We start from the raw sequence: 441,746 nt of genomic DNA on the forward strand, positions 1-441,746 counted from the left end.
AACCCAGTCCTGTACGACAGTTTGCGTGAACGGGTCATGCAAATCTGCTCGATGACCTGTTGTGCCTGGGCGGCGGCGATGCGGTTGCGCTTGCACGCGGTGCGGGGCACGTTGGCGAACTCCAGTTGCCAGAGTGCCGGGACGACCGCCCGGTCTTCTTCGAGTCGCGTGGCGATGGCATCGGTGTAGGGCGTCGCCTGGTCTTCCAGGAACCATCCGGCGACCACGGAGTTATCCAGCACGAAGGGCATCAGTCGCGGCCCTCTTCGATGGCCTCCCGAAGATCCATGCCCAGGCTCACGCCCCGGCGGAGTTCGCGCAGCCGCGCGAAGGTGCCGGCGACCCGCTGGCGCCGCGCCTGCGCCGACTCTTCGACATCGACGGCCGCAACGATGCGGGCGACCGCCCGACCACGCCGGGTGATGGTCACCTGTTCGCCGTGCTCGACTGCGGCGAGCAGCTCGGAAAACTTGGTCTTTGCTTCATACACGGGAACGGTCCTCATGGCGACGCATCCTGATCGAGTTGGTTAGCCCGATTATAGGTGCGATCCTACAAGCGCGTCCGGGCAGGGGAGGGCAGGCCTGTTCCAAGGCTTCTCTGATCAGGCGATGTACGAGTTGCCGGCGGAGCAGGGAAAACTGGCTGATTCCGCTCAATTTTTGCCCGTAGACCTGGGTGCTATAATGCGCACCTCTCCATCGAAGTGTGCTGAACAGCCTGATCCCGAATGCAGCTTTACGCCCTTGGCCTGAATCATCACACAGCGCCGCTCGCGATTCGCGAGCGCGTTGCGTTTCAGCCGGACAGGCTGGGTCAGGCGCTGCACGATCTGGCCCATGCGGATTCGGTGCGGGAGGCGGCCATCCTGTCGACCTGCAACCGTACCGAGCTGTATTTCGCCGCCGAACAGCCCCAGCATGCGGCGGACTGGCTGGCGCGCTTTCACCAGGTGGCGCTCAACGACGTTTCACCCTATCTGTACGCCTATCCGCAGCGTGATGCGATCCGCCACATGTTCCGCGTCGCCAGTGGCCTCGACTCGATGGTCATCGGCGAGCCCCAGATCCTCGGCCAGGTCAAGGATGCCGCGCGCCGCGCCGAAGAGGCGGGCACGCTGGGCACGCTGCTGCACAAGCTGTTCCAGAACACCTTCGCCGTAGCCAAGGAAGTACGTTCGACCACTGCGATCGGCGCCAACACGGTGTCGATGGCGGCGGCGGCGGTGCATCTGACCGAGCGGATCTTCGAGAGCGTGAGCGATCAACATGTGCTGTTCATCGGCGCAGGCGAGATGATCGAGCTGTGCGCAGCGCATTTCGCCGGTGCGCAGCCGAAATCCATGACGGTGGCCAACCGTACGGAAGAGCGTGCGCTGGCGCTGGCTTCCCGTTTTGGCGCGCAGACCATGCGCATCGACCAGATCGGCGACATGCTGTCGCGCTTCGACGTGGTCGTGTCCTGTACTGCGGCGCCTTTGCCCATCGTCGGCCTGGGTATGGTCGAGCGGGCAGTGAAGGCGCGCCGCCACCGCCCGATGGTGATGGTCGACCTTGCCGTGCCGCGCGACATCGAGCCGGAGATCGTGGGACTCGACGACATCTTCCTGTATACCGTCGATGATCTCGCGCAAGTGGTCGATGCCGGCATGGAGTCGCGCCAGCAGGCGGTGGTCGAGGCCGAACAGATCATCAACATGCGCGTGGATGGCTTTCTGCACTGGATGTCGGCGCGCGAGACCGTGCCGGCCATCCGGGCGCTGCGGGAGCATGCCGAAAGCCTGCGCCAGGCCGAACTGGAGCGTGCGGTGCGCCTGCTGGCCAAGGGCGACGATCCACAGAAGGTGCTCGAGGCGCTGTCGCATGGTCTGACCAACAAGCTGATGCACGGCCCGACCCGCTATCTGAACCAGGCGGAAGTCGCCCACAAGGCCGAGGCCGGCCGGTTCGTGCGTCAGCTTTTCAATCTTCCCCACCAGGGCTAGCGCAGCGCGTCTGCGCCCGGGCCCGCATGTACGGGCCGACAGCCGTCATCCAGCCATGAAACAGAGCATCCGCGACAAACTCGAACACCTTGCAGCACGTCTGCAGGAACTGGACCGTGCCCTGGCGGCCGAGGATGGTGCGCGCGACATGAATGCCTTTCGCGACCTGTCGCGGGAGCGCGCCGAGATCGAGCCGGTGGTCGTGCTGTATGCGTCCTACGTACAGGCCGAAGCGGATCGGGACACCGCGCGCGAGCTGCTGGCCGATCCTGAAATGCGCGAGTTGGGGGAGCTGGAACTGGAAGCGGGCGAAGCACGCATCGCGACGCTCGAAGACGAACTGCAGCGCGCCTTGCTGCCGCGTGATCCCGACGACGAACGCAATCTCTTCCTCGAGATCCGTGCCGGTACCGGCGGCGACGAGGCGGCGCTGTTCGCCGGCGACCTGCTGCGCATGTATTCGCGCTACGCCGAGCGCCAGCGCTGGAAAGTCGAGATCGTGTCGGCGAGCGAGTCCGACCTGGGCGGCTACAAGGAAGTGATCGCCCGCATCGCCGGCAACGGCGCGTTCTCGAAACTGAAGTTCGAGTCGGGCGGCCATCGCGTGCAGCGTGTGCCGGCGACCGAAACCCAGGGGCGCATCCATACTTCGGCGTGCACCGTCGCCGTGCTGCCCGAGGCGGACGAGGTCGCGGCGGTCGAGATCAACCCGGCCGATCTGCGCATCGACACGTTCCGGGCTTCCGGGGCGGGCGGCCAGCACATCAACAAGACCGACTCCGCCGTCCGCATCACGCACATCCCGACCGGCATCGTCGTCGAATGCCAGGACGACCGCTCCCAGCATCGCAACAAGGCCCAGGCCATGTCGGTGCTGGCGGCGCGGCTCCACGATGCCAAGGTGCGCGCCCAGCAGAGCGCGGAGGCGGCGCAGCGCAAGAGCCTGATCGGCAGCGGCGACCGCTCGGAGCGCATCCGCACCTACAACTTTCCGCAGGGCAGGGTGACGGACCACCGCATCAACCTCACGCTGTACAGGCTGGAAGCGGTCATGCAGGGGGAGCTCGACGAACTGGTCGATGCCCTCACACTCGAACACCAGGCCGAATTGCTGGCCGCGCTGGCTGAAGAGTGATGGCAGAAGGCGTGCAGGGGGCCGCTCCCGACCGTGCCGATATCGCCGGTGCGCTGGCATGGGCGAGGACGCATATCGATCTGATGGATGCGCGCGTCCTGCTGCGCCACGTGCTGCAGTGCCCGGCGGCGCGGCTGGTGGCCTGGCCGGAGCAGGCGCTGGATGGAGAGGACTGGGCGGCGTATCGCGCGCTGGTCGAGCGCCGCGCGGCCGGCGAGCCGGTCGCCTATCTCGTCGGTGCGCGCGAATTCTTCGGCCGCGAGTTCATGGTCACGCCTGCGGTGCTGATTCCCCGTCCGGATACCGAACTGCTGGTCGAGTTGGCGCTTGCGCATTTTTCCGACCGGAAGGCCGTTCGCGTGCTGGACATGGGCACCGGCAGCGGAGCGCTGGCGATCACGCTGGCGCTGGAGCTCGACGAAGCGGATGTCAGCGCGATCGACCGTTCGCGCGAAGCCCTGTGGGTGGCGATGGCCAATGCCGCCCGCCTTGGCGCCAGCGTGTCCTTCGTCCAGAGCGACTGGTTCGCGTCCCTCGGCGACGAGCGCTTCGACCTCATCGTCGCCAATCCGCCCTACATCGCTGCGGGCGATCCGCATCTGGACCAGGGCGACGTGCGCTTCGAGCCGCCGGGCGCGTTGGCAGCGGGTCCGGCCGGGCTCGACGATCTGCAGGAAATCGTCATGCAGGCACCTGCCCGCCTGGCAGACGGCGGCCGCCTGTTCCTCGAACATGGCTATGATCAGGCCGCCGCCGTGCGCAGCCTGCTGGCGGATGCCGGCTTTGCGGAAATCGCCTCATGGAAGGACATCGCCGGCATCGAGCGGGTCTCGGGTGGCCGCTGGCTGGGGCGTGGCTGAGTCCACGAAGTGCTGCGGCACGCCCATTATGGGTGCATTGACGCTGAACACCGCCCATCCTAAAATTACCCGACTATTAAACTCAACTTTTGATGGCCCAAATCATGAGCATTCAAGACGTCATTCGCGACCAGGTCACCAACAACGACGTGGTTCTCTACATGAAGGGTTCGCCGCAGTTCCCGCAATGCGGTTTCTCGTCCGCCGCCGTTCAGATCCTGAAGGCCTGTGGCGTGAAGGAAGTGCTGGCGGTCAATGTGCTGGCCGATGACGGGATCCGCCAGGGCATCAAGGAGTTCTCCAACTGGCCGACCATTCCGCAGCTCTACATCAAGGGCGAGTTCGTCGGTGGCAGCGACATCATGCGCGAGATGTACCAGAACGGTGAGTTGCAGCAGATGCTGAAAGATGCAGGCGTGGTGCAGGACGCCTGACGAAGGCATTCTCGGGATATGCATGCGTGCATGTCCCGACGGTTTCTGGCGGCTGTCGGTGCTTTTTACACTGGTGGCCGGGCCAGGCCGCAGGATGGGCGGCGCAGGCCGGCAGGTTATTGAAAGAACGACGCTTTGTGGGTATGGGTCATTTCTGGTTTGATTCTTGCTTTTATTGCTCAATGTGACGAAATTCCGGTACTTGGGAACTCCGCCTGATTAAGCTGTGTCCCTCGTCCGACATTGGGCAAAGAGGTTTTCATGTCAGCTGATGACAAATCCCGCAATGAAGGGCGCAGGCGCCTGATCAAGTCGGCTGCCGCTGCGCCGGTCGTTTTTACCCTGCCGAGTGGCGCTGCACTTGCCGCGGCCAGTTCGAGCTGCGAAGCGAACAGCCTTGAACTGTTCAACACGGAGCGTCCGCTCGCGGTGACAGCGAGCAGCGACAAGTGGGTGCGCGCCCGACTCCAAGCGTGGAAATTCAAGGCCGTGAAAGTAGGCAGCAACGGGTCCGAGAACGTAGACGGTTTCAAGTACAACGAGGTCTACTACAAGGTATCGGATGGTCGTGCGGAAGAAGTGGCCTTGAAGCCGGGGAGTAAGCCGGCTGTTTACCCTAGGCAGTATTACTACGTCCTGATCAACTATCCCGGCCGCACGTTGATACTCGATGCCTCGGCAACAGACGTGACGCCGATGGCGGGTGCGTCGTGCTGGAATTCCCTGATGCCGGGTGACAACCTCTCCGGCGACAACACCATCATCATCCCCTGATCTGCGACACGGTGCTTCGCCCCCGTTCAATCGTCCGCCCTCTGGGCGAAGCAGCGGTCGTGTTCGATCCCCTGACGTGGCAGACGCATCTGCTGCCCGCCGAACTGGCGGCGGTGGCGTCGGTTGCGGAAGAACTCGCGGTCGATGGGCCGGTCACTGCGGCACGGCTTCGGCAGGCGCTTGCTGCCGAAGCGGATGAGCCGGAAGCGGCGTTCGACGATGTAGTCGCAGCCTTGGCCGATGTCGGCCTGGTGGAGACATGACGGCCGGTGATCCGTTGTTCACCACAGTGGGTGAGTGGTCGCAGGAGGAGCTTGCCCGTAGCCTGTACGGCGATGGTCTTTTCATCGACTACGGTGCCTGTACGGTCCGGGTGCGCAGCCGGGCGCCAGGCTTCACCGCTGCCTTTCGGCAGGTGTACCGGCATTTCGCGCCGGTACGAAACGCCGATTTCACCGATTTCCACGTGGAAATCGACCCCGGGAAGGGCGTGCGGCGCTGGCTGAAGCCGCAGTCCCGCTTTCTGATCGATCGAATCCAGCCTTTCGAACCCTTTGCTGCCAGCCACGCCCTGCCGCATTACGAATGGGGCCTGAACTGGAGCTTCGGCCAGCGCTTCAATCAATATGTACTGCTGCATGCCGGCGTGCTCGCACACGCGGATCGCGCACTGCTGCTTCCTGCCACGCCTGGTTCGGGCAAGAGCACGCTGACCGCGGCGATGATGCTCGCCGGCTTTCGCCTGCTGTCGGACGAGTTCGGCGTATTGCGGCCCCAGGCTGGCGATCTGCTGCCGATGCTCAAACCGGTGGCGCTCAAGAATGCGTCGATCGGCGTGATCCGCGATTTTTCGGCGCAAGCCGAACTGGGCCCGACATTTACCGCCACGCGCAAGGGCGATGTCGCCCATCTGGCGCCGGACGCGGCGAGCGTTGCGCTGGTTCGCCGTCCGGCGCGCCCGGCGCTGATCGTCTTTCCGGCCTGGCGTCCGGGCGTACCGCTGCAACTCGAGCCGCAAGCGCCCGAGCAGGCTTTCATCCGCCTTGCCTTCAACAGCTTCAACTACGGCGTGCTCGGGCGGATTTCGTTCGAGGCGGTGGCCGATCTCGCTGCAGCCTGCCCAGCCTATCAACTGGTCTATAGCCGGCTCGACGAGGCCGTGGCCTGCCTGCGGCAATTGCTCGACGACCAGGGCGGGCCGGCATGAGCGCCAGCCTGCAGAACGCCGTATCCCGCCTGCTCGGTGTGCTGCGCGAGCCGGCGAGCGTTCATGGCCTGGGTCTGGGCGATTGGGAGGAACTGATCCGTCTCGCGCGCGCGGCGCGCCTGCATGCGACGCTGGGCCGCCGCCTGATGGCCGATCCGACGCTGTGGGCGGCGGTGCCGGAGCAGCCGCGCGGCCACTTGCAGGCGGCGATTAACTTTGCCGCCCATCGCCGTCATCTGCTCGAACTCGAACTGCGTACGCTTGCCGATGTGCTGCCGCCCGGCATCGATGTCGTGCTGCTGAAGGGCGCGGCCTACCAGATGCAGGGCCTGCCGAATGCCGACGGGCGGATCGCCGCCGACATCGACCTGCTGGTGCGGCGTGCCGATCTCGATGCGGTGGAAGCGGCACTCGCGGCACAGGGCTGGGCGTCGACGGTCAGCGATGAATACGATCAGCGCTACTACCGCGAGTGGAGCCACGAACTGCCGCCAATGCGCGCAGATGGTCATGCGCTCGAACTCGACCTGCACCATGCGATCGCACCGGTGACCAGCCGGTGCACTCCGGATGTGGAGAGGCTGTTTGCTGCCCTGCTGCCTTTGCCGGGTTCGCGTTTCAGCGTCCTGAGCCCGGCGGATCAGCTCGTGCATGCAGTCGTGCATTTGTTCCAGGATACCGAGCTCGATGGGCGCCTGCGCGATCTCGTCGATATCGATGGCTTGCTGCGCATGCTGCCTGCCGACGATGGCTCGATGCGTTCCCTGGCCGCGCGCATGAGGCACCACGGCGCCGATCGCCTGTTCTGGTACGCACTGCATTACTGCGAGCGCTGGCTGGGCACGCCGGTGCCGGCCGTGCTCTGGCCCTCGCCGCCGCCACGGCCGATACGACGGGTGATGGACTGGATGCTGGTGCGCACCTTGCTGCCGCATCTGCCGGAAGCCCGGAGTGCCCCGGACCGGAGATTTGCGGGTGAACTGGCCCGCCTGCGCTATCACCGCATGCGCATGCCCACCCCCCTGCTGCTGCGCCACGCGGCAATCAAGATCTGGCGAAATGCGCGAGGGCTTCCACGGCGCGGGTGAGCGCGTATTTTCTCAGTCTCGCCGCAGCGCAAGTGCCTGATTCAAGCGTGTAGCCAGGCGCAGGGCTTCGCCCAGATAGCCTCGTCCGAACAGGTTCAGATGGTTCAGCATGTGGTACAGGCTGTAGAGCTGCTTGCGGGTTTCATAGCCTTCGTCGAGCGCCCAGCCGGTACGGTAGCGCGCATAGAAGCTGCCCGGAAAGCCGCCGAACAGTTCGCTCATGGCGAGGTCGGATTCGCGGTCGCCGTAATGCACCGCGGGGTCGTAGATCGTTGGCGTGCCATCGGCGAGCACCGCGGCGTTGCCGTGCCAGAGGTCGCCGTGCAGCAGGCTTTCGCGTGGGCGGTAGTCGAGGAACAGCGCCGGCACGCGGTCGAACAGGCGCTCGCCCTGTTTCTGGAGTTCGCCGCCGAATCCTCTGCTGCGGGCAAGGGCGAATTGCGGGCGCAGGCGATGTTCGGTGAAGAACAGCGCCCAGTTGTCGGCAAAAGTGTTGCATTGCGGCGTACTGCCGATGAAGTTGTCGCGCCGCCAGCCGAAATGCGGCCCGGTGGTCTGGTGCAGTGCGACCAGGGCATCGGCGAAGCGGCTGCCGTGTTCGGCGGACTGCAGTGGATGCAGCTCGAGATGTTCCAGTACCAGGAAAGCGTGCGCGCCGCCGTCGCCGCCACTGGCGATCGGCGTCGGCGTGCGGAAGCTGCCGGCGGCGGCGAGTGCGAGCAGGCCGTCGATTTCGGCTTCGAACATCGGCAGCCGGTCGGCGCTGCCGAGTTTGACGAAGAAGCGTTCGCTGCCATCCGCGATGATCGCGGTGGTGTCGATGCCCGCGCCTGCCGTCTGACTGTCGCGGATATGGAAGCGGTTGCCGATGCGCTGGCGGATCGCGGCTTCGACCGCGGGCAGGGCTGGATGTGTCACAGGTTGGCGATCCGGGCGCTGGCCAGCGACAGGCGGGTGGCCAGGACTTCGAGAAAGGCTTTGTAGAAGTGCATGCGGCAGATGTCGCTGGCGCGGCGCAATGCGCGGGCGCGCAGCGTGACGAGGCTGGTCGTCGTGCTTGCCGTGACCGAGGCCGAGCGTACGCCCGCGGCGGCCGAGAAGACGGCGATTTCGCCGAAGCATTCACCCGCCGTCAGTACGTTGAGCAGGCGGCCGCGCTTCTTGACCTGTGCTTCGCCGTCGATGATGAAGCAGATCGAGTCGCCGCCTTCGTCTTCCTTCATGATCACCGTGCCGGGCTGCACCTGGCTGAATTGCGACAGCCGGAGCACTTCCCACAGCTCGGCGTCCGAGAACTCACGGAAAAAACGCATCGCGCGCAAGGCCTCGAAGCGTTCGGTCTCGGGTATCGAGCCGCGTGCGACTTCCACGCTGCGGTTGCGGAACGCGAGCGCCAGATCGTGCGAGAACTCGGCCCAGCTCTGGTAGCGGTGATCGACATCGCGCTCGGTGGCGCGGCGGACGATGGCGTCGAGCGCCTCAGGGACCTCGGGGCGCAGTTCGGACGGGCGCGGCACGACGTCGTGGGCGATGCGGTACAGCAGGCTGTAGTTGTTGCTGGTTTCGAAGGGCAGGTGGCCGGTCAGCAGCTCGAACATCACCACGCCGAGCGAATAGATGTCGGTACGATGGTCGAGCGGCACTTCCCGTACCTGCTGGGGCGACATGTAGGCCGGCGAGCCGACGCCCGATATCTGCGTGGTCTCGCGTGCCGTGGCCAGTGCCGAGCCGAAATCGGAGATGCGGATGTCGCTGCCTTCCGGCGTCATCAGCAGGATGTTGGCCGGCTTGATGTCGCGGTGGGTGATGCCCTGGTGGAAGGCGTAGTCCAGCGCGCGGGTGGCCTTGAAGACGATTTCGATGATGCGTTCGAAGCTGGCCAGCGAGCCGGGGCGAGCCAGCCGCTCCAGCGTGCCGCCGGGCACGTAGTCCATGACGACATAGGCGTTGTCGTCGTCCACCGCGGCGTCGTGGATCTGGACGATGTGCGGGTGGTGCAGGCGGCCGGAGAAGGCGGATTCGTTGAGGAAGAGCTGGCGGTAGAGTCGCCCGCGGTTGCGATCGTTGAGCACGTCGCGGCGCAGCTGCTTGATCGCCACTTCCCGCTGATTGAAGGGGTCCCAGGCCAGGAAGACGACGCTGGTGGCCCCTTCGCCGAGTTGGCAGCGAATCTCGTACTTGCCTATCCGCTCCGCCACCACGGGGCTGCTCAGCTTCGCAGCTTGCGCGCGCGCGCGATCGCTGCCCGCACCTGTTCCGGCGCGGTGCCGCCGACGTGCTTGCGCGAGGCGAGCGAACCTTCGACGGTCAGCACGCCGAACACGTCCTCGGCCAGGCGCTCGGCCGCGCCCGGCACGTGCGCCATGGCGATGCGCAGTTCGTCGAGCGAGAACTGCGGCAGGTCGCAGCCCTTGACGTCGGCGGCGCGCACCGCCAGCGCCACGGCTTCGTGGGCGTCGCGGAAGGGCAGACCCTTCTTGACCAGGTAGTCGGCGAGGTCGGTGGCGGTGGCGTAGCCCTGCGACAGCGCGCCGCGCATGGCCTCGGCCTTGACCCGGATGCCGGTGATCATGTCGGCGTAGATGCGCAGCGTGTCGATGACCGTGTCGGCGGTATCGAACAGAGGCTCCTTGTCTTCCTGGTTGTCCTTGTTGTAGGCCAGCGGCTGGCCCTTCATCAGCGTCAGCAGCGCGATCAGGCTGCCATTGACGCGGCCGGTCTTGCCGCGCACCAGCTCGGGCACATCCGGGTTCTTCTTCTGCGGCATGATCGAGCTGCCGGTGCAGAAGCGGTCGGCGAGGTCGATGAAGCCGACGCGCGGGCTCATCCACAGGATCAGCTCTTCGGACAGGCGCGACAGGTGGGTCATCAGCAGCGCGGCGGCGGCGCAGAATTCGATCGCGAAGTCGCGGTCGCTGACCGCGTCGAGCGAATTGAAGCAGACTTCGTCGAAACCGAGTTCGGCGGCGACGGATTCGCGGTCGATCGGATAGCTGGTGCCGGCCAGCGCAGCGGCGCCGAGCGGCAGGCGGTTGACGCGCTTGCGGCAATCGGCGAAGCGCTCGGCGTCGCGCCGGCTCATCTCGTAGTAGGCCATCAGGTGGTGGCCGAAAGTGACCGGCTGAGCGACCTGCAGATGGGTGAAGCCGGGCATCGGCGTGTCGGCATTGGCTTCGGCGACGTCGAGCAGCTTGTCCTGGAATTCGGCGATCAGCGCCAGGATCTGGTCGATCGCGTCGCGCAGCCACAGGCGGATGTCGGTGGCGACCTGGTCGTTGCGGCTGCGGCCGGTGTGCAGGCGCTTGCCGGCGTCGCCGACCAGTGCGGTCAGGCGCTTCTCGATGTTGAGGTGAACGTCTTCGTCGTCGAGGTTCCAGGCGAATTCGCCGCGCTCGATCTCGTCCTGGATCTGCGCCATGCCGCGTTCGATGTCGGCGAGGTCGGCGGCGGCGATGATACCCTGCCTGGCCAGCATCCTGGCGTGGGCGAGCGAGCCGCGGATGTCCTGGCGGGCCATGCGCTGGTCGAACATGACCGAGGCGGTGTAGCGCTTGACGAGGTCGGAAACGGGTTCGGTGAAACGGCCGGACCAGGCCTTGGCGGGTTCGCCATTGCCGGCAGCCGGCATCGTGTTGTCTGTCATAATGCGTGTCGGAAGATGTCGGCCCGCGCATCGGGCGGGTTCTGCATGGGGGAGTCGTCTTGCTTGGGAGCGATCGCTGGCGCGGCGCCGATAAACGATGGAAAGTATAAATCAAAAGCCCGTGCCGCTCGGCGCCCCGGCGCTGCCGGATTTCCGCAATCTCGGCGTCATCCTGCGCGTGCTGGTGCTGGTGAACCTGTTCGCGCTGGCGACCTTGCTGGTGCGCGTCGACGAGGGGGAGCGGCTGCTTGCCGAGATCGTGCTGATGGCCGGCCGCCTCGAACTGCCACTGCTGCTGGTCGTGCTGCTGCTGTATCTCGCTTCGCCCGGGCTCAGGAAGACGTCCCCCCGCATCGCGCTGGGCGGCCTGCTGGCGCTGGTGGTGTTCGCGGTGGCGCTCAGCTATCCGCTGACCGAAGGCGGCAGCCTGTTTCGCCGTCTTGCCTGGGCGATGGCGGCGGCCATGATCTGCCTGACTTACTTCGACTATCGCAGCCGGCGCTATTCCCCGGCGCTGGCCGAGGCGCGGCTGCAGGCGCTGAGTGCGCGCATTCGCCCCCATTTCCTGTTCAACAGCCTGAACGGCGTGCTGGGCGTGATCCGTTCCGACCCCCGGCGGGCCGAGCGTGCGCTCGAGGAACTGGCCGACCTGTTCCGTGTGCTGATGCGGGAGAATCGCGAACTCGTTCCGCTGGGCGATGAAGTGGCGCTGTGCGAACGCTATGTCGACCTCGAGCGCCTGCGTCTCGACGAGCGCCTGGCGGTGCGCTGGGAGCTGCCGGCGCCAGGGACGCCCGCGCACGCCGAGCTGATGCGTGCCCGCGTGCCTGCGTTGCTGCTGCAGCCGCTGCTGGAGAATGCCGTCTACCACGGCATCGAGCCGTCCAGCGAGCCGGGGGAGGTCGTCGTGCGCATCGAGCGCCGCGGAGGCGAACTGAGGCTGGAAGTCGATAATCCGGTGTGCGATGCCGAGCGCCATCGCGCCGGCAATCGCATGGCGCTGGACAACATCCGCGAGCGCCTGATGCTGTTCTTCGATCTGGAAGCGGGGCTGGACAGCGAATGCGGCGAGGGCCGCTATCGCGTCCGCATCCGCCTGCCCTACAGGAGCTCGAAAGCATGAATCTTGCTGCCGGCCAGCCGGCCGCACTGCGGGTACTGATCGTCGATGACGAAGCGCCTGCCCGTTCCCGCCTGCGCGACCTGCTCGGCGACATCGCCCGGACCTGCCCGAACGCCGTCGCCGGCATGGCCGCCAATGGCGTCGAGGCCTTGCGCCTGCTCGAGACCGAAGAGGCCGACGTGGTGCTGGCCGACATCCGCATGCCGGCGATGGACGGCGTCGAGCTTGCCCGCCATCTGGCCCGGCGCATGCCGCCGCTGCCGGTGATCTTCGTCACCGCCTACGACCAGTATGCGGTCGAGGCTTTCGAACTGGCGGCGGTGGATTACCTGCTCAAGCCGGTGCGCGCCGAGCGGCTGGTGGCTGCGCTGGGCAAGCTGCGCAGCCACCAGCCGCCAACCGATCCGGTTTTGGCGAGCCTGGCGCCGAACGAGCGCCGCCATTTCAGCGTCAGCGAGCGCGGCCGCATCCTGCTGCTGCCGGTGGCCGACGTGCTCTACCTGAAGGCCGAGCTGAAATACGTCACCGCGCGCACCGCCGAGCGCGACTACCTGCTCGACGAATCCCTGGTGCAGCTCGAACAGGAATTTCCCCAGCGCCTGCTGCGGGTGCACCGCAATTGCCTGGTGGCGCGCGAGGCGGTGCTGGGCGTCGAGCGTGCCGGCGAAGCCGATGGCGAAGGGCGCTGGGAAGTGCTGCTGAGAGGGCTGGATGGCCCGGAAGGGCGCCTGCCGGTCAGCCGCCGGCAATGGCCGGTGGTGAAGCAGGCGCTCGGACGCTGATCAGCCGCTGTTGCGCAGGCCCGCGGCGATGCCGTTGATCGAGATGTGGATGCCGTTGCGGATGCGCGGATCTTCCCCCTGTTCGCGATGGCGGCGCAGCAGCTCGACCTGCACGTGATTGAGCGGATCGAGATAGGGGAAGCGGTTGCGGATCGAGCGCTTCAGCAGCGGGTTGCCGTCGAGCAGTTCGCGCTGGCCGGTGATCTGCAGCAGCGCGTCGACGGTGGCCTGGTGCTCGGCGCGGATGCGGCCGAAGATTTCCTCCCGCAGCACGACGTCCTTGACCAGGCCGGCGTAGCGGCTGGCGATCGCCAGGTCGCTCTTGGCCAGCACCATGTCCATGTTCGACAACAGCGTGGCGAAGAAGGACCACTCGCGGTACATGCGCTGCAGCAGTGCCAGGCCGTCGTTCGGATGCTTTTCCAGGAAAGCGCGCACCGCGCTGCCGAAACCGTACCAGCCCGGCAGCATCACCCGGCACTGCGACCAGCTGAACACCCATGGAATCGCGCGCAGATCGTCGATCGCGGTGCTCTTCTTGCGCGAGGCCGGGCGCGAGCCGATGTTCAGCGCGGCGATCTCGCTGATCACGGTGGATTCCCAGAAATAGCGCTCGAAGCCTTCGGTGTCGTAGACCAGGCCGCGATAGGCGGTGAAGGCGGTGTCGGACAGCGCCTGCATGGCGTCGAGGAAGGCGGCCGGAGTCGGTTCGGCGTCGGCCGGGCGCAGGCTGGTTTCGAGCGTCGCGGCGACCAGCACCTCGAGGTTGCGGCGGCCGACTTCGGGATTGCCATATTTGGCGCCGATGACTTCGCCCTGTTCGGTGAGGCGGATCTGGCCCTGCACCGCGCCGTCGGGCTGGGCCAGGATGGCCTGGTAGCTCGGCCCGCCGCCGCGGCCGACCGAGCCGCCGCGGCCGTGGAACAGGCGCAGGCGCACGCCGTGGCGGGCGAACACGGCGACGAGTTCGCCTTCGGCCTTGTACAGCGCCCAGCCCGAAGTCAGGAAGCCGCCGTCCTTGTTGCTGTCCGAATAACCCAGCATCACTTCCTGGGTCTGACCGCGCGCGGCCAGCAGTTCGCGGTAGATCGGCAGCGAGAACAGCCGGCCCATGACGCCGGCGGCGTTCTCGAGATCGCCGATGGTCTCGAACAGCGGCACGATGTTGACGTCGAGCGCCTTTTCCAGCGGCCGCAGCAGGCCGGCTTCCTTCAGCAGCACTGCCAGCTCGAGCAGGTCGGAGACGTCGTCGGTCTTGGAGATGATGCAGTTGCGGATCGCTGCCGTGCCGTAGCGCAGATGGGCGCGGCGGGCATTGCGGAAGATCGCCAGCTCGCTTTCGGTTTCTTCCGAATAGCGCAGATGGGGCGAGGCCAGCGGGCGGGCGGTGGCCAGCTCCTCGAGCAGCAGCGCACAGCGCCCGGCTTCGTCGCGGGCGCGATAGTCGGTGCCGGGGCTGGCAGTCTCCAGCAGTTCGGCGACGACGCGTTCGTGCACGTCGGAATTCTGGCGCAGGTCGATCGGCGCCAGGTGGAAGCCGAACACCTTCACCGCGCGGCGCAGCTGGCGCAGGCGGCCGCGGGTGAGCGCGGCGGAGCCGTTGGCGAGCAGCGAGCGGTGCAGGATGTCGAGATCGTCCGCCAGTTCCGCCGCATCGGCATACGGCGCGGCTTCGGCGACGGCGTGGCGGGTGGGTTCGTGGCCCAGCAGTGCGCGATAGGTGGCGGCCAGCCGGGCATAGATGCCGGACACGGCCAGGCGATAGGGTTCGTCGCTGCGGTGCGGCGAGTTGTCCGGCGAGCCTTCGGCCAGTGCCAGCAGCGCGTCCGAGGCGCCGGCGAAACCGTGGCTCATCGACAGTTGCGAACCCAGGCGGTGCAGTTGGTCGAGGTAGTGGTCGAGCACCACCGTGGCCTGCATCGACAAGGCCTTGTCGAGCACCTCGGCGGTGACGAAGGGGTTGCCGTCGCGGTCGCCGCCGATCCAGCTGCCGACCTGCAGGAAGGCGGCGAGTTCGACGCCGCCGAGGGCGGCGTCCGCCGCGGCCAGGCGGTCTTCGAGGCTGGCGTAGAGCCGCGGCAGTTCGTCCAGGAAAGTGGTGTCGAAATAGGACAGGCCGTTGTTGACCTCGTCGATCACCGACAGCTTGGCGGTGCGCAGCATGCGCGTCTGCCACAGCGTGAGCACGGCGCGGCGCAGGGCCTCGAGGCTGGCTTCGGTTTCCTCGGGGGTCAATTGCATGCGGTCGCGCTTGTCGAGCAGGCGCGCGATCACCGTCTCGCAGTTCAGGATGCTCTTGCGCTGGACTTCGGTGGGGTGGGCGGTCAGCACCGGCGACACCAGCGCGGTGTCGAAGAATTCGGCCAGCCCGGCGGCGTCGGTGGCACCGCTGTCCAGCACGCTGGCGACGGCGTGGGCGAGGCTGCCTTCGCGCGGCGCGGAGCCGGCGATCAGGTGGGCGCGCGAGCGGCGGATGTGGTGCTGGTCCTCGGCGATGTTCGCCAGGTGCGAGAAGTAGCTGAAGGCGCGCACGACCTGGATGGTCTGGTCGCGCGACAGGGCGTCGAGGATGTCCTCGAGTTCGCGGCGCGCGGCGGCATCGTCGTCGCGGTGGAAGCGGACCGAATTCTGCCGGATGCGCTCGATCAGCTCGAATGCGGCGGCGCCTTGCTGGTCGCGCACGGTGTCGCCGAGCAGGCGGCCGAGCAGGCGGATGTCTTCGCGCAGCGGTGCGTCTTTGTCCTGGTTCATGTCGTTTCTGCTTGTTAGGAGTGGGCGGGGAGGTGGAACGTGCGACAAGCGGGGAGGGATCCGCCGCCGCACGGTGCTGCGAGAAAAAGAACGAGTGGGTGCCGTCAGTCTGGCGCACCCATGCGACGACGCGCGGCAGCGAGTGCGTCATCGACGTACAGGCCGTAGAAATCTTCCACGCCGATGCCGACGATGTCCTCGCCCAGCGCGCGACCGTCCGCGTCGAAGAACCTGACGGTCGGCGCGAAGCGCACGCCCTGCGCCGCCGCCACCTCGCGGTGGGTCGAGCGCCTGCCGGAGAAATCCACCAGTGCCGCGCCGGAGTCGATGTCGATCTGGCGGAACAGGACGTGCTCGTTCGCAGCCGACATCGGCACCAGGTAGCGGCGCGCGGTGTCGCAGTAGCTGCAGTCGGCCTGGCTGAAGAGCACCACCATCGGCACCTGCCTGCTGCGCATCGCGGCCTTGTCCTGCGCCAGGTCGCTTGCCGCCGGCAGCGCGCCGGGCGCCGCAGGGAGTGCAAGTGGCACGCATGCTAGAATCGCGGCCAATCCACGCACCATTGGTGCGAACCCTGATGCTGCGGTGCGGCGAAAATCGAGTTTCCCCGGCATCGTCGAATCCTGTTCTTGAGTGATCCCAACCGTGAGCCAAGCGAACCCCGAGCGCATCGTCATCGCCACCCGTGAAAGCCGCCTCGCCCTGTGGCAGGCCGAACATATCAAGGCCCGTCTCGAAGGATTGTATCCCGGCTGTCGCGTCGAGCTGCTGGGCATGACCACCCGCGGCGACCAGATCCTCGACCGGCCGCTGGCCAAGGTGGGCGGCAAGGGCCTGTTCGTCAAGGAGCTCGAAACCGCCCTGCTCGACGGTCGCGCCGACATCGCCGTGCATTCGATGAAGGACGTGCCGATGGAAATGGGCGGGGAATTCGTGCTGCCCTGCATCACCGAGCGCGAAGTCCCGCTGGATGCCTTCGTCTCCAAGCGCTACGAAAGCCTGGCCGACATGCCGCCGGGCGCGATCGTCGGCACCTCGTCGCTGCGGCGCGAATCGCAGATCCACGCCCAGTATCCCTTCCTCGGCGTGACCAGCCTGCGCGGCAACCTCGACACCCGCCTGCGCAAGCTCGACGAGGGCCAGTACGACGCCATCATCCTCGCCGCGGCGGGCCTGACCCGGTTGGGGCTGGGCGAACGCATCCGTTCGGTGATGCCGGCCGAAGTCTCGCTGCCCGCCGCCGGCCAGGGCGCACTCGGCATCGAGTGCCTGGCTTCGCGCGCGGACGTGATCGGCTGGCTGCAGCCGCTGGCCGATGCCGACACCTCCGCCTGCGTGCTGGCCGAGCGTGCCGTGGCCCGCGCGCTGGCCGGCAGCTGCGAAGTGCCGCTCGGTGCCTATGCGCTGATGCGCGAGGGCAGGGTCTGGCTGCGCGGTTTCGTCGCCCGCCCCGATGGCAGCGAAATCGTGCGTGCCGAGCGCGAAGGCCTGCCGGCCGAGGCCGAAGCACTGGGCCGGGCGCTGGCCGAGGATCTCCGGGCCCAGGGCGCCGAAGCGATCCTCGCCGACATCGGCTGAATACGCGGCTGAATGCGCGGCCGAACGAGTGGCTCAACGACAGATGCGGCAGCCGTCATGACACAGGATTCGCAGACCAAGGACTGTGCCCTGCCGCTGGCCGGACGCCTGCTGGCCGTCACCCGGCCGCTGGAGCAGGCCGACGGGCTGTGCCGCCGCATCGAGGCCGCCGGCGGCAAGGCGATCCGCTTCCCGGTGCTGGGGATCGGGCCGGCGCCGGATCTGGCGCAGCTCGAAGCGATCGTGCCGCGGCTGGACGAATTCGATCTCGCCTTCTTCGTTAGCCCGAACGCCATTCATCATGCGCTCGAATTCATCCTCGCGCGCCGTGCCTGGCCTGCGACGCTGCGGGTGTCGACCGTCGGCAAGGGCAGCGAGAAAGTGCTGCGCCAGCGCGGCTTCGCCGCCCCGATCGTGCCCGAGCACGGCTTCGACAGCGAGTCCGTGCTGGCCTTGGCGGAATTCGCCGCCGACGCCGTACGCGGCCGCAAGGTCGTGATCTTCCGCGGTGACGGCGGACGCGATCTGATCCGGAACACTTTGTACGAACGCGGCGCGCAGGCCGAGTACGTGACCTGCTACCGGCGCTACTGCCCGGCGCCGGATCCTGCGCTGTTGCTGAAGCCTGCCGCCCGGGGCGAGCTTGCCGGGCTGCTGCTGACCAGCAGCGAGGGGGTACGCAATCTGGCGGCCATCCTTGGTGACGGGGGGATGCGTGCGCTGGCGGGGATCCCGGTGTTCGCATCGCATGCGCGCATCGCGTCACAGGCGCGCGGGGCCGGTTTCGGCACGGTGATCGAGACTGCGGCCGGTGATGAAGGCCTATTGCAGGCGTTGGCAGGATACTTTGGTTAAACTCTCCGGCATGAATACTGAACTTCCTGCCCTGACCCAGCCGCCCGGGGCGGCCAAATCCTCCAGCAAGGACGGTGCCATGCCCGAACAATCGACCGAACAAACATCGCCGCCGCCGGCTGGATCGGCGGCCCCCCGCCAGACCGTCGCCTGGTGGGCGCTGCTGCTGGCGCTTGCCGCCTGTGGCGCCGCGGGCTGGTCGGCTTGGCAGGCGCGCGATGTCCATGGGCAGTCGGCGCAGTTGCGCGAGACGCTCGCCAGCCGCCTGGCCGAAAGCGAAGGCCTGGCCGGCGAGGCGCGGGGCATCGTGCGCCAGCAGCAGGAAACCCTCGCCGCGCTGCAGGGCAAGCTGGGTGCGCTCGAATCCAAGGTCGAGGCCACCGAAGGCCAGGCCGCCGCGCTGGAAGCCCTGTACCAGGAGTTTTCCCGCTCGCGCGAGGATCGTGTCGTTGCCGAAGTCGAGCAGGCCGTCGCCCTGGCGGCGCAGCAATTGCAGCTCGCCGGCAATGTCGAGGCGGCGCTGATCGCCCTGAACCAGGCCGATGCCCGCCTCGCGCTTTACGATCGCGGCCAGTATGCGCCGCTGCGCCGCGCCCTGGCACGCGACATCGAAGCGCTGAAGCTGCAGCCGGTGGTCGATGTGCCCGGACTCGGCCTGCGTCTGGAGCGCCTGCTCGAACGCGCGGACGTGATGCCGCTGGCCTTCGAGGGCCAGTTGCCGGCGCCGCAGCTTCCGCCCGAGGACCACACGGCCGTCCCGCCCGGCGGCGACTGGATGGCCAGGGGGCTCGGCTACGCGCGGGAGCTTGCCGCCGACGTCTGGCGTGAGATCCGCGGCCTGGTCCGCATGGAGCGGCTCGACCAGGACGATCCCGTGCTGCTGGCGCCGGCGCAGAACACTTTCCTGCGCGAGAACCTGAAGATCCGGCTGCTTACCGCGCGTCTCGGGCTGCTGGCGCGGGATGCGCGCACCTATGCCGCCGATCTCGCCCAGGCGCGCGCATGGGTCGAGCGTTTCTTCGATCTGCGGGACGAGCGCGTGCAAATGGTGCTGGAAGAACTGAAGGCGCTGGAGTCGGTTTCCATCCGTACCGAGCTGCCCACGCTGACCGAGAGCTTCGCCGCCCTGCGCGTGATGCAGGCGCGCGGCGAGCGTCCGGCGGCCCAGGAACCGGCGGCCGCCGTGCAAGCGCCCTCGCAGCCGACGCCTGCCGAGGAGACTCCTTCTGGGCAGGCCCCCGCCGAGCCGCCGGCCGCCAACCCCGTAGCCGAGGACGCGCCGGACGCGTCTCAGGCGCAGTGAGGGGACGGCGATGCGGACCCTGATCTGGATGATCGGCATCTTCGCCGTCGCGGTGGGCGTGGCGATGGTGGCCGGCCTCAACGACGGCTACGTTCTGCTGGTGGCACCGCCGTGGCGCGTGCAGTTGTCCCTGAACCTGCTGGTGGTCATCGTCGTCGTCGGCTTTGCGCTCGGCTATGCGCTCGTCCGTGTCGTCAGCCGGACCCTGCAATTGCCGACCAGGGTGGCGCAGTGGCGCGAGCGGCGCCGGCGCGAACGTGCCGGACGCGCGCTGACGGATTCCGTCAATGCGCTGTTCGAAGGCCGCTTCTCGCAGTCGCTCAAGTCCGCATCGCGCGCCTACGAGACGGGCGAGGGGGCGTCGATGGCAGCGCTGGTCGCGGCGCGCGCCGCACATGCGATGCAGGACGAGCCGCGCTACCGCGAATGGCTCGGCAATGCGGCGAAGAAGGAAGCGAACGGCGATGTCGCGCGCCTGATGACCGAAGCGGAACTGGCCGTCGACGCCGGCCGCTTCGACGAGGCCGCGGCGCGGCTGGCGACGCTGCGCGAAGGCGGCCATCGCCATATCGCCATGCTGCGGCTGGAGGCGCGCGTGGCGTCGGCGCTGCGACGCTGGGAAGAACTGATCGGCACCGTCCGCCAGTTGCGCAAACACAAGGCATTGACCGATGAGCAGGCCGTGCCGCTGCTGCGCCGGGGGCATGTCGAGCGCATGCGCGAACTCGCCGGCGACAGCGAGGCGCTGGTCGATTACTGGAAGAACATTCCAGCCGGTGAGCTGCAGGATCGCGGCCTGATCGAACGCGTGCTGCCGCTGCTGGCGAAAGCCGGGCGCGGCGAACTCGCACGCCGCCAGGTGGAGCATCTGCTCGACGAGCGCTGGGACTCCGATCTGGCGCGGCAATATGCGTACTGCGCCGAGAGCGAAGGCGAAAGCAGCGTGCGCGCCTGTCTGCAGAAAGCCGAAAGCTGGCTGCAGCAACAGCCGCGTGACGCGGGGCTGCTGTTCGCGCTCGGCCAGCTTTGCGTCCGTGCCCAGTTGTGGGGCAAGGCGCAGAGCTATCTCGAATCGTCGGTGAAGTACGGTCCGAGCGTCGACGCCTATCTCGCCCTGGCACACCTGCTGGAAAACCTCGAACGCAATGCCGAGGCCCAGCCCTACTATCGCGCAGCGGCCGAAATCGTTGCCGCCGGCGGACAGAAGAACGCCGTGGCGCTGCTGCCCGCCTGAGGGGGCTGCGCCACGCCGCGCTGCCGGAGCGGCCTGCCTGCACCGGCGGCGCGGCCGGTGGCTTTCAGGTGGAAGCCGGAGGGCAGGCACCCATCTCGACCAGGCCGCTGAAGCCGCCCCAGAACATCCGCATACCGTCGAAAGGCATGTCTTCCGGCTTGGTGCAGGTGATGCGGGGATCCTTCATCACCAGCGCGTTGATGCGGTCGCGCTCGGCGCGCGAAGCGTAGACGATCCACGAGAACACGGCCACTTCGTCGTCCTTGAGCTGTACGGCCTGCGGAAACGAAGTGATCTTGCCGGGCTGCACGTCGTCGCCCACGCATTCCCAATACTGCAGTGCGCCGTGTTCCATCCAGACCTCGCCGGCCTGCTGCGCAAGTGCGCGATAGGCATCCAGCTTGGCGCGGGGTACGGGCAGCACGAATCCATCGACGTAGTGCATGAGTCTCTCCTTTTGGGGTTGGGAAGGCGGCTTCAGCCATGGGGCGGAGAGGCCATGTGCCCATCCGCCGCAAGTGCTTCGGCCGTCGTCAGGCCTGCATGGCGACGTTGACCATCCAGGGGGTTCCGAAGCGGTCCCTGGCCATGCCGAAGCCGGGTGACCAGAAAGTCTCGGCGAAGGGCATCATGCACTGTCCCCCTTGCGCCAGGGCATCGAAAAGGCGCCGGCCCTCCGCCACGTCGGCGGCCTGGATCGATATCCACAGGCCCTGGGCCGGCTGGTAGCCGCCGCAGCTGCCATCGGCGCCGGGCATGGCATCGGAGCCCATCAGCGACTGCTGCCCGATCTGCAGGTGCACATGCATGATCCCGTTTCTGGCCGGTTCGGGAACCGGCGGCATGCCTTCCATGGCGGGCATTTCGCCGAAGGTGGATTGGTGGACGATGCGGCCGCCGAACAGGTCGGCGTAGAAGGCGAAAGCTTCGGCGCAGTTGCCGTCGAAATTGAGATAAGGCGTGAACTCCATTGCTGTCTCCCGGGGCGAGGCTGGGGCATGGGCTGCCCAAGCGCGTGGTGAGCCGCCGCAAAGAGTGTGTGTGGACGGCGTGCACATAGGTTAGAATTCGATGTGAACGTTGTCTACATGAATCGTGCTTCGCGCTTGTAAATAAATATTCCCTGCTGCCGAGAATTGCCCATGTCCATCGCTGCCCGCTCGACCTATCACCATGGCGACCTGAGGACGGCACTGGTCGAGGCCGGCATGGCGCTGGTGCGCGAGGGCGGGCCGCAGGCGCTGGTGTTGCGCGAGGCGACGCGTCGTGCAGGCGTGACGCCCAATGCGGCCTATCGCCATTTCGCCAACCACCAGGCCTTGTTCGAGGCGGTGCGCGCAGCGGTGCTGGGCGTGCTGGCGGCGGCGATGGAAGCCGAACTGCGGCAGGCGGAGGGACTGAGGGACCCCGCCGAGCGGGCACGTGGCATGCTGGCGGCCGTGGGGCGCGGCTACCTGGGCTTCGCGCAGGCCGAGACGGGGTGGTTCCGCACGGCGTTCGCGTTCGGCGTGCACGACGTCGAAGTGCCTGCCGACCCGGCGCGCACTGCTGCCAAGGGGCTCAATCCCTTCGAATTGCTGGGCCATGCGCTGGATGCGATGGTGCATGCCGGCGTGCTGCCTGCCGAGCGGCGGCCCGGTGCGGAGTATCTGGCCTGGTCGGCAGTGCATGGCATGGCGCTGCTGATCATCGATGGGCCGCTGCGGAACGCATCAGCCGAGCAGCAGCAGGTGCTGGGCGCCCGTCTGCTGCGCATGGTCGAACTGGGTTTGTGAATCCTGCAGCTACGGCGCGGAGAAGGCGGTGCGGAGGCCCGGGCGGTCCGGAATCACGCCGCGGCGCCGGGCAGCAATGCCTCGACCAGCTCGGCCGGGCGGCACAGCCGCACACCGCGCGGCGTGATGACGATGGGCCGGTTGATCAGTACGGGCGTGGCCACCATGGCGGCGGCCAGCTGGGCATCGGTGAGCGAAGGATCGTCCAGACCTTGTTCGAGGTATTCTGGCTGCTTGGTGCGCAGCAGCGCACGCAGCGGTTCGCCGGTGGCCTGCGCCAGCGCCTGCAGTTCGCCGGGGGAAGGCGGCGTCTTCAGGTACTCGACGATGTTCGGTTCGGCACCGCTGGCCCGGATCATCTCCAGCACGGTGCGTGAAGTGCCGCAGCGCGGGTTGTGGAAGATCGTGATGTCGCTCATGCCGTTTCCAATGAATCGAAGTCTGCGCGGGGCTGTTCAGGCCCTGGTTTTTACGCCCACTCGCGCGGTTTGAGGAATTCGTCGTACAGCCGCGCCTCGGCCGAACCGGGCTCTGGCTGCCAGTCGTAGCGCCATTTGACGATCGGTGGCATCGACATCAGGATGGATTCGGTACGTCCGCCCGACTGCAGCCCGAACAGCGTGCCGCGGTCGAAGACGAGGTTGAATTCCACATAGCGCCCCCGGCGATAAGCCTGGAAGTCGCGCTCGCGCTCGCCGTAGGGCGTGTTCCGGCGGCGCTCGGCGATCGGCAGGTAGGCCCCGAGGAAGGCGCCGCCGACCGAGCGGGTGAGGCCGAAGGCGGTGTCGAAGTCGGTCTTGCCGTCGGCACCGAGGTCGTCGAAGAACAGCCCGCCGACGCCGCGCGGCTCGTTGCGGTGCTTGAGGAAGAAGTAGCGGTCGCACCAGTCCTTCAGGCGGGCGTATTCCGCCTCGCCGCCGAAGGGCAGCACTGCCGCCTTGCAGGCGGCATGGAAGTGGCGCACGTCCTCTTCCACCGGATAGTAGGGCGTCAGGTCCATGCCGCCGCCGAACCACCATACCGGCGCCTTGCCTTCGGCCAGGGCGACGAAGCAGCGCACGTTCATGTGCACCGTCGGGCAGTGGGGATTGCGCGGATGCAGCACCAGCGACACGCCCATCGCCTCGAAGCGCCGGCCGGCCAGTTCGGGGCGGTGCGCGGTGGCCGATGCCGGCATGCCGTCGCCCATCACGTGGGAGAAATTGACCCCGCCGCGCTCGAAGAAGTCGCCTTCCTCGATGACGCGGGTCAGGCCGCCACCGCCGCCGGGCCGTTCCCAGCCGTCCGCCGCGAAAGGCTTGCCGTCGAAGGCTTCCAGGCGGCTGACGATATCTTGCTGGAGATCGGTGAACCAGGGTTTGACGGTGGCAGGATTCATCGTGGGTCAGCTCTTGTCGTCGATCGGAGCCTCGGCGGCACCGGCCTTGGTGGCGGCGACGGCGGCTGCGCAGGCGGCGGTATCGGCGAACATCGGGCTGGTGCCGACGATCTGGCCGTTGCTCGCTTTCAGGTTGAAGTAGGGACGGCCGTCGGAAGCCGTCTTGATGTCGTAGCGTTCGTCTTCGCCGGCGTTCCTGCGCACCGACTCGATGCCGTTGGTGCAGCTGGCCTTGGCGTTGTAGCCTTCGCTGCGAACCAGGGTCTTGCCGTCCGCGTTGAGCAGCTTGAAGTGGAACTCGCCCTTGTCATTCCTGGTGATCTCGAACCTGACGGACATCTGCGCCTCCATGGCATCGGGTTGTGGTGGTGAGCGCCGGACCGGCGCGCGCCTAGCATAGCCCGGAAGCACGCTCTTGTCCGTGGCCGATGGTACGGGCGTGCGGGATGATCGGCCTCCCGCCGTGCCGGCGAGAGGTCGATCAGGTCTTGCGGGCGAGGGCGCGGTGGCCGATGTCGCGGCGGTACTGGCGGCCGTCGAAGGCGATGCCGTCGGCCACCTGGTATGCGTTTTTCTGCGCGGTGCGCACGTTGTCGCCCAGCGCGGTCACGCACAGCACGCGTCCGCCGGCAGTGACGACCGTGCCATCGCGCTCGGCGGTACCGGCATGGAAAACGTGCGTGTTCTCGGCGTCGTTCGCGGGCAGGCCGCTGATCGGGTCGCCCTTGCGCGGACTGGCGGGGTAGCCGGCCGCAGCCAGCACGACGCCGAGGGCGAAGCGCCGGTCCCATTCGGCTTCGGCCTGGTCGAGCTTGCCGGCGATGGCGGCTTCGACCAGGTCGGACAGATCGGTCTTCAGGCGCATCATGATCGGCTGCGTCTCGGGGTCGCCCATGCGGCAGTTGAACTCCACCACGCGCGGATGACCTTCACCGTCGATCATCAGGCCAGCGTACAGGAAACCGGTGTAGGGCAGGCCGTCGGCGGCCATGCCGGCCAGCGTCGGATCGATGATCTCGCGCATCACCCGCGCGTGGACTTCGGGGGTGACGACGGGAGCGGGAGAATAGGCGCCCATGCCGCCGGTGTTCGGGCCTTCGTCGCCGTCCTTCAGGCGCTTGTGGTCCTGGCTGGTCGCCAGCGCCAGGGCATGCCTGCCGTCGGCCATGACGATGAAGCTGGCTTCCTCGCCGGCCATGAATTCCTCGATGACCACGCGGGCGCCGGCTTCGCCGTAATCCACGCCCAGCTGGTTGTCCAGCAGCATCATGTCGATCGCGGCGTGCGCTTCGTCCGCTGTCATCGCCACCACCACGCCCTTGCCGGCGGCGAGGCCGTCGGCCTTGATCACGATCGGCGCGCCTTCGGCGTCGATGTAGGCATGGGCCGCGGCGGCGTCGGAGAAGGTCTGGTACTTCGCCGTCGGGATGCCGTGGCGGACCAGGAACTGCTTGGCGAAATCCTTCGAGCTTTCGAGCTGGGCGGCAGCCCTGGTCGGGCCGAAGATCGCCAGCCCGGCGGCGCGGAAGGCGTCGACGACGCCGGCCGCCAGCGGCGCTTCGGGGCCGACCACGGTGAACGCGACCTGTTCGCGGCGCGCCAGCTCGACCAGTTCGGCCACGGCGGTGGCGCCGACATCGACGTTCTGCACCTTGGGCTCGCGCGAGGTGCCGGGGTTGCCCGGCGCCACCAGCACGCGGGTGACCTTGGGCGACTGGGCGAGCTTCCAGGCCAGCGCGTGTTCGCGGCCGCCGGAACCGATGACGAGGACTTTCATGGATTGCTCCGAGTTTCTGCTGGGTTGGTGCGTACCGGCCTGCCGCCGAAGCGATGACGGCGCAGCCCGGTCTTGCCGCGCTACGGCACTGTCTGCGGCTTCGCGTCTTGTTCTCGCTTCGAATGCAAACCGGCTATGTATCAGTGACGGAAGTGGCGGAAACCGGTGAACACCATCGCGATGTTCTGCTCGTCGGCCGCGGCGATCACTTCGGCATCGCGCATCGAGCCGCCCGGCTGGATCACCGCGGTGGCGCCGGCCTGGGCGAGCACGTCGAGGCCGTCGCGGAAGGGGAAGAAGGCATCCGAAGCGACCACGCAGCCCGAAATGACCAGGCCGGCGTTCTCGGCCTTGATTTTGGCGATGCGGGCGGAATCGACGCGGCTCATCTGGCCGGCGCCGACGCCGATGGTCATGCCATCCTTGCAATAGACGATGGCGTTGGACTTGACGTACTTGGCCACGCGCCAGGCGAACAACATGTCGCGCAGTTCGGTTTCGGTCGGTGCGCGCCTGGTGACGATCTTCAGGTCGGCGAGCTGGATGCGGGCCTCGTCGGCGCTCTGCACCAGCAGGCCGCCGCCGACGCGCTTGTAGTCGAAGGCGCCGGCGGGCTGGCCGAGCGGGCAGCTCAGCACGCGCACGTTCTGCTTGGCGCGCAGCAGTTCCAGCGCCTCGGCGGTATAGGACGGGGCGATCAGCACTTCGAGGAACTGTGCCGACACCGCTTCGGCGGCGGCGCGGTCGACTTCGCCGTTGAAGGCGATGATGCCGCCGAAGGCCGAAGTGGGGTCGGTGGAGAAGGCCTTCTTGTAGGCTTCCAGAGGGTTCGCGCCCAGTGCCACGCCACAGGGGTTGGCGTGCTTGACGATGACGCAGGCCGAGGCCGCGCCGTCGCGATCGAAGGCCTTGACGCATTCCCAGGCGGCATCGGCGTCGGCGATGTTGTTGTACGACAGCTCCTTGCCCTGCAGCTGGGTGTAGCCGGCGATGCCGCCTTCGGCCGCGCCCGGCTGGCGGTAGAAGGCCGCGCTCTGGTGCGGGTTCTCGCCGTAGCGCAGGTCCTGCACCTTGTCGAAGGCCAGTTGCAGGCGCTCGGGATAGGTCTGCAGCGAGACGTCGCCGGCCTCGTTGGTGACCAGCGCGGTGAGGTAGTTGGAGATCGCCGAATCGTAGCGCGCGGTGTGGGTGAAGGCCTTCACCGCCAGCGCGAAGCGGGTCTTGTGGCTGAGCTTGCCGCCGTTCGACTTCAACTCGGCGACGATGCCCTCGTAGTCCTCGGGATCGGTGACGATGCCGACGCCGCCTTCCTCGTTGCCGTGGTTCTTGGCCGCGGCGCGGACCATGGTCGGGCCGCCGATGTCGATGTTCTCGATCGCGTCTTCCAGCGTGCAGTCGGGCTTGGCGACGGTCTGCTGGAAGGGGTAGAGGTTCACCACCACCAGGTCGATGCGGCCGATGTCGTGCGCGGCGATGGTGTCCATGTGCTCGGCCAGGTCGCGGCGGGCGAGGATGCCGCCGTGCACTTTCGGGTGCAGGGTCTTGACGCGGCCGTCGAGCATTTCCGGGAAGCCGGTGTGCTCGGATACGTCGGTGACGTCGAGGCCGGCTTCGCGCAGCAGGCTGGCGGTGCCGCCGGTCGACAGCAGCTTGATGCCGAGGCCGGCGAGTTCGCGCGCAAAGTCGAGCACGCCGTGTTTGTCGGAGACACTGATCAGGGCTTGGGTGACGTTCATCGTGGGATCGGAAGCGAAGAGGGGAAACGTGGGAAGGGGGGCGGCTGAGCGGGGGAGGCGGGCGGCCGTCGTGATGCATGGCGGCCGTGCTTCTCACAGCAGTTCGTAGTCGGTCAGCTTGCGGCGCAGCGTGTTGCGGTTGATGCCGAGCATCTCGGCGGCGACGGTCTGGTTGCCGCCGGCCTGTTGCAGCACGAACTGCAGCATCGGGCGCTCGACGTTGCGGATCACCATGTCGTGGATGGCGGCCGGTTTCTCGCCGTCGAGGTCGCGGAAGTATTGATCCAGCGTGCGGACGACGGCGTCCGCGATCTCGTTGCTGCGGCTGGTCATGCTGCGAGTTCCTGCGGAAGTTCGGCCTCGTAGCTCAGGCGGGCGTCGGTTTCGGCGAGCTGGCCGAAGAACGCGTCGACCGCGGCGAGCTGCGCGGGAATGTCGGGAATCTGGTTCATCGCGCGGCGGAAGGCGGCGGAGCCGACCAGGCCCTTGGTGTACCAGGATATGTGCTTGCGGGCGATCTTGACGCCGCGGTCCTCGCCGTAGAAACCGTACAGGTCGGCCAGGTGTTCGCGGCAAACGCGGTGGATTTCGCTGACGAGCGGCGGCGGCAACAGTTCGCCGGTGTTCAGATAGTGCTCGATCTCGCGGAAGATCCACGGCCGGCCTTGCGCGGCGCGGCCGATCATGACACCGTCGGCGCCGGTGTAGTCGAGCACGAACTTCGCCTTCTCGGGTGTGGTGATGTCGCCGTTGGCGATCACCGGAATCTTCACCAATGTCTTGACCTGGGCGATGGTGTCGTATTCGGCTTCGCCCATGTACTGGTCGGCGCGCGTGCGGCCGTGGATGGCGATGGCGCGGATGCCGGACTCCTCGGCGATACGGGCGATGACCGGCGCATTCTTGTTCTGCCGGTTCCAGCCGGTGCGGAACTTCAGCGTCACCGGTGTGTGCGGCACGGCCGCGACCACGGCTTCGAGGATGCGTGCGACCAGCGGCTCGTCCTGCATCAGCGCCGAGCCTGCCATCACGTTGCACACCTTCTTGGCCGGGCAGCCCATGTTGATGTCGATGATCTGCGCGCCGCGGTCGGCGTTGTGGCGTGCGGCTTCTGCCATCATCGCCGGGTCGGCGCCGGCGATCTGCACCGAGATCGGATCGACTTCGCCGTCGTGGTTGGCGCGGCGCTGGGTCTTCTCGCTGCCATAGAGCAGGGAGTTGGAGGTGACCATCTCGGACACGGCGACGCCTGCGCCGAGCTTCTTGCACAACTGGCGGAAAGGGCGATCCGTCACTCCGGCCATCGGAGCGACGAAAAGATTGTTACGCAGAGTGAAGCCGGCGAACTGCATGCTGGGGTCGAGCGGGGGAAAACGGCGCATTTTACCCTATCGCTCAAGGCTCTGGCGCGTTGGTGTCGTTCGTAATATGCGCGCATGGGCGCGAGGTCCGGCAGAGGGAGGGGGCGTCAGGTGCTGCACGGAAGGGGGTCGGCCGATCCGCGTGCTTCGTGCACGACCCAGTTGTGCACGGTGGCGATGCGCGGATCGGCCAGCGCGCCGCTCGAGTAGACCAGGCAGTAGCGCTTGCCGGTGGGCACGGATTGGTGGAAGGGCGCCACCAGGCGGCCGCTGTCGAGTTCGTCGGTGATCAGCGTGCGCCGCGCGATCGCCACGCCCATGCCGGCAATCGCGCACTGCAGGGTGATGTGGTTGCGGTTGAACATGTAGCCGCGGCGCACCTCGACCTGCGGCGCGCCGGTCGCCTTCAGGTAATGTTCCCATTCCGCATAGGGCGAGCTGCCGCGCCAGGCCGTCATGTCGTGCAGCAGCGGGTAGTGGCGCAGATCCTCGGGCGAGGCGAGCGGCGGGCGGCCCTGCAGCAGCAGCGGCGAACACACCGGAAAGATTTCCTCCTCCAGCAACACCGTGCTCTGGAAGCCGGGGTAGGTGCCGTCGTTGAGGTCGATGGCGAGATCGAAGTCGCCGTCGCGAAGCGAATGCGTGCTGTCCTCGGCCTCGGCCTGCAGCTCGATCTGTGGAAAGCGCTGCAGCAGCCCGGGCAGGCGGGGCACCAGCCAGGTGGTGAGGAAGGACGGCAGCGCGCGCAGGCGGACCACGCCGCTCAAGGCGCCGCTGCGCAGACGGCCGATGGCGAGATCCACCGCCGAATAGGCCGGGGCGACGGCGGCAAGCAGGCGGTTGCCGGCGTCGGTCAGCTCGATGCGGCGGGGCAGGCGGCGGAACAGCCGCTGCCCCAGCCAGTCCTCCAGCAGCTTGATCTGCTGGCTGACGGCGCCAGTCGTGATGTGCAGTTCTTCACCCGCGCGGGTGAAGGAAAGATGGCGCGCGGTGGCGAGGAACACCCGTAGCCGGGTGTGGAGTTGGGCGGGGGCGGCGGGTGTCACGGTTTAGATTTTCTAAATTTTGAATCAAAAACAATCGATTGAATCGTTTGTTCAGGGCATAGAAAATGCACTCATGTAGAGATAAGTATTTTATTGCTTAGATTGGTTAAAGCGCTACCAAAAAACCAAGCCCTGGCAAACCACCCCAACCCGGAGCCATCCATGTCCATCAGCGTCCTCGATTTGTTCAAGATCGGCATCGGGCCGTCCAGCTCGCACACCGTCGGGCCGATGCGCGCCGCCCATGATTTCGCCGCTGCGCTGGCAGGGCAAGGGCTGCTCGGCAGCGTGCAGCGCATCGAAGTGAAGCTCTACGGTTCCTTGTCGGCGACCGGCATCGGCCATGGCACCGACCGCGCGGCCATCGCCGGGCTGATGGGCGCCCGGCCGGACGAGGTCGATCCCGATTTCGTCATCGAGGCGGTCGATCTCGTTCGCCTCGATGAGGCGCTCCCGCTCGCCGGTACGCACAGCGTACCGTTCGTGTGGAATCGCGACATGCGCCTGCTGCCGGTCAGCCTGCCCTACCATCCGAATGCGATGCGCCTCATCGCCCATGGCGAGGCGGGCGTGGTGTACGAGAACACCTATTATTCGATCGGCGGCGGCTTCGTCGTCGATGAGGCGCAGGTGCAATCCGGACTGTCGGCCGAGGCCGAACTCGCGCTGCCCCATCCTTTCGACTCCGGGGCGGCGCTGCTGGCACAGTGCCGCCGGCACGGCCTGAGCATCAGCGAACTGATGCTCGCCAACGAGACTGCGTGGCGCAGCGAGGCGGGGACGCGTGCCGCGCTGCAGCGTATCTGGGCAGTGATGCGCGGCTGCGTCGCGCGCGGCATCATCCAGGAAGGCGTGCTGCCGGGCGGCCTGAACGTGCGTCGCCGCGCGCCGGCCCTGCACCGCAAGCTCAGCGAGCGTGCTGCTGGCCGCAACCTGATCAGCGATACCATGGCGGCACTCGACTGGGTGAACCTGTATGCGCTGGCGGTCAATGAGGAGAACGCCGGCGGCGGGCGTGTCGTCACCGCGCCGACCAACGGCGCCGCCGGCATCATTCCGGCCGTGCTGCACTACTACATGGAATTCATGCCCGGCAGCAGCGACCGGGACGTCGATCGTTTCCTACTTGCGGCCGCCGCGGTCGGCGTGCTGTGCAAGAAGAATGCCTCCATCTCCGGTGCCGAAGTCGGCTGTCAGGGCGAAGTCGGCTCGGCCTGTGCGATGGCGGCGGCGGGCTTGACCGAAGTGCTCGGCGGCACGCCGGAGCAGGTCGAGAATGCAGCGGAGATCGGCCTGGAGCACAACCTCGGCCTGACCTGCGATCCGGTCGGCGGCCTCGTGCAGGTGCCCTGCATCGAGCGCAACGCAATGGCCTCGATCAAGGCGATCAACGCCGCCCAGCTCGCCTTGCGTGGCGACGGTGCGCATACGATCTCGCTCGATCAGGCGATCCGCACGATGCGGGATACCGGCCGCGACATGCTGGACAAGTACAAGGAAACCTCGCGCGGGGGGCTTGCCGTCAGCTTCCCCGAGTGCTGATGCTGGCTGGAATGCGCAACGAACCGCTTCCCCCTGCGCGCAGCGCGTTCCTGCTGCGACGATTTCCCATGCCTACCCGGGCACCCTCCGACCCCATCCGTCATCAACGAGGAGACATCCGATGACTACTGCAGAACTCACCCTGTTCCAGCGCCTGAGGCGCCTGAGCCTGATTTCCCAGATCGCGATCGGCCTGGTGCTGGGCATCGTCCTGGCCCTGGTCGCGCCCGAGGCGACCAAAGCGGTCGCATTGCTGGGCGACCTGTTCATCGCCGGCCTCAAGTCCGTTGCGCCGGTGCTGGTTTTCGTACTGGTGATGGCCGCCATCGCCAGCCATGAACATGGCCAGCCCACGCATATCCGCCCCATCCTGGTGCTTTATCTGATCGGCACGCTGGCCGCGGCGCTGGTGGCCGTGATCGCCAGCTTCGCCTTTCCCACCACCCTGGTGCTCAATGCGCCTCCGGTCACCGGTGCCCCGCCGGGCGGCATCATCGCCGTGATCAAGAACCTGCTGCTGAGCGCCATCACCAACCCGGTCAAGGCGCTGATGGAGGCCAACTTCATCGGCATCCTGGCGTGGGCGATCGCGCTCGGTGTGGTGCTGCGCCATGCCAGCCCGGCCACACGAACGATGCTGAACGATCTGTCCGACGCCGTCTCCAGCATCGTGCACGTCGTCATCCGCTTTGCGCCGCTCGGCATTTTCGGCCTGGTGGCGGCCACGCTGGGCGATTCCGGCCTCGATGCGCTGCTCGGCTACGGCCGTCTGCTGATGGTCATCGTCGGCTGCATGCTGTTCGTCGCACTGGTCGTGAATCCGCTGATCGTGTTCTGGAAGCTCCGCCGCAACCCCTATCCGCTGGTATTTACCTGCCTGCGCGAAAGCGCGGTGACGGCCTTCTTCACCCGCAGCTCGGCGGCCAACATCCCGATCAACATGGAACTGTGCAAGCGCCTCGGCCTGCACGAAGACACCTATTCCATCGCCATCCCGCTCGGCGCCACGATCAACATGGCCGGCGCGGCGATCACGATCTCGGTGATGACGCTCGCCGCCACGCACACGCTGGGCATTCCGGTGGACATGCCGACCGCGCTGCTGTTGTGCATCGTGTCTTCGTTCGCCGCGGCCGGCGTGTCGGGAGTGGCCGGCGGCTCGCTGCTGCTGATTCCGATGGCAACGGCGCTGTTCGGTATCTCGACCGACGTGGCGATGCAGGTGGTGGCGATCGGTTTCGTCATCAGCGTGGTGCAGGATTCGGCCGAAACCGCCCTGAATTCCTCCACCGACGTGCTGCTCACCGCTGCCGGCTGCGCTGCCGCAAGCGGCGAACCGCTCAACCTGGAACGCGCCTGACCCATGCGGGCCATGCAGCATTTCGCCAGCGACAACTACGCCGGCATCTGCCCGGAGGCCGCAGCGGCCTTCGCGGCGGCCAACGCCGGCCATGCCCCCGCCTACGGCGAGGACGACTGGACGCGCAGGGTGTCGGATCGCCTGCGTGCGCTGTTCGACACCGACTGCGACGTCTATTTCGTCTTCAACGGCACTGCGGCCAACTCGCTCGCGCTCGCCGCGCTGTGCCAGAGCTACCACAGCGTGGTGTGCCACGAACTGGCCCACGTCGAGACCGACGAATGCGGCGGGCCGGAGTTCTTCTCCAACGGCTCCAAGCTGCTGCCGGCACGCGGCGGCAACGGCAAGCTGACGCCCGCCGCGGTGCTGGAATTGATCTCGCGCCGCAGCGACGTCCATTATCCGAAGCCGCGCGTGGTGACGCTGACGCAGAGCACCGAGGTCGGCACCGTATACCAGCCGTACGAGGTGGCGGCGATTTCCGCCTGCGCGCGCGAACATGGCTTGCGGGTGCACATGGACGGCGCGCGCTTCGCCAACGCAGTGGCCGCGCTCGGCGTGGCGCCAGCGGACATCACCTGGCGTGCCGGCGTGGACGTGCTGTGCTTCGGGGGCACCAAGATGGGCTTGCCGGTGGGCGAGGCGGTGGTGTTCTTCGACCGCACCCTGTCCGAGGATTTCGCCTACCGCTGCAAGCAGGCCGGCCAGCTCGCGTCGAAGATGCGCTTCCTGTCCGCGCCCTGGCTCGGCATCCTGGAAGGCGAGGTCTGGCTGAAGCATGCCCGCCACGCCAATGCGATGGCACAGCGCCTGGCCGCCGGCGTGCAGCAGGTGCCGGGGGCGAAGCTGCTGTTCCCGGTCGAGGCCAACGGCGTGTTCTGCGAACTGCCGGAACACGTGCTCACCGGCCTGCGCGAACGCGGCTGGCGCTTCTATACCTTCATCGGCGCCGGCGGTGCGCGCTTCATGTGCGGCTGGGACACGCTGCCGGACAGCGTCGACGCGCTGCTCGCGGACCTGCGCGCGCTATCGGCCTGATGGCGCGCGCGGCGGTCGTGCCGGCCCGGGTTCGGGGCTGATCCGGGGTCGGAATCAGGGCCAGGCGCGGGCGCCGAACATCATGCGGCGGGCGACGAAGTTGCGCAGCGGCGGGAACACGTCGAGCGCCAGCAGTGCCGCGCCGCGCGCATGGCGCAGCGGGGCGAAGTCGTTGCTGAACACGCGCACCAGGGTGTCGGTGAAGCGGATCGTACCGAGGCGGTCGAGTCCGCGGCTGCGCGCATAGGCGGCCAGCACCGCGGGGGCGCCGAGGTCGCACGGCGAGGTGGACGCAGAGGGCGAGGTGGACGAAGCCGTTGAAGCGGCACGCGCGCTTTCGTCGCAGTGGCGCAGCAGCGTGTCGGCCAGCGCCCAGACGTCGCGCAGTGCGAGGTTGAAACCCTGTCCTGCGACCGGATGCAGGGTCTGGGCGGCATTGCCCAGCCACACCGTGCGCGTGCCGACCGCCGATTCTCGGTAGCGCAGCAGCAGCGGATAGCGCAGGCGCCTGCCGACGCCGCTCAACTGCACGCGGCTGCCGACATGGGCCTGCAGGTGGGCGAGATAGGCCTCGTCGTCCAGCGCCAGCAGGGCATCGGCGCTGTCGGGGCGGACGACGTGGACGAGCGCGTAGCCCTCGCCCTTGGGCAGCAGCGCCAGCGGGCCTTCGCGGGTGAAGCGCTCGAAGGCCGTGCCGCGATGGCCGCCGGCGACGGCGACCTGGGCGATCAGCGCATGCTGGCGGTAGTCGTGCTCGACCACGTTCGGGTCGCCGGCGCGCAGCCCGCCTTCGGCGCAGGCGGCCAGGCGGGCGCGCAAGGTGGCCGGCGGCCGGCCGGGCGCGGCCAGACTGGCGATCACGTCGTCGCTGCCGGGGGCCAGATTGGCGACTTCGGTTTCGTCCAGCACCGGAATGCCGGCGGCGTCGACGGCGGCGCGCAGCGCGGCGGCCAGCGCGCCCGCCGATGCCACGTAGCCCAGCGCGGGCAGATCATGTTCCGCTGCATCGATCAGCGTGCGGCCGAGCCCGCCTTGCTGCGAGATGTGGATGTGCTCGATCGGCGTGGCCGACAGCGCATCCCACACGCCCAGGGTCTGCAGCGTCAGGCGGCTGCCATGCGCCAGCGCGAGGTCGCGCGGGTCGTCGCAGACCGCTGCGCGCGGCCGGGCGTCGGCTAGCACGATGTCGAGGCCGGCATCCTTCAGCGCCAGCGCGAGCGCCAGGCCGACGGGGCCGGCGCCGACGATCAGCAGGTCGTGGGTGTGCTGGGCGGCGACGTCAGCCATCGCGGGCCTCCCGCATCAGGGCTTCGATGTCGGCGACGGTCTTGGGGGCGTCTGCGGTGATCAGTTCGCAGCCGTCGGCGGTCACTACCGCGTCGTCCTCGATGCGGATGCCGATGTTCCACAAATGCTCGGGCACGTCGTCCGCCGGGCGGATGTAGCAGCCCGGCTCGATCGTCAGCACCATGCCTTCGGCCAGCGGGCGCCATTCGCCGCCGAGCTTGTATTCGCCCGCGTCATGCACGTCCATGCCCAGCCAGTGGCCGGTGCGGTGCATGTAGAAGCGGCTGTAGGCATTGCTTTCGATCACGCCGTCGAGGCTGCCCTGGAGCAGGCCGAGGTCGATCATGCCCTGGGCGAGCACTTTCACCGCGGCTTCGTGCGGCGCGTTCCAGTGCGCGCCGGGGCGGGTCGCCTCGCGCGCGGCATGCTGCGCGGCCAGCACGGTTTCGTACACCTCGCGCTGTGCGGTGCTGAAGCGGCCGTTGACCGGGAAAGTGCGGGTGATGTCCGAAGCGTAGCCGTCGAGCTCGCAGCCGGCGTCGATCAGCAGCAGATCGCCGTCGCGCAGCAGGTGGTCGTTGTCGATGTAGTGCAGTACGCAGGCATTGGCGCCGCCGGCGACGATCGACGTGTAGGCGGGCGCTTGGCTGCCCGCGCTGCGGAAGGCGTGCAGCAGTTCGGCCTCGATCTCGTATTCGAAGCGGCCCGGGCGGGTGGCGCGCATCGCGCGGCAGTGGGCGGCGGCGGAAATCTGCGCGGCGTGGCGCATGGTGGCGAGTTCGGCGGCGTCCTTGACCAGGCGCATCTCGTCGAGCTCGGCGCGCAGGTCGCGGATCGAATGCGGCGGCACGATGCCGCTGCGCGCCTTGCCGCGCACGCTGTTCAGCGCGTCCAGCACGGTGGCGTCCCAGGCGCTGTCGTAGCCCAGGCTGGCCCAGACAAGGGGCTGGTCGGCCAGGTAGTCGGGCAGGCGCTTTTCCAGGTCGCCGATGGTCCAGGCTTCGTCGAAACCGAAGACTTCGCATGCTGCGTCCGGGCCGTAGCGGTAGCCGTCCCAGATCTCGCGCTCCTCATTCTTCTCGCGGCAGAAGAGTATCTGCTGCGGCTGCTCCCCCGCCACCAGCACGACGACGGCCTCGGGCTCGCGGAAGGCGGTGAGGTAGTAGAAATAGCTGTCGTGGCGGTAGAGGTAGTGGGCGTCGCGGTTGCGGATGCGCTCGGGCGCGGTCGGCAGGACAGCGACGCCGCCGCCCGCCGCCTGCATGCGCGCGAGCAGGCGTTCGCGGCGCGCGCGGAAGGGCGCGAGGTCGGGCACCTGGGCGAAATCGGGACGGGGCGAGGCGGGTGGGGTCGGTGCGTTCATTGTGTGATTATCGCACTGTCGCAAGTCCGGCGAGCGAGTCCGGGAGCTTTGCGAACGAGAGTCGATGATGCTTCCGGTCGTCGAACCACTGCTCGCGGCGCGGGGCGAGATGCGCGTCCAAGCGCGCAAGTCGGATGATGCGCTGGAATGCGCATCACGCGCCGATCCGGTCTGCAGGCTCTTCCACACGATCTCAGGTGTAAGGGGCACTGGCCACGCTCGCGTTCAAGGCGAGCATGGATGATTTCAGGCGCCTCGAACGCTCCAGGCTGGCACCCGCTCATTCTGACCTGACGCCGAGGGGCTGTCAGTCCGTCTCGATTCCCGACCGGCCAACTGCTTACAACGGGATGCAAGCGAATATGACGACCAAAATGGGTAGGGATTGGAGCGATGCTCCAGATACCCGTTCATGCTGAAATGGCGATTCACTCGGCGACCATGAAATCGAATGGTTCCGCAGGGACGAACTGGTCCGACGCTTCCCCGACAAGCACGCGGCTCATGTCCACCCCGAGATCCAGTTTGCGGATCTGCGCGCTTTCGGAGAAGTCGAGCTTTTTCATATCCACCCAGAAAATATTGGGCGATGTCGCCGACTCCCCATAGAAAAGCATGGCCTTCTGATCCGCCACCACGCGCCAGCGGGTTGTGGACAGGTTCGGCGCATCGGGAAGGCTCACGCCATAGGGGGCCGAAGCGTTGCGGATCACGCTGAATACCGCAGCGGCGGCAATGCGGGGGTCGTCGCTCTGGGTCACCGCGTTGACGTAGAAGCCGGCGCGCACGAAGCGATCCTCGGAGCGGCCGCTGCCAGGAAGGAAGTTGAGGGCGTCGACCGCGCTCCAGTATCTCTGGTTGGCAAGCTGGATGTCATAGGGTGGGTCGTTCGTCACCACCTGATACGAGCGGTCATGATGGATGTTGAGCTTGCCATCGATCCACTCGAGAACGGCGCTGTCGCCGGTCGCATCGGATAGGGTCAGGTGCAGCGGCGCGAGGCTGCCGGGGCGGCCGGGCACTTCGCCGCTCACGACCTGTACGGGGTGGTTGCGCGTGTATTCGACCGCTTCCGAGACCGTTGCAAACTGGTCGAGATAGAACTGCGCCCAGATTGCCAGCGACATGCGAGGCGTGGTCTTGTCGTCTTCGGGGAAGCCTGTGGCGTTGAGCCATAGCAGGCTGGCGTTGAGGCCGGCTTCGTTCAGGCCGTCGACCGTCGAGATGTCATAGCCGGAGACGGCCAGGCTGCCATACTTCGATGTCCATTCCAGCGAGCGCGGACCGGCGGCCCCGTTGCGCTTCACGCCGCGGGGAAAGACCCAGAAATTGCTGACCATCGGGTCCTTGAAATCCATGTTGCGGCCTGTGAGAGTCCGCCCGGCAGGCCCGTGATAGACGATCCGCGTGCAGGCCTGGGCCTCGGCTGCGAGCAGCGCTGCAACAGCGGTCAACGCGGCGAGTATGCGTGTGAAGCGGGACATATCGAACATCATCCATAAGAAGACTACGAAACCTTCGTCGGTCAGAACCGATAGGTCATGCCGAAAACCGGGCCGCTGAGGCGTGTGTCATAGATGTGATCCTTGTGATCGTAATCGACGTCGAGCACCTTGTAGCCCACGGAGGCGGAAAGGCGATCGCCGAGGACGTAATTGACCGTCGCCAGCGCCGACCATGTGAGATCGGAACCTGCGCCGAAGCCGCCAATGTCGGCTTGCGCCTGCACCGACAGCCTGTCGGTGACGGGAAGGAATGTGCGCATGCCGACCACGGGGTCCACCCAGCCAAAGTCTTCGCCATGGCTGGCTTTCTGGATTCCGATAGCGGGGTGGTTCGCCGTGACCGTCACATCGTTCGAGATATGCCAGAAGCGCATGCCCGCCAGGGCGTCGAGCGTGAACTGCGGTGTGTCGAGCACGCGGTAGCCGCCCTGCAGGGTCGCCGTGAACTGTTTCGTGTCGACCTTCGCGCCGACGCTCGCGCCTGGCGGTATCGTGGTGCCGAAGCCCGGTATCTGCAACGCCGGTAGCGGACCGTTGCCATGGCCGTCCGTCGTGTTGACATACATGATGTCGCCCGAGAAGACGAAGCGGCCATGACGCCCCCAGACATTGATGAACCCTCCGAAGTTGAGGTCGTCCATCACATCGGAAAATGATTTCCTGGCACTGATCTTCGGAGCACGGCGGCCCGGCGAGATGGGGGACGCGCTCCGTCCAGTCGAGGCATTGCCGCGCGAGACCGTGCCGGGTTGGCTTGATGGAGCGGACATCCATGCCGATGCTGTCGAACCATTCGGTTCCGGCAGCGGTCACGACGAACTGCTTGTCGTCCGATGGCCGGATGTAGTCGCGATCCTGCAAGGCGCGTGTCACCTCCACGCCGACCTGTCCGGCCAGATGGTCGTAGCAGCGACGGCAGAAACGCAGATGCTGATGCTGTGGGCTGGCCATGCTTTATTCAGGCTGGCCTGGCCCGCAGGCTGCGATCGAGCGCCGCGAGCTGGGCGGGGGTGCCGACGTTTTCCCAGTGGCCGTCGTGGCGTTCGCCGGTGGCGTGGCCGGCGGTGATGGCGCCGCGGTAGTAGGGGGTCATCGCCACTTTTTCGCCGCGGGCGATGGCGCTGAACAGGCGGGTGTCGTAGAGGCCGATGTTGCCGAAGGTGAGGCGTTCGCCGCCGTCCAGCGACAGCCGGCCGTCGTCGCCGAGGGCGAAGTCGCCGGCCGGGTGGAAGGCCGGGTTGGGCACCATGACGAGGTGCATGCACGGTTCGGCGCTGCCGGCCATCGCGGCGGCGCGCGGCAGCAGGCGGCGGTAGTCGTAGTCGGTGTGGATGTCGCCGGAGACGGCGAGAAAGATGTCGCCGGCTTCGTTTGCAGGGTCGGCGACGAGCAGCGGCAGCGCCTGGGCGATGCCGCCGGCGGTTTCCAGCGCGGTCGTTTCCGCCGAGTAGCGCAGGCGCACGCCGTAGCGGCTGCCGTCGCCCAGTGCGGCTTCGATCCGGTCGCCGAGCCAGGCATGGTTGATGACGATGTCGCCGATGCCAGCGCGCGCGAGTGCTTCGATCTGCCACACGATCAGCGGTTTGCCGCCGGCTTCGAGCAAGGGCTTGGGGCAGTGGTCGGTCAGCGGCCGCATGCGTTCGCCGCGGCCGGCGGCGAAGATCATCGCTTTCACTTCAGAAGGTGTAGCCGACCTGCGTTTCCTCGGGTTCGAGGCGGTCGAGCAGCTTCAGCAGCGGGCCGAGCTCGCGCCAGCGCTTGCAGGCGCGGCGCAGATGGTCCATCACCAGCGGCATGTCGGCCAGGTAGCCGTCCTTGCCGTCGCGGTGGCAGAGGCGGGCGAAGATGCCCAGCACCTTCAGGTGGCGCTGCACGCCCATCCATTCGAAGTCGCGGTGGAAATCGGCGAACTCCTCGCGCACCGGCAGGCCGAGCTTCCTTGCCGTTTCCCAGTAGCGGATCAGCAGGTCGAGGATGAATTCTTCGTCCCAGCGGATGTAGGCGTCCTTGAACAGCGACACCAGGTCGTAGCTGATCGGGCCGTAGACCGCGTCCTGAAAGTCGATGATGCCGGGGTTGGCGCCGAGGCCGTCGCCGGCTTCGAGCAGCATCAGGTTGCGCGAGTGGTAGTCGCGGTGCACGAAGACCTTGGGCTCGGCCAGGTTGACCGCCAGGATGCGCTCGAAGGCGGTGTTCAGCAGCGCCGTTTCGGCCTCGCTCAGCGCGACGCCCTTGTGGCGGGTGACGTACCACTCGGGAAACAGCATCATCTCGCGCAGCAACAGGGCGCGGTCGTACTCCGGCAGCACACCGGGGCGGCTGGCGTGCTGGATGGCGGCGAGCGAGCCGAGCGCGTCGGCGTACAGATGGGCGGCGCGATGCGGGTCGGCGCCGCTGCCTGCCTTCAGCGCAGCCAGGTAAGTCGTCGAGCCGAGGTCGGACAACAGCAGGAAGCCGTGCTCGAGATCCTGCGCCAGCACCTCGGGCACGTGCGCACCTGCGGCGCGGAACAGTTCGGCCACCTGCAGCCAGGGGCGGATGTCCTCCTTGCCGGGCGGGGCGTCCATGACGATGCGGGAAGGGCTGCCGTCGGCGAAGGTGGCGCGGAAGTAGCGGCGGAAGCTGGCGTCGGCCGAGGCCGGTGCGAGATCGAAGGACCGGCCGGGCAGGGTGGCGGCGAGCCAGGCGCGCAGTTGTTCGAGGCGTTGCAAGAGGAAGTTCTCCACGGGTGTTCGTGTACAATTCGCAAGTTTATCAACACGGTCGTGCGACAGGGGATCGCCCTGCGAACGATGGAAAGCGTTTGCCTTCATGCCCCTGAATACGCGCATGCGTCTGATCCCCTTCCTGCTGTGCTGGCTGTCCGGCACGGCGCTCGCGGCCGGCCTGCCGCCGCTGGTGGTGTCGCCCGACCTGGTGCGAACCCCGGAACCCGCTGCCGGTGCCGCCACCGGTGCGGCGCCGAAGAAGCCGGTCGATGCCCCTGCCGCCGCAGCTTCCCGGCCCGTTGCGCCGCCGGCCGTCCAGCCTGGTTCCGCCGCACAGGCGGGCGGAGGGCGTGTTTCCTCCACGCTGCAGCCGGCCCCTGCCGGCACCGCAGAGCCCTCACCGGCGGCGCAGCGCCGGGCCGCGGCCGAAGAGGCAAGCGAAGGGGCCGCGGCGCTGCCGGCGGGCAGCACTTCGGTGAAGGCGCTGAGGATTCTCGGTGCGCGCAGCATCGAGCTGGTCGCCGATGGCGATGCCGAGCTGCAGCGCGACGACATGATCCTGACCGCCGACCGCGTCACCTATCGCGAGCCGATCGACGAGGCCGTGGCCGAAGGCAACGTCGAGTTGCGCCAGGGCGATGACACCATCGCCGGCCCGAAGGCGACGATGGTGATCGGCGACAGCACCGGCAGCTTCGAGTCGCCGGTCTACCAGATTTCGCGCCAGCGCCAGCCCAGCTTCACCGGCGAGGCGCCGCGCACCGTGTCGGGCAGCGGCGAGGCCGACCTGCTGCGGCTCGAAGGCGAGAACCAGTACCACCTGCAGAACGCGACCTGGTCGACCTGCGAGGCCCGAGATCCCGACTGGTACATCCGTGCGCGCGAGCTCGACCTGGACTACGACCGCGAGGTCGGCACCGCGCGCGACGCGTCGATCGTGTTCAAGGACGTGCCCATCTTCTGGATGCCGTGGGCGGAGTTTCCGCTCACCGCCCGCCGCCAGTCCGGCCTGCTGCCGCCGACGTTCGGTTCGTCGAACAAGACCGGCGTGGATCTCGCGCTGCCGTATTACTGGAACATCGCGCCCAACTACGATGCCACGATCACGCCGCGCTTCATGAGCCGGCGCGGCGTCCAGTTCGGCGGCGAACTCCGCTATCTGGGCGAAAGCTACCGGGGCGAGTCGCGCGTCGAATGGATGCCGAAGGACCGGCTGACGGGCGAGGATCGCACCCTGGCGTCCATCCAGCACCAGCAGCGGATCACGTCGAGCCTGTACGGCTCGCTCGATTTCAACTCGGTGTCGGACGATCGCTACTTCGAGGATCTGTCGTCCCGTATCGGCGTCGCCTCGCGGATCAACCTGCTGCGGCAGGGGCAACTCACCTACCGGGGCTCGAACTGGTGGAGCGCGTTCGTTCGCGCGCAGAGCTACCAGACCCTGAACCCGGACGAGGAATCGAGGAACGTCTCGCCCTATCGCCGTCTGCCGCAGGTCCTGGTGGAGGGCCGGCGTCCCGATCTGCCGGGCGGGCTGACCGGGGCCCTCACCACCGAATTCGTCAGGTTCGAGCACCCCGATGCCGACAAGAACAAGGACGAAGGCACGCGTTTCGTCGCCTATCCGCAGCTTTCGCTGCCCCTGGCCGGCGCGGCATGGTTCGTGACGCCGAAGGCGGGCCTGCACTACACCAGCTACGACCTCGACCGTTCGCCGCTGCCGCAGAACGCCACCAAGCCGAATTCGATCACGCGTTCGGTGCCGATCTTCTCGGTGGACTCCGGGCTGTTCTTCGAACGCGAGACGACGATCTTCGGCGGCAGCTATCTGCAGACGCTGGAGCCGCGCCTGTACTACCTGAGGGTGCCGTCGCGGGACCAGCAGGACATCCCGAATTTCGACAGCAGCCGTTTCGACGTCGGCTTCGCGCAGATGTTCTCCGAGAACCGCTACTCGGGCAGCGACCGGATCGGCGACGCCAACGACCTCACCGCCGCGCTGACGACGCGCTTCATCGATGCCGAGACCGGCGTCGAGCGCCTGCGCGCGATGGTCGGCCAGCGCTATTACTTCTCCGACCAGGACGTCTACCTGTTCAATCGGGACGAATTGCGCGACGCCGGCCGCGGCACCGAAATCCTGCTCGGCCTGGGGGGGCGCCTGTCCCGCGAGTTCTCGCTGAACTCCTACCTGCAGTACAACACCGAGACCAGCCGCACCGAACGGGCGAACTTCAACCTGCGCTACCAGCCCGACTACGCCAAGGTGCTGAACTTCAGCTATCGCTACGCGCCCGAACTGCGCATCGCCGAAAACCTGGTCGGCCTCGAGGACATCGACGTGTCGGGCCAGTGGCCGCTGGGCGGCGGCTGGTACGGCGTCGGCCGCGTCACCCATTCGCTGCTCGACAACCGCATCACCGAAGCGATCGGCGGCCTCGAATACAACGGCGGCTGCTGGGTGTTGCGCGTCGCGGTGCACCGCTTCGCGCTCGAGCGCGACGACGTTTCGAAAGCCATCTACGTGCAGCTCGAACTGAACGACCTGGCCGGCATCGGCTCCAATCCGCTCAACCTGCTGACGCGCAGCGTGCCCGGCTATGGCAAGATCAACGATTCTTCGGCCGACCGCGTGTTCGGCATGGATTGAAACCCCGCGAGCAACCCATCAGATAATGATCATGAATCGTCCCCTGTCCCGTTCCCGTTCGCTGCTCGCCGTCGGCATCGCCAGCCTGGTCCTGAGTTTTCCGCTGCACGCCGCGCCGCAGGCGGTGGCGGTCGATCGCATCGTCGCCGTCGTCAATGACGAAGTGATCACGGCGCTGCAGCTGCGCGCGCGCGTCGATCAGGTCGTGCGCCAGCTCCAGCGCCAGGGCGTCGAACTGCCGCCCCGGGAGGTGCTGGAGCAGCAGCTGCTGGAGCGCCTGATCATCGAGCGCGCGCAGCTGCAGCTGGCGCGCGAGACTTCGCTGCGGGTGGATGACGCCATGCTGGAGCGCGCGATCGAGCGCATCGCCGCGAACAACCAGCTGAGCATCGACCAGCTGCGCGAGACGCTGGAGCAGGACGGCGTGTCGTGGTCGCGTTTCCGCGACGAGATCCGCACCGAGATTCTGCTGACCCGGCTGCGCGAGCGTGAAGTGGAAAGCAGGGTCGTCGTCACCGACGCCGAAATCGACAACTTCCTCGCCAGCAATCCGGATGCTTTTTCGGGCGAGGAGTTCGAGGTCGCGCACATCCTGCTGCGGGCGCCCGAACAGGCTTCGCCGGAGCAGATCGAGGCGCTGCGCGGGCGTGCCGAAAGCGTGATGGCCCGTCTGCGCTCGGGCGAGGATTTCGCCCGCGTCGCGGCCGAAGTGTCGGACGCCCCCGATGGCCTGTCGGGCGGCAGCCTGGGCTGGCGTCCGCTCGACCGCCTGCCGGCGCTGTTCGCCGACGTGGTGCGTGATATGCGCCCTGGCGAGACCTCGCCCATCCTGCGCAGCGCCTCGGGCCTGCACATCGTGCGCCTGGTCGATCGCCGCGGCGGCGGCGACACCGCCGTGGCCCAGATGGAACAGACACGCGCCCGCCACATCCTGATCAAGACTTCGGAAGTGCTGTCCGACGCCGATGCCGAGGCGCGCCTGATGGGCATCCGCGAACGCGTCGTCAATGGCGCCGATTTCGCCGAGCTGGCCAGGGCCAACTCGGCGGACCTGTCCGCGGCCAAGGGCGGCGATCTCGGCTGGCTCAACCCGGGCGACACCGTGCCCGAATTCGAACGCGCGATGGACGCGCTGCAGCCGGGCGAAGTCAGCATGCCGGTGGAGTCGCCGTTCGGCTGGCATCTGATCCAGGTCGTCGAGCGCCGCGTGCAGGACGTCACCGACGAACGCAAGCGCAATGCCGCCCGCGCCGCGCTGCGCGAACGCAAGGCCGACGAGGCCTACGAGGACTGGCTGCGCCAGTTGCGCGACAGCACCTACGTCGATCTGCGCCTGGACCGCGAGTGAGCGCTGCCGGGGCTTCCAGGCCGTTCGTCGCCATCACCAGCGGCGAGCCGGCCGGCATCGGACCGGAACTGTGTGCCCGCCTGGCCGAGCGCCAATGGCCGCTCCGGCCGGTCGTGCTCGGCGACCTCGACCTGCTGCGCGAGCGTGCGGGCGCCTTCGGCAGTGCGGCTGCGTTCCGGCCCTGGCAGCCCGGCATGCAGTCGGATGTGCCGGAAGGGACCATCGACGTGCTGCATGTGCCGCTCGCCCGGACGGCCGTTCCCGGTGTGCTCGATGCGGCCAATGGCGCCTACGTGCTCGGCCTGCTCGACCGCGCGATCGCTGGCTGCGTCAGCGGCGAGTTCGCCGCGATGGTCACCGCGCCGGTGCATAAGGGCGTCATCTGCGAGAGCCTGGGTGCGGCCGACGCGCTGCCTTTCAGCGGCCATACCGAATACCTGGCCGAGCACACCAAGACGCCGCGGGTGGTGATGATGCTGGTCGGCGGCGGTCTGCGCGTCGCGCTCGTCACCACCCATCTGCCGCTGGCCCGGGTGCCGGCGGCGATCACCCCACAGGCGCTGGAGGAAACGCTGCGCATCCTGCACGCCGACCTGGTGCGCCACTTCGGCCTTGCCGCGCCGCGCATCCTCGTCGCCGGCCTCAACCCGCATGCAGGCGAGGGCGGGCACATGGGACGCGAGGAAATCGACGTCATCGAGCCGGTGCTGGCGCGGCTGCGCGCCGAAGGCATGCAACTCGTCGGCCCGTTGCCGGCGGATACGCTGTTCGTGCCGCACACGCTGGCGCAGGGCGACGCGGTGCTGGCGATGTACCACGACCAGGGGCTGCCGGTGCTCAAGCATGCGAGCTTCGGCGGCGGCGTCAATGTCACGCTCGGCCTGCCGATCATCCGCACCTCGGTCGACCACGGCACCGCGCTCGACCTTGCCGGCAGCGGCCGGGCCGACCCCGGCAGCCTGTTCGCCGCGCTGGAGCTGGCGGCGACGATGGTCGCGGCCCGCGCAGCCCATGCTGCAGCCTGAGCACCGCCGGCGCACGACGAGGACCCCGATGCAAGACCGCGAAACCGACGGCCACCGCGCACGCAAGCGCTTCGGCCAGAACTTCCTGTCCGACCCCAACATCATCCGCCGCATCATCGACGCCATCCGTCCCCAGGCGGGCGAGGCGATGGTCGAGATCGGTCCCGGCCTGGGGGCGATGACCGCGCCGCTGATCGAGCGTCTCGGCCACCTGCACGTGGTCGAGATCGACCGCGACCTGATCGCGCGCCTGCACGAGCGCTACACGCCTGCCCAGCTCACGGTGCATGAAGGCGACGCGCTGAAGTTCGATTTCAGCAGCCTGTGCGCCGATGGCGGCCAGCCGCTGCGCGTCGTCGGCAACCTGCCCTACAACATTTCCACGCCGATCCTGTTCCACCTCGCCGGCTTCGCCGACCAGGTCAAGGACATGACTTTCATGCTGCAGAAGGAAGTGGTGATGCGCATGGTCGCCGAGCCGGGCACCGAGGAATACGGCCGCCTGTCGGTGATGCTGCAGTACCGTTTCCGCATGGGCAGAATGTTCGACGTGCCGCCCGGCGCCTTCCGCCCGGCGCCCAAGGTCATGTCCAGCATCGTGCGCATGGCGCCCCTGCCCAGGGAACAGCTCGGCGCGCAGGACGAGGCACTGCTCGGGCAGATCGTCACCGCCGCCTTCGGCCAGCGCCGCAAGACGCTGAAGAACACGCTGCGCGAGTTCATGAACGATGCCGATTTCGACGCGCTGGGCATCGATGCCGGTCTGCGCGGCGAGAAGCTGTCGGTCGCGCAGTTCGTCGCGATCGCCAATCATTGCAGCGCGCGAGGGTGAGGGAAGGCTTGTCCTGTTTTTTCAGGACAGGTGGTCTCGCAGGTGGAGCCAGTCGATCCCGGCAAAAAGCAAACGGCAGGATTCCAATGGTGAAGTCCCGCCGTTTTTCCTTGCTGCGGCGACCGGAGGTTTCCGGGTCGCCAAGCCGCGCTGCCTCAGCTCACTTCTTGCTCAGCGGGCAGGTACTGAAGCCGAGCAGCGGATAGAGCGGGCACCAGCCCATGGCACCGGTGGCCAGCGGCACGATGCCGATCCAGGCCCAGACCGGTCCGCCCATCAGGGCCCAGGCGATCAGCGCGATGCCGGCCACGATACGCAGGATCCTGTCGATACCGCCTACGTTCTTCTTCATGATGTTCTCCTTGCAAGGATGGGATAGTGCTTCGATTGGAGCATGCCATTCCATTCGCGGTCTGTAACCATGGTTACAGAGCGGGCTGGTCAAGGAGAAAGAGCCCGTCGGGGCCTCGGCTGCCTCAGGCCTTGGTCGAGCCTTCTGCCGCCAGTTTGCGCAGGCCTGCCGGATCGAGGATTTCCACCTGTTCGCGAGACAGGCGCACCAGGCCCTGATCGGCGAAACTCTTCAGCAGGCGGCTGACGATCTCGCGTACGCTGCCGAGTTCGTCGGCCAGTTGCTGATGGGTGACGTGCAGCGTGCGGCCCTTGCCCAGCAGCAAGGCAGCCAGGCGCTGGTCGAGCTTGCGGAAAGCCACTTCCTCGATCAGCTGCATCAGGTCGGCGATGCGTTCGGCAAAAAGATGGAAGATGAAGTCGCGGAACGGGCGCTCGTTCATCATGTCGTCGAACACCGTCTTCGGCAGCAGCATCAGCAGGGTGTCGGTTTCGGTGACGCCGCGGGCGTTGTAGTCCTCGTGGCCGAGCAGGCAGGACGAGGAAATGATGCAGGTTTCGCCCGGTGCGACGCGGTACAGCGGCAGTTCGCGCCCGTTCGGCGCGCACTTGCTGACGCGCACCGAGCCTTCGACGATGAAGGGAAAGCCTTCGCAGGCCTGGCGGTCGTCGAACAGCATGGCGCCGGCTGGAACGCGCATCCAGCGGGCGCTCCGCAGGACGCGCAGGCGCGCATCCGCGGACAGCTTGTCCAGGATGGGATAGCAGGCCGAGAGGCGATCGGTTTCGGTGGCGTCCATGGTCTCAAGCAAGTTCGAGCACGACCGGGGCGTGGTCGGAAGGCCGTTCGAGGCGGCGGGGTGCCTTGTCCACCGTGCAGCTGCGGCAGGCTTCGCGCAGCGCGGGTGAAACCAGCAGGTGGTCGATGCGCAGGCCGAAATTGCGCCGGAAAGCCATCATGCGGTAGTCCCACCACGAGAAAGCACGTTCGGGCTGCTCGAACAGGCGGAAGGCGTCGATCAGCCCCAGGTCGAGCAGGGCGCGGAAGGCCTCGCGTTCCGGCACGGAAACGTGGATCTCGTCCTTCCAGTCCGGGTGGGCGTCGCGGTCCTCGGGGGCGATGTTGAAGTCGCCCGCCAGCAGCAGGCGTTCGTGCGTCTTCAGTTCCTCGCGCAGCCAATCGGTCAGCGCAGCGAGCCATTTCAGTTTGTATTCGAACTTGTCCGAGCCCACCGCCTGGCCGTTGGGGAAATAGCCGCACACCACCCGCACGCCGTCGATGGTGGCGGCGATGATGCGTTTCTGCTCGTCCTCGAAGCCGGGGATGTTGCGTACCACCGTTGCTTCGTCGATCGGCCGCGGGCTGAGGATGGCGACGCCGTTGTAGGTCTTCTGGCCGATGAACACGGCGTGGTAGCCGGCGGCCTCGAGTTCGGCGACAGGGAAAGCCTTGTCTTCGAGTTTCAGTTCCTGCAGGCACAGCGCGTCGGGCGTGTTGGCGGCCAGCCAGTCGAGGACCTGCGGCAGGCGGACCTTGAGGGAGTTGACGTTCCAGGTGGCAATTTTCATCTGATCGGGATTTCGTTTCTATAGGAGTCCGCTGGCGGCTCCGTGCCAGCGTGACGGTATGGCCGCAAGTTGCGGAGAGCAGTCCGGCAGCCTTGCGGCAGCGGACCATTCAGCCACGACTTGCCGCATAACACAACCCGCACGGCAGATGCGGCGCCGCGGGCGATGAGGCGATGGCTGGAAAGAGTCTTTACCGTTTGCCACTTGAACAAAAATCATTCTCATTTATAGTATCGGCTTATCTTCTTTGTCACTCGCCATGACGAAGCGTCCCGATCATCGCACTCCCCGTGTGCGCAAGACTTGTGAGGCCGACCGTGGAATACGCCAGCCATGACTTCGATCAACTCGCCCAGGAACATCGTGCGCTGATACACGACTATGGCCGTGCGCAACGGCGCTGCACCGAACAGCTGCACGCGCAGGCGCGCGAGCTGGAGCGCCTGCGGATGAAGGTGATGCATCTGCAGGCCGAAGTCATCATGCGGGAAACCGCGCTGGCCTGGGAGCGGGAAGATCGTGCCACGCTGGAGGCAGCGATTCCCGGCCTGTCCAAGCGCGTCACGCTGGCGCGCCATGTGGAGACGCTGGTCGCGCGCATCCAGATGCTGATGCGCGAGCGCCTGCAGCGGGAAAGGCCGCGGGGCAGAGTGCCTGGCCAGTGGGGTGGCGGAGAAGGTGACGGCGCGCCGACCGTCGCAGTCGTCGGGGAGTCGCCTGCGTCCGGTGCGGTGCTGCAAGCAGCCGATCCCGAGGCGCTGGAAGCGAGCCTGCGTGCTGCCGACCTGGTGATCTGCCAGACCGGCTGCCTGAGCCACGGCGATTACTGGCGGGTGCAGGACTACTGCAAGCGGACCAACAAGACCTGCGTGTTCGTCGAGCAGGCCGGCGTGCCGGACAGCGCTGGTGCGCAGAAGATCGGTGCCGGGGAGTTGCGCGTGCTGAGTCTGGCGGGCGACGTACCGGGCAGGCGGACATGAGCGGCCGATCCTGTCGTCCCCAGTCCTGTAGCCGTTTCTCTTCAGTTTCCCCAATTCTTCCGGTAGATCGACATGCCCCATACCTTGCCTGCATTGCCCTACGCCTACGACGCCCTGGAGCCGCACATCGACGCGCAGACGATGGAGATCCATCACACCAGGCATCATCAGACCTATGTGAACAACCTCAACGCGGCACTGGAGGGCACCGAACATGCCGGACTTCCGGTCGACGAACTGATCGCGCAGCTCGAGTCGCTGCCTGAAGCCCTGCGTGCGCCGGTGCGCAACAACGGCGGCGGGCATGCGAACCACAGCCTGTTCTGGACGATCATGTCGCCCACCGGCGGCGGCAAGCCGGACGGCGATCTGGCGCGTGCCATCGATGCCGATCTCGGCGGCTTCGATGCCTTCAAGGAGGCTTTCACGAAAGCTGCGGTGAGCCGCTTCGGCAGCGGTTGGGCCTGGCTGACGGTGGACAAGTCCGGCAGGCTGGCCGTCGAGAGCAGCGCCAATCAGGACAATCCGGCGATGAAGGGGATCGGCTCGGGCAACACCGCGATCCTCGGGCTGGATGTCTGGGAGCACGCCTACTATCTTAAGTACCAGAACCGGCGCCCCGAATACATCGCCGCGTTCTACGAGGTCATCGATTGGGCCGAGGTCGCCCGTCGCCATGCCGTGGCGCGGGGATAAGCGGGACGATCATCACATGGACGAGACGCCGACACTGGATTCACCACCGCCCTGGTGGCGCGGCCGGCGGCCGAGGCAATGGCTCGGCCTGGTCATTTGCCTGGCGGGCGCGCTCGTCCTGCTCGTGCAGAGCTGGCGCTTCGTCCAGGGCAATCAGATGGTGCTGAACGCGCTGATCGGCGGCTCGGTGGCGGCGCTGGCGACCGCGCTCGGTACGCTGCCGGTGCTGTTCTCGCAACGCCTGTCCGAACGTGTGCAGGACAGCCTGTTCGGTTTCGGTGCCGGCGTCATGCTGGCGGCCAGCGCGTTTTCGCTCGTCATTCCCGGTCTGCAGGCGGCGCAGGATGCCGGCAGCTTCGGCGGCGGGCCGTGGGCGGCGGGTGCGGTCGTCGGCATTGCGGTCCTGCTGGGTGGCGTCGTTCTGCTGGCCATGGATCGCCTGCTGCCGCACGAGCACTTCATCAAGGGCCGCGAAGGCGCGGTGGCGCAGAAGCTGCGTCGCACCTGGCTGTTCGTGTTTGCGATCGCGCTGCACAACCTGCCCGAAGGGGTGGCGATCGGGGTCGGTTACGCCGGCAACGAAGGCATGCGGGCCAACGCGCTGGCGATGGGCATCGCGATCCAGGACGTGCCGGAAGGGCTGGTGGTGGCCGTCGCGCTGCTGGCGGCGGGCTATCGGCGCGCGGTCGCGGTCGGGCTGGGGATCGCGTCCGGCCTGGTCGAGCCGGTCGGCGCCGTACTGGGCGCCGCGGTGGTCGGCTACTCGGCAGCGCTGCTGCCGTGGGGGCTGGGTTTCGCTGCCGGCGCGATGCTGTTCGTGATCAGCCACGAGATCATCCCCGAATCGCACCGCAAGGGGCACGAGGCTTATGCCACGGCGGGGCTGATGATCGGTTTCGTGCTGATGATGGTGCTGGACACCGCGCTGGGCTGATGTTGCCGAATGCCGCTGCCCGGTCATGGGCGGCGGCATTCGGCCATCAGGCTTTCATTCAGGCGTCCACCATGCCGCTGTGGCGCAGCAGGGCGTCGACCTTCGGCTCGCGGCCGCGGAAAGCCTTGAAGGATTCCAGCGCCGGGCGGCTGCCGCCCACGGCCAGGATCTCGCGCCAGAAGCGCGCGCCGGTCTCGGGATCGAGCAGGCTGCCCCTGCCGGCGCCGGCCTCCTCGAAGGCTTCGAAGGCATCGGCCGACAGCACTTCCGCCCACTTGTAGCTGTAGTAGCCCGCTGCGTAGCCACCGGCGAAAATGTGCGAGAAGCTGTGCGGGAAACGATGCCAGGCGGGCGGGATCATCACCGCGACTTCCTTGCGCACTTCGTCGAGCAGCGCCATCACGCGTTCGATCGGCACGGGGCCGGCGGCGGCATCCAGCTCGCCGTGCAGGCGCAGGTCGAACATCGAGAACTCGAGCTGGCGCACGGTCTGCATGCCGCTCTGGAAGTTCTTCGCCGCGATCATCTTGTCGTACAGCGCGCGCGGCAGCGGCTCGCCGGTATCGACATGGGCGGTCATGCCTTGCAGCACGTCCCATTCCCAGCAGAAGTTCTCCATGAACTGGCTGGGCAGTTCGACCGCATCCCACTCCACGCCGTTGATGCCGGACACCGCCAGTTCGTCCACCTGGGTCAGCAGGTGGTGCAGGCCATGGCCGCACTCGTGGAACAGCGTCAGCACGTCGTCGTGGGTGAAGGTGGCGGGCTTGCCACCGACCGGGCCGGGGAAGTTGCACACCAGATAGGCGACCGGCGTGTCGCTGCCCCAGGTGTCGCGGTGGCGGCTGCGGGCCGAATCCATCCAGGCGCCGCCGCGCTTGGTCGGGCGTGCATGCAGGTCGAGATAGAAGTGGCCGACCAGCTCCCCTTCCTTCTCGATGCGGAAGAAGCGCACGTCCGGATCCCATGCCGGCGCTTCGTCGGGCAGGATGTCGACGCGGTACAGGGCGCGGATCACGCCGAACAGGCCGTCCAGCACCTTGGGTTCGGGGAAGTACTGCTTCACTTCCTGGTCGGAGTAGGCGTAGCGCTGCTGGCGCAGCTTTTCCGAGGCGTAGGCGACATCCCAAGGCTGCAGCTCGGCAAGGCCGAGTTCCTGGGAGGCGAAGGCACGCAACTCTTCCAGGTCGCGCTCGGCGAAAGGCTTGGCCTTGGCCGCGAGGTCGCGCAGGAAGCCGAGCACCTGCTCGGGCGTGTCGGCCATCTTCGGCACCAGCGACACTTCGGCGAAGTTGCGGTAGCCGAGCATGCGCGCTTCCTCGTCGCGCAGCGCGAGGATGCGGCCGATCAGCGGGCCGTTGTCGAGTTCGGCATCGCCCAGCTCGGAGGCGCGGGTGGCGTAGGCGCGGTACATGCGCGCGCGCAGCTCGCGGTCGTCGGCGTACTGCAGCACCGGCAGGTAGGAGGGCATCTGCAGGTTGAACTTCCAGCCCGGCCTGCCTTCGGCTTCGGCGGCGGCGCGGGCGGCTTCGCGCGCGTCGTCGGGGATGCCGGCAAGCTGGGCTTCGTCGCCGATCCATTCCGCATGGGCGTTGGTGGCGTCGAGCAGGTTTTCGGAGAACTTTGCCGCGAGCTGCGACATTTCCTCCTGGATCGCCTGGAAGCGCGGCTTCTGCTCGTCAGGCAGTTCGGCGCCGGACAGGCGGAAGTCGCGCAGCGCGTGTTCGAGGATGCGCTGGCGCACCGGCGACAGGGTGGCGAATTCGGGGCTGTCGCGCAGCGCCTTGTACTTCTCGAACAGCGCCAGGTTCTGGCCGACTTCGGCATAGAAGCGCGAGATGTCCGGCAGCATGGCGTTGTAGGCTTCGCGCCATTCCGGCACGTCGAACACGCTGTGCAGGTGGCCGACCACGCCCCAGGCGCGGCCCAGGCGTTCGCCGGCCTCGTCCATCGGGCCGACGAAGCCGTCCCAGGTCGGCGTCGCCGGATCGGCGGTGAGGCGTCCGATCAGGCGTCGGTTTTCATCGATCAGGTGCTCGATGGCGGGTTCGACGTGCTCCGGCTTGATGTCGGCAAAGCGTGGCATGCCGGAAAAGTCGAGCAGGGGATTGGCAACGGCATCGTTCATTGGGCTGAATCTCGGTGGCGGTTGTGAATTGCGGGCCAGGGCGGGCTATTGTGCCGGAAAAAATGCCACGGGCGCCGCAGCCGGCGCCCGTGCATCCCCATGCCGGTACGGCAGTCAGTCGATCATGTCGCGGTAGGCATGCCAGGTTGCATGGCCGAGCAAGGGCAGCAGGACGATCATGCCGACCATCATCGTGGCGAAGCCGGCCGCGACCAGCGCGACGATCAGCGCCGCCCACAGCGCCATGGCGCCAAGGTTGACGGCCACTGCGCGCAGGCTGGCCATGGCTGCGGTGATCGCGTCGGTGTCGCGGTCCATCATCATCGGGATCGCGATTGCCGACAGCGCGAACACCACCGCGGCCAGTATGCCGCCCGTCGCCATGTAGGCCAGGACGAAGGAAAGGTGTTCACCGGACAGGAAGATGTCGCGGAAGAAATGCGTCACTTCCGGCAGTTCCCTGCCGTAGAACAGCGCGAACAGGATGGCCGACATGCGTTCCCAGCCGATCAGGGTGATGGCGAGGAAGGCGCCGAAATAGGCCATGCCGTCGCTGTGGCGCCACAGGCCGCGCAGTGAGTCGGTCAGCGAGGCGGGTTCGCCGCGTTCGTGGCGACGGGATATTTCGTACAGCCCCGCCGCTGCGATCGGGCCGATCAGCAGAAAGCCCGAGATCGCCGCGGTAAATAGATAAGGCGTGGTCGCGGCGTAGGACAGGATGGCGTAGCCGATCGCGGCGAGGACGAGGCCATAGCTGAGGCTGGCCCCCAGGTTCGCACGCATGTCGCTCCAGCCCATGCGCAACCATTGGAAGGGGCGTGATGTATCGACTTCCCGTATGCGGGGCAGGTGGAAATGCTGTTCCAGCGAGTTGAACGGCTTGTCCATGGCAACCTCCGGTGATCTGACGTGGGTCGAACACACCGCACCGCCATGCCGGACGGCACATGGCGGTGTCGGGTTGCCTCTGAGACCAGGAAAAGAACCGCGAGTTCGGGAATGCGAGTCGTTCGCGTCGCGGCGCCGATGCCGGGCTGGCGTCGGCGCCGGCAGGCTTCAGTCGAGCTTGTAGCCCGTCAGCCGCTGGTAGGCGTCGCGGTATTTTTCCGCCGTATGCTCGATGACGTCGGGCGGCAGCCTGGGGCCGGGGGCGGTCTTGTCCCAGTCGAGCGTTTCCAGGTAGTCGCGCACGTACTGCTTGTCGAAGGAGGGCGGGCTGATGCCTTCACGGTAGCTGTCGGCAGGCCAGAAGCGCGAGGAGTCCGGCGTCAGCGCCTCGTCGATCAGGTGCAGGGTGCCGGCGCCGTCGATGCCGAACTCGAACTTGGTGTCGGCGATGATGATGCCGCGGCCGGCGGCATAGCTGGCCGCTTCCGAGTACAGCGCGATCGCGGCCTTGCGGGCCTCTTCGGCGAGCTGGGCGCCGGTCTTGCCGGTGCCGGCGAGCACGTCCTTCAGCATCGTGTCGCAGCGTTCCTGGGCCTGCTCGAAGGAGATGTTCTCGTCGTGCTCACCGGCCTCGGCCTTGGACGAGGGCGTGAAGATCGGCGCCGGCAGCTTCGCCGCCTGCTGCAAGCCGGGGGGCAGGGCGATGCCGCAGATGGTGCCGGTGGCCTGATAGTCCTTCCAGCCCGAGCCGATCACGTAGCCGCGCACCACGGCTTCGATCGGCAGCGGCTTCAGGCGCTTGACCACCAGCGCACGGTCGCGCACCTGGTCGCGCTCGTCGGCGGCGACCACGGTTTCGGGGTCGATGCCGGTGAGCTGGTTGGGCAGGATGTGGCCGAGCCGCTCGAACCAGAAGTTGGCCAGCGCCACCAGTACGCGGCCCTTGTCCGGAATCGGATCGGGCAGGACCACGTCGAAGGCCGACAGGCGGTCGCTGGTGACGATCAGCAGCTTGTCGTCGTCGATGGCATAGATGTCGCGTACCTTGCCGCGGCCGAGCAGCGGCAGGCTGGTGATGGAAGTTTCGAACAGGGGAGTTGCCACGGTGGGGCCTCGCTTGCTGGCAAAGCGGGAATTATAGGGGAGTGCCGTGCGCTGCGCGCCGTCGTGGGCGATGCGGCGGGATGTGATCGGCGTCACCCGGCAAATCCGGTCCCGAGGCCGGGCAGCCTTCCGCTCCACCGCCGGCCAATGCCGTGCCCGAGCCCGGGTCGCCCGCGCTGTCCTTCGCAGCGCTCGGCTTGCTGGCGCTGGCCCGTCGCGGCCGGGTGTGCAAGGGCCGAGGCTTGCCGCGGGCCGGCGGCACGCTACACTTCGGTGGAATACGCCGTGCCTGCGAGCCCTTCATGAGCCATCCCGTCTTCTGGCGCGATCCCGCGCTGCCCCATGTCGAACTGAGAAAAGTGGATGACGGCCGGACCGTCTGCTATGCGCCCCATGCGCATGCGGAATGGTCTCTTGGGGCGATCGTCGGCGGCGAGAGCAGCTTCGTCTGCGGGCGGCGCAGCTACCACGTCGAAGCCGGCACGCTGGTGCTGATCAATCCGGAGTCGGTGCATGCCTGCAACCCGGTCGAAGGCCGGCCATGGGCGTATCTGATGCTGTATGTCGATGCGAACTGGCTTGCCGGTCTGCGCTGCCGGCTCGGTTTCGCCCGCACCCGGGTATGGGAAGACTTGTCGCCGGATGTGTCGCGCGAGCCCGCTGTCTTCGATGCCTTCACCGGGCTTGCGGCCTGCCTGCTCGATCCTGCGCTGTCCGCGAGTGCCAAGAACGCCCGCCTGGTCGCTTTCCTGGCGGGCCTGATGCCTCGCCTTTCGGCTCGTGGCGCGGCGAGGAAGCCGCCTGCGCAGCTGCGCGCGGTGGCGGACTATCTGGATGCGCATTGCGCCGAGGAGGTATCGATCGATGCCTTGTGCAGGCAGGCCGGGCTCAGCCCCGGCCATCTGATCCGCTGCTTCAAGCAGCATTTCCGGCTCACGCCGCACGCTTATGCGATCAATCGCCGCGTGCAGCTCGGCCAGCGCGCATTGCGGCGCGGGCAGCCGATCGCCGATGCCGCGCTCGAAAGCGGCTTCGCCGACCAGCCCCACTTCCAGCGCGTGTTCAAGCGGCTGCTGGCGGCCATGCCGAGGCAGTATCGCCGGATTTCAGTCGACCAGCAGGAAGATGCAACTGCCCGCGAGCAGGACGGCGAGCACGCGGTTCAGCGTGCGTAGCACGGACGGACGGGCGACCTGCCGCCGCAGGAAGGCGCCGGCATAGACCCAGCAAGCGAGCGAAACCCAGCAGATCGGGGCGTAGAGTGCGGCGAACAAGGCCAGTTCGCCCGGCGCCGCGCCGCTGGTGTAGGCGCCGATGCCGGAAGCGGCAGCCAGCCAGGCTTTCGGATTGAGCCACTGCATGAGCGCCCCGGTGGTGAAGCCCGGCGGCGCTTCAGTGCCGCGGTCGGCCAGCCTGCCATCGTCCTTCACGAGCTGCCAGCTCAGGTAGAGCAGGAAAGCGACGCCGCCCCAGCGCAGCAGCAAGGTCAGCAGCGGCAGTTGTGCCATCGCCGCGGCAAGCCCCAGGCCGACGGCGGCGAAGAGCGCGATGAAGCCCGCCGTCGCGCCGCTGACGAAGCCCAGGCTCGCCCGTATCCCGTAGCGTGTGCCGCTGCCGAGGCAGACCATGTTGACCGGGCCCGGGGATATCGACGCCGCGAGCGCGAACGCGGACATGGGAAGGATGACTGCTGCAAGGCTCATTCATGGGCCTCCGTTTGCTCGAAGGCTGTGAATGTCGCAGCGTCTGCCGTCCGCGGTATTGAACGGAATTGATGTCGGCGGCGGTTGTGTGGCACAGGCCAAATGCTGCAGCAGGAAAGTCCACCCTTTGCTGCGGGGGACGCCGGGGGCAGGTCCGATGGGACGGTCCAGGGAGCGATTCTGCCGGAAGCCCGGACGCCTTCCGGGTCCGGCCCGAAACCACGCCGTGAATTTCGCTTCCTCCAGTGAGGCACCGCCGCCCCGGTTTCTGCGTTTACGGGCTCTTCGCCGTACGCCGCCCTGCGCGGGGGAGGAAGTGCTCGACGTGGGCGGTAGGGGGTATTGGGCCGGAATTATCAGCGGGTAGAATCCCGGGATTCATTCACGCAGCCATGCTGCCGGACGATGCGTCTCCGGGCAGCCGCAAGGCGTTGCCCTGAGCCCCGAATACCAGCCGGTGAATCATGAGATCCTTCCTGACAAGACTTCTCGAATGTGCGACGGACAGGGCGCCAGCCGTCGGTTCGCGGGAAAGGACGCCAGTGATCTACAAGTTCAAGCGCGACGTGCTCTTGATCGTGGCGAAGCTGAACAATGGGGTCAGGCATCCTGATTGCGCCACGATCAAGCGACAGACCATGTTCGTGCAGTCCCAGCTCTTCCACAGCATCTATCACGACCCCGTGGTGCCCGAGGACACGAAGAAGCTGCTGATGGAATACCACCTCAAGAGCGTGCGGGCAACGATCGGCGATCTGCGCGGATCGCGCTCTCGCGACGAGGCGCAAGGGGCTGCGCCGCACGAAGTGCGTGATGCTGCTCGGGGGGAGCAGCCCGCCGCGGGCGAGGGCGAGCTGCGGCGTCCGGCGGAGCGCCGGCGCAGCCGGCAGTCCTGAGCGGCACCGGACCCTCGGTGCTCAGCCGTGGCCCTCGCCGTTGCCCAGCAGCTTGCGCATCCGCTTCAGTCCCATGAACACGAAGCCGGCGATCAGCGGGATCGACACCGCGGTGATCAACTCCGGCGTGGCAGGGAGGATGAAGTCCTTGGCGCCCTTGGCGACGTAGTTCACCAGTTGTGAGGCGTAGTAGGTGATCGCCACCACCGACAGGCCTTCCACCGTCTCCTGCAGGTGGAGCTGGATCTTGGCGCGGCGGTTCATCTGCGCCAGCAGTTCCTGGTTCTGGCGTTCCAGTTCGATATCCACGCGGGTGCGCAGCAGTTGCGAGTTGCGCGCGATCCGTGCCGACAGGTCGTCCTGCCGGCGGGCGATCGAGGTACAGGTGTCGATCGCCGGCACCAGGCGGCGGTCCATGAACTCGCTGATCGGCGAGAAGCCCGGCAGGCGCTCCTCGCGCAAGTCTTCGATGCGCTGGCGCACCAGCCGGTAGTAGGCGGCGGCGGCGCCGAAGCGGAAGGTGGTGAGCGCCACCGAACGTTCGACTTCGGCGGCGAGCCGCGACAGGCGGGCGAGGATCGCGCGGTCGTCCCCGGCACTGCGTGCCCGGTCCATGCCGACCATCAGATCCGCCAGTTCGTCCTCCGCGCGCGACACCAGGCGGCCGACCTCCTTTGCCACCGGAAAGGCGAGCAGGGCCATCACGCGGTAGGTCTCGATTTCGACCAGGCGCTGGGCGATGCGGCCAGCCTGGCGCGGCGTGAGATGCTCGTTCAGCACCAGGAAGTGCGAGAAACCGTCGTGCAGGTGAAAATCGGTCAGCACCCAGCCGGCGCCGCCGGCCACTCTCGAGGCGACCAGGGGATGGCCGTAGGGCGACTGCTGCTGCAGCACGGTTTCCAGGGGCAGGTCGGCGGCCCGGCGCATCTCGATGTGCGTGGCCGCGATCAACTGGCCGGGGATCGCGTCGAGCCAGGCGGTGGGCACGTTCAGCAGCGCGTAGTCGCCGTTGCCGGTGGTGGCCGGATCGATGCGGCGGAAGAAACAGTAGCTGGAAAACTCATTGTGCCGTTCCCATTTCAGGCGGAAACCACCCGTGCCGTGTGCGCCGACGCTCAGTTCGATGTGGCCGGAACCGGGGTCGGGCATGGGCAGGGCGAGTTGTTCGGCCAGTGCCCGCAGGTGGCCGGCTTCGCGTTCGGCGCTGCCTTCGTGGTGAGTGAAGGCGAGATAGGTGACGAAGGCCGGCGTATCCAGCGCGACCGGCGGCCGGGCGTGGATCTCGCCGCTGAGACTCCAGCGCAGGGGGTGTTGTTCGAACTGGGGCATGGCGTCCTGGAGCTTGGTTTTGCCCGGTTGCGGGGCTTGGGGGCACAATCTTGCCGATCGGCGCCGGACATGACAAGCACGCCCGTGTGCAAGCCCGGCCGGCATGCAGCGGCGCGATCGTTCGCCTATGCTTGAACTTTGGTGCCGCCCTGGCTTTCGAATAGGCACGGACATGCAAGGGCACCGGCGGAGGTCATGGCATGCGGGAACCCAGGGTTTCATCGTTCGGATGGCTGATGTGGGGATTGCTGGCTGCGCTCGTGATCGCTCTCGGCGGTGCCGTGGCCAGCGCCCAGGACAAGCGGGTGGTCGTGCTGCGTGTGGATGGCGTGATCGGTCCGGCCACTGCCGACTATCTGCACCGTGGGCTGGCACGCGCGGCCGAGCAGGGGGCGGAGCTGGCGGTGATCGAGATGGACACCCCCGGCGGGCTCGATACTTCGATGCGCCTGATCATCAAGGACATTCTGGCCTCGCCGGTGCCGGTGGCGACCTTCGTCGCGCCCGAAGGCGCCCGGGCCGCAAGCGCAGGCACCTACATCCTCTATGCCAGCCATGTGGCGGCGATGGCGCCGGCGACCAACCTCGGTGCGGCCACGCCGGTGGCGATCGGCATCGGCGGTGCGCAGCCGAGGCCGCCGGACACCGAAGCGGGTGCCGAATCGGACTCTGGAGCGGATGCCGCCAAGCCGGCCGGCAAGAACGATGAAGCCGGTGCTGCGCCGGCGCGGAAGCCATTGGCCGGCGGCGATGCGATGAGCGCGAAGTCGGTGGCCGATGCCGCCGCCTACATCCGCAGCCTGGCGCAGCTGCGCGGGCGCGATGCCGACTTCGCCGAGCGGGCGGTACGCGAGGCGGCCAGCCTGTCGGCGGACGAGGCCTTGCAGCAGGGCGTGATCGATCTGGTCGCCGCGGATCTGCCCGATCTGCTGGCCCGCCTCGATGGCCGGGAAGTCAGGCTCGGCAGCGGCACCGTCACGCTGGCGACGGGCAACGCGGTGATCGAGCGCCACGAGGCGGATCTGCGCAATCGCGTGCTGGCCGTGCTCGCCCATCCGCAGGTGGCGCTGATCCTGATGATGATCGGCATCTACGGCCTGTTCTTCGAGGCTACTTCGCCCGGCTTCGGTGTGCCCGGCGTGGCTGGTGCGATCTCGCTGCTGATCGCGCTCTATGCTTTCCAGCTGCTGCCGGTGAACTGGGCCGGCGTGGCGCTGATCGCGGTCGGCGCCGGCTTGATGCTGGCCGAAGCCTTCCTGCCGAGTTTCGGCGCCTTCGGCATCGGCGGCGTGATCGCCTTCGTCGTCGGCGGCCTGTTCCTGATGGATGCCGAGGCGCCCGGCTTCGGCGTGCCGCTGGCGCTGATCGTCGGCCTGGCGCTGGCCAGCGCGGCGATCCTGCTGGCGATAGGCGGTTTCGCCGCGCGCAGCTTCAAGCGGCCGGTGGTCAGCGGGCGCGAGGAAATGGCCGGCGCCGTCGGTACGGTAATCGGTCCGGCCGGCAGAGGCGACTGCTGGGTGACGGTGCATGGGGAGAGCTGGCGGGCGCGCAGCGAGGCGCCGCTGGCGGCTGGCACCAGGGTGCGCGTCGTCCGCCTCGACGGCCTGACCCTGGAAGTCGCCCCCGAACCCGTTTCCATCGATGCGAGGAGTAATGCGCCATGATCGACCTTCAACTGGGGTTCGCTCCCCTCATCATCCTGCTGCTGTTCGTGCTCGCCTCTTCGATCAAGATCCTGCGCGAGTACGAGCGCGGCGTGATCTTCCTGCTCGGGCGCTTCTGGAAAGTGAAGGGCCCCGGCCTGGTGATCGTGATCCCCGGCCTGCAGCAGATGGTCAAGGTGGATCTGCGCGTGGTGACCATGGACGTGCCGGCGCAGGACGTGATCTCGCGCGACAACGTCTCGGTCAAGGTCAATGCCATCGTGTTCTTCCGCGTGGTCGATCCGCAGAAGGCGATCATCCAGGTCGAGAACTACCTCGTCGCCACCAGCCAGCTCGCGCAGACGACGCTGCGCGCGGTGCTCGGCAAGCACGAGTTGGACGAGATGCTGGCCGAACGCGAGCGCCTGAATCTCGACGTCCAGCAGATCCTCGACGCCCAGACCGACTCCTGGGGAATCAAGGTGACCAACGTCGAGATCAAGCACATCGACCTCAACGAGAGCATGGTCCGCGCCATCGCTCGCCAGGCCGAGGCCGAACGCGAGCGGCGGGCCAAGGTGATCCATGCCGAAGGCGAAAAGCAGGCGGCGCAGACGCTGAGCGAAGCGGCCGAGATGTTGTCGCGCGAGCCGGCGGCGATGCAACTGCGCTATCTGCAGACGCTGACGCAGGTGGCCGGCGAGCACAATTCGACGGTGGTGTTTCCGGTGCCGGTGGAACTGCTCAGCGCACTGGCCGGCGGCCGCAAGGCGGCGGGCGGGGAATAGATTTGGACCGGATCGCCCAGGTGTATCGAATGCCCGGTTGCGCCTGGCCGCGTCGGGGCGTTCAAACGAAGAACGCGCCCTGAGGCGCGTTCTCGCGGTACTGCGGTGGGGGAGGCTCAGCGCACGATCTGGGCCAGTTCGCCGGCCTTGTAGCGCGCGGCCATCTTTTCCAGCGGGACGGCCTTGATCCTGCTGGCCATGCCGGCGCTGCCGAAGGCTTCGAAACGGGCCTTGCACACCAGCTTGGCGGCTTCGCGCGCGGGCTTGTTGAATTCGCGCGGGTCGAACTTGGATGGGTGCTCGACCAGGAACTTGCGCACCGCGCCGGTCATCGCCAGGCGGATGTCGGTATCGATGTTGATCTTGCGCACGCCGTACTTGATGCCTTCGACGATTTCCTCGACCGGCACGCCATAGGTTTCCTTCATGTCGCCGCCGTACTGGCGGATGATTTCGAGCAGCTCCTGCGGCACCGAAGACGAGCCGTGCATCACCAGATGGGTGTTGGGGATGCGGGCGTGGATGGCCTTGACGCGCTCGATGGAAAGGATGTCGCCGGTGGGCTTGCGGCTGAACTTGTAGGCGCCGTGGCTGGTGCCGATGGCGATGGCGAGCGCGTCGCAGTCGGTCTGCTTGACGAAGTCGGCGGCCTGGTCGGGGTCGGTCAGCATCTGCGAATGGTCGAGCGTGCCTTCGGCGCCGATGCCGTCTTCCTCGCCGGCCTGGCCGGTCTCGAGCGAGCCGAGGCAGCCGAGCTCGCCTTCGACGCTGACGCCGATGGCGTGCGAGAACTTGACCACTTCACGGGTGACGGCGACGTTGTAGTCGTAGGAGGAGGGGGTCTTGCCGTCTTCCAGCAGCGAGCCGTCCATCATCACGCTGGAGAAGCCGGAGCGGATCGCGCCCATGCACACTGCCGGGCTCTGGCCGTGGTCCTGGTGCATGACGACCGGGAGGTGCGGATAGGTTTCGACGGCGGCGTCGATCAGGTGGCGCAGGAAGGCTTCGCCGGCATATTTGCGGGCGCCGGCCGAGGCCTGCATGATCACCGGGCTGTCGCATTCGGACGCCGCTTCCATGATGGCCTGGACCTGTTCGAGATTGTTGACGTTGAACGCGGGCAGGCCGTAGCTGTGTTCGGCGGCATGGTCGAGCAGCTGGCGCATGGAAACGAGGGGCATGTAGGTTCTCCTGGTGGCGGGCGATGGTCGAAACTAACCCTGCATTCTAATACACGAGCCGATGATGCGTTGCGTGCGGGCGATGGCTTCGGCATGCCATGGTGTTACAAATCCTGTGGCGCCGAGGCTCCCGCGGCGGGATGGTCGCCGACGCGCACGATCTTGAGCGTGTTGGTGCCGCCCGCGGCGCCGATGGGCTCGCCGATCGTCAGCACGATCAGGTCGCCGTAGTCGACCACGCCCTGTTCGAGCAGGATCTGCTCGGCCTCCCACAGCAGCACGTCGCGGTCCTGGTGGGTCTGGCTCATCAGCAGCGGATAGACCTCGCGGTACAGTGTCATCTGGTTGCGGGCGCCGACTTCGGGGGTGAGCGCGTAGATCGGCACGCCGCAGTTCAGCCGGCTCATCCACAGTGCGGTCGAGCCGGTCTGCGTCAGCGAGGCGATGGCCTTGACCTTCAGGTGGTAGGCGGTCCACATCGCCGCCATCGCGATCGACTGGTCGATGCGGGTGAACACGCGATCCAGCACTTCGCGGTCGAGCGTGACCTCGCCCGACTTCTCCGCCTCCAGGCAGACCCGGCTCATCGCCTCGACGACTTCGACCGGGAAGCGGCCCGAGGCGGTCTCGGCCGACAGCATCACCGCATCGGTGCCGTCGAGTACCGCATTGGCGACGTCCGACACCTCGGCGCGGGTCGGCACCGGGCTGGTGATCATCGATTCCATCATCTGCGTCGCGGTGATCGTGAGTTTGTTGCGGTCGCGTGCCGCGCGCAGCATCCGCTTCTGCAGTGCCGGCACGGCGGCATCGCCGACTTCGACCGCGAGGTCGCCGCGCGCGACCATGATGCCGTCGGAGGCGTCGAGGATCCCGTCGAGGTTGGCCACGGCTTCGCTGCGCTCGATCTTGGCAATCAGCAGCGCGTCGCCGCCGCCCGCGGCGCGCATCAGCTGGCGCGCCATGTACATGTCGGCCGCGCTCTTGGGGAAGGACACGGCGACGAAATCGACGCCGATCTGCGCCGCGGTGCGGATGTCGTCCATGTCCTTGGCCGTCAGTGCCGGCGCGGTCAGGCCGCCGCCCTGGCGGTTGATGCCCTTGTTGTTCGACAGTTCGCCGCCCACCCTGACGATGGTGTGGATCTCGTGGCCGGCCACACGCTGCACGCCGAGCTTGAGCCGGCCGTCGTCGAGCAGCAGCACGTCGCCCGCTTTGACATCCTTGGGCAGGTCCTTGTAGTCCAGTCCCACGCGCTGCGCATTGCCGAGCTCGCAACGGGCATCGAGGATGAAGGCCGCATCGCGTTCCAGCGTGATGCGGCCTTCGGCGAACCGGCCGATGCGGATCTTGGGGCCCTGCAAATCGGCCAGGATGCCGACCGGGCGGCCGACGAGCGCCGCAGCCTGGCGGACGGCTTCGGCGCGGGCGATGTGGGCCTCGGCGGTGCCGTGGGAAAAGTTCATGCGCACGACGTCGACGCCGGCGCCGACCATGCGCTGCAATACTTCGAGATCGGACGAGGCAGGGCCGAGGGTGGCAACGATCTTGGTGTGGCGTGGCATGGGGGCTCCCGGAGGCGTGTTCCTGCGAACTGCGGCATTGCCGTGCATTCTAAACCGGAGTCGGGCGACGGCTGCTGCTGCGGGGCTTCCGTCCTGTGCGATGGCATCGCCGCCGGAATGGAAAATCCAGTTTTCGGTGACTAGACTGGAAGTCGGCGCACAAGCCTGGGGAAGGATCATGGAATTTGCAGTCGTGCTCGCCCTGATCGCCGGCGTGCTGGCCGGCTGGCTGCTGCTGCAGCGGCGGGCGCCACCGGCGCCAGCGCGTAAGGAGATGCCGAAACATCCATATCATTGCGTGGTGCTCGAAGTCCGCGGGGACGGCTGCGAGGCGGTGCGCAAGCTGACGGGGCAGTGCTTCCTGGCCGCGCATGCTCCGCACCTGCCGCTGGCGGACTGTGAAAGCAGCCGTTGCGAGTGCATCTATCAGCACCATGAGGACCGCCGCCACCACAATCGCCGGGACCCTTACATCCTTGCTCGGCGCATGCAGTTCGTCGATGCCCGGCAGGACCGGAGAAGCACGCCCGGCCGGCGCAAGACCGACCTGATGCTGCACCCGATACCCTGAATCCGTTCTGGCCCGGTAACGAGAAAGGGGCGCCGCGCGGCGCCCCTTTTCGTGTGCGCCCAGCATGGGCGCCCTCCTGCGGGTGCAAGTCCCGCCGTAAGTTGATCACAGCGAACGAAGTGAAGCGCAACTGCGTGAGGGTGACCGAGCGTGGGGAGGAAGCGTGGAGCATAAGCTGCGAGCCGATGGACAAGAATCGGATAGAAGGCGCTGCGGAGCAGGGCGAGCGAGCACGTAATCGCGAAGCTCTCGTGATCAAGGCGAAGTGGCGTAGATCCGGCGGTTGTGCAGCGAAGGAGTGCGTTCTTACCTGGGGAGGTCTCGCCTTGTGCCTGAAAGGGCGACGGCGCTTAACCGGAGCGAGAAGTCAGCAGAGGCCGTAGTAGCCGCTGGTTTGGGGCGAAGGGCCGAACGAGTAGGAGGGCCGAAGGCCGTGTTGCTCGGACGTGAAGTGCATCAGAAGCTCGGGGAGCCGGGGCGCAATGCGGGAGGGCTCGGTGAAGCCGCGTCCGAAGCAGTGCGTGATGAAGCACGGACGGCGCGGCATGGAACTGGAAGCCCGGGGCGAGATGACCTGCTTGCGCAGGTGCTCGCGAGCGCGAACATGGAGGCGGCGTGGAAACGCGTCAAATCCAATCGCGGCAGTGCTGGGGTGGATGGGTTGTCGATCACCGAGACGGCGGAGCAACTGAGAGCGCACTGGCCCCGGATTCGGGAATCCTTGCTGGATGGCAGCTACCGGCCCCTGCCGGTGCGCCGTGTCCAGATCCCGAAGCCCGATGGTGGGGTGCGCGAATTGGGGATTCCGACGGTGACGGATCGGCTGATCCAGCAAGCCCTGCTGCAAGTCTTGCAGCCCAGGATTGATCCAACGTTCTCTGAACACAGCTACGGCTTCCGGCCGGGACGCCGTGCCCACGACGCGGTGCTCGATGCACAGCGCTACGTGCAGGACGGTTACCGGGTGGTGGTCGATGTGGATCTGGAGAAATTCTTCGATCGAGTCAATCACGACATCCTGATGGAACGGTTGTCGAGGCGAATCGAGGACAAGGCCGTGCTGCGGCTGATCCGTCGTTACCTCGTGGCCGGGATCATGGATGGCGGCGTGGCCATGGCGCGCTACGAGGGGACGCCGCAAGGCGGCCCACTGTCGCCGCTGCTGGCCAATGTGCTGCTTGACGAGGTGGATCGGGAACTGGAGCGACGGGGCCACCGTTTCGTTCGCTATGCCGACGACTGCAATGTATATGTACGCAGTGGTCGCGCAGGCGAACGGGTGCTGGCGGGCCTGACCAAGCTCTACGAACGACTTCACCTGAAGGTCAATGACGCCAAGACGGCCGTTGCGCCGGCCTCGGGCCGCAAGTTTCTGGGCTACGCCTTCTGGTACGGCCCGGGCGGACAGGTCAAGTGCAGGGTGGCCGACAAGGCGCTCAAGACCTTCAAGCAACGCATCCGGCAATTCACGCGTCGCTCGGGTGGGCGCAACCTGACCGAGATTGCCGAACGGCTGCGGGCCTACATGCCGGGCTGGAAGACGTACTTCCAGCTTGCGCAGACACCCAAGGTGTTCCGCAAACTCGACAAGTGGATAAGACACCGGCTGCGTGCGGTGCAGCTCAAGCACTGGCGTCGGGGTACGACGATGTACCGGGAGTTGAAAGCGATGGGCGCCTCGGAAGAGGATGCCCGCAAGGTGGCGGCGAACAGTCGGTGCTGGTGGCGTAACAGCCGCATGCGATTGAACCGCGCGATGCCTGTCGCTTACTTCGACCGACTCGGCGTCCCTCGGCTCTCATAACCTCAACGACTCGAACCGCCCGGTGCGGACCCGCATGCCGGGTGGTGTGGGAGGGGTCGGCCGGGTAAGCTGGCCGCCCCTATCCCGATCGTGCGGGAACGCAGATGCCTTTCAGTCGGCGTAGCGTGCTTCCAGCGCGGCGATCGCCGGCAGGGTCTTGCCTTCGAGGAATTCGAGGAAGGCGCCGCCGCCGGTCGAGATGTAACCCACGTCGTCGGCGATGTTGAACTTGGCGATGGCCGCCAGGGTATCGCCGCCGCCGGCGATCGAGAAGGCTTCGGAGTGGGCGATGGCCGAAGCCATCATCTTGGTGCCGCCGGCGAACTGGGCGTATTCGAAGACGCCGACCGGGCCGTTCCAGACGATGGTGCCGGCGTGGGCGATGATGTCGGCGAGCTTGGCCGAGGACTTCGGGCCGAAGTCGAGGATGCGGTCGTGCGGGCCGACCTCATCCACCGGGATGCGGTTCGCACGCGCCAGCGCGGAAACCTCGTCGGCCACCACCACATCCACCGGCAGCGGCACTTCGGCGCCGCGTTCCTTCATGATGTCCATGACCTGCTGGGCCTCGCGCACCATCTCCGGCTCGGCCAGCGATTCGCCGATGCGCTTGCCGGCGGCGAGCAGGAAGGTGTTGGCGATGCCGCCGCCGACGATGAGCTGGTCGACCTTGGCCGCCAGGGTCTTCAGGATGGTCAGCTTGGTGGACACCTTGGCGCCGCCGACGATCGCGACCAGCGGTCGCTTCGGTTCGTGAAGGGCCTTGCTGAGCGCGTCGATCTCGGCGCCCATCAGCATGCCGGCGCAGGCCACCGGGGCGAAGCGGGCGATGCCGTGGGTGGTGGCTTCGGCGCGGTGGGCGGTGCCGAAGGCGTCGTTGACGTAGATGTCGCACAGCGCGGCCATCTTCTTCGCCAGCTCTTCGTTGTCCTTCTTCTCGCCCTTGTTGCAGCGGCAGTTCTCCAGCAGCACGACTTCGCCCGGCTTGACCGTGAAGTCGCCGTCGACCCAGTCGGCAATCAGCTTGACCGGCTTGTTCAGCAACTGGCCCAGGCGCACGGCGACCGGCGCCAGGGTGTCGTCGGGGCCGACCGTGCCTTCGGTCGGGCGGCCGAGGTGGGAGGTGACCATCACCGCCGCGCCCTTGTCCAGGCAGTACTGGATCGACGGGATGGAGGCGCGGATGCGGGTGTCCTCGGTGATGTTGCCGGCTTCGTCCTGCGGCACGTTGAGGTCGGCGCGGATGAAGACCTTCTTGCCGCGCACGTCGAGTTCGTTGAGCTTCTTCACTTTCATGATGGTTTCCTGGGTGTCGTTGCAATCGTCAGCCCCACCGGCTCGCCAGTGATTGCCCGGAAAGCAGCACGGCACGACACCAGGCCCGATGGCATGGCGTGCGCGGCAAGCCACGGCCGATGCGCGAGTGGCGGATTGAAGGGCGAACCGAGCACGGAAGGGCAGGTCAGGGCAGAACGGCGGGATTTTACCGCAGAGTTGATCGGGTAATTCCCACGCAGGGCGTTCGGCGGTTTTGCGCCGGCTTCAGCCCTGGCCGAACACATCCTCCAGCGTTTGCGCATCGAGGATGTTGTCGGCCCAGTGTTCGAGTTCGGCCGGGGTGGCGTTTTGCAGGCGCTCTCGGGTCGCGGCGTCGAGCGGGCCGAAGCGGCGGGTGAGCAGGCGGGTCAGCACGGTAAGTTCGCCTTGCTGCAGACCGCGTTCCATACCTTGCAGGATGCCCTGTTGAATCCCCTTCTGCATGCCTTCGCTGCGCATGCGTTCGCTCCAGGTCATCATGGTCTGGTCCTCCTGCGGGTAGTGCTGGGCAAAAAGCAGTCGCTCATTATCGTCGAGCCTGCTGTAGATGTCGATGAAGTCCATGTATTTGAGGCGTTTTTCCGGATCCGGTTCGAGGTTCAGCAGGCCGCGGAAGGCCCAGGCGCAGACATCGATGATGCGCTCGCGCGGGTAGGCCATGTTGGGCAGGTTCAGGCGGGCGACGATGTTGTCGCTGTCCTGGTACTGCTCGGCGGGCAGTTCGTCGAGAATGCAGAACAGGTAGCTGAAGGACAGAAAGGCGAAGCGCTCGCTGCCCAGCTCCAGGCACTGGCGGATGGTGCTGCTGCCGTGCAGGAAGATGACGACCGGCACGACGCGGTCGGTCCTGCACAGCTCGGCCAGATCGAGGCAGTAGTGGCCGAGCCGGTGGATGGAGAAACGGGCTGGATCGCTCTGTTCCTCGACGATGAACAGCAGCGCCTCGCGCCGGCCATCGGGCCACTCGACGAGCAGCGGCACGTCGAGTTCGCGGAAGCGGTCGCCGAGGCGACTTTTCAGTTGCTCCTGGCGGACCGGCGTGATGCGCACCGATGCATCGATGTCCAGCGCTTCGCTGGCGGCGAAGAAGGCCAGTGCCTGGCGCGGGTAGTCGAGGATGAGGTTCTTGAAGTTCTGGTCGTGGCTGGCCGGCGGCATCGCGCAATCCCGTTTGCATGGCAGGTGGGATTATATGTCAATGTCGTCTGCGCCAGAGGGAAAACCATGCTTGTGTTCCGTGCCCCCGCCCGGCGGATACAGCAGCGTCCAGGCTTCAACCTCCAGCGCCGCGGCCAGGCGCTCGATGTTCTGCAGTGAAACGTTCCAGCGCGAACGCTCCACCGCAGAAACATAGGTGCGGTCCAGCTCGCTCTCCAGCGCCAGCCGTTCCTGCGGCCAGCCTTTTTCCACCCGATGCAGGCACACCCAGTAGGCCAGCACGTCGCGCAGTGAGGCGCCTTGGGACGGAGGCTGAGGTGTGCGGAATTTGGCAGACATGTCCGCATGGTGTGATTACGATGTGCATGCATCTACGGAGTTTGCTTCTCATGTTTTTGGGGTGTGCTGAATGCATGAGAGTTTGAAGAGTCTGTCTAGCCATGAAAAAGCCCGCCGGGCCGAAGCCGGGCGGGCTTTTTTGCGCTTGCCCTTGCGGGCCGCGGCTTACTTTGCGGCGACGAAGGCGCGGGCGGCGTCGAGCATGCGGCAGGAATAGCCCCACTCGTTGTCGTACCAGGCCAGCACCTTGACCAGCACCGAGCCGTCCTCGCCCTTGATGACGCGGGTCTGGGTGGCGTCGAAGGTGGAGGAGACGGTGGTGTGGTTGAAGTCGGAAGACACCAGCGGCTCGGTGTTGACCGCCAGGATGCCCTTCAGCGGGCCGTTGGCCGCGGCTCTCATCAGCTCGTTGATCTCTTCCTTGGTGGTGGCGCGCTCGGCGGTGAAGGTCAGATCGACCAGCGAGACGTTGATCGTCGGCACGCGCAGGGCGAAGCCGTCGACCTTGCCGGCCAGTTGCGGCAGCACCAGGCCGACGGCCTTGGCGGCGCCGGTCTTGGTCGGGATGATGTTGGCGGCGGCGGCGCGGGCGCGGCGCAGGTCCTTGTGGCGGACGTCGACGGTGACCTGGTCGTTGGTATAGGCGTGGATGGTGGTCATCAGGCCCTGCTTGATGCCCACGCTGTCGGCCAGGATCTTGGCCACCGGGGCCAGGCAGTTGGTGGTGCACGAGGCGTTGGAGACGACGGTCATGCCGGCCTTCAGCGCGTCTTCATTGACGCCCATGACGATGGTGGTGTCCACGTCGTCGCCGCCCGGCGCCGAGATCAGCACGCGGCGGGCACCCTGGTCGAGCAGGGCCTGGGCCTTGGCCTTGGTGGTGTAGGCGCCGGTGCATTCCAGCAGCACGTCCACGCCGTGGCTGCCCCAGTTGACGCCCTTCGGGTCCTTGGTGGAGTAGAAGGGGATCTTCTTGCCGTCGATGATGATGACGTTCTCGCCTTCGGTCTCGACCGAGGTGGCGAAGCGGCCGTGGGTGGTGTCGTACTTCAACAGGTGGGCATTGGTGGCCAGATCGCCGGAAGCGTTGATGGCGACCACTTCGAATTCGTTCTGCAGTCCCTGCTCGTAGATGGCGCGCAGCGTGCAGCGACCGATACGACCGAAACCGTTGATGGCGACCTTGATGCTCATCGATGCTTCTCCCTCTTCATGGATATACGAAACCGATCGCTCGCATCAGGCGAGCGCTTTCCTGACCGCGGCCACGACGGCCTCGGTGGTGATGCCGAAATACTTGAACAGCTCGCCGGCGGGGGCGGATTCGCCGAAACGGTCGATGCCGACGACTTCGCCTTCCAGGCCCACGTACTTGCGCCAGCCGTCGCTGACGCCGGCCTCGACCGCCACGCGCGGCAGGCCCTTGGGCAGCACGTCGGCCTTGTACGCCTCGTCCTGGCGGTCGAAGACGTTGGTGCTCGGCATCGACACCACGCGGACGGCGATGCCTTCTTCGGCCAGTTGCCGCTGGGCAGCCAGCGCCAGCGCGACTTCGGAGCCGGTGGCGAGGATGACGGCACGGGCCGCGCCATCCGCTTCGGCCAGGACGTAGCCGCCGCGGCGGATGTCGGCCACCTGCCCGGCGCTGCGGGGCTGGAAAGGCAGGTTCTGGCGCGAGAAGCACAGGCTGCTGGGGCCGGTGCTGCGTTCGATGGCGCTTGCCCAGGCGACGGCCGATTCGGTGGTGTCGCAGGGGCGCCAGACGTCCATGTTGGGGATCAGCCGCAGCGTGGCGATCTGCTCGACCGGCTGGTGGGTGGGGCCGTCCTCGCCGAGGCCGATCGAATCGTGGGTGAACACGAAGATCTGGCGGATCTTCATCAGCGCCGCCATGCGCAGGGCGTTGCGCGCATATTCGCTGAACATCAGGAAGGTGGCGGTGTAGGGGATCAGGCCGCCGTGCAGGCTGACGCCGTTGGCGATCGCGGCCATGCCGAATTCGCGCACGCCGTAATACACGTAGTTGCCGCCGCCGTCGCGGCTCACGCCCTTGGCGCCCGACCATAGCGTGAGGTTGGAGCCCGCCAGGTCGGCCGAGCCGCCGAGCAGTTCGGGCAGCTTGGGCGCGTAGGCTTCGATGCTGTTCTGGCTGGCCTTGCGGGTGGCGATGGTTTCGGCCTTGTCGGTCACCTTGGCGAGCACGGCGGCGACGTGGGCGTCCCAGTCGGAGGGCAGTTCGCCGGCCATGCGGCGCTCGAATTCGGCGGCGAGCTCGGGGTGGGCGGCGCGGTAGGCGGCGAAGCGGGCGTTCCACTGCGCTTCGGCTTCGGCGCCCTTGGCGCGGGCGTCCCAGGCGGCGTAGACCTCGGCCGGGATCTCGAACGGCGGGTGGGTCCAGCCGATGTGGGCGCGCGCGGCCTCGATTTCGGCGGCACCGAGCGGGGCGCCGTGCACGTCGTGGCTGCCCTGCTTGTTGGGTGCGCCGGCGCCGATCACGGTCTTGCAGCAGATCAGCGTGGGCTGCGTGGTGTTGCCCTTGGCCTGCTGGATCGCGGCTTCGATGGCGGCCGGGTCGTGGCCCTGCACGTCGCGGATCACCTGCCAGCCGTAGGCTTCGAAGCGCTTGGGAGTGTCGTCGGTGAACCAGCCATCGACGTGGCCGTCGATCGAGATGTTGTTGTCGTCGTAGAAGGCGATCAGCTTGCCCAGGCCCCAGGTGCCGGCCAGCGAGCAGGCTTCGTGCGAGATGCCTTCCATCAGGCAGCCGTCGCCGAGGAAGGCCCAGGTATGGTGATCGACCACTTCATGGCCGGGGCGGTTGAAGTCGGCAGCGAGCAGCTTTTCGGCCAGCGCCATGCCGACCGCGTTGGTGATGCCCTGGCCGAGCGGGCCGGTGGTGGTCTCGATGCCGGGGGCGTAGCCGTATTCGGGGTGGCCGGGGGTCTTGCTGTGCAGTTGGCGGAAACGCTTGAGCTCGTCGATCGGCAGGTCGTAGCCGGTGAGGTGCAGCAGCGCGTAGATCAGCATCGAGCCGTGGCCGTTGGACAGCACGAAGCGGTCGCGGTCGGCCCACTTGGGATTGGCCGGGTTGTGCTTCAGGTGGTGGCGCCACAGCACTTCGGCGATCTCGGCCATGCCCATCGGCGCGCCGGGATGGCCGGAGTTGGCCTGTTGCACGGCGTCCATCGCCAGGGCGCGGATCGCGCCGGTAACGGGGTTGAAGACCGGGAGCTTGACGTTGCGGGTCGACTGCATGCTGTGTTCTCGGGCCGGAGGCCGCTATCGGAAAAACCGCAATTATCCCTTAAAAGCCCTTGCCGATGCCAATGCCGCAATGGCGTATGAGCCTGTCCGGCGCTCCGTTGCGGGTATTGCCGCAGCGCTCATACCGACTGCCGGCGCCGCTCCATCAGCTTCCAGATCAGCGGTGTCAGGATCAGCTGCATCGCCAGGTCGAGCTTGCCGCCGGGAACGACGATGGTGTTGGCGCGGCTCATGAAGGCGTTGGGGATCATGTTCAGCAGATAGGGGAAATCCACCCCGCGCGGGTCCTTGAAGCGGATCACCACCATCGATTCATCCTGCGTCGGCACGTCGCGGGCGATGAAGGGGTTCGAGGTGTCGACGATCGGCACGCGCTGGAAGTTGATGTGGGTGCGGGCGAACTGCGGCACGATGTAATGCACGTAGTCGTGCATGCGGCGCAGAATGGTGTCCTGCACCGCGTCGGCCGAATAGCCGCGGATCCGGGTGTCGCGGTGCAGCTTCTGGATCCATTCGAGGTTGATCGTCGGTACCACGCCGATCAGCAGATCGACATGGCGCGAGACGTCGACATCGTCGGTGACGACGGCGCCGTGCAGGCCTTCGTAGAACAGGCAGTCGGTGCCGACCGGCAGGTCTTCCCATTCGGTGAAGGTGCCCATCGGCAGGTTCCAGCGCATGGATTGCGCCTCGTTGTGGATGTAGTGCCGGCGGCGGCCGGTGGCGGCTTCGCCGTAGGCGCGGAACAGGCTTTCCAGGTCGGAGAACATGTTGGCTTCGGGGCCGAAATGGCTGATGCCGCGCTCTCCGGCGCGCTCGGCTTCCTCGATCCGCGCCTTCATCTCCGCCCGCGTGTAGCGATGGAAGCTGTCGCCTTCGACGATCGCGGCATTGACGTGTTCACGGTCGAAGATGGCTTCGAAAGTGTGCTTCACCGTCGTGGTGCCTGCGCCGGAGGAACCGGTGACGGCGATGATCGGGTGCTTCATGGACATGGTGGTCTCCGTGCTGCACGGAAAAATGCGTGGCGTGCAGTATATTGCGGCGCAGCAACGCAGGATAGATCGTGGAGCGGGCCGTTCTGCGAGGTGCTGGACGGCCGTCTCGTGCGCTCAGGATCGTGTCTTCACCCAGGCCGACCATTCGCTGAACAACCCCGGATTGACGGCGGCGATGACGCCGCGCTTCAGCGCCGGGCCGGACATCAGCGAGCCGCCGTCCAGCGCTTCGGCCACGCCGCCCGCTTCGGCCAGGATCAGCCGGCCGGCGGCGTAGTCCCACAGCATCTGGCCGCCATGCAGGTAGACGTCCAGCCGGCCGGCGGCGACGAAACACCATTCCAGCGCGCTGGAGCCGAAGTTGCGCTGCGAGTAATAGGGCGGGCGCACCGCCAGTTCGTCGCCCAGGTGGTGGCTGATGCGCTTGAAGTCGACGCCGGCCACCGCATCGCGCAGGCTGGACGCACCTTCGCGCAGCGGCAGTTCGGTGCCGTTGAGAAAGGCGCCGGCGCCGCGCGCGGCATAGAAGGATTCGTCGGTGATCGGGTTATAGACCACGCCCAGCACCGGTTCGTGCTCGATCAGGTAGGCGATCGACACGGCGAACAGCGGAATGCCGTTGGCGAAGTTGGTCGTGCCGTCGATCGGGTCGATGCACCACAGGCCGCGCCCGCCTTCGTTCCACAGGTGGGCCTGTTCGGTGGCGGTCATTTCCTCGCCGAGCACCTCGCCGGCGAGGAACTTCGGCAAGGCTTCGCTGAAGCAGCGCTGCGAGGCCAGGTCGGCTTCGGTGAACAGCGAGCCGTCCGGCTTGCGGTTGCGCGCCGACTTCAGGTAGCGGGGCAGGATTTCGTCGCGCGCGATGTCGCGTACCAGCGATTCGAGGGCTCTGGCACGGGCGAGGCGTTGGGCTGCGGTGGGCATGCGGGCTCCTGGCCGGTCGGCTGCTTGATGCGAGGCCTATAATCTTACGATGATTTCACGTTTCCATTTCCCGGGCCGCCTGCCCGATGGCGGCGAAGTCGCGCTGCCCGACGATCTCGCCCATCACGCGCTGCGCGTGCTGCGCCTGCGCGACGGCGAGCCGCTGGTGCTGTTCGACGGCGAAGGCGGCGAAGTCGAGGCCCGCCTGGCGGTGCGCGGCAAGGCCGGTTTTGCCGTGCTCGGCGAGCGGCGCCCGTTCGATCGCGAATCTCCCTTGCGTGCGGTGCTGGTGCAGGCGCTGGCGGCAGGCGACAAGATGGACTGGGTGGTGCAGAAGGCGGTGGAACTGGGGGTGGCGGCGATCCAGCCGGTGCAGGCCGAGCGTTCGGTGCTGCGCCTGGCGGGCGAGCGCGCGGACAAGCGGCGCGCACACTGGCAGCAGGTGGCGGTGTCCGCCTGCGAGCAGAGCGGGCGCAACCGCATTCCGGAAGTGGCGCCGATCCAGCCGCTGCTGCAATGGCTCGCTGCCGCGCGCGGGCAGGCTGCCTGGGTGCTGGCGCCGGGCGGCGGCGACGGCTTGCCGGCAGGCGAGCGGCCGGAGGGCGTCGTGCATGTGCTGGTCGGCCCCGAAGGCGGCTGGACCGAGGGCGAGCTTGCCGCCTGCGATGCGGCAGGCGTGCGGCGGATGACGCTGGGGCCGCGGGTGCTGCGGACCGAAACCGCGGGACTGGCGGCGCTGGCGGTACTGCAGGCGCGCTGGGGAGATTTCTGACTGAACCATGCGGTGCTGCAAGGACGGGAGGATGGGATGTTCGAATCCGCGGAGCTCGGCCACAGGACCGACAAGGAAGAGTACGACGCCGCCGTGCCGCCGCTGCGCACGGCCTTGCTCGATGCACAGTACGAAATCCTCGAGCTGAAGCAGTTCGCCGTCGCCGTGCTGATCAACGGCATCGACGGTGCGGGCAAGGGCGAGACCATGAATCTGCTCGACGAGTGGATGGATTCGCGCCACATCGAAGGCTGGGCCTTCGACCAGCCGACCACCGAGGAAAGCGAGCGTCCGTTCATGTGGCGCTTCTGGCGCGCGCTGCCGCCGCGCGGCAAGATCGGCGTGATGTTCAACAACTGGTATTCGCAGCCGATCCGCGACCGGGTCGAGCGCATCGGCAGCAAGGCCCGCTTCGAGCAGCGCCTCGGCGAGATCCGCCGCTTCGAGGACATGCTGGTGCAGGAAGGCGTGCTGCTGGTCAAGTTCTGGTTCCACCTGTCGAAGAGCGGGCAGAAGAAGCGCCTGCGCGAACTGGAAAAGGATCCGCGCACGCGCTGGCGCGTCACCGAGCGCGACTGGCATTTCTACGAGCAGTACGCGCGCTACCGCGACGTCGCCGCACATGCGCTGCGCCAGACCAGTACCGGCAACGCACCGTGGATGATCGTCGATGGCAGCGATCCGTACTTCCGCGCGCTCTTCGTCGGCCGGACGCTGCTCGCGGCGCTGCAGAAGCGCCTCGAAGCCGCCCGTCGCAAGCACGCGCCGCGCCAATTGGCGCCGCCGCTGCCGCCGATCGCCCGGCGCAACCTGCTCGACAGCCTGGCGCTGCGCCATGAAATGGGCAAGAAGGAATACGAGGAGGCGCTCGAAAGCCTGCAGGGGCGGCTGGCGTTGCTGACGCGCGAGGCGGCGTTCCGCGGCAAGCATTCGCTGGCGCTCGTGTTCGAGGGCGTGGACGCTGCCGGCAAGGGCGGCGCCATCCGCCGTGTCACCGCGGCGCTGGACATCCGCCAGTACAGCGTGGTGCCGGTTTCGGCGCCGACCGAGGAGGAGCGCGCGCAGCCCTATCTGTGGCGCTTCTGGCGCCACCTGCCGGCGCGCGGCAAGACCGTCGTGTTCGATCGTTCGTGGTATGGCCGGGTGCTGGTCGAGCGGGTCGAGGGCTTCTGCTCGGAGGCCGACTGGATGCGGGCCTACGCCGAGATCAACGACTTCGAGGACCAACTCGCCGACGCCGGCATCATCGTGATCAAGTTCTGGCTGGCGATCGGCAAGGAAGAACAGCTGGCGCGTTTCGAAGCGCGCGAGGCCGAGCCGCACAAGCGCTTCAAGATCACCGCGGAAGACTGGCGCAATCGCGAGAAGTGGGACGACTATGTCCGTGCCGTGTGCGACATGGTCGATCGCACCAGTACCGAGCGCGCGCCCTGGACATTGGTCGAGGCAGAGAACAAATATTTTGCACGGATCAAGGTATTGCGCACGATTTGTGAACGCATCGAAGCGGCGTTGACCTGATTTGTGCGCGGCGATGTCGCCGCGCGCACGCATCCGCTAGAATCCCGCCATCCGAAATTCCGTCGGCCCGGGTGGCATCGGCTACCGCTGGTCCGGCTCCTGCCGCGGTGACTGCGTGAACGCTGAATCGACCTCTGCCGTACCGGCGCCCGACGACCCCACTTCCCAGTTCGTCGCCTGGGTGCGTGGCGCCGCGCCTTACATTCACGCCTTTCGCGGCAAGACTTTCGTCGTCGGCTTCGGTGGCGAAGTGGCGGCGGGCGACCGCGCGCAGCGCCTGGCCTACGACTGCAACCTGCTCGCCGCGCTCGGCATCCGCCTGGTGCTGGTGCATGGGGCGCGGCCGCAGATCGATGTCGAGCTGGCGCGCCGTGGGCTGGCGCCGCGTTTCCACCATGGCCTGCGGGTGACCGATGCCGAGGCGCTGGAGTGCGTGAAGGCGGCAATGGCAGTGACCCGCTTCGAAGTCGAGGCGCTGCTGTCGCAGGGTTTGCCGAATACGCCGATGGCGGGCAGCTACATGCGCGTGACCGGCGGCAACTTCATCACCGCGCGTCCGGTCGGCGTCGTCGATGGCGTCGATTACCAATACACCGGCGCGGTGCGCAAGATCGTCGCCGAGGAGATCAACGCCGACCTCGACCAGCACAACGTGGTCCTGATCACGCCGCTCGGCGTTTCGCCCGCGGGGGAAATCTTCAATCTGGCGATGGAAGAGGTCGCCGAGGCCGTGGCGGTGGCGGTGAAGGCGGAAAAGCTGATCTACCTGTGCGATGCGCCGGGACTGCTGGATGCCGACGGCGGCTTGATCGAATCGGTGACGGCGGACGAGGCGCAAGCCAGGCTCGCGAGTGGGGATGGCCTGACCGAAGATCTGGGACTCTTCCTGCCGTGTGCGATCCGCGCGGTACGCCGCGGCGTGGCGCGCTGCCACCTGATCGATCACGACAAGGACGGCGGGCTGCTGCTCGAGTTCTTCACCCACGCCGGCGTCGGCACCGTGGTGTCGCGCGACCCCTTGTTCCGCCTGCGCGAGGCGACGGTCGACGACGTCGCCGCGCTCGTCTCGCTGATCACGCCGATGGAGGCCGACGGCACGCTGGTGCGCCGCGGCCGCGAGCTGCTCGAACAGGAAATCGAACGCTTCACCGTGGTCGAGCACGATGGCGTGCTGGTCGGCTGTGCTGCGCTGTACCCGTTCTCGGAGGACAACGCCGCCGAACTCGCCTGTCTCGCGGTGACGCCGGAATACCGTCGCGCCGGCCTGGGCGACCAGTTGCTGAAGCGCATCGAGCGCCGTGCCCGCGTGCAGCGGCTGGAGCGGCTGTTCGTGCTGACGACGCGCACCGCGCACTGGTTCCGTGAACGGGGTTTCAGCGAGATCGGCCCCGAAGCCCTGCCGCGCAAGAAGCGTGAGTTGTACAACCTGCAGCGGCGCTCGAAGGTATTCGTGAAGCTCTTATGATCCTCTGGCCCAGACGTGCGATGCGGCGGCAGGCCGATGTCGAACTGGCGCTCCTGCGACAGGTGGCAGAGGGTGTCCACGGTATCGAAGCGGTGTTCGATCGCAATCTGCGTCTGTTGTGGATCAGCCCCTCGATCGAGCGCGTCACCGGGCTGGAGCCGCGGGAGTGCATGGAGGCCGAGGACGCCCTCGACTTGCTGGTGCACGAATCGGACCGTGCCTATTGCCGCCGCATGATCACGCAGATGGTGGTGGACGGCGTGGCGCAGGATTTCGAACTGCGGCTCAGGCGGCGGGATGGCGAGGCGGCCTGGGTCGCCTCCCACTGGCGGGCGGTGCCGGATGCCGCGCCGGGGCTGGCCGCCCTGCGCCTGTCGGCCGAGGACATCCAGTCGCGCAAGGAAACCGAATACAAGCTGCTCGAGACGGTCACCGAGCTTCGCCGCGCCCAGGCGCTGCGCGAGCACTACCTGCTGAGAAGCAACGACGAGCGCCAGCGCCTCGCCGCGCTGCTCAACCTGATCCGGCTGGGCATCCTGTTCATGGACCAGGAACGGCGGGTGCTGTACTACAACCGGGCGATGCTCGAAATCTGGGGCTATCCGGAGGATACGCACCTGATCGGCATGCGCGAGAGCACACTGCAGAGCAAGGCGGCAACCCTGCTGGAAGATGCCCAGGCCTATTTCGCCCACGTCGCCGAAGTGCTGGACGCCAAGCAGCCGATGAGCGACGAGTACGAATTCCGTTTCGCCGATGGCCGCGTGATCACGGACCGCTCCGCGGTGGTGGCCGGGGCGGGCAAGGATCAGCGCATCGGCCGGGTCTGGATCTACGAGGACGTGACCGAGGCCCGGCGCATTTCGGCACAGCTGATCTCGATGGCGGAGCGTGACCCGCTGACCAACATCTTCAACCGGCGCCGCTTCCACGAGGAACTGGAGCGCATGCTGGCCGATGCGGCACGGCGCGGCACTTCGGTCGGCTTGCTCGGCATCGACCTCGACGGCTTCAAGCCGATCAACGACGCCTTCGGCCATCAGGCGGGCGACGAGGTGCTGGTGAAGCTCGTCGAGCGGGTCGGCGGCGTGGTGCGCCGTAATGAAATGTTCTTCCGGGTCGGCGGCGACGAGTTCTCCATCCTGGTCCCCGACACGAAGGCAGCGGCGCTGGCCGAACTGGCCAATCGCCTGTGCGAGTCGATCGGCAATCTGGTGTTCGAGTTCGATGGACGCAGGACGGGCGTCACGGCAAGCATCGGCATCGCCCTGTTTCCCGAGCATGGCTGTGACGAGGAAAGCCTGATGGCGGCCGCCGACGAGGCGATGTACCGCTCGAAGGCGGAAGGACGCAATCGTTGGAGCCTGTCGGCGAGAGGCGGGGGTGAATCCGCTAGAATGCCGGCTTCGAGCTCCGATGAACCCGTTAGCAGAGAGGATTGAACATGGCTCGCATGGTGAATTGCGTGAAACTCGGCCGTGAGGCGGAAGGGCTGGATTTCCCGCCGGTGCCGGGCGCGCTGGGCAAGCGCATCTTCGACAACGTGTCGAAGGAAGCGTGGCAGCAATGGGTCAAGTACCAGACCATGCTGATCAACGAGAACCGCCTGAACCTGATGGACGCCCGCGCGCGCAAATATCTGGCCGAACAGATGGAGAAGCATTTCTTCGAGGGCGGCGCGGACCAGGTGAGCGGCTATGTGCCGCCCGCGCAGTGACGCAGCTTTCCTGTAGGTTTCTTTAGCCGCGAAAGCCGCCCCTTGGGCGGCAGCAAGGCCGTATTCGCGGCTCGGCGCCCCCCGGCCAAAGCCGCTCCCAGCGGTACGGTGGCCGATGGGTCGGGTCGCGTAGCCGGCGCGTAGCGAAACTCATCGAGTGCAGTGAAGCGGCACATACGAAAAAGGATGGCCTGGCCATCCTTTTTCATGTGGAGCGGCCCTCCGGATGCTCAGTTGCCGCTGCGCTGGGCCTCTTCCGACTTGCTGTAGCGCACATCCTCGCCCTGGGCCAGGAAGACCACGTACTCGGCGATGTTCATCGCATGGTCGCCGATGCGCTCGATCGCCTTGGCGTTGAACAGCAGCTCGAGGCTGCTGGTGATCGTGCGCGGATCTTCCATCATGTAGGTGATCAACTGGCGCATGATCGCCTTGAAGCTGGCATCGACCTCGGCGTCCTCGCGCTCGATGCGCGGCGCGGCGGAGGCGTCGGCACGGGCAAAGGCGTCGAGCGCCGAATGCAGCATCGCCAGCGCGGCCCGGGCCGACGGCGACAGGTCGATGCGGGGGGCGAAGCTCAGTTCGGCCGAGTGCAGGCGCTTGGCCGACTTGGCGATCTTCTTGGCTTCGTCACCGATGCGCTCGAGATCGGCCACCGATCTGATCACCGTCATCACCAGGCGCATGTCCGCCGCGGTCGGTTGGCGCAGGGCGACGATGTGGTTGCAGGCGTCATCGAGCTGCTTCTGCATCAGGTTGATGCGCTGGTCGCCTTCGATGACCTGGTTGAGCAGGGAGAGGTTGCCGGTGCGCAGGCCTTCGAGCGCGTCAGCGGCCTGCGCTTCGACCAGTCCGCCCATGCGCAGCACGCCGCTGCGGATTTCTTCCAGTTCGGTGCTGAACTGCTTGTAGGTGTGTTCCGTCATCTTCGCCGTGATCCTGTCGATGGAAGCACGCAGGCTAGCACCCGCAGATTACGGTTTTGTTGCATGTCACACGGCGGCCGACGATCGGTTCCGGGCGCTCAGGCGCGCTGCAGGCGTTCCACGCCGGCGGCTCCGGCCAGCAGCAGCAGATCGGCGCCGCGGGCGGCGAACAGGCCGTTGGTGACCACGCCGACGATCTGGTTGATGCCTTGTTCGGTGCCGGTGGGATCGTCGATCGCCAGGCCGTGCACGTCGAGGATCAGGTTGCCGTTGTCGGTGACGAAGCCTTCGCGCAGGCGCGGCTCTCCGCCCAGGCGGGCGAGTTCGCGGGCGACGTGGCTGCGCGCCATCGGGATCACTTCGACCGGCAGCGGGAAGCGGCCCAGCGTCTGCACGCGCTTGCTGGCGTCGCAGATGCAGATGAAGCGCCGGGCGACTGCGGCGACGATCTTCTCGCGCGTCAGCGCGCCGCCGCCGCCCTTGATCATGGCGAAGCTGCCGTCGATCTCGTCGGCGCCGTCGACATAGACCGGAATGCTGTCGATGTCGTTGAGATCGAACACCGGAATGCCGTGCGCGGCGAGCCGCTTCGAGCTGGATTCGGAACTGGAGACCGCGCCGCGGATGCGCTCGCGCATGCCGGCGAGGCCGTCGATGAAGTGGTTCACCGTGGAGCCGGTGCCGACGCCGACGATGCTGCCGTCCTCGATATAGTCGAGGGCGGCGAGCGCGGCGGCTTTCTTGAGTTCGTCCTGGGTCATGATCGTTTCCCGGTCATCAGACCAGGCCGTGGAAAGGTTGGATGAAAACGGTGTCGCCGGCCTGCACCGAAGTGCAGTCTTCCGGCAGCACGATGAAGCAGTCGGCTTCGGACATCGAGTGCAGCATGCCCGAGCCCTGTGCGCCGGCCAGCGTGACGCCGAGCGCTGCGCCGTCCCGCAGCAGGCGCCCGCGCAGATATTCGACGCGGCCTGCCGGCTTGCGCAGGGCGAAGTCGGCGCGGGCGGCGAAGCGTGCGGCCGGAGGCAGCGGCGTCACGCCCATCAGGCTCAGCAGGGCATCCTGGACGAACTGGTAGAAGCTCACCATCGTCGCCACCGGGTTGCCGGGCAGGCCGAACAGCACGGCATCGCCGATGCGGCCGAAGGCCATCGGCCGCCCGGGCTTGATCGCCAGCTTCCAGAACGAAACCTCGCCCATGCGTGCCATCAGCTCGCGAATGAAGTCGGCGTCGCCGACCGAGACGCCGCCGCTGGTGATGACGACATCGGCTGTGCCGGCCGCTTCGGCGAAAGCGGCTTCGAGCGCGGTGGGCCGGTCGGGCACGATGCCCAGGTCGAGCAGCTCGCAGCCCAGCCGCGCCAGCGCGCCGGCCAGGGTGTGGCGGTTGCTGTCGTGGATCGCGCCGGGTTTCAGCGGCTGGCCGATCGGGGTCAGCTCGTCGCCGGTCGAGAAGAAAGCGACGCGCAGGCGGCGGCGCACCGCGACCTCGCCGATGCCGAGCGAGGCGATCAGCCCGAGTTCGGCAGGGCCGCAGCGTCTGCCGGCGGGCAGGGCGACGCTGCCGGCAGCGAGATCCTCCCCGGCGCGCCGCAGGTTGCGGCCTTTCTGCTGGCCGGCGGGGATGAAGATCCTGTCGTCCTCGCGGCGAACGATTTCCTGCATGACGACCGTGTCGGCGCCGTCCGGGATGACCGCGCCGGTCATGATCCGCACCGCCTCGCCCGGGCGGAGGCGTCCGGCGAAAGGATGGCCGGCCAGGGCACTGCCGACTACCTTCAGCCTGGTTTCGCTGCCGGCGCCGCTGTCCAGGTCTTCGGCGCGCACCGCATAGCCGTCCATCGCCGAGTTGTCGTGCATCGGCACGTCGAGCGGGGCGATCACGTCCTGCGCCAGCACGCGCCCGAGGGCGGCATGCAGCTCGACGCGTTCGCCGCCTGTGACCGGAGACAGGCTGTCGAGGATCAGCCGGCGCGCGTCGGCGGCCTTCAATACGTCCTGCGCCGTGCTGCTGGGGGGTGGATGAGTCATCTGCTGCGAGCCAGGGGAAACTGGAAGTTGCCGGGGCAGACCGGCACGGCTGCCATTTTCACACAAGGGGAGGGCACATGAAAAACGGCCTCCACGCTCCCCCGTTGCGTGAGGTCGCTGCCTCCCAAGGGGGCGTTTTTCATCTTGGGACGGCCCGGTGATGAAAAAAGGGGTGGATCGCTCCACCCCTCGTCCCTGTCGGCATCGACAGCCGGCAGTGCTCAGCGCAGGCCGGCGGCGAAGTCCGCAACGGCCTTCATTTCGGCGTCGGTCATCTTCAGCGCGATCATGCGCATCATGCGGTTCGGGTCGTTCTCGCGGCCACCGTCGCGGAAGGCCTTGAGCTGGGCTTCGGTGTATTCGGCGAACTGGCCGGCGATGCGCGGATATTGCGCCGGCAGGCCGGCACCGGCAGGACCGTGACAGGCGGCACAGGCAGGAACGCCCTTGGACGCGATGCCGCCGCGCCAGATGCTCTGGCCGAGTTCGATGGTGTCGAGGCTCTTCGCCGGCTCGGGTTGCAGTTCGAAGGAGGCGAAATACTGGGCCAGCGCGCGCATGTCGGCTTCTTCGAGGCTGTCCACCATTGCCGTCATGACCGCGTTTTCGCGTGCCGGGGGCTCGCCGTTCCAGCCCTTGAACTCGCGCAGCTGCTTGTAGAGGTAGTCCTCATGCTGCCCCGCGATCTTCGGGTTGGCTGACAGCTGGCTGTTGCCATCCGTGCCGTGACAGGCGACGCAGAGGGTTTCGACAGTCTGTTTCGCCTTGGCGAGGTCCGGAGCCTGTTCCTGGGCCTGCAGGCCACCGGTGACGAGCAGCAGGGACGAGAGCAGCAGGGAACGCTTGGTCATGATGTCCTCGGAAAGCCGTGAGTGATTGTTTCAAACGCGGTATTCTATAACAGGAAACCCGCCTTGCGCGACGCGATGTGGGCTTTGTGGCGCATCCGCCCGGTCTTTTGTCCTCTTTTTTCATGCCCATCTTCCGCAACGCACAATTCGAGATATCGATCGCCAAGCCGTCCGGCCTGCCGCCGCCTTCCGGGGCGGAAATCGCCTTTGCGGGGCGCTCCAATGCGGGCAAGTCGAGCGCGATCAACACGCTGGCCGGGCATGTCCGGCTGGCTTTCGTGTCGAAGACGCCGGGGCGAACCCAGTTGATCAACTTCTTCCGCCTCAACAGCGGCGCCTTGCTGGTCGACCTGCCGGGCTACGGTTATGCCGCGGTTCCCGAGAAGGTCCGGCGCGAGTGGCAGGGCCTGATCGAGCACTATCTGCGCAAGCGGGAAAGCCTGATCGGCCTGGTGCTGATCATGGATTCGCGTCATCCCTTGACGCCGCTCGACCGCCAGATGATCGACTGGTTCGCGCCGTCGGGGCGGCCGATGCACGTGTTGCTGACCAAGAGCGACAAGCTGTCGCGCGGCGCGGCCAGCGCGGTGCTGCAGGACGTGCGGCGCCAGCTCGCGCCGCTGGGACCGCAGGTGACGGTCCAGCTCTTCTCCAGCCTGAAGAAAACGGGGGTCGAGGATGCCGAACGCGTCATCGGCGGCTGGCTCGGTCTGGCCGGGGCGGATGCCGGGCTGGCGGCCCCGTCCGGGGACCGGGCGGAGGAGGGGCAAATAAAAACCCCCGACCAGGGGAGTAGCCGGGGGTGAAAAATGCCCCGCTGGCGCGAGGCACCCGCTCAGGGAGGTGAAGCGGGAGACGAAGCAGCACGCGAGCGTGCCACCGTCTGCTTGCTAAGATAAGACACTTTGCCCGGAAGTTCCGCTGCCAATGCGTTACTTCATGTGTTTCCGGCGTGTGCGGACACGCCGGCCAGGGCCGTTTCGAAACCGACAAGCGAGATCCACAGATGCGACCGACCGGAGCTTTCCCTTCCACCCGCATGCGCCGCATGCGCCGTGACGATTTTTCCCGCCGCCTGATGCGCGAGAATGTGTTGACGGCCAACGACCTGATCTATCCGGTGTTCGTGCATGACAAGCCCGGCCGCGAGGCGGTGGCGGCGATGCCCGGCGTGGAGCGGCTGTCGATCGACGAATTGCTGAAGGTGGCCGAGCAGGCGCTGGAGCTCGGCGTGCCGGCGGTCGATCTGTTCGGTGTCCCCGACCCGGCGGCAAAGACCGCGGACGGCGCCGCCGCGTGGGACGAGGACGGCATCGTCCAGCGCGCGATCCGTGCGCTGAAGGCGCGCTTTCCCGAGCTGGGCGTCATCACCGACATCGCCCTCGATCCCTACACCACCCACGGCCAGGACGGCTTGCCCGACGACAGCGGCTACATCCTCAACGACGAAACCGTCGATGCGCTGGTCAGGCAGTCGCTGTCGCATGCCGCGGCGGGCGCCGACGTGGTGTCGCCCAGCGACATGATGGACGGTCGCATCGGTACCATCCGCGCCGCGCTCGAGGATGCCGGCTTCATCCACACCCGCATCCTCGCCTACAGCGCCAAGTACGCCAGCAGCTTCTACGGCCCCTTCCGCAGCGCGGTCGGCTCGGCGGGCAACCTGGGCAAGGGCAACAAGTATTCCTACCAGATGGACCCGGCGAACAGCGACGAAGCCTTGCGCGAAGTGGCGCTCGACATCGCCGAAGGGGCGGACATGTTCATGGTCAAGCCCGGCCTGCCCTATCTCGACATCGTGCGCCGCGTGAAGCACGAACTCCAGGTGCCGACCTACGCCTACCAGGTCAGCGGCGAGTACGCGATGCTGAAGGCGGCCGCGGCCAACGGCTGGCTCGACGACCGGGCCTGCGCGCTGGAAGCCTTGCTGTCGTTCAAGCGTGCCGGTGCCGATGGCATCCTGACCTATTACGCGCTGGAAGCTGCACGCTGGCTGAAGGCCGGCGCGTGATCGTGCCGGGGGCTCCGGCGTTGCCCGCCGTGGGGCTGCGGACGATGCGGAGCAGCGATCTCGATGCCGTGCTCCGCATCCAGCGCGAGGCCTATGGCGATGCCTACCAGGAGTCCGCCGACGTACTCGGACGCAAGCTGAGCTTCGCGCCCGAGGCCTGCTGGCTGGCCGAGCGCGGCGGTGAGGCGCTCGGCTATGTCTTCGCCCATCCGTGGCAGGCCGGCGTACCGCAGCTGCATGCGCTGATCGACCACCCGCCGGGGCAGGCGGACCACGGTTTCCTGCACGATCTCGCGGTGTCGCCGCGCGCTCGCGGCATGGGCGTGGGCCAAGCCTTGTTCGGCAAGGTCCGAGTCTGGTCGGAACAGGCCGGGCACCGCGCCTTGACCCTGGTGGCACTGGCCGATGCGGTGGCCTACTGGCGAGGGCTCGGCTTCGTGCCGCAGGCCCTGGGCCTGCCCGACGGCTACGGTGCCGGTGCGGTGTTCATGCGGCGCAGCCTTGCCGTGCGGGATTAGCCCGCCAGCCGTCCACCGAGCAGCCGGCCGAACTGGCGGCGAAGGTCCAGGATGGAAGCCAGCTTCATATCCACATAGGCCGGCGTGCGCAGATTGCGGCCCACCAGCACGGTGCGCATTCCCAGCCGCTTCGCCGTGCGCAGATTGACGGCCGAATCTTCCAGCATCACGCAGCGGGCCGGGTCCAGGCGCCGCGAGGACAGCAGCTTGCGGTAGCCGCGGATGCCGGGCTTGGGGTGGTAGTCCAGATCCTCGATGGCGATCACGTCCTCGAACAGCTCGTGGATGCCCATCAGCCCCAGTACGGCCACGGCGTAGTGGCGCGGCGCGTTCGAGAACACGAAGCGACGGCCCGGCAGCTTGCGCAGCATGCCGCGCAGCGCACGATCGAACACCATCATCTCGTGCAGGCGGTCGAAGCGATGCGTCTCGACCAGGAAGTGCGCCGGGTCGGTGCCGTGGTGGCGAATCATGCCGAGCAGGGTGGCGCCGTAGCGGCGCCAGTAGTTCATCCGCAGGGCGTTGGCGTCCTCGGGGGACAGCGACAGGTGCTGTTCGAGATAAGCCGTCATGCTGCGGTTGATGTGCGGAAAGATGTGCGGGCTGGCGTTGTGCAGCGTGTTGTCGAGGTCGAACAGCCAGACGGTGCGGTTGGGCATGGCGGTGTCGGTTCAGCGCGGCGTGGGCCGGGGCTGGAAGCGGACGATGCTGCGGCCGTCCTCGGTGGTCTTCGGCGCGGCTTTCCAGGCATGGCCCTGGATGATCTCGAAGGTGGCGGGCAGCCGTCCGTCCCGGCGCAGGGTTTCGTAGGCGGCGCGCGCCTGCGCCCAGCCGCTGCGGCCGGACAGGCCGCGTGGGCGGCCGACGGCGGCATTGGCCGCCCCGGTGGCGCGCAGGTCGGACAGCAGGCCATCGAGTTCGGAATAGGTCAGCGTCAGCATCTCCATGTCCATCACCGGATCGGCGAAGCCGGCCTTGACGAGGGCGTCGCCCAGATCGTGCATGTCGATGAAGCGGTGCACGCGTTCGCCCGCCGTGCGCGGCAGGGCGTCGCGCAGTTCGCGCAGCGAATCGGGGCCGAGGGTGGAAAACATCAGCAGGCCGCCGACTTCCAGCGTGCGGTGGATTTCCTGCAAGGCCGGCAAGGGATCGTCCAGTGCCGGCAGCATCAGGTTGGACCACACCAGGCCGAGGCTGCCGCGGGCGAAGGGCAGGCGGCGGGCGTCGGCGGCGACGTGGGGCAGGGGCGCAGGCTTGCCGCCGAGCAGGCGGCGCAGCAAGCCGGGAGCGGGGGCGCCGTCGCGCAGGCGCTGGCCGGCGCGGGCCAGCATCGGCATGGCGAAATCGGCCGCCAGCACGCAGGCCTGGGGGAAGCGTTGCGCCAGGCGGGGCAGGTCGGCGCCGGTGCCGCAGCCGAGGTCGAGCACGCGCTTCGGCTCGATGCGGATGTAGTCGAGGCGCTCGTCCATCCGGCGTGCGATCTCGCGCGCCAGGACGTCGGCGCCGTCGGCCGTCGCCGCGGCGCGGGCGAAGCGGCGGCGCAGCAGGCCGTGGTCGAGCGCGAAATCCGCGTCGTTGCCGCCCGTTTCGCTCATCGCGCGCTCCGTGGGCGAGCAAGGCCCGTGGCCTTGCCGTCGCGGGCGGTGGCCGTGCCGCGTCGGTGCGCTGCACGGTCGGCTTTGATCGAAGTCATTGTCATTTCCGGCGCCGGGGGCTGTAATAGCGAACCCCGAATGTTCTGCCATTGATCAAAATCTTGTCAAACCGAACCCGAGACCTGCGTCGCCTGCTGGCCCGCGTGCTGGACGTGCTGATGCCGCAGGACTGTCTCGTCTGCGGCGAGGCGGCGCGGGCGTGCGGCGTGTGCGCCGCCTGCCTGGCCGAAATGCCGCGGCGGCCGCCCAGCGCGTGCCCGGTCTGCGCCCTGCCGGGGCTGGATGGCGGGCCCTGCGGGCAATGCCTGCGCCAGCCGCCGGCCTACGATGCGACGCTGGCCTTGTTCGACTACGTGTTCCCGGTCGATGTGCTGGTGCTCGCGCTCAAGTATCGGCACCAGTTGAGCGTGGCCACTTTCCTTGCGACCGAGCTGCGCGTGCTCGGCGAGCAGATCGCGGCCGATGTCGATTTCATCCTGCCGATGCCCTTGCATGCGCGCAGGCTGGCCGAACGCGGCTTCAACCAGGCGGTGGAGCTTGCGCGTCCGCTGGCTCGCGAGCAGGCCTTGCCGATGGAACTGGCCTGCGTGCGCAAGCTGCGCGACACGCCGCCGCAGGCTTCGCTGAGCCGCGACGAGCGCCTGTTGAGTCCGGCCGGTGCCTTCCGCTGCGACCGTGCACTGGATGGCCTGCACGTGCTGGTGGTCGATGACGTGATGACCACGGGGGCGACGCTGGACGAACTGGCGCGCTGCCTGAAGGCGCAGGGCGCGGCGCGGGTCACGAATCTGGTCGTCGCCCGCACGCCGGCGCCGGCCTGAGCTACAGTGCCGGCTTCGCGCCTGCCACTTCCGTCCCGATGTTCGAGATCGTCCTCTACCAGCCCGAGATTCCGCCCAACACCGGCAACGTCATTCGCCTCGCCGCCAATACCGGCAGCCGCCTCCACCTGATCGAGCCGCTGGGCTTCGACCTGTCCGACAAGCAACTGGCACGCGCGGGGCTGGACTATCACGACCTGACCTGCGTCACCGTGCATCCGGATTGGGCGCAGTGCCACGCGGCGCTGGCAGGGCGGCGCTTCTTCGCGCTGTCGACCCGGGGCACACGGCGGCACGACGCTGTGGCTTACCGCGACGGCGACGTGTTCGTGTTCGGACCGGAGAGCCGCGGCCTGCCGGCGGAGTTGCTGGCAGCTTTCGAGCCCGAGGCGCGCATCCGCATTCCGATGCGGCCGACCAACCGCAGCGTCAATCTGTCGAATGCGGTGGCGGTGGTGGTCTATGAGGCCTGGCGCCAGCAAGGATTTGCCGGCGCAGCCCAGGCGGAGCCGCCTCAGGCGGGGGCGCTTTGAGCGGGGGCTGCCCCAGCAGGCAGGGCGCTCTATTCGTGGCGCGGGTCGCGCGCCAGCAGTTTCTCGACGGCGCCGCGCGCATCGAGGCCGTGATGCAGCAAGGCATCGACGGCTTCGCAGATCGGCATCTCGACGCCATGGCGCCGGGCCAGGCCGACGACTTCGCGTGCGGTGGAGACGCCTTCGGCAACGTGGCCGAGGTCGCGCAGGATGTCGGCCAGCGTGCTGCCCTTGGCGAGCTCCAGGCCGACGCGGCGGTTGCGCGAGAGGTTGCCGGTGCAGGTCAGGATCAGGTCGCCCATGCCGGTCAGGCCCATCAGCGTTTCGCTGCTGCCGCCCAGGGCGGTGGCGAGGCGGGAGATTTCGGCCAGGCCGCGGGTGATCAGCGCGGCACGGGCATTGAGGCCGAAGCCCATGCCGTCCGAGACGCCGGCGGCGATGGCCATGACGTTCTTGACCGCACCACCGATCTCGCAGCCGACGACGTCGGTATTGGCGTAGATGCGCAGGCGCGGCTGGTGCAGGGCCGCCACCCAGTGGTGGGCGAAGGCCGCATCGGCGGCGGCGAGGGTGATCGCGGTCGGCAGGCCGCGCGCGACTTCGGCGGCGAAGCTGGGGCCGGTCAGCACGCCGCTGGCGGCCGCGTCGCCGAGCTCTTCGGCGACGATTTCGTGCGGCAGCCGCCCGCTTCCGGCTTCGAGCCCCTTGCAGGCCCACAGCAAGGGCGTGCCGGGCTGCAGGCGGTGGAGCGCGCGCGCGGCGTCCCGCAGGCCGGCCAGCGGCGTGACCACCAGGTGGAGGTCGGCGCCTCGTGCCGCATGCGAGAAATCGGTTTCGAAGTGCAGTGCGTTGCTGAGGCGGATGTCGGGCAGATAGCGGCGGTTCTCGTGCGTCAGGGCGAGCGCCCGCAGGTGTTCCGCATCCCGCCCCCACAGGCATACCTCATGGGCGGCGCTGAAGGCCTGGGCCAGCGCAGTACCCCATGCGCCCGCGCCGAAGACGGTGATGCGGCGGCGGCCGCTGTGTTGCTTGTCGGGCGTGGCGGTCACAGCCCCCAGACCTCGTTGATGCGGATGTAGCCTTCGTCGCCGTCCCGATGGCGCACCTTGGCCCAGCCGAGCGAAGGCGCTTCGACCAGGTGGAGCACGACGTTGCGGACCGCCTCGAAGCTGGGTGCCGCGTCGTCGCGGGCTTCACGCCGGATGACGGCGCGTTCCGCGGTGACGAGCACGGTGCGGCGGTTGGAAAGCACACGGCTTTCCAGCCAGTTCAGGGAGCCGCCGGGCTCGCGTACCTTGACCCACTTGTCGAGCCTGACGACGACTTCGACCGGGGTCCCCGAGCGCAGGATGAAAAGGCGCTTGCCCTGCTCCGAAGGGGTGTCGTACAGGATTGCCTGCTCGGTCAGCGAGCGGAACTCGATCGCCTGCGCCAGCACCGGCCCCGCCACCACGCCGGCGAGCAAGGCGAGCATCGTGATCAGGCGGGGCAGCATGGAGCGGCGCAGGTGTGTCATGGCGGCAGGCCTCGTCACTGGATCGGCGTTTCGCCCTGCTGCACGGCGGCCTGCTGGCGCTGCGACTGGTACAGCGCCTCGAAGTTGACCGGCGACAGCAGCACGGGCTGGAAGCCGGCGCGGGTGACGGCGTCCGACACGGCTTCGCGGGCATAGGGGAAGAGGATGTTGGGGCAGCCGATCATCATCACCGGCTCGAGGTCGGCTTCGGGTACGTTGCGGATCTGGAAGATGCCGGCCTGGGCCACTTCGACCAGGAACAGTGTGCGGTCTTCGCCGATGGTGGCGGAGACGGTGACGGTCAGCGTGATCTCGTAGACGCCGTCGTCGATGTTCTTGCCTTCGGTACGGAGCTGGACATTGACTTGCGGCGCCTCGCGTTCGAGGTAGATCTGCGGTGCACCCGGCACTTCGACGGACAGGTCCTTGACGTACAGTTTTTCGATCGAGAAGACGGGTTGGGTGTTTTCAGACATGGGATGGGTATCCGGTGAGTGAGGATTGGATTGCAGGAAAAAGGACCACGGGAAGGAAGGCTCAGGCGGGTTCGCCGCGCAGCATCGGTTCGAGCTTGCCGGCGCGGTCGAGCGCCATCAGGTCATCACAGCCGCCGACATGGTAGCCGCCAATGAAGATCTGCGGAACCGTGCGGCGCCCGGTTTCCTCGATCATGCGCCCGCGCTGGGCGGGGTCGAGATCGGTGCGGATCTTGTCGATTTCCGTCACGCCCCTGCTGCGCAGCAACTGTTCGGCGTGGATGCAGTAGGGGCAGGTCGCCGTGGCATACATGCGGATCGCGGCGGGCATGCTCATTTCCTCTTGCGGCTGACCGGCTGGCCGGCCTTCTGCCATTCCATCATGCCGCCGCGCAGGTTATAGACCTTCTCGAAGCCGGCCTTGCGCAGCTGCGTGGCGGCCGAGGTCGAGCGTGTGCCGGTGGCGCAACACAGGATCAGCGGATGGTGCTTCCACTTGTCCAGTTCGCCGCCGCGGCGCTCGAGGTCGCCGGCGGGAATGTGGCGGGCGTTGGGAATGTGGCCCTGGGCGTATTCGCCCTGGTCGCGCACGTCGATGACGACGGCGTCTTCACGGTTGATCAGCATCGTGGCTTCGACGGGGGAAAGCTGGCCGTTGCCGCCCCGGCCGCGTGCCAGGTCGACGAGCAGCCAGCTGCCGCTTGCGGCGGCCAGCGCCGCCCAATACCAGTTCTGTTGCAGGAATTCCACGAAAAACGGTGCTCCGGTAGGGGGAAGGGAAATCAGCCTTGCTCGTCATCGACGCCGCAGAACACTTCGCGCATCAGCGCGATGAGCTGCAGCGTGCGCGGATCGCCGACACGGTAATAGACGCGGTTGGCATCCTTGCGCGTCTGCAGCACGTCCTTGTCGCGCAGGATGGCGAGATGCTGCGAGATGTTGCTCTGCGAAGTGCCTACCGCATCGACGATGTCCTGCACGCAGACCTCGTCGTCGCCGAGCACGCACAGAATCTTCAGGCGCAGCGGATGGGCGATTGCCTTGAGCGCGCGCGCGGCGGTTTCTATGTGCTCGTTCTTGTCGATGAGCGTGAAGATGTCGTCTTTGTTCACGATAGGGCCGACGGGGCAAAGCGCTAGTATAAAATAGGCGCCTCCGTCTTGCGCGCTCGGGAAGATGCCGGGTCGCCGCAGGGCGCGGATCCGATCTTCGTTCGTGCCCGCTGGCCTCGTTCGGCTTTCTTCCTGCAACCTCGCTCATTCCCTTGAATCGGAATTCTCGCTTCATGCGTATCGCTGGCCGTGGCTATCTGGCTGCTTTCGTCCTTGGCTGCATGCTGGCGTCGGCAGTGGCGCCGAATGCCGTCCGCGCGCAGGCCACGGGCGACATCGCCGACAAGCGCTCGGACCTCGACGACCTCAAGAAGCGCATCCGCGACCTGCAGCAGGAAATGTCGCGTACCGAGGCGAACCGTTCCGATGCGGCAAAGGCGCTGACCGAGTCGGAGCGCGAAGTGTCGCGCGCGCAGCGCCGGGTATTGCAACTGCAGCGCGAGCGCGCCGAGGCCGATGCGCGGCTGGCCGAACTGGAGCGGGAGCAGCAGCAGGCGGGCGCGCGCATCGATGCCCGCCGCGGAGAACTGGCCGAGTGGCTGCGCCGGCACTACATGCATGGTGCGGCGGATGGCGTGGCGCCCTTGCTGTCGGCGCGCGATCCGAACCAGATCGCGCGCGACGCCTATTATCTCGAACAGCTCGGCCGTGCCCGCCTGGGCCTGATCGAGCGTATGCGCGCCGATCTGCGCGAGACCGAGCTGCGCGCGCAGGAAATCGGCCGCCGGCGGGACCGCGTGGCCGAGCTCGAAGCCCGGCAGCACGAGCAGCGCAAGCAGCTCGAAGCCAGCCTGCTCCAGCGCAAGGCCGCGCTGGCCGAAATCTCGAAGCAGCTGCAGAGCCAGAAGCGCGAAGTGGCGACCTTGCGCGAGGACGAGCAGCGCCTGGCGAAGGTGATCGACACCCTGGTCAAGCGTGCCCGCGAAGCGGCCGCGCGCGAGGCAGCGAGGAGGCTGGCGGAACAGCGTGCGGCCGAGGCGCGTGCCGCCGCCGCGGCAGCCCAGGCGAAGGCGGCCGGGAATGCCGCGCCGTCGTCCGCTGCGGCCCGTCCGCCGGCACGGCGCGCCGAGCCGGTCATCGGTGAAGCACGCAGCAGCGCAGGGGCGACGCCGACCGGCGTGCGCTTCGCCCAGCTTCGCGGCCAGTTGCGTTTTCCGGTGCGTGGCGAACTCGTCGGCCGCTTCGGCGCTCCAAGGGCGGAAGGCGGCACGACGTGGAAAGGCGTGTTCATCCGGGCGGGTACCGGAGCGGACGTCAAGGCGGTCGCAACGGGCGAAGTCGTGTATTCGGACTGGTTGCGCGGCTACGGCAATCTGATCATCATCGACCATGGTGGCGACTACCTCACCGTGTATGGCAACAACGACACCTTGCTGAAGGAAGTGGGCGATGCGGTGTCCGGCGGCGACGCGATCGCCAGCGTGGGCACCAGCGGAGGGGGCGGAGAATCGGGTTTATACTTCGAACTCCGCCATCAGGGCCGCCCGCTCGACCCGATGCAGTGGGTGCGACTCAACTAGATCAAATGGTGCGAAGGGCAGGAGCCGCTTCCCCGATGGAGTTCTCATGCGCAGCAAGCTGAAACAGCTCGGCCTCGTCATGACCGGCGTGTTCGCCGGCGTGGCGCTCAGTCTCAATTTTTCCGCCAATGCCGACCGCACGACCCAGATGCCGCTGCCGGTCGAGGAATTGCGCGCCTATGCCGACGTGTTCAATGCGATCAAGCAGGGCTACGTCGAGCCGGTCGAGGACAAGAAGCTGATCGTCGATTCGATCAGCGGCATGCTGTCGGGACTCGATCCGCATTCGGCCTACCTGGACAGCGAAGCCTTCAAGGAGCTCCAGGTCGGCACGCAGGGCGAGTTCGGCGGGCTCGGCATCGAGGTCGGCATGGAAGACGGCTTCGTCAAGGTGATTTCGCCGATCGAGGACACGCCGGCCTTCCGCGCCGGTGTCCAGGCCGGCGACCTGATCGTCAAGCTCGACGACACGCCGGTGAAGGGCATGAGCCTGAACGATGCGGTCAAGCGCATGCGCGGCAAGCCCAACACCACCATCGAGCTGACGATCATGCGCAAGGGCGAATCGCGGCCGATCGTGCTCAAGCTGACGCGCGAAGTCATCAAGGTGCAGAGCGTCAAGTCCAAGCTCGTCGAGCCGGGCTACGGCTATCTGCGCGTCGCGCAGTTCCAGGAGAACACCGCGGCATCGGTGGTCCAGCACCTGAACAAGCTGAATGCCGAAGGGCCGTTGCGCGGGTTGGTGCTCGACCTGCGCAACGATCCGGGCGGCCTGCTGCATGGCGCGGTGGGCGTGTCCGCGGCCTTCCTGCCGCTGGGGGCGATGGTGGTGTCCACCGATGGCCGCACCGAGGACGCCAAGCGCGAATACCGCGCGATGCCGGAGGACTACCTGCGCGGCACGCGTGACGATTTTCTCGACCGCCTGCCCGCGGGGGCCAAGGACGTGCCGATGGTCGTGCTGGTCAATGCCGGTTCGGCTTCGGCGTCCGAGATCGTCGCCGGCGCGCTGCAGGACCACAAGCGTGCCGTCGTGATGGGAACGCAGACTTTCGGCAAGGGTTCGGTGCAGACCATTCTGCCGCTCAACAACAGCACCGCGATCAAGCTGACCACGGCACGCTACTACACGCCGAACGGCCGCTCGATCCAGGCCAAGGGCATCGAACCCGACATCGTCGTCGAGGAAAGCGCCAACGGCTCGAACCGCCGGGTCCGCGAAGCCGATCTGCAGGGCCACCTGGGCAACGACAAGGATCCCGAAGCCGAGATCAGGGCGCGGGAGGCCGGGAAGGGAGACGGCGGCGCCGACGAGGCCGAGCCGGTGCGCTTCGAGCTTGCCGGCAAGGACGACCATCAGCTGCAGCAGGCGATCAACCTGCTCAAGGGCCTGCAGATCGTCCAGGGCAAGAAGCCCGAAGCCGGGCGCCCAGAGCCGAAGCCCTGAGCCGGACCCGGACGACTCCGAGCCGGACGCCCATGATCTGGGCGGCCTTGCGCCGGGAGGTCGGAATGCGCCGGATGCCTGCCCCGGATGGCAGGTATCCGGCCTTTTCGCGAGCCGTGCCAATCCACGCATTTTTCTTCATATGAACGACGATCAGTTGCTGCGCTACAGCCGCCACATCCTGCTGCCCGAAATCGGCGTGGAGGGGCAGGAGGCGCTGCTCGGCGCGAAAGTCCTCATCGTCGGTGCCGGCGGCCTCGGCTCGCCGGCAGCGATGTATCTCGCCGCGGCCGGTGTCGGCTCCCTGGTGATTGCCGACGACGACGACGTCGACCTCACCAACCTGCAGCGCCAGATCCTGCATTCGGCCGAGACGGTCGGCCGGCCCAAGGTCGAATCGGCGCGAATCAGCCTGCAGCGCCTCAACCCGCTCGCCAGGGTCGTGCCGCTGCAGGTGCGGCTCGATGGCGATGCGCTGGACGAGCAGGTGGCGGCGGCCGACGTCGTGCTGGACTGCTGCGACAATTTCGCCACCCGCCATGCGGTCAACCGCGCCTGCGTGAAACTGCGCAAGCCGCTGGTATCGGGTGCCGCCATCCGCTTCGACGGGCAGGTGTCGGTGTTCGACCTGCGGCGGCCCGAGGCGGCCTGCTATCACTGCCTGTTCCCGGAAGGCGAGGACATCGAAGAAGTACGTTGCGCGGTGATGGGGGTGTTCGCGCCGATCGTCGGCCTGATCGGTACGACACAGGCCGCCGAAGCGCTCAAGCTGATCGTTGGCTGCGGCACGCCGCTGGTCGGGCGCCTGCTGCTGCTCGACGGCCTGGCGATGGAGTGGCGCAGCATCGGCTTCGGCCGTGATCCCGGCTGTGCCGTCTGCGGCGGCGCGGGTTGAGCGGGCGTAGGATGGGTTGAAGGCGCGCAGCGCCGATACCCATCGGGGAGCGGTGCCCGGGAACGATGGGTATCGCGCTTCGCGCTCAACCCATCCTACGCGGGCTATCGCTTCGCCGGCAGATCGGCCGCGAAGCGCGCGAGGATGCGGATGTCGCGGCCGACCTGGCGCAGGTCGCGGATGTCGAGCCGGGCAGCGTCTTCCAGCCGCGTCAGCGCGGCGAGATTGAACAGGCCGTGGGCGGCGTCGCCGGCCAGCATCGGCGCCAGATACAGCAACAGCTCATCCACGCAGCCTTCACGCAGCAGCGAGCCATTGAGCTTGAAGCCGGCCTCGGCGTGGACTTCGTTGAGGCCGAGCATGCCGAGTTCGCTCATCAACTGCGGCAGGTCGACCTTGCCGGCGGCGTTCGGCAGTACGATCAGCCGGTGCCCGGTGGCCGACAGGCTGGCGATGCGTGCGTCGTCCTCGCTGGCGGTGGCGATCAGGATCGGTTCGCCCTGCAGGATGCGGGCGCTGGGCGAGACGTCCAGCCGGGCATCGATCAGGATACGCAGCGGCTGGCGTTCGCAGGCGACGTCGCGCACGCTGAGCTGCGGGTCGTCTTCCTTCACGGTGCCGATGCCGGTCAGCACCGCGCAGGCGCGCGCGCGCCAGGCGTGGCCGTCGCGACGGGCCTCGGGGCCGGTGATCCACTGGCTGACGCCGTTTTCCAATGCCGTCTTGCCGTCCAGCGTGGCGGCCGCCTTGAGCCGCAGCCACGGGCGGCCGCGGGTCATGCGCGAGACGAAGCCGAGGTTCAGCTCGCGTGCTTCGGTTTCCAGCAGGCCGTGTTCGGTGGCGATGCCGGCAGCGCGCAGGCACGCCAGCCCGCGTCCGGCGACGAGCGGGTTGGGATCGTCCATGGCGACGACGACGCGGGCGACGCCGGCCTCGACCAGGGCATCGGCGCAGGGCGGCGTGCGGCCATGGTGCGAGCAGGGTTCGAGCGTGACGTAGACGGTGGCGCCGCGCGCGGCTTCGCCCGCCTGCCGCAGCGCGTGGATTTCGGCATGGGGCTCGCCGGCGCGGCGATGCCAGCCTTCGCCGACGATGACGCCGTCGCGCATCAGTACGCAACCGACGCGCGGATTGGGGGACGTGGTGTTCAGGCCGAGCGCGGCGAGCTGGAGGGCGCGCGCCATGGCGGCATGATCAGCCGCCGAAAAGGTCATGGCCGGATTCCTGTTCGGGCTTGGCAGGCTTGCTGCGGCGGGAGCGGGGCTGCACTTCGCGGATCAGCTCGGAGAACTCATCCACGTCGGCGAAGTTGCGATAGACCGAAGCGAAGCGGATGTAGGCGACCTTGTCGAGCTTCTTCAGCTCCTTCATCACCAGTTCGCCGATCTTCTCGCTCGGCACTTCCTGCTCGCCCAGCGACAGCAGGCGGGCTTCGATGCGGTCCACTGCGGCGTCGACGGCATCGATGGTGACGGGGCGCTTGCGCAGCGCCAGCTTCATGCTGCCGGCCAGCTTGTCGTGGTCGAACTCGGTGCGGCTGCCGTTGCGCTTGACGATGTGCGGCATCTTGAGATCGATGCGCTCGTAAGTGGTGAAGCGCTTGTCGCATTTCGGACAGCGGCGGCGGCGCCTGACGACGTCGCCATCCTCGTTCTCGCGCGTGTCGGTGACCTGGGTGTTGGGGTCAGCGCAGAAAGGGCATTTCATGGCCGGAAGGCGCTGCGGGGCGGGCGTGGTCGGCTCGCCCCGCGTTCGGGCTTACTTGCCGTACACCGGGAACCTGGCGCACAGCGCGGCGACCTTGTCGCGCGTGCGGCCGATCACCGTCTGGTCGTGCGGGGCATCCAGCACGTCGGCGATCAGGTGGGCGACCTGTTCGGCCTCGATCTCGGTGAAGCCGCGGGTCGTCATCGCCGGCGAGCCGATGCGGATGCCGGAGGTGACGAAGGGCTTCTCGGGGTCGTTCGGGATCGAGTTCTTGTTGACCGTGATGTGGGCGCTGCCCAGCACTGCCTCGGCTTCCTTGCCGGTGATCTTCTTGTTGCGCAGATCGACCAGGAAGACGTGGCTTTCGGTACGCCCGGAGACGATGCGCAGGCCGCGTTCCTCGCCCAGCACGCGGGCCATCACGCGGGCGTTGGCGATCACCTGCTCCTGATAGTTGCGGAAGGCCGGTGTGGCGGCTTCCTTGAAGGCGACCGCCTTGGCGGCAATGACGTGTTCCAGCGGGCCACCCTGCAGGCCGGGGAAGATCGCCGAGTTCAGCGCCTTCTCGTGCTCGGCCTTCATCAGGATGATGCCGCCGCGCGGGCCGCGCAGGGTCTTGTGCGTGGTCGAGGTGACGACGTCGGCGTGCGGCACCGGGTTGGGATAGAAGCCGGCGGCGATCAGGCCGGCGTAGTGGGCCATGTCCACCCAGAAGATGGCACCGACTTCCTTGGCGATCCTGGCGAAGCGCTCGAAGTCGATGCGCAGCGAATAGGCCGAGGCGCCGGCGATGATGATGCGCGGCTTGGTCTCGCGCGCCAGCGCTTCCATCTTGCCGTAGTCGATCTCTTCCTTGTCGTTCAGGCCGTAGGCGACGACGTTGAACCATTTGCCCGACATGTTCAGCGACATGCCGTGGGTGAGGTGGCCGCCTTCGGCCAGGCTCATGCCCATGATCGTGTCGCCAGGCTTGGCGAAAGCCATCAGCACCGCCTGGTTGGCCTGCGAGCCGGAGTTCGGCTGCACGTTGGCGGCTTCGGCGCCGAACAGCGCTTTCAGGCGGTCGATGGCCAACTGCTCAACCACGTCGACATGCTCGCAGCCGCCGTAGTAGCGCTTGCCGGGGTAACCCTCGGCGTACTTGTTGGTGAGCTGGGAGCCCTGGGCTTCCATCACCGCCCGGGAAACGTAGTTTTCCGAAGCGATCAGTTCGATGTGGTCTTCCTGACGCTTGTTTTCGGCCTGGATGGCGGCCCACAGCTCGGGATCGACTTTGGCGAGAGTGTCTTGCGAAGAGAACATGGACGGAACCGGTAAAAGGAGTGGCGTTAAAAGCGGATGTTACCACGCGCCTGTTGGCACGCGTCCCGCTGCAGCGCACGGGCTGCCGGCCGGGGCATGCGGATATGCCTGCCCCGGCCGGCGGCCTTCACCACCCGCTGCTGCCGCTGTCTTCGTCGCTGCCCCAGCTGCCGCCGCTGCCGTCGTTGACGTTGATCTCGATGGTGTCGAGATCCACCGCGACCGCCTTGTCGAACACGCTCGTGACCAGGCCGGGGAACAGGATCAGCGCCACGACCATGATGAGCTGCATCAGCACGAAGGGGATCGCGCCGCGGTAGATGTCCATGGTCTTCACGCCGGCGATCCGCTTGCTGGTGATGCGGTCGACGAAGTCCTTGGCCGGCGCCACGCTGCGCAGGTAGAACAGTGCGAAGCCGAACGGCGGCGTCAGGAAGGAGGTTTGCAGGTTCATCGCCACCAGTACGCCGAACCAGACGAGGTCGATCCCCATCTTGTCCGCCACCGGCGCCAGCAGCGGAATCAGGATGAAGGCGATCTCGAAGAAGTCGATGAAGAAGCCGAGGACGAAGATCACCGTGTTGACGAAGAGCAGGAAGCCGATCTCGCCGCCGGGCAGCCTGTCGAACAGGTGCTCGACCCAGATCTGGCCGTCGACTGCGGTGAAGGTGAAGCTGAAGATCGTCGAGCCGATCAGGATGAAGAGCACGAAGCAGGACAGGCGCGAGGTCGACTCCAGCGCGTGCTTCAGCAACGGCATGTCGAGCTTGCCGCGCATCAGCGCCATCACGATGCCGCCGACGGCACCCATCGCGCCGCCTTCGGTCGGTGTCGCGACGCCCAGGAAGATCGTGCCGAGCACGAGGAAGATCAGGGCCAGCGGCGGAATCAGCACGAAGGTCACGCGTTCGGTGATGCGCGACAGCAGACCCAGTCCGAGCAACCGGTTGATCTGGGCGGCGATGAAGGCGAGCGCCGAGCCTGCGGTCAGGGCGACGACGATGGTCTCGTCCAGTGCCGGGTCGATTTCCTCGCCCTTGAACGCGCTGAGGATCTCGCCGTAGTACATGCCGAAGGCCACCGCGACGATGGTGACGAGCAGGCCGAAGATGGCGAGCGAGCGCATGCCGCTCGAACCGTCGGCTTCACGGTAGCTGCGCGCTTCCGGCGGCAGGGCCGGTACGAGCTTGGGCTTGAAGATCGCCAGCGCGATGATGAAAAGCGCGTAGAGGCCGATCAGCGTGAAGGCCGGGATGAAGGCGCCCTTGTACAGGTCGCCGACCGAGCGGCCGAGCTGGTCGGCGATGACGATCAGCACCAGCGAGGGCGGCACGATCTGTGCCAGCGTGCCCGAGGCGACGATCGCACCGCTGGCGACAGCCGGGCTGTAGCCGTAGCGCAGCATGATGGGCAGCGAGATCAGGCCCATCGAGATCACCGAGGCCGCCACCACGCCGGTGGTCGCCGCCAGCAGCGCGCCGACGAAGATCACGGCAAGCGCGAGGCCGCCGCGGATCGGGCCGAACAGCTGGCCGATGGTGTCGAGCAGGTCCTCGGCCATGCCGCTGCGTTCGAGGATCAGGCCCATCAGCGTGAAGAAGGGGATGGCCAGCAGCGTGTCGTTCTGGATGATGCCGAACACGCGCAGCGGCAGCGCCTGGAACAAACTCGGCGGCAACAGGCCCGCTTCCATGCCGAGGAAGCCGAACAGCAGGCCGCAGGCGGCAAGCGAGAAGGCGACCGGAAAGCCGGTGAGCAGGAACAGCATCAGCGAGCCGAACATCAGCTCGGGTGCGTGGGCGGAGAAGAATTCGATCATTTTTGTGCCTCTTCGCCGTGGATGTCATCCTGTCCGTCGTGGGCGCCCTGCAGCAGCGGGTTGGGCCCCTTGCCCTGCAGGAAGGCAAGGCGTTTGATCAGTTCCGAGATCGCCTGCAGGCCGAGCAGCAGGAAGCCGGCCGGCACCAGCGCATAGACCGGCCAGCGGATCAGGCCGCCGGCGTTGGACGACACTTCGCCCGAGACATAGGCCGCCATCACGACCGGCCAGGCGAAATCGATCATGAACCAGCACATCGGCAGCAGGAAGACGAGGATGCCGACGATGTCGATGTACATGCGCGTGCGCATCGACAGCCTGCTCGCCAGCACGTCGATGCGCACGTGGGCGTTCTGCAGGAAGGTGTAGCCCGCGCCGAGCAGGAACACGGCGCCGAACAGGTACCACTGGATTTCGAGAAAGGCATTCGAGCCGATGTTGAAGGCCTTGCGGGCGATTGCATTGGCGGCGCTGATGATCGTCGCGGCGAGGATCAGCCATATCACGAATTTGCCGAATAGCCGGTTCACCGCATCGATGACGCCGGACAGGCGAAGGAGGATTTCCATGGCGTGTGTGGAACCTGTGGAGCACGAAAAAGCCCCGCAGGGCGGAGGGTGCGCCCGGCGGGAAGCTGAGGATGCCGCGTGATCCCCGGTTTGCCGGAGACGCGGCGAGCGTCTCCGGCAGCGCAGGAATTACAGTTTCTGTGCGGCCATGTACTGCGAGTAGTTGCTCTCCGCGACGGCCTCCCACTGGACCTGGTCGGCGAGGAAGCGGCTGTAGTCGGGGTAGATCTTCTGCCAGTTGGGGTTCTTTTCGAGATCGGCGTAGACTTCGCGCGAGGCCTTGAACGCGGCGTCCATGAAATCCTTCGGGAAGCGCGACAGCTTGGCGCCTTCGGCGACCAACTGCTTCAGTGCACCGGGGTTGCGGGCGTCGTAGCGGGCCTGGCAGTTCAGGTGGGCGGCACGCGAGGCCTGTTCGATGATGGCCTTGTACTCGGCCGACAGGCCGTTCCACTGCTTGTCGTTGATGTAGAGCGAGAACTGCGTGCTGCCTTCCCACCATGCCGGGTAATAGTAGTTCTTGGCGACCTTGTGCAGGCCCAGGCGCAGGTCGTCGTAGGGGCCAATCCATTCGGCCGCGTCGATGGTGCCTTTCTCCAGCGCCTGGTAGATTTCGCCGGCCGGAATGTTCTGCGGCACCACGCCGAGCTTGGCCAGCACGCGGCCGCCGAAGCCGCCGACGCGGAACTTCAGGCCGTCGAAATCCTTGACCGACTTGATCTCCTTGCGGTACCAGCCGCCCATCTGCGCCCCCGAGTTGCCCATCGGGAAGTTGACGATGTTGAACTGGGCGTAGAACTCGCGCAGCAGCTTGGTGCCGTTGCCCTCGAACATCCACGCGGTCATGGCGCGCGAACTCATGCCGAACGGGATGCAGCAGTCGAGCGCGAAGGTCTCGTCCTTGCCGAAGAAGTAGTACGGCGCGGTATGTGCGCAGTCGATCGTGCCTTGTTGGACCGCATCGACGACGCCGAAGGCGGGAACGAGTTCGCCACCCGGGTGGACCGAGATCACGAACTTGCCGCCGGTGGCGTCCGAGACGTACTTGGCGAAGGCTTCGCTGGCGCCATAGACGGTTTCGAGCGATTTGGGGAAGCTCGATGCCAGCCGCCAGCGGATCTGCTGCTGGGCATGGACGATGGCCGGTGCCGTACCGGCGGCCAGAATGCCGGCCATGCCGGCGCCTTGCAGGAATTTGCGGCGTTCCATGTGCGTCTCCTCTGTTGAATATCGAAAATTTGTATCTGATTATAGGTGCAATTATTCAACGTCCGGAAACCACGGAAAACCCTAATATTTCACGGAATCGCTGATTTTGCTGCGCTCGTCATATGTTCGGCAGTTCGTCCAGCGCACCGCCGCCAAGGTGGCCTTCGTCGGCCCAGGCAAGGAGGCGCCAGCGTTCGCCGGTGCGCTCGATCCAGTTCAGTGCGGCATTGGGGATGGGAAAGTTGCGTGCTGCCTCCAGCGGCGCGCTGCTCGCAAGCCGGTGGGCGATGTCCAGCACGCCGCCGTGGGTGACCACCAGCACGGCCTGGCCGGCGTGGCGCCCGGTGATGTCTTCAAGCGCTGCATGGACGCGCGAGGCGAAGCCGATCAGGCTTTCACCGTGTCCCGGAAAGCCGAAATCGGGCTCCCGCGCCTTGAAGCGCCGATAGAGCTCGGGGTGCCGATGCTCGGCTTCGTCATAGGTCAGGCCCTGGAACAGGCCGTAGTGGCGTTCGCGCAGGCGTTCGTCGTGGACCACCTCCAAGGTCTGCTGACGGGCGATGGCTGCAGCGGTCTGGCGCGCGCGTGTCAGGTCGCTGCAGTACAGGGCGGCGAAGCCGTGGCCGAGCACCTGCAGCCGCCTCGCCGTGGCCGCGGCCTGGGCCAGCCCGGTCTCGTTGAGCGGGATGTCGAGATGCCCCTGCAGGCGGCGTTCGGTGTTCCAGGCCGTTTCGCCGTGGCGGACGAGGCAGAGACGGCATGTTTCAGGCAGTATCGATGAGTTTTCCATATAAGACGTTTTGATGAAAGGTGTACGCGCGAGAAATGGAGGCTGTGAAATAATGCCGGGCTTTCAATGGGTTTGCTTGCGCGCGCATGTGTGCAGACGCGGCGATCGTTCAGGTTGCTGCGCGTTTCTGGAGTTTTCCCCGTGTCCTTATTGCTGCGAATTGCCCGCTTGATCGACTGGATCAACGAGCGGGTCGGGCGTAGCGTGATGTGGCTGGTGCTGATCGCGGTCGTGATCAGCGCAGGCAACGCGCTTGCCCGCAAACTGTTCAACATGAGCTCGAACGCGCTGCTGGAAATCCAGTGGTACCTGTTCGCCGCGATCTTCATGCTGGCGGCAGGTTACACCTTCCTGCGCAACGAGCACGTGCGTATCGACATCCTCACCAGCCGGTTGTCGCCGCGCGGACAGAACATCGTCGATGTGATCGGCATCCTGTTGTTCATGCTGCCGATGGCGGTACTGATCCTGTGGCTGTCGCTGCCGATCGTGATGACGTCGATCCAGTCTGGCGAGGTGTCGCAGAACTATGGCGGCCTGATCCGCTGGCCGGTCAAGCTGTTGCTGCCGCTGGGTCTGAGTCTGCTGGTGCTGCAGGCCTTCTCGGAACTGATCAAGCGCATCGCCTTCCTGACCGGGCACGGGCCGAATCCGCTGCTCAGGAAATCCGCCGGCGCCGGAACCGAGGAACTGGTTGCCGCGATCAAGGCCAACAGCGGCAAGGCTGAGCAGGAGCGTGAGCAATGACCGGGTTCATCATCGCCAACATGGCGCCGCTGATGTTCGCGTCCATGATCCTGTTCCTGCTGTTCGGTTTCCCGGTGGCATTCGCGCTGGCGGCCAACGGCATCCTGTTCGGGCTGATCGGCATCGAGCTCGGCCTGCTGCATGGCGCGCTGTTCCAGGCCCTGCCCGAGCGGGTGTTCGGCATCATGGCCAATGACACCTTGCTGGCCGTGCCCTTCTTCACCTTCATGGGCCTGATCCTCGAGCGCAGCGGCATGGCCGAGGATCTGCTCGACACCATCGGCCAGCTGTTCGGCCCGATCCGCGGCGGCCTCGCCTTCGCGGTGATTTTCGTCGGCGCGCTGCTGGCGGCGACCACCGGCGTGGTGGCGGCCTCGGTGATCTCGATGGGCCTGATCTCGCTGCCCATCATGCTGCGTTACGGCTACGACCATCGTCTGGCGAGCGGCGTCATTGCGGCCTCGGGCACGCTGGCGCAGATCATTCCGCCCTCGCTGGTGCTGATCGTCATGGCCGACCAACTCGGCCGTTCGGTCGGTGACATGTACCAGGGTGCGCTGGTGCCGGGGTTGATGCTCACCGGCATGTATGCGGCCTACGTCGCCGTCGTGGCGATCGTTCGCCCCTCTCATGCACCAGCGATGCCGGTCGAGGCGCGCACCTTGCGTGAGGATGATGGGTCGAGCGGCTTGCGTTCGCTCGCCGTTCTGGCGGCCTTGTCGGCGGGCTGTGCGTGGTTGTTTGCCGGCTGGTTCTATGGCGAAGGCGCGCCGCGCGACGAAGTGGTCGTGGTGTCGGCGATGGTGGCCATCGGCATCGCCTTCGTCGTCGCGATGATCAACCGCCTGTTCGGCCTCGGTCTGCTGTCGCGCATGGCCGAGCGTGTGACCTTCGTGCTGATCCCGCCGCTGGGCTTGGTCTTCCTGGTGCTCGGCACGATCTTCATCGGTGTCGCCACGCCGACCGAAGGCGGCGCGATGGGTGCGGTCGGTGCGCTGCTGATGGCGGTGTCGCGCAAGCGCCTGTCGATGACGCTGCTGAAGCAGGCGATGGACTCGACGACCAAGCTGTCGTGCTTCGTGATCTTCATTCTGATCGGTTCGAGCGTGTTCGGCCTGACCTTCCGCGGTGTCGATGGAGATCTGTGGGTCGAGCACCTGATGACTTCGCTGCCCGGCGGCGAGATCGGCTTCCTGGTCGCGGTCAACGTGCTGGTGTTCCTGCTCGCCTTCTTCCTCGACTATTTCGAACTGGCCTTCATCATCGTGCCGCTGCTGGCGCCGGTGGCCGACAAGCTGGGCATCGACCTGATCTGGTTCGGCGTGCTGCTCGCGGTCAACATGCAGACTTCCTTCCTGCACCCGCCTTTCGGCTTCGCGCTGTTCTTCCTGCGCTCGGTAGCATCGGAGAAGGTGAAGTCGTCCTCGATCTACTGGGGCGCCGTGCCTTTCGTGATCATTCAGCTCTGCATGGTCGGCCTGATCATCGCTTTCCCGGGTTTGGTGTCCTATGGCGACGGGAGTCCGAAAGCGGGAGAGCAGCAGGAACTGAAGCTCGACGAGCTGCTGGGTGGCAGCGCGTCGCCGGCGGCGGACGATGCCGCCTCCGACCTGCTGCGTCAATTGCAGGGCAATTGAGCCCGGGGAAGAGCAGCAGTACCGGTGAAATGGCCCGCGCATCGAGCGCGGGCCATTTTTTTCGCCTCATCCGGTCCGGCTCGAGGCCGGACGTCGGCAGATTCGCTCAGCGGATCGTCTGCATGAAGCGGTCGTAGCTGCCTTCCGCGACGCCGAACCAGGCGTTCTGCGCCCTCCGGTATTTCTCGAACTCGGCATAGATCTTGGCCCAGGCCGGATTCTTCGCCGCTTCCTCGGCATACAGTTCCTGCGACACTTCGTAACCGCGCTTCATGATCTCGTTCGAGAAGGTCTGCAGCTTCACGCCCTGCGACAGCAGACGGGCCAGCGCCTGCGGGTTCTTGTGGTCGTAGCTTGCCGTCATCAGGATGTGGGCCTCGCGCGAAGCGGTGCGGAACGCGGCCTGGTATTCCTTCGGCAGCTTGTCCCACTCGGTCTTGTTCACATAGAAGTGGACCACCGGGCCCGGCTCCCACCAGCCCGGCGCGTAGTAGTTGGGCGCGACCTTGTGGAAGCCCAGCTTCTCGTCGTCATAGGGTGCGACCCATTCGGCGGCGTCGATCGTACCTTTTTCCAGCGCGGGGTAGACATCGGGGCCGGCGAGCTGCTGCGGGATGGCCCCCATGCGGGCGAGGATTTCGCCGGCGATGCCGGCGATGCGGATCTTCAGGCCCTTGATGTCTTCGAGCGAGTTGATCTGCTTGCGGTACCAGCCGCCCATCTGCACGCCGGTGTTGCCGCCGAGGAAGGAATAGATGTTGTAGTTGCTGTAGAACTCGTCCAGTAGTTCCTGGCCGCCGCCGGCGATGATCCAGGCGTCCATCTGGCGTGCGTTCAGGCCGAAGGGCACGGCGGTGCCGAAGGCGAAGGTCTTGTCCTTGCCGACGTAGTAGTACGAGCAGGTGTGGCACATCTCGACCGTGCCCTGCTGCACGGCGTCGAGCGCCTGCAGGCCGGGGACGATTTCGCCGGCCGGGAAGATGCGGATGTCGAACTTGCCGTCGGTGATTTCGCGCAGGCGGTTGGCGAGCATTTCGGCGCTGCCGAACAAGGTGTCGACGCTCTTCGGAAAGCTCGAGGTCATGCGCCACTGGATCGACGGTAGGCCGGTCTGAACGGCCGGTGCGGCGGGGGCTGCTTGTTGTTCGGACTTGCCGCAGGCCGCGAGGCCGAGGGCGGCGCCAGCCGCAGCGCCGGCGCCGGCCTTTTTCAGAAATGAACGACGTTCCACTTGAACTCCTTCAGGGCAGGGGTTGAAGAATCTGTGTATACGGCGGGCCTGCGTCAGCGGCCCGCCACCTTCATGCGCTCGATCAGGACCGAGCCGCAGTGCTTGGCCCCGCGCGGCAGCGCGTCGTTGCCGATGGCGACGATGTTGCGGAACATGTCGCGCAGGTTGCCCGCGATGGTGACTTCTTCCACCGCGTGCTTGATCCTGCCTTTCTCCACCCAGAAGCCCGCCGCGCCGCGCGAGTAGTCGCCGGTGACGTAGTTCACGCCATGGCCGAGCAGTTCGGTGACCAGCAGGCCGCGATCCATCTGCCGGATCAGGCCGGCCAGATCCTGCTCGCCTGGCCTGACGACCAGGTTGTGCGAGCCGCCGGCGTTGCCGGTGGTCTGCATGCCGAGCTTGCGAGCGGAATAGGTGGACAGGAAATAGCCGTTCAGCACGCCGTCGGTGACGACTTCGCGGTCGCGGGTGGCGACGCCGTCGCTGTCGAAGGGGCTGGAGCCGAAGGCTTTCTTCAGGTGCGGCCGTTCCGAGATGCCGACCACGGGCGAGAATACCTGCTGGCCCAGGCTGTCGAGCAGGAAGCTCGCCTTGCGGTAGAGCGCACCGCCGCTGACCGCCTGCACGAAGCTGCCGATCAGGCCGACCGCCAGCGGCGCCTCGAACAGCACCGGCACTTCGCAGGTACGCACCTGCTTGCCGCCCAGGCGCGCCAGCGCGCGTTCGCCGGCGATGCGGCCGATGTCCTCCGCGCTCATCAGCTCGGCCGGATCGCGCCGCGAGTCGTACCAGTATTCGCGCTGCATGCCGTCGCCCTCGCCGGCGATCACCGAGCACGACAGGCCGTGGCGGGTGCTGGCGTAGCCGCCGATGAAGCCGTGGCTGTTGGCCGAGACGAAATGCGATTGCTGGATCGAGGTGCTGGCGCCTTCGGAGTTGCTGATCTTCGGGCTGACTGCGAACGCCGCCGCCTCGCAGCGGCGGGCCAGCGCGATCGCTTCGTCGACGCCGATCGCCCAGGGATGGAACAGATCCAGCTCGGGCATGTCCTTCTCGCGCGCCATCAATGCGGCGTCGGCCAGGCCGGCGCAGGGGTCGGGCGCGGTGAAGCGGGCGATCGACAGCGCGGCATCGACGGTGGCCTTCAGCGCCTTCTTCGAAAAGTCCGAAGTGCTCGCATAACCGCGCTGCTGGCCGATATACACGGTGACGCCGACACCCTTGTCGCGGTTGTACTCGATCGTCTCGACTTCCGCCTTGCGCACGCCCACCGACTGGCCGAAGCCTTCCGAGACATCGGTTTCGCAGGCGCTGGCGCCGTGCTTCTTCGCGTACTTGAGGATGTCGGTGGCGATTTCGCGCAGATGCGCATGGGAGAAGGAGAAGCCTTGGTCGGACATGGGCGGGCTGCTGTCGGGCAAAGGCTATAATCTTAACCCGTCCAAGCCCCGAGCCACCCGCAATGCGTTCAGATTCGCGCCCCTCCCACGATGAAGACGATTTCGTCGAGCCGCCCAGCAAGAGCAGCCTCAAGCGCGAAATGCACGCCTTGCAGGCACTCGGCGAACAGCTCGTCGCGCTGTCGCCCGAACGCCTCAGGAAGGTGCCGCTGCCCGATACGCTGTACGAAGCGGTCCGCGCCGCCCAGGGTTTCAAGATGGAAGCCCGCCGCCGCCAGATGCAGTACATCGGCAAGCTGATGCGCAAGATCGACCCGGCGCCGATCCAGGCACAGCTCGACATCTTCAACGGCAACTCGGCTGCCGAAGTGGCGAAGATGCACCGCCTCGAACGCCTGCGCGAGCGCCTGCTGGAAGACGAGCAGACCATCGGCGCCATCGCCGAAACCTGGCCCGACGCCGACCTGCAATACCTGCGCACGCTGCGCCGCAACGCGCTGAAGGAGCGCGAGGCCGGCAAGCCGCCCAAGGCCTTCCGCGAAATCTTCCGCGTGCTGCGCGAACTGCAGGAGGCGCAGGACGCGGCCGCCGAAGCCGGCCGCGCCGAAGCTGCGCATGACGATGCAAGCGAGGACGGCCGGGACGACGGTGGCGATGCGCGCGCCTGATGCGCAAAGCGTGCTCCGCACCCGGCTTCCCCGTATAGCGAGACGATTCCCATGAGCGAACCCATCCGTATCGGCCTGGTGTCGATCAGCGACCGCGCTTCCGACGGCACTTATGAAGACCAGGGCATTCCCGCGCTGCAGGACTGGCTGGGCAGGGCGCTGACCTCACCCTGGAGCGCCGAGACGCGGCTGATCCCCGATGAGCGGCCGCTGATCGAACGCACACTGACCGATCTCGCCGACCACGCCGGCTGCAGCCTGGTGCTGACCACCGGCGGCACCGGTCCCTCGCCGCGCGACGTCACGCCCGAAGCCACGCTGGCCGTCGGCGACAAGGAAATGCCCGGCTTCGGCGAGGAAATGCGCCGCATCAGCCTCAACTTCGTGCCCACCGCCATCCTGTCACGCCAGGTCGCGGTGATCCGCGGCCGCTGCCTGATCATCAACCTGCCGGGCCAGCCCAAGTCGATCCGCGAAACCCTCGAAGGCGTGCGCGATACCGACGGCGCGGTGCGCCACGTCGGCATCTTCGCCGCCGTGCCTTATTGCATCGACCTCATCGGCGGCCCTTACGTCGAAACCGACGAGTCGGTAATCAAGGTATTCCGGCCGAAGAACGCCATCCGGCCGAAAGTGGTCTGAAGCGGGTTCCGGGGGAAACGATCGGTGCGAATCGAGGCGGGCAGAGTGAGCCGGACGGGATGAGCGAACAAGGATTGCTGCTGCACTGGACCGAGGGCGAGCGGCCGCACAGCGCACACTGGCGCTCGGAAAACGGCCAACCGCCGCCGAAGCGGGTGGTGGTGGCCGACGACAGCCTGAGCGCCGACACCGCCTGGCGCCTGGCCTGCGAAGGCACGGCGCTGCTGTGGCGGGGCGACTATCACAACGCCCGCCAGTTGTTGCAGGCCATGGCCCGCCGCGCCGACCGGCCGCGCAAGGGCGCGGCGCCGAAGGGCGGCAAGGGCAAGGCCGTCGAACGGCGCTCGGCGGCGGAAGCCTTCCACCTGCACCGCATGGCGCAGGCGCAGCGCGCGCGGACGCTGGGCATGCTGCTGATTCCGGTCGAGGCTGGTGGATGCATCGCGCTGCGCCGCGCCCCCGACGTTTGCGACGCGCTGGCCGAAGCTTTCGGCGACGAGCACGCCGCCTTGCTGGAAGCCCCTTTCGTGCTGTCGCTGCGCGAACTGCTCGGCCTGATCGGCGCGCACGAATGGCGGCGCAAGGGCGTCATGGTGCCGGCGCTGGGCGAGCGCATCCATCCCTGGTACGGCGTGTTCTCGCCGATCCGCGGCGAGTACCTCGACCTCGTCGCCCGCGTGCCCTTGCCGGCGAAGACGCTCGCCTTCGACATCGGCACCGGCACCGGCGTCATCGCCGCGCTGCTGGCGCGCCGCGGCGTACAGCGCGTGGTGGCGACCGACCTGTCGCCGCGCGCGCACGGCTGCGCGCGCGGCAATCTCGCCCGGCTGGGCTTGTCCGCGCAGGTCGAGGTGGCCGAAGCCGACCTCTTCCCCGCCGGCCGTGCGCCGCTGGTGGTGTGCAACCCGCCCTGGGTGCCGGCCAAGCCCACTTCCGCCGTCGAGCACGCCGTCTACGACCCCGGCAGCCGCATGCTGCGCGGTTTCCTGCAAGGCCTTGCGGCGCATCTGGAGCCGGGTGGCGAGGGCTGGCTGATCCTGTCCGACCTCGCCGAACACCTCGGCCTGCGCAGCCGTGCCGAATTGCTCGGCTGGATCGGCGATGCCGGCCTGCAGGTGCTCGGCCGCGAAGACATCCGCCCGCAGCACGCCAAGGCCATGGATGCGGACGATCCGCTGCACGCGGCGCGGGCGGCGGAGGTGACTTCGTTGTGGAGACTCGGCCCAAAGCGGCACGGCTAAAAAAGGCAGGCCAGTTGCCTGGCCTGCCTTCGGTACTGAGAGTGAGCGATTCGGGCTAGAACGCTGGCTCGCAGTTCAAACCCGACGCCGACGCCCTGCAAGTGCGCCCGCGGCAAGGCCGAGACCCAGCAGCGCGAGCACTCCGGGCTCGGGAACCTGCTGGATGAAACGCTCGGTGGAGATCGTGAAGCCGAACGCCAGTTGGTTCGATTCGCCTTCGATCGTGGTAAAGCCAAGGCAGCCGTTTCCTGCTCCCGCTGCGGCACATGCGGCATTCGAGAGCGTCTGCAGGACGCCGCCGGCGATCGGGAAAATGTTGATGAAGTACTCGTTATCGTCGTACGTCAGCGTTTGGTTGAGGAACCCTCCCTGCTGCACGAATATGTCGTTGCAGGGGTTTCCGGGAGGGCTGGCTGCGGCACAGGTCCCCGCGGTGTTTGGCGTCTCGGTGAACAGGATCTGGTAGGCGAGGGGGGGCAGTGCGCCCGGGCCCCCGAGGGCTGCATCCGCAGGAGCTGCTGCGGCGAGGTTGAGTGTCGCGGTCAGAACTGCACTGGTCAGGCTGGTGCCCGTGATGGGACGGTTGTTGTGCGTGAGTGTGACGCCAGCTGCGGTGCTGCCGGGCTGCGGGCTGTCGCCGCTGATCTGGGTGATCACCGTTCCGTCAGCTGCGGGATCGGTGATCACCAGCGACGATGGGCCGGAGCTGCCCGAGCCCCACGAGAGGGTTTTCTGGTCGCCGGAGATGTTAACACCGGAGGGCTGATAATCGGACCAGACAGCGGTCAGGGTATAGGTCCAGTCAGTAACCACTGGTGCTGCCTGCACTGTCGCAGCGCTTGCCAGACCTACCAGTAATGCCGTGACCGCCTTCAGGGATGGGCGTGATTTCATAGCGGGTCTCCTCGTGGATGGTAAGACGCGGTGTGTGCGTCTCGTGTGAAAAATCATCCGGTAATGGAGAAAAAGCAATACTCGGGCCATGAATTCAAAAAAACGAAAAATTCTTCAAATTCATATAGGTAAGAAATGGCCCCGGCGCGGCGAAGTTTGCTGCGTAAAGAAACTGTAAAAAAAATCGACGCACTTCATCGGCTCCCCCTGGAACTTCATCTCGGGACAATGTTGCTTCCATGGGCATGCGCCGCCGAGCCAGAGCCGGTTGCTGGTTTTGTCGTTGAGCTTGCGATGGAGACTGGTGTACCGGGGGGGGGATTCGGCGTCTGGTGGCCGCCTGCCCGTCCGTCTACTACTTCTGCACGATCCGGATCACCGGCCTTTCCAGGTGCTTCGCCGGTGGCGGCACCGACAGCTGGCGCCGGCGTTCCTGTTCGCGCCACCAGGCGCGCAGGCCGAGCAGGGCGGCGAGGATCAGCACGTAGATGAAGGGCTTGAGCAGATCGGCCTTCACCAGCCACCAGAAATGCACCACGGCGAGGATGGCGATGGCGTAGGTCGAGCGGTGCAGCGACTGCCAGCGCCGGCCGCCCAGGCGGCGGATGGCGGCATTGCTGGAGGTGGCGGCGAGCGGGATCAGCAGCACGAAGGCGGCGAAGCCGACGGTGATGAAGGGGCGGTCGAGGATGTCGCGGGCGATCGCCTGCCAGTCGAAGAACTGGTCCAGCCAGACATAGGTGGTGAAGTGCGCGGCGGCGTAGGCGAAGGCGAACAGCCCGAGCATGCGCCGCAGCCGAATCAGCCAGTGCAGCCCGGTGTAGCGCCGCAGCGGGCTGACCGCGAGCGTGATCAGCAGCAGGCGCAGCGTCCATTCGCCGCTTGCACGGGTGATGGTTTCGATGGGGTTGGCGCCGAGAGTGTCGTTCTGCCAGCCCAGTGCGAGTTGCGCGGCAGGAACCAGACAGGCCAGGAAGACGGTGGCCTTGACCAGGGCGATCTGCGTGCCCGAGGGCGCGCGCAGGAAATTCGGCATGTCGGGGGGCTTCTCTCAGTAATACGTGCGCAGGTCCATGCCCTGGTACAGGCTGGCCACCTGTTCGGCATAGCCGTTGAACATCAGCGTCGGCCGCTTGCGGATCTCGCCGATGCGGCGCTCCGTGGCCTGGCTCCAGCGCGGGTGCGAGACTTCCGGATTGACGTTGGCGTAGAAGCCGTATTCGTGCGGCGCCGCACGGCGCCACGACGTCGCCGGCTGCCGTTCGGTGAGGCGGATGGTGGTGATCGACTTGATGCTCTTGAAGCCGTATTTCCACGGCACCACCAGGCGGATCGGCGCGCCGTTCTGGTTCGGCAGCACTTCGCCGTACAGGCCCACGGCCAGGATGGTCAGCGGATGCAGGGCTTCGTCCAGGCGCAGGCCCTCGGCGTAGGGCCATTGCAGGACCGGACGGCGCAGCATGATTTCCGGGTCGTAATGGCTCAGGAACTCGACGTACTTCGCGCTGCCCAGCGGCTCGACCGCCTTCAGCAGCGCGGCCAGCGGAAACCCCACCCAGGGGATGACCATCGACCAGCCCTCGACGCAGCGCAGGCGGTAGATGCGCTCTTCCAGCGGCGCCAGCTTCAGCAACTCGTCGATGTCGAAGCGGCGCGGCTTGCCGGCCAGGCCTTCGACCGCGACGGTCCACGGCCGGGTGAGCATGCGTCCGGCGTTCTGCGCCGGGTCGCCCTTGTCGGTGCCGAACTCATAGAAGTTGTTGTAGCTCGTCACCGCCTTGCGCTCGGTCATGGCTTCGGTGGTGCTCAGCGGCGAGGCGATCGTGGCCAGGCGCTCCGATGCCGCCCTTGCCGTCCCGCCCAGCCCCTGCCACAAGGCTGCGCCGGCGGCGATTCCGAGCCCGCTGCGCAGCAGGAAGCGGCGCCGCTCCTCGAACAGCGGGCGCGGTGTGATTTCGGCAGGGCGGACGTCGGCGGGGCCCGATGTGGATCGGATCAGCATGTGGGATATCCAGGCGGAGGCGGTTCCGGATAGACCGTCGAAACGGCCGATGGGTTCAGCAGGGGCGTGGAAGAGGTGGCCGTTGCCGCATTCACGGCACCGTGCCCGCCGGGCTGCAGCGGAGTGCGCGCCCAGACGATGCGGTTGCGGCCGGCGTGCTTGGCCTCGTACAGGGCGCGATCGGCGGCGAGGAACAGCTCCTTGCTCACCTCGGGCGTCGTCGGCACATGGCTTGCGCCTCCCAGGCTGAGCGTGAGCTGCAGCGGCCTGCCGTCGGTGGTCTGGAACGGCATCGAGGCGATGCGCTGGCGCAGGGCTTCGGCGAACTCGGCGGCGCCATCCTCATCGACACCCGGCAGCAGCAGCACGAATTCCTCTCCACCGTAGCGGCAGACGAAGTCTCCGGGGCGCTGTATCGCCCGTTTCAGCGCCTGTGCCACGCTGCGCAGCGCTTCGTCGCCTTCCGCATGGCCGTAGGTGTCGTTGATGCGTTTGAAGTGATCGACGTCCGCCACGATCATCGACAGCGGAAGCGCATGGCGCAGGCAGCGCCGCCATTCGTGCTCCAGGGTTTCGACGAAGCGCCGCCGGTTGGGGATGCCGGTGAGATTGTCGAGCATGGCGAGCTGTTCGAGCAGGCGGCGCTGTTCCACCAGGCGCAGGTGATTGCGGACCCGGACGCGGACGATCGGCGGGTGGAAGGGTTTGGTGATGTAGTCGACGGCGCCCAGTTCGAGGCCGACCTTCTGGTCATCGAAGGAGTCCAGCGCGGTGATGAAGATCACCGGCGTGTCGCGCGTGCGGTCGTCGTCCTTGAGCTGGCGGATCACCGCATGGCCGCTCATGTCCGGCATCACGACATCGAGCAGGATCAGGTCGGGCAGCAGTTCGCGCGCCAGCGTCAGCGCCTGTTCCCCGTTCTTGGCCAGGAGCAGGCGGCATTCGTGCTGCAGCAGTTCGGTGAGCAACTGGCGATTGTGCTTTTCGTCGTCGACGACGAGTATGATGGAGTCGGCGTTCATGTCGGTGCCTGGATCATGTCCTCGCGCAGGGCGGCCAGCAGTGGCAGGGCGGTTTCGTATTCGACATCTTCGATCAGCGCGCGTATCGCTTCCGCGTGAGTCTGCCAGATCGAGCCTTGCAGCAGGCTGTCCAGCCTGCGTATTTCGCCTTCGGCGCGAGCGTCACGACAGGCCAGCAGCGCCAGCGTTCCGTCGATCAGCGGCAACGCCTCTTCCACTTGCCGCCCGGCCTCCACCGCCGATGGCGCTCCTGCTTCGGGCGCTCGGGTGCAGGGCAGGGCCGCCAGTGCCGAACATACGGCATGCAGGCTTGCGTCCAGCGCCTGCAGATCGGTCTCGCCGGGTGCCCGGCCAGCGCGCAGCCAGTGTTCCAGTTCGCGCGCCTGCGCTGCCAGTCCGGCTGCACCGATGGTCGCCGCGCCGGATTTCAGCGAGTGTACCCAGCGGTAAGCGGTTTCGGTATCCCCATGTGCCAATGCCTGGTGCAGCCTGGCGCTTCCCGTGGCGAAAGCCGCTGCGAATTCATCGAGGATGCGGCGATACAGGGCCGGGCGGCCAAGGTGGTTGGCCAGGCCGCGGACCATGTCGATGCCGGGCAGCTCGGCGGGCCAGTCTGCCGTGCCCGGTGCCTCGGCCTGGCCTGCCGGCCGGCTGTCCGCCGCTGCCGCAGCCGGGATCGATGCGGAGTGGGCCGGAGAAGCGCCGGCTTCGCGTGCCGGCAGCCAGCGCAGCAGCGCGGCGTACAGCATGCCGACGTCGATCGGCTTGGTGAGATGATCGTTCATGCCGGCCTCGAGGCTGCGCTGGCGGTCGCCTTCCAGGGCATGGGCGGTCATCGCGATGATCGGGATGTCCGGGCAGCCCGAGCCGGCGCGGATGCGCCGCGCCGCCGCCAGGCCGTCCAGTACCGGCATCTGCACGTCCATCAGCACCAGGTCGCAGTGCTGCTCCGCGAGCCTGGCCAGCGCCTCCTCGCCATTGGCGGCCTCGGCGACCTGCAGGCCGGCATCCTGCAGAAAGGCGCACGCGATTTCACGGTTGAGCGCCATGTCATCGACGACCAGCACCCGGGCACCGCGCAAGGATGCCAGTCCGGCCGGCAGGGCGGCCGGGTCCGGAAGCCGGGCAACGGAATCGGCATGGGGTGTTTCGGCGCGCGCCTCGTCCAGTGCGGCCCGCAAGGTTCGCGGCAGGGCAGGCTTGACCAGCGTGGCGTCGATGCCGGGAACCTGCAATTGCCCGTCCATGCCGGCGTAGCCGGTGTTGCCGGTCTGCAGCACGACTTTCGGGAAGGGCACGCCCGCGGCGGCGAAAACATTGCCGAACCGGCTGCGCAGCTGCCTTGCCAGCGCCAGGCCGTCGCTGCCGCCGATGCGCCGGTCCAGCAGGATCAGGTCGAAAGCGTCGCTGGCGTCGAGCCCTTCCTGCAGCAGCGCGATCGCCTGGCCGGCGTCCGCGCAGGCACGCGCGCGCAGCCCCTGCTGGGTGCACAGCGTCGACAGCACGTGGCGGACGGACGGAGTTTCGGCGACCACCAGCGCATGGCGGAAGCCTGTCTCGGCCGGGGTTGCCTCATCGGCCGGGGCAACGGGCAGCTCGAGCTCGACGTGGAAATGCGCGCCTTCGCCGGAAACGGACTCGACGTCGATGCGTCCGCCCATCATGCGCACCAGTTGTGCGCAGATCGACAGCCCCAGCCCGGTGCCGCCGAAACGGCGGGTGATGGAGTCGTCGCCCTGGGAGAAAGGCTGGAACAGCACGGCCTGCTGGGCGGCCGTGAGGCCGATGCCGGTGTCGTGCACGCTCAGGCGCAAGGCCGCCTTGCCGGCCGGGGCCGCACCGCTGCGCAGGCCGACGTGCAGCATGACTTCACCCCGTTCGGTGAACTTCACCGCGTTGGCCAGCAGGTTGATCAGGATCTGGCGCAGGCGCAGCGGGTCGCCGACCAGCCGCGCCGGCAGGTCTTCGTCGGGCAGCAACAGCAACTCGACGTTCTTTTCTTCCGCCCTGAGCGCCACCACGCTGAGCGCCTGCTCGCACAGGTCCAGCAGGTCGAAGGGAATCGACTCCAGCGGCAGCTTGCCGGCCTCGATACGGGAGTAGTCGAGCACGTCATTGATCACGCCCAGCAAGGCTTCGGACGAAGCCAGCATCTTGTCGAGCTGGTCGCGCTGCCGGCGCGTCAGCGTCGAGCGGCGCAGCAGCCCGCCCAGGCCGATGATGGCGTTCATCGGGGTGCGGATCTCGTGGCTCATCCGCGCCAGGAAGTCCGATTTCGCCTGGTTGGCGCGGTGCGTTTCGGCCATCGCCGACGCCAGTGCGTGGGTGCGCTGCTCGACCAGTTGTTCGAGATTGTCCTGGTAGGCAGCCAGTTCGGCGTCGCGCGCCTGCACGGTGTCGATCAGTTCGTTCAGGCCGCGCCCCAGCGCGGCGATTTCGGTCCCCCCGCCGGGTTGCGCGCGTGCCCTGAGATCCGGGTTGTCGGTCAGCCGCTTCAGCAGATCGCGCAGCGCATGGACGGGCGCCAGCAGCCGGCGCATCACGCGCGACATCGACGCCAGCGTCACGGCCAGTACCAGCAGCAGGACCGTGGCCGCCTCCAGCGCCGAGCGCCGGAAGACCTTGTCGAGATGATCCAGCGAGGCGACCAGCTCGAGCCGGGCCGCCTGCCGCTGGCCTTCCAGCACCGGGGCCCAGACGGTCAGTCTGCCGTCGCCGAAGCGGTGGCCCGCCGCCTCGCCGGGCGCATCGCGTGCGTCGGCGGAAGGGCTGCCGTTGCGCGCATAGGCCGCCAGCAGGCCGTTGTCGGGCAGTATCAGCCGGGCTTCGAGGATCAGCGGGTTGGCCGCCAGTGCCTGCAGCAGGGCGTCGGCCTCGCGGTAGTCGGCAAAGACCACGGCCGCACGGCTGTTGCTGGCGATCAGGGCGGCCTGGGCGGAAAGCGAGGCCACCCATTCCGTCTGCAGCAGGCGCTGCTGCTGGAACGACATCAGGGTGAACACCAGCAGGGTCGCCACGCTCAGGGCGACGGTGCCGAGCAGCTTGAGGCGCCCGCCCAGGGTGGCCGGCAGCCAGGCTGCCAGACGCTCGGTGCGATGTCGCGGCTGCGGGCGCATCGGCTAGTCTTCCGGAGGGCGGGCGAGGCGCAGCAACTGGGCGCTGAAGCTGACGCCCCGTTCGCGTGCCACGCGCTGATTGATCACGATGTCGATGCCCGTGCCCTCGCTCCGGACGAGCAGTTCGACGATGCCACCGGACTGGGCGAAGCCCTTGATGTCGGACACCGTCACCTGTGGGCGCCGGTGCAATTGTGACAGGATGGCCCCCAGGCGATGCCGTTCGGAGCTGCCGATGAACACCATGTCGCAGTCGACGGCCTGGGCGGCATCGTCCAGGTAGCGCACGCTGAACGTGCGTTCATCGGTGACGGAGCGCTGCAACTTGGCCAGCGCATCCTCCAGGCCGCTTCGCCCCAGATGGCAGATCGACGGCGAGGGGGCGTTTTCGAGCGGCGGTTCATAGACGAACAGCGGCAGCTTGAACAACAGGACGGCTTTCAGGGCCTGTTCCGAGGCGGCATGGGGGGCCGGCGGCTGTGCCGCGGCCAGGCCGCAGCACAGCCCGGCAAGCAGGCCTGCGAGGACGCGCGCGCATCGCCGCCACATTTAGAAGCGATACTCCAGCGTCGCCATCCAGCTGCGCGGCTGCTGCGGCATCGTCAGCAGGGTGCTGTCGGCGGCACCGTGGGCGACGTGGTAGCGCCGGTCGAACAGGTTGTCGATGTCCAGCCACAGCGTGGCACGCCCGTCCAGCAGGCGATGCCAGCCCACGTGCAGGCTGGCGGCCCACCAGGCATCGGCTGTCAGGTGACGGCCCGGCCGCGCGGGATTCCTGCGTCCGGTGGTGGTCTTGCCGACCCAGGTCAGGCGCGGCGTGATCGTCAGCGTGTCGCCGTAGCGCCAGGTGCTGCCGAGCTTGAGCTTGTGCTTCGCGACATAGGGTAGATCCCAGTTCCGGTCGTCGTCGCCTGCCTGGAGGGTGCCGTCGATGTAGCTCAGGCTGCCCCAGACCTCGCCGTGCCAGGCGCCGGCGGTACGGAATTGCCACTGGCCGCTGATGTCGAGGCCGGTATGGTGGCCCTTTCCGGCATTGCCCTTGATCGTGGTTTCGCTCAGCACCGCGCCGGGGATGTACTGCGTCGGCACCTTTTCGTTGAGCGTGGCGATCAGGTTGTTGATGTGGCTGTGGTACAGGTGGGTGACCAGGTTCAGCGACGGCGTTGGACGCCAGTCCCAGGTCAGGCCGAGCGTGCGTGTGCGTTCGGCTTCGAGCTTTTCGTTCGGTGCGCGGAAACCCCTGCCGATATAGCGTCCCTCGGCATCCTTGGCACCGCTGAAGGCGCCGTATGCCGACAGCGATTCGTCGTAGGAAGGCGCGCGGAATGCTTCGCCGTAGGACAGCTTGAGGACGTGCCGGTCCGCTGGCTGCCACACCGCGCCCAGGCGCGGGTTGAGGCTGCTGCCGTAGCCCGAGTGGCGATCGTGGCGCACGCCGATCATGGTGGTGAACTGCGGTGTCCACTGCGCCTGCCATTGGAGGTAGCCGAATTCGTTGTGGTGGCTTGCCGAGGGGATCAGGATCGGCAGATCGGTGTTGGCGTAGTTCAGGCCCTGGTCGTGCGTCCCCAGCGATCTCCGGTAGGGGCGCGGCAGGTTGGGCGTCAGCATGCCCTCGTAATCCTGGTAGCCGATGCCGATCTGCAGGTCGTGCGCGGCGTCGATGCGCCAGTGCAGCGTGGGCTGGATGCCCGTACGAGTGGCCTTGGCATAGTTGTAGCCGCGGGTGCCGAAGCCGGTGTATTTGTTCAGGTAGTTGGAGTGGGGGTCGGCTTCCTGGCGCGCATGGTCGATCAGCAGGCGGCCCTCGATGTCCTCCGTCAACTGGAAGCGTGCCCGTGCGTACAGGGTCTCGGAGACCGTTTCCCAGCGCGCACGGCGGTCGTACAGGGCCATGTCGGTACGGTCGCCCGTGCTGGTCGGCTGGCCGAAGCCGTTGCGGTAGTAGCCCAGCGTCAGATGTTCGGTGAGGTCGGCGCGGGCGAACAGGCTGTGGCTTTCGATGCCATCGACGTGGCGGCGGCGGGCCTGCGCCGGCACGACGATCGTGCCGTCGTAATCCTGCGCATCCGCCGCCGGAAAATCGTCCGGGTAATAATGATCGAGCGGCGCACGGTCGCTGCGTTGCTTGTGCCCGCCCAGGGTGAAGCGCACGTCCTCGGCCGGCTTGAGCTTGAGCAGGAACTGCGCTTCGCGGCTGTCGAAGCGCCCCGCACCCACCGAAGCCCAATTGTCGCCGGCCTGCCCGCCCTGGTCGGTGATGATGTTGATGACGCCGGCCACCGCGTCGGCACCGTACAGCGCCGCCGCCGGCCCGTAGACCACTTCGACCTGGCGTGCCATGTACAGCGAGAAGTTGCGGGCCACGGCGATCTTGCCGCCGGCTGGGTCGTCGACGCGGACGCCGTCGAGCATGATCAGCAGCTGGTTGTTGCTGTTGAAGCCCTGCAGGCTGAAGTTGTTGAAGATCGACGAACGGCTGCCCGCCATGAAATCGACGCCGGGCAGATCGCTCAGCAACTCGCCCAGGTCGCGATAGCGGCGGGCCCTGATCTGCTCGCGGGTGATCACGATGACGTGGGCGGGCGTGTCGTCGCGCCGCTCGACGCGGTGCGAGGCGGTGACGATCGGCGTCTGGATGAGTTCTTCCAGCGACAGCGGCAGCAGGCGCAGCACGTCCTCGCTCGCGCCTGCCTGCACCGGCATGCAGCATGACGCCACGAATCCCGCCACACAGAGGGCTCGGCATTTCGGCCGGTGTCCGAGCACAGTCAGCGCCATTTCTCACCCATGAGTTCCACCTACCCGATCGAACCGGCGATGATCCCACAACAGGTCACGTATGTGACATGTCGATGTGCCGGATCGGCAACAAACTACGGCGACTCATGGAAAAGATCACGCATTTGGGATAGGCAGGGCAAACCGGGCGCTGTATCTGCTCCGCCTGTTGCGGGAAATGCGAGCTAGAATCACAAGCTGTTTCCAGCCAGAGATGCCGAGTTTTGCCATGCCCGCTTCCACCAAGATCCACATCGACGACGTCCGCATCCAGGAAATCAAGGAGCTCGTGCCGCCGGCGCACGTGCTGCGCGAGTTCCCGGCCACGCCCAGGGCGGCGACCGTCGCTTACGAGGCGCGCCAGTCCATCCATCGCATCCTGTTCGGTGCCGACGACCGTCTGCTGGTGGTGATCGGCCCGTGTTCGATCCACGATCCCGCGGCGGCGATGGAATACGCCAGCCGGCTCAAGGCCGAGGCCGACCGCCTGAAGGACGATCTGCTGATCGTCATGCGTGTCTATTTCGAGAAGCCGCGCACCACCGTGGGCTGGAAGGGCCTGATCAACGACCCCGGCCTCGACAACAGCTACCGCATCAACGACGGCGTGCGCCTGGCGCGCAAGCTGCTGTGGGAAATCAACGAACTCGGCCTGCCGGCCGGCACCGAGTTCCTCGACATGATCACGCCGCAGTACATTGCCGATCTCATCTCCTGGGGCGCGATCGGCGCACGCACCACCGAAAGCCAGGTGCATCGCGAGCTGGCCTCCGGCCTGTCGTGTCCGGTCGGCTTCAAGAACGGCACCGACGGCAACGTGCGCATCGCGGTCGATGCGATCAAGGCCGCGCAGTCGCCCCACCACTTCCTGTCGGTGACCAAGGCCGGCCATTCGGCCATCGTCACCACCCGCGGCAACGAGGACTGTCACGTCATCCTGCGCGGCGGCAAGGCACCCAACTACGATGCCGCCAGTGTCGATGTTGCATGCAAGGAACTCGCCGCCAGCGGCGTGCAGGGCAAGGTCATGATCGACTTCTCGCACGCCAACAGCCGCAAGCAGCATCGTCTGCAGATCGACGTCGCCGACGACGTCGCCCGCCAGCTCGCCACCGGCGAGGACCGCATCATCGGCGTGATGGTCGAATCCCATCTCACCGAAGGGCGCCAGGACCTGGTGCCGGGCAAGGAGCTGGAATACGGCAAGAGCATCACCGACGCCTGCATCGGCTGGGAGGACAGCGTGAAGGTGCTCGACACGCTTGCCGAAGGCGTGCGCCAGCGCCGCGTGGAGCGCGCCACCCGGTACGAGTAAGGCGCTGAGCCGCATCAGCGACTGGATACACCAATCAACGGAGGCCGTGCCATGCAACTGACCGATTCCGCGCTGCTGCGCACCCAAGCCTATATCGACGGCGCCTGGCGCGATGCGACCGACGGCAGCCGCTTCGACGTGAACAATCCGGCCGACGGCCGCGTGCTGGCGAGCGTGCCGGACATGGGGCGCACCGAGACCCGGCAGGCGATCGAGGCCGCAGCCGCCGCCCTGCCGGCCTGGCGGGCGCGCACCGCCAAGGAACGCGCCGCCGTGCTGCGCAAGTGGTTCGAACTGATGCTCGCGCACCAGGAAGACCTGGCGCTGCTGATGAGCTCGGAGCAGGGCAAGCCGCTGCCCGAAGCGCGCGGCGAAGTGGCCTATGGCGCCTCTTTCCTCGAATGGTTCGCCGAGGAAGGCAAGCGCATCTACGGCGACGTGATTCCCGCGCACGGCGCGGACAAGCGCATCGTCGTGGTCAAGCAGCCGATCGGCGTGGTGGCGGCGGTGACGCCGTGGAATTTCCCCATCGCGATGATCACGCGCAAGGCCGGCCCGGCGCTGGCCGCCGGCTGCACGATGGTGATCAAGCCGGCCGAGGACACGCCGCTGTGCGCGCTGGCGCTGGCCGAGCTCGGTGAGCGCGCCGGCCTGCCCAGGGGCGTGCTCAACATCGTCACCACCGCGAGGGCGGCCGAAGTCGGCGGCGAACTCACCGCCAATCCGCTGGTGCGCAAGATCTCCTTCACCGGCTCGACCGAAGTCGGCAAGCTGCTGATGCGCCAGTCCGCCGACACAGTCAAGAAAGTGTCGCTCGAACTTGGCGGCAATGCACCCTTCATCGTCTTCGACGATGCCGACCTGGATGCCGCTGTCGCCGGCGCGATGGCCTCGAAGTACCGCAACGCCGGCCAGACCTGCGTCTGCGCCAACCGCCTGATCGTGCAGGACGGCATCCATGACGCCTTCGCCGCCAAACTGGCCGAAGCGGTGGCGAAGCTGAAGGTCGGCCCGGCACTGTCGGGCGATGTCCAGCAAGGCCCGCTGATCAACGAGGACGCGGTCGCCAAGGTCGAAACCCTGCTCGCCGATGCGCTCGACAAGGGCGCGCGGCTGGTCTGCGGCGGCAGGCGCCATGCGCTCGGCGGCACCTTCTTCGAACCCACCATCGTCGCCGACGTGACGCCGGCGATGCGGGTGGCGCGCGAGGAAATCTTCGGCCCGGTGGCGCCGCTGTTCCGCTTCCATGCCGAAGAAGAGGCGATCCGCATGGCCAACGACACCGAGTTCGGCCTCGCGGCGTACTTCTACGCCCGCGACATCGGCCGCGTGTGGCGTGTCGCCGAGGCGCTGGAATACGGCATCGTCGGCATCAACGAAGGCATCATCTCGACCGAGGTCGCACCCTTCGGCGGCATCAAGGAGTCGGGCATCGGCCGCGAAGGCTCGCGCTACGGCATCGAGGACTTCGTCGAGATCAAGTACCTGTGCATGGGCGGCATCCGTTGAAGTTCCCGCGCCGCCGGTGATGGTGTTGATTTCGGTGCGCTGTCCGACGTCCGGCCAGCACGCCTGAGCAGGTACTGCTGCGCCCACCTCACTCCGCCGTATCCCTCAGCGCCCCCAGAATCACCTTCTGCTCGATCCTGTCCAGCACCGCCTCCAGTTCCGCGCCTTCCAGCGCGGGGCCGGGGTGGGCGTCGAGCCAGGCCACCATGTGGCTGGCAGTGGCATGGCCGCGTGCGGCGGCGCGGCGCAGCCACATGATGCCGGCCTCGCGGTCGGGCGCCACGCCCCAGCCGGAAATCAGGCAGCGGCCCTGCCACTGCATGGCCTCGGGGTGAAAGTGCCGCGAGGCCTTCTGGAACCAGCCGAAGGCCTCCGCCTCCATGCCGTGCGACAGCAGCAGCAAACCGAGGTCGCACTGCGCTTCTATATCGCCCTCATCGGCCGCGCGCACGCACTCGAGGTCGTCGTCCTCCAGCTTGAAACGTGCCCATGGAGCGACCTCGGAGAGCTTTACACGGGTTATTTCGAGGCTACCCCCCCTCTCCCCCCCCCCCCCCCCTTGAATGCCATGAGGTTACCGGCGGCAATGCGGCGCCATAAGGTGCGCTTGGTCAGGCCCGTCAGCGACGCGGCGGTATTGAGGCTGATGAAGGACATGTGAATGCTCCGGGCGGATGTCGAATCAGGAGGTGGGCAAGGCCGTGCGGCGTGCGGCACGTCACTCCCGCGTATCTGCCCGCGAGTGTAATGGCAGACGGCTCCGGGGGAAAACAGCCGTCGCGCCTGTCACACCTGCCCGGGACATGATCGGGTGCGTCACGCCCCCATGTCCCGGGTCGGCGGGAAAGAGGCTGGATGTCGCGTGATCCATTTAACGGAAAAACGCCTTTTCGATGCTTTTGCGCGCTGGCACGGCGGTTGCGATAGGAAAGCCGGAAGGCGGCAGACGCATTCGCCGCCGGACGGTTCCGCAGTTTCCAACCATGAAGGGGAAAATCATGAAAAAGGCTCAACAGGGTTTCACGCTGATCGAACTGATGATCGTCGTGGCTATCGTCGGCATTCTGGCAGCTGTGGCGTTGCCGGCGTATCAGGACTATACGAAGCGCGCGAGAGTAACGGAAGGCATCTCGCTGGCGACTTCTGCAAAGACGGCTATTGCTGAAAATGCGGCGAGTGCGGTTGAATATGACGCTGGCTGGACCGCTCCCACCGCGACTGACAATGTACTGGACGTTGCGATCGATAATACTACCGGGGAAATTACGATTGAATACGCCGCACCAGTTGCTGCTACTGGTAGCAATGAATTGATCCTCTCTCCCTTTACCGGCGCACCTGGCTCAGAAGCAGCACTGCCTGACTCTACAACAGCTTACACTCCGCCTACTGATGGCATCCAATGGCAATGCTTGGCTGCCGGCGCTACTGCAAAAGTTACTGGAGCAACAGTAGGCACTCTTGAAGCCAAACTGGCGCCTTCCAACTGCCGTTAAGCTGAAAGTAGGATGCAGGCTGCTACATGAAGGCGGTCTGCATCCCACAGAAAAACCCGGAAACATGTACCTCGGGCGTTTCGGTGCTTTTTTTCATTCATCGCCACTCAATAATGAAAGATGAAAGCGCAGATTGCCCAATCTGCAGTTCATTGCCTCCACCCGATAAATCATGCGCTGTTCATCCGCGATGCGCCGTGACCAGACGCGGGGTGCTGGCCGGGGGACGCAGCAGGTAGGCCGTTTCTTCGAGCGCCTTGTAGTCTTCCAGCGATAGCATGACGATGGAGTGCCTGCCGTTGCGGCTGATCATGAGCGGTTCGTGGTCTCCGCAGGCGCGGATTATGGTGCTGGTCAGATTGGCACGGGGGGTGGTGTAGGTGATGGTGCCCATGGGGATTCCTGTTTTTCATGTACGTGTTCGCTATCCACTTGTCCAACTGATGCCCATCGTCCATCAACGCGCCCGCGCTGCCATCCGCGCGGCGCTTTTCCATTTTCTCGGCTCGCTGCTGGCTGCCGCGATGGCGGCGGCGCTGGTGCTGTGGGTGTGGTTTCCGCATCCGTATGATCTGCTCTCGGGCGGGCGCCAGCTATTCCTGATCGTGGTGGGCGTGGATGTAGTGTGTGGCCCCTTGCTGACGCTGGTGCTGTTCAACCCCCAGAAGTCGCGCCGGGAGCTGATCGCCGATATGTCGCTGGTGGTACTGATGCAGCTTGCGGCGCTGGCCTATGGCCTGCATACGACGCATGAGGCGCGGCCCTTGTTTCTGGTTCATGAAGTGGATCGCTTCCGCGTCATCACCCTGGGTGACTATGGCGGTGCGGACGTGGGCGAGGCCATCGCCCTGCTCGATGCGCCGCTGCGCCCGCACTGGCTGAAGGGGCCGGCGACGGTGGGCATCCGCGACCCGCGTGATGCCCAGGAGCGCCAGACTGTAATGCTGGAGTCAGTATTAGGCGGGCGCGATTATTCCCAGCGCCCCGAATTCTATGTGCCTTACGACGCCGCCTACCAAGCCAAGGCGCTGGCGCGCGCCAAACCCCTGCGGGCCTTCATCGCCCGCTATCCCGCCACGGCGGGCGACGCTGCCGGTTTGCTGAATGGGTACGGAGTGACCGCGGATGATGTGCTGTTCCTGCCCGTGCTGCACAGGCAGGACTGGGTGGCGGTGCTGGACAGGTCCGCGGGCATTCTGGGCTTTTTGCCGGGGGATGGATTCGAGGTGCGTGAAAGGAAACTCCGGATCGATGCGTCCGGATGATGCTACACGGTGGATGTGCGCCTGGATGCGCTTTTCGGCCCGCTTGTCGTGATGCTCTCACGGCTGGTGCGTGCTACTTTGCTGTGCGCGGTAGCGAGCCATCATTGGGTGGAGAGGCGCTTCTACCGGCGCAGGGCGGGGTGAGTCTCCGATCAGGCTTGGGCGTCGCCGCTGTGGCGGGGCCTCATGGATGGCCCGTCGCCCGTCCCGCTTGCAGGTCCACGTCCTCGTACAAGGCTTCGATGGGCAGGCGCAGGTCCACGCTGTCGAAGGCCACGGTCTGCCCGGCTTCGGCGGGGTAGAGTGCCCAGTGGCCGTCTTCGTGGCGGCGAAACAGGTCGACGCTGAGGCGCTCGGGGTCGATCAGCACGTATTCGCGCAGCGTGGGCAGCTTGCGGTACGAAGCGAACTTGCCGCCCCGGTCGTAGGCACTGGTCGATGGGGAGAGGACTTCCACCACCAGGCTGGGGGCGCTCATGTACTGGTCCTGCGCGCGGTCGGATTCGGCGCAGGTCACGAATACGTCGGGGTAGTAGAAGGCCTTGTCCGCCTGCACGTGCAGCTTCATGCCGGCAATGAACACACTGCAGGGGCCGCCGCGCAGGTGGTTGCGCAGGGCCATGAAGATGTTTCCGGCCACGGTTGCATGCGCCCTGGAAGCGCCCGCCATCGCGAACACCTCGCCGTCGAGGTATTCGTGCCTTTCGGTCTGGCGGGCTTCCCGGTCGAGGTAGGCGGCGGCGTCGAAGCGGGGCGAGGGGGCGGCAAGTGGCATGGGGAGACTCCCGGGGCGAGGATGGCAGCGCAAGCGCGCCGTGTGCTGTGCCATGTATTCCGATACGGTACACCATACGGAGTTCATCGCCTTGGGCTTACGCGGCTGTTCCTTCCAATGTCCTGATCAGCGTGTAAACGGCGCGATGGACCGGCAGCTCGAGGCCGGCTTCGTCCGCCAGTTTCAGCAATACGCCGGTGATGGCGTCGATCTCGGTGCGCCGTCCGGCCAGCACGTCCTGCAGCATGCTGGCGCGGTTTCCGGCCGTTGCCGTCGCCACCGCATGGACGCGGGCATGGGCGGCGGCTTCGTCCAGTGCCAGCCCCTGCGCATGCAGCACCGGCCAGGCCTCGTGCACCAGGGTGTCGAGCAGCAGGCGATGGGGCGGCTGCAGCAGCGCGCCGTTGGGCACGCGGAACAGCGCCGCGAGCGGGTTGATTGCGACATTGACCAGCAGCTTGGCCAGCCGGGCGGCGGCAATGTCCGGCGCCACGCGGGCGACGAAGCCCGCGGCCACCAGCAATTCGGCAACCGGCTCGAAGCCGGGCGGCAACAGCGTCTCGCCGGCGCCGGCCGGGTGCACGCCATGCGCATCGCGCCAGGCGCCTTCGGTGGTCACGCCCTGGCCGGCCAGCAGCGCCGGGCCGGCGGCGGGCAGCAGGTCTTCCACCAGCCCGTTCTGCAGCGACAGCACGCCCCTGGGCCGCATCGCCAGCGCCGTGGCCGCCGCGGTGGCGGTGTCGCCGGTCTTGACCAGCACGATCACCCAGTCCGCCGCGGGCGCTTCGTTCGGCCCGAACACGTCCAGCCGCCGCAGGCGGGCGCCGACGGGGACGCCCTGGCGCAGGGCTTCGGCGCGCTGGCTGTCGCGTGCGATCACCGCCACCGGAACGGAGTCGGCAAGGCGCGCCGCGAACGCGAGGCCGAGCGCGCCGGCGCCGATGATGGCAAGCGGATAAGGATGGGGCGAGGGAGGGGCAGAGGTATCCATGATGGCGAGTGTCCGCCATCGGCATGGCTTGCGGCAAGAGGCCGGGTTAGGCGCTCAGCCGTAGCGGCGCGCGGCTTCCACTGCCAGGCCGGCGCCGATGCTGCCGTAGAGATCGCCTTCCACGGCGCGTGCCGACGGCAGTTCGGCGGCGATGCGGGTACGCAATTGCGGTACGCCGCTGGCGCCGCCGGTGAAATACACCGTATCCACTTGTTCGCGGCGGATGCCTGCATCGTCGAGCAGTTGCGCCACGCAGCCGCCGACGCGTTCCACCAGCGCCGTCGTTGCGGCGGTGAAGTCCGCCGACGTGATCGCGTGCCACAACCCGTCTTCGAGCCGGCCGAGATCCAGGGCCGCCGTGGCTGCGGTCGATAGATCGATCTTGGCCTGTTCCACCTGCAGCGCCAGCCAGTGGCCTTCGCGCCGGCTCAGCAAGCGCGCCAGGCGGTCGAGTCCGGTGCGCTCGGCGGCATCGCGGTAGATGTTCTGGAAATCGTTCCAGGCCTGGCGGCTGTAGGCCGCGTTGATGGTGTGCCAGGTCGACAGCTGGAAATACAGGCTGGCCGGGACGTGGGCGCCGTTCTTCATGAGGCCGCGGTGGCCGAGCAGGGGCATCACGCAATCCAGGCTCAGGGCGCGGTCGAAGTCGGTGCCGCCGACGTGGATGCCGGCATTGCCCAGCAGGTCGCCGCCGCGCTCGTCGTGGCGGGCGCGTTCGGGCGACAGCCGGACCAGCGAGAAGTCCGCCGTGCCGCCGCCGATGTCGGCGACCAGCACCAGTTCCTCGCCCGACAGCGATCGCTCGTAGTGCAGCGCCGCGCCGATCGGCTCGAACTGGAAGCTGACTTCGGCGAAGCCCACCTGGCGCGCGATCGCTTCCAGCGTGTCCTGCGCCTTGCGGTCCGCGGCTTCGTCGTCATCGACGAAATGCACCGGACGGCCGAACACCGCATGGTCGAAGCCGCGGCCGGCCTGCGCTTCGGCGCGTTGCTTGAGTTCGCCGATGAAAGCGGCCAGCAGGTCGCGAAAGCGCAGCGCGCGGCCCTGTACCTCGGTCTGGCCGTCGAACAGGCTGGAGCCGAGCAGGCTCTTCAGCGCGCGCATCAGGCGGCCCTCGTAGCCTTCGAGGTACTGTGCCAGCGCGTCGCGGCCGAAATGGGTACTGTCCTCGTCGGCATTGAAGAACACCGCCGACGGCAGCGTCGGCCTGCCATCTTCGAGCGCCAGCAGCGGAGCCGCATCGGGCCGCAGCCAGCCGGCAGTGGAGTTGGAGGTGCCGAAGTCGATGCCGCAGGCGCGGGCGGGAGCATGCATGGAGGCGGGCGGCGCAGGGCCGTGCTGCGGAAGCGGCCGCGCATGTTAGCCGACGGAAGGGCGATGTTCCACCGTACCTGTGTCCGCATGGCCGGCAATGTCCGTCTGCCCGCTCCGTTCTCGGCTCCGCGGCGAGCCGGGCGGAAATGTATGGGGCTGTTTCGCAGAAGGCTTGCGCATGTACCGGGGATGGGCGATGTTTTACCATTCGTATCCGTTCTGCCCGACGAGCCCTGCAGCCGTCCATGCCCCCAGCCGCCTTTCGCCTTTCCCTTGCCGGTGTTTCCGTTCTGCTGGTCGCGGCCTGCGCCTCGCCGCCGCCGGTGTATGACATGGAAACCTTCCAGCACGAATCTCCGTTCGCCACCTGGAGCACGCGCGAGCCCGCCGAGGCATGCGAACTCGGCAAGCGCGCCTTGCTGAGCCAGGGCTATCGGATCGAGGGCACGGACATGGTGCGGATCAGGGGCGAGAAGCTGTTCCAGCCCCAGCCGGACGAAGGCGTCACGCTCAACATCACGCTGGTGTGCCTGCCCAGCAACGTCGGTGCGGTGATCTACGCCAATGCGCTGCAGACGCGCTATGCGCTGAAATCGAGTTCGACCAGCACCGGCCTCAGCGTGACCGGCCTCGGTTCCATCTCGCTGCCCTGGACGGCGGCCAAGGAGTCGCTGGTCAAGATCGGCGAGGAAACGGTCACCAGCCCGACCTTCTACCGCCGCCTGTTTTCGCTGATCCAGACGCTCGACGGCACGCGGATCGATGGCATCGAACTCGACAGTGCCGATACGGGCTCCTGAGCCCAAAAGGCATCCTCGTCGATTGTGACCTATAATCCGGTCCTGGCTTTTCCCTGGCGCTGCCCCTCCATGATTTTCCTCCGCCCCGACGAGTTTTCGCCCGCGCCGCATGCCGCGGGCCGTCGTGTGGGCCGCGGGCGGGTTGTTCCCTCATTCCAGCGCGGCCTCGTGCTGGCGCAATCCTTCAAGACGACGGGGTCTCCCGCCGTGCTTTCCCCGGCCGTGCGGGGCCGGAACCGGGACTGATCCCAGGCCACCCCGCACGGCACCTTGCCCAGGGCGCTTCAGCGTGCGCCCTGATCAACGTGCAGCCAGTGCGGGACGCCGGATGGCCGGATTCTTCCACCTTGCGCTTTCAGGCAGGGCGTTTCCACTCCCAGGCTGCAGTCACGATGCCACGCGATGCGTGGCGAGGCACTTGCACATGGGGTGATGAGATGGTTCTCACAAGAAGCTTCGTTCGGGCCAAGCGCCCGTGCACCGATGGATTCCGCTGGTTCGTGCGCCAGTTCGGCGAAGGCGGCAACTACCAGGAACTGCTCGACCGGATGGTGGCGGCCGGGCGGGTGGGCGATGCCTGCTGGCTGCTCGAACAGTTCGGCCCGACCGGCGAGCTGCGCGTCGTCGATGCGGTCGAAGCCGATGCCATCGTGTTCGCCGGCACGCTGGAAGTGCGGGGCAATGTCGATGTCGAAGGCAGGCTTCACGTCGGCGGTGATCTGCGGGCCGGGGGCGGTGTGCGCGTCGGCGGCGAACTGGTCGTCGGTGGCGACTTGCGGGTGGAAGGCGGCGTGCGGGCGGCAAGCCATGCCGATGTCGGTGGCGACATGCGCGTGGGCTGGGGCGTGGATGCGCTGGGCGATCTGCGCTGCGCAGGAGAGCTCCGCGTGGCTTGGGACCTGCGCTGCGAAGGGCGCATGCGGGTGGAGGGCAATGCCGGCATCGGCACCGATCTGTGCTGCGAAGGCGAACTGCGTTGCCGCAAGGGCCTGCAGGCCGGAGGCGACATCAGCGTGGCGGCGAATCTGCGCGTGGATCAGGGTATCGTCGCAGGTGCTTCGATCGAGGCCGGCATGCACCTGGAAGCCGGCTGGGGCATCAAGGCGGGGGGCCTGATCCGTGCCGAGGCGGCCATCCGGGCCGGCGAGAGCCTGCAGGCAGGCGAGGGGATCCGGGCCGGCGACGGCTATGGCGTGTATGCCGGGCTGGACGTGCAGGTGGAGTCCTGGGAAAGCAGCGCCCGCGTCAGCGCGCCGGTGAAGCCCGACAGCCTGATGAGCGGCTGGTGGGCCGGGCCTGCAGTGTGCTGAGGGCGGGGCGGCTCAGGCGCCGGTGGCCGTGCGGTCGGTGCCCGTCTTTTCCTTGTCCGCCACGTGTTCCTTGCGCAGGTCGCGATAGACTGCGGCGCGCATGATCATCATCGCCACCACCGGTGCGGTCATCAGCACGAACACGCTGATCAGCAGTTCGTGGATCACCAGCCGGGACTGCGTCGCGGTGAAGTAGATCATCGATGCGATCAGGATGCAGCCCGCGCCGAGCGTGACGGTGATGGCCGGGCCGTGGATGCGCTGGTAGAAATTGGCCAGCCGCAGCAGGCCCAGGGCGCCGACCAGCGAGATCAGCCCGCCCAGCACGAGCAGGAAGGCCACCGGCAGTGCCGCCCAGGTCGGCAGGGTTTCGGCGATGTTCATTCGATCACCTCGCCGCGCATCAGGAACTTCGCCAGTGCGACCGTCGATACGAAGCCGAGCAGCGCGATCATCAGCGCTGCCTCGAAATAGATCTGGCTGCCGTGGCGGATGCCCAGCATCAGGGCCAGCAGCATCGCGCACATCCACAGCGTGTCCAGGGCCAGCACGCGATCCTGCGCGGAGGGGCCGATCAGCAGGCGCAGGGTGCACAGGATCATTGCCAGCACCACGCAGACGAGTGCGAAGACGATGGCTGCCGACAGCAGGCTCGTGGTTGTCACGTCGTTTTCTCCCGTTCGGAATGCCTGGGTTGCTCGAACACCTCGATGATCGGTTGTTCGTAGTGCGATTTGATGGTGTCGATCCACCATTGCTCGTCGTGCAGGTCGAACACGTGGAGCAGCAGTTCGTGGGTGTCGGGCACGATTTCCACCCATACCGTGCCGGGCGTCGAATTGATCAGGCAGGACAGCAGGGCGAGGCCGTAGGGGTCGCGCAGGTCGAGGGGAATGTGGATGAACTGCGAATTGACCCCTTCGGTGCGGCGGAACAGGATGATCCGGCTGACGTTGAAGCACGAGCGCACGATCTCGATCAGCGACAGCCACAGCAGGCGGAACAGCACGAACGGCCGCGAGATGCGCGGGTAGCCCTGGGGCTGCAGCGGGCGGGCGAGCACCGGCGCGACGATGCCGAGCACGGCACCGAGCAGCAGGTGGGCGGGCTCGATGGTCTGGTTGAGCAGCAGCCACATCAGCAGCAGGCACAGCGACAGCAGCGGAGAGGGGAGCCAGCGTTTCATCGTTCCGCCTCCTGCTGGGGCATGCGCGTCACTGCGGGCTCGTGCAGCACGCGTTCGCCATAGGTGGTGGTCTGCGTCAGCCCGGCGACGGTGCGGTCCAGGTAGTCGAAGACCGGCCCGGCCTGCACCGTGAGCAGCACGCAGAAGGTGACCAGCGCGGTGATCGGCGCCGCTTCGGTGAATTGCAGCCGCGGCGGCGCGATGTCGCCCGAGGCCCAGAAGATGCGCACGCCCAGCCGCATCAGGGCGATGATGGCGGCCAGGCCGCCGACGATGACCAGCGCGATGAAGCCCCAGGTCAGCCCCGGAATGCGGCCGTCGGTGGGCAGGACGTCGAGCAGCGCGTGGAACAGGCTGAACTTGGCGACGAAGCCCGACAGCGGCGGCATGCCGCTGATGACCAGCGCGCAGGCGGCGAAGCTCAGGCCCAGGAAGGCCAGCGTGCCGGGGATGCCCTGGCCGACCGGGTCTTCGGGTTTGTCCTCGATGGCGAAGGCTTCCATCGTGATCGCGATCAGTGCTGCGCCGGGCGGGCGGATGCGGTCGGTGAGTTCGACCAGCAGCATGAACGCCGCCATCGCCAGCGTCGAGCCGAGCAGGTAGTACAGGCCGGAGGCCAGCACCGGGCCGCCGGCCAGGCCGATCACCGCGAGCAGGGTGCCGGACGAGATGATGGCGCCATAGCCGGCCATGCGCCCGCCGTCCTGGCTGGCCAGCATGCCAACCGCGCCGAAGAACAGGGTCGCCATGCCGCCGATCGTCAGCGCGGTGAAGCCGAAGCCGGCCAGCGCCCCGGCGCCGTCGCCGAACACCGTCATCCATACCCGCAGCACGGCATAGACGCCGACCTTGGTCATCAGCACCAGCATCGCCGCGACGGGCGCCGAGGCCGAGGCGTAGGTGCCGGGCAGCCAGAAACCCAGCGGCCACATCGCGCCCTTGGTCAGGAAGGCCAGGCCGAGGGTGGTGACGCCGATCGCCAGCAGCCAGGTGTCTTCGGTGCCGAGCAGGGCGACGCGCATGCCCAGGTCGGTGAGGTTGAGCGTGCCGCTGGCGGCGTAGATCAGCGCCACGCCGATCAGGAACAGGAAGGAGGCGACCAGGTTGATGGCGATGTACTGCATGCCGGCCCGGATGCGCTGCAGGTTGTAGCCGTGCAGCACCAGGCCGTAGGAGGCCGCCAGCATGACCTCGAAGAAGACGAACAGGTTGAACAGGTCGTTGGTCAGGAAGGCGCCGTTCAGGCCCATCAGCAGGAACTGGAACAGGGTGTGGAACTGGATGCCCACCCGGTCCCAGCGTTTGGCCGAGAACACCAGCACCGCCAGCGCGATGGTGGCGGTGAGCAGCAGCATCAGCGCGGTGAGCCGGTCGACGAGCAGGGCGATGCCGAACGGCGCGGGCCAGTTGGCGGCGAGATAGACGCCGATGCCGTCGGGCCAGTAGCCGCCGTCGGCCATCACCAGCAGCGCTGCGGCCAGCAGCCACAGCAGCACCGTGCTGGTGACGCTGAGGGCGAACTTGAGCGTGTAGCGGCTCTGCTTGACCGGGATCAGCAGCGCGCCGGCCAGCAGCGGCAGCAGGATCGGCAGGACGATGAAGTGCTGCAGGAAGGGCAGGGCGTTCATTCGCGCGGCTCCTTGCCGTCCACGTGGTCGCTGCCGGTCAGGCCGCGGGCGCCGATCATGATGACGAGATAGAGCGCGGTGGTCGCGAAACCGATCACGATGGCGGTCAGCACCAGGGCTTGCGGCAGCGGGTCGGCGAACTGGGCGGGGTCGATGTCGGGGCTGAGGGTGATCGGCGGACGGTCGACCGACAGCCGGCCCATGGCGAAGATGAAGATATTGACGGCGTAGGACATCAACAGCAGACCGGTGATGAGCTGGAAGGTGCGGGGCCGCAGGATCAGCCAGATACCCGAGCCGAACATGACGCCGACGGCGAGCGCGATGACGATTTCCATTACAGCGCTCCTTCGCTGGCGGCGGGCATGGCCGCATCCGCGGCCTGTTCGCTCGCCTTCTTGTGCGCACGCAGCGACTGGTGCGCCAGCGCGACCAGCATCAGCATCGTCGTGCCGACCACCACCGCGAACACGCCCAGGTCGAACACGAAGGCGCTGGGCACGTGCAGTTCGCCGAGCACCGGAAGATGGAGGTGCGCGGTGTGCGAGGTCAGGAAGGGATGGCCGAAGGCCCAGGAACCCAGGCCGGTGACGCCGGCCAGCAGCAGGCCGAAGCCCAGCCAGCGGTGGGGCCTGAGGGTGATGTGGGCTTCGACCCAGGTCGCGCCGGCGAGCATGTACTGGACGAGGATGGCGACGGCGAAGATCAGGCCGGCGACGAAACCGCCGCCGGGCAGGTTGTGCCCGCGCATGAAGAAGTAGGCCGCGATCACGCCCATGAAGGGCAGCAGCGTGCGCAGATAGACGCCCGGCACGAACAGGTAGCCGCTGTCGGCCTGCTCGGATGGCGTCTGCCGGCTGGCCGGGTCGAAGGCGTGCAGTTGCTGCTGCGGCACTTCGGCACTGTCGGGCGCCGGGCGGAAGCGGCGCAGCAGGGCGTAGACGATGAGCGCGACGATCGCCAGTACGGTGATCTCGCCCATCGTATCGAAGGCGCGGAAATCGACCAGCAGCACGTTCACCACGTTGCTGCCGCCGCCACCGGAGAGCGCGTTGAGCAGGAAGAAGTCGGCGATGGTGTCCGAGGCCGGGTGCACCAGCACGGCGTAGGTCAGTACCGTCATCACCAGGCCGCCGGCCACGGCGAGCATCATGTGCAGCGCACGCCTCGTCCAGTCGCGGCGGGACGCGGCAGCCTGCATCTCCGCCGATTCGATGCGGGGTGGCAGCCAGCGCAGGCCGAGCAGCAGCAGCACGGTGGTGACGGTTTCGACCATCAACTGGGTCAGCGCGAGATCGGGTGCCGACAGCCACAGGAAGGTGGCGGCGGTGATGATGCCGGTGCCGCCGACCAGCACCAGGGCGGTCAGGCGATGGTACTTCGCCATCCATGCGGCCGAAACCGCGCAGGCGCCGCCGATCAGCCAGATGCCGGCGAACAGCGGGTCGAAGCCTTCCAGCGGCAGTATCGTCCAGTCGGGCGGCAGTCCGGCGAGCAGCAGCGGGACGATCAGCAGCATCAGCATCAGCATCAGCAACTGCTTCTGCAGCTTGGAGGTGCCCAGGCGGCGGACCAGCCATTCCGCTGCGCGGGTCAGGGACTGCATCGCGGTTTCATAGGCCTGGGCGCCGTTGAAGTGGCTGAGCAGCGGCGCGCGCGTGCGCTCGCGCAGGTTGAAGCGCCAGCGCAGCACCGCGTACAGCGTGATGCCGCCGAACAGGGCGATGATGCTCATCACCAGGGGCAGGTTCCAGCCGTGCCAGGTCGCCAGGTTGTAGTCGGGGGTGTGTTCGCGCAGGCTCGCCGCCACCGCCAGGTCGAGGACGGGGCCGATGCTGATGGCCGGCGCGATGCCCACCACCAGGCAGGTGAACGCCAGCAACTCGACCGGAAAGCGCATCCAGCGCGGCGGCTCGTGCGGGTCGCGCGGCAGCTCGCCGGCCGGCTTGCCGAAGAAGATGGAGATGAAGCGCAGCGAATAGGCGACGCTGAACATGCCCATCGCCACCGCGGCGACCGACATCCACCAGTTGCGGTCGCCGCCGACATGCAGCGTTTCGGCGAAGAACATCTCCTTGGACAGGAAGCCGTTCAGCAGCGGCACGCCGGCCATCGCCGCGCTGGCGACGATGGCCAGCGTGGCGGTGACCGGCAGCTTGTGGCGCAGCCCGCCCAGCAGGCGCAGGTCGCGCGTGCCGGTTTCGTGGTCGATGATGCCGGCGGCCATGAACAGCGAGGCCTTGAAGGTGGCGTGGTTCAGGATGTGGAAGATCGCCGCGACCATCGCCAGCGGCGTACCGATGCCGATCAGTACGGTGATCAGGCCGAGGTGGCTGATCGTCGAATAGGCCAGCAGGCCCTTGAGGTCGTGCTGGAAGATGGCGATGAAGGCGCCGATCAACAGCGTACACACGCCCGCGCCGCCGATGATCCAGGTCCATTCCGGCGTGCCCGCCAGGGCCGGCCACAGGCGCACCAGCAGGAACACGCCGGCTTTCACCATCGTCGCCGAATGCAGGTAGGACGACACCGGCGTCGGAGCCGCCATGGCGTGCGGCAGCCAGAAGTGGAAGGGGAACTGCGCGCTCTTGGTCAGCGCGCCCAGCGCGATGAGCAGCAAGGCGGTCAGGTACAGATCGTCGCTGCGGATGAGTTCGCCGGCCGCCAGCACGATGTCGAGGTCGTAGCTGCCGACGATGTGGCCCAGCACGAGCACGCCGGCGAGCAGGCACAGGCCGCCGGTGGCGGTGACGGTGAAGGCCATCCGCGCGCCGCGCCGGGCGTCGGCGCGGTGGTGCCAGTAGCCGATCAGCAGGAAGGAGGTCAGGCTCGTCAGTTCCCAGAACACCACGAGCTGGACCAGGTTGCCCGACAGCACCACGCCCAGCATCGAGCCCATGAAGGCGAGCAGGAAGGAGAAGAAGCGGGGCACCGGGTCGTTCGGTGACATGTAGTAGCGCGCGTACAGCACCACCAGCAGGCCGATGACGAGTACCAGCAAGGTGAACACCCAGGCCAGGCCATCCATGCGCAGCAGGAAGTACAGGCCTTGCGCGGGCAGCCAGTCGAAGCCCTCGCGCAGCACCGTGCCTTCCGACATCTCCGGATAGAGCGAGATCGCGACGATGAGCCCGTAGACCGCCACACCGGCCGCCAGCCAGAACTCCCGGTTGCGGGCGTCCTGTGGCATCGATGCTGCGATCAGGCTGGCGATGAAGGGGACGAAGACGAGGGAGGCAAGCAGCATCGGGCCGTGGCTGTCGGGGAGGGGGACGGCCACGAAGATACCACAGCAAATACCGCGCCAAGATGTGTCCGATCGACGAAATTTCCTTCTTTTTGCTGCTGTTGGCTGGCTTTGCGGCGAGGCCGGAATGTCGATAAGGAGCTTCCCTAATGGAGCATGGGGCATGCATGCCGGATTGCTCCATATGCTCATATTTATGGAGCAGTTGTTCCGTACTGACATGCTCCGCCCATGACGCCGCTCCCGATGTGCAGCCGGTTTTTACCGTAACTGCTTGAAGGGAAATGGGCTTGCCATGCTGGCACGATGCCTGCTGGAGGTGCGTGGTGGCGGTCGACGCCCATGAACACCAGAACGAGGAGACAGCGAGATGATCTACGCAATGCCCGGCCAGTCCGGGGCCCCGGTGCAGCACAAGGCGCGCTACGACAACTTCATCGGCGGCCGTTGGGTTTCGCCGGTCAAGGGCCAGTACTTCGACGTGGTGACGCCGATCAGCGGCCAGATCTATACGCAGGCGGCACGCTCCACCGCCGAGGACATCGAGCTGGCGCTGGACGCGGCGCACGCGGCGTTTCCGGCCTGGAGCAAGACGCCGGCGGCCGAGCGGGCCAACATTCTGCTCCGGATCGCCGAGCGCATCGAACAGAACCTGGAACGGCTGGCCTACGCCGAGACGGTCGACAACGGCAAGGCGATCCGCGAGACGCTCAACGCCGACATTCCGCTCACCGTCGATCACTTCCGCTACTTCGCCGGCTGCCTGCGCGCGCAGGAAGGCAGCATCAGCGAGATCGACGAGAACACCGTCGCCTACCACCTGCACGAACCGCTGGGCGTGGTCGGGCAGATCATCCCGTGGAACTTCCCGATCCTGATGGCGGCCTGGAAGCTCGCGCCGGCGCTGGGCGCGGGCAACTGCGTGGTGTTGAAGCCCGCCGAATCGACGCCGGTCTCGATCATGGTGCTGGTCGAACTGATCGCCGACCTGCTGCCGCCGGGCGTGCTCAACATCGTCAACGGCTTCGGCCGCGAAGCCGGCATGCCGCTGGCCACCAGCAAGCGCATCGCCAAGATCGCCTTCACCGGCTCGACCTCGACCGGGCGGGTGATCGCCCAGGCCGCGGCCAACAACCTGATCCCGGCCACGCTGGAGCTGGGCGGCAAGTCGCCCAACATCTTCTTCGCCGACGTCATGGACCGCGACGACGCCTTCCTCGACAAGGCCATCGAAGGCATGGTGCTGTTCGCCTTCAACCAGGGCGAAGTGTGCACCTGCCCGAGCCGGGCGCTGATCCAGGAAAGCATCTACGAGCGCTTCATCGAGCGCGTGCTCGAGCGCGTGGCGGCGATCAAGCACGGCCACCCGCTCGACACCGAGTCGATGATGGGCGCGCAGGCCTCGCGCGAGCAAATGAGCAAGATCCAGTCCTACCTGGCGCTGGGCAAGGAAGAAGGGGCCGAAGTGCTGATCGGCGGCGACAAGGCGAATCTGGGCGGCGAACTGAGCGAGGGCTACTACATCCAGCCCACGCTGTTCAAGGGCCACAACAAGATGCGCATCTTCCAGGAAGAGATCTTCGGCCCGGTGCTGGCGGTGACCACCTTCAAGGACGAAGCCGAGGCGCTGGCGATCGCCAACGACACGCTGTACGGGCTGGGTGCGGGGGTGTGGAGCCGCAACGGCAACGTGGCCTACCGCATGGGCCGGGCGATCCAGGCCGGGCGGGTGTGGACCAACTGCTACCACGCCTATCCGGCGCATGCGGCCTTCGGCGGCTACAAGGAGTCGGGCATCGGGCGCGAGACCCACAAGATGATGCTCGACCACTACCAGCAGACCAAGAACCTGCTCGTCAGCTACAGCGAGAACAAGCTCGGGTTCTTCTGAGACGGCTCTCCTCCCGCGCCTGCTTGCGGGCGCTTGGTCGGGGGCAGGCGACTGCCCCCGACACTTGTACTGCGGAGCAGACAATCATGGTCAAGCGCGTCATCGCCACACCTGCGGCGCTCGAACTGATCGACCAGCTCAAGGCCGAGCATGGATCCGATCTGATCTTCCACCAGTCCGGCGGCTGCTGCGACAACAGCGCCGCCAACTGCTACCTGCCCACCGATCTGACGATCGGCCCGTACGACGTCCATCTCGGCGAGATCGGCGGCGTTCCGTTCTACATCAGTGCGTCGCAATACGAATACTGGAAGCACACGCAATTGATCATCGACGTGGTGGAAGGAACGGGTGGCACCTTCTCGCTGGAAGGCGGCACCGGCAAGGCCTTCCTGACCCGCTCGCGGCTGTTCGACGACGACGAGATGGCCGAGGTGGAAGCCGAGGATCGCGCCTGCGGCCGCTAGCTGCGGCAGCCCTTCCCGCCGAGGGATGCAGTGTTCCCATGGTGTTCCTTTTCGCCCGGCGAATTTTTTCTGCTTTGTTTTCTGCTTTGCTGCAGCAGCTTTTGCTTTAATAGTCCCGGTGAGCCGGCATGGTCCGGTGCTGGAGACGAACGACGATGGGGCGGATCTTTACGCGCGCGCCGCTGGCGGACTTGCCCGTGCCTGCGTCGAAGCGGCCTTGCGACCCCGGGCGGACCGCCGGCGAGAGGCTGCATCGTCTTGCGCTGGAGCCTGCCGCCGACGGGCGTGTGACGCTCGCCCGCCTGGCTACTGGCGATGCCGGTCTGCAGCGGGTGCTCGATCGTGCCGGCAGGGTGGTGGGGCGCAACATCCCGTTGCTGATCCAGGGCGAATCCGGTGTCGGCAAGGAATTGCTGGCACAGGCCTGCCACAACAGCGGGCCGCGGGCCGATGGCCCTTTCGTCGCCCTCAACTGCGCAGCGATTCCCGAAAGCCTGATCGAAGCCGAACTCTTCGGCTATGTCGGCGGCGCCTTCACCGGCGCACGGCGCGAAGGCGCGGTGGGGCGCATCCAGCAGGCCGACGGCGGCACGCTGTTCCTGGACGAGATCGGCGACATGTCGCTGTCCATGCAGGCGAGGCTGCTGCGCGTGCTGCAGGAGCGCCGCGTGGTGCCGGTCGGTGCCCGGGAGGCGCTGCCGGTCGACATCGCGCTGGTGTCGGCGACGCACCGGACGCTGAACGAATCGGTGAAGAACGGCCTGTTCCGCGAGGACCTCTACTACCGCATCAACGGCCTGACCGTCCACCTGCCGCCCTTGCGTGCGCGCACCGACATGCGTGTCATCGTCGGCCTGTTGATCGAGGCGGAGTGCGCCGGCCGGCCGTGCGATGGTGTGAGCGTGTCGGAAGAAGTGATGCACTTCTTCGAGGCATATGCCTGGCCGGGCAACATCCGCCAATTGCAGAACGTGCTGCGGGTGGCGTTGGCGCTGCTCGATGACGATGAACGGGTGATCCTGCCGCGGCATCTGCCGGAGGAAATCTTCGATGCCGAAGCTGTGCCGGTTTTCGTCACATCTCGGGCAGGAGCAGAGTCCAGGAGGATGCTGTCCGTAGCAGCCCGACCGCGTGGCCGTCCCCCGCTGGGTCTGGACGAGAGCCTGATCCAGCGGGCGCTGGCCGAACACGGCGGCAACGTGTCAGCTGCTGCACGGGCCTTGGGCATCGCCCGCAACACCTTGTACCGCAAGCTGGGCCGCAACTTTTGAATGGAGAATGGATGCATGTCCGCTGACCACCGCCGGATGCCGATGTCGGCGCTCGTGCTTTTCGTCCTGGCGGCGCTGTGTCTGGTGCCGGCAGTGACGTGTTTCGCCGGTGCCGGTGACCGGCTTCATCCGGCACTGGCAGAGCCGATGGCGGGACTGGCGTTTCTGGTGTCGGCCATCGCGCTTGCCGGGTCGGGTGCCTTTCCGCTGGTGATCTCGCGCCTGGCGGCAAAGGACGGCGCAAAGCAAGCCGTCCGGTAAACAGTCGTCAGGCCTGCCAGTGCCCCGACTTGCCGCCGAGCTTTTCCAGCAGGCGAATGCCTTCCATGCGCATGCCCCGGTCCACCGCCTTGCACATGTCGTAGATCGTCAGCAGGCCGACGTTGACCGCGGTCAGTGCTTCCATCTCGACGCCGGTGCGGCCGACCGTTTCGGCGGTGACGGTGCAACGCACCGCGTGTTCGCTCCCTTCCTGCGCGCCTTCCTCCAGCGCGAACTCGACCGCCACCCGCGTCAGCGGCAGCGGATGGCACAGCGGAATCAGTTCGCTGGTGCGCTTCGAGGCCTGGATGGCGGCGATGCGGGCGATGCCGAGCACGTCGCCCTTCCTGGCCGTGCCGGCGCGGATCATGCCGAAGGTATCCGGCAGCATCAGGATGCGGCCGGTGGCGACGGCGACGCGGCGGGTTTCGGCCTTGGCGCCGACGTCGACCATGTGGGCCTGGCCGTCGGTGTCGAAATGGGTCAAGGCGGGGGTGTCGGAGTTCGCTGCGTCGGTGCTCATCGTGCTTCGGCGGTCATGAAGAGAGGGCGCGTGCGCCGCGGCCGGGGCCGGCTACAGCCGGATACAGGCATGCGGGAACGCTTTGATGCGGCCGGGTATCATAGCACCCGATGATGCGACGACCTCTTGCCCTGCTGCTCAGCCTCGCGCTGGCTTTCCCTGTCCACGCCTACGATCTGCCCGATCTGGGAGACGTTGCCGCGACCGAGCTTTCGCCGGCCGCCGAGCGGCGCATCGGTGAGCAGATCATCAGCCAGATCCGCTGGCGCGATGCCAGCTACCTGGACGATCCGGAAGTCGAGGAGTACGTCAACCGCATCGGCCACAAGCTGGCGGCGGTGAGCAACAATCCCGGGCTGGATTTCGATTTCTTCGTCGTCAGCGACTCGACGCTCAACGCCTTCGCGCTGCCCGGCGGCTACATCGGCGTGCATACCGGCCTGCTGCTGGCAGCGCAGACCGAATCCGAGTTCGCCTCGGTGCTCGGCCACGAAATCGCCCACGTCACCCAGCGCCACATCGCGCAGATCGTCGGCAAGCAGAGCCAGTCGGCGATGCTGATGATGGCCTCGCTGCTGGTGGCGGTGCTGGCGGCGCGCAGCAATTCGGACGTCAGCCAGGCGGCGATCGCTGCCGGCCAGGCCGGCGCGATCCAGTCGCAGCTCGGCTACACCCGCAGCTTCGAGCGCGAGGCGGATCGCGTCGGGCTCGAGACGCTGGAGAGTGCCGGCTTCGACGTGCGCGGCATGCCCGGCTTCTTCGAGCGCCTGCAGCGCGCCACCCGCATGTACGAGAACAATGCGCCGGCCTATCTGCGCACCCACCCGCTGACGACCGAGCGCATCGCCGACATGGAGAACCGTGTCAACTCGATGCGCTACCGCCAGGTGGTCGATTCGCCGGACTTCAACTTCTCCCGCGCCAAGTTGCGTGCCAACGCCGGCCTGGCCACCGATGCGGTCAGGGACATGGAAAGCCAGCTGGCGCAGACGCCGGCCGACCCCGCCGCCGGCTATGGCCTGGCGCGCGCCCTGTTCCGCGCCGGCCGGCTGGACGAGGCAGCGCAACGGCTCGAGGCCGTGCGCGCCAAGGCGCCGCCGTCGCCGTGGATCGAAACGCTGCGCGCCGAGATCGCACTGGCGCGCAAGGACGGCGCGACCGCGATCAAGGTGCTGGAGGCGGCGATGCGCAGCTTCCCGTCCAACCACGCCCTGGTCTATGCGCTGGCCAATGCGCGCATCCTCGGCGGCCAGCCGCAGGCGGCGGTCGATGGCGTCCGCCGCGCACTGGACAACCGCCAGTCCGACCCGCGCCTGTGGCAACTGCTGTCGCGGGCCTATGCGGACCTGGGCAAAGTCACCGCCCAGCACCGCGCCCAGGCCGAAGTCTATCGGCTGCGCGGCAGCCTGCCGGCAGCGATCGAGCAACTGGAGATCGCAAGCAGGGCGGGCGACGGCGATTTCTACGAGCTCTCCGCGGTGGATGCGCGTCTGCGCGAACTGAAGCAGCGCCTGATCGAGGAAAGGCGCGACCGCAAGGATTGAGTTCCCGCCGTGACGGATTCGATGGGCGGGCATCGCCTGCCCTGCTGCGCATTCTTTCGGGCCGGGCGGGCATCCACTAGAATGGCGAGCCATTCAAAAAACTGATATCGACGCAAGCGAGGACACAGGATGGATTTCGACAAGGAAGTGGATGCGCGCGGCCTGAACTGTCCGCTGCCGATCCTGCGCGCAAAGAAGGCGCTGGCCGAGATGCAATCGGGCCAGGTACTGCGCGTGGTGGCGACCGACCCGGGCTCGGCCAAGGATTTTCAGGCCTTCGCCAAGCAGACCGGCAACCCCTTGCTGCAGCAGGGTGAAACGGCGGACAAGGCTTTCGAGTTCTTCCTGAAGCGCAAGTAAAGCTTCCACTTCAGGCTGCTGAATGCGGAACGGGCTGGCCGGTGATGCGGCCGGCCCGTTCCGTTTCCATGCCCAGAACATGCCCCGTGCGGCCGAAAACGAAATCGCGCTTGGCTTGCTGCAGCCGCTCGGACGGTGTCCATGATGAAAGGGCCGTCCGCCGAGCAAGGCAGGTTCGACAGGCTCATCGCCCTGCGCAGTCACGCGAATCCGTGTGCCGTCGCTCGGCAAGCCCGGGTCGCCCACATGCAGATGCTGGCCTCGACCTGACTTGTGCTATGTAAAGCGAGGGGTCGGCCTGCGCATCGACTTCAGTTGCAGGCCCTGGCGCCTGCTCAAGGGCTGTTTGGTATGCAGGATGCCGCACCCGGCGTATGGATGAAGTGCGTGTCGCCCGGCCCCAGGGCGGTCGCGGAAACCCATGCCAGCTCCAGCACGCCGATGTTGACGATGCGCTGCTTTCAACATGGATTTCCATCTTTTCATCGGCTCTGAAAGCTGCTTGCGGTCGATGTAACACTATGATACATAAACCACGAGCCGCAGTTTCCGAGTGCCTTGCCCGGCCTGCTGTCTTGTCTTCCACTGCTGTATCTGTGCCAGCGGAGAGTCCCCATGACAAACAATCTACGTGCTTGCCCTGCGATTCAGATACGGCTGGCTGGACGAACCCGATTCAGTGATACGACGATCATCCGTCGCTGGTTCCGGAGACTTGCTTTCGGAATAGGCGTGCTGGGTCTTGCGGCCTGCGGCAAAAGCGGCCCTGACCTGAAATCGCAGTTCGCCGCAGACATCCCCAATGCCTGGCAGGTCGAGAGTTTCAAGATCGAAGCCGAAGACGATGTCGGCACCAAGGTCGAGCCGCAGCGCCGCTACCGCTTCCGTGCGGAGGTTTCTCCAAAGGCTGATCTGTACGAGAGCCTGGGCACGCTTGACGAGCATGTGATCCTCAAGCGCATCGCCAGGAAAGGTGATGATGCTCTTGTTATCGGCGTAGCCAGCTCAGTTCTCCGTGGGGAGGAATGGATGAGCATGTTCTCGCACGAACAGGCTCCCAATTTCTTTGCCGGGAAACCTGCTGATGCTCATGGAGCGAAACATGTCATTGTCGGCAGTTCGGACTACAAGCGTCTGGTGGCCGCTGCCGAGGCATCGCTTGAAAAACGTGCAGAACAGATTGGCGCCGATGAATCCCGGTGGCAGACGATGATTGGGGAGTGGAACGCGCTGAACCAGAAGATCCAGGAAGAGAACCGGCAAGTGATGGCAGCGCTGAATGACGAGCAGCAGCGCATTCATCAGGAACAGACAGTGTTGCGCAACAAGGCTAACCAGGAAAACCAGGCTGCCGGACAGGAACTGCAGGCTGCTCTCAGGGAAAAAGGCGCTGAGCCCAAGAAGGAGCTGGATGCACGTATTGCGGAACTGGACAAGGATTACCGGCTGAAGGTTGCTGAACTGCAGGCGCAGGGAAAGGAGCTGCAGCAGGCTGCAGCGGTCCAGCGCAAGCAGTTGCGCGACGCATACAATACGGACATTTCCGCGGCGCGCAAACGCCAGAGTGCGGCGGATTTCACCCGTTACAAAGCCAGTGCCGATGAAACGCTACGTACCGAGTTGGCGGGGCTGGAGGCTTCATTCCGCGAACGCCAGGCACAGTTGAGGGAACAGGAAGCGGCGTTGTCCAGCCAGCGCAGGGAGCTGATGGCGCAGGCCAATACGGTTTACCAGGAGAAAATCAGCGCCATTCGCCAGGAACTGGACGCCACACATAGGAGCAGCCGTGATGGCATAAGCGGGCAGTTGAATGAGGCGATTGAAGCACTGAACGCCGAACTGCAGAAAAAGCGCCAGGAGCAACAGAGTGTGTTCAGGGCCAATAACGAGCAGTTGGCTGCCAAGCGTCGTGAGATCGACAATCTCGGGGCGCAGATACAGCAAAGCCGGCGCGAAGGTGCGCAGCAGCAGCGGTTTCTCGCCGAGCTGAAAGCCATGGAAAACTGAGCACAGGGTTCAGATGGAACGAAGGCGCGCTACAGGCGTCCGGGTGCCGGCGTAAATGCTCGCATTGGCTTGATCGGGCGAAAAATCATGCCTCTGCATGGCGCTGTCGCCTCCTGGGAGCAAAGCAGAAACGGCAGCGAAATCAATCTCGCTGCCGTTTCCGTCAAGCCCTGAAGCCGATACGGCTCAGCCGCCCAGCTTCGCCAACTGCGGTTTCAGCTTGTCTACCGTGGCCTTGAAGCCGGCCAGGCGGTCGCGTTCCTGCTGTACGACGGCGGCAGGGGCGCGGTCGACGAAGCTGGCGTTGCCGAGTTTGCCTTCGGCCTTGGCGATCTCGCCTTCGAGCCGGGCGATTTCCTTGCCCAGGCGTTCGCGCTCGGCGGCGACGTCGATTTCCACCTTCAGCATCAGGCGGGTTTCGCCGGCGACCGCGACCGGTGCGAGCTCGTCGGCACCGATCTCGTCGACGATCTGCACCTCGGCAAGCTTGGCGAGGCCGGCGAGGTAGGGCGCGTACTGCGCCAGCACGACCTTGTCGCCGGCGGCGACCAGCGGCAGGCGCTGGGCGGGCGAGATGTTCATCTCGCCGCGCAGGTTGCGGCAGGCGTGGATCAGCGCTTTCAGTTCGGCGACTTTCGCTTCCGCCGCTTCGTCGATGCGAGCGGCGTCGGCCTGCGGGTAGCGGGCCAGCATCAGGCTGTCGGTGTCCTTGCGTGCGGCCAGCGGCGCCACGGTCTGCCACAGCTCCTCGGTGATGAAGGGGATCAGCGGGTGGGCCAGGCGCAGCACGGTTTCGAGCACGCGCAGCAGGGTGCGGCGGGTGGCGCGTTGCTGGGCCGGGGTGCCGGTCTGGATCTGCACCTTGGCCAGTTCCAGGTACCAGTCGCAGTACTCGTCCCAGACGAATTCATACACCGCGCGGGCGACGAGGTCGAAACGGTAGGCTCCGAACTGGGTGGCGACTTCGGCTTCGGTGCGCTGCAGGCGGGAGACGATCCAGCGGTCGGCGAAGGAGAAGTCGAGCACCTCGGGCGTGCAGGCGAGGCCTTCGCCCAGGCCGCAGTCCTGGCCTTCGGTGTTCATCAGCACGAAGCGGGTGGCGTTCCACAGCTTGTTGCAGAAGTTGCGATAGCCCTCGCAGCGCGACAGGTCGAACTTGATGTCGCGGCCCGGGCTGGCGAGGCTGGCGAAGGTGAAGCGCAGCGCGTCGGTGCCGAAGGCGGGGATGCCGGTGGGGAATTCCTTGCGCGTCTTCTTCTCGATGCTCTGCGCCTGCTTCGGGTTCATCAGGCCGAAAGTGCGCTTGGCGACCAGTTCGTCGATGCCGATGCCGTCTATGAGGTCGATCGGATCGAGCACGTTGCCTTTGGACTTGCTCATCTTCTGGCCTTCCGCGTCGCGGATCAGGCCGTGCACGTAGACGTGCTTGAACGGGATCTTGCCGGTGATGTGCCTGGTCATCATGACCATGCGGGCGACCCAGAAGAAGATGATGTCGAAGCCGGTGACGAGCACCGTGGACGGCAGGTAGAGGTCGAGCGCGTCGTTGCTCCTGGCCGGCCATTCGGGCGTCCAGTCCAGCGTCGAGAATGGCCACAGCGCGGACGAATACCAGGTGTCGAGCACGTCCTCGTCGCGGCGCAGCGCGCCGGTGTAGCCGTCCTTGTCGGCCAGCGCGCGTGCTTCGGCTTCGTCGTGGGCGACCCAGCATTGGCCGTCGGTGCCGTACCAGGCCGGAATCTGGTGGCCCCACCACAGCTGGCGCGAGATGCACCAATCCTGGATGTTGTTCAGCCACTGGTTGTAGGTGTTGACCCAGTTCTCGGGGTAGAACCTGATCTCGCCCGAGGACACGCATTCCAGCGCCTTCTGGGTGATGCTCCTGCCGTCCGCGCCCGCCTTGCTCATGGCGACGAACCACTGGTCGGTCAGCATCGGCTCGATGACGACGCCGGTGCGGTCGCCGCGCGGCACCATCAGCTTGTGCGCCTTGGCTTCGACCAGCAGGCCGGCAGCCTCGAGTTCGGCGACGACCTTCTCGCGTGCCGGCACGCGGTCCAGCCCGGCGACCGAGGCCGGCATGGCGATGTGGCCCTTGGCCTGGCCGGCGGTGTCGAACACTTCGGCTTCGGCCGGCACCGCGCCGGCCAGCGTCAGCACGACGATCATGTCGAGGCCGTGGCGCTGGCCCACGGCGTAGTCGTTGAAGTCGTGCGCGGGCGTGACCTTGACGCAGCCGGTGCCGAATTCGCGGTCGACGTAGTCGTCGGCGATGATCGGGATGCGGCGGCCGGTGAGCGGCAGTTCGACGGTCTTGCCGACCAGCGCGGCGTAGCGCTCGTCTTCCGGATGCACCATCACCGCGACGTCGCCGAGCAGGGTTTCCGGGCGGGTGGTGGCGACGGTGAGGCCGCGCAGTCCGCCGGCCGGGCCGTCGGTGAAGGGGTAGAGGATGTGGTAGAGCTTGCCGTCCTCTTCTTCCTGCACGACTTCGAGGTCGGACACGGCGGTGCCGAGCTTGGGGTCCCAGTTGACCAGGCGCTTGCCGCGGTAGATCAGGCCTTCGTTGTAGAGGCGGACGAAGGTTTCGGTGACGGTTTTCGACAGGCCGGCGTCCATCGTGAAGCGTTCGCGCTTCCAGTCCGGGCTGGTGCCGAGGCGGCGCATCTGGCCGGTGATGCTGCCGCCGGAGTATTCCTTCCACTCCCAGACCTTCTCGAGGAACTTCTCGCGGCCAAGGTCGTGGCGGCTGATGCCCTGGGCGTCGAGCTGGCGTTCGACGACGATCTGGGTGGCGATGCCGGCGTGGTCGGTGCCGGGCTGCCACAGCGTGTTGTCGCCGCGCATGCGGTGGTAGCGCGTCAGCGCGTCCATGATCGTCTGGTTGAAGCCGTGCCCCATGTGCAGCGTGCCGGTGACGTTGGGCGGCGGCAGCAGGATGCAGAAGGCGTTGGGGTTCGACTTGTCGAGGCCGGCGTCGAAGTAGCCGCGGGATTCCCATTCGGGGTACCAGCGACGTTCGATGTCGGCGGGCTCGAAGCTTTTGGCCAGTTCCATGTTGTTTTACGCGCGTGAAGGCAAAGCGCGGATTATAGCGGATGCGCCCGCCGCGCCCGGCGGGCGCGTGGGGTGGCGGGTAGTGGGGGTAGGATGGGTAGAGCCGCAGGCGAAACCCATCATCACCAGCCGGGCCCTCATGCCGCCACCGATGGGTTTCGCTTGCGCTCTACCCATCCTACGGGGACTACCCATCCTGTGGGGAGGGTTTCGCTCGCTGGAGGGCGGCGGTTCAGCTTCGCAGCGGCGGCGGGAGATCCGGACTGCGTTCCATCTGGCGGCTGATGTGGGCCGACAGCTCGGGCTGCAGCGTGGCGCGCAGGTGGGCCTGGAGTTCGACCTGCAGGCGCTCGCTGAGGTTGTCGAGTTCGCGCTGCAGAATCTGCGGAAATTCCTGATCCATCCAGTCGTTGATGCTGCGTGCGATCAGGGTATCGAGCTCGATCAGGCGTTCGGCGATCTGGTAGGCGACGCGATCTTCGGTCGTGACTGCCGATTCGGCCGCTGAGAAGGCGGGGGCAGGCGGGGGGGGCGCATGCGCCGGGGACGGGGGGGCTTCGACTGGCGCTGCCTTTTCTGCGGGCGGCGAGTCGAAGATCAGGGGATCGGGATCCCGTTCGCTCCAGCCCAGCGGCAGCTCGGATGGATCGACGACCTCGGTGAGGATGGGAAGATCGGTGGAATCGGCGTCTGCGGGGCTGGGCGGGGTAGGGGCGCCGGCTTCATTCGCTGGCCTGGCCGCGCGATGGCGGCCCAGCAAGGCGTCCGCCTGGTCCAGCAGGTCGTCGGCGCGTTCGAGTTCTTCGTCGGGGGGCAGCGGCAGCCAGTCCTTCATAGCGCCACCCTGCGTTCGGCGTCGAAGGCCTTCGGCTCCAGTCCCTGTTCGCGGTACTGCGCCCAGCGGGTGCGGGCGGGCTGGCGTTCGGCTTCGGTCTTGCCGACGATTTCGATCACGATCCTGAAGTCCTGGTAATCCGGCGGCAGATCCGGCGCGAGGTTGAACAGCGTGTCGGCATGCGGCCAGGGGGCGGCGGGAACGGCTTCGCCGATGACGACCGGCGTTTCCGCGGCCAGTTCGGAGTCGCGCAGCACGTGCGGGACGAAGGCGAGGGTGTCGCGCAGCCACAGCATGCGGTCGAGTTCCCGCGCGCTGTTGCCGTCGGGCATGCGCACCGCCACCTTGCGCCCGCTGCCGTAGGCGCGCCCGATCAGCTCGCAGGCGAGCGCGAGCCGGTCGGGCGTGTTGTGGTAGAAGCGGACGCTCGGCGCCATTCCGCTGCCGTTCAGTCGCCGCGTGTGCGGCCGACGAGGAACTCGGACAGCAGCGGCACCGGCCGGCCGGTCGCGCCCTTGGCGTCGCCCGACAGCCAGGCGGTGCCGGCGATGTCGAGGTGGGCCCACTTGTAGGCCTTGGTGAAGCGCGCCAGGAAGCAGGCCGCGGTGATGGTGCCGGCGTAGCGCCCGCCGATGTTGCCCATGTCGGCAAAGTTGCTCTTGAGCAGTTCCTGGTACTCGTCCCACAGCGGCAACTGCCAGGCGCGGTCGCCGGAGTCGGTGCCGCGCTTGAGCAGTTCGGCGGCGAGTTCGTCGTCGTTGGCGAGCAGGCCGCTGGGGATCTTGCCCAGGGCGACGACGCAGGCGCCGGTCAGCGTGGCGATGTCGATCACGCATTCGGGCTTGAAGCGCTCGGCGTAGGTCAGCGCGTCGCACAGCACCAGGCGGCCTTCGGCGTCGGTGTTGAGCACTTCGATGGTCTGGCCCGACAGCGAGGTGACGACGTCGCCCGGTTTGGTGGCGCCGCCGCCGGGCATGTTCTCGGTGGCGGCGATCAGGCCGACGACGTTGATCGGCAGGCCCATCCGGGCGATGGCCTTGAAGGTGCCGAGCACGCTGGCGGCGCCGCACATGTCGTACTTCATCTCGTCCATCTCGGCGGCCGGCTTCAGCGAGATGCCGCCGGTGTCGAAGGTGATGCCCTTGCCGACCAGCACGATCGGCCTGGCCCTGGATTTGCCGCCCTTGTAGTTCATGACGATGAACTTGGGCGGCTGGTGCGAGCCGCGCGCCACCGACAGGAAGGAGCCCATGCCGAGCTTTTCCATGTCGGCGCGTTCGAGCACTTCGACGTCGAACTTGTACTGCTTGCCCAGCGCCTGGGCGGTGTCGGCGAGATGGGTGGGGGTGCAGACGTTGCCCGGCAGGTTGCCGAGGTCTTTCGCCAGCGCCATGCCGGTGGCGATGGCGTGGCCGTAGCGCACCGCGGTGTCGAGCTCGGCGCTCGGTTCGGTTGCGGTCAGCAGCGTCAGCTTGCGCGCGCCGCGTTCCTTCTTGTCTTTCTTGTCCTTGCCGGACTTGAGCGCATCGAAGCGGTAGGCGCCGTCGGCCAGGATGCGGGCGGCCTGCTGCATCTTCCAGCTCAGCGGGCGTTCGCCGACGGCGAGGTCGGCCAGCGTGACGACGGCGTCCTTGGCCGGCGTCGCGGCCAGCGCCTTGGCGGCGGCGGTCAGCGCGTCGCGGTAGGCCTTGTCGCCGAATTCGTCCTGCTTGCCCAGGCTGACCAGCAGCACGCGCTCGGCGTGGGTGCCGGGCAGTTCGGCCAGCAGCAGCGTGGCGCCGGCCTTGTCGTCCAGGTCGCCGCGCTTCAGGTAGTGGGCGATGCGGCCTTCGGCGGCGGCATCGACGGCAGCGGTGGCGGTGGGCAGAACCCCGTCGGCAAAGGCGCCGAGCACCAGCAGGCCGGCCTTGGACTTCGCCGGCGAGCCGGTCTTTATGGTAAATTCCATCAGCTTTTTTCCTTGGAATGACGCGTCTTGCGAACTGCCGCCGATTATGGCGCCTTCGCCCGGAACCCGTCAAAAAGCCTTCCGGCCGGGCCCTTCCCGCCGGCGGCTGCAACCTTCATCACAACCCTCTCTTGCCCATCGGTCCTATCGCGCGATGATCTTCCGCCGCGCCCTTCAGCGGGAATTCACCCACGCCGCCGCCGCGGTTTTCGTTGCACTGTTCGCGATCCTGATCTCGACCGTGCTGATCCGCCTGCTCGGCCAGGCCGCCGGCGGCCGCGTGCCGGCCGAAGCGGTGCTGGCGCTGATCGGCTACGGTGCGCTGGCGCAGTTGCCGACGGTGCTGACGCTGACCTTGTTCATCGCCATCCTGGTGTCGCTGTCGCGCAGCTACCGCGACTCGGAAATGGTGGTGTGGTTCGCGGCCGGCGTGCCGTTGACGTCCTGGATACGGCCGGTGCTGACGTTCGCGCTGCCGCTGGTGGTCGTGATCGGCGCCGGTTCGCTGTACCTGACGCCGTGGGCGCAGCAGCAGAGCAGCGAATATCGCGACCGTCTCGACAGCCGCGACGATACCCAGCGTGTCGCGCCCGGCGTGTTCCGCGAGTCCTCCGGCGCCCAGCGCGTGTTCTTCGTCGAGATCGGCGCCGGCGAGGATGGCCGGGTGCGCAACGTCTTCGTCAGCGAGGAGACGCGCGATGGCGGCCTGGTCGTGATCGCGTCGGCCGAAGGCTACATGCGCAGCGACGAGGAAGGGCGCCGTTTCGTGGTGCTGGAGAAAGGGCGGCGCTACGACGGCCGGCCGGGTACGCCGGAATACCGCGTGATGGAGTTCGAACGCTACGAAGTTCTGGTGGAGCAGAAGCCGGCCGTCAGCCAGCCGTCGCGCACCCGCGCGCTGCCCACCGCGCTGCTGCTGGCGCAGGGCGACAAGCGCAGCATGGGCGAACTGCTGGGCCGCATCGGTGCGCCGCTGTCCGCGTTGCTGCTGGCCTTGCTCGCCATTCCGCTGTCCTTCGTCAATCCGCGCGCGGGGCGGGCCAACGGCTTGCTGATCGCGCTGCTGACCTATCTCGTCTATAGCAACGCCATCTCGGTGTTCCAGGGCTGGGTGGCGCAGGGGCGGATGAGCTTCGGCGTCGGGCTGTTCCTGCCGCACCTGATCGTGCTGGCCATGCTGGCGCTGCTGTTCTACAAGCGGCTGGCGGTGTCGCCGTTCTGGCGGGCGAGGTCGTCATGAGCATCCTGTTCCGCTATCTCGCGCGGGAGATCTACTCGGCCACGGCGCTGGTGCTGGTGGCTTTCCTGGGCCTGTTCGCCTTCTTCGACTTCATCAACGAACTGGAAGACGTCGGCAAGGGCGACTACCAGATCGCCGATGCGGCCGTGTATGTGGCGATGATCCTGCCCGGTCGCGTTTATGAACTGTTCCCGGTCGCGGTGCTGATCGGCACCTTGTATGCCCTGGCGACGCTGGCGCGCCATTCCGAAATCACCGTGATGCGCGCCTCCGGGATGTCGAACGGCGCGCTGGCGCGCATGCTGGCGCTGATCGGCAGCGTGCTGGTGGCGCTGACTTTCCTCATCGGCGAATACGTGGGCCCGCCGGCCGAAGCGGCCGCCCAGGAATGGAAGCTGACGGCGACCCAGTCCACCGTGTCGCAGCAGTTGCGCTCCGGCCTGTGGGTCAAGGACGGCCGGCTGGTGATCAACGTCCGCACGATGCTGCCCGACCGCACGATGCAGAACGCGCGGGTGTATGAATTCGACGACGACTACGGCCTGCTGTCGATCAGCGAAGCCAGGCGCGGCGTGCACGACGGCAAGGAGCATTGGCGCCTGCTGGAAGTGTCCCGCACCCGCTTCCTCGATGACCGTACCGAAGTCGAACAGGTGCCGGAAATCACCTGGCGCTCGGATCTCTCGCCCGAAGTGCTGGGCGTGCTGATGGTGGGGCCGGAGCACATGCCGGTGGGCAGGCTGTGGACCTACATCCAGCATCTTCGCGACAACCAGCAGAGTTCCGACCGCTTCGAGATCGCGCTGTGGAAGAAGCTGATCTATCCCTTCGCCGTGCTGGTGATGATGGCGCTGGCGCTGCCTTTCGGCTTCATCCACGACCGCATGGGCGGCGCCAGCGCGCGCATCTTCATGGGGGTGATGCTGGGCGTGGGCTTCCATCTGCTGAACGGCTTGTTCTCCAACCTCGGCATGATCAACGCCTGGCCGCCGATCATGGCGGCGCTGACGCCCAGCCTGATCTTCCTGGCAGCTGCGGCAGGCATCCTGCGCTACGTCGAGCGGCGCTGAAGCGCCGGCCTCCTTTGGAGAGGCGGCTGCAGCGCGGAGCCGGCTGAGGCCGGAAACGAAAAACGGACCCGAAGGTCCGTTTTCCGTGCGTCACCGCGAGAGCGATCAGCCTTGCTGCTTTTGCTCTTGCTGTTGTTGCAGGGCAGCCTTCTTGGCAGCGGCGGCCTTGTAGTCCAGCTTTTCCTTGATGCGTGCGGACTTGCCCGAACGCTGGCGCAGGTAGTACAGCTTGGCGCGGCGGACGTCGCCGCGGCGCTTCACTTCGATACCGGCCACCAGCGGCGAGTAGGTCTGGAACGTGCGCTCCACGCCTTCGCCCGAGGAAATCTTGCGGACGATGAAAGCGGAGTTCAGGCCGCGATTGCGCTTCGCGATCACCACGCCTTCGTATGCCTGCAGACGTTCGCGGTTGCCTTCCTTGACCTTGACCTGGACGATCACGGTGTCGCCGGGGGCGAATTCCGGGATGGCCTTGCCTTGGGTCAGGCGGGCGATTTCTTCCTGTTCGAGCTGCTGAATCAGGTTCATTGCGGATACTCCATCGATGTTGTCGGCCTCTGTCTTTGCATCGGCCTGGCAGCAGAGCAGGTCGCCACCTGGTGCGTGCCGTTTATGTACGGGCTTTCAGACGATGCTGCCGTCTTCCGCCCCGGCTTGCTCCTGCCTGAATTCCTCAAGCAGTTTCAATTCGGTCTTGCTCAGTTGCCGCCCGGCCAGCAGATCCGGCCGCCGCAGTGCGGTGCGGCCCAGGGACTGCTTCAGCCGCCAGCGGCGGATTGCTGCATGGTTGCCCGACAGCAGCACCTCGGGCACTTTGTCTTCTCCCAGCACTTCCGGCCGCGTGTAATGCGGGCAGTCGAGCAGGCCATCGACGAAGGAATCCTCCTGCGCCGAATCGGCGGTGTTCAATGCGCCGGGCAGTTGCCGCACGATCGCGTCGAGCAGCACCATCGCCGGCAGTTCGCCGCCGGACAACACGAAGTCGCCGAGCGACACTTCCATGTCGACCGCGCGTTCGATGACGCGCTGGTCGATGCCTTCGTAGCGGCCGCACAGCAGGATCAAGCCCGGCTGCGCCGCCAGTTCCATCACCGCCGCCTGGTCCAGCCGGCGGCCTTGCGGCGACAGGTAGAGCACCGGGCCAGCAGCCCCGATCTCCGTCTGCTGGGCCACGCGCGCCGCTGCGATCGATTGCAGCAGCGGTTCGGCCAGCATCACCATGCCCGGCCCGCCGCCGTAGGGGCGGTCGTCCACCGTGCGGTGCGGATCGTGGGTGAAGTCGCGCGGGTTGTGGAAACCCAGCGCGTACAGCCCGCGATCCTTCGCCCGGCGGGTGATGCCGCTGCCCGTCAGGGCGACGAACATCTCGGGGAAGAGGGTGATGAGGTCGTAGCGGCGCAGGCCGCCCGCGATCGTCACCTCTGCCTCTTCCTGACTGCTCCCGGCTCCGGCGTGATCGCTCACGCCTACCAGTCCTCGCCCCAGGCGACGCGGATGCGCCGTGCGGCGAGATCGACATCCAGCACGTAGGCCGCGACGAAGGGAATCAGCCGCTCGCCGCCGTCCTGTGCCTCGTCCTTCACCTGCAGCACGTCATGGACGCCGGTGGACAGCAGGCCATCGACCACGCCCAGCCGCGTGCCGGCTTCGTTGAAGACTTCGAGGCCGACGAGGTCGCCCCAGTAGTATTCGTCTTCGGCCGGTTTCGGCAGCGCTTCGCGCGGTGCGCCGATGTACCAGCCGTCGATCGCCTCCGCCGCGTTGCGGTCCGGCACTTCGCCGAAGGCGGCGACCAGTCCCTTGCCGTGCGCCCGGCACGCTTTCAGCGTATAGGGCTTCCAGCGCTCGGCGGGAGCGCCGTCCTCGGCGCAGAGCCACCATTGCGGCATCTTGCGCCATTCGACCGGGTCATCGCCGAAGGGATGGATCTTGACCCAGCCCTGAACGCCGAAAGGGGCGACAATGCGCCCCAGTACGATCATGTGCCTGTCCGCCTCTTCAGGCCGTGGCCGGGATCGTCGCTGCTCAGGCAGCGGCCTTGGCGGCCTGCTTGGCCAGGCGGGCAACGGTCGGCGACAGCTGGGCGCCGTTCTGCTGCCAGTAGGCCAGGCGCTCGGCGTTGATCACCAGGCTCTGCGCGGCGCCGGAGGCAACCGGGTTGTAGTAGCCGACGCGCTCGATGAAACGGCCATCACGGCGATTGCGGGAATCGGCGGCGACGATGTTGAAGAACGGGCGCTTTTTGGCGCCACCACGGGCAAGGCGAATGACGACCATCTGATTTTCCTGATCGGTGGATGCGAAAAACGGCGAATTCTAGTGCAAAACGCTGCCGGGATCAAGCTGCGCGTGTTTTGTCGAACAAGAGGAAGCATGGCGGGCGAGCACTTGCGGAATGATGCCTGTTCCGGCACGTTCCGAGTTGCTCGAAGAGAAAAGTCGTGCATTCTCAAATATGACTAAAATGCAATAAATGAACATCTGCAACGTTTTCTGTCCATGATCCAGGCTCCACTTTCTGCTGTTGACGACGAAGCGGGCGATTTCCTGCGCTGGCTGGAATCCGAACCCGCCGACGAGGTCGTCGACGACCTGGAAGGCTTGCGTACCCGCCTCGGGGAACTGCCGTGCGGCAGCGGGCTGGCGGATGAGGTACTGCGCTGCTGCCTGGAGGGGGGCGCGGCGCGGGGGTTGGACATCAGCAGCCGCATTCGTGCGCAGTTGCAGGAGGCCAGCCTGCCTTTGCCGCCCGTCCTGCATCGAGCGTCGATCGACATTTCCGCCACCCTGGCGGAAATGGCACGGAGGCTGGAAAGCCTGCAGTCCGCGGCTGCGCCGGATTTGCGTGCCTGGAAAGACGGCCGGCGCCTGGGGCTGGTGCTGTGCTGCGAAGCTTTCGTCGTGGCGGCGATGTCCGCTGCCAATGCGCCGCCTGGCTTGTGGGCGCTCGCCAACCGCGTGGCGGCCGAGCTCGAAGGCGATGCGTCCTATTTCACCATGGCGGCGATCGCCGCCGCGTCTCCCGAGAGCCTGACGGCCCGCCAGTTGGCCTGGATCGCCGATTTCCTCGGCAGCGGCCTGCCCGAGCTGCAGTTGCAGGCCGAGGGCGAGTCGCTCGTCGGTGCCTGGTGGATCGTACTGGGGACGGATACGGCGCCGGTATCGGTGGCGCGTGGGCTGGCGCCCGCGGGAGGCGACGTGCGCCACTTCAGCCTCGTACCGCTTGCGCGCGTGCTCGGCGAGCATGTCGAGCACCTGGAAACGGTGATCGCTGCCGCGGAGAACACCGGCGACACGCTCGAAGTGGAGCTGCTGGATGCAGGGGATGAGGAACTGCCGCCGGGCCTGACGCCGGTCGAACTGCTCGCGTTGCTGCGCACCCTGCGCGAACGCTGGGTGAGCTCCCCGCTGCGGATACAGCCCCGGCGGCCCCAGCACTATGCGATCCAGGTTTGTCTGGGTCTGCGCGGGCTGTGGGAGCTCGGGCGAGGGCGCAGCGAGGGCGGACGGGTGCTGGAATGGCAGGTGCTCAACGAAAGCCCGGGCGGCTACGCGATCATGAGCATCACGGAAACCGGGGCGGGTACCGGCCGGCCGGCGGAAATCGTTGCCGGTATCGTGCTCGGAGTCAGACGCCAGGCGGATGAGGCCTGGGCGGTGTGCGTGGTGCGCTGGGTGCGCAGCGAAGCGTCCGGCCGGATCGAACTGGGGCTGCAGATGCTGGCGCCGTCCTATCACGCGGTGCAGGTGGCTTTCCGCGGGGCCACGCTGCGGGGGGTGGTGCCTGCGCTGGCGCTGCCGGCCATGGAGCCGATGCGCCGTCATCCGGCTTTCCTCGCACCCGCCGGAACCTATGCTTCGCGCCGTTTCGTCTTCGTGCGCGAAGGCGCGCGCGTGTATGTGGCGCAGGGGCGCGCCCTGGGACTGGACATGCAGACTGCCAGTGTCGAACTGTTCCGCTACGAGATCGATCCCTACCCGATCTGATGGCAGGCCGGGCCGCGTGGATCGGGCCGCGCTGGCACGGATCGGCGTGATGCAGGTTGGCGTGCCTCGACTTGGGCGGCAAGGCCTGCGTGGCGCGGCCGGTGCGCCCCCAATGGTATGATCCGCGCCTCCCGATTCTCGCGCGCAGCCATGCAGGAAATACTCGTCCTTTACTACAGCCATCGCGGTTCGGTCCGCGCGCTGGCCGAGCAGATCGCCATCGGCATCCATCAGGTGCCCGGCGCCGTGGCACGGGTACGGACCGTGCCACGGGTGTCGACCGTGTGCGAGGCAGTGGAAGACGAGATACCCGCCGACGGCCCGGCCTACGTCGAGCCGCGCGACCTGGTCGAATGCGCCGGCCTGGCGCTGGGCAGCCCGACCCGCTTCGGCAACATGGCGGCGCCGATGAAGTATTTCCTCGACGGGCTGGCGGGAGAATGGGCCAATGGCGCGCTGATCGGCAAGCCCGCCTGCGTGTTCTCGTCATCCGCCAGCCAGCATGGCGGGCAGGAGAGCACGCTGCTGACGATGATGGTGCCGCTGCTGCACCACGGCATGATGCTGCTCGGCATTCCCTATTCCGAAACACGGCTCAACACCACGCGCAGCGGCGGCTCGCCCTATGGTGCGACCCACGTCGCCGGCATGGACGGCCTGCCGGTGCTGACGGCCGACGAGATCGAACTGGCGCGCGCCCAGGGGCGCCGCCTGGCCGAAGTGACGCTGCGGCTGGCGGGTGAGCGATGAGTCCGCGCCTGCTCAACCTCGTTGCCAGCATCAGCCTGCTGGCGCTGATCGCGCTGTGCGTGCTGTGGGAAGGCTGGCTCGCGCCGCTGCGCCCCGGCGGCTCGTGGATGATGCTGAAGGCGGTGCCGCTGCTGCCGGCGGTGTTCGGCATCCTGCGCGGCAAGCGCTACACCCATCAATGGGTGTCGATGCTGTCGCTGCTGTACTTCACCGAAGGCGTGCTGCGCGCCAGTGATCCGGGTTTGACCGGGGTGCTGGCGGGCGTGGAGATCGCGCTGTCGGTGCTGCTGTTCCTCGGCACGATGTACTATGCGCGCAACACCGCGCCGTCGCGGCAGGTGCCCAGGGAATAGTGGGCTGATGGGTTTCGCTGTGCCCTGGCTGCACGGCCCGCCCCATCCTGCGCGACGATCACGGGCAGGATGGGGCGGGCCGAAGGCGAAACCCATCATTCACGCTCAAACCTGCGGATTCAGCCGCGGGGCAGTGCTCTGCAGTTTGTTCAGCGCGTTCAGATAGGCCTTGGCCGAGGCGACGATGATGTCGGTGTCTGCGCCCTGGCCGTCCATCACGCGGCCTTCCTTGGCCAGGCGCACGGTGACTTCGCCCTGGGCATCGGTGCCGGTGGTGATGGCATTGACCGAATACAGCAGCAGCTGGCTGCCGCTGTTGGCAACGCCCTCGATGGCCTTGAAGGCGGCATCGACCGGTCCCGAGCCTTCGGACTGGGTGCGGTGCTCGGTGTTGCCGATGACCAGCGTCAGCTCGGCCAGCGGCGTTTCGCCCGTCTCGGAATGGAAGCGGCTCGACACCAGGCGGTAATGCTCGGTCTCGGGCGTGATCGCTTCGTCGCGCATCAGCGCGTGCAGGTCTTCGTCGAAGATCTCGTGCTTCTTGTCGGCCAGTTCCTTGAAGCGCGAGAAGGCGTGGTTCAGGTGCTCCTCGCCGGCGATCTCGATGCCCAGTTCCTGCAGCCGCGCGCGGAAGGCGTTGCGGCCGGAATGCTTGCCCAGCACCAGCTTGTTGGCGCCCCAGCCGACGTCCTCGGCGCGCATGATCTCGTAGGTTTCGCGGTGCTTCAGCACGCCGTCCTGGTGGATGCCGGACTCGTGGGCGAAGGCGTTGGCGCCGACGATGGCCTTGTTGGGCTGCACCGGGTAGCCGGTGACCTGCGATACCAGCTTGGATGCCGGCACGATCTGGGTGGTGTCGATGCGGGTCTCGACCGGGAACACGTCGCCGCGGGTGCGCACCGCCATGACGATTTCTTCCAGCGAGGCGTTGCCGGCGCGCTCGCCCAGGCCATTGATGGTGCATTCGACCTGGCGCGCGCCGGCGTGCACGGCGGCGAGCGAGTTCGCCACCGCCATGCCGAGGTCGTTGTGACAGTGCACCGACCAGATCACCTTGTCGGAGTTGGGCACGCGCTCGATCAGCGTGCGGATGGTGCCGGCGTACTGCTCCGGCACGTTGTAGCCGACGGTGTCGGGCACGTTGATGGTCTTCGCGCCGGCCTGGATCACGGCCTCGAAGATGCGTACCAGGAAGTCGATGTCGGAGCGGCCGGCGTCCTCGGCCGAGAACTCGACGTCGTCGGTGAATTGACGCGCCAGCGCGACCGACTTCACAGCCTGCTCGATGACCTGGTCGGGCGTCATGCGCAGCTTCTTCTCCATGTGGATCGGGCTGGTGGCGATGAAGGTATGGATGCGGCCGCGGGCGGCCGGCGCGATGGCCTCGGCGGAGCGGCGGATGTCGTTTTCGTTGGCGCGCGCCAGCGAACAGACGGTGGATTCCTTGACCGCTTCGGCGATCGAGCGCACCGATTCGAAGTCGCCGTTGGAGGCGGCGGCGAAGCCCGCCTCGATGACATCGACCCGCATGCGTTCGAGCAGGCGGGCGATGCGCAGCTTTTCCTCGCGCGTCATCGATGCGCCCGGGCTTTGCTCGCCGTCGCGCAGGGTGGTGTCGAAAATGATCAGTTGGTCTTTCATGTTCAGCTCCTCGGGGAGGCGTCGTCATCGGCCGCGGCGGGAGGTTCCGTGCCGTCGGCCTGGGGGGCAGGTGCGGCCGGGGCCATTGCGCTGGCCCGCTTGTCCTTGCGCCGCTTCCAGCGCAGCACCCACATCACGTAGCCGGAAGCGGCATAGGCCAGGAACAGGCCGAACAGGATGCCCGGCGGATAGCTGGAAATCAGCGCGAAGACCAGTACGAAGGCGATCAGCACGATGAAGGGCACGCTCTTGCGCAGATTGATGCTCTTGCCGCTCCAGAACAGCACGTTGCTGACCATCGACACGCCGGCGAAGATCGTCAGCACGCAGGCGTAGCCGCTCAGCTCGTCGCCGGTGAAGCCGTTGTCGATGCCGACCCACACCAGGCCTGCGGTCAGCGCCGCGGCGGCGGGACTGGGCAGGCCCTGGAAGTAGCGCTTGTCGACGACGCTGATGTTGGTGTTGAAGCGTGCCAGCCGCAGCGCGGCGCCGGCGCAGTAGATGAAGGCCGCGATCCAGCCGAGCTTGCCGAGGTCGCGCAGCGCCCACTCGTACATCACCAGGGCCGGCGCCGCGCCGAAGGACACCATGTCGGCCAGCGAATCGTATTCGGCGCCGAACTCGCTCTGGGTGTGCGTCAGGCGCGCGATACGCCCATCCAGGCCGTCGAGCACCATGGCGACGAAGATTGCCACTGCCGCGATCTCGAAGCGCTGGTCCATCGCCTGCACGATCGCGTAGAAACCGGCGAACAAGGCGGCGGTGGTGAACAGGTTCGGCAGGATGTAGATGCCGCGGCGGCGCTTGTCGGGCGTGATCAGGGGCATGCGGTCGGGATCGTCCATGTGGACACTAATGGTTCTGCAGGAATTCGATTCTAGCAGTCCGCCGCCCGCGCTGCGCCGAATCGCTGCTGGGCGCTGCCGATCAGCTCCTGGCGAGGGCGTCGCGCAACTGCGCAGCGTAGCCCTGCAGCACGTCGGCCGGCGGATCCTTGCGCGGCCATGACAGCGCGATGCCGTCGTCACTGTGGCGCGGCACCACGTGCATGTGGAAATGGAACACCGTCTGATCGCCTTCGCGGCCGTTGGCCTGCAGCAGGGTCAGGCCGGGCGGGTCGAAGGTGTCGCGTACCGCGTGGGCGACACGCTTCACCGTCCGTGCCACCGCGGCGGCTTCGTCCGGCGTGATGTCGAACAGCGTGGCGGCATGGCGCCTGGTGGCCACCAGGACGTGGCCGGGATTGACCTGGCCGATGTCCATGAAGGCGATGGTGAGTTCGTCCTCGAAGACGCGGGCCGAAGGAATCTCGCCTGCGACCAGGCGGCAGAAGATGCACTGGCCGGGCGGCGAGGTGTCGATGAACATGGGCATGAAGAAAACCTCCTTGGGCGTGAAAACCGGCCGCGTGCGAAAAGCTGCAGCCGGTTGCAGGGAGGCAGTTTAGCCGTGCCGCCGGCGGCGGGGAAACCGGCGCCGGCCGAGGGGGGCTTCAGTCGGCCTCAGTCGACAATGGCCGCTTCGTCCGGTACCACCACCGCGAACAGGTCGCCCAATGCCGCCAGTGCGGCCGCCTGCAGGCTTTCGGCGCTGACCACCGAGCCGTCCGGTGCGGCCAGCGGCCGGGTCGCGGTGGCGGCGGCCGGCACCGTCACGGCGTAGCCGAGGTTGAAGGCGCCGCGGGCGGTGGAGTTGATGCACATGTGGGTCATGAAGCCCGTCACCACCAGGTTCTTGACGCCGGCGGCCTTCAGGCGCTCGTCCAGGTCGGTACCGATGAAGGAGTTCGGATAATTCTTGACCACCACCGCCTCGCCGTCTGCGGGCGCGACCTTGTCGGCGATGGCGCCGATTTCGGCACGCACGTCGTAGGGGGTGCCGGGGCCGGCGTCGTGCTGGATGTGCAGCACCGGAATCTTCAGTGCCCGCGCGCGGGCCAGCAGCGTCGCGCACTGATCGAGCGCCGGCTCGACGCCGGTCAGTTGCATGATGCCTTCGCGATAGGTGTTCTGGGCATCGACGATGATCAGCGCCGATTCGGACAGGGGGGCAGGGGTGTCGGGCTGGCCGGTCAACTGGCGCAGGGTGGTGGATGCGGTGCTCATGTGTCGTCTCCTGATGATGTCGGCGTCGCCTGGCGCTGCAGATGCGACGGTGATGGGAGGCTATACTTTGCCGCTGCCTGCGTGAATAGGCATTTCTGCCGGAAATCCATGCAGATTTGCAGGGCGAGAGGGCTTCCGAACAAGGGCGTGCCGAGTCGCCTGATGCGAGCCGATGCGGATCAGGAGGCCGGAAAAGGGGTTGCCGTGGCGATGAACTGGGATGATCTGCGTTTTGCCGTGATGCTGGGCCGGGAGGGCACGCTGGCAGCGGCGGCGCGCCGGCTCGGTGTCGACCAGACCACCGTCGCCCGCCGCCTGAAAGCGCTGGAAACCGCGCTGGGCGCAAGCCTGTTCGAGCGTGGCGACGGCCACTGGCAGCCCACGGCGGTCGGCCTGCGCGTGCTGGAACGGGCCGGCCGCATCGAGGAGGACATGGCCGGCGTGGTGCGCGTCGCCGAGGCTGGCGCGGGCAAGGTGGGCGGCGTGGTGCGCATCACCGCGGTGGCTGCCATCGTCGGCGAATGGCTGGTGCCGCGACTGCGGGATCTGTGCGCCCGCCATCCCGAGCTGTGCGTCGACGTCATCGCCAGCAACGACAACCTCAACGTCGCCCGGCGCGAGGCCGACATCGCGATCCGCCTCGCACGGCCGGCCAGCGGCGACTTCCTGATCCGCAAGCTGGCGGACGTCGGCTTCGCCGTCTATGGCGCTGCACGGGGCGATTTGCCGGTACGGACCGGAGACTGGGTGGCCTACAACGAGGATCTCGCCCACACGCCGGAAATGCGCTATCTGCAATCCATGCTCGGCAGCGGCCGCATCCGCCTGCGCTCGAACAGTCTGAGGGGGCTGGCGCGCGCGGTGGCCGATGGCGTGGGCCACGGCGTGCTGCCGTGCTTCCTCGCCGATGCCGTGCCCGGCCTGGTTCGTCTGACCGGCGCCCGGCCGGTGCTGAGCCGGGAGCTGTGGATGCTGATCCACCCGGATGCGCGCTCGCAGGCGCGGGTCGCGGCGACGGCGGACTGGCTGGTGGAACGTTTCCAGGCCGAGGCGGCGGGTTTTGCGGGGATCCTTGCGTAAATGGTGCGTCTCTGCGGCGGAGGAAAATTCGACCGCAAGATTCGGAGTGCCCGTAGTCGGATGGCAGCCTAAGCTGGCACCATGATCAAGTGTCGCAGGACAAAGCCATGAACGCGAATCTCCAGACTCCATCGCCTTATGCAAGCGAAGCCTCGCGCTGGCAGGCGGTGCAGGCGCGTGACCCGGAGGCCGACGGCCATTTCGTCTACGCCGTGCGCACCACGGGCGTGTATTGCCGGCCGAGCTCCGCGGCCCGGCTGCCGCGGCGCGAGAACGTCGAGTTCTTCGATTCGGCCGAAGCCGCCGAGGCTGCCGGCTACCGCCCCAGCCGCCGCGCGCATGGCGACAGGACGACCGCTGCGGCCGAACGGGCTGCGCTGGTGGCGCAGGCCTGCCGCCGGATCGAGGAAAGCGAACCGCCGCCCGGACTCGATGCGCTGGCCGCCGAGGCCGGCATGAGCCCCTGGCATTTCCACCGCATTTTCAAGGCCGAGACGGGGGTGACGCCCAAAGCCTATGCTTCCGCCCGGCGGGCCGCCCGGTTGCGCGAGGAACTGGGCGAGCCGGCGGCCTCGGTGACGGATGCGATCTATGGCGCCGGCTTCAGTACCAGCAGCCGCTTCTACGAGACTTCGAACCAGCGCCTCGGCATGCGCGCGCGGGACTACCAGGCCGGCGGCACCGGAACCGAGATCCGCTTCGCCGTCGGCCAATGCACGCTGGGTGCCATCCTGGTCGCACAGAGCCGGCGCGGTATCTGCGCCATCCTGCTGGGCGACGATCCCGATGCCCTGGTGCGCGACCTGCAGGACCGCTTTCCCATGGCCGAACTGGTTGGTGGCGATGCCGATTTCGAACGCCTGGTGGCGCAGGTCGTCGGCTTCGTCGAGATGCCTGTCATCGGCCTGAACCTGCCGCTGGACGTGCGCGGCACGGCTTTCCAGGAACGCGTGTGGCAGGCCTTGCGCGCGATTCCGGCCGGCGCCACGGCCACCTATGCCGAGATCGCCGAGCGCATCGGCGCGCCGCGTGCAGCAAGGGCCGTCGGTGCGGCCTGCGGCGCCAACCCCATCGCCGTCGCCATTCCCTGCCATCGTGTCGTGCGCCGCGACGGCGATCTGTCGGGTTATCGCTGGGGCGTGGAGCGCAAGCGGGAATTGCTGCGGCGGGAGGCCGAGCCCGCGGCGGTAGTGGAAGCAGGCTGAAAAGAAAAAGGCCGGAGCCGCATGATGCGGTTCCGGCCTCTGTACGCCGCAAGGGCGCGCGAAGATCAGTTCTTCGACTTGTCGACCAGGGCCTTGGCCTTGATCCAGGGCATCATGTCGCGCAGCTGGGCGCCGACCTTCTCGATCGGGTGCTCGGCGTTCAGGCGGCGGCGAGCGGTCATGCTCGGGTAGTTGCTGCGGCCTTCCTGGATGAACATCTTGGCGTATTCACCGGTCTGGATGCGCTTCAGGGCGTTGCGCATGGCGGCGCGCGACTGCTCGTTGATGACTTCCGGGCCGGTCACGTACTCGCCGTACTCGGCGTTGTTCGAGATCGAGTAGTTCATCGTGGCGATGCCGCCTTCGTACATCAGGTCGACGATCAGCTTCAGCTCGTGCAGGCACTCGAAGTAGGCCATTTCGGGCGCATAGCCGGCTTCGGTCAGGGTTTCGAAGCCCATCTTGACCAGCTCGACGGCACCGCCGCACAGCACGGCCTGTTCGCCGAACAGGTCGGTTTCGGTCTCTTCCTTGAAGTCGGTCTCGATCACGCCGCCCTTGGTGCCGCCGTTGGCCGCAGCGTAGGACAGGGCGATGTCGCGGGCCTTGCCGGACTTGTCCTGGTACACCGCGATCAGCGAGGGCACGCCGCCGCCGCGCAGGTATTCGGAGCGGACGGTGTGGCCGGGGCCCTTCGGCGCGACCATGATCACGTCGAGGTCTTCACGCGGCACGACCTGGTTGTAGTGCACGTTGAAGCCGTGGGCGAAGGCCAGCGCGGCGCCTTGCTTGATGTTCGGCTCGACGTCGTTCTTGTAGACCTCGGGGATGTTCTCGTCCGGCAGCAGGATCATGACGACGTCGGCGTCGGCGACGGCTTCCGCCACTTCCTTGACCTGCAGGCCGGCACCTTCGGCCTTGGACCACGAGGCGCCGCCCTTGCGCAGGCCGACGGTGACCTTGACGCCCGAGTCGGACAGGTTCTGGGCGTGGGCGTGGCCCTGCGAGCCGTAGCCGACGATGGTGACCTTCTTGCCCTTGATGAGGGAGAGGTCGGCGTCCTTGTCGTAATAAACCTTCATGTTCGTCCTTTCGTTTGCGGTGTGGGGTGGGTCAGAGCTTGAGCACGCGGTCGCCGCGGCCGATGCCGCACACGCCCGAGCGCACGGTTTCGAGGATCAGGGCGGGCTCGATGGCGCCGAGGAAGGCGTCGAGCTTGCCCTGGTTGCCGGTCAGCTCGACGACGTAGGAGGCGTCGGTGACGTCGATGATGCGGGCGCGGAAGATGTCGACGGTGCGCTTGATCTCCTCGCGATCCTTGCCGGTGGCGCGGATCTTGACCAGCATCAGCTCGCGTTCGATGTGCGCCGCCTCGGAGATGTCGACCACCTTGACCACCTCGACCAGCTTGTTCAGCTGCTTGGTGATCTGCTCGATGATGTCGTCCGAGCCGGTGGTGACGATGGTCATGCGCGACATCGAGGCGTCTTCGGTCGGTGCCACGGTCAGCGACTCGATGTTGTAGCCGCGCGCCGAGAACAGGCCCGAGACGCGCGACAGCGCGCCGGATTCGTTTTCGATCAGAAGGGAAATGACGTGACGCATGGTGTGTTCGGTCCTGGATTAGAGGTCTTCGGCGGACAGGATCATCTCGGTGAGGCCCTTGCCGCCCTGCACCATCGGGTAGACGTTCTCGGTCGGGTCGACCTGGAAGTCGAGGAACACGAGCTCGTTCTTGTGCGTGGTGAAGGCCTCGCGCAGCGCACCTTCGACATCCGAGGGCTTGTCGACGCGGATGCCGACGTGGCCGTAGGATTCGGCCAGCTTGGCGAAGTCGGGCAGCGAATCCATGTAGGACTCGGAGTAGCGGCCGCCGTGGAACAGTTGCTGCCACTGGCGCACCATGCCCAGGTAGCGGTTGTTCAGGTTGCAGATCTTGATCGGCAGGCGGAACTGCTTGCAGGTCGACAGCTCCTGGATGTTCATCTGGATCGAGGCTTCGCCGGTGATGCAGGCGACCTGCATGTCCGGGTGGGCGAGCTGCGCACCCATCGCGTAGGGCATGCCGACGCCCATCGTGCCCAGGCCGCCGGAGTTGAGCCAGCGGCGCGGCTTGGTGAAGGGGTAGTACTGCGCGGCCCACATCTGGTGCTGGCCGACGTCGGAGGTGACGATGGCTTCGCCGCCGGTCACTTCCCACAGCCTCTGCACGACGAACTGCGGCTTGATGATCTCGTCCGAGTTCTTGTAGACCATGCAGTTGCGGCCGCGCCATTCGTCGACCTGCTTCCACCAGGCGGCGAGCGCCTCGGGGTTGGGGCGGGCCTCGCCGCTTTCGAGCTGGCGGATCATCTCCTCCAGCACTTCCTTGACGTCGCCGACGATGGGCACGTCGACCTTGACGCGCTTCGAGATCGACGACGGGTCGATGTCGATGTGGATGATCTTGCGCGGCTCTTCGGCGAAGTGCGAGGGCAGGCCGATGACGCGGTCGTCGAAGCGGGCGCCGACGGCCAGCAGCACGTCGGAGTAGTGCATCGCCATGTTGGCTTCGTAGGTGCCGTGCATGCCCGGCATGCCGAGATACTGGCGGTCGCCGGCGGGGTAGCCGCCCAGGCCCATCAGGGTGTTGGTGACGGGGTAGCCGAGCAGGCGGGTGAGCTTGGTGAGCTGTTCGGCCGCGTTCGACAGCACCACGCCGCCGCCGGTGTAGATCATCGGCCGCTTGGCGCCGAGCAGCAGCTGCACGGCCTTCTTGATCTGGCCCGAGTGGCCCTTGACCACCGGGTTGTACGAGCGCATCGAGATTTCCTTCGGATACTCGTACTCGCACTGGTGCATCGACACGTCCTTGGGAATGTCGACCAGCACCGGGCCGGGGCGGCCGGTCTTCGCCAGGTAGAAGGCTTTCTTGATCGTCGACGCGATCTCGCGCACGTCCTTGACCAGGAAGTTGTGCTTGACGCAGGGCCGGGTGATGCCGACGGTGTCGACTTCCTGGAAGGCGTCCTGGCCGATGGCGGCGGTGGGCACCTGGCCGGAGATGATCACCAGCGGAATGGAGTCACAGAAGGCGGTGGCGATACCGGTGACGGCATTGGTCGCGCCCGGACCGGAAGTCACCAGCGCGACGCCGACCTGCTCGGTGCTGCGCGCATAGCCGTCGGCGGCGTGCACCGCGGCCTGCTCGTGGCGCACCAGCACGTGGCGCACGGATTCCTGCTGGAACAGCGCGTCGTAGATATACAGTACTGCACCGCCGGGATAGCCGAAGACGTACTCGACCTTTTCTTCCTGAAGGCACCTGATTACAATTTCGGCTCCGGTAAGCACCATCGCAAACTCACTCGACAAATCGTTTGAAGAAACGCGCAACGTTACCGGCCATGGCGGGTTTGGTCAAGGCGGACAAGGGCTTGTTCCGGCGCCCGTACCGCTTCGCACATCGATCGACCCTCCGGACTTCTTTCTCCATGAAGCGCAATCCCGAACGTCCTGCCGCCGCCGCCAAGGCCTCGACCGCGTCTGCCGGTGCCGTCGAGCGCCCGCGCGTCGAACTGGCGGGTCTGCGCAGGCGGCTGGCGAGCATGCTGTACGAATCGATGCTGCTGCTCGGCGTGCTGGCGCTGACCTTTCTCGTCCCTTACCTGATGCTGGGGGTCGGCTTGCAGATCGCGCCGCCGGGCTGGTTCGCCTGGCTGCACATCTTCGCCGTGCTGGGCGCCTATTTCGTCTGGTACTGGCGCCGCCACGGCCAGACCCTGGCGATGCAGACCTGGCGCCTGAAGCTGGTCGATGCCGCCGATGGCCGCAGCCTGCCGCTGGGCCGCTGTTGGCTGCGCTATGCGCTGTGCTGGCCGTCGGTGCTGCTGTTCGGCGTCGGCCTGCTGTGGGCGCTGATCGACCGCGACCGCCAGTTTCTGCACGACCGCCTGGCGGGCTCGTGCATCGTGCTGCTGCCGCCCGCCGCCAAAGGCTGAGCGGGCCGAAGACGGCATCCAGCATCGCGCCGGCGGAACTTTTGCCACGCTGGCGGAGTAGCATGGCGCATGCGATCCACTTCGTGGCGCTGGATGTCCGCTGGACAAGCGGGTATTCTCGCCCTGGCAAACCATGTCATCTGCACTTCCTTCCGCAGCACCCGTTCCACTCGTGTCCGACTCCCACGCCTGCGCCGCGGACGACTGCCTGGCTGAGCTCGGCGTCGACCGCGATGAAGGGCTGGATGCCGCCGAGGCGGCGGCGCGGCTGGCGCGGTACGGCGCCAACACGCTGCCCGAGCCGCCCCGCAACGGCCCGCTGAAGCGTTTCCTGCTGCAATTCCACAACGTACTCATCTATGTATTGCTGGTGGCCGGCGTCGTCACGCTGCTGCTCGGCCACCACGTCGATTCGGGCGTCATCTTCGGCGTCGTCCTGATCAATGCCTTCATCGGCTTCCTGCAGGAAGGCAAGGCCGAGCGCGCGCTCGACGCCATCCGCGACATGCTCTCGCCCCATGCCCAGATCCTGCGCGATGGCCGGCGGCAGGAGGTGGATGCCGGCGAACTGGTGCCGGGCGACATCGTCTTCCTCGCCTCGGGCGACAAGGTGCCCGCCGACCTGCGCCTGATCGACGCGCGCAGCCTGCGCATCGACGAAGCGGTGCTCACCGGCGAAGCGCAGCCGGTGGAGAAATCGCCCGACGCGGTCGCCGCCGATGCCAGCCTTGGCGACCGCTGCTCGATGGCCTATTCCGGCACGCTCGTCACCTATGGCCAGGGCTGCGGCGTGGTGGTCGCCACCGGTGCCGGCAGCGAGATCGGCCGCATCAGCGCGATGCTCGACGAAGTCGAATCGCTGACCACGCCGCTGCTGCGGCAGATGGCGGGTTTCAGCGCGATGCTGACCTGGGTGATCCTCGCCGTGGCGCTCGGCGCCTTCGCCTTCGGCACGCTGCTGCGCGGCTATGCACCGGGCGAGATGTTCCTGGCCGCGGTGAGCCTGGCGGTGGCGGCGATCCCTGAAGGGCTGCCGGCGATCATGACGATCACGCTCGCCATCGGTGTGCAGCGCATGGCGCGGCGGCGCGCCATCATCCGCCGCCTGCCGGCGGTCGAGGCGCTCGGCTCGGTCACCGTGATCTGCTCCGACAAGACCGGTACGCTGACCCGCAACGAAATGACCGTGCAGCGCGTGATCACCGCCGACGGCAATCTGGACGTCAGCGGTGCCGGCTATGCACCGCAGGGCGGCTTCGAACGTGACGGACGCGAACTGCCGCCTGACGACGCACCCCTGCTGCGCCGGATCGGCCGCGCCGCGTTGCTGTGCAACGACGCCGAACTGAGCCTGGACGGTGATACCTGGCACATGGTCGGCGACCCCACCGAAGGCGCGCTGGCGACGCTGGCGCTCAAGGCCGGCATCGACCCTCGACTGCAGCGCGAAGAACTGCCACGCGACGATCTCATCCCCTTCGAATCCGAGCACCGCTTCATGGCCACGCTGCATCACGACCAGCGCGGCGAAGCCCGGATCATGCTGAAGGGCGCGCCGGAGCGCGTGCTGTCGCTGTGCGCCACCTGCACCGGCCTCGACGGCCAGCCGCTGCCGCTGGACGCCGACGCCTGGCAGCAGCGGATGGACGAGGCCGCCGCCCGCGGCATGCGCCTGCTGGCCGTGGCCGAACGGCAGGCGCCGGGCCGGCTGGACGGCTTGTGCTTAGACGACGTGGAGCAGGGCGGCTTCGTGCTGCTGGCCGTGCTCGGCATCACCGATCCGCCGCGCGACGAAGCCGTGTGTGCGGTACAGGCCTGCCTGGGCGCGGGCATTCGGGTCAAGATGATCACCGGCGACCACGCCGCCACCGCGCGCGCCATCGGCCAGCAACTCGGCCTGGCGCAGGAAGTGCGCGCCGTCACCGGCGCCGAGATCGAGCGCATGGACGACGCCACGCTGCAGCGCGTCGTGCTGGAAACCGAAATCTTTGCCCGCGCCAGCCCCGAACACAAACTGCGCCTGGTCAAGGCGCTGCAGGCCGGCGGCGAAGTGGTGGCGATGACCGGTGACGGCGTCAACGACGCGCCCGCGCTCAAGCGCGCCGACGTCGGCGTCGCGATGGGCCGGAAAGGCACCGAAGCCGCCAAGGAAGCGGCGGAAATGGTGCTGGCCGACGACAACTTCGCCTCGGTCGCGGCCGCCGTCGAAGAAGGGCGCACCGTCTACGACAACCTGAAGAAAGCCGTCGCCTACATCCTGCCCACCAACATCGGCCAGGCCGGTATCGTGTTCTTCGCCGTGCTGTTCGGGCTGACCATGCCGATCACCCCGGCGCAGATCCTGTGGGTCAACATGATCACCGCAGTCACGCTGGCGCTGGCGCTTGCCTTTGAAAAGGCCGAGCCCGACATCATGCAGCGCCGCCCGCGCGACCCGCGCGAACCCCTGCTGACGCGCTTCCTGCTGTGGCGCATCGTCTTCGTCGGCCTGCTGCTGGTGGCGGGCGGCATGGGCCTGTTCCTGTGGGAACTGGAACAGGGTGCCAGCCTGGCCGCCGCGCGCACCGCGGCGGTCAACGCGGTGCTGGCCGGCGAAGTGTTCTATCTCTTCAACATGCGCAGCCTGACCGGTCCGGTACTGAATCGTGCGGGCCTCCTCGGCAATCGCTACGTGCTGTGGGCAATCGGCCTGCTGCTGGCCTGCCAGATCCCATTCACCTACCTGCCGGTGATGCAGGCGCTGTTCGGTACCGAAGGGCTGGCGCCGGATGCATGGCTGCGGATTCTCGGCTTCGGTGTGGCGGTGCTGCTGCTGGTGGAAGCGGAGAAAGCGGTCGTGCGGGCGCGCGGGGCTGCGTAGTTTCCGCCTGTCGAGAATGCCGTAGCTGTCTTGCTGTGGCTGCCCGAGCGCGGGTTGCGCCGGTCCGCATTCGCCTGAGCGGTTCTGCAGGCGACCTCGTCCTCGTCGTGGTCATGCCGAAAGGCTTATGTGCTGGGCATTGTTGATGCGGGTATACCTATATCCGATTCATCTTGCCATTCGATTTTCAATATCTATTGTGAAGCTGAATGTGTTTCCGAGTTTGGCTCGGTGTTTCAGGATGGCATCGCCTTGCGGAGTGGCTTCATCCAGGTTTGTAAGTGCAAGCACTGGTATGCAGCCTCGTGGGGGGCTGTGTAATGATGATTTCCTGGAAAAAACATCAAACCATCAAGGTTTCTCCAGGGGGGATTCAGTGCAGCCATTTACTTTTTTCATAAGCTACCGGCGCCAGGATACCGCTCCAATCGCCCTCTTGCTGAAGAGCGAGATCGAGAAGCGGTTGCAGTTCGTTCGTGTGTCGGTCGATGTCGATGAGATGAAGCCGGGCGACAGATTTCCTGACCGCCTTCGCGCTTTGATCGACGGAGCTCATGCGACGATCGTCCTGATTGGGAAGAACTGGATGCCGAGGCAAGAGGCATCTCAGGAAATTCCGGCCACTCCGGACTGGATCGTCGAAGAATTGCTCTATTCGCGAACGGCAGAGATCAAGTTGCCCGAGCCGGACCGTTTTGGCCTTGCGGGTCGTGCGATCATTCCGCTTTTTGCCGATTGTGCAAGAGATTTTCGGCAGTTTTGCCTACGGCCGGAGCTTGCCTTTCTGGCCGAAATGCATTCCGAACACATCGATTATGCCGGCTGGCCCTCCGCAATAGGCCCGCTCCTGGATAGGCTTGCGGTCAGGCTTTCGCTGAAGAAGCGGCCGGATGCCGATGAGTACCCGAAACCTGATCTTGCGAAAGCGCGCACTCAGCCGCTGCCTGATGCCGAACTCGGCCAGATTCTTCGCTACGACGATTTCGACGGGTGGTACATCGACAATTTTGGCAATGCAGAGGTCAGGTATTTGGTCAAGACGTTCAAGTTTCCTCACTTCAACCAGGCCGCCGAATTCATGGCGCTGGTTTCCGAGCACTGCAAGGTCCTGGATCATCATCCCGAATGGCGCAACGTTTTCAATCACGTCATGGTATCCCTCACGACTTGGGATGCTCAACGGCGCGTGACGATCTACGATTTGAATCTGGCGCTCTATATGAACATGGCCGCAAAGACCATAGTAAAGAAGCGTCCCCTGTGATCGGCGTATCTTGAGTCTCACCAATCCCCGTGACCGCAAAATCCAGGGTTCCAATTATCTGCTCCCTGCCGACCAAGACCATCCCTGGATTCGCCAGCGAAACCGAAGAGCGGGATTTCTGGGAAACACACGATTCGACGCAATACCTCGACTGGTCTCAAGCGCAGCGTGCGGTGCTGCCAAATCTCAAGCCGAGCACCCGCACCATTTCGCTACGTCTGCCTCAGCATCTGCTGGACAACATCAAGGCTGCCGCCAATGCGCGCGACGTGCCTTATCAGTCGCTCATCAAGATATGGCTGCAAGAGAAGCTGCATCACTGACTCGGTAGCTTCCACGCTGTCCTCCGGCCTCCGCACAGCGTAAACTTCCGCCTTTCCGCGCCTCTCGCGCGGAAGCTGGAGAAACCATGAAAACAGAACACGCCCCAACGATCCGGCGCGCCGACTATCGGCCGCTGTCCTGGACGGTCGAGACCGTCGAGCTGCACTTTTCCCTCGATCCCGAAGCCACCGTCGTTACCAACCGCATGTTGTGCGTGCGCAACCCGGATGCGGACGAGGGGCCGATCCGGCTATGGGGCGAGGACCTCGAACGCCTGTCGCTGACCGTCGATGGCCAGGCGCCGCAGGCGCTGCGCGAGAGCGGCGCGCTGATCGAGATCGATGCCGACGGCGATCGCGCAATGGTCGAGGTGCGCACCCGCATCGACCCCAAGGCCAATACCACGCTGTCGGGGCTCTACCTGTCCAACGGCGGCTTCTTCACCCAGTGCGAGGCGGAAGGCTTTCGCCGCATCACCTGCTTCCCCGACCGCCCGGACGTGATGGCGCGCTTCACCGTCACGCTGGAGGCCGAGCGCGCGAGCTGTCCGGTGCTGCTGTCCAACGGCAACCTGATCGAGCAGGGCGAGCTGCCGGATGGCCGCCACTACGCGCGCTGGGAAGACCCGTTCCCGAAGCCGTCCTACCTGTTCGCGCTGGTCGCCGCCGACCTGGTGGCACTGGAGCGCACGGTGCGGACGATGTCCGGCCGCGAGGTGCTGCTGCAGGTGTGGGTGGAGGCGGGCAATCTCGACCGCTGCGGGCATGCGATGGATTCGCTGGTGCATTCGATGCGCTGGGACGAGGAGACCTTCGGCCTGGAGCTGGATCTCGACCGCTTCATGATCGTCGCCGTGGCCGACTTCAACATGGGGGCGATGGAGAACAAGGGCCTCAACATCTTCAACACCAAGTTCGTGCTGGCCAAGCCCGATACCGCCACCGACGTCGATTACGAGAACGTCGAGAGCGTGGTGGCGCACGAATACTTCCACAACTGGACCGGCAACCGCGTCACCTGCCGCGACTGGTTCCAGCTCACGCTGAAGGAAGGGCTGACGGTGTTCCGCGACCAGCAGTTCTCCGCCGACATGCTGGCGCGTGCGGCCGGACCGGAGGGCGCGGCCTCGGCGCGCGCGGTCAAGCGCATCGACGACGTGCGCGTGCTGCGCGCCGCGCAGTTCCCCGAGGATGCGGGGCCGATGGCGCATCCGATCCGCCCGGACAGCTACCAGGAAATCAACAACTTCTACACCGCCACGGTGTACGAGAAGGGCGCCGAAGTCATCCGCATGCTGCACACCCTGTTGGGGCAGGAGGGTTTCCGCAACGGCATGGATTTGTACTTCAGCTACCACGACGGCCAGGCGGTGACTTGCGACGACTTCGTCGAGGTGATGTCCGAGGCCAACAACGGTTTCGACCTCGACCAGTTCATGCGCTGGTACAGTCAGGCCGGCACGCCGCGCGTGAAGGCGAGCGGCGAGTGGAGTGCCGCCGACGGCAGCTACACGCTGACGCTGGCGCAATCCACCCCCGCCACGCCGGGTCAACCGGACAAGCTGCCGCTGGTGATTCCGGTGGCGGTCGCCCTTATCGGCCCGGACGGGCGCGACTGCCCGCTGCGGCTCGAAGGCGAGGCGCAGGCCGGCGCGGCCACGCGCGTGCTGCAATTGACCGAGGCCGAGCAGCGCTTCCGCTTCGTCGGCCTCGCCGCCGCGCCGGTGCCTTCGCTGCTGCGTGGCTTTTCGGCGCCGGTGGTGCTCGAACTGGATGAGGACGACGCGCGCCTGGCTTTCCGCATGGCGCACGACGCCGACCCCTGCAACCGCTGGGACGCGGCGCAGCGCTACGCCGAGCGCGTCGTGCTGGCGATGGCGGCCGATGCCGCCGCGCCGGTGCCCGATGCCTTCGTCGCCGCCTTCCGCGCACTGCTCGGCGACGGTGCGCTCGACCCCGCCTTCCGCGCCCAGGCGCTGGCGTTGCCGGGCGAAGCCTATCTGCTCGAACGCATGGCGCCCGCCGATCCGCTGGCGCTGCGGGCCGCCCTGGTGCGCCTGACGCGCACGCTGGGCGAGCGCCTGGCCGCCGACTGGCTGGCCCTGCTCGACGCCATGCAAGTGCCGGGTGAATACCGCTACCACCCCGCCGACGCGGGCCGCCGCGCGCTCGCGAACCTCGCGCTGCGCTACCTGGCCGCCGCCGGCCATGCCGAAGGGCTGGCCAGGGCACAGGCGCGCTTCGAGGCCGCCACCAACATGACCGAGCGCTTCGGTGCCCTGGCCGCGCTGGTGCAGAGCACCGATCCCGCGCGCGAGGCCGCGCTGGAGGCCTTCCACGCCCGCTATCGCGACGATGCGCTGGTGCTCGACAAGTGGTTCGCGCTGCAGGCCGGCGCTTGGCGCTGGGATGATGCGGCTGCACCGACGCTGGATCGCGTGCGCGCGCTGCTGTCCGACCCGGCCTTCAGCCTGTCGAACCCCAACAAGGTCTATGCGCTGCTGGGCACCTATTTCCGCGCCAATCCCGGCGAATTTCACGCCGCCGACGGCAGCGGCCACGCCTTCTGGGCCGAGCAGGTGATTGCATTGAACGCGAAGAATCCGCAGGTCGCGGCGCGCATGGCGCGCGCGCTGGAAAGCTGGCGTCGCTTCACGCCGGCGCTGCAGGCCAGCATCCGCGTCCAGCTCGAACGGGTTCTGGCCAGTGAGGGCCTGTCGCCGGACGTGGCGGAAGTGGTCGGCAAGGCGCTGGGCGGCGACTGAAGCGTCCTGCGCTGGCCGGAAAAGAGAAACGCCGGGTTTGCCCCGGCGTTTCTCATGTGCTTCGGCGGGCGCCGGCTCACTCGGCGGCGAGGTCGCCGGCGATGTAGCTTTCGAGCTGGCGGATCGTCGCCTGCTGCTGCTGGACGACCGACTTGACCATGTCGCCGATGGTGACGACGCCCATGATCTTGCCCTGATAGACCACCGGCAGGTGGCGGAAGCGGTTTTCGGTCATCGTGTGCATGACTTCGTCGACCGTATTGGTGGGTGTGACGGTGCAGGGGTTGGGCGTCATCAGGTCGCCGACACGGATGTCGCGCGATACCAGGCCCTTCAGCACGACTTTTCGTGCGTAGTCACGTTCGGTGAAGATGCCCACCAGGCGCTCGCCTTCGGTGACCAGTACACAGCCGATGTCGAACTGCGCCATCAACGACAGGGCGTCGAACACCGAGTCGGCCGGACTCACCGAATGGAAAGCGCTGCCCTTCTGCTCAAGAATCTGCTTTACGGTCGTCGCCATCGTTTCCCTCCCTCCTTAAGTTGTGCATTGTCTGTCACGCGCCACAAGGCCGCTGACTGCGGCTGGTTTATGAGTATAGGGTGGTTCGGGCCGCAGTGAAGCGCAAGCGGGGGCGAACCCTGATGCGCACCGGCTTCAGATCTCCAGATTGTCGATCAGCCGGGTGCGGCCCAGCCTGGCTGCCGCCAGCACGACGAGCGGGTCGTCCATGTGGACCGGCGGCTGCAGGTCGGCGCGGCGGCGCACCGCCACGTAGTCGGGCTGCCAGCCGGCGGCGGCCAGTTCGTCCATGGCGTCGGTCTCGAGCTTGAGCAGGTCGTGGTTGCCGGCGCGCACGGCGTCGCGGATGCGGCACAGCAGGCGGTACAGCAGCGTCGCGCGGGCACGCTCGTCGTCGCTCAGGTAGCCGTTGCGCGAGGACAGCGCCAGGCCGTCGTCGGCGCGCACGGTGTCGCCCGGCAGCACTTCGACCGGCAGCGCCAGTTCGCGCACCATGTTGCTCAGCACCATCAACTGCTGGTAATCCTTCTTGCCGAACAGGGCGATGTCGGGCTGCACGATGTTGAGCAGCTTGAGCACCACGGTGGCGACGCCGCGGAAATGCCCGGGGCGGAATTCGCCTTCGAGGATCGAGACCTGGGCCGGTGCCGGCTCGACGTGATAGCGCTGAGGCTGCGGGTACATCTCGGCCTCGTCCGGCGCGAACACGTGCTTGACGCCGACCGCGGCGAGCTTCTCGCAGTCGGCGGCGAGGGTGCGGGGGTAGCGGTTGAAATCTTCCCCGGCGCCGAACTGCAGGCGATTGACGAAGATGCTGGCGATCACACAGTCGGCCTTTTCGGCAGCCTGGCGCATCAGCGCGATGTGGCCCTCGTGCAGGTTGCCCATGGTGGGGACGAGGGCGATCTTGCCGGCAGTGGCGCGGGCGGCGCGCAGTTCGGCGATGGTGTGATGGATCTGCATGCTGAAACCTGGAGTGGGTGGCAACTGCTGGTTGGCAACGGCGCGCCGGGCGTTCAGTAGCAGTGTTCGGCAGCCGGGAAGCTGCCGTCGCGCACTGCGGCCACATAGCGCGCGACCGCATCCTCGATGCTGGCTGCGCCTTCCATGAAGTTGCGCACGAAGCGGGCGGTCTTGCCCGGGAAGATGCCGAGCATGTCGTGCAGCACCAGCACCTGGCCGTCGCAGGAAGGTCCGGCGCCGATGCCGATGGTGGCCATCGTGCGCAGGCTGGCGGTGATGTCGGCGGCGAGCGTGGCCGGCACCATTTCGATGACGACCAGCGAGGCGCCGGCCTGTTCCAGCGCCAGCGCATCGGCCTTCATGCGGGCGGCGCCTTCGTCGCCACGGCCCTGCACGCGGTAGCCGCCGAGCTGGTGCACCGATTGCGGCGTCAGGCCGATGTGGGCGCACACCGGCACGCCGCGCTCGACCAGGAAGCGCACGGTTTCGGCCATGTATTCGCCGCCTTCGATCTTGACCATCTGCGCGCCTGCGGCCATCAGGCGCGCGGCGTTGCGCATCGCCTGTGCCGGGCTTTCGTGACAGGTGCCGAAAGGCATGTCGGTGACCACCAGCGGCCGCGCGCCGGCGCGCGCCACGCATTCGGTGTGATAGGCCATCTGTTCGAGGGTGACCGGCAGCGTGGATTTCTGGCCCTGCAGCACGTTGCCGAGCGAGTCGCCGATCAGCACGACGTCGACGCCGGCACGGCCGAGCAGCGCGGCGAAACTGGCGTCGTAGCCGGTGAGCATGACGATCTTGCGGCCTTCGGCACGCATCTTGCCAAGTTCGAACAGGGTGACGGGCTTCTGGTCCTGAAGATAGCTCATTCATCGCTCCTGATGGGAGGGCGGAGTTTTCACCAAACTGGTGCGTTGCACAAGTTGATTGCCCCGAATATGAATAGGGGTTTACCCGGCGTAACCGAAGAATTCGCGGTAACCGCGCATGTCGCGCAGGCGGGTGAGCAGCAGCTCGAAGTCGTCGTCGTGGTCGACCGGATTCAGTTTACCGGCATCGACGATGAACAGCGGCGCCGCGTCGTACTGGTAGAAATAGCGCGTGTAGCGGTCGGCGATCTGCTGCAGGTAGGCTTCGGTGATGCGCCGTTCGGCTTCGAGTCCGCGCTTGTGGACGCGCTCCATCAGCGTGTCGGCGCTGGCCTGCAGGTAGATCACGAGATCGGGCCGGGGCGTCACCGCGGGCTTGACGCTGTCGTGGATGCGCTGGTGCAGCGCCAGTTCCTCGGGGCTGAGGTTCTGTTCGGCGAACAGCCTGTCCTTGTCCAGGATGAAGTCCGATACCACGCGCCGTTCTTCCGAGATGGGGCCGAGCGCGGCGAGCTGATCGATACGCTGGAACAGGAAGGACAACTGCGTCGCCAGCGCCCAGCGCTCGGGCTGCTGGTAGAAGCGCGACAGGAAAGGATTGAGCTCGGCCCGCTCGAACAGGGTGTCGGCCCGCAGCCGCTCGGCCAGGCGCTTTGCCAGCGAGGTCTTGCCGGCACCGATCGGGCCTTCGACGACGATGTAGTGTGCTTTGTCGAGCATGCGTTTGCCGGCTTGGCCTTGTATCAGTGGTGGAATCAGCTGCGGAAGATGAAATAAACCGCGCCAAGCATACACAAGGCAGCCCAGAGATAGTCAAGCTTGAGCGGCTGCTTCATGTACAGCACGACGAAGGGAACGAACACCAGCAGGGTGATCACTTCCTGCATGATCTTGAGCTGGGCGAGATTCAGCGCAGTGGCGCCGATGCGGTTGGCCGGCACCTGCAGCAGGTATTCGAACAGGGCGATGCTCCAGCTCACCAGCGCCGCCAGGTACCAGGCCTTGCCCTGCATGTTCTTCAGGTGGCCGTACCAGGCGAAGGTCATGAACACGTTGGAGGCGGCGAGCAGCAGCGCGGTCTGCAGCCAGACGGGGTTGGCGGTGAAGGCCGTGGCGGCGGGTTGGAGCCAGGTGGGCATGGTGGGCTCGCGGGTGGAGAGGAGGGCGATGGAAAAGGCATGGGCTGGAGACCGCCCTGGCATCAGGTGCGCGCGATGGACTGGCTGGCGACGCCCGGCAGCAGTGCGGCTGCAGGGCCGTGGCCGGGGATGCGGACATCGGGGGCGATCTCGGCCAGCGGCACCAGCGTGAAGGCGCGCAGGTGCATGCGCGGGTGCGGCACCTGCAGGCCGGGTTCGTCGATGACCGCGTCGCCGTGCAGCAGCAGGTCCAGATCCATGGTGCGCGGCGCCATGTGGCCATCGCGCCGGCGGCCGCCCTCGTGCTCGATTGCCAGCAGGGCGTCGAGCAGCGGGCGTGCGGCGAGCGTGGTGGCCAGTTCGATCACCGCGTTGATGTAGTCGGGCTGGCCTTCGACGCCGACCGGCGCGCTGCGGTACAGCGACGAATGCGCCGCCACCCGGGTGCCGGGCAGTTCGGCCAGGCGCTGCAGTGCCAGTGCGAAGGCCGCGGCAGGGTCGCCGAGGTTGGCGCCGAAGGCGACGAAGGCGCGCACGGGGAGCGTCATGGGGCAGGGAGTTTGCGTGTCGGGTCTGTGCGTTTGAGCCAGTGCGTGCGAATCCGCTCAGGCGGCGTCGGCGCCGGCGGCCTGCGATTCTCCCGCCGGCTTGCGGCGCTTGCGGCGGCGCTTCTTGGCCGCGGGGGCGGCGTCGGCCGGTGCCTGGCGGATCAGCGCTTCGCGGGCGTCGTGGCCGGCGTGGGCGAAGCGGTCCCACCAGTCGACGATCTCCATCGGGACTTCGCCCGCCTGCGCGCGCAGGCGCAGGAAGTCCCAGCCGGCGCGGTAGCGCGGCTGCTCGATGAGGCGGTAGGGCGTCTTGCCGGCGCGCTTGTCGAAGCGCGGCTGCAGCGCCCAGATGTCCTTGATGTCGCCGGCGATGCGGCGGGTGATGGCGAGCTTGCCGGCCTGGGCGTCGAGCACCTCGTCCATGGCCTCGAACAGCGCGGGCTGCGAATGCTCGCCGGCGGCTTTCTTCTTTTCCCACGCCGCCAGCACCTCGTGCCACAGCAGGGTGGCGAACAGGAAGCCGGGCGACACCGACTTGTCCTGGCGCACGCGTTCGTCGGTGTTCTCCAGCGACAGCCAGACGAAGCGTTCGCCCATCGGCTGTTCGAGGATGACGTCGAGCAGCGGCAGCAGGCCGTGGTGCAGGCCTTCCTCGCGCAACTGCTTCAGGCATTTGACCGCGTGGCCCGAGAACAGCAGCTTCAGCATCTCGTCGAACAGGCGTGCGGCGGGGACGTTTTCCAGCAGCACCGCCATGTCGCGGATCGGGTGGCGCGCGGCCGGGTCGATCGTCAGCCCGAGCTTGGCGCCCAGGCGCACCGCGCGCAGCATCCGCACCGGGTCTTCGCGGTAGCGGGTGCGCGGATCGCCGATCATGCGCAGCGTCTTCTGCTGGATGTCGGCGACGCCGTGGTGGTAGTCGACGATGGTCTCGCTGGCCGGGTCGTAGTACAGCGCGTTGACGGTGAAGTCGCGCCGGGTGGCGTCTTCTTCCTGGTTGCCGTAGACGTTGTCGCGCAGCACGCGGCCGTGCTCGTCGGTTTCGGCCGATTCGGCATCCTGGCTGGCGCGGAAGGTGGAGACCTCGATGGTTTCCGGGCCGCTCATCACATGCACGATCTTGAAGCGGCGGCCGATGATGCGCGAACGGCGGAAGGCTGCACGCACTTCCTCGGGCGTGGCGCTGGTGGCGACGTCGTAGTCCTTGGGCGGCTGGCCGATCAGCAGGTCGCGCACCGCGCCGCCGACGACGAAGGCCTTGTAGCCCTTTTCCTGCAGCACGGCGCAGACCTTGCGTGCTGCGGGGGAGAGTTGTTCGCGCCGAATGCCGTGGCGTTCGATCGGGATCAGCGCGGGTTTGTGGCGGGCGGATTGCGCCGGGCGCTTGAAAACCTTGCGCAGCAGCTTGCGGATCATCGGGAAAGGCGTCGTTCTTGCATGAGCCGGCAATGATAACCGATCGCCCGCGGCGAGCGCGGTTCGTCCATCAGCGCAGCGAAAGCACCGGCCAGCCGTGCTGTTCGGCGTGAGCGTGCAAGGTGTCGTCGGGGTCGACCGCGACCGGGTCGGACACGTGCTTCAGCAGCGGCAGGTCGTTGTGCGAGTCGCTGTAGAACCAGCTGCGCTCGAAGCCGCCGATGTGCAGGCCGAGCGATTCCAGCCAGGCATCGACGCGGACGATCTTGCCGGCCTGGAAAGCCGGCGTGCCGCGTGCCTTGCCGGTGAAGGCGCCGTTTTCCTGCGCCGGGATGGTGGCGACCAGGTGGGGGATGCCGAATTCGCGCACGATCGGGCCGGTGACGAAGGCATTGGTGGCGGTGACGACGGCGACCAGCGCATCTTCGTCCAGGTGTTGCCGGACCAGCGCGCGTGCCTTGGCGGTGATCATCGGTTTCACCGATTGCTCCATGAACTCCCGGTGCCAGGCGTCGAGTTCGGCGCGCGGATGGCGGGCCAGCGGGGCGAGCTGGAAGTCGAGGAAGGCATCGATGTCGAGCGTGCCGGCCTTGTAGTGCTCGTAGAACTCGATGTTCTTCGCTTCCTGCACTTCGCGGTCGAGCACGCCCTTCTCGATCAGGAACTGTGCCCAGGCGAAGTCGGAGTCGCCGGCGAGCAGGGTGTTGTCGAGGTCGAAGAGGGCGAGGTTCAAGTGGATGCTCCGGGGTATTGGATAGAGTGAAAGGTGGCGATGGGTTTCGTCGCCTCTGCAGGATGGGTGGCGCCGCAGGCGAAACCCATCGGCCGTGTCCGAATGGTGCTGCCCATCAAATCTCCAGTCCTTGCTGCATCATCTCGCGCAGCAGGGGCAGGGTGATCGGGCGCTTGCGTTCGAGCGAGGCGGCGTCGAGCGCGTCGAGCACGGCGAGCAGGCTGGGCAGTTCGCGGCGGCCGTGGCGCAGCAGGAAGTCGACCACCTCGTCGGCCAGCCGCAGGCCGCGGCGCTCGGCCAGGGTGGCGAGGATGGTGGCGCGCGAGGCGTCGTCGAGCGGCTGCACTTCGTAGATCAGGCTCTGGCCGATGCGGGTGCGCAGATCTTCGCGCAGGCTCAGTCCGAGCGCTGCGGCCGGGCCGGCCAGCAGCAGCGACTGGCCGTTGCCACGGCTGCGGTTGAAGGCGTTGAACAGCGCGATCTGGGCGTCGGGCGCTAGGCGGTCGATGTCGTCCACCGCGACCAGCGCATCGGCGGTTTCGGGCAAGGCATCGTCCACGTCCTCGGCGGCGAGGATGTGGGTCGGGCGGCCGGCTTCCCGCGCCAGCGCCACGCTGGCGCGCAGCAGATGGCTGCGGCCGCTGCCCGGCGCGCCCCAGACATAGACGTGGCGTGCCGGCAGTTGCCGCGCGGTCGCTACCGAGGCCAGCAGGGACACCGCCGCCACCAGTTCGGCATTGGCGCCGGCGACGAAGTTTTCCAGCGTCGGCGGGGCGTCGGCGCGGATGTCGAGGACGAGTTGCCTCATCGGCGAATGTTCATTTACGGTCTGGCTCATGCGCGCTCGCAGGCGGTGTCCGCGTTCCGAGATAGACCGGGCTGGCGAACCAGGCATTGCGTACTTCGCGCAGGCCGACCAGCAGCGCCGCGCTGACCGGCAGCGCCACCAGCACGCCGACGAAGCCGAACAACTGGCCGAAAGCCATCAGCGCGAAGATCACCGCCAGCGGATGCAGGCCGATGCGCTCGCCGACCAGGTAGGGCGTCAGCACGAAGCTCTCGATCACCTGGCCCAGCCCATACACGATGCCGACGCCGATCAGCAGCGGCCAGCCTTCGGCCTGCAGCAGTGCGGCGAGGATGGCGAGGATCAGGCCGCCGCCGTAGCCGACGTAGGGAATGAACACCAGCAGGCCGGTCAGCACGCCCACCGGCAGCCAGAAGTTCAGCCCGGCGAGCCACAGCCCGATGCTGTAGAACACCGCCAGCAGCATCATCACCGACAGCTGGCCGCGCAGGAATTCCGACATCACCGAATCGATGTCGTTGATGATCGCCATCGTCCGCTCCAGCCACGGCCGCGGCACGATGCGCTGCAGTTCGGCCAGCAGGCGCGGCCATTCCTGCAGCAGATAGAACATCACCAGCGGGATCAGAAACAAATTGGCGATGAAGGCGATCACCGCCATGCCGCCGGTCTTCAGGTGGCCGAGCACGATCGGCACCAGGTCCTGTGCGTTGCTCCAGTTGTCGGCGATCAACTGGCGCAGCTGGGCGGCGTCGAGCTGCAGGTCGATGCCCAGCCGCGCCTGCAGCAGCGGCGATACCTGGGCGTTGAACATCTCGACCAGGTCGGGCAGGCGGCTCATCAGTTGAACCCCCTCGCGATACACCATCGGCACCAGGATCAGCGCCAGCGCCACCATCACCAGGCCCAGCGCGACGATCACCAGCAGCACCGCCAGTGCGCGCGGCACGCGGCGCGCCACCATCCAGTTGACCGCGGGGTCGCAGATGTAGGCGAACACCGCGCCGATCACGAAGGGCGTGAGGATGGGACCCAGCAGCCAGAACAGACCGGCCAGCGCAATGCCGATGGCGGTCCAGACGAGGGTTTGCAGGCGGTAGGCGCGGGGAGGGTTCATTTCGAGTAAAATCGCGGGCTTGGCGCGGGCGCATGCCACCCGCGAAACACGTAAATGTAGCCACTTGGCGTTGCAGCCTCAAGCACGGGCCGCGGCCAGGGGCGCCGGCCGGGCTCGGCCCCGGCATTTCCGCCAGTCCAGAGGAACGATCTTGAGCGCACCCACCTCCTCCAACCAAGCCTCCCTCTCCTACCGCGATGCCGGCGTGGACATCGAAGCGGGCGACGCCCTGGTCGACCGCATCAAGCCGCTGGCCAGGCGCACCATGCGCCCCGAGGTGATGGGCGGCATCGGCGGCTTCGGCGCGCTGTTCGAGCTGTCGAAGAAGTACAGGGAGCCGGTGCTGGTGTCCGGCACCGACGGCGTCGGCACCAAGCTCAAGCTCGCCTTCCAGTTGGACAAGCACGACACCGTCGGCCAGGATCTGGTGGCGATGAGCGTCAACGACATCCTGGTGCAGGGCGCCGAGCCGCTGTTCTTCCTCGACTACTTCGCCTGCGGCAAGCTCGACGTCGACACCGCCGCCGACGTCGTCAAGGGCATCGCCCAGGGCTGCGAACTGGCCGGCTGCGCGCTGATCGGCGGCGAAACCGCCGAGATGCCCGGCATGTACCCGGCGGGCGAGTACGACCTCGCCGGCTTCGCCGTCGGCGCGGTGGAAAAGGCCGACATCATCGACGGCAGCCGCATCGTGCCGGGTGACGTGGTGCTGGGCCTGGCCTCCAGCGGCGCCCACTCCAACGGCTACTCGCTGATCCGCAAGATCATCGAGGTCGCCAAACCCGACCTCGACGCCGATTTCCACGGCCGCAAGCTGCGCGACGTGGTCATGGAGCCCACCCGCATCTACGTCAAGCCGCTGCTGGCGCTGATGCAGGGCAAGCCCGGCGTGGTCAAGGGCATGGCCCACATCACCGGCGGCGGCATCACCGAGAACGTGCCGCGCATCCTGGGCGACGAACTCACCGCCCGCATCGACGCCGCCAGCTGGACGCTGCCGCCGCTGTTCCAGTGGCTGCAGAAGGAAGGCAACGTCGACATGCAGGAGATGTACCGCGTGTTCAACTGCGGCATCGGCATGGCGGTGGTGGTGTCGGCGGCCGACGCCGGCGCGGCCGAGGCTGCGCTGAAGGCGGCGGGTGAAACGGTCTACCGCATCGGCCGCATCGATGCGCGCAAGGACGGCGAGGCGCAGACCATCGTCGGCTGACGCCGGCGGGGCTCTGCGGCCGCGGTTACTGAGCGATGCCGCACTGAGGCCCGGCTGCAGCCGGGTTTCGTCTTTCTGGGGGCAGAGCGGCGTGTTTCTCGGAGCGATGTGAATGCGTGCGGTCTGGGTCAGCGGTGTACTCACCGCGGCATCGTGGTTGGTGATGGTCTGGCACCTCGCCGAGCTCAAGCCGAGTGTGATCGCGCTTCAACTCGCGTGGGAGCCGAGGGTATTCGGCGAGATCATCCACCTCTGGCCGCCCGAGGGGCTTGCACTGTACCGCCGCTGGCTCCCGTTCGACGGCCTGGTCCTGCTTGGCTATGGTGCGTTCGGGTGCTTGCTTGCGGTGCGTACCCGGATTTTTTCCCAGTTGCCGCGGATCGTGCGCGCCGCTGTGCCTTTCGTGCTGCCATTGGCGGCCGCTTTCGACGCAGTGGAAAACGGCCTGCACTGGTGGCTCACCGAAATGCCACGCTTCGGCGTGCCTTCGATCTACCTGTTCAGCACGGTTTGCTCAGTGCTGAAGTGGCTGCTGCTGATCCTGTTCTGCGCACTGGTGTTATGGGCGCTGGCCGTCAAGGATGAACAGGGGCGGGGCCGCGGTTGATCCTGTCGGCCATCGTGACTCGCAAGCTGGAAACGCCCGCACCCTGCCCGCGCCGTGGTGGCGATTGCGGCATTGCCGAAGCAGGGGGCGCTGATGACGATGAGTGCGATCGCGGTGTTGAAGGGCTGAAAGCGAGGGGGAAATGGCTTGAATCCTGCGGACTGGCAGCCGGAAACGAGACTGGTTATTCTTCATTTCCAACCCAACAGAGCCCGAGGAAAAAATGGAGAATGCCCGGAGTGGCAGCATTGTCGTCATCGGCGGCGGCGCAGGCGGGCTGGAGCTGGTTTGCAAGCTTGGCAGAAAGCTCGGCCGCGACAAGGTGGTTCTCGTGGAGCGGAACCTTACCCATATATGGAAGCCCACGCTTCACGAAGTTGCCGCCGGCACACTGGACATGAACCAGGAAGGCCTGTCGTATCCGATGCTCGCGTACCAGAACAACTTCACTTTCGTATATGGGGCCTTCTCCGGCATCGATCTTGCGGCGAGTGAAATCGTCGTGTCGGCATCGGGGGGCGAAGATGGCGGGCTGGTGTATCCCGAGCGCAGGATCAAGTTCTCCAGGCTCTGCATTTCCGTTGGCAGTACGTCGAATTACTACAACACGCCCGGAGCGGACGAGAACACCATCTCGCTGAACAGCCCCCGGGATGCGGATCGCTTCAGGGCCGAAATGATGGCGCAGATGATTCGTGCGGAAAATGAAAAGGCCAAAGGCAATTCGGGCGCCATCGACGTGGTGATCATCGGCGGTGGTGCCACCGGCGTCGAGCTTGCGGCCGAGCTGCGTGAAGCGGGTGGAATCTATGCGAACTACGGCTTCACCCATCTGGAGCCCAATACCGACGTGAGGATCACCTTGCTCGAAGGCTCCGGCCGCATTCTGGCGCCGCTGAGCGAGCGGGTTTCCAATGGGGCGGCCCGTCTCCTGGCCAAGAGAAACATTCAAGTGGTGACGAATTGTCGCGTCAGCCGGATAGAGAAGGACCATCTGCTCGACGCGAGCGGGAAAAGGTACGATTTCGACATGTGCGTCTGGGCCGCGGGGATCAAGGCACCGGACTTTCTTGCTTCACTGGGATTTCCGACGAACAGGATCGGGCAGCTCGAAGTGACGGACAGCTTGAACGTCAAGGGCCATGAGCATATCCATGCCCTCGGCGATTGTGCATCGTGCATGCAGGCCGATGGCAAGCCCGTTCCGCCAAGGGCGCAGGCCGCGCATCAGCAGGCGGATTACGTCTTCAAGGCAATCATGAGCGCCGTCGAGGGGCGCGAGCCCGTGAAGCAGCCCTATTGCTACAAGGATCATGGCTCCCTGGTTTCCTTGGGTACGCAGACCAGCGTGGGCAGCCTGATGGGCTCATTGACCGGCGGGACGCTGTTCGTCGATGGCATCTTCGCAAGGTGGCTCTACATCAGCCTGCACCTGATGCACCACAAGGCCATTCTCGGTTTTGGCCGCACGGCGGTGCTGGCCATTGCCAGAGTGCTCGTCAAGAGAAGTACGGCATTGGTCAAGCTGCACTGATCTGCTTGCTTCTCGCCATCCTGCAGCCGCGTGACGGAATGCACATTCCGTCCGCGGCCATGGCTGCGATCATGGGCAATCCGTTCCAGGTCAATGATTCCCACTCCAGGTACCGGCCGCGTATGAAAACTCCTTCGTTTCGCCATCTCGTCCCGTCGCTCGCAATCCTTGCGGCACTCTCCCTGAGCCCCCTGCCGGCCGTGGCGCAGGAGGTGAAGCCGATTGCACTGGCCGTCAGCGAAGGCACCTCGGGCGGTATCGATGCAGCGGCAGGCCGCAAGAAATACGCGCCGATGGCGGAGCGCCTGTCGGCTGCGCTCGGCAGCAAGGTCGAAGTCGTTTTCGTGCGCGAATTCGCCGAGCTGGAAAAAGGCATGAAGGACGGCCGTTTCGATTTCGTCGTTGCCCGTCCGTCCGACTATCCGGCGCGCGGCCTGCGCGACTACGGCTACCAGTACGTCGCCAATGCCGAGCCCGAGGGCCATTGCATGCTGGCCGTGCCAACCGGTTCGCCGATCCGGACGCTCGCGCAACTGCGCGGCAAGACCTTCGTGCTGCCGGAGGAAGTCGCCTACATGACGCGCTTCTGCCGTGCCGAGTTGCGCGACAAGGGCATCGACCTGGCGAGGGAGAAGGTTTTCTACGTGCGAGAACAGGGCGCGATCCCGTTCGGTCTGGAAAACGGCATCGTCGATGTCGGCGGCATGGCGTCCTACTCCGGGGCGATCCGCCAATGGCGGGAAAAGGGGCACCGCGTGTTGCACGAATCTGTCGGTCAACCCTACATGCCCGTCGTCGCCGGCCCCCGGGTATCGGCCGAGGCGCTGGACCTGGCGCGTTTGACGCTGCTCGGGTTGTCTGCGGACGAACAGGGCAGGGCTTTCCTGCGCCAGCTCGGGATCGACGGCTTCACTGCAGACGGTGAAGAGCGCCTGCGTGCCTTGCTGGAATGGCTGGGGGTTTGAGTCGGGCTTTTCTTTTTCATGAACTGGTCTTTCGTACAACGCGCGCGGATATTCCGCCTTGCCGAGGCGGGTGGGCTGACGCCGGCACAGCTTGCGCGGGCGGCGGCTTGCGGACCCTTGCAGCCTGCGCCCGACGAGTGGCGGCGGATGCTCGACCGTTTGCTGGCTTTCGGCGGCGCCTTGCTGTTGGGCGCCGGCGTGGTGTTCTTCTTCGCCTGGAACTGGGATGCACTGCATCGCTTCGCCAAGTTCGGCCTGGCGGCTGCGGCCTTGCTTGCTTGCGGAGTCACGGCCTTGTGGGCGACGCCGCGCGGGATCGCATTCCGCGCGGCGCTGTTCGGCGCCTGCATTGCCACCGGCGCGCTGCTGGCGTTGATCGGCCAGACTTACCAGACCGGCGCGGACGTGTGGGAGCTGTTCGCGGCCTGGGCGGCGCTGATGCTGCCTTTCGTGCTGCTGTCGCGTTCGGCGGCCAGCTGGACGCTGTGGCTGGCGGTGGCGAACATGGCCTTGCTGCGCGCCCTCTCGCAGGCTGGGGCGATGGGCCTCTGGGGCTACCTCGACGGTTTGTTCGGCCTGTATTCGCTGTTGCTGGTGGCGGGATTGAACTTGGTGGTGTTGCTGGCCTTCGAGTGCCTGGGGCGCTGGCTGCTGGTCGATGCGCAGCGCTGGATGGCGCGGCTGGCGGCGCTGGGGGTGGTGGCACCCTTGTGCGTGGCGGCGGTGTCGGGCTGGTTCGAGGCCGATTTCCGGCCGGGGCTGATGGTGTTCGTGCTGGCGGTGCTTGCGGGCAGCGCAGTGTATGGACCGTGGCGGCGGGATGTTGCGATCCTCGCCTTGCTGGTCTATGCGGCGATCGCGGTGCTGACCGCAGGGCTGCTGCGCGTGCTCGATAGCTTCGATTTTCTGGCCTTGAACGTCCTGGGGCTGTTCGTGATCCTCGCTTCCAGTGCCGCAGGCTGGGGGCTGATGCGGCTTCATCGTGAGAGCGGTGAAGCGGGCGGTCGCAGGAGCGGATCATGAGTGCGTGCGAACCGCCGGGCAGCGGCAGCCTCGCCGATCTGCTGCGCGAGCGCGGCATCGTCGATGAAGCGGAACGGCAGGCGCTGCTGGCGCGGCGGCCCGGGCCATGGTGGCTGATGCTGCTGCAGGCGCTGGCGGCGTGGTTCGCCTCGCTGCTGATCGTGTCGGCGCTGGTGCTGCCTGCGGCCGGCCTTGGTACGGCAGGGGGCGGCGTGGTGGGCGTCGTGTTGTGCATTGCTGCGATCGCGTCGTTCCGGCGCGGCGGCCTGTTCACCGACCAGATGGGCTTGGCCCTGTCGCTGACGGGCCAGGGTTTGCTGATGTGGACGGCGGCCGAATGGTTCGAGCCCGATGCCTGGCGCCAGATGGCGGGCGTGGGCGTGCTGGTGAGCGGCGCGATGTCGTTGCCGCGGGCAAGCCGGCTGCACCGGGTGGTGTGTGGATTGCTGCTGAGTGTGGCGCTTGGCGTGCTGATCGGTTCCGGGTTCGCTGGCGAGGCCTTCGGTATTGTCCTGATGGCGGTGGCGGTGCTGGCCTGCATCACCCGCGAGCGCTGGGCGGCGCAGCCATGGGGCGGCGTGGCCGGGGCGCTGATGCTGGCTTTTGGCCTGGCTGCGCTGGTGCTGCCGCCGATGCTGATGCGGGCCCGGACAGCGTTCCTGTTCGAGGGGGTGGATCACCGCAGCCCGATGATCTGGCTTGCCGCTGGTGCTGCGCTGGTCTTGATCGTCCTGCTTGCGCATCTGTTACGGACGGCTCCTCCTGCGTCACGCCTGGCGGCGTGCGGCGTCGCGCTGCTGTGGGCGCTGGTGTTCCACGCCGCGCCGGGCCTGATCGTGGCCGTCGGCGTATTCATTGCCGCCTTCCAGGCCAGCCAGCGTACGCTGGCGGGTTTTGCGCTGCTGGCGGCGGTGCTGTACGTGGGCGAGTTCTACTATCTGCTCGACGTGAGCCTGTTGCACAAGTCCGGCCTGCTGGTGCTGGGCGGCGCGGTCTTGCTGGCCTTGCGCGCCTGGGTGCTGCGCATCGGCGCGGGAGTGCGGACGTGAGCCGCCGGAGCTGGTTGCGCATTGCCGTCGTTGCTTCGATGGCGCTGGTGCTGGGCGTGTCGCTGAAGGCGATCCTCGATCGCGAACGCACGCTGGCGCAGGGCCGCGTCGTGCTGCTGGAGCTGGCGCCGGTCGATCCGCGCTCGCTGATGCAGGGCGACTACATGGCGCTGCGCTTCGCCATCGATCGCGGCCTGGCGGGCCAGCGGGACGGGAAGGAGGCGCGCGACGCTCCGCCTGCGACCTACGCCTTGCTGGCGCTGGATGCCGACGGTCGCGCCCGGCTGGCGGGCGTTGCGGATGCGCTGCCGGCTGGCGACACGGTGGCGATGCGCATCCACTGGCGCGACGGCGGCCCCACGGTCGGGCCGAACGCCTTCTTCTTCCAGGAAGGCACGGCCGAAACCTACGAAGCGGCGCGCTGGGGAGAGTTCCGTGTGGCGCCGGACGGCAGCGCGCTGCTGACGCATCTGCGCGACGAAGCGCTGACGCGGCTGGGCGAACAGCGGCGCTGAGCCTGCCCAAGCCGAATGCCGTCCGCGCTGGCCGGTGTGGCGGAGGTCACGGGCGGATGAACTCGGGTGGAGTCCGCGCTGTCTGCTTTGAGCAGCGCGGCATCTGCCTGTGGGACAATCGCGGCGCTCTGTTTCATCCTCAGTCTCGTTTTCCGCCGGATTGCCATGTCGTCTCGCCGCCCCGTCATCGTCGCCCTGTGCGCCATCGGCCTTGCCGGCCTGGCGGCTTACGCATGGTATGCCAACCAGCCTCGCAGCACGCCGGCGGACACTCAGGCGGCGGTGGAGGCGCCGGTGGTGGTCGAGGTGGCGAGAGTGGAAAGACGCGCGATGGCCGACGACGTCACCGCCGTCGGCTCGCTGGTGTCCAATGAATCGGTGGTGCTGCGGCCGGAAGTGGCGGGGCGCATTTCGCGCATCGCCTTCCGCGACGGCGAGGCGGTCAGGCGCGGCGACGTGCTGGTCGAATTGGATGCGGCGGTGCAGCGTGCCGAACTGCAACAGGCGCAGGCCAACCTGACGCTGGCCGAAGCCAATTTCCGCCGTAGCGAAGACCTGTTCGCACGCAAGTTCGTCAGCCAGAGCAGCCGCGACAATGCCCGCGCCGAACTCGAAGTGGCGCGTGCCGGTGTCGCGCTGGCGCGGGCGCGGCTGGCGCGCATGCAGCTCCGCGCGCCTTTCGACGGCGTGGTCGGCATCCGCAGCGTCAGTCCGGGCGATTACGTCAAGGACGGCGACGCGCTGATCAACCTGGAAGACATCGCCCGGCTGAAGGTGGATTTCCGCCTGCCCGAGCTTTATCTCGACCGTGTGAAGCCCGGCCAGACGCTGGAGCTGCTCAGCGACGTACTGCCCGGCGCCAGCTTCGCCGCACGGGTGGATGCGATCGACCCGCTGGTCGATGCCCAGGGCCGCGCGGTGCGCCTGCGTGCCAGCCTGGCCAACCCCGAAGGCCGCTTGCGTCCCGGTGTGTTCGTGCGTGTGCGGCTGATCCTGGCCGAACGGCCCGAGGTGCTGGTGGTGCCGGAAACGGCACTGGTACCGGCGCCGGGCAACGTGCAGTTCGTCTACCGGGTGCTGGACGGCAAGGCACAGCGGGTGGATGTGCGCACCGGCATGCGGCGCGAGACGATGGTGGAGATCGTCGACGGGCTGGATGCGGGGGCGGAGGTGGTCACCGCCGGCCAGCTCAAGCTGCGCGACGGTGCGCCGGTGAGCGTGCTGCAGGCTGCCGTGGCCGGCGCGGCCTGAGCGACGGGAGCCGCAGCGATGGTCATTTCCGATATCTGCATCAAGCGCCCGGTGTTCGCCACCGTGCTGTCGCTGCTGGTGCTGCTTGTGGGGCTGATGTCGTACTCGCGGCTGACGGTGCGCGAGTATCCGAACATCGACGAGCCGGTGGTGACGGTCGATACCACCTATCGCGGCGCGAGCGCGGCGATCGTCGAATCCCAGGTGACGAAGCCGCTGGAAGATTCGCTGGCCGGCATCGAGGGCGTGGATGTGCTGTCGTCGATCAGCCGCCAGGAGCGCAGCCAGATCACCGTGCGCTTTCGCATCGAACGCAATGCCGACAGCGCCGCTGCCGACGTGCGCGACCGCGTGTCGCGCGTGCGCCGCCGCCTGCCCGACGACGTCGACGAGCCGGTGATCGCCAAGGTCGAGGCCGACGCCAATCCGATCATCTGGGTGGCGTTTTCGTCCGACCGCCATTCTCCGCTGGAAATGAGCGACTTCGCCAACCGCGTCGTCAAACCCCGCCTGCAGACCCTGCCGGGCGCGGCGGATGCGCGCATGTTCGGCGAGCGGCGCTATTCGATGCGGATCTGGCTGGACCGCGAGCGCCTGGCGGCTTTCGGCCTGACCGTACAGGAGGTGGAGAACGCCATCCGCGGCCAGAACGTGGAACTGCCCGCCGGGCGCATCGAAAGCAGCCAGCGCGAGTTCACCGTGGTGGCACGCACCGACTTGGCGCAGATCGACGAGTTCGAGGCGGTGGTGGTGCGCCAGCCGGCCAATGCGGCCGACTACCCGGTACGCATCCGCGACATCGGCCGCGTCGAAGTGGCGCCGGAGAACGAACGTTCGTCGGTGCGCTTCATGGGCCGGCCGTCGATCTCGCTCGGGCTGATCAAGCAGGCCACCGCCAACCCGCTCGATCTCAAGCGCGGGCTGGAAGAGATGCTGCCGCGGCTGGAGCACGAGCTGCCCGAAGGCATGTCGATGACGATCGCCAACGACACCACGGTGTTCATCGAGCGTTCGATCGACGCGGTGTTCTCGACGATCTGGGAAGCCGTGCTGCTGGTGGCGGCGGTGTGCCTGTTCTTCCTGCGCAACTGGCGTGCGATGCTGGTGCCCCTGGTGACGATTCCGGTGTCGCTGGTGGGCGTGTTCACGCTGATGTTCGCGCTGGGCTTTTCGATCAACACGCTGACGCTGCTCGCGCTGGTGCTGGCGATCGGCCTGGTGGTGGACGACGCCATCGTGGTGCTGGAGAACATCTACCGCCACATCGAAGAAGGCATGGAGCCGGTGGCTGCCGCCTTCAAGGGCGCGAAGGAGATCGGCTTCGCGGTGGTGGCGATGACGATCACGCTGGCGGCGGTGTATGCGCCGGTGGCTTTCATGACCGGGCGCACCGGCAAGCTGTTCACCGAGTTCGCGCTGACGCTGGCCGGTGCGGTGATCGTGTCCGGCTTCGTCGCGCTGACGCTGTCGCCGATGATGTGCTCCAGGCTGCTGCGCCACGAGCGCAGCCACGGCCCGATCTACAACGCCGTCGAAGGCTTCCTGAACTGGCTCACCGAGGGCTATCGCAGCCTGCTGGCGGCGTCGCTGAAAGTGCGCTGGCTGGTGATGCTGGCGTTCGCGCTGGTGGCGGGGACCTCGGTGCTGCTGCTGGGGCAACTGAAGAACGAACTGGCACCGCTGGAAGACCGCGGCCGGGTGGTCGGCATGTTCAACGGCCCGGAAGGTTCGACCATCGACTACATGTCGCGCTATGCGCTGGAGATCGAGCGCATCTATGCCAGTCTGCCGGAAGTCGACCGCTATCTGGTCATCACCGGCAACCCCACGGTGTCGCAGGGCATTTCCTTCGTCGGCTTCACCGACTGGAGCGAGCGCGAACGCGGCGCGGCGCAGATCGCCGAAGAGCTGGGGCCCAGGCTGAAGGCGATTCCGGGCGTGAATGCCTTCCCGGTGATGCCGGCTTCCTTCGGCCAGAGCCCGCGTTCGCGGCCGCTCAGCTTCGTGGTGTCGACGTCAGAATCCTATGACGAACTCGCCCGCCATGCCGAGGCGATCCTGGACGAGATGCGCGGCAACCCGGGCCTCATCTCGCCCGACACCGACCTCAAGCTGACGCTGCCGGAGTTGTCGGTCGAGGTCGACCGCGATCGTGCCGCTGACCTGGGCGTCCCGGTCGACGTCATCGGCCGCACGCTGGAAACCATGCTCGGCGGCCGCCAGGTGACGCGCTACAAGAAGGATGCGGAACAGTATGACGTGATCGTGCAGGTCGGCGCCGCCAGCCGCGCCGATCCCCACGACATCAGCGACATCTTCGTGCGCGCCCGCAATGGCGACATGGTGCCGCTGGCCAACGTGGTGAAAGTCAGCGAGGCGGTGGCGCCGCGCGAACTGAACCACTTCGGCCAGCGCCGCTCGGTGACGATCTCGGCCAGCCTCGCGCCCGACTACGCACTGGGCGAGGCCTTGCAATGGATGGAGCAGACCGCCGCGCGCCTGCTGCCGCCGGGTTATGCCACCGACTACGACGGCCAGTCGCGCGAGTTCAAGACCAGCTCGGCCAGCCTGGTGCTGGTGTTCATGCTGGCGCTGGCCTTCATCTACCTGGTGCTGGCGGCGCAGTTCGAGAGCTTCCGCGACCCCTTCATCATCATGCTGACCGTGCCGCTGTCGATGACCGGCGCGCTCGGCGCGCTGTGGCTGACCGGCGGCACGCTCAACGTCTATAGCCAGATCGGGCTGGTGACGCTGGTGGGCCTGATCACCAAGCACGGCATCCTGATCGTGGAGTTCGCCAACCAGCTGCGCGGGCAGGGCCGCGAGCTGATGGAGGCGGTGATCGACGCCGCGGTGCTGCGCCTGCGGCCGATCCTGATGACCACCGGCGCGATGGTGCTGGGCTCGGTGCCGCTCGCGCTGGCGACCGGTGCCGGCGCCGAGAGCCGCCAGCAGATCGGCTGGGTCATCGTCGGCGGCCTGTTGCTCGGTACCTTCTTCACGCTGTTCGTGGTGCCGACGGTGTATTCACTGCTGGCGCGCAAGCAGCGCGGGGCGGTGGAGCATGGTACGGAGGCGGCCGAGGTACGGGCTTGATCTTTGTTGTTGTTCACAGTCCGGGATGTCGAGCGATCAGAAACTTGACGGACACCACCGCCAAAAGAAAACTCCCTGGCGCGGCTGCGCACAGGGAGTGCATCGGTTGTACTACTTGCCCGTCAGGCCGTGGATTCGGCCTTCTGCAGGATCGCGTACATCTGGTCCTTCAGCAGCAGCTTCTGCTTCTTCAGGACTTCCACCTCTTCGTGCGTTGCGTGCTCGATGTGCGATTCGATGTTCTTGATCTGCTGATCGAGCGTGTTGTGCTTGTCGAACAGGTTCAGGAAGTGGCGGTCGGTGGTCTTGAGTTGGGTGATCAGGTCGCGGTATTCAGGAAACATAGGCTCACTCCGGTGATAGAGGGGAAAGTAAACCGGATCCGTTGACCTCAACTCTACTCCTCGCTAGACGGCCAGCCAAGCACTGCGGCCGGGCGGGCCTCCCGGTTCGGGCACTCAGCCAAACAGATAGGGGAACAGCCGCTGCTTTTCCTCGTCGCTCAGCGCTTCCATGCGCGCGATGTTGCGTGCCGGGATGCCGTCGACGTCGGGATGGTGTTCGATCGCCTTCTCCAGGCTTTCCTCGCGGATGATGTGCAGCAGCGGCCAGGGCGAGCGGTTGGTCAGGTTGCTGGTGTCATCGGGCTCGGTGTCGGCGAACTGGTACTGCGGGTGGAAGCTCGCCACCTGCAGTTCGCCTTCCCAGCCGAACTGCTCCACCCACAGGTCGACCGCGTCGAGGAAGTCGTTGTAGTCGCCGAAATCCTCGAGCATGTCCGGAATCGCCAGAAGGGTGGTTTCCAGCTCTTCCACCGGGGTATCGGACAGGCGCTCGAGTTCGGCCTGCAGGTCGTTGAGCAGGCTTTCTTCGTCGGTGGCGTGGCTGATGGCGATGCGCACGCGTTTCTCGCGCCGCGGCCGGGCGGCGAAGGGACAGAGGTCGAGGCCGATGACGACTTCGTCGAGCCACTGGTTGATGTCGTCGATGATCTGCTGGTCCATGAGGGTTTTCCGTGTGTGAAAGAGGCGTTCAGGCGGCGATCAGTTGCAGCGCGGTGTAGAGGACGGCGTCGGCGAGATCCGGGCGCAGGCAGTCGAGTTCGACCAGGCCGGGCCAGGTCTCGCGGAACTGGCGCTGCCAGGTGAGCTGGCGCTTGGCGAGCTGGCGGGTGGCGGCGATGCCCTTGAAGCGCAGCTCGTCGTAGCCGATGTCGCCGTCGAGGTATTCCCAGGCCTGGCGGTAGCCGACGCAGCGCATCGAGGGCATCTCCGGGTTCAGCCGGTAGGTCCTGCGCAACCGGCGGACTTCGTCGACGAAGCCGCTGTGCAGCATGGTGTCGAAGCGTTCGGCGATGCGCGCGTGCAGCACGCCGCGGTCCGAGGGCGCGAGCGCCATCGCCAGCAGGCGGCAGGGCAGGGCCTCGTCTTCCTTGCGGGCATAGCTTTCGGCCAGCGGCCGGCCGGTGAGGCGGACGATTTCGAGTGCGCGCTGGATGCGCTGGGCATCGCTGGGCTCCAGCCGCGCGGCGGCGGCAGGGTCGAGGCGGGCGAGTTCGGCGTGCAGCGCCGGCCAGCCATGCGCGGCGGCGGTTTCGTCGATGGCGCGGCGCAGTCCGGCATTCGCCGCCGGCAGGTCGGACAGCCCGTCGCGCAGCGCCTTGAAGTACAGCATGGTGCCGCCGGCCAGCAGCGGGATGCGGCCGCGCGCGTTGATCTCGCGCATCAGGCGGATGGCGTCGGCGCGGAAGCGTGCAGCCGAATAGCTTTCTTCCGGCGACACGATGTCGATCAGGTGGTGGGGACAGGCCGCACGCTCCTCGGCGCTGGGCTTGGCCGTGCCGATGTCCATGTCGCGGTACACCAGCGCGGAGTCGACGCTGATGATCTCGACCGGCAGGCGGCGGGCGATGGCGAGCGCACAGGCGGTCTTGCCGCTGGCGGTGGGGCCGAGCAGCAGCAGGGCGGGCGGGAGCGTGGGGGGCGGCGTGTCGGTCACGGCATGAGAAGGGCGAGGAAGGAATCAAGCACCCGGACGAGGCAACTGATCGAGGCAGTTGGCCGGCATCCGGCTGGGGCGGATTATCCGCTGCTTGGCAGGCCTTGGGCAAAGCGATGGCAAGGGAGTCTGCGCCCTCGGTCATTGATGATGCTGTTCGTATTATGATTGTGGTATTTACATGGACCCTTTATCCCATGCCGCGCGAAGATCCGTTCCGCTGCAGGCGGCGTTTGCTGCGTGCGCTCTGCCTGCTGCCGGCCTGCCTGTTGCCGGGGCGATCGCCTGCCGCCGTGCCGGCGCTGATGCTGGCCGGCCGCTGGCATGACGGACTCGATCCGTCGGCCTATTGGGTGAGCGAGAAGCTGGATGGCGTCAGGGCTTATTGGGATGGACAACAACTGTACTTTCGCAGCGGGCGGCCGATTGCTGCGCCGGCGTGGTTCGTCGCCGGCCTGCCGGCGGTGCCGCTCGACGGCGAGCTGTGGCTCGGCCGGGGGCGCTTCGAGCAGCTGTCGGGGCTGGTACGTCGCGAGGCGGCGGCCGAACAGGGTTGGCGCCGGGTGCGTTACATGGTGTTCGATCTGCCGGGCCGGCCGGGGCCGTTCGACGAACGCCTGCGGGCGCTGCAGGCGCTGGTCGAGACGGCCGGCATTGCGCACCTGCAGGCCGTGCCGCAGTTCCGCGTGGAAAGCCGCGCAGCGCTGGCAGCCACGCTCGCCCGCGTCGTCGCCGCGGGAGGCGAGGGCCTGATGCTGCATCGTGCCGACGCCTGGCGGCAGCCGGGCCGCGGCGATGCGATCCTGAAGCTGACGCCCTTCCTCGATGCCGAAGCCCGGGTCGTCGGATACCTGCCGGGCAAGGGCAGGCACAACGGCGTGCTGGGCGCGCTGGAAGTGGAATCGGCCGATGGACGACGTTTTCGTCTCGGCACAGGGTTCAGCGATGCCGAGCGGCGCGATCCGCCGGCGATCGGCAGCGTGGTGACTTACCGCTATCGTGAGCTGACTGCGCAGGGTGTACCGCGCTTTCCGGTGTTCCTGCGTGTTCGCGATGGCGGGACGGACTGAACCGGCTTCATCCTGGCTGAATGACTATCGTCTTGCCCATCGGGGTGGACGGGATGGCCGGGCCGTGTGGACGGGGCCGCAGGCGAAATCCGTCGATTCAGGTCGCCTCATTTTTGGGCAGTGTCGCCGAAGGCCGTGCCATCAGGCAGTTGCGGCACTTATCCACAGCTTGTCCAGACGCCTGTTCACGGCGGCTGGGGAAAAGTGCGGGCGCGGGGGATAAAAAGCCCGCCTCATTGGCCGCGCATGAAGAAACGGTCGAGGTCGCCCATCGTCAGCTGTGTCCAGGTGGGCCGGCCATGGTTGCACTGGTCGGCGCGTTCGGTGGCTTCCATGTCGCGCAGCAGCGCGTTCATCTCGGGAATGCTCAGTTGGCGGTTGGCGCGCACCGCGCCGTGGCAGGCCATGGTGGCGAGCAACTCGTTGCGGCGCGCGGTGACGACGTCGGAAGCGGGGAATTCGCGCAGCTCTTCGAGCAGGTTGCGCATCAGCTCCGCCACCGGCGCATTGGCGAGCAGGGCCGGCACGCTGCGCACCGCCAGTTCCTGCGGACCGGCGGCGCCGACGTCGAAGCCCATCGCAGCGAGGACTTCGCTGCATTCCTCGGCGGCGGCCATGTCCTTGGCGCCGACCGAGAACACCGCGGGAATCAGCAGGCGCTGCACCGAAGGGCGGCCGTCGAGCACGGTCTTGAGCTTTTCGTAGAGGATGCGTTCGTGCGCGGCGTGCATGTCCACCAGCACCAGGCCGGCGCGGTTCTGCGCCAGGATGTAGACGCCGTGCAACTGGGCCAGGGCGAAGCCGAGCGGCGGCGCGCCGTCGCTGTCGTCCGGCAGGGATTGCGAAGCCGGTGGCGGCGGCATGCCGGCAGAAGCCGTGCCGGTGGTGGGGGCACGGGCGCTGGCGGCGAAGTCGAGATAGGCGCGGCTGGCCGAATCCATCGCCAGTTGCCCCTGCCTGGGCATGGCTGGAGGAGCGGACGAAGACCAGGGACGGGTACTGTCGTGGCCGGCGCTGTGGCCGGTTGAGGCAGCGTCCGCCGGGCGCTCCGCCGAAGCATAGCGCAAGGTGTTGGCGGCGCCGCCGAAGCCCGTGCCCGGCGCGGATGGCGCGGCCGCCTGCGTATCGACCCGCCCCGCACCGGATTCGGCCAGCACGCGCTTGAGCGCGTGATAGACGAACTGGTGCACCGCGCGCGATTCACGGAAGCGCACTTCGATCTTGGCCGGATGCACGTTGACGTCCACGCCGGCCGGGTCCAGTTCCAGGAACAGCACGTAGGCCGGATGGCGGCTGCCGTGCAGGATGTCGGTGTAGGCCTCGCGCACCGCGTGCGTCAGCAGCTTGTCGCGGACGAAGCGGCCATTGACGAAGAAGAACTGCGCGTCGCGGCTGGCGCGCGAGTAGGCCGGCAGCGAGGCGAAACCGGTCAGGCGCAGCAGGCCGCCTTCGGCCGACACTTCGCGCGCGTGCTGCAGGAAGTCGTCGCCCATCAGCGCGCCGATGCGCGCCGCCGGCGTGCCCGGCGGCAGGCGATGGACGACGCGGCCGTTGTGCGACAACTGCATGCCGACGTCCGGCCGCGCCAGCGCGACGCGGCGGAACATGTCGTCGCAGTGGGCGTACTCGGTGCCTTCGGTCTTCAGGAACTTGCGCCGCGCCGGGGTGTTGTAATACAGGTCGGCGACGTCCACCACGGTGCCCTGGTTGAGCGCGGCGGGCGCCAGGCTGCGGTCGCCGCCGTCGATGCGCCAGGCGTGGCTGGCGCCGGTGGCGCGGCTGGTGATCGAGGTGCGCGCCACTGCGGCGATGGCGGCCAGCGCCTCGCCGCGAAAGCCCATGGTGCCGACCTGCTCGAGATCGTCGAGGGTGGCGATCTTGCTGGTGGCATGGCGTTCGAGCGCCAGCGCGAGGTCGTCGCGGTCGATGCCGCAGCCGTCGTCGGCAACGCGGATGCGGCGCACGCCGCCCTGTTCCAGTTGCACTTCGATCGCGTGCGCGCCGGCATCGACGGCGTTTTCCAGCACTTCCTTGAGGACCGAGGCCGGCCGTTCGACGACCTCGCCGGCGGCGATCTGGTTGACCAGCAGGTCGGACAGGCGGTGGATGACGGACATGGCCGGGCCCGGTTGGATGGGGAAGGGCGGAATTATACGGCGTGGCCCGTCGCCGCTGCGGGCGGTGGCGGGCCGTGCTTCCGGTATGATGCCGGGCCGAGATCCCCTGGACATGACGCGCATGAGCAAGCCCCCGCCAGCCCCGAAGGCCGCCCGCCAGGCATTGCGCCGGCGCATGGCGCTGGCCGCGGTGCTCGGACTGGCGCTGGCGGGCTGCTCTACGCCGGGTACCGCGCCCGGCGCGGCGAGGGAGCGCGGCTTCTATCCGGGCCAACTGTTCAAGACCGATCTCAACCGCGTGGCCGAGACGCACCAGCAGCACATCTTTGCCAGCCTGCGTCGCCTCACCGACAAGCTGTACAAGCGCAATCCGCGCGAATGGCGCAAATCCGACGCGCCGAGCGCCGAGGCGGCCATCTCGCGCATCTTCGACGAGCGCCACCGCTGGCGCTTCGCCTCGCTCGGCAACCGGCGCGACCTGGATGCGCTGCACGTCGCGCTGCATCCCGAATACCGCGGCGACCGGGTGCAGGCCCTGGTGGTGGGACTGGCCAGCATGGTGCAGTCGGCTTTCGGCGACCGCGAAGGTTTCTACCTGCTGGATGATCTGGAGCCGCAGCACCTCTACAATGCAGCCCGCAACGTCGAGATCGCGGTGTGGAAGCTGTCGACCGCGCGCGACGGCAACGGCGAGCTGCTGCTGCTGACGAACGCGCTGGGCGAGTCGGGCGAGTTGCCCAACCTCAGCTTCGAGCGCGAGTTCGGCCGCATCATCGGCCTGCTTGACGCCTTGTCCGACGTGATCGAGGAAGAGACCGAACGCACGGTGACGCGCGTGGTCCAGAACCTGACCACGGCGGTCTTCCTGCCGGTGTATTGAGGCGCTGCCCAGGCGACTCGATCCGGCCCCGCCAACCCATCGTTTTCAAAATGAAGTCCATCGTCATTCTCGTTTCCGGCCGCGGCAGCAACATGCAGGCCATCGTCGAGGCCGCCATTCCCGGTGCGCACATCGCTGCCGTCGTCAGCAACCGCCCGGACGCCGGTGGCCTGGTTTTCGCGGCCGAACACGGCATCGCCACCGCCGTGGTGGATCACAAGGCCTACCCGGATCGCACCGCGTTCGACGGCGCGCTGGCCGAGTGCATCGATCGCCACGCGCCCGACCTGATCGTGCTGGCCGGTTTCATGCGCGTGCTGACCGACGATTTCGTGAGCCGCTACGAAGGCCGGCTGATCAACATCCATCCTTCGCTGCTGCCGTCCTTTCCGGGATTGCACACGCACCGGCGCGCGCTCGAGGCCGGCGTGCGCGTGCATGGCGCGACGGTGCATTTCGTCACGCCCACGCTGGACTGTGGCCCGATCATCGTCCAGGCGGTGGTGCCGGTGCTGCCCGGCGACGACGAAGCCAGCCTGTCGGCGCGCGTGCTGGTACAGGAGCACCGGATCTATCCGCAGGCGGTGCGCTGGTTCGTCGAGGGCCGGCTGAGCGTGGATGAGGCGGGGCACGTGTTCTTGCGCGACGCCGGGATCGAAGCCGAAAGCGGGTATGTCGTGCCCGCCATCGAAGATGTGGGAGCCGAACGATGAACATGAAACGGCGTGATGTGCTGCGAGCCTTGCCGGTGCTGCTGGGCGGGGCGTTCCTGCCTTTCGAATGGGCTGTGGCCGCCGTGCCGGCTTCGGCCGGCAGCATCCGTTTCGACGTGCATTACGGGTCGCAGGGCTTCAAGGTCGGCGAGGCGCGGCATGAATGGAAGATCGAACAGGATCGTTACGAATTGCGCCTGAATCTTGCCGCAAGCGGCCTGGCAGGCCTGTTCGGCCTGCAGTACGAGCAGCGCAGCGAGGGCGAGGTCGGACCGGAAGGCATGCGCCCCGAGTCCTTCGTCGTCGACCAGCGCGGACGCAAGCGCGACAGCGCGCACTTCGACTGGCCGGCGGCCCGCGTCAGCCTGCGGCGCGACGGCAAGGAGCGGCGCCACGGCACGATCGAGCCAGGCGACCAGGATCTGCTCAGCCTGTGGCACCAGGCGCGACGCCATGCGCGGGCGGACAAGCCGGTCGCCCTGAACGTCATCACCGGCAAGAGCATCAAGCAGGCGAAGCTGGAACCGATGGGGCCGGAGAAGCTGAAACTGCCGGCCGGCGAACTGGAAACCCTGAAGATGCGGGCGACGGCCGAAGGCGGCGAGCTCGACATCGACATCTGGCTGTCCGTCCAGCATGAGCTGCTGCCGGTCCGCATCCGCATCACCGACGACGATGGCGGCGTGCTGGACCAGCGTGCCGCGGCGATCGAAGTCGGCACGCCTGCAAACACCAAGAAGAACTGACATGAACAAGAGCAACGACAAGAGCAGGAACAAGGCCCGCGGCGTATCCGGCGGTGCAGCCAAAAAGGCTGCGGTGAAAAGTGCCCCGGCAGCAGCCGAAGGTGCCGTTTCGCGCGCGCTGTTCATCCAGACCACGCAGGTTCTCGGTGCCGTGCTGGCGTTCGAGTTTCCGGCCGACGCGGTGCTGTCGCGCCATTTCCGCGACAACCGCGAGCTTGGTCACCGCGACCGCGGCTTCATCGCCGAGACGGTCTATGGCGTGCTGCGCCGGCTGCGCTGGCTGCGCCGGCTGGCAGGCGACAAGGCGACGCCGCGCGAGCTGCTGCTGGCCTGGTTCGCCCGCGGCGAAGGCTGGCCGATGCGAAATTTCGAAGGTCTCGCCTCGGCCACCGAGCGCGACTGGGTGGCGGCGGTGAAGGCGGCGGAACTGGGCGAAGCCAGCCTGGCCGAGCGCGCCGATCTGCCCGACTGGCTGGCCGAGCGCCTGCTGCGCAGCTTCGACGAGGCCGGCGTGCTGGCGCTGGCGCAGGGCCTGAACCGGCCGGCGCCGCTCGACCTGCGCGCCAACCTGCTGAAGACCGACCGCGACAGCCTGCTCGCGCGCCTGCGTGAGGACGGCATCACCGCCGAGCCGGGCAGCCTGTCGCCGCAGGCGGTGCGCTTGTCGGGCAAGCCGGCGCTGCAGAAGCATCCGCTGTTCCTGGACGGCAGCTTCGAGGTGCAGGACGAGGGCAGCCAGTTGCTCGGCCTGCTGGTGCAGCCCCGGCGCGGCGAACTGGTGGTCGATTTCTGCGCCGGCGCGGGCGGCAAGACGCTGCAGCTCGGCGCGATGATGCGTTCGACGGGGCGGCTGTATGCCTTCGACGTGGCGGAAAAACGCCTCGCCAAGCTCAAGCCACGCATGGCGCGCGCCGGCCTGTCGAACGTGCATCCGATGCTGATCGCGCACGAGAACGACGCCAAGCTCAAGCGCATGGCCGGCAAGGCCGACCGCGTGCTGGTCGACGCGCCCTGCACCGGCCTGGGTACGCTGCGCCGCAACCCCGACCTGAAGTGGCGCCAGTCGCCGGCCGCGGTTGACGAGATGGTGGCCAAGCAGGGCGCGATCCTGGCCGCGGCGGCGCGCCTGGTGCGTCCGGGCGGGCGCCTGGTCTATGCCACCTGCAGCCTGCTGGCCGAGGAGAACGATGCGGTGGTCGATGCCTTCCTGGCGGCGCATCTGCAGTTCCGCCCGGTGGTGGCGCAGGAGGTGCTGGACAAGCAGGGCGTGAAACTGGAAACCGGCGAGCGCCTGCGCCTGTTGCCGCATGTGCACGATACCGACGGCTTCTTCGCCGCGGTGATGGAGCGGGTGGCGGATGCCTGAAGCCGGCAGGCAGGGCCTGCCGGCCCGGTTGCTGTGGGTGCTGCCGGCTATGGCGCTGGCTTTGGCGGCGGTACTGCCGCCGGCGGCATCGGCGTCGCAGCGCTTTGCCGCCAAGGGGGAGATCGAGCTCGCCTTCACGCCGCGCGATGATGCCGAATCGCTGCTGGTCGGCGTCATCGCGCGTGCGCGCCGGAGCCTGCACGTGCAGGCCTACGCCTTCACCAGCAAGCGGATCGCCAACGCGATGGTGGCGGCCCATCGGCGCGGCGTGAAGGTGCAGGTGCTGGCCGATGCCCACATGAACCGAAATCCCAAGGGCAATGCCCTGCCGATCCTGCTGGCGGGCGGGGTGCCGGTGGCGGTCGAGACCGAATACAACGCCGCGCACAACAAGGTGTTGATCGCCGATGCCGACGGCCCCGGCTGCGCGGTGCTTACAGGTTCGTACAATTTCACCTGGTCGGCGCAGAACCGCAACGCGGAAAACGTCATCGTGCTGCGCGGCCACTGCGAGCTGGCGCAGGCCTATCGGGACAACTGGCTGGCGCATCGCCGCAAGGCGATGGTGATCACCGCGCTGCCGTTCAAGCGCTGAACGGCAAGGGTGGGGGGCTCAACTGCGGACGGCGTCGGCCCAGCAGTTGGGGGTTTCGTACAGGCGTACGCGTTCGAGCCGCAGATGGTTGCCGTAGGTGTCGCGGTAGGCGGGATCGAGGATGCGGAACGCTTCCGCGGCGAGGTTCTCCGCTGTCGGCACGAGGTCGAGCACGACGGTCTTGTGGCCGGGAATGGCGTCGAGCATGGTGACGACCTGGGTGTCGCCCCGATAGACCAGGAAGGCATGATCCCAGCGCGACACGACGAGGTCGTTGGCGATGCGCTTGACGTCGGCGAAATCCATCACCATGCCGTTGACCGGCAGGCCGTCGGCCTTGATGACTTCGCCGGAAAGGGTCACTTCCAGTGCGTAGCGGTGGCCGTGGAGGTGCCGGCACTGGCTGGAATGGTCGGGAATCCTGTGTCCGGCATCGAATTCGAGACGGCGGGTGATGCGCATGGCTGACCTCATTCAAAGGGGCGCGGATTATAGCATCAGCAATGCGCGGCCCTTGCTGCGGCAATGTCCGCAAGTGATTGAGTCGAGGCAGCTTTTCCGGGCGCCAGAGCTTTTCTTGCCTGGGTGCAGGGATGGCCGCGGGCGGGCGTCACGCATAAAAAAGGCTGACGGTTCGCGTCAGCCTTCGATGCTGCGTCGCACGGCGCTCAGCGCTCCTTCTTCTTTGCGCGTGCTTCCTTCTTCAGGGTCTTGTACAGCTCGGGGTTGGTGGCCTTCAGGTACTCGGCCACTTCCACGTCGTCCTTCTTGACCTTGTTGATGTCGATCTGCTCGACGTGGACCAGACGCAGCAGCGCCTGAACGGGGCGGGGAATGTTGCGGCCGCTTTCGTAACGGGAGCCGCCGCTCTGGGTGACGCCGATCTTGGACCAGAACTGGGACTGGTTCAGGCCCAGCTTGCGACGGATTTCACGAACGTCGATGTTGTCACTGGATTTCATTTCTGTTTCCTTGGTTGAGTGCACTTGTCATGGATTCGCCATGACAGCGCTGACGCAATTGTAGGCCGGTTTATGACTTAAGTAATACCGCGAGAAAAGTATAGATCACTATCCCGTGCAAATACAACGACAAATTTCACGTTTTTATCATTAAGTGCGTAGGGGGTGTGTTTGGCGGTTCGGGTGTGTGATGTCCTGCAAAGTTTTCCACGTTTCGCTAGAATCATCCGCTTTATCCACAGGTATTTGGATACGACGATGGCACTGATAGTTCAGAAGTACGGCGGCACCTCGGTAGGCAGCCCCGAGCGCATCAAGAACGTCGCCCGCAAGGTGGCGAAGTTCCGCTCGCAGGGGCATCAGGTGGTTGTCGTGGTATCGGCGATGAGCGGCGAGACCAATCGCCTGATCGCACTCACCAAGGAAGTAGCATCGAACCCCGCACCGCGCGAACTCGACGTGGTCGTATCCACCGGCGAGCAGGTCACGATCGGCCTGCTGTGCATGGCGCTGGAGGACATCGGCGTTCCGGCGAAGAGTTACACCGGCGGCCAGGTCAGGATCCTGACCGATTCGCTGCACACCAAGGCGCGCATCCTGGACATCGACGAGGCGCCGGTGCGCAAGGATCTGGACGAGGGCCGGGCCGTCGTCGTCGCCGGCTTCCAGGGGGTGGATGAGCACGGCGCCATCACCACGCTCGGCCGCGGCGGCTCGGATACCACCGCGGTGGCGCTGGCCGCGGCGCTGAAGGCCGACGAGTGCCAGATCTACACCGACGTCGACGGGGTCTACACCACCGATCCGCGCATCGTCCCCGAAGCCCGCAAGCTCGACACCATCACCTTCGAGGAAATGCTGGAAATGGCCAGCCTCGGCTCGAAGGTCCTGCAGATCCGCTCGGTCGAATTCGCCGGCAAGTACAAGGTCAAGCTGCGCGTCCTCTCCAGTTTCGAAGATCGCGAAGGAGAGGGCACGCTCATCACCGTTGAGGAAGACAAGAACATGGAACAACCCATCATCTCCGGCATCGCCTTCTCGCGCGACGAGGCCAAGCTCATCGTGGTCGGCGCGCCCGACAAGCCGGGCATCGCCTACCAGATCCTGGGGCCGATCGCCGAGGCCAACATCGACGTCGACATGATCATCCAGAACGTCAGCCACGACGGCACCACCGACTTCTCGTTCACGGTGGCGCGCGGCGACCTGGACAAGGCGGTCAAGGTGCTCGACGGTGTCAAGACCCACATCGGCGCCCGTGCGATCGAAACCGACAACGCCATGTGCAAGGTTTCCATCGTCGGTGTCGGCATGCGTTCGCACCCGGGCGTGGCCTCGCAGATGTTCCGCACGCTGGCCGAGGAAGGCATCAACATCCAGATGATCTCGACTTCGGAAATCAAGATTTCGGTCGCGATCGAAGACAAGTATCTGGAGCTCGCCGTGCGTGCGCTGCACAAGGCTTTCGGCCTCGACACGGCGGCTTGATAAAGCTGGTGAATAGCGTTTGACCGGGAGGCGCGAACTCGCTATGATCGCGCCTTCCTGATGGAGACGTGGCCGAGAGGTCGAAGGCACTCCCCTGCTAAGGGAGCATACCGTCAAAAACGGTATCGAGGGTTCGAATCCCTCCGTCTCCGCCAGAAAAGCACATAACCCGCTGAAACTCAGCGGGTTTTTGCTTTTACGGTGTCAACTTCCCGTTTTTCCGGGCGAAAGAATGCGTCCCTGCGGCGCGCAGCCCGTCAGCACACCGAATCCGGGTGGTCCACGATCTGCTGGTAGACGTATGCCTTGAGCAACATTGCATCATGCGGATCGAGACCGGTGAACTTCAGGCCGTAGTTGTGGATGCCGGTGCCGTTTGTTTCCACGTGGTGGCTGACGATCACGCTGTCGGCTTCCAGCTCGACACGGTTGCCGTGCACCATCAGTGCCGTGCTCAGGCGTGCCGGCAGTTCGGGATCGAGCGGGTGTGCCATCGAAACCAGTGCGCCGAGGGCGCTGAGGTTCTCGATCCGCACGCGGATCGGTTCTGCCCGGTCTGGGGAACCTGGGTGCAGATCGGCATCGAGTTCGGTCTTCACGCGCTGGGATCGGCGCACGGGCCGGCCGAAGACGGTGTCCGGAAAAGACAGATGGACGTAGTCGAAAGGCAGCCGGCTCACGCGTATCACGGATGCCCGGAAGGCGTAGGCATTGGTTCCGGAGAAGCCCCGGATGAGCACGTTGTCATTTTCGATCAGTTCCAGCCGGCGCCCGCCGACGGTCGGCGCGGTGACGACGATCGACCGGTCCTTCAGGTAACCCACGAGCTTGACGTAGGTTTTCTGCGATTTCAGCGGCATTCCGCAGTCGAGCTGCAGCGAATCTCCGATCAGCGGGCGCATGTCGATGAGGCTGCTGCGATCGGCATGAGCGCCAGTCCGGGATGCCTGGCCTCGCGCCGCCTTTTCGGCTGCGTCGGGGATGTCGGGAGAAGCCGCTACGGTGTTCATGGTGGATCCTGCGTGGGTTTCACACGATTGTACGGTGTCCACGAATGCCTGGCACATTGGGTGCTGCGCTTGTTTTTGCGCCCGGGCTGCTGCACGCTTCGCGTCCATGATTCTTCCGTTCCAGAACCTGACTTGTCCGCTGGACGCCGCGCCGCTGCGGCGCGACGGCGCAGCCTGGCGCTGCCCCGCGGGACATGGCTTCGACGTCGCCCGCGAAGGCTACGTCAACCTGCTGCCGGTGCAGAACAAGCGCTCGCGCGACCCCGGCGACAGCAAGGAAATGGTCGCGGCGCGCAGGCGCTTCCTCAACGCCGGCCATTACCAGCCGCTTGCCGACGAGGTGAGCCGCAGGGTGCTGGCCGGCTTGCCGCCGAGAGGGGAGGCGAGCTGTCTCGACGCCGGCTGCGGCGAAGGCTACTACCTGCGCCGGCTCGGGGCGTCGGCCGTGGCCCGCCATCTTGCCCTGGCCGGGGTGGATATTTCCAAGTGGGCGGTGCAGGCGGCGGCCAGGCAGCAGCGTGAAGCGACCTGGCTGGTGGGCAGCAATGCCAGGCTGCCGGTGGCGGACGCCACGCTCGACTGCGTGCTGTGCATGTTCGGCTTTCCGGTGTATGCAGAGTTCGCCCGGGTGCTCAAGCCTGGCGGCCTGCTGCTGCAGGTCGATGCCGGCCCGGACCATCTGCGCCAGCTGCGCGAGATCATCTATCCGGCGCTGAAGCCCGAGCGCAAGGGCGAGCCCCGCGTGCCGGCAGGATTCGGCATGGGCGCCCACGACAGCCTGCGTTTCACGCTGGAACTGGAAGGTGCCGAGGCGATCGCCGATTTGCTGCTGATGACGCCCCACCTGTTCCGCACTACGCCCGACGGGCGGGCGAGGGCCGCGGCATTGACGGCGCTGTCCCTGACCGTGGATGCCAGGTTGCTGGTGCTGGTGCGCGACGGACGGTCCGTCGCATCCGGTTCCGCCGGGTGACGGCCGGGACGCTTCGTGCATGAATGCACACGAGCGTGGAGATCGGCCTGCGCGGCGCTTGCCGGCTGTGCTAAAAAGAGCCGCTACTCCCGTCCGTTTCCGTTGTGAGCGATGAACGCCATGAACAAGGCAGACCACCCCGTCGTATTCGGTACCGAAGACCTGCTGCTGGGCCTGTGCAATTCCGTGACCTCGGTGCTCGGCAAGGCCACCCAGGGCGACATCCGCTTTTCCGGCATGGTGCAGAAGATCACCAAGACCTGCCTCAAACCCGACATCGGCTGCTTCGTACTGTTCGACGGCGGCTTCTCCGGGCTGGTGGTGATGAACTTTTCGGCACAGGCGGCGATGGAGATCTACGAGCGCTACATGCTCAGCATGGGCATGGCCAGATCCGAGCTGGCGGTGTCCTATACCTCGGACGAAGTCAGCAACGTCATGGGCGAGCTGATGAACCAGATCGTCGGCAACTTCACCGGCAAGGTCGGGCGCGAACTGCAGATCGACATCACGCAGAACCAGCCCAAGATGCTGGTGCTCAACAAGCAGGTCATCCTCAGCGTCGATACCAAGCTGGACCAGCCCGAAGCGCGGCGGGTGACTTTCTATACTGCTCGGAACAACGTCTTCTATCTGGAACTGGCCGTCGACCACACCGAGTTCATCAAGCTCGTCGATTTCGAGCCGAACGAGGCGCCCGATCCGGACGAACTGCTGGAGCAGAATCGGCGGCTGCCGGAGCCGACTGCACCGGCGGCCGGCACCGACGACCACGATGCGCTGCTGAAGTCGCTGGGCATGTGATTGCACCGGCGCTTTACTGAACTTGGAGGATTCGGTGCCGGGCAAGCGCGAATTGGACCAGCGTCCATAGCAGGAAAACCGCCCAGGCCGGCATCACCCATGGCGAGAGTGGCGTGTTCGGATAGGCCGGCAGCCACCAGTGGCTGAACATGCTCAGGATGTCGAATGCGAGCAGCCATGCCAAGCCGGGCTTCCGTCCATGCCAGGCCAGCCAGGCCGAGCAGGCATTCCAGCAGACTGCTCTTGCCTGCACCGTTGCGGCCGACCAGGCCGAGGATGCTGCCGGGCTCGACGGCCAGCGACACGCCATCCAGGATGCGGCACTGCCGCAGCCCTTATCGCGTATCGCGGCGGCCGATACTGCGGCACACTGCGGATCTTTCTGCAAAGGAGCATTTCCGCATGAGCAAGGTCCTGATCATCAATGGCCCGAACCTGAACCTGCTCGGTACGCGCGAGCCGCACATCTACGGTTTGACGACACTGGCCGACGTCGAGAGCAGTCTGCGCACGCAGGCGGCGGAACTGGGGCTGGAGCTCGATTGCTTTCAGAGCAACCACGAAGGCGCGATCGTCGACCGCATCCACCAGGCGCGGCTCGAAGGCGTGGATTTCGTCATCGTCAACCCGGGTGCCTACACGCATACCAGCGTGGCGATCCGCGACGCCTTCGGCGGCGTCGCGATTCCCTTCGTGGAACTACATGTTTCCAACGTGCACAAGCGCGAAGCCTTCCGCCACCATTCCTATCTGTCGGACATCGCCGAGGCGGTGATGGCGGGCTTCGGCACGCTGGGCTACAACCTTGCGCTGCAGTTCGTTGCCAGCAAGCTGCGTTGAGCTGTCCGAGCTTCATACGCGCCTGCAATCATGAATGTCCGTTTATGACGGGGCAGTCGAGGTGCAGCCGCTTGCCGATCTGCCCGTTTTCGGCAGCTACCCGGCCGACGATCCCGAGCGGGCGCTGGTCATGCTCGAAAGCGTGATGCCCATCGAGGTGCGCCGCCCGCTGCCGTGGTGGATCAGCATCGAGCCGAAGAAACACGCTGTTGCTGAACGGTGAGTTCTTCCGGCTGTTTCGGCTGACTCAGAATGCCGAGCCTGCATCGGCTCAGGATGGCCCCTGGGCGCGACGAATGCGGAGGGCGCCAGGCAGGGTAGCTGAGGTCATAAGGCTCGTGCAGAAGTTGGCCGCCGTGGCCAACTGCTCTGCGAGCCGGGCTTCCGGTCGGCGAGGCAGCTTGACGCAAGTCAATGCCGTGAATGCATATCCCGACAAAAATCATCGGGTATTGCATTCGCCGCCTGCCGCAGGAGGCCAGTCATGGCCAAGAAGTTTCCCCTCCATCCCAAGCACCCCGAGCGCATCTGCTGGGGCTGCGACAAGTACTGTTCGGTCGATGACCTCGGCTGCGGCAATGGCTCGGGGCGTACCATGCACCCGGCCGAAGTACTGGGCGAGGACTGGTATCTGTATGGCGACTGGGACATCGAACCCGACGAGAACGACAAGAACGTGCGCCAGCACAAGGGTTGATGAGCGTCGCCCGCAGCGGGGAAAGCGATCCCGCTGTTGCGGCTTGGTTTTGCCTTTCCCTGTTCTCAGCCAAGCGTGGCGGAAAACTTCATTCCGGCTCGCCGATCTCCAGCGCGATGCCGCCGACGCCTTCGATGTGGCCGCTGAGGCGGTCGCCCGGCCGCACTGCGCCGACGCCTTCGGGCGTGCCGGTGTAGAGCAGGTCGCCCGGCTGCAGGTGGTAGAAACAGGACAGATCGGCGATCAGTTCGCGGATGTTCCAGATCAGCATCGACAGGTCGCCCGACTGGCGGGTCTCGCCGTTGACCTGCAGCGTGATCGCGCCCTGGTCGAGCAGGCCGAGGCCGGCGGCGGGGACGATCTCGCCGCAGACCGCGCCGCGCTCGAAGTTCTTGCCCAGATCCCAGGGACGGCCCTGGCCCTGGCAGAGCTTCTGCAGGTCGCGGCGCGTCATGTCGAGGCCGGCGGCGTAGCCGTAGACCAGCCGGTCGGCATCGGCGGCGGAAGCCTTGAAACCTTCGGCGCCGATGGCGACGACCAGTTCGATTTCGTGGTGATAGTTGCCGGTGCCGGGCGGATAGGGCACGCGCGCAGGCTTCCCGGCGCTCGTCTCGACCAGGCTGCCGGCATCCTTGATGAAGTAGAAGGGCCGCATCGTTGTTTTGTCGATCGGCGTGCCCATCTCGATGGCGTGGCCCTGGTAGTTGCGGCCGACGCAGAAGATGCGCCGGACCGGCAGGCGCGCAGTGGTGCCGCGTATCGGCAGCGAGGGGACAGGGGCGGGGGGCCACAGGTAGTCGGCTTGGTTCATCGGTATTTTGCTCGCGATGTTGGATGGGGCTGGAAGCGGGCAAGCATGCCGCCAATCCACCATGCCCGTCCAGCGCTGGTATGCCGTCAGTGCTTCGCCAATGGATTCAGGTGGCCCTGTGTGCGCCGAACAGGGAGAATCCGTCCCCGGTGAAGAATCGACTCGTACTCGGCGGGCTGCGGCCTGCCGCGCGGGAGCGCGTGTGAGGAACTGGATGAAGGCAGGTGTGCAGCAGGAGCGGGTGGCGACGCACTGGCTGGCGGTCGCGGCGGCGCTGCTGTGCGGCGTGGCGGTGGCCAGCAACGTCGGCAAGGTGTCGATCATGATTTCGGCCTTGCGCGAGGATCTGGGCCTGAGCCTGGTGCAGGCCGGCTGGCTGTCGTCGGCGATCAACGTGTTCGCGGTGTGCGCCGCGGTGGTGTTCGGTTTCTCGGCCGACCGGATCGGCGGGCTGCGGCTGTGCCTGACGGGCGTTGGCCTGAGCCTGGCGGGCGGCGCGGCCAGCCTGCTGGCGACGAGCTTCCCGCTGCTGCTGGCGGGGCGGGTGATCGAAGGGGCGGGCTACATGGCGGTGGCGGTGTCGGCGCCGATCCTGCTGTCGGCAGCGAGCCGGCTGGAGGATCGGCGCTTCGTGCTGGGCGTGTGGGGAACCTACATGCCGGGCGGCATCGGCCTGGTGATGATCGCTGCGCCCTTGCTGCAGGGGCTGGGCGGCTGGCGGGTGATCTGGGGCTTTGCCATCGTGTTGCTGCTGGCGGGCGGGGTGTCGGCATGGCTGCAGCGGCGGCATTACCGCTTCGCCGAAGCACCGACCGAGGACCAGGAAGAACGCGCCCTGGCGGTGGCGCGGGAGGTCATGCGCCAGCCGCTGGCATGGACCCTGGGACTGCTGTTCGCGACCTGGGCGCTGCAGCATTTCACCCTGATCGTGTGGCTGCCGACCTTCCTGCGCGAGCAGCGCGGACTGGACATGCACTGGGTCGCCGCGCTGTCCTGCATCATGGTGCTGGCCAACGTGCCGGGCAACGTCATCGGCGGCACGCTGCTGCGGCGCGGCGTGGCGCGCGGCAAGCTGCTGGTGCTGGGCAGCAGCCTGAGCGGCCTGTTCATGTACGCAGCCTTTTCGCCGGCCTTGCCGGATGCCGTGCGCTATCTGGCTTGTGTGGCGGTGTCCCTGGCCGGCGGCCTGATTCCGTCGTCCATTCTGTCGGCCTCGACCGTCATCGCCCGGACCTCGCGCCAGATCGGCACTTTCCAGGGGCTGAGCCTGCAGATTTCCAACCTCGGGCAACTGCTCGGTCCGCCGCTGATCGCGGCCCTGGTCGCCAGCCGCGGAAGCTGGGAAGCCGCAGTGACGCTGCCCGTCGGCGCAGCCATGCTGGGCGTGCTGCTGGGCGCGGCCGCGTGGCGGCTGGAAAAGGCGTATGGCGCGGGGCGCTGATCACAGCCCGCCGCGCTCGCGCGCGGCGCGTTCGCGATCGGTGTTGAAGATGTAGCGCTGGAGGGTGTTCTCGATCTTGTGCGGCAGGTCGACGAAGGCAAAGCCCACGCGCAGCATCTGCGAGCCGCTGCGCTGCTCTTGGCGATCGAGATAGCAGACGCGCAGCTGGACGACGATCGGGTCGAGGTTTGGCAGTTGCAGCCGACAGTCCTGCAACTGTTCGCCGATGACGAGTCGTGCGGCATCCGGCGGCAGTTGCAGCGCGATGCCGCCGACGCTGATGTCGAGCAGCCGCCCCGCCAGCGTGGCCGGGGTGCCGGCAGCGCTCTTGACGCCGATCTGGCCGGTGGCGGCGTGGCTCAGGGGCACGCTCAGGCGGTAGGCGGCGCGGCGCTGCAGGCGCAGCATTTCGCGCGGCACCGGCGCAAGGAACAGACTTCGCCCGTCTTCCCGGCCTTCCCGCAGGTCGTGCAGCGCGAACTGGATGCGGATGTGTTCGAGCTGGGTGACGCAGACGAGCTTGGGCGCGGCCAGGATGCGGCGGTTGGCTTCCGGGTCCGGACTGGCGTCCAGCACCAGGGTTTCCTCGTCGTCCGAGATTTCGAGCAGGGCCGTCAGGAAAGAGCGGCCATTGCCGAAATGCCCGCTGATCAGGGCGCGATGCTCGATCAGCTCCTGCAGCAGCTGCAGCACCTGCCGGCGGCTGCCGAGGATGAACTGTTCGATCGCGTCGCGGCGATCCATGTCGATCGGGGTGGGCGTGTTGTCGGCGTCGGGAGAAGTCATGGCGTGAGGATCAGCCCAGGGCGCGCTGGCGTGCACTGCGCTGGCGCTCGGTCTTCAGGATGTAGCGTTGTATGGCTTCGTCCGCACCCGGCGGCATGTCCGAGAGCTCGCAACCCGCACGCAGCATGCCGATGCCGTTGCGGGTGGTCAGGCGGAACAGGTTGCGTACCGTCAGGCGCGCGTGGATCGGCGGGCTGTCGGGAAGCTTGATCCGGCAACCGGCAAACTCGTCGCCCGGCGCGAAGGATGCATCGTTCGGCGGTACGGCGATGGCGATGCCGCCGCCGCTGATGTCGATGATGCGCCATGCGATTTCGCCGGCGCCGGGCAGCGGCACGCTGCATGTCAGCGCGTGGGTGGCCGGTGCCTGAAGGCGGTAGAACTCCCTGCGCTGCAGGCGCAGCAGTTCGGCCGGCAAGGCTGCGCGGAAAGCGGCGCCGCTGCGCCAGGTCTGCAGCATCGGCCGTTCGAGCACGAACTGGATGCGGACCTTGTCGAGCTGGGTGACGCAGTCGAGCTGAGTGGTCCGGCCGAGGCGGGCATTGATGCTTTCGTCGGGGCTGCCGTCCAGCACGAGTACCGAGTCGCCCTCGTCGATCTGCAGCAGCGCGGTCAGAAAGGAGTCGTCGCCCGGCATGCCGCGCGCCCTCACCAGTTCGCGTGCATCGAGCAGCCGGCGGAGCACGGCCGCGATCTCGCGCCGATCCTTCAGCAGGTATTTCGACGGGTCGTCGGCCTGCAGCAGCTCGACGCGGGTCAACTCGTGTTCGATCGTCATGCCGTGGTGGGAAGCTTGGTTTGCCGATGCTGTTCGTCGTTGCTTATAGCACGACTCATCGTGGCCGGCGTAGCCTACTCCGGCGTGCCGGCCGGCGCCGGCCGCAGCGACTCGGGCAGGTCGTGCGCCACCGGCGCGGGCCCCGTGCCGCCTTGCTCCACGCTGTACAGCCAGGCCAGCAGTTCGGCCACGGCGACGTAGAGCTGGGGCGGAATCCGCGTGTCGAGGTCGACCTGCATCAGCAGGCTGACGAGCTCGGGCGATTCATGCACGTAGATGCCGGCTTCGCGTGCCCGTTCGAGAATTTCCCGTGCCAGCACGCCCTTGCCCTTGGCCACCACGCGTGGCGCCGTCTCGCCGGCCGTGTAGGCCAGCGCGACGGCTTCGCTGCGCTGGGGCCTGGATTCAGTCATCGCGGCGCTCCACCACCAGGCCGGTCAGCTTCAGGCCGGCCGCTTCGAGCGATTCGGCCAGTCTGGCGGCGCCGGCGTCCAGCGCGACGATGCTGGCGTCGTCGTCCGAGCGCAGGCGCAGCGCGACGCCGGCCGGCGTCAATTGCATGTGCGCTTCGATGCTGCCCAGGCGCGGCAGGCTCAGGCGCAGCGTGGTGTTCCAGTCCTGCGCCGTCGTGTCGTCTTCGCCATCGTCCCGTTCGGGGTCGTCGATGATCCATTCCATCTGCTGTCCCGGCCAGGCCTGGCCCTGCCACACGTACTGGTGGGTGGCGAGCGCTTCCAGCTGCTGATGGACCACGGGCAGCAGGCGTTCGGGAATCGGCGCGCTGGTGCTGCTGCGGACCGGTGCGGCGTCGTCGGCGATGGCGCGCAGGGCCGCGTTCGTGCGCTCGCTGCCGTCCACCGCGCTGGCTTGCCCACCGCCGGTGGCTGCGGTGTGCGCCGCGGCCGCCTGGGGCGCGGCGGAGCCGGTGCCGGCGGGGCGCCCGCCTGCCGCCGGGTGGCCGGCCTGCTGGACTTGCGCCTGCGGTTCGCGCATCAGGCTGGCGCTGTCGCGCGTGCCCATCACCCATTCGGCCTGGTGCGATTCGTAGAACAGGCCGCTCTGGCCCAGCGCCTGGCGCAGCAGCGGCACCAGCGGCGCGCCGCTGGTGGGCGGGGCGGTGAGCAGGGGCTGGTTGCCGGCAAGATTTGCCGGTGGCGGCGAAGGCTGGCCGGTGAGCAGGAAGCTGATCAGCCGGCCGGTCTGGCTCAGTGCGGGCTGGGCCGAGGCATTGGCACTGGCGGCATCGTTGCCGACGACGCGGGCGAACACCGCCTGCTGCGTCACGCGCGAGGTTTCGAGCTCGAGGGTGTCGCCGGGCTTGGCCGAGGTGTTCAGCACCAGCGTCATTTCCTTGCCGGCGACCACGGCGCGGAACGAGCCGTCGGGCAGGGTGCGCAGCAGCGTGGCGAAGAAGCGCTGGCCTTGCTGCAGCTCCGGCAGCAAGGCCTGGATTTCGCGCGCGCGCTGCAGGCCGGCAACCGGCGGGCTGGTATTGAAGAAACTGGCCTCGGTGAGTGTTCTCAGCCGGGCGGCGAGGTCAGCGGGGATCATCGCGGTTCCCTCCTTGCCCGGGAGAGTCTACCCCAGGGTCGGGCGCGTCAGATGTTGCCGTACGTATCGCGCACGTTGCGCCTGCGTATCGTGCCGGACAGCAGCTTGCGGGTGCTTTCCAGGAAGGGTTCGGCATGGCAGCGGACGTCGGCGTCGAGCTCCAGCATGCGCTGGATCATCGCTGCCATCTCCTGCTGTGCGGCATCCGGCAGCCGGGCGGTGTCGGCGGGAGCGGCCGCGGCCGCCTTGCGCAGTGCGGAACTTGCCGCTTCCAGTTCGGCGAGCCGGCTCCAATCGTTGCGTACCGCGGCCTCGGCCATGGCTTCGTACAGGGCGAGCAGTTCGCGGCAGCTTTCCGGCGTCAGCATATCGGGCTCCCGTTCAGGCCGCGGCCTGGTCGGCGATGCCGGCCCAGGCTTCGCGCAGGCTGGCGAGCAGGCCGACGACTTCGTTCAGCGCCGCCTCGCTGCTGTGCAGGTTGGCATACAGCAGGCGCTCGCTCATGTACTCGTACAGCGCATGCAGGCGTCCGGCCAGTTCGCCGCCGGCATTCATGTCCAGGCTGACCTTGAGGCCGTTGTCGATGATGTTGATGGCCTTGGAAATCGACTGGCCCTTGGTCGGGATGTCCTTGTTGCGGACGGCGACCAGCGCGGTGCGCAGCGCCAGCAGGGCGCCGTCGTACAGCATCAGGATGAGCTTGTGCGGGCTGGCCGCTTCGACGCTGGTTTCGGTGCCGACGCGGGCGTAGGCCGAGGCGCGGTTGGCGTAGGAGGTGCCGAACATGGTGCTCCGTCTCCTCAGTTGCCGATCTTGGGCAGGTTGGCCAGTTGCTGGGCCAGGTAGCTGCTGGTCTGCGACATGCCGGCGAGCAGGGTGTCGAGGCGCGAGAATTCCATTCTGTAGCGTGTTTCCAGCATCTGGATGCGTTCTTCGACGCGCTCGTATTTTTCCTCCAGCGACTGGATGTTGCTGTCGATGCTGTTGGTACGGTTGGCAATCACCCCGCCATTGCTGTCCAGCAGGCCGCTGAGGCGCTCGCTGAAGGTTGCGGCCAAGCCTTTCACGCCGTCCTTGCCGGCAAAAAATGCCCCCACGTCCATGTTCGGGTTCGACAATGCCGCTTCGAATTTGGCGCTGTCGAGCGACAGCTTGCCGTCCACGCTGACCTTGCCGGTTTCCTTGTCGGTCGTGGCGCCGTTGCCGATACCGATTTCGGCAAGCGAACGGATGCCGCCCAGGCCGCCCAGCGCATCGTTGAGCGCATTGCGCAGCGTCGACTGGATGCTGCGGGCGGTGGCGTCGCCGGTCAGCGTGGAACTGGTCTTGGTGTTGGCGTCGTAGGCGGTCAGCGACTTCAGCGTGTCGTTTACCTCGTTGTAGGCCTTGATGAAGGCATCGACGGCTTTGCGCGCCTGTTCATTGTCGGTGGCGACTGTCAGCGTGCCCTTCAGGCTGGCGACGTCGCTTTCAGGCTCTTCGTTCAGCGTCAGCGTGACGCCATCGATCAGGTCGTCGATGCTGTTCTTGCCGCGTGAAACCTCGATGCCGTCGACCTTGAGCTTTGCGCTTTGCGCCGCCTGTACGGACTGCATCTGGCCCGCAGGGGCCGTCGTGCCCGGGTCGTAGCTCAGATCGGCCAGACCGTCGGTACCGGTGAGCTTGAACGCCATGTTCTCGCCGGTGGCCGTACCGGTGAGCACCAGTTGCTCGGTCTTGCCGTTATTGACGACGCTGGCCTTGACGCCCAGCGTGGGGTCGCCGTTGATGGCGTCGCGCAGCTCGGCGAGCGTGCCGCCCGCAAAGTCGAGCAAAGCCATCCGCTCCGGGTCGCCCGCGAAGGCGCCGCTTTCATCGACCGTGCCGAACTGGATGCTCAAGGTGCCGGCGCCCCCGGGGACGAAGCTGGCCGCGGGGTCGGTAGTGATGCGTTGTTCCTTGGCGAGCTGGAACACTTCGATGGCATGGTTGCCGACTGCCGCGCCCGCCTTGGTCGTTGCGGTGAAGCCCTTGCCGTTGACCGTGGCCTTGGTCCCGCCGAACAAGCCATCCTTGCCCAGCGCATCCACGGCGGTTTGCAGATTGCTCAATGTGCCCTTGATCTGGCCGAAGGCGGACAGCTTGGCCGTTTCCGCAGCTTGCTTGGTCACCAGCGGCTGCTGGGTCGTCCTGCGTTCTGCGGTGATCAACTGGTTGACGATGGATGTGATGTCGAGGATGGAACCCCCGGACGTGATCGCGGCCATGATGCATTCTCCTTCTGTGTCGCTCAGGCCTGCTGTTTGATCAGCAGCCCCTGCAGCTTGTCCATCGCCTTGGCGATGGCGACGATTTCCTCGGATGGGATCTGGCGGATGACCTCGTCGGTGGATGCATCCACAACTTTGACGATGGTACGGCCGATATCCTGGTCGATGGAGAATTGCAAGTTCTGTGCCACGGGGGCAATGGCCGTGCGCATTTCTTCGACCGCCTGCGCGATCTGTTCCGCATCGGGCTGTTGCACGGCGGCGGTCGGCGCGCCGGTTGCGACCGCCACGGGGTCGGGGGCTGCTGCCTGCGGCGAAGACTGCGTGGCCTGCGACAGAATGCGTGTCGTTTGCGGAATGGCGTTGCCGATCGACTCGATGCTCATGATTCATCTCCTTGATAGGCGAACGGCGCGAGACTCTTGCGAGCCCCGCGCCGGGCGATGCTACATCGTCAGACCGTGAATATCAGCGGAGGAGCGACAGCACGTTCTGGGGCAGGGCGTTGGCCTGCGACAGCATCGCGGTGCCGGCTTGCTGCAGGATCTGCGAGCGGGTCAGGTTGGCGGTCTCGGAAGCGAAATCGGTGTCGAGGATGCGGCTGCGCGATGCCGACATGTTCTCCGAGGTTGTGCTCAGGTTGGCGATGGTGTTCTCGAAACGGGACTGCAGGGCGCCGTACTTGGCGCGCTGGCTGTTGATCGAGGCCAGCGCGGCGTCGACCATGGCGAGTGTGCGGTTGGAGGCATCCACCGTGCTGACGTCCATCTCGGACACGGCCTGGAGCTGGCTGGCGGTGGCTGTGCTGGCAAGCAGGAACTGTCCCTGGTCGTCGGTGACACTGAAGGAGGCGTTCGAGTCGAAGGTCAGTTGGCCGGTGACCCAGACTTCCGCGCCGCCGAACGCACCCGAACCGTCCTCACCCGCCACGGCGGCGACGATGTCGGTGCCGCCGATGTCCTTGACGGTGAACACCGAGGCCGCTTCGGAGTCATTGACCAGCTTGATGTCGCTGCCTTCGGCATTGGTCAGCACGATGCCGTTGCCTTCGGCGTTGAGCTTGGCGGTGACACCGGTCTTGGCGGCCACGTCGTTGAAGGCCTTGATGGCGTCGGCGTAATCATCGCCGGTGCCCGCACTGCCGACGGTGAAGGACAGCGTTTGCGCCTGGTCGGTACCGTTGTTCGAGGCCAGCTTCAGCACGTAGGACGAGCCGGCGACGAAGTCGGTCAGATGCACTTCGGTACGCGCGCTGGCGGATACGCCGGTGCTTTCGGTAGCAGCGTTGATCTTGGCGGCGACGTCCTTGGCGCTGGCTTCGGCGGCGTATTCGACTTCGGCGGTGCCGTAGGTGCCGTTGATCGTCAGGACGCCATCGGCGGCGATCGCCGAAGCACCCGTATCTCCCTGGGCGAGATTGACGCCCGCGGTACCGCCCACGGTGAGGTCGCCGGCACCGCCGGTGGAAGTGGCCGCCATGCCGCCGATGCGGTAGTTGCCATAGGCGGTGGTGCCGAAGTTGGCAGAGGTGGCGGTGATGGTCTGGTTTGCGTTGGCGCCGACCTGGAAGGTTGCGGAAGTGAAGGAGCCGTCGAGCAACTTGCGGCCGTTGAATTCGGTGGTTTGCGCGATGCGGTTGAGTTCGGAGGTCAGGGCGTTGACTTCGTCGTTGAGCGCCTTGCGGTCCGATGCGGAGTTTGTGGCGTTGGCCGACTGCACGGCCAAGGTGCGGATGCGCTGCAGGATTTCGCCGGATGAGGCGAGTGCGCCTTCGGCGGTCTGCGCCAGCGAAATGCCATCGTTGGCGTTGCGGGTAGCCTGGTTCAGACCGTTGATCTGGGCAGTGAAGCGCTCGGAAATGGCGAGGCCGGCGGCGTCGTCCTTGGCGCTGTTGATGCGCAGGCCGGAAGACAGGCGTTGCAGCGACGTGGCGAGGGAATTGCCAGAGGTGCTCAGGTTGCGTTGTGCGGTCAGGGAAGGCACGTTGGTGTTGATGACTTGCGACATGATCGTCTCCCGATGAGGATGAAGAATCTGATGAGCCGGCCGTATCACCTGAGTGTTGTGTGATCCGTCTGCCGTCAGGAGCATTAACGGAGGCGGGTGGAAAATCTTTAGCGGAAATTCTGCCGGACTGTCTTATTCTTGCCGGCTGGCGGAGGGCTGTCCCGATAGCGAGGGCGAATATGAAAAAAGGGATTGGGGTTTGAACAGACGCGAGAACGACACGGCGGGTGCGCGCTGGATGCCGCTCAACCGGAGCTGCGGCTTCGAGACCTGGGCGCCGCTCGATCCCGGCCGCTGGATCGACTTCAATCCATGTTGTGTCCAGTTGCCTTCGGGGCGCTGGCTGGGGGTGATCCGGCGGGATATTGTGCCGCCGGTGCCTGGGATGGGAACGGTCTGGACCATCGAACTCGACGAACACCTGTGCCCGGCCGGCGAGCCCCGCCTGTTGCTTGCGCAAGGGGAGGATCCCCGTGCCATCGTGCTCGGGGGACGGGTGCTCGTGTTCCATTGCGTGATCGAGCGCGCAGGGGACGGCCGTGTCAATGGCGCGGCGATGCGCATCGCCGAGTGTGCGATCGAGGATACAGCGGGGGTTGCGCCCATGCTGCGTGTCGATCGCGTGCTGGAATTGCCCAAGAATCCGTTGCAGAAGCCGCGCACCGGTGATCCGCATGAGAACTGGGAGAAGAACTGGGTTCCTTTTCCGTTGCCGTCCGGGTCGATCGGACTGATCTATTCCCACGACCCATGGGCGGTATTGCTGCTGAAGGCCGATGCCGCAAGCGAGTCGCGCCAGTTCGAGGGCGGCTGGCAGGGGCCGGGGCTCGAATGGGCGTGGGGCGAGATCCGGGGGGGAACCGTCCCCGTGCCAGCACCTGCTGCATGCGGTGGCGAGCGGCTCATCACTTTCTATCATTCGTCCACGGTGGTCGGGAGCCGCAAGCTCTATTTCGTCGGGGCATGCGTTTTCGATGCCGAACCGCCGTTCTGGCCCAGGCTGATGACCCATGAGCCGCTGGTGGTGGCGCCCTACAACACAGGGGCGCATCGGTTCGGCTGGAATTTTGCCGGGAGCGTGGTGTTTCCGCTGGGTGCGCAGCCCGTCGCCGGCGGCTTCCGGCTGCTGTGCGGCCGCGACGATGGCAGCATCGCCACCTTCATGGTCGACGGCGAAGCCCTGCTGTCGCGCCTCGCTCCCTTGCGCGAGGCGCGGGCGGTGCATAATGCCCGGGGGGAGTCCATCAGCGCCCGACATGAGCCGCTGGTGCCGTGGGCATTCGATGCGTCGGCCCTGCGCATCCCACGTCTGCTCGCGCTGATGCACGACGGCCGCGGGCTGTTCGTCGATGCCGCGCCTGGAGACGGCGTGGCAACGGCCAGGCTGGCAGCGCATTTCGAACGCAGCATCGTTTTTGCCGCCAACGGTGACGAGCATCGCCGCATGCGGCAGTTGCTGGCCTTGAACTGCATCGACACGGCGGAACTGCGCCTTGGCGAGGCGGTGTTCGATGAGCCGACCATGTGCGAGCTCGGTTTGCTCTACATCGATCGTGCCGCGCTGGCCGAGGCGATCCTGAGACGGGCGGTGGGCGTGCTGGAGAAATACCGGCCATTGCTGGTCATCGACTTGCCGGATGACGAACGGGGCGTACGCCGGATCGAGGCCTTGCTGGCCGAGTGCGACTATACCTGCGAGGCCATTTTTCCGTTCGTGCCGTCTTGCCGCCTGGCGATTCCCCGCGAGTCCAGAACGAACCACGCATGGTTGGTTTGATCGGCCTGCCAAGCAATAATCCAAACCATCGATGAGGGTCGAACATGCTGCCCAGAGTGAATCTCGTCAGAGGCAATTCCGCCGACTATCTGCTTTTTTCCACCGGCGACGCCATCTCCAGGACCATCTACGCCAGAGGCGCATGGGCCGAGCCGCTCATCACGATAAGCCGTATGTTCTACGAGGGCGGCAGCGCGCCCCTCGTCCTGGACATCGGCGCCAACCTGGGGGCCTATGCGATCGCCGTGGCCCAGGATCTGCATAAGCTGGGTGGTACGGTGTATGCATATGAGGCGCAGCGGCTGGTTTACTATCAGTTGTGCGGCAACCTCATCCTCAACAGGCTGGACAACGTCCATGCCTTTCACATGGCGATCGGCGAGGACGATGGTTCGATCGACATCCCGCTGATCGACTATGCGTCATCGGAAAACATCGGGGGGTTCTCGCTCGATCAGGCCATTCGCGACCAGGTTTCCGCCGTGGCCATCGACCGCGAGCAGCGCGTCGAGCGTGTGGCGATGGCCAGGCTGGATTCGATCGCCTTTCCCAAGGCTGCGGATCTGATCAAGATCGACGTGGAGGGCTTCGAACATCGGGTACTCAAAGGGGGGGTGGGCTTTCTGGAGGCCGGGAGCTTTCCGCCACTGATCCTGGAGGCGTGGCGGGATGAGTGGTTCCGCGAAAGGCGGGCGGAACTGATGGCGTTTCTTGACCGGCTGGGCTATGTGTGTTTCGAGCTGCTCGACGAAGTCGTCGCGCAGCATCCGCAGCACGCCCGGCACGTCGATTTCGTCCTCCAGGCCGATGGCGGGCTGCAGCTGGTCCGGACGCGATGAGCCCGCCGCTGCGGGCAAGCATGGATGAGAGACCGATTCATGGATGACGATACCTCGATCAAGCTGTTCAACCTGCTGTATCAGCAGATGGCGGTGATGAACCATTCCATTAGGAGAAGCGCCGGCTATCTCGCCCGGCAGGAGATGGAGCGCATTCTCGCGCCGCTGCGGGCCGACCCTGGGCGGCTGGAGCCGTTCGGCTTCACGGTCTATAGCCAGAACGACGAAGACGGCATCCTCGCCGAGATTTTCCGGAGGATCGGTGTGTCGGCCGGCACCTTCTGCGAAATCGGCGTGCAGAACGGCCTGGAGTGCAACAGCCTGTTCCTGCTTCATCAGGGGTGGCGCGGCGTGTGGATCGAAGCGGACGACAGGCAGGTTCCGCTGATCGAAGAGAAGTTCTCGTCTCTTCTGGCCGGCGGGCGGCTGCATGTGGCCAATGCCTATGCAATGCCCGACAGCGTGAATCGGCTCGTCGCCGACGGGTTGGGCCGGATCGGGGCGGATGCGGAGGCGCTGGACTTCCTGTCCATCGATGTTGATGGCATGGATATCCATCTGTTGGAAGCCCTCGAATCCCGGCCGAAGGTAATCTGTATCGAGTACAACGCCAAGTTTCCGCCCGGCGTGGATCGGCGCCCGCTGTTCGATCCGCAGTACCGCTGGCGCGGCACGGACTACATGGGGGCCAGCCTGAGCGCGCTGAATGGGGCCGCCACCGGCATGGGCTATGTCCTGGTCGGCACCAACATCACCGGGGCAAATGCGTTCTTCGTCAGGCGTGATCTGGCCGAAGGGCGCTTCGTGCGCGACGCCGCGCCCGAAAGGCTGTACAACCCGCCGCGCTATTACCTGATGCTCGACCATTTTCTCGACCAGGTCGGCCATGGTGCGGATTTCGGCCCTTATTCGGAGTCGTGAGCTGACATGCCCGCGCTTGGCGCGGGCGTGCTTCAGCTTGGGCGTTCGGCATGCGAGGCGACGATGTCGGCGAGCTCCTGTTCCAGGTTGCGCACGAAACGCGGCGTGTCGAACAGCGGGCCGTTTTCCCTGGCCGCGGCCAGCCTGGCCCGGATGGTCGCGAGCGATGCGGGATCCCGGGCAAGGGCAACGGCTTTGTCCTCGTAGGTCTGCAGGTCGTGGGTGATGAGTTCCGGCAGGCCGGCGGCCGTCAACAAGGCTCCGGCCATGCGTGACGCGAAGCAGCGTCCTGAAAGCGTGAGGACGGGAAGCCCCATCCACAGTGCATCGTTGGCGGTGGTGCCGGCATTGAAGGGGAAGGTGTCGAGGAAGAGATCGGGCACCGTGTAGCGCGCCAGGTACTGTTCCGGCGTCACCCGCTCGGCAAAGAACAGCCGGCTTCCGTCGATGCCGTGTCGTTGCGCTTCACGCCTGAGATTGGCCTCGGCCCAGGGGTTGTCGGCAAGCAGCCAGAGCAGGCTGCCGGGCACCCCGCGCAGGATGTTCATCCACGCGGCGAAGACCTCGGGGGTGTATTTGTTGTTGTTGTTGAGCGAGCAGAAGACGAAACCCTCTGCCGGCAGGCCGCAGTCCAGGCGTGAGGGGGGCGGCGCGCAAGGGCGTTTGCGGTCGCTGACCTGATACACGTCGGGCATGTAGAGCGGTGTTTCGGAGTAATAGCGGGCGTGGTCCTCGGGGATGAGGAAGCGGTCGGCGATGACGTAGTCGATAGCTGGCAGGCCGGTGGTGGCCGGGAGGCCGAGATAGGTGATCTGGATCGGAGCCGGGCGGTGGGCCAGCATGCGCGTGCGTGCGCCGCGTGTCTGGCCGTGCAGGTCGATGAGGATGTCGATCTCGTGTTCCCGGATCAGCCGGGCCGAAGCCTCTTCGTCCATGCCGTCGATGCGGATGTAGTGGTCGAAGGTGTCGACCACGCGCTGGCGCAGCGCCGAGCCGTCTTCCGGCGACCAGCAGAAGCCGTAGATTTCGAATTTCTCCCGGTCGTGCAGCTCGAACAGTTCCACCGTGAGCATGGAAACCGGATGCAGGCAGAAGTCCGATGAACAGTAGCCGATGCGGATGCGGTCGTGGCGATAGCCGCCACCGGGGGCGAGAGTGGGCAGGCCGGAGGGAATCTTGCGTTCGGCGTACTGCCTGGCCGCTGCGAGCTGCGCCTCGGGGTCGTCCGAGAGGCTGAGCATGGCCAGTGCCGACGTGGCTTTGCGCATCGATTCCGGATCGACGCCGATTGCCGGGTCGTAGACCGGCCACAAGCACTGCTTCTCCCGGATGAAGACCCAGTGATGCAGGACGTCGGTCTGATGCGGGTCGAGCACCAGGCTGCGGTCCAGACAGGAAAGCGCATCGGCATACTGCTTGCGGTTTTCCTGCAGTCGGCCCTGGTTGTTGAGGGCGGAGACGAGCAGCCCGCGCTCGTCGGCCTTGTCCGGCGAGGCATGCTGCGCGACCCAGGCCCATTGCTCGATTGCTGCTTCGGGTTCGCCGAGCCGCTCCAGGGTCAGGCCGAGGTTGAAGCGCGGTTGGATGAATTCGGGCGCGCGCCGGATGGCCTGCTCGTAGGCTTCGCGTGCGCCGTTGATGTCGCCTTCGGCGAACAGGGTGGCACCGAGGTTGAACCAGGCGAAATGATCGTAAGCGCTATCGTTGCGCTTGAGCCAGGTCTGGTACAGCACTGCGACCAGACCGCCCAGCCCGACGGCTTCGAGCCGGCCCGCATAGTCGAGCAACTGGGGAAAGGGGAGCTGGCGATGCCAGATCAGGTTGACGATGCCGGCGTAGTCGGTGTTTTGCGTCTCACTCAAGAGCGTGCTCCGGAAATGAACCCGCCCCCGATGACCCGGAGGCGGAGCCTGGGTTCATTGGGGGCGAGGCGTGTGGCTCGGGCCTGCGATCAGTCGGTGCCGGACAGATCCAGTTGTGCGATCTGCTCGGTGGTCATGGCGGCGATCTGGGCCGGCGTCAGCGCGCGAACCTGAGCGGTGCTCAGGGCGGCGACGTGGTCGGTGCTGAGGCCGAGCTGGATCTGGGTGGTGGTCAATGCGCTGATCTGGGCCGTGTTCAGGGCGCCGATCTGATCGGTGCTCAGGCCGGCATTGATCTGCGCAGTGCTCAGTGCCTTGATCTGGTCGGCGGAGAACTGGGCGAGATCGTCGTTCTCCAGCGCGCCGACCTGGGCCGTGGTGAAGGCGCCGATCTGCCCAGCGGTCAGCGCCTTCACCTGATTGGTGGTGAGTGCCGCCACGTTGCTGGTGGACAGGGTGCTGATCTGGTTCGTCGTCAGGGCCGCGATCTGGGTGGCGTTGAAGCCGCCGATCTGGTCGGTGCCCAGGGCATTGAGCTGCGTGCTGGTCAGTGCCTGCACCTGGCCGGCGGTCAGGGCGCGATGTTGGTCCGCATCCATCGCTGCCAAGTCTTCGGTTTCGATCGCGCTGATCTGATCGGCCGTCAAGGCGGCGATCTGCTGGTACATCAGGGCTTTGATCTGGGCCGTGCTGAGCGCCTGCACGCCGGCCGTCGTCAAGCCCTTGAGCTGGGTGCCACTCATTGCCTGCAGGTCTTCGGTTTCGAGCGCGGAGACCTGGGCGGTCGTCAGACTGTTGATCTGCATCGTGTTCAGCGCCTTGATCTGTGTGGTGCTGAGCGCCTGCAGATTGGCGGTGGACAGGGTGCTGATCTGATCGGTGTTCAGTGAGCCGATCTGCTTGGCCGCCATGCCCTGTATCTGGTCGGTGCTCATCGCATTGAGCTGGGTGCTGCTCAGCGCCTGGAGCTGGGCCGCGCTCAGGGCGGCGATCTGCGCGGTGCCCAGTTGCTGGATGTCGGCGGTTTCGATGGCCTGGATCTGCTCGGCGCTGAGGGCCTTGACCTGCGCGGCGGTGAGTGCGCCGACCTGGCCGGTGGTGAGCGCGGACACGCCGTCGGTGGTCAGGCCCTTGATCTGCGCGGCGGTCATGGCGCCGATGTCCTCGGTGTCGAGCGCGGCGATCTGCCCGGAACTCAGACTGCCGAGTTGAGCGGCGGTGAGCCCCTTGACCTGGGTACTGGTGAGGGCCTGGATGTTGGCGGTGGTCAGGTTGCTGATCTGATCGGTGCTCAGTGCGCCGACCTGCCGCGCCGTCATCGCCTGGACCTGGTCGGTGCCCAGCGCGTTGAGCTGGGTGCTGCTCAGCGCCTGGAGCTGGGCCGCGCTCAGGGCGGTGATCTGCGCGGTGCCCAGTTGTGCGATGTCGGCGGTTTCGATGGCCTGGATCTGCTCGGCGCTGAGGGCCTTGACCTGCGCGGCGGTGAGCGCGCCGACCTGACCGGTGGTGAGCGCGGACACGCCGTCGGTGGTCAGGCCCTTGATCTGCGCGGCGGTCATGGCGCCGACGTCCTCGGTGTCGAGCGCGGCGATCTGGCCGGAACTCAGGCTGCCGAACTGGGCGGCGGTGAGCCCCTTGACCTGGGTGCTGGTGAGGGCCTGGATGTTGGCGGTGGACAGGTTGCTGACCTGGTCCGTGCTCAGTGCGCCGACCTGCCGCGCCGTCATCGCCTGGATCTGGTCGGTGCCCAGCGCGTTGAGCTGGGTGCTGCTGAGTGCCTGAAGCTGGGCCGCGCTCAGGGCGGCGATCTGGGTGCTGCCCAGTTGTGCGATGTCGGCGGTTTCGATGGCCTGGATCTGCTCGGCGCTGAGGGCCTTGACCTGCGCGGCGGTGAGCGCGCCGACCTGGCCGGTGGTGAGCGCGGCCACGCCGTCGGTGGTCAGGCCCCGGATCTGCGTGACAGTCATGGCGCCGACGTCCTCGGTGTCGAGCGCGGCGATCTGCCCGGAGCTCAGGCTGCCGAGCTGGGCGGCGGTGAGCCCCTTGACCTGGGTGCTGGTGAGGGCCTGGATGTTGGCGGTGGACAGGTTGCTGACCTGGTCCGTGCTCAGCGAGCCGACCTGCCGCGCCGTCATCGCCTGGATCTGGTCGGTGCCCATGGCGTTGAGCTGGGTGCTGCTGAGTGCCTGAAGCTGGGCCGCGCTCAGGGCGGCGATCTGGGTGCTGCCCAGTTTTGCAATGTCCGCGGTTTCGATGGCCTGGATCTGTGCACTGTCCAGTGCCTTGATCTGGGTGGCGTTGAAGGCGTTGAGCTGGTCCGAGGTGAAAGCGACGATGACATCCGTCGACAAATCCTTGATCTGTTTTGCCGTCAGGGCGGCGACGTCGTTTCCGAGTGCGACGATCTGTTCGCTGCTGAGGCTGTTGAGCTGGCCGACCTTGAGCGCCTTGACCTGGCTGACAGTCAGTGCCTCGGCCTGGTAGGTCAGCAGGCCGTCCGACAGGGCAGATGCGTCGAAGGCGGCAATCTGGCTCGCGTTGAGAACGACCAGGTCGCGTGTTTCGATGGCGGCGATCTGGCTCGAGCTGAGGGCGCTGATCTGCTTGGCCGACATGGCCTTGAAGTCGTTTTGCGACAGATCCTCGATCTGTTTCGTCGTCAGCGCGGTGATCTGGGCTTCGGACATTCCCTTGATGATCGACATGAAAATCTTCCTTTAATAGGGATTTCGAATGGCGACGACGGATCGACCCGATGCAGTGAAACCCACCGCGGTTCAAGCAAGTCTCGGCGCGACCAAGAATGGTTTTTCCGGATATCGGCAGACTCCGCTGGAACTTTAGGAGATTTCCTACCCGCGCTGTCCTGGCTGCAGCCTGTGGTGCGGAGCTGCTGCGAGCTCGCAGGTTTTACGTAAAAAAACCCCGCGGGCGCTGCCGCCGGCGGGGGAAAATGCCATTAAGGCACAGGTTCGATGGCGTGGGGCGGCCGAGTTTAGCCCAGCAGTTGCAGTACCTGCTGCGGCAGGGCGTTGGCTTGGGCAAGCATGGCGGTGCCGGCCTGCTGCAGAATTTGGGCACGTGTCAGGTTGGCGGTCTCGGCAGCGAAATCGGTGTCGAGGATGCGGCTGCGCGATGCCGACAGATTTTCCGACGAGATCTGCAGGTTGGCGATCGTGTTCTCGAAACGGGACTGGAGAGCGCCGTATTTGGCGCGCTGGCTGTTGATCGCAGCGAGCGCCGAGTCAACCATGGCGAGTGTACGGTTCGAGGCATCCGCTGTACTGACGTCCATTTCCGAGACGGCCTGCAGGGAACTGGCCGTGGAAGTGCTGGCAAGCAGGAAGCCGCCGGGGCCGCCTGCGTCGTCCGTGACGCTGAATGAGCTGTCGGAGTCGAACACGAGTTGGCCGGTGATCCAGGTTTCGTCGGCACCGAATGCACCCGTGCCGTCCGCACCGGCCACTGCAGTGGCGATAGCGGTGCCGCCGACATCCTTGATCGTAAACACCGAGGTGGCTTCGGAGTCGTTGAGAAGCCTGACGTCGCTGCCTTCGGCATTACTCAGCACCACGCCGTTGCCTTCGGAGTTCAGTTTCGCGGTGACGCCGGTCTTGGCGGAAACGTCGTTGAAGGCCTTGGTGATGTCGGCGTAGTCGTCGCCCGTGCCGCTGGTACCGATGGTGAAGGACAGCGTTTGGGGCTGGTCCGCACCGTTGTTCGACGCCAGCTTGATCACATAGGAAGAGCCGGCGACGAAGTCGGTCAGATGCACCTCGGTACGCGCAGTGGCGGATACACCGGTGCTTTCGGTGGCCGCGTTGATCTTGGCGGCGATGTCCTTGGCGCTGGTGCCAGCAGCGTAGCCGATGTCGGCTGTTCCATAGGCGCCGTTGATGCTGAGGGTGCCGCCGCCGATGACCGAAGCGCCGCCGTCCGCCTGGGCGAGATTGGCCCCCGTGAGGCTACCCACGGTGAGATCCCCCGGGCCGCCGGTGGTGGTCGCCGCCAGTCCTCCGATGCGGTAGTTTCCGTAGGCGGTGGTGCCGAAGTTGGCGGAGGTGGCGGTGATGGTCTGGTTTGCGTTGGCGCCGACCTGGAAGGTTGCGGAAGTGAAGGAGCCGTCGAGCAGCTTGCGACCGTTGAATTCGGTGGTTTGCGCGATGCGGTTGAGTTCGGAGGTCAGGGCGTTGACTTCGTCGTTGAGCGCCTTGCGGTCCGATGCGGAGTTTGTGGCGTTGGCCGACTGCACGGCCAGGGTGCGGATGCGCTGCAGGATGTCGGAAGACGATTGCAGCGCGCCTTCGGCGGTCTGCGCCATCGAGATGCCGTCATTTGCATTGCGGCGGGCCTGGTTCTGGCCGTTGATCTGTGTGGTCATCCGCTCGGAGATCGCCAGGCCGGCGGCGTCGTCCTTGGCGCTGTTGATGCGCAGGCCGGAAGACAGTCGCTGCAGCGAGCTCGCCAGCGACCCGCCGGAAGAATTGAGATGGCGCTGTGCGTTGAGCGAAGGGATGTTGGTATTGATGACCTGTGCCATTTTGAATCTCCTGAATGTCCGATTCGAATTGGGTCCGGGTTCTTTTCTTACGGCGCTTGCTGCCGATGCCCGAACTCTCTGGACGTCCTATAGCGAGATCTGTGCCAGGTGTATTTTCCCGTGGAAATGCCTTCCAAACCATCGGGATGGCGGCAGCTGCTTGCCGCTTGCCGGCAAGCTTTGCCTGTGTTGCCGGTGAGCCGGCAGAGGGGGGCGCGTTCAGTCCGGGGCGGGGAATGCTTCGGACTGCGGAATCGGGACGCCCGAGCCATCGGCCTGTATCTGAAAGTCAGTGAGCCACGCAATGCTGCCCAGATGCCTGGCCTTGTCGTAATAGCGCACAAGGATCGCACCGGAGGTATGCAGCGCTGTGGCGTGGTGGAGCGTATGGAAGAGGTGATGTCCCAGACGCTCTGGCCAGTTCCATGGCTGTTGCGTAGAGTTCCGGAGCGTCGACGATCTGTTGTTCGATGCGCAGCAGGTCGTCCTGTGTAATTGCCGTACTCAGTCTGCGTTGCGAAACACCTTTTGCCACGGGATCGAAACGCCGAGGTCGTGCAGCACCAGCGGCTGTTCGGCTTCGATGTCCTGCAGCTCCGAGTGCCTGGCAGGGGTGAGGCGGTAGTATTCGATGCGGCGCAGGTCGGGGTCGATGAGGACGAATTCCTTCAGCGAGGCGATGCGGCGATAGGCGGCGAACTTCTCGCCGCGGTCGTAGGCGGTGGTGGTGGGGGAGAGCACTTCGACGATCAGCGAGGGTGCGCGCATGAACTGTTCGGCGCGGTGGTCCGCCGGGTCGCAGGTGACGAGCACGTCGGGGTAGAAGTAGGCCTCGTCTGCGGCAGCCTGCACTTTCATGTCGGCCATGTAGGCGCGGAAGGGACTGCCTTCAAGGGCATCGTCGAGCGCTGCGGCAACGTTGAGTGAAATCGTGACGTGCCGCCTGCTTGCGTCACCCATGGCGAAGGTTTCGCCACGCACGAACTCGTGTTTGCCGGGCTGCTCGGCTTCCCATTGCAGGTAGTCTTCAGTGGTGAAGGGCGTGGTGGGCTGGGGCAGGGCCATGGTGCGTGTCCGGGCTGTGGGCCGATTCGGGATTATAGTTCCGTCCATGAACCATCAGCCCCGCCATGTCGAGCGTGCACTGCAGGAACGTGTCCGGATCGTGCCCTACGATCCTGCCTGGCCGGCGTCGTTCGCTGCCGAGGCTGCCCATCTGCGCCAATTGCTGCCGGCGGAGCTGATCGGCCGCATCGAGCATTTCGGCAGCACTGCGGTGCCGGGGCTGGCAGCGAAGCCGGTCGTCGACATGCTGCTGGAGGTGCGCTTGATGGCGAGCGTGGCGCAGCACATTGCGCCGGCCCTGAAGCGCGAGGGCTACGAGTTCTTCTGGCGCGGCCGCGAAAGCGGATTGCCTGGCATCGGCTATGCGTGGTTCATCAAGCGCGATGCGGCGGGGAAGCGCACGCATCACATTCATTGCCTCGAACCAGGCTCGCGGGAATGGGAGCGGCTGCTGTTCCGCGACTACCTGCGCATGAATCCCGCCGTGGCACAGGCATACGGCGAACTGAAGCAGCGGATTGCCAGCGAACATCCGGACGACCGTGTCGCCTATGCGAAGGCGAAGACCGATTTCATCGCGGGGGTGATGCGGGTGGCGCGGAAGGAGGCGGGCGGCTGAGCCGTCCGCACACCGTGGTTCCGCTTGCCGTTGTCCGGCAGGCAAGCAGCGGCCAAAAAGAAACCCGCCTCGCGGGCGGGTTTCCGGTGGCGACAACGTGCAGCCTGGCGCTTACTTCTTGCGCATCGGCGGCAGGTCGGTGCAACTGCCGTGGGCGACTTCGGCGGCCATGCCGACCGTTTCCCCCAGGGTGGGGTGCGGGTGGATGGTCTTGCCGATGTCGACCGCGTCGGCGCCCATTTCGATGGCGAGGCAGACTTCGCCGATCATGTCGCCGGCCGAGGGGCCGACGATGGTGCCGCCGATGACGCGGTGCGTTTCGGCGTCGAAGATCAGCTTGGTGAAGCCGTAGTCGGCGCCGTTGGCGATCGCGCGGCCGCTGGCGGCCCACGGGAACTTGGCGGTTTCGACCTTCTTGCCTTCGGCCTTGGCCTGCGCCTCGGTGTAGCCGACCCAGGCCACTTCCGGATGGGTGTAGGCCACGCCCGGGATCACCGTGGCGTCGAAGGCGGCCTTGTGGCCGGCGGCGACTTCGGCGGCGACGTGGGCTTCATGCACGGCCTTGTGGGCGAGCATGGGCTGGCCGACGATGTCGCCGATGGCGAAGATGTGCGGCACGTTGGTGCGCATCTGCGCATCCACCGGGATGAAGCCGCGTTCGCCGACGATGACGCCCGCCTTGTCGGCGCTGATCTTGTTGCCGTTGGGCGAACGGCCGGCCGACTGCAGGACCATGTCGTACTTGACCGGTTCGGCCGGCGCGCCTTCGCCTTCGAACGTGACGTAGATGCCGTCGTCCCTGGCTTCGACCGCGACCGTCTTGGTCTTGAGCATGATCTTGTCGAAGCGGTGGGCGTTCTGCTTCTCCCACACCTTGACCGCGTCGCGGTCCGGGCCCTGCATCAGGCCGTCCAGCATTTCGACGACGTCGAGGCGGGTGCCCAGCGTGGAATACACCGTGGCCATTTCCAGGCCGATGATGCCGCCGCCGATGACCAGCATCTTGTCCGGCACCTGGCGCAGTTCCAGCGCACCGGTCGAATCGACGATGCGCGGGTCCTTCGGGATGAAGGGCAGATGCACCGCGGCGGAGCCGGCGGCGATGATGCAGTTCTTGAACTTGACGACCTTCTTGGCGCCGGTGGTGTCCCAGCCGCTGCCGGTGGTTTCCTCGACTTCGATGTGATGCGGGTCGAGGAAGTTGCCGTAGCCGCGGATGACGTCGACCTTGCGTGCCTTGGCCATGCCGGCGAGGCCGCCGGTGAGCTTGCCGATGACGCCGTCCTTGTGCTTGCGCAGCGCGTCGACGTCCACCGAGGGCTTGGCGAAGCTGATGCCGGCGGTGCCGACGTGCTCGGCTTCCTCGATGACCGCGGCGACGTGCAGCAGCGCCTTGGACGGGATGCAACCGACGTTCAGGCACACGCCGCCCAGCGTCGCGTAGCGCTCGATGATCGCGGTCTTGAGGCCGAGGTCGGCGGCGCGGAAGGCCGCCGAGTAGCCGCCGGGGCCGGCGCCGAGCACGACCATGTCGTATTCGGCGTCGGCGCTGCCGCTGTGGCTGGCGGCTGCCGGGGCGGCAACCGGAGCCGCGGCAGGTGCGGCCGTCGCGGCGCCTGTGCCTGCCGAGGTCGCTGCCGGGGCAGTCGTCGACTCGACCTTGATCAGCACCGTGCCTTCGGCCACCTTGTCGCCGAGGCTGACGAGAATTTCCTTGACCACGCCGGCCGTGCTCGACGGCACGTCCATGGTCGCCTTGTCGGATTCGAGCGTGCAGATCGCGTCGTCCACATTGATGCTGTCGCCGACCTTGACGAACAGCTCGATGATGGGCACCGCGTCGAAATCGCCGATGTCCGGAACCTTTACTTCCACTAGACTCATGGCGATCTCCTTACAGCATCACGCGGCGGAAGTCCGCCAGCAGTTGCGCGAGGTACACGTTGAAGCGGGTCGCCAGGGCGCCGTCGATGACGCGGTGGTCGGCGGTCAGCGACATCGGCAGGATCAGGCGCGGCACGAACTGCTTGCCGTCCCACACCGGCTTGATCGCCGACTTGTTGACGCCGAGGATGGCGACTTCGGGTGCATTGACGATCGGCGCGAAGTAGGTGCCGCCGATGCCGCCGAGCGACGAGATCGTGAAGCAGGCGCCGGACATGTCGGCCGGGCCGAGCTTGCCGTCACGCGCCTTCTTGGCCAGCGCGCCGGTTTCGGCAGCGATCTCGAACACGCTCTTCTTGTCGGCGTCCTTGACCACCGGCACCACCAGGCCGTTCGGCGTGTCGGCGGCGAAGGCGATGTTGAAGTACTTCTTGTAGACCAGGTTGTCGCCTTCGAGCGAGGTGTTGAACTCGGGGAATTCCTGCAGCGCGCGCACCGAGGCCTTGATAATGAAGGCGAGCATGGTGAGCTTCTTGCCGGACTTCTCGTTCTCCTTGTTCATCGCCACCCGGAAGGCTTCCAGGTCGGTGATGTCGGCATCCTCGTGGAAGGTCACTGCCGGGATCATCGCCCAGTTGCGGGCGAGGTTCTGGCCGGAGATCTTCTTGATGCGCGACAGCGGCTTGACTTCGATTTCGCCGAACTTGGCGAAATCGACCTTCGGCCACGGCAGCAGGTCGAGCCCGCCGCCCAGCGAGCCGACGGCAGAAGCGGCCGGGGTCTTGCCCGGTATCACGCCGGTGCTCATCGCACCCTTGATGAAGGCGGTGACGTCTTCCTTGATGATGCGGCCCTTGGGACCGGTGGCCTTGACCTGGGCGAGATCGACGCCGAGTTCGCGGGCGTAGGCGCGCACCGAGGGGCTGGCGTGCACCTTGCCGCCGAGCGTGACCGCGGATGGCGCTGCCGGCGACGCGGCCGGTGCCGGGGCGCTGGCAGCAGGGGCCGGCGCGGCGGCAGCCGGGGCTGCTGCCGGAGCAGCGGCGGGTGCGGGTGCAGCGGCCGGCGCCGCGACGGCGCCAGCGCCGCCTGTGGCTTCGACCTTGATCAGCACGGCGCCCTGGCTGACCTTGTCGCCGAGCTTGACCAGCACTTCCTTGACGACGCCGGCGGCCGATGACGGCACGTCCATGGTCGCCTTGTCGGATTCGAGCGTGGCGATGGCGTCATCGACGGCGATGGTGTCGCCGGCCTTGACGAACAGCTCGATGACCGGCACGTCGGAGAAGTCGCCGATGTCGGGCACGACGACGTCGACCACGCCGCCGGCGGCGGCCGGGGCCGCTACCGGAGCGGCAGCGGGTGCCGGCGCCGAGGCGGCAGCCGGAGCAGGGGCCGCAGCAGCGGCACCGGCGGCCTCGACCTTGATCAGCACCGTGCCTTCGGCCACCTTGTCGCCGAGGCTGACGAGAATTTCCTTGACCACGCCGGCCGTGCTCGACGGCACGTCCATGGTCGCCTTGTCGGATTCGAGCGTGCAGATCGCGTCATCCACATTGATGCTGTCGCCGACCTTGACGAACAGCTCGATGATGGGCACCGCGTCGAAATCGCCGATGTCCGGAACCTTTACTTCGATGAGTTGGCTCATGTTCTTGTCTCCTTGCTCGCTCAAACCGACATCGGGTTCGGCTTGTTCGGGTCGAGGTTGTACTTGACCACCGCGGCGGCGACCTTGTCGCGGCCGATCACGCCGTCATCGGCCAGCGCCTTCAGCGCGGCCAGCGTCACCCAGTGGCGATCCACCTCGAAGAAATGGCGCAACTGCTCGCGGGTGTCGGAGCGGCCGAAGCCGTCGGTGCCCAGCGTGACGTAGCTGCGGCCGATCTGCGCGCGGATCTGCTCGGGGAGCATGCGGATGTAGTCGGTGGCGGCGATGACCGGGCCTTCGGTGCCGGCGAGCTTCTGCTGCACGTGGGACTTCTTCGGTTCTTCCATCGGGTGCAGCAGGTTCCAGCGCTCGACGTCGTGGCCGTTGCGGGCCAGTTCGTTGAAGCTGGGCGCGCCCCAGATGTCGGCCTCGACGTCCCAGTCGTTCTTGAGCAGGTCGGCGGCGGCGATGACTTCGCGGAAGATCGTGCCCGAACCCATCAACTGCACGCGCGGACCCTTGGCGTCGCCGCCCTTGCGGAACAGGTACAGGCCCTTGAGGATGTCGGCTTCGGCGCCGGCAGGCATCTCGGGATGTTCGTAGTTCTCGTTCATCACCGTGATGTAGTAGTAGATGTCCTCCTGTTCGGCGAACATCCGGCGCAGACCGTCCTGCACGATGACCGCGACCTCGTACTGGAAGGTGGGGTCGTAGCTGACGCAGTTCGGGATCATGTTGGCCATCAGCAGGCTGTGGCCGTCCTCGTGCTGCAGGCCTTCGCCGTTCAGCGTGGTGCGGCCGGCGGTGCCGCCGATCATGAAGCCGCGGGTACGCTGGTCGGCCGCCGCCCAGCACAGGTCCATGGTGCGCTGCAGGCCGAACATCGAATAGAAGATGTAGAACGGGATCATCTGCACGCCATGCACGCTGTAGGCGGTGCCGGCGGCGATCCAGTCGGCCATCGCGCCGGCCTCGTTGATGCCTTCCTGCAGCACCTGGCCGGTCTGGCTTTCCTTGTAGAACATGAGCTGGTCATGGTCTTCGGGCACGTACTTCTGGCCTTCCTGGTTCCAGATGCCGTACTGGCGGAACATGCCTTCCATGCCGAAGGTGCGCGACTCGTCGGGAACGATCGGCACGATGTGCTTGCCGATCTGCTTGTCCTTGAGCAGCGTGTTCATGATGCGCACGACCGCCATCGTGGTCGACAGCTCGCGGCCTTCGCCCGAAGCCTTCAGCAGTGCGGCGAAGGTTTCCAGCGCGGGCACGGCCAGCGGTTCGGCCTTGGTGCGGCGTTGCGGCAGGAAGCCGCCGAGGTTCATGCGGCCCTGCAGCAGATATTTCTGCTCGGGCGAGTCTTCCTCGAACTTCAGGTAGGGCAGTTCTTCCAGCTTGTCGTCGGGCACCGGCAGGCCGAAGCGGTCGCGGAAGCGGCGGATGGCTTCGATGTCCATCTTCTTCTGCTGGTGCGAGATGTTCATCGCCTCGCCGGCCTGGCCCATGCCGAAGCCCTTGATGGTCTTGGCCAGGATCAGCGTCGGCTGGCCCTTGTGCTCGGCGGCGGCCTTGTAGGCGGCGAAGATCTTGAAGATGTCGTGGCCGCCGCGGTTCAGGCGCCAGATCTGGTTGTCGGTCCAGTCGGCGACCAGTTCCTTCAGTTCGGGGGTGTTGAAGAAGTGCTCGCGCACGTAGGCGCCGTCCTTGGCCTTGAAGGTCTGGTACTCGCCATCGACGCATTCCATCATGCGCTTCTGCAGGATGCCCTTCTTGTCGCGGGCGAACAGGGCATCCCAGTGCGTGCCCCAGATGACCTTGATGACGTTCCAGCCGGCGCCGCGGAATTCGGATTCGAGCTCCTGGATGATCTTGCCGTTGCCGCGCACCGGGCCGTCGAGGCGCTGAAGGTTGCAGTTGATGACGAAGACCAGGTTGTCGAGCCTTTCGCGCGCGGCCATGCCGATGGCGCCCAGCGATTCGACTTCATCGGTTTCGCCGTCGCCGAGGAAGGCCCAGACCTTGCGCTGTTCGGCGCGGGCGGGGTCGATCATGCCGCGGCTGGCCAGGTACTTCATGAAGCGCGCCGAATAGATGGCGCACAGCGGGCCGAGGCCCATCGACACGGTGGGGAACTGCCAGAACTCCGGCATCAGCCAGGGGTGGGGGTAGGACGAGATGCCCTTGCCGCCGACTTCCTGGCGGAAGTTGTCCATCTGCTCTTCGGTCAGGCGGCCCAGCATGTAGGCGCGGGCGTAGATGCCGGGCACCGAGTGGCCCTGGAAATAGATCATGTCGCCGTCGTGCTTGGCCGACGGCGCGTGCCAGAAGTGCGAGAAGCCGACGTCATAGAGGGCGGCTGCGGAGGCGAACGAGGCGATGTGGCCGCCGACGTTGGTGCCCTTGTTGGCGCGTACCACCATCGCCATGGCGTTCCAGCGGATGTAGGAGTGGATCTTGATCTCCATGTCCGCGTTGCCGGGATAGGGGGGCTGCTGTTCGACCGGAATGGTGTTGATGTACTCGGTGGTGGCCGAATAGGGGATGTTCACCCCTTCCTGGCGTGCGGTCGCGATCAGGGTTTCGATCAGATAGTGGGCGCGCTGCGGGCCTTCTTTTTCGACGACGGCGGCGAGTGCATCCATCCATTCCTTCGTTTCCTGCGCGTCGGTATCGTTTTGCGCGGGAACGTTGCTGATTCCGGTCATGGTCTGTCTCCTCATGACGTTCGGTTGGCGAATCCTGCCTTGTCGGGCAGGTCTGTTGGTGGTACGGACGCAGCCGCCTCGGCAACCAGCGGCTGACTTTTCGAACTATAAAACCACTTTTCGCAATGTGCAATGATGTTGACGCGGCGAAGCCCGGATACGCGCCTGGGGCGCATGTCCGAAAGCATGGAAACGGTGGCGGAGCGGGCTGTGTTCGTGCTTCATCGTCATGGCCGAAACAGGGCTCTGACGAGCACGCAAGCGGAAGGCCGGAGCGGGGCGGCGGCGCGTGATGACGGAGGACAGCATATCCAAACTGTATTGGCAGGCAGGGAGGCGGGAAAGTTGGCGGAAACCCGGATGCCGTGATAAGGGTTAAACCGGATGACGATTGCCGGAGGGCTCACCGACAATCGGGCGGCGGGTATTGCACCGCATCATTCCAGCCCCTTCCGCCGAAGCCTTCCATGTTCCGTTCCGACTCTGCCCGCGGTGGTCCGCCGCACCGGTATTGGGCCGTCCCCTGTGTGGTCGTGCTGTTTTTTGCGCTGGGCATGCTGGCACTGGTGTGGCTGCTGCTGCAGCCCGGGTTCGAGATCGAACGCGACGCAGCCTTGCGTGAGCTGCAATGGGCGCTGCCCGCGGCGCTGATCCTGGGCCTGTCGGTGCTGGTGCTGTGGAGCCTGTGGTCGCTGCGCATCCACGTGCAGCGCCGCGAGCAGGTCGAGAAGGAGCGCGACAGGCTGTTCGATCTCTCGCTCGACATGCTGTGCGTGGCGGGCCTGGATGGCAGCTTCCGCCGCTGCAACCCGGCCTTCGAGCGCATCCTCGGCCAGGTGCCCGACAGCCTGGCGGGCCGGCCGATGGTCGATTTCGTCCACGACGAAGACATCGGCACGACGCTCGATGCCTTGCGCCGCCTGGCGGCCGGCGAGCCGGTGAAGTTCGAGAACCGCTGCCGCTGTGCGGACGGCAGCTACAAATGGCTGGAGTGGAGCATCAACCCGGTGCCCGAGGAGGGCCTCGTCTATGCCGTGGCCCGCGACATCACCGGCAGCAAGGCGGCGGAGCAGGCCCTGCGTGCCGAGTCCGCCTTCCGCAAGGCGATGGAGGATTCGGTGCTGACCGGGCTGCGTGCCATCGACCTCAGCGGCCGCATCATCTATGTGAATTCTGCCTTCTGCCGCATGGTGGGCTGGCGCGAGGAGGAACTGGTCGGCGCGACCGCGCCTTTTCCGTACTGGCCGAAGGAGACACAGGATGTCTGCGAGCGCAACCTGCAGATGACGCTCGACGGGCTGGCGCCGGCCAGCGGCTTCGAACTGCGTATCCAGCGCCGTAACGGCGAACGCTTCGACGCGCGCTTCTACCTGTCGCCGCTGATCGATGCCAGCGGGCAGCAGACGGGCTGGATGGCGTCGATCACCGACATCACCGAGCCCAAGCGCGTGCGCGCCGCGCTGGAGGCGACCCACGAGCGCTTCGAGGCGGTGCTGGACGGGCTGGATGCGGCGGTGTTCGTGGCCGATGCCCGCAGCGACGAGATCCTGTTCGCCAACCGTGCCTTCAAGCGCATCAACGGCTTCGACGCGGTGGGCCGCACGGTGCGCGGCGTCGCCGTGCCCCAGCCCGAGCGCGGCGACTATCGCGTCGATCCGCGTGGCCTGACGGCGGCCGACCTGCCGCGCGAGCTGTTCGACGGTGAATTGCAGCACCCCTTGTCGGGGCGCTGGTACCACGTGCGCGAGCAGGCGATGCGCTGGGTGGATGGCCGGGTGGTGCGCATGGGCATCGCCACCGACAGCACCGAGCGCAAGCAGACCGCCGAGGTGGCGCGCCAGCAGGAAGAGCGGCTGCAGCGCACCTCGCGCCTGATCACGATGGGCGAGATGGCGTCGACGCTGGCGCACGAGCTGAACCAGCCGCTGTCGGCGATCGCCAACTACTGCGCCGGCTGCGTGACGCGCATGCAGGGCGGCAGGTGGAAGCCCGAGGACGTGCTGACGGCGATGCAGAAAGCCAGCTTCCAGGCCGAGCGCGCCGGCAAGATCATCCGCCGCGTGCGCGAGTTCGTGAAGAAGAGCGAGCCGCGCCGCAGCGCGGTCAATCTGGTCGACATCCTCGACGACGCGCTCGGTTTCGCCGACATCGATGCGCGCCGCACCGGCATCAGGCTGGTGGCCGACATCGAACCAGACCTGCCGCCGGTGTTCGCCGACCGCATCATGATCGAGCAGGTGGTGCTGAACCTGATCCGCAATGGCCTCGATGCGATGGCCGACACGCTGCCGGAGCAGCGGCTGCTGGTGGTGCGCGCACGCCGCTGCGGCGAGGACATGGCCGAGGCGATCGAGGTGGCGGTGATCGACCGTGGCCACGGCATCAGCGAGGAGGGGCGCCAGCGGTTGTTCACGCCGTTCTACACCACCAAGGCAGAGGGCATGGGCATGGGCCTGAACATCTGCCGCTCGATCATCGAGTTCCACGATGGTCGTTTGATTGTCGACGACAACCCGGAAGGGGGTACCATATTCTCGTTTACCCTGCCGGCGGAGTCCGTAAGTGAGCGAGTTGCACCCAGCGCTTGAACAAATCATCCATGTCGTCGACGACGACGAAGCCCTGCGGGATTCCATGACCTGGATGCTCGAAGGCAACAACTACAAGGTGCTGACCTACGAATCCGCCGAAGCCTTTCTCGAAGGCTGCCGCCCCGACATGGCGGGCTGTATCGTGCTGGACGTGCGCATGCCGGGCATGAGCGGACTGGAGATGTTCGAGGAGCTGGGGCGCCGGCGTTGTACCCTGCCGGTCGTCTTCATCACCGGCCATGGCGACGTACCGATGGCGGTGTCGGCGCTGAAGAAGGGCGCGGTCGATTTCATCGAGAAGCCGTTCAGCGAGCGCGACATGCTGCGCCTGATCGAGCAATGCCTGACGCTCGAGCGCGAAAGCCGCAGCAAGCGCCTGCAGGAGGCGGACACTGCGCGCCGGCTCGACCATCTCACCCAGCGCGAGCGGGAGGTGCTGGACCTCATCATCGTCGGCAAGCTCAACAAGCAGATCGCCGACGTGCTGGGCATCAGCATCAAGACCGTGGAAGTGCACCGCGCCCGCGTGATGGAAAAGATGGGCGCCAGTTCGCTGGCCGAACTGGTGCAGCACGTCGTCACGGTGGAGCCGGGCGCACTGCTGCGCTGAGAGCCGAGCTGCCGGGCCGGGCGATGGGCAGGTGGCTCGAAATGGATTGATCGTCGCTGACGCAGCAGTGACAACGAGCGCCTGGACCGGGCATTGGATGGGTACGCGGCGCGGGCGCCTTGTTGTAAAATCCTGCCCTTTTTCGAGGCTTTACCGATGACCGCTCGCATCATCGACGGCAACGCCCTCTCGGCGCGTGTCCGCGGCGAAATCGCAGAACGTGCCGCAGCGTTGACGGCACGCGGTGTGCAACCTTGCCTGGCGGTCATCCTGGTCGGCGGCGACCCCGCTTCCGCCGTCTATGTGCGCAACAAGGTCGCCGGCTGCGAGAAGGCCGGCATCCGCTCGCTGCGCTTCGACTATCCGCAGGACGCCAGCCAGCAGGAAGTCATGGCCAGGCTCGCCGAGCTGAACGCCGACCCGTCCGTGCATGGCATCCTGGTGCAATTGCCATTGCCCGCCCATCTGGACGAGACGGCGGTGCTCGAGGCGATCGACATCCGCAAGGACGTCGACGGCTTCCACGCCGAGAACGTCGGCCTGCTGTCGCAGAACCGCGAAGGCTTCGTCCCCTGCACGCCGAACGGCGTCATGAAGATGCTGGAGACGGCCGAAGTGCCGGTGCAGGGCGCCGAAGCGGTGGTCATCGGCCGCTCCAACATCGTCGGCAAGCCGATGGCGATGCTGCTGACCAATGCCGGCGCCACCGTCACCGTGTGCCACTCGAAGACGCGCGACCTGGCCTTCCACACCCGCCGTGCCGACATCGTCGTCGCCGCCATCGGCAAGCCGCGCTTCGTCACCGGCGACATGATCAAGCCGGGTGCGACCGTCATCGACGTCGGCATCAACCGCCTCGACAGCGGCCCGGATGCCGGCAAGCTGTGCGGCGACGTCGATTTCGCCTCGGCGGTGGAAGTCGCCGGTGCGATCACGCCGGTGCCGGGCGGCGTCGGGCCGATGACGATCACGATGCTGTTGGAAAACACCGTGGTGTCCGCCGAGCGTGCGGCGCGCGACGCCGGCAAGTGACCCTGGAGGATCGACGATGAACACGACCGCGTCCCCCCAGCCCCTGGTGGGCATCATCATGGGCTCGAACTCCGACTGGCCGACCATGCAGGCGGCGGCCAAGGTGCTGGCCGAATTCGGCGTGTCCTACGAGGCGCGGGTGGTGTCGGCCCACCGCACGCCCGACCTGATGTTCGAATACGCCGAAGCCGCGCGCGGTCGCGGGCTGAAGGCGATCATCGCCGGTGCCGGCGGCGCGGCCCACCTGCCCGGCATGGTCGCGGCCAAGACCACGCTGCCGGTGCTCGGCGTGCCGGTGCAGTCGAAGGCGCTGTCGGGCCAGGATTCGCTGCTGTCCATCGTGCAGATGCCCAAGGGCATCCCGGTGGCGACCTTCGCCATCGGCGAAGCCGGCGCGGCCAACGCCGGCCTGTTCGCGGTGGCGCTGCTGGCCAACGAGAACGTCGAACTGGCGGCGCGGCTCGATGCCTTCCGTGCGCGCCAGACCCGGACCGTGCTCGACATGGAACTGCCGCCGCCGGCCTGAAGCGCCGCGTGGCCGTATCCGCTGATTTCCGCCCACTGAAGGCCCCTCATGTCGTCCAGCAAGACTTCCTCCACGATCCTTCCGCCCGCCACGCTGGGCATGCTCGGTGGCGGCCAGCTCGGCCGCTTCTTCGTCGCCGCGGCGCATGAGATGGGCTACAAGGTGTGGGTGCTCGATCCCGATCCGCACAGTCCTGCCGGCCTGATCGCCGACCGCCATCTGGTCGCCGCTTACGAAGACTATGCCGCGCTCGACGAACTGGGCGGCAGCTGTGCCGCAGTCACGACCGAGTTCGAGAACGTGCCGGCCGGCACGCTGGACTACCTCAGCAAGTTCATCCCGGTGCATCCGGCGGCGAGCGCGGTGGCGGTGTGCCAGAACCGCATCGCCGAAAAATCCTTCCTCGCCGACAACGGCCTGCCGCACGGCCCCTTCGCGGTGATCCGCAGCGAGGACGACGTCCGCGATGCCGATGCCGGACTGTTTCCGGCGGTGCTCAAGGTTGCGCGCTTCGGCTACGACGGCAAGGGCCAGGCGCGGGTCGCCAGCCACGACGAAGCGATCGCCGCCTTTCAGCATTTCAAGGGCGAGCCCTGTGTGCTGGAGAAGATGCTGACGCTGGACTGCGAAGTCTCGGTGGTGCTGGCGCGCGATGAGGCGGGCACGGTGCGCTGCTTCGCGGCCGGCGAGAACCGCCACCGCAACGGCATCCTCGACGTCACCATCGCACCGGCGCAGACCTCGGCCGAATTGAGGGACGAGGCCCGCCAGATCGCCGAACGCATCGCCGAAAAGCTCGGCTACGTCGGCACGCTGGGGGTGGAGTTCTTCGTCTGCGGCGGCGAGCTCTTCGTCAATGAAATGGCGCCGCGTCCGCACAACAGCGGCCACCACACCATCGACGCCTGTGACGCCAGCCAGTACGAGCAGCAGGTCAGGGCGCTGTGCGGCCTGCCGCTCGCCACGCCGCGCCAGCACTCGGCGGCGGTCATGGTCAATCTGCTCGGCGAGCTCTGGTACGCCGACGGCAAGGGCCATGGCGCCTACCACGAACCCGACTGGGCCGTGCTGCACGCCGTGTCCGGCCTGCGCCTGCACCTGTACGGCAAGCACCACGCTCGCCCCGGGCGCAAGATGGGGCACTTCGTCGTCACCGGCGAGGACGCGGACGAAGTGCTGCAGCGTGCGCTGCAGGCCCGCGCCGCGATCGGCATCCGCGACGAGTGAGCGGCGAATGAGCAAGGACACCGCAGCGAAGCCGCGCGGCCGCATCGAGCCCCCCACGCTGGTGGCGATCCGTGACGCCGCCGCCCTGCTGCGCGCCGGCGACATCGTCGGCATGCCGACCGAAACCGTCTATGGGCTGGCCGCCGATGCGCTGAACCCGGAAGCGGTGAAGAAGATCTTCGCTGCCAAGGGCCGACCTGCCGACCACCCGCTGATCGTGCATCTGCCGTCGGCCGACCATCTGCCGCGCTGGGCCGCCAGTATCTCCAAGGACGCCATCGCGCTCGCCCGCGCCTTCTGGCCCGGCCCGCTGACGCTGATCCTGAAGCGCTCCCCGGATGTACCCGACGAAGTCACCGGCGGGCAGGACACCGTTGGTCTGCGCGTGCCCTCGCATTCCATCGCGCTGGCGATGCTGCAGGTCTTCGGCTCGGGCATCGCCGCGCCCAGCGCCAACCGCTTCGGCCGCATCAGCCCGACCACCGCCGAACACGTCCGGGAAGAACTCGGCGAGCGCGTCGCCATGGTGGTCGATGGTGGGCCGTGCGCGGTCGGCATCGAATCCACCATCCTGGACTTCTCGCGCGACGTTCCCGAGATCCTGCGGCCCGGTGCGATCACGCCCGAAGCCATCGCCCGCGTCATCGGCCGCCGCCCGCGCGTGCGCGGCGAGGTCGAGGAAGCGCAGAGCCGGGACGCAGGGCGGACGGCAACTGCCTCGATACCAAGCACACTCGCACCGCGTGTCTCCGGCGCGCTGGCCGCCCACTATGCGCCGCGCACGCCGCTGCGCCTGGTGCCGCCCGCCCTGCTGGCCGACGAAGCGGCCACGTTGGCAGGCGAGGGCAGCCGTGTCGCGGTGCTGGCACACAGCCAGGCCGATCCGCGTGATTCACGCCTGATCTGGCAACCCATGCCCGCTGATCCCGCCACCTATGCCCGCGAGCTTTACGCCAGCCTGCGTACTGCGGACACGCTGGACGCCGATTTCATCCTCGTCGAGGCCCCGCCCGACGATCCGGCATGGCGTGCGCTCGCCGACCGGCTGGGGCGCGCAGCAGTCGGCTCCGGCGAAGGCTGACGAAGCATCGAATGCCGCCATCGCAGCGATGACAGTCCCGAAGGGGCTTCCATTTCACGCCTCGGCTCCCTATAATGCGCGCTCTTTCAGGGCCGATAGCTCAGCTGGGAGAGCGCTGCGTTCGCAATGCAGAGGTCGGGAGTTCGATCCTCCTTCGGTCCACCAGATCAGGATGAAAAGCGCATTACACGGTATGTGTAATGCGCTTTTTGCTTTTGAAGTGGCTCTTCGCAGGCGCAGTGCGGCAGATGGCATGTGCAAGACAGGCTCGGTGAGGTGGCCATGTTCTGGCTCATCCCCACCAGTCAGGTTACTCAGAACAGGCTGCCGGCATTGAACAGCGTCAGCACGCCCAGGATACAGAAGATGGCGGCAGCGATGCCGTGCACCAGCTGCATCGAAACCTTCTTGGCGATCTTGTCGCCGAGGAAGACCGCCGGCACGTTCGCCAGCATCATGCCCAGCGTGGTGCCCAGGATGACCTGGACGACTTCGGCGTAGCGCGCGGCGAGGGCGACGGTGGCGATCTGCGTCTTGTCGCCCATCTCGGCGAGGAAGAAGGCCACCACGGTGGTGCCGAACACGCCCAGCCCGCGGGTGTTCCGGGCGGCATCGTCCTCGATCTTGTCCGGGATCATCATCCACACCGCCATGGCGATGAAGGAGATGCCGATGACCCAGCGCAGCACGTCCGGCCCGAGCGCCTGGGCGACCCAGCCGCCGACTGCGCCTGCCGCGGCGTGGTTGACCAGGGTGGCGACGAAGATGCCGGCGATGATGGTCCAGGGGCGACGGAAGGTGGCGGCCAGGATGATGGCGAGCAACTGGGTCTTGTCGCCCATTTCGCCGAGCGCGACGACGCCGGTGGATACCAGAAACGCTTCCATGAAACAGGGAACTCCAGGGCCGGAAGGACGAAAGACCACACCACCTCCCGGCCCTTCCCGTAGGCAGTGCGGTCAAAGGTCTTGCCAGGCCTGAAAGCTGCACGCGCCATGGCCTGTCGGCCAAGCATGTTGACGCGCACCCCTGCATTGAGCAGGGCGGCTACTCCCCGATGACGAGCGGGCGCGATTCTAGCATCGGTGCGCTGGTGTCGGAACCCGGTGTGGTTTTTGTGCCGAAGGGCGGGCCGGAAGGGTGGCAGCTTGTTGCCGTGCCCCTCCGGGTGCCTTGCCGGAAAAAGTCAGGACTCGGCTTGCAGCTTGTCCTGCGTACGGGTGTCGAAGTCGGACGCATCGTGGCGTTCGTGGAGCTGCTGGTCGAGCGGCCCGCTGACACGATTGACCATGCGGCCGCGCTTGACCGCAGGGCGGGCGGCGATTTCATTGGCCCAGCGCACGAGATGGGGGTAGTCCTGCACCTGCAGGAACTCGGCGGCATCGTACAGCTGGCCCAACACCATGCCGCCGTACCACGGCCAGATCGCGATGTCGGCGATGGTGTATTCATCGCCGGCGATGTAGCGGCTTTCGGCCAGCCTGCGGTTCAGTACATCCATCTGGCGCTTCGCTTCCATCGCGAAGCGGTCGATGGCGTATTCGATCTTGCTCGGTGCGTAGGCATAGAAGTGGCCGAAACCGCCGCCCAGATAGGGCGCGCTGCCCATCTGCCAGAACAGCCAGGACAGGCATTCCGCGTGTCGCGCAAGGTCGGTGGGCACGAAGGCGCCGAACTTTTCCGCCAGGTAGAGCAGGATTGCGCCGGATTCGAACACCCTGACCGGCTCCGGGCCGCTGCAATCGAGCAGGGCGGGAATCTTGGAGTTCGGGTTGACGCCGACGAAGCCGCTGCCGAACTGGTCGCCGTCGTTGATGCGGATCAACCAGGCGTCGTACTCGGCGCCGCTGTGGCCGAGGGCCAGCAGTTCTTCCAGCATCACGCCGACTTTGACGCCGTTCGGCGTGGCCAGCGAGTACAGCTGCAGCGGGTGCTTGCCGCGCGGTAGCTCGCGGTCGTGGGTAGGACCGGCGATCGGCCGGTTGATGTTGGCGAAGCGGCCGCCGTTGGCCTTGTCCCAGGTCCAGACCCTGGGTGGGGTGTAAGTGGTGTCTGTCATGCTCGGACCTTCAGCGTGGGTTCGACGAAGCCAGCATGATAGAGGAGCACGTTGCGGAATTCGAGGCGGACGCCAGAGGCCGCCTGTATCCGGTTGCGACGCGCGGTTGTGGAGGTCAGCGCTGGTCGATGCGGTAGACCTTGCCGGCATTCATCTTCGGCGACCACGGCAGTCCGCTGTTCTGCCAGCCGTTCATCAGCCGGAAGCCGGCCTGCGGGCCGTCCTTGATCGCCGCGCCCTGAAAGCCGTTGACCACGTAGCGGGCGTTGGGGAAGCCGTTGGCGCGCAGGAAGCTGGCGCTGGGTTCGCCGCGCTCGCTGCCCGAGCGGCACATGGTGATGATTTCGGCGTCGGTGCCCATGCCGCGCTTGTCCAGTTCGGCCTTGATCTGGGCGGCGAAATCCGGGTTCTGGTACAGGCGGAAGACGCTGCGTTCGGTATTCCACTGGCTGCGGTCGACCAGGAGAAAGGGAATGTTGACATGCACGGCGTCGGTGAAGCCGACGAACATGATCTCGACCGGATCGCGGACATCGACGAACAGCACGTCCGGCTCGGCGTTACGGATCTTGGCGTAGGTTTCCTCGGCCGAAATGGCGATGTCGGCTGCCTGTGCGGACAGGCTGGCGAGGCTGAGGGCGGCTGCGATCAGAAGGCGTTTCATGGCGGCAGTGGTTCCTGTGAGTGGGTTGGCGGGCTTCAGGCAGTCCGGTACATGCTGGCAGCGATCGGCCAGGCCAGTGCGGCAGCAACTGCGCCGAAGGCGGCGGCGTAGAAGAACAGGTTCATCCAGTCGACCCAGTAGCCCATGTTGGCGAAGGACGACTTGGTCATGCCCGGAGTGACGAGGAAGCTGATCACGGTGACGATGGCACCGACCGCGATGGCGGGGACGAGACCTTGCCGCCAGCCCACGCCGGGCCGGGTGGCGGCGAACAGCATCAGCATCGCCCACAGCAGCGCGGTACCGATGACCTCCGGCAGATATTGCAGGCCCAGTTCGAACAGGATGTTGAGGGTCAGCCAGATTTCGTACATGCCGTTTTCCTCCTCAGACGCGGCCCTTGAGCACCGCCATGTAGGCGGGCTTGAGCAGGCGGTACTTCATGATCCAGGCGAAATAGCTGTCCTGCAGCGGATCGATCATCGGCAGCGAGGGCGTCAGCCTGTTGTCGTAGTCGAACTCGACCAGCAACGCCGAGCCTTCGCGGATCAGCAGCGGGCAGGAGGTGTAGCCGTCGAAGTGCTGCGAGGGTTCGCGGCCGGCGATGACGTCGATCAGGTTCTGCGCGACGAGCGGCGCGCTCTTCTTGATCGTGGCAGCGGTCTTGCCCTTGCCGGTGCCGTTGATGTCGCCCAGGCCGAAGACATTGGGGAAGCGGCGGTGGCGCAGGGTCCCGGGATCGACTTCGAGCCAGCCGCCTGCGGCGAAGCCGCCTTGCTGCCAAGGCAGGGGGCTGTTCATGACCGCGTCCGGTGCGCGCATCGGCGGCACGACGTGGATGAAGTCGTAGCCGATTTCGCGGCGTTCGCCTTCGGGGTTGGCGACGGTGGCGCGGCGGGCGCCGATGTCGACCGCGACCAGCTTGCTGTTGAAGGTGACGGGGATGTCCAGTTCGGCCCAGCGGCGCAGTACTTCGTCGTTGATGCGGGGCACGCTGAAGATGTTGTCCAGCGCGGAGTGGAAGGCGATGTTCGATGCGCCGCGGGTGCCGGCCTGCTTGAGCCGGTCGACGACCATGAAAGTCATCTTCAGCGGCGCGCCGGCGCATTTCAGTGGCGTGGCAGGCAGGGTCATCAACGCCGAGCCGCCTTTCCGGCGGAAGCTGTCCATCGCATGCCAGGTCGCTTCGGCGGCGGCGGGGCCGGGATAGACGCTGCCGAGGCCGTTGCTGCCGATGGCGGCGACGTCCATGCCTTCGATCTGCGCGTAGTCGAGATGCAGGCCGGTGGCCACGACCAGATAGTCGTATTCGATGCGCCGCCCGCTGTCGGTGACGACGGCGTTGGCAACCGGGTCGAACTCCGCGACCATCTCGCGCACCCACTCGACGCCGGCCGGCATCAGGTCGACGTTGCGGTCGCTGACCTTGTCGACCGGCCAGATGCCGGTGGCCACGAGGGTGTAGCCCGGCTGGTAGTTGTGGATTTCCTTGCGGTCGATGACGGTGATCTTCGCTCCGTCCAGTCCGCGCGACAGGCGTGCGGCGATGGCCAGGCCGCCCAGGCCGCTGCCGGCGATGACGATGTGCGCCGAAGTCTTCAGGGCAGCGTGCGCAGGCGCGCCGGCGAGCGTCAGGCCGGCGCCGGCAATGGCCGGTAGCGCCGATGCACCGAGCAGGAAACGGCGGCGACCGTTGGCTGGCGCTGCGGATGGACATGCTTCGGATTTGTCGGACATTCCTTCTCCCCCGGCTGGCATGGTTCAGCGCAAACAGCGCTGTTCATGTCTATGTCCGACCAATCATATTAGTGTTTGCTCACATATCCGCGATCCGATCATGGTTATGTGACTTGTGTCACAAAGCATTGCCGGGTTCAGGACTTGTTCTTGCCGGCGTCTTGCTGGGCGATTTCAGCAGCGAGCGTGTTGAAGGCTGCGTCCTGGGTCATGAAGATCTGTCCTGACAGCCAGTCGGAGGCTTCGGTCCGGTCCAGGGCGTCGCGCAACGGGCCCTTCAGCTCGGATAGGTGCAGCTGGATGCCTTTGGCGCGCAGTTCGCGGTCGAGCTGCATCAGCACTTCGAGCCCGGTGAGGTCGATGCCGTTGACGCCGCTCATCATCAGCACGACGTGCCGAAGCTGTGGGCGCTGGCGCAGCGCGGACGTGAGCGTTTCCGAAATCCAGCGCGAATTGGTGAAGAGCAGGCTTTCATCGACCCGGATCGACAACACCTGAGGCAGTGTCTCGACCTCGAAGCGATTCACGTTGCGGAATATCGTGGTGCCGGCGAGCCGTCCCACTTCCGTCCAGTGCGGGCGGGCGGTGCGTTGCAGCAGCAGGCCGATGGAGGAGATCACGCCGATCAGCAGGGCCTCTTCGATGCCGACGAAAAGTGTCAGCGCCGTCACCACTGCCATCAGTGTGAGTTCGGTGCGGGAATAGCGCCATGCCAGCAGGAAGGGGGCGAGATCGATCATCGACAGCACGGCAATGATGATGGTGGCTGCCAGCACCGCACGCGGCAGGTATTGCAGCATGTCGCCGATCAGGACGATGGCGAGCGCAAGCAGGATGGCGGTCCACACGCCTGCCATGCGCGTGCGGGCGTTGGCGTCGAAGTTGACGATGCTGCGCGAGAAGCCGCCGGTGACCGGCATGCCGCCCGAGGCGGCGGCGGCGGCGTTGGCGGCGGCGAGGCCGAAGAGTTCGCGGCGCGGCGAGATCTTTTCGCCGCGCCGCGCGGCGAGCGCTTCTGCCACGGCCAGGCTTTCGACGTAGGCCACCAGCGCCAGCACCGTTGCCGGGGCGAGCAGATCGAACCAGGCCGCGAGCGGGGCTTCCCATATCCACGGGAAGACGAGGCCGTCGCCGAGGCTGATCCGGCCCGACAGGGCGACGCCCTGGTTCAGCCCGGGAAAGCCGACGATCCAGGCGATGGCTGCGGCCACGATCAGGATGGGCGCGGCGCGGGCCAGCAGCTGTGCGGTGCGAGGCTCGAGGCCCAGGCGCTGCAGCATGCGGCTGCCGTTGCGGCGCAGGCTCCACAGCGCCAGCAGCGCCAGCAGGCCGATGGCGGCGGTGGCGAAGTGAGGCTGCACGCGGTCGCTGGCGGCGAGGGCGCTGCCCAGTTCGATGGCCGTACTGCCATTGACCGGTATGCCCAGCAAGGCGGGAAACTGGCCCAGGGCGATCAGCAGCGAGGCGCCGGTGACGAAGCCGTGCAGCACCGGGGCGCCGAGCAGGGCGGCCAGGGTTTCCAGCCGGAGCAGGGCGGCGATCAGGCAGATCGCGGCGATCTCCAGCGACAGCACCAGCGCTGCGAGATGGGGCGTGATGCCGTGGTCGATGGCGACGCCGCCGATGGACTGGGCGGTCATCATCGCGATCACCGCCACCGGCCCCACGGCCAGGGTCGTGCTGGAACCGAAAGCGGCATACGCCAGGGCCGGCAGCAGGCTGGCCATCACGCCCGCCACGGGGGGCAGGCCGGCGAGAATGGCATAGGCCAGGCTCTGCGGAACCAATAAGATGGTGACGATGACGGCGGCGAGCAGGTCGTCCGTCAGCGCCGTGCGGTGGTACTCGGCCCAGCGGCGGGCGAAGGATGGGCTCCGTGCGGTGGTGGGGACGGGCGGCGGCGGCATGCTCACAGCAGGTCGAGCGGAATCTTGAGGTAGCGAACGCCGTTGTCCTCGGCGGGCGGAAGATTGCCGGCGCGCACGTTGACCTGGATGGACGGCAGGATCAGCGTCGGCATGGCGAGGGTCCGGTCGCGGGCGCTGCGCATGGCGACGAATTCCGCTTCGGTGACACCGTCATGGACGTGGATGTTGCTGCTGCGCTGTTCGGCGACCGTCGTTTCCCAGGCAGGTGCGCGGCCTTCGGGCGGGTAGTCGTGGCACAGGTGCAGGCGAGTCTCGGGCGGCAGCGCCAGCACTTTGCGGATCGAGCGGAACAGCGTGGCCGCATCGCCGCCCGGGAAGTCGCAGCGCGCGGTGCCGTAGTCGGGCATGAACAAGGTGTCGCCGACGAAGGCGTCCTCGCCGACGACGTAGGTCAGGCAGGCGGGGGTGTGTCCGGGCGTGTTCATCACCGTGGCGTCGAGGCCGCCGATGCGGAAATGCTCGCCATTCTCGAACAGGTGGTCGAATTCGGTGCCGTCGGTATTCATGTCCTTGGCGTTGAAGACGGCCTTGAACACGCCCTGCACCTGACGGATGTGGGCGCCGATGCCGATGCGGCCGCCCAGTTGCTGCTTCAGGTAGGGGGCGGCCGACAGATGATCGGCGTGGGCATGGGTCTCCAGTAGCCAGTCGACCGTCAACCCAGCCTGGCGCACATGGGCGACCACCGCGTCGGAGGAAGCATGCGAGGCACGGCCGGACTTGGGGTCGTAGTCCAGCACGCTGTCGATGATCGCGGCCCGGTGCGTGGCCGGGTCGGAAACGACGTGGGTCACGGTGAAAGTGGCCGGGTCGAAAAAGGACTGGATTCTGGCGCGTTGCACGTGGAGGATCCTCGTATCCGTTCAGTTGCGGATGCCGGTGCCGATTTCCCGTGCCGGCGCGGTATCGGCGAGGGATGCTGAGAGCAGAAGACCGAGCGGATGGAAGCGCATGAGGAAAGCAGGGCAGGGACGATTCGAAAGCATAAATATAAGCAAAAACTTATGCTTAGGTCCAATCGGAGTTGCCGATGGCGGCCACGAGTGGGCAGTGCCGCAGGCCTGCGGCATACTGCGCTTTTTCCACCCCACGGAGTGCTTGCCATGAAGCTTTATTACAAGCCGGGCGCCTGCTCGCTGTCGCCGCACATCGTTCTCGAAGAGCTCGATCTGTCGTATGAGACGGAAGCCGTCGATCTCCAGACGAAGGTGACGGCGGGTGGTGCGGACTTCACCCGGGTCAATCCCAAGGGCTATGTGCCGGCACTGGTACTGGACGGCGGTGAAGTGCTGACCGAGGGGCCGGCGATCGTGCAGTACCTGGCCGACCTTGCGCCCGAGAAGAAGCTGGCGCCCGCCAACGGCAGCCTGGCGCGCTATCAGTTGCAGTCGTGGCTGACCTTCATCGGCACCGAGTTGCACAAGTCCTGCAGTCCATTCTTCAATCCGGCCTCCGGGGATGCCTGGCGGGCTGCGGCGCAAGCGAACCTCGAGCGCCGGCTGGGATATGTCGACAAGGAACTGGCGGGCAAGGCGTATTTGATGGGCGAGGATTTCAGCGTCGCCGACGCCTATCTGTTCACGGTGCTGGGCTGGATGGGGTTCATCCAGTTCGATCTGTCCCGTTTCGCCAATCTGACGGCGTTCCAGGCACGGGTCGCAGCGCGGCCGGCCGTGCAGGCGGCGCTGAAGGCAGAAGGGCTGGCCTGAGCTGCGCCGCTTTCGTGAGTGGCAGCGCACCGGGGAAACGCCGTGGTGCGCTGCCGCCATCCGTATTCACGTAAAGACGATCGGGCGAAGGAGGCCCTTCCGGATCAGTTCGGCTCGGCGATGATGACGCGGTTGCGCCCGGCCTGCTTGGCCTGATACATGGCCTTGTCGGCCCGGTTCAAGGCGGGCTGCATGGATTCGCCGGCATTCACCGGTGTCACGCCTGCGCTGAAAGTGATGACGATCTTCTGATGGTCGGTCATGAAAAACTCGCGGGTCAGCTCGCGCTGCAGCCGGGTCAACGTGTTGTAGGCGTCGGCCTTGCCGGTTTCCGGCAGCAGGATCACGAACTCTTCACCGCCGTAACGCGCCAGCACATCCTGTGGGCGCAAGTGGTGCCGCACGACGCGGGTGAGGTGTATGAGGGCTTCGTCTCCCACCTCGTGGCCATGGGCGTCGTTGAGCTTCTTGAAGTTGTCGATGTCGAGCAGCGCAAGGGCGAGTGTCGTGCCGCGTCGCTGGGTGCGGGCAGCCTCGGCCTCGAACATCTCGCCCAGCCCGCGGCGGTTCAGGACGCCTGTCAGTTGGTCGTGCCGCATCAAGCGGCTGACTTCGTCGAGTTCATGCTGCAGCGTGGCGATGCGCTCTTCGGCCGCACGCGCCTGTTGGCGGCTTGCAATCAGTTCATCGCGCGAGCGCCGGGCTTCGTCCTGGATGCTGAGGGTTTCGCGCATCACTTCGTCCAGCACCTGCCCGATTGCATTGATGTCCCTGGCCTGGGCGATGCGCTGGGCGCAGGTGCCGATACGATCGTGGTAGGTGCTGGTGCTCTCTGAAAAGCTCGCGAGCTGGTCGACGAAGCCGGCCAGCATCGTGCGCAGATGGTTCTGGGCTTCGACGAGGTTGTGTTTCAACTGGCTCTGCTTGTAGATCAGATCCTTGAGGCGGCGCTCGGCGTCATCGATGCTGCGGGGGTTGAGCGGAGCATCGATGAGCTCGCGCAACATTTCGATCTGGCCCGTCAGCCAGGTGTCGTCCAGCACCAGATCGTCGATGTTGCGAAGCAGCAAGCGCAGCAGTTGGAGGAGCCCGTCGCGGATTTCCGCATCATCGGCCGTGGTCATTTCGAGGCGATGGGCGAGGCGGCGGATGCGGGCGCCTATCTGCTCGAGCTGTGCGGCTTCGAGTGTGGCGGCGACATCATCGGCAAGCTGCTGAGCCTCATCCGCCAGCTCCGGATGCGCGCCCAGGAAGGATGGGACGACATCGCGGAGGGTCGATGAGAGGAGTTGGCGGAAGTTTTCGATCAGATCACGGCCGCGTCCGGCCGGCAAGGCTGCAGTTGGCTTGGTGCTCGTGGTGACGGCAGTGATGTCTTTCGCTGGCGCCGGATCTGCCGCCGTGCCGGGAAGCTCTGGCGCGGGTCCGAGGTTGAGTGGGGCCTGGTTCCAGCCACGCAGCAGGCCCTGCAGGCGGCCGTAGAGTGTCGCGGGTTCCGATGCGGCCAGGACACGATCGAGGGATTCGCGTTTCCGTGCGATGGTCCAGCCCTGCTGGCGATCCTCCCAGGAACGGAGCAGGCTGGCGATGAGCTCATTCCATGCGGGCGCTTCGATGCTCTTCAGTCCGTCCAGATAGTGCCACAGCGCTTCTTCCGCCATCTTCGGATCAGCCGCATTCAGAGCCTCGTCGAACTTGCGGACGATTTTCTGCTGCTCGGGGGTATCCCTGGGCAGCCGGTACGACAGCTTGTGCAGGAAATCCTTGGATATCGTGACGTCGTTGGCGTGGGTGCCGGCAATCTCATGGTAGAGCTTGCTGTAGTTGTCCGGAGTCGGAGTCATGCGGCGCAGCGCAAGCTGACGGAGAGTTTCGCGGGCGACTTCGGAAGGGCTGCGCTGGGCGCTCATGGAGGATGCCGATGACCAGTTCGATGCGCTGGATTATATCGGTAGCCTGAGGTGGCGAAGTGCATGATCCATGTGGAGTAAAGCGCTTGTTTTCACTGGCGGTACTGGGGGCAGTTGCAGGGGCAAATCCCATTGCGGTGGGCAGGCTGCGGGTGGCACGGCGCACGTTCGGGCAGTCGCGAAGTGGACTGGGGGGCGAAGGTACGGATCGTTCGGTTCGCATGGCGGCGCGCGCGCCGTGTTTCGAGTCGGCCGGGACGGGTAGAATGCGAAGCTTGACCATCCTTGGGCCCCACCGACAGCGCCCAGCCTGCAAGAGTCCTCGTCCTTCATGAGCACCGAAAAAGACAGCATCGCGGCCAATGTGCCTGCCCCTGCAACAGAGAGCAATGCCGCGCCACGGCAGCGAATCGAGCCGCGCGCCTTGCTGCAGCGCCTGCAAGAGGCGTTTCCGGCTTTTCGCGATTGCAAACCTTTGGCGCTCAGGATCGATGCCAGCATCGTCGAGCGCATGCCCGACATCGATCGCAAGAGCCTGCGTGCCGCATTGCGGATGTACACCGCTTCGACCCGCTATCTGAAGGCTGTCGAGCGTTCGCAACAGCGTTTCGATCTCGATGGGCAGCCCGCCGGAGAGGTGACCGAAGAGCAGCGCACGCACGCATCGACGACGCTAAAGGAACGCTTTGCCGCAGTGGCCCGGCAGCAGAAGGAAAAGCGCGAGGCCGAGGCTGCGGAGAAACGACGCACCGAGAAGCTGCAGCAACTGGTAAGCAAGTTCGGCCGCTGAAAGCCCGGCTGCCGAATTTTGCGTCTCACGGTCAGCAGTGTGGCCGGAACAGCTTCTGTGAGCGGATCAACCAGGTTGCGGTGCCGGCAAGCACGGTAAGTGCGATGCCCGCTGCGACATTTCCGGTTCCCAGCATCAGGCCGGCCAGCAGGCCGACAGCGAGCAGCAGGCGAGTGAGCAGCGTTTCTGGCATGATCGTCTCCTGTATGGATGTCCAGTTGATTAACTGTATATCTATACATGAGACGATGCAAGCATGACGTGCAGCCGCATGTGTGTGCTTGCGCTATAATCCGCCCCCAGTGCCGGCATAGCTCAGTTGGTAGAGCAGCTGATTTGTAATCAGAAGGTCGTGGGTTCGATTCCTATTGCCGGCACCAAGAACACCTACTGGATACGTCATGCGCGCGCGGCTGGTTCGGAAATCGCAGATGAATTGCGCCAAGACGAGTTCCTGCGACAAGAAAAACTTGCATTCTTCGTATCGACCGTTTATAGTTCTGTTTCTCCGACGCGGGGTGGAGCAGTCTGGCAGCTCGTCGGGCTCATAACCCGAAGGTCGCAGGTTCAAATCCTGCCCCCGCAACCAAATCTAGAGGCAGGCCGACAGCGAAAGCTGATCGGCCTGCCTTGCTTTTGCAGCGAGGAAGCGTGTTCGGTGGCCCTGGTGTGATCAGCCCGTGCCGCGAGTGATGTACAGCGCGAAGTCGCAGTTTCCGCCGCCACGAAACCACCGAGCCTGCACGCGCTGGCCGCCTGGAAAGTTCAGGGTGTGCTCGATCGTGGTTGCCTTCTGGATCTGACTGCCTGTGGCATGGTGCCCAAGCTCGTTGCTGAACTTGCTGGCGAATGCCTCTGCCTGGCGAAAGCAGGCGTCGCCGCTGGTGGTGCGCAGCCCGGGCCCCGAGCCGGGCTGAACGACGATTTCCTCGATCTGGCCTTCGGCATCGGCCATGGCCATGACTGTGGCGTCCAGCGGACGGATGCGCATGGCGAACTCGTCGCGGCCATCGCAGCCGGGGGCGACGGGGAGCGCGCCCGGATCGAGCTGCCTCGCCTGCATGGCGGATTTTTCCAGATTTGCACCGAGCGTGAGCGGACCCACGCCGTCGGCACTCGGCTGCAGGTCCTGTGCGGGTGAGCCGCAGGCAGCCGGCAGTGCGGCCAGCAGGATCGTTGCGAGGGCACTGCCGGGAAAGCGCACGGAATCAGTCTGCCTTGATGACGCCGCAGAACAGTCGTGCACCGGCGCCGCCGATGGGTTGGGCGGCGTGGTCGTCACGGTTTTCGTGGATGACCAGTGCAGCGCCGTCGTCGTCGAGAATCGTCGCGCGCCCGCCCTGGCCGCCGAGGCTGGCGAGCGAGGTGTAGAGCTCCACTTCGACGGTGCCGTCGGCATGCACGAAGATGTTGGGCAGGTCGCCGGCATCGGGACCTTCCGGATTCATCAGGCCATGCTTCTTGCCGTCCGGGTTCAGGTGGGCCTTGGAGGCCACGAAGCCTTGATCGGGGTCGTCGCAGGTGCCGACGCTGTGGATGTGGATGCCTTTCGGCCCGGGAGGCAGGCCTTGGGCGGTGAGATGGATCAGCACGCCGTGCGGCCCTTCGATCAGTGTTGCGGTGCCCACGGTCTGCCCCTGACGATTGATGATGCTGGCGGAGGCCTGCTCGGCCGCGGTGGCGGCAGTGGCTGCGCTGGCGATTGCGCATGCGACGACGAGGCGGGAGAAGGACATGGCGAATCTCTCACGGTTGTTGAGTGAAGCGTCATGATAGACACGATTCCGGACGTGTCAAAGGCATGCACCCTCGGCTTGCAATGGCTGGCGCAGCCTGGCGCTTGGCCGTAACATCGCGCCGAACATCCACGGAGAAACGATCATGGCGTCTACCGCCGACAGTATCAGCATGGCGCTTTTTTGCGATTTCGAGAACGTGGCGCTTGGCGTGCGGGACGCGAACTACGAGAAGTTCGACATCAAGCGCGTGCTCGAACGCCTGCTGCTGAAAGGCAGCATCGTGGTGAAGAAGGCCTATTGCGACTGGGATCGCTACAAGAGCTTCAAGTCGGCGATGCACGAGGCCAACTTCGAGCTGATCGAGATTCCGCATGTGCGCCAGTCGGGCAAGAACTCGGCCGACATTCGCCTCGTCGTCGATGCGCTGGACCTGTGCTACACCAAGTCGCATGTCGACACTTTCGTCATCATCAGCGGCGATTCGGACTTTTCTCCGCTGGTGTCCAAGCTGCGCGAGAACGCCAAGCAGGTGATCGGTGTCGGCGTCAAACAGTCCACGTCCGATCTGCTCATCGCCAATTGCGACGAATTCATCTTCTACGACGATCTGGTGCGTGACGGCCAGCGCTCGGCACGGCGCGACACGCGCGATGCGCAGCCGTCGGCGAAGCGTTCGCCTGAAGAGGAAAAACGGCGCAGGGAGGAACTGGAAAGCCGTCGCGGCCAGGCGATCGAGATCGCGGTGGAGACTTTCGATGCGCTGATGTCCGAGCGTGGCGACAGCGGCAAGATCTGGGCATCGATGCTCAAGGAGGCGATCAAGCGGCGCAAGCCGGATTTCAACGAGAGCTATTTCGGCTTTCGTGCTTTCGGCAATCTGCTCGAGGAGGCCCAGGCGCGCGGCCTGCTGGTCGTCGGGCGCGACGAGAAATCGGGCGCCTATGTCCAGCGGCCGAGCGCTGTGGCACAGACCGGCACAGCAGAGGAGGCCGCTCCGTCGAGCGGTGGCCCGGCCCTCGTGACGGATGCGGATACCGAGCTTGAATCCGCTGCCGTGGCTGAAGCGCAGGGAACTGATGTCGCAGGCAAGGACAAGCCGGAGAAAACCGGCCGTAGCGCAACTGCCGGCAAGACGGGGCGGAGCCGGACTTCGACTGCGCGACGGGCCAAGACCGTCGAGGATACGGTGCAGGCCGATGCCGTGCCGGCAGTGGCAACTGAATTGCCGGTGGCCGAACCTGCGCCAGCCAGGCCTGCCGAACCCGCTCAGGACGACGGCGCCCCCGCAGAGGATGAGCCGGCAGCGAGGCGCCCGGCGAAGCAGGGCAATGCCCGCGGCCGTTCGGGCTCGCGTGGACGCAAGGCTGAAGGGCGTTCGGCCGAGGAGGAGGTGAAGGTCGGTACCGAGGCTGTCCAGCCGCAGGCTGCGTTGCCGGAGCCGGCAGACACGCCCGCCGCCGCACATGGGCACAGCGAAGCCGACGCTGCGCCGCCGGCCAGGAAACCCGCCGCCCGTCGCAGAACCCGCAAGCCCGCGGCGAGCGAAACGGGCGACGAAGGCTGAGAGACCGCATCCCCTGCATTCTGTGCCGACCGTGCCCCCGACCGCCGCCATCGACGCTGCCCATTGGCCTTATCCACGCTGGATCGCGCATCGCGGCGCGGGCCGGCTGGCGCCGGAAAACACTTTGGCGGCCTTTCGCCTGGGTCATGCCCACGGCTATCGGATGTTCGAGTGCGACGTCCGCCTGAGCGCCGACGGCACGCCGTTTCTGCTCCATGACGACACGCTCGACCGCACGACGGATGGGCATGGGCCGGCGGCAGCGCTCGATTGGGACGAGCTGTCGCGGCTCGATGCCGGCGGCTGGCATTCGGCGCAGTTCCGCGGCGAGCGGCTGCCCGGCCTGCAGTCCCTGATCCGCTTCTGCCGGATCGAGGATTGCGCCTTGAACGTCGAACTGAAGCCGGCACCGGGTACCGAGTACGAAACAGGGCGTGTCGTCGCCCGCATGCTTGAGCGCGAGTGGCGTGGCAGACTGCCGCCCTTGCTCAGTTCGTTCCGGCTCGAGGCGCTGCAAGGCGCTCGTGCCGGCGCGCCTTCCCTGCCGCGCGCGCTGCTGGTCAGCAGCCCCTTCCCCGACTGTCTGCGGCTTGTGCAGGAGCAAGGCTGCGTCGCGCTGGTGGCGGGGCATGAGCACATCACGCCGCTGTTCGTGGAGCAGGTTCGTGCGGCAGGCCTGGCTTTGCTGAGCTACACCGTCAACGACGAGGCCGAGGCCCGGCGCCTGCTACGACTCGGTCTGCAGGGCCTGATCACCGACTGCGTCGACCGCTTCGGCCCCGGCATTCACGCCGCTTGACCGGAACTCGCTGTAGGAAGCAGGCTCTACGCACTCATTGCCTCTTTGCAAAGGCTTGCCTCATGCGCCATTCATGCATTGCTCCCTCCATTCTGCTGGCGCTGGCCTGCCTGCTGCCATCGGCCACGCCCCTGGCTGCCGACGGCAGGGCGATCTGCCTCGAAGCGGGGCGCTGGACCGTGGTCGACAGCGATGGACCGCGAACGGGGGCCGAGCCCTCAGCCGTGCTCGACGCGATGGCCGGGCGCGATGTCGTGTTGCTCGGCGAGCAGCACGACGATGCGGATCATCACCGCTGGCAGTTGCAGACCCTCGCAGCCCTGCATGCGCGCCGTCCGGACCTGCAGATCGGCTTCGAGATGTTTCCGCGCCGTGTGCAGCCGGTGCTCGACCGCTGGGTGGCGGGGGAACTGTCCGAATCGCAGTTTCTCGAGCAGGTCGAATGGATCGAAGTCTGGAGCATGCCGGCCGAGCTTTATCTGCCGCTGTTCCATTTTGCCCGCCTCAACAAGGTGCCGATGCTTGCCCTGAACATCGACCAGAGCCTGATCCGGAAGGTTGCCAGAACCGGCTGGAGCGGGGTGCCGGATGCCGAGCGCGGCGGCGTGGGCAGTGCGGCGGCGCCTTCTGCTGCCTATGTCGACATTCTGTTCGACGTGCATCTCCAGCATGCGCGAATGCGTGCCGGCGACGACAAGAAGGCATCGCGCGAAGATGAGGCCTTCCGCAATTTCATCGATTCCCAGCTTGTCTGGGACCGCGCGATGGCCGAGGCGTTGGCTGCGGCGCGCAGTGCGGCAACGCGCATCGACGGGCCACCGCCGCTGATGGTCGGCATCATGGGCAGCGGGCATGTGCGCTTCGGCCATGGCGTGGCGCATCAATTGAAGGATCTCGGCGTGGCGGAGGTCGGCCTGCTGTTGCCGATGTCGGCGGCCACGCCGTGCACGGAACTCGTGGCCGGCCTGGCCGATGCCGTGTTCGCGATTCAGGAGATCGCGCGTTCGCCCGTGCCGCCGCCTCGGCTGGGCGTCAGCCTGGAAGAGCACCAGAAGGGTGTGCGGATCGCCCAGGTGAGCGAAGGCAGCCTGGCGGCGCGCACCGGCCTGCGCGCCGGTGACGTGATCGTCGAGGCCGCCGGCGCGCCGCTGAAGCGCTCGGCAGCCTTGGCCAGTCTGGTTCGGGCCCAGCCTCCCGGAACCTGGTTGCCGATCAAGCTGATACGCGCCGACGAGACGCTCGAGCTCATCGTGCGTTTCCCGTCCGGGAGCTGATCCCGATGTTTCGTGCAGCGCGCTTATGGGGCTGGCGTGCGCCGATCCTGGTCGCGCTTGCTGCCGTCGTCCTTGCCCGCCCGGTATCCGCTGCCGAATGGCCGATCGAACTGGAGGTCCAGCTCGACCCGGCGAGCCGCGAGCTGCTGGTCGAGGCAGCGCTGCGGCCGCAGCAGCGGGATTTCCGCTTTGCCCTGCATGCCAGCCTGGGCATCGATTCGGCCATGGTGGATGGACAGGCGCTGCGCGTCGAAGCGCTTGGCAGGCGGGGTGAGGTACGCAACTGGCGCATACGCCTGCCTGAGCAGGGTGTGCTGCGTCTGCGCTATGGCGGCGTCCTGCCGGCGCTCGATGCCGGACTCGACCATCGCGACGTGCTGCAAGGCATGCCGCCGATGGCCTCGGCGGCGGGCAGCTATTTGCCGGCAGGGGGCGCCTGGTATCCGCGTCCGGCCGAGGTGTTCGGCTATCGCATCGATGTGCGCGTTCCGGCCGGCCAGCGGGTGGTCGTGCCCGGGCGGCTGCTGGCAGAGCAAGTGCCGGAGGGCGAAGGGGGGCATTACCGGGCACGCTTCGAGTTCTCTCACGTGACGGACGGCATCGACCTGATGGCAGGGCCGTGGATCGTGCGCGAGCGCATCGTGGCGCGCGGCGCCGGGGAAAGCCTGCGGCTGCGCACTTACTTTCCTGCGGCGCTCGATGCCGAAGCCGGCCTGGCCGAAGCCTATCTGACCGACAGTGCGCGCTACATCGAACGCTACAGCGGCAGCATCGGCGCTTACCCGTTCACCGAGTTCTCGGTCGTTGCCTCTCCGCTGCCGACCGGCTTCGGCATGCCGACGCTGACCTACCTGGGGGAGCAGGTGCTGCGGCTGCCTTTCATCCGCGCCACCTCGCTCGGCCACGAGGTATTGCACAACTGGTGGGGCAACGGTGTGCTGGTCGATTACCGCAGCGGCAACTGGTCGGAAGGCCTGACCACCTTCATGGCCGACTATGCCTACAAGGAAGAGCAATCGGCCGCAGCGGCACGCGAGATGCGCCTGGGCTGGTTGCGTGACTTCGCTGCCCTGCCTGCCGATGCCCACCAGGCGCTGGCCGAGTTTCGTTCGCGTACCCACGGTGCCGCGGCGGCAGTGGGCTACGGCAAGGCGGCGATGGTGTTCGTCATGCTGCGTGACCTGATCGGCGAGGAGGCATTCGCGCACGGCATCCGCAGCTTCTGGGCGCAGAATCGTTTCCGCATCGCCGGCTGGACGGACCTGAAGGTGGCTTTCGAACAGGCCTCGGGGCGCGATCTGGACGCTTTCTTCCAGCAGTGGCTGAGGCTTGCGGGCGGCGCGCGAGTGAGCATCGAACAGGCTCGCTTCATCGCCGGCGCGGAAGGAAAAGGCGGGCTGTTGAAAGTCGAGCTGCAGCAGAGCAGACCCGCACATGTGCTCCATCTCCCCCTGCAACTGGAGAACGGCCAGGCGGTGCAGACGCGCTGGGTGAGCCTGTCGCAGCTGCGGCAGACGTTCGAGCTGGCGGTGGACCAGGCGCCGCAGACGGTGCGACTGGATCCGGAATTGAGGGTCTGGCGCAGGCCGGACGACGGACAGCTGCCGCCCATCCTGCGCCAGTGGATGCTGGCAGAGACTCCCCGGCTGATCATCGCCGACGAAGGCGATACGGCGTTGGTGGAGGCAGGCAAGGGACTGGCCAGGCGCTTCTTCGAACGTCCTGCGCGCGCTGTCGGCCCGGAGGCTCTGCGTGGAGGCGCTGATGCCGTGTTGCTGGTCGGCACGCACGCGGCCGTCGATCGCCTGCTGGCTGACGCAGGCCTGCCGCCACGGCCGGCCTTGGCCGAGCAGCAGCACAGTGCCGTGGCATGGACCGTACAGGCCTCTCCGGGCCCTGCACTTGCTGTCGTGTCGGCACGTGATGCCGGCGCACTGGCGGCGCTGCAACGGCCGCTGCCGCACTATGGCGGGCAGAGCTGGGTGATCGCCGAAGGTGCCCGGGTGCTGGAGCGCGGGGTGTGGGATGCGCCGGGCAGGGCGGTGCCGGTCGACGGGCAATGAATGCCCTGCGGCGGAGGCAGCGTAGAATCGTGCGGATGAATACCAGATACGCCTCCCATCGAACCCTCCGTTTCTCCCGGGCATGCAGGCACATGCTCGCGATGCTTGCCGTGGCGGGCCTGGCGCTGCCTGCAGGCGCATCAGATGCGGGTTTTTCCAGCTGCATGAAGACGTTGCGCGGCGAAGCTGCGTCCGCAGGCGTGTCGCCGGAGACGTTCGATCGCCATACCGCTGAATTGATGCCCGACATGGCCGTGGTCGGTTTTCTCGACGCCCAGCCGGAATTCGTGACCCCGATCTGGGACTACATGGCCGGTCTGGTCGATGCCGAGCGCGTCGCCGACGGGCGTGAAATGCTGGCCCAATGGGCTGACGTGCTTGCCCGCGTCGAGGCGCAATACGCCGTCGATCCCGCCACCGTGGTCGCGGTCTGGGGTGTGGAAAGCAATTTCGGCCGCAATTTCGGCAGCCGTCCCTTGCTGACCTCGCTGTCCACGCTGTCCTGCTTCGGTCGGCGCCAGGCCTTCTTCCGCGGCGAATTCTTCACCACGCTCAAGATCATCCAGGAAGGCCATGCCGCGCCCGAACGCCTGACCGGCTCGTGGGCCGGCGCGTTCGGCCATACGCAGTTCATGCCCTCGACCTTCATGCGGTTGGCAGTGGATTTCGATGGTGATGGCCGCCGCGATCTGGTCGACAGCGTGCCCGACGCGCTGGCGTCCACGGCCAATTTCCTCAAGCGGGCAGGCTGGCGCGCCGATCTGCCGTGGGGCTTCGAAGTCGTGCTGCCGGATCGTTTCGACATCTCGGTTGCAGGGCGGCGCAACAAGCAGCCGATGGCGGACTGGGCCGCACGCGGCATCAGGCTGACCGATGGCGGCGCTTTGCCGGCCGGCTCCACGCCCGCGGGGCTGTTGCTGCCGGCGGGCAGCGGCGGGCCGGCATTCCTCGTCACGCGGAATTTCGACGCGCTCTACTCGTACAACGCGGCCGAAAGCTACGCGCTGGCGATTGCCCACCTGGCGGACCGCCTGCGCGGCGGAGAAGCCTTCCGCACGCCCTGGCCGACCGACGATGCCGGGCTGTCTCGCGCCGAGCGGCGGGAAGTGCAGCGACTGCTGATCGCGCGCGGCCACGACATCGGCGAGCCGGACGGCATGATCGGCGCCCGCACGCGTGAGGCGCTGAAGCAGGTGCAGGCCGAACTCGGCTTGAAGACGGACGGGCGAGCCGGGCAGAGAATCCTGCAGGCGCTGCGCGAGGCAGCGCTGAACTGATACGGTCCGCGTGCAGGGCTCGGTGCAGGCCAACCTGCGACAGATATCACCGATTTTCGCTAGAATTCGCCCCCTCGGGCGGGCTTCGTTGGCCGTCCTTACCGGCGCCCTTACAGGCCGTCTCCATTCTCTCCAGGCGTGACATGCAAGATCTCGGGTATTTCAAATGGTCCTTCATCGTGACCATTCTCGGCATTGCCGGCGGCTATCTGCTGGCGGGATGGTCCGGCGCCTTCATCGTCGTCGTGCTGGCGATCCTCGAGACTTCGCTGTCTTTCGACAACGCGGTGGTCAATGCCACGGTGCTCAAGCACATGGACGAGAAGTGGCGCCGCCGCTTCCTGCTGTGGGGCATCCTGATCGCGGTGTTCGGCATGCGCATCGTGTTTCCGCTGGCCATCGTCGGCATCGTGGCGCACATGGGGCCGGTGGAGGTGATCCGGCTGGCGCTGTTCGACGAGGCCGAATACGCGCGCATCCTGCTGTCCGCGCATCACGAGATCGCGGCTTTCGGCGGCGCCTTCCTGTCGATGGTGTTCCTGAAGTTCTTCGTCGACAGCAACAAGGATCTGCACTGGCTGAGTGTGGTGGAGGCGCCGCTGACCAAGCTGGGCCGGCTGGAGGCGGCACAGATCCTGCTGACCCTGCTGGCGATCCTCGGCAGCGCGGCCTGGCTGGACAACGATACCAAGCGCGTGGAGTTCGTCGTCGCCGGCATCTGGGGCTTGATCACCTACATCGTCGCCGACGGCCTGGGCGCGATCCTCGGTGGCGAGGAAGGGGAGGGCGGCAAGGTCGCCGCGAAGACCGGCTTCGCCGGCTTCATGTACCTGGAACTGCTGGATGCTTCGTTCAGTTTCGACGGCGTGATCGGTGCTTTTGCGCTGACCACCAGCCTGCCGATCATTGCGATAGGTCTCGGCGTGGGCGCGATGTTCGTGCGCTCATTCACGCTGATGCTGGTCTATCGCGAAACCTTGAATGCCTACCGCTTCCTGGAGCATGGGGCGTTCTGGGCGATCGGTGCGCTGGCTGCGGTGATGTTCATCGGCGTCCATGTCCACATCCCGGAAGTGATCACCGGCCTGGTCGGCGCAGTACTGATCGGCGCAGCCTTCCTCAGCTCCCTGCGCGGCCGGCGAGCCGCCGCCTGAGCGCGGCGGCCCGTGGCCTGGCACGGCTTCAGCCGCGCCGGGTATGCATCAGGTAATTCACGTCGGTGTCGCGACCCAGCGAGTACACCCTGGTCAGCGGGTTGTAGCTCATGCCGGTCAATTCCTCCGTGTCCAGGCCGGCATTGCGGCAGTAGCGGCTGAGTTCCGAGGGTTTGATGAACTTCTCGTACTCGTGCGTACCGCGCGGCAGCATGTTCAGCACGTATTCGGCGCCGATGATCGCCAGGGCGTAGGCCTTCGGGTTGCGATTGATCGTGGAGAAGAAGACGTGGCCGCCGGGCTTCACCAGGCGGGCGCAGGCGGCGATGGTGCTGGCGGGGTCCGGCACGTGCTCGAGCATCTCCATGCAGGTCACGACGTCGAAATGGCCAGGGCTCTCCTCGGCGAATGCTTCGGCGCTGATCAGGCGGTAGTCGACGCTGTGGCCGCTTTCGAACAGATGCAGGCGTGCGACGCTGAGGGCCTTTTCCGACAGATCGATACCGGTGACCCTGGCGCCGAGTGAGGCCATGCCTTCGGCCAGGATGCCGCCGCCGCAGCCGACGTCGAGCACCGTCTTGCCCGCCAGGCCGGCCTTGCCGTCGATCCAGTCCAGGCGCAGCGGATTGATTTCATGCAGGGGTTTGAATTCGGAGGCCGGATCCCACCAGCGGTGGGCGAGTTCGCTGAACTTCTGTACTTCGTTCGGGTCGGCGTTGATTGCGCTCATCATTTCTCGTCACAGCTTGCAGAGTTGATCGGTATCGTCGGCAAGGCCGCACATTCCAGTGGCAGATTACAGGAAACAGGCGCCACAAAACAAAAAGCCCTGCCGAAGCAGGGCTTTTCGCGCATCGGAAATCCGATTGGCAGGCGCCGCGATTACTTGGAGCCGATGACTTCGACGTCCACACGGCGATCCGGCTGCAGGCACTCGATCAGAGCCTTGCGGTTGCGGATGTTGTCGCACTTGTTGCCGGTGACGGGCTGCGATTCGCCCTTGCCTTCGGTGTAGATGCGGTTGGCTTCGACGCCCTTCGACACCAGGTAGGTCTTGACGGCGGCGGCGCGACGCTCGGACAGAGCCTGGTTGTAGGCGTCCGAACCCAGACGGTCGGTGTGGCCGACGGCCAGGATGACTTCCAGCTTCAGTTGCTGGGCCTGGGCAGCCAGGTCGTCGAGGGTGGCACGGCCTTCCGGCTTCAGCGTGGCCTTGTCGAAGTCGAACAGGGTGTCGGCGGCCAGCTTGACCTTTTCGGCGGTGGGCTTCGGAGCAACAGGAGCCGGGGCGGGGGCAGCGGCGACCGGAGCGACACACTTGTCCTTGGCGACGATGTCGCTGTCGCATTCGCAACCAGCCGGGAACTCGCCGGCCATGGCGGTCGAGGCGGCGGCCGGCGACCAGTAGCCAGTGCGCCAGCACAGACCGTTGGCACTGCGGGCGACGACGTTGCGCGCATCGATGACGTAGGGAATCTCGCCCTTGCCATCGACCACGACGTCCTTGACCTGCGCGAAGGCGCCGGGAGCGGACAGGCCGATCGACGCGATGGCGGCCAGCATGAGCATCTGTTTCTTGGTTTGTTTGATCATGGTTTCCTCTTTGAAGGGCGAGTCGCCGGAATTACCACTGCAACGAAAGGTGAAAACGGCTGAAAAGCCGAATTCGTGTCTGATTCCTGTCGAGTTTGAGCACTCTATCCAGTTCAATTAGCGAGCCTAGTGTGCCATAGCGATGCGATCCTGAGCAATTCTTTGTCGTTAATTTGCAACAGCGAAACACCTTTAGCCACGCGGGATTCGCCGTTTACCCACACATGCGTGACGTGCTCGCGGCCAGCCACATAAACCAGATGGGAGACGGGGTCGAAGCAGGGCTGGGAGAACGGGCCGCCGAGGTCCACTGCGCACAGGTCGGCGGATTTTCCCGGCGAGATCGAGCCGATTCTGTCATCGAGCCCGAGCGCCCGGGCACCACCCAGCGTGGCCATGTGCAGCGCGGTGTGGGCGGGCAGCGCGGATGCGTCGAGCGTACTCGCCTTGGCGAGCAGGGCGGCGTGACGCATTTCCTGAAACAGGTCGATACGGTTGTTGCTGGCCGCACCGTCGCTGCCGAGGCCGAGGCGGATGCCGGCCGACAGCAGGCGGGTGGCCGGCGCAATGCCGCTGCCGAGCTTCATGTTGGAGGTCGGGCAGTGGGCGACGCTGCAGCCGTGGTGGGCCAGCAGCTCGATGTCGGTGTCGTCCAGATGCACGGCGTGCACCGCGATCAGGTTCTCGCCCAGCACGCCCAGCCGCGCCAGGCGGGCGAGAGGGCGCATGCCGTGTTCGGCGATGGCCTCGCGGATTTCGGTGACGGTTTCATGGACGTGGGTATGAATGGGCAGGTCCAGTTCGTCGGCCAGCGCCCGCACCCGCTGGAAAGTGGCATCGGACACCGTATAGGGCGCGTGGGGCGCGAGCGAGAACGAGATGCCCGGATGCCCGCGCCACGCGTCGCGGACGGTGAGGCCCTTGCGCAGGTAGTCGTCGGCATCGCTTGCCCAGGGGGTCGGAAATTCGAGTACGGTGAGGCCGACCACGGCGCGCATGCCGGCGGTGGCAAACGCTTCTGCCGCGGCATCGGGATAGAAGTACATGTCGTTGCAGGTCGTGATGCCGCCGCCGAGCATTTCGGCGGCGGCCAGCAGGGTGCCGTCGCGGACGAAGGCGGCGCTGACATGGCGGCTTTCGGCCGGCCAGATCGCTTCCTGCAGCCAGCGCATCAGGGGCAGGTCGTCGGCAATGCCCCGCATCAGGTTCATCGCGGCGTGGGCGTGGAGGTTGACCAGGCCGGGGATCAGCACATGCTGCGGCAGTTCGACCGTCGTGCCGGCTTCGTAGCGCAGACGCGCTTCGTCGAGTGGAAGCACCGCGAGGATCAGGCCTGCGTCGACGGCGACGGCGTGGTTCTCCAGCGTGATACCGGCCGGTTCGACCGGAACGACCCAGCGGGGAGTGATCAGGAGATCGATCCGTCGTTTCACGTGTCACGCTCCAATGGAATGAGCTGAAATTCAGCAGAGGGATTCAATCCTCGCTTGGACGCCGCCACGATTCAAGCGCAATCGCGCCCGATCGGAGCCCATTTGCGCGGCCTTCTTCCGTTCGTGCCACAATCCGTGCCGTCTGTCACGGTTTGCGGCGCGCCGTCCAGGTTCGCCATCGCCCAACTATGAGTCGTATCCCAGAGACAATCGGCAAATATCGCATCCTGCGCGAGATCGGACGCGGGGCGACGGCAGTCGTTTACCTCGTCGAGAGCCCCGACTATCCGCAGCCTGTGGCATTGAAGCACGTGCGTTTCGACGACAAGGCGAAGGACGAGGCGAAATGGAACCGCCGCCTGCTGAAGCTGCTCAAGGCCGAGCGGGCGGTGTCGTCGCGCCTGAACCATCCGCACATCATCCGCATCTTCGATGCCTCGGTCGAGCCCACCGAGGCCTACGTGGTGATGGAGTATTTCCCCGGCGAATCCCTCGAACGCTACTGCAGCTTCGAGAAGCTGCTGCCGATCCATCGCACGATCGGCATTGTCTTCAAGTGCTGCATGGCGCTGGACCACGCGTTTCGCCAGGGCATCGTGCATCGCGACATCAAGCCGGCGAACATCCTGGTCGATGACCAGGACAACGTGAAGATCACCGATTTCGGCCTGGCGATGAACATCAGCAAGCGGGTCGATACCGACTCGACCTTCATCATGGGGGTGGGCTCGCCGGCCTACATGAGCCCGGAACAGATCAAGGGCTACCCGCTGAACCAGAAGACCGACCTGTATTCGCTGGGCGTGCTGCTGTTCCACATGCTGACCGGACGGTTGCCTTTCCGCGCGAGCAATCCGGCACAGCTCGTCTACAAGATCATCAATGCCGATCCGCCGCAGGTGTCGCAGCTCAACCCCGACGTGCCCGAGCAGATGGATGCGGTGATCCGCAAGGCGCTGGAAAAGGATCTCTATTCGCGCTATCGCAATGGCGCGGAGTTCGCCAAGGATCTCGCCGCGGTGCGCTACCAGATCCTCGACGAGAATTACGTGCCGCCGGACATCAGCCGTTTCATGCAGCTCCGCAAGCTGGCGTTCTTCACCGAATTCGAGGACGTCGAGCTGTGGGAAGTGATGCGGATCTCGTCCTGGCGCAAGGTCGGGCAGCATACGTCGCTGGTGAAGGAAGGCGACAACGACCAGCGCTTCGGCATCGTCCTCGACGGCACGGTGGAGCTGTCGGTCGAAGGACGGCGGGTGATGGAGCTGGGGGCGGGCGAAGTGTTCGGCGCCCAGGCCTGGCTGGACCAGCTCGAACATCGGCACATGCTGTCGGCGGTGTCGCTGACGCCCGTGAGCTATCTCGAGATCAACCCTTCGGCGCTGGCGCTGGCCAGCGAAGAGGTGCTGGAGTGCTTCCGCCGCGAGCTGGGCACGGTGATGGTCCGCCGCCTCGCCCAGATTGCGAAGCTGCTGTCCACGGGCGGGCCGCCCGCGGTGCGCGGCGATTTCACCGCCACCGGCGGACTCGACCTGCAGTTGCTCGAACCCTGATCAGCTTTCCTGCCGCGCAGGGCCGGCGAGCCAGTTGCCCAGGTGATCGACGGCGAGCCCGGCCAGGGCCTCGATCCAGTCCGGTCGCTCGTTGAGGCAGGGAATGTAGTGGAAGCGCTGGCCGCCGCGGCCGAGAAAGGCGTCGCGGCATTCCATGGCGATTTCCTCCAGTGTCTCCAGGCAGTCGGCGATGAATCCCGGGCACAGAACGTCGACGCGGCCGACACCCTGGGTGGCGAGCGCTTCGAGCGTGGGCTGGGTGTAGGGCTGCAGCCATTCGGCTTTGCCGAAGCGCGACTGGAAGGTGACCATCGCCCGTTCGGGCGGCAGGCCGAGCGCCTCGGCGAGCAGCCGGCCGGTGGTCTGGCACTCGTGGTGATAAGGGTCGCCAAGCTCGATCGTGCGCTTGGGCACGCCATGGAAGCTCATCAGCAGGCGATCCGGTTCGCCGTGCGCGGCCCAGTGCTCGCGCACGCTGGCAGCGAGTGCCTCGATGTAGCCCGGGAAGCAGTGGAAGTCGCGCACGAAGCGGATTTCCGGCTGGTTGCGCATCTTTGCCAGGGCGCGGCCGACGGCGTCGACCACCGTTGCCGTGGTGCTGGCCGAATATTGCGGGTAGAGCGGCAGGACGAGGATGCGCATGCAGCCTCGCGCCTGCATCGCGCGCAGGCGCTCGGCGATCGAGGGTTTGCCGTAGCGCATGGCGAAATCGACATCGACCTCGGAGCGGCCGGCCGAGGCCAGGTGGTCGCGCAGCCGGCTGGCCTGGCGTTCGGTATGGACCATCAGCGGCGAGCCGTCTGTGGTCCAGATGCTGGCGTATTTCTTTGCCGATGCGGCCGGGCGGATGTTCAGGATGATGCCGTTGAGGATGGGCCACCAGACGGCGCGGGGGATCTCGACCACGCGTGGATCGGACAGGAATTCCTTCAGGTAGGGGCGCAGCGCGCCGGCCGTGGGCGCATCGGGCGTGCCGAGATTGACGAGCAGGATGCCGGTACGGGCGGGGGCGTCGTGTGAAGCGGGCGGTTCGGGCCGGTAGCGGGCCATGCTTGTCCTTGTTTGTGGGGCCGGACAGGGCGAAACCGAAGTCCGCCTGGTCCGGAACGGTGTTTCAGGTGTTCGACGATAGCGCGTTGGACAGCAGCCGGGCGGTGATGTCGACGATCGGAATCACGCGATCGTAGGCCATCCGGGTCGGGCCGATGACACCCACCGAGCCGACGATCTGGCCGTCCACCTCGTAGGGTGCCGTGATCACACTGCAGGCGTCGAGCGGCGCGAGACCGGATTCGCCGCCGATGAAGATCTGCACTCCGTCGGCCTTGTTCGACAGTTCGAGTAGCTGCACGAGGCTGGTGCGCTGTTCGAAGAGCTTGAACAGTTCGCGCAGGCGCGACATGTTCGACGACAGGTCCTCGACGTCGAGCAGATTGGTTTCACCGGAAATGACGTAGCGAGTGGCCGTTTCTTCCGCGGCGGCACTGCCGGCATCCACGGTCGCGGTCATCAGTTCGGTCATGTCGCTGCGCAGCTGGCGCAGCTCGTCCATGACGCGGCGGCGGATCTCGTCGAAGGACAGGCCGGCGAAATGCTCGTTCAGGTAGCTCGCGGCGCTGCTCAGCTCACTGGCACTGTAGGCACGGCGGGTCATCAGGATCCGGTTCTGCACGTCGCCGGCGGTGGTGACGATGATCAGCAGGATGCGGTTTTCGGACAGGCTGATGAATTCGAACTGCCGGATGCGGACGGCGTCCTTGCGCGGGGCGACGACGATGCCGGCGAACTGCGTGAGGTTCGACAACAGGTGCGAGGCCGAATTGAGCAGCCGCTGTGGCTGGTCGGGCTGGAGCTGGCCCTTGAGTTCATGTACCCGCGTGGTGTCGAGCGGCTGGACCGTCAGCAGCGAATCGACGAAGAAACGGTAGCCGCGCGCCGTCGGAATCCGGCCGGCGGAGGTGTGCGGACTGGCGATCAGGCCGAACTCCTCCAGGTCGCTCATGACGTTGCGCACCGTTGCCGGCGACAGCTCCAACCCGGAAAAGCGCGACAGCGCGCGCGAACCGACAGGCTGGCCGTCCGCGATGTAGCGTTCGATCAGGGTTTTCAGCAGGATCTGGGAACGAGCGTCTAAGGAATTCATGGCAGACGAAGAATATAGCCCGGATCATCCATCGATGGATATTCCGGATATCTCCCGGTCCCTGCCGCCGGGCTTCGGCACCGCCGTTCAGTGCTCGCCAAGGTGCTGGCGGGATATGGTTTAATCCGCGTCATGAGCGCCAAATTCCACAACATCGCCCTCGTGGGCAAGTACCAGAGTCCGGACGTGGCCGAATCGGTCATGACGATCGCCCGTTTCCTGCGCGAGCGCGGACGCATGGTGTGGATCGAGCAGGGCACGGCGAGTTCCATCGGCGGCGCGGGCGATTTTCCGGTTGCCGGCTATGAGCGCATCGGCGGCGAAGTCGATCTGGCCGTGGTGGTCGGCGGCGACGGCACCATGCTCCACACCGCCCGCCGTCTGGCCGAGTACGGCGTGCCACTGGCCGGGGTCAATCTCGGCCGCCTGGGTTTCCTGACCGACATCGCGCTGAACGATGCCAATGCACGCCTCGCCGAGATCGTCGAAGGGCGCTTCCGCGAAGAGCTCCGCTTCATGCTCGACGCCGAAGTGCTGCGGGGCGGCGAGCGCATCTTCCAGACGCTGGCGCTCAACGACGTCGTCGTCAATAAGGGCGAACTCGGGCGGATGATCGAATTCGAACTGTCGATCGATGGAGAGTACGTCTATACCCAGCGTTCCGACGGCATGATCGTGTCGACGCCGACGGGCTCCACCGCCTATGCCTTGTCGTCCAATGGTCCCATCCTGCATCCGAGCGTCGACGGCATCGCCCTTGTGCCGCTGTGTCCTCACGCGCTGACGGCACGGCCGATCACGCTGCCGGACAGCTGCCGCATCGACATCGTGCTGCTGCCTCCCCAGGATGCGCGGGTGCATTTCGACGGCCAGGCCCGTTTCGATCTGCGTGCCGGCGACTGCGTGCGCATGACCCGTTCGAGACATGGCCTGAGGCTGCTGCACCCCGAGAGCTACAGCTATTTCGCCATGCTGCGCGAAAAGCTCCACTGGAGTGCCCCGCCGCGGCACAACTGATGCGGGCATCCATGCCGTACCCGCCTCATACCGAGCACTGTCTTCCTCCATTCTTCACTGAGCTGCCATGCTGAGAAGCCTGTCCATCCGCGACTTCGTCATCGTCGACCATCTCGAGCTCGAGTTCGAAAAGGGGTTTGGCGCGTTGACCGGGGAAACCGGTGCCGGCAAGTCGATCCTGCTCGATGCGCTCGGACTCGCATTGGGTGGGCGAGGAGAGGCGGGCATGGTCCGCCGCGATCGCGAGCGGGCCGACGTGGTTGCCGAATTCGACCTGCCGGACGGCGGCGGCTTGCGTGCCTGGCTGGCCGAGCAGGAACTGCCGGCCGAGGACGGGACCGTGCTGTTGCGCCGCACCATCGACAGCAGCGGGCGTGGCCGGGCCTGGATCAATGGCACCAGCGTGACGCTTGCGCAATTGCGCACGGCCAGCGACTGGCTGGCCGACATCCATGGCCAGCATGCCCACCATGCCCTGCTGAAGCCCGAAACGCAGCGCCAGTTGCTCGATGCGCATGCCGATGCCCAGGGACTGGCTGCCGACGTGGCCGAGCGCTATCGGGCCTGGCAGCACATTCTTCGCCTGCGGCGCGAGGCCGAAGCCGATTCGGCCAGTTCGGCGCGTGAGCGCGAACTGCTCGCATGGCAGATCCGCGAGCTTCAGGAGCTCGGCTTCGATGCGGCGGAGTGGGGCGAACTGAACGTCGAGCACGGTCGTCTGGCGCATGCCGCGGGCCTGATGGAGGGCGCGGACGAGACCCTGGCTGCCCTCGGCGAAGGCGAGGTGGCGGTGTGCTCGATCCTGCGCCACCTCGATGGGCGCCTGGCCGCGCTGGCCGACATCGACCCTGCGCTCGCCGATGTGCGGGAGCTGCTGTCGTCGGCGGCGATCCAGGCGGATGAAGCCCTGCACGCCTTGCGCCGCTATCGCGACCGGCTCGACCTCGATCCGCAGCGGCTGGCCGAGATCGAAGGGCGGATCGCGGCCGTCACCGATGTCGCACGCAAGTACCGCGTCGCGGTGGACGAGTTGCCCGAGCTGCTGGCGCAGTGGCAGGCCCGGCTCGATACCCTGGAGGAAACGGCCGATCCGGCACGGCTGGCCGCCGACGAGGCTCGGGCGAGGAAGGCCTTCGGCGAGGCGGCGGCGGCGCTGTCCGCCATCCGGCGTCCGGCCGCCGAAGCCCTGTCTGCGACGATCACCGACGCCATGCAGACGCTGGCGATGGCGGGTGGGCGTTTCGAGGTGGCGCTGGAAGCCTGCGAGCCGTCGTCGAACGGAGTCGAGACCGTCGAGTTCCGCGTCGCCGCCAACCCGGGGCAGTCCTTGCGCAGTCTGGCCAAAGTCGCTTCAGGTGGTGAGCTTTCGCGTATCGGGCTGGCGATCCAGGTCATGACCAGCCGTTCGAGCGATACGCCGACCCTGATCTTCGACGAGGTCGATGTCGGCATCGGCGGCCGTGTGGCCGAGATCGTCGGCAAGCTGCTGGCGAAGCTCGGCGAAGACCGGCAGGTGATGTGCGTGACGCACCTGCCGCAGGTCGCCGCCTGCGCCGACTGGCAGTGGCGCATCGCCAAGCGGGAGCAGGCGGGCGAGACCTTGAGCGAAGTGCAGGCGCTGGACGAGACCGGGCGAATCGAGGAGATCGCGCGCATGCTCGGCGGCGTGAGCATCACGGCGACGACGCGCGAACATGCGGCGGAAATGCTGGGCTTAGCCCCGGAAAAGTAGCTCGCGGCAAGGCGAACCCTGGGAACGGGATGGATTCCCGTGCAGCCCCCGCGGGCGGATCCGCCTGCCTCGTGAGGGGCTGCAACCCGCAAGGCTCTTCGGGGTCTTACGATTCCTTCTGTGCCTGGCCGCTCGGACAGTCTTCCTTCATGCAGTCGCCGTAAAGGTAGAGCGCGTGCTCGCGCAGCTTGAAGCCGCGTTCCTGGGCGATCGCATTCTGCCGCTTCTCGATCTCGGGATCGAAAAACTCCTCGACCCTGCCGCATTGAACACACACCAGGTGGTCGTGGTGGCCGCCTTCGTTGAGTTCGAACACAGCTTTGCCGGACTCGAAATAATGGCGCTCCAGCAGGCCGGCCTGTTCGAATTGCGTCAGCACGCGATATACGGTTGCCAGGCCAATGTCCATGCCGTCGTTCATCAGCGCGCGATAAACGTCTTCGGCAGTCAGATGGCGCTGACCCGAGTTCTGGAAGAGGTCGAGGATCTTCAGGCGAGGATAGGTTGCCTTCAGGCCGATGCTCTTCAGGTTTTTTGAATTGTCGGGCATGAGTCTTCGGGAAAAAAGGCCGTGTGGAGGGCCGGTTGAATGGTGGCAAGCCGCCAGTATGGTGCAGTGCGCCGTGCCTAGCGGCCCTATGTTATATTTTTTGCCCTTTCCTGAGAACCGCGCACCCCTCTCGTGCGCCAACTCCCCCACGGTCTTCCCTACGGGATTTTTCCCCAAGATCCACATGCGCTCCTATTTTTCCGCGGCGGTCCTCGCCACCAGCCTGCTTGCAGGCTGCTCTTTCGATTCCATCGTCGGTGTGGTCGATCCTTACCGGATCGATGTGCGCCAGGGCAATTACGTGGATCAGGACATGGTGTCCCAGCTCAAGCGCGGCATGACGCGCGAGCAGGTGCGCTTCGTGCTGGGTTCGCCGCTGGTGGTCGACATGTTCCGCAGGGACCGCTGGGATTACGTCTATCGCTACAAGCCGGGTTCCGGAGAAGCCGAGCAGCGGGTGATTTCGGTCTTCTTCGTCGACGATCTGCTGGACCACGTCGCGGGCGACGTCCAGGGCGGCAGCGGCGAGGCCGCGGCCCCGGCCGAACGCAGCCGGGTCATCGAGATTCCGCCCGCGACGGATGACTGAGCGCGGCGACCCGGATTGCGAACGGGTTTGAGCATGCCGCTGCTGGCGGCGCAAGGCATTTTTTGAGGATTTTCCATGGCTGACATTCGTGTTGCGATCGCCGGCGCATCCGGCCGCATGGGCAGGATGCTGATCGAGGCGGTGCTGGGGGCCGAAGGCGTCGTGCTGGGTTCCGCTTTCGATCGGCCGGGCACGCCCTTCATCGGCCGCGATGCAGGAGAAATGGCCGGTGTCGTCACCGGCGTCGCGATCGGCGACGACGCGCGCGTCGCGATCGCCGCGGCCGACTGCGTGATCGACTTCACCCGTCCGGAAGGCACGCTGCAGCACCTGGCGCTCGCGCGCGGACTGGGCAAGGCGATGGTCATCGGCACGACCGGCCTCGACGCCCAGGGGAAGGCGGCGATCGCCGAAGCCGCGCGTGATGTACCGGTGGTCTTCGCGCCCAACATGGCAGTGGGGGTCAATGCGGTGTTCAAGCTGCTCGAAGTGGCGGCGCGCATCCTGTCCGAAGGCTACGACGTCGAAGTGATCGAAGCCCACCACCGCTTCAAGGTCGATGCGCCTTCCGGCACTGCGCTGCGCATGGGCGAAGTGGTGGCGCGGGAACTGGGGCGCGATCTCGACGCCTGTGCGATCTACGGCCGCGAAGGGCATACCGGCGAGCGCAAGGCCGAGACGATCGGTTTTTCGACGATTCGCGGTGGCGACGTGGTCGGTGACCATACCGTGCTGTTCGCCGGCATCGGCGAGCGGATCGAGATCACGCACAAGTCCGGCAGCCGGATGCCGTATGCGCTGGGCTCGGTGCGGGCGGTGAAGTTCCTGCAGGGGCGCGAGAATGGCCTGTTCGACATGCAGGACGTGCTGGGCCTGCGCTGAGACAGGCATGGACGACGGCCGCAGGCGAGGGTGGATGCCTGGCCGGCTGCGATTTCGGCTGCCGGTGCGCCGGCAGCAGCGGGGATGTGCGAGGCGTCTGCCGCTTTCCCCGTTTGCCTTCGAAGGGCCGAAAATATACAATTCAACAGTTTATTCAGCGGGATCGGCCCAGAGGCTCGTCCCGCTTTTTTGCACATAATCAGGGGCGCAGCCATTTGCCAGCCCCTGCTCATCGCTGAATCCAGGAGTTTTTTGTGAGTGCATACCCGCCCGCCCTTCTTGCGCTTGCCGACGGGACAGTCTTCCATGGCAAGGGTATCGGTGCGGTAGGCAGCACGGTTGGCGAGGTGGTGTTCAACACCTCGATGTCCGGTTATCAGGAGATCCTGACTGACCCGAGCTATTCGCGCCAGATCGTCACGCTGACCTATCCCCACATCGGCAACACCGGCGTCAACCTCGAGGACGTCGAGGCCACCCGCGCACATGCCGCCGGGCTGGTGATCCGCGACCTGCCGATCCTGCCGTCCAACTTCCGCATGAGCCAGCGGCTCGACGCCTATCTGCGCGCCGAGAACGTGGTCGCGATCGCCGGTCTGGATACCCGCAAGCTGACCCGCATCCTGCGCGAGAAAGGCGCCCAGGCCGGCTGCATCGTCACCGCCGCCGAAGGCGAGAAGCTCGACGCCGAAGCCGCCGTCACCCAGGCGCGCGCCTTCCCGGGGCTGGCCGGCATGGACCTGGCCAAGGTCGTCAGCGTCACCGAGCCCTACGAATGGAAGCAGGCCGAATGGAAGCTCGGCGAAGGCTACACCGAGCAGATCGCGCCGCGCTTCCACGTCGTCGCCTACGACTACGGCGTCAAGCTCAACATCCTGCGCATGCTGGCCGAGCGCGGCTGCCGCCTGACCGTGGTGCCGGCGCAGACACCCGCCAAGGACGTGCTGGCGCTCAAACCCGACGGCGTGTTCCTGTCCAACGGTCCGGGCGACCCCGATGCCTGCGACTACGCCATCGAAGCCATCGGCGAGATCCTCGCCAGCCGCACGCCGACCTTCGGCATCTGCCTCGGCCACCAGCTGCTGGCGCTGGTGTCGGGGGCGAAGACCATGAAGATGGGCACCGGCCACCATGGCGCCAACCATCCGGTCAAGGACCTCGACACCGGCAAGGTGCTGATCACCAGCCAGAACCACGGCTTCGCCGTCGATCCTGCGACGCTGCCGGCCAATCTGCGCGTCACCCACGTGTCGCTGTTCGACGGCACCAACCAGGGCATCGAGCGCACCGACGTGCCGGCCTTCTCCTTCCAGGGCCACCCGGAAGCGAGCCCGGGGCCGCATGACGTCGCCTACCTGTTCGACCGCTTCATCAAGCTGATGGAAGCGGCCAAGTAATACGGCTCGGGGTGGCCGCCGGGATCGTCCCCGCGGCGCCCTCACTGTTCGACGCCGGCGCCCTCCGCCGGGTCAAGGAATCATCGAGGCAAGACAATGCCGAAACGTACCGACATAAAGAGCATCCTCATCATCGGCGCCGGCCCGATCGTCATCGGCCAGGCCTGCGAGTTCGACTACTCCGGCGCCCAGGCCTGCAAGGCGCTGCGCGAAGAAGGTTACAAGGTCATCCTGGTGAATTCGAACCCGGCGACCATCATGACCGATCCGGAAACCGCCGACGTCACCTACATCGAGCCGATCACCTGGCAGGTGGTCGAGCGCATCATCGAGAAGGAGCGCCCCGATGCCATCCTGCCGACCATGGGCGGGCAGACGGCGCTGAACTGCGCGCTCGACCTCGGCCGCCACGGCGTGCTGGCCAAGTACGGCGTGGAGTTGATCGGCGCCTCCGAAGAGGCCATCGACAAGGCCGAGGACCGCCTCAAGTTCAAGGACGCGATGACCAAGATCGGCCTCGGCTCGGCGCGCTCCGGCATCGCCCACAGCATGGAAGAGGCGCTGCAGGTGCAGGGCGGCATCGGTTTCCCGGTCATCATCCGCCCGAGCTTCACGCTCGGCGGCACCGGTGGCGGCATCGCCTACAACATGGAAGAGTTCCACGAGATCTGCAAGCGTGGTCTCGAAGCCAGCCCGACCAACGAACTGCTGATCGAGGAATCGCTGCTGGGCTGGAAGGAATACGAGATGGAAGTCGTGCGCGACCGCGCCGACAACTGCATCATCGTCTGCTCGATCGAGAACCTCGACCCGATGGGCGTCCATACCGGCGACTCGATCACCGTCGCCCCGGCGCAGACGCTGACCGACAAGGAATACCAGATCCTGCGCAACGCCTCGATCGCGGTGCTGCGCGAGATCGGCGTCGACACCGGCGGTTCGAACGTGCAGTTCGCGATCAACCCCAAGGACGGGCGCATGATCGTCATCGAGATGAACCCGCGCGTGTCGCGTTCGTCGGCGCTGGCGTCCAAGGCCACCGGCTTCCCCATCGCCAAGGTCGCCGCCAAGCTGGCGGTGGGCTACACGCTCGACGAACTGAAGAACGACATCACCGGCGGCGCCACGCCGGCCTCCTTCGAGCCCTCGATCGACTACGTCGTCACCAAGATTCCGCGCTTCGCCTTCGAGAAGTTCCCGCAGGCCAACGACCGCCTGACCACGCAGATGAAGTCGGTGGGCGAAGTCATGGCGATGGGGCGCAGCTTCCAGGAATCCTTCCAGAAGGCGCTGCGCGGCCTCGAGGTCGGCGTCTATGGTCTGGACGAGATCGAGGCCGATGTGGAGGATCTGGAGCGTGAACTGGCCAGCCCCGGCCCGGAACGCATCTGGTACGTCGGCCAGGCTTTCCGCGAAGGCATGAGCCTCGAGCAGGTGTTCAGTCTGAGCAAGATCGATCCCTGGTTCCTGGCCCAGATCGAGGACATCGTGTTGTCCGAGAAGGCGCTGGCCGGCCGCTCGCTGAAGGCCCTGCAGGCCGCCGAGCTGCGCGAGCTGAAGCGCAAGGGCTTCTCCGACCGCCGCCTGGCCAAGCTGCTCAACACCGACGAGACCGCCGTGCGCCTGCATCGCCATGCGCTGGGCGTGCGTCCGGTGTTCAAGCGCGTCGATACCTGCGCGGCCGAGTTTGCGACCTCGACCGCCTACATGTACTCGTCCTACGAGGAAGAGTGCGAAGCCAGGCCGACCGACAAGAAGAAGATCATGGTGCTGGGCGGCGGGCCGAACCGCATCGGCCAGGGCATCGAGTTCGATTACTGCTGCGTGCATGCCGCGCTCGCGCTGCGCGAGGACGGCTACGAGACCATCATGGTCAACTGCAATCCCGAGACCGTGTCGACCGACTACGACACCTCGGATCGCCTGTATTTCGAACCGATCACGCTGGAAGACATCCTCGAGATCGTGCATATCGAGAAGCCGGTCGGCGTCATCGTCCAGTTCGGCGGCCAGACGCCGCTGAAGCGCGCCAAGGCGCTGGAAGAGAACGGCGTGCCGATCATCGGCACCACGCCCGACATGATCGACGCCGCCGAGGACCGCGAGCGCTTCCAGAAGCTGCTGACCGACCTCGGCCTCAAGCAGCCGCCCAACCGCACTGCGCGCACGCCGGAAGAAGCGGTACGCCTGGCGGCCGAGATCGGCTACCCGCTGGTGGTACGTCCGAGCTACGTGCTCGGCGGCCGCGCGATGGAAATCGTGCATGAGCAGAAGGATCTCGAGCGCTACATGCGCGAGGCGGTGAAGGTCTCCAACGAATCGCCGGTACTGCTCGACCGCTTCCTCAACGACGCCACCGAAGTCGACGTCGATGCGCTGTCGGACGGCCAGCAGGTCATCATCGGCGGCATCATGGAGCACATCGAACAGGCGGGCGTGCATTCGGGCGATTCGGCCTGCTCGCTGCCGCCGTACACGCTGTCGGCCAGGCTGCAGGACGAACTGCGCCGCCAGACCGAGGCGATGGCACGCGCGCTCAATGTCGTCGGCCTGATGAACGTGCAGTTCGCCATCCAGGGCGAGGGCGACAACGCCGTCGTCTATGTGCTGGAAGTGAATCCGCGCGCGTCCCGTACCGTGCCCTTCGTCTCCAAGGCCTGCTCGCTGCCGCTGGCCAAGGTCGCGGCGCGCTGCATGGCCGGCCAGAGCCTGGCCAGCCAGGGCGTGGCCGGTGAGATCGTGCCGCCGTACTACTCGGTCAAGGAAGCGGTGTTCCCCTTCGTCAAGTTCCCGGGCGTCGACACCATCCTCGGCCCCGAGATGAAGTCCACCGGTGAAGTCATGGGCGTCGGCCGCAACTTCGGCGAAGCCTTCGTCAAGAGCCAGATCGGCGCCGGCGTCAGGCTGCCGACCGGCGGCACCGCCTTCATCAGCGTCAAGCCGAGCGACCGGCCGGTGGCGATCGAGGTCGCACGCGAGCTGCGCGAACTGGGCTTCTCGCTCGTCGCCACCCGCGGTACGGCCTCGGTGATCGAAGCGGCGGGCATTCCGGTGGCGGTGGTCAACAAGGTCAATGAAGGCCGTCCGCACATCGTCGACATGATCAAGAACGAGGAAATCACGCTGGTGATCAACACCGTCGAGGAGAAGCGCCAGGCGATCACCGATTCGCGCTCGATCCGCACCAGCGCGCTGGCGGCCAAGCTCACCATCTTCACCACGATCGAGGGTGCGCGCGCGGCCTGCATGGGCATGCGCCAGATGGCCGCAGGGCTGGATGTGTATTCGGTGCAGGCGCTGCACGCCGAACTGGCGGGTAAGGCATGAACAAGATTCCGCTGACCGTCGCCGGCGCGGAGAAGCTGCGCGAGGAGCTCCACCGTTTGAAGACTGTGGATCGTCCCAACGTCATCGCCGCGATCGCCGAAGCGCGTTCGCACGGCGACTTGTCCGAGAACGCCGAATACGATGCTGCCAAGGAGCGCCAGGGCTTCATCGAAGGGCGCATCATGGAAGTCGAGGGCAAGCTGTCGCATGCCCAGATCATCGACCCCAAGCTGCTCGACGCGGACGGCCGCTGCGTGTTCGCGTCGACCGTGGAGCTCGAGGATCTCGATGCCGGCAAGGTGGTGACCTACCAGATCGTCGGCGAGGACGAGGCCGACATCAAGGAAGGCAAGATCTCGGTGAGCTCGCCGATCGCGCGTGCGCTGATCGGCAAGTACGCCGGCGACATCGCCGAAGTGCAGGCGCCGGGTGGCGTGCGCGAGTACGAAATCCTGGACGTGCGCTACGAGTGAATGAAGGCGGCGGCCTTGCGGCCGCCCTTCGAGCCCGGCCCTTGTTTGGGTTGGCCCTCTGGCCGCCTCTCCGTATGTGCGGCCGGATCCGGCCTCAGCGGCCGCGGCTGCTCTTTGCCGGCCCCCGGCTGGACAAGCCGCGTGCGGGGGAGCGGCGGGATTCGGCGCTTGCCTTCGCCAGTGCGGCACGGCGAGCGGCTGCGGCGAAAGCCGCGGCCGATTTGGCCGTGGAGGGGCGCGCAGTGTTTTTCGGCGCGGCGGGCGCTGCAGCCTTTTCCTCGCGCCGTTCGCGCCAGACGACGAGAATGTTGCCGATGTGCTGGACCGGCGCCGCATCGAGGGCTTCGCACAATTCCTTCATCAACTCGTCGCGCTGCTCCCGTTCGGCGCCCTGGACTTTCACCTTGATGAGTTCGTGGGCCTGCAGCGAGCGCTCGATTTCGGCGACGACGGCAGGTGCGAGTCCGTTGCCGGCGATCGTGACGACGGGGTTGAGATGATGGGCTCGGGCGCGCAGGTCGCGGCGCTGAACCGGGGTGAGTTCGACCATTGGATGTCTCTGGATGCTTGAAGCTTCGGGCCCGCGATTCTACTCCTACTCTGATGAGGACGGCTTTTTGAGCGAGGTCTTTCCAAGCCGATGAAAAAGAACAAGACAAGCCGTGCCTGGGTGCACGACCACGTGAACGATCCCTACGTCCAGCGCGCCCAGGCCGACGGCTATCGCGCGCGTGCGGCCTACAAGCTGCTGGAGGTCGATGAGCGCGACCATCTGCTGAAACCGGGCGCGGTGGTGGTCGACCTCGGCTCGACGCCCGGCTCGTGGTGCCAGGTCGCGGTCAAGCGCTGCGGGCCGAAGGGGCGGGTGTTCGCGCTCGACATCCTGCCGATGGAGGTGGTGCCCGGGGTGGATTTCCTGCATGGCGATTTCACCGAAGACGCGGTGCTGGAGGCACTCGAAGCCCGGCTCGACGGGGCGAAAGTCGATGTCGTGCTGTCGGACATGGCGCCGAACCTGAGCGGTGTGGCGGCGGTCGATCAGGCGCGTTCGATCCACCTGTGCGAACTGGCGCTCGATTTCGCCGTGCGCCACCTGAAGCCGGGCGGGCAATTCCTCGTCAAGGTCTTTCAGGGCGAAGGCTTCATGGCCTATCGCAAGCAGGTGGAAGCCGCATTCTCGTCGGTCCAGGTGCGCAAGCCGAAGGCCTCGCGCGACCGCAGCGCCGAGGTCTATCTGCTGGGCAAGGGACTGCGTGCTTGAGCATGTTCGTGATTGAGCCGGGTAATCGTTGCCATTGGTTTGCCCGGGGGAACGTTCGGCACTAGAATCGGTCAGTCGCGTACATGGCCGCAATGGCTTTTGAGGAACGGAACGTTGAACAATTTATTCAAAAACCTCGCGATCTGGATGGTCATAGGCGTCGTACTGATGACTGTGTTCAACCAGTTCAATACCCGCCAGGCCATGCCGAATACGATGGAGTATTCCCAGTTTCTGGAAGAGGCGAAGGCGGGGCGCATCACCAAGGCGACGATCGACGGCCGCATGGTGAAGGCGACCACCCAGGAAGGGCGGATGATCACCGTCTATACGCCTGGCGTGCAGGACATCTGGATGGTGTCCGATCTGATGAAGTACGGTGTCCAGATCAACGCATCCAAGCCGGAAGAGGAGCAGTCCTTCCTCGCCAGCGTGTTCGTCTCGTGGTTCCCGATGCTGCTGCTGATCGGCGTGTGGATATTCTTCATGCGCCAGATGCAGGGCGGCGGCAAGGGCGGCGCGTTCTCGTTCGGCAAGAGCAAGGCGCGCATGCTCGACGAATCGGCCAACAACATCACCTTTGCCGACGTTGCCGGTTGTGACGAGGCCAAGGAAGAGGTTGCCGAACTGGTCGAGTTTCTGCGCGATCCGTCCAAGTTCCAGAAGCTCGGCGGCCGCATTCCCAAGGGCGTGCTGATGGTCGGCTCGCCGGGTACCGGCAAGACCCTGCTCGCCAAGGCGATCGCGGGCGAGGCCAAGGTGCCGTTCTTCTCGATCTCGGGTTCGGATTTCGTCGAGATGTTCGTCGGCGTCGGTGCCGCGCGCGTGCGCGACATGTTCGAGCAGGCCAAGAAGCAGGCGCCCTGCATCATCTTCATCGACGAAATCGACGCGGTCGGTCGCCAGCGTGGTGCCGGCCTGGGTGGCGGCAACGACGAGCGCGAGCAGACGCTGAACCAGCTGCTGGTCGAAATGGACGGCTTCGAAGGCCAGACCGGCGTGATCGTGATCGCCGCGACCAACCGCCCCGACGTGCTCGACCCGGCGCTGCTGCGCCCTGGCCGCTTCGACCGCCAGGTCGTCGTGGCGCTGCCCGACATCCGCGGCCGCGAGCAGATCCTGAAAGTCCATATGCGCAAGGTGCCGATCGCACCCGACGTCGATGCGCAGGTGCTGGCACGCGGCACGCCGGGTTTTGCCGGCGCCGATCTGGCCAACCTGGTCAATGAGGCGGCCTTGTTCGCGGCACGCGCCAACAAGCGCCTGGTGGACATGGACGACTTCGAGCGTGCCAAGGACAAGATCATGATGGGCGCCGAGCGCCGCTCGGTGGTCATGCCCGAAGAGGAGCGCCGCAACACCGCCTACCACGAATCCGGCCATGCGGTGGTGGCGCGTCTGCTCGACAAGACCGATCCGGTGCACAAGGTCACGATCATCCCGCGCGGCCGTGCGCTGGGCGTGACGATGCAACTGCCGACCGAGGATCGCTACAGCCAGGATCGCGAGCGCCTGCTGCAGACGATTGCCGTGCTTTTCGGCGGCCGGATCGCCGAAGAAATCTTCATGAAGCAGATGACGACCGGCGCGTCCAACGACTTTGCCCGGGCGACCGATCTGGCTCGCCGCATGGTCACGCAATGGGGCATGTCCGATACCCTGGGGCCGATGGTGTATGGCGAGGAGGAGGGCGAAATCTTCCTTGGCCGCCAGGTGACGACGCATCGCAATGTGTCCGAGGCCACGATGCAGAAGGTCGATGCCGAGATTCGCCGCATCATCGATCAGCAGTACACGCTGGCGCGCCGTCTGCTCGAGGAGAACAGCGACAAGGTCGAGGCGATGACCAAGGCGCTGCTGGAATGGGAAACCATCGATGCCGAGCAGGTGAACGACATCATGGCGGGCCGTCCGCCGCGCCCGCCCAAGCCGCTGGCGCCGCCGCCAAGCCGCCCGACCGACGATGCGCCGGGTGCGGCACCGACGGCGCCGGCGCCGGCGGCCTGATGGCCTCAGCCTGATCCTCGAAACCCGACGGGCCGGATTTCCGGCCCGTTTTCTTTGGTGAGCAAGCATGTCGATCATTCAGTGCGGGCGTTTCCGCCTCGACCTTTCCCGACCGCGGGTGATGGCGATCATCAACCTGACGGACGACTCCTTCAGTGGCGATGGACTTCAGGGGGATGTGTCCGCAGCCCTGAGATCCGCGGAGCAGGCGCTCGGACAGGGCGCCGACATGCTGGACATCGGCGCGGAGTCGTCGCGCCCGGGGGCGGAGCCCGTGCCGGAGGAGCAGGAGTTGGAGCGCGTGCTGCGTTTCATCGAGCAGGCCCGTGGCTGGAACGTCCCGCTGTCCGTCGACACGATGAAACCGGCGGTGATGCGGGCTGCGCTCGCAGCAGGCGCCGACATGATCAACGACATCAACGCGTTTCGCGCACCCGGGGCGATCGAGGCCGTCGCCGGCAGCCGGGCGGGCCTGTGCGTCATGCACATGCAGGGCGAGCCGCGCACGATGCAGCACGATCCCCGCTATGACGACGTGGTCGAGGAGGTCCGGCGCTTCCTCGGCCAGCGTGTGCAGGCGCTGCAGGCGGCCGGCGTCGCGAGCGAGCGGATCGTGCTCGATCCGGGCTTCGGTTTCGGCAAGCGGGTCGAACACAACTATGCCTTGCTGCGCGAGCTGGAGTGTTTTCGGGCGGATGGCTTTGCGGTGCTGGCCGGCCTGTCGCGCAAATCGATGCTGGGCGCGGTGACGGGCCGCGGCGTCGCCGAGCGGATGCCGGCGAGTGTCGCCGCTGCCCTGATTGCCGTGCAGCGCGGGGCGGACATCGTGCGTGTCCACGATGTGGGGCCGACCTGCGATGCAATCAGGATCTGGCAGGCAGTGCGTGGCATGTCCTGAGCGATCGCCTGCGTCCGGTGTCATAATCCGTGCTTTGTGAATCAGCCGGAGTGATGATGGGGCGCAAGTATTTCGGTACCGATGGCGTGCGGGGCAAGGTCGGCGAGACGCCGATCACGCCCGAGTTCGTGATGAAGCTGGGCTATGCGGCCGGCGTGACGCTGGTCGCGCGCGAGAGACTGCCCGCCGGCGAGCGCCCGGCCGTCCTCATCGGCAAGGACACGCGGATTTCCGGCTACATGCTCGAAGCAGCGCTCGAAGCAGGCTTTGCCGCGGCAGGCGTCGACGTCATGCTGGCGGGGCCGATTCCGACGCCGGCCGTCGCCTACCTGACCCGGGCCCTGCGGCTGCAGGCCGGCGTGGTGATCTCGGCTTCGCACAACCCGTTCTACGACAACGGAATCAAGTTCTTCTCCGCCGGCGGAACCAAGCTGCCCGACGCGCTCGAAGCCGAAATCGAAGCCCATCTCGACGAGCCGATGGGCTCGGTGGATTCCGCCCGCCTGGGCAGGGCACGCCGGATCGGTGATGCTGCCGGGCGCTACATCGAGTTCTGCAAGAGCACCTTCCCGAACGAGCTGGATCTGCGCGGCATGCGGATCGCGATCGACTGCGCCCATGGCGCGGCCTATCAGATTGCGCCGAAAGTGTTCCATGAGCTCGGCGCCGAGATCCTGCCGGTCGGGGTCGAGCCGAACGGGTTGAACATCAACGACGGCGTCGGCGCGACCCGGCCCGAGCATCTGTGCCAGGCAGTGCTGGCACAAAAGGCGGACCTGGGGATTGCGCTCGACGGCGACGCCGACCGCCTGATCATGGTGGATCATCGCGGCGAGATCTACGACGGCGACAAGCTGCTGTACGTGGTCGCTGCAGCCCGGCACGCCGAAGGCAGGCTCGACGGCGTGGTCGGCACCTTGATGAGCAATCTGGGCTTCGAGCATGCGATCGGCCGGCTCGGTGCGCCGTTCGCCCGTGCCAAGGTGGGTGATCGCTACGTGCTCGAGATGCTGCACGAACGCGGCTGGAAGCTGGGTGGCGAGAATTCGGGCCACATCATCTGCCTCGATCGCCACAGCACCGGCGACGGCATCGTGTCGGCGCTGCAGGTGCTGGCGGCGCTCAAGCAGCGGGGGACGAGCCTCGCCGATGCTTGTGCCGATCTCGTCTTCTACCCGCAGAAACTCATCAACGTGCGGCTGCCCGCCGGCTTCGACTGGCGTGCCGATAGCGGCATCGCTGCAGCGCAGACCAGGGCGGAAGCGACCCTGGGCGACAGCGGCCGCGTGCTGCTGCGCCCGTCCGGCACCGAGCCGCTGCTGCGGGTGATGGTCGAAGGACGTGATGGCGAACTCGTCGAACGTCTGGCGCGCGAAATCGCCGACGTGGTGCAGCACGCGATCGCCTGATCGCGGAGCGGTGCGGGGCATGCCGCACCGCCGCCTTGTGCTGCCATGGCCGGACGGATTTTTCCGTCCGATGACATGAAACGCGGCTGTAACAATGCGTTGTTACCTTAGGGGCCTGGCTTTCAACCCGAGGTAACGATGATGCGTTTCTCCACCAAGTTTGCCCTTGCCGCTTCTTCCGCCATCCTGCTCGCCTTCAATGCGCAGGCGGCCGACATCACCGGGGCGGGCGCGTCCTTTCCCGCGCCGATCTACGCCAAGTGGGCCGACGCCTACCAGAAGGCTTCGGGCAACCGTGTGAATTATCAATCGATCGGCTCCGGTGGCGGCATTCGCCAGATCACCGCGAAGACGGTCGATTTCGGTGCCTCCGACATGCCGTTGACGCCGGAGAAGCTGGCCGAGGGCGGGCTGCAGCAGTTTCCCACGGTGATCGGCGCGGTCGTGCCGGTGGTGAACCTGCAGGGCATCAAGCCGGGCGACATGAAGCTGACCGGCGAAGTCCTGGCCCAGATCTACCAGGGCAAGATCAACAAGTGGAACGACCCGGCGCTGGTTGCGCTGAATCCGGGCCTGAACCTGCCGGATCAGGATATCGGCGTGGTGCGCCGTGCCGACGGCTCCGGCACGACCTTCGTGTTCACCAACTATCTGTCGAAGGTTTCCGCCGAGTGGAAGGACGCGATCGGCGAGGGTACTGCGGTGCAGTGGCCGGTGGGCCTGGGCGGCAAGGGCAACGAAGGCGTGTCGGCCTTCGTGCAGCGCCTGCCGGGCTCGATCGGCTATGTCGAGTACGCCTATGCGAAGCAGAACAAGCTGGCGCATGCCATCCTGCAGAACAAGGACGGCCAGTTCGTCGAGCCGAGCAACGAAAGCTTCGCTGCCGCAGCCGAAGGCGCTGACTGGTCCAAATCGGCCTTCTACGAGATCCTGACCAACCAGCCTGGCCCCAAGTCCTGGCCGATCACCAGCGCGACCTTCATCCTGATGCACAAGGTGCAGGACAAGCCGTCGCAGGCGGCCGAAGCGCTGAAATTCTTCGATTGGGCCTATGCCAACGGCGGCGACATGGCGCTCGAGCTCGAGTACATTCCGATGCCGAAGGCCACCGTCGACCTGATTCGCGCCTCCTGGGGCGAGATGAAGGACGCTGCCGGCGCACCGATCCCTTACGCCAAGTAAGCGGGACTTCACCCCATGGCCCAACGTAGCCAACAGCCGGAGGCCCATGGGGCCTTTGGTGCTTCCGTCACTGCGGGAGGCGGCTCCCAGGCCGCCGCCCTTCCGGATGTTTCAATGCGAACGACCGAGTTCAAGTCTTCGGCGTCGAGAAGAGTCGGCGACAAGGTGTTCAGCGCCATGGCGAAATCCTTCGCCTGGCTGACGCTGATCCTGCTGGCGGGCATCGTCGTCGCGCTCATCTATGCATCCTGGCCGAGCATCCAGACCTTCGGCATCGGCTTCCTGTTCTCCGATGCCTGGAATCCGCCGATGGAGGATTTCGGTGCGCTGATTCCGATCTACGGCACGCTGGTCACCTCGGCGATCGCCTTGCTGATCGCAGTGCCGGTCAGCTTCGGCATCGCGCTGTTCCTGACCGAGCTTTCGCCTGCCTGGCTGCGCCGGCCGCTCGGTACCGCGATCGAGCTGCTCGCGGCCATTCCCAGCATCGTCTATGGCATGTGGGGCCTGCTGATCTTTGCCCCCATCTTCGCGCAGTACGTTCAGCCCGGCCTGCAGTCGTCGATCGGACAGGTGCCGATCATCGGCAAGCTCTTTGCCGGTGCGCCGCTGGGCATCGGCCTGCTCTGTGCAGGCATCATCCTGGCGATCATGATCATCCCCTACATCGCTTCGGTCATGCGCGACGTGTTCGAGGTGACGCCGCCGATGCTGAAGGAGTCGGCCTACGGCGTCGGCTGCACGACCTGGGAAGTGATGTGGGGCGTGGTGCTGCCCTACACCAAGACCGGCGTGATCGGCGGCGTGATGCTGGGTCTCGGCCGTGCGCTGGGCGAGACGATGGCGGTGACCTTCGTCATCGGCAACACCAACTTCCTCAATTCCGCATCGCTGTTCGAGCCCGGCAACAGCATCACCTCGGCGCTGGCGAACGAGTTCGCCGAAGCCGATCCGGGCCTGCATACCGCTGCGCTGATGGAACTCGGCCTGATCCTGTTTGCGATCACGCTGGTCGTGCTGATCGTTTCCAAACTGCTGCTGATGCGACTCGCCAAGGGCGAAGGCGCCAAGAGCTGAGCGAGTGACCGACATGAATCTGCTTGCAAGACGCAAACTCACCAACAAGGTCGCCCTGACCCTGTCCCTGTCGGCAATGGCCTTCGGCCTGTTCTGGCTGGCGTGGATATTGTGGACGGTGTTCGATCTGGGGCTGTCCGGCCTGTCGGTCGCCCTGTTCACCGAGATGACGCCGCCCCCGGGCGCGGACAGCGGCGGCTTGCTCAATGCCATCATGGGCAGCCTGATCCTGGTGACGCTGGCGACCCTGCTCGGAACGCCGATCGGCATCCTGACCGGCGTGTACCTGGCCGAGTATGGCCAGCACCACTGGCTGGGCAAGACCACCCGCTTCATCAACGACCTGCTGCTGTCGGCGCCGTCGATCGTGATCGGTCTGTTCGTCTATGCGGTGGTGGTGGCGCAGACGGGCAAGTTCTCGGCCTGGTCGGGGGTGATCGCGCTGGCGCTGATTGTGCTGCCGGTCGTCGTGCGCACGACCGAGAACATGCTGCAGCTGATCCCCAACACTTTGCGCGAAGCCGCTTTTGCATTGGGCGCGCCGAAGAGCGTGGTGATCTCCAAGGTCACGCTGCGGGCGGCCCGCGCCGGCGTGCTGACCGGCGTGCTGCTGGCGGTGGCGCGAATCGCGGGTGAAACGGCGCCGCTGCTCTTCACCGCGCTGTCCAACCAGTTCTGGTCGTTGAACCTCAACGAACCGATGGCCAACCTGCCGGTGACCATCTTCAAGTTCGCCATGAGTCCCTTCACCAACTGGCAGGATCTGGCCTGGGCGGGCGTCTTCCTGATCACCATGGGTGTCCTGGTAATCAACATCGTTGCCCGCGTCTTCCTGCGGGCCGAGAAGATCAACTGAGGATCAAGCAAGGATCCGTTGCCAGCAATCCGGGGCCGGCAGCCGGCCCGCGACTGGAGAAGAACATATGCAGATCAACGACGCACAAATCGAGTTCAAGGACTTCAACTTCTACTACGGCAAGTTTCATGCGCTGAAGAACATCAACTTCAAGATGGCGCGGCACAAATGCACCGCCTTCATCGGCCCGTCCGGTTGCGGCAAATCGACGCTGCTGCGCACGATCAACCGCATGTACGATCTCTATCCCGAACAGCGCGCCGACGGCCAGTTGCTGCTCGACGGCCGCAACCTGCTGGGTTCGGACATCGACGTCAGCGTGCTGCGGGCCAAGATCGGCATGGTCTTCCAGAAGCCGACGCCGTTTCCGATGTCGATCTACGACAACATCGCCTTCGGCGTGAAGCTGCATGAAAGGCTGTCGGCGAAGGACATGGACGATCGCGTGGAATGGGCGCTGCGCAAGGCGGCGCTGTGGGACGAGGTCAAGGACAAGCTCCACCAGAGCGGCATGAGCCTGTCGGGCGGGCAGCAGCAGCGCCTGTGCATCGCCCGCGGCATCGCGGTGAAGCCCGAAGTCATCCTGCTCGACGAACCGACTTCGGCGCTCGATCCGATCTCGACCGCACGCATCGAGGAACTGGTCGACGAACTGAAGGCCGAGTTCACCATCATCATCGTCACCCACAACATGCAGCAGGCGGCACGGATCTCGGACTACACCGCCTACATGTACCTTGGCGAGATGGTCGAGTTCGGCGTCACCGACGAATTGTTCGTGAAGCCGAAGAAGAAGGAAACCGAGGACTACATCACCGGCCGCTTCGGCTGAACGGACGAGGGCGGCCGGGCCGCCCTTTTTCAATGCCCGGCCGCCCCGAGGCAAAAGCGCCCCTCGGGGGGTGAGCAGGGTTTCGCGGAGCACTGCTCCGTGTCGGCGGAACGGGCCAGCGGTGTAAAGCTGGCCCTCCTGCGATCCGCGCAGCGGTGGGGCGTGGGGGCCTTTTTCTGCGCCCGGATGTGGCCGGCATATGCTGCCGGCCGCAGCCTATGCGGAATCGTTCCTGCGCAGCGCCGCGTTGAGCTGGTCGACGAGTTCGGCCCAATCGGCATCGTTCGCAAGCTGCTCTTGGAGAAATGCTGCCTGGCCCGTGGTCCAGAACGGCGCGTCGGGCAGCTTCACTTCGTCGGCAAGCGGCGCATGAGCGGCAATGAAGGCTTCGATCTCGGCGGTCGAGTCCGGCAGCCCGAGCTGGGCGAAAAGATCCTTCAAGACGTGCACTGGCTTTTCCATGGCGGTGCTCCTGCGGTGGCGAGTGGCTCTCGTTCGGCAGACCTGGCACGGTTTGGTTCGTGTCCGGCGCGGTCCGGCATTCGCTACGCCGCACGCCACCAGGCATCGGCGGGTGGGCGTGATTCCAAGCATAGCGTCGACACACGCGCCGGTGTGCCGCCACGGCGCGGGCGAAGTGTGCCGCAGGGCAGGCCATTCGCGCGGATTTGCCGGCTGGTCGCCTGGGTCCTATAATCCTGCGGTTTAGCTTTCTGCGTCAGAACGGCGGTACCATGATCAAGAAACTCGTCGCAGGCAACTGGAAGATGAACGGCAGCCTCGCTGCCAACGAAGCGCTGCTTGCGGCGCTTCAGCCGGTGCCTGGGGTCGATGTCGCGCTGTGTGTGCCCTATCCCTATCTTGCCCAGTTGCAGCGTCGTCCGTCGGGCTTCGAACTGGGGGCGCAGGACGTCAGCGAATTTGCCGCAGGCGCCTACACGGGCGAAGTCAGCGCGGCGATGCTCACGGACTTCGGTTGCCGTTACGTGATCGTGGGCCATTCCGAGCGGCGGGCGCTGTTCGGCGAGGATGATCTGACCGTCGCCCGCAAGGCCTCGTCGGCCTTGTCGGCGGGGCTGGTGCCGATCGTCTGTGTGGGCGAGACGCTGGACGAGCGCGAGGCAGGTGAAGTGACGGCCGTCATCACGCGCCAGCTTGCTGCGGTGGCCGATTTGCTCGGCCAGGAAGGGTTGAGCCGGCTGGTGCTGGCTTACGAGCCGGTCTGGGCGATCGGCAGCGGGCGTTCGGCCACGGCGGAACAGGCCGAAGAAGCCCATGCTGCGATGCGCGGCTGGCTGGCGGGGCAGGGCGTCGATGCGGGCGTCATCCGCATTCTGTATGGCGGTAGCGTGAAGCCGGACAATGCGGCAGAGCTTTTCGCGATGCCGAACGTGGATGGCGGGCTGATCGGCGGCGCGTCGCTGGTTGCCGATGATTTCATGGCCATCTGCCGGGCGGCAGGGGCCTGAGTTTTCAACGAAGTTCTTTTAGGGTTTGTGATGGGTGACTATCTTTTCTCTCTCGTGCTGACCGTCCATGTGCTGGTCGGCCTCGGCGTGATCGGCCTGGTTCTGATGCAGCATGGGAAGGGGGCCGACATGGGGGCCGCGTTCGGCAGTGGTTCGTCGGGCAGCCTGTTCGGTTCGTCCGGCTCGGCGAACTTCCTCAGCCGCACGACGGCAGTGCTGGCGACGGCCTTCTTCCTGACCAGTCTGGGGCTGAGCTACCTCGCCAACGACAAGCCGGCAGCGCCGTCGAGCATCATGGAAGGCGTGCAGGTGTCGCCGTCGCAGGATGCCGTCCCCGCGGTGCCGCCGGTGCCGGCCGACGACTCCGCCGCGCAGGCCATCCCCAAATAAATACGCATCCGGCTGTTTGCTCGCCGCGTAAAAAATCGTATAATCGCTTGGCTTTGAAACAAAGCGCCGACGTGGTGAAATTGGTAGACACGCTATCTTGAGGGGGTAGTGGCGAAAGCCGTATGAGTTCGAGTCTCATCGTCGGCACCATGATTACGGAGAGCGCCCGCTATTGCGGGCGTTCCCATGCAGAGCAGCCAAAACAATAATGACAGCGCTCCTGCTGTCGAATTTGCTAGGGGGTTTTGAGCATGCTGGAAAATTACTTTCCTGTTCTGATGTTCATGCTCGTGGGACTGGGTTTCGGTGTTGCCCCTGTGCTTCTCGGGCGGATCGTTGCTCCCTATCGTCCCGACAGTGAAAAGCTCTCCCCGTACGAATGCGGCTTCGAGGCGTTCGAGGACGCCCGCATGAAGTTCGACGTTCGCTACTATCTGATCGCCATTCTCTTCATTCTGTTCGATCTGGAAATCGCCTTCCTGTTTCCGTGGGCGACGGTTTTCCAGGAGTTCATCGCTGCGGGCGAGCACGCCTGGTTCGTGTTCGGTTCGGTGATGGTCTTTCTTGCGATTCTGGTTATCGGATACATCGTCGAGTGGAAGAACGGTGCGCTCGACTGGGAGTAAGGCATGAGCATTGAGGGTGTCTTCCGCGAAGGTTTCGTCACGACTTCGCTCGACGCGGTCATCAACTGGACGCGCACCGGCTCGCTGTGGCCGATGACTTTCGGTCTGGCCTGCTGTGCGGTCGAGATGATTCATGCCGGCTGTGCCCGGTATGACCTGGACCGTTTCGGCGTGGTATTCCGGCCCAGTCCCCGCCAGTCCGATCTTATGATCGTGGCCGGTACCTTGTGCAACAAGATGGCGCCGGCGCTGCGCAAGGTGTACGACCAGATGGCCGAGCCGCGCTGGGTCATTTCGATGGGGTCCTGTGCCAATGGCGGCGGGTACTACCACTATTCCTATTCGGTCGTGCGTGGCTGCGACCGCATCGTGCCGGTCGATGTCTATGTGCCGGGCTGTCCGCCCACGGCCGAGGCCTTGCTCTACGGCATTCTCCAGCTTCAGAACAAGATCAAGCGCACGAACACGATCGCGCGTTGACAGGTGCCCCAGACATGAGTGCCAAGCTTGAACGCCTGAGCCAGAAGCTGCGCGACGTATTCGGTGAAACGCTGCAGTCCCTGGTTGTCGACTGTGGGGAAGTGACGATCGAAGTCGCTGCCGCCGATTATCCGAACGTCGCCCGAACGCTCCGCGACCACGAAGACCTGCATTTCGAGCAACTGATCGACATCTCGGGTCTCGACTATTCCACCTACGGCAATGCGCGCTGGGAGGGCAAGCGCTTCGCTTCGGCCGCGCATCTGACCTCCGTTCGCCACAACTGGCGCCTGCGTCTGCGGGTGTTTGCCGACGACGATGCCTTTCCGGTGCTGGACTCCGTCGTGGATGTCTGGCCGAGCGCCAACTGGTTCGAGCGCGAGTCCTTCGACCTGTACGGCATCATGTATGCCGGCCACCCCGATCTGCGTCGCATCCTGACCGACTACGGCTTCGTCGGACATCCGTTCCGCAAGGACTTCCCGATTTCGGGTTACGTCGAAATGCGCTACGACCCGGAGCAGGGCAGGGTCGTCTATCAGCCGGTCACCATCGAGCCGCGCGAGAACACGCCGCGCATCGTGCGCGAAGAGAACTACGGGGACGTCGGCCATGGCTGAAATCCGCAACTACACGATCAACTTCGGTCCGCAGCACCCGTCGGCCCACGGCGTGCTGCGCCTGGTGCTCGAACTCGACGGCGAAGTCGTCGAGCGCGCCGATCCGCACATCGGCCTGCTGCACCGCGGTACCGAGAAGCTTGCCGAAACGCGCACCTGGGTCCAGTCGGTGCCGTACATGGACCGCCTCGACTACGTGTCGATGATGTGCAACGAGCACGCCTACTGTATGGCCATCGAACGCCTGCTCGGCGTCGAGGTGCCGGAGCGGGCGCAGTACATCCGCGTGATGTTCGACGAGATCACGCGCATCCTGAACCACCTGCTCAACATCGGCACCCATGCGCTCGACATCGGCGCGATGACGATGGTGCTCTACACCTTCCGTGAACGCGAAGACTTGATGGACGTCTATGAGGCGGTCTCGGGCGCGCGGATGCATGCGGCGTACTACCGGCCCGGCGGCGTCTATCGCGACCTGCCCGACCGGATGCCGAAGTACGAGGTCAACAAGTTCCGCAACGAGAAGACGGTGCGCGAGCTCAACGCCGCGCGCGATGGCTCGATGCTCGATTTCATCGAGGATTTCACCAACCGCTTCCCGGCTTATTGCGACGAGTACGAAACTCTGCTGACCGACAACCGGATCTGGAAGCAGCGTACCGTGGGCATCGGCGTGGTCTCGCCGGAGCAGGCGCTCGCCTGGGGTTTCACCGGTCCGATGCTGCGCGGTTCCGGCATCGCATGGGATCTGCGCAAGAAGCAGCCCTATGAAGTCTATGACCGCATGGATTTCGACGTGCCCATCGGCAAGAACGGCGACTGCTACGATCGCTATCTGTGCCGCATGGAGGAAATGCGCCAGTCGAATCGCATCGTCAAGCAGTGCGTGGACTGGCTGCGCAAGAATCCCGGTCCGGTCATCACGGACAACCACAAGGTGGCGCCGCCTTCGCGCGAGGACATGAAGTCCAACATGGAAGAGCTGATCCACCACTTCAAGCTTTTCACCGAGGGCATTCATGTGCCCAAGGGCGAGGTCTATGCCGCGGTCGAGCACCCGAAGGGCGAGTTCGGCGTGTATGCGGTCTCGGACGGCGCGAACAAGCCGTACCGCCTCAAGCTGCGGGCGCCGGGCTTCGCGCACCTCGCCGCGATGGACGACATCGCCCGCGGGCACATGATCGCGGACGTCGTCGCCATCATCGGTACGATGGATGTCGTGTTCGGCGAGATCGACCGCTGAGGTCGGACCGCTTCCCGCGCCATGGGCGTGACATCGGCTAACAAGAGTCGGCAGGCTATCCGGAAGATCAAAACGAAATGCTGAGCCAGGAATCCTTGCAACAGATCGATCGAGAGATCGCCAAGTATCCACCAGACCAGAAGCAGTCTGCCGTGATGGCAGCGCTGCGCATCGCGCAGGTCGAGAAAGGGTGGCTGCCGAAGGAACTCATCGAGTTCGTCGCCCGCTATCTCGAGATGCCGCCGATCGCGGCCTACGAGGTGGCCAGCTTCTACAACATGTACGATCTCGAGCCGGTGGGGCGCCACAAGATCACCGTGTGCACGAACCTGCCCTGTGCCTTGTCCGGCGGTGTCCATGCCGCCGAGTACGTCAAGCAGAAGCTGGGAATCGATTTCAACGAGACCACGCCCGACGGCAAGTTTACGCTGAAGGAAGGCGAGTGCATGGGTGCCTGTGGCGATGCGCCTGTACTGCTGGTGAACAACCACCAGATGTGCAGCTGGATGACCACGGAAAAGATCGACCAGATGCTGGCGGACCTGGACAAGAAATGAGCACGCAAGGAATGATCCTCGCCGGTTGTGACGGCGACCGCACCTGGCGGCTCCAGGATTACGTCGCGCGCGGTGGATACTCCGCGCTGAAGAAGATCCTCGCCGAGAAGACGCCGCAGGATGCGATCATCGCCGAGCTGAAGACCTCGGTGCTGCGTGGTCGCGGCGGCGCGGGCTTCCCCACCGGTCTCAAGTGGAGCTTCATGCCCCGCGCCTTCCCGGGCGACAAGTACCTTGCCTGCAACTCGGACGAAGGCGAGCCCGGGACGTTCAAGGATCGCGACATCCTGCGCTACAACCCGCACAGCGTCATCGAAGGCATGATCATCGCGGCCTATGCGATGGGTGCCGCCCGCGGCTACAACTACATCCACGGCGAGATCTTCGAAGTGTATTCGCGCTTCGAAGAGGCGCTGGCCGAAGCGCGCACCGCCGGCCTGCTCGGCCAGAACATCCTCGGTTCCGGCTTCTCCTTCGAGCTGTTCGCCCATCATGGTTATGGCGCCTACATCTGCGGCGAGGAAACCGCACTGCTCGAGTCGATCGAAGGCAAGAAAGGCCAGCCGCGATTCAAGCCGCCGTTCCCGGCGAGCTACGGCCTCTACGGCAAGCCGACCACGATCAACAACACCGAGACCTTCGCTTCGGTGCCCTTCATCATGAACATGGGCGGCGAAGCTTTCCTGAACCTCGGCAAGCCCAACAACGGCGGCATGAAGCTGTTCTCGATCTCGGGTCACGTCAATCGTCCCGGCAACTACGAGATCCCGCTCGGCACGCCGTTCTCCGAGCTGCTGGAGATGGCCGGCGGCATGCGCGGCGGCCGCAAGCTGAAGGCGGTGATTCCGGGCGGTTCGTCGTCGCCGGTGGTGCCCGGCAACATCATGATGGACTGCACCATGGACTACGACTCGATCTCCAAGGCGGGGTCGATGCTGGGTTCGGGCGCGGTCATCGTCATGGACGAGACCACCTGCATGGTGAAGGCGCTCGAACGCTTGTCGTATTTCTACTTCGAGGAATCCTGCGGGCAATGCACGCCGTGCCGCGAGGGCACCGGCTGGCTGTACCGCGTGGTGCATCGGATCGAAAACGGCCTCGGCCGCGCCGACGACCTCGAACTGTTGAACTCGGTCACCACCAACATCATGGGCCGCACGATCTGCGCCCTGGGTGACGCCGCTTCCATGCCGGTGCAAAGTTTCATCAAGCACTTCGGCGCCGAGTTCGAGTACCACATCGAAAACAAGAAATGCCTCGTGCCGCCTGAAGTGCAGTACGCTGGCAGTCAAATCTACGTGAGCCCGTCATGCTAGAGATCGAAATCGACGGCAAGCAGGTCCAGGTCGACGACGGCAGCACCGTGATGGATGCTGCCGCCGCTGCCGGCGCCTACATTCCGCACTTCTGCTATCACAAGAAACTGTCGATCGCGGCCAACTGCCGGATGTGTCTCGTCCAGGTGGAGAAGGCACCCAAGCCGCTACCCGCCTGTGCCACGCCGGTGACCAACGGCATGAAGGTGTGGACGCACTCGGAACTCGCCGTGAAGGCCCAGAAGGGCGTCATGGAGTTCCTGCTGATCAACCACCCGCTCGACTGCCCGATCTGCGACCAGGGCGGTGAATGCCAGCTGCAGGATCTGGCGGTCGGCTATGGTTCGTCGGCTTCGCGCTACCAGGAAGAGAAGCGCGTCGTCTTCAACAAGAACCTCGGCTCGCTGGTGTCGACCGACATGACGCGCTGCATCAACTGCACGCGCTGTGTCCGCTTCACCGCCGAGATCGCCGGCGAGATGGAACTCGGCCAGGCCTTCCGCGGCGAGCACGCCGAGATCATGCCCTTCATCGAGAAGACCATCGACTCGGAGCTGTCGGGCAACATCATCGACCTCTGCCCGGTGGGCGCGCTGACCTCGAAGCCCTTCCGCTTCGCCGCGCGCACCTGGGAGCTGTCGCGGCGCAAGTCGGTGAGTCCGCACGATTCGCTCGGCTCGAACCTGATCGTCCAGACCAAGCACGACGTGGTCAAGCGCGTGCTGCCGCTCGAGAACGAAGAAATCAACGAGTGCTGGCTGTCCGACAAGGATCGTTTCTCCTACGAGGCGCTCAACAGCGACGAACGCCTGACCGTGCCGATGATCAAGCAGGGCGGCGAGTGGAAGCGGGTCGATTGGCAGGCGGCGCTCGAATTCGTCGCCAACGGGCTGCGCGGCATCGCCAAGGACCACGGCCCGGCCTCGATCGGCGCGCTGGGTTCGCCGCACGCCACCGTCGAAGAACTGTATCTGCTGCAGAAGCTGATGCGGGGCCTGGGTTCGGACAACGTCGATTTCCGCCTGCGCCAGTCGGACTTCCGTGCCGACGGCAAGTGCGGCGGTGCACCCTGGCTGGGCATGCCGATCGCCGGCGTCAAGGAGCTGGACCGCCTGCTGGTGGTCGGCAGCTTCCTGCGCAAGGACGCGCCGCTGCTGGCGCAGCGCGTTCGCCAGGCGGCGAAGAAGGGCCTGCAGGTGAGCGCGCTCGGCCCGAACGCCGAAGAGTGGCTGCTGCCGGTCAGGAATCGTGCCCTGGTCGCACCGTCGGCCATGGTGTCGGCGCTGGCGCAGGTTGTCGCGGCGCTGGCCGAAGAGAAGGGCGCCGAGGTGTCGGTGGCGCTGCGCGGCAAACTGCCGGAGCAGGTTTCGGACGAAGCGCGCTCGATCGCGAAGAGCTTGGCCTCGGGCCGCAAGCCTGCGGTCTGGCTCGGCAACCTGGCCGTGCAGCATGCCCGCGCCAGCGAACTGCAGATGCTCGCCCAGGAAATCGCTCATCTCACCGGTGGCGTCTTCGGCTTCATCGGCGAGGCGGCCAACAGCGTCGGCGGTCATCTGGCCGGCGCCGTTCCGGCGAACGGCGGCCTCGACGCCGCGGCCATGATCGAGCAGGCGCGCAAGGCCTATGTCGTGCTCGGCGCCGAACCTGCCTTCGATTTCGCCAATCCTTCGGCGGCCACTGCCGCGCTGGGTTCCGCCCAACTGGTCGTCGCCCTGAGCGCCTTCGATTCCGAGTCGCTGCGTGGCGTCGCCGACGTGATGCTGCCGGTCGCGCCCTTCACCGAGACTTCCGGCACCTACGTGAATTGCGAAGGTCGGGCGCAGAGCTTCAACGCCGTCTCCCGCCCGCAAGGCGAGACGCGGCCGGCCTGGAAGGTGCTGCGCGTGCTGGGCAACCTGCTGTCGCTCGATGGCTTTTCGCAGAACGATTCCGAAGCCGTGCGCGCAGAAGCGCTGGGTGAGGATGTGGCGTCGAAGCTCGGCAACAGCATCGAGGGCGTCATCGTCAACGCGGCCGAAGTCACGGGCGGCGCGCTGGAGCGCGTCACCGACGTGCCGATCCATTCCGCCGACCCGATCGTTCGTCGTGCCGAGGCCTTGCAGAAGACCCGCGATGCCAAGGCGCCGACGGCGCGCATCGCGCCCGCGACGCTCGCCGCGCTGGGTATTGCTGACGGCGACCGCGTCCGCGTGAAGCAGGGTTCAGCGTCCGCGGAACTGGTCGTGCAGGCCGATCCGGCGCTTGCCACAGCCTGCGTGAGGATTGCGGCGGCGCACATATCGACCGCGACGCTCGGCGCGATGAGCGGTGAATTGAGCTTGGAGCGTGCCTGATGGAATCGATGCTGCAACCCGTCGCCGACTTCTTCGGCCCTGCCTGGCCCGCAGTGTGGACGCTGGCCAAGATCGTCGCGATCATCGCGCCCCTGATGATCTGTGTGGCCTACCTGACCCTGGCCGAGCGCAAGGTCATCGGCTACATGCAGGTTCGCATCGGCCCCAACCGCGTCGGTCCGAAAGGCCTGCTGCAGCCGATCGCCGATGGCGTCAAGCTGCTGCTGAAGGAAATCATCGTTCCGAGCAGTTCCAACAAGGGGCTGTTCATCCTCGGTCCGATCCTCGCCATCGCGCCGTCGCTGGCGGCCTGGGCGGTGGTGCCCTTCGATGACGGACTTGTGCTGGCCAACGTCAATGCCGGCCTGCTGTTCCTGCTCGCGATCACCTCGCTGGAAGTCTATGGCGTGATCGTCGCCGGCTGGGCATCGAACTCCAAGTATCCCTTCCTGGGCTCGATGCGCGCCGCCGCGCAGATGGTGTCCTACGAAGTGTCGATGGGCTTCGCGCTGATCTGCGTGCTGCTGATCTCGGCCAGCCTGAACCTGAGCGACATCGTCACCTCGCAGGGGACCGGCATGTTCGCCGACATGGGCCTGGGCTTCCTGTCGTGGAACTGGCTGCCGCTGCTGCCGATGTTCGTCGTCTATCTGATCTCGGGCATCGCCGAGACCAACCGCGCGCCTTTCGACGTCGTCGAAGGCGAGGCCGAGGTGGTGGCGGGCCACATGGTCGAGTATTCGGGCATGGCCTTCGCGCTGTTCTTCCTCGCCGAGTACGCCAACATGATCCTGGTCTCGATCCTGACCTCGGTCCTGTTCCTGGGCGGCTGGCTGTCGCCGGTGGGTTTCCTGCCGGATGGCTTCCACTGGCTGGCGATCAAGACCGCCGCGATTCTGTTCATCTTCCTGTGGGCACGTGCGACTTTCCCTCGCTTCCGCTACGACCAGATCATGCGCCTGGGCTGGAAAGTGTTCATCCCTGTGACCCTCGTGTGGGTGTTTGTGGTGGCGGTGTGGATGATGTCGCCGCTGTCGATCTGGAGTTGAGAAGACCATGGGTGCCAAGGATTACATCGGCAGTCTGTTCCTGAAGGAATTGGTCAAGGGCATGGCCCTGACCGGACGGCATTTCTTCCAGCGCAAGATCACCGTCCAGTTCCCCGAGGAAAAGACGCCTCAGAGCAACCGCTTCCGCGGCCTGCATGCCCTGCGCCGCTATCCGAACGGCGAGGAGCGCTGCATCGCGTGCAAGCTGTGCGAAGCGATCTGCCCGGCAATGGCGATCACGATCGAATCCGAGCAGCGTGAGGACGGCTCGCGCCGTACCAGCCGCTACGACATCGATCTGACGAAGTGCATCTTCTGCGGTTTCTGCGAGGAAGCCTGTCCCGTCGATGCCATCGTCGAGACGCGCGTGTTCGAGTACCACGGCGAACAGCGGGGCGATCTCTACTACACCAAGCAGATGCTGCTTGCCGTGGGGGACCGCCACGAAGCGCAGATCGCGGCCGACCGCGAGCAGGACGCCAAATACCGCTAACGGACGGCGCCTTGCGCGCCATGAGTCAAGAACATGGAATTCAAGACCTTCGTCTTCTACTTTCTCGCCGTGATCATGGTGTTCGCGGCGCTGAGGGTAATCACCGCCCGGAACCCGGTGCATGCCGCGCTGTTCCTGGTGCTGACCTTCTTCAACGCGGGCGGTATCTGGCTGTTGCTGCAGGCGGAATTTCTCGCCATCACGCTGGTGATGGTCTACGTCGGCGCGGTGATGGTGCTGTTCCTGTTCGTCGTGATGATGCTGGACATCAATCTCGACCGTATCCGCGAAGGCTTCTGGAGCTATCTGCCCGTCGGTGCGCTGGTTGGCATCCTGATGCTGGTCGAGATGGCGATGGTGCTCGGCGGCTCCTACTTCGGGCTCGAGGCGATGCCCGCGCCGCCGCCGGCGGGTGAGAGCTTCAGCAACACCCGCGAACTCGGCCGCGTGCTCTATACCGACTACGTCTATCCGTTCGAACTGGCTTCGCTGGTGCTGCTGGTGGCGATGGTCGCGGCGGTCACGCTGACCCTGCGCAAGCGCAAGGGCATCAAGAGCATCCCGGCCTCCGAGCAGGTGGCGGTCAAGCGCGAGGGCCGCGTCGAGCTGGTCAAGATGCAGGCCGAAAAAGAAGACTGAAACAGCACGCGAAAATAGAAACGCACCGGTGACGCACCGGTGCGATCAGGGAGTCACCACAGATGCTTTCGCTTTCCCACTACCTCATCCTGGGCGCGATCTTGTTCGCGATCAGCGTTGTCGGGATCTTCCTGAACCGGAAGAACCTGATCGTGCTGCTGATGGCCATCGAACTGATGCTGCTTGCGGTGAACATGAACTTCATCGCCTTCTCGCACTATCTGGGCGACATCGCCGGCCAGGTTTTCGTTTTCTTCATCCTCACGGTCGCCGCGGCGGAGTCCGCGATCGGCCTCGCGATCCTGATCGTCATGTTCCGCAACATGCGCACGATCCACGTGGATGATCTGGACAGCCTCAAGGGTTAAGGAAGCGTCACGATGACGGACATGCAGACTCTCTATCTCCTCGTGCCGCTGGCGCCGCTCGCCGGCGCGATTCTGGCCGGACTGTTCGGCAAGGCGATCGGACGCACCGGCGCGCACGTCGTCACCATCCTCGGCGTGGCGATCGCACTGGCCGCCTCGGTGTACATCTACCAGGACGTGCAGGCGGGCAACACCTTCAACGGCACGATCTACACCTGGATGGTGGCGGGCGGCCTCACCTTCGAAGTCGGCTTCCTGATCGACTCGCTGACGGTGATGATGATGCTGGTGGTGACCTTCGTGTCGCTGATGGTGCACATCTACACCATCGGCTACATGGCGGAAGACCCCGGCTACCAGCGCTTCTTCAGCTACATCTCGCTGTTCACCTTCTCGATGCTGATGCTGGTGATGTCCAACAACTTCATGCAGCTGTTCTTCGGCTGGGAAGCGGTGGGCCTCGTCTCGTATCTGCTGATCGGCTTCTGGTACGACCGCCCGACCGCGATCTACGCCAACCTGAAGGCCTTCCTGGTCAACCGTGTCGGCGACTTCGGCTTCCTGCTCGGCATCGGCCTGATCGCGGCTTACACCGGCTCGCTGAACTACGCCGAAGTGTTCGCCCAGGCCGACAGCCTCGCTTCCCAGGAAATGGCCGTCACCGGCTGGCCGCTGATCACCGCGATCTGCATCTGTCTGTTCATCGGTGCGATGGGCAAGTCCGCCCAGGTGCCGCTGCACGTCTGGCTGCCCGACTCGATGGAAGGCCCGACCCCGATCTCGGCGCTGATCCACGCCGCGACCATGGTGACCGCCGGCATCTTCATGGTGGCGCGCATGTCGCCGCTGTTCGAGCTGTCCGACACGGCGCTGTCCTTCGTGCTGGTGATCGGCGCCACGACCGCGCTGTTCATGGGCTTCCTCGGCATCGTGCAGAACGACATCAAGCGCGTGGTCGCCTACTCGACGCTGTCCCAGCTCGGCTACATGACGGTGGCGCTCGGCGTGTCGGCCTACTCGGCAGCCGTCTTCCACCTGATGACGCACGCCTTCTTCAAGGCCCTGCTGTTCCTCGGTGCCGGCTCGGTGATCATCGGCATGCACCACGACCAGGACATGCGCAACATGGGCGGCCTGTGGAAGTACATGCCGATCACCTGGTTCACCTCGCTGCTGGGCTCGCTGGCGCTGATCGGCTTCCCGCTGTTCTCGGGCTTCTTCTCCAAGGACTCGATCATCGAGGCGGTGCATGCCTCGACCATCCCGGGTGCCGGCTACGCGCTGTTCTGCGTCATGCTGGGCGTGTTCGTGACCGCGTTCTACTCCTTCCGCATGTACTTCCTGGTCTTCCACGGCAAGGAACGCTTCGGCAACGCGCACGGCCATCATGACCACCATGGCGACCACGACGACGAGGAGCCGAGCGCCGACCACCACCATGGCCTCGCCCCCGGCCAGAAGCCGCACGAGTCGCCGTGGGTCGTCACGCTGCCGCTGGTGCTGCTGGCCATCCCCTCGGTGCTGATCGGCTTCTTCACCATCGAACCGATGCTGTTCGGTGACTGGTTCAAGGACGTCATCTTCGTCGGCGACAACCACGTCGGCCTGAAGGAGCTCGAAGCGAACTTCCACGGCCCGCTGGCGATGGCGATCCACGGCCTGCAGACCGCGCCGTTCTGGCTGGCGATGGGCGGGGTCGTGGTGGCCTGGTTCTTCTACATGGTGAGGCCGGACATCCCGGCCGCGATCCAGCGCATCTTCAAGCCGATCTACTGCCTGCTGGAGAACAAGTATTTCTTCGACCGCTTCAACGAGATCTTCTTCGCCGGTGGCGCGCGCGCGCTCGGCAAGGGCTTGTGGAAGGCGGGCGACCAGGCCCTGATCGATGGCGTCGCGGTGAATGGCACGGCCAGGCTGGTGGGCTGGGTGGCGCAGATGTCGCGCCTGTTCCAGACCGGCCACCTGTACCAGTACGCCTTCGTGATGATCATCGGCGTGTTCATCCTGCTTACCTTCTGGTTCAACCGCGGGTAAGCGGGGCAGGGCAAACAGGAACGTACTCATAACAAGATGGAACGCGCCGCCCGCGGCGCACTGAACGGAAAGCAACGATGACGGACATTCCTCTCCTCAGTCTGGCGATCTGGGTGCCGATTCTCGGCGGCCTGCTGGTGCTCGCGACCGGCTCCGATCGCAATGCCCCGCTGGCGCGGATGCTCGCCTTGGCGGTTGCCGTGGTGGGTTTCGTCGTCACCATTCCGCTCTACACCGGCTTCGACACGACGACCAGCGCGATGCAGTTCGTCGAGCTCAGCTCCTGGGTGCCGCGCTTCAACATCAACTACCACCTGGGTGTCGATGGCATCTCGGTGCTGTTCGTGATCCTCAACGCCTTCATCACCATCATGGTCGTGATGGCGGGCTGGAAGGTGATCGAGGATCGCGTGGCACAGTACATGGCGGCCTTCCTGATCATGTCGGGCCTGATGAACGGCATCTTCTCGGCGCTGGACGGCGTGCTGTTCTACGTGTTCTTCGAGGCTTCGCTGATTCCGCTGTACCTGATCATCGGCGTCTGGGGCGGCCCGAACCGCGTCTATGCCGCGATCAAGTTCTTCCTCTACACGCTGCTCGGCTCGCTGCTGATGCTGATCGCGCTGCTGTACCTGTTCATGCAGTCCGGCGGCAGCTTCAGCATCCTCGACTGGCACCAGCTGCCGCTGCCGATGGAGCCGCAGATCCTGATCTTCCTGGCCTTCCTGATCGCCTTCGGCGTCAAGGTGCCGATGTGGCCGGTGCATACCTGGCTGCCGGATGCCCACGTCGAAGCGCCCACCGGCGGCTCGGTGGTGCTGGCCGCGATCGCGCTGAAGCTCGGCGCCTACGGCTTCCTGCGCTTTTCGCTGCCGATCGTGCCGGATGCGTCGCAGGAGCTTGCCTGGCTGATCATCACGCTGTCGCTGATCGCGGTGGTGTATATCGGTTTCGTCGCGCTGGTGCAGGCCGACATGAAGAAGCTGGTCGCGTATTCCTCGATCTCGCACATGGGGTTCGTCACCCTGGGCTTCTTCATCTTCAACCCGATGGGTGTCGAAGGCGCGCTGGTGCAGATGATCTCGCACGGCTTCGTCTCGGGCGCGATGTTCCTTTGCATCGGCGTGCTGTACGACCGCGTGCATTCGCGCCAGATCGCCGACTACGGCGGCGTGGTGCATACCATGCCCAAGTTCGCCGCCTTCTTCATGCTGTTCGCGATGGCCAACTCCGGGCTGCCGGCAACCTCGGGCTTCGTCGGCGAATTCATGGTCATCCTCGGCGCGGTGCAGTTCAACTTCTGGGTCGGCTTCTGCGCGGCGATCACGCTGATCCTCGGCGCGGCCTACTCGCTGTGGATGTACAAGCGGGTGGTGTTTGGCAAGGTCGCCAACAAGCACGTGGCGGAGCTCGAGGATCTCAACTCCCGCGAGTTCGCCTTCCTCGCCATCCTTGCTTTCTGCGTGCTGGCGATGGGCCTGTATCCCTATCCCTTCACCGAAGTGATGCACGCTTCGGTCAACGAACTCCTGCGGCATGTTGCCGTGAGCAAGCTCTGAGTGCCGTCAGGCTCGAGGCACCTTTAGAGACACTTAACGGACTGGTCAGAAGATGAACTTTGTCGTCCCCGACTTCTACCCCGCCGCGGCAGAGATTTTCGTCGCCGTGATGGCCCTGGTGATCATGCTGGCGAGCACCTTCGCCCGCAGCATCGCACGCTCGCTGGCTTACTACGCAACGCAGGCGACGCTGATCGCGGCGGCCTTCATCACCATCTACACGATGCAAGGCGAGCCGGTATATACCTTCAGCAACCTGTTCATCAGCGATCTGATGGGCAGCTTCCTGAAGCTGATGATCTATTTCGCCACCGCGATCGCGCTGCTGTACGGCCGGGGCTACCTGGCCGATCGCAAGATCGACAAGCCGGAGTACTACCTGCTGGCCTTGCTGATGACGCTGGGCATGATGGTCATGGTCTCGGCCAACCACATGCTGCCGATGTACATCGGCCTGGAAATGATGTCGCTGGCGCTGTACACGATGGTCGCCTTCGATCGTGACTCCGCACGTTCGACCGAAGCGGCGATGAAGTACTTCGTCCTCGGCGCGCTGGCCTCGGGCCTGCTGCTGTACGGCATGTCGATGGTCTATGGCGCGACCGGCTCGCTGGAATTCTCCGCCGTCGCCCAGTCCATCTACAACCAGGCGGCGAACCAGACCGTGCTGACCTTCGGCCTCGTCTTCCTGGTTGCCGGCATCTGCTTCAAGCTGGGCGTGGTGCCCTTCCACATGTGGGTGCCGGACGTCTATCAGGGCGCGCCCACGGCCGTGACGCTGATGATCTCGGCCGCCCCCAAGCTCGCCGCGTTCGCGATGGCCGTCCGCCTGCTGATCTGGGCGCTGTTCGACGTCGCCGAGGAATGGCAGGGCATGCTGATGCTCGTCGCGGTCGCATCGATCGCACTCGGCAACCTGGCGGCGATCGCACAGCAGAACATCAAGCGGATGCTGGCCTATTCCGGCATCTCGCACATGGGCTTCATGCTGCTCGGCCTGCTGGCGGGCGTGGTCGATGGCGACCGCCACTTCGCGCTCAATGCCTACAGCTCGGCGATGTTCTATGCCGTCGCCTACGTGATCATGAGCCTGGCGTCCTTCGGCATGCTGATCCTGCTGTCGCGCGCCGGCTTCGACGCCGAGAACATCGACGACTTCAAGGGCCTCAACAGGCGCAGTCCGTGGTTCGCGCTGATGATGCTGTTCGTGATGTTCTCGATGGCGGGCGTGCCTTTCTTCATCGGCTTCTTCGCCAAGCTGGCCGTGCTGCAGGCGGTGGTCGCCGCGGGCTACTTCTGGCTGGCCGTGGTCGCGGTGCTGCTGTCGGTGGCGGGAGCGTTCTACTACCTGCGCGTCGTCAAGGTGATGTACTTCGATGCGCCGGTCGACGAGTCGCCGATCCATGCGCCGGCCGAAGTGCGGGTCATGCTGTCGGCGAACGGCATCGCGATCGCCGCCCTGGGCCTGGCGCCGCAGATGCTGATGTCGCTGTGCGCCTACGCCTTGCTCGGCTCGCTTTGATTCGGTGAGCACGACCCGGCCCGACCCGCTCGAAGAACGGGAGCTGGCGAGCGAGCAGCTCGTCGACGGCAGGCTGCTCAAGGTCTGGCGTGACCGGGTGCTGCTGCCCGATGGCAGCGAAGGGCTCAGGGAGTACATCCGTCACCCCGGCGCCGTCGTCGTGGTCGCAGTTCTGCCGGATGGCCGCCTGCTGTTCGAACGCCAGTTCCGCTATCCCTTGCGGCGGGCGTTCCTGGAGCTGCCCGCCGGCAAGATCGATCCCGGCGAGGACATCCTCGCCTGCGCCCGGCGGGAGCTGCGCGAGGAAACCGGCTACGAAGCGGAGCAGTGGCGCTACATCGGCGTCATGCATCCGTGCATTGGCTATTCCGACGAACGGATCGAGATCTTCCTCGCTACGGGTCTTCGGCAGGTCGGGCATGCGCTGGACGACGGCGAATTCCTCGAATTGCTCAGTCTGAGCGTGGAGCAAGCCGAGGAGGCGATCCACAACGGCGAACTGACCGACGGCAAGTCGATTGCCGCGCTCTATCGCTGCCTGCCCCTGATCCCGGCCGGGCAAGGCTGAACTGCACCGGAATATTCCGGACAAAACGTCGGCTGAGAAAGGCCCGGCCTTCGATCAGCCATCAGCAGGGGCGGCCCGCCGGTAAGGGGCGTGCTCGTCGAGTTCGTCCAGGTAGAAGCCCATCTGTGTGCGCTCCCGTTCCAGGTAGTCATCCACCGCGGCGCTGAAGCGTGGATCGGCGATCCAGTGTGCCGACTGCGTCCTGACCGGCAGGAGCCCGCGGGACAGCTTGTGCTCCCCTTGGGCGCCGCCTTCGAAGCGCCGTAGCCCATGCCGGATGCAGTATTCGATCGCCTGGTAGTAGCACAGCTCGAAGTGCAGGAAAGGCAGCGCCTCGATCGCCCCCCAGTAGCGTCCGTACAAGGCCTCGTCGTCGCGCAGGAAGAAGGCACAGGCGACCGCTTGTCCTTCCCGTTCGGCGAGTAGCAGCAGAACCTCGTCCGGCATGCCGGCGGCGAGCCGCAGGAAGAAATCCAGGTTCAGGTAGGGCGTCGAGCGGTGTGCGGCATAGGTGTTGACATAACAGCGGCACAGGAAAGCCCAGTCCCCGTCCCGGGCGCTGCGGCCGTCGAGCCAGCGCATCCGCAGGCCGTGCATCGATGCGCGGCGGCGCTCCTGGCGAATCTTCTTGCGCTTGTCGTGGTTCAGGCTGCCGAGGAAGTCCTCGAAGTCGCGGTACGGGGCTGAATCGTCCGTGTCCGTCGCCTTCCTGCCGTTCTCCCAGTGGAACTGCACGCCATGGCGTACGGCGAGGCCGCTGTCCCGCAGCAGTTCCAGATCCCGCTCGTGCGGAAACAGCACGTGAAGCGAAGACATGCCGCTGCCTTCGACCTGGTGCAGCACGGCATCGACGAGTTGCCGGCGCGTGGCAGGCGAGCGCCCGAGGATGCGCGGCCCCGGAATCGGCGTGAAAGGCACGGCCGCCAGCCATTTCGGATAGTAGTCGAGGCCGTGTTCCTGGTAGGCCTTTGCCCAGGCCCAGTCGAAGACGTATTCACCTCAGGAATGCGTCTTCAGGTACAGCGGCATCGCCGCGATCAGCCGTCCGCCGTCCCACAGCGTCGCATGCCGCGGTATCCAGCCGCTGTGCCCGCCCACGCTGACGCTCGCTTCCAGCGCGTGCAGGTAGGCGTGGCGCAGATGCGGCGGCAGCGGATCGGGCGGCAGGGCGTCCCAGTGCCGGGGGTCGATCCGGGAGATCGAGTCGAAAAAATGCAGTCCGTCGGGGATGGGCATTGGATGGGCATTGCGGGAACTTGGGAAATGCCGGAAGTATGGCGGTGCCATGCCGGCAGGGTCGGGGTGCTGCTCAAATTTTGTGCAGTGCAAAGATACGCTTTGGCGGCGGCCACTTGCAAGCGCTGTCCACGGCTTATCCACAGGCTTGCTCACCCGGCCTGTGAGTTGTCCACGTCCGGCGTGCCGTGTGGCCGGGGCGACACCGCGGCATCGATTCGGGTGCTTCTGGCCGGGAGGCGGGCAATGCCGGGCCCGGCCGCTGCGCATGCCGGGCGAAGGGCGCGCACGATGGGATTCGTTCGGTAAGGGCGGGCGTTATCCGATAACATTCCGCTACCACAACGAAGATCAGGACCAGGAGAGGCCGATGAAGAAGATCGAAGCGATTGTCAAACCGTTCAAGCTGGATGAAGTCCGCGAGTCCCTGTCCGAAGTCGGCATCACCGGCTTGACCGTCACCGAGGTCAAGGGTTTCGGCCGCCAGAAGGGCCATACCGAGCTTTATCGCGGGGCGGAATACGTCGTCGATTTCCTGCCGAAGATCAAGGTCGAAGTGGTGGTGAGCGACGAACTGGTCGATGCGGCGGTCGAGGCGATCGTCAAGGCGGCCCATACCGGCAAGATCGGTGACGGCAAGATCTTCATCATGCCCGTCGAGCAGGTCATCCGCATCCGTACCGGCGAGATAAACGAAGCGGCGATCTGAACGGCGAGAAAGGCGGGCAATGGAAGGAGGGCGGCGTTCGGCCGCTTCTTCAACTGCGCGCGCCGTTCTGCGCGCGCAGCAGCACCAGCAGTGCGCCGCCGCCGCCATCGTGCGGGCCGGCCTGGCAGAAGGCCAGGATCTCCTCGCGCTGTGCCAGCCAGCCGCGCGACAGCTGCTTGAGAATCGAGACTTTGCCGGGGGAGCCGTGGCCTTTGCCGTGGATCACCCGGATGCAGCGCTTGCCCTGCAGCAGGCTGTCGCTCAGGAAGCGGGCCAGCGCGTCGCGTGCCTCGTCGCGCACCAGGCCGTGCAGGTCGAGCTGGCCCTGCAGCACCCAGCGCCCCCGCCGCAGATCCGTCAGTATTCGTCGCGGCAGGCCGGGGCGGAGGAAAGCCGCTTCTTCCCCCATGTCGAGCCGATCCTCGAAGCTCAGCGGCGCCGCCAGGGATTCGCCGAGTGCCGCGCGTTCGTCCTCCTCGCGCTTGATCGGCGCCGGCCGGGGCGCGGGGCGCTGCAGTTCGACCCGGTTGCGGGGGTCGATGGGGCGGACGTCGGCCACCATGCTGTGGAACAGCGACGCGGGGTCGCCGTTGCCGGCATCGGCGGGCAGGACGAGCCCGTCCGGGCGCGCCGCCCGCGCCTTGTCCGCGGCCGGCGTGCGCATGCCGTGCCGCAGCGGCGTATCGAGTTCGATGCGTCCCGTCGCCCGCAGCGGCACCACGCCTTCGTAAGCGAGGCTCAGGGGATCGAGCCGGGCGGCCGGAGCGCCCGGTCCGATGCTTTCCTCGTCCTGCTGCGGCGATCGCGGGCGCGGCAGCGGCGCCGGGCGTGCCCGTTCGATTTCCGCCCGGTTGCCGTCGCGGACCGGTGCCGCAGCGCCCACGGTCTTGCGAAACAGCGCCAGTTCGGCCTCGTCGGGCGGCTGGGTGCCCGGAGTGGCGGCCTTGGCGTCGTCCGCAACCGGAGACGGCCGGATCCGCTTGCCCGGGGAAGGCTGCAGCGGCGATGCGGGCATGCCGCCCTTGTCGTCCTGCAACTGCCTGCGCAAGCCGGCGAACGGCGTATTGCCGCTGGCGGGCCGGCAAGGCCGGCCGTCGCCGGCATGCTTGTCCGCCGGTTCGGCCGGAGGCGTGCGCGGGCGGCGGCTCATCGGTCCGCTCAGCTGCCGAGGCCGTCGAGGTAGCGCTCGGCGTCGAGCGCGGCCATGCAGCCGGTGCCGGCCGAGGTCACGGCCTGGCGGTACACGTGGTCCTGGACGTCGCCCGCGGCAAACACGCCGGCAACGCTGGTCTGTGTGGCATTGCCGTTGCGTCCGCCCTGGGTGACGATGTAGCCGTCTTCCATTTCCAGCTGGCCTTCGAAGAGATCGGTGTTCGGCTTGTGGCCGATGGCGATGAACACGCCCTGCAGGCCGACGTCGCGGGTCGCACCGGCATTCACGTCCTTGATGCGCATGCCGGTGACGCCGCTGCTGTCGCCGAGCACTTCATCGAGCGTGCTGTTGAGCGCCAGTTCGATCTTGCCCGCGGCGACCTTGTCCATCAGCTTGTCGACCATGATCTTCTCGGCGCGGAACTTCTCGCGGCGATGAACCAGGGTGACTTTCCTGGCGATGTTGGCGAGATACAGTGCCTCCTCGACCGCGGTATTGCCGCCGCCGACCACGGCGACATCCTGGTTGCGGTAGAAGAAGCCGTCGCAGGTGGCGCAGGCCGACACGCCGCGGCCGGCGAATTTCTCTTCCGAGGGCAGGCCGAGATACTTGGCGGTCGCGCCGGTGGCGATGATCAGCGCATCGCAGCTGTATTCACCCGAGTCGCCGACCAGGCGAAAGGGCTTTTCGGCCAGCTTCACGGTGTGGATGTGGTCGAAGATCATCTCGGTGTTGAAGCGTTCGGCATGCTTCTGGAAACGTGCCATCAGGTCCGGGCCCAGCACGCCGTCGGCGTCCGCCGGCCAGTTGTCGACGTCGGTCGTGGTCATCAACTGGCCGCCCTGGGCGAGGCCGGTGATGAGAGCGGGGGCGAGATTCGCGCGTGCGGCATACACTGCGGCGGTATAGCCTGCCGGGCCGGAGCCGAGGATGAGCAGGCGGGCGTGTTTCGTGGTCATCGGGAGCGTTCCTGCGGTGAAACGGCAAATTATAGCCGAGCCGGCCGCGGCGGCAGGCCGGGGGAACGGAAGGGCGGCGGCGACCGGATGCCATGGCAATCGCCCGGGCAATATTCGTTTACACTTGTGACATATCGACCAGACAAGCCTGCACTTGCAGGTTCTTCCGTGGAGTCAGCATGTCGAAAACCGCTGCAGTGTCCATCATTGCCCTGAAGACTTTCCCGCTCTTTCACGGGCTGTCAGACGATGTGCTCGCCAACGTGGCTCGCGTCTCCATGATGCGGCGGATTCCGCGCGGCCAGCCGGTCGTCAATGCGGGAGATCGCTCCGATTTCGTCTATTTCGTCCTGACCGGCAGCCTGAAGGTCATCGTCAGCGACGAGGACGGGCGGGAAGTGATCCTGTCCATCCTCGGCCAGGGCGAGCTGTTCGGCGAGATGGGCATGTTCGACGAGCAGCCGCGTTCGGCGTCGGTGGTGGCGGTGGTACCGGCCGACCTGGTGCTGATCGCCAAGCAGGATTTCCGCGTGATCATGCGCGACAACTTCGACATCGCCTGGCGGATCATGTGCAACCTGGCCAGCCGCCTGCGCAATGCCGACCGCAAGATCGAGAGCCTGGCGCTGATGGACGTGTACGGCCGCGTCGCCCGCCTGCTGATCGAGATGGCCGAGGACGTGGGCGGCGAAACGGTCGTGGTGCGCAAGATATCGAAGCAGGACATCGCCAAGATGATCGGCGCCTCGCGCGAGATGGTGAGCCGGGTGATGAAGGATCTGGGGCAGCAGGGCCTGATCGAGGAGCGTCCGCAGGGAATCGTGCTGCGCGAACGCCTCAGCGAGGTCTGATCCCGGGGCACGACCCGGCAGGGGCGCGTTTCGCCGGAGTCTGCATGCCGCTCCGGCCTGGGGCTTTGTGAGGATGCGCAACGCGGCGCGGGAGCGCCGGGGCGTATCGCTTATAATCGACGCTGTTGTTTCATTCAGGTTTCGCGCCGTCGCCTCATGCAGTCTCGCTCGTCCCGCCCTCAGCCCCTGCCCGAAAAGATCTCGCTGCTGCTGCAGGAGGCTCGCTGGCTGATCCTGGGCGTCATGTCCCTTTATGTCGGCCTGATCCTGCTCGGCTACAGCAAGGCCGATCCGGGCTGGTCCCATGCCTCGGACGTCGCCAGCGTGATCAACCCCGGCGGGCGCTTCGGCGCCTGGCTGGCCGACCTGCTGCTCTACCTGTTCGGGCTTTCGTCGTGGTGGTGGGTGATCTTCCTCGGCTACAGCCTGTTGTGGGGCTTCCGGCGGCTGAAGAACCGGCTGACGCTGGACCACCGTTCCTTCATCTTCGTCATGGCCGGCTTCCTCGTCGTGCTGCTGACCAGCAGCGCGCTCGAGTTCCTGCGCTTCCATGGCCATGGCGCCCAGGTGCCGCTCGCACCGGGCGGCTTGCTGGGGATGGAGATCGGCGGGCTCACCCAGCGCTATTTCGGCTTCACCGGCGGTACCCTGCTGCTGCTCGCGCTGATGGCTTCGGGGCTGTCGCTGTTCACCGGCGTGTCCTGGCTGGCGGTGGTCGAGCGGGTGGGGCTGTTGCTGGAGCAGACCGTGTTGGCCGTGCAGCAGGGCTGGCAACGCTGGCAGGATCGCCGCGTCGGCCGCGAAGTGGCGCAGAAGCGTGAAGCGGTGGTCGAGACCCGGCGCCGCAAGACCGAGAAGGTGGCGCCTGCGCCGCTGCGCATCGAGCCGCCGCTGATCGCCGTGCAGAAGTCCGAGCGCGTCGACAAGGAACGCCAGCAGACCCTGTTCGCCGATGCCGCCGCAGGCGCGATGCCGCCGCTGGCACTGCTCGATCCGGCTTCCGGAGATGTCGAGCCGCCGTCGGCCGAAACGCTGGAATTCACCTCGCGCCTGATCGAGACCAAGCTCGGCGACTTCGGTGTCGAGGTCAAGGTGCTGGCCGCCTATCCTGGCCCGGTCATCACGCGCTACGAAATCGAGCCGGCGACCGGCGTCAAGGGCAGCCAGGTGGTCAATCTGGCCAAGGATCTGGCGCGTGCGCTGTCGCTGGTGTCGGTGCGGGTGGTCGAGACGGTACCGGGCAAGTCCTGCATGGCGCTGGAGCTGCCCAACCCCAAGCGGCAGACGGTGCGCCTGTCCGAGATCGTTGGCTCCAAGGTCTATCACGACATGGCTTCGCCGCTCACCGTGGTGCTCGGCAAGGACATCGGCGGCCAGCCGGTGGTCGCCGACCTGGCCAAGATGCCGCACCTGCTGGTGGCCGGCACCACCGGTTCGGGCAAGTCGGTCGGCATCAACGCGATGATCCTGTCGCTGCTGTACAAGAGCGAGCCGGACCGCGTGCGGCTGATCATGGTCGACCCGAAGATGCTCGAACTGTCGATCTACGAAGGCATCCCGCATCTGCTGGCGCCGGTCGTCACCGACATGAAGCACGCGGCGAACGCGCTGAACTGGTGCGTCGCCGAAATGGACAAGCGCTACAAGCTGATGGCGGCGGTCGGCGTGCGCAACCTGTCCGGCTACAACAAGGCCGTGCTGGAGGCGCGCAAGGCCGAGACGCCGCTGACCAACCCCTTCTCGATCACGCCCGAGAACCCCGAGCCGCTCGACACGCTGCCCTACATCGTCGTCATTGTGGACGAACTGGCCGACATGATGATGGTGGTCGGCAAGAAGGTGGAAGAGCTGATCGCACGCCTCGCGCAGAAGGCGCGCGCGGCGGGCATCCACCTGATCCTCGCCACGCAGCGGCCGTCGGTGGACGTCATCACCGGCCTGATCAAGGCCAACGTGCCGACCCGCATCGCCTTCCAGGTGTCCAGCAAGATCGACTCGCGCACCATCCTAGACCAGATGGGCGCGGAGAACCTGCTCGGCATGGGCGACATGCTCTACCTCGCGCCGGGCACCGGCCTGCCGGTGCGGGTGCATGGCGCTTTCGTCGCCGACGAAGAGGTGCACAAGGTGGTGGATCACCTCAAGCGCGTCGGCCCGCCGGACTACGTCGAAGGCATCCTGTCGCAACCCGAGGACGACCTCGATGCCGCGCTCGGCGGCGGAGGCGATGGCGGCGATGGCGAGGCCGACCCGCTGTACGACCAGGCGGTCGAAGTCGTGATCAAGACCCGCCGGCCGTCGATCTCGCTGGTGCAGCGCCACCTGCGCATCGGCTACAACCGCGCGGCGCGCCTGATCGAGCAGATGGAACGTGCCGGCCTGGTGTCGGCGATGGGCAGCAACGGCAACCGCGAAGTGATCGTGCCGGCCAAGGAGAGCGAATGATGGGAATGCATTTCGGTGCAGGGGCGGTGGCTCGCCGGCTTGCGGCTCGTGCCCCGTTGATCGCGCGTGTCTCGCTGGCCCTTGCATTGGCTTGTGCCGGCGGCGCCGCGCCGGCGGCGGACGGCATCGCCCAGTTACGCCAGTTCGTGGCGGAGACGCGCAGCGCCGAAGGCGATTTCGAACAGATCGTCGTTGCCCGCTCCGGCCGCAAGCCCCAGCAGGCGTCGGGCAGCTTCGCCTATGCGCGGCCCGGGCGCTTCCATTGGGAATACGAGCGTCCCTACCGCCAAGTACTGGTCGGCGACGGCAGCACGCTGTGGACCTGGGACCCGGACCTGAACCAGGTCACGGTGCGCGCGCTCGGCGATGCCCTGGGGGCGACGCCGGCGGCCATCCTGTTCGGCAGCGGAGACATCGAAGAGGGCTTCGTTCTTGCCGGCGGCGGCAGCGACGGCGAACTGGACTGGGTCGAAGCACGCCCCAGGCAGACCGACAGCGGTTTCGAGTCCCTGCGCATCGGCCTGAAGGATGGCCGTCTGCACAGCATGGAGATGCGCGACAACTTCGGCCAGACCACGCTGATCCGCTTCACCCGGCTGCAGCCGAACCCCGACCTGGCATCCGACCGCTTCCGTTTCGAGCCGCCGGCAGGTGCCGACGTGATCGGCGAACTGCCGGGCGCGGCGGGCAGCAGCGGTGCTGCTCCGACGCGTTGACCGTGGCCGATCTGTTCGAATCCATCGCGCCGCCGCAGGTGCCGCTGGCCGAGCGCATGCGGCCGAAGTCGCTCGACGAGGTCGCAGGCCAGGCCCATCTGCTGGGCGAAGGCAAGCCCCTGCGGCTGGCCTTTGCCTCGCGCAAGCCGCATTCGATGATCCTGTGGGGACCGCCCGGCGTCGGCAAGACCACGCTCGCCCGCCTGATGGCGCAGGGCTTCGACGCCGACTTCGTCGCGCTGTCGGCGGTGTTTTCCGGGGTCAAGGAGATCCGCGAAGCGATCCAGCAGGCCCAGGCGGCGAAGGCGCGGGGGCGGCACACAATCCTGTTCGTGGATGAAGTGCATCGCTTCAACAAGTCGCAGCAGGATGCCTTCCTGCCCTATGTCGAGCAGGGTCTGGTGACCTTCATCGGCGCCACCACCGAGAACCCTTCCTTCGAGGTCAATTCGGCGCTGCTGTCGCGTGCGGCGGTCTACGTCCTCGAGCCGATCGATGCCGAGGCCATGACCGCGCTGTTCGAGCGGGCGCGCCTGGCGGCATGTCCGGACCTGCCGTTCGACGACGACGCCCGCGAACGCATGATCGGTTTTGCCGACGGCGACGCGCGGCGGCTGATGAACCTGATCGAACAGGTGCAGGTGGCGGCCGAAACCGCGGGCGCGGCAAAAGTCGATGCGGCCTTCGTCGATGCCGCGCTGTCGCAGAACCTGCGCCGTTTCGACAAGGGCGGGGAGGCTTTCTACGACCAGATATCGGCGCTGCACAAGTCGGTACGGGGCTCGAACCCCGATGCCGCGCTCTACTGGCTGTGCCGGATGCTCGACGGCGGCGCGGACCCGCTCTATGTCGGCCGGCGCCTGATCCGCATGGCGGTGGAAGACATCGGCCTCGCCGACCCGCGGGCGCTCGAAATGACGCTGAACGCCTGCGCCACCTACGAGCGCCTCGGTTCTCCCGAAGGCGAACTGGCGCTGGCGCAGGCGACGATCTTCCTCGCCTGTGCGGCCAAATCGAATGCAGCCTACAAGGCCTACAATGCGGCGCGCGAATTCGTCAAACGCGACGGCTCACGCCCAGTGCCGCTGCACCTGCGCAATGCGCCGACGAAGCTGATGAAGAACCTGGGTTACGGCAAGGCTTACCGCTATGCCCATGACGAACCGGGCGCCTATGCCGCCGGCGAGAGCTACCTGCCCGAAGGCATGGAACGTCCCGAGTGGTATCGGCCCACGCCGCGTGGCATGGAAGGCCGCATCGCGGAAAAGCTGGCCCAGTTGCGTGCGCTGGATAAAGCGGCAGAAAGCCCGAACGCCCGGCCGCTTGGCAAGCAGGCGGGCGAGCGTTCGGCGTCGGATGGCGCAGCTAATGCGTCAGCGGATGATCGGCCATGAAGCGGGCGCAGACGGATTTCGCCTTGGCGGCTTTTTCCTCGTCGCCGCATTCGTTGGCACGCTCGACGAGGTCGAGCATGAAGTTGGTCAGCAGCAGGACTCCTTCGGGTGTCTGGACCAAGCCGCAAACCACTTGCGCGGCGGCGGCATCGGGGATTCCTTCATGTTCGGCAACCAGCGCGACTTCGTCGTCGGTGATGTCGCAGTAGTCCAGGCAGTCACGAATCGATAGCATATTCACTCCTCCATTGTTGCGCCGTCTGATGCGGCTTGTTGATTCTTTAAACCTATCCGACAAAGCGGAAATAGCAAGTTCAATTTACCTAGGGTGAACTTTGTAAGGGATTGATTTATTTAATCGATTATTGCGGTGCGTCATTCCGGAAGGTGTTCCTTGCCTGCTCATGACCGCTGCCGAATCCTCTGCGGCTGCCCGCACGATCACACCCGCGACCGTAGCCTGGTTGCACGCCGCACGCCTCAACTCCAGGCTTGTTCCAGGCCGATGACCCACCAACGATTTTCAGGACAACCCGATGCTCGATATCCAGCTTCTGCGTAATCAGATCGACCTGGTCGCCACCCGGCTGGCCGGCCGCGGCCTGCAACTGGACAGCGCCGCCTTCCTTGCGCTCGAGGAGGAGCGCAAGCAGCTCCAGACCCGGACCCAGGAACTGCAGGCGCGCCGTAACGCGCTGTCGAAACAGATCGGCATGCTCAAGGGCAAGGGCGAGGATGCCGGCCCGGTCATGGCCGAAGTGGCGCAGCTCGGCGACGAGCTGAAAGCCTGCGAGCAGGCTTTGCCGGGGCTGCTCGAACGCATCAACGATTTCGTCGCCCGCCTGCCCAATCTGCCGCACGAGAGCGTGCCGGTGGGCGAGGACGAGAGCGGCAACGTCGAAGTCCGCCGCTGGGGCACGCCGGCCAGCTTCGATTTCGAAGTGCGCGACCACGTCGATCTCGGCGCGCCGCTGGGGCTGGATTTCGAGACCGGCGCCAAGCTGTCGGGTTCGCGCTTCGCCTTCCTGCGCGGGCCGGTGGCGCGCCTGCACCGTGCGCTGGCGCAGTTCATGCTCGACACCCATACCCGCGAGCACGGCTATACCGAGTGCTACACGCCCTACATCGTCAACCGCGACGCACTGTTCGGTACCGGACAACTGCCCAAGTTCAAGGAAGATCTGTTCTGGGTGCTGCGCGGCGGCGACGAGGAGGGCCTGGAGCAATACCTGATCCCGACTGCGGAGATCACGCTGACCAACAGCGTGCGCGAGGAAGTGCTGGCGCTCGATGCGCTGCCGATCCGGATGACGGCGCACAGCCCCTGCTTCCGCTCGGAAGCGGGCAGCGGCGGTCGCGACGTGCGCGGCATGATCCGCCAGCACCAGTTCGACAAGGTGGAGATGGTGCAGGTGGTCGAACCCTCGGCCAGCTACGAGGCGCTCGAGCAGATGGTCGGCCACGCCGAAGCCATCCTGCAGAAGCTGGAACTGCCATATCGCGTGATCACGCTGTGCACCGGCGACATGGGCTTTTCGGCAAGCAAGACCTACGACCTGGAAGTCTGGCTGCCGGCGCAGAACACCTATCGCGAGATTTCGAGCTGCTCGAACTGCGAGGCCTTCCAGGCCCGCCGCATGCAGGCGCGCTTCAAGAACGCGCAGGGCAAGAACGAGCTGGTGCATACGCTCAACGGTTCCGGGCTGGCCGTCGGCCGCACGCTGGTCGCGGTGCTGGAGAACTACCAGCAGGCGGACGGCTCGATCGTGATCCCGAAGGTGCTGGTGCCCTACATGGGCGGCGTCGAGCGGCTCGAACCGGCGCTCTGAGCGCCTGCTCGGTCGGCCTTGCCCAGCCGCAGGCTGGGCAAGGCCAGCCCCGCTTCGTAGGGCGGCTCCAGGCGAGCCAGGATGTCGTGGTAGCTGCGTACGTTCTCTGTCATCACCACCGCTTCGCCGCCGCGCGCCGGGCCGGATTTGAGCCGCTGGGCGTATTCCGGCCGGGACAGCAGCGGCAGCACCGATTTCATCTCCCACCACGCTCGATCGTCCTTGCCCAGCCGGCGGGCGATCGCGCGGGCACCGTTCATGTGCCCCATGCCCAGGTTGTAGGCCGCCGTCGCCAGCCAGGTGCGGTCCGGCTCGTCGATTTCGTCCGGCAGCAAGTCTTTCAGCATCGCCAGGTAGCGCGCGCCGCCGAGGATGCTCTGGCGGGGATCGAGCCGGTCGTTCACGCCCAGCCGGTCGGCCGTGTCCGCCGTCAGCATCATCATGCCGCGCACGCCGGTGAAGGACGTGGCCTGCGGGTCCCAGTGCGACTCCTGATAGGCCACCGCGGCGACGTAGCGCCAGTCGATGCCGGTCTGGGCCTCGGCCTCGTGGAAGAAGGCGCGGTAGCGGGGCAGGCGTTCCTGGATGCGGGCCAGGAAAGTGGTGATGTCGGCAGTGTTCAGACGGCGCACGTAGTCGAAGTAGCGGTCGGCCAGGCGGGCGAGGCGGCCGTCGGCCGCGGCCCGGCCGATGAAGGCGTCGACTTCGGCCGCCAGTACGTGCTGCCCGGCCGGCAGCGCCCAGGCGATGGCCGAAGGTTCAGGCAGTTCGTAGACGATTTCCAGCGCGGGATGGAGGTGGACGGCAAGCGCGTAGTGCAGGCGGTCGGTGGCGACGAGATCGAGCTTGCCTGCGGCGAGATCGGCAAGCAGCTGTTCTTCACCGGCCTTGATCGGGAAATGCACGTTGACGCCGGGACGGCGCTTGCGGATGTCCATGATCTTCTCCGCCGCCAGCGAGCCGCGGCGGGCCGAGATCGTGCGTCCGGCGAGAGACTGCTCGTCGGCCGATGCGTCCGCCTGGCCGCCGCTGCGGCCGACGACGACGTATTCCACCTCGCGCAGCGGCTTCGACCATCGCAGCGGCAGGCGCCTGTTCACTCCCAGGCTGGCGGCGGCCATGTGTACCTGGCCGTTGATCACCGCATCCAGTGCGCGAGTGGCGTCGGGGTAGGGCACGAAAGTGACGTCGACGTCGAGCTCGTCGCCGAGCGCCCGCAGCAAGTCATGCTCGAAGCCGCTTACGCGGCCGTCTTCGTCGAGCCGGTAGGAGATGGCGTCGTGGCGGGTGGCGATGCGCAGCTCACCCAGGCCGTGATAGTCGGCGATGCGCGGCGTTTCGGCCGGCCCGCAGGCCGCCAGCGACAGGCCCAGCAGCAGGGTCGATAGTCGTCTCGCGGCGGCGGTTTTCATGGGTGGAAGTGGCGGGATGAGGTGCTATCGCCCCGCATTCTGCATCCACTTCGCTTCCCATGCAGCGAGCTCGGGCAGGTATTGCCCCAGCCCGCGCTGCAGTTCGGCCTCCAAGGCTTCGAACTGCGCATGCAGGGCCGTATCGACCTGCGTGGGCATGAGCGGCTGGAAGTCGATCACCATGTCGCCGGCGGGGCGGCCTGCGCGTGCGGGGAAGCCTTCGCCATCGAGGCGGACCTGGCGTGCCGATGCGCTGCCGGCCGGGATCGTCACCTTGCGCGGCCCGCCCGGGTGCGGAACGTGCACCGTTCCGCCGAGCAGCAGGCGCAGCGCGCTGATCGGGCGTTGCAGCAGCAGGTCACGCCCCTTGCGCGTGTATAGCGGGTGGGTATTCAGCCGGATGCGCAGGTGGAGATCGCCGGGCTTGCCGGAGTGTTCGGGATGGGGCTCGCCTTCGCCGCTCAGGCGCAGGCTGTCGCCGTCGACCAGCCCGGCCGGCAGGCTCACGGCCAGCCAGCGTTCACTGGTTTGCTGGCCGCTGCCTTCGCAGTCCGGACAGGCCGCGGTGCTGCGGTAGCCACGGCCGGCGCAGGCCGTGCAGCTTTGCAGGCCCTTGCCATTGCGTACCTTCCCCGAGCCGCGGCAGGGTTCGCACAGCCGGGTGAAAGTCAGCCGGATTTCGCCCGTGCCCGAGCAATGGGTGCAGCTGCTCGCCTGGCTCAGGCAGATCTGCCTGGTGCCGCCGAGGAAGGCCTCTTCCAGGTCCAGCTCCAGGTCCATGGAGCGGTCGGCGCCGCGGGGGGCCGTCTCGGCATCGGCAGGCGCATCCGTGTCCTGCCCGGAAGCAGCAGGATCGGCGTACCCGTGTTCTTCCGCGCTGGCGTCTGCCGGCTCGAGTCCTGCGAGCAGCTTGTCGTGCGCACGGCGCAGCGCCTTGAAGTGCTCGGCGGCGGCAGGTGCCGGATTGCGGTCGGGATGCCAGCGCATTGCCAGCCGGCGAAAGGCACGCTTGACGTCGGTCGGAGTGACGCCCGGTGCCAGACCGAGCAGTTCGTAAGCGTCGCGCATGGTGGGCATGGGGGTGGGAAGGGGGCACCGAAGCGAGAAGGCGGAGCGTATAAGCCTAAACGAATGGACGCACAAAGCAAAAGGCCCAGTCCGAAGACTGGGCCTTTGCGCGGATCTGGCGCGCCCGGAAGGATTCGAACCTCCTACCCCCTGGTTCGTAGCCAGGTACTCTATCCAGATGAGCTACGGGCGCAATCTCGAAAACGTTTATGGCCCGTCATCGAAAGGCCGGAAAAGCTGGCGCGCCCGGAAGGATTCGAACCTCCTACCCCCTGGTTCGTAGCCAGGTACTCTATCCAGATGAGCTACGGGCGCTTTTTGCTGCACTGCGAAGGAGCGGGATTATAACTGCTATTTCCGCCTCTTCAACTGTTTTTTGGCGGAGAGGGTGTCCCCCTCAACGACGGCGCGCACTGTATCACGGGGTTTCTCCGCAGCGCAACACCCCGCGTGAAATAAAGGATTCAGGCTGTTCGGCAAGTTTTCGCTCGTATCCCGTAGTATCATCAAATATCACATCGGATGTTGGGTAGGTTGTGGGGTACAGAAAATGCCGAAGATCGCCAAGGAACTGACCGCGCTGGAAGTGGGGCGCCTGAAGACAGAAGGGCTGCATGCCGTCGGTGGCGTCGCCGGCCTGCACCTGCAGGTCACGTCGACGGGGGCACGCTCGTGGATTCTGCGCGCCAAGATTGGGGCCAAGCGTCGCGACATCGGTCTGGGTGCATATCCCGGCGTGACGCTGGCGCAGGCGCGCGAGAAAGCCCGTGACGCCCGCCAAGCCATCGCCGAGGGGCGTGACCCTGTTGCAGAGCGTGTAGCCGCCCGTAGCGCCCTGGCGGCGGCCCATAGGGCCGAGGTTACGTTCGACAAATGCGTGGCGCAGTTCATCGACGCCAAGTCGGCCGAGTGGAAGAGCCCGAAGAGCGCGGCGCAGTGGTCGGCATCGCTCACGACCTACGCCTCGCCGGTAATCGGGGCGCTGCAGGTGCGTGACGTCGAGCTGGCGCACATCCTCAAGATTCTCGAGCCGGTGTGGACGACCAAGACAGAGACCGCAACGCGCGTTCGCGGCCGGATTGAGAACGTCCTAGATTGGGCCACGGTGCGCGGCTTCCGCAAAGGCGACAATCCGGCACGATGGCGGGGGCACCTCGACAAGTTGCTCGCCAAGCCCTCGAAGGTCGCCAAGGTGGAGCACCACACCGCGCTGCCAATCGACGCTATCGGCCAGTTCGTTGAGGATCTGCAGAAGCGTGAAGGCCTGGCGGCGCGTGCGCTCGAGTTCCTCATCCTGACCGCGACCCGCTCGGGCGAGGTGCGCGGCGCGACCTGGGACGAGGTTGATCTGCAGTCCCGTGTCTGGACGATCCCGGCCGAGCGCATGAAGGGCGGGAAGGAACACCGCGTGCCGCTATCCGACCGCGCGCTCGAGCTCCTTAAGACCCTGCCGCGCCTTGCTGACTCCAACCTCGTCTTCCCGGCGCCGCGGGGCGGGACGATGTCCGACATGACCCTGTTGGCGGTGATGCGCCGCATGAATGTCGACGCGGTGCCGCACGGCTTCCGCTCGACCTTCCGCGACTGGGCAGCGGAGCGGACCAACTACCCGCGCGACGTCGCCGAAATGGCCCTCGCACACACCATCGGCGACAAGGTCGAAGCCGCCTATCGCCGCGGTGACCTCTTCGAGAAGCGCGCCCGACTCATGGCCGACTGGGCGAAATTCTGCGCCCTAAAGTCGCCCGAAGGGGCCGTCGTTCCCCTGCATCCGGAAATTATTTCCACAAAGGTGGAACATATTTCTGCATGAGAAACCATAACTTGCGTGGGTGTGAACCCAGCTGATACAGTGCTGACAGGTGGCGTTTTCTTAGCGGTTGCCACCCGTCGCACGCCAATTTCGCCAACAGCCAATCGCCAACGTAGACAAGCGACCCGCGGACCCTGATCCGCTGGCCTTTCCTATGCTCCTGGCCGGCGGATCCCGATCTGAGGATTCGTCGATGTCGTACAACAAGCAGAACAAGCCCGCCCCTGGCGCCGTTGCGGCCGCCATCACCCAGCCGGCGCCCGAGCCCATCCCGATGGCGCTCGCCAACTTCGAACACCTGCCTGACAACGCCTTCGTGCGTGAGCCCGTCGTGCGTGGTCTCTACGGCATCAGTCACGCCACGGTCTGGCGCTGGGTGAAGGCTGGGTTCATCCCGAAGCCCGTGAAGCTCTCGGCGCAGTCGACGGGGTGGCGCGTTGCAGACCTGCGCGCTGCGCTCCGTGCCAAGGCTGAAGAGGTGGCAGCATGACCTCCACAAAAGAAAGCGCCCGGCCGACTGGGAGGTCGGACCGGGCAGCAGCAGAGGTGAGCGCCACTCACTGGGAACCGAGTCTAGCACGTTCGCAGCAGAATGGCACCCGTTGGCTACCAAATCCGGGAAGTTGTGCGGGGCAGCTGCTGCTCGAGCTGATCGAGCGCGCCGCCAATGGTGACGATCGGGGCGTGACACCGCGCGACTTCTACCGCAGCGTTTGGTCGCAGCGCGAGGCCGCGTATGTGTTCCGGTTGCGTCAAGGTGGCTGGACCATCGAGACGGAGCTGCGCGAGGCGTCGAACCGCTTCGAGTGGGTCAAGCACGCCGCCTATTTCCTCGTGCTCGATCTGCCCGACGATGAGGAGCTGCAGCAGTGGCTGATCCTGGCGCGCGAGGTGCGAGCATGAACGCGCCGCAGAACTTCGCATCCCTCGGCCCGAAGCTGCTCGCACAGGGCTTCGAGCCCATCCCGGTGGCCGGTAAACGGCCTGTCGTCAAGAAGTGGGAAGACCTCGAGCTTCACCCCGATCGTGTTGCCACATGGGCAGCCAACGGCAAAGGCGACCTGAATGTCGGTATCCGCACCTCTGCGCTCGCCCCGATCGATGTCGACATTTACGATGCGGAAGTCGCCTCCCGGGTGGTGGCCGCAGCCCGCGCTCGCTTCGGCGATGCGCCTGAGCGTGTCGGCATGCCACCCAAGGCGCTGCTGCTCTACGCCGCGATCGAGCCGGGCACCAAGATCACCAGCCCGATTTGGGTGAGCCCGGATGGCAGGGAACACCGCGTCGAAGTGCTCGGCATCGGTCAGCAGTTCGTGGCTGCCGGCATCCATCCGGACACCCAACAGCCCTACACCTGGGAAGGCGAGAACATTGCCGACCTGGAGCGGTGGATGCTGACTGCTGTTGACCGCAACGAGGTGGCCGCCTGGATCCGAGACGAATTGCCCACCCTCATGCCGCCCGAATGGGTACAGAAGGGGGCAGGCTCGGCCGGCGCGCTCGTCGGAGGGGAGGATGGGCTCGATTCCGTCGCTCAGAAGACCGGGCTGACCATCGAAGAATGCCGATGGGTTCTCGATCGGCTACCGGCACATCGTTACGACGACTACGACAAGTGGCTCAGACTGATCTTCGCCGTGCACCATGAGTTCTCAGACATGGAGCGAGCCGATGACGCCCTCGAAATGGTGGACGACTGGTCCCGGAAGTCGGTGAAGTTCGTCACCGGCGTGGTGTCCGGTCAATGGGAGAAGGCGAAGCGGGAGCGGGCAGGTGGTCTCACCACCATGCGGACGGTGCTGCATTGGCTTCTGCACGAGGACGGGTTCGAGGGTGAGTGGAAGGCCTACCAGGCGCAGCGCAAGGCAGCCGCGTCGGCCGCAGTGGTCGTGGCGCAGGAATGGGCCGCACGGATCCACACCGCGGATGCAGTCACACTGAAGGGTGCCATCGCCGCCGAGATCCGCGCGGCAGAGCTGTCGGAGATTGACCGGGAGATTCTCGTTTCCCACATCAAGCGTCGGCTGACCGCGCTGGAAGGGGCTGCGCCCGGTGTCGCTGCAGTGCGCAAGCTGTTGGCCCCGCCGAAGGCGCGAATTGAGTCCGACGACGTCGAACTCGGTGACGCGCTCTCCCTGGCGCCTGCCTGGGCGCAGCCATGGGTGTGGGATGCTGGGGCTGACTGCTACGTGCACCGAGTGACCAAGGAGACACGGACGGTCGTGTCCTTCAATGCTGCGTTCTCTCGGCATGTGGCCGACCTGTTCCTCGGAGACGAGAAGCCGGTCACCCCGCACGAGGCGATGACGTGCCATTGGCGCGTGCCTGTGGTGTCGGGGCAGATGTACTACCCGGCCGCGTCGGGTGACATCTTCACGTTCGAGGGGCGCAGCTACCTGAACGCGTACAGGGCTGACCTGCGGGTCGAGCCGGATGCGAAGGTCACGGAAGAGGGGCGCCAGCTGCGCAAAGCGCTGGAACGGCAGTTCGAGCTGCTGATTCCGGACATGCGCGAGCGCGCGCTGCTGCGGTACTGGCTGGCGCACAACTACCTGCACCCTGGGCGCAAGATCCGATGGGCGCCGGTCATAAAGGGTTGCGAGGGAGACGGTAAGACGACCGTTCTAAGCCTGCTCATGCCTGTGCTCGGCGGGAAGAACGCCCAGATCCTCAACGGGGGCACCGTCCTGGGCTCTGCCTTCACAGGCTGGGCCGAGGGTAGTGCAGTCACGATCGTTGAAGAGATTCGATTCCAGGGTGAGAACAAGTACGAAGTCGCCAACCGGATGAAGCCGTACATCACGAACGACTGCGTTGAGGTTCGAGCGTTGTACAAGGACCAACGCGTCGTGCTCAACACGACCAACTACGGCTTCACGACCAACCACGTTGACATGTTGCCGATCAACGACGCTGACCGGCGCTATTTCATACTGCACTCCCCGTTCGAGAAGAAAGAGGAGGTCGAGGCGGCGCTTCGGTCACGCTACGGCATCCCGATGGAGGAGCATTTTGCGGAACTCAACGACCTGCCAAGCGCACACCCCGGGCAGCTGGCGCTGTGGCTGGCTGAGAGCGAGGCGCCGGCGGAGTTCAAGGCGAACGGTACGGCACCGGTGACCGCAGCGCGCGAGGTGACGATCCTGGCTTCGCACGAGAACGACCTCGATGACCAGGTGCGCCGCATCCTCGAGGCTGGGGCGGACGGCGTGCACGACTATGAGGCTAAGGTCGCGCTCGACGCGTGGAAATTGGCCCCTGACCGCGAGGATCTGCGCAAAGAGGCGGAGCGGGCCTGCAGCCTGGCCGGTTGGCCGCCGCTGCCGGCTGCCAACGATGAGGCGGGCTGGAAGATCTTCGAGCGGGAGCGCAGCGCGCGAGGGATAGCGAGCCTGCGGCTCGGGATTGGTCCCGATGCGGTCGCCTTCGATCTGCTGAAGGACGAACTCAACAGTCTGCGGAAAGCGCCGACAGGGCGACAGGCGCGGGAGGCGCTCCGCGCTGCGGGCTTCGTGCCCCTTCCTGCTGCACAAAGCCGTGGGTCGCGCGCGAAACAGGTGAAGTGGAACGGCTCGCGCTACAGCGTTTGGGTGCGCCCGCACCTGATCGACGTTGATGACGCGCGCGCCCGTGCCGAGTTGAGCCGTACGACTCCCGAACCGTTCGACTGAGCGGTTCCCAGCCGCGTAGAAGCAAGGGAGACGGCGGAAACCCAGCGGTGGCGCGGGTTCCGCCGTTTCTGTTCCGTCGGTTCCCTTTCGCCAACTTCTTTCTGTATACAAAAAAAACACGTGTGCACGGTGGTGCGTATTTTCTCTCTCTCTCTCTTTTTTTTCCTTATCTCCATACTTTTTAGAAGAAGGGAACCGAGGGAACAGAGAAGAGGAAAACCCAATAACGGCGCGGGTTGTAGGTCGGTTCCATAGTGTGGTTCCGTTGAGGTTCCGTTCCGGCCGTCCGGCTGCCCCATTCGAGAAAATGCCCCGAATGTTCGCGGAATATCCCAACTCGACCTTTTTTTGTAACAGCCACCCCGAAAAACGGGAGTGATGCTCCCGCACCATCGGCCCACACCCGCGCCGTGCCTGAAACTCGCCCCGATGAAGGTGAGTTGTGCTCCCGGTGACAACCGCGCTCCGATCGGCAACCATGCAGTCACACCACTGCACAGGAGCCGCACACCATGAACGCCCAACGCACCGCCGCCCCGGCCGAGATTGACCGCCTGAACCATCAATCGCTGCTCGACGCCGCGCTGGCCGATCTCGACCGCGTGACCAGCGAAGTGATCCAACACAATGCAGCCCAGATGCAGCACCCCCACATGCGCGCCTGGCTGACCGCCGATCGTCGCGAACCGGACAACGGCGCCGCCGGCATCGTGAGCACCGCACCACACGCCCAGCTCATCGCCCGCATGCGCCGCGGTGAAGCGGTCACGCTCGCCGAGGTGTGCCAAGCCATCGCCCGCATGCAGAGGAACCTGCAGCGCATGCAGAAGCGTGTTGCGAAGCGCAATGCCGAGCGCCGCGCCGCCTGACGCAGCACATCCCACCGACCGCACCACCCGAAGAGCCGGCCAGTGCGCCGGCTTTTTCGTGCGCACCACTCACCGAGGCACGCACCGAGGTCCGCAGTCCGTAGCGCCGCCTCCCGACCCGAATACAGCAAGATCACCGCACGATCGCAGCAGTTTCCAGTGGTGAGGTTCAGGTAAGGTTCCGCCAAGGGTGCTCCACCATCGCGAACCCGCACGTTAGATGTGAATTGCGCTCACTTTCGCCGCAGATCGAGGCACGAAAAGCGCAAAAAGTCGCCCACCTGACAGCGAAAAAATCGTAGACTTGTCGCCGGACACCCGCGTCCAGCGAAAACGAAGCCCCGCCCCGAAAGGTCGCGGGGCTTTGTCGTTTACCCCTTCTGTCCCGGAGCGCCCCCACATGAAAAACCGAATTGCGACCGCCGCCAAACCGACCAACCCCGTCCCCTGGCTGTTGGTCACGCTCGACGATGACCCCGAGTACAACGCCAAGATGGCCGCGTTGCTCGAAGAGAGGATCTGCTACATGCGCTGGAACGAAGGCGAGGCGTGCACCCTGCACGGGCTGTCTCGTGCCGCGCTGCAGGCTCTGGCGAACCAGGTGGCGAGCTTCGCCACGGGTCGCCCCGGCTTCGACCTCACCGACCCTTCGGCTGGCCTCCTCGATGCGCTCGAAGCACGCGCCGCCGCAGCGCCCCGACCCGTCGACCCGGACACCGAGCTGACGCTTCAGCACTACTGCATCGATCTGCTTGAGCGCCAGCTGCAACGTGCCCGGCGCCGAGGTGATCCCGTCGAGATCAGCTCCACCACGAACGCCATCCGCGCCCACCGACTGCGGGCCGCAAAGCTCAAGCGCCAGATGGCCGACGACCAGGACGCACAACAGGCCCCGACCGCCGTCGAGCGCGCCGCCCTCGATCCCGCCTTCAACTGAGGAGCACCCATGCAGACCTTGAACGACTTCGACCCCCGTCGAGAAAACGACCCGAACAAGCGCGAGCGATTGCGCCAGATCCAGATTCGCGCCGACCGCATCCCCGACGACGTCTTCAGCGACGACCCCGAGGTGATCCGTCTGCGCGCCCAGCTCGAAGAAGCGATGCGCGCCGAGGAGGCCACCCGCGACGCGCCGATGGCGAGCCCCAAGCAGATCGACGCCGCCATCACGGAGACGCTCGGCACGATCCACCAGGCCGAGAACCGCATCGGCGCCGCTGTGCTCGAGGACATGGCCGACGAGAGCCTGCATTTCCGCACGGCCCGCCTGGCGCACCAGCACCTGGCCGACGCCCGCCTGCGCCTGGAGCTCCTGCAGCTCGCCAAGCAGCAAGCGGCAAGACCAAGATTCCTCACCGATGAACAATCCGCTGCGCGCGAGCACGAGAACCGCACGCGCCGCCAACTGAACGACCACTTGCGCTTGCGCAAGCTGCAGCGCGCCGCCAAGGAGATTTGAACATGAGCATTCGAGGAATCGCGATGGGCGCCATTGGCGGGCTGGGCCGAGGTATCAGTCAGAACGCGCAAGCCGCGATGGCTGAGGAGCAGAAGCGGCGCACGCGCCAGTGGCTGGCAGACATGGAGCGCCAGATACACGCCGAACGCGAGGCCGCCATCGTCGCCCGCCGGCAGAAGCTCATGTCGAGCGTGCCCGAGGATGCAGGCCTGTCGCCACGCGAACGCGCCCAGATGCTCAAGGAAAAGGCGATCGAGGCCAACGACCTGGAATTCGCCCGCCACTTCGATGAGTTCGTCCGTGCATCGAAGGCCGACGAGCGCGACGCCGCGCGCGCGGATCTGGACGAGCGCAAGTTCCAGGCGGACCAGGACTATCGCAACCGCACGTTGAGCATTCAGGAGCAGCGCCTCAACCAGGCCGGTGCCGAGCGCGGACTCTACGAGCGGACCACCGGCATGTCGGGAGGCGCACGCGAGGCTGCACTACGCTCGGAGCTGGCCGCCAAGGTCGCCACCGGCAAAGCGAACGATGCCGAGCGGGCGATGTTCGCCCAGCTGCAGGGCCGCGCCGCCACCGACGCACCGACGGCAGGCTCGAGCTACACGCCGACCGAGGTCAAGAAGTCCGACTATTGGGCCAGCAACCCGCAGGCCGCCGAGCGCGAGATCGAGCGCCAGATTGCCGCGTTGGAGATGGCGAACCCGTGGCTCACACCAGACCAGCTTGAGGAGATGCGCCCACGCATTGCCGCGAAGCTCGGCATCACATACCAGCCGCGCCCGTCGGTAGGTGACCAGCTCAAGGCGATGACCGACCCGCTACGCGCGCCGCAGGACCGAGGCGCCGACCCGCTCGGTCTGTTCCGGTGAGGTGACCAGTGAGCGCCATTCAAGAATTCAAGAAGCAATATCCGGCCTATGCCGCCGTGCCCGACGAGGAACTCGCCGCCGCGCTGCACGCGAAGTTCTACAGCAGCATGCCGCGCGAGGCATTCATGGAGCGCGTCGGGCTGGCCGAGGCCTCGATCCTCGAGCGGGCGTCCGACCTGGGCCTAGACCTTTCGCGCGGTGTGGTGGGCCTGGGCGAGTCGGTGGTCGGTGTGGCCGACCTGCTGACCGGCAACCGCGTCGGCAACGCGCTACGCGACACCCTCGGCTACGACCCCAAGCGCACGAAGGACATCATCGCATCGGGCTACAGCGCCGAACGCCGCCGCGAGAACGCCGCGGTGCAGGATGCAGAGGGCTTCATCGGCACCATCGAAGCGCTGATCGACAACCCGGCCGTCGCGCTGGGCTCGATGGGTGAGAGCGCACCCATGATGCTGGGCAGTGCCGCCGCCGTGCGCGCCGCCGCGGTTCGCATGCTCGGCGCCGCCGGTATCGCACCCGGCACACAGGCCGCCGCCGCCTATCTGCGCCAGCCTGGCGTTGTCGCAAAACTCGCCACCATCGGCAGTGCGGCCGAGGGCGCCACCGCCGCCGGCTCGATCCAGTCGGAAGCCCGTCAGGAAGGCCGCGAATGGAGCGAGTCCGCCCCGTACGCCGTCGCGGGTGGCGTAGGTACTGCCGTGATCGGAAAAGTCGCCTCGCGCCTGCTACCCGACGTCGACGTTGGTCTGGGGGTGGCTGGTCTCGGTGCCGGTGGCCGCACCAGCGCGCTCGAGGCCGCCAAGCAGATCGGCAGGGGCACGATCCAGGAGGGTGTGCTCGAGGAGCTGCCCCAGTCCGCGCAAGAACAGGTGGCGCAGAACCTCGCGATGGGCAAGCCGTGGGATGAGGGCGTGCCGGAAGCCGCGGCGCAAGGCATGGTGGCGGGCCTGGGCATGGGTGCAGGCGGATCTGGTGCCCGGGTGGCACTGGACAGCTACACCGCGCGCACGACCGACGCCACGAGCGGCATGGAGTTCGACCAAGCAGCCATCGAAGCCGCCGCCCGCGCCCAGCTCGACCCGGACATGGCCCAGATGGAGCTGCGCCGCCGCGCCGACGCTGCGCAAGCCGACATTGCCAACGCACAGAACATTTCCAGCGCCGTCGAAGCCTTCGCCAACGCCACCGCCGCGACGAGTGACGACCTCAACCTGGGCACGCTGCAGACCGAGGCCATGATCGGGCAGCGCGAAGCCGCCGCCATCGATCAGGCCGATCTGCTGCGCCGCGCTCAGCTCGCCGCCGGTATCGAGCAGGAAGCGGACCCGCTCGCAGTGCCCACGATGCCGGAGTTCTCGGCAGGCACGGGCTACGGCCAGCCGCTGGACGTGGCACCGCTTGAGCAGATGCCGGCCGGCATGCCGCTGGATCTGCGCTTGCCCGAGCGCGAGCAACCGATTCAACCCGATCGTGCGCCGATCATGCCCGACTTCACCGCTGGCACGGGCTACGGCCAGCAGTCGGAGGTGATGCCGCTCGAGCAGGCGCCGGTAGATCTGCCGCTCGACCGTTCCTATCTGCCAGACCCGGTACCGGAGCAGTTCCCTGTAGCACCCGGCGCCCCGATGCCCGAGCCGCGCCCGCCGGTCGACGTGCCGTATGCCGACACCACCATCGAGCAAGCGCGGGCCGCGATCCAGGCCGACCCGATGCGCCCGAAGACGGCCCAGCTCGAGGGCGAGGGCATCATCGGCACATTCACATCGAAGACCGCCGCCGCCGTGGCCGCGCGCATCGTGAGGAAGACGCTCCCCGACACCCAGCTCGACGTGGTGCAGCAGGGCGAGCGCTGGGCACTGGTGCCGCAGCAAGTGGCGCCGACCACCCAACCATCGGCCGCGCGCCCGTTCGATCACGGTGAGCTCAACATCCCGGGCCGCACCAACGGCATCAACGCCGAGCTCGACCGATGGAAGGCGGACCAGGTCAAGGCCAAGCGCGCGCAGGCCAAGACCGACGCCGCGACGCGCAAAGCCCAAAAGGCCGAGGCGCAGCAGCTGTTCACGCAGTTTGGGCCGGCGATGATCGATCGCTACGCTCCGAAGTTCGGCCGCAAAGAGATCGAGCAAGAGTTCGATTCGATGGTGAAGTGGGAGCCGGCGAAGTTCATCGACTTGGTTCAGCGCTTTGAGCGAGAGGAGAGGGCCGCCGCGCCCGCCGCTGCACCCCAGCGCGAGACGGAGACACCCGACGCCGCGCCCAGCACGCCGGCCACCGCGCCCGCATTCGCACCTGGGCAAACGGCAAAGGGTCGTGACGTGCTCCTCGCGCAGGTCGAGCAACTGAAGACCCGCACAGCGCCCGCCGATCTGGTCAAGGACTACAATGGCCTCAAGGCGCGCATCGCCGACGCCCGCCGCCGCGCCAGCCTGAAGGCCACCAAGCGCGCCGAGGCTACGAAGCTGACCGAGTGGGCGGACAACCAGGACCGCGAGCTTGAGCGGCTTCGCAACGAGATCGGGTTCGTCGAGCTGAAGGCCGGCACCTCGCGGTTCAAGGTGCTGAACACCCCGCAGAACCTCGATGCGTTCGCGCAGAAGCTCAAGAAAGCGCCCGTCGGCCGATGGACGGTGACCGTCAAGCCTGAGGAGATTTACGACAATGTCGAGACCCGACCAGGCACAACCGAAAAGCAGCGTGATGCTGGACGCAGCGCTATTACGGCACTTGTGGACCGAGTCAATGCGCGGTCCGCACGTTCTGGTGGAGGATCCGCCACCGTACTGTGTCACCGCTTGCTGGAATCCTTTTCGGGTACCGGTGGCGCCGATCTTGTCGGCCAGACGGTAAGCAGCGCCGAAGACCTCGCCACCCTGGCGCAGGTCTTCCGAGATCCCCGCTTCGAAACATTCCGCGTTTTCTACACCGACGCATCCGGCGCGATCGTGGGCGAGGCCGCTTACTCCTCACGCCTGCCGGCCGCGGTTCGCCTGCCGAACGACCTCGAGGCGCGCATCAGTGCCGACATGAGCCGCTTCGGCGCTGCGGGCTTCTGGGTGCTGCACAACCACCCCAGCGGACGCGCTACGCCATCCGCTGACGACATCAGTCTCACCCGCGCCATCGCCAGCAACACGCAGGGCTTCCGCGGTCACGTCGTGATCGACTTCAACGAGTACGCCACGATCGACGCCGCGGGTGTGGTGTCGGTCATCCAGGCGCCGCAGCTCAATGGCACCGACTTCTTCGGCAACCCTGAGCGCGACCATGCGATGCTCGGCACGGTGCTGCAGGGCGAGCAGGACGTCGTGAAGGCTGCCAAGGCACTGCAGGTTCCGCAAGGCCACGCCGCGCTGATCCTGACCCGTCGCGATGGCGCGGTGCAGCTGCTGATGGATGTGCCTATGTCGATGCTGCAGGCGCAGACGTCGAAGGGTCTGGGCAAGTTGAAGGGCGCACTGCGGGGCTTTGCGCGTGAGTCTGGCAGCGGTGGCTTCCGCTTCATCGTGCTCCCCGCCGGCGTGTCGCCGCAGTCGCTCACGAAGCTGGTGACGTCCGGGCTGATTACCGACGTCGTGTCAGCCGATGGGACAACCGCGAGCAACTTCGGTGCGTTCTGGACGGGCGATTTTCTCGACCAGAACATGCCGGTGCGGCAGGTGAAGGACGAGACCGAAGAGCGCACGGTCCGCGCGCCGGCCACCCCCTACCAGGCCGGCCAACCCCAGCCGACCACATCGACACCGCCCGCCGAGACCCGCGCCCGCGCATTCCAGCGACGCACACAGGACAAATTCAACCGCTTCACCGTCATCCAGTCCTGGCTGAAGGATCGCGGCATCAACCTGACCGAGCAGGCCGACGTCTATCGGGCCGAGGAGCGCATGCACGGCCGCGCAGCGACCCGCATCGAGGACTTCCGCGAGAAGCGCATGAAGCCGATCGTCGAGAAGATCCGCGCCGCCGGGTTCAGCATGGCCGAGGTGGCCGACTTCCTGCACGCGCAGCATGCTGAGGAGCGAAACGCGCAGATCGCGACGCTGAACAGCGAGATGCCCGATGGTGGATCCGGCATGACCACCGCCGACGCCCGCGCCAAGCTCGCCCGGTACCGCACACAGCCCGAACTCGTGCGCCTCGCGAACGAGTTGCAGGCCATCACGCAGGACACGAAGCGGATCCTGCTCGAGGCCGGCATCATTACTCAGGAGATGGCCGCCGCCTGGGACGCGACCTATCAGCACTATGTCCCGCTCAAAGGCGGACCCGAGGAGGATGCCGCCAACCAGGGCACCGGCCGCGGGCTGACCGTGAAGCAGAAGAACAAGCGCGCGCTGGGCCACGGCACTCGCGAGGAGTGGATCATCGAGAACATTCTCCGTGACCACGAACGGGCCATCCTGCAGGCCGAGAAGAACCGCGTAGGCCAGCACCTCCTCGCGCTCGCCATCGAAGCGGGTCACGAGGATCTGATCACGATCGGCAAGCCCGCCAAGCGGCAGGTGCTGAAGGACACGGTGCATTACGAGGTGCGCTATCACGGCAGCACGGTGGAAGTGTTCCGCAGCCTGGCCGATGCGCAGCGCTTCGTGGGTATCGAGGCGCTGAAGCCTGGCCGCTCCAAGAAGGATTTTGCGATTCAGGCATCGCACGACCTGGACGTGGTGATGATGCCGTCGCCCGTGCTCGAGCCGAACGAGACGCAGGTGCATGTCGATGGACATGCGGTGCGGATCCAGTTCAAGGATGAAGGCCTTGCGCGCGCCTGGAACAACCTGGGCGCGGAATCCTTCAACGTCGTGATGCGAATGGCGCGCGAGGTCAATACCTTCCTCTCGCGCGCCTACACCGGATGGAACCCCGAGTTCATCCTCGTGAACGTGTTCCGCGACCTGGGCACGGGCGTGCTGAACCTGGCGGGTGAGGAGGGCGGACGCTTCGCACTGAACGCGCTGAAGAACTACCCGCGCGCCTTCGCGGAGCTGCTCAAGTACGCCCACACCGGCAACGCCTCGAACTGGATCGCGCAGTACCGGGCCGATGGTGGCACGACGGGCGCCGCGTACTTGAGCGACCTGGAGCGCATCGGCAAGGACGTGCAAGGCGCCTACGACGAGGCCGCGGGCGTGATCCAGACCTGGCGCAACGGCGGCAGCTACCGGGCAGCACGCGCCGCCGTGCGCGAGATACTCGGGCCGTTCGTGCGCTGGATCGAGAAGCTCAACCAGGCCGGTGAAAACGCCATGCGCCTGGCCGCGTACCGCACCGCGGTGGAGATGGGCCAGACCCGCGCCCGCGCCGCCGCGCTCGCCAAGAACGCGACGGTGAACTTCAACCGCAACGGCGAGCTGGGCCAGACCATCGGCAGCCTGTACTTGTTCGCGAACCCGGCCATCCAGGGCACGGCATCGATCGCACACGCGCTGTTCAAGGGCAAGCACAAGCACCAGGCCCAAGCACTCACAGGCGCCATCGTCGCAGCGGGCTACACCATGGCCGCGCTCAACGGTGGCGGGCCGGAGGACGAATACGAGAAGCTGCCCGAGTTCCAGAAGGAGCGGTTCATGCCGATCTGGACCGGCGACGGCTGGGTCAAGATCCCGATTCCGTACGGATACGGCTTCTTCGCGACGATGGGGCGCCAGCTGGCTGCGCTCGAGAAGGGCGAGGATCCGGCCAAGGTGTCGTTGCGCCTGGCGTCTTCCTTCGTGGAGGAGTTCAGCGTGTGGGGCGCCGCCGCCGATCCCGAGGGCGACGAAAAGAACGTGACGTTCCTGCTGCCGACCATCCCGCAGATCGTCATGGCGCCGATCATCAACAAAACGGGCCTGGGTGCGCCGGTCTATCCCGAGTCCCCTTTCGATCAGAGCAAGCCGGACAACCTGAAGATGTGGCGCACGACGCAAGGCGCGGTGTTCCACGACGCCGCCAAGGGTCTGAACGCGCTCACTGGTGGCGATGCGGTGCAGAAGGGCTGGCTCGACATCAGTCCGGAAACGCTGCGCTACCTCTGGACCACCGCGACGGGTGGCACAGGCCGATTCTTCACCGACACCGCCGCGCTGGCGAAGAACCTGGCGGTCGAAGGCCTCGAGGCGCGTGACATCGAGAGCAGGGAAGTGCCGATCGTGCGCAAGTTCGTCGGCCCAGCCAACGACATCCGCGGCGCCCGTGCCCGGTTCTGGGAAGCAGCCGAGGAGGTGCGCGAGGCGCAAGAGGCCTTCGCGCGTGCGAAGAAGCTCGAGGACGTGGCCGAGCGCAACGACCTCGCGCGCCAGATCCAGGCCGAGAACCGCGAGCTGCTGGCGCTGGGCAAGGCACTCGACGCGCGAACCAAGGCCATCAAGCACGAGCGCGACCTGATCGACGCAATCATGGCCGACGAGTCGCGCACCTTGAGCGAGCGCCGCGTGATGGTGCGCGAAGTGGAGGCGCGCGAGCGCAGGCTGTACGACGAGTTCGTGGCCGAGTTCAAGGAGCGCACCCATTGACACCGACCCGCGAGATCTTCCACAAGAAGCTCGACGCGGTGGTGCGCGCCGCCTTTCGCGATGGTTCGGAGCGTGCCATCGCGGACCTTATCAGCGGGCTCGCCTTGTCTTTCGAGCGCGTCCACCTGGACGGGGTGGATGCCGCCGAGGAGTGGGCACCGATCGCCGAATTTGAAACCCGTGAAGCCATCAGGAGGGCAAGACGATGAAGTCGATCAACCAGGCACTGGCCACCCCTTACTTCTCGCTGTGGGCTGCCGCGCTGCAGCTGCTGTTTGAAGATGCGCTCGAGTTCGCCCGCCGAGGTGATGACCGCGCCGGCGAACGCTCGGCCGCCTATCTCGACCTGCTGCGCGCCGGGCCGATGACGCGCCGCCTGTGCCGGCCGGTGGGGCTGGATGCGCGCGACGTGTCGGCGATCTTCCGCCGCCGGCTGCACGAGGAGGTGCCCCAGCTCGCGGAGGCCGCTTAAATGGGCGGGCGCACCTTTGGCATCGTGCTCACCCGCGAGGTGTGCGAGATCGACCCGGTAGAGCGCTACCTCGATCAGTGGCGCCGGCACATGCGCGCATGGAAGGCCGAGGATCATCTGGGTTATCCCTCGCGCTCGCCCGCGTTCCGATCAGGCGGCAGCCGCGGAGAAGACACCTTCGAGGACATGTGCGCCGAAGTCGACAACATGGCCGGCTACGCGATGGAGGCCATCGTCGACGACCTCGAGCCGATGGAGCGGGCCGCGTTGAGTTCGTTCTACCTGGGCACGCAGTTCCCCGGCCGCGACCTTCACCCGCTGCTCGACCGCGCCAAGCAGAAGATCCGCCGCAAACTGCCATCGAGAGGGCTGGTGTGACTTGAACCGCGGCGCGGTTCGCGTATCCTGCGCCGGTGTGGTTCTTGCATTCCACACCCGCCCCTGCTCCGGGGCACCCCGAAGAGCCCCACGCCGTTTCCAGAAAAGCCGGCGTGGGGCTTTTCCCTTTTGGGCGTCGGAATCAACCACCTCACGGGATGTTGGGCAGGATGTGGGGTAGAAACGAAAAACGCGCCGGATGGCGCGTTTTTGCTGGGTATTTGGCGGAGAGGGTGGGATTCGAACCCACGGTAGGCTTGCACCTACGCCTGATTTCGAGTCAGGTACATTCGACCACTCTGCCACCTCTCCGCTCGAAGCTCGGCATTATAGGGTGTTTTACAGCCAAGTAAACGCCGATGGCCGATTTTTTAGGCCGTCGTGGTCTTGGGGGACATCTCTTCCCAGGCCCGCACGGCTTCGGCAGCGTACATCAGGGCCGGCCCGCCGCCCATATAGGTGCACACGGAAAGGGTTTCCATCATCTGCTGGCGGCTGGCACCGAGCCGGATCAGCGCCTTGACGTGGAAGCCGACGCAGGCGTCGCAGCGCTGGGTGACGGCGATCGCAAGGGCGATGAGTTCCTTGTGCAGCTCGGTGAGTTCGCCTTCCTGCAGCGCCCCCTTGGCCATCGCATTGAATCCCTGCATCGTCTCCGGCGCTTCCTTGCGCAGCGTGCCGAGGGCCTTGGTGACGTCGGTGGTGATCTGGACGAAGGACTTGGACATCTCACGGGTTCCTTTATTTAGAATTTAATACAATTCTAATATTAACCTGAAACTGCTGCACGCAACCATCCATCGATGGCTGCAGCGGCTGCGCTCGGGGTGCCGGCCGCTGCGGATCAAACCGAAGGAGAGAAAAGGCTCAGTCGCGGCGCTTGTCGCACTCGATCAGCGCGTAAGCCGAGTGGTTGTGGATCGACTCGAAATTCTCCGACTCGACCACGTAGGCGTCGACCCGCAGCTCGGCATTGAGCAGGGCTGCCACGTCGCGCACCAGGTCTTCGACGAACTTGGGGTTGTCGTAGGCACGCTCGGTGACCCATTTCTCGTCCGGGCGCTTGAGCAGGCCGAAGATTTCGCACGAGGCCTGGCTTTCGACCAGTTGCACCATGTCCTCGATCCACAGGTGGTCGTTGAGCACGGCGGTGACGGTGATGTGCGAGCGCTGGTTGTGCGCGCCGTAGTCGGAGATCTTCTTCGAGCAGGGGCACAGGCTGGTCACCGGCACCACGATCTTCATCGTGAACTCGTAGCGGCCGCCTTCGCGGATCTCGCCGATGAAGGTGACTTCATAGTCCAGCAGGCTGTTCACGCCCGATACCGGCGCGGCCTTGTTGATGAAGTAGGGGAAGCTCATCTCGACGTGGCCGGTCTCCGCTTCGAGGCGTTCGACCATCATGCGCAGCATCGGCTCGAAAGATTCGACCGAGATGTCGCGCTCGTTGGTGTTCAGGATCTCGATGAAGCGCGACATGTGGGTGCCCTTGAAGTTGTGGGGCAGCCCGACGTACATGTTGAAGTTGGCGACGGTGTGCTGGACGCCGCCGGCCTTGTCGCTGACCTTGACGGGGTGGCGGATCGACTTGATGCCGACCTTGTTGATCGCGATCTGCCGGGTGTCCGCGCTGCTCTGGACGTCCGGCATGACGGCGTCGATGGGGGTATTCATGGGCGACTCTCGGGAAAGGCTGCGGAACGGAGGCCGTTCAAGTAAGAAATGCAAGCCTGTTGCAACGAGCCTGCAATCTTAGCTTTCCCGACAAAAATACTCAACTATCGGCCTGATTCACTCCGGCAATGCTGGCGAGGATGCCTGCCTCGTCGAGGCCGGCCGAGGCCAGCAGCTTGGCCTGGTCGCCATGGTCGATGAAGCGGTCGGGCAGGCCGAGGCGCAGCACGCGCGGGCGCGTTGCCAGGGTGTCGACGAAGCGCGAAACCTCGGCGCCGGCACCGCCGATGACGGCGTTCTCCTCGATCGTCACCAGCAGATCGTGGCTGGCGGCGAGCTCGGCGACCAGGGCCTCGTCGAGCGGCTTGACGAAGCGCATGTTGACCACGGTGGCGTCGAGCGTGCCGCCGACGCGTTCGGCGACGTCCACCATGCTGCCCCAGGCGAGCAGGGCGATGCGCCTGCCCTGGCGGCGGACTTCGGCCTTGCCGATCGGCAGCGCGCTCATCTTCGCCTCGGGCTTGACGCCGCGGCCGCTGCCGCGCGGGTAGCGCACGGCGGTCGGCCCGGGGTGCTGGGTGGCGGTGTAGAGCATCTGGCGGCATTCGTTCTCGTCCGCCGGCGCCATCACCACCATGTTGGGGATGCAGGCGAGGTAGGACAGGTCGTAGGCGCCATGGTGGGTCGCGCCGTCGGCGCCGACCAGGCCGCCGCGATCGATGGCGAACACCACCGGCAGGTTCTGCAGCGCAACGTCGTGGATGAGCTGGTCGTAGGCCCGCTGCAGGAAGGTGGAATAGATCGCCACCACCGGCACGAAGCCTTCACAGGCCATGCCGGCAGCGAAAGTCACCGCGTGCTGCTCGGCGATGCCGACGTCGAAATAGCGCTTCGGGTATTCCTCGGCAAAGCGCACCAGGCCGGAGCCTTCGCGCATCGCGGGCGTGATGCCGACGATGCGCGGGTCGATCGCCGCAATGTCGCACAGCCAGTCGCCGAACACTTGGGTGTAGGTCGGCTTGCCGCTGCTCTTGCCGGTCTGGATGCCTGCGGTGTGATCGAACTTGGAGACGCCGTGATACAGGATGGGATCGGCCTCGGCAAGCTTGTAGCCCTGGCCCTTCTTCGTCACCACATGCAGGAACTGCGGTCCTTTCAGCCGCTTCAGGTTCTGCAGCGTCGGGATCAGCGCGTCCAGGTCGTGGCCGTCGATCGGGCCGTAGTAGTGGAAGCCGAATTCCTCGAACAGGGTGCCGGGGCTGATCATGCCCTTGGCGTATTCCTCGACCTTGCGCGCCAGTTCGGCGACCGGCGGCGCCATGCCCAGCACCTTCTCGCCGACGCGGCGGGCGGTGTTGTAGGTCGAGCCCGACAGCATGCGGGCGAGGATCCTGGTCAGCGCGCCGACCGGCGGCGAGATCGACATCTCGTTGTCGTTGAGGATCACCAGCAGGTCGATGCCCTCGATGTCGCCGGCGTTGTTCAGCGCCTCGAAAGCCATGCCGGCCGACATCGCGCCGTCGCCGATCACGGCGATGGCGTGGCGGTCTTCCTTCTTGTTGCGGGCGGCTACCGCCATGCCGAGCGCGGCCGAGATCGAAGTCGAGGAATGCGCGGTGCCGAAGGTGTCGTATTCGCTCTCGCAGCGCCGCGGAAAGCCCGAGATGCCGCCCCAGTGGCGCAGGCCGGCCATCGCCTCGCGGCGGCCGGTGAGCACCTTGTGGCCGTAGGTCTGGTGGCCGACGTCCCACACGATGCGGTCGTACGGCGTGTTGAAGACACAGTGCAGCGCGATCGAGAGCTCGACGGTACCCAGGTTGGACGACAGGTGGCCGCCCGTCCTGGAGACGGATTCGATCAGGAAGGCGCGCAGTTCGTCGGCAACGGTGCCGAGTTCGCGGCGGTCGAGGGCGCGAAGGTCGGCGGGGGAGCTGATGCGTTCCAGGGTGGGGTAGGCCATGTGCTGTCCGATGCAGAATCGTTGTTGTCGTGGGCGGCGGGCGTCGTCGAGCCTTGCGCCTCAGAAGGCGCGATGCACGATGTAGTCGGCCAGCGACTCGAGGCGCCCGGCGGCATCGCCGAAAGGCTGCAGCGTCGCCCGCGCGTCGGCCAGCATGTCCTCGGCGAGGCGCCTGGCCTCGCTCAGCCCCAGCAGGCTGACGTAGGTCGGTTTGTCGTTGTCGGCATCCTTGCCGGCGGTCTTGCCCAGCGTGGCGGTATCGGCTTCGGCGTCGAGGATGTCATCCACCACCTGGAACAGCAGCCCGACCACCTTGGCGTAATGATCCAGGCGCTGCATGTCGGCCTCGTCCAGCGCGCGCCCGGCATGCGCACCCAGCAGCACCGAGGCGCGGATCAGCGCACCGGTCTTGTGGATGTGCATGAACTCCAGCTCTTCGCGGCTCAGCTGGAGGCCGACCGAAGCCAGGTCGATGGCCTGGCCGCCGGCCATGCCGCGCGAGCCCGATGCGGTGGCGAGCATGCAGACCATCTTCAACTGCGTCGCGGCATCGTCGGCCACCGGCGCATCCGCCAGGGCCTGGAAGGCGAGTGTCTGCAGCGCGTCGCCGACCAGCAGCGCGGTGGCTTCGTCGTATTCGACGTGCACCGTCGGCTTGCCGCGGCGCAGCACGTCGTTGTCCATGCACGGCATGTCGTCATGGACCAGCGAATAGGCGTGGATCAGCTCGACGGCGCAGGACACGCGATCCAGCCGTTCCGCCGGGGCGCCGGCCAGTTCGCCCGCGGCTTGCGCCAGCAGCGGGCGCACCCGCTTGCCGCCGCCCAGCACCGCGTAGCGCATCGCCTGGTGCAGGCGCCGGGGGGCGAGGTCGGCGCCGGGCAGCAGCGCCTCGAGCGCCTGTTCGGTGCGCTGCTGGATGAGTCCCATCCAGTCCTGGAACGAGGGGCTGCCGTTCATTGCGTGCTGTCTCCGCCGGCAAAGTCGGCAAGCGTCTCGCCTTCGAGGACTTTCACTCGCTGTTCGGCGTCGGCCAGGGTTTCCTGGCAGTAGCGCAGCAGGCCGACACCGCGCTGGTAGCGCGCGAGCGCGTCTTCGAGCGGCAGCTTGCCGGATTCCATTTCCTGCACGATGGCTTCAAGCTCGGAAACCGCGGCTTCGAAGGATTTGGGAGAGGTCGCCGACTTTGGCATGGATGAATAATCTGGCGCGGCAAAAGCGGGAAAATAACCGATCGCAGGTCTGGCGGTCAAACAGGGGCTGGCTTACACTAACCCGTTTATTTTTCCGGATTTCTTGTCCGCAAGGGAGGTTCGGGGATGTCCGACGCCGCTTCCAAAGCCCAACTGGCCCAGGCGGTTTCCCAACTGCCTGTCTCATGGTACTTCGACCAGAAGGTGTTCGAACTGGAGAAAAAGCTCCTCTTCGATGCCGGGCCGGGGTACGTCGGCCACGAGCTGATGGTGCCTGAAGTCGGCAACTACCGCTCGCTCGAATGGCTCGACCATTCCAAGCTGCTGTTCCGCACCGAGGCCGGCATCCACCAGATGTCCAACGTCTGCCGCCACCGCCAGGCCATCATGCTGCAGGGCAGCGGCAGCACCGAGCACGTCGTCTGCCCGGTGCACCGCTGGACCTACAACCAGCAGGGCGAACTGATCGGCGCGCCGCACTTCGCTGAGAAACCCTGCCTCGGCCTCAAGCGCGACGCGCTCGAAAACTGGCGCGGCCTGCTGTTCAAGGGCCCGCGCTCGGCCAATGCCGACCTCGCCGGCATGACGGTGGCGCCGGCGCTGGACTTCTCCGGCTACAAGCTCGACCACGTCGAAATCCACCAGTGCAACTACAACTGGAAGACCTTCATCGAGGTCTATCTGGAGGACTACCACGTCGTGCCCTTCCACCCCGGGCTGGGCAACTTCGTCACCTGTGACGACCTGAGCTGGCAGTTCGGCGACTGGTATTCGGTGCAGCAGGTCGGCATCACCTCGCTGGCCAAGCCGGGTTCGGCGACCTACGCCAAGTGGCACCAGGCGGTGCTCGACTACTACGGCGAACACAAGCCCGAGCGCGGGGCGATCTGGCTCACCTACTACCCCAATGTCATGGTGGAGTGGTATCCGCACGTGCTGGTCGTCAGCACCCTGATCCCGACCGACGTCGATCGCACCACCAACGTCGTCGAGTTCTACTACCCGGAAGACATCGTCGAGTTCGAGCGCGAGTTCGTCGAGGCCGAGCAGGCCGCCTACATGGAAACCGCCATCGAGGACGACGACATCGCCGAACGCATGGACCGCGGCCGCCTCGCGCTGATGAAGGAAGGGCGCAATGAAGTCGGCCCCTACCAGTCGCCCTACGAGGACGGCATGCAGCACTTCCACGAGTTCTACCGGCGGATCATGGAACCGCATCTCTGAGACCCCGGCGACGGGGCCGGCCGGTGGCTGTTTCAGCGGTAAGCCGCCGCCGGCTCCTGCACGCCGCTGCCTGCCTGGCTGACGACGCGGGCGCGCAGCCAACGGGCGAATTCGGCTTCGTCGATGGTGCCGTCGGCCAGGCCGAGATATTGCGGATAAAGCTCCAGATCGTTGGCTTCCAGCGTGCCGCCATTGAGTTCGATGAAAACTTCGCATGCCACCGCGACAGTGCGCTTGTTGCCGTCTACGAACGGATGATTGCGTGCGAGGCCGAAAGCGAGGCTGGCTGCGAGATCGGCCAAGTCCGGCGGTGGTTCCCCGTAAGCATGGAGTTGCTGTGGTCGGGCCAGTGCGGAGTCGAGCAAGGTGTCGTCGCGCACGCCGCCGGCGCCCCCATGCTCTGCCAGTTGGCGGTCGTGAATGGCCAGTGCCAGTGGTCTGCTGATCCAGACGATCATGATTTTCGCCTGCTCACTGGGCGAGTTTGTGCAGCAGGGTCCTGCGCTTGCGCATGATCTGTTCCGCCACCGCCATCTGCTCGGCCAGGGTCGGATCGTAGGCAACCAGCTTGATCCCGTCGGGCGTTTCCAGCGCGTACAGTTCGTCGCCCTTCTCGAGACGCAGGTGGGCCAGCAACTCCTTGGGCAGGATGACGCCGGCGGAGTTGCCGATGCTGGTGATCTTGAGCTTCATGGCGAGCCTCGTGTGGGATGGATGTTATAACGGATGTTATCACTCCATTTCGACATCCTGGTAGATGTCAGCAATCGGCAGTGCGGTTTCCAGGCAGTCGAGCCAGACTTCATCCTGCTCATGGTATGTCGGTTGCCAAGCCTCCGAGCGGCGATAAATTTCCACCCGCATCGTGTCTTGCTCGATCAACAGATAGGCTCGAAGGCTGGGGAGGGACTGGTAGGCAAGCAGCTTTTCCCGGCGGTCGATGCGGGCCGTCGATTCGGACAGCACTTCGGCGATCAGGCAGGGGAAACGCCTGAAATACGCTTCTCGGTCCTGTGGGTCGCACGAAACCAGCAGATCGGGGTAGTAGAAGACGGTCTTGCCGCCGATCTCCAGCCTGACTTTCATGTCCGAAGTGAAAAGCTGGCACTGCTTGCGCCGGGCCGCGGGAGTCAGGGCATAGGCCAGGGCATTGACGATCAGACCATGCCGGTCACTGGCGCCAGTCATCGCATACACCTGTCCATCGATGTATTCGTGCCGCACTTCACTGCACTGTTCGCCGGCCAGATACTCTTCGGCGCTGATGAATCGGCCCGATACGCTCACGGCAGTCATGGCTGAACCTCGTAGAAAGCTACTCAAGCAGTCTACAACAAGGCTGGTGAAGCGCAGATGCTGCTGGATGGCGGTGGTTGCTGCTGCTTGCCGGGCAGTCAGCGATCGGACGAAGCCCAAGGCAGCGCAGGCGCCACCAGCCGCTTGCCGCCATCCCCCGGAACGCAGCCGAAGCGCGCCGCACCCGACTCCCAGTCGGCCTGGGCCTGGGCGACGTAGTCGCGGTCGTGGCCGACGAAGTTCCACCACATCGTGACGTCGCGCCCGAACGGAGCGCCGCCCACCAGCAGCGCGCGGCTGTCGGCGGCGAACCCGAGGTCGAGGCGGTCTTGCCCCGGGCCGAGATAGGCGAATTCATTCTCGGCCAGGCGCTCGCCAGCCACCGACACCCCGCCTTCCAGCGCCAGCACACCGTACTCGAAGCCGGGCTCCAGCGCCACCGTGGTCGTGCCGCCCCCGGCGGATGCGAGGTCCATTCCCAGCAGCGGCGTGAAGACCCGCGTGGGCGCCTGGTGTTCCGCGTAGCGGCCTGCCAGCAGCGTACAGGCCACGCCGTCCTGCGACCAGTTCGGCAGCACAGGATGATGCTCGAATGCGGCGGCGGTATCCGCATGCTCCGGCGGCAGCGCGATCCATAGCTGGGCCGCGTGCAGCCTTTCTTCCCCCGGCAGCGAATCCTCGGTATGCACGATGCCGGTCCCGGCGGTCATCAGATTGACCTGGCCGGGCTGGATCACCTGTTCGCTGCCGAGGCTGTCGCGGTGCAGGATGCGGCCCTCGATCATCCAGGTGAAAGTCTGCAGACAGGTATGCGGGTGGGCGCCCACGTGCATGCCCTGGCCGGCGCCGAAACTCACCGGACCGATGTGGTCGAGAAAACACCACGCCCCCACCATCCGGCGCTGGCGCGTGGGCAGGGCGCGGAAGATGGCCAGGCCTTCGCCGATTTCGGCTTTCCGCAGTGAAATGCGTTCGATCGTGCTCATGGGGACAGTCAGGCCGTGCGGTGGGGGATGGCTGTACTGTAGTGCGGGGGATGGGAAAGGCCAAGTAGGGCGAGCAGCTTGCATCAAGTGTTCCCAATGGCATAATCCGCCAATCCAATGACGTTGTACTCTCATGTCCTCCACGCCCTACGTCGGCCTGTACAAGCAGCTCTTCTCGCACCCGGCGATGGTCGAGCGCTGCTGCGCGGCTTCGTCCATGAGGACGGGGTGGCGCAGGTCGACTTCAGTACTTTGGAAAAAACCAACGGCCACTACGTCAGCGAAGAACTGCTGCAGCGCAGCGACGACATCCTGTGCGCGTGCGCCTGAACCTGTCCGATGATCCGGTCATCCTCGAGACGACCCGGGCGCTGATCCAGCTTCTCAAAGCACCGGCTTCGACAGCCTGCGCCGCGCCTTTACGGTGTTCTACCAGCAAACTGTCCTGTCGAAACTGAATTCGGGCCAGACGACTCAAATGCCCAACGATATGCAGGAGATCGACACCATGCCTGCCGAACGTACCGACGAATGGCTCGACGGCATCCGCCGAGAGCGCGCGCTCAAGGGGGAACAGAAAGGGTGCGCGGAGGGACGTCAAGAGGGACGGCAGGAAGGTCGCCGGGAAGGCACGCAGAGCGAAGCAGCCCGGATATTGGGTCTTCAATCACGGCTGCGTTTTGGCACACTGCCCGATTGGGCGGAAGCTCGGCTGGCGCAGGCGCCGCTGGAGCAGTTGGAAGGCTGGATCGAGGCGGTGCTGACGGCGGAGAGCCTGGAAGGGGTGATCGGGCCGGAAGGGTGACACGCCGAGTACGGCGTTGATTGTATTCAGATTGGTAGTGGCCAGTCGTGCAATGACAATACGACTTTGGGCACCGAAGACCTCCTCATCCTTTTCAGCACTGGCGATCGGTTTGGAAAGCTGATTCCTGGCATCGATCTGATCGCATATCCAAACTTTGACTTGCCCCCGTCCGAGCGCGGTTTGTGGCCATTCAGTCGTTCGATTTCAGCGAAAATCGGCCGTCCGAAAATACGTAGCCGATTCCCAATGGATCGCGTGGAAAGTCCTCCAGCACCCCGGCTTCGATCAACTCGCCGGGGTTCTGCAAGGGGTTGCCATGCTGCTGTTCGAAGGCGGTTTGTGCGTCTTCCAGTATTTTCAGGCCCTCCAGCCGCTCGATGCGACGTGCCAGCATGGTGCGCAGGCGCTCGTCGGTACTGAGTTCGTGTTCGTGGCGGAGGAAGGCCAGCGCGGCTTCGGTTTCGCGGAAGGTGCCGGCTTGCTGCATCAGGCCGATGCGCCGGAAGGATGCTGCCTGCTCGGGCGAGCGGGCGCGCTCTGCGGCCTGTTCCAGCGCCACGCGTGCAGCCGGGCCATCCTTGAGCATGCTGCCCAATGCCAGCCCCAGATAGAAGGGCGGGAATGCATCCCAGCTACGGCAGGCCGCGGCGCGGCGCAGGACGTCGATCCCCTGGGCCGGCGCGCCGCCCCATGTCAGCAAGGCATTGGCAGTGGCAAACGCATCCTCGTGGCAGGGGTTCAAGCGCGTCGCGGCATCATAAGCGCGCACGCGGTAGGCGCCTTCGGCCGGGGTGTCTGTGTCGTCGTCCAAGCCGGTGGTCATCACGCGGAAAGTCTCGACGTTGGCGGCAAGGTAGCGGTCACCGCCGCTCAGCGCTACCTGCAGGGCGGGTGGCAGCACTACCCTGTCCTGTGCGGCAACCTGCTGCGGACGGTGGAAGCCCGGCGGAAAATGCGCTTGCAGGCCCCAGAACGCTGCCACCAGCAGTAGCGCGGCGAGGAGCAGGGAGGCATGTGGCAGGGAGGCGTGTCGCTGGTGATGGCGGCGTGCAGGCATGTTCGGCCCCTGCATGTCAGGCGAAATGCCGGCGTGATAGCAGCCACTGTGCCAGCATCAGCATCGCCAGTGCGTACAGCATGGCGATACCGGCCTGGACTGCCCAATGCGACTGCAACAGCGACCATTGCCCATAGAGGGCGATCTGGCGCACGTCCAGCACCGCCAGATCCGGCAGCAGGTAGCCGAGCAGGCCGAGGGAGTCGTGATAGGCGCGGGCGTCGCCGACCAGGCTGGCATCCGAGCGCAGCAGCGCCATGATGCTGGAGTAGGAACGCGCCAGCAGCATGAAGCCGAGGCCGCCGATCAGCACGAAACTCGGGGTTGCCACGACCACGGCAAGCAAGGTGCCGAGCGCCAGCACCACGCAAAGATCCACCAGCATCAAGGCCAGCGTGAACAGGTAGGGGCTGCCGAGCGCCACCGGTGTTGCCTGCTCATAGTCGAGCGCCAGCCAGTGTACGCCGCCGGCCAGCGCCAGCCCTAGCACGCAGGCCAGCAAGCCCAACAACGTGAGTATCGCCAGCAGGCGGCCGAGCAGAAAACGCGCGCGTGCGCGCGGGTAGGTCAGCGAGCTCAGAAAGAAGCGGCGCTCGAATTCGCGCGCCAGCAGTTCCTGCAACATCAGCAGGCCGAGCACTGGCAGGCCGAGCCGCATCACCGACAGGCCGACGTCCAGTGCGACGGTGGCTGGCTGGCGGCCGCTGAACTGCGCCGCCACCCAGCCTGCGGCCAGCATCAAAATCAGCAGCCAGGCAGCCATTAATAAGAAGCGGTGGCGAAGGGCCAGGCGAAAGGCGATCTTCGCATCAGCGATCATTGTCGTTAAGCCAAGAAGATCTATGGTGAATATTCGAAAAAAAGCCTGCCTGATATGAATCAGCGCAGGCGTTCTAGTCAGGTAAAATAGAAGCCTTGAATTTACCTGAGTGCGATTAAGAAGTTATCTGAATATAGCTTGCGGAACACCGTCTGCGCAAGCTGCACCCAAGTCGGCGGCAGCGATGCTGCCACCCGCATTGGTACCAATGAAGCCCTTGCCAGTGGCCGCCGTCTCGAAGGTATCGCCTGCTGCAGCGCACGAACTATCATTCCATTGAACGGTATCGTTCCACTCACCGATGATTGCGCAGGTGATTTCCTCGACCTTCTTGCGGCCGGATTCGTGGCAAGCTGCTACCTGGACTAGATTGTAGTCAACCTCACATTGGATCGAAGCAAAAACACCCTTGGAGAGCGAAGGAGTCACAGCTTCGTCGAGAACGCTGCAGTCATCTTTCTCAATTTTCTCGCCGATTGCAATGTCAATGTTTTCAGGGGCTGCATATGTGCTTGCACCAAATCCCATGCCCAAAGACAAAAGAAGTGCGGTCAAAATCTTGTTTTTCATTTCGATAACTCCTTTTCTTACTTTTGGGCTGCAGCGAGAATTTTGAGCAGGTTCGTGGCATCGCTGTGGGCGGCAGTGTCATTCGCCTTGGCGCGATAATCATTGAACTGCGGAATTGCCACCGCGGCCAGAATGCCGATGATTGCCACGACGATCATCAATTCGATCAGCGTGAAGCCCTTTTGCACCTTTTTCATTTTGTGCTCCTGGTTGGTTGGAATGCCGAGGGTGTCCGGGCTGTAATGTGTCCGCCACCTTCTGGCTTTCCTTTCGCAACTGCCGTGCCAGTTTTTTCGCGTGAAATCCTTCACGCTTGTTCGGGTTTGGCACGGCGCGGAGCAGGGCATTGCGGCGCGCTGGCATGGGCGGGGCTGTGCCACGATGGGCGGGTGGCACAGGGACGGCGGGAGAGTCGAGGGAACCTGCTTGCGCGCATGAATAATCTTTTTGCATGTAATCGCGTTTGTCATGAAACCAGGATTGTGTGATGCCACCGCCGAGCCACGACCAGAACTTCAAGAACCTGATCCTCGACTACCCGCGCCAAGCCGGAGGCGCTGGCGTTCTTCGCCCCGGCCGACGATTGGCTGGACAGCCCCAACCTGGTTGCGCGGCTCAATCTGCCCAACATGGACTGGCCGCGGGACAAGAAGATCGAAGTCTACGCCCAGGCCATCCGAGGTCTGCTGACGCTCGAACCGAGTATCGAAAAACGCCTCAAATACATGGACTTCGTCGACATCTACAGTGCCCTTGACGATAATGAACGCCGGCTTTATGCCGAATGCTACCCGCAGGAGAACCGGAACATGGCTGGATTGACAGAGCGATTGCTGACCCAGGGCCGGCAGCAGGGAATTCAGCAAGGCTTGCTGCGCGGCCGTGAAGAAGGCCGTCAGGACGGCGAACGCGAGCTGCTGGCCCGCCAGCTTTCCCGCCGCTTCGGCCCGCTCGACACGCTGACCGCCGAACGCCTGCAGCGCGCAACCACGGCCGAGCTCGAACGCTGGGCGGACAACATCCTGGATGCGCGCACGCTGGAAGACGTTTTCGGCGCGAATTGATCTGGCGCGCGCGGCAGCCCCGGCGGAAGGGCGGTGCTAAACTGCCGCACCTGCAGGAGCCTGGGAAAAGCGGCATGGATTTCATCAACCTGAACACGGCGATTTCGCTGACCGGCCTGAGCAAGCGTACTTTGTGGCGGCGAATTGCCGATGGGGCCTTGCGGACGGAAGTGAATTCTGTTATCTCCCCCCCCCCTGCAAACCCACAGACCCGCGTCTGTCTCGATGATGCGCTGAAGCTGTCTCCGCTCGAGCTGGCAGCGGACGACCGTGCGCTGGTCCTTGCGGCGGATGGCGGGGATGCCGAGGCGCAGTGCGATCTGGGCCTGCTGTTATTGGGCCAGGGGCGTGCGGAAGATGCGCTGGGCTGGTTCGAGGCGTCGGCGCGGCAGGATTACCCCGAAGGAATGCACTGGCTCGGGCGCTGCCTGATCGCGGGGCAGGGCGCGATGGCGGACGAGAAGCGCGGCATCGATTTCATCGCCCGCGCAGCCAATCGCGGCCACGCCACCGCGCGGCGGATGATGCCTTTCCTGTACGACCCGGCGCGGCCGGCGTTGTCTCCCGCCGAACTGGATGCCGCGCTCGATGGTATCGAGCGCAAGCTGGTGCTGGCGGCGCTGGAGGAAACGGCGGACTAGGGGGCGGTGTGTAAGACATGGTTTCTGTGCGAGAGACGGTGTTTGATTGCTGAGATCATTGATACATAAAGAGTTTTCCTGTTAAATATAAATATTGTTTTTTACAGGAAAACCGTCGTGCAGGCACTGGAGCATCAGCAACGCCTCTTCATGGTCGAATCGGACCAGATATATCGCGCATGGCTGGACGCCTTGCATCATGCGCGCAGCTACCGCTATGGCATGCGCTGGGTCTCGTCGAAGGGGCGGCAGTACCTGGTTCGTTTGCACGACGCTCGTGGTAATGGCAAGTCACTCGGGGTGCGCGGTGCGGATACCGAGGCCTTGTTTGCAGCGTTCTCGGAAGGCAAGGAGAGGGCCGAGGCGCGTCTCGCATCGCTGGCTGCCCGAATGAAGGAGCAGGCACGGCTCAATCGGGCTGCGCGGCTGGGGCGTTTGCCGAACATCGTCGGCGACATCCTGCTCGGGCTGGCGGCGGCGCGGATGGAGCACGATTTTTGCGTCGTTGGTACGCATGCAATCCACGGTTTCGAAGCGATGGCCGGCGTGCATTGCCGCATGGAGCTGCTGGCCTCGGGTGATGTCGATCTGCTCTACGACCCGCGTCGGCAGCTTTCCATCGTCACCCGAAAGCTCGATGGGAGGGGTCTGCTCGGACTGCTCCGGAAAGTGGACCCGAGCTTCGCACCGTTGAACGACCAGCCTTTCCGTGCGGCCAACGACAAAGGTTTCATGGTCGATCTGGTGATTCCAGAGCGAGATCTTCGCGATGCAGCGGAAGTGACGTTCGGCCAGAACGATCTTGTTGCAGTCGAGGTTCCGAATCTGCATTGGCTGGTCAATGCGCCCAAGTACGATGCCGTCGCCGTGGCGGCCGACGGGCGGCCGGTGATGATGCGGGTACCCGATCCACGCGCCTTTGCCTTGCACAAGGCGTGGTTGTCGGAAAGGCCTGATCGGGAGCCGGTCAAGAAATCCCGCGATCGCGCACAGGCCGTGCTGGTCACGCAGATGATCCTGTCCTGGCTGCCCGCGTTCGAATTCGACCCTGCACGGCTGCGCTACTTCAGCGCGGAGATGCTGCAGCAGGCGCAGTCCGTACTCGGGCAGGAAGCGGACATTCGCCTGCCGGGCCTGACGTTCTGAAGCTTCACGCCTGCCGGTCTGCCGTTTCCCGGTTCTGCAGTTCCTTCGGCAGCGGGAAGGTGACTTTTTCCGGCACGCCGTCCAGGTTGCGCACCTGCCCGCCGCTGAGTTCCCTCAGGCGTTCGATGACTTCGGCGACGAGCACTTCGGGGGCCGAGGCGCCGGCGGTGACGCCGATGCGGCGCTTGCCTTCGACCCAGGCGGGGTCGATGCTGGCGGCGTTGTCGACCAGGTAGGCCGGCACGCCGCGCAGTTCGGCCACTTCGCGCAGGCGGTTGGAGTTGGAGCTGTTCTTCGAGCCGACGACGAAGACCACGTCCGCATGCGGGGTCATGAACTTGACCGCGTCCTGGCGGTTCTGCGTGGCGTAGCAGATGTCGTCCTTCTTCGGCCCCATGATGTGCGGGAAGCGTTCGCGCAGCGCGGCGACGATGGTGGCGGCGTCGTCCATCGATAGCGTGGTCTGGGTGACGTAGGCCAGCTTGTCGGGGTCGGCGACCTGCAGGCTGGCGACGTCGGCGGGGGTTTCGACCAGGTGGATGCCGGTCTGGACCTGGCCCATGGTGCCTTCGACCTCGGGGTGGCCCTTGTGGCCGATCATGATGATCTCGCGCCCTTGCTCGCGCATGCGGCCGACTTCGATGTGCACCTTGGTGACCAGCGGGCAGGTGGCGTCGAACACGCGCAGGCCGCGCCGTTCGGCTTCCTGGCGCACCGCCTGCGACACGCCGTGGGCGGAGAAGATGACGGTGTTGCCGGCGGGAACTTCGTCCAGTTCCTCGACGAAGATGGCGCCCTTGTCGCGCAGGTCGTCGACGACGAACTTGTTGTGCACGACTTCGTGGCGCACGTAGATCGGTGCGCCGAAGCGCTGCAGCGCGCGTTCGACGATCTCGATGGCGCGCTCGACGCCGGCACAGAAGCCGCGCGGGTTGGCCAGCAGGATTTCCTTGTCGCTCATGTTCTCGTCCCTGTCGGGGGTATTCAGGACACGCCGATCACTTCCACCTCGAAGCGGATGGATTTGCCGGCGAGCGGGTGGTTGAAGTCGATCAGCGCCGACTGTTCGTCGATCTCGCGCACCAGACCGGAATAGCGCGAGCCGTCGGGGGCGGTGAACTCCATGATGCTCATCGCTTCGATCTCTTCGTCGGGCATGTGTTCGCGCTTGACGCGTTCGATCAGCTCCGCGCGGTGCGGGCCGAAAGCCTGCTCGGCTTCGAGCTCGAAGACGTGGTGGGTGCCGGGCGCCAGGCCGATCATCAGCTGTTCCATCGCCGGCAGCATTTCGCCGGCGCCGAGCTGCAGCGTGGCCGGGGTGGCGTTGAAGGTGCTGATCAGCGGCTGGCCGTTGGGCAGCGAGATGCGGTAGTGCAGGGTGACGAGGCTGTTGGCCTGGACGGTCTGGCTCACGATGGCTTCTCCGGGGCCGGCGGGTGGCCGTGGCGGAACTGGCCCCACAGCATCAGCACCACGCCGACGGTAATGGCCGAGTCGGCCAGGTTGAACGCGGGCCAACTGTAGCCGGCGTAGTGGAAATGCAGGAAGTCCACCACCGCGCCATGCACCAGGCGGTCGTAGACGTTGCCGATGGCGCCGCCGATGATCATCGCGAACGCCGTCGGCAGCAGCTTCTCGGTGCGATGGCGCCAGATCTCGACCAGCAGCCAGCTGCAGATGATCAGGGCCAGTCCGGTGAAGAACCAGCGCTGCCAGCCACCGTGGTCGGCCAGGAAGCTGAAGGCCGCGCCGGGGTTGAACACCAGCACCAGGTCGAAGAAGCCGGTGACCGGCACCACCTGGCCGAGGTGCAGGCTGTCCAGCACCCATTGCTTGCTGAGCTGGTCGAGCAGCGCGACCGCGACGGCCAGCGCGAGCCAGGGCAGCATGGCGACGAGTCCCGGCGGCGAAGAAACCTTGTGCATGACGTGCGACGTGCGGGGCAGGGCGTCAGGCATGGTGGCGGGTTTCGCCGTCGCCGAACAGGTTGCTGACGCAGCGGCCGCACAGCGTCGGGTGCTCGGCATGCTTGCCGACCGATTCGACGTAGTGCCAGCAGCGTTCGCATTTCTGTGCCTCGCTCGGTGTGGCGACGATGCCTTCGTCCTCGACCCTGGCGGCTTCGCTCAGCGTGGCGGCCGAGGTCATGGTGACGAAGCGCAGGTCTTCGCCGAGGCTGGCCATGGCGTTGAACTTGTCGGCGGTCAGCGCCAGCGCGAGTTCGGCCTGCAGCGACGAACCGACCTTGCCTTCGGTGCGCAGCGCTTCGATGACCTTGAGGCCCTCGGCACGCACGGCGCGGATGGTTTCCCAGCGCGCGATCAGGCCGGCCTCGCCTTCCTGCGCCGGCAGGGCGTGGAAGGTGTGCAGCATGATGCTGTCGGCCTCGTCGCCGTCCTTCGGCGGGTTCAGGATGGCCCAGGCTTCCTCGGCGGTGAAGGACAGGATGGGCGCCATCAGCTTCAGCAGGGTCTGGGTGATGTGCCACAGCGCGGTCTGCGCGGCGCGGCGCGCCTGGCTGTCGGCGCCGGTGGTGTACAGGCGATCCTTCAGGATGTCGAGGTAGAAGGCGCCGAGGTCTTCGGCGCAGAACACCTGCAGCGCCTGCACGATGCGGTGGAACTCCATCCGCGCGTAGTCGGCTTCGGCCTGCTGCGCCAGCTTGCGGGTGAAGGCGAGCGCGTAGCGGTCGATGTCCAGCCATTGTTCCAGCGGCACCGCGTCGCGGCCGATGTCGAAGTCGGCGGTGTTGGCGAGCAGGAAGCGCAGGGTGTTGCGGATGCGGCGATAGACTTCGACGACGCGGTCGAGGATCTCCTTGGAGATCGACAGTTCGCCGGAGTAGTCGGTCGAGGCCACCCACAGGCGCAGGATTTCGGCGCCGAGCTTGCCGGTGACTTCCTGCGGCACGACGACGTTGCCCAGCGACTTGCTCATCTTGCGGCCCTGGCCGTCGACCGCGAAGCCGTGGGTCAGCAGGCTGCGGTAGGGGGCGTGGCCGTCGATGGCGCAGCCGGTCAGCAGCGAGGAATGGAACCAGCCGCGGTGCTGGTCCGAGCCCTCCAGGTACATGTCGGCGCGCGGGCCTTCGGGATGGCCGTCGTCGTGCGAGCCGCGCAGCACGTGCTTGTGCGTGGTGCCGGAGTCGAACCAGACGTCGAGGGTGTCGCTGATCTTGTCGTACTGCGCGGCTTCGGCACCGAGCAACTCGGAAGCGTCGAGCTTGAACCAGGCTTCGATGCCTTCCCGTTCCACGTGCTGGGCGACTTCTTCCATCAGTTCGACGGTGCGCGGGTGCAGCTCGCCGGTTTCCTTGTGCAGGAAGAAGGGGATCGGCACGCCCCAGTTGCGCTGGCGCGAGATGCACCAGTCCGGCCGGTTGGCGATCATCGCGTGCAGGCGGGCCTGGCCCCAGGCGGGGAAGAAGCGCGTGGCCTCGACGCCGCGCAGCGCGCGTTCGCGCAGCGTGGAGCCGTCGGCGACCGTCCTGTCCATGCCGACGAACCACTGCGCGGTGGCGCGGTAGATCAGCGGCGTCTTGTGGCGCCAGCAATGCATGTAGCTGTGGGTGATCCTGGCTTCGGCGAGCAGGCTGCCGACTTCGCGCAGCTTGTCGAGGATCGCCGGGCCGGCCTTCCAGATGTTCAGCCCGCCGAAGAAGGGCAGGTCGGCGGCGAAGCGGCCGTCGCCGGTCACCGGGGTGAGGAAGTCGTCGCTCTGCATGCCGTTGGCGCGGCAGGACTGGAAGTCGTCCAGGCCATAGGCCGGCGCGCTGTGCACGATGCCGGTGCCCGCCTCCAGCGTGACGTAGTCGCCCAGGAACACCGGCGACTCGCGGTCGTAGAACGGGTGGCGGAAGCGCACGTGCTCCAGCTCGGCGCCCTTCACCGAGGCGACGATGCGGCCGTCGAGGCCGTAGCGCTCCAGGCAGGCGGCGACCAGGTCGTGGGCGAGCAGCAGGTAGCGCTCGCCGGTGTCGACCAGCGCGTAGTCGAACTCCGGATGCAGGTTGAGCGCCTGGTTGGACGGGATGGTCCATGGCGTGGTGGTCCAGATCACCGCCAGCACCGGCTTGGCCAGCATGCCCACGCCGAAGATGTCGGCCAGGCGCTCGGGCTCCGCGCAGGGAAAGCCCACGTCGATGGCCGGCGACTGCTTGTCGGCGTATTCCACCTCGGCCTCGGCCAATGCCGAGCCGCAGTCGAAGCACCAGTTCACCGGCTTCAGGCCCTTGAACACGTAGCCGGCCTCGACCATTTCCGCCAGGGCGCGGATTTCGCCGGCTTCGTTGGCGAAGTTCATCGTCAGGTAGGGATTGTCCCAGTCGCCCAGCACGCCCAGGCGGATGAATTCCTGCTTCTGGATCTCGACCTGCTCGGCGGCGTAGGCGCGGCACAGTTCGCGCACCCTGTCGGCGGGCAGGTTCTTGCCGTGGGTGACTTCGACCTTGTGCTCGATCGGCAGGCCGTGACAGTCCCAGCCGGGCACGTAGGGCGCATCGAAGCCGGCCAGCGTCTTCGAGCGGACGATGATGTCCTTGAGGATCTTGTTCAGCGCATGGCCGATGTGCAGGTTGCCGTTGGCGTAGGGCGGGCCGTCGTGCAGCACGAACTTGGGCCGGCCGGCGCTGGCCTTGCGGATGCGCTGGTAGAGCTTGCGCTGTTGCCAGTCGGCAATCCAGCCCGGCTCGCGCTTGGGCAGGTCGCCGCGCATCGGGAAGGAGGTGTCGGGCAGGTTGAGCGTCTTGCGGTAGTCGGCCATGGCGGGAGGATCGGTGTCGTGGGTCTGTGGGGCGCGGGCAGTTTGCTTCGCGGGCGTCAGGCTTGCAGCCGGTCGGGATTGTCGGCCAGCCACTGGCGTGCGCTGTCGGCGTCGAGCGCGATCTGGGCGCGCAGCGCGTCGAAGGATTCGAATTTTCGTTCGGCGCGCAGCTTGTGCAGGAAATGGACGCGGATGTGGGCGCCGTAGCATTCCCGTGTCCAGTCGAAGAGATGCACTTCCAGCCGCGCGCGGCCGCTCGAGGTGGCGGTCGGGCGCACGCCGACGTTGGCGACGCCGGCGACAGGGCCGTCCGCCAGGCCTTCGACACTGACCGCATAGACGCCGGTGAGCGCCGGGCGGCGGTGCTTCATCTGGATGTTGGCGGTCGGGAAGCCGATCTGGCGGCCGAGCTTGTCGCCGTGGCCGACGCGGCCGGCGATGCTGTAGGGGCGGCCGAGCAGGCGCGCGGCATGGGCCAGGTCGTCCGCGGCGAGGGCGTCGCGCACAGCCGAGCTCGATACGCGCTCGCCAGCTGCCGCCAGCGTCGGCATGGACTCGACGGCGAAGCCGTGCTGCGCACCGGCCGCCTGCAGCATGGCGAAATCGCCCTGGCGGCGGGTGCCGAAGCGGAAGTCGTCGCCGATGAACAGGTGGCGCACGGCGAGGCCGCGTACCAGCGTGTCATCGATGAAGGCCTGCGCCGGCTGTGCGGCAAGGCGGGCGTCGAAGCGGCAGATGTAGGTCCGATCGACGCCGGCGGCGTCGAGCAGCAGCAGCTTCTCGCGCAGCGAGGCAAGGCGCGCAGGCGCATCGGCAGGGCTGAAGTACTCGCGCGGATGCGGCTCGAAGGTGAGCACCACCGCCGGCAGGCCGAGCGAGCGAGCCTTGTCGGTAAGCAGCTTGAGCAGCGCCTGGTGGCCGAGATGGACGCCATCGAAGTTGCCGATGGTGAGTACCGTGGCCGTGTCGGCATGCTCGGGAATCCCGCGAAAAACCCGCATAAGCGCCTGAAAAAGGCGCAATTATAACGGCAAAGCGCTGGCTTTGCCGATTCGGCTGCATGCCGGCGGCGGCAATCAACCCAGGCTGGCGACGCGGGCCGGCCCGGCCGGCGGGTTGTCCTGGAAGTAGCGCTTGATGCCGCGTAGCAGGGCGTTGGCCATCTTGTTCTGATAGGCCTCGTCGTTGAGCCGGCGCTCTTCCTGTGGATTGCTGATGAAGGCGGTCTCGACCAGTACCGAGGGAATGTCCGGCGCCTTCAGCACCGCGAAACCGGCCTGTTCGACGTCGCGCTTGTGCAGGCGGTTGATGCCGCCGATCTCGCCCAGCATGGCGCGGCCGAGCTTGAGGCTGTCGTTGATCGTGGCGGTCTGCGACAGGTCGAGCAGGGTGCGGGCGATGTGGCCGTCCTGGCGGGCGAGGTTGACGCCGCCGACCAGGTCGGCGTCGTTTTCCTTCTGTGCCAGCCAGCGCGCCGCGCTGCTGGTGGCGCCGCGTTCCGACAGCACGTAGACCGAACTGCCGTTGGCCTCGGGCTTGACGAAGGCGTCGGCGTGGATGGAGACGAACAGGTCGGCGCGCACCTTGCGCGCACGGGCGACGCGCTGCCCGAGCGGAACGAAGTAGTCGCCGTCGCGCGTCAGCACCGCGCGCATGTTCGGCTCGGCGTCGATCTTGCGCTTCAGGCGGCGGGCGATCGACAGCGTGACGTTCTTCTCGTAGCTGCCGGCCCGGCCGATGGCGCCGGGGTCTTCGCCACCGTGGCCGGGGTCGAGCACCACGGTGTACAGGCGCTTGACCGCCGGTTCGGTGCGGCGGGCGGTGCCGCGCTGCTGCGGCGCCGGGCGGGTGTTGGCGGTGCTGGCCTGGCTGCTGCTCTGCGCCGTGTCGCCGGCGGCGGCGTCCAGCGGCGAGTCCTTCATGATCAGCGCCAGCAGCGGGTCGTGCTCTTCGGTCGGGTGCAGGTCGAGCACCAGCCGGTGGCCGTAGTTGCCGACCGGCGCCAGCGTGAACACCTGCGGATTGATCGGCGCCTTCAATTCGACCACCACGCGGACCACGCCGGGACGGTTCTGGCCGGCACGGATCAGGCGGATGTAGGGGTCGGAGTCCAGCACCTTGGAGGGCAGGGACTGCAGCACGCTGTTCAACTGCACGCCTTCGAGGTCGACGACGAGGCGGTCCGGGTTCGGCACCAGCATGTGCGTGTAGCGCAGGCTGCTCGCGCCTTCGAGCGTGATGCGGGTGTATTCCGGCGAGGGCCAGACGCGCACCGCGAGCAGGCTGGCGGGCGCGGCGAAGCCCACCGGGCTGACCAGCAGCGCCAGCGTGGCGCCGGCAAATTTCAGCAGGCTGCGGCGGTCGGTGCCGCTGCGGCCGGCCCCGCCGGAGCTGCCAGTCTCGGAATTCAATCCGGTTCGGGCGCCGGGTTCGCGCCCCGTAATGCTCTCACCAGTTCGATCACGCATGTTCGCCCCGCATCCGTCCTTCCGTCGATCTCCACAAATCGCCCTGAATCCCGCGCGCCGAGCCGGATTTCGACGTCGGGAAGCGGCAAATGTGGAAGGGCCTTGTCCGGCCATTCCACGATGCACACGCCCTGATCGGCGAAGTATTCGTCCAGCCCTGCGTCCAAGTATTCTTCGGGCGAATTGAAGCGATAAAAATCAAAGTGATATAAGTCTAATCTAGAAACTACGTAAGGTTCAATCAAGGTGTAGGTCGGACTTTTCACCTTGCCTTCGTGACCGAGCGCACGGAGCAGCCCCCGAGTGAGCGTGGTCTTGCCCATGCCGAGGTTGCCTTGCAGCCAGATCTTCAGCCTCGGGCGCAGTACCTGGGCCAGCGCGGCGCCGAGGGCTTCGGTATCCGCTTCGGCCGGCAAGTGCGCGCGCAGGCAGGCGCCGTTATCATCGGCGGCGTTGAGCAACTCGATCATGGAATCCTCTTGTCGATGGTATCGATGGCGGTGAAAGACCTGGATTCAGGCTTGGACGTGGGACAGGACGACGGACCGGCTGCCACGCTGGACGGCGCTGCCATGCTGGCACGCATCCGCCAGTGGGCGGCGGAGCTGGGCTTTGGCGCCGTCGGTGTTGCCGGCGTGGACCTGGGCAGCGCCGAGCCCGGGCTCGCCGCCTGGCTGGAAGCCGGTTTCCACGGCGAGATGGATTATATGTTGCGCCACGGCATGAAGCGCGCCCGGCCGGCCGAACTGCAGCCGGGCACCTTGCGCGTGATCAGCCTGCGGCTCGACTACTGGCCCGGTGCGGCCGAAGCGCGGGCCGCGCTGGCCGACGGCACCCGCGCCTACGTGTCGCGCTATGCGCTGGGACGCGACTACCACAAGGTGCTGCGCAGCCGGCTGCAGAAGCTGGCCGAGCGCATCACCGCCGAAGTGCCGCACACCTACCGGGTGTTCACCGACTCCGCGCCGGTGCTGGAAGTCGAGCTGGCCAGCCGCAACGGCCTGGGCTGGCGCGGCAAGCACACCTTGCTGCTGGATCGCGGCGCGGGCTCGTGGTTCTTCCTCGGCGAAATCTTCACCGACCTGCCGCTGCCGGTCGATGAGCCGGTGCAGCCACGCTGCGGCCGCTGCACCGCCTGTATCGACGCCTGTCCGACCGGCGCCATCGTCGCGCCCTACCGCGTCGATGCGCGCCGCTGCATCTCCTACCTGACGATCGAGCTGAAAAGCGCGATTCCGGAGGAGATGCGGACCATGCTCGGCAACCGCATCTACGGCTGCGACGATTGCCAGCTGGTGTGCCCGTGGAACCGCTTCGCCAAGATGACGAAGGAACCGGATTTCGCGCCGCGCCACGGGCTCGACAGCGCCGGCCTGGTCGAGCTGTTCGCCTGGAGCGAGGCGGATTTCGCCGAGCGCACCGCCGGCAGCCCCATCCACCGCATCGGCCACGAGCGCTGGCTGCGCAACATCGCCGTGGCGCTGGGCAACGCGCCGACCACGGCGGAGGTGCTGGCTGCGCTGCAGTCCCGTGCCGACCATCCGTCGGCGCTGGTGCGCGAACACGTCGCCTGGGCGCTGGCGCAGCATGGCCGGGCGATGGCCGGCTAGGCGCCCCCGGCTAGAATCACCGCCCGTTGCCTTTCATCCCGGACCCGGACAGCCCATGCAAGACCGCCTCGAATCGCTCGAAACCAAGATGATGTCGGCCGAGGACCAGCTCGACGAACTGAACCGCACGGTGTGGCGGCAGCAGCAGGAGCTGGACCTGCTGCGCGAGCAGGTGCGCCACCTCGCCCAGCAGCTCAAGACCATCCAGCCCGGCGCACCCGGCCGGCCGGAAGACGAGATCCCGCCGCACTGGTGAGCGCCGGGGGGCGGAAGGCTTCCCGGGGCGAGAGAGAGATCATCGATTGTCCTGACGGCCTCAGATCAAGGCGCCGGTCACCGTCGCGAGGATGTCGCCGAAGGCGCTGGTCAGGATGACCACGATCGGCATGCCGTAGCAGAAGGTGTACATCGCACGGCGGATGCGCCGCGTGGCGGTGGGCAGCTCGAGGTAGTAGCCGCAGACGATGCGGACCTTGAGCCCCATCACCAGCGCGACCGCCACGGTGACGCCGAAGCCGTGGTCCTCGCCGCCGCCCAGCAGGGCGCCGCCCACGCTGAGCAGCACGAGGCCGAACCAGGCCAGGTCGAGTTTGCGGATTTCGCTCATGTCGCGTTCTCCGTTTTCATCGCAGCACGTAGAACAGCGGGAAGATCATCAGCCAGATGATGTCGGTGGTGTGCCAATACACCGCGAAGGATTCGAGGCCGGAGTATTCTTCGGCGGAATAGGTGCCGGTCGCGGTGCGCAGCATCACCCAGATCATGCCGAGCAGGCCCCAGAAGACGTGGATCAGGTGGTTGAAGGTCAGGTAATAGTAGGTGACGATGAACATGCCCGCTTCGCCGTTGAGGCCGTGGGCGAGGTTCCAGCGCACTTCGAACAGCTTGATCACCGGATAGCCGAGGCCGAACACGAAGGCGCCGATCAGCCAGCGCAGGCAGGCGCCTTGGCGGTTGGCGCGCATGGCGTGCACCGCGCGGGCCACGCACCAGCCGCTGGTCAGCAGCATCAGCGTGTAGCCCGTGCCGGCCAGCAGCGAAAGCTGCTCGGGGCCGGCGCGGAACACGTCCGGGTAATGGGCGCGGGCGATGAAATACACCGCGAACATCAGCGCGAACTCGGTGACTTCGCAGAAGATGCCCACCCACATCGCCTTGCTGCCGGGGATGCGGCCTTCGGCGGGCGGGGCGTGCGGCAGGACGGTGGCGGCGTATGACATGGCAGTGGCGCTGACGGCTCGGGGCGTGGATGACCGCGATCTTCCGCCGCTGCGGGCGCATGCGCCTTGACGCAGGGTAATTTGCGCCGCGCGGTGCGATACTTGCGGCCACTTTCAGCGGGAGTCGAAGAAATTGAAGAGGATCATCCTTGGCGCCATTGGCGCCGCATCGCTGCTGCCGTTCTGCGTGCAGGCCGAAACCGTCGGCGCCGTGGATACGGCGTTCAAGCTCATCGGCCGCAATCACCAGATCGTCGTCGAGGCGTTCGACGATCCGAAGGTGAAAGGGGTGTCGTGCTACGTGTCGCGTGCCCGCACCGGCGGCATCAAGGGTTCGCTGGGGCTGGCGGAGGATACCGCCGACGCTTCGGTGGCCTGCCGCCAGGTCGGCGAGATCAGCCTGACCGAGGCGCTCAAGCCGCAGGAGGAAGTGTTCTCCGAGCGTTCGTCGATCCTGTTCAAGAAGGTGCGGATCGTGCGCATCGCCGACGCCAGGCGCAACACGCTGGTCTACCTCGTGTATAGCGACCGGCTCATCGACGGCAGCCCGCAGAACAACGTCACGGCCGTGCCGCTACCGGCGGGCGTGCAGCTCAGGCTGCGCTGACGGATGAGATTTTTTACGTTTTCCCGACATCCGCTCGGGTAATCTGACGCGCCTGTTTTTCCGTCCATGCTTTCGCCCTGAGGAAAGAGCCCATCGTGTTCGTCTCCGACCGCCGCCAGCGCGCCCTGTACTGGTTCCTCACCTGGATCGTCCTTGCCCTGCACCTGGGCCGCTTCTTCGATTTCGCCGCACCGTCCGGGCTGCTGCTCCATCAGCTTGCGCTGGTCGGCAGCTACGCCTTGCTGTTCGTGGCGCCGGTATGGCTCATCGTCCATGTCGCGGGTCGTTTCGCCCCCCGGCTGGCGGCGGTGCTGGCGGTGGCGCTGGCCGGCGTCGTGCAGATCGCGCTGTTCGGCGATCACATGCTGTGGACGCTGTACGGCTTCCACCTCAACGGCTTCGTCTGGAACATCCTGACCACGCCGGGGGGCATCGCCGCACTGGGTTCGTCGGCTTCGACCGAGCGTGATTTCGCGCTGCTCGCCGCCGGCTTCCTCGTCCTGCAGATCCTGGTCTTCCTCGCCGCGCGCATGCTGGCGCGGGGTTCCGTGCCGGCGCCGCGGCTGGCATGGGTGCTGCCGCTGTTCCTCGTCGTCACCGTCGGTGAGCGCCTGGGCTATGCGGTGAGCCATTTCTACGGCTACACGCCGGTGCTGGAAAACGCCCAGCGCGTGCCTTTCTACCAGCCGCTGACGATGCGCGGCCTGTTCGAGAAGCAGTTCGGCTGGGAGCGTCCGCAGCGGCTCAAGCTGGCGACCGCCAAACTCGACGGCAGCCTGCGCTATCCGCAGGCGCGGCTGCGCATCGAACCGCCGGCCAAGCCGCTGAACGTCGTCTGGCTGGTCGCCGAGTCGTGGCGGGCGGACACGCTCGATCCGCGCGTGATGCCGCAGACCCATGCGCTGGCCGGGCGGGCGCAGCACTTCACCCACCATTTCTCCGGCGGCAACGGCACCCGCATCGGCGTTTTCAGCCAGTTCTACAGCCTGCCGGCGAACCTGTGGTTCCCGGTGCTGGATGCGCGCATCGGCAGCCCGCTGATCCAGGCGCTGCAGAGCCAGGACTACCAGATCAAGCTGTTCACCAGCGCGCGCTTCACCTACCCGGAGTTCGACAAGACCGTGTTCGTGGACGTGCCGCGCGAGCAGATGGTGGAGGATTCGGAAGGCGAAACCTGGATGCGCGACCGCCGCAACGTCGACCGCCTGATCGAGTTCGTCGACCAGCGCGATCCCTCGCGGCCGTTCATGACCTTCCTGTTCTTCGAGTCGCCGCACGCCAACTACAACTTCCCGCCCGAGTCGGTGATCGAGCCGGGCTATCTCGAAGATTTCAGCTATGCCGACATGGAACTGCGGGACAAGATCGGTGGCATCCACAAGCGCTACATCAACGCGGTTCACCATCTCGACAGCCAGCTCGGCAAGCTGATGGCCCACCTCGAACGCCGCGGCCTGCTCGAGAACACGCTGGTGGTCATCACCGGCGACCACGGCGAGGAGTTCATGGAAAAGGGCCGCTGGGGGCACAACTCCACCTTCGTCGATGAGCAGGTGCGCGTGCCGCTGCTGCTGTGGGTGCCGGGCCGGGAGCCTCGGCGCATCGATGCCCGCACCAGCCATGCCGACCTGCTGCCGACGATCCTGCCGCTGCTCGGCGTCACCAATCCGCCGTCCGACTACGCCATCGGCCACAGCCTGTTCGACCCGCAGCCGAATCGCGTGCTGCTGGCCGGCGACTGGGACCGCCTGGCCTTCCTGGGCGAGGATTACAAGCTGGTGCTGCCATTCGGCAGCACCAGCTTCACCGCGATACAGGTCAGCGGCGCGGACGACCGGACGCTGGGCGACGAATCCGCGGTGCTGCGCGCGACGCTGCCGACGGTGCAGGGCGAAATGGGACGGCTGCGGCGCTTCCTGGGACACTGAGGGCCGACCGGCACGGCCCTTGAACGGCGGGCCGTCGTTTGACGGGTTTCGCCCACGCTCCACCTGTGCGGCCCGACCCGTCCCACGAGCCTGGGGGAGTGGGTGTCAGCCCGCCAGCCAGCGTCCCAGCGCGGCGACTTCGGCTGGAACCCGTTGCGGCCTGCCGTCGAGCGCGATGCTTTCGACCAGGCGGGCGAGCACCGCTTCCAGCGGCAGCGAGGGGCCGAAATGCAGGGCTTCGCCGTGCCTGAAGATGGCCAGCGTGGGAAAGCTGTCGAGGTCGATGTCGCCGACGATGCCGGCATCGTCCTCGATGTCCGCCCACGCCGTCAGGATCTCGGGATGGGCTGCGGCGATGTGCTCCATTACTGGCCGGAATTCGCGGCAGGTGCCGCACCACTCCGCGCACAGCGCGATGACGACGAGCGTGCCGTCGGCCTGGCCGAGACGGCCAGGAAGGGTGTCGAGCGGAAGCAGGGCGGACATCGGCGGCTCGGTGGCGTAATGCTTGGGTGCAGTATAGGCAGGATAGGACGGCCCGGGCCATTCACTGCTTCTGCCAGCGGCGCAAAGTATTCGAAGGCGGACTCAATGGTGGGGCGAGTGGAGGTGCTTCTTCTCGGCCGCGGGCTTGTTCGGGAAGAAGCTGACCTTCTGCGCCACCACGGTGTCGCGCATTTTTGCGATGTGCGGCTTCATCGCACCGACGACGTGCATTTCGCAGCGCTTGCAGTCGAAGCGCAGCGTCAGCGTCTCGTTGCCATTGACCAGTTGCATCGGCTCGGGGCGGATGCCTTTCACTTCCTTCGGGCACAGGTTGAAGCTGTAGCGCAGGCAGTGCTTGGTGATCATCAGCGAGACTTCGTCGGTGCGCTGGTTCTCCTCGAACGCGGCGTCGATGAGCTTGACGCCGTGGCGGGCGTAGAAGGCGCGCGCCCTGTCGTTGAGCACGTTGGCGAGATAGCTCAGCGCGTCCTGCGGATAGGCCACCGGCGGTTCGACCGGCGCGGCGCGCGGTGGGCGCGGATGGGCGGCGAGGCGGGCGGCTTCCAGCCGCTCGACGGCATCGCGGCGCAGCGCGTTGAGCTGGCCGGCGGGCAGGAAGGGCAGCGCCGGCAGGTCGAGCGTCAGTGTGTCGAGCACGAACAAGGTGTTGCCGAGCTTGCCGATGTGCTCGCGCAGCGTCGTTTGGGCGCGCTCGGCATTCTGCGCCGGCTCGAAGGCGGCGGCGAGCGTGGCGGTGGCGCCGATGCCGTCCTCGTCGGTGAGCGTCAACGCGAAGCCGTCCTCGATGGCGGCAAAATGCGCATCGAGGCGGATGCGGCGCTCGGCGGATTTCTTCTCCAGCGCGCGTTCGAATTCGTGGTCGTGGTTGCGGAACACCGAAGTGCCGGGTACCAGCTCGGGCGGCAGCGCGTCGGCCGGGAAGATGCGGTCGATGCCTTCGCCGCCGCCATCGGTCTCGGCGCGGTTGACCCGCAGGCCGGCGAGTTCGCCCTTCGGGCCGTACCAGGTGAGGCCGTCGGCGTTGTGGATGGGCGCGCTGCGTTCGACGTCGAAGAACCTGCGGCCCTTGGTGTCGATCTTCGTCACCCGGCCGATCGGCTCGCCGACGAACTTGGGCGACTCGAAGGCCTCGATGCCGTGCCGGCGCTCGTTGGCGAAGTAGTCGGTGTAGCCGCGGTTGAAGGTCTTGTCGGCCTGCGGCGTGAACAGGAAGGTGGTGCGGCCGCTGGATGCGCGCCGGTAGGCCGGGCCGTCGGCCTCGGGATGCTCGATGATCTCGTCGAGCAGCGTGCGGTAGTGGGCGGTGATGTTCTTGACGTAGGACAGGTCCTTGTAGCGGCCCTCGATCTTGAACGAGCTGATGCCGGCCGCCGCCAGCGCGCGCAGGTTGGCGCTCTGGTTGTTGTCCTTCATCGACAGCATGTGGCGCTGGCTGGCGATGGTGTTGCCGTCCTTGTCCTTGAGGTCGTAGGGCAATCTACAGGCCTGCGAGCATTCGCCGCGATTGGCGCTGCGGCCGGTGTGGGCGTGGCTGATGTAGCACTGGCCGGAGAAGGCCACGCACAGCGCGCCATGCACGAAGTATTCGAGCTGGCAGGAGGTGGCGTCGGCGATCCTGCGCACCTCGGCCAGCGACAGTTCGCGCGCCAGCACGATCTGCGAGAAGCCGACGTCCTGCAGGAAGCGCGCCTTGCTGGCGTCGCGGATGTCGGTCTGGGTGCTGGCGTGGAGCTGGATCGGCGGCAGGTCGAGTTCGAGCAGGCCCATGTCCTGCACGATCAGCGCGTCCACGCCGGCGTCGTAGAGCTGCCGGATCAGCTTGCGTGCCGGCTCCAGTTCGTGGTCGAACAGGATGGTGTTGGTGGCGACGAAGACTTCGGCATGGTAGCGATGCGCATGTGCCGCCAGGCGGGCGATGTCCTCGACGCTGTTGTCGGCTGCCGAGCGGGCGCCGAAGGCCGGGCCGCCGATGTACACCGCATCCGCGCCGTGGTTGATGGCCTCGATGCCGAAATCGGCGGTCTTGGCCGGGGCGAGGAGTTCGAGGGTGTGGCGGGCGGGAGTGAGGCGAGAGCTCATGGTGCGCTTCGTCGGCGTTCGGCACGCAAACGCTTGATTGGAAAGGCCGCGATGATAGCAACAGGCTGGTGTGCTGACGAGCGGCTGGCCGTTGCGGAATGCATTCAGGCCTGCCCGGCGGCGCGGCGCCTGGACAGCACGGCCGGGATCAGCACGATCAGGCCGATGGCGTCGGCGACCCAGTCCCACGGATCGGCGGTCCGGTAGCCGGTCTGGCCCTGGGCGATCTCCATCGCCGCGCCGTAGAGCAGCAGGCCGATGGCGATGCGCAGCGGCTGGTCCGGCCAGCCCGCCACCGCCAGCAGTGCGAGTATGGCGAACAAGGCCGCATGTTCGATCTTGTCCTGCCAGGAGACGATCTGCACGATGTCGGGTGCCGGCATCAGGGCGAGATAGAACACGGCGATGAGTGCGGCGGCGAAGGCGAGGCGGAAGATCGTGCGAACGGATGAAGTCATGGGCAGTCGGATGGAATGGCGTGGGCCGGTATCGAATGAGGGAGGCTGAAGGAATGAGGAAAATGCAGAGATTCAGCGGTCTGGTGTCGGCAACGGCGCTTGCTGCCGGCGTGTTCGTCTGCGGGCCGGGGTTTGCGGCCGATGCCGTGCTGCGCACCGAGTCCGGCCAGGTGAAGCTGGTCGAGGTGGCGCGCGGCCTGGACACGCCGTGGTCCATGGCCTTCCTGCCCGACGGCCGCCTGCTGCTGACCGAGCGGCCCGGCCGCATGCGGCTGGTGGGCACGGATGGTACGGTTTCGGCGCCGCTGGCGGGCGTGCCCGAAGTGCATGCGCGTGGACAGGGCGGCCTGCTGGACGTGGCGCTGAGCCCGGATTTTGCAACAGACCGGACGATCGTGTTTTCGTTCGCGCAGCCGACGGCCCGTGGTGCGCGCACCGCCGTCGCGCGGGCGCGGCTGGATGCCGAGGCGCTGAAGCTGGACGACGTGAAAGTGATCTTTGCCCAGAACGAAGACCCTTCGGGCAATCACCACTGGGGTTCGCGGCTGGTGTTCGACCGCGAAGGCCGGCTGTTCGTCACGCTCGGCGACCGCTTCCACTCGCGTGATCGCGCACAGGTGCTGGAAAGCCATCTGGGCAAGATCGTGCGCATCGACCCGGATGGCGGCGTGCCCGGCGACAATCCATTCGCGCAGGCGGAAGGCGCGCCGAAGGCGCAGCCCGAGATCTGGTCCTGGGGCCATCGCAACGTACAGGGCGCGGCGCTCCACCCGCTGAGCGGCGAGCTGTGGGCGCATGAGCACGGCCCGCAGGGCGGCGACGAACTGAACCGGGTGCTGCCGGGGCGCAACTACGGCTGGCCGGTGATCACCTTCGGCCGCGAATACGTGGTCGGCACCCGTATCGGCGAAGGCACGGAACGTGCCGACGTCGAGCCGCCGATCAAGCAATGGACGCCGTCGATCGCGCCCTCGGGCATGGCTTTCTACACCGGCGACGTGTTTCCGCAGTGGAAAGGCAACGTGTTCGTCGGCGCGCTGAAGTTCCAGTTGCTGGCGCGTCTGGTGCTGGAGGACGGCAAGGTGGTGCACGAGGAGCGCCTGGACATCGGCAGGCGCATCCGCGACGTGCGCCAGGGGCCGGACGGACATCTGTGGCTGCTGGACGAAAGCGATGGGCGGGTGTTGCGCCTCGACCCTGCATGACCGCCTTTCCTGCGCCTTTTGTGTAATCATCGCGCGCTCTTCAAACCACCACTTCAATCCGGAAGCGATCGATGGAAAGCTCGTTCAAAGGCAAGACCGGCCTGCGCAGGGTCTGGAACGCCTTTCACTATTCACTGGATGGGCTGGGTGCAGCCTGGCGCCACGAGGATGCCTTTCGCCAGGAGGCGCTGCTGACGCTGCTGCTGATTCCGCTGGCGCTGTGGCTGGGGGAAAGCGCGGTCGAGCGTGCGCTGATGATCGGCAGCGTGTTGCTGGTGCTGATCGTGGAACTGATGAACTCCGCCGTCGAGGCCGCGGTCGACCGGATTTCACTGGAGCATCATCCGCTGTCCAAGCGCGCCAAGGACGTCGGCAGCGCGGCGGTCATGATCGCCCTGATCAACGTCGCGGCGGTGTGGGGGCTGGTGCTGCTGGGTTGAATGCCCGGGAGTGTTGGAACTCCGGGCCGGACCCTTGCCTGTCCGTTCGGGGCTCGCGGGCCCGGCTACGGAGTCAGGCGGTTTTCGGCCCCCAGCTGCGCACCGGCCCGGTGTCGATATGGACGAAGTCCGAATCCGGGTAATAGCCCACGCCGCCTGCGCCCAGCGCCAGGGCCGCGTCGCGCAGGCGTGCGGTGTCGCAGCCGACCAGGCGGACGTCGACGGCCTTGCCGTCCATGTGCAGGCTGCGCTTGGCGACCCCGCCGCCGCCGGTGCGGCGCAGCATCTTGTTGGTCTTGGGCGAGCGGTAGCCCGAGATGATTTCGAAGGTACCCCCGCCGCAGGTCACGCTCAGCGCGTGGAGGATGTCGTAGAGTCGGGGGTCGATGCGGGCGATTTCGCCGGTGCGGAAATCGCGGAACAGCCGGTTCAGGTTCCGCAGCGCGGGTTCGACGTAGCCATTGCGGTTGCGGTACAGGGTGTCGAGCCGTTCGTCGGTGTGCGTGTGGCGGAAGGCCAGATGGCGGTCCGTGGCGGCATGGGCGGATGCGAAGGGCAAGGCCAGCGGCAGCGTGGAAAGCCCTTTCAGGAACAGGCGGCGGTGCGTGCACGCTCGATGGCGGGAAGTCGAGACCATGGATATTCTTCTACCGACACAGACAGACTCGAAGGCGGCATGCTACCTGAACTCCTGATCGATTGGCGCAAATCATTCGCCTCGACCGGCACGGCATTGGTGTTGGCTATCGCCTGTCCGGAGCCGGCGCTGGCGCTTGGTACGGGGCCGGTGGACGAAACGGTGGTGGAGGGCAGCGCCGACGGCGAAATGGTGCCCGAGACCGTAGACCTGCCGGGCCTGATCGAAAGCCGCCTGGCGCTGTCGATGCGCGCGGCCGACGACGTCACCTTGCTGTTCTACCGCCAGCGTGGCTTCCTGCCCGCATGGACACGGCCGGAATTGCTGCAGGGGCTGGTCGAGGCGGTGGAGGCGCTCGACGAGCACGGCCTCGATCCGGAGGATTTTGCTCAGGACAGGCTGCGCACCGAAGCGCTGTGGCCGCAGCAGGAACTGCCGCCCGACGGCGTGGTGGAGCGCGAGCTGCTGTTCACCGACACGCTCGCGCGTCTGGTGCAGCAGTTGCGCCACGGCAAGGTCGATCCGCGCAGCCTGTATCGGGACTGGAATTTCTCCCGGCCGGCACCGCCCAGGGAGCAGGCTGAACGGCTTGCGCAGTTGCTCGGCATGCCGGGAGACGACGGTACGCCGGGAAGCGGGAGGGCAGAGGGCGCCGAGCGCTCCGGGCTGGCGGCGGCGGTGCTGGCGCAGGCGCCCGACCTCGAGCTGTACCGGCAACTGCAGCTTGCCTTGAAGCAATACCGCGGCATCGTGGCGGAAACGAACGACTGGCCGAAAGTGTCGGCAGGGCCGACGCTGCGCCCGGGCGAACGTGGTGCGCGCGTGGTCGAAGTACGCATGCGCCTGGTGGCCGAAGGCGAGACCGAACTGGCCTGGAGTGCGGACGCCGCGCTGTTCGATCCGGCGCTGGCCGAGGCGGTGAAGCGCTTCCAGCAGCGCGCCGGCCTGGCGCCGGATGCGGCGATCGGCCGTCAGACGGTGGCGGCGCTGAACCTGGGGCCGGCGCAGCGCGTGGCGCAGATCCGCGTCAATCTCGAACGGCTGCGCTGGGTGGCGCAGGACATGCAGGGCGACCATCTGCTGGTGGACCTGACCGGCTACCAGGCCCGTCTCCAGCGCGGCGGACAGCTTGCCTGGTCGTCGCGGGTGATCATCGGCAAGCCCGCGCGCGAGACGCCTGCACTGCTCGACAGCGTGCAGTATCTGGTGCTGAACCCGAAGTGGGTGGTGCCGCCGACGATCCTGCGCGAAGACCTGATCCCCGGCGTGATCCGCGATCCGGACTATCTCGCCAAGCACCGCATGCGGGTGGTGGACCACGCCGGGGGGGAGATCGATGCGCAGCAGATCGACTGGGAGGCCGCGCGCAGGCACGGCTTTCCATATCTGGTGGAGCAGAACCCGGGCGCGGACGGTTCGCTCGGCCGCATCAAATTCGCGCTTGCCAATCCCTATCTGATCTATCTGCACGACACCAATGCGCGTTCGCTGTTCAGGCGCGATACGCGTGCGCTCAGCTCGGGCTGCGTACGGGTCGAGAAGCCGCTCGAACTGGCGACCCTGCTGCTGGACGATGCCCGGCGCTGGAGTCCGGAGGCGCTGGAGGAGGCACTGGCCACCGGCAAGACGCGCACGGTGACGGTGAGGCGCAAGCTTCCGGTGTTGCTGCACTACGCCACCGCGGGTCTGGACGACGACGGGCGAATGCAGTTCCGGCCCGACATCTATGCCCGCGATGCGGCGGTGCTGGCGGCGCTGCGAGGCACCGTCCGCTGAAGCGAAGCGGATCGTGGCGCGGCCGCCTTGTCATGCCCCGTACATGAGGACGTAACGTAGTCGTCTCTTTCGCCGCCTATGCTGCGGCGCATGAAAGCGATCGACTTCACGACCGAAGAGCTCTGCCGTGATTCCCGCCTGCGTATCGCGCTGGTGACCGAGACCTGGCCGCCGGAAGTCAACGGCGTGGCGATGACGCTCAAGCGCATGGTCGACGGCCTGATCCGGCGGGGGCACAGCATCCAGCTCATCCGCCCGAAGCAGGCCACCGGGGATGTCGCCAGCCATGGCGGCGCGCTGGAGGAGGTGTTGTCGCGCGGGATCAAGCTGCCGCGCTACGACGGATTGAAGTTCGGCCTGCCGGCCAGGTCCAGCCTGGTGCGCACATGGACGCGGCAGCGGCCCGACCTGGTCCATGTGGCGACCGAGGGGCCGCTCGGCTGGACCGCGGTATCGGCCGCGCGCAAGCTGCACCTGCCGGTCACGTCGGACTTCCATACCCGTTTCGAGCACTACAGCACGCACTACGGCGTGGGTTGGCTGAGCCAGCCGGTCGCCGCCTACCTGCGCCGCTTCCACAACCGCACGGCCGCCACCTTCGTGCCGACCTCCGAACTGGCGGGATCGCTGGCCGCCCAGGGCTACGAGCGGGTCGAGGTGGTCTCGCGCGGGGTGGATACGGTGCAGTATTCCCCTGCACGCCGCAGCGAGGCGCTGCGCCGGCAGTGGGAGGTGGCGCCGGGCGGGATCGCGGTCGTCAGCGTCGGACGGCTGGCGCCGGAGAAGAACCTCGGGCTCACCCTGCGCGCCTTCGCTGCCATCCGTGAGCATCGCCCGGACGCGCGGATGGTCATCGTCGGTGACGGGCCGATGCGCGACGCCATCGCCCGCGAATGTCCGCATGCCGTGCTTGCCGGCATGCGGCATGGCGAGGATCTGGCAGCCCATTACGCATCGGCCGATCTGTTCCTGTTTCCCAGCCTGACCGAGACCTTCGGCAACGTCACGCTCGAAGGCATGGCGAGCGGGCTGTGCACCGTGGCCTACGACTATGCCGCCGCCGCCGAGGTGATCCGCGACCTGCACAACGGCGCGATCGTGTGCCGCGGCGACGAGGAAGGCTTCATCCAGCGCGCCGTCCAGCTGGCCTGTGCGGACGGGCTGCGTGCCGACATCGGCCGCGAGGCGCGGCGCACCGCGGAAGGCATCGACTGGGAGCGGGTCTGCGAGCATTTCGCCGAAGCCCTCCTGCGCGCCTGGCGGGGCACGGCCCTTGCCCATGAAGATCGAGTTTCGTTACGCACACAGGGAGGGGAAAGCTGATGCCGGCCGTTCGCACGATCTTCATTTCCGATGTCCACCTCGGCACCCGGGCAAGCCAGGCCGAGCGCCTGCATGCCTTCCTGAAGGAGTACGAGTCGGAGTACCTCTACCTGCTCGGCGACATCATCGACTTCTGGGCGATGAGCCGCAGCGTGCAGTGGGCGCCGGCGCACAACACCGTGGTGCAGAAGGTGCTGCGCCGCGCGCGCCAGGGCGGCAAGGTGTTCTTCATTCCCGGCAACCACGACGAGACTCTGCGCGAATATGTCGGCGCCGCCTTCGGCAACATCCGCATCGAACGCGAATGGGTCCACGAGACCATCGACGGCCGGCGCTACTGGCTGATCCACGGCGATGAATACGACCAGGTCACGCGCCATCACCGCTGGGTCGCGGTGCTGGGCGACGTGGCCTACAACACGCTCGTGCGGCTGAACATCGTGCTGTCGCGCGTGCGCCGCTTCCTGCACGTTCCCGGCTACTGGTCGCTGGCGGGCTATGCCAAGCAGAAGATCAAGCGCGCGGTCAGCTTCATCTTCGACTTCGAGGACGCGGTGGCGCATGCCGCGCAGCAGCGCGGTGTGGACGGGGTGATCTGCGGCCACATCCATTCGGCGTCGGACCGCCGTATCGGCAAGGTGCGCTACCTGAACTGCGGCGATTGGGTCGATACCTGCAGCGCCGTCGTCGAGCACTACGACGGCCGCATCGAGGTCCTGCACTGGGGCATGGAGGCCGCGGCGCCGCTGCCTGTCGGCGAAGCCGAGGCGCGCCCGCTTCCGGTGGCGCCCGCGGGCAAGGCGCGCTCGCCGCTGGACGTCGAGCGGATCTATCTGACGCCGGACGTCTGATCGCCCGGCGGGCTGTCTTCGCGCATCAGGCCGATGGCCAGGCGCAGGCCGAGCCAGGCATTCATCAGTGCGAAACCCGCGACCACGGCCATCGCCAGCGGCACCAGCGGATAGCTGCGCAGCACCCAGGCCAGGACCGACGACAGCACATTGAGCACCAGCATCATCCAGAACGCCGGATTGCGCGGCTGCCAGAGGTGGGAAAACTTCATCGAAGCTCCAGGGACGAGCGGGTGCCGAGCGTGTCGCGGCGATGGAGGGCGTAGACGCCGAGCGCCAGCGCGACCTCGATGGCGCCGATGCTGACGAACACCGGTGCATGCGGGCTGGCGCTGAAGCTGCTGTAGAAGGCCAGCAGCAGACTGCTGATCAGCGGCCCGGCGGCAAAACCGAGCGAACCGGCCATGTTGAACGCAGCCAGCGCGCTGGCACGGCAGTCTTCGCCGCCGTAGTGCGCGGCCAGCACCAGCGAGGGGGCGTACATCAGCGCCGCGATCACGCCGCCGGCGGCCATGGTGCCGATGATCCAGGCCGCGGGCACGAAAGCCAGCGCGCCGAGGAACACGCCATACAGGATGCTGCCGGCGACCATCATCGAGAACGGGTCCCAGCGCCGCGACAGGTGGCCGGCAGGCCAGGTCAGCAGCGAGAAGGGAACCAGGAAAGCGGCCATCGCCATGCCGATGGCGCGGGCATCGAAGCCTAGCGTGAGGCCGAAGTAGAGCGACAGCGTGGAGACGATGAAACCCACGGTCAGCCGGTCGGCGAAGGAGAAGGCGAGCGGTACCGCGAGCGCGCGGCGGGTGCGCAGCGTGTCGAGGATTTCGCCGATCGCCATGCGCGGCCGCGCCGTCGTGGCGTCGCGCAGGCCGATGGCGCCGACCACCGCCAACGCCAGCGACAGCAGCCCGCCGCCCAGCGGCACCCATAGCGGGTCGATGCCGCCGACCACGCCGCCGAGCGGCGCACCGGTGGCCACGCCCAGGCTGATCGAGGCGCCGATCGCGCCCATGCGGCGACCCAGCCCGCCGCGCCCGACCTGGTCCGAACCCAGCGCCATCAGCAGCGACAGCGCCGACATGTGAGCGAAACCTTCGAGCAGGCGGAGGCCGAGCAGCAGGGCGTAGCTGTCGAACTGGCGATAGGCGAGGGCGATGCCGAGCAGCGTGAGCCCGTTCAGGATCAGTGCGGTTACCGCCAGCTTCTTGCGCTTGCCCAGCCGGTCGGACAGCAGGCCGGCGACCGGGGCGCCGACGAGGGCGCCGATCATGTTGATCGACATGAAGAAATGGCTGCCGAACTGCCCCAGGCCGTCGAAGCGCTGGGCGGTGAACGAGGACAGCACCGGCACCATGCCGGTGACCGGCAGCATCAGGCCGAACAGCAGCAGAAGCGGCACCAGAGCCTGCAATGGCGATGTGCGGCTTGCAGGCGCTGCCGGGGGGGAAGTCGGAACGGCCATGTGCGCAGTCGATGGAGAAACCGTGGAGGGCGACTGTGCAATGATACGACGGCTCCGCAAGCGGGTCCGCGCGTGTCGCTCCATCTACGTCACTGGCTGCGCGTCGGGAACAGCGATCTCACCGGCCGGTGGCTGGCGGCGAGCTTTTCCGCGGCGTTTTCCATCGCGCTCCAGGAGCCGCCGTGCGCCAGGTAGGCGCTGACCCAGTCGGGCGTCGGGCCTTCGCCGCTCCAGGTCAGCGTGCGGCTGGCCGGATGCACGTAGCGGATCACGGGCGTGCTTCCGCTCACCACGGCCTGTTCCGGCTGCGGAGGCGTTTCATCCGTCGGGGAGGGGGCTGCCTCGGTCACGGCTTCGACTGCAGGCGGTATGGCGGGCGTCTGGGCCGCGCTTTCGCGCACTGCAATTTCCTGCTTGATCTCGGCAAGCAGCGTCTCCAGTTCCGGGAGGGAGTGCTTGCTCAGGCTGAAAGGCATACGGGGCCGATGCAAAAAAGACCCCAGGAGGGAGCAGGGCCTTTTCGATGATTCTGGCGGACAGGGCGGGATTCGAACCCGCGTCAGGGTATTACCCTGAACACGCTTTCCAGGCGTGCGACTTAAACCACTCATCCACCTGTCCGGGAAGCCGGCGATTATAGTCGCCCGAACGGGAATCGGGAAGAAGATTTTGACGAACCTCCGGATTTTCGCGTGACGCTGCCGTCCCGGGAGGCAGGCGAATCCGCGGCTCAGTTGCGTTCGAGATAGTCGGCGACTTCTCCGGCGACGGCGCCGAGTTCATGCAGCAGTGCGTCGATGTCGGACCGCCCGGGCACGAAACCGGGCGCCGGGGACTTGCAGCGCTGTTCGAGCGCGCTGGCCATGTCCGCCCCCGCAGCGGCGTGGATCTGCGCCAGCGTGCCGCGCAGCGCATGGGTGATGCGCGCGAGCTGCGGCGCGCTGCCGGCGTCGGCCGCGGCGCGGAGTTCGCCCTCGGCGGTGCTGCGCCAGTCGCCGAAGGCGCCGAGCACCGTGCGGACGATCTCGCGATTGCCGAACAGGTCGGCGAGCAGGGCCTGGGGGTCGAAGTGGGTGTATGGAGAGGGGTGCATTCAGCCCCGCTCCGGGCTGCCGACCGCCTGCGTCAGCGATGCCATGCTGATCGGCTTGATCAGCGTGGCATCGAAACCGCTGCTCAGAAAGCGCTCGGCATCTTCGGTCATGGCGTGCGCGGTGTAGGCGATGATGCGGATGCCCTGCCATTCCGGCCGGGCGCGGATCAGTGCGCATGCGGTTTCGCCGCCCATGTTCGGCATCGAGATGTCGAGCAGTATCGCCGCGGGTTGGACCTCTTCCAGCCGTGCCAGCATGGCGGGCGCGCTGTCGAAGGTTTCGACCGTCCAGCCGAGCCGGTTGAGCAGGGCGCTGGCGACCTTGAGGTTGATGTCGTTGTCGTCGGTGACGAAAGCAAGCTGTGTCGAGATATTCATGATGCGTTGCGTGCCTCGCTCGATGCGGCTTTACGGGGCAGGGTCACGGTAAACGCCGAGCCGGCGCCCGGTGTGGATTCGACGTCGAGCCTGCCGCCCATCATTTCCGTCATCTGGCGCGCCAGGGACAGGCCCAGGCCGGTGCCGCGATGGCGCCGCGTCAGGAAGTTCTCCGCCTGGTAGAAGGGCTCGAAGATGTGCGGCAGCTCGTTTGCCGGAATGCCGATGCCCGAGTCGGCGACCGTGATCATGATATGCGAATTCTGTTCGCGGACGCGGATCGTGATACGGCCTTCGTGGGTGAATTTCACCGCGTTGGAGAGCAGATTGTCGATGATCTGGCGCAGGCGGACCGGATCCGCGTCGACCTCACAGGCGGTGTCGGGCAGTTCGGTGACCAGTTCGACCCCCTTGGCGCTGGTGCCGACGCGGTGCAGCGCGGCGATGGTCGACAGCAGAGGGGTGATGGCGACGTGCTGCACGTCGAGCACGAGGCGGTTGGCCTCGATCTTGGCCAGGTCGAGCACGTCGTTGAGCACTGCCATCAGGTGCTGGCCGCTGTCGCGGATGGTTTCCGCATGCTCGCGCATCTCGTCGTCGGCGGTCTCGAGGCTGAGCACTTCGGCCAGGCCGATGATGCCGTTGAGCGGCGTGCGCAGCTCGTGCGACATGTTGGCGAGGAACTCGCTTTTCATGCGGTTGGCCTGCTCGGCGGTGCGGCGGGCGTCCTCGAGGTGCACGATCGATGCCTGCACGGCATCGGCCATGCGGTTGAAGGAGTGGTTCAACTGGGCCATCTCGTCCTGGCCGCGGACCTTCAGCCGGTGATCGAGGTCGCCGTGCTGGAAGCGGTAGATGCCGCCGATGACGTTGGTGATGCGCCGCGTCAGCAGGTGGGCCATCCAGATCGCGATCAGGATCACGGCGGCGATCATCAGCAGCGTGGACATCGTGATGCCGATGGTGGTCTGGTGCAGGTTGTGGTGGATGTCGGCGATCAGCGCGTCGCGTTCGTCGCGGGTCTTCCGGTCGGCCAGCGCGATCATGTCGGCGATGCGGCGCCCGGATTCGGTGGCGGCGCGATGGAATTCATCGACGTTGGCGCCGATCGTGACGTAGCCGAAGCCGCGTGGCGTCCTGCCGTAATTGCCGGTGTAGTAGGGAATCGTCGCCACTGTGGTGAGCTTGTTCAGGCCGCTGAAGAAGATGCTGAACGAGCCCGAGCCGCCGTATTCGGTCAGGTCGTGCCAGCCGCGGCACTGCGGTGAGAAGTTGAGGTAGCGGCAGTCCAGCGAAACCCAGCCGGACGCGACCGATGCCGGGTGGGCCTCGCGCGTCAGGCGCTGGTCGCGATAGGGTTCGACGCGCAGCGTGAATGCGTGCCAGGGCAGGCCGCTGGCCTGCCATTCGTCGTACAGCTCGGTGTCCAGCAGCGGCGGGGCCGGCTGGCCGGTGTCGGGGTCGACGCCGTGGATGAAGTAGTCGCGGGCGTGCGAGATGTTGCGTCCCAGGTAATCCCACATGAAGGCGTAGTTGCCCGATTCCGGGTCCGCGATCGGCGCACGCCGCGCGGCAGTCGGGCGCACGTGGTCGGTGAAGGCCATCAGATGCGCATGGTCGAGCGCGAGCGTGACGTAGCCGATGATGCTGCCGTGCTGCACGACCGGCGTCGCCCAGCGGATGAGGCCTTCGAAGCGTTTGCCGACGGGGTTTTCCAGGCCGGCGTAGCCGGACTGCTCGGGGGTGAAGGGCCGTTGCTGCCCGCGCGCGGCCTCGGGCGTATAGGGGCCGATCCATTGGGTCCGGACCTGGGCGCCGATCACGTCCGAGACGTGGATTTCCCCGGGCTGGAGCGCTTTCAGCGCCGGCCAGTAGCGCTCGGCGCGCACGAAAGTGTTCTCGGGGCGGCTGATGTCGCGCAGTTCGGGCGACAGCAGGCGCGCTCCGCTCGGGCTCAACTGCTTGACCTGCTCGACGCCGTCGAGCCCGATGAAGGTGATCTCGAGGAACAGCGGACGCGGCTGGACCTTGGCAGCGGTGCTGGGCGCGCGATAGTGGAGGTTGTGCGCGTTGTCCGGCAGGGGCGCCCGCACCAGCCGGGTGTCCGGCGCCGGGGGATCGACTTCGACCCAGCCCTTGCCGTCATCGCTCGGCCGGTAGGCGCCGTGATCCTCGAGCAGGCGGTGGTGGTTGTCGATGAAGCGCCGGTAGCGGGCCGTCGTGGGTTCGATGGCGGCTGCCCGGCGAATGTCCTGGTCCCGGTCGTAAAGGAATTGCGCGACTTCGTGGGCGATGCCGGTGGTGAGCTCCTCGATGGCTTCGCGCGAGCGATTGTCGAGCGCTTCGATGGCGTCGTCGATTGCCGTCTTGCCGGTGATGCGCTGGGTTTCGCGCATCGCATCCGACATCGATACCACGCGGTAGGTGACGCGCCGGGCCAGATCGCTGGTGGCGCCCCAGGCGAAGAGTGCGAGCAGCAGCAGCGGCACGACCTTGATCGCGACGAAGATCGCGATCAGCTTCGCGCGCAGGCTCAGCGCCTCGACCAGGGACAGAATGCGCATTCGCGAACCCGCTGACGCGAAGGAATCAGCGTATCCGTTTGTGCTGGGCGACCAGGGCCTGCATGTAGCCCTGCAACTGGTGGAAGGGGACGGGCTTGCGATAGACGGTCACGTCTTCGGGCAGGCCGCCTTCGGCCTCGATCTCGTCGGCGGTCAACGCGGAGACGACGACGATCGCGGTTTCGCTGGCGACCGGGTTCTCGCGCAGGCGGCGAATCATCTCGAAACCGTCCAGACCCGGCATGCGCAGGTCGGCGATCAGCAGGTCGGGCGGTTGCCGGCCGAGTTCGACCAGGGCATCGAGGCCGTGGTCGAGCACGCACAGCTCGATCTCGATCGGCCAACTGGCGAAGGTTTCGCGGTAGAGCGTCTGCAGCAGGCTGTCGTCCTCGACCACCACCACGCGGAGCTTGCTGCCTTCGTTGCGCTGGCGGACAGGCGCGCTGCCCTGCTGGCTGCGGGCGAGCAGGGCGTCGACCGAGTCCTGGCGGATGCGACGGTGGCCGCCGGCCGTCTTCCAGCCGGCCAGCGCACCGCTTTCGACCATCTGCTGAACGGCTCCGAGCGACAGACCGAGCTGGCGAGCGGCTTGGGCGGTACTGATGAATTCGCGATTGGAGTCAGTGTTGCGCGCCATGAGCAGGGAATCCGACAGATTTCGTAAAAGGGCTAAAATAACAGCAATCGCCATGCAGTCGCAAATGCGAATGTAATCTAATCGAAAATGCGTATCGGGCAGGCGCATTCCGGAAGGGAAACCCTATCCTGTCCGCGTACCGGAGCAAGGAATGCTTGCTGCCGGAATATCCGCATGGAAGCATCTGAACAGGCATGAACACTTCGAGAAACGTATTGGGCGGGCCCTTGCTCGCCTGCAGCTACGCCCCGCTGACGGGCTTCTTCCGTACCGGCTGCTGCGAGACGGGGGCGGACGACCTGGGCCGCCACGTCGTCTGCGTGCGCGTCACCGACGAATTTCTCCGTTTCTCGCGCAGCGTCGGCAACGACTTGTCCACGCCGAGACCCGAGTATCGCTTCGCCGGACTCAAGGCGGGAGATCGCTGGTGCCTGTGCGCCCTGCGCTGGAAGGAGGCCTGGCAGGCCGGTGTGGCACCGCCGGTGGTGCTGGAGGCGACCCACGAAGCCGCGCTGCGGATCGTCGATCTCGACACCTTGAAGGCCCACGCCTACGGTGCCGCGGCAGGGCCCTGATCTTGGCGTCGATCTACGACATGCTCGCCGAGCAGCGTATCGCCGATGCCCTGCGCCGCGGCGACTTCGACCACCTGCCGGGAGCGGGAAAGCCGCTCATGCCGGACGATGAGGCCTTGGTGCCGCCCGAGCAGCGCATGGCGAACACGATCTTGCGCAACGCCGGCTTCTGCCCGCCGGAGATCGGCCTGCGCAAGGAGATCGCCCGGCTGCGCAGCGAGATCGCGGGGCTGGCGGAAGGGGCGCGGCGCACCGCCTTGCGCAGGCGGCTGGCGCTGCTGATCCTGCAGATGGCGGAAACGAAGCGCTGAACGGCGGCACCAGCGACGGCGCCGCCCGTCCCGCCGTCTGCCTCGCCGCCTGCCTGTATCAGCGCGCGATCGGCTTGTAGCGGATGCGCTTCGGCTTGGCGCCTTCCTCGCCCAGGCGCTTCTTCTTGTCTTCCTCGTATTCCTGGTAGTTGCCGGCGAAGAAGGTCCATTGCGAATCGCCTTCGGCCGCCAGGATGTGGGTGCAGATGCGGTCCAGGAACCAGCGGTCGTGGCTGATCACCAGCGCGCAGCCGGCGAATTCCAGCAACGCGTCTTCCAGCGCGCGCAGGGTCTCGACGTCGAGGTCGTTGGACGGCTCGTCCAGCAGCAGCACGTTGCCGCCCTGGATCAGGGTCTTGGCCAGGTGCAGGCGGCCGCGCTCGCCGCCGGACAGCTTGCCGACGATCTTCTGCTGGTCGCCGCCCTTGAAGTTGAAGCGGCCGATGTAGGCGCGGCTCGGCATCTCGAAGCGGCCCACGGTCAGCACGTCGGCGCCGTCGGCGATGGCGTCGAACACCGTCTTGTCGTTGGCCAGGCCTTCGCGGCTCTGGTCGACCGCGGCGATCTTCACCGTCTGGCCGATCTCCACGGTGCCGGAATCCGGCGTGTCGCGGCCTTCGATCATCCGGAACAGCGTCGATTTACCCGCGCCGTTGGGGCCGATGATGCCGACGATGGCACCCGGCGGGATGCTGAAGCTGACGTCGTCCATCAGCAGCTTGTCGCCGAAGGCCTTGCTGACATTGTGGAACTCGATGACCTTGTCGCCCAGGCGCTCGCCGGGCGGAATGAAGATTTCCTGGGTCTCGTTGCGGCGCTGGTATTCGACGCTGGCCATCTCCTCGTAGCGGGCCAGGCGGGCCTTGGACTTGGCCTGGCGCGCCTTCGGGTTGGAGCGCGCCCATTCCAGTTCCTGCTTCATCGCCTTCTGGTGCGCGGCTTCCTGCTTGGCCTCCTGCGCCAGCCGTTCGCCCTTCTGCTCCAGCCAGGACGAATAGTTGCCCTTCCACGGAATGCCGTGGCCGCGGTCGAGTTCGAGGATCCACTCGGCGGCGTTGTCGAGGAAGTAGCGGTCGTGGGTGACGGCCACCACGGTGCCGGGGAAGCGGGTCAGGAACTGCTCCAGCCATTCGACCGATTCGGCGTCGAGGTGGTTGGTCGGCTCGTCCAGCAGCAGCATGTCCGGCTTGGACAGCAGCAGCTTGCACAGCGCCACGCGGCGCTTCTCGCCGCCGGACAGATTGCCGATGACGGCCTCCCACGGCGGCAGGCGCAGCGCGTCGGCGGCGATTTCCATCTGGTGCTCGATGTCGCTGCCGGCGGTGGCGAGGATGTTCTCGTACTTCGCCTGCTCCTCGGCCAGCTTGTCGAAGTCGGCGTCGGGTTCGGCGTAGGCGGCATAGACCTCTTCCAGCTTCTGGCGCGCCTCCATGATCTCGCCCAGCGCGGACTCGACTTCTTCCTTCACCGTCCTGGCGGGGTCGAGCTCGGGTTCCTGCGGCAGGTAGCCGATGCGCTGGCCGGCGAGCCATTGCACTTCACCGTCGTATTCCTTGTCCACGCCGGCCATGATGCGCAGCACGGTGGATTTGCCCGAGCCGTTGAGGCCGAGCAGGCCGATCTTGGCGCCGGGGAAGAAGGAGAGCGAAATATCCTTGATGATCTGACGCTTGGGCGGAACGATCTTGCTCACGCGCAGCATCGACATGACGTACTGGGCCATCGGGTTAGCTTCTTGGGTACTGGGAACGGACCGCGAAGAATACCATCAGGTCATTGCTTCTGCCGCAGAACTGCAGGCGTTTCGATATCCTCACGCATGGCGCACGCAAAGAGCAGGCCTTTGCTTTATGGCGCCTGTCTTCCCTCGAGCATCTGAATGATGCCGAGCCGTCCCGGTTCAGGGGTTTTCGTTTTGTACCTTGCGCGCCAGATCGAGTGCTGTCATGCCATTGGCGTCTACGAGACTCGGGTCTGCGCCAAACTCCAGAAGCATCTCAACCGGCCATTGAAGCGAATCCATTGCCATGATGTGCAGGGCTGACCAACCGCTGGCGCTGCTCCGATCGGTCGCGTTGATGTCAACTCCATGTTCGATGAACGATGTGAGCAGCCTGCGCCCCAACTCGGGGTCATCGGCAAGCACGGCAAACAGCGTTCCTGCATTGGCGTTGAGATCGGCCACAAACTCGACTGACTTGAGCTTATGTTCGAGCATCTGGCCGCACGACCAATCGATGGGTGCAGGTGCGCTTTCAATACACACGATCAGGCGGTTGACCCCGTATCCGCTGATCTCGTCGAACCCCTTTGCTCCAAGGGCGGCCAGCCCGATGACAGCAATGCCACCGAGCAGCATGAGTTTATTTCTGATACTCATGCCGCTGCAGAGTTGAGAGTGCCGAGGTGGAGCAGTATCGGAATCAGGCTGAGCTCCATGCCGTTCACGACCTGTTCGAACCTGCTTCTGCAGCTCCGCGACACTTCCCGTCGGATGCTTTCGTAAATCTGAATGTCCTCCAGATCCTGTGCCCGGGCATGCTTGAAATGATGTTGCAGCGCGCTGCGCACGAATTTCCGCGCGATCTGTTGAAGAGAGGGGCGGGCGACCGATATTGGCTACAGCAAGGCTTCTATGTCCTTCACCAGCTCTTCGGGCGTCGTGGTCGGCGCGTAGCGCTCGATGCGCTGGCCGTCGCGGCTGACGAGGAACTTGGTGAAGTTCCACTTGATGGCCTCGGTGCCGAGGACGCCCTTGGCGTGCTGCTTCAGCCAGGCGTACAGCGGGTGGGCGTCGTCGCCGTTGACGTCGATCTTGGCGAACATCGGAAAGCTGACGCCGTAGTTCTTCTCGCAGAAGGCGCCGATTTCCTCGGCACTGCCGGGTTCCTGCGCGCCGAACTGGTTGCACGGGAAGCCGAGCACCACCAGGCCGCGATCCTTGTAGGTCCGGTACAGCTTTTCGAGCCCGGCGTAGTGCGGGGTGAGGCCGCACTGGCTGGCGGTATTGACGATCAGCAGCAGCTTGCCGGCGTATTCACTCAGCGTCGTGCGGCCGCCTGCCAGGCGTTCGACTTCGATGTCGTAGAAAGAAGAAGACATGCGGGGCCTCCTTAAGGAGAGAGAGGGTTGGAGGTGCTTTGAGCCCCGCATGCTGGAAAAGTTTGTGCGCTTACTTCTCGACGAAGGCGCGCTCGATCACGTAGTCGCCCGGCTGGCCGATGCGCGGCGACATCTTGAAGCCGCGTGCGTCCAGCATGGCGCAGCAGTCCGCGTTCATCGCCTGGCTGCCGCAGATCATCACGCGGTCCTGCGCCGGGTCGAACGGTGGCAGGCCGATGTCGGCGAACAGCTTGCCGGTCTCGACCACGTGCGTGATGCGGCCGGTGTTGCGGAAGGGCTCGCGGGTGACGGTCGGATAGTAGATCAGTTGCTTGCGCACCTGTTCGCCGAAGAACTCGTTCTGCGGCAGTTCCTGGGTGATGAAGTCGGTGTAGGCGAGCTCGGAGACGAAGCGCACGCCGTGGATCAGCACCACTTTCTCGAAGCGTTCGTAGGTCTCCGGATCCTGGATCACGCTCAGGAAGGGGGCCAGGCCGGTGCCGGTGGCGAGCAGGTAGAGATGCTTGCCGGGGTTCAGGTCGTGCAGCACCAGGGTGCCGGTGGGCTTCTTGCTGACGATGACCGGGTCGCCTTCGCGCAGGTGCTGCAGGCGCGAAGTCAGCGGGCCGTCCTGCACCTTGATGCTGAAGAACTCGAGGTGCTCCTCGTAGTTGGGGCTGGCGATGCTGTAGGCACGGGTCAGCGGCTTGCCATCGACGTCCAGCCCGATCATCACGAACTGGCCGTTCTCGAAGCGCAGACCCGGGTCGCGGGTGGTGCGGAAGCTGAACAGCGAATCGTTCCAGTGATGGACGCTGATGACACGTTCGGTAAGCAGGTTGCTCATGGTGGGCGCTCTTGCTGGGCGAATGGAAATGGGCTGCATTCTAGATGCGCTGGCTTACTTGTTTGGTGGATAATCTTCATATGAGTTACCTGTAAATTAGATATGCGATTCACCTTGCGCCAGATCCAGGTCTTCGTCGCCATCGCCAGCAACGACAACGTGTCGCGCGCGGCGGAGGTGTTGAGCCTGTCGCAGTCCGCCACCAGCGCCGCGCTGGCCGAACTCGAAGGCCAGTTCGACCAGCAGTTGTTCGACCGCCACGGCAGGCGCCTGCGCCTCAACGAGCAGGGCAGGCTGCTGCTGCCGCGCGCGGTCGAACTGCTCGACCGCGCCGAGGAGATGGATGCGCTGCTGCGCGGCGAACGCGGCTTGGGCAGCCTGCGCGTCGGCGCCACGCTGACGATCGGCAACTACCTGCTGCCGCTGATCGTTTCCGAGTTCCTGCAACGACACCCGGAAAGCCGGGTCAAGCTCGAAGTGCGCAATACCGCCACCATCACCGGGATGCTGTCGCGCTACGAGATCGACCTCGGGCTGATGGAAGGGCAGGTGGTCGACCGCGAACTGGAGACCGAGCAATGGGTGGAGGACGAACTGGTGGTGTTCTGCGCGCCGGGCCACCGCCTGGCCGGGCGCGAGACGGTGGATTTCAGCGAGATCGCCTGCGAACCCTGGATTTTGCGGGAGCGCGGCTCGGGCACGCGCGAGACTTTCGATCAGGCCTTGCGCCATTGGCCGGGCGGCGTGCTGCCGAGGCTGGAACTGGAGCACACCGAGGCGGTCAAGCGTGCGGTGGAAAGCGGGCTGGGGCTGGGCTGCCTGTCGCGCCTGTCGCTGCGCGACGCCTTTCGCCGTGGCAGCCTGGTGCCGCTCGAAACCCCCGAACTGGATCTGAAACGGCATTTCTGCTTCGCCTGGCACCGCGGCAAGTACCACAGCGCGGCCATCCGCCGCTTCCTCGACGATTGCCGTGCCTTTGCCGCCGGCGCCCGGCGCAGCGACGAGATTCCGCTGCCAGCGGTGCGCTGAGGCAGAATACACTTTCTCCCCCAATGGAATTCCGTACGGTGCAGCCATGAGCGTCATCGAATCCGTCCGTCCCCTGCACGGCAAACTCACCGCCATCCGGCGCGACATCCACGCCCATCCCGAACTCGCTTTCGAGGAGCACCGCACCGCCGAGCTCGTCGCCCGCCATCTCGAAGCGCTCGGCATCGAGACCCATCGCGGCATCGGCGGCACCGGCGTGGTCGGCGTCGTGCGCGGCGGCCGCAGCCTGCGCGCGATCGGCTTGCGCGCCGACATGGATGCGCTGCCGATCACCGAGCGCAACAGCTTCGCGCACAGGTCCACCGTCCAGGGCTGCATGCATGCCTGCGGCCACGACGGCCACACCACGATGCTGCTCGGCGCCGCCGAGGCGCTGGTCGCGCGCAAGGACTTCGACGGCACGGTGTATCTGATCTTCCAGCCTGCCGAAGAAGGCGAGGGCGGCGCGCCGGCGATGATCGCCGATGGCCTGTTCGACCGCTTCCCGATGGAAGCCGTGTTCGGCATGCACAACTGGCCGGGCATGGAGGCGGGAAGCTTCGCCATCCACAGCGGCCCGGTGATGGCCAGCGCCGACCGCTTCGACATCCGCTTCACCGGCGTTGGCGCGCATGCGGCGATGCCGCACCTGGGCGTGGACCCGGTGGTGGCCGGCGCAGCTTTCGTGCAGGCGGCGCAGACCCTGGTCAGCCGCACGCTCGACCCGATCGACGCCGGCGTGGTGTCGGTGACCCAGTTCCATGCCGGCGAGGCCTACAACGTCATTCCCGACCGCGCCGAGCTGTGCGGCACGGTGCGTACTTTCGCGGCGGAGGTGCGCGACCGCCTGGAGCGCGGCCTGCGCCAGGTCGCCGAAGGCATCGCCGCCAGCCACGGCGTGCAGCTTGCCTTCGAGTACCGGCGTGGCTATCCGCCGACGATCAACACCGCCGACGAAGCCGCGCTGTGCGCCGAGGCGGCGCGCGCGGTGGCCGGCCCGGAGCGGGTGTTCACCGACCGTCGCCCGAGCATGGGCGCGGAAGACTTTGCCTACTTCCTGCAGGAGAAGCCCGGCGCCTACGTCTGGATCGGCAACGGGCCGGGCGAGGGCGGCTGCACGCTGCACAATCCCCACTACGACTTCAACGACGAGGTGCTGCCGACCGGCGTCGCCTACTGGTGCCAGCTGGCGCGCACCTTGTTGTCGGCGGCGCGCTGAGGCGGATGATGATGAAGACGCTGCGCCTGGCTTTTCGCATGATGCTGCGCGACCTGCGTGCGGGCGAACTGCACCTGCTCGGGCTGGCGATCGTCATCGCCGTGGCCAGCCTGACCAGCGTCGGCTTCCTGGCCGACCGCGTCGGCCGCGCGCTGGACCGCGAGGCCAACCAGTTGCTGGGCGGCGACCTGCTGCTGCGCGCCGACCGGCCGTGGCCGGCCGATGTCGCCGGCGAAGCGCACGCACGCGGCCTGCAGACCGCCGAAACGATGTTGTTCACCAGCATGGCCAGCACCGAGGAGGCGGCGGTGCTGGCCGGCGTCAAGGTCGTCGAGGACGGCTACCCGCTGCGTGGCGCGATCCGCATCGCAGCCGGCCCCAACCAGCCGGACGAAGTCGCCGGGCGCGTGCCGGCAGCAGGCGAAGTCTGGCTCGACGAACGCCTGTTCGCCGAGCTGGGCGTCGCCGTGGGCGACAGGGTCGGCCTCGGCGAAGTCGAGTTCCGCGTCGGTGCGATGGTGACGTTCGAATCCGACCGCGGCGCCAACTTCTTCAGCCTGCTGCCGCGCGCGCTCTTCAACCTGAAGGACCTGGACGCCACCGGCCTGATCGTCGAAGGCAGCCGCGCCACCTGGCGGCTGCACGTGGCGGGCACGCCGCAGGCAGTCGAAGCCTACGAAAAGTGGGCGGACGGCAATCTGGGCCGCGGCCAGCGCGTCGAGACGGTGGAAAACGCCCGCCCCGAAGTGCGCTCGGCGCTCGACCAGGCACAGCGCTTCCTGCGCCTCGCCGCGTTGCTGGCGGTGATCCTCGCTGCAGTCGCGGTCGGCCTGTCGGCGCGGCGCTTCATGGCCCGCCACCTCGACGGCTGCGCGGTGATGCGGGTGCTGGGCGCCAGCCAGGCGCAGGTGCTGGGCGTGGTGGTCGGCGAATTCCTGCTGTTCGGCCTCGCCGCCGCGGTGGCCGGCACCGCGCTGGGCTGGTCGGTGCAATGGGGGCTGGCGGGCGGCCTGCGCGAGATCCTCGCCACCGAGCTGCCGGCGCCTTCGCTGCTGCCGCTGGCGCACGGCGTGGTCGTCGGCATCGCGCTGCTGGCCGGCTTCGTGCTGCCGCAGCTGCTGCGCCTGGGCAGGGTCAGCACCCTGCGTGTGCTGAGGCGCGAGTTCGACTTCGCCGAGCCGCTGTCCGGCACGGCCTGGGTGCTGGGGCTGGTCGCGCTGCTCGGCCTGATCTTCTGGATCGCCGCCGATGTCCGGCTGGGAGCGATGGTGGCGGCCGGCTTCGCGGTGGCGCTGGGCGTGTTCGCGCTGGCGGCCTGGTGGGTGCTGAAGCTGGCGGGCAGCCTGAAGGGGCAGGGCAGCCTGCGCGGCGGCGGCTGGCGCTACGGCATCGCCGCGCTCGGCCGGCGCATGGGCGGCAGCGTGATCCAGGCCGCGGCGCTGGGCCTGGGCATGACGGCACTGCTGCTGCTGACGCTGGTGCGCGCCGATCTGCTCGACAACTGGCGCGCGATGGCGTCGCCGGATGCGCCCAACCGCTTCGTCATCAACATCCAGCCCGACCAGCGTGCCGGCGTGGCCGAACTGTTCGCTGCCGAAGGAATGGCGGTGCCCGACATCCAGCCGATGATCCGCGGCCGCATGGTGGCGATCAACGGCGAGCCGGTCGAGCTCGAACGCTACGAGGACGAGCGCACCCGGCGCCTGGCCGAGCGCGAGTTCAATCTGTCCCATTCCGCCCGGCTGCCCGGCGGCAACGAAGTGCAGGCCGGCCGCTGGCACGGCGGCGAGCGCACGCCGCAGTTCTCGGTGGAGGCAGGGCTGGCGCAGACCTTCGGCCTGAAGCTGGGCGACCGCGTGACTTTCGAGATCGCCGGCGAGCGCGTCGAGGCGCCGATCACCAGCGTGCGCAAGCTCGACTGGGACTCGATGCGGGTGAACTTCTTCTTCATCGCCTCGGATGGGCTGCTGGAGAACTATCCCGCCAGCCTCATCACCAGCTTCCATCTGCCGGCATCGAACCACGACTTCACCGCCAGACTGGTGACGCAATTCCCCAATCTGTCGGTGATCGACATCGCCGCGGTGCTGGCGCAGGTGCAGGCGATGACCGACAAGCTGATCATCATCGTGCAGTTCGTGTTCGGCTTTGCGGTGCTGGCCGGCCTGGTGGTGCTGTACGCGGCGCTGCAGGCCACCCACGACGAGCGCGAGTACGAACTGGCGATGCTGCGCACCCTGGGGGCGCGCAACCGCCAGGTGCGGCAGGCGCTGCTGGCGGAATTCCTCGTGCTCGGCGGCGTGGCCGGCGTGCTTGCCGGCATCGGTGCCAGCGCGATCGGCTGGGTGCTGGCCGAGCAGGTGTTCAAGATGGCCTACGTGCCGGCGTTGCTGCCGGTGGTGGTGGCGGTGCTGCTGGGCGCGACGGGTGTCGTCGCCGGCGGCTGGCTGGGCACCCGCCGGCTGCTGTCGCGGCCGCCGCTGGCCAGCCTGCGCGCGCTGGCCTAGCGTCGATGCTGGCTTGGGAGATTCTCTTGTGGTGTAGGAGCGGCTTTAGCCGCGAAAGGTGGGTGTTCGCGGCTAAAACCGCTCCTACGGGAAAGCTCTTTCACTTCTCGACGAAGGCGTGCTCGATCACGTAGTCGCCCGGCTCGCCGATCCGCTTGGACACCTTGAAGCCGCGGCGGTCGAGCAGGTCGCGGGAGTCCTTCAGCATCGCCGCGCTGCCGCAGATCATCACGCGGTCCACCGCGGGGTCCAGCGGCGGCAGGCCGATGTCCTCGAACAGCTTGCCGCTTTCGATCAGCGTCGTCAGGCGGCCCTGGTTGCGGTAGGGTTCGCGGGTGACCGTGGGGTAGTAGATCAGCTTTTCGCTGATGGCCTCGCCGAGGAATTCGTGCTGGGGCAGTTCGTGGGTGATGTAGTGGTTGTAGGCCAGTTCGCTGACGTAGCGCACGCCATGGATCAGGACCACCTTCTCGAAGTGGTCGTAGACGTCGAGGTCGCGGATCACGCTCATGAAGGGTGCCAGGCCGGTGCCGGTGGAGAACAGGTACAGGTGTTTGCCGGGGTGCAGGTCGTGCAGCACCAGGGTGCCGGTGGGCTTGCGCGAAACCAGCAGGCTGTCGCCCGGCTGCAGGTGCTGCAGGCGCGAGGTGAGCGGGCCGTCGGGCACCTTGATGCTGAGGAATTCGAGCGTTTCCTCGTAGTTGGGGCTGGCGATCGAATAGGCACGCATCAGCGGTCGTCCGTCCACTTCCAGGCCGATCATCACGAACTGCCCGTTCTCGAAACGCAGCGCGCGATCCCGTGTCGTGGTGAAGGAGAACAGGGTGTCGTTCCAGTGATGGACCGAGAGGATTTTTTCAGTGATGAAGGCTGCCATGGCGGGAGCGGGGATCTTGAGGTGAAAACGCGATTCTACAATGCGGCGGACACCGCTGCTGCCGGCGATAGGCGGCATCGCCCGGAGGGATGCCAGCCGATATGCCGATGATGAATGAAACCGAACTGTTGCTGGCGGCGCTGGGCGGTGTCGCGCTGCTGCTGGTGTGGGTGCTGGTGCGCCTGCACGGCATCGAGCGGGAACTGCCGCAGCGTGCGGCGGACTATCTGGAACAGGCGATGGAGCAGCAGCTCGGCGCCCAGCATCGCGAGATCCTGCGCGACCTGCACGAAGGCATGGCGCGCCAGACCGACCGCATCGGCGAGCATGCGCGGGCCGACCGTGAACTGCTGCAGCGCGGCCTGACCGCGGCGTCGATGCAGCTGTCGCGCGGCATGCAGGCGCTGACGCAGAGCGTGGACGGGCGCCTGGACACCTTGTCGGGCCAGGTCAACCAGCGGCTCGACGAAGGTTTCCGCAAGACCAACGAGACTTTCGCCAATGTCATGGCCCGGCTGGCGACGATCGACGAGGCGCAGAAGAAGATCGACGGCCTCACCACCAACGTCGTCAGCCTGCAGGAACTGCTCGGCGACAAGCGTGCGCGCGGCGCCTTCGGCGAGGTGCAGCTCGAAGCCCTGGTGCGCAACATGCTGCCGCCCGAGGCCTTTTCCTTCCAGCAGGTGCTGCCCAACGGCACGCGCGTCGATTGCCTGTTGAGCCTGCCGGCGCCGACCGGCAGCATCGCCGTGGATGCCAAGTTCCCGCTGGAAAACTACCATCGTATGTTCGGTGCCGCCGGGCCGGCGGAGCGGGATGCCGCGCAGCGTGCCTTCCGCGTCGATCTCAAGCGCCACGTCGATGCCATCGCCGGCAAGTACATCCTGCCCGGCACGACTTCGGACGGCGCGGTGATGTTCCTGCCGGCCGAAGCGGTGTTCGCCGAAGTCCATGCCTACCATCCCGAAATCGTCGCCCATGCCCAGCTCAGGCGGGTGTGGATCGTGTCGCCGACCACGCTGATGGCGGTGCTGAACACTGCGCGCGCGGTGCTGAAGGACGTCGAGACGCGCAAGCAGATCCACGTCATCCAGGATGCGCTGGGCAAGCTGGCGAAGGATTTCCAGCGTTTCGACGAACGCATGGCGGCGCTGGCGCGCCACATCGAACAGGCCAGCCGCGACGTGCAGGACGTGCAGACTTCCAGCCGCAAGATCAGCGCGCATTTCCACAAGATCGAGTCGGCGCGCTTCGACGAACTGGAACCAGTGCCCGAAGCGGCGGTCAGTTCCCGCACTTGATCCCTGACAGGTACAGGCCCGGCCTGCCTGCCTAAACTGGAATTTCCCGCTTCTTGCATTGCGAGGCTGATGCCCATGTCCAAATTCGTGCCGATGCTCTTCCTGATGGGCTTGTTCTTCTTCATGTGGCTGCTGCTGTATGCACACCAGCGCAAGGAGAAGCAGAAGCGCGCCCTGCCGCTGCGCGAGGACTTTCTCGCCACGCACGGCAAAGCCGAGCCGAGCTGCCACGCCTGCGGCAAGACCGAATTGAAGGACGAAGGCCTCGGCTCCGGGCAGGATGCGCGCCGCATCGTGTCCTGCACCGCATGCAACACCTTGCTCTACCGCTACGAACGCGCGGCGGAGGCCGAGGCGAACTGAGCGGAAACGAAACCGGCGTCCGCCGTATTACCATGCACACTCCGCGGCCCCGTCCCCGTTCCGCGCCGTGATTCCCATTTCAAGGAGTGATTGCATGAAGCTGGGTACCCCTTTGTCGTCCAGCGCGCTGCGCGTGATGCTGCTCGGTGCCGGCGAACTGGGCAAGGAAGTCGCCATTGCGCTGCAGCGCCTCGGCGTCGAAGTGATCGCGGTCGATCGCTACGCCGACGCGCCGGGCCACCAGGTGGCGCATCGCGCCCACGTGATGCCGATGACCGACGGTGCTGCGCTGCGTGCGCTGGTCGAGGCCGAGCGTCCGCATCTGATCGTGCCCGAGATCGAGGCCATCGCCACCGACATGCTGGCCGAGATCGAGGCCGCCGGCCTGGCCGAAGTCATTCCCACCGCGCGTGCCGCGCAACTGACGATGAATCGCGAGGGCATCCGCCGCCTCGCCGCCGAGGAACTGGGCCTGCCCACGTCGCCCTACCATTTCGCCGATTCGCTCGAAGCGCTGCAGGCCGCCATCGACGGCGGCATCGGCTATCCGTGCATCGTCAAGCCGGTGATGTCCTCGTCGGGCAAGGGCCAGTCGACGCTGCGCGGCCCGGACGACGTGGCGAGGGCCTGGGATTACGCCGTGTCCGGCGGGCGCGTGAACCAGGGGCGGGTGATCGTCGAGGGCTTCGTCGATTTCGACTACGAGATCACGCTGCTGACGGTGCGTGCGTACGACCCGGACGGCGAAGTCAGGACGCATTTCTGCGAACCGATCGGCCATCGGCAGGTGGCGGGCGACTATGTCGAATCCTGGCAGCCGCAGCCGATGAGCGCGGCGGCGCTGGCCGAGTCGCGCCGCATGGCCGAAGCGGTGACGGGCAATCTCGGCGGCCGTGGCCTGTTCGGCGTCGAGCTCTTCGTCAAGGGCGATCAGGTGTGGTTCTCGGAAGTCAGCCCGCGGCCGCACGACACCGGCCTGGTCACGCTGTGCTCGCAGCGCTTCTCCGAGTTCGAGCTGCACGCGCGCGCCATCCTCGGCCTGCCGGTGGATACCGCGCTGCGCGAGCCGGGTGCGTCGGCGGTGATCTATGGCGGCATGGATGCGGCCGGCATCGCCTTCGAAGGCGTCGCCGAGGCGCTGGCCGTGCCGCGCAGCGACCTGCGCCTGTTCGGCAAGCCCGAAGCCTTCGACAGGCGCCGCATGGGCGTGGCAGTCGCCAATGGCGCAGACGTCGCGGAGGCGCGCGAGCGCGCCACGCTGGCGGCAGGCAAGGTCAGGCCGGTCAGGCGCTGAACGCGGGGGGCTTCAGGGCAGCGCCGGCAGGCTGCCCGGCGCCCAGCTGAACTGGTTCCGGCCGGCGTTCTTGGCGGCGTACATCGCCGTATCGGCCAGGTTCAGCAGGATGGCGGCCTCGGCGCCGTGTACCGGATACACGGCTGCGCCGACACTGGCCGAAACGCGGATGACGGTGCTGTCGGCGCCCAGGCCGAAGGGGGCGGCCATCGCATCGATGATCTTCCATGCCACGGCCTCGCAGTCTGCGGCCCTGCCCAGCGAAGCCAGCACGACGCCGAATTCGTCGCCGCCGAAGCGCGCCGCGGTGTCCTCGGCACGGACGCAGCTCTGCAGGCGCCGGCCGACTTCGCACAGCAACTGGTCGCCAGTCGCATGGCCGAGCTTGTCGTTGATTTCCTTGAAACCGTCCAGATCGATGTACAGGATGCCGGCAAGCCCGCCATGGCGGCGCGCCGATTCCAGCACCTGGTCGAAGCGGTCCATGAACATCAGGCGGTTGGGCAGGCCGGTCAGTGGATCGTGCAGGGCCGCGTGCGAGAGCCGTTCTTCGAGCGCCTTGCGGGCGGTGATGTCCTGGGTGACCGCGACCAGGAATCTGGTCTGGCCGTCGGCGCCAGTGACCGCGCTGAGCGCTTCGCAGACCCAGAGAATGGAGCCGTCCTTGCGCCGATAGGTCTTCTCGATTTCGGGGGAGGACGGCGCGAGCGGCGTCGACAGGCGCTGCAGGATCTGTTGCCGCACGCGTTCTTCCTCGTGCCTGTCGCCCAGCTCGAAGATCGTGCGCGCGCGCAGCTCGTCCTGGCCGTAGCCGAGCATCAGGCAGAATTTTTCGTTCGCGCCGATGATGCGCCCGTCGGTGGCGATGTGGGCGATGCCCATTGCCGCCTGGTGGAAGGTCGCCCGGAACAGGGCTTCGCTGGCCCGCACGGCACTGACGGCCGTGCGCTGGCGTGCCAGCATCAGGATCAGCAGGCAGGCGAGCATCAGCAGCGCCAGCGTGGCGCCGCTCGCCATCAGCAGATAACTGCTTTCCCGTTGGCGGGTCGGTGCGAGTTCGTCTTCGTAGGCCGTGCCCACGGTCACCATCAAGGGGTAGCCTGCCATGGTCCGGTAGCTGACGATGCGGGCCACGCCGTCGATGGCCTTGCCGTCGTCGACGAATTTGCCCTCGGGCCTGGCCTGGCGATGCTGGAACCAGGCGAGGGAAGCGGCGCCCAGGCCGAACTCGTTCCGGCTGCCGGTCTTTCTGCTCAGCACCCTGCCGTCGAGGCTGCTCAGTTCCAGCAGGCCTTGCTGCCCGAGGTCGGCCTGGAGATAGAAGTCGGTGAAATCGGTCGGCGGCACCGACATCACGACGACGCCGCCGAAGCTGCCGTCCGGACGCGAGATGCGCAGCGACATCGGAATCTGCCACAGGTTGGAGACGCGGCCGAGCACCGGCTGGCTGATGTACAGCGTGTCCGTGCCCGGCGTGCGATGGGCGACGAAGAACTCGCGGTCGGCATAGCTGATGGCGCTGCTGGCCTGGCGGCTGGTGCTGCTGAGGATGCTGCCGTCTTCGCTCACCACGCTGACGATGCTGAACAAGGAGTCGCGGATGAGCTGCTGGTCGATCAACTTACGCAGGTCGACGGCCGGCCCCTGCTGCAGATAGCGGTCGCGCACGAACACCGCGACCTGCTCGGCCGCTTTCAGCGTGCGGAAGACCTGTTGCTCGAAGGCGATCGCCAGGTTCGAGTTGGACTTCATCGCCGCTGCCACGGCCTGGTCGCGCTCGAAGGCGATCCGCTGCAGGGTGATCAGCCACAGCGCCGCGACGGCGAGCAGGCAGGCCGCCGCGATCGCAGCGTTCAGTGGCCTGATGCGGCATCTGTACGAGGGGCCGCCTGCTGGCGGAGATTTCCCGTCGCCGCGGTCGGGCGGCCGAGTGAATGTCATCGTGCGCGCCTTCGGCGGGGTACCGGTTTCAGTTGCGTGCGGCTGCCTCGGGGGCAGGCAGGCTTTCGGGCTGTTGCGACGAAGGCTCGTCCTGCTCGTCGAGCAACTCGTGCAGCCAGTGTCCGTGGCGTGCGGCCTTGGTCGCCAGATAGCGCTGGTTCTGCCGGGTGACTTCGCCGTAGATCGCCTGCCGGGCGACGACATTGATGCCGGCACGCTGCAGGGCTTCGACCTTGCCGGGGTTGTTGGTCAGCAGCAGGATGCGCGAGACGCCGAGCTGCTCCAGCATTTCGTGGGCGACGCGGAAGTTGCGCTCGTCCTTCGAGAAGCCGATCGTCTGGTCGGCGTCGATGGTGTCCAGGCCTTCGTCCTGCAGGCCGTAGGCGCGCAGCTTGTTGGCCAGGCCGATGCCGCGCCCTTCCTGCGACAGGTAGAGCAGCACGCCGCCGCCCTGGGCGTTGATCGCGGCCACGCCGCGGCGCAGCTGTTCGCCGCAGTCGCAGCGCAGGCTGCCGAACAGGTCGCCGGTGAGGCAGGACGAATGCAGCCGCACCGGTACGTCCTCCGGCCACCTGGCCGGGTCGCCGATGACGACGGCGACGTGTTCATGGACGCCGTCCGCTTCGCGGAACAGCACGAAGCGGCTGTTTTCGGCTTCGGCCAGCGGCACGCGGGCCTCGCTGATGCGGTTCAGTGCGCCGGGGCCGCCGGCACCGAGCTTCAGCGCGATGTCGGCATCGACCACCAGCAGGTTGCCGTTCGCCATTTCGGCTTCCACTCGTCCGGCCTGGGCGGCGGCGACGTCGCAGGCGACGGCGGCGGGTACCAGCAGCGCATGCGACAGCAGGCGGATCGCCGCCCGATCCACCTTGCCGGCGGGCGCCTGGCGGGCGCCGTCAGGCAGGCGGGCGTCGCGCATGCACGCCAGATCGTGCAGGCCCTTGCTGTCGGGCAGCGGGGACAGCGAGACGGCGGCCGGCTGTTCGGTGTCGCCGAAGCCGAGCGCCGCCATGCGGTGGCTGGACAGCACGAGACGGGGCTGGCTGCCGCCGAGCGCCTGCAGTTCGGCCAGCGCCTTGTCGTCCAGGCCTTCGACGGCCTGGATCAGGGTGGTGCTGCCATTGTCGCGCACCAGGATGGGGAGGCCGCGTCGCAGGTCGAAGATGGCGCGTTCGGCTTGGCGCATCGGTTGTTCTCCGGTCGGGTATCAGATTCGTTATCGGGCGTGCGAACTCGAAAGCCTATCGCGGGTGTCGAGAACACGCTGGTTCCAGATTGGGGCAGATCCGCATTTTGCAATGCCGGCGAGGCCGGATCGAACCGGACAGGGCGTCGCCGCATGTCGGATACGAAGGCTGAACCATGTTTCAGCCGCCGATGTAGGACATCTCGATCTTGCGCAGCGCCGCGGTCTCGGCGGTGCGAATCTCGGAATAGCGGTCCTCGCGCTGCAGCCATACCTGGGCGATCGCGGCGTCGAGGCGGGCGTCCAGTTGGGCATCGTCCGCATTCGCGCGCAGCAGGCCGCGCAGGTCGTGGCCGTGCTGGGCGAACAGGCAGGTGTAGAGCTTGCCTTCGGTCGACAGCCGGATGCGGGTACAGGACGAACAGAAGGCCTGCGTCACCGACGAGATCACGCCGATCTCACCGGCGCCGTCCTTGTAGCGCCAGCGCTGGGCGACTTCGCCGCTGTAGTTGGGCGACACCGGCTCCAGCGGATGGAGGCGGTCGATGCGGGCGACGACTTCGCGCGAGGGCAGGACTTCGTCCATCTTCCAGCCGTTGGAGGCGCCGACATCCATGAACTCGATGAAGCGCAGGATGTGGCCGCTGTGGCGGAAGTGCGCCGCCATCGCCTCGATGTCGCCGTCGTTGGTGCCGCGCTTGACCACCATGTTGATCTTGATCGGGCCGAGGCCGGCATCGCTGGCGGCGGCGATGCCTTCCAGCACCTTCCCCACCGGATAGTCGGCGTCGTTCATGCGGCGGAACAGGGCGTCGTCGAGCGCATCCAGGCTGACGGTGACGCGGTTCAGGCCGGCGTCCCTGAGGCGGCGGGCCATTTTCGGCAGCAGCACGCCATTGGTCGTCAGCGTCACTTCGACGCCGTCGAGCCGGGCGAGCATCTCGATGAGGTTTTCCAGGTGCTTGCGCAGCAGCGGCTCGCCGCCGGTGATGCGGATCTTGCGCACGCCGCGGGCGACGAACAGCCGCGCCACGCGCAGGATTTCCTCGAAGCTGAGCAGCTCGCGCCGCGGCAGGAAGGCGTAATCGTCGCCGAACACTTCGCGCGGCATGCAGTAGACGCAGCGGAAGTTGCAGCGGTCGGTGACCGAGATGCGCAGGTCGCGCATGCTGCGCCCGCGGCGGTCGAGCACCGCACCCGTGGCGGGAGCCTGTGCCGGCCCGCCGGCTGGCGGCGGGGTCGGGGTGTGGTGGATCGGGATGACTTTCATGTGCGGCAGCTGTTCAGAGTGTGCGGATTATCGGCAGTGGCGCAGCGCGGCGCAAGGAACGGGCGGCGCAACGAAGAGCAGTGCGGCGAGATGTGTGCAGTCTTGTGAACCGTGTCACGCCCTCATGCACGTAGGCGGCCCACGGTGAGTTGTAACGATTTGCAATCGCTATAATCCAAATACATTAGTTTCTATGCTAATATCATGAAAAAGATTCCGCTCGTCTCGCTTTTGCTGAAGCGCTGTACGGCAGCGAAGGCGGCACGCTGCCGCACCAGCAGCGCTTGAGGGCTTCAGCTTGAGGGCTTCAATATGAATATTGCAGGGGCGACTACGTTCAGCCCTGCTTTATGGGTAGTTGGGGAACTGTGTCAGGTTCCTTTTTATCGGTAGATATTTACATTTACCGATGTTGTGGAACAACAAGCTGCGCGAGTCGCCGCTGTGCTTTTGGTCGAGTTCGGTCGTGTGCTTCGAGACTCATCGGAAAGGGTTGTGGATGAGCAGGCCGTCCAGTTGCTGGCCGTGTTGCATGTCCTCGCTGTACAGCATGGTGCAGCCCGCGAGTTGCGCGGCAGCCAGAATCAGGCAGTCCCAATGGGAAAAGCCGTATCGTTCGCCCAGCCGCATGGCTTCGCCCACGGTGCTGGCGGAAACCGGCACGACCTCGCAATGCGCCATCAGGGAGCGGGCGCTGGCGTGGGCGGCAGCGCGGTCGAGGCCAAGCTTGCGCGTGCAGACGTTGATGAATTCATTGACCACCTGCGTGCTGATGCAGGGCCGGGCGGTGAGCAGCGCCTCGGCCCGTTCAGCCTTGGCCGGGTTGTCGGCCAGCAGGTAAACCGCGATGTTGGTGTCGAGAAAAGCGCGTTCGGTCATGTGCTCAGTCGCGCTCGTGGAGTGCGTCACGGTCGATGCGCATGCCTTCTTTCCAGGCGCCGCGTAATTGGCGGAAGACGCTGAAATCGGGTTTGGCCGGCTGTTCGGCTTGCAGGCGGGCCACGGCTTGGCCGCGCCGGGTGATGATGATCTCTTCTCCGGCCTGCACGGCATCGAGCAAGGCGCTCAGGTGGGCTTTGGCCTGGGCGACGCTGACGGTCTGCATGGGGTGCTCCAGTAGGTCATCCGAGATGACCATCTTAAATGGCGCTTGGGGAAATATCCAGGAAAGTTGAGATCAGGGCTGCCGCGTGACCAATGTGATGCGCCCCTGTCCGTTTTGTGGCCGTGTGGCAATGGCCGCAAGGTTGCCGCACACGGCCGCTTGCAGTCGCTGAAGAAAGGAAGCAAGGTTTCCGTGAATTCACGATTTCCTGGAGGTTGCCATGCTTGCCAAATTGACCTCGAAGAACCAGATCACCTTGCCCAAGGCCGTCGTGTCGGCAGTGGACGCTGCCGAGTACTTCGATGTGGTCGTCGAGAACGGCCGAATCGTGCTGACGCCGGTGCGCGTCCAGCGCGCACAGGCCGTCCGCGACAAGTTGCAGCAGTTCGGCATCACCGAGCAGGATGTTGAAGATGCGAGGCGATGGGTGATGAGTTCCCCGACCTGATCGCAACGCCTGACAGGTGGGCTAGGCGGCTCGCTGCCTGTCACTTCAGCCCGCGGATGTTGTCGAGCTTTTCGCCCAGACGCACAAGAGGCCGGAAGGTATTGTCGATGGCGTTCATCATGCCTTGATGGACGAAATCCAGTCCTCTTTCGATCCTGTTCCGTGCCCGGTAGCTTTCCCTGCCGTAGGCTTCCAGTGCCCAGTCCCTGCCGTGGAGGAAGGTGAACATGGCGGTATTGAGCGCATCGATCTCGCCGTGCCATTCGACGTTGAAGAACATGTCGGAAAACTGCTTGTCGTCCATGATGCCGAAGCATGTTTCCAGCACGGTCTGTTCGCTTGCTTGCAGCGCTACGTTGGCAAAGCAGGTATCCGACTGGAACACGCGCATGGGGGATGAGTCCTCTGTATCCAGGTTGATGGCCTCGCTTTCCTCGCCTTCGAGGATGAGTACCGGGTACGAGTCCGGATTTTCGCCCAGGCCGATGAGATGTGTGACCTGCTCCAGGGTGTCGGGGGCAAGCGGGTATTCGCCTGGTGGGACGAGCAGGATGGTGGCGTCACCGATGTCGTCGAAATCGGTCGTGACGAGGATCGGGGTGGGCGTGGTTTCCATGTTCGACTCCTGGCAAGGAAGGCTGTTCGGGCAGCCAGTATCGCGAGGCGGCACGACAGGTCGTGTCATGGTTCCAGGCGCCGCGTAATCGGCGGAAGACGCTGAGGCCGGGTTTGGCCGGCGGTGCGGAGGGAGGCCGGTGGCCACGGTGTATCATTCGGCTCCGGATCGAATCCGGCTTCTGGAGAACGACAACGATGGCCGAACCCGTGGCCCTGCCGGCATCGGCACTGCGGACCTACTGCGACCCCGCCTGCTTTACCTTCGACACCACCGAATCCCTCGACGATCCTTCCGGCGGCCACGCCGGCGACCTCGGCCAGGTGCGCGCCGTCGAGGCCATCAGGTTCGGCCTTGCCATGGGCCACAGCGGCTACCACGTGTTCGTGCTGGGCGAGCCGGGCAGCGGCAAGCACGCCACCACCTTCCGCCTGCTGCGCGAACGCGCGGCGACCGAGCCGGTGCCGCCGGACCTGTGCTACCTGCACAACTTCGACGAGGCGCTGAAGCCCAGGCTGCTGGCCTTGCCCGCCGGACGCGGCGCCACGCTGCGCAGCCACATGCAGACCTTCATCCGCGAACTCGGCCCGGCGCTGGGTGCGGCGCTCGACAGCGAGGCCCACACCGAGCGCGTCGAAGCGCTGCAGAATGCCCACAAGGCGCGCGAGGACGGCGCGCTGCGCGAACTCGGCGAAGCCTGCGCCGCCGAATCGATCTCGCTGCTGCAGACGCCGGAAGGCTTCGTCTTCGCGCCCACCCGCGAGGGCGAGGTGATGTCGCCCGAAGCGTTCGAGGCGCTGCCGGAGGAAGAACGCAAGGCCATCGAGGCGCGCGTCACTGCCTGGAGCGAAAGACTCGAAGACCTGCTCAACGATTTCCCCGGCTGGCGCAAGGCGGTGCGTGAATCGATCGAGCGCGCCGAAGCCGAGGTGCTGGGGCCGGCGGTGTCGCATCTGCTGCGCGAAGTGCGCGAAGCCCACGCCGACCTGCCCGAAGTGCTGGGCTTTCTCGATGCGGTGCAAAAGGACGTGCTCGACAGCGCGATCCGGGGCACGATGCTCGACGAGCTGGACGAGGACGCCGCCGAGTCCGACGAAGCCGCTCGCCACCAGCGCTACCAGGTCAAGCTGCTGGTCGACCATTCGGCCTCGCAGGGCGCGCCGGTGGTGTTCGAGAACAACCCCGGCTACGGCAACCTGATCGGCCGCATCGAGCACGTCGTGCAGCAGGGCAACCAAGTCACCCATTTCAACCTGATCCGCGCCGGCGCGTTGCACCGCGCCAATGGCGGCTATCTGGTGCTCGACGCCGAACGCCTGCTGACCCAGCCCTATGCCTGGGAAGGCCTGAAGCGCTGCCTGCGCGCGGGCGAGATCCGCATCGAGCCGCCGGCCGAGGCGCAGGGCTGGAGCGGCGCGCTGACGCTGGAGCCGGAGGCGGTGCCGAGCGCGCTGAAAGTGGTGCTGATCGGCGACCGCGACATCTACTACCTGCTGATGGACAACGACCCGGAGTTCGCCGACCTGTTCAAGGTCGCGGCCGACTTCGACGACGATCTGCCGCGCACGCCCGACAACGAATGCGAGTATGCCCGCCTGATGGCGCTGCTGGTGCGCAGTGCGAAGCTGCTGCCGATCGACCGCAGCGGCGTCGCGCGGCTGGTGGAGGAGGGCGCGCGCCTGGCCGAGGATGCCGGCCGATTGTCGCTGAACACCCGCGCGCTGTCCGACTTGATGCGCGAAGCCGACCACCAGGCGCGGCTGAAGGGCCTGGCCGCCACCGGCCGTGCCGAAGTCGAAGCCGCGCTGGAGGCGCGCGCGCGGCGCTGCAACCGCTACCCGTCCCGCGTGCGCGAATCCATCCTCGACGGCACGACGCTGATCTCCACCGACGGCGAGCGTGCCGGCCAGATCAACGGCTTGGTGGTGGTCGAACTGGCGGGCGAGCGCTTCGGCCATCCGGTGCGCATCACCGCGACCGTGCGCATGGGCGAGGGCGACGTGGTCGACATCGAACGCGAGACCGAGCTGGGCGGCGCCATCCACTCCAAGGGCGTGCTGATCCTGTCGGCCTTCCTTGCCGCGCGCTACGCCCGCCACCAGCCGATGTCGCTGTCGGCCAGCCTGGTGTTCGAGCAGTCGTATGCGCCGGTCGAAGGCGATTCGGCCTCGCTGGCCGAATTGTGCGCGCTGCTGTCGGCGCTGACGCAGATTCCGATCCAGCAGCGCTTCGCCATCACCGGCTCGGTGAACCAGTTCGGCGAAGTGCAGGTGATCGGCGGCGTCAACGAGAAGATCGAAGGCTTCTACGACCTGTGTACGGCGCGCGGGCTGGACGGCAGCCACGGCGTGGTCATCCCCGCCGCCAGCGTGCGCCACCTGATGCTGCGCGAGGACGTGGTGCAGGCGGCGGAGCAGGGCCTGTTCCACATCCATGCGGTGAAGACGGTCGATGAGGCGATGACCGTGCTGACCGGCGTGGAAGCGGGGGAACCCGACGCCAAGGGCGTGATCCCCAAGGGCACGCTGAACCACAAGGTCGCCGCCGTGCTGGCCGAGATGACCGCCGCGCGCCACGCCCATGCCGATGCGGATGGCGCAGTGGGCTCGCGCCAGCATCGCCGGCGTCACAGCGTCTGAGGCAGGGCGCGCGTCAGGGCAGGGGAAAGGGCAGCAGCTCCGCGCCGCCCGCCGCGGGGATGCAGCGGGCGTGGGCGAAGTCGTAGTCGGCGATGCGGGTCAACGGGCCGCCGATTTCGCCGCTGGCATAGCCGAACAGGCTGATGCGGGAGATGCGCAGCCGCAGGGTGTCGCCGGCTGAGAAGGCCGCCAATTGGGCGTGAACGGTGCCGAGCGGCCACACGTCGCCGTAGAGCCCCACGGTGACGTGCGGGCGGTAGTCGGCGTGCGCCAGCAACTGCGGGGGAGGGTTCAGGCTGGCATGCAGGCCTTGGATGTGCCCGCCGCTGTCATGGACGGTGAGATAGGGCGCGGAGGTGAAGCCGTCCAGCGCACCGATATCGATGTCGAAGGCTTCGGGCCGCAATCCGTTCAGCGCATCGATCTGGCTGTGCAGCAGCTCGGCGCCGAAGTCGTCGGTATGCACCGGCTCCGGACTCGGAAAGCCGCACAGGCCGACGGTGATGTGCGGCTGGCGCAGATAGCCGTCGAGCAGCAGCCCGGACAGGTGCCGCCGGGCCGCGGCCACGCGCCGGCGTACCGGCGCCACATCGACATCCAGCGCCCACAGCAGGTAGTACGGACGGCCCAGATGCCATTCGCTGAAGTCGCGGCGAACGTTGCGGATCGTCGTGTTCGACGTCAGCGGCAGATCATGGGAGAAGGACATGGAGGAGGGCCGCCTCTATTTTTCCGAACAAACAGCACAAGCTTTTGTAGGAGCGCCGAGCCGCGAATACAGGTCGCAGGCCTGCCCGATCGGGAAGGGCCGCTATCGCAGCTCTGTTCGCGGCAAGCCGCTCCCATGAGAATCACCTGGCGGCGGCCTTCCCACGCAGCGCCTGCGCATGATGGCGCAGGTGGTCGCCGATGAAGCTGGCGATGAAGTAGTAGCTGTGGTCGTAGCCCGGCTGCATGCGCAGCGTCAGCGGATGGGCCGCGGCCTCGCAGGCGGCCTGCAGCAGTTGCGGCTTGAGCTGGCCGTCGAGGAATTCGTCGGCATCGCCCTGATCGACCAGCAGCGGCAGCTTCTCGCTGGCCGAGGCCACCAGTTCCACTGTGTCGTACTGCTTCCATGCCTCGCGGTCGCCGCCGAGGTAGTTCGAGAACGCCTTCTCGCCCCAGGGTACCTGCGTCGGCGCGACGATCGGCGAGAAGGCCGACACGCTGCGGTAGCGGCCGGGATTCTTCAGCGCGATGCTCAGCGCGCCGTGCCCGCCCATCGAATGCCCGCTGATGCTGCGTGCAGTGCTGGCCGGGAAGTTCGCTTCGAGCAGCGCCGGCAGTTCGTCGACGATGTAGTCGTACATCCGGTAATGCTTGGCCCACGGCTGCCGGGTGGCGTTGAGGTAGAAGCCCGCGCCCTTGCCGAGGTCGTAGCCGTCGGCATCGGCGACGTCGTCGCCGCGCGGGCTGGTGTCGGGCGCGACGATGATGAGGCCGTGTTCGGCGGCGTAGCGCTGTGCGCCGGCCTTGGTGATGAAGTTCTGCTCAGTGCAGGTCAGGCCGGACAGCCAGTACAGCACCGGCAGCTTCGCGCCGCCCGCCGCCTGCGGCGGCAGGTAGACGGCGAAGTTCATCTCGCAGCCCAGCACTTCGGAGCGGTGGCGATAAACGTCCTGCCAGCCACCGAAGCAGGCGCGGTGTTCGATGCGTTGCATGCTTGCTTCTCCGCTTCGATCAGAAGTGGATGACCGAGCGGATCGACTTGCCTTCGTGCATCAGGTCGAAAGCTTCGTTGATCTTCTCCAGCCCCATGGTGTGGGTGACGAAGGGCGCGAGCTCGATGTCGCCCTTCATCGCATCCTCGACCATGCCCGGCAGCTGGCTGCGGCCCTTGACGCCGCCGAAGGCGGTGCCCATCCACTTGCGGCCGGTGACCAACTGGAACGGACGGGTGGAGATTTCCTGACCCGCGCCGGCCACGCCGATGATGACCGACTGCCCCCAGCCGCGGTGCGCGCATTCCAGCGCCGCGCGCATCACGTTGACGTTGCCGATGCACTCGAAGCTGTGATCCACGCCCCAGCCGGTCATGTCGATGATGACCTGCTGGATCGGCTTGTCGTGGTCCTTGGGATTCACGCAGTCGGTGGCGCCGAACTGCCTGGCCAGCTCGAACTTGGACGGATTGGTGTCGATCGCGATGATGCGGCCGGCCTTGGCCTGGCGCGCGCCCTGGATCACCGCCAGGCCGATGCCGCCGAGGCCGAACACGGCCACCGAATCGCCTTGCTGCACCTTGGCGGTGTTGTGCACTGCGCCGATGCCGGTGGTGACGCCGCAGCCGAGCAGGCAGACGTGCTCGGGGTTGGCTTCCGGGTTGACCTTGGCCAGCGACACTTCGGCGACCACGGTGTATTCGGAGAAGGTCGAGCAGCCCATGTAGTGGTAGATCGGCTGGCCGTTGTAGGAGAAGCGGGTGCTGCCGTCGGGCATCACGCCCTTGCCCTGGGTGGCGCGCACGGCCACGCACAGGTTGGTCTTGCCGCTCTTGCAGAACAGGCATTCGCCGCATTCGGCGGTGTACAGCGGGATCACGTGGTCGCCCGGCTTGACGCTGGTCACGCCCTCGCCGACTTCCACCACGATGCCGGCGCCTTCGTGGCCGAGCACGGCGGGGAAGATGCCTTCCGGATCGTCGCCGGACAGCGTGAAGGCGTCGGTGTGACAGACGCCGGTGTGGGTGATCTTCACCAGCACTTCGCCCTTGCGCGGCGGTTCGACGTCGATCTCGACGATCTTCAGCGGTTCGCCAGCGGCGAAGGCAACGGCGGCGCGGGATTTTATGGTCATGGCTGTGGGCTCCTGTCGTTCTTCTGTACAGCCTGGCCGCAGGAGGCCAAGCGTCGGAACCCATGAGTATTCCAAGACAGATTGATCCAATGAATGAATAGTTTTTGATTTCAGAATTCCGGTGAGTGGAATAATCAGGGGCGTTGCCCCACACAGGAATCACACGATGCTGAACCGCCTGGAAATGCTGCGGATCTTCTGCACCGCGGCCGAAACACGCAACTTCAAGGAGGCGGCGACCCGGCTCGGCGTGTCGCCGCAGGCAGTGACGCGGGCGGTGAAGGAGCTCGAAGGCCACGTCGGCGAACTGCTGTTCCACCGCAACACCCGCCACACCCGCATCACCGAATTCGGCGAACAACTTGCGGCCCGCGCGCGTATCAGCGTCAAGGGCGTGGATGAGCTGTTCGAGAGAAGCGCGAAGGAGCAGGACTGCGGCCTCAGCGGCCTGGTGCGCATCACCGCACCGCGGGCGCTGCAGCGCGATTGGCTGACGCCGGTGCTGGCCGAACTGTGTGCCCGTCATCCGGGGCTGCAGCTGGATCTGCGCCTGTCCGACCAGTTCGTGGACGTGGTGGATGAGCAGATCGACATCGGCGTGCGGCTGGGCTCGCTGCGCGACAGCCGTTTCGTCGCCCGCGCGGTGGCGCAGGTGCCTTTCCACATCGCCGGCGCGCCCTCGCTGATCGAGCGTGTCGGCACACCGCGGACTTTGCAGGAGCTGGCCGAGCGGCCGGCCACCGCCGTCATCGACCCGAACACCGGCAAGCCCTGGGTGTGGTTCCTCGCGCGCGGCCAGCAATGGCTGCCGCGTGCGCCGGCTTTCGCCACCGACGACACGCGCGCCGAAGCCGATGCGGTGCTGGCCGGCATCGGCTTCGGTCAATTGGCGGCGCCGCTGGCCCAGCCGCACTTGCGCGCCGGCCGGCTGGTCGAGGTGCTGCCCGAGCTCCGCCCCGAGCCCTGGGGGCTGTCGGTCTATCGTCCCCAGCGCGGACCGGTGGCGGCGCGGATCAGGCTGGTGTTCGACCGCCTCGTCGAGCATTTTGCTGCCGAGGCGGTCTCCTGGCTGCGCGATTGATACGCATCAGGCCTGCGACCTCTTCTTCGCGCTGTGCCACAGGCTCGCGCCGACGGCGATGGCGAGGATCACCGCGACCACGCCGAGCGAGACCAGCACCGGGATCTTGATCCACTCGACGATCAGCATCTTGGTGCCGATGAAGATCAGGATCGCCGCCAGGCCGTACTTGAGCAGTTCGAAGCGGTCGCCCAGGTCGGCGAGCAGGAAGTACATCGCGCGCAGGCCGAGGATGGCGAACAGGTTCGAGGTCAGCACGATGAAGGGATCGGTGGTGATCGCGAAGATGGCCGGGATGCTGTCGACCGCGAAGATCACGTCCGAGATCTCGACCAGCACCAGCGCGAGGAAGAGCGGGGTGATCATGCGCACGCCGTCGCGGACGACGAAGAAGCGCTCGCCTTCCAGGCGCTCGGTGACCGGGTAGTGGTTGCGGATCCAGCGGACGAAGGGGTTCTTGTCGAGGTCGGGGTCGTGCTCGGCGAACCACACCATCTTGATGCCGGTGATCACCAGGAAGACGCCGAACACGTACAGCAGCCAGTGGAATTCGGCGATCAGCCAGCTGCCGGCGAAGATCATGATCGTGCGCAGCACGATCGCGCCGACGATGCCGTACAGCAGCACGCGGCGCTGCAGTTCCAGCGGCACGGCGAAGAAGCTGAAGATCATCATCCAGACGAAGACGTTGTCGACCGCCAGCGATTTTTCGACCAGATAGCCGGTGACGAAGGCCAGCGCCTGCTCGTTGGCGATCGCGCGGCCCATGGTGCCGTCCAGATACCACCACAGCCCGCCGGCGAACAGCAGCGACACCGTAACCCAGGCCACCGACCAGCCGGCCGCTTCCTTCAGCGATACCCGATGCTGCTTGCCGCCGCCGAAGGCGAACAGATCCACCAGCAGCATCACCACCACGATGGCGGCAAACACCGCCCACAACCACCACGTACCGATCGATTCCATTGCGTGCTCCGCACAAAACAAAAAGGGCCTGTTCCCGAAGGACACAGACCCTGCAGCTGTTTTGCGTGCACGGACCTTGCCCTTGGGCAAGGTCTCGCTTGCAACGAATCGATGTTCCGATGATCCGGTTGCCCGCAGCACCGGGAGCATGTCTGGCGACAGGCTGCCGTGATGACGATGTTGCGGCTTGAGAAGCTACTCCCCTTGAAGGCCGCGAGTGTATGCGATGCAGGGGGAAAGTCAAGCGGAACGAATCAGGCCGGGCGATGGGCGTCAGCGATACCATTTCGCCAGTTTTGCCGCGGCGGTGTTCGGGCCGAATTCGGCCATCAGCGCGCCCTGGTTCTCCGCTGCCCAGGCCACGGCACGTCCGGCGTTGCCGATGCGCCGATCCAGCAGATGGCCATCGGCGGCAAGCAGCTCGGCTGCAGTGGAGAAAGCGCCGGCGACGTTGTGCAGCGTCTGCAGCGCGCCTTCGCGCCCGGCCAGCAGCGCGGCATCGAAAGCCTGTTCGTCGAGTTGCAGCTGGCCATCGGGCGTGAAGCCCACCCCCATGTCGGTGAGGCCGAGGGCGAAGCCGCCGTTGCCCGCGCCATGGAAGATCGAACCGACTTCGCGGCGCAGCGAAAAGCGCGCGACTTCGCCCGCCTGGTTGCCGTCGAGCAGCGCGCCGTCCTCGAAATAGGGATCGAATTCGCTGTCCCACTGGTTGTAGCGCTCGATGAAATCCCTGAGTGCGGCCTTGATGTCACCGTCCGCGCTGGCCGCCGTGAGCTGCTTCAGCCCATCGCCGGCGCTGCCCAGTTCGGCCAGCCGCTCGCGCAGGCGCGTCAGCACTTCGGCTTCGTTGCCGATCGACTCGACGCGCGTGTTGTAGCGCCGCAGGAAGGCGCTGTTGCTCGCTTCGAGCTGGGCAAGCACTGACTGCATCCGTGCCGATGTGCCGCCCGGCAGCATACCGTCCATGCCGGCGCCCGAGGCACCGGGCAGGCGCGCGCTCTGGAGCTTCAGCAGCGTCTCGAACAGGCCGGCCTGGCCGGCGCTTGCGGCCCCGCTGCTGGCATCGGCGCGCGTCAGCAGGGCGAGGGCGTTGAGACGGAAGGCGGCGAGGTCGATGTCCATGGTATGCCTCAAGATAAGCCAATCTCTTGGGGGGTTAGCATACGCCGGAATCCAGGTGAACGTCCTTGATGCTCTTTGGCACGAAGCTCGTATCGAGCCAAGGGTATTGATACCCCGTCTGCGAATTCCGCGCTGCCACTCCATTCGATATTGAAGCCGCAAATGCTGCAGAACTTCCTGACCAAGCATTGAATGAAAAAGGCCAGTATCCGCGGCACCGAAGTGGCGCTGGATTACTGGCCTGAAAGCATTGTGAATGCCATTGGCGGTTCACAGTGCGGGGTAACATGGCTCCCCGACCTGGGCTCGAACCAGGGACCTACGGATTAACAGTCCGGCGCTCTACCGACTGAGCTATCGGGGAATTGAAACTTGTGCTGAAACTCGGTGTTTGCTGCTGCCTGTCGTTTCCGTGTGAAACGGCAGGTTCTGAAGCTTTGGCTCCCCGACCTGGGCTCGAACCAGGGACCTACGGATTAACAGTCCGGCGCTCTACCGACTGAGCTATCGGGGAACAGAGGCGCGCATTATAGGAATGGTGTCGTGTCGCGTCAAGGCGGAGCGGTGATTTTTCCTGCTTTCACCGCTCCGTCTCGATTCTTGCTCAGCCCTTGACGACCTGGGCGATGGCCTTGGCGACGTAGCCGATGTTCTTCGAGTTCAGTGCGGCCAGGCAGATGCGGCCGGTCGACACGGCGTAGATGCCGAAATCGGCCTTCAGCTTCTCGACCTGCCCGGCGCTCAGGCCGGTGTAGGAGAACATGCCGCGCTGCTTGATGACGAAGGAGAAGTCCTGGGCCACGCCTGCGGCCTTCAACTGCTCGACCAGGCTGGTGCGCATGGCGCGGATGCGGTCGCGCATGCCGGCCAGTTCGTCTTCCCACTGCTGGCGCAGCTCGGGCGAGTTGAGCACCGTAGCGACGATGGCGCCGCCGTGGATCGGCGGGTTGGAGTAGTTGGTCCGGATCACGCGCTTGACCTGCGACAGCACGCGGCCGGCTTCTTCCTTGCTGGCGGTGACGATCGACAGCGCGCCGACACGCTCGCCGTAGAGCGAGAAGCTCTTGGAGAACGAGCTGGAGACGAAGAACTGCAGGCCGCTGGACGAGAAGGCACGCACGGCGACGGCGTCGGCGTCGATGCCGTCGGCGAAGCCCTGGTAGGCCATGTCGAGGAAGGGCACCAGGCCGCGGCTGCGGCACACGGCGACGACTTCGTCCCACTGGGCGTCGGACAGGTCGGCGCCGGTGGGGTTGTGGCAGCAGGCGTGCAGCACGATGATCGAGCCGGCGGGGGCGGCTTCGAGGCTGGCCTTCATGCCGGCGAAGTTCACGCCGCGGGTGGCGGCATCGTAGTAGGCGTAGGTCTGCACCGGGAAGCCGGCCGATTCGAACAGGGCGCGGTGGTTTTCCCAGCTCGGGTCGGAGATGTAGACGCTGGCGCCGGGCAGCAGGCGCTTCAGGTAGTCGGCGCCGACCTTCAGCGCGCCGGTGCCGCCGAGTGCTTCGACGGTGACGACCTGGCCGCTGGTGGCCAGCGCGGAGTCCTTGCCGAACAGCAGGTTCTGCACGGCGCCGTTGTAGGCGGCCGGACCTTCGATCGGCTGGTAGCCGCGCGGCGGCTGGGCTTCGAGGCGAGCCTTCTCGGCCGCGCGGACGGCGGCCAGCAGCGGAATCTTGCCGTTGTCGTCGTAGTAGACGCCGACGCCGAGGTTGACCTTCTCTGCGCGGGTGTCGGCGGCGAAGGCCTCGTTCAGGCCAAGGATCGGGTCACGGGGCGCCATCTCGACGGCGGCGAAGATCGAAGCAGACATGAGGACTCCAGGGGTTCTACGGTGGCGAGGCCGCGTAACAGGAACGGCATGGGCCGTGCCTTGTCGCGCGATTTGGGAAATAATCGGCGTTTTCGTCCGGCGCGCCGTTCTTGGTGCACCGCACACGCAAGGCGAAATATTAGCATGACGAGTCATGGCAACAGCGAAGGAAGCACCGCGTCCGGCAGCCCGGCGAACGGACCGCAGGTGGTGAGCTACGAAGGCAGTCCTTTCCGCCTGCACCAGCCGTTTCCACCCGCCGGCGACCAGCCCGAGGCGATCCGCCTGCTGTGCGAAGGGGTCGAGGACGGGCTGATGTACCAGACCCTGCTGGGCGTGACCGGCTCGGGCAAGACCTACACGATGGCCAACGTCATCGCCCGCATGGGCCGGCCGGCGCTGGTGTTGGCACCGAACAAGACGCTGGCGGCGCAGTTGTACGCCGAGTTCAAGGAGTTCCTGCCCGAGAATGCGGTGGAGTACTTCGTCAGCTACTACGACTACTACCAGCCCGAAGCCTACGTGCCCTCGCGCGACCTCTTCATCGAGAAGGATTCGTCGGTCAACGAGCACATCGAGCAGATGCGGCTGTCGGCGACCAAGAGCCTGATGGAGCGGCGCGACGTGGTGATCGTCGCCACGGTGTCGTGCATCTACGGTATCGGCGATCCGGTCGACTACCACGCCATGATCCTGCACCTGCGCGAGGGCGAGCGCATGGCGCACCGCGACCTGATCCAGCGCCTGGTGGCGATGCAGTACACCCGCGCCGACATCGATTTCCGCCGCGGCACCTTCCGCGTGCGCGGCGACGTCATCGACGTGTTCCCGGCGGAAAACGCCGAACTGGCGGTGCGCATCGAGATGTTCGACGACGAGATCGAGCACCTGACGCTGTTCGACCCGCTCACCGGCCATCTCAAGCACAAGCTGGCGCGCTTCACCGTCTACCCGTCCAGCCACTACGTGACGCCGCGCGCCACGGTGCTGAAGGCGGTCGAGGCGATCAAGGAGGAACTGCGCGAGCGCGTCGCCCTGTTCCAGCGCGAAGGCAAGCTGGTGGAAGCGCAGCGCATCGAGCAGCGCACCCGCTTCGACCTCGAGATGCTCAACGAGATGGGCTTCTGCAAGGGTATCGAGAACTACTCGCGCCACCTGTCCGGGCGCGCGCCGGGCGAACCGCCGCCGACGCTGATCGACTACCTGCCGGCCGATGCGCTGCTGTTCGTAGACGAATCGCACGTCGCCATCGGCCAGGTCGGCGGCATGTACAAGGGCGACCGCTCGCGCAAGGAGAACCTCGTCGGCTACGGCTTCCGCCTGCCGTCGGCGCTGGACAACCGGCCGCTGAAGTTCGAGGAATTCGAGCGCCTGATGCCGCAGACCATCTTTGTCTCGGCGACGCCGGCGAAGTACGAGGAAGAGCACCAGGGCCAGGTGGTGGAGCAGGTGGTGCGTCCCACCGGGCTGATCGATCCGCTGGTGGAGGTGCGCCCGGCGATGACGCAGGTCGACGACCTGCTGACCGAGATCAAGAAGCGGCTGGCGGTGAATGAGCGCGTGCTGGTCACGGTGCTGACCAAGCGCATGGCCGAGGACTTGACCGACTACCTGGCCGACAACGGCATCCGCGTGCGCTATCTGCATTCGGACATCGACACCGTGGAGCGCGTCGAGATCATCCGCGACCTGCGCCTGGGCGAATTCGACGTGCTGGTGGGCATCAACCTGCTGCGCGAAGGCCTGGACATTCCCGAAGTGTCGCTGGTGGCGATCCTGGATGCGGACAAGGAAGGTTTCCTGCGTTCCGAGCGCTCGCTGATCCAGACCATCGGCCGCGCCGCGCGCCACCTGCATGGCACCGCCATCCTGTACGCCGACCGCATGACCGACTCGATGAAGGCGGCGATCGGCGAGACGGAACGCCGCCGCCAGAAGCAGATCGCCTTCAACGAAGCCCACGGCATCGTGCCGAAATCGGTGACGAAGCGGATCAAGGACATCATCGACGGGGTCTATGATTCGGATGGCGCCAAGCGCGACACCGCGCGTGTGGCCGAGAAGGAGGCCGACTATGCGGTGATGGACGAGAAGGCACTGGCGCGGGCGATCAAGCGCCTGGAAAAGGAGATGCAGGAACACGCCCGTAACCTGGAGTTCGAGAAAGCCGCTGCGGCACGCGACGAGCTGTTCAGGCTTCGCCAGCGCGCGTTTGGCGCAGACCAGCACGGCAGCGTTTGACGAGGAGGGGAGGAGAAATGGTGAAAATCCTGTTCGTGTGCTCCGGCAACATCTGCCGGTCGCCGACCGCCGAGGGCATCGCCCGGCATTACATCCAGACCGGCGGGCTCGGCGGGCTGATCGAGGTCGATTCCGCGGGCACGCACGGCTACCACGTCGGCGAGGCGCCCGATCCGCGCGCGCGCAAGGCGGCGCAGCAGCGCGGCTACGATCTGTCGGACCTGCGCGCGCGCAAGCTGCACGTATCCGATTTCCAGCGTTTCGATCTCGTGCTGGCGATGGATCGCGGCCACCTGGAGCACATGCAGCGCATGTGCCCGGAGGTCTATCTCCCGCGCCTGGGCCTGTTCATGAGCTATGCGCGCGACAGCGAACTCGACGAGGTGCCCGATCCGTACTACGGCGGGCCGAAGGGCTTCGACGCCGTGCTGGATCTGTGCGAGAGCGGCGTGCGCGGCTTGCTGGAGAGCGTGACGACCCAGGCTTGAGCGGTCCGTGCGCCGTATCGGCGCCTGAATGAGAAAAAGGCCACCCCCGCAAGGGAGTGGCCTTTTCGCATGTGCGGATCGAACCTGCGCTCAATTGCGCGTTTCGACCTGCTGCAGCGGCTCTTCGATGATGACGGGAGCCGGGCGCGGCTTGCGGCCGAGGCGGACCGGCTGCTCCGGGGCGCCGGTGCCGAATGCCGCGCGCTTGGTCGGATCGGTCTCGATCATGACCAGGCCGTTTTCTCCCGGAACCGAGATGGGGGCGCTCGGCGCCAGGCTTGCAGCGGCTTCGGCGCTCGTCGCCTCGCCATTGGTGGTTCGGGCGGCGATGGCTGCGCGCTCGATCAGCGAAGGCACCGTGTCGGCCGGGGCTGGCGCTTCGGTTTCGACTGCCGTGCTTTCCTCGGCGACCGGCTGAGCGGCGAGCTCTACGACCGGCGCCTGCGCTACGGGAGCTTCGTCTGCCGCTGCCTCGATTGCTGCCGGCTGTTCTGCTTCGACTTCGCTTGCGAGCTTGACCGGGGCCAGCGCTTCCGCCTCGGTCACCGCGGTATCGACCGGCGCGGTATCGACCGGCGTAGTGGGGACTGCCTCAACTGTCACGGCGACGACCGGCAGCGCTGCGGCTTCTTCGGCTGTCTGCACGGCTCCTGCTGCCGGAGCAGTGGCTGCTTCGGCCGTATCCACTTCAGCCACGGCCGGTGCTTCGGCCGGCGTTGCTTCGGCTGCGGAGGCTTCGGTCTGTTCAGCCGGAGCTTGCGCTTCGGCCTGGGCCGGCTGTTCGATCACCTCTGCAGCGGTTTCAGCAGCGACGGGCGCGGCTTCCGCGGCAGGGCTTTCCTCGACCGGAGCGGCAGGAGCGGCGCTGGCGTCTTCGGCGGTCGCAGCGTCTTCGCCTGCTGCGCCTGTTTCCGTGCTGCCTTGCGCTGCGGCATCCGCCAGGGCTTCGCCCGTGCGGCGGCCACGGCCGCGGCCGCGGCGGCGGCGCTTTTCGCCGGACGCGCCTTCTTCGCCGCTGGCGGCGTCGGCCGGGGCGGCCTCAGCAGCGGTGGCGGCGGCAACGGTGGTCAATGCGGCGGCGGACTTCAGCAGTTCGTCGTTGCCCTCGGCTGCCAGGGCACCGGCCGGCAGGGTTTCGGCTGCGCGTTCGTTGCTGCGTTCGCCACGGCTGCGGCCACGGCCGCGGCCTTCGGTGCGTTCACTGCTGCGTTCGGCCTTTTCGGCGCGCTGCGGCTTGTCGGCGGCCTCGGCGCGTTCCTGGCGTTCGCCGCGCGTGCTACGGCCGGGCTGTGCGTCGCCATCGCGTTCGCCACGGCGGCCGCGGTTGCCGCCGTTGCGGCGTCCTTCGCCAGTGCGCTCGCCACGTGCACGGGTTTCGCGTTTCGGCGCCGTTTCGGCGGCGGGGTCGGGGGCCGGGGCGGTTTGCGGCTTGGCGCCGGAGAACCAGCTCATGATGCGTGCCAGCAGCCCCTTCGGCTCGGCTGCGGCGGCGCTTTGCTCGGCCGGCCGTGCAGCGTTGGCGGCGGCCGGCGCGGGCTGGGCCGGGGCGATGCTCTTGACCGCGGCTTCCTGGCGGGCGGGGCGCTCGTTGTTCTTGCTTGGCAGGCGGGCGACGTCCTCGTCGGGCTTCTGCACCATCTGGTAGCTCGCCAGCGCGATGTCCTCGGCGTTGAGCTGGTCGTGGCGCAGGCGGATGATTTCGTGTGCCGGCGTTTCGAGGTGGCGGTTGGGGACGATGATGAGCTGCACCTTGTGGCGCATCTCGATGCGGGCGATGTCGACGCGCTTCTCGTTGAGCAGGAAGGTGGCGACGTCGACCGGCACCTGCAGGTGCACCGCGCCGGTGTTGTCCTTCATCGCTTCTTCTTCGAGGATGCGGACGATGTGCAGCGCCGACGATTCGGTGCTGCGGATGTGGCCGGTGCCGTTGCAGCGCGGGCAGGTGATGTAGCTGGTTTCGGCCAGGGCCGGGCGCAGGCGCTGGCGCGACAGTTCGAGCAGGCCGAAGCGGCTGATCTTGCCGGTCTGCACGCGGGCGCGGTCGTGGCGCAGCGCGTCGCGCAGGCGGTTCTCGACTTCGCGCTGGTTCTTGGCCGACTCCATGTCGATGAAGTCGATGACGATCAGGCCGCCGAGGTCGCGCAGGCGGAGCTGGCGGGCGATTTCGTCGGCCGCCTCGCAGTTGGTGCGGAAGGCGGTTTCCTCGATGTCCGAGCCCTTGGTGGCGCGGCCGGAGTTGACGTCGATCGACACCAGCGCCTCGGTGTGGTCGATGACGACGGCGCCGCCCGAGGGCAGGCCGACCTGGCGCGAGTAGGCCGATTCGATCTGGTGCTCGATCTGGAAGCGCGAGAACAGCGGCACGTCGTCGCTGTAGCGCTTCACCCGGGTGACGTTGGCGGGCATGACGTGGCCCATGAACTGGCAGGCCTGTTCATAGACGTCGTCGGTGTCGATCAGGATCTCGCCGATGTCGGGCTGGAAGTAGTCGCGGATCGCGCGGATCACCAGGCTGCCTTCCTGGTAGATCAGGAAAGCGCCGCTCTGGCTCTGCGCCGCGCCTTCGATCGCGCGCCACAGTTGCAGCAGGTAGCTCAAGTCCCATGACAGCTCTTCGGCGCTGCGGCCGATCGCGGCGGTGCGGGCGATCAGGCTCATGCCCTGCGGCACGTCGAGCTGGTCCATCGCTTCGCGCAGTTCGGCACGCTCGTCGCCTTCGACGCGGCGCGACACGCCGCCGCCGCGCGGGTTGTTCGGCATCAGCACCAGGTAGCGGCCGGCCAGCGAGATGTAGGTGGTGAGCGCTGCGCCCTTGTTGCCGCGCTCGTCCTTCTCGACCTGGACGATCAGTTCCTGGCCCTCCTTCAGCGCTTCCTTGATGGAGGCCTTGCCGGCGTCCACGCCGGGCTGGAAGTAGGAGCGGGAAATTTCCTTGAACGGCAGGAAGCCATGGCGCTCGGCGCCATAGTCGACGAAGGCGGCCTCGAGGCTGGGCTCGATGCGGGTGATGACCGCCTTGTAGATGTTGCTCTTGCGTTCTTCCTTCGAGGCCGATTCGATATCGAGGTCGATCAGTTTCTGACCATCCACGATTGCGACGCGCAGTTCCTCGGCCTGCGTCGCATTGAAAAGCATGCGCTTCATTTGGATCGTTCTCCCGCGTCAAAAGCACGGGCAGGACGAACGGCGCGCACCATCGCGCTTTCCGGCTTCAGGAGCGATTGGCTTGGGCTTCTGTTTGCATCCGGTGGGTTAGTCGGGCTGTGATGGGTCGGCTGGTCGATATTCTCTTGTTCCCGCCAGCGGGCCGGTCATGGGGCTGCCGGGCCGGAACATTTGATCCTGCAAGTGCGAGTAACGCGTCAAAATCCAACCCAGGGGCTGGACGGGTGTATCGAAGTTGGCGATTGCGTTACCATCGGCGCCTTTTTTGGCATTGGATGGCACGCAGCGGCGACGCCGGGAGCGCTCTTCAGGGCTCATCGCCAGCAGTTTGCCGTCGTCTTCAGGCCCGTCGTTTCGACGTACGGAGCCTCGACTGATGCACTTGGCTGGCAGCGACCGGGTCGACCGCCCGAAAGTATATTTCATGACGACTATCGAAGGCAAAAGCATTGCGGTAAGACACGAGCGCATCGACGAGGCTTCGGCCGGGCAGCGCATCGACAATTACCTGCAGCGCATCGCCAAGGGTGTGCCCAAGAGCCATATCTACCGCATCCTGCGCAGCGGCGAGGTGAGGGTGAACGGCCGGCGGGTGCAGCAGACCTACCGCCTGGCCGAAGGCGATGAAGTGCGCATTCCGCCGATCCGGGTCGCCGAACCCGTGCGCAGCGCGCCCGCGCCGGCGGGCAAGCCGCTGCCGGTAGTGTACGAGGACGACGCGCTGATCGTCATCGACAAGCCGGCGGGCAAGGCCGTGCATGGCGGCAGCGGCGTCAGCTACGGCGTCATCGAGCAGTTGCGGGTGCAGCGGCCTGAAGTGCGCATGCTCGAACTGGCGCACCGGCTCGACCGCGAGACTTCGGGCCTGCTGATCGTGGCGAAGAAGCGTTCCGCGCTGACCGCGCTGCACGACCTGCTGCGCGAAGGGTGCGTCGAGAAGCGCTACCTGACCCTGGTGGCGGGGCGCTGGAGCAACCCCTTGCAGCACGTGAAGGCGCCGCTGCTCAAGTACCTGACTGCCGAAGGCGAACGCCGCGTGCGCGTCGGCGACGAGGGCAAGCCTTCGCACAGCATCGTGCGGCTGGTGAAGCGCTGGCGCGACTACAGCCTGCTCGAAGTGGAACTGAAGACCGGCCGCACCCACCAGATCCGGGTGCATCTGACGCATCTCGGTTTTCCGCTGTGCGGCGACGACAAGTACGGCGACTTCGCCCTCAACAAGCGGCTGGAAGGCGAGGGGCTGAAGCGCATGTTCCTGCATGCGGCGCGGCTCTCGTTCCAGCACCCGTTGACTGGCGAGGCGCTGTCCTTCGAGGCGGCGCTGCCGCCGGAACTGCAATCCTTCATCGACGCCCTGGGCGTCGCGGAGAAGACGAGTGGCTGAGCGAATGGTTGAGGGTTTCGATCTGATCGTGTTCGACTGGGACGGTACGCTGCTCGATTCGGCGGCGGCCATCGCCCAGGCCATCCAGGCTTCCTGTCGTGATCTCGGTCTGCCCGAGCCGAGCGACGAGCAGGCGCGCTACGTGATCGGGCTGGGGCTGGGCGAAGCCTTGCGCCACGCGGTGCCGGCGCTGCGCGAGCCCGACTATCCGCGCATCATCGAGCGCTATCGCCATCATTTCCTCTCCATGGACCACGAACTGCGCTTGTTCGACGGCGTGCCGCAGTTGATCGCCGAGCTGGCCGGGCGTGGCCGCATGCTGGGGGTGGCCACCGGCAAGAGCCGGGTCGGCCTGGATCGGGCGCTGGCGCATACCGGGCTGGGCGCGCATTTCCTCGCGACGCGCTGCGCCGACGAGTGCTTCTCGAAGCCGCATCCGGCGATGCTGGAACAGTTGATGGACGAACTCGGTGCCGATCCGGCGCGCACGCTGATGGTGGGCGACACCACCCATGACATGCAGATGGCGCGCAACGCCGGCGTAGCCGGCCTGGCGGTGGGCTTCGGTGCGCATCCGCTGGCAGTGCTGGAGGCCGAACGGCCGCTGGCCTGCGTGCGCACGCCGGGCGACATGGCGCGCTGGCTGCTGGAGCGTGCCTAGTTTGTTGCCTTCACGGTGCCGGGAGGCCTCTTCCCGTAGCGGCTTCAGCCGGGACGCCTGGCTGCGAACAGGGCCTCGCTGATGCTTCCACGGCTGCATTCGCGGCCGCTCCTGCGGCGACCGTATGGGCGCCAGCCTAAGCCAGCAGCAGAAACAAACAAGGCCGCTTCGCCAGCACCGGGCGGATGGCTTTCTTCCATTCGCGCACGCTGCGCGTATGGATGGCCTCCTCGGCAGTATTGAGTTCGCGGGCGACGCAGACGCGGGTGTCCGGCTTCAGCGTCTTCAGCAGCGCGTCGAACATGCGTTCGTTGCGGTAGGGTGTCTCGATGAAGATCTGGGTGCGGCCGAGCTTGCGCGATTCGTCTTCCAGCGCGCGCAGCGCGGTGTCGCGGCCGGCTTCGTCGACCGGCAGATAGCCATGGAAGGCGAAGCTCTGGCCGTTCAGGCCCGAGCCCATCAGGCCGAGCAGGATGGACGAGGGCCCGACCAGCGGTGCGACGCGGATGCCCAGCGCGTGGGCGCGCGCCACCAGGCGGGCGCCGGGATCGGCGACGGCGGGACAGCCGGCGTCCGACATCAGGCCCAGGTCGCGGCCTTCCAGCGCCGGCGCGAGCAGCATGTCGAAAGCCGCATCCTGCGCGGTCGCAGGGTCGGCCGGCAGTTCGCGGATGTCGGTGTCGCGCAGCGGACGAGGGTAGTCGAGCCGCTTCAGGTGGGCACGCGCGGCGCGGGCGTTTTCGACGACGAAGTGTTCCAGGCCGGCAGCGATCGCCTGCGCCTGGGTGGGCAGGAAGCCGGGCCAGGGCGTGTCGCCGAGGGCGACCGGAACGAGGAAGAGCGTGCCGCGTTCGCCGGCCGGGGAGTGGGCGGCGCTCATGGCAGGGCGACGCCTTCGGCGCGCAGCATGCGCGACAGCGTGATCAGCGGCAGGCCGATCAGCGCCGTGGGATCGTCGCCGGACAGCGCTTCGAGCAGGGTGATGCCCAGGCCCTCCACCTTGGCGCTGCCGGCGCAGTCGAGCGGGCGCTCGGCGGTGACGTAGCGGCGGATCTCGTCTTCGCTCAGGCTGCGGAAACGCACGCGCGTCGGCACGCCTTCGACCTGCAGGCGGCCGGTGCGGGTATTGAGCAGCGCGAGCGCGGTGTGGAAGCTCACGGTTTGGCCGCTCATCTGCTGCAGTTGGGCGATGGCGCGCTCCTCGCTGCCCGGTTTGCCGAACACCTGGTCACCGATGTGGGCAACCTGGTCGCTGCCGATGATCAGTGCGTCCGGCCAGGCCGGTGCCACGGCGCGCGCCTTGTCGGCGGCGAGGCGTTCGGCAGTGGCGTCGGGGGCTTCGCCCGGCAACGGGGTTTCGTCGGTGTCGGGGCGTGCGGTCTCGAACGGGATGAGCAGGCGTTCGAGCAGCATCCGCCGGTAGGCGGAGGTGGAGGCGAGGATCAGCTTCATTGCGTGGTTCGGCAGGTGGGCGGGGATGGCGGGCCGATCGAGTGGTCGTCCCGAGTGTGGTTCCGCTCCTCTTCTTCCTGGCGGGGAGGGCGTCCGACATCAGGGCGCCTGGCTGGCGGTGCCCGGTTTCGGAGCGCCCCGTTGCGGGTCGGGGAGAGGAGAGTGCGGGGCGTCTTTCCCTTCAATGGCTTTGACACAAAGCCCGAAAAAATAATATCATGCACGGCTATGTCGCAACGAGGCGCGTCGCTCGGCAGGATTGCCGATCCCTTCCGTTTCGCCGCCGAGGCACGGACCCTGTCGGGCGAGGTCGAGGTGGCGGAATTGCCGCGCCTGGCCGATGTGCTGGCCAGCGATGCGGGCGTGGTGGGCTGGAAGATCGAAGGCTCGCTGGCTGAACGGACGCTTGCCGAAGGTGGCTCGTCCGGCCGGCGGGAACCCCGGCTCAGGCTGGTGCTCGAAGGGCGGCTGGATCTGCGTTGCCAGCGCTGCCTGGCGGGTTTCGGCTGGCCCTTGGCGGTCGAGACCATGCTGCAGCCGGTGAGGGCGGGGCAGCCCATTCCCGACGAGGAACTCGAAGACGACGAAGTCGATGCGATCGAGATCGAGGAAGGTCTCGACGTGCTGGCGCTGGTCGAGGAAGAGATCCTGCTGGCCCTGCCGATTGCACCGCGACACGAACAATGTGAGGCGCCCCGGGGAGTCAACGGGGCCAACGAAGAATCGCCTTTCGCTGCGCTGGCGTCGCTGCGAGGCAGTCATCGCGCAGACTAGGCGCATCAATTTGTCTCAGGAGTATTTTCATGGCCGTCCAACAGAACAAGAAGTCCCCCTCCAAGCGTGGCATGCACCGTTCCCACGATTTCCTGACCGCTCCGGCGCTGGCCGTCGAGCCGACCACCGGTGAGGTCCATCTGCGCCACCACGTCAGCCCGAGCGGCGTCTACCGTGGCAAGAAGGTCATGAAGGCCAAGGGCGAGTAATCCTGCTCCCGGTACGCGAAGGCGGCGTATGGCGCTTTGCGCCTGCGCCGCTTTTTTTCCGCGCATTCTTTACATTTTCCGCCTGAGTCACGCGAGATGCCGATGGGTGTCACCATTGCGATCGACTGCATGGGTGGCGATCACGGCCCGGCCGTGACCGTGCCTGCCGCGCTGTCCTTCCTGCGCAGCCATGCCGATGCAAACGTAATCCTGGTCGGCCGGGAAGAGGCGATACAGCCTCTGCTCGGTACGGCCCAATCCGAATTCGGCGCCCGCCTGAAGCTGCGTCCCGCGTCCGAGGTCGTCACCATGGACGACCCGCCGGCGATCGCCATGCGCACCAAGAAGGATTCGTCGATGCGCGTGGTGATGGACCTGGTCAAGGCCGGCGAGGCGAACGCCGCCGTGTCGGCCGGCAATACCGGCGCGCTGATGGCGATCTCGCGTTTCGTGCTGAAGACGCTGCCCGGCGTCGACCGGCCGGCGATCGCCACCGTGCTGCCGTCGATGAGGGGGCACACCTATGTGCTCGATCTCGGCGCCAACGTCGACTGTTCGGCCGAGCACCTGCTGCAGTTCGGCGTCATGGGTTCGTCGCTGGTCGCGGCCATCGAGCACAAGGAGCGTCCGAGCGTCGGCCTGCTCAACATCGGTGAAGAGGCGATCAAGGGCAACGACGTCGTCAAGGAGGCGGCCGACCTGCTGCGTGCCAGCGGACTCAACTTCTACGGCAACGTCGAAGGCGACGACATCTACGAAGGCACGGTGGACGTCGTCGTGTGCGACGGCTTCGTCGGCAACGTCGCGCTCAAGACCTCGGAAGGGCTGGCGCAGATGCTGGGCGCGATGCTGAAGGAGGAGTTCAGCCGCTCGCTGCTGACCAAGCTGATGGCTGCCGTGGCATTGCCGGTGCTCAAGCGTTTCAAGCAGCGGGTCGATCATCGCCTTTACAATGGTGCGCCGCTGCTGGGCTTGCGCGGAGTGGTGCTCAAGAGCCATGGTTCGGCCGACGTGCTCGCTTTCAGCACTGCGCTTGCGCGCGCCGCCGAGGCGGCGTCGAACCGGCTCATTGAGCGGATTTCCGAACGGATGGCGAGCATGAACGAGGTGAAGGCATGATCTACGCAAGGATCGCGGGCACGGGCAGCTACCTGCCCGGTGAACCGGTCAGCAACGACGATCTGGTCGCACGCGGTATCGACACATCGGACGACTGGATCGTCTCGCGCTCGGGTATCCGCAGCCGCCATCTGGCTGCTGCCGACGTCGGCGCCAGCGATCTGGCGCGAATCGCCGCCGAGCGCGCGATCGACGCGGCGGGCTGCGAGGCCGAGGACATCGACCTGATCATCGTCGCCACCTCGACGCCGGACTACATCTTCCCGAGCACGGCCACGCTGCTGCAGTCCAAGCTCGGCATCCGCAACGGCGGCGCGGCCTTTGACGTGCAGGCGGTGTGCAGCGGCTTCGTCTATGCGCTGTCGGTGGCTGAGAAGTTCATCTGTTCCGGCAGCCACAAGCGTGCGCTGGTGGTGGGTACCGAAGTGTTCTCGCGCATCCTCGACTGGTCCGATCGCGCCACTTGCGTACTGTTCGGCGATGGCGCCGGCGCGGTGGTGCTCGAAGCCTCGGCGCAGCCCGGCATCCGCGCGTCGGCGCTGCACGCCGACGGCAGCCATCATCCGATCCTGTGCGTGCCGGGCGGCGTCGCCTCGGGCCAGGTCATCGGCGACCCCTTCCTGCGCATGGACGGCCAGGCGGTGTTCAAGTTCGCGGTCAAGGTGCTCGGCGAAGTCGCCCACGAAGTGCTAGACATCGCGGGCGTCACCGCCGACAGCATCGACTGGTTGATCCCGCACCAGGCCAACATCCGCATCATCCAGGCCACGGCCAAGCGCCTGGGCCTGTCGATGGAAAAGGTCGTCACCACGCTGGATCACCACGGCAACACCTCGGCAGCGTCGATTCCGCTGGCGCTGGACGAGGCCGTGCGCGGCGGCCAGATCCGTCCGGGCCATCGCATCGTCGTCGAGGGCGTCGGCGGCGGTTTCACCTGGGGCGCGGCCCTGATCGATTTCTGATTCCTCATTCAACTTCTGACAACCGGAGAGCAGGCATGGCATTTGCGCTGGTTTTTCCCGGGCAGGGTTCGCAATCGGTCGGCATGATGGCCGCCTACGGCGAATCCGCAGTGATTCGTGAAACCTTCGCCGAAGCGTCCGATGCGCTGGGCGATGATCTGTGGGCGATGGTGTGCGACGGCCCGGCCGAGCGTCTGGCACTGACGGTCAACACCCAGCCGCTGATGCTGACGGCGGGCGTTGCCGCCTGGCGCGCCTGGCTGGCCGCGGGCGGCCCCAAGCCGGCGCTGGTGGCCGGGCACAGCCTGGGCGAATACTCGGCGCTGGTCGCTGCCGGGGCGATGGCTTTCAAGGATGCCGTGCCGCTGGTGCGCTTCCGCGCCCAGGCGATGCAGGAAGCGGTGCCCGCCGGCGAAGGCGCGATGGCCGCGGTGATGGGCCTGGAGGCCGACGCCGTGCGCGAAGCCTGTGCCGAAGCGGCGCAGGGGCAGGTGGTCGAGGCCGCCAACCTGAATGCGCCGGGCCAGATCGTCATCGCCGGTGCGAAGGCCGCGGTCGAGCGCGCCGGCGAGATCGCCAAGGCCAGGGGTGCCAAGCGCGCCGTGCTGCTGCCGGTATCCGCGCCTTTCCACTGCGCGCTGATGCGCCCTGCGGCCGAACGCCTGGCCGAGCGCCTGGCGGACATCGTCATCGCCCGGCCGGAGATCGACGTCATCAACAACGTCGACGTCGCCGTCTACGACGATCCCGAGAAGATCCGCGACGCCCTGGTGCGCCAGGCCTATTCGCCGGTGCGCTGGATCGAGCTGGTGCAGGCGATGGCGGCGCGCGGCATGAGCCACGTCATCGAATGCGGGCCGGGCAAGGTGCTGGCCGGCATGACCAAGCGCATTGCCAAGGATGTGGAAGGCGGTTCGGCGCACGATGCGGCGAGCCTCGAACAGTCGATTGCGGCGGTGAGGTGAATATGAGTTTCTCGCTTGAAGGACAGGTCGCGCTGGTCACTGGCGCGTCGCGCGGCATCGGCCGCGCCGTGGCATTGGAACTGGGCCGTCTCGGCGCGACCGTCGTCGGTACCGCCACTTCCGCAGCCGGTGCCGCCGACATCGACAAGGCGCTGGCCGATGCAGGTATCAAGGGCGCCGGGCTGGCGCTCGACGTCACCGACGCGGCCTCCTGTGAGGCGCTGGTCGGCGAGGTCGAGAAGCGCTTCGGCGCGATTTCCATCCTGGTCAACAATGCCGGCATCACCCGCGACAACCTGGCGATGCGGATGAAGGACGACGAGTGGGATGCGGTGCTCGACACCAACCTGCGCGCGGTCTTCCGCATGAGCAAGCTGGTCATGCGCGGCATGATGAAGGCCCGCACGGGCCGCATCATCAACATCACTTCGGTGGTGGCCAGCGCCGGCAATCCGGGCCAGGCCAACTACGCTGCGGCCAAGGCCGGCGTGGCCGGCATGACGCGCGCACTGGCGCGCGAGCTGGGCAGCCGCAACATCACCGTCAATTGCGTGGCGCCCGGCTTCATCGACACCGACATGACGCGTGCGCTGCCGGAAGCTGCGCGCGACGCGCTGCTGGGCAACATCGCGCTGGGCCGTCTGGGCCGTCCGGAAGAGATCGCCGGGGCAGTTTCTTTCCTTGCCTCGCCTGCTGCCGCCTACGTGACCGGGACCACCCTGCACGTCAACGGCGGTATGTACATGTCCTGATCATCGGTCAGGATAGCGGTTCGGCCGGGTTTTGGTAGAATACGCCGGCTTTTTCAATACACCCGTTACCCTCAGGGAAGGAGTTAGTTCATGGAGAACATCGAACAGCGCGTCAAGAAGATCGTCGCTGAGCAACTTGGCGTGAACGAATCGGAGATCAAGACCGAATCTTCGTTCGTCGATGATCTTGGCGCGGATTCGCTGGACACCGTGGAGCTGGTCATGGCCCTCGAAGAAGAATTCGAGTGCGAGATTCCGGACGAAGAGGCCGAGAAGATCACCACCGTCCAGCAGGCGATCGACTACGTCAACGCCCACCTCAAGAAGTAATTCGCTTCTCTTGAGCGAACGCGGTCCGGATGCCGCTGTTGCGGTGTCCGGATACGCATGTCTTCATTCCACCGATTTCAACGGAGTTGCCCGTGTCGCGTCGTAGAGTCGTCGTCACCGGTCTGGGTGCCATTTCGCCAGTCGGCAATACTGTTCCCGAAGCCTGGGAAAACCTGCTTGCCGGCAAGAGCGGCATCGGACCGATCACCCGTTTCGACGCGAGTGCGTTTTCGGCCAGGATCGCGGGCGAGGTCAGGAACTTCGACGTCACCGAATACCTGTCCGCCAAGGAAGCGCGTCGCATGGACGTGTTCATCCATTACGGCATGGCCGCAGGCATACAGGCCATTCGCGACTCCGGCATCGTGGTCGATGAAAGCAACGCCGATCGCATCGGCGTGAATATCGGCTCCGGCATCGGCGGCCTGCCGATGATCGAGGATACGCACGACGATTTCCTCGGCGGCGGGCCGCGCAAGATTTCGCCTTTCTTCATTCCGGGCACCATCATCAACATGATCTCGGGCAACCTGTCGATCATGTACGGCATGAAGGGGCCGAACCTGGCGGTGGTCACCGCCTGCACCACCGGCCTTCATGCCATCGGCATGAGTGCGCGGATGATCGAGTACGGCGACGCCGACGTGATGGTCTGTGGCGGCGCGGAATCGACGGTCACCAATCTCGCCATCGGCGGCTTCGCCTCGGCCAAGGCCTTGTCGACCCGCAACGACGATCCGGCGACGGCCAGCCGCCCGTGGGACAAGGATCGCGACGGCTTCGTGCTGGGCGAGGGCGCCGGCGTCATGGTGCTCGAGGAATACGAGCACGCGGTGCGCCGCGGCGCGAAGATCTACGCCGAACTCGCCGGCTTCGGCATGAGCGGCGATGCCTATCACATGACCGCGCCGGATACCGACGGCCCGCGCCGCAGCATGGTCAACGCGATGAAGAACGCCGGCGTGACGTCCGACCAGGTCCATTACCTGAATGCGCACGGCACCTCGACGCCGCTGGGCGACAAGAACGAGACCGATGCGATCAAGCTCGCCTTCGGTGTCGATGCGGCGAAGAAGCTGGTGGTCAATTCGACCAAGTCGATGACCGGCCACCTGCTGGGCGGCGCAGGCGGCCTGGAGTCGGTGTTCACGGTGCTCGCGGTGCATAACCAGATTTCGCCGCCGACGATCAACATCTTCGAGCAGGACCCGGAGTGCGATCTCGACTACTGCGCGAACGTCGCCCGCCCGATGAAGATCGATGTCGCGCTGAAGAACAACTTCGGTTTCGGCGGCACCAACGGCACCTTGGTGTTCCGCAAGGTCTGAGATGGAAGGCGCATGGTGAAGCCATGCACTTTCCGCTGAGCGTTCCGCTTGGCCCTTCGAGGGCCGTGATGGCGTCGATCCTGGCCGCGCATGCCGTGGCGGGGTTGGCGCTTTTTCATGTGCCGGGGCTGATGCCGTCCGGCGAGCCGTGGTCGCGGTTGCAACTGCTGGGTGTCGCGCTCGGGCTTGCGCTGCCGCTGTCGCTGTTCCATGCCCTTGCCCGGGAGCGCGCCAAGCGCGGATGGGGGCTCGTCCTTGGGGGCGAAGGCGGGCTGAGCGTGCAATGCTGCGCCGATGGCGATGCCGCTGCCATTCACGACTATCGCCTCGCGCCCGGCGCGGTCGATTTCGGCTGGGCGGTATGGCTGCCGCTCGTCGGCCCGGTGGCCGAAAGTGGCGCTTCCCCGGAAAGGCTCCAGCGCCGTTTGATGCTGCTGCGGGCCAACATGGCGCCGGTGCATTGGCGGCTGTTGCGGATGTGGCTGCGGCACAAGGCCGCGCCATTGGCCGGCGCCTGATCAGGTTCGGCGCTTGCGTGGTGGGCGCAGGATGGTTTCGCGCGCCCGCGGCAGCAGATCCGGGTAGTCGCGCGAGTGGTGCAGGCCGCGGCTTTCCTTGCGCTTGAGCGCGCAGGAGACGATCAGGTCGGCGGTGACCACCAGGTTGCGCAGTTCGATGAGGTCGTTGGTGACGCGGAAGTTCGAGTAGAACTCATGGATTTCGCGTGCCAGCAGGCGAATGCGATGCTGTGCCCGCTTCAGCCGCTTGGTGGTGCGGACGATGCCGACGTAGTCCCACATCGCGCGGCGCAGTTCCGCCCAGTTGTGCGAGATCACGACTTCCTCGTCGGCATCGGTGACGCGGCTCTCGTCCCAGTCGGGTAGCACCGGGGCGGGGCGCTTCGGTTTCGCCAGGATGTCGTTCGCTGCGGCTTCGCCATACACCAGGCATTCGAGCAGGGAATTGCTCGCCAGGCGGTTGGCGCCGTGCAGGCCGGTGCAGGCGGATTCGCCCACCGAATACAGGCCGGGCACGTCGGTGCGCGCCGCGAGGTCGGTGACGATGCCGCCGCAGGAATAGTGCGCAGCAGGCACGACCGGGATCGGCTCGCGGGTGATGTCGATGCCGAGTTCCAGGCAGCGCGCGTAGATGTTGGGAAAGTGCGAGCGCAGCCATTCGGTCGGCTTGTAGCTGATGTCCAGATACACGCAGTCGAGGCCGCGCTTCTTCATCTCGAAGTCGATCGCACGGGCGACGATGTCGCGCGGCGCGAGTTCTTCGCGCGGATCGTGCTCGGGCATGAAGCGCGTGCCGTCGGGCAGCTTGAGCAGGCCGCCTTCGCCGCGCACGGCTTCGGAGATCAGGAAGGACTTGGCCTGCGGATGGTAGAGGCAGGTCGGGTGGAACTGGATGAACTCCATGTTCGCCACCCGGCAGCCGGCACGCCAGGCCATCGCCACGCCGTCGCCGGTGGCGACGTCGGGGTTGGTCGTGAACAGATAGACCTTGCCGGTGCCGCCGGTCGCCAGCACGGTGTTGCGCGCGGCGAAGGTCACCACCCTGCCGGCTTCGATGTCGAGCACGTAGGCGCCGAGGCAGCCTTCGTCCGGCTGGCCGATCTTGTCGCCGAGCACCAGATCGACGGCGATGTGATGCTCGAAGATGTCGATGTTCGGGTGTGCCCGCACCTGGGCGGACAGCGTCGATTGCACCGCGGCGCCGGTGGCGTCGGCGGCGTGGATGATGCGCCGGTGCGAGTGGCCGCCTTCGCGGGTCAGGTGGTAGCCCAGTTGGGAGTCGGCTTCGCGGGTGAAGGGCACGCCACGGTCGATCAGCCATTCGATGGCGCGCTTGCCGTTCTCGACGACGAAGCGGGTGGCTTCGGGGTCGCACAGGCCGGCGCCGGCGGTGAAGGTATCCTGGACGTGGGCTTCGATGCTGTCGGCGGTGTCGAGTACCGCGGCGATGCCGCCCTGGGCCCAGTTGCTGGCGCTGTCGGACAGTTCGCGCTTGGTGACGAGGGCGACACGCAGGCTGTCGGCGAGCCTGAGGGCCATGGACTGGCCTGCCGCACCGCTGCCGAGGATGAGTACGTCGTACTGTTTCAGCAAGATGTCGCTCGCGCTCAAGGGAAAGGGCCAAAAATATAGCACGTGGCGCGCCATTCAAGGGCGTGCCGGCGCCCGGCACGCAGCCGGCCGAATCGCCCGTGCGGCGCATGAACTAATCCCGGGGGGCCGTGTCTGTCCCTGTGTCTTCGATCTTTGGTGAGAGCTGGGGTGCTCGCTTATAATCCGGCGGCTTTGTCATTCGAACATCCGGAAAGAACGAACACTCCATGACCGATCGCGAAATCGATCAGCAACTCGTCGAGCGCGTGCAGCGCGGCGACAAGCAGGCTTTCGGCTTGCTGGTATCCAAGTACCAGCGCAAGCTGCACCGCCTGCTGTCGAGGTTGATCCGCGATCCAGCCGAAGTCGAAGATGTGGCGCAGGAAACCTTCATCAAGGCTTACCGTGCGCTGGGATCGTTCCGCGGGGACAGTGCGTTCTACACGTGGTTGTACCGCATCGGTATCAACACCGCGAAGAACTGGCTGGTCTCGCAGGGACGCAGGGCGCCGACTTCGACGAGTTTCGACTCGGAGGAGGCGGAGACCTTTGAAGACGGCGAGCAACTGCGCGACATCAACACGCCCGAACGGCTGATGATGACCCGCCAGATTGGCGAAACCGTCGAAGATGCGATGGCGGCTCTCCCCGAGGAGCTGCGGACGGCCATCATGTTGCGCGAACTCGAAGGCCTCAGTTACGAGGAGATCGCCAACATCATGGAGTGTCCGATCGGTACGGTGCGCTCGCGGATCTTTCGTGCGCGCGAAGCGATTGCAGAACGCCTGCGGCCGTTGCTGGACACGGCCCCGGACAAACGTTGGTAAGGTGTAGGCATGAAGGACAAATTGTCGGCGCTGATCGATGGCGACCTCGACGAGAACGCGATACGCCAGGTTTTCGACGGCTTGCGACGCGACGCATCGCTGAGGAAGGATTGGGATGCGTACTGCCTGATCGGCGACGTCATCCGCGGTGAGCAGGCCGGTTCGGCGGATTTCGTCGGGCGGGTCATGGCTGGTCTCGATGATGAACCCGTCGTTTTCGCACCTGCCGCGTCCAATGCGTCCGCCGCCCGGCGCAGCGTCGTGCGGACCCTGATGCCGATCGCGGCTTCGGTGATGGGGGTGGCTGCGGTCGGAGTGGTCGCGGCGACGCTCTACTCGCAGGACGCGGCCGGCCCCGCCGGCGTGGAAGTGCAGCGGGTTGCGGCGCAACCGCTCATTGCCAGTGTCGGCGCGCCTTCCGCGGCACCGCTTGCCGCAGGCATCGAGCACGTGGCTGACGATCCCCTGCGCGAATACGTTTTCGCCCATCAGGGTGTCAGCAGCGGACCGATGCCGGCCGGCGTGCAGTATGTGAGAACCGTCTCTGCATCGGGCGGAGCGGGCCGATGAGGCGTCTGGCCGCCGTCTTCGGCGTCTGCGCCGCCTTGCTGCACCTTCCTGCCCTGGCCGAAGCGCCGGGCGACCCGCTGTCCTGGATGGCGCGCATCGCGTCGGCGGGGCAGCGGCTCAATTATGTCGGCACCTTCATGTACCAGTCCGGTACGCATGTCGAGACTTCGCGCATCGCGCACCGGGTGGATGGCGGGGTGGAGTACGAGCGCCTCGAGGCGCTGGACGGCAGCCCGCGCGAAGTGATCCGCAGAGGCATGGAAGTGCGCTGCATGCTGCCGGACCAGAAGCTCGTCATCATCGACGAGGCCGCCGGCCGGCGTGCCTTCCCCGCGCGAATTCCTGCATCGCCCGTCGGTCTGGCCGAGAGCTACCGCATTCGCAAGGGAGAGGTCGTCCGCGTGGCGGGCATGGAAGCGCAGGCGCTCATCCTCGAGCCGAGAGACGATCTGCGCTACGGCCATACGCTGTGGGCGGAAGTCCAGTCGGGTCTGCTGCTGAAGGCGCGCACCGTCGATGAGCAGGGACAACTGGTCGAGCAATTCGCCTTCAGCGACGTGCGCATCGGTGGCGAGATCGGCGACGAACTGCTTGCGCCCCGTTTCCAGAATGTCGATGACTGGCGCTTCGTGAATGCGCGCGGCAGCGATCTGGCGCGTGCCGACAGCGGCTGGGCAGTGGCGGAAGAGGTGCCCGGCTATGCGCTGACCTCGGTGATGCGCAGACCGCTCGGTCCCGAGCGCGGCCAGGCGGTCCATATGGTGTTCAGCGATGGCCTGGCTTCGGTATCGGTGTTCATCGAGCCGGTTGCCGATGGTGCTTCGATCGGCCTTGGGCCGCTGGCCAGCGGTGCCATCAATGTTTACAAGCGATCGCTCGACGGGCATTTGATCACCGTGCTCGGCGAAGTGCCCGAGCGCGCGGTCAAGCGCATCGGCGACGCGATTCGACCCTCCGGGCAGTGATGCAGGCCGTGGCGCAGGTGCTGCGCGTCGAGGCAGGGCGCGTTCGGCTGCGTGTGTCCGATGCGGGCGGCGGCTGCGGACGTTGCGACGAGCCGGGCGGATGCCGTTCGGTGCAGATCACCCAGGCCTTCGGACGACCCCGCGCCGAGTTCGTGCTGCCGACCCGGTTGAAGCTGGAAGCCGGCGACACCGTCCTCGTCAGCATCCCCGATGGCGCACCACTCAAGGCTGCCATGGCGAGCTACGGGCTCGGCGCCGTCCTGCTGGTGGCCGGGGCGGCACTCGGCAGCGTGGCTGACGGACCAGGGAGCGCCGATCTCGGTGCCGCCTGTGGCGGTCTTGCCGGCCTGGTGCTGGCGTTCGCCGTCAACCGCCTGCTGTTTCGCAGCCGCGGCTGGCGTTCACAGCTGCGCATGGAGTTGCTGCCCCGGCGAGGGCTGTCCCATCAAACCGCATCGCAGGCCGTGTGCCTGCAGTCGCTTCAGGAACCCCGATGAGCTTCGTCGCCTTTCGCCGCAGTCTGGTTTTCGCCGCGGCTCTGATGTTCGTGCCGCTCGTGTCGGCAGCGAGTCTGCCGGATTTCACCGCCCTGGTCGAAAAGCAGGGTGCGGCCGTGGTCAATATCAGCGCTATCCAGGTGCGCGGGGAACGGCCGCAATCGTCGATACCTTTCCCGGGGCTCGACGAGTCGGATCCGATGTTCGACTTCTTTCGCAAGTTCATCCCGCGCCGGCACGAATATCCGGGTGCCGATCCCGACAACCAGTCGCTGGGCTCGGGCTTCATCATCAGCGATGACGGCTACATCCTGACCAACGCGCACGTCGTCGAGGAGGCGGAGGAGATCCTCGTCCGCCTCGCCGACAAACGCGAATACACCGCCAGGGTCATCGGCGCCGACGTGCGCAGCGACGTCGCGCTGATCAAGATCGAAGCGAGCGACCTGCCGCACGTCGTGCTGGGCGATCCGGAGCGGCTGAAAGTGGGTGAATGGGTGGTGGCGATCGGCTCGCCCTTCGGCTTCGACCAGTCGGTGACAGCCGGTATCGTCAGTGCCAAGGGGCGTTCGCTGCCGGACGAGAACTTCGTGCCCTTCATCCAGACCGACGTGGCGATCAATCCGGGCAACTCCGGTGGTCCGCTGTTCAACCTCCGGGGCGAGGTCGTCGGCATAAACTCGCAGATCTACAGCCGCACCGGCGGCTTCATGGGGCTGTCGTTCGCAATCCCGATCGATGTCGTGATGGACGTGCAGAACCAGTTGCGCACCAAGGGGCGGGTGCAGCGCGGCCGCATCGGCGTGGCGATCCAGGAAGTGACGCGCGATCTTGCCGACGGCTTCGGCCTGCCGGATGCGTCGGGCGCCCTGGTCAGCTCGGTCGAGCCCGGCGGGCCGGCCGCCAGGGCCGGGCTGCTGCAGGGCGACGTCATCGTGCGCTTTGCCGGCAAGGCGGTGGATGCGTCCAGCGACCTGCCGCGCATCGTCGCCGCCGTCCAGCCTGGCGAGAGCGTGGAGGTGGAAATGTATCGCGACGGCAAGCCCGTGGCGCTCGAGGTGCAGGTCGGGGAGTGGCAGGATCCGAAGGAGGCAACGGCTACCAGCGCCGCGCCGCGCACGCCTCCGGCGGCGAACAAGCTCGGGCTTGCGCTGTCGGTGCCGACGCCGGCACAGCGGCGCGAGCGGGGCATCGAAGGCGGCCTCATCGTCGATCGCGTCCAGGGCGCGGCCGCCAGGGCCGAAATCCAGCAAGGCGACGTGATCCAGGCCATCGTGTTCGGCGGACGCCAGATCAGGCTGGAGTCGGTGGAAGAATTCAACCGCCTGATCGGCGGCGTGGAGCAGGGCCAGAAAGTGACCCTGCTGGTCATGCGCGGCGAAGCCACCTCCTACGTCAGCCTGCGAGCAGGGAAATGAGTGTGGCCGGCGGAGATTCGGCCGGCGCAGCCATGGCCGGCCGGCCCCGTACATTCACCGTCCTCAGCCGCGAGTGGTGCCACCTGTGCCACGATCTCGTCGCGGCGCTGGAGCCCATCGCAAAGGAATACGGCTGGGCGATCGAAGTCATCGACATCGATCGGCATCCCGAACTGGAGGAACGCTGGGACGAACTCGTCCCGGTCCTGCTGGCAGGGGGGGCGGAACTCTGCCATTACCATCTGGACGAGGCGGCAGTGCGCGCTTACTGCACTGGTTTTCCGCTAGAATCGCGGGCTTGACGACGCCAACCATTCCGAAAACGGGTGCTGCAAGGCACCCTTTTCGTTTCGCATGAACCACATCAGAAATTTCTCCATCATCGCCCACATCGACCACGGCAAATCGACCCTGGCCGACCGACTCATCCACTTCTGCGGCGGCCTGTCCGATCGCGAGATGGAGGCCCAGGTGCTCGACTCGATGGACATCGAGCGCGAGCGCGGCATCACGATCAAGGCACAGACGGCCGCGCTGAGCTACAAGGCCAAGGACGGGCAGGTCTACAACCTGAACCTGATCGACACGCCGGGGCACGTCGACTTTTCCTACGAGGTCAGCCGTTCGCTCGCCGCCTGCGAGGGCGCGCTGCTGGTGGTCGACGCCTCGCAGGGCGTCGAGGCGCAGACGGTGGCGAACTGCTATACCGCGCTCGACCTGGACGTCGAAGTGGTGCCGGTGCTGAACAAGATCGACCTGCCGGCGGCCGACCCCGACAACGCACGCAGCGAAATCGAGGACGTCATCGGCGTCGATGCGTCCGAAGCCATCCTGTGCTCGGCCAAGACCGGTCTGGGCGTGCAGGACGTGCTCGAAGCCATCGTCGCACGGGTGCCTGCGCCCGAGGGCGACATCGACGGGCCGCTGAAGGCGCTGATCATCGATTCCTGGTTCGACAACTACGTCGGCGTGGTGATGCTGGTGCGGGTGATCGACGGCGTGCTCAAGCCCAAGGACCGCATCCTGCTGATGTCGACCGGCGCACAGTATCCCTGCGACCAGGTCGGCGTGTTCACGCCGCGCTCGGTCGCGCGCGAACAGCTTTGCGCGGGCGAGGTGGGCTTCATCATCGCCGGCATCAAGGAGCTGGAAGCCGCCAAGGTCGGCGACACCGTGACGCTGGCGAACCGCAAGGCCGCCGAGCCGCTGCCCGGCTTCAAGGAAATCAAGCCGCAGGTGTTCGCCGGGCTGTATCCGGTCGAGTCGTCCGAATACGATCAACTGCGCGATTCGCTCGAAAAGCTGCGGCTCAACGACGCTTCGCTGCAGTTCGAACCGGAAGTGTCGCAGGCGCTGGGCTTCGGCTTCCGCTGCGGTTTCCTCGGCCTGCTGCACATGGACATCGTGCAGGAGCGGCTGGAGCGCGAGTTCGACATGGATCTGATCACCACCGCGCCGACGGTGGTGTACGAAGTGGTACTGAACGACGGTTCGGTGATCCACGTCGAGAACCCGGCCAAGCTGCCCGATTCGGGCAAGTACCAGGAAATCCGTGAGCCGATCATCACCGCGACGATCTTCCTGCCGCAGGACTACGTCGGCCCGGTGATCACGCTGTGCAACCAGAAGCGCGGCAACCAGGTCGACATGCGCTACCACGGCCGCCAGGTGCAGCTGATCTACGAACTGCCGATGAACGAAGTCGTGATGGACTTCTTCGACAAGCTGAAATCGGTGTCGCGCGGCTACGCTTCGCTCGACTACGATTTCAAGGAATACCGCACGGCCGATCTGGTCAAGCTCGACCTGATGGTGGGCGGCGAGAAGGTCGATGCGCTGTCGGTGATCGTGCACCGCGCCAGCGCGCAGTACCGCGGCCGCGAACTGGCTGCCAAGCTGCGCGGCCTGATCCCGCGCCAGATGTTCGACGTGCCGGTGCAGGCGGCGATCGGCGCCCACATCATCGCCCGCGAGACGATCAAGGCACTGCGCAAGAACGTGCTCGCCAAGTGCTACGGCGGCGACATCACGCGCAAGAAGAAGCTGCTCGAGAAGCAGAAGGAAGGCAAGAAGCGCATGAAGCAGGTCGGCAACGTCGAGATTCCCCAGGAGGCCTTCCTCGCGGTGCTGCGCACCGACGAAGGCAAGTGACGGTCAGCACATGAATTTCGCCCTCATCCTTTTCCTGCTGCTGGTGGCCAGCGGCGTGCTGTGGTTCTTCGACCGTTTCCATGCCCGTAAGCAGCGCGCCGCCAACGCGCCCGCGCCGTGGTGGGTCGAGTATGGCGCCAGCTTCTTCCCGGTGATCCTGGTCGTGTTCGGGTTGCGCTCCTTCGTCGTCGAGCCGTTCAAGATTCCGTCCGGCTCGATGATCCCGACCCTGCTGGTGGGCGACTTCATCCTGGTGAAGAAATGGAGCTACGGCATCCGCCTGCCGGTGATCAACAAGAAGATCATCGATGTCGGCCTGCCGCAGCGCGGCGACGTGATGGTGTTCCGCTATCCGGCCGACCCCTCGCTGGACTACATCAAGCGCGTCGTCGGCCTGCCGGGCGACCGCGTCGAATACCTCGACAAGCGGCTGACGATCAACGGCGAGGCCGTTCCGCTGGCCGAGGCGGGCAGCTACCTGCACCCGGACCGGCTGTACTACTCGCCGCAGTTCACCGAGAAGCTGGGCGCGGTCGAGCATTCGCTGCTGATCGAGCGCGAGGCGCCGGCCTTCATCCCGCAGGTGATGAACTTCCCGCAGCGCGAGAGCTGCACCTACACCAACCGCGGTGTCGCCTGCACCGTGCCGCCGGGCCATTACTTCGTGCTCGGCGACAATCGCGACGCCAGCGCCGACAGCCGCGTCTGGGGTTTCGTGCCGGAAGAGAACATCGTCGGCAAGGCTTTCTTCATCTGGTTCAACTTCAACGACATGAAGCGTATCGGCGGCTTCCACTGAGGGAGACAGGCATGGGCTTGAAGCATCAACGTGGCGTGAGCCTGATCGGCTTGCTGCTGCTCGGGACCATCGGCGCATTCGTGCTGCTGATGGTTTTCCGCACGGTACCGGCCATCACCGAATACATGGCGCTCCAGCGCATCGTCGGCGTGCTCGCCACCGAGGGCGACAATGGTGCGAGCCCGGCCGAACTGAGGCAGAGCTTCAGCCGCCGTGCCCAGGTCGACGACGTGTCGTCGGTGGCCGCGACCGATCTCGACATCGTCAGGGAAGGCAACCAGACCGTCATCGAAGTCGATTACGAGCGTGTGGTGCCGATGGTGGCCAATGTCAGCCTGCTGATCGAGTTCCACGTCAGCAGCAGGGCGCGTTGATGGCATGACACTGGAAACCTTGCAGAACCGGCTGGGATACCGCTTCGCCGACACGAAATTGCTGCTCGAAGCGTTGACGCACCGCAGCTTCGGCCTGCCCAACAACGAGCGTTTCGAGTTCCTGGGCGACAGCATCCTCAACTGCGTGATGTCGATGGCGCTGTTCGCCCGCTTCGAGCAACTGCGCGAAGGCGAGCTGTCGCGGGTGCGTGCCTCGCTGGTGCGGCAGGACGCGCTGCACCGCATCGCGCGCGACCTCGATCTGGGCGAAGCCCTGCGCCTCGGCGAAGGCGAACTGAAATCCGGCGGCAGCAGCCGCCCGTCGATCCTGGCCGATGCGCTCGAAGCAGTGTTCGCCGCGGTGTTCCTCGACGGCGGTTTCGACGCCGCCAGATCGGTCATCGACCGCCTGTACGTGCCGCTGCTGGCCGAAGTCGATCCGCGCCGGCCGAGCAAGGACGCCAAGACGGCCTTGCAGGAATGGCTGCAGGCGCGCAAGGTTGCGCTGCCGACCTATGTGATGGTGCAGGCGCTGGGCGAAGCGCATGCGCAGGAATTCGAAGTGGCGTGCGAAGTGCCGAAGCTCGGCATCCGCACGCTCGGCCGTGGCCCCAGCCGCCGCATCGCGGAGCAGCAGTCGGCCGAGCTCGCACTGACAGCCTTGAGGGCGAAATGAACGAACAGCAACAGGACCAGCAGGAGGGGGGCCAACAGGCCGAGGATGGTTTCCGCACCGGCTTCGTCGCCATCGTCGGCCGCCCCAACGTCGGCAAGTCGACCCTGCTCAATCGCCTGGTCGGGCAGAAGATCAGCATCGTCTCCAGCAAGGCGCAAACCACCCGCCACCGCGTCACCGGCATCCTGACCGAAGCGGATGCGCAGTTCGTGTTCGTCGACACGCCGGGCTTCCAGACCCATCACCGCAACGCGCTGAACCGCTCGATGAACCGCACGGTGTCGCAGGTGCTGGCCGACGTCGACCTGGTGTTCTTCGTCATCGAGGCGGGCCGCTTCAGCGACGACGACCGCAAGGTGCTGTCGGTGATCCCCGTGGAGTCGAAGGTGATCCTGGTCATCAACAAGGTCGACCAGTTGAAGGACAAGGCCCGCCTGCTGCCCTTCATCGACGAAGTGCGCCAGTTGCGCGACTTCGCCGAGATCGTGCCGCTGTCGGCGGAGAAGGGCCGCAACGTCGACGAACTCGTCAAGGCCGCCACGCCGCTGCTGCCGGCCGGCGCGCCGATGTACCAGGAAGACGAGATCACCGACCGCAGCGAGCGCTTCCTCGCCTCCGAGTTTCTGCGCGAAAAGCTCTTCCGCCTGCTCGGTGATGAACTGCCCTACGGCATTGCCGTCGAGATCGAAAAGTTCGAGGTCGAAGGCAGGCTGCGCCGCATCCATGCGGCGGTGATCGTCGACAAGCCGGGCCACAAGTCGATGGTGATCGGCCGTGGCGGCGAAAAGCTCAAGCGCATCTCGTCCGAGGCCCGCGTCGAACTCGAAAAGCTGTTCGACGGCAAGGTCTTCCTCGAAGTCTGGGTCAAGGTCAAGAGCGGCTGGGCCGACGACGAGCGCGCGCTGAAGAGCCTCGGCTACGAGTAAGTAGAAGAGCAGCGAATCGCTGATGGCAGCCCCCAAGCAGCGTGTCGAACAGCAAACGGCCTGGGTGCTGCACACCTATCCCTGGCGCGAGACCAGTCTGATCGTCGAAATCCTTTCGCGTGATCATGGCCGTGTCGCGCTCGTCGCCAAGGGCGCACGGCGGCCGCACTCGCAGCTGCGGGGCGTGCTGATGGCCTTCCAGCCGCTGCTGATGGATTGGTCCGGCGGCGGCGAGGTCAAGACCCTGGTGCGCGCCGAATGGCAGGGCGGCCAGCCGCTGCTGACCGGGCGTGCACTGATCTGCGGCTACTACCTCAATGAACTGCTGGTGCGCCTGACCGCGCGTGAAGACGCTCATCCGCGCCTGTTCGCCGCCTACGCCGAAGCGGTGCGCGCGCTCGGCCGCGGCGAGCCCGAGCCGCCCATCCTGCGCCGCTTCGAACTCGCGCTGTTGCAGGATCTGGGCTACGAGGCCGGCCTGGAGCACGAGGCCGACAGCGGCGAGCCGGTGCGGCCCGATGGGCGCTACCTTTATATAATCGAACGCGGCCCGGTGCGGCTGGAAGTCCTCGAAGAGGAAGTCCGCGACAGCGGAGGCGGTGAAGCGGCCGCAGCGCTGGGCGAGCAGCCGCTGCTGTCCGGCCAGACCCTGCTCGACATGGCCGCCGACGACTTCTCCCGCGCGGAGACGCTGGCCCAGTCCAAGCAGTTGCTGCGCATGCTGATCAACCACACCCTGGGCGGCCAGCCCTTGCAGTCGCGCCGGGTGCTGAAGGAATTGCAGGAGC

423 protein-coding genes, 11 tRNA genes, 3 pseudogenes and 1 riboswitch (2 of these 438 running past the window's edge) are annotated in these 441,746 nt (G+C 66.4%); of the genes and pseudogenes, 220 read left to right on the forward strand and 217 right to left on the reverse strand.

Annotated elements, in window-relative coordinates:
- A protein-coding gene (locus tag ACNQFN_RS06670; RefSeq protein ID WP_068635501.1) for a type II toxin-antitoxin system VapC family toxin crosses the window boundary here: on the reverse strand, positions 1 to 251 show its 5' portion. The gene continues 133 nt to the left of window position 1, outside the view; the window shows 251 of its 384 coding nt (coding positions 1–251); it begins with the start codon at positions 249 to 251; the stop codon falls past the left edge of the window.
- Complete coding sequence (locus ACNQFN_RS06675) at positions 251 to 505, reverse strand: type II toxin-antitoxin system Phd/YefM family antitoxin (protein ID WP_418648350.1); 255 nt, start codon at positions 503 to 505, stop codon at positions 251 to 253. The genes ACNQFN_RS06670 and ACNQFN_RS06675 overlap by 1 nt, the downstream gene beginning before the upstream one ends.
- A gap of 225 nt (positions 506 to 730) precedes the next feature.
- On the opposite strand from ACNQFN_RS06675, the gene hemA reads away from it, so the two are divergent.
- The 8 genes from hemA (at position 731) to ACNQFN_RS06715 (ending at position 7,482) form a co-directional block, all read left to right on the forward strand.
- Positions 731 to 1,984, forward strand: a complete 1,254-nt coding sequence (gene hemA / locus ACNQFN_RS06680) for a glutamyl-tRNA reductase (RefSeq protein WP_418648351.1) — start codon at positions 731 to 733, stop codon at positions 1,982 to 1,984.
- Positions 1,985 to 2,039: 55 nt separating this feature from the next.
- Positions 2,040 to 3,119, forward strand: a complete 1,080-nt coding sequence (gene prfA, locus ACNQFN_RS06685) for a peptide chain release factor 1 (RefSeq protein ID WP_068635504.1) — start codon at positions 2,040 to 2,042, stop codon at positions 3,117 to 3,119.
- Positions 3,119 to 3,979, forward strand: a complete 861-nt coding sequence (gene prmC, locus ACNQFN_RS06690) for a peptide chain release factor N(5)-glutamine methyltransferase (RefSeq protein WP_068635505.1) — start codon at positions 3,119 to 3,121, stop codon at positions 3,977 to 3,979. The genes prfA and prmC overlap by 1 nt, the downstream gene beginning before the upstream one ends.
- 104 nt (positions 3,980 to 4,083) lie before the next feature.
- Positions 4,084 to 4,413, forward strand: coding sequence for a Grx4 family monothiol glutaredoxin (grxD, locus tag ACNQFN_RS06695; RefSeq protein WP_068635561.1), 330 nt, complete (start codon positions 4,084 to 4,086; stop codon positions 4,411 to 4,413).
- Between the two features lie 261 nt (positions 4,414 to 4,674).
- Complete coding sequence (locus ACNQFN_RS06700; protein WP_068635506.1) at positions 4,675 to 5,187, forward strand: hypothetical protein; 513 nt, start codon at positions 4,675 to 4,677, stop codon at positions 5,185 to 5,187.
- 11 nt (positions 5,188 to 5,198) lie between these two features.
- Positions 5,199 to 5,450 carry an HPr-rel-A system PqqD family peptide chaperone gene (locus tag ACNQFN_RS06705; RefSeq protein WP_281178405.1) on the forward strand — a complete coding sequence of 84 codons (252 nt, stop codon included), beginning with the start codon at positions 5,199 to 5,201 and terminating at the stop codon, positions 5,448 to 5,450.
- Positions 5,447 to 6,394 carry an HprK-related kinase A gene (locus ACNQFN_RS06710; RefSeq protein ID WP_418648352.1) on the forward strand — a complete coding sequence of 316 codons (948 nt, stop codon included), beginning with the start codon at positions 5,447 to 5,449 and terminating at the stop codon, positions 6,392 to 6,394. Before ACNQFN_RS06705 ends, ACNQFN_RS06710 begins: the two co-directional genes overlap by 4 nt.
- Positions 6,391 to 7,482 (forward strand): nucleotidyltransferase family protein, encoded by a 1,092-nt coding sequence (locus tag ACNQFN_RS06715; RefSeq protein WP_068635508.1) that lies wholly within the window; start codon positions 6,391 to 6,393, stop codon positions 7,480 to 7,482. The genes ACNQFN_RS06710 and ACNQFN_RS06715 overlap by 4 nt, the downstream gene beginning before the upstream one ends.
- Positions 7,483 to 7,494: 12 nt before the next feature.
- Here ACNQFN_RS06715 and ACNQFN_RS06720 read toward each other — a convergent pair whose 3' ends face one another.
- Genes ACNQFN_RS06720 through argH form a run of 3 tightly spaced genes read right to left on the reverse strand, consistent with a single transcriptional unit; the run spans position 7,495 to position 11,125 of the window.
- Complete coding sequence (locus ACNQFN_RS06720; RefSeq protein ID WP_418648353.1) at positions 7,495 to 8,400, reverse strand: fructosamine kinase family protein; 906 nt, start codon at positions 8,398 to 8,400, stop codon at positions 7,495 to 7,497.
- Positions 8,397 to 9,683: a serine/threonine protein kinase gene (locus tag ACNQFN_RS06725; RefSeq protein ID WP_068635510.1), complete on the reverse strand. Its 1,287-nt coding sequence runs from the start codon at positions 9,681 to 9,683 to the stop codon at positions 8,397 to 8,399. The genes ACNQFN_RS06720 and ACNQFN_RS06725 overlap by 4 nt, the downstream gene beginning before the upstream one ends.
- Before the next feature lie 8 nt (positions 9,684 to 9,691).
- On the reverse strand, positions 9,692 to 11,125 hold the full coding sequence (argH, locus tag ACNQFN_RS06730) for an argininosuccinate lyase (protein ID WP_068635511.1): 1,434 nt from the start codon (positions 11,123 to 11,125) through the stop codon (positions 9,692 to 9,694).
- Positions 11,126 to 11,222: 97 nt separating this feature from the next.
- Here argH and ACNQFN_RS06735 point away from each other — a divergent pair, with 97 nt between their 5' ends.
- Both ACNQFN_RS06735 and ACNQFN_RS06740 read left to right on the forward strand, forming a co-directional pair.
- A complete protein-coding gene (locus ACNQFN_RS06735; RefSeq protein WP_068635512.1) occupies positions 11,223 to 12,248 on the forward strand; it encodes a sensor histidine kinase in 1,026 nt (341 codons plus the stop codon).
- On the forward strand, positions 12,245 to 13,030 hold the full coding sequence (locus ACNQFN_RS06740; protein WP_418648354.1) for a LytR/AlgR family response regulator transcription factor: 786 nt from the start codon (positions 12,245 to 12,247) through the stop codon (positions 13,028 to 13,030). The genes ACNQFN_RS06735 and ACNQFN_RS06740 overlap by 4 nt, the downstream gene beginning before the upstream one ends.
- On the opposite strand, the gene ppc is transcribed toward ACNQFN_RS06740, so the two are convergent.
- Complete coding sequence (gene ppc / locus ACNQFN_RS06745; RefSeq protein WP_418648355.1) at positions 13,031 to 15,781, reverse strand: phosphoenolpyruvate carboxylase; 2,751 nt, start codon at positions 15,779 to 15,781, stop codon at positions 13,031 to 13,033.
- 104 nt (positions 15,782 to 15,885) lie between these two features.
- Positions 15,886 to 16,311: a thioredoxin fold domain-containing protein gene (locus ACNQFN_RS06750; protein ID WP_418648356.1), complete on the reverse strand. Its 426-nt coding sequence runs from the start codon at positions 16,309 to 16,311 to the stop codon at positions 15,886 to 15,888.
- Positions 16,312 to 16,426: 115 nt separating this feature from the next.
- Here ACNQFN_RS06750 and hemC point away from each other — a divergent pair, with 115 nt between their 5' ends.
- From hemC to ACNQFN_RS06770, 4 genes are all read left to right on the forward strand, one after another.
- Positions 16,427 to 17,359, forward strand: a complete 933-nt coding sequence (hemC, locus tag ACNQFN_RS06755) for a hydroxymethylbilane synthase (protein ID WP_418648357.1) — start codon at positions 16,427 to 16,429, stop codon at positions 17,357 to 17,359.
- Between the two features lie 57 nt (positions 17,360 to 17,416).
- Positions 17,417 to 18,214, forward strand: a complete 798-nt coding sequence (locus ACNQFN_RS06760) for a uroporphyrinogen-III synthase (RefSeq protein ID WP_418648358.1) — start codon at positions 17,417 to 17,419, stop codon at positions 18,212 to 18,214.
- A gap of 79 nt (positions 18,215 to 18,293) precedes the next feature.
- A complete protein-coding gene (locus tag ACNQFN_RS06765) occupies positions 18,294 to 19,517 on the forward strand; it encodes a uroporphyrinogen-III C-methyltransferase (protein ID WP_369404194.1) in 1,224 nt (407 codons plus the stop codon).
- Positions 19,518 to 19,527: 10 nt separating this feature from the next.
- Positions 19,528 to 20,751 (forward strand): heme biosynthesis HemY N-terminal domain-containing protein, encoded by a 1,224-nt coding sequence (locus ACNQFN_RS06770; RefSeq protein WP_068635518.1) that lies wholly within the window; start codon positions 19,528 to 19,530, stop codon positions 20,749 to 20,751.
- Between the two features lie 64 nt (positions 20,752 to 20,815).
- Here the strand turns inward: ACNQFN_RS06770 and ACNQFN_RS06775 are convergent, their stop codons facing one another.
- Positions 20,816 to 21,196, reverse strand: coding sequence for a DUF1428 domain-containing protein (locus ACNQFN_RS06775; RefSeq protein WP_068635519.1), 381 nt, complete (start codon positions 21,194 to 21,196; stop codon positions 20,816 to 20,818).
- An 88-nt stretch (positions 21,197 to 21,284) separates the two neighbouring features.
- Entirely contained in the window at positions 21,285 to 21,722 is a 438-nt protein-coding gene (locus ACNQFN_RS06780) for a VOC family protein (RefSeq protein ID WP_068635520.1), read from the reverse strand.
- Between the two features lie 171 nt (positions 21,723 to 21,893).
- Here ACNQFN_RS06780 and ACNQFN_RS06785 point away from each other — a divergent pair, with 171 nt between their 5' ends.
- The gene (locus tag ACNQFN_RS06785) at positions 21,894 to 22,526 is read left to right on the forward strand and encodes a TetR/AcrR family transcriptional regulator (RefSeq protein WP_068635521.1); all 633 of its coding nucleotides are present in this window, start codon (positions 21,894 to 21,896) and stop codon (positions 22,524 to 22,526) included.
- A 53-nt stretch (positions 22,527 to 22,579) separates the two neighbouring features.
- Here ACNQFN_RS06785 and arsC read toward each other — a convergent pair whose 3' ends face one another.
- The 8 genes from arsC to ACNQFN_RS06825 form a co-directional block, all read right to left on the reverse strand.
- On the reverse strand, positions 22,580 to 22,945 hold the full coding sequence (arsC, locus tag ACNQFN_RS06790; protein ID WP_068635522.1) for an arsenate reductase (glutaredoxin): 366 nt from the start codon (positions 22,943 to 22,945) through the stop codon (positions 22,580 to 22,582).
- 50 nt (positions 22,946 to 22,995) lie between these two features.
- A complete protein-coding gene (gene hemF / locus ACNQFN_RS06795; RefSeq protein WP_418648359.1) occupies positions 22,996 to 23,904 on the reverse strand; it encodes an oxygen-dependent coproporphyrinogen oxidase in 909 nt (302 codons plus the stop codon).
- Between the two features lie 6 nt (positions 23,905 to 23,910).
- A complete protein-coding gene (locus ACNQFN_RS06800; RefSeq protein ID WP_245650851.1) occupies positions 23,911 to 24,243 on the reverse strand; it encodes a YegP family protein in 333 nt (110 codons plus the stop codon).
- Between the two features lie 142 nt (positions 24,244 to 24,385).
- A complete protein-coding gene (gene purD / locus ACNQFN_RS06805; RefSeq protein WP_068635525.1) occupies positions 24,386 to 25,681 on the reverse strand; it encodes a phosphoribosylamine--glycine ligase in 1,296 nt (431 codons plus the stop codon).
- Positions 25,682 to 25,821: 140 nt separating this feature from the next.
- Entirely contained in the window at positions 25,822 to 27,417 is a 1,596-nt protein-coding gene (gene purH, locus ACNQFN_RS06810; protein WP_068635526.1) for a bifunctional phosphoribosylaminoimidazolecarboxamide formyltransferase/IMP cyclohydrolase, read from the reverse strand.
- A 93-nt stretch (positions 27,418 to 27,510) separates the two neighbouring features.
- Entirely contained in the window at positions 27,511 to 27,750 is a 240-nt protein-coding gene (locus ACNQFN_RS06815; protein WP_068635527.1) for a helix-turn-helix domain-containing protein, read from the reverse strand.
- Entirely contained in the window at positions 27,747 to 28,769 is a 1,023-nt protein-coding gene (gene dusB / locus ACNQFN_RS06820) for a tRNA dihydrouridine synthase DusB (protein WP_068635564.1), read from the reverse strand. Before dusB ends, ACNQFN_RS06815 begins: the two co-directional genes overlap by 4 nt.
- A gap of 116 nt (positions 28,770 to 28,885) precedes the next feature.
- On the reverse strand, positions 28,886 to 29,824 hold the full coding sequence (locus ACNQFN_RS06825; RefSeq protein WP_068635528.1) for a LysR substrate-binding domain-containing protein: 939 nt from the start codon (positions 29,822 to 29,824) through the stop codon (positions 28,886 to 28,888).
- A gap of 162 nt (positions 29,825 to 29,986) precedes the next feature.
- Here ACNQFN_RS06825 and ACNQFN_RS06830 point away from each other — a divergent pair, with 162 nt between their 5' ends.
- The 3 genes from ACNQFN_RS06830 (at position 29,987) to ACNQFN_RS06840 (ending at position 33,764) form a co-directional block, all read left to right on the forward strand.
- Entirely contained in the window at positions 29,987 to 31,366 is a 1,380-nt protein-coding gene (locus ACNQFN_RS06830; protein ID WP_418648360.1) for an L-serine ammonia-lyase, read from the forward strand.
- Between the two features lie 121 nt (positions 31,367 to 31,487).
- A complete protein-coding gene (gene sstT / locus ACNQFN_RS06835) occupies positions 31,488 to 32,726 on the forward strand; it encodes a serine/threonine transporter SstT (RefSeq protein WP_068635530.1) in 1,239 nt (412 codons plus the stop codon).
- Positions 32,727 to 32,729: 3 nt separating this feature from the next.
- On the forward strand, positions 32,730 to 33,764 hold the full coding sequence (locus tag ACNQFN_RS06840; RefSeq protein ID WP_418648361.1) for a threonine aldolase family protein: 1,035 nt from the start codon (positions 32,730 to 32,732) through the stop codon (positions 33,762 to 33,764).
- A 54-nt stretch (positions 33,765 to 33,818) separates the two neighbouring features.
- Here ACNQFN_RS06840 and ACNQFN_RS06845 read toward each other — a convergent pair whose 3' ends face one another.
- The 6 genes from ACNQFN_RS06845 to ACNQFN_RS06870 form a co-directional block, all read right to left on the reverse strand.
- Complete coding sequence (locus ACNQFN_RS06845) at positions 33,819 to 35,051, reverse strand: FAD-dependent monooxygenase (RefSeq protein WP_418648362.1); 1,233 nt, start codon at positions 35,049 to 35,051, stop codon at positions 33,819 to 33,821.
- Positions 35,044 to 36,414, reverse strand: a complete 1,371-nt coding sequence (locus ACNQFN_RS06850) for an aminopeptidase P N-terminal domain-containing protein (RefSeq protein ID WP_418648363.1) — start codon at positions 36,412 to 36,414, stop codon at positions 35,044 to 35,046. Before ACNQFN_RS06850 ends, ACNQFN_RS06845 begins: the two co-directional genes overlap by 8 nt.
- 428 nt (positions 36,415 to 36,842) lie before the next feature.
- Entirely contained in the window at positions 36,843 to 37,898 is a 1,056-nt protein-coding gene (locus ACNQFN_RS06855; protein ID WP_418648364.1) for a linear amide C-N hydrolase, read from the reverse strand.
- Positions 37,899 to 37,939: 41 nt separating this feature from the next.
- Positions 37,940 to 38,689 (reverse strand): hypothetical protein, encoded by a 750-nt coding sequence (locus ACNQFN_RS06860; protein WP_418648365.1) that lies wholly within the window; start codon positions 38,687 to 38,689, stop codon positions 37,940 to 37,942.
- A gap of 188 nt (positions 38,690 to 38,877) precedes the next feature.
- A complete protein-coding gene (gene murU / locus ACNQFN_RS06865; RefSeq protein ID WP_418648366.1) occupies positions 38,878 to 39,585 on the reverse strand; it encodes an N-acetylmuramate alpha-1-phosphate uridylyltransferase MurU in 708 nt (235 codons plus the stop codon).
- A 10-nt stretch (positions 39,586 to 39,595) separates the two neighbouring features.
- Positions 39,596 to 40,630, reverse strand: a complete 1,035-nt coding sequence (locus ACNQFN_RS06870; RefSeq protein WP_418648367.1) for an aminoglycoside phosphotransferase family protein — start codon at positions 40,628 to 40,630, stop codon at positions 39,596 to 39,598.
- Between the two features lie 118 nt (positions 40,631 to 40,748).
- Here ACNQFN_RS06870 and lptD point away from each other — a divergent pair, with 118 nt between their 5' ends.
- From lptD to rsmA, 4 genes are read left to right on the forward strand one after another with little or no spacing between them, the layout of a single operon-like run.
- Positions 40,749 to 43,277, forward strand: a complete 2,529-nt coding sequence (gene lptD, locus ACNQFN_RS06875; protein WP_418648368.1) for an LPS assembly protein LptD — start codon at positions 40,749 to 40,751, stop codon at positions 43,275 to 43,277.
- A gap of 31 nt (positions 43,278 to 43,308) precedes the next feature.
- Positions 43,309 to 44,625 carry a peptidylprolyl isomerase gene (locus tag ACNQFN_RS06880; protein ID WP_068635567.1) on the forward strand — a complete coding sequence of 439 codons (1,317 nt, stop codon included), beginning with the start codon at positions 43,309 to 43,311 and terminating at the stop codon, positions 44,623 to 44,625.
- The gene (gene pdxA / locus ACNQFN_RS06885) at positions 44,622 to 45,650 is read left to right on the forward strand and encodes a 4-hydroxythreonine-4-phosphate dehydrogenase PdxA (protein ID WP_068635537.1); all 1,029 of its coding nucleotides are present in this window, start codon (positions 44,622 to 44,624) and stop codon (positions 45,648 to 45,650) included. The genes ACNQFN_RS06880 and pdxA overlap by 4 nt, the downstream gene beginning before the upstream one ends.
- 28 nt (positions 45,651 to 45,678) lie before the next feature.
- Entirely contained in the window at positions 45,679 to 46,482 is an 804-nt protein-coding gene (gene rsmA / locus ACNQFN_RS06890; RefSeq protein WP_068635538.1) for a 16S rRNA (adenine(1518)-N(6)/adenine(1519)-N(6))-dimethyltransferase RsmA, read from the forward strand.
- A 160-nt stretch (positions 46,483 to 46,642) separates the two neighbouring features.
- Here rsmA and ACNQFN_RS06895 read toward each other — a convergent pair whose 3' ends face one another.
- The 3 genes from ACNQFN_RS06895 to xth form a co-directional block, all read right to left on the reverse strand.
- Positions 46,643 to 46,834, reverse strand: coding sequence for a YgaP family membrane protein (locus ACNQFN_RS06895; protein WP_068635539.1), 192 nt, complete (start codon positions 46,832 to 46,834; stop codon positions 46,643 to 46,645).
- Positions 46,835 to 46,958: 124 nt separating this feature from the next.
- Positions 46,959 to 47,633, reverse strand: a complete 675-nt coding sequence (locus ACNQFN_RS06900) for a Crp/Fnr family transcriptional regulator (protein ID WP_068635540.1) — start codon at positions 47,631 to 47,633, stop codon at positions 46,959 to 46,961.
- A 4-nt stretch (positions 47,634 to 47,637) separates the two neighbouring features.
- Complete coding sequence (gene xth, locus ACNQFN_RS06905) at positions 47,638 to 48,402, reverse strand: exodeoxyribonuclease III (protein WP_068635541.1); 765 nt, start codon at positions 48,400 to 48,402, stop codon at positions 47,638 to 47,640.
- Positions 48,403 to 48,719: 317 nt separating this feature from the next.
- On the opposite strand from xth, the gene ACNQFN_RS06910 reads away from it, so the two are divergent.
- The 3 genes from ACNQFN_RS06910 to ACNQFN_RS06920 all read left to right on the forward strand — a co-directional run bounded on the left by ACNQFN_RS06910 (position 48,720) and on the right by ACNQFN_RS06920 (position 51,012).
- Positions 48,720 to 49,382 carry a DUF2325 domain-containing protein gene (locus tag ACNQFN_RS06910; protein WP_068635568.1) on the forward strand — a complete coding sequence of 221 codons (663 nt, stop codon included), beginning with the start codon at positions 48,720 to 48,722 and terminating at the stop codon, positions 49,380 to 49,382.
- Between the two features lie 72 nt (positions 49,383 to 49,454).
- Positions 49,455 to 50,078 (forward strand): superoxide dismutase, encoded by a 624-nt coding sequence (locus tag ACNQFN_RS06915; protein ID WP_068635542.1) that lies wholly within the window; start codon positions 49,455 to 49,457, stop codon positions 50,076 to 50,078.
- Positions 50,079 to 50,094: 16 nt separating this feature from the next.
- Positions 50,095 to 51,012 carry a ZIP family metal transporter gene (locus ACNQFN_RS06920; RefSeq protein ID WP_068635543.1) on the forward strand — a complete coding sequence of 306 codons (918 nt, stop codon included), beginning with the start codon at positions 50,095 to 50,097 and terminating at the stop codon, positions 51,010 to 51,012.
- A 58-nt stretch (positions 51,013 to 51,070) separates the two neighbouring features.
- Here the strand turns inward: ACNQFN_RS06920 and ACNQFN_RS06925 are convergent, their stop codons facing one another.
- The 3 genes from ACNQFN_RS06925 to ACNQFN_RS06935 all read right to left on the reverse strand — a co-directional run bounded on the left by ACNQFN_RS06925 (position 51,071) and on the right by ACNQFN_RS06935 (position 55,132).
- The gene (locus ACNQFN_RS06925; protein ID WP_418648369.1) at positions 51,071 to 53,140 is read right to left on the reverse strand and encodes a M3 family metallopeptidase; all 2,070 of its coding nucleotides are present in this window, start codon (positions 53,138 to 53,140) and stop codon (positions 51,071 to 51,073) included.
- A gap of 114 nt (positions 53,141 to 53,254) precedes the next feature.
- A complete protein-coding gene (locus ACNQFN_RS06930; RefSeq protein ID WP_068635545.1) occupies positions 53,255 to 54,028 on the reverse strand; it encodes a DUF2189 domain-containing protein in 774 nt (257 codons plus the stop codon).
- A gap of 168 nt (positions 54,029 to 54,196) precedes the next feature.
- The gene (locus tag ACNQFN_RS06935; RefSeq protein ID WP_068635569.1) at positions 54,197 to 55,132 is read right to left on the reverse strand and encodes a phosphoribosylaminoimidazolesuccinocarboxamide synthase; all 936 of its coding nucleotides are present in this window, start codon (positions 55,130 to 55,132) and stop codon (positions 54,197 to 54,199) included.
- Positions 55,133 to 55,434: 302 nt separating this feature from the next.
- On the opposite strand from ACNQFN_RS06935, the gene ACNQFN_RS06940 reads away from it, so the two are divergent.
- Entirely contained in the window at positions 55,435 to 56,307 is an 873-nt protein-coding gene (locus ACNQFN_RS06940; protein ID WP_068635546.1) for an AraC family transcriptional regulator, read from the forward strand.
- Here ACNQFN_RS06940 and ACNQFN_RS06945 read toward each other — a convergent pair.
- Positions 56,239 to 56,835 carry a LysE family translocator gene (locus ACNQFN_RS06945; RefSeq protein ID WP_068635547.1) on the reverse strand — a complete coding sequence of 199 codons (597 nt, stop codon included), beginning with the start codon at positions 56,833 to 56,835 and terminating at the stop codon, positions 56,239 to 56,241. The genes ACNQFN_RS06940 and ACNQFN_RS06945 overlap by 69 nt on opposite strands.
- A gap of 542 nt (positions 56,836 to 57,377) precedes the next feature.
- Here ACNQFN_RS06945 and ACNQFN_RS06950 point away from each other — a divergent pair.
- The gene (locus tag ACNQFN_RS06950) at positions 57,378 to 57,731 is read left to right on the forward strand and encodes a hypothetical protein (protein WP_245650853.1); all 354 of its coding nucleotides are present in this window, start codon (positions 57,378 to 57,380) and stop codon (positions 57,729 to 57,731) included.
- A gap of 21 nt (positions 57,732 to 57,752) precedes the next feature.
- Here the strand turns inward: ACNQFN_RS06950 and ACNQFN_RS06955 are convergent, their stop codons facing one another.
- The gene (locus ACNQFN_RS06955) at positions 57,753 to 59,060 is read right to left on the reverse strand and encodes a DUF3422 family protein (RefSeq protein ID WP_068635548.1); all 1,308 of its coding nucleotides are present in this window, start codon (positions 59,058 to 59,060) and stop codon (positions 57,753 to 57,755) included.
- A 236-nt stretch (positions 59,061 to 59,296) separates the two neighbouring features.
- Between ACNQFN_RS06955 and ACNQFN_RS06960 the strand changes: the two genes are divergently transcribed.
- Both ACNQFN_RS06960 and ACNQFN_RS06965 read left to right on the forward strand, forming a co-directional pair.
- Positions 59,297 to 60,724: an NfeD family protein gene (locus ACNQFN_RS06960; RefSeq protein WP_245650854.1), complete on the forward strand. Its 1,428-nt coding sequence runs from the start codon at positions 59,297 to 59,299 to the stop codon at positions 60,722 to 60,724.
- Positions 60,721 to 61,491 (forward strand): slipin family protein, encoded by a 771-nt coding sequence (locus tag ACNQFN_RS06965; RefSeq protein WP_068635550.1) that lies wholly within the window; start codon positions 60,721 to 60,723, stop codon positions 61,489 to 61,491. The genes ACNQFN_RS06960 and ACNQFN_RS06965 overlap by 4 nt, the downstream gene beginning before the upstream one ends.
- A gap of 116 nt (positions 61,492 to 61,607) precedes the next feature.
- On the opposite strand, the gene fba is transcribed toward ACNQFN_RS06965, so the two are convergent.
- Together fba and pyk are read right to left on the reverse strand one after the other, a co-directional pair.
- Positions 61,608 to 62,672 carry a class II fructose-bisphosphate aldolase gene (fba, locus tag ACNQFN_RS06970; RefSeq protein WP_068635551.1) on the reverse strand — a complete coding sequence of 355 codons (1,065 nt, stop codon included), beginning with the start codon at positions 62,670 to 62,672 and terminating at the stop codon, positions 61,608 to 61,610.
- A 104-nt stretch (positions 62,673 to 62,776) separates the two neighbouring features.
- A complete protein-coding gene (gene pyk, locus ACNQFN_RS06975; RefSeq protein ID WP_068635552.1) occupies positions 62,777 to 64,237 on the reverse strand; it encodes a pyruvate kinase in 1,461 nt (486 codons plus the stop codon).
- 178 nt (positions 64,238 to 64,415) lie between these two features.
- On the opposite strand from pyk, the gene ACNQFN_RS06980 reads away from it, so the two are divergent.
- Positions 64,416 to 64,808 carry a hypothetical protein gene (locus tag ACNQFN_RS06980; RefSeq protein ID WP_068635553.1) on the forward strand — a complete coding sequence of 131 codons (393 nt, stop codon included), beginning with the start codon at positions 64,416 to 64,418 and terminating at the stop codon, positions 64,806 to 64,808.
- Positions 64,809 to 65,241: 433 nt separating this feature from the next.
- The gene (ltrA, locus tag ACNQFN_RS06985) at positions 65,242 to 66,612 is read left to right on the forward strand and encodes a group II intron reverse transcriptase/maturase (RefSeq protein ID WP_418646661.1); all 1,371 of its coding nucleotides are present in this window, start codon (positions 65,242 to 65,244) and stop codon (positions 66,610 to 66,612) included.
- 111 nt (positions 66,613 to 66,723) lie between these two features.
- Here ltrA and ACNQFN_RS06990 read toward each other — a convergent pair whose 3' ends face one another.
- From ACNQFN_RS06990 to ACNQFN_RS07020, 7 genes are all read right to left on the reverse strand, one after another.
- Positions 66,724 to 67,908, reverse strand: a complete 1,185-nt coding sequence (locus tag ACNQFN_RS06990) for a phosphoglycerate kinase (RefSeq protein WP_068635554.1) — start codon at positions 67,906 to 67,908, stop codon at positions 66,724 to 66,726.
- Positions 67,909 to 68,154: 246 nt separating this feature from the next.
- The gene (locus ACNQFN_RS06995; RefSeq protein WP_068635555.1) at positions 68,155 to 69,087 is read right to left on the reverse strand and encodes a DUF4351 domain-containing protein; all 933 of its coding nucleotides are present in this window, start codon (positions 69,085 to 69,087) and stop codon (positions 68,155 to 68,157) included.
- Positions 69,088 to 69,117: 30 nt separating this feature from the next.
- Positions 69,118 to 69,426 (reverse strand): helix-turn-helix domain-containing protein, encoded by a 309-nt coding sequence (locus ACNQFN_RS07000; protein ID WP_418648370.1) that lies wholly within the window; start codon positions 69,424 to 69,426, stop codon positions 69,118 to 69,120.
- A 165-nt stretch (positions 69,427 to 69,591) separates the two neighbouring features.
- On the reverse strand, positions 69,592 to 70,620 hold the full coding sequence (gap, locus tag ACNQFN_RS07005; RefSeq protein ID WP_418648371.1) for a type I glyceraldehyde-3-phosphate dehydrogenase: 1,029 nt from the start codon (positions 70,618 to 70,620) through the stop codon (positions 69,592 to 69,594).
- 45 nt (positions 70,621 to 70,665) lie between these two features.
- Complete coding sequence (gene tkt, locus ACNQFN_RS07010; protein ID WP_068635558.1) at positions 70,666 to 72,681, reverse strand: transketolase; 2,016 nt, start codon at positions 72,679 to 72,681, stop codon at positions 70,666 to 70,668.
- Positions 72,682 to 72,809: 128 nt separating this feature from the next.
- Positions 72,810 to 73,685, reverse strand: a complete 876-nt coding sequence (locus ACNQFN_RS07015; RefSeq protein WP_068635559.1) for a phosphoribulokinase — start codon at positions 73,683 to 73,685, stop codon at positions 72,810 to 72,812.
- A 117-nt stretch (positions 73,686 to 73,802) separates the two neighbouring features.
- Entirely contained in the window at positions 73,803 to 74,612 is an 810-nt protein-coding gene (locus tag ACNQFN_RS07020) for an inositol monophosphatase family protein (protein WP_418648372.1), read from the reverse strand.
- Positions 74,613 to 74,661: 49 nt separating this feature from the next.
- Here ACNQFN_RS07020 and ACNQFN_RS07025 point away from each other — a divergent pair, with 49 nt between their 5' ends.
- The 5 genes from ACNQFN_RS07025 (at position 74,662) to ACNQFN_RS07045 (ending at position 80,087) form a co-directional block, all read left to right on the forward strand.
- Complete coding sequence (locus ACNQFN_RS07025) at positions 74,662 to 75,384, forward strand: 16S rRNA (uracil(1498)-N(3))-methyltransferase (protein ID WP_068635570.1); 723 nt, start codon at positions 74,662 to 74,664, stop codon at positions 75,382 to 75,384.
- A 36-nt stretch (positions 75,385 to 75,420) separates the two neighbouring features.
- Positions 75,421 to 76,905 carry a polyphosphate:AMP phosphotransferase gene (gene pap / locus ACNQFN_RS07030; RefSeq protein WP_068635571.1) on the forward strand — a complete coding sequence of 495 codons (1,485 nt, stop codon included), beginning with the start codon at positions 75,421 to 75,423 and terminating at the stop codon, positions 76,903 to 76,905.
- A gap of 115 nt (positions 76,906 to 77,020) precedes the next feature.
- Entirely contained in the window at positions 77,021 to 78,370 is a 1,350-nt protein-coding gene (gene argA / locus ACNQFN_RS07035) for an amino-acid N-acetyltransferase (protein WP_068635572.1), read from the forward strand.
- Complete coding sequence (locus ACNQFN_RS07040) at positions 78,367 to 79,812, forward strand: diguanylate cyclase domain-containing protein (protein ID WP_068635573.1); 1,446 nt, start codon at positions 78,367 to 78,369, stop codon at positions 79,810 to 79,812. The genes argA and ACNQFN_RS07040 overlap by 4 nt, the downstream gene beginning before the upstream one ends.
- 2 nt (positions 79,813 to 79,814) lie before the next feature.
- Positions 79,815 to 80,087: an oxidative damage protection protein gene (locus ACNQFN_RS07045; RefSeq protein WP_068635574.1), complete on the forward strand. Its 273-nt coding sequence runs from the start codon at positions 79,815 to 79,817 to the stop codon at positions 80,085 to 80,087.
- A gap of 230 nt (positions 80,088 to 80,317) precedes the next feature.
- Here ACNQFN_RS07045 and phoU read toward each other — a convergent pair whose 3' ends face one another.
- The 4 genes from phoU to ACNQFN_RS07065 all read right to left on the reverse strand — a co-directional run bounded on the left by phoU (position 80,318) and on the right by ACNQFN_RS07065 (position 83,895).
- Positions 80,318 to 81,013, reverse strand: a complete 696-nt coding sequence (gene phoU / locus ACNQFN_RS07050) for a phosphate signaling complex protein PhoU (protein ID WP_068635575.1) — start codon at positions 81,011 to 81,013, stop codon at positions 80,318 to 80,320.
- Positions 81,014 to 81,111: 98 nt separating this feature from the next.
- Positions 81,112 to 81,774: a ribose-5-phosphate isomerase RpiA gene (gene rpiA / locus ACNQFN_RS07055; RefSeq protein WP_068635576.1), complete on the reverse strand. Its 663-nt coding sequence runs from the start codon at positions 81,772 to 81,774 to the stop codon at positions 81,112 to 81,114.
- 16 nt (positions 81,775 to 81,790) lie between these two features.
- Positions 81,791 to 83,044 carry a gephyrin-like molybdotransferase Glp gene (gene glp, locus ACNQFN_RS07060; protein ID WP_418648373.1) on the reverse strand — a complete coding sequence of 418 codons (1,254 nt, stop codon included), beginning with the start codon at positions 83,042 to 83,044 and terminating at the stop codon, positions 81,791 to 81,793.
- A 221-nt stretch (positions 83,045 to 83,265) separates the two neighbouring features.
- Positions 83,266 to 83,895, reverse strand: a complete 630-nt coding sequence (locus ACNQFN_RS07065) for a c-type cytochrome (RefSeq protein WP_068635578.1) — start codon at positions 83,893 to 83,895, stop codon at positions 83,266 to 83,268.
- 122 nt (positions 83,896 to 84,017) lie between these two features.
- Here ACNQFN_RS07065 and yihA point away from each other — a divergent pair, with 122 nt between their 5' ends.
- From yihA to ACNQFN_RS07080, 3 genes are all read left to right on the forward strand, one after another.
- Complete coding sequence (yihA, locus tag ACNQFN_RS07070) at positions 84,018 to 84,701, forward strand: ribosome biogenesis GTP-binding protein YihA/YsxC (protein WP_068635627.1); 684 nt, start codon at positions 84,018 to 84,020, stop codon at positions 84,699 to 84,701.
- A gap of 200 nt (positions 84,702 to 84,901) precedes the next feature.
- Positions 84,902 to 85,906 carry a porphobilinogen synthase gene (gene hemB / locus ACNQFN_RS07075; RefSeq protein ID WP_263462568.1) on the forward strand — a complete coding sequence of 335 codons (1,005 nt, stop codon included), beginning with the start codon at positions 84,902 to 84,904 and terminating at the stop codon, positions 85,904 to 85,906.
- A 44-nt stretch (positions 85,907 to 85,950) separates the two neighbouring features.
- Positions 85,951 to 86,424, forward strand: a complete 474-nt coding sequence (locus ACNQFN_RS07080) for a GNAT family N-acetyltransferase (protein ID WP_418648374.1) — start codon at positions 85,951 to 85,953, stop codon at positions 86,422 to 86,424.
- Here ACNQFN_RS07080 and ACNQFN_RS07085 read toward each other — a convergent pair.
- Together ACNQFN_RS07085 and ACNQFN_RS07090 are read right to left on the reverse strand one after the other, a co-directional pair.
- Positions 86,421 to 87,083 carry a pyrimidine 5'-nucleotidase gene (locus tag ACNQFN_RS07085; RefSeq protein WP_418648375.1) on the reverse strand — a complete coding sequence of 221 codons (663 nt, stop codon included), beginning with the start codon at positions 87,081 to 87,083 and terminating at the stop codon, positions 86,421 to 86,423. The two genes, ACNQFN_RS07080 and ACNQFN_RS07085, sit on opposite strands and share 4 nt — an antisense overlap.
- A gap of 12 nt (positions 87,084 to 87,095) precedes the next feature.
- Positions 87,096 to 88,019: a methyltransferase domain-containing protein gene (locus tag ACNQFN_RS07090; protein WP_418648376.1), complete on the reverse strand. Its 924-nt coding sequence runs from the start codon at positions 88,017 to 88,019 to the stop codon at positions 87,096 to 87,098.
- 161 nt (positions 88,020 to 88,180) lie between these two features.
- Here ACNQFN_RS07090 and ACNQFN_RS07095 point away from each other — a divergent pair, with 161 nt between their 5' ends.
- Both ACNQFN_RS07095 and ACNQFN_RS07100 read left to right on the forward strand, forming a co-directional pair.
- A complete protein-coding gene (locus tag ACNQFN_RS07095; protein WP_418648377.1) occupies positions 88,181 to 88,900 on the forward strand; it encodes a ComF family protein in 720 nt (239 codons plus the stop codon).
- Positions 88,901 to 88,938: 38 nt separating this feature from the next.
- Entirely contained in the window at positions 88,939 to 89,433 is a 495-nt protein-coding gene (locus ACNQFN_RS07100) for a tRNA (cytidine(34)-2'-O)-methyltransferase (RefSeq protein WP_418648378.1), read from the forward strand.
- 29 nt (positions 89,434 to 89,462) lie between these two features.
- Here ACNQFN_RS07100 and ACNQFN_RS07105 read toward each other — a convergent pair whose 3' ends face one another.
- The 6 genes from ACNQFN_RS07105 to ACNQFN_RS07130 all read right to left on the reverse strand — a co-directional run bounded on the left by ACNQFN_RS07105 (position 89,463) and on the right by ACNQFN_RS07130 (position 92,537).
- Positions 89,463 to 90,482 carry an NAD(P)H-dependent glycerol-3-phosphate dehydrogenase gene (locus ACNQFN_RS07105; protein ID WP_418648379.1) on the reverse strand — a complete coding sequence of 340 codons (1,020 nt, stop codon included), beginning with the start codon at positions 90,480 to 90,482 and terminating at the stop codon, positions 89,463 to 89,465.
- A complete protein-coding gene (locus ACNQFN_RS07110; RefSeq protein WP_418648380.1) occupies positions 90,479 to 90,949 on the reverse strand; it encodes an SH3 domain-containing protein in 471 nt (156 codons plus the stop codon). The genes ACNQFN_RS07105 and ACNQFN_RS07110 overlap by 4 nt, the downstream gene beginning before the upstream one ends.
- Positions 90,950 to 90,963: 14 nt before the next feature.
- Entirely contained in the window at positions 90,964 to 91,425 is a 462-nt protein-coding gene (gene secB / locus ACNQFN_RS07115) for a protein-export chaperone SecB (RefSeq protein ID WP_418648381.1), read from the reverse strand.
- 61 nt (positions 91,426 to 91,486) lie between these two features.
- Positions 91,487 to 91,756 (reverse strand): glutaredoxin 3, encoded by a 270-nt coding sequence (grxC, locus tag ACNQFN_RS07120; protein WP_418648382.1) that lies wholly within the window; start codon positions 91,754 to 91,756, stop codon positions 91,487 to 91,489.
- 2 nt (positions 91,757 to 91,758) lie between these two features.
- Positions 91,759 to 92,175 (reverse strand): rhodanese-like domain-containing protein, encoded by a 417-nt coding sequence (locus tag ACNQFN_RS07125; RefSeq protein WP_418648383.1) that lies wholly within the window; start codon positions 92,173 to 92,175, stop codon positions 91,759 to 91,761.
- A 32-nt stretch (positions 92,176 to 92,207) separates the two neighbouring features.
- Complete coding sequence (locus ACNQFN_RS07130; protein ID WP_418648384.1) at positions 92,208 to 92,537, reverse strand: ArsR/SmtB family transcription factor; 330 nt, start codon at positions 92,535 to 92,537, stop codon at positions 92,208 to 92,210.
- Between the two features lie 173 nt (positions 92,538 to 92,710).
- On the opposite strand from ACNQFN_RS07130, the gene ACNQFN_RS07135 reads away from it, so the two are divergent.
- The 3 genes from ACNQFN_RS07135 to ACNQFN_RS07145 all read left to right on the forward strand — a co-directional run bounded on the left by ACNQFN_RS07135 (position 92,711) and on the right by ACNQFN_RS07145 (position 96,399).
- Complete coding sequence (locus ACNQFN_RS07135; protein WP_418648385.1) at positions 92,711 to 94,057, forward strand: murein hydrolase activator EnvC family protein; 1,347 nt, start codon at positions 92,711 to 92,713, stop codon at positions 94,055 to 94,057.
- A gap of 46 nt (positions 94,058 to 94,103) precedes the next feature.
- A complete protein-coding gene (locus ACNQFN_RS07140) occupies positions 94,104 to 95,504 on the forward strand; it encodes a S41 family peptidase (protein ID WP_418648386.1) in 1,401 nt (466 codons plus the stop codon).
- Positions 95,505 to 95,646: 142 nt separating this feature from the next.
- Positions 95,647 to 96,399, forward strand: a complete 753-nt coding sequence (locus ACNQFN_RS07145; protein ID WP_418648387.1) for a HesA/MoeB/ThiF family protein — start codon at positions 95,647 to 95,649, stop codon at positions 96,397 to 96,399.
- A 104-nt stretch (positions 96,400 to 96,503) separates the two neighbouring features.
- On the opposite strand, the gene ribD is transcribed toward ACNQFN_RS07145, so the two are convergent.
- From ribD to ACNQFN_RS07180, 7 genes are all read right to left on the reverse strand, one after another.
- Positions 96,504 to 97,613: a bifunctional diaminohydroxyphosphoribosylaminopyrimidine deaminase/5-amino-6-(5-phosphoribosylamino)uracil reductase RibD gene (gene ribD / locus ACNQFN_RS07150; protein ID WP_418648388.1), complete on the reverse strand. Its 1,110-nt coding sequence runs from the start codon at positions 97,611 to 97,613 to the stop codon at positions 96,504 to 96,506.
- Complete coding sequence (gene nrdR / locus ACNQFN_RS07155; protein ID WP_068635592.1) at positions 97,594 to 98,106, reverse strand: transcriptional regulator NrdR; 513 nt, start codon at positions 98,104 to 98,106, stop codon at positions 97,594 to 97,596. Before nrdR ends, ribD begins: the two co-directional genes overlap by 20 nt.
- A gap of 51 nt (positions 98,107 to 98,157) precedes the next feature.
- The gene (gene glyA / locus ACNQFN_RS07160; protein ID WP_418648389.1) at positions 98,158 to 99,408 is read right to left on the reverse strand and encodes a serine hydroxymethyltransferase; all 1,251 of its coding nucleotides are present in this window, start codon (positions 99,406 to 99,408) and stop codon (positions 98,158 to 98,160) included.
- 127 nt (positions 99,409 to 99,535) lie between these two features.
- Positions 99,536 to 101,227, reverse strand: a complete 1,692-nt coding sequence (locus ACNQFN_RS07165) for a TRAP transporter large permease (protein ID WP_418648390.1) — start codon at positions 101,225 to 101,227, stop codon at positions 99,536 to 99,538.
- On the reverse strand, positions 101,224 to 101,796 hold the full coding sequence (locus ACNQFN_RS07170; protein WP_068635595.1) for a TRAP transporter small permease subunit: 573 nt from the start codon (positions 101,794 to 101,796) through the stop codon (positions 101,224 to 101,226). The genes ACNQFN_RS07165 and ACNQFN_RS07170 overlap by 4 nt, the downstream gene beginning before the upstream one ends.
- A gap of 129 nt (positions 101,797 to 101,925) precedes the next feature.
- Entirely contained in the window at positions 101,926 to 103,005 is a 1,080-nt protein-coding gene (locus tag ACNQFN_RS07175; protein WP_068635596.1) for a TRAP transporter substrate-binding protein, read from the reverse strand.
- A gap of 118 nt (positions 103,006 to 103,123) precedes the next feature.
- Positions 103,124 to 103,795 (reverse strand): histidine phosphatase family protein, encoded by a 672-nt coding sequence (locus ACNQFN_RS07180; RefSeq protein WP_418648391.1) that lies wholly within the window; start codon positions 103,793 to 103,795, stop codon positions 103,124 to 103,126.
- Positions 103,796 to 103,936: 141 nt separating this feature from the next.
- On the opposite strand from ACNQFN_RS07180, the gene ACNQFN_RS07185 reads away from it, so the two are divergent.
- Both ACNQFN_RS07185 and ACNQFN_RS07190 read left to right on the forward strand, forming a co-directional pair.
- Entirely contained in the window at positions 103,937 to 104,542 is a 606-nt protein-coding gene (locus ACNQFN_RS07185; protein WP_418648392.1) for a TRAP transporter small permease subunit, read from the forward strand.
- Positions 104,539 to 106,179: a TRAP transporter large permease gene (locus ACNQFN_RS07190; protein WP_418648393.1), complete on the forward strand. Its 1,641-nt coding sequence runs from the start codon at positions 104,539 to 104,541 to the stop codon at positions 106,177 to 106,179. Before ACNQFN_RS07185 ends, ACNQFN_RS07190 begins: the two co-directional genes overlap by 4 nt.
- A 106-nt stretch (positions 106,180 to 106,285) precedes the next feature.
- On the opposite strand, the gene ACNQFN_RS07195 is transcribed toward ACNQFN_RS07190, so the two are convergent.
- Positions 106,286 to 107,410: a TRAP transporter substrate-binding protein gene (locus tag ACNQFN_RS07195; RefSeq protein ID WP_418648394.1), complete on the reverse strand. Its 1,125-nt coding sequence runs from the start codon at positions 107,408 to 107,410 to the stop codon at positions 106,286 to 106,288.
- A 53-nt stretch (positions 107,411 to 107,463) separates the two neighbouring features.
- On the reverse strand, positions 107,464 to 108,810 hold the full coding sequence (pmbA, locus tag ACNQFN_RS07200; protein WP_418648395.1) for a metalloprotease PmbA: 1,347 nt from the start codon (positions 108,808 to 108,810) through the stop codon (positions 107,464 to 107,466).
- A gap of 62 nt (positions 108,811 to 108,872) precedes the next feature.
- Between pmbA and yjgA the strand changes: the two genes are divergently transcribed.
- The 3 genes from yjgA to ACNQFN_RS07215 are packed head-to-tail and all read left to right on the forward strand — an operon-like array spanning position 108,873 to position 111,361.
- Positions 108,873 to 109,478 carry a ribosome biogenesis factor YjgA gene (gene yjgA, locus ACNQFN_RS07205; RefSeq protein ID WP_418648396.1) on the forward strand — a complete coding sequence of 202 codons (606 nt, stop codon included), beginning with the start codon at positions 108,873 to 108,875 and terminating at the stop codon, positions 109,476 to 109,478.
- Between the two features lie 51 nt (positions 109,479 to 109,529).
- Positions 109,530 to 110,120 carry a molybdopterin adenylyltransferase gene (gene mog, locus ACNQFN_RS07210; protein ID WP_418648397.1) on the forward strand — a complete coding sequence of 197 codons (591 nt, stop codon included), beginning with the start codon at positions 109,530 to 109,532 and terminating at the stop codon, positions 110,118 to 110,120.
- Between the two features lie 59 nt (positions 110,121 to 110,179).
- Positions 110,180 to 111,361 carry a methyltransferase gene (locus ACNQFN_RS07215; RefSeq protein ID WP_068635603.1) on the forward strand — a complete coding sequence of 394 codons (1,182 nt, stop codon included), beginning with the start codon at positions 110,180 to 110,182 and terminating at the stop codon, positions 111,359 to 111,361.
- Positions 111,362 to 111,436: 75 nt separating this feature from the next.
- Here the strand turns inward: ACNQFN_RS07215 and ACNQFN_RS07220 are convergent, their stop codons facing one another.
- The 7 genes from ACNQFN_RS07220 to ACNQFN_RS07250 all read right to left on the reverse strand — a co-directional run bounded on the left by ACNQFN_RS07220 (position 111,437) and on the right by ACNQFN_RS07250 (position 121,101).
- On the reverse strand, positions 111,437 to 112,255 hold the full coding sequence (locus tag ACNQFN_RS07220; protein ID WP_157659095.1) for a THxN family PEP-CTERM protein: 819 nt from the start codon (positions 112,253 to 112,255) through the stop codon (positions 111,437 to 111,439).
- Positions 112,256 to 112,610: 355 nt separating this feature from the next.
- Positions 112,611 to 113,291, reverse strand: a complete 681-nt coding sequence (locus ACNQFN_RS07225; RefSeq protein ID WP_418648398.1) for a sulfite oxidase heme-binding subunit YedZ — start codon at positions 113,289 to 113,291, stop codon at positions 112,611 to 112,613.
- Between the two features lie 15 nt (positions 113,292 to 113,306).
- Positions 113,307 to 114,257 (reverse strand): protein-methionine-sulfoxide reductase catalytic subunit MsrP, encoded by a 951-nt coding sequence (gene msrP / locus ACNQFN_RS07230; protein WP_068635606.1) that lies wholly within the window; start codon positions 114,255 to 114,257, stop codon positions 113,307 to 113,309.
- Positions 114,251 to 115,279 carry a diguanylate cyclase gene (locus ACNQFN_RS07235; RefSeq protein ID WP_418648399.1) on the reverse strand — a complete coding sequence of 343 codons (1,029 nt, stop codon included), beginning with the start codon at positions 115,277 to 115,279 and terminating at the stop codon, positions 114,251 to 114,253. Before ACNQFN_RS07235 ends, msrP begins: the two co-directional genes overlap by 7 nt.
- Positions 115,276 to 118,395 carry a response regulator gene (locus ACNQFN_RS07240; RefSeq protein WP_418648400.1) on the reverse strand — a complete coding sequence of 1,040 codons (3,120 nt, stop codon included), beginning with the start codon at positions 118,393 to 118,395 and terminating at the stop codon, positions 115,276 to 115,278. Before ACNQFN_RS07240 ends, ACNQFN_RS07235 begins: the two co-directional genes overlap by 4 nt.
- Before the next feature lie 3 nt (positions 118,396 to 118,398).
- A complete protein-coding gene (locus ACNQFN_RS07245) occupies positions 118,399 to 118,944 on the reverse strand; it encodes a YfiR family protein (RefSeq protein ID WP_068635608.1) in 546 nt (181 codons plus the stop codon).
- The gene (locus ACNQFN_RS07250) at positions 118,945 to 121,101 is read right to left on the reverse strand and encodes a TonB-dependent receptor plug domain-containing protein (RefSeq protein WP_088178835.1); all 2,157 of its coding nucleotides are present in this window, start codon (positions 121,099 to 121,101) and stop codon (positions 118,945 to 118,947) included. It lies immediately after the preceding gene.
- A 304-nt stretch (positions 121,102 to 121,405) separates the two neighbouring features.
- Between ACNQFN_RS07250 and aroG the strand changes: the two genes are divergently transcribed.
- Both aroG and gabD read left to right on the forward strand, forming a co-directional pair.
- The gene (aroG, locus tag ACNQFN_RS07255; protein WP_068635632.1) at positions 121,406 to 122,491 is read left to right on the forward strand and encodes a 3-deoxy-7-phosphoheptulonate synthase AroG; all 1,086 of its coding nucleotides are present in this window, start codon (positions 121,406 to 121,408) and stop codon (positions 122,489 to 122,491) included.
- Positions 122,492 to 122,542: 51 nt separating this feature from the next.
- Entirely contained in the window at positions 122,543 to 124,000 is a 1,458-nt protein-coding gene (gene gabD / locus ACNQFN_RS07260; RefSeq protein WP_068635610.1) for an NADP-dependent succinate-semialdehyde dehydrogenase, read from the forward strand.
- Between the two features lie 88 nt (positions 124,001 to 124,088).
- Here the strand turns inward: gabD and ACNQFN_RS07265 are convergent, their stop codons facing one another.
- Positions 124,089 to 124,451 (reverse strand): tetratricopeptide repeat protein, encoded by a 363-nt coding sequence (locus tag ACNQFN_RS07265; RefSeq protein WP_068635611.1) that lies wholly within the window; start codon positions 124,449 to 124,451, stop codon positions 124,089 to 124,091.
- Between the two features lie 532 nt (positions 124,452 to 124,983).
- Between ACNQFN_RS07265 and ACNQFN_RS07270 the strand changes: the two genes are divergently transcribed.
- On the forward strand, positions 124,984 to 125,496 hold the full coding sequence (locus tag ACNQFN_RS07270; protein WP_418648401.1) for a pilin: 513 nt from the start codon (positions 124,984 to 124,986) through the stop codon (positions 125,494 to 125,496).
- 181 nt (positions 125,497 to 125,677) lie between these two features.
- Here ACNQFN_RS07270 and ACNQFN_RS07275 read toward each other — a convergent pair whose 3' ends face one another.
- The gene (locus ACNQFN_RS07275; protein ID WP_418648402.1) at positions 125,678 to 125,890 is read right to left on the reverse strand and encodes a type II toxin-antitoxin system Phd/YefM family antitoxin; all 213 of its coding nucleotides are present in this window, start codon (positions 125,888 to 125,890) and stop codon (positions 125,678 to 125,680) included.
- On the opposite strand from ACNQFN_RS07275, the gene ACNQFN_RS07280 reads away from it, so the two are divergent.
- Positions 125,889 to 126,761, forward strand: a complete 873-nt coding sequence (locus tag ACNQFN_RS07280; RefSeq protein WP_418648403.1) for a hypothetical protein — start codon at positions 125,889 to 125,891, stop codon at positions 126,759 to 126,761. The genes ACNQFN_RS07275 and ACNQFN_RS07280 overlap by 2 nt on opposite strands.
- A gap of 184 nt (positions 126,762 to 126,945) precedes the next feature.
- On the opposite strand, the gene ACNQFN_RS07285 is transcribed toward ACNQFN_RS07280, so the two are convergent.
- The 3 genes from ACNQFN_RS07285 to ACNQFN_RS07295 all read right to left on the reverse strand — a co-directional run bounded on the left by ACNQFN_RS07285 (position 126,946) and on the right by ACNQFN_RS07295 (position 129,841).
- The gene (locus ACNQFN_RS07285; protein ID WP_418648404.1) at positions 126,946 to 127,536 is read right to left on the reverse strand and encodes a Uma2 family endonuclease; all 591 of its coding nucleotides are present in this window, start codon (positions 127,534 to 127,536) and stop codon (positions 126,946 to 126,948) included.
- A 97-nt stretch (positions 127,537 to 127,633) separates the two neighbouring features.
- Complete coding sequence (locus ACNQFN_RS07290; RefSeq protein ID WP_418648405.1) at positions 127,634 to 128,527, reverse strand: ketopantoate reductase family protein; 894 nt, start codon at positions 128,525 to 128,527, stop codon at positions 127,634 to 127,636.
- A 54-nt stretch (positions 128,528 to 128,581) separates the two neighbouring features.
- Positions 128,582 to 129,841 (reverse strand): Hsp70 family protein, encoded by a 1,260-nt coding sequence (locus ACNQFN_RS07295; protein ID WP_418648406.1) that lies wholly within the window; start codon positions 129,839 to 129,841, stop codon positions 128,582 to 128,584.
- Positions 129,842 to 130,086: 245 nt separating this feature from the next.
- Between ACNQFN_RS07295 and ACNQFN_RS07300 the strand changes: the two genes are divergently transcribed.
- Both ACNQFN_RS07300 and ACNQFN_RS07305 read left to right on the forward strand, forming a co-directional pair.
- The gene (locus tag ACNQFN_RS07300; RefSeq protein ID WP_418648407.1) at positions 130,087 to 130,641 is read left to right on the forward strand and encodes a DUF2242 domain-containing protein; all 555 of its coding nucleotides are present in this window, start codon (positions 130,087 to 130,089) and stop codon (positions 130,639 to 130,641) included.
- A 437-nt stretch (positions 130,642 to 131,078) separates the two neighbouring features.
- Positions 131,079 to 131,951, forward strand: coding sequence for a hypothetical protein (locus tag ACNQFN_RS07305; protein WP_418648408.1), 873 nt, complete (start codon positions 131,079 to 131,081; stop codon positions 131,949 to 131,951).
- A 12-nt stretch (positions 131,952 to 131,963) separates the two neighbouring features.
- Here ACNQFN_RS07305 and mnhG read toward each other — a convergent pair whose 3' ends face one another.
- The 6 genes from mnhG to ACNQFN_RS07335 are packed head-to-tail and all read right to left on the reverse strand — an operon-like array spanning position 131,964 to position 138,012.
- Entirely contained in the window at positions 131,964 to 132,335 is a 372-nt protein-coding gene (gene mnhG, locus ACNQFN_RS07310; RefSeq protein ID WP_068635621.1) for a monovalent cation/H(+) antiporter subunit G, read from the reverse strand.
- Positions 132,332 to 132,616, reverse strand: a complete 285-nt coding sequence (locus ACNQFN_RS07315; protein ID WP_068635622.1) for a K+/H+ antiporter subunit F — start codon at positions 132,614 to 132,616, stop codon at positions 132,332 to 132,334. The genes mnhG and ACNQFN_RS07315 overlap by 4 nt, the downstream gene beginning before the upstream one ends.
- Complete coding sequence (locus tag ACNQFN_RS07320; protein WP_068635623.1) at positions 132,613 to 133,137, reverse strand: Na+/H+ antiporter subunit E; 525 nt, start codon at positions 133,135 to 133,137, stop codon at positions 132,613 to 132,615. The genes ACNQFN_RS07315 and ACNQFN_RS07320 overlap by 4 nt, the downstream gene beginning before the upstream one ends.
- Positions 133,134 to 134,765, reverse strand: a complete 1,632-nt coding sequence (locus ACNQFN_RS07325) for a monovalent cation/H+ antiporter subunit D (protein ID WP_068635624.1) — start codon at positions 134,763 to 134,765, stop codon at positions 133,134 to 133,136. Before ACNQFN_RS07325 ends, ACNQFN_RS07320 begins: the two co-directional genes overlap by 4 nt.
- Complete coding sequence (locus ACNQFN_RS07330; protein WP_068635625.1) at positions 134,762 to 135,103, reverse strand: Na+/H+ antiporter subunit C; 342 nt, start codon at positions 135,101 to 135,103, stop codon at positions 134,762 to 134,764. The genes ACNQFN_RS07325 and ACNQFN_RS07330 overlap by 4 nt, the downstream gene beginning before the upstream one ends.
- Positions 135,103 to 138,012 carry a monovalent cation/H+ antiporter subunit A gene (locus ACNQFN_RS07335; RefSeq protein ID WP_068635626.1) on the reverse strand — a complete coding sequence of 970 codons (2,910 nt, stop codon included), beginning with the start codon at positions 138,010 to 138,012 and terminating at the stop codon, positions 135,103 to 135,105. The genes ACNQFN_RS07330 and ACNQFN_RS07335 overlap by 1 nt, the downstream gene beginning before the upstream one ends.
- Positions 138,013 to 138,382: 370 nt before the next feature.
- On the opposite strand from ACNQFN_RS07335, the gene adh reads away from it, so the two are divergent.
- From adh to ACNQFN_RS07355, 4 genes and pseudogenes are all read left to right on the forward strand, one after another.
- Positions 138,383 to 139,903, forward strand: coding sequence for an aldehyde dehydrogenase (adh, locus tag ACNQFN_RS07340; protein ID WP_418648409.1), 1,521 nt, complete (start codon positions 138,383 to 138,385; stop codon positions 139,901 to 139,903).
- 86 nt (positions 139,904 to 139,989) lie between these two features.
- A complete protein-coding gene (locus ACNQFN_RS07345; protein ID WP_418648410.1) occupies positions 139,990 to 140,370 on the forward strand; it encodes a DUF779 domain-containing protein in 381 nt (126 codons plus the stop codon).
- A gap of 272 nt (positions 140,371 to 140,642) precedes the next feature.
- Positions 140,643 to 141,641, forward strand: a pseudogene (locus ACNQFN_RS07350) (sigma-54-dependent Fis family transcriptional regulator); the annotation flags it as partial.
- Between the two features lie 15 nt (positions 141,642 to 141,656).
- On the forward strand, positions 141,657 to 141,902 hold the full coding sequence (locus ACNQFN_RS07355; RefSeq protein WP_068635003.1) for a hypothetical protein: 246 nt from the start codon (positions 141,657 to 141,659) through the stop codon (positions 141,900 to 141,902).
- A 7-nt stretch (positions 141,903 to 141,909) separates the two neighbouring features.
- Here ACNQFN_RS07355 and moaC read toward each other — a convergent pair whose 3' ends face one another.
- The gene (moaC, locus tag ACNQFN_RS07360; protein WP_418648411.1) at positions 141,910 to 142,425 is read right to left on the reverse strand and encodes a cyclic pyranopterin monophosphate synthase MoaC; all 516 of its coding nucleotides are present in this window, start codon (positions 142,423 to 142,425) and stop codon (positions 141,910 to 141,912) included.
- 110 nt (positions 142,426 to 142,535) lie between these two features.
- On the opposite strand from moaC, the gene ACNQFN_RS07365 reads away from it, so the two are divergent.
- From ACNQFN_RS07365 to ACNQFN_RS07375, 3 genes are all read left to right on the forward strand, one after another.
- Positions 142,536 to 143,969 (forward strand): M48 family metalloprotease, encoded by a 1,434-nt coding sequence (locus ACNQFN_RS07365; RefSeq protein WP_068635001.1) that lies wholly within the window; start codon positions 142,536 to 142,538, stop codon positions 143,967 to 143,969.
- 129 nt (positions 143,970 to 144,098) lie between these two features.
- The gene (locus ACNQFN_RS07370; RefSeq protein ID WP_068635000.1) at positions 144,099 to 144,329 is read left to right on the forward strand and encodes a sulfurtransferase TusA family protein; all 231 of its coding nucleotides are present in this window, start codon (positions 144,099 to 144,101) and stop codon (positions 144,327 to 144,329) included.
- Positions 144,330 to 144,944: 615 nt separating this feature from the next.
- On the forward strand, positions 144,945 to 146,336 hold the full coding sequence (locus ACNQFN_RS07375) for a hypothetical protein (RefSeq protein ID WP_157659076.1): 1,392 nt from the start codon (positions 144,945 to 144,947) through the stop codon (positions 146,334 to 146,336).
- Positions 146,337 to 146,522: 186 nt separating this feature from the next.
- On the opposite strand, the gene ACNQFN_RS07380 is transcribed toward ACNQFN_RS07375, so the two are convergent.
- From ACNQFN_RS07380 to ACNQFN_RS07395, 4 genes are all read right to left on the reverse strand, one after another.
- Complete coding sequence (locus ACNQFN_RS07380) at positions 146,523 to 149,393, reverse strand: valine--tRNA ligase (RefSeq protein WP_418648412.1); 2,871 nt, start codon at positions 149,391 to 149,393, stop codon at positions 146,523 to 146,525.
- 232 nt (positions 149,394 to 149,625) lie between these two features.
- Positions 149,626 to 150,228: a hypothetical protein gene (locus ACNQFN_RS07385; RefSeq protein WP_418648413.1), complete on the reverse strand. Its 603-nt coding sequence runs from the start codon at positions 150,226 to 150,228 to the stop codon at positions 149,626 to 149,628.
- Positions 150,225 to 150,665, reverse strand: a complete 441-nt coding sequence (locus ACNQFN_RS07390; protein WP_418648414.1) for a DNA polymerase III subunit chi — start codon at positions 150,663 to 150,665, stop codon at positions 150,225 to 150,227. Before ACNQFN_RS07390 ends, ACNQFN_RS07385 begins: the two co-directional genes overlap by 4 nt.
- Before the next feature lie 11 nt (positions 150,666 to 150,676).
- The gene (locus ACNQFN_RS07395) at positions 150,677 to 152,176 is read right to left on the reverse strand and encodes a leucyl aminopeptidase (RefSeq protein ID WP_418648415.1); all 1,500 of its coding nucleotides are present in this window, start codon (positions 152,174 to 152,176) and stop codon (positions 150,677 to 150,679) included.
- 154 nt (positions 152,177 to 152,330) lie between these two features.
- Here ACNQFN_RS07395 and lptF point away from each other — a divergent pair, with 154 nt between their 5' ends.
- Both lptF and lptG read left to right on the forward strand, forming a co-directional pair.
- Positions 152,331 to 153,416, forward strand: a complete 1,086-nt coding sequence (gene lptF / locus ACNQFN_RS07400) for an LPS export ABC transporter permease LptF (protein WP_418648416.1) — start codon at positions 152,331 to 152,333, stop codon at positions 153,414 to 153,416.
- Positions 153,413 to 154,486: an LPS export ABC transporter permease LptG gene (gene lptG, locus ACNQFN_RS07405; protein ID WP_068634993.1), complete on the forward strand. Its 1,074-nt coding sequence runs from the start codon at positions 153,413 to 153,415 to the stop codon at positions 154,484 to 154,486. Before lptF ends, lptG begins: the two co-directional genes overlap by 4 nt.
- A 105-nt stretch (positions 154,487 to 154,591) precedes the next feature.
- Here the strand turns inward: lptG and rplS are convergent, their stop codons facing one another.
- The 4 genes from rplS to rpsP all read right to left on the reverse strand — a co-directional run bounded on the left by rplS (position 154,592) and on the right by rpsP (position 156,763).
- Positions 154,592 to 155,014 carry a 50S ribosomal protein L19 gene (gene rplS / locus ACNQFN_RS07410; RefSeq protein WP_068634992.1) on the reverse strand — a complete coding sequence of 141 codons (423 nt, stop codon included), beginning with the start codon at positions 155,012 to 155,014 and terminating at the stop codon, positions 154,592 to 154,594.
- Between the two features lie 96 nt (positions 155,015 to 155,110).
- Complete coding sequence (gene trmD, locus ACNQFN_RS07415; RefSeq protein ID WP_281178396.1) at positions 155,111 to 155,905, reverse strand: tRNA (guanosine(37)-N1)-methyltransferase TrmD; 795 nt, start codon at positions 155,903 to 155,905, stop codon at positions 155,111 to 155,113.
- Positions 155,906 to 155,952: 47 nt separating this feature from the next.
- Complete coding sequence (gene rimM, locus ACNQFN_RS07420) at positions 155,953 to 156,468, reverse strand: ribosome maturation factor RimM (protein WP_418648417.1); 516 nt, start codon at positions 156,466 to 156,468, stop codon at positions 155,953 to 155,955.
- A gap of 43 nt (positions 156,469 to 156,511) precedes the next feature.
- Positions 156,512 to 156,763: a 30S ribosomal protein S16 gene (rpsP, locus tag ACNQFN_RS07425; RefSeq protein ID WP_263459744.1), complete on the reverse strand. Its 252-nt coding sequence runs from the start codon at positions 156,761 to 156,763 to the stop codon at positions 156,512 to 156,514.
- A 222-nt stretch (positions 156,764 to 156,985) separates the two neighbouring features.
- On the opposite strand from rpsP, the gene ACNQFN_RS07430 reads away from it, so the two are divergent.
- The 3 genes from ACNQFN_RS07430 to ACNQFN_RS07440 all read left to right on the forward strand — a co-directional run bounded on the left by ACNQFN_RS07430 (position 156,986) and on the right by ACNQFN_RS07440 (position 159,576).
- A complete protein-coding gene (locus ACNQFN_RS07430; protein ID WP_418648418.1) occupies positions 156,986 to 158,473 on the forward strand; it encodes a hypothetical protein in 1,488 nt (495 codons plus the stop codon).
- Positions 158,474 to 158,623: 150 nt separating this feature from the next.
- Entirely contained in the window at positions 158,624 to 159,223 is a 600-nt protein-coding gene (gene wrbA, locus ACNQFN_RS07435; RefSeq protein WP_068634987.1) for an NAD(P)H:quinone oxidoreductase, read from the forward strand.
- The gene (locus ACNQFN_RS07440; protein WP_418648419.1) at positions 159,220 to 159,576 is read left to right on the forward strand and encodes a DUF2069 domain-containing protein; all 357 of its coding nucleotides are present in this window, start codon (positions 159,220 to 159,222) and stop codon (positions 159,574 to 159,576) included. The genes wrbA and ACNQFN_RS07440 overlap by 4 nt, the downstream gene beginning before the upstream one ends.
- 105 nt (positions 159,577 to 159,681) lie before the next feature.
- Here ACNQFN_RS07440 and ACNQFN_RS07445 read toward each other — a convergent pair whose 3' ends face one another.
- From ACNQFN_RS07445 to ACNQFN_RS07460, 4 genes are all read right to left on the reverse strand, one after another.
- A complete protein-coding gene (locus ACNQFN_RS07445) occupies positions 159,682 to 161,217 on the reverse strand; it encodes a 2-isopropylmalate synthase (RefSeq protein ID WP_418648420.1) in 1,536 nt (511 codons plus the stop codon).
- Positions 161,218 to 161,219: 2 nt separating this feature from the next.
- On the reverse strand, positions 161,220 to 162,062 hold the full coding sequence (pssA, locus tag ACNQFN_RS07450; RefSeq protein WP_068634984.1) for a CDP-diacylglycerol--serine O-phosphatidyltransferase: 843 nt from the start codon (positions 162,060 to 162,062) through the stop codon (positions 161,220 to 161,222).
- Positions 162,063 to 162,144: 82 nt separating this feature from the next.
- Positions 162,145 to 162,591 (reverse strand): HIT family protein, encoded by a 447-nt coding sequence (locus ACNQFN_RS07455; protein WP_068634983.1) that lies wholly within the window; start codon positions 162,589 to 162,591, stop codon positions 162,145 to 162,147.
- 128 nt (positions 162,592 to 162,719) lie between these two features.
- Positions 162,720 to 163,322, reverse strand: a complete 603-nt coding sequence (locus ACNQFN_RS07460; RefSeq protein ID WP_068634982.1) for a cysteine hydrolase family protein — start codon at positions 163,320 to 163,322, stop codon at positions 162,720 to 162,722.
- 210 nt (positions 163,323 to 163,532) lie between these two features.
- Here ACNQFN_RS07460 and ACNQFN_RS07465 point away from each other — a divergent pair, with 210 nt between their 5' ends.
- Together ACNQFN_RS07465 and ada are read left to right on the forward strand one after the other, a co-directional pair.
- Positions 163,533 to 164,402 carry a LysR family transcriptional regulator gene (locus ACNQFN_RS07465; RefSeq protein ID WP_068634981.1) on the forward strand — a complete coding sequence of 290 codons (870 nt, stop codon included), beginning with the start codon at positions 163,533 to 163,535 and terminating at the stop codon, positions 164,400 to 164,402.
- 107 nt (positions 164,403 to 164,509) lie between these two features.
- Positions 164,510 to 165,607, forward strand: coding sequence for a bifunctional DNA-binding transcriptional regulator/O6-methylguanine-DNA methyltransferase Ada (ada, locus tag ACNQFN_RS07470; protein ID WP_068634980.1), 1,098 nt, complete (start codon positions 164,510 to 164,512; stop codon positions 165,605 to 165,607).
- Between the two features lie 65 nt (positions 165,608 to 165,672).
- Here ada and ilvC read toward each other — a convergent pair whose 3' ends face one another.
- The 3 genes from ilvC to ACNQFN_RS07485 are packed head-to-tail and all read right to left on the reverse strand — an operon-like array spanning position 165,673 to position 168,961.
- On the reverse strand, positions 165,673 to 166,689 hold the full coding sequence (gene ilvC / locus ACNQFN_RS07475) for a ketol-acid reductoisomerase (protein ID WP_068634979.1): 1,017 nt from the start codon (positions 166,687 to 166,689) through the stop codon (positions 165,673 to 165,675).
- A 31-nt stretch (positions 166,690 to 166,720) separates the two neighbouring features.
- Positions 166,721 to 167,212, reverse strand: a complete 492-nt coding sequence (gene ilvN, locus ACNQFN_RS07480; protein ID WP_068634978.1) for an acetolactate synthase small subunit — start codon at positions 167,210 to 167,212, stop codon at positions 166,721 to 166,723.
- Between the two features lie 18 nt (positions 167,213 to 167,230).
- Positions 167,231 to 168,961, reverse strand: coding sequence for an acetolactate synthase 3 catalytic subunit (locus ACNQFN_RS07485; protein ID WP_418648421.1), 1,731 nt, complete (start codon positions 168,959 to 168,961; stop codon positions 167,231 to 167,233).
- A gap of 119 nt (positions 168,962 to 169,080) precedes the next feature.
- Here ACNQFN_RS07485 and ACNQFN_RS07490 point away from each other — a divergent pair, with 119 nt between their 5' ends.
- The 5 genes from ACNQFN_RS07490 to pepN all read left to right on the forward strand — a co-directional run bounded on the left by ACNQFN_RS07490 (position 169,081) and on the right by pepN (position 176,799).
- The gene (locus ACNQFN_RS07490; protein ID WP_083953410.1) at positions 169,081 to 169,587 is read left to right on the forward strand and encodes an RDD family protein; all 507 of its coding nucleotides are present in this window, start codon (positions 169,081 to 169,083) and stop codon (positions 169,585 to 169,587) included.
- A gap of 133 nt (positions 169,588 to 169,720) precedes the next feature.
- Positions 169,721 to 172,447 (forward strand): cation-transporting P-type ATPase, encoded by a 2,727-nt coding sequence (locus tag ACNQFN_RS07495; protein WP_418648422.1) that lies wholly within the window; start codon positions 169,721 to 169,723, stop codon positions 172,445 to 172,447.
- 295 nt (positions 172,448 to 172,742) lie between these two features.
- A complete protein-coding gene (locus ACNQFN_RS07500; RefSeq protein ID WP_418648423.1) occupies positions 172,743 to 173,711 on the forward strand; it encodes a 4a-hydroxytetrahydrobiopterin dehydratase in 969 nt (322 codons plus the stop codon).
- 29 nt (positions 173,712 to 173,740) lie between these two features.
- A complete protein-coding gene (locus tag ACNQFN_RS07505; protein WP_217999536.1) occupies positions 173,741 to 174,034 on the forward strand; it encodes a BrnA antitoxin family protein in 294 nt (97 codons plus the stop codon).
- A gap of 86 nt (positions 174,035 to 174,120) precedes the next feature.
- Positions 174,121 to 176,799, forward strand: coding sequence for an aminopeptidase N (pepN, locus tag ACNQFN_RS07510; RefSeq protein ID WP_418648424.1), 2,679 nt, complete (start codon positions 174,121 to 174,123; stop codon positions 176,797 to 176,799).
- 76 nt (positions 176,800 to 176,875) lie between these two features.
- Here pepN and ACNQFN_RS07515 read toward each other — a convergent pair whose 3' ends face one another.
- The 10 genes from ACNQFN_RS07515 to ACNQFN_RS07560 all read right to left on the reverse strand — a co-directional run bounded on the left by ACNQFN_RS07515 (position 176,876) and on the right by ACNQFN_RS07560 (position 184,915).
- Positions 176,876 to 177,322 carry a CBS domain-containing protein gene (locus ACNQFN_RS07515; protein WP_418648425.1) on the reverse strand — a complete coding sequence of 149 codons (447 nt, stop codon included), beginning with the start codon at positions 177,320 to 177,322 and terminating at the stop codon, positions 176,876 to 176,878.
- A 135-nt stretch (positions 177,323 to 177,457) separates the two neighbouring features.
- Complete coding sequence (gene panC / locus ACNQFN_RS07520; RefSeq protein ID WP_418648426.1) at positions 177,458 to 178,285, reverse strand: pantoate--beta-alanine ligase; 828 nt, start codon at positions 178,283 to 178,285, stop codon at positions 177,458 to 177,460.
- 53 nt (positions 178,286 to 178,338) lie between these two features.
- On the reverse strand, positions 178,339 to 179,154 hold the full coding sequence (panB, locus tag ACNQFN_RS07525; RefSeq protein WP_068634971.1) for a 3-methyl-2-oxobutanoate hydroxymethyltransferase: 816 nt from the start codon (positions 179,152 to 179,154) through the stop codon (positions 178,339 to 178,341).
- Between the two features lie 81 nt (positions 179,155 to 179,235).
- Positions 179,236 to 179,874, reverse strand: coding sequence for a deoxynucleoside kinase (locus ACNQFN_RS07530; protein ID WP_418648427.1), 639 nt, complete (start codon positions 179,872 to 179,874; stop codon positions 179,236 to 179,238).
- A 35-nt stretch (positions 179,875 to 179,909) separates the two neighbouring features.
- Positions 179,910 to 180,293 (reverse strand): DMT family protein, encoded by a 384-nt coding sequence (locus tag ACNQFN_RS07535; RefSeq protein ID WP_068634969.1) that lies wholly within the window; start codon positions 180,291 to 180,293, stop codon positions 179,910 to 179,912.
- Between the two features lie 62 nt (positions 180,294 to 180,355).
- Positions 180,356 to 180,841, reverse strand: coding sequence for a 2-amino-4-hydroxy-6-hydroxymethyldihydropteridine diphosphokinase (gene folK, locus ACNQFN_RS07540; RefSeq protein WP_418648428.1), 486 nt, complete (start codon positions 180,839 to 180,841; stop codon positions 180,356 to 180,358).
- A gap of 57 nt (positions 180,842 to 180,898) precedes the next feature.
- The gene (pcnB, locus tag ACNQFN_RS07545; protein ID WP_418648429.1) at positions 180,899 to 182,257 is read right to left on the reverse strand and encodes a polynucleotide adenylyltransferase PcnB; all 1,359 of its coding nucleotides are present in this window, start codon (positions 182,255 to 182,257) and stop codon (positions 180,899 to 180,901) included.
- A gap of 70 nt (positions 182,258 to 182,327) precedes the next feature.
- Positions 182,328 to 182,990 carry an HAD family hydrolase gene (locus ACNQFN_RS07550; RefSeq protein ID WP_418648430.1) on the reverse strand — a complete coding sequence of 221 codons (663 nt, stop codon included), beginning with the start codon at positions 182,988 to 182,990 and terminating at the stop codon, positions 182,328 to 182,330.
- Positions 182,991 to 183,105: 115 nt separating this feature from the next.
- Positions 183,106 to 183,798 carry a DnaA regulatory inactivator Hda gene (hda, locus tag ACNQFN_RS07555; protein ID WP_418648431.1) on the reverse strand — a complete coding sequence of 231 codons (693 nt, stop codon included), beginning with the start codon at positions 183,796 to 183,798 and terminating at the stop codon, positions 183,106 to 183,108.
- Between the two features lie 10 nt (positions 183,799 to 183,808).
- Positions 183,809 to 184,915 (reverse strand): AI-2E family transporter, encoded by a 1,107-nt coding sequence (locus tag ACNQFN_RS07560; protein ID WP_418648432.1) that lies wholly within the window; start codon positions 184,913 to 184,915, stop codon positions 183,809 to 183,811.
- A 151-nt stretch (positions 184,916 to 185,066) separates the two neighbouring features.
- On the opposite strand from ACNQFN_RS07560, the gene purM reads away from it, so the two are divergent.
- The 9 genes from purM (at position 185,067) to ACNQFN_RS07605 (ending at position 196,165) form a co-directional block, all read left to right on the forward strand.
- Positions 185,067 to 186,125 (forward strand): phosphoribosylformylglycinamidine cyclo-ligase, encoded by a 1,059-nt coding sequence (gene purM / locus ACNQFN_RS07565; protein WP_418648433.1) that lies wholly within the window; start codon positions 185,067 to 185,069, stop codon positions 186,123 to 186,125.
- A gap of 112 nt (positions 186,126 to 186,237) precedes the next feature.
- On the forward strand, positions 186,238 to 186,732 hold the full coding sequence (locus tag ACNQFN_RS07570; protein WP_418648434.1) for a hypothetical protein: 495 nt from the start codon (positions 186,238 to 186,240) through the stop codon (positions 186,730 to 186,732).
- A gap of 223 nt (positions 186,733 to 186,955) precedes the next feature.
- Positions 186,956 to 188,266 carry an NAD(P)/FAD-dependent oxidoreductase gene (locus ACNQFN_RS07575; RefSeq protein WP_418648435.1) on the forward strand — a complete coding sequence of 437 codons (1,311 nt, stop codon included), beginning with the start codon at positions 186,956 to 186,958 and terminating at the stop codon, positions 188,264 to 188,266.
- Positions 188,267 to 188,478: 212 nt separating this feature from the next.
- Entirely contained in the window at positions 188,479 to 189,231 is a 753-nt protein-coding gene (locus ACNQFN_RS07580) for a phosphate/phosphite/phosphonate ABC transporter substrate-binding protein (protein WP_245650819.1), read from the forward strand.
- An 18-nt stretch (positions 189,232 to 189,249) separates the two neighbouring features.
- On the forward strand, positions 189,250 to 190,254 hold the full coding sequence (locus tag ACNQFN_RS07585) for a DUF2157 domain-containing protein (protein WP_418648436.1): 1,005 nt from the start codon (positions 189,250 to 189,252) through the stop codon (positions 190,252 to 190,254).
- Positions 190,251 to 191,303 (forward strand): DUF4401 domain-containing protein, encoded by a 1,053-nt coding sequence (locus ACNQFN_RS07590; RefSeq protein ID WP_418648437.1) that lies wholly within the window; start codon positions 190,251 to 190,253, stop codon positions 191,301 to 191,303. Before ACNQFN_RS07585 ends, ACNQFN_RS07590 begins: the two co-directional genes overlap by 4 nt.
- Positions 191,300 to 191,818 carry a GDYXXLXY domain-containing protein gene (locus tag ACNQFN_RS07595; RefSeq protein WP_418648438.1) on the forward strand — a complete coding sequence of 173 codons (519 nt, stop codon included), beginning with the start codon at positions 191,300 to 191,302 and terminating at the stop codon, positions 191,816 to 191,818. Before ACNQFN_RS07590 ends, ACNQFN_RS07595 begins: the two co-directional genes overlap by 4 nt.
- Positions 191,819 to 191,983: 165 nt before the next feature.
- Complete coding sequence (locus ACNQFN_RS07600; protein ID WP_418648439.1) at positions 191,984 to 193,069, forward strand: efflux RND transporter periplasmic adaptor subunit; 1,086 nt, start codon at positions 191,984 to 191,986, stop codon at positions 193,067 to 193,069.
- A gap of 18 nt (positions 193,070 to 193,087) precedes the next feature.
- A complete protein-coding gene (locus ACNQFN_RS07605; RefSeq protein ID WP_418648440.1) occupies positions 193,088 to 196,165 on the forward strand; it encodes an efflux RND transporter permease subunit in 3,078 nt (1,025 codons plus the stop codon).
- Between the two features lie 122 nt (positions 196,166 to 196,287).
- Here the strand turns inward: ACNQFN_RS07605 and ACNQFN_RS07610 are convergent, their stop codons facing one another.
- The 3 genes from ACNQFN_RS07610 to miaA form a co-directional block, all read right to left on the reverse strand.
- Positions 196,288 to 196,509, reverse strand: coding sequence for a YdcH family protein (locus tag ACNQFN_RS07610; RefSeq protein ID WP_068634954.1), 222 nt, complete (start codon positions 196,507 to 196,509; stop codon positions 196,288 to 196,290).
- 114 nt (positions 196,510 to 196,623) lie between these two features.
- A complete protein-coding gene (locus tag ACNQFN_RS07615; protein ID WP_068634953.1) occupies positions 196,624 to 197,169 on the reverse strand; it encodes a DUF1415 domain-containing protein in 546 nt (181 codons plus the stop codon).
- A 28-nt stretch (positions 197,170 to 197,197) separates the two neighbouring features.
- Positions 197,198 to 198,163, reverse strand: coding sequence for a tRNA (adenosine(37)-N6)-dimethylallyltransferase MiaA (gene miaA, locus ACNQFN_RS07620; RefSeq protein ID WP_068634952.1), 966 nt, complete (start codon positions 198,161 to 198,163; stop codon positions 197,198 to 197,200).
- Positions 198,164 to 198,360: 197 nt separating this feature from the next.
- Between miaA and ACNQFN_RS07625 the strand changes: the two genes are divergently transcribed.
- Complete coding sequence (locus ACNQFN_RS07625; RefSeq protein WP_068634951.1) at positions 198,361 to 199,233, forward strand: DNA ligase; 873 nt, start codon at positions 198,361 to 198,363, stop codon at positions 199,231 to 199,233.
- A 233-nt stretch (positions 199,234 to 199,466) separates the two neighbouring features.
- Here ACNQFN_RS07625 and mutL read toward each other — a convergent pair whose 3' ends face one another.
- Complete coding sequence (gene mutL, locus ACNQFN_RS07630) at positions 199,467 to 201,350, reverse strand: DNA mismatch repair endonuclease MutL (RefSeq protein WP_418648441.1); 1,884 nt, start codon at positions 201,348 to 201,350, stop codon at positions 199,467 to 199,469.
- 121 nt (positions 201,351 to 201,471) lie between these two features.
- Here mutL and ACNQFN_RS07635 point away from each other — a divergent pair, with 121 nt between their 5' ends.
- Genes ACNQFN_RS07635 through ACNQFN_RS07655 form a run of 5 tightly spaced genes read left to right on the forward strand, consistent with a single transcriptional unit; the run spans position 201,472 to position 205,650 of the window.
- Positions 201,472 to 202,230, forward strand: coding sequence for a hypothetical protein (locus ACNQFN_RS07635; RefSeq protein WP_083953407.1), 759 nt, complete (start codon positions 201,472 to 201,474; stop codon positions 202,228 to 202,230).
- Positions 202,231 to 202,280: 50 nt separating this feature from the next.
- Positions 202,281 to 202,943 carry a phosphoribosylglycinamide formyltransferase gene (gene purN / locus ACNQFN_RS07640; protein ID WP_418648442.1) on the forward strand — a complete coding sequence of 221 codons (663 nt, stop codon included), beginning with the start codon at positions 202,281 to 202,283 and terminating at the stop codon, positions 202,941 to 202,943.
- Positions 202,940 to 203,689, forward strand: coding sequence for a DUF3108 domain-containing protein (locus ACNQFN_RS07645; protein ID WP_068634948.1), 750 nt, complete (start codon positions 202,940 to 202,942; stop codon positions 203,687 to 203,689). Before purN ends, ACNQFN_RS07645 begins: the two co-directional genes overlap by 4 nt.
- Before the next feature lies 1 nt (position 203,690).
- Positions 203,691 to 205,055, forward strand: a complete 1,365-nt coding sequence (locus ACNQFN_RS07650; protein WP_068634947.1) for an RsmB/NOP family class I SAM-dependent RNA methyltransferase — start codon at positions 203,691 to 203,693, stop codon at positions 205,053 to 205,055.
- A 49-nt stretch (positions 205,056 to 205,104) separates the two neighbouring features.
- Positions 205,105 to 205,650, forward strand: a complete 546-nt coding sequence (locus tag ACNQFN_RS07655) for a phospholipase D family protein (protein WP_418648896.1) — start codon at positions 205,105 to 205,107, stop codon at positions 205,648 to 205,650.
- A gap of 18 nt (positions 205,651 to 205,668) precedes the next feature.
- On the opposite strand, the gene queD is transcribed toward ACNQFN_RS07655, so the two are convergent.
- Entirely contained in the window at positions 205,669 to 206,112 is a 444-nt protein-coding gene (gene queD, locus ACNQFN_RS07660) for a 6-carboxytetrahydropterin synthase QueD (protein ID WP_068634945.1), read from the reverse strand.
- A gap of 206 nt (positions 206,113 to 206,318) precedes the next feature.
- On the reverse strand, positions 206,319 to 206,612 hold the full coding sequence (locus ACNQFN_RS07665) for a helix-turn-helix domain-containing protein (protein ID WP_068634944.1): 294 nt from the start codon (positions 206,610 to 206,612) through the stop codon (positions 206,319 to 206,321).
- A gap of 258 nt (positions 206,613 to 206,870) precedes the next feature.
- On the opposite strand from ACNQFN_RS07665, the gene ACNQFN_RS07670 reads away from it, so the two are divergent.
- Complete coding sequence (locus ACNQFN_RS07670) at positions 206,871 to 208,100, forward strand: aspartate kinase (protein ID WP_068634943.1); 1,230 nt, start codon at positions 206,871 to 206,873, stop codon at positions 208,098 to 208,100.
- A 62-nt stretch (positions 208,101 to 208,162) separates the two neighbouring features.
- A tRNA-Ser gene (locus ACNQFN_RS07675) sits at positions 208,163 to 208,255 on the forward strand.
- Between the two features lie 102 nt (positions 208,256 to 208,357).
- Here the strand turns inward: ACNQFN_RS07675 and ACNQFN_RS07680 are convergent.
- Entirely contained in the window at positions 208,358 to 209,218 is an 861-nt protein-coding gene (locus ACNQFN_RS07680; protein ID WP_418648443.1) for a flagellar brake protein, read from the reverse strand.
- Here ACNQFN_RS07680 and ACNQFN_RS07685 point away from each other — a divergent pair.
- Both ACNQFN_RS07685 and ACNQFN_RS07690 read left to right on the forward strand, forming a co-directional pair.
- On the forward strand, positions 209,217 to 210,083 hold the full coding sequence (locus tag ACNQFN_RS07685) for a putative RNA methyltransferase (protein WP_418648444.1): 867 nt from the start codon (positions 209,217 to 209,219) through the stop codon (positions 210,081 to 210,083). The two genes, ACNQFN_RS07680 and ACNQFN_RS07685, sit on opposite strands and share 2 nt — an antisense overlap.
- 120 nt (positions 210,084 to 210,203) lie before the next feature.
- Positions 210,204 to 210,887: a DUF3334 family protein gene (locus ACNQFN_RS07690; protein ID WP_068634887.1), complete on the forward strand. Its 684-nt coding sequence runs from the start codon at positions 210,204 to 210,206 to the stop codon at positions 210,885 to 210,887.
- A gap of 13 nt (positions 210,888 to 210,900) precedes the next feature.
- Here the strand turns inward: ACNQFN_RS07690 and ACNQFN_RS07695 are convergent, their stop codons facing one another.
- Positions 210,901 to 211,071 (reverse strand): hypothetical protein, encoded by a 171-nt coding sequence (locus ACNQFN_RS07695; protein ID WP_418648961.1) that lies wholly within the window; start codon positions 211,069 to 211,071, stop codon positions 210,901 to 210,903.
- 37 nt (positions 211,072 to 211,108) lie between these two features.
- Positions 211,109 to 211,192, reverse strand: a pseudogene (locus ACNQFN_RS07700) (ATP-binding cassette domain-containing protein); the annotation flags it as partial.
- Between the two features lie 97 nt (positions 211,193 to 211,289).
- On the opposite strand from ACNQFN_RS07700, the gene aroQ reads away from it, so the two are divergent.
- The 3 genes from aroQ (at position 211,290) to ACNQFN_RS07715 (ending at position 212,424) form a co-directional block, all read left to right on the forward strand.
- Entirely contained in the window at positions 211,290 to 211,727 is a 438-nt protein-coding gene (aroQ, locus tag ACNQFN_RS07705; protein ID WP_068634886.1) for a type II 3-dehydroquinate dehydratase, read from the forward strand.
- A 34-nt stretch (positions 211,728 to 211,761) separates the two neighbouring features.
- Positions 211,762 to 211,950, forward strand: coding sequence for a hypothetical protein (locus tag ACNQFN_RS07710; RefSeq protein ID WP_418648445.1), 189 nt, complete (start codon positions 211,762 to 211,764; stop codon positions 211,948 to 211,950).
- Between the two features lie 261 nt (positions 211,951 to 212,211).
- A complete protein-coding gene (locus tag ACNQFN_RS07715) occupies positions 212,212 to 212,424 on the forward strand; it encodes a DUF3079 domain-containing protein (RefSeq protein WP_068634884.1) in 213 nt (70 codons plus the stop codon).
- 88 nt (positions 212,425 to 212,512) lie between these two features.
- On the opposite strand, the gene ACNQFN_RS07720 is transcribed toward ACNQFN_RS07715, so the two are convergent.
- Positions 212,513 to 213,235: a fumarylacetoacetate hydrolase family protein gene (locus ACNQFN_RS07720; protein ID WP_418648446.1), complete on the reverse strand. Its 723-nt coding sequence runs from the start codon at positions 213,233 to 213,235 to the stop codon at positions 212,513 to 212,515.
- A gap of 214 nt (positions 213,236 to 213,449) precedes the next feature.
- On the opposite strand from ACNQFN_RS07720, the gene ACNQFN_RS07725 reads away from it, so the two are divergent.
- A complete protein-coding gene (locus tag ACNQFN_RS07725; RefSeq protein WP_418648447.1) occupies positions 213,450 to 214,676 on the forward strand; it encodes a CynX/NimT family MFS transporter in 1,227 nt (408 codons plus the stop codon).
- Here the strand turns inward: ACNQFN_RS07725 and ACNQFN_RS07730 are convergent, their stop codons facing one another.
- The 9 genes from ACNQFN_RS07730 to ACNQFN_RS07770 form a co-directional block, all read right to left on the reverse strand.
- Positions 214,677 to 215,462 carry a flagellar brake protein gene (locus ACNQFN_RS07730; protein ID WP_418648448.1) on the reverse strand — a complete coding sequence of 262 codons (786 nt, stop codon included), beginning with the start codon at positions 215,460 to 215,462 and terminating at the stop codon, positions 214,677 to 214,679.
- 10 nt (positions 215,463 to 215,472) lie between these two features.
- Positions 215,473 to 216,240 (reverse strand): flagellar brake protein, encoded by a 768-nt coding sequence (locus tag ACNQFN_RS07735; RefSeq protein WP_418648449.1) that lies wholly within the window; start codon positions 216,238 to 216,240, stop codon positions 215,473 to 215,475.
- Between the two features lie 74 nt (positions 216,241 to 216,314).
- Positions 216,315 to 216,653 (reverse strand): EscU/YscU/HrcU family type III secretion system export apparatus switch protein, encoded by a 339-nt coding sequence (locus ACNQFN_RS07740; protein ID WP_068634879.1) that lies wholly within the window; start codon positions 216,651 to 216,653, stop codon positions 216,315 to 216,317.
- Positions 216,646 to 217,791 carry a flagellar hook-length control protein FliK gene (locus ACNQFN_RS07745; protein WP_418648450.1) on the reverse strand — a complete coding sequence of 382 codons (1,146 nt, stop codon included), beginning with the start codon at positions 217,789 to 217,791 and terminating at the stop codon, positions 216,646 to 216,648. The genes ACNQFN_RS07740 and ACNQFN_RS07745 overlap by 8 nt, the downstream gene beginning before the upstream one ends.
- A 47-nt stretch (positions 217,792 to 217,838) precedes the next feature.
- Positions 217,839 to 218,159: a flagellar protein FliT gene (locus ACNQFN_RS07750; protein WP_418648451.1), complete on the reverse strand. Its 321-nt coding sequence runs from the start codon at positions 218,157 to 218,159 to the stop codon at positions 217,839 to 217,841.
- A gap of 13 nt (positions 218,160 to 218,172) precedes the next feature.
- Positions 218,173 to 218,577: a flagellar export chaperone FliS gene (gene fliS, locus ACNQFN_RS07755; RefSeq protein ID WP_068634876.1), complete on the reverse strand. Its 405-nt coding sequence runs from the start codon at positions 218,575 to 218,577 to the stop codon at positions 218,173 to 218,175.
- 14 nt (positions 218,578 to 218,591) lie between these two features.
- Positions 218,592 to 220,037, reverse strand: coding sequence for a flagellar filament capping protein FliD (gene fliD, locus ACNQFN_RS07760; RefSeq protein ID WP_418648452.1), 1,446 nt, complete (start codon positions 220,035 to 220,037; stop codon positions 218,592 to 218,594).
- A 23-nt stretch (positions 220,038 to 220,060) separates the two neighbouring features.
- Positions 220,061 to 220,426, reverse strand: coding sequence for a flagellar protein FlaG (locus ACNQFN_RS07765; protein WP_418648453.1), 366 nt, complete (start codon positions 220,424 to 220,426; stop codon positions 220,061 to 220,063).
- Positions 220,427 to 220,508: 82 nt separating this feature from the next.
- Entirely contained in the window at positions 220,509 to 222,047 is a 1,539-nt protein-coding gene (locus tag ACNQFN_RS07770; RefSeq protein ID WP_418648454.1) for a flagellin, read from the reverse strand.
- A gap of 199 nt (positions 222,048 to 222,246) precedes the next feature.
- Here ACNQFN_RS07770 and ACNQFN_RS07775 point away from each other — a divergent pair, with 199 nt between their 5' ends.
- The 3 genes from ACNQFN_RS07775 to ACNQFN_RS07785 are packed head-to-tail and all read left to right on the forward strand — an operon-like array spanning position 222,247 to position 225,584.
- Complete coding sequence (locus tag ACNQFN_RS07775; RefSeq protein WP_418648455.1) at positions 222,247 to 223,824, forward strand: hypothetical protein; 1,578 nt, start codon at positions 222,247 to 222,249, stop codon at positions 223,822 to 223,824.
- Positions 223,825 to 223,868: 44 nt separating this feature from the next.
- Positions 223,869 to 224,663 carry an FkbM family methyltransferase gene (locus ACNQFN_RS07780; RefSeq protein ID WP_418648456.1) on the forward strand — a complete coding sequence of 265 codons (795 nt, stop codon included), beginning with the start codon at positions 223,869 to 223,871 and terminating at the stop codon, positions 224,661 to 224,663.
- Positions 224,664 to 224,702: 39 nt separating this feature from the next.
- Positions 224,703 to 225,584: a hypothetical protein gene (locus ACNQFN_RS07785; RefSeq protein WP_418648457.1), complete on the forward strand. Its 882-nt coding sequence runs from the start codon at positions 224,703 to 224,705 to the stop codon at positions 225,582 to 225,584.
- 32 nt (positions 225,585 to 225,616) lie between these two features.
- On the opposite strand, the gene ACNQFN_RS07790 is transcribed toward ACNQFN_RS07785, so the two are convergent.
- From ACNQFN_RS07790 to ACNQFN_RS07805, 4 genes are all read right to left on the reverse strand, one after another.
- A complete protein-coding gene (locus ACNQFN_RS07790) occupies positions 225,617 to 227,446 on the reverse strand; it encodes a tetratricopeptide repeat protein (protein ID WP_418648458.1) in 1,830 nt (609 codons plus the stop codon).
- Positions 227,447 to 227,535: 89 nt separating this feature from the next.
- On the reverse strand, positions 227,536 to 230,151 hold the full coding sequence (locus tag ACNQFN_RS07795) for a hypothetical protein (protein WP_418648459.1): 2,616 nt from the start codon (positions 230,149 to 230,151) through the stop codon (positions 227,536 to 227,538).
- 290 nt (positions 230,152 to 230,441) lie between these two features.
- On the reverse strand, positions 230,442 to 231,986 hold the full coding sequence (locus ACNQFN_RS07800) for a flagellin (RefSeq protein ID WP_418648460.1): 1,545 nt from the start codon (positions 231,984 to 231,986) through the stop codon (positions 230,442 to 230,444).
- A gap of 504 nt (positions 231,987 to 232,490) precedes the next feature.
- A complete protein-coding gene (locus tag ACNQFN_RS07805; RefSeq protein ID WP_418648461.1) occupies positions 232,491 to 233,051 on the reverse strand; it encodes a Uma2 family endonuclease in 561 nt (186 codons plus the stop codon).
- Here ACNQFN_RS07805 and ACNQFN_RS07810 point away from each other — a divergent pair.
- Positions 233,050 to 233,670: a GrpB family protein gene (locus ACNQFN_RS07810; RefSeq protein WP_418648462.1), complete on the forward strand. Its 621-nt coding sequence runs from the start codon at positions 233,050 to 233,052 to the stop codon at positions 233,668 to 233,670. The genes ACNQFN_RS07805 and ACNQFN_RS07810 overlap by 2 nt on opposite strands.
- A 111-nt stretch (positions 233,671 to 233,781) precedes the next feature.
- Here ACNQFN_RS07810 and lpdA read toward each other — a convergent pair whose 3' ends face one another.
- Genes lpdA through aceE form a run of 3 tightly spaced genes read right to left on the reverse strand, consistent with a single transcriptional unit; the run spans position 233,782 to position 239,907 of the window.
- Positions 233,782 to 235,554, reverse strand: coding sequence for a dihydrolipoyl dehydrogenase (lpdA, locus tag ACNQFN_RS07815; protein WP_418648463.1), 1,773 nt, complete (start codon positions 235,552 to 235,554; stop codon positions 233,782 to 233,784).
- Between the two features lie 10 nt (positions 235,555 to 235,564).
- Positions 235,565 to 237,205: a dihydrolipoyllysine-residue acetyltransferase gene (gene aceF / locus ACNQFN_RS07820; RefSeq protein ID WP_418648464.1), complete on the reverse strand. Its 1,641-nt coding sequence runs from the start codon at positions 237,203 to 237,205 to the stop codon at positions 235,565 to 235,567.
- A gap of 20 nt (positions 237,206 to 237,225) precedes the next feature.
- Positions 237,226 to 239,907, reverse strand: a complete 2,682-nt coding sequence (gene aceE / locus ACNQFN_RS07825) for a pyruvate dehydrogenase (acetyl-transferring), homodimeric type (RefSeq protein WP_418648465.1) — start codon at positions 239,905 to 239,907, stop codon at positions 237,226 to 237,228.
- Positions 239,908 to 240,374: 467 nt separating this feature from the next.
- Between aceE and ACNQFN_RS07830 the strand changes: the two genes are divergently transcribed.
- The 7 genes from ACNQFN_RS07830 to ACNQFN_RS07860 all read left to right on the forward strand — a co-directional run bounded on the left by ACNQFN_RS07830 (position 240,375) and on the right by ACNQFN_RS07860 (position 247,139).
- Positions 240,375 to 242,495 carry a PAS domain-containing sensor histidine kinase gene (locus ACNQFN_RS07830; protein ID WP_418648466.1) on the forward strand — a complete coding sequence of 707 codons (2,121 nt, stop codon included), beginning with the start codon at positions 240,375 to 240,377 and terminating at the stop codon, positions 242,493 to 242,495.
- A complete protein-coding gene (locus ACNQFN_RS07835; protein WP_068634860.1) occupies positions 242,470 to 243,108 on the forward strand; it encodes a response regulator transcription factor in 639 nt (212 codons plus the stop codon). The genes ACNQFN_RS07830 and ACNQFN_RS07835 overlap by 26 nt, the downstream gene beginning before the upstream one ends.
- Before the next feature lie 156 nt (positions 243,109 to 243,264).
- Positions 243,265 to 244,140, forward strand: a complete 876-nt coding sequence (folD, locus tag ACNQFN_RS07840) for a bifunctional methylenetetrahydrofolate dehydrogenase/methenyltetrahydrofolate cyclohydrolase FolD (protein WP_418648467.1) — start codon at positions 243,265 to 243,267, stop codon at positions 244,138 to 244,140.
- A gap of 16 nt (positions 244,141 to 244,156) precedes the next feature.
- Positions 244,157 to 244,666, forward strand: coding sequence for a 5-(carboxyamino)imidazole ribonucleotide mutase (gene purE, locus ACNQFN_RS07845; RefSeq protein WP_418648468.1), 510 nt, complete (start codon positions 244,157 to 244,159; stop codon positions 244,664 to 244,666).
- A 48-nt stretch (positions 244,667 to 244,714) separates the two neighbouring features.
- Entirely contained in the window at positions 244,715 to 245,893 is a 1,179-nt protein-coding gene (locus ACNQFN_RS07850; protein ID WP_418648469.1) for a 5-(carboxyamino)imidazole ribonucleotide synthase, read from the forward strand.
- A 7-nt stretch (positions 245,894 to 245,900) separates the two neighbouring features.
- Entirely contained in the window at positions 245,901 to 246,974 is a 1,074-nt protein-coding gene (locus ACNQFN_RS07855) for an L-threonylcarbamoyladenylate synthase (RefSeq protein ID WP_068634856.1), read from the forward strand.
- A gap of 89 nt (positions 246,975 to 247,063) precedes the next feature.
- Positions 247,064 to 247,139, forward strand: a tRNA-Ala gene (locus ACNQFN_RS07860).
- A gap of 149 nt (positions 247,140 to 247,288) precedes the next feature.
- Here ACNQFN_RS07860 and ACNQFN_RS07865 read toward each other — a convergent pair.
- From ACNQFN_RS07865 to ACNQFN_RS07895, 7 genes are all read right to left on the reverse strand, one after another.
- Entirely contained in the window at positions 247,289 to 247,861 is a 573-nt protein-coding gene (locus ACNQFN_RS07865) for a TMEM165/GDT1 family protein (protein WP_068634855.1), read from the reverse strand.
- Positions 247,862 to 247,870: 9 nt separating this feature from the next.
- A riboswitch (yybP-ykoY riboswitch) is annotated at positions 247,871 to 248,042 on the reverse strand.
- 118 nt (positions 248,043 to 248,160) lie between these two features.
- Positions 248,161 to 249,033 carry a glutathione-dependent disulfide-bond oxidoreductase gene (yghU, locus tag ACNQFN_RS07870; protein ID WP_068634854.1) on the reverse strand — a complete coding sequence of 291 codons (873 nt, stop codon included), beginning with the start codon at positions 249,031 to 249,033 and terminating at the stop codon, positions 248,161 to 248,163.
- A 115-nt stretch (positions 249,034 to 249,148) separates the two neighbouring features.
- Positions 249,149 to 249,697: a rhodanese-like domain-containing protein gene (locus ACNQFN_RS07875; protein WP_068634853.1), complete on the reverse strand. Its 549-nt coding sequence runs from the start codon at positions 249,695 to 249,697 to the stop codon at positions 249,149 to 249,151.
- A 35-nt stretch (positions 249,698 to 249,732) separates the two neighbouring features.
- Complete coding sequence (locus ACNQFN_RS07880; RefSeq protein WP_068634852.1) at positions 249,733 to 250,071, reverse strand: hypothetical protein; 339 nt, start codon at positions 250,069 to 250,071, stop codon at positions 249,733 to 249,735.
- Between the two features lie 13 nt (positions 250,072 to 250,084).
- Complete coding sequence (locus tag ACNQFN_RS07885; RefSeq protein WP_068634851.1) at positions 250,085 to 251,434, reverse strand: NAD(P)/FAD-dependent oxidoreductase; 1,350 nt, start codon at positions 251,432 to 251,434, stop codon at positions 250,085 to 250,087.
- A gap of 137 nt (positions 251,435 to 251,571) precedes the next feature.
- Positions 251,572 to 253,341, reverse strand: a complete 1,770-nt coding sequence (locus ACNQFN_RS07890) for a SulP family inorganic anion transporter (protein WP_418648470.1) — start codon at positions 253,339 to 253,341, stop codon at positions 251,572 to 251,574.
- Positions 253,342 to 253,343: 2 nt separating this feature from the next.
- Complete coding sequence (locus ACNQFN_RS07895; protein ID WP_418648471.1) at positions 253,344 to 254,204, reverse strand: MBL fold metallo-hydrolase; 861 nt, start codon at positions 254,202 to 254,204, stop codon at positions 253,344 to 253,346.
- 261 nt (positions 254,205 to 254,465) lie between these two features.
- Here ACNQFN_RS07895 and gstA point away from each other — a divergent pair, with 261 nt between their 5' ends.
- Positions 254,466 to 255,071, forward strand: a complete 606-nt coding sequence (gene gstA / locus ACNQFN_RS07900) for a glutathione transferase GstA (protein WP_418648472.1) — start codon at positions 254,466 to 254,468, stop codon at positions 255,069 to 255,071.
- Positions 255,072 to 255,175: 104 nt separating this feature from the next.
- On the opposite strand, the gene ACNQFN_RS07905 is transcribed toward gstA, so the two are convergent.
- The gene (locus tag ACNQFN_RS07905) at positions 255,176 to 256,981 is read right to left on the reverse strand and encodes a GGDEF domain-containing protein (protein WP_068634847.1); all 1,806 of its coding nucleotides are present in this window, start codon (positions 256,979 to 256,981) and stop codon (positions 255,176 to 255,178) included.
- 331 nt (positions 256,982 to 257,312) lie between these two features.
- Between ACNQFN_RS07905 and ACNQFN_RS07910 the strand changes: the two genes are divergently transcribed.
- Positions 257,313 to 257,771 (forward strand): ProQ/FINO family protein, encoded by a 459-nt coding sequence (locus ACNQFN_RS07910; RefSeq protein WP_068634846.1) that lies wholly within the window; start codon positions 257,313 to 257,315, stop codon positions 257,769 to 257,771.
- 31 nt (positions 257,772 to 257,802) lie between these two features.
- Here the strand turns inward: ACNQFN_RS07910 and ACNQFN_RS07915 are convergent, their stop codons facing one another.
- Positions 257,803 to 257,964, reverse strand: coding sequence for a hypothetical protein (locus ACNQFN_RS07915; RefSeq protein WP_157659067.1), 162 nt, complete (start codon positions 257,962 to 257,964; stop codon positions 257,803 to 257,805).
- Between the two features lie 111 nt (positions 257,965 to 258,075).
- Between ACNQFN_RS07915 and ACNQFN_RS07920 the strand changes: the two genes are divergently transcribed.
- Both ACNQFN_RS07920 and ACNQFN_RS07925 read left to right on the forward strand, forming a co-directional pair.
- A tRNA-Thr gene (locus ACNQFN_RS07920) sits at positions 258,076 to 258,151 on the forward strand.
- Between the two features lie 132 nt (positions 258,152 to 258,283).
- A tRNA-Met gene (locus ACNQFN_RS07925) sits at positions 258,284 to 258,360 on the forward strand.
- Positions 258,361 to 258,444: 84 nt separating this feature from the next.
- Here the strand turns inward: ACNQFN_RS07925 and ACNQFN_RS07930 are convergent.
- Both ACNQFN_RS07930 and ACNQFN_RS07935 read right to left on the reverse strand, forming a co-directional pair.
- Positions 258,445 to 258,975 (reverse strand): hypothetical protein, encoded by a 531-nt coding sequence (locus tag ACNQFN_RS07930; protein ID WP_068634845.1) that lies wholly within the window; start codon positions 258,973 to 258,975, stop codon positions 258,445 to 258,447.
- A 4-nt stretch (positions 258,976 to 258,979) separates the two neighbouring features.
- Positions 258,980 to 259,507, reverse strand: a complete 528-nt coding sequence (locus ACNQFN_RS07935) for a superoxide dismutase family protein (protein ID WP_418648473.1) — start codon at positions 259,505 to 259,507, stop codon at positions 258,980 to 258,982.
- 145 nt (positions 259,508 to 259,652) lie between these two features.
- On the opposite strand from ACNQFN_RS07935, the gene ACNQFN_RS07940 reads away from it, so the two are divergent.
- From ACNQFN_RS07940 to ACNQFN_RS07965, 6 genes are all read left to right on the forward strand, one after another.
- Complete coding sequence (locus ACNQFN_RS07940; RefSeq protein WP_418648474.1) at positions 259,653 to 261,074, forward strand: NYN domain-containing protein; 1,422 nt, start codon at positions 259,653 to 259,655, stop codon at positions 261,072 to 261,074.
- Positions 261,075 to 261,105: 31 nt separating this feature from the next.
- Complete coding sequence (ugpQ, locus tag ACNQFN_RS07945; protein ID WP_418648475.1) at positions 261,106 to 261,873, forward strand: glycerophosphodiester phosphodiesterase; 768 nt, start codon at positions 261,106 to 261,108, stop codon at positions 261,871 to 261,873.
- Positions 261,870 to 263,147: a ChaN family lipoprotein gene (locus ACNQFN_RS07950; protein ID WP_418648476.1), complete on the forward strand. Its 1,278-nt coding sequence runs from the start codon at positions 261,870 to 261,872 to the stop codon at positions 263,145 to 263,147. Before ugpQ ends, ACNQFN_RS07950 begins: the two co-directional genes overlap by 4 nt.
- 5 nt (positions 263,148 to 263,152) lie before the next feature.
- Positions 263,153 to 265,210, forward strand: a complete 2,058-nt coding sequence (locus tag ACNQFN_RS07955) for a M1 family metallopeptidase (RefSeq protein WP_418648477.1) — start codon at positions 263,153 to 263,155, stop codon at positions 265,208 to 265,210.
- A gap of 101 nt (positions 265,211 to 265,311) precedes the next feature.
- A complete protein-coding gene (locus ACNQFN_RS07960) occupies positions 265,312 to 266,487 on the forward strand; it encodes a lytic murein transglycosylase (RefSeq protein WP_418648897.1) in 1,176 nt (391 codons plus the stop codon).
- A 143-nt stretch (positions 266,488 to 266,630) separates the two neighbouring features.
- Positions 266,631 to 267,641 carry a DUF475 domain-containing protein gene (locus ACNQFN_RS07965; RefSeq protein ID WP_418648478.1) on the forward strand — a complete coding sequence of 337 codons (1,011 nt, stop codon included), beginning with the start codon at positions 266,631 to 266,633 and terminating at the stop codon, positions 267,639 to 267,641.
- 28 nt (positions 267,642 to 267,669) lie between these two features.
- Here the strand turns inward: ACNQFN_RS07965 and ubiG are convergent, their stop codons facing one another.
- The 3 genes from ubiG to ACNQFN_RS07980 all read right to left on the reverse strand — a co-directional run bounded on the left by ubiG (position 267,670) and on the right by ACNQFN_RS07980 (position 270,667).
- Positions 267,670 to 268,371, reverse strand: coding sequence for a bifunctional 2-polyprenyl-6-hydroxyphenol methylase/3-demethylubiquinol 3-O-methyltransferase UbiG (gene ubiG, locus ACNQFN_RS07970; RefSeq protein WP_418648479.1), 702 nt, complete (start codon positions 268,369 to 268,371; stop codon positions 267,670 to 267,672).
- Positions 268,372 to 268,523: 152 nt separating this feature from the next.
- Positions 268,524 to 269,234, reverse strand: a complete 711-nt coding sequence (locus ACNQFN_RS07975) for an OmpA family protein (RefSeq protein ID WP_418648480.1) — start codon at positions 269,232 to 269,234, stop codon at positions 268,524 to 268,526.
- 113 nt (positions 269,235 to 269,347) lie between these two features.
- Positions 269,348 to 270,667 (reverse strand): TRZ/ATZ family hydrolase, encoded by a 1,320-nt coding sequence (locus ACNQFN_RS07980; protein ID WP_418648481.1) that lies wholly within the window; start codon positions 270,665 to 270,667, stop codon positions 269,348 to 269,350.
- A gap of 188 nt (positions 270,668 to 270,855) precedes the next feature.
- Between ACNQFN_RS07980 and ACNQFN_RS07985 the strand changes: the two genes are divergently transcribed.
- The gene (locus ACNQFN_RS07985; RefSeq protein ID WP_418648482.1) at positions 270,856 to 272,220 is read left to right on the forward strand and encodes a protein kinase domain-containing protein; all 1,365 of its coding nucleotides are present in this window, start codon (positions 270,856 to 270,858) and stop codon (positions 272,218 to 272,220) included.
- On the opposite strand, the gene hemH is transcribed toward ACNQFN_RS07985, so the two are convergent.
- Positions 272,221 to 273,270 (reverse strand): ferrochelatase, encoded by a 1,050-nt coding sequence (gene hemH, locus ACNQFN_RS07990; RefSeq protein WP_418648483.1) that lies wholly within the window; start codon positions 273,268 to 273,270, stop codon positions 272,221 to 272,223.
- A gap of 64 nt (positions 273,271 to 273,334) precedes the next feature.
- The gene (hrcA, locus tag ACNQFN_RS07995; protein WP_068634815.1) at positions 273,335 to 274,363 is read right to left on the reverse strand and encodes a heat-inducible transcriptional repressor HrcA; all 1,029 of its coding nucleotides are present in this window, start codon (positions 274,361 to 274,363) and stop codon (positions 273,335 to 273,337) included.
- 132 nt (positions 274,364 to 274,495) lie between these two features.
- On the opposite strand from hrcA, the gene ACNQFN_RS08000 reads away from it, so the two are divergent.
- Positions 274,496 to 275,380, forward strand: a complete 885-nt coding sequence (locus ACNQFN_RS08000; RefSeq protein WP_068634814.1) for an NAD kinase — start codon at positions 274,496 to 274,498, stop codon at positions 275,378 to 275,380.
- Between the two features lie 67 nt (positions 275,381 to 275,447).
- Positions 275,448 to 277,112 (forward strand): DNA repair protein RecN, encoded by a 1,665-nt coding sequence (gene recN, locus ACNQFN_RS08005; RefSeq protein ID WP_068634813.1) that lies wholly within the window; start codon positions 275,448 to 275,450, stop codon positions 277,110 to 277,112.
- A 106-nt stretch (positions 277,113 to 277,218) separates the two neighbouring features.
- On the opposite strand, the gene fur is transcribed toward recN, so the two are convergent.
- Positions 277,219 to 277,662 carry a ferric iron uptake transcriptional regulator gene (gene fur / locus ACNQFN_RS08010; protein WP_068634812.1) on the reverse strand — a complete coding sequence of 148 codons (444 nt, stop codon included), beginning with the start codon at positions 277,660 to 277,662 and terminating at the stop codon, positions 277,219 to 277,221.
- Between the two features lie 184 nt (positions 277,663 to 277,846).
- Here fur and ACNQFN_RS08015 point away from each other — a divergent pair, with 184 nt between their 5' ends.
- The 5 genes from ACNQFN_RS08015 to greA all read left to right on the forward strand — a co-directional run bounded on the left by ACNQFN_RS08015 (position 277,847) and on the right by greA (position 284,330).
- Positions 277,847 to 278,251 carry an outer membrane protein assembly factor BamE gene (locus tag ACNQFN_RS08015; RefSeq protein WP_068634811.1) on the forward strand — a complete coding sequence of 135 codons (405 nt, stop codon included), beginning with the start codon at positions 277,847 to 277,849 and terminating at the stop codon, positions 278,249 to 278,251.
- Between the two features lie 75 nt (positions 278,252 to 278,326).
- Complete coding sequence (dapB, locus tag ACNQFN_RS08020) at positions 278,327 to 279,133, forward strand: 4-hydroxy-tetrahydrodipicolinate reductase (RefSeq protein WP_068634810.1); 807 nt, start codon at positions 278,327 to 278,329, stop codon at positions 279,131 to 279,133.
- 254 nt (positions 279,134 to 279,387) lie between these two features.
- A complete protein-coding gene (gene carA / locus ACNQFN_RS08025) occupies positions 279,388 to 280,530 on the forward strand; it encodes a glutamine-hydrolyzing carbamoyl-phosphate synthase small subunit (protein ID WP_418648484.1) in 1,143 nt (380 codons plus the stop codon).
- Positions 280,531 to 280,626: 96 nt separating this feature from the next.
- Complete coding sequence (gene carB / locus ACNQFN_RS08030; protein WP_418648485.1) at positions 280,627 to 283,857, forward strand: carbamoyl-phosphate synthase large subunit; 3,231 nt, start codon at positions 280,627 to 280,629, stop codon at positions 283,855 to 283,857.
- Positions 283,854 to 284,330 (forward strand): transcription elongation factor GreA, encoded by a 477-nt coding sequence (gene greA / locus ACNQFN_RS08035; RefSeq protein WP_418648486.1) that lies wholly within the window; start codon positions 283,854 to 283,856, stop codon positions 284,328 to 284,330. The genes carB and greA overlap by 4 nt, the downstream gene beginning before the upstream one ends.
- A gap of 94 nt (positions 284,331 to 284,424) precedes the next feature.
- Here the strand turns inward: greA and yhbY are convergent, their stop codons facing one another.
- Complete coding sequence (yhbY, locus tag ACNQFN_RS08040; protein ID WP_418648487.1) at positions 284,425 to 284,880, reverse strand: ribosome assembly RNA-binding protein YhbY; 456 nt, start codon at positions 284,878 to 284,880, stop codon at positions 284,425 to 284,427.
- Positions 284,881 to 284,970: 90 nt separating this feature from the next.
- On the opposite strand from yhbY, the gene ACNQFN_RS08045 reads away from it, so the two are divergent.
- From ACNQFN_RS08045 to pstB, 8 genes are all read left to right on the forward strand, one after another.
- Complete coding sequence (locus ACNQFN_RS08045; protein ID WP_418648488.1) at positions 284,971 to 285,591, forward strand: RlmE family RNA methyltransferase; 621 nt, start codon at positions 284,971 to 284,973, stop codon at positions 285,589 to 285,591.
- Between the two features lie 114 nt (positions 285,592 to 285,705).
- Positions 285,706 to 287,598 carry an ATP-dependent zinc metalloprotease FtsH gene (gene ftsH, locus ACNQFN_RS08050; RefSeq protein WP_418648489.1) on the forward strand — a complete coding sequence of 631 codons (1,893 nt, stop codon included), beginning with the start codon at positions 285,706 to 285,708 and terminating at the stop codon, positions 287,596 to 287,598.
- Positions 287,599 to 287,665: 67 nt separating this feature from the next.
- Positions 287,666 to 288,496, forward strand: a complete 831-nt coding sequence (gene folP / locus ACNQFN_RS08055) for a dihydropteroate synthase (RefSeq protein WP_418648490.1) — start codon at positions 287,666 to 287,668, stop codon at positions 288,494 to 288,496.
- A gap of 56 nt (positions 288,497 to 288,552) precedes the next feature.
- A complete protein-coding gene (glmM, locus tag ACNQFN_RS08060) occupies positions 288,553 to 289,905 on the forward strand; it encodes a phosphoglucosamine mutase (RefSeq protein ID WP_418648898.1) in 1,353 nt (450 codons plus the stop codon).
- Between the two features lie 141 nt (positions 289,906 to 290,046).
- Complete coding sequence (pstS, locus tag ACNQFN_RS08065; protein WP_418648899.1) at positions 290,047 to 291,087, forward strand: phosphate ABC transporter substrate-binding protein PstS; 1,041 nt, start codon at positions 290,047 to 290,049, stop codon at positions 291,085 to 291,087.
- A gap of 114 nt (positions 291,088 to 291,201) precedes the next feature.
- The gene (gene pstC / locus ACNQFN_RS08070; protein ID WP_418648491.1) at positions 291,202 to 292,164 is read left to right on the forward strand and encodes a phosphate ABC transporter permease PstC; all 963 of its coding nucleotides are present in this window, start codon (positions 291,202 to 291,204) and stop codon (positions 292,162 to 292,164) included.
- 13 nt (positions 292,165 to 292,177) lie between these two features.
- On the forward strand, positions 292,178 to 293,020 hold the full coding sequence (pstA, locus tag ACNQFN_RS08075; protein ID WP_418648492.1) for a phosphate ABC transporter permease PstA: 843 nt from the start codon (positions 292,178 to 292,180) through the stop codon (positions 293,018 to 293,020).
- A 67-nt stretch (positions 293,021 to 293,087) separates the two neighbouring features.
- On the forward strand, positions 293,088 to 293,852 hold the full coding sequence (gene pstB / locus ACNQFN_RS08080) for a phosphate ABC transporter ATP-binding protein PstB (RefSeq protein ID WP_418648493.1): 765 nt from the start codon (positions 293,088 to 293,090) through the stop codon (positions 293,850 to 293,852).
- 216 nt (positions 293,853 to 294,068) lie between these two features.
- Here pstB and ACNQFN_RS08085 read toward each other — a convergent pair whose 3' ends face one another.
- Positions 294,069 to 294,314 (reverse strand): DUF2789 domain-containing protein, encoded by a 246-nt coding sequence (locus ACNQFN_RS08085; protein WP_068634798.1) that lies wholly within the window; start codon positions 294,312 to 294,314, stop codon positions 294,069 to 294,071.
- Positions 294,315 to 294,586: 272 nt separating this feature from the next.
- On the opposite strand from ACNQFN_RS08085, the gene tpiA reads away from it, so the two are divergent.
- The 18 genes from tpiA to ACNQFN_RS08175 all read left to right on the forward strand — a co-directional run bounded on the left by tpiA (position 294,587) and on the right by ACNQFN_RS08175 (position 311,121).
- On the forward strand, positions 294,587 to 295,321 hold the full coding sequence (tpiA, locus tag ACNQFN_RS08090; RefSeq protein ID WP_418648494.1) for a triose-phosphate isomerase: 735 nt from the start codon (positions 294,587 to 294,589) through the stop codon (positions 295,319 to 295,321).
- 30 nt (positions 295,322 to 295,351) lie between these two features.
- A complete protein-coding gene (gene secG, locus ACNQFN_RS08095) occupies positions 295,352 to 295,711 on the forward strand; it encodes a preprotein translocase subunit SecG (protein ID WP_068634796.1) in 360 nt (119 codons plus the stop codon).
- Positions 295,712 to 295,776: 65 nt separating this feature from the next.
- Positions 295,777 to 295,861: transfer RNA gene (locus ACNQFN_RS08100), tRNA-Leu, on the forward strand.
- Between the two features lie 101 nt (positions 295,862 to 295,962).
- Entirely contained in the window at positions 295,963 to 296,337 is a 375-nt protein-coding gene (gene ndhC, locus ACNQFN_RS08105) for an NADH-quinone oxidoreductase subunit A (RefSeq protein ID WP_068634795.1), read from the forward strand.
- Between the two features lie 3 nt (positions 296,338 to 296,340).
- Positions 296,341 to 296,817: a NuoB/complex I 20 kDa subunit family protein gene (locus ACNQFN_RS08110; protein WP_068634794.1), complete on the forward strand. Its 477-nt coding sequence runs from the start codon at positions 296,341 to 296,343 to the stop codon at positions 296,815 to 296,817.
- A 14-nt stretch (positions 296,818 to 296,831) separates the two neighbouring features.
- Positions 296,832 to 297,437: an NADH-quinone oxidoreductase subunit C gene (locus tag ACNQFN_RS08115; RefSeq protein WP_418648495.1), complete on the forward strand. Its 606-nt coding sequence runs from the start codon at positions 296,832 to 296,834 to the stop codon at positions 297,435 to 297,437.
- The gene (locus ACNQFN_RS08120; protein WP_418648496.1) at positions 297,430 to 298,683 is read left to right on the forward strand and encodes an NADH-quinone oxidoreductase subunit D; all 1,254 of its coding nucleotides are present in this window, start codon (positions 297,430 to 297,432) and stop codon (positions 298,681 to 298,683) included. The genes ACNQFN_RS08115 and ACNQFN_RS08120 overlap by 8 nt, the downstream gene beginning before the upstream one ends.
- Positions 298,684 to 298,760: 77 nt before the next feature.
- A complete protein-coding gene (nuoE, locus tag ACNQFN_RS08125) occupies positions 298,761 to 299,240 on the forward strand; it encodes an NADH-quinone oxidoreductase subunit NuoE (protein ID WP_004333791.1) in 480 nt (159 codons plus the stop codon).
- 11 nt (positions 299,241 to 299,251) lie between these two features.
- Complete coding sequence (gene nuoF / locus ACNQFN_RS08130; protein WP_418648900.1) at positions 299,252 to 300,556, forward strand: NADH-quinone oxidoreductase subunit NuoF; 1,305 nt, start codon at positions 299,252 to 299,254, stop codon at positions 300,554 to 300,556.
- Complete coding sequence (nuoG, locus tag ACNQFN_RS08135) at positions 300,550 to 302,889, forward strand: NADH-quinone oxidoreductase subunit NuoG (RefSeq protein ID WP_418648497.1); 2,340 nt, start codon at positions 300,550 to 300,552, stop codon at positions 302,887 to 302,889. The genes nuoF and nuoG overlap by 7 nt, the downstream gene beginning before the upstream one ends.
- Positions 302,889 to 303,938 (forward strand): NADH-quinone oxidoreductase subunit NuoH, encoded by a 1,050-nt coding sequence (gene nuoH / locus ACNQFN_RS08140; protein ID WP_418648498.1) that lies wholly within the window; start codon positions 302,889 to 302,891, stop codon positions 303,936 to 303,938. The genes nuoG and nuoH overlap by 1 nt, the downstream gene beginning before the upstream one ends.
- Before the next feature lie 7 nt (positions 303,939 to 303,945).
- Entirely contained in the window at positions 303,946 to 304,431 is a 486-nt protein-coding gene (gene nuoI / locus ACNQFN_RS08145; RefSeq protein ID WP_068634788.1) for an NADH-quinone oxidoreductase subunit NuoI, read from the forward strand.
- Positions 304,432 to 304,464: 33 nt separating this feature from the next.
- Positions 304,465 to 305,070, forward strand: a complete 606-nt coding sequence (locus ACNQFN_RS08150) for an NADH-quinone oxidoreductase subunit J (RefSeq protein WP_068634787.1) — start codon at positions 304,465 to 304,467, stop codon at positions 305,068 to 305,070.
- A 62-nt stretch (positions 305,071 to 305,132) separates the two neighbouring features.
- Complete coding sequence (gene nuoK, locus ACNQFN_RS08155) at positions 305,133 to 305,438, forward strand: NADH-quinone oxidoreductase subunit NuoK (protein ID WP_004333802.1); 306 nt, start codon at positions 305,133 to 305,135, stop codon at positions 305,436 to 305,438.
- Between the two features lie 12 nt (positions 305,439 to 305,450).
- On the forward strand, positions 305,451 to 307,472 hold the full coding sequence (gene nuoL, locus ACNQFN_RS08160; RefSeq protein ID WP_068634786.1) for an NADH-quinone oxidoreductase subunit L: 2,022 nt from the start codon (positions 305,451 to 305,453) through the stop codon (positions 307,470 to 307,472).
- A gap of 77 nt (positions 307,473 to 307,549) precedes the next feature.
- On the forward strand, positions 307,550 to 309,031 hold the full coding sequence (locus tag ACNQFN_RS08165) for an NADH-quinone oxidoreductase subunit M (protein WP_418648499.1): 1,482 nt from the start codon (positions 307,550 to 307,552) through the stop codon (positions 309,029 to 309,031).
- A 52-nt stretch (positions 309,032 to 309,083) separates the two neighbouring features.
- Entirely contained in the window at positions 309,084 to 310,553 is a 1,470-nt protein-coding gene (gene nuoN / locus ACNQFN_RS08170; protein ID WP_418648500.1) for an NADH-quinone oxidoreductase subunit NuoN, read from the forward strand.
- Positions 310,554 to 310,557: 4 nt separating this feature from the next.
- Positions 310,558 to 311,121 (forward strand): NUDIX domain-containing protein, encoded by a 564-nt coding sequence (locus ACNQFN_RS08175; protein WP_418648501.1) that lies wholly within the window; start codon positions 310,558 to 310,560, stop codon positions 311,119 to 311,121.
- Between the two features lie 54 nt (positions 311,122 to 311,175).
- Here ACNQFN_RS08175 and ACNQFN_RS08180 read toward each other — a convergent pair.
- Positions 311,176 to 312,627, reverse strand: a pseudogene (locus ACNQFN_RS08180) (GNAT family N-acetyltransferase).
- A gap of 100 nt (positions 312,628 to 312,727) precedes the next feature.
- Here ACNQFN_RS08180 and ACNQFN_RS08185 point away from each other — a divergent pair.
- Positions 312,728 to 313,066 (forward strand): P-II family nitrogen regulator, encoded by a 339-nt coding sequence (locus ACNQFN_RS08185; RefSeq protein WP_418648502.1) that lies wholly within the window; start codon positions 312,728 to 312,730, stop codon positions 313,064 to 313,066.
- A 49-nt stretch (positions 313,067 to 313,115) separates the two neighbouring features.
- Here the strand turns inward: ACNQFN_RS08185 and ACNQFN_RS08190 are convergent, their stop codons facing one another.
- Positions 313,116 to 314,216, reverse strand: a complete 1,101-nt coding sequence (locus ACNQFN_RS08190) for a Smr/MutS family protein (RefSeq protein ID WP_418648503.1) — start codon at positions 314,214 to 314,216, stop codon at positions 313,116 to 313,118.
- An 8-nt stretch (positions 314,217 to 314,224) separates the two neighbouring features.
- Positions 314,225 to 315,178 carry a thioredoxin-disulfide reductase gene (trxB, locus tag ACNQFN_RS08195; RefSeq protein WP_418648504.1) on the reverse strand — a complete coding sequence of 318 codons (954 nt, stop codon included), beginning with the start codon at positions 315,176 to 315,178 and terminating at the stop codon, positions 314,225 to 314,227.
- A gap of 179 nt (positions 315,179 to 315,357) precedes the next feature.
- On the opposite strand from trxB, the gene ACNQFN_RS08200 reads away from it, so the two are divergent.
- From ACNQFN_RS08200 to ACNQFN_RS08215, 4 genes are all read left to right on the forward strand, one after another.
- Positions 315,358 to 316,029, forward strand: a complete 672-nt coding sequence (locus tag ACNQFN_RS08200; protein WP_068634778.1) for a Crp/Fnr family transcriptional regulator — start codon at positions 315,358 to 315,360, stop codon at positions 316,027 to 316,029.
- Between the two features lie 156 nt (positions 316,030 to 316,185).
- Positions 316,186 to 318,474 carry a DNA translocase FtsK gene (locus tag ACNQFN_RS08205; RefSeq protein WP_418648505.1) on the forward strand — a complete coding sequence of 763 codons (2,289 nt, stop codon included), beginning with the start codon at positions 316,186 to 316,188 and terminating at the stop codon, positions 318,472 to 318,474.
- Positions 318,474 to 319,190 carry an outer membrane lipoprotein chaperone LolA gene (lolA, locus tag ACNQFN_RS08210; RefSeq protein ID WP_418648901.1) on the forward strand — a complete coding sequence of 239 codons (717 nt, stop codon included), beginning with the start codon at positions 318,474 to 318,476 and terminating at the stop codon, positions 319,188 to 319,190. The genes ACNQFN_RS08205 and lolA overlap by 1 nt, the downstream gene beginning before the upstream one ends.
- Before the next feature lie 2 nt (positions 319,191 to 319,192).
- A complete protein-coding gene (locus ACNQFN_RS08215) occupies positions 319,193 to 320,584 on the forward strand; it encodes a replication-associated recombination protein A (protein ID WP_418648506.1) in 1,392 nt (463 codons plus the stop codon).
- On the opposite strand, the gene ACNQFN_RS08220 is transcribed toward ACNQFN_RS08215, so the two are convergent.
- Positions 320,556 to 320,819 carry a hypothetical protein gene (locus ACNQFN_RS08220; RefSeq protein WP_418648507.1) on the reverse strand — a complete coding sequence of 88 codons (264 nt, stop codon included), beginning with the start codon at positions 320,817 to 320,819 and terminating at the stop codon, positions 320,556 to 320,558. The two genes, ACNQFN_RS08215 and ACNQFN_RS08220, sit on opposite strands and share 29 nt — an antisense overlap.
- Positions 320,820 to 321,120: 301 nt before the next feature.
- Between ACNQFN_RS08220 and serS the strand changes: the two genes are divergently transcribed.
- Positions 321,121 to 322,413 (forward strand): serine--tRNA ligase, encoded by a 1,293-nt coding sequence (gene serS / locus ACNQFN_RS08225; RefSeq protein ID WP_418648508.1) that lies wholly within the window; start codon positions 321,121 to 321,123, stop codon positions 322,411 to 322,413.
- On the opposite strand, the gene mltF is transcribed toward serS, so the two are convergent.
- The 4 genes from mltF to ACNQFN_RS08245 form a co-directional block, all read right to left on the reverse strand.
- Positions 322,374 to 323,825: a membrane-bound lytic murein transglycosylase MltF gene (gene mltF, locus ACNQFN_RS08230; protein WP_418648509.1), complete on the reverse strand. Its 1,452-nt coding sequence runs from the start codon at positions 323,823 to 323,825 to the stop codon at positions 322,374 to 322,376. The two genes, serS and mltF, sit on opposite strands and share 40 nt — an antisense overlap.
- 24 nt (positions 323,826 to 323,849) lie before the next feature.
- Positions 323,850 to 324,893, reverse strand: a complete 1,044-nt coding sequence (locus tag ACNQFN_RS08235; protein ID WP_418648510.1) for a DnaJ C-terminal domain-containing protein — start codon at positions 324,891 to 324,893, stop codon at positions 323,850 to 323,852.
- Positions 324,894 to 325,009: 116 nt separating this feature from the next.
- Positions 325,010 to 325,086 (reverse strand) — tRNA-Arg (locus ACNQFN_RS08240).
- Positions 325,087 to 325,131: 45 nt separating this feature from the next.
- A tRNA-Arg gene (locus ACNQFN_RS08245) sits at positions 325,132 to 325,208 on the reverse strand.
- A 235-nt stretch (positions 325,209 to 325,443) separates the two neighbouring features.
- Between ACNQFN_RS08245 and ACNQFN_RS08250 the strand changes: the two genes are divergently transcribed.
- From ACNQFN_RS08250 to ACNQFN_RS08305, 12 genes are all read left to right on the forward strand, one after another.
- Positions 325,444 to 326,706: a tyrosine-type recombinase/integrase gene (locus ACNQFN_RS08250; RefSeq protein ID WP_418648511.1), complete on the forward strand. Its 1,263-nt coding sequence runs from the start codon at positions 325,444 to 325,446 to the stop codon at positions 326,704 to 326,706.
- Between the two features lie 193 nt (positions 326,707 to 326,899).
- Complete coding sequence (locus tag ACNQFN_RS08255; protein ID WP_287470695.1) at positions 326,900 to 327,196, forward strand: helix-turn-helix transcriptional regulator; 297 nt, start codon at positions 326,900 to 326,902, stop codon at positions 327,194 to 327,196.
- Positions 327,193 to 327,609, forward strand: coding sequence for a hypothetical protein (locus tag ACNQFN_RS08260; RefSeq protein WP_418648512.1), 417 nt, complete (start codon positions 327,193 to 327,195; stop codon positions 327,607 to 327,609). The genes ACNQFN_RS08255 and ACNQFN_RS08260 overlap by 4 nt, the downstream gene beginning before the upstream one ends.
- Entirely contained in the window at positions 327,606 to 330,377 is a 2,772-nt protein-coding gene (locus ACNQFN_RS08265; protein WP_418648513.1) for a DUF5906 domain-containing protein, read from the forward strand. The genes ACNQFN_RS08260 and ACNQFN_RS08265 overlap by 4 nt, the downstream gene beginning before the upstream one ends.
- A 512-nt stretch (positions 330,378 to 330,889) precedes the next feature.
- Complete coding sequence (locus ACNQFN_RS08270; RefSeq protein ID WP_418648514.1) at positions 330,890 to 331,246, forward strand: hypothetical protein; 357 nt, start codon at positions 330,890 to 330,892, stop codon at positions 331,244 to 331,246.
- 400 nt (positions 331,247 to 331,646) lie between these two features.
- Positions 331,647 to 332,183, forward strand: coding sequence for a hypothetical protein (locus ACNQFN_RS08275; RefSeq protein ID WP_418648515.1), 537 nt, complete (start codon positions 331,647 to 331,649; stop codon positions 332,181 to 332,183).
- Positions 332,184 to 332,192: 9 nt separating this feature from the next.
- Positions 332,193 to 332,705, forward strand: coding sequence for a hypothetical protein (locus tag ACNQFN_RS08280; protein ID WP_418648516.1), 513 nt, complete (start codon positions 332,193 to 332,195; stop codon positions 332,703 to 332,705).
- A 2-nt stretch (positions 332,706 to 332,707) separates the two neighbouring features.
- Positions 332,708 to 333,577 carry a hypothetical protein gene (locus ACNQFN_RS08285; protein ID WP_418648517.1) on the forward strand — a complete coding sequence of 290 codons (870 nt, stop codon included), beginning with the start codon at positions 332,708 to 332,710 and terminating at the stop codon, positions 333,575 to 333,577.
- 8 nt (positions 333,578 to 333,585) lie between these two features.
- Positions 333,586 to 340,071 carry an LPD38 domain-containing protein gene (locus ACNQFN_RS08290; RefSeq protein ID WP_418648518.1) on the forward strand — a complete coding sequence of 2,162 codons (6,486 nt, stop codon included), beginning with the start codon at positions 333,586 to 333,588 and terminating at the stop codon, positions 340,069 to 340,071.
- Positions 340,068 to 340,280, forward strand: a complete 213-nt coding sequence (locus tag ACNQFN_RS08295; RefSeq protein WP_418648519.1) for a hypothetical protein — start codon at positions 340,068 to 340,070, stop codon at positions 340,278 to 340,280. Before ACNQFN_RS08290 ends, ACNQFN_RS08295 begins: the two co-directional genes overlap by 4 nt.
- The gene (locus tag ACNQFN_RS08300; RefSeq protein ID WP_418648520.1) at positions 340,277 to 340,543 is read left to right on the forward strand and encodes a hypothetical protein; all 267 of its coding nucleotides are present in this window, start codon (positions 340,277 to 340,279) and stop codon (positions 340,541 to 340,543) included. Before ACNQFN_RS08295 ends, ACNQFN_RS08300 begins: the two co-directional genes overlap by 4 nt.
- Positions 340,544 to 340,921, forward strand: a complete 378-nt coding sequence (locus ACNQFN_RS08305; protein ID WP_418648521.1) for a hypothetical protein — start codon at positions 340,544 to 340,546, stop codon at positions 340,919 to 340,921.
- A 222-nt stretch (positions 340,922 to 341,143) separates the two neighbouring features.
- On the opposite strand, the gene ACNQFN_RS08310 is transcribed toward ACNQFN_RS08305, so the two are convergent.
- From ACNQFN_RS08310 to ACNQFN_RS08335, 6 genes are all read right to left on the reverse strand, one after another.
- A tRNA-Ser gene (locus tag ACNQFN_RS08310) sits at positions 341,144 to 341,233 on the reverse strand.
- 59 nt (positions 341,234 to 341,292) lie between these two features.
- Positions 341,293 to 341,649: a carboxymuconolactone decarboxylase family protein gene (locus ACNQFN_RS08315; RefSeq protein WP_068634772.1), complete on the reverse strand. Its 357-nt coding sequence runs from the start codon at positions 341,647 to 341,649 to the stop codon at positions 341,293 to 341,295.
- Positions 341,650 to 341,788: 139 nt separating this feature from the next.
- Positions 341,789 to 342,595 (reverse strand): GTP cyclohydrolase FolE2, encoded by an 807-nt coding sequence (gene folE2 / locus ACNQFN_RS08320; RefSeq protein ID WP_068634771.1) that lies wholly within the window; start codon positions 342,593 to 342,595, stop codon positions 341,789 to 341,791.
- Between the two features lie 100 nt (positions 342,596 to 342,695).
- A complete protein-coding gene (gene dxs, locus ACNQFN_RS08325; protein WP_418648522.1) occupies positions 342,696 to 344,555 on the reverse strand; it encodes a 1-deoxy-D-xylulose-5-phosphate synthase in 1,860 nt (619 codons plus the stop codon).
- A gap of 60 nt (positions 344,556 to 344,615) precedes the next feature.
- A complete protein-coding gene (locus ACNQFN_RS08330) occupies positions 344,616 to 345,515 on the reverse strand; it encodes a polyprenyl synthetase family protein (RefSeq protein ID WP_418648523.1) in 900 nt (299 codons plus the stop codon).
- Positions 345,512 to 345,748: an exodeoxyribonuclease VII small subunit gene (locus tag ACNQFN_RS08335; RefSeq protein WP_263459921.1), complete on the reverse strand. Its 237-nt coding sequence runs from the start codon at positions 345,746 to 345,748 to the stop codon at positions 345,512 to 345,514. The genes ACNQFN_RS08330 and ACNQFN_RS08335 overlap by 4 nt, the downstream gene beginning before the upstream one ends.
- Before the next feature lie 126 nt (positions 345,749 to 345,874).
- Here ACNQFN_RS08335 and ACNQFN_RS08340 point away from each other — a divergent pair, with 126 nt between their 5' ends.
- Entirely contained in the window at positions 345,875 to 346,975 is a 1,101-nt protein-coding gene (locus ACNQFN_RS08340; RefSeq protein WP_418648524.1) for an aromatic ring-hydroxylating oxygenase subunit alpha, read from the forward strand.
- Positions 346,976 to 347,007: 32 nt separating this feature from the next.
- Here the strand turns inward: ACNQFN_RS08340 and ACNQFN_RS08345 are convergent, their stop codons facing one another.
- The 4 genes from ACNQFN_RS08345 to ACNQFN_RS08360 all read right to left on the reverse strand — a co-directional run bounded on the left by ACNQFN_RS08345 (position 347,008) and on the right by ACNQFN_RS08360 (position 349,257).
- Positions 347,008 to 347,433: a type II toxin-antitoxin system death-on-curing family toxin gene (locus ACNQFN_RS08345; RefSeq protein ID WP_418648525.1), complete on the reverse strand. Its 426-nt coding sequence runs from the start codon at positions 347,431 to 347,433 to the stop codon at positions 347,008 to 347,010.
- A gap of 13 nt (positions 347,434 to 347,446) precedes the next feature.
- Positions 347,447 to 347,668, reverse strand: a complete 222-nt coding sequence (locus ACNQFN_RS08350) for an AbrB/MazE/SpoVT family DNA-binding domain-containing protein (protein ID WP_341645350.1) — start codon at positions 347,666 to 347,668, stop codon at positions 347,447 to 347,449.
- 39 nt (positions 347,669 to 347,707) lie between these two features.
- Positions 347,708 to 348,271, reverse strand: coding sequence for a Uma2 family endonuclease (locus ACNQFN_RS08355; RefSeq protein ID WP_418648526.1), 564 nt, complete (start codon positions 348,269 to 348,271; stop codon positions 347,708 to 347,710).
- 98 nt (positions 348,272 to 348,369) lie between these two features.
- Positions 348,370 to 349,257, reverse strand: coding sequence for a pirin family protein (locus ACNQFN_RS08360; RefSeq protein ID WP_418648527.1), 888 nt, complete (start codon positions 349,255 to 349,257; stop codon positions 348,370 to 348,372).
- A 424-nt stretch (positions 349,258 to 349,681) separates the two neighbouring features.
- Here ACNQFN_RS08360 and ACNQFN_RS08365 point away from each other — a divergent pair, with 424 nt between their 5' ends.
- Positions 349,682 to 350,062: a hypothetical protein gene (locus tag ACNQFN_RS08365; RefSeq protein WP_418648528.1), complete on the forward strand. Its 381-nt coding sequence runs from the start codon at positions 349,682 to 349,684 to the stop codon at positions 350,060 to 350,062.
- A gap of 193 nt (positions 350,063 to 350,255) precedes the next feature.
- On the opposite strand, the gene ACNQFN_RS08370 is transcribed toward ACNQFN_RS08365, so the two are convergent.
- From ACNQFN_RS08370 to ACNQFN_RS08385, 4 genes are all read right to left on the reverse strand, one after another.
- The gene (locus ACNQFN_RS08370; RefSeq protein ID WP_418648529.1) at positions 350,256 to 351,122 is read right to left on the reverse strand and encodes a hypothetical protein; all 867 of its coding nucleotides are present in this window, start codon (positions 351,120 to 351,122) and stop codon (positions 350,256 to 350,258) included.
- Positions 351,123 to 351,138: 16 nt separating this feature from the next.
- Positions 351,139 to 351,942, reverse strand: coding sequence for a hypothetical protein (locus tag ACNQFN_RS08375; protein ID WP_418648530.1), 804 nt, complete (start codon positions 351,940 to 351,942; stop codon positions 351,139 to 351,141).
- Between the two features lie 123 nt (positions 351,943 to 352,065).
- Positions 352,066 to 352,512, reverse strand: a complete 447-nt coding sequence (locus ACNQFN_RS08380) for a hypothetical protein (RefSeq protein ID WP_418648531.1) — start codon at positions 352,510 to 352,512, stop codon at positions 352,066 to 352,068.
- A gap of 17 nt (positions 352,513 to 352,529) precedes the next feature.
- A complete protein-coding gene (locus ACNQFN_RS08385; protein ID WP_418648532.1) occupies positions 352,530 to 352,709 on the reverse strand; it encodes a pilin in 180 nt (59 codons plus the stop codon).
- A 432-nt stretch (positions 352,710 to 353,141) separates the two neighbouring features.
- On the opposite strand from ACNQFN_RS08385, the gene ACNQFN_RS08390 reads away from it, so the two are divergent.
- From ACNQFN_RS08390 to ACNQFN_RS08400, 3 genes are all read left to right on the forward strand, one after another.
- Complete coding sequence (locus ACNQFN_RS08390; RefSeq protein ID WP_418648533.1) at positions 353,142 to 353,576, forward strand: DUF4351 domain-containing protein; 435 nt, start codon at positions 353,142 to 353,144, stop codon at positions 353,574 to 353,576.
- Positions 353,577 to 353,650: 74 nt separating this feature from the next.
- Positions 353,651 to 354,217: a hypothetical protein gene (locus ACNQFN_RS08395; RefSeq protein WP_418648534.1), complete on the forward strand. Its 567-nt coding sequence runs from the start codon at positions 353,651 to 353,653 to the stop codon at positions 354,215 to 354,217.
- Between the two features lie 117 nt (positions 354,218 to 354,334).
- Positions 354,335 to 355,363, forward strand: a complete 1,029-nt coding sequence (locus ACNQFN_RS08400) for a GSU2403 family nucleotidyltransferase fold protein (protein ID WP_418648535.1) — start codon at positions 354,335 to 354,337, stop codon at positions 355,361 to 355,363.
- Positions 355,364 to 355,367: 4 nt separating this feature from the next.
- Here ACNQFN_RS08400 and ispH read toward each other — a convergent pair whose 3' ends face one another.
- The 7 genes from ispH to tsaE form a co-directional block, all read right to left on the reverse strand.
- The gene (gene ispH, locus ACNQFN_RS08405) at positions 355,368 to 356,324 is read right to left on the reverse strand and encodes a 4-hydroxy-3-methylbut-2-enyl diphosphate reductase (RefSeq protein ID WP_418648536.1); all 957 of its coding nucleotides are present in this window, start codon (positions 356,322 to 356,324) and stop codon (positions 355,368 to 355,370) included.
- Between the two features lie 23 nt (positions 356,325 to 356,347).
- Positions 356,348 to 356,776, reverse strand: a complete 429-nt coding sequence (locus tag ACNQFN_RS08410) for an FKBP-type peptidyl-prolyl cis-trans isomerase (RefSeq protein ID WP_418648537.1) — start codon at positions 356,774 to 356,776, stop codon at positions 356,348 to 356,350.
- A complete protein-coding gene (lspA, locus tag ACNQFN_RS08415) occupies positions 356,773 to 357,321 on the reverse strand; it encodes a signal peptidase II (protein WP_418648538.1) in 549 nt (182 codons plus the stop codon). Before lspA ends, ACNQFN_RS08410 begins: the two co-directional genes overlap by 4 nt.
- Positions 357,314 to 360,124, reverse strand: a complete 2,811-nt coding sequence (gene ileS / locus ACNQFN_RS08420) for an isoleucine--tRNA ligase (protein WP_418648539.1) — start codon at positions 360,122 to 360,124, stop codon at positions 357,314 to 357,316. The genes lspA and ileS overlap by 8 nt, the downstream gene beginning before the upstream one ends.
- A 56-nt stretch (positions 360,125 to 360,180) precedes the next feature.
- On the reverse strand, positions 360,181 to 361,125 hold the full coding sequence (locus ACNQFN_RS08425) for a bifunctional riboflavin kinase/FAD synthetase (RefSeq protein ID WP_418648540.1): 945 nt from the start codon (positions 361,123 to 361,125) through the stop codon (positions 360,181 to 360,183).
- A gap of 75 nt (positions 361,126 to 361,200) precedes the next feature.
- Positions 361,201 to 362,592 (reverse strand): N-acetylmuramoyl-L-alanine amidase, encoded by a 1,392-nt coding sequence (locus tag ACNQFN_RS08430; RefSeq protein ID WP_418648541.1) that lies wholly within the window; start codon positions 362,590 to 362,592, stop codon positions 361,201 to 361,203.
- Entirely contained in the window at positions 362,532 to 363,062 is a 531-nt protein-coding gene (gene tsaE / locus ACNQFN_RS08435) for a tRNA (adenosine(37)-N6)-threonylcarbamoyltransferase complex ATPase subunit type 1 TsaE (RefSeq protein ID WP_418648542.1), read from the reverse strand. Before tsaE ends, ACNQFN_RS08430 begins: the two co-directional genes overlap by 61 nt.
- Before the next feature lie 102 nt (positions 363,063 to 363,164).
- On the opposite strand from tsaE, the gene queG reads away from it, so the two are divergent.
- Positions 363,165 to 364,202 (forward strand): tRNA epoxyqueuosine(34) reductase QueG, encoded by a 1,038-nt coding sequence (queG, locus tag ACNQFN_RS08440; RefSeq protein ID WP_418648902.1) that lies wholly within the window; start codon positions 363,165 to 363,167, stop codon positions 364,200 to 364,202.
- A gap of 55 nt (positions 364,203 to 364,257) precedes the next feature.
- Complete coding sequence (locus tag ACNQFN_RS08445) at positions 364,258 to 364,458, forward strand: SlyX family protein (RefSeq protein WP_263459944.1); 201 nt, start codon at positions 364,258 to 364,260, stop codon at positions 364,456 to 364,458.
- Positions 364,459 to 364,518: 60 nt separating this feature from the next.
- Here ACNQFN_RS08445 and ACNQFN_RS08450 read toward each other — a convergent pair whose 3' ends face one another.
- A complete protein-coding gene (locus ACNQFN_RS08450; RefSeq protein ID WP_418648543.1) occupies positions 364,519 to 364,809 on the reverse strand; it encodes a hypothetical protein in 291 nt (96 codons plus the stop codon).
- 16 nt (positions 364,810 to 364,825) lie between these two features.
- Complete coding sequence (locus ACNQFN_RS08455; RefSeq protein WP_418648544.1) at positions 364,826 to 365,422, reverse strand: cytochrome c oxidase subunit 3 family protein; 597 nt, start codon at positions 365,420 to 365,422, stop codon at positions 364,826 to 364,828.
- Positions 365,423 to 365,555: 133 nt separating this feature from the next.
- On the opposite strand from ACNQFN_RS08455, the gene ACNQFN_RS08460 reads away from it, so the two are divergent.
- Both ACNQFN_RS08460 and ACNQFN_RS08465 read left to right on the forward strand, forming a co-directional pair.
- Positions 365,556 to 366,029, forward strand: a complete 474-nt coding sequence (locus ACNQFN_RS08460; protein ID WP_418648545.1) for a CreA family protein — start codon at positions 365,556 to 365,558, stop codon at positions 366,027 to 366,029.
- Between the two features lie 95 nt (positions 366,030 to 366,124).
- The gene (locus ACNQFN_RS08465; protein WP_418648546.1) at positions 366,125 to 367,957 is read left to right on the forward strand and encodes a sulfatase-like hydrolase/transferase; all 1,833 of its coding nucleotides are present in this window, start codon (positions 366,125 to 366,127) and stop codon (positions 367,955 to 367,957) included.
- Between the two features lie 105 nt (positions 367,958 to 368,062).
- Here ACNQFN_RS08465 and ACNQFN_RS08470 read toward each other — a convergent pair whose 3' ends face one another.
- The 3 genes from ACNQFN_RS08470 to ACNQFN_RS08480 all read right to left on the reverse strand — a co-directional run bounded on the left by ACNQFN_RS08470 (position 368,063) and on the right by ACNQFN_RS08480 (position 371,001).
- Positions 368,063 to 368,443, reverse strand: coding sequence for a thioredoxin family protein (locus tag ACNQFN_RS08470; protein WP_418648547.1), 381 nt, complete (start codon positions 368,441 to 368,443; stop codon positions 368,063 to 368,065).
- A gap of 102 nt (positions 368,444 to 368,545) precedes the next feature.
- Positions 368,546 to 370,543, reverse strand: a complete 1,998-nt coding sequence (locus ACNQFN_RS08475) for a peptidase U32 family protein (protein ID WP_418648548.1) — start codon at positions 370,541 to 370,543, stop codon at positions 368,546 to 368,548.
- 104 nt (positions 370,544 to 370,647) lie between these two features.
- Positions 370,648 to 371,001 (reverse strand): VanZ family protein, encoded by a 354-nt coding sequence (locus tag ACNQFN_RS08480; protein WP_418648549.1) that lies wholly within the window; start codon positions 370,999 to 371,001, stop codon positions 370,648 to 370,650.
- Between the two features lie 62 nt (positions 371,002 to 371,063).
- On the opposite strand from ACNQFN_RS08480, the gene ACNQFN_RS08485 reads away from it, so the two are divergent.
- Positions 371,064 to 372,206, forward strand: coding sequence for a PQQ-dependent sugar dehydrogenase (locus tag ACNQFN_RS08485; RefSeq protein WP_418648550.1), 1,143 nt, complete (start codon positions 371,064 to 371,066; stop codon positions 372,204 to 372,206).
- A 71-nt stretch (positions 372,207 to 372,277) separates the two neighbouring features.
- Entirely contained in the window at positions 372,278 to 372,646 is a 369-nt protein-coding gene (locus ACNQFN_RS08490; RefSeq protein ID WP_418648551.1) for a diacylglycerol kinase, read from the forward strand.
- 73 nt (positions 372,647 to 372,719) lie between these two features.
- Here ACNQFN_RS08490 and ACNQFN_RS08495 read toward each other — a convergent pair whose 3' ends face one another.
- Positions 372,720 to 373,283, reverse strand: coding sequence for a YcbK family protein (locus ACNQFN_RS08495; protein WP_418648552.1), 564 nt, complete (start codon positions 373,281 to 373,283; stop codon positions 372,720 to 372,722).
- A 39-nt stretch (positions 373,284 to 373,322) separates the two neighbouring features.
- Between ACNQFN_RS08495 and ACNQFN_RS08500 the strand changes: the two genes are divergently transcribed.
- The 3 genes from ACNQFN_RS08500 (at position 373,323) to ACNQFN_RS08510 (ending at position 377,233) form a co-directional block, all read left to right on the forward strand.
- On the forward strand, positions 373,323 to 375,059 hold the full coding sequence (locus ACNQFN_RS08500) for a L,D-transpeptidase family protein (protein WP_418648553.1): 1,737 nt from the start codon (positions 373,323 to 373,325) through the stop codon (positions 375,057 to 375,059).
- 90 nt (positions 375,060 to 375,149) lie between these two features.
- Complete coding sequence (locus tag ACNQFN_RS08505) at positions 375,150 to 376,382, forward strand: glycosyltransferase family 4 protein (RefSeq protein ID WP_418648554.1); 1,233 nt, start codon at positions 375,150 to 375,152, stop codon at positions 376,380 to 376,382.
- A complete protein-coding gene (locus tag ACNQFN_RS08510) occupies positions 376,382 to 377,233 on the forward strand; it encodes a UDP-2,3-diacylglucosamine diphosphatase (RefSeq protein ID WP_068634734.1) in 852 nt (283 codons plus the stop codon). The genes ACNQFN_RS08505 and ACNQFN_RS08510 overlap by 1 nt, the downstream gene beginning before the upstream one ends.
- Here the strand turns inward: ACNQFN_RS08510 and ACNQFN_RS08515 are convergent.
- The 8 genes from ACNQFN_RS08515 to ACNQFN_RS08550 form a co-directional block, all read right to left on the reverse strand.
- On the reverse strand, positions 377,212 to 377,445 hold the full coding sequence (locus ACNQFN_RS08515) for a hypothetical protein (protein WP_418648555.1): 234 nt from the start codon (positions 377,443 to 377,445) through the stop codon (positions 377,212 to 377,214). The two genes, ACNQFN_RS08510 and ACNQFN_RS08515, sit on opposite strands and share 22 nt — an antisense overlap.
- Positions 377,442 to 378,632, reverse strand: a complete 1,191-nt coding sequence (locus ACNQFN_RS08520) for an MFS transporter (RefSeq protein ID WP_418648556.1) — start codon at positions 378,630 to 378,632, stop codon at positions 377,442 to 377,444. The genes ACNQFN_RS08515 and ACNQFN_RS08520 overlap by 4 nt, the downstream gene beginning before the upstream one ends.
- Before the next feature lie 152 nt (positions 378,633 to 378,784).
- A complete protein-coding gene (locus ACNQFN_RS08525) occupies positions 378,785 to 379,171 on the reverse strand; it encodes an H-NS family nucleoid-associated regulatory protein (RefSeq protein WP_418648557.1) in 387 nt (128 codons plus the stop codon).
- A gap of 54 nt (positions 379,172 to 379,225) precedes the next feature.
- A tRNA-Ser gene (locus tag ACNQFN_RS08530) sits at positions 379,226 to 379,316 on the reverse strand.
- 109 nt (positions 379,317 to 379,425) lie between these two features.
- Positions 379,426 to 379,788 carry an Hpt domain-containing protein gene (locus tag ACNQFN_RS08535; RefSeq protein WP_418648558.1) on the reverse strand — a complete coding sequence of 121 codons (363 nt, stop codon included), beginning with the start codon at positions 379,786 to 379,788 and terminating at the stop codon, positions 379,426 to 379,428.
- A complete protein-coding gene (locus ACNQFN_RS08540) occupies positions 379,789 to 380,166 on the reverse strand; it encodes a response regulator (RefSeq protein ID WP_068634729.1) in 378 nt (125 codons plus the stop codon).
- Positions 380,163 to 382,730 (reverse strand): sensor histidine kinase, encoded by a 2,568-nt coding sequence (locus ACNQFN_RS08545; protein WP_418648559.1) that lies wholly within the window; start codon positions 382,728 to 382,730, stop codon positions 380,163 to 380,165. Before ACNQFN_RS08545 ends, ACNQFN_RS08540 begins: the two co-directional genes overlap by 4 nt.
- A gap of 25 nt (positions 382,731 to 382,755) precedes the next feature.
- A complete protein-coding gene (locus tag ACNQFN_RS08550; RefSeq protein WP_068634727.1) occupies positions 382,756 to 383,367 on the reverse strand; it encodes a response regulator in 612 nt (203 codons plus the stop codon).
- Between the two features lie 194 nt (positions 383,368 to 383,561).
- Between ACNQFN_RS08550 and ACNQFN_RS08555 the strand changes: the two genes are divergently transcribed.
- Positions 383,562 to 383,942, forward strand: a complete 381-nt coding sequence (locus ACNQFN_RS08555) for a DUF2237 family protein (protein ID WP_068634726.1) — start codon at positions 383,562 to 383,564, stop codon at positions 383,940 to 383,942.
- 2 nt (positions 383,943 to 383,944) lie between these two features.
- Positions 383,945 to 384,253 carry a DUF1992 domain-containing protein gene (locus ACNQFN_RS08560; RefSeq protein WP_068634725.1) on the forward strand — a complete coding sequence of 103 codons (309 nt, stop codon included), beginning with the start codon at positions 383,945 to 383,947 and terminating at the stop codon, positions 384,251 to 384,253.
- 58 nt (positions 384,254 to 384,311) lie between these two features.
- Here the strand turns inward: ACNQFN_RS08560 and ettA are convergent, their stop codons facing one another.
- The 4 genes from ettA to ACNQFN_RS08580 all read right to left on the reverse strand — a co-directional run bounded on the left by ettA (position 384,312) and on the right by ACNQFN_RS08580 (position 388,202).
- Positions 384,312 to 385,976, reverse strand: coding sequence for an energy-dependent translational throttle protein EttA (ettA, locus tag ACNQFN_RS08565; RefSeq protein WP_418648560.1), 1,665 nt, complete (start codon positions 385,974 to 385,976; stop codon positions 384,312 to 384,314).
- A 177-nt stretch (positions 385,977 to 386,153) separates the two neighbouring features.
- Complete coding sequence (locus ACNQFN_RS08570; RefSeq protein ID WP_418648561.1) at positions 386,154 to 386,612, reverse strand: hypothetical protein; 459 nt, start codon at positions 386,610 to 386,612, stop codon at positions 386,154 to 386,156.
- 260 nt (positions 386,613 to 386,872) lie between these two features.
- Positions 386,873 to 387,355, reverse strand: coding sequence for a glutathione peroxidase (locus ACNQFN_RS08575; protein WP_418648562.1), 483 nt, complete (start codon positions 387,353 to 387,355; stop codon positions 386,873 to 386,875).
- Positions 387,356 to 387,425: 70 nt separating this feature from the next.
- Positions 387,426 to 388,202 (reverse strand): ferredoxin--NADP reductase, encoded by a 777-nt coding sequence (locus ACNQFN_RS08580; protein ID WP_068634670.1) that lies wholly within the window; start codon positions 388,200 to 388,202, stop codon positions 387,426 to 387,428.
- A gap of 102 nt (positions 388,203 to 388,304) precedes the next feature.
- Between ACNQFN_RS08580 and ACNQFN_RS08585 the strand changes: the two genes are divergently transcribed.
- Genes ACNQFN_RS08585 through ACNQFN_RS08595 form a run of 3 tightly spaced genes read left to right on the forward strand, consistent with a single transcriptional unit; the run spans position 388,305 to position 392,957 of the window.
- The gene (locus ACNQFN_RS08585) at positions 388,305 to 389,231 is read left to right on the forward strand and encodes a LysR family transcriptional regulator (protein WP_068634669.1); all 927 of its coding nucleotides are present in this window, start codon (positions 388,305 to 388,307) and stop codon (positions 389,229 to 389,231) included.
- 46 nt (positions 389,232 to 389,277) lie between these two features.
- Positions 389,278 to 390,450, forward strand: coding sequence for a M20 aminoacylase family protein (locus ACNQFN_RS08590; RefSeq protein ID WP_068634668.1), 1,173 nt, complete (start codon positions 389,278 to 389,280; stop codon positions 390,448 to 390,450).
- 8 nt (positions 390,451 to 390,458) lie between these two features.
- On the forward strand, positions 390,459 to 392,957 hold the full coding sequence (locus tag ACNQFN_RS08595) for an ABC transporter permease (RefSeq protein WP_418648903.1): 2,499 nt from the start codon (positions 390,459 to 390,461) through the stop codon (positions 392,955 to 392,957).
- Positions 392,958 to 393,057: 100 nt separating this feature from the next.
- On the opposite strand, the gene ACNQFN_RS08600 is transcribed toward ACNQFN_RS08595, so the two are convergent.
- A complete protein-coding gene (locus ACNQFN_RS08600; protein ID WP_068634667.1) occupies positions 393,058 to 393,834 on the reverse strand; it encodes a ferredoxin--NADP reductase in 777 nt (258 codons plus the stop codon).
- Between the two features lie 110 nt (positions 393,835 to 393,944).
- Between ACNQFN_RS08600 and ACNQFN_RS08605 the strand changes: the two genes are divergently transcribed.
- The 3 genes from ACNQFN_RS08605 (at position 393,945) to purT (ending at position 396,792) form a co-directional block, all read left to right on the forward strand.
- A complete protein-coding gene (locus ACNQFN_RS08605) occupies positions 393,945 to 395,135 on the forward strand; it encodes a DNA recombination protein RmuC (RefSeq protein ID WP_418648904.1) in 1,191 nt (396 codons plus the stop codon).
- A gap of 75 nt (positions 395,136 to 395,210) precedes the next feature.
- On the forward strand, positions 395,211 to 395,498 hold the full coding sequence (locus tag ACNQFN_RS08610; protein ID WP_068634825.1) for a hypothetical protein: 288 nt from the start codon (positions 395,211 to 395,213) through the stop codon (positions 395,496 to 395,498).
- Positions 395,499 to 395,592: 94 nt separating this feature from the next.
- Positions 395,593 to 396,792, forward strand: a complete 1,200-nt coding sequence (gene purT / locus ACNQFN_RS08615) for a formate-dependent phosphoribosylglycinamide formyltransferase (RefSeq protein WP_418648563.1) — start codon at positions 395,593 to 395,595, stop codon at positions 396,790 to 396,792.
- 12 nt (positions 396,793 to 396,804) lie between these two features.
- Here the strand turns inward: purT and ACNQFN_RS08620 are convergent, their stop codons facing one another.
- From ACNQFN_RS08620 to ACNQFN_RS08640, 5 genes are all read right to left on the reverse strand, one after another.
- Positions 396,805 to 398,733: a diguanylate cyclase domain-containing protein gene (locus ACNQFN_RS08620; RefSeq protein WP_418648564.1), complete on the reverse strand. Its 1,929-nt coding sequence runs from the start codon at positions 398,731 to 398,733 to the stop codon at positions 396,805 to 396,807.
- A 28-nt stretch (positions 398,734 to 398,761) separates the two neighbouring features.
- Positions 398,762 to 399,919, reverse strand: coding sequence for a GTP cyclohydrolase II (ribA, locus tag ACNQFN_RS08625; RefSeq protein WP_418648565.1), 1,158 nt, complete (start codon positions 399,917 to 399,919; stop codon positions 398,762 to 398,764).
- A 181-nt stretch (positions 399,920 to 400,100) separates the two neighbouring features.
- Positions 400,101 to 401,189: a GTP 3',8-cyclase MoaA gene (gene moaA / locus ACNQFN_RS08630; RefSeq protein WP_068634663.1), complete on the reverse strand. Its 1,089-nt coding sequence runs from the start codon at positions 401,187 to 401,189 to the stop codon at positions 400,101 to 400,103.
- Between the two features lie 480 nt (positions 401,190 to 401,669).
- Positions 401,670 to 402,068, reverse strand: coding sequence for a PIN domain-containing protein (locus ACNQFN_RS08635; RefSeq protein WP_068634662.1), 399 nt, complete (start codon positions 402,066 to 402,068; stop codon positions 401,670 to 401,672).
- A gap of 4 nt (positions 402,069 to 402,072) precedes the next feature.
- Positions 402,073 to 402,294: a type II toxin-antitoxin system Phd/YefM family antitoxin gene (locus ACNQFN_RS08640; RefSeq protein ID WP_068634661.1), complete on the reverse strand. Its 222-nt coding sequence runs from the start codon at positions 402,292 to 402,294 to the stop codon at positions 402,073 to 402,075.
- Between the two features lie 220 nt (positions 402,295 to 402,514).
- On the opposite strand from ACNQFN_RS08640, the gene ACNQFN_RS08645 reads away from it, so the two are divergent.
- The gene (locus ACNQFN_RS08645) at positions 402,515 to 402,742 is read left to right on the forward strand and encodes an AbrB/MazE/SpoVT family DNA-binding domain-containing protein (RefSeq protein WP_068634660.1); all 228 of its coding nucleotides are present in this window, start codon (positions 402,515 to 402,517) and stop codon (positions 402,740 to 402,742) included.
- A 40-nt stretch (positions 402,743 to 402,782) separates the two neighbouring features.
- On the opposite strand, the gene ACNQFN_RS08650 is transcribed toward ACNQFN_RS08645, so the two are convergent.
- Positions 402,783 to 403,358, reverse strand: a complete 576-nt coding sequence (locus tag ACNQFN_RS08650) for a hypothetical protein (RefSeq protein ID WP_418648566.1) — start codon at positions 403,356 to 403,358, stop codon at positions 402,783 to 402,785.
- Between the two features lie 197 nt (positions 403,359 to 403,555).
- Here ACNQFN_RS08650 and ACNQFN_RS08655 point away from each other — a divergent pair, with 197 nt between their 5' ends.
- Positions 403,556 to 405,997 (forward strand): Lon protease family protein, encoded by a 2,442-nt coding sequence (locus ACNQFN_RS08655; protein ID WP_418648567.1) that lies wholly within the window; start codon positions 403,556 to 403,558, stop codon positions 405,995 to 405,997.
- A 13-nt stretch (positions 405,998 to 406,010) separates the two neighbouring features.
- Here ACNQFN_RS08655 and ACNQFN_RS08660 read toward each other — a convergent pair whose 3' ends face one another.
- The 3 genes from ACNQFN_RS08660 to ACNQFN_RS08670 all read right to left on the reverse strand — a co-directional run bounded on the left by ACNQFN_RS08660 (position 406,011) and on the right by ACNQFN_RS08670 (position 408,826).
- Complete coding sequence (locus ACNQFN_RS08660) at positions 406,011 to 406,706, reverse strand: 2'-5' RNA ligase family protein (RefSeq protein WP_418648568.1); 696 nt, start codon at positions 406,704 to 406,706, stop codon at positions 406,011 to 406,013.
- A gap of 142 nt (positions 406,707 to 406,848) precedes the next feature.
- On the reverse strand, positions 406,849 to 407,697 hold the full coding sequence (gene fghA / locus ACNQFN_RS08665; protein WP_418648569.1) for an S-formylglutathione hydrolase: 849 nt from the start codon (positions 407,695 to 407,697) through the stop codon (positions 406,849 to 406,851).
- A gap of 19 nt (positions 407,698 to 407,716) precedes the next feature.
- Positions 407,717 to 408,826: an S-(hydroxymethyl)glutathione dehydrogenase/class III alcohol dehydrogenase gene (locus ACNQFN_RS08670; RefSeq protein WP_418648905.1), complete on the reverse strand. Its 1,110-nt coding sequence runs from the start codon at positions 408,824 to 408,826 to the stop codon at positions 407,717 to 407,719.
- Positions 408,827 to 408,998: 172 nt separating this feature from the next.
- On the opposite strand from ACNQFN_RS08670, the gene ACNQFN_RS08675 reads away from it, so the two are divergent.
- On the forward strand, positions 408,999 to 409,913 hold the full coding sequence (locus tag ACNQFN_RS08675; RefSeq protein WP_418648570.1) for a LysR family transcriptional regulator: 915 nt from the start codon (positions 408,999 to 409,001) through the stop codon (positions 409,911 to 409,913).
- Between the two features lie 6 nt (positions 409,914 to 409,919).
- On the opposite strand, the gene ACNQFN_RS08680 is transcribed toward ACNQFN_RS08675, so the two are convergent.
- The 5 genes from ACNQFN_RS08680 to ACNQFN_RS08700 form a co-directional block, all read right to left on the reverse strand.
- A complete protein-coding gene (locus ACNQFN_RS08680) occupies positions 409,920 to 410,879 on the reverse strand; it encodes a TerC family protein (RefSeq protein ID WP_418648571.1) in 960 nt (319 codons plus the stop codon).
- A 273-nt stretch (positions 410,880 to 411,152) separates the two neighbouring features.
- Positions 411,153 to 412,001 (reverse strand): hypothetical protein, encoded by an 849-nt coding sequence (locus tag ACNQFN_RS08685; RefSeq protein ID WP_418648572.1) that lies wholly within the window; start codon positions 411,999 to 412,001, stop codon positions 411,153 to 411,155.
- 288 nt (positions 412,002 to 412,289) lie between these two features.
- A tRNA-Asn gene (locus tag ACNQFN_RS08690) sits at positions 412,290 to 412,365 on the reverse strand.
- A gap of 74 nt (positions 412,366 to 412,439) precedes the next feature.
- Positions 412,440 to 412,515: transfer RNA gene (locus ACNQFN_RS08695), tRNA-Asn, on the reverse strand.
- A 90-nt stretch (positions 412,516 to 412,605) separates the two neighbouring features.
- On the reverse strand, positions 412,606 to 413,814 hold the full coding sequence (locus ACNQFN_RS08700; protein WP_418648573.1) for an amino acid aminotransferase: 1,209 nt from the start codon (positions 413,812 to 413,814) through the stop codon (positions 412,606 to 412,608).
- Positions 413,815 to 413,958: 144 nt separating this feature from the next.
- Here ACNQFN_RS08700 and uvrB point away from each other — a divergent pair, with 144 nt between their 5' ends.
- Positions 413,959 to 416,055: an excinuclease ABC subunit UvrB gene (gene uvrB / locus ACNQFN_RS08705; protein ID WP_418648574.1), complete on the forward strand. Its 2,097-nt coding sequence runs from the start codon at positions 413,959 to 413,961 to the stop codon at positions 416,053 to 416,055.
- 17 nt (positions 416,056 to 416,072) lie between these two features.
- The gene (locus ACNQFN_RS08710; RefSeq protein WP_418648575.1) at positions 416,073 to 416,543 is read left to right on the forward strand and encodes a low molecular weight protein-tyrosine-phosphatase; all 471 of its coding nucleotides are present in this window, start codon (positions 416,073 to 416,075) and stop codon (positions 416,541 to 416,543) included.
- Positions 416,544 to 416,633: 90 nt separating this feature from the next.
- On the opposite strand, the gene ACNQFN_RS08715 is transcribed toward ACNQFN_RS08710, so the two are convergent.
- On the reverse strand, positions 416,634 to 419,687 hold the full coding sequence (locus tag ACNQFN_RS08715) for an Rne/Rng family ribonuclease (protein ID WP_418648576.1): 3,054 nt from the start codon (positions 419,685 to 419,687) through the stop codon (positions 416,634 to 416,636).
- A 108-nt stretch (positions 419,688 to 419,795) separates the two neighbouring features.
- A complete protein-coding gene (locus tag ACNQFN_RS08720) occupies positions 419,796 to 420,134 on the reverse strand; it encodes a hypothetical protein (RefSeq protein WP_245650801.1) in 339 nt (112 codons plus the stop codon).
- On the opposite strand from ACNQFN_RS08720, the gene ACNQFN_RS08725 reads away from it, so the two are divergent.
- A complete protein-coding gene (locus ACNQFN_RS08725; protein ID WP_068634822.1) occupies positions 420,133 to 421,092 on the forward strand; it encodes an RluA family pseudouridine synthase in 960 nt (319 codons plus the stop codon). The genes ACNQFN_RS08720 and ACNQFN_RS08725 overlap by 2 nt on opposite strands.
- 4 nt (positions 421,093 to 421,096) lie before the next feature.
- Positions 421,097 to 421,753, forward strand: a complete 657-nt coding sequence (locus tag ACNQFN_RS08730) for an HAD-IA family hydrolase (protein WP_068634648.1) — start codon at positions 421,097 to 421,099, stop codon at positions 421,751 to 421,753.
- Positions 421,754 to 421,889: 136 nt separating this feature from the next.
- On the opposite strand, the gene ACNQFN_RS08735 is transcribed toward ACNQFN_RS08730, so the two are convergent.
- Positions 421,890 to 422,633 carry an SAM-dependent methyltransferase gene (locus tag ACNQFN_RS08735; RefSeq protein ID WP_068634647.1) on the reverse strand — a complete coding sequence of 248 codons (744 nt, stop codon included), beginning with the start codon at positions 422,631 to 422,633 and terminating at the stop codon, positions 421,890 to 421,892.
- Positions 422,630 to 423,205, reverse strand: a complete 576-nt coding sequence (locus tag ACNQFN_RS08740; protein WP_068634646.1) for a Maf family protein — start codon at positions 423,203 to 423,205, stop codon at positions 422,630 to 422,632. The genes ACNQFN_RS08735 and ACNQFN_RS08740 overlap by 4 nt, the downstream gene beginning before the upstream one ends.
- Before the next feature lie 228 nt (positions 423,206 to 423,433).
- Here ACNQFN_RS08740 and ACNQFN_RS08745 point away from each other — a divergent pair, with 228 nt between their 5' ends.
- The 9 genes from ACNQFN_RS08745 (at position 423,434) to ACNQFN_RS08785 (ending at position 430,162) form a co-directional block, all read left to right on the forward strand.
- Complete coding sequence (locus ACNQFN_RS08745) at positions 423,434 to 423,979, forward strand: YceD family protein (protein WP_068634645.1); 546 nt, start codon at positions 423,434 to 423,436, stop codon at positions 423,977 to 423,979.
- 29 nt (positions 423,980 to 424,008) lie between these two features.
- Positions 424,009 to 424,188: a 50S ribosomal protein L32 gene (gene rpmF / locus ACNQFN_RS08750; RefSeq protein ID WP_068634644.1), complete on the forward strand. Its 180-nt coding sequence runs from the start codon at positions 424,009 to 424,011 to the stop codon at positions 424,186 to 424,188.
- A 102-nt stretch (positions 424,189 to 424,290) separates the two neighbouring features.
- Positions 424,291 to 425,307: a phosphate acyltransferase PlsX gene (gene plsX / locus ACNQFN_RS08755; RefSeq protein ID WP_068634821.1), complete on the forward strand. Its 1,017-nt coding sequence runs from the start codon at positions 424,291 to 424,293 to the stop codon at positions 425,305 to 425,307.
- Positions 425,304 to 426,269, forward strand: coding sequence for a beta-ketoacyl-ACP synthase III (locus ACNQFN_RS08760; protein ID WP_068634643.1), 966 nt, complete (start codon positions 425,304 to 425,306; stop codon positions 426,267 to 426,269). The genes plsX and ACNQFN_RS08760 overlap by 4 nt, the downstream gene beginning before the upstream one ends.
- Before the next feature lie 35 nt (positions 426,270 to 426,304).
- A complete protein-coding gene (gene fabD, locus ACNQFN_RS08765; protein WP_068634642.1) occupies positions 426,305 to 427,234 on the forward strand; it encodes an ACP S-malonyltransferase in 930 nt (309 codons plus the stop codon).
- Between the two features lie 2 nt (positions 427,235 to 427,236).
- On the forward strand, positions 427,237 to 427,986 hold the full coding sequence (fabG, locus tag ACNQFN_RS08770; protein ID WP_068634641.1) for a 3-oxoacyl-ACP reductase FabG: 750 nt from the start codon (positions 427,237 to 427,239) through the stop codon (positions 427,984 to 427,986).
- 90 nt (positions 427,987 to 428,076) lie between these two features.
- Complete coding sequence (acpP, locus tag ACNQFN_RS08775; protein WP_002930040.1) at positions 428,077 to 428,316, forward strand: acyl carrier protein; 240 nt, start codon at positions 428,077 to 428,079, stop codon at positions 428,314 to 428,316.
- A gap of 92 nt (positions 428,317 to 428,408) precedes the next feature.
- Positions 428,409 to 429,644, forward strand: a complete 1,236-nt coding sequence (gene fabF / locus ACNQFN_RS08780; protein WP_418648577.1) for a beta-ketoacyl-ACP synthase II — start codon at positions 428,409 to 428,411, stop codon at positions 429,642 to 429,644.
- 23 nt (positions 429,645 to 429,667) lie between these two features.
- Complete coding sequence (locus ACNQFN_RS08785; RefSeq protein ID WP_418648578.1) at positions 429,668 to 430,162, forward strand: protein YgfX; 495 nt, start codon at positions 429,668 to 429,670, stop codon at positions 430,160 to 430,162.
- On the opposite strand, the gene nadB is transcribed toward ACNQFN_RS08785, so the two are convergent.
- Positions 430,163 to 431,755 (reverse strand): L-aspartate oxidase, encoded by a 1,593-nt coding sequence (nadB, locus tag ACNQFN_RS08790; protein WP_068634820.1) that lies wholly within the window; start codon positions 431,753 to 431,755, stop codon positions 430,163 to 430,165.
- Between the two features lie 227 nt (positions 431,756 to 431,982).
- Here nadB and rpoE point away from each other — a divergent pair, with 227 nt between their 5' ends.
- The 12 genes in view from rpoE to recO are tightly spaced (at most 52 nt apart) and all read left to right on the forward strand, a layout consistent with a single transcriptional unit that may run on beyond the window.
- Positions 431,983 to 432,582 (forward strand): RNA polymerase sigma factor RpoE, encoded by a 600-nt coding sequence (gene rpoE / locus ACNQFN_RS08795; RefSeq protein ID WP_068634638.1) that lies wholly within the window; start codon positions 431,983 to 431,985, stop codon positions 432,580 to 432,582.
- A gap of 9 nt (positions 432,583 to 432,591) precedes the next feature.
- Positions 432,592 to 433,152 (forward strand): sigma-E factor negative regulatory protein, encoded by a 561-nt coding sequence (locus ACNQFN_RS08800; protein WP_418648579.1) that lies wholly within the window; start codon positions 432,592 to 432,594, stop codon positions 433,150 to 433,152.
- Positions 433,149 to 434,117 (forward strand): MucB/RseB C-terminal domain-containing protein, encoded by a 969-nt coding sequence (locus ACNQFN_RS08805; protein WP_068634636.1) that lies wholly within the window; start codon positions 433,149 to 433,151, stop codon positions 434,115 to 434,117. The genes ACNQFN_RS08800 and ACNQFN_RS08805 overlap by 4 nt, the downstream gene beginning before the upstream one ends.
- The gene (locus ACNQFN_RS08810; protein ID WP_068634635.1) at positions 434,117 to 434,614 is read left to right on the forward strand and encodes a SoxR reducing system RseC family protein; all 498 of its coding nucleotides are present in this window, start codon (positions 434,117 to 434,119) and stop codon (positions 434,612 to 434,614) included. The genes ACNQFN_RS08805 and ACNQFN_RS08810 overlap by 1 nt, the downstream gene beginning before the upstream one ends.
- Complete coding sequence (locus tag ACNQFN_RS08815; protein WP_068634634.1) at positions 434,611 to 436,032, forward strand: Do family serine endopeptidase; 1,422 nt, start codon at positions 434,611 to 434,613, stop codon at positions 436,030 to 436,032. Before ACNQFN_RS08810 ends, ACNQFN_RS08815 begins: the two co-directional genes overlap by 4 nt.
- Positions 436,029 to 436,334 carry a glutaredoxin family protein gene (locus tag ACNQFN_RS08820; protein WP_245650800.1) on the forward strand — a complete coding sequence of 102 codons (306 nt, stop codon included), beginning with the start codon at positions 436,029 to 436,031 and terminating at the stop codon, positions 436,332 to 436,334. The genes ACNQFN_RS08815 and ACNQFN_RS08820 overlap by 4 nt, the downstream gene beginning before the upstream one ends.
- A gap of 52 nt (positions 436,335 to 436,386) precedes the next feature.
- Positions 436,387 to 438,183: a translation elongation factor 4 gene (lepA, locus tag ACNQFN_RS08825; RefSeq protein WP_068634633.1), complete on the forward strand. Its 1,797-nt coding sequence runs from the start codon at positions 436,387 to 436,389 to the stop codon at positions 438,181 to 438,183.
- A 10-nt stretch (positions 438,184 to 438,193) separates the two neighbouring features.
- Complete coding sequence (gene lepB / locus ACNQFN_RS08830) at positions 438,194 to 438,982, forward strand: signal peptidase I (protein ID WP_068634632.1); 789 nt, start codon at positions 438,194 to 438,196, stop codon at positions 438,980 to 438,982.
- Between the two features lie 11 nt (positions 438,983 to 438,993).
- Entirely contained in the window at positions 438,994 to 439,356 is a 363-nt protein-coding gene (locus tag ACNQFN_RS08835) for a DUF4845 domain-containing protein (protein ID WP_068634631.1), read from the forward strand.
- Between the two features lie 4 nt (positions 439,357 to 439,360).
- Positions 439,361 to 440,032 carry a ribonuclease III gene (gene rnc / locus ACNQFN_RS08840; protein WP_068634630.1) on the forward strand — a complete coding sequence of 224 codons (672 nt, stop codon included), beginning with the start codon at positions 439,361 to 439,363 and terminating at the stop codon, positions 440,030 to 440,032.
- On the forward strand, positions 440,029 to 440,958 hold the full coding sequence (gene era / locus ACNQFN_RS08845) for a GTPase Era (protein ID WP_418648580.1): 930 nt from the start codon (positions 440,029 to 440,031) through the stop codon (positions 440,956 to 440,958). Before rnc ends, era begins: the two co-directional genes overlap by 4 nt.
- A gap of 22 nt (positions 440,959 to 440,980) precedes the next feature.
- On the forward strand, positions 440,981 to 441,746 hold the 5' portion of the coding sequence (gene recO / locus ACNQFN_RS08850) for a DNA repair protein RecO (protein WP_068634628.1). 5 nt of this gene lie beyond the right edge of the window; only the first 766 of its 771 coding nucleotides appear in the window; it begins with the start codon at positions 440,981 to 440,983; its stop codon lies off the right edge, out of view.

Origin of the sequence: Thauera butanivorans, assembly GCF_048398245.1 — a bacterium.
Lineage (GTDB): Bacteria > Pseudomonadota > Gammaproteobacteria > Burkholderiales > Rhodocyclaceae > Thauera > Thauera butanivorans.

Excerpts from the sequence above, each read along its gene's own strand:
- ACNQFN_RS07385 (WP_418648413.1), bottom strand. The coding sequence starts at position 150,228 with ATGAAGGACTGGCTGCCGCTGCCCCCCGACGAAGAACTCGAACGCGCC.
- ACNQFN_RS07800 (WP_418648460.1), bottom strand. The coding sequence starts at position 231,986 with ATGGCACAGGTCATCAATACCAACATCCCTTCGCTCAACGCACAGCGC.
- ACNQFN_RS07190 (WP_418648393.1), top strand. The coding sequence starts at position 104,539 with ATGACCGGGTTCATCATCGCCAACATGGCGCCGCTGATGTTCGCGTCC.
- ACNQFN_RS08575 (WP_418648562.1), bottom strand. The coding sequence starts at position 387,355 with ATGTCTTCTTCTTTCTACGACATCGAAGTCGAACGCCTGGCAGGCGGC.
- ACNQFN_RS06800 (WP_245650851.1), bottom strand. The coding sequence starts at position 24,243 with ATGTCCGTCAGGTTCGAGATCACCAGGAATGACAAGGGCGAGTTCCAC.
- ACNQFN_RS07635 (WP_083953407.1), top strand. The coding sequence starts at position 201,472 with ATGAGCAAGCCCCCGCCAGCCCCGAAGGCCGCCCGCCAGGCATTGCGC.
- ACNQFN_RS06815 (WP_068635527.1), bottom strand. The coding sequence starts at position 27,750 with ATGACCAGCCGCAGCAACGAGATCGCGGACGCCGTCGTCCGCACGCTG.
- ACNQFN_RS07795 (WP_418648459.1), bottom strand. The coding sequence starts at position 230,151 with ATGTCGATCATCAAGGGAATGTCCGAAGCCCAGATCACCGCGCTGACG.
- pyk (WP_068635552.1), bottom strand. The coding sequence starts at position 64,237 with ATGCCACGCCACACCAAGATCGTTGCCACCCTCGGCCCTGCCTCGTCC.
- ACNQFN_RS08715 (WP_418648576.1), bottom strand. The coding sequence starts at position 419,687 with ATGAAGCGCATGCTTTTCAATGCGACGCAGGCCGAGGAACTGCGCGTC.
- ACNQFN_RS08200 (WP_068634778.1), top strand. The coding sequence starts at position 315,358 with ATGTCGAAAACCGCTGCAGTGTCCATCATTGCCCTGAAGACTTTCCCG.
- ACNQFN_RS07710 (WP_418648445.1), top strand. The coding sequence starts at position 211,762 with ATGTCCGTTTATGACGGGGCAGTCGAGGTGCAGCCGCTTGCCGATCTG.
- uvrB (WP_418648574.1), top strand. The coding sequence starts at position 413,959 with ATGACGAGTCATGGCAACAGCGAAGGAAGCACCGCGTCCGGCAGCCCG.
- folP (WP_418648490.1), top strand. The coding sequence starts at position 287,666 with ATGTCGATCATTCAGTGCGGGCGTTTCCGCCTCGACCTTTCCCGACCG.
- ACNQFN_RS08345 (WP_418648525.1), bottom strand. The coding sequence starts at position 347,433 with ATGATCGTCTGGATCAGCAGACCACTGGCACTGGCCATTCACGACCGC.
- ACNQFN_RS08675 (WP_418648570.1), top strand. The coding sequence starts at position 408,999 with ATGCTGAACCGCCTGGAAATGCTGCGGATCTTCTGCACCGCGGCCGAA.
- ACNQFN_RS08355 (WP_418648526.1), bottom strand. The coding sequence starts at position 348,271 with ATGACTGCCGTGAGCGTATCGGGCCGATTCATCAGCGCCGAAGAGTAT.
- ACNQFN_RS08370 (WP_418648529.1), bottom strand. The coding sequence starts at position 351,122 with ATGCCTGCACGCCGCCATCACCAGCGACACGCCTCCCTGCCACATGCC.
- ACNQFN_RS08645 (WP_068634660.1), top strand. The coding sequence starts at position 402,515 with ATGCTTGCCAAATTGACCTCGAAGAACCAGATCACCTTGCCCAAGGCC.
- ACNQFN_RS07170 (WP_068635595.1), bottom strand. The coding sequence starts at position 101,796 with ATGGAAATCCTCCTTCGCCTGTCCGGCGTCATCGATGCGGTGAACCGG.
- nuoI (WP_068634788.1), top strand. The coding sequence starts at position 303,946 with ATGGGTGCCAAGGATTACATCGGCAGTCTGTTCCTGAAGGAATTGGTC.
- ACNQFN_RS07245 (WP_068635608.1), bottom strand. The coding sequence starts at position 118,944 with ATGTGGCGGCGATGCGCGCGCGTCCTCGCAGGCCTGCTTGCCGGGCTG.
- ACNQFN_RS07750 (WP_418648451.1), bottom strand. The coding sequence starts at position 218,159 with ATGCTGACGCCGGAAAGCTGCCGCGAACTGCTCGCCCTGTACGAAGCC.
- ACNQFN_RS08490 (WP_418648551.1), top strand. The coding sequence starts at position 372,278 with ATGGAAAGCTCGTTCAAAGGCAAGACCGGCCTGCGCAGGGTCTGGAAC.
- ACNQFN_RS08735 (WP_068634647.1), bottom strand. The coding sequence starts at position 422,633 with ATGAGCGCCGCCCACTCCCCGGCCGGCGAACGCGGCACGCTCTTCCTC.
- ACNQFN_RS08425 (WP_418648540.1), bottom strand. The coding sequence starts at position 361,125 with ATGCGGGTTTTTCGCGGGATTCCCGAGCATGCCGACACGGCCACGGTA.
- msrP (WP_068635606.1), bottom strand. The coding sequence starts at position 114,257 with ATGCTGATCCGATCCACATCGGGCCCCGCCGACGTCCGCCCTGCCGAA.
- ACNQFN_RS07905 (WP_068634847.1), bottom strand. The coding sequence starts at position 256,981 with ATGAGCGCCCAGCGCAGCCCTTCCGAAGTCGCCCGCGAAACTCTCCGT.
- pstC (WP_418648491.1), top strand. The coding sequence starts at position 291,202 with ATGCGAACGACCGAGTTCAAGTCTTCGGCGTCGAGAAGAGTCGGCGAC.
- ACNQFN_RS08150 (WP_068634787.1), top strand. The coding sequence starts at position 304,465 with ATGGAATTCAAGACCTTCGTCTTCTACTTTCTCGCCGTGATCATGGTG.
- folE2 (WP_068634771.1), bottom strand. The coding sequence starts at position 342,595 with ATGAATACCCCCATCGACGCCGTCATGCCGGACGTCCAGAGCAGCGCG.
- folD (WP_418648467.1), top strand. The coding sequence starts at position 243,265 with ATGACCGCTCGCATCATCGACGGCAACGCCCTCTCGGCGCGTGTCCGC.
- ilvN (WP_068634978.1), bottom strand. The coding sequence starts at position 167,212 with ATGCGTCACGTCATTTCCCTTCTGATCGAAAACGAATCCGGCGCGCTG.
- ACNQFN_RS06775 (WP_068635519.1), bottom strand. The coding sequence starts at position 21,196 with ATGCACTACGTCGATGGATTCGTGCTGCCCGTACCCCGCGCCAAGCTG.
- panC (WP_418648426.1), bottom strand. The coding sequence starts at position 178,285 with ATGCAGATCCATCACACCATCGCCGAACTGCGCGCCGCCCGCGCCACT.
- ACNQFN_RS07460 (WP_068634982.1), bottom strand. The coding sequence starts at position 163,322 with ATGAGCACCGCATCCACCACCCTGCGCCAGTTGACCGGCCAGCCCGAC.
- ACNQFN_RS07040 (WP_068635573.1), top strand. The coding sequence starts at position 78,367 with ATGATCCTCTGGCCCAGACGTGCGATGCGGCGGCAGGCCGATGTCGAA.
- ilvC (WP_068634979.1), bottom strand. The coding sequence starts at position 166,689 with ATGAAGGTTTATTACGACAAGGACGCCGACCTCTCCCTCATCAAGGGC.
- hda (WP_418648431.1), bottom strand. The coding sequence starts at position 183,798 with ATGAGGCAACTCGTCCTCGACATCCGCGCCGACGCCCCGCCGACGCTG.
- ACNQFN_RS07730 (WP_418648448.1), bottom strand. The coding sequence starts at position 215,462 with ATGACTTCTCCCGACGCCGACAACACGCCCACCCCGATCGACATGGAT.
- ACNQFN_RS08525 (WP_418648557.1), bottom strand. The coding sequence starts at position 379,171 with ATGCCTTTCAGCCTGAGCAAGCACTCCCTCCCGGAACTGGAGACGCTG.
- ACNQFN_RS07085 (WP_418648375.1), bottom strand. The coding sequence starts at position 87,083 with ATGCCCAACCGCACCGTCTGGCTGTTCGACCTCGACAACACGCTGCAC.
- ACNQFN_RS07135 (WP_418648385.1), top strand. The coding sequence starts at position 92,711 with ATGCGTATCGCTGGCCGTGGCTATCTGGCTGCTTTCGTCCTTGGCTGC.
- ACNQFN_RS06740 (WP_418648354.1), top strand. The coding sequence starts at position 12,245 with ATGAATCTTGCTGCCGGCCAGCCGGCCGCACTGCGGGTACTGATCGTC.
- dxs (WP_418648522.1), bottom strand. The coding sequence starts at position 344,555 with ATGGCCTACCCCACCCTGGAACGCATCAGCTCCCCCGCCGACCTTCGC.
- fliS (WP_068634876.1), bottom strand. The coding sequence starts at position 218,577 with ATGTTCGGCACCTCCTACGCCAACCGCGCCTCGGCCTACGCCCGCGTC.
- greA (WP_418648486.1), top strand. The coding sequence starts at position 283,854 with ATGAACAAGATTCCGCTGACCGTCGCCGGCGCGGAGAAGCTGCGCGAG.
- gap (WP_418648371.1), bottom strand. The coding sequence starts at position 70,620 with ATGAGCATCAAGGTCGCCATCAACGGTTTCGGTCGTATCGGTCGCTGC.
- ACNQFN_RS08640 (WP_068634661.1), bottom strand. The coding sequence starts at position 402,294 with ATGCAGACCGTCAGCGTCGCCCAGGCCAAAGCCCACCTGAGCGCCTTG.
- queD (WP_068634945.1), bottom strand. The coding sequence starts at position 206,112 with ATGCGCATCACCCGCCGTCTCGAATTCGATGCCGGACACAGGATTCCC.
- ACNQFN_RS08360 (WP_418648527.1), bottom strand. The coding sequence starts at position 349,257 with ATGAGCACGATCGAACGCATTTCACTGCGGAAAGCCGAAATCGGCGAA.
- yghU (WP_068634854.1), bottom strand. The coding sequence starts at position 249,033 with ATGACAGACACCACTTACACCCCACCCAGGGTCTGGACCTGGGACAAG.
- ACNQFN_RS07235 (WP_418648399.1), bottom strand. The coding sequence starts at position 115,279 with ATGAACGCCGACTCCATCATACTCGTCGTCGACGACGAAAAGCACAAT.
- ACNQFN_RS07940 (WP_418648474.1), top strand. The coding sequence starts at position 259,653 with ATGGCGTCTACCGCCGACAGTATCAGCATGGCGCTTTTTTGCGATTTC.
- gabD (WP_068635610.1), top strand. The coding sequence starts at position 122,543 with ATGCAACTGACCGATTCCGCGCTGCTGCGCACCCAAGCCTATATCGAC.
- nuoE (WP_004333791.1), top strand. The coding sequence starts at position 298,761 with ATGCTGAGCCAGGAATCCTTGCAACAGATCGATCGAGAGATCGCCAAG.
- glp (WP_418648373.1), bottom strand. The coding sequence starts at position 83,044 with ATGACTCATCCACCCCCCAGCAGCACGGCGCAGGACGTATTGAAGGCC.
- pcnB (WP_418648429.1), bottom strand. The coding sequence starts at position 182,257 with ATGATCCGCAAGCTGCTGCGCAAGGTTTTCAAGCGCCCGGCGCAATCC.
- aceE (WP_418648465.1), bottom strand. The coding sequence starts at position 239,907 with ATGACCGGAATCAGCAACGTTCCCGCGCAAAACGATACCGACGCGCAG.
- ACNQFN_RS07955 (WP_418648477.1), top strand. The coding sequence starts at position 263,153 with ATGTTTCGTGCAGCGCGCTTATGGGGCTGGCGTGCGCCGATCCTGGTC.
- ispH (WP_418648536.1), bottom strand. The coding sequence starts at position 356,324 with ATGAGCGACAAGGAAATCCTGCTGGCCAACCCGCGCGGCTTCTGTGCC.
- pepN (WP_418648424.1), top strand. The coding sequence starts at position 174,121 with ATGAAAACAGAACACGCCCCAACGATCCGGCGCGCCGACTATCGGCCG.
- ACNQFN_RS07500 (WP_418648423.1), top strand. The coding sequence starts at position 172,743 with ATGCAGCCTCGTGGGGGGCTGTGTAATGATGATTTCCTGGAAAAAACA.
- ACNQFN_RS06830 (WP_418648360.1), top strand. The coding sequence starts at position 29,987 with ATGTCCATCAGCGTCCTCGATTTGTTCAAGATCGGCATCGGGCCGTCC.
- ACNQFN_RS07305 (WP_418648408.1), top strand. The coding sequence starts at position 131,079 with ATGGTTCTCACAAGAAGCTTCGTTCGGGCCAAGCGCCCGTGCACCGAT.
- nuoN (WP_418648500.1), top strand. The coding sequence starts at position 309,084 with ATGAACTTTGTCGTCCCCGACTTCTACCCCGCCGCGGCAGAGATTTTC.
- ACNQFN_RS08605 (WP_418648904.1), top strand. The coding sequence starts at position 393,945 with ATGAATGAAACCGAACTGTTGCTGGCGGCGCTGGGCGGTGTCGCGCTG.
- prfA (WP_068635504.1), top strand. The coding sequence starts at position 2,040 with ATGAAACAGAGCATCCGCGACAAACTCGAACACCTTGCAGCACGTCTG.
- nuoK (WP_004333802.1), top strand. The coding sequence starts at position 305,133 with ATGCTTTCGCTTTCCCACTACCTCATCCTGGGCGCGATCTTGTTCGCG.
- ACNQFN_RS06980 (WP_068635553.1), top strand. The coding sequence starts at position 64,416 with ATGGAATTTGCAGTCGTGCTCGCCCTGATCGCCGGCGTGCTGGCCGGC.
- ACNQFN_RS08540 (WP_068634729.1), bottom strand. The coding sequence starts at position 380,166 with ATGAATATCTCGACACAGCTTGCTTTCGTCACCGACGACAACGACATC.
- pstB (WP_418648493.1), top strand. The coding sequence starts at position 293,088 with ATGCAGATCAACGACGCACAAATCGAGTTCAAGGACTTCAACTTCTAC.
- ACNQFN_RS07490 (WP_083953410.1), top strand. The coding sequence starts at position 169,081 with ATGAAGCGCAATCCCGAACGTCCTGCCGCCGCCGCCAAGGCCTCGACC.
- ACNQFN_RS07830 (WP_418648466.1), top strand. The coding sequence starts at position 240,375 with ATGTTCCGTTCCGACTCTGCCCGCGGTGGTCCGCCGCACCGGTATTGG.
- ACNQFN_RS08550 (WP_068634727.1), bottom strand. The coding sequence starts at position 383,367 with ATGGCGCGCAACACTGACTCCAATCGCGAATTCATCAGTACCGCCCAA.
- ACNQFN_RS08165 (WP_418648499.1), top strand. The coding sequence starts at position 307,550 with ATGACGGACATTCCTCTCCTCAGTCTGGCGATCTGGGTGCCGATTCTC.
- ACNQFN_RS07430 (WP_418648418.1), top strand. The coding sequence starts at position 156,986 with ATGATCCAGGCTCCACTTTCTGCTGTTGACGACGAAGCGGGCGATTTC.
- ACNQFN_RS07590 (WP_418648437.1), top strand. The coding sequence starts at position 190,251 with ATGAGTGCGTGCGAACCGCCGGGCAGCGGCAGCCTCGCCGATCTGCTG.
- nuoH (WP_418648498.1), top strand. The coding sequence starts at position 302,889 with ATGGAATCGATGCTGCAACCCGTCGCCGACTTCTTCGGCCCTGCCTGG.
- ACNQFN_RS06945 (WP_068635547.1), bottom strand. The coding sequence starts at position 56,835 with ATGAGCCTTGCAGCAGTCATCCTTCCCATGTCCGCGTTCGCGCTCGCG.
- lepA (WP_068634633.1), top strand. The coding sequence starts at position 436,387 with ATGAACCACATCAGAAATTTCTCCATCATCGCCCACATCGACCACGGC.
- ACNQFN_RS07785 (WP_418648457.1), top strand. The coding sequence starts at position 224,703 with ATGGATGACGATACCTCGATCAAGCTGTTCAACCTGCTGTATCAGCAG.
- ACNQFN_RS08235 (WP_418648510.1), bottom strand. The coding sequence starts at position 324,893 with ATGCGCGACGCTTACGAACTGCTCGGTCTGGCACCGGGCGTCACTCCG.
- ACNQFN_RS07685 (WP_418648444.1), top strand. The coding sequence starts at position 209,217 with ATGATTCTTCCGTTCCAGAACCTGACTTGTCCGCTGGACGCCGCGCCG.
- ACNQFN_RS08280 (WP_418648516.1), top strand. The coding sequence starts at position 332,193 with ATGCAGACCTTGAACGACTTCGACCCCCGTCGAGAAAACGACCCGAAC.
- prmC (WP_068635505.1), top strand. The coding sequence starts at position 3,119 with ATGGCAGAAGGCGTGCAGGGGGCCGCTCCCGACCGTGCCGATATCGCC.
- ACNQFN_RS08515 (WP_418648555.1), bottom strand. The coding sequence starts at position 377,445 with ATGAAGTTTTCCCACCTCTGGCAGCCGCGCAATCCGGCGTTCTGGATG.
- purD (WP_068635525.1), bottom strand. The coding sequence starts at position 25,681 with ATGAAAGTCCTCGTCATCGGTTCCGGCGGCCGCGAACACGCGCTGGCC.
- nuoL (WP_068634786.1), top strand. The coding sequence starts at position 305,451 with ATGACGGACATGCAGACTCTCTATCTCCTCGTGCCGCTGGCGCCGCTC.
- ACNQFN_RS07975 (WP_418648480.1), bottom strand. The coding sequence starts at position 269,234 with ATGATCAAACAAACCAAGAAACAGATGCTCATGCTGGCCGCCATCGCG.
- tsaE (WP_418648542.1), bottom strand. The coding sequence starts at position 363,062 with ATGATCGAGTTGCTCAACGCCGCCGATGATAACGGCGCCTGCCTGCGC.
- ACNQFN_RS06780 (WP_068635520.1), bottom strand. The coding sequence starts at position 21,722 with ATGGAGTTCACGCCTTATCTCAATTTCGACGGCAACTGCGCCGAAGCT.
- ACNQFN_RS07665 (WP_068634944.1), bottom strand. The coding sequence starts at position 206,612 with ATGAAATCCAGTGACAACATCGACGTTCGTGAAATCCGTCGCAAGCTG.
- ACNQFN_RS06915 (WP_068635542.1), top strand. The coding sequence starts at position 49,455 with ATGCCCCATACCTTGCCTGCATTGCCCTACGCCTACGACGCCCTGGAG.
- ACNQFN_RS08725 (WP_068634822.1), top strand. The coding sequence starts at position 420,133 with ATGACGACTATCGAAGGCAAAAGCATTGCGGTAAGACACGAGCGCATC.
- ACNQFN_RS07650 (WP_068634947.1), top strand. The coding sequence starts at position 203,691 with ATGAACAAGAGCAACGACAAGAGCAGGAACAAGGCCCGCGGCGTATCC.
- ACNQFN_RS07285 (WP_418648404.1), bottom strand. The coding sequence starts at position 127,536 with ATGCCACTTGCCGCCCCCTCGCCCCGCTTCGACGCCGCCGCCTACCTC.
- sstT (WP_068635530.1), top strand. The coding sequence starts at position 31,488 with ATGACTACTGCAGAACTCACCCTGTTCCAGCGCCTGAGGCGCCTGAGC.
- ACNQFN_RS07295 (WP_418648406.1), bottom strand. The coding sequence starts at position 129,841 with ATGCATGCTCCCGCCCGCGCCTGCGGCATCGACTTCGGCACCTCCAAC.
- rpmF (WP_068634644.1), top strand. The coding sequence starts at position 424,009 with ATGGCCGTCCAACAGAACAAGAAGTCCCCCTCCAAGCGTGGCATGCAC.
- ACNQFN_RS07140 (WP_418648386.1), top strand. The coding sequence starts at position 94,104 with ATGCGCAGCAAGCTGAAACAGCTCGGCCTCGTCATGACCGGCGTGTTC.
- ACNQFN_RS08375 (WP_418648530.1), bottom strand. The coding sequence starts at position 351,942 with ATGATCGCTGATGCGAAGATCGCCTTTCGCCTGGCCCTTCGCCACCGC.
- ACNQFN_RS06880 (WP_068635567.1), top strand. The coding sequence starts at position 43,309 with ATGAATCGTCCCCTGTCCCGTTCCCGTTCGCTGCTCGCCGTCGGCATC.
- ACNQFN_RS07100 (WP_418648378.1), top strand. The coding sequence starts at position 88,939 with ATGTTCGAGATCGTCCTCTACCAGCCCGAGATTCCGCCCAACACCGGC.
- fabD (WP_068634642.1), top strand. The coding sequence starts at position 426,305 with ATGGCATTTGCGCTGGTTTTTCCCGGGCAGGGTTCGCAATCGGTCGGC.
- ACNQFN_RS07250 (WP_088178835.1), bottom strand. The coding sequence starts at position 121,101 with ATGCCGGTGCAGGCAGGCGCGAGCGAGGACGTGCTGCGCCTGCTGCCG.
- era (WP_418648580.1), top strand. The coding sequence starts at position 440,029 with ATGAACGAACAGCAACAGGACCAGCAGGAGGGGGGCCAACAGGCCGAG.
- ACNQFN_RS07530 (WP_418648427.1), bottom strand. The coding sequence starts at position 179,874 with ATGCTCGACAAAGCACACTACATCGTCGTCGAAGGCCCGATCGGTGCC.
- ACNQFN_RS08820 (WP_245650800.1), top strand. The coding sequence starts at position 436,029 with ATGAGTGTGGCCGGCGGAGATTCGGCCGGCGCAGCCATGGCCGGCCGG.
- ileS (WP_418648539.1), bottom strand. The coding sequence starts at position 360,124 with ATGGCCGACTACCGCAAGACGCTCAACCTGCCCGACACCTCCTTCCCG.
- ACNQFN_RS08380 (WP_418648531.1), bottom strand. The coding sequence starts at position 352,512 with ATGAAAAACAAGATTTTGACCGCACTTCTTTTGTCTTTGGGCATGGGA.
- rsmA (WP_068635538.1), top strand. The coding sequence starts at position 45,679 with ATGCAAGACCGCGAAACCGACGGCCACCGCGCACGCAAGCGCTTCGGC.
- ACNQFN_RS08385 (WP_418648532.1), bottom strand. The coding sequence starts at position 352,709 with ATGAAAAAGGTGCAAAAGGGCTTCACGCTGATCGAATTGATGATCGTC.
- adh (WP_418648409.1), top strand. The coding sequence starts at position 138,383 with ATGATCTACGCAATGCCCGGCCAGTCCGGGGCCCCGGTGCAGCACAAG.
- ACNQFN_RS08485 (WP_418648550.1), top strand. The coding sequence starts at position 371,064 with ATGCAGAGATTCAGCGGTCTGGTGTCGGCAACGGCGCTTGCTGCCGGC.
- aroG (WP_068635632.1), top strand. The coding sequence starts at position 121,406 with ATGCCCGCTTCCACCAAGATCCACATCGACGACGTCCGCATCCAGGAA.
- ACNQFN_RS08570 (WP_418648561.1), bottom strand. The coding sequence starts at position 386,612 with ATGCTGCTCGGTGGCATTGCTGTCATCGGGCTGGCCGCCCTTGGAGCA.
- ACNQFN_RS08700 (WP_418648573.1), bottom strand. The coding sequence starts at position 413,814 with ATGTCTGCTTCGATCTTCGCCGCCGTCGAGATGGCGCCCCGTGACCCG.
- ACNQFN_RS08265 (WP_418648513.1), top strand. The coding sequence starts at position 327,606 with ATGAACGCGCCGCAGAACTTCGCATCCCTCGGCCCGAAGCTGCTCGCA.
- ACNQFN_RS08330 (WP_418648523.1), bottom strand. The coding sequence starts at position 345,515 with ATGAACGGCAGCCCCTCGTTCCAGGACTGGATGGGACTCATCCAGCAG.
- ACNQFN_RS07625 (WP_068634951.1), top strand. The coding sequence starts at position 198,361 with ATGCCGCGCGAAGATCCGTTCCGCTGCAGGCGGCGTTTGCTGCGTGCG.
- ACNQFN_RS08450 (WP_418648543.1), bottom strand. The coding sequence starts at position 364,809 with ATGAGCGAAATCCGCAAACTCGACCTGGCCTGGTTCGGCCTCGTGCTG.
- ACNQFN_RS06735 (WP_068635512.1), top strand. The coding sequence starts at position 11,223 with ATGGAAAGTATAAATCAAAAGCCCGTGCCGCTCGGCGCCCCGGCGCTG.
- ACNQFN_RS07740 (WP_068634879.1), bottom strand. The coding sequence starts at position 216,653 with ATGACTGAATCCAGGCCCCAGCGCAGCGAAGCCGTCGCGCTGGCCTAC.
- ACNQFN_RS07380 (WP_418648412.1), bottom strand. The coding sequence starts at position 149,393 with ATGGAACTGGCCAAAAGCTTCGAGCCCGCCGACATCGAACGTCGCTGG.
- yihA (WP_068635627.1), top strand. The coding sequence starts at position 84,018 with ATGCCCATCTTCCGCAACGCACAATTCGAGATATCGATCGCCAAGCCG.
- ACNQFN_RS07000 (WP_418648370.1), bottom strand. The coding sequence starts at position 69,426 with ATGTCTGCCAAATTCCGCACACCTCAGCCTCCGTCCCAAGGCGCCTCA.
- ACNQFN_RS07915 (WP_157659067.1), bottom strand. The coding sequence starts at position 257,964 with ATGCCAGAAACGCTGCTCACTCGCCTGCTGCTCGCTGTCGGCCTGCTG.
- ACNQFN_RS07015 (WP_068635559.1), bottom strand. The coding sequence starts at position 73,685 with ATGTCCATGAAGCACCCGATCATCGCCGTCACCGGTTCCTCCGGCGCA.
- ACNQFN_RS07850 (WP_418648469.1), top strand. The coding sequence starts at position 244,715 with ATGTCGTCCAGCAAGACTTCCTCCACGATCCTTCCGCCCGCCACGCTG.
- ACNQFN_RS07275 (WP_418648402.1), bottom strand. The coding sequence starts at position 125,890 with ATGGGCACCATCACCTACACCACCCCCCGTGCCAATCTGACCAGCACC.
- ACNQFN_RS07440 (WP_418648419.1), top strand. The coding sequence starts at position 159,220 with ATGAGTCCGCGCCTGCTCAACCTCGTTGCCAGCATCAGCCTGCTGGCG.
- ACNQFN_RS07515 (WP_418648425.1), bottom strand. The coding sequence starts at position 177,322 with ATGGCGACGACCGTAAAGCAGATTCTTGAGCAGAAGGGCAGCGCTTTC.
- ACNQFN_RS07670 (WP_068634943.1), top strand. The coding sequence starts at position 206,871 with ATGGCACTGATAGTTCAGAAGTACGGCGGCACCTCGGTAGGCAGCCCC.
- secG (WP_068634796.1), top strand. The coding sequence starts at position 295,352 with ATGGGTGACTATCTTTTCTCTCTCGTGCTGACCGTCCATGTGCTGGTC.
- ACNQFN_RS08000 (WP_068634814.1), top strand. The coding sequence starts at position 274,496 with ATGAGCGCCAAATTCCACAACATCGCCCTCGTGGGCAAGTACCAGAGT.
- ACNQFN_RS08835 (WP_068634631.1), top strand. The coding sequence starts at position 438,994 with ATGGGCTTGAAGCATCAACGTGGCGTGAGCCTGATCGGCTTGCTGCTG.
- ACNQFN_RS07090 (WP_418648376.1), bottom strand. The coding sequence starts at position 88,019 with ATGAGCGAAACGGGCGGCAACGACGCGGATTTCGCGCTCGACCACGGC.
- ACNQFN_RS07810 (WP_418648462.1), top strand. The coding sequence starts at position 233,050 with ATGGTGCGTGTCCGGGCTGTGGGCCGATTCGGGATTATAGTTCCGTCC.
- ACNQFN_RS06930 (WP_068635545.1), bottom strand. The coding sequence starts at position 54,028 with ATGGACAAGCCGTTCAACTCGCTGGAACAGCATTTCCACCTGCCCCGC.
- queG (WP_418648902.1), top strand. The coding sequence starts at position 363,165 with ATGCTGGCACGCATCCGCCAGTGGGCGGCGGAGCTGGGCTTTGGCGCC.
- ppc (WP_418648355.1), bottom strand. The coding sequence starts at position 15,781 with ATGAACCAGGACAAAGACGCACCGCTGCGCGAAGACATCCGCCTGCTC.
- rnc (WP_068634630.1), top strand. The coding sequence starts at position 439,361 with ATGACACTGGAAACCTTGCAGAACCGGCTGGGATACCGCTTCGCCGAC.
- ACNQFN_RS07180 (WP_418648391.1), bottom strand. The coding sequence starts at position 103,795 with ATGGAAAACTCATCGATACTGCCTGAAACATGCCGTCTCTGCCTCGTC.
- ACNQFN_RS08590 (WP_068634668.1), top strand. The coding sequence starts at position 389,278 with ATGAGCGTCATCGAATCCGTCCGTCCCCTGCACGGCAAACTCACCGCC.
- ACNQFN_RS07080 (WP_418648374.1), top strand. The coding sequence starts at position 85,951 with ATGCGGAGCAGCGATCTCGATGCCGTGCTCCGCATCCAGCGCGAGGCC.
- purN (WP_418648442.1), top strand. The coding sequence starts at position 202,281 with ATGAAGTCCATCGTCATTCTCGTTTCCGGCCGCGGCAGCAACATGCAG.
- tkt (WP_068635558.1), bottom strand. The coding sequence starts at position 72,681 with ATGCAGTCGACCCGCAACGTCAAGCTCCCGGTCTTCAACCCCGTTACC.
- ACNQFN_RS08455 (WP_418648544.1), bottom strand. The coding sequence starts at position 365,422 with ATGTCATACGCCGCCACCGTCCTGCCGCACGCCCCGCCCGCCGAAGGC.
- ACNQFN_RS07780 (WP_418648456.1), top strand. The coding sequence starts at position 223,869 with ATGCTGCCCAGAGTGAATCTCGTCAGAGGCAATTCCGCCGACTATCTG.
- ACNQFN_RS08600 (WP_068634667.1), bottom strand. The coding sequence starts at position 393,834 with ATGGCAGCCTTCATCACTGAAAAAATCCTCTCGGTCCATCACTGGAAC.
- panB (WP_068634971.1), bottom strand. The coding sequence starts at position 179,154 with ATGAGCTATCTTCAGGACCAGAAGCCCGTCACCCTGTTCGAACTTGGC.
- hemH (WP_418648483.1), bottom strand. The coding sequence starts at position 273,270 with ATGGCCCGCTACCGGCCCGAACCGCCCGCTTCACACGACGCCCCCGCC.
- fabG (WP_068634641.1), top strand. The coding sequence starts at position 427,237 with ATGAGTTTCTCGCTTGAAGGACAGGTCGCGCTGGTCACTGGCGCGTCG.
- rplS (WP_068634992.1), bottom strand. The coding sequence starts at position 155,014 with ATGAACCTGATTCAGCAGCTCGAACAGGAAGAAATCGCCCGCCTGACC.
- grxC (WP_418648382.1), bottom strand. The coding sequence starts at position 91,756 with ATGCCCGCCGCGATCCGCATGTATGCCACGGCGACCTGCCCCTACTGC.
- ndhC (WP_068634795.1), top strand. The coding sequence starts at position 295,963 with ATGCTGGAAAATTACTTTCCTGTTCTGATGTTCATGCTCGTGGGACTG.
- ACNQFN_RS06845 (WP_418648362.1), bottom strand. The coding sequence starts at position 35,051 with ATGGCTGACGTCGCCGCCCAGCACACCCACGACCTGCTGATCGTCGGC.
- ACNQFN_RS07270 (WP_418648401.1), top strand. The coding sequence starts at position 124,984 with ATGAAGGGGAAAATCATGAAAAAGGCTCAACAGGGTTTCACGCTGATC.
- ACNQFN_RS06965 (WP_068635550.1), top strand. The coding sequence starts at position 60,721 with ATGATCGACCTTCAACTGGGGTTCGCTCCCCTCATCATCCTGCTGCTG.
- ACNQFN_RS06925 (WP_418648369.1), bottom strand. The coding sequence starts at position 53,140 with ATGAACGATGCCGTTGCCAATCCCCTGCTCGACTTTTCCGGCATGCCA.
- ACNQFN_RS08805 (WP_068634636.1), top strand. The coding sequence starts at position 433,149 with ATGAGGCGTCTGGCCGCCGTCTTCGGCGTCTGCGCCGCCTTGCTGCAC.
- ACNQFN_RS07330 (WP_068635625.1), bottom strand. The coding sequence starts at position 135,103 with ATGGAAATCGTCATCGCGCTCGCCGTCGGCGTCATGTTCGGCTCGGGT.
- ACNQFN_RS06855 (WP_418648364.1), bottom strand. The coding sequence starts at position 37,898 with ATGTCCCGCTTCACACGCATACTCGCCGCGTTGACCGCTGTTGCAGCG.
- ACNQFN_RS08745 (WP_068634645.1), top strand. The coding sequence starts at position 423,434 with ATGTCGCAACGAGGCGCGTCGCTCGGCAGGATTGCCGATCCCTTCCGT.
- ACNQFN_RS08395 (WP_418648534.1), top strand. The coding sequence starts at position 353,651 with ATGGATTTCATCAACCTGAACACGGCGATTTCGCTGACCGGCCTGAGC.
- fliD (WP_418648452.1), bottom strand. The coding sequence starts at position 220,037 with ATGGCCGCGATCACGTCCGGGGGTTCCATCCTCGACATCACATCCATC.
- ACNQFN_RS07855 (WP_068634856.1), top strand. The coding sequence starts at position 245,901 with ATGAGCAAGGACACCGCAGCGAAGCCGCGCGGCCGCATCGAGCCCCCC.
- ACNQFN_RS07655 (WP_418648896.1), top strand. The coding sequence starts at position 205,105 with ATGGCGCTGGCTTTGGCGGCGGTACTGCCGCCGGCGGCATCGGCGTCG.
- ACNQFN_RS08655 (WP_418648567.1), top strand. The coding sequence starts at position 403,556 with ATGGCCGAACCCGTGGCCCTGCCGGCATCGGCACTGCGGACCTACTGC.
- ACNQFN_RS08475 (WP_418648548.1), bottom strand. The coding sequence starts at position 370,543 with ATGAGCTCTCGCCTCACTCCCGCCCGCCACACCCTCGAACTCCTCGCC.
- ACNQFN_RS07395 (WP_418648415.1), bottom strand. The coding sequence starts at position 152,176 with ATGGAATTTACCATAAAGACCGGCTCGCCGGCGAAGTCCAAGGCCGGC.
- lptF (WP_418648416.1), top strand. The coding sequence starts at position 152,331 with ATGATCTTCCGCCGCGCCCTTCAGCGGGAATTCACCCACGCCGCCGCC.
- moaC (WP_418648411.1), bottom strand. The coding sequence starts at position 142,425 with ATGAGCACCGACGCAGCGAACTCCGACACCCCCGCCTTGACCCATTTC.
- ACNQFN_RS08635 (WP_068634662.1), bottom strand. The coding sequence starts at position 402,068 with ATGACCGAACGCGCTTTTCTCGACACCAACATCGCGGTTTACCTGCTG.
- argH (WP_068635511.1), bottom strand. The coding sequence starts at position 11,125 with ATGACAGACAACACGATGCCGGCTGCCGGCAATGGCGAACCCGCCAAG.
- recN (WP_068634813.1), top strand. The coding sequence starts at position 275,448 with ATGCTGAGAAGCCTGTCCATCCGCGACTTCGTCATCGTCGACCATCTC.
- ACNQFN_RS06920 (WP_068635543.1), top strand. The coding sequence starts at position 50,095 with ATGGACGAGACGCCGACACTGGATTCACCACCGCCCTGGTGGCGCGGC.
- lpdA (WP_418648463.1), bottom strand. The coding sequence starts at position 235,554 with ATGAGTCTAGTGGAAGTAAAGGTTCCGGACATCGGCGATTTCGACGCG.
- mnhG (WP_068635621.1), bottom strand. The coding sequence starts at position 132,335 with ATGAACATCGCCGAAACCCTGCCGACCTGGGCGGCACTGCCGGTGGCC.
- hemB (WP_263462568.1), top strand. The coding sequence starts at position 84,902 with ATGCGACCGACCGGAGCTTTCCCTTCCACCCGCATGCGCCGCATGCGC.
- mog (WP_418648397.1), top strand. The coding sequence starts at position 109,530 with ATGAGCGAACCCATCCGTATCGGCCTGGTGTCGATCAGCGACCGCGCT.
- ribA (WP_418648565.1), bottom strand. The coding sequence starts at position 399,919 with ATGCGCCAAGCCGAACGCGCCATCTTCGACCTGCGACGCGGCCTCCCC.
- ACNQFN_RS07910 (WP_068634846.1), top strand. The coding sequence starts at position 257,313 with ATGAGCACCGAAAAAGACAGCATCGCGGCCAATGTGCCTGCCCCTGCA.
- glyA (WP_418648389.1), bottom strand. The coding sequence starts at position 99,408 with ATGTTCTCTTCGCAAGACACTCTCGCCAAAGTCGATCCCGAGCTGTGG.
- ACNQFN_RS07335 (WP_068635626.1), bottom strand. The coding sequence starts at position 138,012 with ATGCTGCTTGCCTCCCTCGTCTTCGTCCCCTTCATCGCCAGCCTGATC.
- ACNQFN_RS08220 (WP_418648507.1), bottom strand. The coding sequence starts at position 320,819 with ATGCTATCGATTCGTGACTGCCTGGACTACTGCGACATCACCGACGAC.
- ACNQFN_RS06895 (WP_068635539.1), bottom strand. The coding sequence starts at position 46,834 with ATGAAGAAGAACGTAGGCGGTATCGACAGGATCCTGCGTATCGTGGCC.
- ACNQFN_RS07535 (WP_068634969.1), bottom strand. The coding sequence starts at position 180,293 with ATGCCCACCTGGCTCCAACCCGCCGCCACGGCCTTCACCGCCAACCCC.
- ACNQFN_RS08185 (WP_418648502.1), top strand. The coding sequence starts at position 312,728 with ATGAAGAAGATCGAAGCGATTGTCAAACCGTTCAAGCTGGATGAAGTC.
- ACNQFN_RS07145 (WP_418648387.1), top strand. The coding sequence starts at position 95,647 with ATGAACGACGATCAGTTGCTGCGCTACAGCCGCCACATCCTGCTGCCC.
- nrdR (WP_068635592.1), bottom strand. The coding sequence starts at position 98,106 with ATGAAATGCCCTTTCTGCGCTGACCCCAACACCCAGGTCACCGACACG.
- ACNQFN_RS07885 (WP_068634851.1), bottom strand. The coding sequence starts at position 251,434 with ATGTCCGACAAATCCGAAGCATGTCCATCCGCAGCGCCAGCCAACGGT.
- ACNQFN_RS08305 (WP_418648521.1), top strand. The coding sequence starts at position 340,544 with ATGGGCGGGCGCACCTTTGGCATCGTGCTCACCCGCGAGGTGTGCGAG.
- ACNQFN_RS08350 (WP_341645350.1), bottom strand. The coding sequence starts at position 347,668 with ATGAAGCTCAAGATCACCAGCATCGGCAACTCCGCCGGCGTCATCCTG.
- plsX (WP_068634821.1), top strand. The coding sequence starts at position 424,291 with ATGGGTGTCACCATTGCGATCGACTGCATGGGTGGCGATCACGGCCCG.
- ACNQFN_RS07020 (WP_418648372.1), bottom strand. The coding sequence starts at position 74,612 with ATGCCCACCGCAGCCCAACGCCTCGCCCGTGCCAGAGCCCTCGAATCG.
- trxB (WP_418648504.1), bottom strand. The coding sequence starts at position 315,178 with ATGACCACGAAACACGCCCGCCTGCTCATCCTCGGCTCCGGCCCGGCA.
- ACNQFN_RS08810 (WP_068634635.1), top strand. The coding sequence starts at position 434,117 with ATGCAGGCCGTGGCGCAGGTGCTGCGCGTCGAGGCAGGGCGCGTTCGG.
- ACNQFN_RS07610 (WP_068634954.1), bottom strand. The coding sequence starts at position 196,509 with ATGTTTCCTGAATACCGCGACCTGATCACCCAACTCAAGACCACCGAC.
- moaA (WP_068634663.1), bottom strand. The coding sequence starts at position 401,189 with ATGAAAGTCATCCCGATCCACCACACCCCGACCCCGCCGCCAGCCGGC.
- ACNQFN_RS06700 (WP_068635506.1), top strand. The coding sequence starts at position 4,675 with ATGTCAGCTGATGACAAATCCCGCAATGAAGGGCGCAGGCGCCTGATC.
- ACNQFN_RS06900 (WP_068635540.1), bottom strand. The coding sequence starts at position 47,633 with ATGGACGCCACCGAAACCGATCGCCTCTCGGCCTGCTATCCCATCCTG.
- ACNQFN_RS06840 (WP_418648361.1), top strand. The coding sequence starts at position 32,730 with ATGCGGGCCATGCAGCATTTCGCCAGCGACAACTACGCCGGCATCTGC.
- ACNQFN_RS06990 (WP_068635554.1), bottom strand. The coding sequence starts at position 67,908 with ATGAAAGTGAAGAAGCTCAACGAACTCGACGTGCGCGGCAAGAAGGTC.
- nuoF (WP_418648900.1), top strand. The coding sequence starts at position 299,252 with ATGATCCTCGCCGGTTGTGACGGCGACCGCACCTGGCGGCTCCAGGAT.
- ACNQFN_RS06675 (WP_418648350.1), bottom strand. The coding sequence starts at position 505 with ATGAGGACCGTTCCCGTGTATGAAGCAAAGACCAAGTTTTCCGAGCTG.
- mutL (WP_418648441.1), bottom strand. The coding sequence starts at position 201,350 with ATGTCCGTCATCCACCGCCTGTCCGACCTGCTGGTCAACCAGATCGCC.
- ACNQFN_RS08495 (WP_418648552.1), bottom strand. The coding sequence starts at position 373,283 with ATGGTCTCGACTTCCCGCCATCGAGCGTGCACGCACCGCCGCCTGTTC.
- ACNQFN_RS07720 (WP_418648446.1), bottom strand. The coding sequence starts at position 213,235 with ATGAACCAAGCCGACTACCTGTGGCCCCCCGCCCCTGTCCCCTCGCTG.
- pmbA (WP_418648395.1), bottom strand. The coding sequence starts at position 108,810 with ATGTCCGACCAAGGCTTCTCCTTCTCCCATGCGCATCTGCGCGAAATC.
- ACNQFN_RS07280 (WP_418648403.1), top strand. The coding sequence starts at position 125,889 with ATGGGGATTCCTGTTTTTCATGTACGTGTTCGCTATCCACTTGTCCAA.
- ACNQFN_RS07345 (WP_418648410.1), top strand. The coding sequence starts at position 139,990 with ATGGTCAAGCGCGTCATCGCCACACCTGCGGCGCTCGAACTGATCGAC.
- ACNQFN_RS08315 (WP_068634772.1), bottom strand. The coding sequence starts at position 341,649 with ATGTCCAAGTCCTTCGTCCAGATCACCACCGACGTCACCAAGGCCCTC.
- ACNQFN_RS07575 (WP_418648435.1), top strand. The coding sequence starts at position 186,956 with ATGGAGAATGCCCGGAGTGGCAGCATTGTCGTCATCGGCGGCGGCGCA.
- yjgA (WP_418648396.1), top strand. The coding sequence starts at position 108,873 with ATGCGTTCAGATTCGCGCCCCTCCCACGATGAAGACGATTTCGTCGAG.
- ACNQFN_RS07890 (WP_418648470.1), bottom strand. The coding sequence starts at position 253,341 with ATGCCGCCGCCGCCCGTCCCCACCACCGCACGGAGCCCATCCTTCGCC.
- ACNQFN_RS08500 (WP_418648553.1), top strand. The coding sequence starts at position 373,323 with ATGCTACCTGAACTCCTGATCGATTGGCGCAAATCATTCGCCTCGACC.
- nuoG (WP_418648497.1), top strand. The coding sequence starts at position 300,550 with ATGCTAGAGATCGAAATCGACGGCAAGCAGGTCCAGGTCGACGACGGC.
- rpiA (WP_068635576.1), bottom strand. The coding sequence starts at position 81,774 with ATGACCCAGGACGAACTCAAGAAAGCCGCCGCGCTCGCCGCCCTCGAC.
- ACNQFN_RS07455 (WP_068634983.1), bottom strand. The coding sequence starts at position 162,591 with ATGCCCATGTTCATCGACACCTCGCCGCCCGGCCAGTGCATCTTCTGC.
- ACNQFN_RS07175 (WP_068635596.1), bottom strand. The coding sequence starts at position 103,005 with ATGGAACGCCGCAAATTCCTGCAAGGCGCCGGCATGGCCGGCATTCTG.
- ACNQFN_RS08505 (WP_418648554.1), top strand. The coding sequence starts at position 375,150 with ATGAAAGCGATCGACTTCACGACCGAAGAGCTCTGCCGTGATTCCCGC.
- ACNQFN_RS08255 (WP_287470695.1), top strand. The coding sequence starts at position 326,900 with ATGTCGTACAACAAGCAGAACAAGCCCGCCCCTGGCGCCGTTGCGGCC.
- ACNQFN_RS07445 (WP_418648420.1), bottom strand. The coding sequence starts at position 161,217 with ATGAAAGACCAACTGATCATTTTCGACACCACCCTGCGCGACGGCGAG.
- acpP (WP_002930040.1), top strand. The coding sequence starts at position 428,077 with ATGGAGAACATCGAACAGCGCGTCAAGAAGATCGTCGCTGAGCAACTT.
- ACNQFN_RS07325 (WP_068635624.1), bottom strand. The coding sequence starts at position 134,765 with ATGAACGCCCTGCCCTTCCTGCAGCACTTCATCGTCCTGCCGATCCTG.
- ACNQFN_RS07320 (WP_068635623.1), bottom strand. The coding sequence starts at position 133,137 with ATGAAACGCTGGCTCCCCTCTCCGCTGCTGTCGCTGTGCCTGCTGCTG.
- rpsP (WP_263459744.1), bottom strand. The coding sequence starts at position 156,763 with ATGGTCGTCATTCGCCTTGCCCGTGGTGGCGCCAAAAAGCGCCCGTTC.
- ACNQFN_RS08785 (WP_418648578.1), top strand. The coding sequence starts at position 429,668 with ATGCACTTTCCGCTGAGCGTTCCGCTTGGCCCTTCGAGGGCCGTGATG.
- ACNQFN_RS08480 (WP_418648549.1), bottom strand. The coding sequence starts at position 371,001 with ATGACTTCATCCGTTCGCACGATCTTCCGCCTCGCCTTCGCCGCCGCA.
- lptG (WP_068634993.1), top strand. The coding sequence starts at position 153,413 with ATGAGCATCCTGTTCCGCTATCTCGCGCGGGAGATCTACTCGGCCACG.
- fba (WP_068635551.1), bottom strand. The coding sequence starts at position 62,672 with ATGCCCCTCGTTTCCATGCGCCAGCTGCTCGACCATGCCGCCGAACAC.
- ACNQFN_RS07215 (WP_068635603.1), top strand. The coding sequence starts at position 110,180 with ATGAGCGAACAAGGATTGCTGCTGCACTGGACCGAGGGCGAGCGGCCG.
- ACNQFN_RS07560 (WP_418648432.1), bottom strand. The coding sequence starts at position 184,915 with ATGAACCCTCCCCGCGCCTACCGCCTGCAAACCCTCGTCTGGACCGCC.
- aroQ (WP_068634886.1), top strand. The coding sequence starts at position 211,290 with ATGAGCAAGGTCCTGATCATCAATGGCCCGAACCTGAACCTGCTCGGT.
- pssA (WP_068634984.1), bottom strand. The coding sequence starts at position 162,062 with ATGGACGATCCCGACCGCATGCCCCTGATCACGCCCGACAAGCGCCGC.
- murU (WP_418648366.1), bottom strand. The coding sequence starts at position 39,585 with ATGATCTTCGCCGCCGGCCGCGGCGAACGCATGCGGCCGCTGACCGAC.
- wrbA (WP_068634987.1), top strand. The coding sequence starts at position 158,624 with ATGCAGGAAATACTCGTCCTTTACTACAGCCATCGCGGTTCGGTCCGC.
- ACNQFN_RS07465 (WP_068634981.1), top strand. The coding sequence starts at position 163,533 with ATGAACTGGGATGATCTGCGTTTTGCCGTGATGCTGGGCCGGGAGGGC.
- ettA (WP_418648560.1), bottom strand. The coding sequence starts at position 385,976 with ATGGCCCAGTACGTCATGTCGATGCTGCGCGTGAGCAAGATCGTTCCG.
- hemF (WP_418648359.1), bottom strand. The coding sequence starts at position 23,904 with ATGAATCCTGCCACCGTCAAACCCTGGTTCACCGATCTCCAGCAAGAT.
- ACNQFN_RS08510 (WP_068634734.1), top strand. The coding sequence starts at position 376,382 with ATGCCGGCCGTTCGCACGATCTTCATTTCCGATGTCCACCTCGGCACC.
- ACNQFN_RS07220 (WP_157659095.1), bottom strand. The coding sequence starts at position 112,255 with ATGAAATCACGCCCATCCCTGAAGGCGGTCACGGCATTACTGGTAGGT.
- ACNQFN_RS08545 (WP_418648559.1), bottom strand. The coding sequence starts at position 382,730 with ATGCGCATTCTGTCCCTGGTCGAGGCGCTGAGCCTGCGCGCGAAGCTG.
- ACNQFN_RS08270 (WP_418648514.1), top strand. The coding sequence starts at position 330,890 with ATGAACGCCCAACGCACCGCCGCCCCGGCCGAGATTGACCGCCTGAAC.
- ACNQFN_RS07025 (WP_068635570.1), top strand. The coding sequence starts at position 74,662 with ATGATTTCACGTTTCCATTTCCCGGGCCGCCTGCCCGATGGCGGCGAA.
- ACNQFN_RS08115 (WP_418648495.1), top strand. The coding sequence starts at position 296,832 with ATGAGTGCCAAGCTTGAACGCCTGAGCCAGAAGCTGCGCGACGTATTC.
- lolA (WP_418648901.1), top strand. The coding sequence starts at position 318,474 with ATGGGAATGCATTTCGGTGCAGGGGCGGTGGCTCGCCGGCTTGCGGCT.
- ACNQFN_RS08710 (WP_418648575.1), top strand. The coding sequence starts at position 416,073 with ATGGTGAAAATCCTGTTCGTGTGCTCCGGCAACATCTGCCGGTCGCCG.
- purH (WP_068635526.1), bottom strand. The coding sequence starts at position 27,417 with ATGAACGTCACCCAAGCCCTGATCAGTGTCTCCGACAAACACGGCGTG.
- ACNQFN_RS07615 (WP_068634953.1), bottom strand. The coding sequence starts at position 197,169 with ATGGACCAGCAGATCATCGACGACATCAACCAGTGGCTCGACGAAGTC.
- ACNQFN_RS08595 (WP_418648903.1), top strand. The coding sequence starts at position 390,459 with ATGATGAAGACGCTGCGCCTGGCTTTTCGCATGATGCTGCGCGACCTG.
- ACNQFN_RS07680 (WP_418648443.1), bottom strand. The coding sequence starts at position 209,218 with ATGGACGCGAAGCGTGCAGCAGCCCGGGCGCAAAAACAAGCGCAGCAC.
- ACNQFN_RS08300 (WP_418648520.1), top strand. The coding sequence starts at position 340,277 with ATGAAGTCGATCAACCAGGCACTGGCCACCCCTTACTTCTCGCTGTGG.
- lspA (WP_418648538.1), bottom strand. The coding sequence starts at position 357,321 with ATGCCTGACGCCCTGCCCCGCACGTCGCACGTCATGCACAAGGTTTCT.
- ACNQFN_RS08730 (WP_068634648.1), top strand. The coding sequence starts at position 421,097 with ATGGTTGAGGGTTTCGATCTGATCGTGTTCGACTGGGACGGTACGCTG.
- ACNQFN_RS07880 (WP_068634852.1), bottom strand. The coding sequence starts at position 250,071 with ATGTACGAAATCTGGCTGACCCTCAACATCCTGTTCGAACTGGGCCTG.
- dapB (WP_068634810.1), top strand. The coding sequence starts at position 278,327 with ATGGCTGACATTCGTGTTGCGATCGCCGGCGCATCCGGCCGCATGGGC.
- pstA (WP_418648492.1), top strand. The coding sequence starts at position 292,178 with ATGAATCTGCTTGCAAGACGCAAACTCACCAACAAGGTCGCCCTGACC.
- ACNQFN_RS07355 (WP_068635003.1), top strand. The coding sequence starts at position 141,657 with ATGTCCGCTGACCACCGCCGGATGCCGATGTCGGCGCTCGTGCTTTTC.
- ACNQFN_RS08260 (WP_418648512.1), top strand. The coding sequence starts at position 327,193 with ATGACCTCCACAAAAGAAAGCGCCCGGCCGACTGGGAGGTCGGACCGG.
- ACNQFN_RS08815 (WP_068634634.1), top strand. The coding sequence starts at position 434,611 with ATGAGCTTCGTCGCCTTTCGCCGCAGTCTGGTTTTCGCCGCGGCTCTG.
- dusB (WP_068635564.1), bottom strand. The coding sequence starts at position 28,769 with ATGCAGTTCGCCGGCTTCACTCTGCGTAACAATCTTTTCGTCGCTCCG.
- ACNQFN_RS08045 (WP_418648488.1), top strand. The coding sequence starts at position 284,971 with ATGAAAAAGAACAAGACAAGCCGTGCCTGGGTGCACGACCACGTGAAC.
- ACNQFN_RS06850 (WP_418648363.1), bottom strand. The coding sequence starts at position 36,414 with ATGAACGCACCGACCCCACCCGCCTCGCCCCGTCCCGATTTCGCCCAG.
- ACNQFN_RS06770 (WP_068635518.1), top strand. The coding sequence starts at position 19,528 with ATGCGGACCCTGATCTGGATGATCGGCATCTTCGCCGTCGCGGTGGGC.
- ACNQFN_RS07765 (WP_418648453.1), bottom strand. The coding sequence starts at position 220,426 with ATGAGCATCGAGTCGATCGGCAACGCCATTCCGCAAACGACACGCATT.
- ACNQFN_RS08585 (WP_068634669.1), top strand. The coding sequence starts at position 388,305 with ATGCGATTCACCTTGCGCCAGATCCAGGTCTTCGTCGCCATCGCCAGC.
- secB (WP_418648381.1), bottom strand. The coding sequence starts at position 91,425 with ATGTCTGAAAACACCCAACCCGTCTTCTCGATCGAAAAACTGTACGTC.
- fghA (WP_418648569.1), bottom strand. The coding sequence starts at position 407,697 with ATGCAACGCATCGAACACCGCGCCTGCTTCGGTGGCTGGCAGGACGTT.
- ACNQFN_RS08470 (WP_418648547.1), bottom strand. The coding sequence starts at position 368,443 with ATGTCCGCCCTGCTTCCGCTCGACACCCTTCCTGGCCGTCTCGGCCAG.
- ACNQFN_RS08110 (WP_068634794.1), top strand. The coding sequence starts at position 296,341 with ATGAGCATTGAGGGTGTCTTCCGCGAAGGTTTCGTCACGACTTCGCTC.
- ACNQFN_RS08800 (WP_418648579.1), top strand. The coding sequence starts at position 432,592 with ATGAAGGACAAATTGTCGGCGCTGATCGATGGCGACCTCGACGAGAAC.
- tpiA (WP_418648494.1), top strand. The coding sequence starts at position 294,587 with ATGATCAAGAAACTCGTCGCAGGCAACTGGAAGATGAACGGCAGCCTC.
- ACNQFN_RS08535 (WP_418648558.1), bottom strand. The coding sequence starts at position 379,788 with ATGCACCCCTCTCCATACACCCACTTCGACCCCCAGGCCCTGCTCGCC.
- ACNQFN_RS08250 (WP_418648511.1), top strand. The coding sequence starts at position 325,444 with ATGCCGAAGATCGCCAAGGAACTGACCGCGCTGGAAGTGGGGCGCCTG.
- ACNQFN_RS07165 (WP_418648390.1), bottom strand. The coding sequence starts at position 101,227 with ATGATCGAATTCTTCTCCGCCCACGCACCCGAGCTGATGTTCGGCTCG.
- ACNQFN_RS07770 (WP_418648454.1), bottom strand. The coding sequence starts at position 222,047 with ATGTCGCAAGTCATCAACACCAACGTGCCTTCCCTGACCGCACAACGC.
- hemA (WP_418648351.1), top strand. The coding sequence starts at position 731 with ATGCAGCTTTACGCCCTTGGCCTGAATCATCACACAGCGCCGCTCGCG.
- ACNQFN_RS07960 (WP_418648897.1), top strand. The coding sequence starts at position 265,312 with ATGCTTGCCGTGGCGGGCCTGGCGCTGCCTGCAGGCGCATCAGATGCG.
- ACNQFN_RS07585 (WP_418648436.1), top strand. The coding sequence starts at position 189,250 with ATGAACTGGTCTTTCGTACAACGCGCGCGGATATTCCGCCTTGCCGAG.
- ACNQFN_RS06955 (WP_068635548.1), bottom strand. The coding sequence starts at position 59,060 with ATGCCCCAGTTCGAACAACACCCCCTGCGCTGGAGTCTCAGCGGCGAG.
- ACNQFN_RS07390 (WP_418648414.1), bottom strand. The coding sequence starts at position 150,665 with ATGGCGCCGAGCGTCCGCTTCTACCACAACACGCCCGACCGGCTCGCG.
- ada (WP_068634980.1), top strand. The coding sequence starts at position 164,510 with ATGAACGCGAATCTCCAGACTCCATCGCCTTATGCAAGCGAAGCCTCG.
- xth (WP_068635541.1), bottom strand. The coding sequence starts at position 48,402 with ATGAAAATTGCCACCTGGAACGTCAACTCCCTCAAGGTCCGCCTGCCG.
- ACNQFN_RS07715 (WP_068634884.1), top strand. The coding sequence starts at position 212,212 with ATGGCCAAGAAGTTTCCCCTCCATCCCAAGCACCCCGAGCGCATCTGC.
- ubiG (WP_418648479.1), bottom strand. The coding sequence starts at position 268,371 with ATGAGCGCAATCAACGCCGACCCGAACGAAGTACAGAAGTTCAGCGAA.
- glmM (WP_418648898.1), top strand. The coding sequence starts at position 288,553 with ATGGGGCGCAAGTATTTCGGTACCGATGGCGTGCGGGGCAAGGTCGGC.
- ACNQFN_RS08620 (WP_418648564.1), bottom strand. The coding sequence starts at position 398,733 with ATGACATTCACTCGGCCGCCCGACCGCGGCGACGGGAAATCTCCGCCA.
- ACNQFN_RS07375 (WP_157659076.1), top strand. The coding sequence starts at position 144,945 with ATGACAAACAATCTACGTGCTTGCCCTGCGATTCAGATACGGCTGGCT.
- rimM (WP_418648417.1), bottom strand. The coding sequence starts at position 156,468 with ATGATCGTACTGGGGCGCATTGTCGCCCCTTTCGGCGTTCAGGGCTGG.
- ACNQFN_RS08555 (WP_068634726.1), top strand. The coding sequence starts at position 383,562 with ATGAACACTTCGAGAAACGTATTGGGCGGGCCCTTGCTCGCCTGCAGC.
- ACNQFN_RS08760 (WP_068634643.1), top strand. The coding sequence starts at position 425,304 with ATGATCTACGCAAGGATCGCGGGCACGGGCAGCTACCTGCCCGGTGAA.
- folK (WP_418648428.1), bottom strand. The coding sequence starts at position 180,841 with ATGACGCTCCCCGTGCGCGCCTTCGTCGCCTTCGGCGCCAACCTCGGC.
- ACNQFN_RS07570 (WP_418648434.1), top strand. The coding sequence starts at position 186,238 with ATGCGTGCGGTCTGGGTCAGCGGTGTACTCACCGCGGCATCGTGGTTG.
- ACNQFN_RS07370 (WP_068635000.1), top strand. The coding sequence starts at position 144,099 with ATGGATTTCGACAAGGAAGTGGATGCGCGCGGCCTGAACTGTCCGCTG.
- ACNQFN_RS07300 (WP_418648407.1), top strand. The coding sequence starts at position 130,087 with ATGCCCCCAGCCGCCTTTCGCCTTTCCCTTGCCGGTGTTTCCGTTCTG.
- carB (WP_418648485.1), top strand. The coding sequence starts at position 280,627 with ATGCCGAAACGTACCGACATAAAGAGCATCCTCATCATCGGCGCCGGC.
- ACNQFN_RS06715 (WP_068635508.1), top strand. The coding sequence starts at position 6,391 with ATGAGCGCCAGCCTGCAGAACGCCGTATCCCGCCTGCTCGGTGTGCTG.
- ACNQFN_RS07605 (WP_418648440.1), top strand. The coding sequence starts at position 193,088 with ATGGTCATTTCCGATATCTGCATCAAGCGCCCGGTGTTCGCCACCGTG.
- ACNQFN_RS06760 (WP_418648358.1), top strand. The coding sequence starts at position 17,417 with ATGACACAGGATTCGCAGACCAAGGACTGTGCCCTGCCGCTGGCCGGA.
- lptD (WP_418648368.1), top strand. The coding sequence starts at position 40,749 with ATGCGTCTGATCCCCTTCCTGCTGTGCTGGCTGTCCGGCACGGCGCTC.
- ACNQFN_RS07725 (WP_418648447.1), top strand. The coding sequence starts at position 213,450 with ATGAAGGCAGGTGTGCAGCAGGAGCGGGTGGCGACGCACTGGCTGGCG.
- ACNQFN_RS08190 (WP_418648503.1), bottom strand. The coding sequence starts at position 314,216 with ATGAGCCGCCGCCCGCGCACGCCTCCGGCCGAACCGGCGGACAAGCAT.
- ACNQFN_RS06940 (WP_068635546.1), top strand. The coding sequence starts at position 55,435 with ATGAGCCATCCCGTCTTCTGGCGCGATCCCGCGCTGCCCCATGTCGAA.
- grxD (WP_068635561.1), top strand. The coding sequence starts at position 4,084 with ATGAGCATTCAAGACGTCATTCGCGACCAGGTCACCAACAACGACGTG.
- ACNQFN_RS07805 (WP_418648461.1), bottom strand. The coding sequence starts at position 233,051 with ATGGCCCTGCCCCAGCCCACCACGCCCTTCACCACTGAAGACTACCTG.
- ACNQFN_RS07365 (WP_068635001.1), top strand. The coding sequence starts at position 142,536 with ATGATGCGACGACCTCTTGCCCTGCTGCTCAGCCTCGCGCTGGCTTTC.
- ACNQFN_RS08580 (WP_068634670.1), bottom strand. The coding sequence starts at position 388,202 with ATGAGCAACCTGCTTACCGAACGTGTCATCAGCGTCCATCACTGGAAC.
- ACNQFN_RS08720 (WP_245650801.1), bottom strand. The coding sequence starts at position 420,134 with ATGAAATATACTTTCGGGCGGTCGACCCGGTCGCTGCCAGCCAAGTGC.
- purE (WP_418648468.1), top strand. The coding sequence starts at position 244,157 with ATGAACACGACCGCGTCCCCCCAGCCCCTGGTGGGCATCATCATGGGC.
- ACNQFN_RS08610 (WP_068634825.1), top strand. The coding sequence starts at position 395,211 with ATGTCCAAATTCGTGCCGATGCTCTTCCTGATGGGCTTGTTCTTCTTC.
- ACNQFN_RS07935 (WP_418648473.1), bottom strand. The coding sequence starts at position 259,507 with ATGTCCTTCTCCCGCCTCGTCGTCGCATGCGCAATCGCCAGCGCAGCC.
- ACNQFN_RS06860 (WP_418648365.1), bottom strand. The coding sequence starts at position 38,689 with ATGTCCGCTCCATCAAGCCAACCCGGCACGGTCTCGCGCGGCAATGCC.
- pstS (WP_418648899.1), top strand. The coding sequence starts at position 290,047 with ATGCGTTTCTCCACCAAGTTTGCCCTTGCCGCTTCTTCCGCCATCCTG.
- ACNQFN_RS08015 (WP_068634811.1), top strand. The coding sequence starts at position 277,847 with ATGCGCTCCTATTTTTCCGCGGCGGTCCTCGCCACCAGCCTGCTTGCA.
- ACNQFN_RS06785 (WP_068635521.1), top strand. The coding sequence starts at position 21,894 with ATGTCCATCGCTGCCCGCTCGACCTATCACCATGGCGACCTGAGGACG.
- arsC (WP_068635522.1), bottom strand. The coding sequence starts at position 22,945 with ATGAGCGACATCACGATCTTCCACAACCCGCGCTGCGGCACTTCACGC.
- ACNQFN_RS08445 (WP_263459944.1), top strand. The coding sequence starts at position 364,258 with ATGCAAGACCGCCTCGAATCGCTCGAAACCAAGATGATGTCGGCCGAG.
- ACNQFN_RS07225 (WP_418648398.1), bottom strand. The coding sequence starts at position 113,291 with ATGCCGAATTTCCTGCGCGCGCCCTCGGGCACGCAGATCGCCCTGGTC.
- ACNQFN_RS07965 (WP_418648478.1), top strand. The coding sequence starts at position 266,631 with ATGCAAGATCTCGGGTATTTCAAATGGTCCTTCATCGTGACCATTCTC.
- ACNQFN_RS06765 (WP_369404194.1), top strand. The coding sequence starts at position 18,294 with ATGCCCGAACAATCGACCGAACAAACATCGCCGCCGCCGGCTGGATCG.
- ACNQFN_RS07645 (WP_068634948.1), top strand. The coding sequence starts at position 202,940 with ATGAACATGAAACGGCGTGATGTGCTGCGAGCCTTGCCGGTGCTGCTG.
- ACNQFN_RS07240 (WP_418648400.1), bottom strand. The coding sequence starts at position 118,395 with ATGCGCCCGCAGCCGCGACATCGCACCGAGCGTCTGGCAGCCTGGCTG.
- ACNQFN_RS08650 (WP_418648566.1), bottom strand. The coding sequence starts at position 403,358 with ATGGAAACCACGCCCACCCCGATCCTCGTCACGACCGATTTCGACGAC.
- ACNQFN_RS07495 (WP_418648422.1), top strand. The coding sequence starts at position 169,721 with ATGTCATCTGCACTTCCTTCCGCAGCACCCGTTCCACTCGTGTCCGAC.
- ACNQFN_RS07690 (WP_068634887.1), top strand. The coding sequence starts at position 210,204 with ATGAACAAGGCAGACCACCCCGTCGTATTCGGTACCGAAGACCTGCTG.
- ACNQFN_RS08275 (WP_418648515.1), top strand. The coding sequence starts at position 331,647 with ATGAAAAACCGAATTGCGACCGCCGCCAAACCGACCAACCCCGTCCCC.
- ACNQFN_RS08430 (WP_418648541.1), bottom strand. The coding sequence starts at position 362,592 with ATGCGTGATCGAACTGGTGAGAGCATTACGGGGCGCGAACCCGGCGCC.
- ACNQFN_RS08120 (WP_418648496.1), top strand. The coding sequence starts at position 297,430 with ATGGCTGAAATCCGCAACTACACGATCAACTTCGGTCCGCAGCACCCG.
- ACNQFN_RS07865 (WP_068634855.1), bottom strand. The coding sequence starts at position 247,861 with ATGGAAGCGTTTCTGGTATCCACCGGCGTCGTCGCGCTCGGCGAAATG.
- ACNQFN_RS08335 (WP_263459921.1), bottom strand. The coding sequence starts at position 345,748 with ATGCCAAAGTCGGCGACCTCTCCCAAATCCTTCGAAGCCGCGGTTTCC.
- ACNQFN_RS07985 (WP_418648482.1), top strand. The coding sequence starts at position 270,856 with ATGAGTCGTATCCCAGAGACAATCGGCAAATATCGCATCCTGCGCGAG.
- ACNQFN_RS08390 (WP_418648533.1), top strand. The coding sequence starts at position 353,142 with ATGGACTGGCCGCGGGACAAGAAGATCGAAGTCTACGCCCAGGCCATC.
- mltF (WP_418648509.1), bottom strand. The coding sequence starts at position 323,825 with ATGAAAACCGCCGCCGCGAGACGACTATCGACCCTGCTGCTGGGCCTG.
- pap (WP_068635571.1), top strand. The coding sequence starts at position 75,421 with ATGTTCGAATCCGCGGAGCTCGGCCACAGGACCGACAAGGAAGAGTAC.
- phoU (WP_068635575.1), bottom strand. The coding sequence starts at position 81,013 with ATGACGGAACACACCTACAAGCAGTTCAGCACCGAACTGGAAGAAATC.
- ACNQFN_RS06995 (WP_068635555.1), bottom strand. The coding sequence starts at position 69,087 with ATGCCGCCGGCCAGCCACGACCAGAACTTCAAGAACCTCATCCTCGAC.
- ACNQFN_RS06960 (WP_245650854.1), top strand. The coding sequence starts at position 59,297 with ATGTGGGGATTGCTGGCTGCGCTCGTGATCGCTCTCGGCGGTGCCGTG.
- ACNQFN_RS08685 (WP_418648572.1), bottom strand. The coding sequence starts at position 412,001 with ATGGACATCGACCTCGCCGCCTTCCGTCTCAACGCCCTCGCCCTGCTG.
- ACNQFN_RS07065 (WP_068635578.1), bottom strand. The coding sequence starts at position 83,895 with ATGACCAAGCGTTCCCTGCTGCTCTCGTCCCTGCTGCTCGTCACCGGT.
- ACNQFN_RS07745 (WP_418648450.1), bottom strand. The coding sequence starts at position 217,791 with ATGATCCCCGCTGACCTCGCCGCCCGGCTGAGAACACTCACCGAGGCC.
- hrcA (WP_068634815.1), bottom strand. The coding sequence starts at position 274,363 with ATGAATTCCTTAGACGCTCGTTCCCAGATCCTGCTGAAAACCCTGATC.
- purT (WP_418648563.1), top strand. The coding sequence starts at position 395,593 with ATGAAGCTGGGTACCCCTTTGTCGTCCAGCGCGCTGCGCGTGATGCTG.
- ACNQFN_RS07735 (WP_418648449.1), bottom strand. The coding sequence starts at position 216,240 with ATGACGATCGAACACGAGTTGACCCGCGTCGAGCTGCTGCAGGCCGAC.
- fur (WP_068634812.1), bottom strand. The coding sequence starts at position 277,662 with ATGCCCGACAATTCAAAAAACCTGAAGAGCATCGGCCTGAAGGCAACC.
- ACNQFN_RS07875 (WP_068634853.1), bottom strand. The coding sequence starts at position 249,697 with ATGAAACGCCTTCTGATCGCAGCCGCCCTCAGCCTCGCCAGCCTGTCC.
- ribD (WP_418648388.1), bottom strand. The coding sequence starts at position 97,613 with ATGACCTTTTCGGCGGCTGATCATGCCGCCATGGCGCGCGCCCTCCAG.
- ACNQFN_RS08680 (WP_418648571.1), bottom strand. The coding sequence starts at position 410,879 with ATGGAATCGATCGGTACGTGGTGGTTGTGGGCGGTGTTTGCCGCCATC.
- yhbY (WP_418648487.1), bottom strand. The coding sequence starts at position 284,880 with ATGGTCGAACTCACCCCGGTTCAGCGCCGCGACCTGCGCGCCCGAGCC.
- ACNQFN_RS08085 (WP_068634798.1), bottom strand. The coding sequence starts at position 294,314 with ATGGAAAAGCCAGTGCACGTCTTGAAGGATCTTTTCGCCCAGCTCGGG.
- ACNQFN_RS08285 (WP_418648517.1), top strand. The coding sequence starts at position 332,708 with ATGAGCATTCGAGGAATCGCGATGGGCGCCATTGGCGGGCTGGGCCGA.
- ACNQFN_RS07110 (WP_418648380.1), bottom strand. The coding sequence starts at position 90,949 with ATGACACACCTGCGCCGCTCCATGCTGCCCCGCCTGATCACGATGCTC.
- ACNQFN_RS06710 (WP_418648352.1), top strand. The coding sequence starts at position 5,447 with ATGACGGCCGGTGATCCGTTGTTCACCACAGTGGGTGAGTGGTCGCAG.
- gstA (WP_418648472.1), top strand. The coding sequence starts at position 254,466 with ATGAAGCTTTATTACAAGCCGGGCGCCTGCTCGCTGTCGCCGCACATC.
- ACNQFN_RS08340 (WP_418648524.1), top strand. The coding sequence starts at position 345,875 with ATGTCCGACGCCGCTTCCAAAGCCCAACTGGCCCAGGCGGTTTCCCAA.
- aceF (WP_418648464.1), bottom strand. The coding sequence starts at position 237,205 with ATGAGCCAACTCATCGAAGTAAAGGTTCCGGACATCGGCGATTTCGAC.
- ACNQFN_RS08660 (WP_418648568.1), bottom strand. The coding sequence starts at position 406,706 with ATGTCCTTCTCCCATGATCTGCCGCTGACGTCGAACACGACGATCCGC.
- rpoE (WP_068634638.1), top strand. The coding sequence starts at position 431,983 with ATGACCGATCGCGAAATCGATCAGCAACTCGTCGAGCGCGTGCAGCGC.
- ACNQFN_RS08205 (WP_418648505.1), top strand. The coding sequence starts at position 316,186 with ATGCAGTCTCGCTCGTCCCGCCCTCAGCCCCTGCCCGAAAAGATCTCG.
- ACNQFN_RS07600 (WP_418648439.1), top strand. The coding sequence starts at position 191,984 with ATGTCGTCTCGCCGCCCCGTCATCGTCGCCCTGTGCGCCATCGGCCTT.
- serS (WP_418648508.1), top strand. The coding sequence starts at position 321,121 with ATGCTCGATATCCAGCTTCTGCGTAATCAGATCGACCTGGTCGCCACC.
- lepB (WP_068634632.1), top strand. The coding sequence starts at position 438,194 with ATGAATTTCGCCCTCATCCTTTTCCTGCTGCTGGTGGCCAGCGGCGTG.
- ACNQFN_RS07045 (WP_068635574.1), top strand. The coding sequence starts at position 79,815 with ATGGCTCGCATGGTGAATTGCGTGAAACTCGGCCGTGAGGCGGAAGGG.
- ACNQFN_RS08740 (WP_068634646.1), bottom strand. The coding sequence starts at position 423,205 with ATGAAGCTGATCCTCGCCTCCACCTCCGCCTACCGGCGGATGCTGCTC.
- ACNQFN_RS07290 (WP_418648405.1), bottom strand. The coding sequence starts at position 128,527 with ATGGATACCTCTGCCCCTCCCTCGCCCCATCCTTATCCGCTTGCCATC.